At 33.5% G+C, this 461,373-nt stretch carries 414 protein-coding genes, 9 tRNA genes and 1 pseudogene (1 of these 424 only partly in view); 195 read left to right on the plus strand and 229 right to left on the minus strand.

Translation table 11 applies throughout. The features are described 5' to 3' along the window. The 5 genes from NU08_RS02780 to NU08_RS02800 all read right to left on the minus strand — a co-directional run. The coding region (locus NU08_RS02780) for a type IX secretion system membrane protein PorP/SprF (protein WP_129745769.1) at window positions 1-3,010 on the minus strand (3,010 nt) is incomplete at its 3' end. A 1-nt stretch (window position 3,011) separates the two neighbouring features. After that, entirely contained in the window at window positions 3,012-4,475 is a 1,464-nt protein-coding gene (gene sprC / locus NU08_RS02785; protein WP_129745770.1) for a gliding motility protein SprC, read from the minus strand. After that, entirely contained in the window at window positions 4,472-4,882 is a 411-nt protein-coding gene (locus NU08_RS02790) for a hypothetical protein (protein ID WP_242502474.1), read from the minus strand. The genes sprC and NU08_RS02790 overlap by 4 nt, the downstream gene beginning before the upstream one ends. A 100-nt stretch (window positions 4,883-4,982) precedes the next feature. Then, window positions 4,983-6,275: a hypothetical protein gene (locus NU08_RS02795; RefSeq protein ID WP_129745772.1), complete on the minus strand. Its 1,293-nt coding sequence runs from the start codon at window positions 6,273-6,275 to the stop codon at window positions 4,983-4,985. Window positions 6,276-6,455: 180 nt separating this feature from the next. Beyond that, complete coding sequence (locus NU08_RS02800) at window positions 6,456-6,908, minus strand: hypothetical protein (RefSeq protein ID WP_008465732.1); 453 nt, start codon at window positions 6,906-6,908, stop codon at window positions 6,456-6,458. Between the two features lie 436 nt (window positions 6,909-7,344). Between NU08_RS02800 and NU08_RS02805 the strand changes: the two genes are divergently transcribed. From NU08_RS02805 to recA, 4 genes are all read left to right on the plus strand, one after another. Next, window positions 7,345-8,493, plus strand: coding sequence for an ATP-binding protein (locus NU08_RS02805; RefSeq protein ID WP_129745773.1), 1,149 nt, complete (start codon window positions 7,345-7,347; stop codon window positions 8,491-8,493). A 6-nt stretch (window positions 8,494-8,499) separates the two neighbouring features. Further along, a complete protein-coding gene (locus NU08_RS02810; RefSeq protein WP_129745774.1) occupies window positions 8,500-8,883 on the plus strand; it encodes a DoxX family protein in 384 nt (127 codons plus the stop codon). A gap of 114 nt (window positions 8,884-8,997) precedes the next feature. After that, window positions 8,998-9,507, plus strand: coding sequence for an acyl-CoA thioesterase (locus tag NU08_RS02815; RefSeq protein WP_008465736.1), 510 nt, complete (start codon window positions 8,998-9,000; stop codon window positions 9,505-9,507). Window positions 9,508-9,650: 143 nt separating this feature from the next. Next, window positions 9,651-10,658 (plus strand): recombinase RecA, encoded by a 1,008-nt coding sequence (gene recA, locus NU08_RS02820; protein WP_111368298.1) that lies wholly within the window; start codon window positions 9,651-9,653, stop codon window positions 10,656-10,658. Between the two features lie 546 nt (window positions 10,659-11,204). Here the strand turns inward: recA and NU08_RS02825 are convergent. Beyond that, on the minus strand, window positions 11,205-11,948 hold the full coding sequence (locus NU08_RS02825; RefSeq protein ID WP_129745775.1) for a lysophospholipid acyltransferase family protein: 744 nt from the start codon (window positions 11,946-11,948) through the stop codon (window positions 11,205-11,207). Window positions 11,949-12,322: 374 nt separating this feature from the next. Between NU08_RS02825 and NU08_RS02830 the strand changes: the two are divergent. Further along, a pseudogene (locus tag NU08_RS02830) lies at window positions 12,323-12,586 on the plus strand (GxxExxY protein); the annotation flags it as partial. A gap of 199 nt (window positions 12,587-12,785) precedes the next feature. Next, on the plus strand, window positions 12,786-13,760 hold the full coding sequence (trpS, locus tag NU08_RS02835; protein ID WP_129745776.1) for a tryptophan--tRNA ligase: 975 nt from the start codon (window positions 12,786-12,788) through the stop codon (window positions 13,758-13,760). A 262-nt stretch (window positions 13,761-14,022) separates the two neighbouring features. Here trpS and dprA read toward each other — a convergent pair whose 3' ends face one another. Further along, window positions 14,023-15,123 carry a DNA-processing protein DprA gene (gene dprA / locus NU08_RS02840; RefSeq protein WP_129745777.1) on the minus strand — a complete coding sequence of 367 codons (1,101 nt, stop codon included), beginning with the start codon at window positions 15,121-15,123 and terminating at the stop codon, window positions 14,023-14,025. A 237-nt stretch (window positions 15,124-15,360) separates the two neighbouring features. On the opposite strand from dprA, the gene NU08_RS02845 reads away from it, so the two are divergent. Together NU08_RS02845 and NU08_RS02850 are read left to right on the plus strand one after the other, a co-directional pair. Continuing rightward, window positions 15,361-16,332, plus strand: a complete 972-nt coding sequence (locus tag NU08_RS02845; RefSeq protein WP_129745778.1) for an SPOR domain-containing protein — start codon at window positions 15,361-15,363, stop codon at window positions 16,330-16,332. 117 nt (window positions 16,333-16,449) lie between these two features. Beyond that, a complete protein-coding gene (locus NU08_RS02850; RefSeq protein ID WP_129745779.1) occupies window positions 16,450-16,887 on the plus strand; it encodes a hypothetical protein in 438 nt (145 codons plus the stop codon). Between the two features lie 44 nt (window positions 16,888-16,931). On the opposite strand, the gene NU08_RS02855 is transcribed toward NU08_RS02850, so the two are convergent. The 7 genes from NU08_RS02855 to NU08_RS02885 all read right to left on the minus strand — a co-directional run bounded on the left by NU08_RS02855 (window position 16,932) and on the right by NU08_RS02885 (window position 28,448). After that, a complete protein-coding gene (locus tag NU08_RS02855; protein ID WP_129745780.1) occupies window positions 16,932-17,693 on the minus strand; it encodes a hypothetical protein in 762 nt (253 codons plus the stop codon). A 79-nt stretch (window positions 17,694-17,772) separates the two neighbouring features. Next, entirely contained in the window at window positions 17,773-20,052 is a 2,280-nt protein-coding gene (locus NU08_RS02860) for a helix-turn-helix domain-containing protein (protein WP_129745781.1), read from the minus strand. 103 nt (window positions 20,053-20,155) lie between these two features. After that, the gene (locus NU08_RS02865; RefSeq protein ID WP_066033199.1) at window positions 20,156-20,740 is read right to left on the minus strand and encodes an OmpH family outer membrane protein; all 585 of its coding nucleotides are present in this window, start codon (window positions 20,738-20,740) and stop codon (window positions 20,156-20,158) included. Between the two features lie 235 nt (window positions 20,741-20,975). After that, the gene (locus NU08_RS02870; RefSeq protein ID WP_129745782.1) at window positions 20,976-21,824 is read right to left on the minus strand and encodes a class I SAM-dependent methyltransferase; all 849 of its coding nucleotides are present in this window, start codon (window positions 21,822-21,824) and stop codon (window positions 20,976-20,978) included. A 378-nt stretch (window positions 21,825-22,202) separates the two neighbouring features. Continuing rightward, window positions 22,203-24,074 (minus strand): tRNA uridine-5-carboxymethylaminomethyl(34) synthesis enzyme MnmG, encoded by a 1,872-nt coding sequence (gene mnmG / locus NU08_RS02875; RefSeq protein WP_129745783.1) that lies wholly within the window; start codon window positions 24,072-24,074, stop codon window positions 22,203-22,205. A 556-nt stretch (window positions 24,075-24,630) separates the two neighbouring features. After that, window positions 24,631-25,050 carry an rRNA maturation RNase YbeY gene (gene ybeY / locus NU08_RS02880; protein ID WP_091490075.1) on the minus strand — a complete coding sequence of 140 codons (420 nt, stop codon included), beginning with the start codon at window positions 25,048-25,050 and terminating at the stop codon, window positions 24,631-24,633. After that, the gene (locus tag NU08_RS02885; protein WP_129745784.1) at window positions 25,047-28,448 is read right to left on the minus strand and encodes a DUF4175 family protein; all 3,402 of its coding nucleotides are present in this window, start codon (window positions 28,446-28,448) and stop codon (window positions 25,047-25,049) included. Before NU08_RS02885 ends, ybeY begins: the two co-directional genes overlap by 4 nt. A gap of 164 nt (window positions 28,449-28,612) precedes the next feature. On the opposite strand from NU08_RS02885, the gene gltX reads away from it, so the two are divergent. Further along, on the plus strand, window positions 28,613-30,118 hold the full coding sequence (gltX, locus tag NU08_RS02890) for a glutamate--tRNA ligase (RefSeq protein ID WP_129745785.1): 1,506 nt from the start codon (window positions 28,613-28,615) through the stop codon (window positions 30,116-30,118). 252 nt (window positions 30,119-30,370) lie between these two features. After that, entirely contained in the window at window positions 30,371-31,354 is a 984-nt protein-coding gene (locus NU08_RS02895; protein ID WP_129745786.1) for an SPFH domain-containing protein, read from the plus strand. 31 nt (window positions 31,355-31,385) lie between these two features. Here NU08_RS02895 and NU08_RS02900 read toward each other — a convergent pair whose 3' ends face one another. From NU08_RS02900 to NU08_RS02920, 5 genes are all read right to left on the minus strand, one after another. Further along, complete coding sequence (locus tag NU08_RS02900; protein WP_129745787.1) at window positions 31,386-31,640, minus strand: DUF6327 family protein; 255 nt, start codon at window positions 31,638-31,640, stop codon at window positions 31,386-31,388. A 2-nt stretch (window positions 31,641-31,642) separates the two neighbouring features. After that, on the minus strand, window positions 31,643-31,993 hold the full coding sequence (locus NU08_RS02905; protein WP_091129197.1) for a competence protein: 351 nt from the start codon (window positions 31,991-31,993) through the stop codon (window positions 31,643-31,645). 77 nt (window positions 31,994-32,070) lie between these two features. After that, window positions 32,071-32,397 (minus strand): YtxH domain-containing protein, encoded by a 327-nt coding sequence (locus NU08_RS02910; RefSeq protein ID WP_008465774.1) that lies wholly within the window; start codon window positions 32,395-32,397, stop codon window positions 32,071-32,073. A 93-nt stretch (window positions 32,398-32,490) separates the two neighbouring features. Then, window positions 32,491-32,970, minus strand: a complete 480-nt coding sequence (locus NU08_RS02915) for a hypothetical protein (protein ID WP_091129193.1) — start codon at window positions 32,968-32,970, stop codon at window positions 32,491-32,493. A gap of 1,216 nt (window positions 32,971-34,186) precedes the next feature. Next, window positions 34,187-36,304 (minus strand): glutamine--tRNA ligase/YqeY domain fusion protein, encoded by a 2,118-nt coding sequence (locus NU08_RS02920; protein ID WP_129745788.1) that lies wholly within the window; start codon window positions 36,302-36,304, stop codon window positions 34,187-34,189. A 151-nt stretch (window positions 36,305-36,455) separates the two neighbouring features. On the opposite strand from NU08_RS02920, the gene NU08_RS02925 reads away from it, so the two are divergent. From NU08_RS02925 to NU08_RS22215, 4 genes are all read left to right on the plus strand, one after another. Continuing rightward, complete coding sequence (locus NU08_RS02925) at window positions 36,456-36,677, plus strand: hypothetical protein (RefSeq protein WP_129745789.1); 222 nt, start codon at window positions 36,456-36,458, stop codon at window positions 36,675-36,677. Beyond that, window positions 36,677-36,973: a hypothetical protein gene (locus NU08_RS02930; protein WP_129745790.1), complete on the plus strand. Its 297-nt coding sequence runs from the start codon at window positions 36,677-36,679 to the stop codon at window positions 36,971-36,973. The genes NU08_RS02925 and NU08_RS02930 overlap by 1 nt, the downstream gene beginning before the upstream one ends. A gap of 3 nt (window positions 36,974-36,976) precedes the next feature. Then, window positions 36,977-37,336, plus strand: a complete 360-nt coding sequence (folB, locus tag NU08_RS02935) for a dihydroneopterin aldolase (protein ID WP_129745791.1) — start codon at window positions 36,977-36,979, stop codon at window positions 37,334-37,336. Between the two features lie 94 nt (window positions 37,337-37,430). After that, window positions 37,431-37,501, plus strand: a tRNA-Cys gene (locus NU08_RS22215). Window positions 37,502-37,943: 442 nt separating this feature from the next. Here the strand turns inward: NU08_RS22215 and NU08_RS02940 are convergent. The 3 genes from NU08_RS02940 to rnr are packed head-to-tail and all read right to left on the minus strand — an operon-like array spanning window position 37,944 to window position 41,512. After that, the gene (locus NU08_RS02940) at window positions 37,944-38,624 is read right to left on the minus strand and encodes a LysE family translocator (RefSeq protein WP_111378732.1); all 681 of its coding nucleotides are present in this window, start codon (window positions 38,622-38,624) and stop codon (window positions 37,944-37,946) included. A gap of 13 nt (window positions 38,625-38,637) precedes the next feature. Then, entirely contained in the window at window positions 38,638-39,306 is a 669-nt protein-coding gene (locus tag NU08_RS02945; RefSeq protein ID WP_129745792.1) for a head GIN domain-containing protein, read from the minus strand. Between the two features lie 22 nt (window positions 39,307-39,328). Then, window positions 39,329-41,512, minus strand: a complete 2,184-nt coding sequence (rnr, locus tag NU08_RS02950; RefSeq protein WP_129745793.1) for a ribonuclease R — start codon at window positions 41,510-41,512, stop codon at window positions 39,329-39,331. A 110-nt stretch (window positions 41,513-41,622) separates the two neighbouring features. Here rnr and NU08_RS02955 point away from each other — a divergent pair, with 110 nt between their 5' ends. Both NU08_RS02955 and rpiB read left to right on the plus strand, forming a co-directional pair. Continuing rightward, window positions 41,623-41,856: a putative signal transducing protein gene (locus NU08_RS02955; protein WP_111368335.1), complete on the plus strand. Its 234-nt coding sequence runs from the start codon at window positions 41,623-41,625 to the stop codon at window positions 41,854-41,856. Between the two features lie 806 nt (window positions 41,857-42,662). Then, window positions 42,663-43,094: a ribose 5-phosphate isomerase B gene (gene rpiB, locus NU08_RS02960; RefSeq protein WP_008465784.1), complete on the plus strand. Its 432-nt coding sequence runs from the start codon at window positions 42,663-42,665 to the stop codon at window positions 43,092-43,094. A 139-nt stretch (window positions 43,095-43,233) separates the two neighbouring features. On the opposite strand, the gene NU08_RS02965 is transcribed toward rpiB, so the two are convergent. Then, window positions 43,234-43,503 carry a DUF1294 domain-containing protein gene (locus tag NU08_RS02965; RefSeq protein WP_129745794.1) on the minus strand — a complete coding sequence of 90 codons (270 nt, stop codon included), beginning with the start codon at window positions 43,501-43,503 and terminating at the stop codon, window positions 43,234-43,236. 116 nt (window positions 43,504-43,619) lie between these two features. Here NU08_RS02965 and NU08_RS02970 point away from each other — a divergent pair, with 116 nt between their 5' ends. Continuing rightward, the gene (locus tag NU08_RS02970) at window positions 43,620-45,743 is read left to right on the plus strand and encodes a Tex family protein (protein WP_129745795.1); all 2,124 of its coding nucleotides are present in this window, start codon (window positions 43,620-43,622) and stop codon (window positions 45,741-45,743) included. Between the two features lie 99 nt (window positions 45,744-45,842). Here the strand turns inward: NU08_RS02970 and NU08_RS02975 are convergent, their stop codons facing one another. Further along, window positions 45,843-46,022: a twin-arginine translocase TatA/TatE family subunit gene (locus NU08_RS02975; protein WP_008465789.1), complete on the minus strand. Its 180-nt coding sequence runs from the start codon at window positions 46,020-46,022 to the stop codon at window positions 45,843-45,845. Between the two features lie 213 nt (window positions 46,023-46,235). On the opposite strand from NU08_RS02975, the gene NU08_RS02980 reads away from it, so the two are divergent. The 9 genes from NU08_RS02980 to NU08_RS03020 all read left to right on the plus strand — a co-directional run bounded on the left by NU08_RS02980 (window position 46,236) and on the right by NU08_RS03020 (window position 56,040). Beyond that, complete coding sequence (locus NU08_RS02980) at window positions 46,236-46,742, plus strand: peptidase (RefSeq protein WP_129745796.1); 507 nt, start codon at window positions 46,236-46,238, stop codon at window positions 46,740-46,742. Between the two features lie 11 nt (window positions 46,743-46,753). Continuing rightward, window positions 46,754-48,241, plus strand: coding sequence for a GH3 auxin-responsive promoter family protein (locus tag NU08_RS02985; RefSeq protein WP_129745797.1), 1,488 nt, complete (start codon window positions 46,754-46,756; stop codon window positions 48,239-48,241). 213 nt (window positions 48,242-48,454) lie between these two features. After that, complete coding sequence (locus tag NU08_RS02990; RefSeq protein ID WP_242502476.1) at window positions 48,455-48,880, plus strand: transposase; 426 nt, start codon at window positions 48,455-48,457, stop codon at window positions 48,878-48,880. A gap of 133 nt (window positions 48,881-49,013) precedes the next feature. Beyond that, complete coding sequence (locus NU08_RS02995) at window positions 49,014-50,693, plus strand: DUF6909 family protein (RefSeq protein ID WP_129745798.1); 1,680 nt, start codon at window positions 49,014-49,016, stop codon at window positions 50,691-50,693. Window positions 50,694-50,699: 6 nt separating this feature from the next. Further along, window positions 50,700-51,680 carry a hypothetical protein gene (locus tag NU08_RS03000; protein WP_129745799.1) on the plus strand — a complete coding sequence of 327 codons (981 nt, stop codon included), beginning with the start codon at window positions 50,700-50,702 and terminating at the stop codon, window positions 51,678-51,680. A gap of 89 nt (window positions 51,681-51,769) precedes the next feature. Beyond that, window positions 51,770-52,321 carry a hypothetical protein gene (locus NU08_RS03005; RefSeq protein ID WP_129745800.1) on the plus strand — a complete coding sequence of 184 codons (552 nt, stop codon included), beginning with the start codon at window positions 51,770-51,772 and terminating at the stop codon, window positions 52,319-52,321. Window positions 52,322-52,401: 80 nt separating this feature from the next. After that, window positions 52,402-53,670 (plus strand): lipopolysaccharide biosynthesis protein, encoded by a 1,269-nt coding sequence (locus NU08_RS03010; RefSeq protein WP_165352396.1) that lies wholly within the window; start codon window positions 52,402-52,404, stop codon window positions 53,668-53,670. Between the two features lie 8 nt (window positions 53,671-53,678). Continuing rightward, window positions 53,679-54,935: a hypothetical protein gene (locus NU08_RS03015; protein ID WP_129745802.1), complete on the plus strand. Its 1,257-nt coding sequence runs from the start codon at window positions 53,679-53,681 to the stop codon at window positions 54,933-54,935. Further along, window positions 54,925-56,040: a glycosyltransferase family 4 protein gene (locus NU08_RS03020; RefSeq protein WP_129745803.1), complete on the plus strand. Its 1,116-nt coding sequence runs from the start codon at window positions 54,925-54,927 to the stop codon at window positions 56,038-56,040. The genes NU08_RS03015 and NU08_RS03020 overlap by 11 nt, the downstream gene beginning before the upstream one ends. An 11-nt stretch (window positions 56,041-56,051) precedes the next feature. On the opposite strand, the gene NU08_RS03025 is transcribed toward NU08_RS03020, so the two are convergent. Further along, complete coding sequence (locus NU08_RS03025) at window positions 56,052-56,828, minus strand: 2OG-Fe(II) oxygenase (protein ID WP_129745804.1); 777 nt, start codon at window positions 56,826-56,828, stop codon at window positions 56,052-56,054. A gap of 136 nt (window positions 56,829-56,964) precedes the next feature. On the opposite strand from NU08_RS03025, the gene NU08_RS03030 reads away from it, so the two are divergent. Then, a complete protein-coding gene (locus NU08_RS03030) occupies window positions 56,965-58,053 on the plus strand; it encodes a DUF1972 domain-containing protein (RefSeq protein WP_129745805.1) in 1,089 nt (362 codons plus the stop codon). Window positions 58,054-58,176: 123 nt separating this feature from the next. Here NU08_RS03030 and NU08_RS22220 read toward each other — a convergent pair whose 3' ends face one another. Then, window positions 58,177-58,419, minus strand: a complete 243-nt coding sequence (locus NU08_RS22220; protein ID WP_165352397.1) for a hypothetical protein — start codon at window positions 58,417-58,419, stop codon at window positions 58,177-58,179. 100 nt (window positions 58,420-58,519) lie between these two features. On the opposite strand from NU08_RS22220, the gene NU08_RS22225 reads away from it, so the two are divergent. From NU08_RS22225 to NU08_RS03045, 3 genes are read left to right on the plus strand one after another with little or no spacing between them, the layout of a single operon-like run. Further along, entirely contained in the window at window positions 58,520-59,335 is an 816-nt protein-coding gene (locus NU08_RS22225) for an O-antigen ligase family protein (RefSeq protein WP_165352398.1), read from the plus strand. After that, window positions 59,332-60,315, plus strand: a complete 984-nt coding sequence (locus NU08_RS03040; protein WP_129745807.1) for a UDP-glucuronic acid decarboxylase family protein — start codon at window positions 59,332-59,334, stop codon at window positions 60,313-60,315. The genes NU08_RS22225 and NU08_RS03040 overlap by 4 nt, the downstream gene beginning before the upstream one ends. 28 nt (window positions 60,316-60,343) lie before the next feature. After that, window positions 60,344-61,111 carry a glycosyltransferase family 2 protein gene (locus NU08_RS03045; protein ID WP_129745808.1) on the plus strand — a complete coding sequence of 256 codons (768 nt, stop codon included), beginning with the start codon at window positions 60,344-60,346 and terminating at the stop codon, window positions 61,109-61,111. Window positions 61,112-61,367: 256 nt separating this feature from the next. Here the strand turns inward: NU08_RS03045 and NU08_RS03050 are convergent, their stop codons facing one another. After that, a complete protein-coding gene (locus NU08_RS03050) occupies window positions 61,368-61,895 on the minus strand; it encodes an ORF6N domain-containing protein (protein WP_129745809.1) in 528 nt (175 codons plus the stop codon). Between the two features lie 45 nt (window positions 61,896-61,940). Next, window positions 61,941-63,251, minus strand: a complete 1,311-nt coding sequence (locus tag NU08_RS03055; protein ID WP_129745810.1) for a phenylacetate--CoA ligase family protein — start codon at window positions 63,249-63,251, stop codon at window positions 61,941-61,943. 135 nt (window positions 63,252-63,386) lie between these two features. On the opposite strand from NU08_RS03055, the gene purD reads away from it, so the two are divergent. Beyond that, complete coding sequence (gene purD / locus NU08_RS03060) at window positions 63,387-64,661, plus strand: phosphoribosylamine--glycine ligase (protein ID WP_129745811.1); 1,275 nt, start codon at window positions 63,387-63,389, stop codon at window positions 64,659-64,661. A gap of 43 nt (window positions 64,662-64,704) precedes the next feature. Here the strand turns inward: purD and NU08_RS03065 are convergent, their stop codons facing one another. Then, entirely contained in the window at window positions 64,705-64,935 is a 231-nt protein-coding gene (locus tag NU08_RS03065) for a DUF6341 family protein (protein WP_008465813.1), read from the minus strand. A gap of 142 nt (window positions 64,936-65,077) precedes the next feature. Between NU08_RS03065 and NU08_RS03070 the strand changes: the two genes are divergently transcribed. Next, on the plus strand, window positions 65,078-66,007 hold the full coding sequence (locus NU08_RS03070) for a DUF6427 family protein (RefSeq protein WP_129745812.1): 930 nt from the start codon (window positions 65,078-65,080) through the stop codon (window positions 66,005-66,007). Here the strand turns inward: NU08_RS03070 and upp are convergent. Beyond that, window positions 66,002-66,655 carry a uracil phosphoribosyltransferase gene (gene upp / locus NU08_RS03075; RefSeq protein WP_129745813.1) on the minus strand — a complete coding sequence of 218 codons (654 nt, stop codon included), beginning with the start codon at window positions 66,653-66,655 and terminating at the stop codon, window positions 66,002-66,004. The two genes, NU08_RS03070 and upp, sit on opposite strands and share 6 nt — an antisense overlap. Before the next feature lie 110 nt (window positions 66,656-66,765). Here upp and NU08_RS03080 point away from each other — a divergent pair, with 110 nt between their 5' ends. Next, entirely contained in the window at window positions 66,766-67,371 is a 606-nt protein-coding gene (locus NU08_RS03080) for a DUF4254 domain-containing protein (RefSeq protein WP_129745814.1), read from the plus strand. A 46-nt stretch (window positions 67,372-67,417) separates the two neighbouring features. Next, window positions 67,418-68,428: a glycosyltransferase family 9 protein gene (locus tag NU08_RS03085; RefSeq protein WP_129745815.1), complete on the plus strand. Its 1,011-nt coding sequence runs from the start codon at window positions 67,418-67,420 to the stop codon at window positions 68,426-68,428. A gap of 43 nt (window positions 68,429-68,471) precedes the next feature. Here the strand turns inward: NU08_RS03085 and NU08_RS03090 are convergent, their stop codons facing one another. The 3 genes from NU08_RS03090 to NU08_RS03100 form a co-directional block, all read right to left on the minus strand. After that, window positions 68,472-68,906, minus strand: a complete 435-nt coding sequence (locus NU08_RS03090) for a hypothetical protein (protein ID WP_129745816.1) — start codon at window positions 68,904-68,906, stop codon at window positions 68,472-68,474. 140 nt (window positions 68,907-69,046) lie between these two features. Further along, entirely contained in the window at window positions 69,047-69,355 is a 309-nt protein-coding gene (locus NU08_RS03095) for a hypothetical protein (protein WP_129745817.1), read from the minus strand. 161 nt (window positions 69,356-69,516) lie between these two features. Then, window positions 69,517-70,569: a ferredoxin--NADP reductase gene (locus NU08_RS03100; protein ID WP_129745818.1), complete on the minus strand. Its 1,053-nt coding sequence runs from the start codon at window positions 70,567-70,569 to the stop codon at window positions 69,517-69,519. Window positions 70,570-70,696: 127 nt separating this feature from the next. Between NU08_RS03100 and NU08_RS03105 the strand changes: the two genes are divergently transcribed. The 18 genes from NU08_RS03105 (at window position 70,697) to NU08_RS03195 (ending at window position 89,614) form a co-directional block, all read left to right on the plus strand. Next, complete coding sequence (locus NU08_RS03105) at window positions 70,697-72,157, plus strand: DUF5687 family protein (protein ID WP_129745819.1); 1,461 nt, start codon at window positions 70,697-70,699, stop codon at window positions 72,155-72,157. Window positions 72,158-72,250: 93 nt separating this feature from the next. Then, on the plus strand, window positions 72,251-72,946 hold the full coding sequence (locus NU08_RS03110; protein ID WP_129745820.1) for an ABC transporter ATP-binding protein: 696 nt from the start codon (window positions 72,251-72,253) through the stop codon (window positions 72,944-72,946). A gap of 90 nt (window positions 72,947-73,036) precedes the next feature. Then, on the plus strand, window positions 73,037-75,649 hold the full coding sequence (locus NU08_RS03115) for a tetratricopeptide repeat protein (RefSeq protein ID WP_129745821.1): 2,613 nt from the start codon (window positions 73,037-73,039) through the stop codon (window positions 75,647-75,649). Window positions 75,650-75,661: 12 nt separating this feature from the next. Further along, window positions 75,662-76,060, plus strand: coding sequence for a polymer-forming cytoskeletal protein (locus NU08_RS03120; protein ID WP_111368379.1), 399 nt, complete (start codon window positions 75,662-75,664; stop codon window positions 76,058-76,060). Then, window positions 76,041-76,268: an AtpZ/AtpI family protein gene (locus tag NU08_RS03125; protein ID WP_008465831.1), complete on the plus strand. Its 228-nt coding sequence runs from the start codon at window positions 76,041-76,043 to the stop codon at window positions 76,266-76,268. The genes NU08_RS03120 and NU08_RS03125 overlap by 20 nt, the downstream gene beginning before the upstream one ends. Before the next feature lie 568 nt (window positions 76,269-76,836). Beyond that, the gene (gene atpB / locus NU08_RS03135; protein ID WP_119788773.1) at window positions 76,837-78,012 is read left to right on the plus strand and encodes a F0F1 ATP synthase subunit A; all 1,176 of its coding nucleotides are present in this window, start codon (window positions 76,837-76,839) and stop codon (window positions 78,010-78,012) included. A 34-nt stretch (window positions 78,013-78,046) separates the two neighbouring features. Next, window positions 78,047-78,244 carry an ATP synthase F0 subunit C gene (atpE, locus tag NU08_RS03140; protein ID WP_008465835.1) on the plus strand — a complete coding sequence of 66 codons (198 nt, stop codon included), beginning with the start codon at window positions 78,047-78,049 and terminating at the stop codon, window positions 78,242-78,244. Between the two features lie 90 nt (window positions 78,245-78,334). Then, window positions 78,335-78,835, plus strand: coding sequence for a F0F1 ATP synthase subunit B (locus tag NU08_RS03145; RefSeq protein ID WP_008465836.1), 501 nt, complete (start codon window positions 78,335-78,337; stop codon window positions 78,833-78,835). Window positions 78,836-78,839: 4 nt separating this feature from the next. After that, window positions 78,840-79,373, plus strand: a complete 534-nt coding sequence (atpH, locus tag NU08_RS03150; protein WP_129745823.1) for an ATP synthase F1 subunit delta — start codon at window positions 78,840-78,842, stop codon at window positions 79,371-79,373. 37 nt (window positions 79,374-79,410) lie between these two features. Then, window positions 79,411-80,988, plus strand: coding sequence for a F0F1 ATP synthase subunit alpha (gene atpA, locus NU08_RS03155; RefSeq protein ID WP_129745824.1), 1,578 nt, complete (start codon window positions 79,411-79,413; stop codon window positions 80,986-80,988). Window positions 80,989-81,077: 89 nt separating this feature from the next. Then, on the plus strand, window positions 81,078-81,938 hold the full coding sequence (gene atpG / locus NU08_RS03160) for an ATP synthase F1 subunit gamma (protein WP_129745825.1): 861 nt from the start codon (window positions 81,078-81,080) through the stop codon (window positions 81,936-81,938). 664 nt (window positions 81,939-82,602) lie between these two features. Beyond that, on the plus strand, window positions 82,603-83,049 hold the full coding sequence (locus NU08_RS03165; protein ID WP_129745826.1) for a GNAT family N-acetyltransferase: 447 nt from the start codon (window positions 82,603-82,605) through the stop codon (window positions 83,047-83,049). Between the two features lie 94 nt (window positions 83,050-83,143). Then, window positions 83,144-84,604 carry a lipopolysaccharide biosynthesis protein gene (locus NU08_RS03170; protein ID WP_129745827.1) on the plus strand — a complete coding sequence of 487 codons (1,461 nt, stop codon included), beginning with the start codon at window positions 83,144-83,146 and terminating at the stop codon, window positions 84,602-84,604. Window positions 84,605-84,631: 27 nt separating this feature from the next. Then, the gene (dut, locus tag NU08_RS03175; protein ID WP_008465845.1) at window positions 84,632-85,066 is read left to right on the plus strand and encodes a dUTP diphosphatase; all 435 of its coding nucleotides are present in this window, start codon (window positions 84,632-84,634) and stop codon (window positions 85,064-85,066) included. Window positions 85,067-85,131: 65 nt separating this feature from the next. Then, the gene (locus NU08_RS03180; RefSeq protein ID WP_129745828.1) at window positions 85,132-86,148 is read left to right on the plus strand and encodes a sugar phosphate nucleotidyltransferase; all 1,017 of its coding nucleotides are present in this window, start codon (window positions 85,132-85,134) and stop codon (window positions 86,146-86,148) included. Between the two features lie 48 nt (window positions 86,149-86,196). Beyond that, window positions 86,197-87,549 (plus strand): tetratricopeptide repeat protein, encoded by a 1,353-nt coding sequence (locus tag NU08_RS03185; protein ID WP_129745829.1) that lies wholly within the window; start codon window positions 86,197-86,199, stop codon window positions 87,547-87,549. A gap of 7 nt (window positions 87,550-87,556) precedes the next feature. After that, the gene (locus NU08_RS03190) at window positions 87,557-88,336 is read left to right on the plus strand and encodes a DUF4292 domain-containing protein (RefSeq protein WP_129745830.1); all 780 of its coding nucleotides are present in this window, start codon (window positions 87,557-87,559) and stop codon (window positions 88,334-88,336) included. 24 nt (window positions 88,337-88,360) lie between these two features. After that, window positions 88,361-89,614, plus strand: coding sequence for a murein hydrolase activator EnvC family protein (locus NU08_RS03195; protein WP_129745831.1), 1,254 nt, complete (start codon window positions 88,361-88,363; stop codon window positions 89,612-89,614). A 44-nt stretch (window positions 89,615-89,658) separates the two neighbouring features. On the opposite strand, the gene NU08_RS03200 is transcribed toward NU08_RS03195, so the two are convergent. Then, window positions 89,659-90,078 carry a CBS domain-containing protein gene (locus tag NU08_RS03200; protein ID WP_129745832.1) on the minus strand — a complete coding sequence of 140 codons (420 nt, stop codon included), beginning with the start codon at window positions 90,076-90,078 and terminating at the stop codon, window positions 89,659-89,661. A gap of 124 nt (window positions 90,079-90,202) precedes the next feature. Here NU08_RS03200 and rbfA point away from each other — a divergent pair, with 124 nt between their 5' ends. The 3 genes from rbfA to NU08_RS03215 all read left to right on the plus strand — a co-directional run bounded on the left by rbfA (window position 90,203) and on the right by NU08_RS03215 (window position 93,396). Then, entirely contained in the window at window positions 90,203-90,595 is a 393-nt protein-coding gene (gene rbfA / locus NU08_RS03205) for a 30S ribosome-binding factor RbfA (protein WP_008465852.1), read from the plus strand. 1 nt (window position 90,596) lies between these two features. Then, a complete protein-coding gene (locus NU08_RS03210) occupies window positions 90,597-91,796 on the plus strand; it encodes an ABC transporter permease (protein WP_129745833.1) in 1,200 nt (399 codons plus the stop codon). Between the two features lie 172 nt (window positions 91,797-91,968). Continuing rightward, entirely contained in the window at window positions 91,969-93,396 is a 1,428-nt protein-coding gene (locus NU08_RS03215) for an MATE family efflux transporter (protein WP_129745834.1), read from the plus strand. Between the two features lie 43 nt (window positions 93,397-93,439). On the opposite strand, the gene dusB is transcribed toward NU08_RS03215, so the two are convergent. The 34 genes from dusB to hutH all read right to left on the minus strand — a co-directional run bounded on the left by dusB (window position 93,440) and on the right by hutH (window position 126,723). Beyond that, entirely contained in the window at window positions 93,440-94,432 is a 993-nt protein-coding gene (gene dusB, locus NU08_RS03220) for a tRNA dihydrouridine synthase DusB (protein WP_129745835.1), read from the minus strand. Between the two features lie 145 nt (window positions 94,433-94,577). Beyond that, window positions 94,578-95,873 carry a phenylacetate--CoA ligase family protein gene (locus NU08_RS03225; RefSeq protein WP_129745836.1) on the minus strand — a complete coding sequence of 432 codons (1,296 nt, stop codon included), beginning with the start codon at window positions 95,871-95,873 and terminating at the stop codon, window positions 94,578-94,580. Then, window positions 95,870-97,534, minus strand: coding sequence for a C45 family autoproteolytic acyltransferase/hydolase (locus tag NU08_RS03230; RefSeq protein WP_129745837.1), 1,665 nt, complete (start codon window positions 97,532-97,534; stop codon window positions 95,870-95,872). The genes NU08_RS03225 and NU08_RS03230 overlap by 4 nt, the downstream gene beginning before the upstream one ends. Window positions 97,535-97,541: 7 nt before the next feature. Next, a complete protein-coding gene (locus NU08_RS03235) occupies window positions 97,542-99,059 on the minus strand; it encodes a phytoene desaturase family protein (RefSeq protein WP_129745838.1) in 1,518 nt (505 codons plus the stop codon). Then, window positions 99,059-102,733, minus strand: a complete 3,675-nt coding sequence (locus NU08_RS03240; RefSeq protein ID WP_129745839.1) for a 1-acyl-sn-glycerol-3-phosphate acyltransferase — start codon at window positions 102,731-102,733, stop codon at window positions 99,059-99,061. The genes NU08_RS03235 and NU08_RS03240 overlap by 1 nt, the downstream gene beginning before the upstream one ends. 89 nt (window positions 102,734-102,822) lie before the next feature. After that, window positions 102,823-103,998 carry a DUF2062 domain-containing protein gene (locus tag NU08_RS03245; protein ID WP_129745840.1) on the minus strand — a complete coding sequence of 392 codons (1,176 nt, stop codon included), beginning with the start codon at window positions 103,996-103,998 and terminating at the stop codon, window positions 102,823-102,825. A gap of 16 nt (window positions 103,999-104,014) precedes the next feature. Then, entirely contained in the window at window positions 104,015-104,500 is a 486-nt protein-coding gene (locus NU08_RS03250; RefSeq protein WP_129745841.1) for a hypothetical protein, read from the minus strand. A 2-nt stretch (window positions 104,501-104,502) separates the two neighbouring features. Next, window positions 104,503-104,874 (minus strand): 3-hydroxyacyl-ACP dehydratase, encoded by a 372-nt coding sequence (locus NU08_RS03255; RefSeq protein WP_129745842.1) that lies wholly within the window; start codon window positions 104,872-104,874, stop codon window positions 104,503-104,505. Between the two features lie 5 nt (window positions 104,875-104,879). After that, a complete protein-coding gene (locus tag NU08_RS03260) occupies window positions 104,880-105,491 on the minus strand; it encodes an outer membrane beta-barrel protein (RefSeq protein WP_129745843.1) in 612 nt (203 codons plus the stop codon). Window positions 105,492-105,493: 2 nt separating this feature from the next. Then, the gene (locus NU08_RS03265; RefSeq protein WP_066033150.1) at window positions 105,494-106,081 is read right to left on the minus strand and encodes a porin family protein; all 588 of its coding nucleotides are present in this window, start codon (window positions 106,079-106,081) and stop codon (window positions 105,494-105,496) included. A gap of 37 nt (window positions 106,082-106,118) precedes the next feature. Next, a complete protein-coding gene (locus tag NU08_RS03270) occupies window positions 106,119-106,754 on the minus strand; it encodes a hypothetical protein (RefSeq protein WP_129745844.1) in 636 nt (211 codons plus the stop codon). Then, a complete protein-coding gene (locus NU08_RS03275; protein ID WP_129745845.1) occupies window positions 106,720-107,346 on the minus strand; it encodes an outer membrane lipoprotein carrier protein LolA in 627 nt (208 codons plus the stop codon). The genes NU08_RS03270 and NU08_RS03275 overlap by 35 nt, the downstream gene beginning before the upstream one ends. Before the next feature lie 60 nt (window positions 107,347-107,406). Then, window positions 107,407-108,183, minus strand: a complete 777-nt coding sequence (locus NU08_RS03280) for a polysaccharide deacetylase family protein (RefSeq protein ID WP_129745846.1) — start codon at window positions 108,181-108,183, stop codon at window positions 107,407-107,409. After that, window positions 108,180-109,244 (minus strand): beta-ketoacyl synthase N-terminal-like domain-containing protein, encoded by a 1,065-nt coding sequence (locus tag NU08_RS03285; RefSeq protein ID WP_129745847.1) that lies wholly within the window; start codon window positions 109,242-109,244, stop codon window positions 108,180-108,182. The genes NU08_RS03280 and NU08_RS03285 overlap by 4 nt, the downstream gene beginning before the upstream one ends. After that, window positions 109,244-110,440 carry a beta-ketoacyl-[acyl-carrier-protein] synthase family protein gene (locus tag NU08_RS03290; protein ID WP_129745848.1) on the minus strand — a complete coding sequence of 399 codons (1,197 nt, stop codon included), beginning with the start codon at window positions 110,438-110,440 and terminating at the stop codon, window positions 109,244-109,246. Before NU08_RS03290 ends, NU08_RS03285 begins: the two co-directional genes overlap by 1 nt. 142 nt (window positions 110,441-110,582) lie before the next feature. Beyond that, a complete protein-coding gene (locus NU08_RS03295; protein WP_008465883.1) occupies window positions 110,583-110,840 on the minus strand; it encodes a phosphopantetheine-binding protein in 258 nt (85 codons plus the stop codon). A gap of 2 nt (window positions 110,841-110,842) precedes the next feature. Beyond that, entirely contained in the window at window positions 110,843-111,460 is a 618-nt protein-coding gene (locus tag NU08_RS03300) for a 3-oxoacyl-ACP synthase (RefSeq protein ID WP_129745849.1), read from the minus strand. Window positions 111,461-111,498: 38 nt separating this feature from the next. Further along, the gene (locus tag NU08_RS03305; protein WP_129745850.1) at window positions 111,499-111,984 is read right to left on the minus strand and encodes a hypothetical protein; all 486 of its coding nucleotides are present in this window, start codon (window positions 111,982-111,984) and stop codon (window positions 111,499-111,501) included. A gap of 316 nt (window positions 111,985-112,300) precedes the next feature. Continuing rightward, window positions 112,301-113,440 (minus strand): beta-ketoacyl synthase N-terminal-like domain-containing protein, encoded by a 1,140-nt coding sequence (locus NU08_RS03310; RefSeq protein ID WP_129745851.1) that lies wholly within the window; start codon window positions 113,438-113,440, stop codon window positions 112,301-112,303. Between the two features lie 163 nt (window positions 113,441-113,603). Next, on the minus strand, window positions 113,604-114,053 hold the full coding sequence (locus tag NU08_RS03315; protein WP_129745852.1) for an acyl-CoA thioesterase: 450 nt from the start codon (window positions 114,051-114,053) through the stop codon (window positions 113,604-113,606). Further along, complete coding sequence (locus tag NU08_RS03320) at window positions 114,028-115,311, minus strand: ABC transporter permease (protein ID WP_165352400.1); 1,284 nt, start codon at window positions 115,309-115,311, stop codon at window positions 114,028-114,030. Before NU08_RS03320 ends, NU08_RS03315 begins: the two co-directional genes overlap by 26 nt. Then, entirely contained in the window at window positions 115,301-115,999 is a 699-nt protein-coding gene (locus NU08_RS03325) for an ABC transporter ATP-binding protein (protein ID WP_165352401.1), read from the minus strand. Before NU08_RS03325 ends, NU08_RS03320 begins: the two co-directional genes overlap by 11 nt. A gap of 63 nt (window positions 116,000-116,062) precedes the next feature. Then, window positions 116,063-117,061 carry a BtrH N-terminal domain-containing protein gene (locus NU08_RS03330; RefSeq protein WP_129745854.1) on the minus strand — a complete coding sequence of 333 codons (999 nt, stop codon included), beginning with the start codon at window positions 117,059-117,061 and terminating at the stop codon, window positions 116,063-116,065. Further along, complete coding sequence (locus tag NU08_RS03335) at window positions 117,062-117,466, minus strand: hypothetical protein (protein ID WP_111368937.1); 405 nt, start codon at window positions 117,464-117,466, stop codon at window positions 117,062-117,064. A 29-nt stretch (window positions 117,467-117,495) separates the two neighbouring features. After that, a complete protein-coding gene (locus NU08_RS03340; protein ID WP_129745855.1) occupies window positions 117,496-117,960 on the minus strand; it encodes an ABC transporter permease in 465 nt (154 codons plus the stop codon). Between the two features lie 7 nt (window positions 117,961-117,967). Then, window positions 117,968-118,399 carry a hypothetical protein gene (locus NU08_RS03345; RefSeq protein WP_129745856.1) on the minus strand — a complete coding sequence of 144 codons (432 nt, stop codon included), beginning with the start codon at window positions 118,397-118,399 and terminating at the stop codon, window positions 117,968-117,970. Continuing rightward, complete coding sequence (locus tag NU08_RS03350) at window positions 118,399-119,532, minus strand: beta-ketoacyl-ACP synthase III (protein WP_129745857.1); 1,134 nt, start codon at window positions 119,530-119,532, stop codon at window positions 118,399-118,401. Before NU08_RS03350 ends, NU08_RS03345 begins: the two co-directional genes overlap by 1 nt. Before the next feature lie 17 nt (window positions 119,533-119,549). Next, on the minus strand, window positions 119,550-120,452 hold the full coding sequence (locus NU08_RS03355) for a dialkylrecorsinol condensing enzyme DarA (RefSeq protein WP_129745858.1): 903 nt from the start codon (window positions 120,450-120,452) through the stop codon (window positions 119,550-119,552). Between the two features lie 136 nt (window positions 120,453-120,588). Beyond that, complete coding sequence (locus NU08_RS03360) at window positions 120,589-121,488, minus strand: lipid A biosynthesis acyltransferase (protein WP_129745859.1); 900 nt, start codon at window positions 121,486-121,488, stop codon at window positions 120,589-120,591. Further along, a complete protein-coding gene (locus tag NU08_RS03365) occupies window positions 121,489-121,743 on the minus strand; it encodes an acyl carrier protein (protein WP_008465907.1) in 255 nt (84 codons plus the stop codon). It abuts the gene before it with no gap. Beyond that, a complete protein-coding gene (locus NU08_RS03370; RefSeq protein WP_129745860.1) occupies window positions 121,736-122,971 on the minus strand; it encodes a beta-ketoacyl-[acyl-carrier-protein] synthase family protein in 1,236 nt (411 codons plus the stop codon). The genes NU08_RS03365 and NU08_RS03370 overlap by 8 nt, the downstream gene beginning before the upstream one ends. Before the next feature lie 145 nt (window positions 122,972-123,116). Further along, the gene (gene fabG / locus NU08_RS03375; RefSeq protein ID WP_111368456.1) at window positions 123,117-123,848 is read right to left on the minus strand and encodes a 3-oxoacyl-ACP reductase FabG; all 732 of its coding nucleotides are present in this window, start codon (window positions 123,846-123,848) and stop codon (window positions 123,117-123,119) included. Between the two features lie 102 nt (window positions 123,849-123,950). Next, a complete protein-coding gene (locus tag NU08_RS03380; RefSeq protein WP_129745861.1) occupies window positions 123,951-125,162 on the minus strand; it encodes a WG repeat-containing protein in 1,212 nt (403 codons plus the stop codon). A 40-nt stretch (window positions 125,163-125,202) separates the two neighbouring features. Then, complete coding sequence (gene hutH / locus NU08_RS03385; RefSeq protein WP_129745862.1) at window positions 125,203-126,723, minus strand: histidine ammonia-lyase; 1,521 nt, start codon at window positions 126,721-126,723, stop codon at window positions 125,203-125,205. A gap of 101 nt (window positions 126,724-126,824) precedes the next feature. Here hutH and NU08_RS03390 point away from each other — a divergent pair, with 101 nt between their 5' ends. Further along, window positions 126,825-128,075, plus strand: a complete 1,251-nt coding sequence (locus NU08_RS03390) for an NAD(P)/FAD-dependent oxidoreductase (protein ID WP_129745863.1) — start codon at window positions 126,825-126,827, stop codon at window positions 128,073-128,075. Between the two features lie 224 nt (window positions 128,076-128,299). Here the strand turns inward: NU08_RS03390 and NU08_RS03395 are convergent, their stop codons facing one another. From NU08_RS03395 to NU08_RS03410, 4 genes are all read right to left on the minus strand, one after another. Then, window positions 128,300-128,635, minus strand: a complete 336-nt coding sequence (locus NU08_RS03395) for an L-rhamnose mutarotase (RefSeq protein WP_129745864.1) — start codon at window positions 128,633-128,635, stop codon at window positions 128,300-128,302. 9 nt (window positions 128,636-128,644) lie between these two features. After that, window positions 128,645-129,499, minus strand: coding sequence for a fumarylacetoacetate hydrolase family protein (locus NU08_RS03400; protein ID WP_111423052.1), 855 nt, complete (start codon window positions 129,497-129,499; stop codon window positions 128,645-128,647). A gap of 87 nt (window positions 129,500-129,586) precedes the next feature. After that, window positions 129,587-130,351 (minus strand): SDR family NAD(P)-dependent oxidoreductase, encoded by a 765-nt coding sequence (locus NU08_RS03405; protein WP_129745865.1) that lies wholly within the window; start codon window positions 130,349-130,351, stop codon window positions 129,587-129,589. 36 nt (window positions 130,352-130,387) lie between these two features. Continuing rightward, the gene (locus NU08_RS03410; RefSeq protein WP_129745866.1) at window positions 130,388-132,043 is read right to left on the minus strand and encodes a UxaA family hydrolase; all 1,656 of its coding nucleotides are present in this window, start codon (window positions 132,041-132,043) and stop codon (window positions 130,388-130,390) included. Between the two features lie 173 nt (window positions 132,044-132,216). On the opposite strand from NU08_RS03410, the gene NU08_RS03415 reads away from it, so the two are divergent. Then, window positions 132,217-133,113, plus strand: coding sequence for an AraC family transcriptional regulator (locus NU08_RS03415; RefSeq protein WP_129745867.1), 897 nt, complete (start codon window positions 132,217-132,219; stop codon window positions 133,111-133,113). Window positions 133,114-133,257: 144 nt separating this feature from the next. On the opposite strand, the gene NU08_RS03420 is transcribed toward NU08_RS03415, so the two are convergent. The 5 genes from NU08_RS03420 to NU08_RS03440 form a co-directional block, all read right to left on the minus strand. Further along, window positions 133,258-134,037, minus strand: a complete 780-nt coding sequence (locus NU08_RS03420; RefSeq protein WP_008465924.1) for an SDR family oxidoreductase — start codon at window positions 134,035-134,037, stop codon at window positions 133,258-133,260. Between the two features lie 217 nt (window positions 134,038-134,254). After that, window positions 134,255-135,943, minus strand: coding sequence for a sodium/sugar symporter (locus NU08_RS03425; RefSeq protein ID WP_129745868.1), 1,689 nt, complete (start codon window positions 135,941-135,943; stop codon window positions 134,255-134,257). A 250-nt stretch (window positions 135,944-136,193) separates the two neighbouring features. Further along, the gene (locus NU08_RS03430) at window positions 136,194-137,252 is read right to left on the minus strand and encodes a UDP-glucose--hexose-1-phosphate uridylyltransferase (protein WP_129745869.1); all 1,059 of its coding nucleotides are present in this window, start codon (window positions 137,250-137,252) and stop codon (window positions 136,194-136,196) included. A 16-nt stretch (window positions 137,253-137,268) separates the two neighbouring features. Continuing rightward, complete coding sequence (gene galK, locus NU08_RS03435) at window positions 137,269-138,429, minus strand: galactokinase (protein WP_129745870.1); 1,161 nt, start codon at window positions 138,427-138,429, stop codon at window positions 137,269-137,271. Between the two features lie 33 nt (window positions 138,430-138,462). Next, complete coding sequence (locus tag NU08_RS03440; RefSeq protein ID WP_129745871.1) at window positions 138,463-139,515, minus strand: aldose epimerase family protein; 1,053 nt, start codon at window positions 139,513-139,515, stop codon at window positions 138,463-138,465. A 107-nt stretch (window positions 139,516-139,622) separates the two neighbouring features. On the opposite strand from NU08_RS03440, the gene NU08_RS03445 reads away from it, so the two are divergent. Beyond that, on the plus strand, window positions 139,623-140,615 hold the full coding sequence (locus NU08_RS03445; RefSeq protein ID WP_129745872.1) for a GntR family transcriptional regulator: 993 nt from the start codon (window positions 139,623-139,625) through the stop codon (window positions 140,613-140,615). Between the two features lie 11 nt (window positions 140,616-140,626). Here NU08_RS03445 and NU08_RS03450 read toward each other — a convergent pair whose 3' ends face one another. Then, window positions 140,627-141,316 (minus strand): NUDIX hydrolase, encoded by a 690-nt coding sequence (locus tag NU08_RS03450; protein WP_129745873.1) that lies wholly within the window; start codon window positions 141,314-141,316, stop codon window positions 140,627-140,629. Between the two features lie 530 nt (window positions 141,317-141,846). Here NU08_RS03450 and NU08_RS03455 point away from each other — a divergent pair. The 6 genes from NU08_RS03455 to NU08_RS03480 all read left to right on the plus strand — a co-directional run bounded on the left by NU08_RS03455 (window position 141,847) and on the right by NU08_RS03480 (window position 149,648). Further along, complete coding sequence (locus NU08_RS03455) at window positions 141,847-143,391, plus strand: alpha-N-arabinofuranosidase (protein WP_129745874.1); 1,545 nt, start codon at window positions 141,847-141,849, stop codon at window positions 143,389-143,391. A 275-nt stretch (window positions 143,392-143,666) separates the two neighbouring features. Beyond that, the gene (locus NU08_RS03460) at window positions 143,667-145,358 is read left to right on the plus strand and encodes a ribulokinase (RefSeq protein WP_129745875.1); all 1,692 of its coding nucleotides are present in this window, start codon (window positions 143,667-143,669) and stop codon (window positions 145,356-145,358) included. Beyond that, complete coding sequence (locus NU08_RS03465; protein ID WP_008465939.1) at window positions 145,342-146,043, plus strand: L-ribulose-5-phosphate 4-epimerase; 702 nt, start codon at window positions 145,342-145,344, stop codon at window positions 146,041-146,043. The genes NU08_RS03460 and NU08_RS03465 overlap by 17 nt, the downstream gene beginning before the upstream one ends. Before the next feature lie 84 nt (window positions 146,044-146,127). Next, window positions 146,128-147,636 (plus strand): L-arabinose isomerase, encoded by a 1,509-nt coding sequence (araA, locus tag NU08_RS03470; RefSeq protein WP_129745876.1) that lies wholly within the window; start codon window positions 146,128-146,130, stop codon window positions 147,634-147,636. 108 nt (window positions 147,637-147,744) lie between these two features. After that, window positions 147,745-148,929, plus strand: a complete 1,185-nt coding sequence (locus NU08_RS03475) for an aldose epimerase family protein (protein WP_129745877.1) — start codon at window positions 147,745-147,747, stop codon at window positions 148,927-148,929. Between the two features lie 263 nt (window positions 148,930-149,192). After that, a complete protein-coding gene (locus NU08_RS03480) occupies window positions 149,193-149,648 on the plus strand; it encodes an OsmC family protein (RefSeq protein ID WP_129745878.1) in 456 nt (151 codons plus the stop codon). A gap of 129 nt (window positions 149,649-149,777) precedes the next feature. Here NU08_RS03480 and NU08_RS03485 read toward each other — a convergent pair. Further along, window positions 149,778-149,857, minus strand: a tRNA-Leu gene (locus NU08_RS03485). Window positions 149,858-150,145: 288 nt separating this feature from the next. Here NU08_RS03485 and NU08_RS03490 point away from each other — a divergent pair. The 4 genes from NU08_RS03490 (at window position 150,146) to NU08_RS03505 (ending at window position 153,688) form a co-directional block, all read left to right on the plus strand. Further along, window positions 150,146-151,087 carry a ribose-phosphate pyrophosphokinase gene (locus NU08_RS03490; RefSeq protein ID WP_008465976.1) on the plus strand — a complete coding sequence of 314 codons (942 nt, stop codon included), beginning with the start codon at window positions 150,146-150,148 and terminating at the stop codon, window positions 151,085-151,087. 75 nt (window positions 151,088-151,162) lie between these two features. Then, window positions 151,163-151,774, plus strand: coding sequence for a 50S ribosomal protein L25/general stress protein Ctc (locus NU08_RS03495; protein WP_111368498.1), 612 nt, complete (start codon window positions 151,163-151,165; stop codon window positions 151,772-151,774). 533 nt (window positions 151,775-152,307) lie between these two features. Beyond that, window positions 152,308-152,937, plus strand: coding sequence for an aminoacyl-tRNA hydrolase (pth, locus tag NU08_RS03500; protein WP_129745879.1), 630 nt, complete (start codon window positions 152,308-152,310; stop codon window positions 152,935-152,937). 139 nt (window positions 152,938-153,076) lie between these two features. Continuing rightward, on the plus strand, window positions 153,077-153,688 hold the full coding sequence (locus NU08_RS03505; RefSeq protein ID WP_129745880.1) for a superoxide dismutase: 612 nt from the start codon (window positions 153,077-153,079) through the stop codon (window positions 153,686-153,688). A gap of 661 nt (window positions 153,689-154,349) precedes the next feature. Here the strand turns inward: NU08_RS03505 and NU08_RS03510 are convergent. The 7 genes from NU08_RS03510 to NU08_RS03540 all read right to left on the minus strand — a co-directional run bounded on the left by NU08_RS03510 (window position 154,350) and on the right by NU08_RS03540 (window position 160,013). Further along, window positions 154,350-156,248 carry an amidophosphoribosyltransferase gene (locus tag NU08_RS03510; RefSeq protein ID WP_129745881.1) on the minus strand — a complete coding sequence of 633 codons (1,899 nt, stop codon included), beginning with the start codon at window positions 156,246-156,248 and terminating at the stop codon, window positions 154,350-154,352. An 80-nt stretch (window positions 156,249-156,328) separates the two neighbouring features. After that, window positions 156,329-157,252 carry a PfkB family carbohydrate kinase gene (locus tag NU08_RS03515; protein WP_129745882.1) on the minus strand — a complete coding sequence of 308 codons (924 nt, stop codon included), beginning with the start codon at window positions 157,250-157,252 and terminating at the stop codon, window positions 156,329-156,331. A gap of 221 nt (window positions 157,253-157,473) precedes the next feature. Continuing rightward, a complete protein-coding gene (locus NU08_RS03520) occupies window positions 157,474-157,815 on the minus strand; it encodes a type II toxin-antitoxin system RelE/ParE family toxin (RefSeq protein WP_129745883.1) in 342 nt (113 codons plus the stop codon). Then, window positions 157,773-158,027 (minus strand): hypothetical protein, encoded by a 255-nt coding sequence (locus NU08_RS03525; protein WP_129745884.1) that lies wholly within the window; start codon window positions 158,025-158,027, stop codon window positions 157,773-157,775. Before NU08_RS03525 ends, NU08_RS03520 begins: the two co-directional genes overlap by 43 nt. A gap of 138 nt (window positions 158,028-158,165) precedes the next feature. Further along, a complete protein-coding gene (locus NU08_RS03530; RefSeq protein ID WP_129745885.1) occupies window positions 158,166-159,029 on the minus strand; it encodes an alpha/beta hydrolase family protein in 864 nt (287 codons plus the stop codon). An 8-nt stretch (window positions 159,030-159,037) separates the two neighbouring features. Beyond that, window positions 159,038-159,442 (minus strand): hypothetical protein, encoded by a 405-nt coding sequence (locus tag NU08_RS03535; protein WP_129745886.1) that lies wholly within the window; start codon window positions 159,440-159,442, stop codon window positions 159,038-159,040. Further along, entirely contained in the window at window positions 159,426-160,013 is a 588-nt protein-coding gene (locus NU08_RS03540) for an RNA polymerase sigma factor (protein ID WP_129745887.1), read from the minus strand. The genes NU08_RS03535 and NU08_RS03540 overlap by 17 nt, the downstream gene beginning before the upstream one ends. Before the next feature lie 309 nt (window positions 160,014-160,322). Between NU08_RS03540 and NU08_RS03545 the strand changes: the two genes are divergently transcribed. Next, complete coding sequence (locus NU08_RS03545) at window positions 160,323-160,670, plus strand: DUF6249 domain-containing protein (RefSeq protein WP_129745888.1); 348 nt, start codon at window positions 160,323-160,325, stop codon at window positions 160,668-160,670. Between the two features lie 65 nt (window positions 160,671-160,735). On the opposite strand, the gene rnhA is transcribed toward NU08_RS03545, so the two are convergent. Both rnhA and purN read right to left on the minus strand, forming a co-directional pair. Further along, window positions 160,736-161,215, minus strand: coding sequence for a ribonuclease HI (gene rnhA, locus NU08_RS03550; RefSeq protein WP_129745889.1), 480 nt, complete (start codon window positions 161,213-161,215; stop codon window positions 160,736-160,738). A gap of 155 nt (window positions 161,216-161,370) precedes the next feature. Beyond that, complete coding sequence (purN, locus tag NU08_RS03555) at window positions 161,371-161,934, minus strand: phosphoribosylglycinamide formyltransferase (protein ID WP_129745890.1); 564 nt, start codon at window positions 161,932-161,934, stop codon at window positions 161,371-161,373. Window positions 161,935-162,109: 175 nt separating this feature from the next. Between purN and NU08_RS03560 the strand changes: the two genes are divergently transcribed. The 14 genes from NU08_RS03560 to NU08_RS03625 all read left to right on the plus strand — a co-directional run bounded on the left by NU08_RS03560 (window position 162,110) and on the right by NU08_RS03625 (window position 178,056). Further along, complete coding sequence (locus NU08_RS03560; RefSeq protein WP_007137004.1) at window positions 162,110-162,346, plus strand: acyl carrier protein; 237 nt, start codon at window positions 162,110-162,112, stop codon at window positions 162,344-162,346. 237 nt (window positions 162,347-162,583) lie between these two features. Next, window positions 162,584-163,837: a beta-ketoacyl-ACP synthase II gene (gene fabF, locus NU08_RS03565; protein ID WP_129745891.1), complete on the plus strand. Its 1,254-nt coding sequence runs from the start codon at window positions 162,584-162,586 to the stop codon at window positions 163,835-163,837. A gap of 10 nt (window positions 163,838-163,847) precedes the next feature. Continuing rightward, window positions 163,848-164,588 carry a ribonuclease III gene (gene rnc / locus NU08_RS03570; protein WP_129745892.1) on the plus strand — a complete coding sequence of 247 codons (741 nt, stop codon included), beginning with the start codon at window positions 163,848-163,850 and terminating at the stop codon, window positions 164,586-164,588. 125 nt (window positions 164,589-164,713) lie between these two features. Next, window positions 164,714-165,202: an IPExxxVDY family protein gene (locus NU08_RS03575; protein WP_095930692.1), complete on the plus strand. Its 489-nt coding sequence runs from the start codon at window positions 164,714-164,716 to the stop codon at window positions 165,200-165,202. Between the two features lie 5 nt (window positions 165,203-165,207). Beyond that, window positions 165,208-166,641 carry a pyruvate kinase gene (pyk, locus tag NU08_RS03580; protein WP_129745893.1) on the plus strand — a complete coding sequence of 478 codons (1,434 nt, stop codon included), beginning with the start codon at window positions 165,208-165,210 and terminating at the stop codon, window positions 166,639-166,641. A gap of 561 nt (window positions 166,642-167,202) precedes the next feature. After that, window positions 167,203-168,882: an arylsulfatase gene (locus tag NU08_RS03585; RefSeq protein WP_129745894.1), complete on the plus strand. Its 1,680-nt coding sequence runs from the start codon at window positions 167,203-167,205 to the stop codon at window positions 168,880-168,882. 66 nt (window positions 168,883-168,948) lie between these two features. Then, the gene (locus NU08_RS03590; protein ID WP_129745895.1) at window positions 168,949-169,962 is read left to right on the plus strand and encodes an HAD family hydrolase; all 1,014 of its coding nucleotides are present in this window, start codon (window positions 168,949-168,951) and stop codon (window positions 169,960-169,962) included. A gap of 63 nt (window positions 169,963-170,025) precedes the next feature. Next, window positions 170,026-170,829 (plus strand): hypothetical protein, encoded by an 804-nt coding sequence (locus tag NU08_RS03595; RefSeq protein ID WP_129745896.1) that lies wholly within the window; start codon window positions 170,026-170,028, stop codon window positions 170,827-170,829. Window positions 170,830-170,873: 44 nt separating this feature from the next. After that, window positions 170,874-172,253: a DUF2252 domain-containing protein gene (locus NU08_RS03600; RefSeq protein WP_129745897.1), complete on the plus strand. Its 1,380-nt coding sequence runs from the start codon at window positions 170,874-170,876 to the stop codon at window positions 172,251-172,253. A gap of 271 nt (window positions 172,254-172,524) precedes the next feature. Continuing rightward, entirely contained in the window at window positions 172,525-173,106 is a 582-nt protein-coding gene (locus NU08_RS03605; RefSeq protein ID WP_129745898.1) for a DUF4136 domain-containing protein, read from the plus strand. A 125-nt stretch (window positions 173,107-173,231) separates the two neighbouring features. After that, complete coding sequence (locus NU08_RS03610) at window positions 173,232-174,407, plus strand: helix-turn-helix domain-containing protein (RefSeq protein ID WP_129745899.1); 1,176 nt, start codon at window positions 173,232-173,234, stop codon at window positions 174,405-174,407. A gap of 65 nt (window positions 174,408-174,472) precedes the next feature. Next, a complete protein-coding gene (locus NU08_RS03615; protein ID WP_129745900.1) occupies window positions 174,473-175,438 on the plus strand; it encodes a transporter in 966 nt (321 codons plus the stop codon). A 47-nt stretch (window positions 175,439-175,485) separates the two neighbouring features. Then, on the plus strand, window positions 175,486-176,646 hold the full coding sequence (locus tag NU08_RS03620; RefSeq protein WP_129745901.1) for a BamA/TamA family outer membrane protein: 1,161 nt from the start codon (window positions 175,486-175,488) through the stop codon (window positions 176,644-176,646). 213 nt (window positions 176,647-176,859) lie between these two features. Then, window positions 176,860-178,056: an aminopeptidase C gene (locus tag NU08_RS03625; protein WP_129745902.1), complete on the plus strand. Its 1,197-nt coding sequence runs from the start codon at window positions 176,860-176,862 to the stop codon at window positions 178,054-178,056. A gap of 92 nt (window positions 178,057-178,148) precedes the next feature. Here NU08_RS03625 and NU08_RS03630 read toward each other — a convergent pair whose 3' ends face one another. From NU08_RS03630 to NU08_RS03635, 3 genes are all read right to left on the minus strand, one after another. Continuing rightward, complete coding sequence (locus NU08_RS03630; protein WP_129745903.1) at window positions 178,149-178,742, minus strand: zeta toxin family protein; 594 nt, start codon at window positions 178,740-178,742, stop codon at window positions 178,149-178,151. After that, entirely contained in the window at window positions 178,735-178,899 is a 165-nt protein-coding gene (locus NU08_RS22235; RefSeq protein WP_165352402.1) for a hypothetical protein, read from the minus strand. The genes NU08_RS03630 and NU08_RS22235 overlap by 8 nt, the downstream gene beginning before the upstream one ends. Window positions 178,900-178,967: 68 nt before the next feature. Beyond that, complete coding sequence (locus NU08_RS03635; RefSeq protein ID WP_129745904.1) at window positions 178,968-179,366, minus strand: helix-turn-helix domain-containing protein; 399 nt, start codon at window positions 179,364-179,366, stop codon at window positions 178,968-178,970. Between the two features lie 176 nt (window positions 179,367-179,542). On the opposite strand from NU08_RS03635, the gene NU08_RS03640 reads away from it, so the two are divergent. Together NU08_RS03640 and NU08_RS03645 are read left to right on the plus strand one after the other, a co-directional pair. Beyond that, window positions 179,543-179,821, plus strand: coding sequence for a hypothetical protein (locus NU08_RS03640; protein WP_129745905.1), 279 nt, complete (start codon window positions 179,543-179,545; stop codon window positions 179,819-179,821). A gap of 118 nt (window positions 179,822-179,939) precedes the next feature. Then, window positions 179,940-180,620, plus strand: coding sequence for a hypothetical protein (locus NU08_RS03645; protein ID WP_129745906.1), 681 nt, complete (start codon window positions 179,940-179,942; stop codon window positions 180,618-180,620). Between the two features lie 429 nt (window positions 180,621-181,049). Here NU08_RS03645 and NU08_RS03650 read toward each other — a convergent pair. The 3 genes from NU08_RS03650 to rseP form a co-directional block, all read right to left on the minus strand. Next, window positions 181,050-181,123: transfer RNA gene (locus NU08_RS03650), tRNA-Asn, on the minus strand. Window positions 181,124-181,162: 39 nt separating this feature from the next. Then, window positions 181,163-181,236, minus strand: a tRNA-Asn gene (locus NU08_RS03655). An 83-nt stretch (window positions 181,237-181,319) separates the two neighbouring features. Next, window positions 181,320-182,663 carry an RIP metalloprotease RseP gene (gene rseP, locus NU08_RS03660; RefSeq protein WP_129745907.1) on the minus strand — a complete coding sequence of 448 codons (1,344 nt, stop codon included), beginning with the start codon at window positions 182,661-182,663 and terminating at the stop codon, window positions 181,320-181,322. 201 nt (window positions 182,664-182,864) lie between these two features. Between rseP and NU08_RS03665 the strand changes: the two genes are divergently transcribed. From NU08_RS03665 to hflX, 7 genes are all read left to right on the plus strand, one after another. Beyond that, window positions 182,865-183,935, plus strand: a complete 1,071-nt coding sequence (locus NU08_RS03665; protein WP_129745908.1) for an NADH:flavin oxidoreductase/NADH oxidase — start codon at window positions 182,865-182,867, stop codon at window positions 183,933-183,935. Window positions 183,936-184,044: 109 nt separating this feature from the next. Beyond that, window positions 184,045-185,088, plus strand: a complete 1,044-nt coding sequence (locus NU08_RS03670) for a Gfo/Idh/MocA family oxidoreductase (RefSeq protein ID WP_129745909.1) — start codon at window positions 184,045-184,047, stop codon at window positions 185,086-185,088. A 486-nt stretch (window positions 185,089-185,574) separates the two neighbouring features. Beyond that, window positions 185,575-186,795: an MFS transporter gene (locus NU08_RS03675; RefSeq protein ID WP_129745910.1), complete on the plus strand. Its 1,221-nt coding sequence runs from the start codon at window positions 185,575-185,577 to the stop codon at window positions 186,793-186,795. A 216-nt stretch (window positions 186,796-187,011) separates the two neighbouring features. Beyond that, the gene (locus tag NU08_RS03680) at window positions 187,012-189,831 is read left to right on the plus strand and encodes a TonB-dependent receptor domain-containing protein (RefSeq protein ID WP_129745911.1); all 2,820 of its coding nucleotides are present in this window, start codon (window positions 187,012-187,014) and stop codon (window positions 189,829-189,831) included. 18 nt (window positions 189,832-189,849) lie between these two features. Next, on the plus strand, window positions 189,850-191,184 hold the full coding sequence (locus tag NU08_RS03685; protein WP_129745912.1) for a DUF5689 domain-containing protein: 1,335 nt from the start codon (window positions 189,850-189,852) through the stop codon (window positions 191,182-191,184). 137 nt (window positions 191,185-191,321) lie between these two features. After that, window positions 191,322-192,179 (plus strand): hypothetical protein, encoded by an 858-nt coding sequence (locus NU08_RS03690; protein WP_129745913.1) that lies wholly within the window; start codon window positions 191,322-191,324, stop codon window positions 192,177-192,179. Window positions 192,180-192,344: 165 nt separating this feature from the next. Then, the gene (hflX, locus tag NU08_RS03695) at window positions 192,345-193,577 is read left to right on the plus strand and encodes a GTPase HflX (RefSeq protein ID WP_129745914.1); all 1,233 of its coding nucleotides are present in this window, start codon (window positions 192,345-192,347) and stop codon (window positions 193,575-193,577) included. Window positions 193,578-193,675: 98 nt separating this feature from the next. Here the strand turns inward: hflX and NU08_RS03700 are convergent, their stop codons facing one another. The 6 genes from NU08_RS03700 to NU08_RS03725 all read right to left on the minus strand — a co-directional run bounded on the left by NU08_RS03700 (window position 193,676) and on the right by NU08_RS03725 (window position 197,835). Continuing rightward, window positions 193,676-194,626 (minus strand): DUF3078 domain-containing protein, encoded by a 951-nt coding sequence (locus NU08_RS03700; protein WP_129745915.1) that lies wholly within the window; start codon window positions 194,624-194,626, stop codon window positions 193,676-193,678. A 79-nt stretch (window positions 194,627-194,705) separates the two neighbouring features. Continuing rightward, complete coding sequence (locus NU08_RS03705) at window positions 194,706-195,215, minus strand: DUF2480 family protein (protein ID WP_129745916.1); 510 nt, start codon at window positions 195,213-195,215, stop codon at window positions 194,706-194,708. 82 nt (window positions 195,216-195,297) lie between these two features. Then, window positions 195,298-195,621, minus strand: a complete 324-nt coding sequence (locus tag NU08_RS03710) for an SUF system Fe-S cluster assembly protein (RefSeq protein ID WP_008466058.1) — start codon at window positions 195,619-195,621, stop codon at window positions 195,298-195,300. A gap of 131 nt (window positions 195,622-195,752) precedes the next feature. After that, a complete protein-coding gene (locus NU08_RS03715) occupies window positions 195,753-196,178 on the minus strand; it encodes a SufE family protein (RefSeq protein ID WP_012023259.1) in 426 nt (141 codons plus the stop codon). Between the two features lie 2 nt (window positions 196,179-196,180). After that, window positions 196,181-196,534: a hypothetical protein gene (locus NU08_RS03720; protein ID WP_242502477.1), complete on the minus strand. Its 354-nt coding sequence runs from the start codon at window positions 196,532-196,534 to the stop codon at window positions 196,181-196,183. A gap of 86 nt (window positions 196,535-196,620) precedes the next feature. After that, window positions 196,621-197,835, minus strand: a complete 1,215-nt coding sequence (locus NU08_RS03725; RefSeq protein ID WP_129745918.1) for an aminotransferase class V-fold PLP-dependent enzyme — start codon at window positions 197,833-197,835, stop codon at window positions 196,621-196,623. Between the two features lie 219 nt (window positions 197,836-198,054). On the opposite strand from NU08_RS03725, the gene NU08_RS03730 reads away from it, so the two are divergent. Genes NU08_RS03730 through NU08_RS03745 form a run of 4 tightly spaced genes read left to right on the plus strand, consistent with a single transcriptional unit; the run spans window position 198,055 to window position 201,881 of the window. Further along, window positions 198,055-199,404 (plus strand): serine hydrolase domain-containing protein, encoded by a 1,350-nt coding sequence (locus NU08_RS03730; RefSeq protein ID WP_129745919.1) that lies wholly within the window; start codon window positions 198,055-198,057, stop codon window positions 199,402-199,404. 51 nt (window positions 199,405-199,455) lie between these two features. After that, window positions 199,456-199,977, plus strand: coding sequence for an ATP-binding protein (locus tag NU08_RS03735; protein WP_129745920.1), 522 nt, complete (start codon window positions 199,456-199,458; stop codon window positions 199,975-199,977). Next, a complete protein-coding gene (locus tag NU08_RS03740) occupies window positions 199,977-201,494 on the plus strand; it encodes a PIN domain-containing protein (protein WP_129745921.1) in 1,518 nt (505 codons plus the stop codon). Before NU08_RS03735 ends, NU08_RS03740 begins: the two co-directional genes overlap by 1 nt. A gap of 3 nt (window positions 201,495-201,497) precedes the next feature. Further along, the gene (locus NU08_RS03745; RefSeq protein WP_129745922.1) at window positions 201,498-201,881 is read left to right on the plus strand and encodes an ASCH domain-containing protein; all 384 of its coding nucleotides are present in this window, start codon (window positions 201,498-201,500) and stop codon (window positions 201,879-201,881) included. A gap of 61 nt (window positions 201,882-201,942) precedes the next feature. Here NU08_RS03745 and sufD read toward each other — a convergent pair whose 3' ends face one another. From sufD to NU08_RS03765, 4 genes are all read right to left on the minus strand, one after another. Continuing rightward, window positions 201,943-203,259 carry a Fe-S cluster assembly protein SufD gene (gene sufD / locus NU08_RS03750; RefSeq protein ID WP_129745923.1) on the minus strand — a complete coding sequence of 439 codons (1,317 nt, stop codon included), beginning with the start codon at window positions 203,257-203,259 and terminating at the stop codon, window positions 201,943-201,945. 66 nt (window positions 203,260-203,325) lie between these two features. Continuing rightward, window positions 203,326-204,072, minus strand: coding sequence for a Fe-S cluster assembly ATPase SufC (gene sufC / locus NU08_RS03755; protein WP_008466070.1), 747 nt, complete (start codon window positions 204,070-204,072; stop codon window positions 203,326-203,328). A 120-nt stretch (window positions 204,073-204,192) separates the two neighbouring features. Then, window positions 204,193-205,641 (minus strand): Fe-S cluster assembly protein SufB, encoded by a 1,449-nt coding sequence (gene sufB / locus NU08_RS03760; protein ID WP_008466071.1) that lies wholly within the window; start codon window positions 205,639-205,641, stop codon window positions 204,193-204,195. A gap of 86 nt (window positions 205,642-205,727) precedes the next feature. After that, the gene (locus NU08_RS03765) at window positions 205,728-206,057 is read right to left on the minus strand and encodes a HesB/IscA family protein (RefSeq protein WP_008466073.1); all 330 of its coding nucleotides are present in this window, start codon (window positions 206,055-206,057) and stop codon (window positions 205,728-205,730) included. A 333-nt stretch (window positions 206,058-206,390) separates the two neighbouring features. Here NU08_RS03765 and NU08_RS03770 point away from each other — a divergent pair, with 333 nt between their 5' ends. Then, the gene (locus NU08_RS03770; protein ID WP_129745924.1) at window positions 206,391-207,311 is read left to right on the plus strand and encodes a hypothetical protein; all 921 of its coding nucleotides are present in this window, start codon (window positions 206,391-206,393) and stop codon (window positions 207,309-207,311) included. A gap of 74 nt (window positions 207,312-207,385) precedes the next feature. Then, window positions 207,386-208,243, plus strand: a complete 858-nt coding sequence (locus NU08_RS03775) for an MBL fold metallo-hydrolase (protein ID WP_129745925.1) — start codon at window positions 207,386-207,388, stop codon at window positions 208,241-208,243. Between the two features lie 76 nt (window positions 208,244-208,319). Here NU08_RS03775 and NU08_RS03780 read toward each other — a convergent pair whose 3' ends face one another. From NU08_RS03780 to NU08_RS03790, 3 genes are all read right to left on the minus strand, one after another. Next, window positions 208,320-211,127, minus strand: a complete 2,808-nt coding sequence (locus NU08_RS03780; protein ID WP_129745926.1) for a T9SS type A sorting domain-containing protein — start codon at window positions 211,125-211,127, stop codon at window positions 208,320-208,322. A gap of 178 nt (window positions 211,128-211,305) precedes the next feature. Further along, window positions 211,306-212,010: a hypothetical protein gene (locus tag NU08_RS03785; protein ID WP_129745927.1), complete on the minus strand. Its 705-nt coding sequence runs from the start codon at window positions 212,008-212,010 to the stop codon at window positions 211,306-211,308. Window positions 212,011-212,013: 3 nt separating this feature from the next. Further along, window positions 212,014-216,420, minus strand: coding sequence for a T9SS type A sorting domain-containing protein (locus tag NU08_RS03790; protein ID WP_129745928.1), 4,407 nt, complete (start codon window positions 216,418-216,420; stop codon window positions 212,014-212,016). A gap of 300 nt (window positions 216,421-216,720) precedes the next feature. Here NU08_RS03790 and NU08_RS03795 point away from each other — a divergent pair, with 300 nt between their 5' ends. Both NU08_RS03795 and NU08_RS03800 read left to right on the plus strand, forming a co-directional pair. After that, complete coding sequence (locus NU08_RS03795) at window positions 216,721-218,355, plus strand: S8 family peptidase (RefSeq protein WP_129745929.1); 1,635 nt, start codon at window positions 216,721-216,723, stop codon at window positions 218,353-218,355. Between the two features lie 64 nt (window positions 218,356-218,419). Then, entirely contained in the window at window positions 218,420-220,300 is a 1,881-nt protein-coding gene (locus tag NU08_RS03800; protein ID WP_129745930.1) for a M1 family metallopeptidase, read from the plus strand. 74 nt (window positions 220,301-220,374) lie between these two features. On the opposite strand, the gene NU08_RS03805 is transcribed toward NU08_RS03800, so the two are convergent. Continuing rightward, window positions 220,375-221,313, minus strand: coding sequence for an L-threonine 3-dehydrogenase (locus tag NU08_RS03805; RefSeq protein ID WP_129745931.1), 939 nt, complete (start codon window positions 221,311-221,313; stop codon window positions 220,375-220,377). Window positions 221,314-221,636: 323 nt separating this feature from the next. Here NU08_RS03805 and NU08_RS03810 point away from each other — a divergent pair, with 323 nt between their 5' ends. The 3 genes from NU08_RS03810 (at window position 221,637) to NU08_RS03820 (ending at window position 226,393) form a co-directional block, all read left to right on the plus strand. Next, entirely contained in the window at window positions 221,637-222,245 is a 609-nt protein-coding gene (locus tag NU08_RS03810) for a hypothetical protein (protein WP_129745932.1), read from the plus strand. Beyond that, window positions 222,238-225,603 carry a transcription-repair coupling factor gene (mfd, locus tag NU08_RS03815; RefSeq protein WP_129745933.1) on the plus strand — a complete coding sequence of 1,122 codons (3,366 nt, stop codon included), beginning with the start codon at window positions 222,238-222,240 and terminating at the stop codon, window positions 225,601-225,603. The genes NU08_RS03810 and mfd overlap by 8 nt, the downstream gene beginning before the upstream one ends. Window positions 225,604-225,838: 235 nt before the next feature. After that, window positions 225,839-226,393 (plus strand): DUF5683 domain-containing protein, encoded by a 555-nt coding sequence (locus NU08_RS03820; RefSeq protein ID WP_129745934.1) that lies wholly within the window; start codon window positions 225,839-225,841, stop codon window positions 226,391-226,393. A gap of 504 nt (window positions 226,394-226,897) precedes the next feature. Here the strand turns inward: NU08_RS03820 and NU08_RS03825 are convergent. The 4 genes from NU08_RS03825 to NU08_RS03840 form a co-directional block, all read right to left on the minus strand. Continuing rightward, a complete protein-coding gene (locus NU08_RS03825) occupies window positions 226,898-227,554 on the minus strand; it encodes a hypothetical protein (protein ID WP_008466087.1) in 657 nt (218 codons plus the stop codon). A 122-nt stretch (window positions 227,555-227,676) separates the two neighbouring features. Next, window positions 227,677-228,048 carry a YraN family protein gene (locus NU08_RS03830; protein ID WP_129745935.1) on the minus strand — a complete coding sequence of 124 codons (372 nt, stop codon included), beginning with the start codon at window positions 228,046-228,048 and terminating at the stop codon, window positions 227,677-227,679. A 148-nt stretch (window positions 228,049-228,196) separates the two neighbouring features. Continuing rightward, window positions 228,197-229,096 carry an LD-carboxypeptidase gene (locus NU08_RS03835; protein WP_129745936.1) on the minus strand — a complete coding sequence of 300 codons (900 nt, stop codon included), beginning with the start codon at window positions 229,094-229,096 and terminating at the stop codon, window positions 228,197-228,199. 154 nt (window positions 229,097-229,250) lie between these two features. After that, on the minus strand, window positions 229,251-230,255 hold the full coding sequence (locus NU08_RS03840) for a serine hydrolase domain-containing protein (protein ID WP_165352403.1): 1,005 nt from the start codon (window positions 230,253-230,255) through the stop codon (window positions 229,251-229,253). Between the two features lie 199 nt (window positions 230,256-230,454). Here NU08_RS03840 and NU08_RS03845 point away from each other — a divergent pair, with 199 nt between their 5' ends. From NU08_RS03845 to NU08_RS03855, 3 genes are all read left to right on the plus strand, one after another. Next, window positions 230,455-231,549 carry an endonuclease/exonuclease/phosphatase family protein gene (locus tag NU08_RS03845; RefSeq protein ID WP_129745938.1) on the plus strand — a complete coding sequence of 365 codons (1,095 nt, stop codon included), beginning with the start codon at window positions 230,455-230,457 and terminating at the stop codon, window positions 231,547-231,549. Between the two features lie 112 nt (window positions 231,550-231,661). Continuing rightward, on the plus strand, window positions 231,662-232,201 hold the full coding sequence (locus tag NU08_RS03850; protein ID WP_129745939.1) for a 3-hydroxyanthranilate 3,4-dioxygenase: 540 nt from the start codon (window positions 231,662-231,664) through the stop codon (window positions 232,199-232,201). Between the two features lie 132 nt (window positions 232,202-232,333). Further along, the gene (locus NU08_RS03855; RefSeq protein ID WP_129745940.1) at window positions 232,334-232,645 is read left to right on the plus strand and encodes a hypothetical protein; all 312 of its coding nucleotides are present in this window, start codon (window positions 232,334-232,336) and stop codon (window positions 232,643-232,645) included. A gap of 344 nt (window positions 232,646-232,989) precedes the next feature. On the opposite strand, the gene NU08_RS03865 is transcribed toward NU08_RS03855, so the two are convergent. Continuing rightward, window positions 232,990-233,946: an MBL fold metallo-hydrolase gene (locus NU08_RS03865; RefSeq protein ID WP_129746217.1), complete on the minus strand. Its 957-nt coding sequence runs from the start codon at window positions 233,944-233,946 to the stop codon at window positions 232,990-232,992. Window positions 233,947-234,125: 179 nt separating this feature from the next. Here NU08_RS03865 and NU08_RS03870 point away from each other — a divergent pair, with 179 nt between their 5' ends. After that, complete coding sequence (locus NU08_RS03870) at window positions 234,126-235,679, plus strand: aldehyde dehydrogenase family protein (RefSeq protein ID WP_129745942.1); 1,554 nt, start codon at window positions 234,126-234,128, stop codon at window positions 235,677-235,679. Window positions 235,680-235,739: 60 nt separating this feature from the next. Here the strand turns inward: NU08_RS03870 and NU08_RS03875 are convergent, their stop codons facing one another. The 18 genes from NU08_RS03875 to aspS form a co-directional block, all read right to left on the minus strand. Further along, entirely contained in the window at window positions 235,740-238,598 is a 2,859-nt protein-coding gene (locus NU08_RS03875) for a T9SS type A sorting domain-containing protein (protein WP_129745943.1), read from the minus strand. A gap of 469 nt (window positions 238,599-239,067) precedes the next feature. Further along, a complete protein-coding gene (locus NU08_RS03880; RefSeq protein WP_129745944.1) occupies window positions 239,068-239,838 on the minus strand; it encodes a Bax inhibitor-1/YccA family protein in 771 nt (256 codons plus the stop codon). 163 nt (window positions 239,839-240,001) lie between these two features. Then, window positions 240,002-241,393, minus strand: a complete 1,392-nt coding sequence (locus NU08_RS03885; protein WP_129745945.1) for an NADH-quinone oxidoreductase subunit N — start codon at window positions 241,391-241,393, stop codon at window positions 240,002-240,004. Window positions 241,394-241,459: 66 nt separating this feature from the next. Next, window positions 241,460-242,899 carry a NuoM family protein gene (locus tag NU08_RS03890; protein WP_129745946.1) on the minus strand — a complete coding sequence of 480 codons (1,440 nt, stop codon included), beginning with the start codon at window positions 242,897-242,899 and terminating at the stop codon, window positions 241,460-241,462. 10 nt (window positions 242,900-242,909) lie between these two features. After that, complete coding sequence (gene nuoL / locus NU08_RS03895; RefSeq protein ID WP_129745947.1) at window positions 242,910-244,793, minus strand: NADH-quinone oxidoreductase subunit L; 1,884 nt, start codon at window positions 244,791-244,793, stop codon at window positions 242,910-242,912. A 6-nt stretch (window positions 244,794-244,799) separates the two neighbouring features. Continuing rightward, window positions 244,800-245,120, minus strand: coding sequence for an NADH-quinone oxidoreductase subunit NuoK (gene nuoK / locus NU08_RS03900; RefSeq protein ID WP_008466103.1), 321 nt, complete (start codon window positions 245,118-245,120; stop codon window positions 244,800-244,802). Further along, window positions 245,120-245,659 (minus strand): NADH-quinone oxidoreductase subunit J, encoded by a 540-nt coding sequence (locus tag NU08_RS03905; protein WP_066033069.1) that lies wholly within the window; start codon window positions 245,657-245,659, stop codon window positions 245,120-245,122. The genes nuoK and NU08_RS03905 overlap by 1 nt, the downstream gene beginning before the upstream one ends. Then, the gene (locus NU08_RS03910; RefSeq protein ID WP_129745948.1) at window positions 245,660-246,205 is read right to left on the minus strand and encodes a NuoI/complex I 23 kDa subunit family protein; all 546 of its coding nucleotides are present in this window, start codon (window positions 246,203-246,205) and stop codon (window positions 245,660-245,662) included. A gap of 87 nt (window positions 246,206-246,292) precedes the next feature. Further along, the gene (nuoH, locus tag NU08_RS03915; protein WP_129745949.1) at window positions 246,293-247,345 is read right to left on the minus strand and encodes an NADH-quinone oxidoreductase subunit NuoH; all 1,053 of its coding nucleotides are present in this window, start codon (window positions 247,343-247,345) and stop codon (window positions 246,293-246,295) included. Window positions 247,346-247,348: 3 nt separating this feature from the next. Continuing rightward, entirely contained in the window at window positions 247,349-248,380 is a 1,032-nt protein-coding gene (locus NU08_RS03920) for a 2Fe-2S iron-sulfur cluster-binding protein (protein WP_129745950.1), read from the minus strand. A gap of 92 nt (window positions 248,381-248,472) precedes the next feature. Further along, entirely contained in the window at window positions 248,473-249,843 is a 1,371-nt protein-coding gene (gene nuoF / locus NU08_RS03925; protein ID WP_129745951.1) for an NADH-quinone oxidoreductase subunit NuoF, read from the minus strand. A gap of 1 nt (window position 249,844) precedes the next feature. Further along, window positions 249,845-250,375 (minus strand): complex I 24 kDa subunit family protein, encoded by a 531-nt coding sequence (locus NU08_RS03930; protein ID WP_057115709.1) that lies wholly within the window; start codon window positions 250,373-250,375, stop codon window positions 249,845-249,847. A gap of 198 nt (window positions 250,376-250,573) precedes the next feature. Further along, window positions 250,574-251,812 (minus strand): NADH-quinone oxidoreductase subunit D, encoded by a 1,239-nt coding sequence (locus tag NU08_RS03935; protein WP_129745952.1) that lies wholly within the window; start codon window positions 251,810-251,812, stop codon window positions 250,574-250,576. Between the two features lie 21 nt (window positions 251,813-251,833). Beyond that, the gene (locus tag NU08_RS03940; RefSeq protein ID WP_129745953.1) at window positions 251,834-252,355 is read right to left on the minus strand and encodes an NADH-quinone oxidoreductase subunit C; all 522 of its coding nucleotides are present in this window, start codon (window positions 252,353-252,355) and stop codon (window positions 251,834-251,836) included. Window position 252,356: 1 nt separating this feature from the next. Next, the gene (locus NU08_RS03945) at window positions 252,357-252,905 is read right to left on the minus strand and encodes an NADH-quinone oxidoreductase subunit B (RefSeq protein WP_129745954.1); all 549 of its coding nucleotides are present in this window, start codon (window positions 252,903-252,905) and stop codon (window positions 252,357-252,359) included. A 149-nt stretch (window positions 252,906-253,054) separates the two neighbouring features. Beyond that, window positions 253,055-253,420 (minus strand): NADH-quinone oxidoreductase subunit A, encoded by a 366-nt coding sequence (locus NU08_RS03950; RefSeq protein WP_095929654.1) that lies wholly within the window; start codon window positions 253,418-253,420, stop codon window positions 253,055-253,057. A gap of 245 nt (window positions 253,421-253,665) precedes the next feature. Further along, window positions 253,666-253,860 carry a cold-shock protein gene (locus NU08_RS03955; protein WP_007137066.1) on the minus strand — a complete coding sequence of 65 codons (195 nt, stop codon included), beginning with the start codon at window positions 253,858-253,860 and terminating at the stop codon, window positions 253,666-253,668. A 304-nt stretch (window positions 253,861-254,164) separates the two neighbouring features. Next, a complete protein-coding gene (gene aspS, locus NU08_RS03960) occupies window positions 254,165-255,916 on the minus strand; it encodes an aspartate--tRNA ligase (RefSeq protein WP_129745955.1) in 1,752 nt (583 codons plus the stop codon). 158 nt (window positions 255,917-256,074) lie between these two features. On the opposite strand from aspS, the gene NU08_RS03965 reads away from it, so the two are divergent. Beyond that, entirely contained in the window at window positions 256,075-257,070 is a 996-nt protein-coding gene (locus NU08_RS03965) for a TlpA family protein disulfide reductase (RefSeq protein WP_129745956.1), read from the plus strand. A 211-nt stretch (window positions 257,071-257,281) separates the two neighbouring features. After that, window positions 257,282-257,629 (plus strand): toxin-antitoxin system YwqK family antitoxin, encoded by a 348-nt coding sequence (locus tag NU08_RS03970; RefSeq protein WP_129745957.1) that lies wholly within the window; start codon window positions 257,282-257,284, stop codon window positions 257,627-257,629. Window positions 257,630-257,688: 59 nt separating this feature from the next. Here NU08_RS03970 and NU08_RS03975 read toward each other — a convergent pair whose 3' ends face one another. The 7 genes from NU08_RS03975 to NU08_RS04005 all read right to left on the minus strand — a co-directional run bounded on the left by NU08_RS03975 (window position 257,689) and on the right by NU08_RS04005 (window position 268,172). Continuing rightward, window positions 257,689-258,801: a PepSY-associated TM helix domain-containing protein gene (locus NU08_RS03975; RefSeq protein ID WP_129745958.1), complete on the minus strand. Its 1,113-nt coding sequence runs from the start codon at window positions 258,799-258,801 to the stop codon at window positions 257,689-257,691. A 273-nt stretch (window positions 258,802-259,074) separates the two neighbouring features. Beyond that, window positions 259,075-260,625, minus strand: coding sequence for a PepSY-associated TM helix domain-containing protein (locus tag NU08_RS03980; protein WP_129745959.1), 1,551 nt, complete (start codon window positions 260,623-260,625; stop codon window positions 259,075-259,077). A 5-nt stretch (window positions 260,626-260,630) separates the two neighbouring features. After that, window positions 260,631-260,930: a hypothetical protein gene (locus NU08_RS03985; protein WP_111368866.1), complete on the minus strand. Its 300-nt coding sequence runs from the start codon at window positions 260,928-260,930 to the stop codon at window positions 260,631-260,633. Between the two features lie 20 nt (window positions 260,931-260,950). Next, the gene (locus tag NU08_RS03990; protein WP_129745960.1) at window positions 260,951-261,283 is read right to left on the minus strand and encodes a hypothetical protein; all 333 of its coding nucleotides are present in this window, start codon (window positions 261,281-261,283) and stop codon (window positions 260,951-260,953) included. 55 nt (window positions 261,284-261,338) lie between these two features. Then, a complete protein-coding gene (locus tag NU08_RS03995) occupies window positions 261,339-263,828 on the minus strand; it encodes a TonB-dependent receptor (protein ID WP_129745961.1) in 2,490 nt (829 codons plus the stop codon). A 218-nt stretch (window positions 263,829-264,046) separates the two neighbouring features. After that, on the minus strand, window positions 264,047-265,297 hold the full coding sequence (gene odhB / locus NU08_RS04000) for a 2-oxoglutarate dehydrogenase complex dihydrolipoyllysine-residue succinyltransferase (RefSeq protein WP_008466142.1): 1,251 nt from the start codon (window positions 265,295-265,297) through the stop codon (window positions 264,047-264,049). A gap of 97 nt (window positions 265,298-265,394) precedes the next feature. Further along, window positions 265,395-268,172 (minus strand): 2-oxoglutarate dehydrogenase E1 component, encoded by a 2,778-nt coding sequence (locus NU08_RS04005; RefSeq protein WP_129745962.1) that lies wholly within the window; start codon window positions 268,170-268,172, stop codon window positions 265,395-265,397. 117 nt (window positions 268,173-268,289) lie between these two features. Between NU08_RS04005 and NU08_RS04010 the strand changes: the two genes are divergently transcribed. Together NU08_RS04010 and NU08_RS04015 are read left to right on the plus strand one after the other, a co-directional pair. Continuing rightward, window positions 268,290-268,841 carry a hypothetical protein gene (locus NU08_RS04010; protein WP_129745963.1) on the plus strand — a complete coding sequence of 184 codons (552 nt, stop codon included), beginning with the start codon at window positions 268,290-268,292 and terminating at the stop codon, window positions 268,839-268,841. Between the two features lie 63 nt (window positions 268,842-268,904). After that, entirely contained in the window at window positions 268,905-269,471 is a 567-nt protein-coding gene (locus NU08_RS04015; RefSeq protein WP_129745964.1) for a hypothetical protein, read from the plus strand. Between the two features lie 28 nt (window positions 269,472-269,499). Here the strand turns inward: NU08_RS04015 and NU08_RS04020 are convergent, their stop codons facing one another. Beyond that, entirely contained in the window at window positions 269,500-269,853 is a 354-nt protein-coding gene (locus NU08_RS04020; protein ID WP_008466146.1) for a hypothetical protein, read from the minus strand. 75 nt (window positions 269,854-269,928) lie between these two features. Continuing rightward, window positions 269,929-270,903 carry a polyprenyl synthetase family protein gene (locus NU08_RS04025; protein ID WP_129745965.1) on the minus strand — a complete coding sequence of 325 codons (975 nt, stop codon included), beginning with the start codon at window positions 270,901-270,903 and terminating at the stop codon, window positions 269,929-269,931. Window positions 270,904-271,167: 264 nt separating this feature from the next. Here NU08_RS04025 and NU08_RS04030 point away from each other — a divergent pair, with 264 nt between their 5' ends. From NU08_RS04030 to NU08_RS04055, 6 genes are all read left to right on the plus strand, one after another. Continuing rightward, entirely contained in the window at window positions 271,168-271,689 is a 522-nt protein-coding gene (locus NU08_RS04030; protein ID WP_129745966.1) for a YceI family protein, read from the plus strand. Window positions 271,690-271,797: 108 nt separating this feature from the next. After that, complete coding sequence (locus NU08_RS04035) at window positions 271,798-272,397, plus strand: TetR/AcrR family transcriptional regulator (protein WP_129745967.1); 600 nt, start codon at window positions 271,798-271,800, stop codon at window positions 272,395-272,397. Window positions 272,398-272,490: 93 nt separating this feature from the next. Further along, on the plus strand, window positions 272,491-273,822 hold the full coding sequence (locus tag NU08_RS04040; RefSeq protein WP_129745968.1) for a TolC family protein: 1,332 nt from the start codon (window positions 272,491-272,493) through the stop codon (window positions 273,820-273,822). 12 nt (window positions 273,823-273,834) lie between these two features. Then, on the plus strand, window positions 273,835-274,902 hold the full coding sequence (locus tag NU08_RS04045; RefSeq protein ID WP_008466154.1) for an efflux RND transporter periplasmic adaptor subunit: 1,068 nt from the start codon (window positions 273,835-273,837) through the stop codon (window positions 274,900-274,902). A gap of 91 nt (window positions 274,903-274,993) precedes the next feature. After that, on the plus strand, window positions 274,994-278,170 hold the full coding sequence (locus NU08_RS04050) for an efflux RND transporter permease subunit (protein WP_129745969.1): 3,177 nt from the start codon (window positions 274,994-274,996) through the stop codon (window positions 278,168-278,170). A 297-nt stretch (window positions 278,171-278,467) separates the two neighbouring features. After that, window positions 278,468-279,742, plus strand: coding sequence for a TCR/Tet family MFS transporter (locus NU08_RS04055; RefSeq protein ID WP_317126345.1), 1,275 nt, complete (start codon window positions 278,468-278,470; stop codon window positions 279,740-279,742). A 70-nt stretch (window positions 279,743-279,812) separates the two neighbouring features. Here the strand turns inward: NU08_RS04055 and NU08_RS04060 are convergent, their stop codons facing one another. The 5 genes from NU08_RS04060 to NU08_RS04080 all read right to left on the minus strand — a co-directional run bounded on the left by NU08_RS04060 (window position 279,813) and on the right by NU08_RS04080 (window position 286,504). After that, entirely contained in the window at window positions 279,813-280,250 is a 438-nt protein-coding gene (locus NU08_RS04060) for a retropepsin-like aspartic protease (protein WP_129745971.1), read from the minus strand. Then, window positions 280,186-282,822: a CHAT domain-containing protein gene (locus NU08_RS04065; protein ID WP_129745972.1), complete on the minus strand. Its 2,637-nt coding sequence runs from the start codon at window positions 282,820-282,822 to the stop codon at window positions 280,186-280,188. Before NU08_RS04065 ends, NU08_RS04060 begins: the two co-directional genes overlap by 65 nt. A 151-nt stretch (window positions 282,823-282,973) precedes the next feature. Further along, the gene (locus NU08_RS04070) at window positions 282,974-284,926 is read right to left on the minus strand and encodes a PKD domain-containing protein (RefSeq protein ID WP_129745973.1); all 1,953 of its coding nucleotides are present in this window, start codon (window positions 284,924-284,926) and stop codon (window positions 282,974-282,976) included. Between the two features lie 111 nt (window positions 284,927-285,037). Continuing rightward, on the minus strand, window positions 285,038-286,021 hold the full coding sequence (locus NU08_RS04075) for a hypothetical protein (RefSeq protein WP_129745974.1): 984 nt from the start codon (window positions 286,019-286,021) through the stop codon (window positions 285,038-285,040). A gap of 183 nt (window positions 286,022-286,204) precedes the next feature. Beyond that, the gene (locus NU08_RS04080) at window positions 286,205-286,504 is read right to left on the minus strand and encodes a hypothetical protein (RefSeq protein ID WP_129745975.1); all 300 of its coding nucleotides are present in this window, start codon (window positions 286,502-286,504) and stop codon (window positions 286,205-286,207) included. Between the two features lie 131 nt (window positions 286,505-286,635). On the opposite strand from NU08_RS04080, the gene NU08_RS04085 reads away from it, so the two are divergent. From NU08_RS04085 to NU08_RS04110, 6 genes are all read left to right on the plus strand, one after another. Continuing rightward, on the plus strand, window positions 286,636-287,220 hold the full coding sequence (locus NU08_RS04085) for an RNA polymerase sigma factor (protein WP_129745976.1): 585 nt from the start codon (window positions 286,636-286,638) through the stop codon (window positions 287,218-287,220). Between the two features lie 2 nt (window positions 287,221-287,222). Continuing rightward, entirely contained in the window at window positions 287,223-287,948 is a 726-nt protein-coding gene (locus NU08_RS04090) for a tetratricopeptide repeat protein (protein ID WP_129745977.1), read from the plus strand. Window positions 287,949-288,077: 129 nt separating this feature from the next. Further along, window positions 288,078-289,727, plus strand: coding sequence for a S41 family peptidase (locus NU08_RS04095; protein WP_129745978.1), 1,650 nt, complete (start codon window positions 288,078-288,080; stop codon window positions 289,725-289,727). Between the two features lie 377 nt (window positions 289,728-290,104). Beyond that, the gene (locus NU08_RS04100; RefSeq protein WP_129745979.1) at window positions 290,105-290,884 is read left to right on the plus strand and encodes a TatD family hydrolase; all 780 of its coding nucleotides are present in this window, start codon (window positions 290,105-290,107) and stop codon (window positions 290,882-290,884) included. 63 nt (window positions 290,885-290,947) lie between these two features. Then, complete coding sequence (locus NU08_RS04105; RefSeq protein WP_129745980.1) at window positions 290,948-292,084, plus strand: 1-acyl-sn-glycerol-3-phosphate acyltransferase; 1,137 nt, start codon at window positions 290,948-290,950, stop codon at window positions 292,082-292,084. Next, entirely contained in the window at window positions 292,074-293,102 is a 1,029-nt protein-coding gene (locus NU08_RS04110) for an asparaginase (RefSeq protein WP_129745981.1), read from the plus strand. Before NU08_RS04105 ends, NU08_RS04110 begins: the two co-directional genes overlap by 11 nt. Before the next feature lie 202 nt (window positions 293,103-293,304). Here the strand turns inward: NU08_RS04110 and NU08_RS04115 are convergent, their stop codons facing one another. Continuing rightward, a complete protein-coding gene (locus NU08_RS04115; RefSeq protein ID WP_129745982.1) occupies window positions 293,305-294,546 on the minus strand; it encodes an MFS transporter in 1,242 nt (413 codons plus the stop codon). A 90-nt stretch (window positions 294,547-294,636) separates the two neighbouring features. Here NU08_RS04115 and NU08_RS04120 point away from each other — a divergent pair, with 90 nt between their 5' ends. The 11 genes from NU08_RS04120 to NU08_RS04165 all read left to right on the plus strand — a co-directional run bounded on the left by NU08_RS04120 (window position 294,637) and on the right by NU08_RS04165 (window position 302,921). Beyond that, on the plus strand, window positions 294,637-295,506 hold the full coding sequence (locus NU08_RS04120) for a LysR substrate-binding domain-containing protein (protein ID WP_129745983.1): 870 nt from the start codon (window positions 294,637-294,639) through the stop codon (window positions 295,504-295,506). A gap of 60 nt (window positions 295,507-295,566) precedes the next feature. Beyond that, a tRNA-Ser gene (locus NU08_RS04125) sits at window positions 295,567-295,653 on the plus strand. A 226-nt stretch (window positions 295,654-295,879) separates the two neighbouring features. Further along, a complete protein-coding gene (locus NU08_RS22420; RefSeq protein ID WP_207214054.1) occupies window positions 295,880-296,212 on the plus strand; it encodes a transposase in 333 nt (110 codons plus the stop codon). A gap of 31 nt (window positions 296,213-296,243) precedes the next feature. After that, window positions 296,244-296,468 (plus strand): transposase, encoded by a 225-nt coding sequence (locus tag NU08_RS22425; RefSeq protein ID WP_207214055.1) that lies wholly within the window; start codon window positions 296,244-296,246, stop codon window positions 296,466-296,468. 323 nt (window positions 296,469-296,791) lie between these two features. Then, window positions 296,792-297,154 (plus strand): S-adenosylmethionine decarboxylase family protein, encoded by a 363-nt coding sequence (locus NU08_RS04135; RefSeq protein WP_129745984.1) that lies wholly within the window; start codon window positions 296,792-296,794, stop codon window positions 297,152-297,154. A gap of 3 nt (window positions 297,155-297,157) precedes the next feature. Next, window positions 297,158-298,393: a DUF4178 domain-containing protein gene (locus NU08_RS04140; protein ID WP_129745985.1), complete on the plus strand. Its 1,236-nt coding sequence runs from the start codon at window positions 297,158-297,160 to the stop codon at window positions 298,391-298,393. A gap of 1 nt (window position 298,394) precedes the next feature. Beyond that, window positions 298,395-298,580: a hypothetical protein gene (locus NU08_RS04145; protein ID WP_129745986.1), complete on the plus strand. Its 186-nt coding sequence runs from the start codon at window positions 298,395-298,397 to the stop codon at window positions 298,578-298,580. Window positions 298,581-298,592: 12 nt separating this feature from the next. Then, window positions 298,593-298,808, plus strand: coding sequence for a DUF350 domain-containing protein (locus NU08_RS04150; protein ID WP_008466189.1), 216 nt, complete (start codon window positions 298,593-298,595; stop codon window positions 298,806-298,808). Beyond that, window positions 298,801-300,321, plus strand: a complete 1,521-nt coding sequence (locus NU08_RS04155) for a polyamine aminopropyltransferase (protein WP_129745987.1) — start codon at window positions 298,801-298,803, stop codon at window positions 300,319-300,321. Before NU08_RS04150 ends, NU08_RS04155 begins: the two co-directional genes overlap by 8 nt. After that, a complete protein-coding gene (locus tag NU08_RS04160) occupies window positions 300,296-301,924 on the plus strand; it encodes an NAD(P)/FAD-dependent oxidoreductase (RefSeq protein WP_129745988.1) in 1,629 nt (542 codons plus the stop codon). The genes NU08_RS04155 and NU08_RS04160 overlap by 26 nt, the downstream gene beginning before the upstream one ends. Next, entirely contained in the window at window positions 301,902-302,921 is a 1,020-nt protein-coding gene (locus tag NU08_RS04165; RefSeq protein WP_129745989.1) for a hypothetical protein, read from the plus strand. The genes NU08_RS04160 and NU08_RS04165 overlap by 23 nt, the downstream gene beginning before the upstream one ends. A 154-nt stretch (window positions 302,922-303,075) precedes the next feature. Here NU08_RS04165 and NU08_RS04170 read toward each other — a convergent pair whose 3' ends face one another. The 5 genes from NU08_RS04170 to NU08_RS04190 form a co-directional block, all read right to left on the minus strand. Then, window positions 303,076-303,831 (minus strand): SGNH/GDSL hydrolase family protein, encoded by a 756-nt coding sequence (locus NU08_RS04170; protein WP_129745990.1) that lies wholly within the window; start codon window positions 303,829-303,831, stop codon window positions 303,076-303,078. Between the two features lie 56 nt (window positions 303,832-303,887). Continuing rightward, window positions 303,888-304,316: a hypothetical protein gene (locus tag NU08_RS04175; RefSeq protein WP_129745991.1), complete on the minus strand. Its 429-nt coding sequence runs from the start codon at window positions 304,314-304,316 to the stop codon at window positions 303,888-303,890. Window positions 304,317-304,383: 67 nt separating this feature from the next. Further along, on the minus strand, window positions 304,384-305,157 hold the full coding sequence (locus tag NU08_RS04180) for a helix-turn-helix transcriptional regulator (protein ID WP_129745992.1): 774 nt from the start codon (window positions 305,155-305,157) through the stop codon (window positions 304,384-304,386). A 133-nt stretch (window positions 305,158-305,290) separates the two neighbouring features. Continuing rightward, window positions 305,291-306,073, minus strand: coding sequence for a DUF3050 domain-containing protein (locus NU08_RS04185; protein WP_129745993.1), 783 nt, complete (start codon window positions 306,071-306,073; stop codon window positions 305,291-305,293). Between the two features lie 91 nt (window positions 306,074-306,164). Then, window positions 306,165-307,343, minus strand: coding sequence for an acyl-CoA dehydrogenase family protein (locus NU08_RS04190; protein ID WP_129745994.1), 1,179 nt, complete (start codon window positions 307,341-307,343; stop codon window positions 306,165-306,167). Between the two features lie 165 nt (window positions 307,344-307,508). Here NU08_RS04190 and NU08_RS04195 point away from each other — a divergent pair, with 165 nt between their 5' ends. After that, window positions 307,509-309,290, plus strand: a complete 1,782-nt coding sequence (locus NU08_RS04195) for a helix-turn-helix domain-containing protein (RefSeq protein ID WP_129745995.1) — start codon at window positions 307,509-307,511, stop codon at window positions 309,288-309,290. 10 nt (window positions 309,291-309,300) lie between these two features. On the opposite strand, the gene NU08_RS22240 is transcribed toward NU08_RS04195, so the two are convergent. From NU08_RS22240 to NU08_RS22250, 3 genes are read right to left on the minus strand one after another with little or no spacing between them, the layout of a single operon-like run. Then, window positions 309,301-309,450, minus strand: a complete 150-nt coding sequence (locus NU08_RS22240) for a hypothetical protein (RefSeq protein WP_165352404.1) — start codon at window positions 309,448-309,450, stop codon at window positions 309,301-309,303. Window positions 309,451-309,492: 42 nt separating this feature from the next. After that, entirely contained in the window at window positions 309,493-309,642 is a 150-nt protein-coding gene (locus tag NU08_RS22245) for a hypothetical protein (RefSeq protein ID WP_165352405.1), read from the minus strand. Window positions 309,643-309,684: 42 nt separating this feature from the next. Beyond that, window positions 309,685-309,831, minus strand: coding sequence for a hypothetical protein (locus tag NU08_RS22250; protein ID WP_165352406.1), 147 nt, complete (start codon window positions 309,829-309,831; stop codon window positions 309,685-309,687). 555 nt (window positions 309,832-310,386) lie between these two features. On the opposite strand from NU08_RS22250, the gene NU08_RS04200 reads away from it, so the two are divergent. From NU08_RS04200 to NU08_RS04230, 7 genes are all read left to right on the plus strand, one after another. Continuing rightward, window positions 310,387-311,943, plus strand: coding sequence for a vitamin K epoxide reductase family protein (locus NU08_RS04200; RefSeq protein WP_129745996.1), 1,557 nt, complete (start codon window positions 310,387-310,389; stop codon window positions 311,941-311,943). 57 nt (window positions 311,944-312,000) lie between these two features. After that, window positions 312,001-312,183, plus strand: coding sequence for a hypothetical protein (locus NU08_RS04205; protein WP_129745997.1), 183 nt, complete (start codon window positions 312,001-312,003; stop codon window positions 312,181-312,183). Window positions 312,184-312,423: 240 nt separating this feature from the next. After that, entirely contained in the window at window positions 312,424-312,615 is a 192-nt protein-coding gene (locus NU08_RS04210) for a hypothetical protein (RefSeq protein ID WP_129745998.1), read from the plus strand. Window positions 312,616-312,931: 316 nt separating this feature from the next. After that, window positions 312,932-315,124, plus strand: a complete 2,193-nt coding sequence (locus NU08_RS04215) for a peptidase domain-containing ABC transporter (RefSeq protein WP_129745999.1) — start codon at window positions 312,932-312,934, stop codon at window positions 315,122-315,124. A 2-nt stretch (window positions 315,125-315,126) separates the two neighbouring features. Next, window positions 315,127-316,422 (plus strand): HlyD family secretion protein, encoded by a 1,296-nt coding sequence (locus tag NU08_RS04220; RefSeq protein ID WP_129746000.1) that lies wholly within the window; start codon window positions 315,127-315,129, stop codon window positions 316,420-316,422. Window positions 316,423-316,461: 39 nt separating this feature from the next. After that, entirely contained in the window at window positions 316,462-318,105 is a 1,644-nt protein-coding gene (locus NU08_RS04225) for a S41 family peptidase (RefSeq protein WP_129746001.1), read from the plus strand. A 23-nt stretch (window positions 318,106-318,128) separates the two neighbouring features. Next, window positions 318,129-318,512 (plus strand): hypothetical protein, encoded by a 384-nt coding sequence (locus NU08_RS04230; protein WP_129746002.1) that lies wholly within the window; start codon window positions 318,129-318,131, stop codon window positions 318,510-318,512. 18 nt (window positions 318,513-318,530) lie between these two features. Here NU08_RS04230 and NU08_RS04235 read toward each other — a convergent pair whose 3' ends face one another. From NU08_RS04235 to NU08_RS04245, 3 genes are all read right to left on the minus strand, one after another. Next, on the minus strand, window positions 318,531-319,193 hold the full coding sequence (locus NU08_RS04235; protein WP_242502478.1) for a tRNA1(Val) (adenine(37)-N6)-methyltransferase: 663 nt from the start codon (window positions 319,191-319,193) through the stop codon (window positions 318,531-318,533). A 107-nt stretch (window positions 319,194-319,300) separates the two neighbouring features. Further along, window positions 319,301-319,825, minus strand: a complete 525-nt coding sequence (gene rimM / locus NU08_RS04240) for a ribosome maturation factor RimM (RefSeq protein ID WP_129746004.1) — start codon at window positions 319,823-319,825, stop codon at window positions 319,301-319,303. 16 nt (window positions 319,826-319,841) lie between these two features. Beyond that, entirely contained in the window at window positions 319,842-320,402 is a 561-nt protein-coding gene (locus tag NU08_RS04245) for a 30S ribosomal protein S16 (RefSeq protein ID WP_008466226.1), read from the minus strand. A 189-nt stretch (window positions 320,403-320,591) separates the two neighbouring features. Between NU08_RS04245 and NU08_RS04250 the strand changes: the two genes are divergently transcribed. Together NU08_RS04250 and NU08_RS04255 are read left to right on the plus strand one after the other, a co-directional pair. Further along, on the plus strand, window positions 320,592-321,086 hold the full coding sequence (locus tag NU08_RS04250) for a DUF6252 family protein (RefSeq protein ID WP_129746005.1): 495 nt from the start codon (window positions 320,592-320,594) through the stop codon (window positions 321,084-321,086). 110 nt (window positions 321,087-321,196) lie between these two features. Then, the gene (locus NU08_RS04255; RefSeq protein WP_012023384.1) at window positions 321,197-321,541 is read left to right on the plus strand and encodes an RNA recognition motif domain-containing protein; all 345 of its coding nucleotides are present in this window, start codon (window positions 321,197-321,199) and stop codon (window positions 321,539-321,541) included. 121 nt (window positions 321,542-321,662) lie between these two features. Here NU08_RS04255 and leuB read toward each other — a convergent pair whose 3' ends face one another. The 6 genes from leuB to NU08_RS04285 form a co-directional block, all read right to left on the minus strand. After that, window positions 321,663-322,718, minus strand: coding sequence for a 3-isopropylmalate dehydrogenase (gene leuB, locus NU08_RS04260; RefSeq protein WP_129746006.1), 1,056 nt, complete (start codon window positions 322,716-322,718; stop codon window positions 321,663-321,665). Between the two features lie 153 nt (window positions 322,719-322,871). Next, complete coding sequence (locus NU08_RS04265) at window positions 322,872-324,392, minus strand: alpha-isopropylmalate synthase regulatory domain-containing protein (protein ID WP_129746007.1); 1,521 nt, start codon at window positions 324,390-324,392, stop codon at window positions 322,872-322,874. A 115-nt stretch (window positions 324,393-324,507) separates the two neighbouring features. After that, complete coding sequence (gene leuD, locus NU08_RS04270) at window positions 324,508-325,104, minus strand: 3-isopropylmalate dehydratase small subunit (protein ID WP_129746008.1); 597 nt, start codon at window positions 325,102-325,104, stop codon at window positions 324,508-324,510. A 120-nt stretch (window positions 325,105-325,224) separates the two neighbouring features. Beyond that, on the minus strand, window positions 325,225-326,619 hold the full coding sequence (gene leuC, locus NU08_RS04275) for a 3-isopropylmalate dehydratase large subunit (RefSeq protein WP_129746009.1): 1,395 nt from the start codon (window positions 326,617-326,619) through the stop codon (window positions 325,225-325,227). A 519-nt stretch (window positions 326,620-327,138) separates the two neighbouring features. Then, on the minus strand, window positions 327,139-328,059 hold the full coding sequence (locus NU08_RS04280; RefSeq protein WP_129746010.1) for a helix-turn-helix domain-containing protein: 921 nt from the start codon (window positions 328,057-328,059) through the stop codon (window positions 327,139-327,141). Window positions 328,060-328,136: 77 nt separating this feature from the next. Further along, entirely contained in the window at window positions 328,137-328,940 is an 804-nt protein-coding gene (locus tag NU08_RS04285) for an SDR family oxidoreductase (RefSeq protein ID WP_129746011.1), read from the minus strand. A 518-nt stretch (window positions 328,941-329,458) separates the two neighbouring features. Here NU08_RS04285 and dnaE point away from each other — a divergent pair. Together dnaE and NU08_RS04295 are read left to right on the plus strand one after the other, a co-directional pair. After that, window positions 329,459-333,994: a DNA polymerase III subunit alpha gene (gene dnaE, locus NU08_RS04290; RefSeq protein WP_129746012.1), complete on the plus strand. Its 4,536-nt coding sequence runs from the start codon at window positions 329,459-329,461 to the stop codon at window positions 333,992-333,994. 177 nt (window positions 333,995-334,171) lie between these two features. Further along, window positions 334,172-335,092, plus strand: a complete 921-nt coding sequence (locus NU08_RS04295) for an outer membrane beta-barrel protein (protein ID WP_129746013.1) — start codon at window positions 334,172-334,174, stop codon at window positions 335,090-335,092. A 112-nt stretch (window positions 335,093-335,204) separates the two neighbouring features. Here NU08_RS04295 and NU08_RS04300 read toward each other — a convergent pair whose 3' ends face one another. The 4 genes from NU08_RS04300 to NU08_RS04315 all read right to left on the minus strand — a co-directional run bounded on the left by NU08_RS04300 (window position 335,205) and on the right by NU08_RS04315 (window position 341,433). After that, a complete protein-coding gene (locus NU08_RS04300; protein WP_129746014.1) occupies window positions 335,205-336,200 on the minus strand; it encodes a Gfo/Idh/MocA family protein in 996 nt (331 codons plus the stop codon). A gap of 282 nt (window positions 336,201-336,482) precedes the next feature. Then, window positions 336,483-338,591, minus strand: coding sequence for a prolyl oligopeptidase family serine peptidase (locus tag NU08_RS04305; RefSeq protein ID WP_129746015.1), 2,109 nt, complete (start codon window positions 338,589-338,591; stop codon window positions 336,483-336,485). A 119-nt stretch (window positions 338,592-338,710) separates the two neighbouring features. Further along, on the minus strand, window positions 338,711-340,918 hold the full coding sequence (locus tag NU08_RS04310; protein ID WP_129746016.1) for a TonB-dependent receptor: 2,208 nt from the start codon (window positions 340,916-340,918) through the stop codon (window positions 338,711-338,713). A gap of 161 nt (window positions 340,919-341,079) precedes the next feature. After that, entirely contained in the window at window positions 341,080-341,433 is a 354-nt protein-coding gene (locus NU08_RS04315) for a hypothetical protein (RefSeq protein WP_165352407.1), read from the minus strand. Between the two features lie 226 nt (window positions 341,434-341,659). On the opposite strand from NU08_RS04315, the gene NU08_RS04320 reads away from it, so the two are divergent. Next, on the plus strand, window positions 341,660-342,364 hold the full coding sequence (locus tag NU08_RS04320; RefSeq protein ID WP_129746017.1) for a porin family protein: 705 nt from the start codon (window positions 341,660-341,662) through the stop codon (window positions 342,362-342,364). On the opposite strand, the gene NU08_RS04325 is transcribed toward NU08_RS04320, so the two are convergent. Next, a complete protein-coding gene (locus tag NU08_RS04325) occupies window positions 342,359-342,964 on the minus strand; it encodes a hypothetical protein (RefSeq protein ID WP_242502479.1) in 606 nt (201 codons plus the stop codon). The two genes, NU08_RS04320 and NU08_RS04325, sit on opposite strands and share 6 nt — an antisense overlap. A gap of 296 nt (window positions 342,965-343,260) precedes the next feature. Between NU08_RS04325 and NU08_RS04330 the strand changes: the two genes are divergently transcribed. From NU08_RS04330 to NU08_RS04340, 3 genes are all read left to right on the plus strand, one after another. Then, window positions 343,261-345,732 (plus strand): bifunctional UDP-N-acetylmuramoyl-tripeptide:D-alanyl-D-alanine ligase/alanine racemase, encoded by a 2,472-nt coding sequence (locus tag NU08_RS04330; protein WP_129746018.1) that lies wholly within the window; start codon window positions 343,261-343,263, stop codon window positions 345,730-345,732. A gap of 68 nt (window positions 345,733-345,800) precedes the next feature. Further along, a complete protein-coding gene (gene mscL / locus NU08_RS04335; RefSeq protein WP_111286112.1) occupies window positions 345,801-346,178 on the plus strand; it encodes a large conductance mechanosensitive channel protein MscL in 378 nt (125 codons plus the stop codon). 175 nt (window positions 346,179-346,353) lie between these two features. Further along, window positions 346,354-347,343 carry an aspartate-semialdehyde dehydrogenase gene (locus NU08_RS04340; protein ID WP_129746019.1) on the plus strand — a complete coding sequence of 330 codons (990 nt, stop codon included), beginning with the start codon at window positions 346,354-346,356 and terminating at the stop codon, window positions 347,341-347,343. Between the two features lie 86 nt (window positions 347,344-347,429). Here NU08_RS04340 and NU08_RS04345 read toward each other — a convergent pair whose 3' ends face one another. Beyond that, entirely contained in the window at window positions 347,430-347,984 is a 555-nt protein-coding gene (locus tag NU08_RS04345) for a hypothetical protein (protein WP_129746020.1), read from the minus strand. Window positions 347,985-348,131: 147 nt separating this feature from the next. After that, the gene (locus NU08_RS04350; protein ID WP_129746021.1) at window positions 348,132-348,524 is read right to left on the minus strand and encodes a hypothetical protein; all 393 of its coding nucleotides are present in this window, start codon (window positions 348,522-348,524) and stop codon (window positions 348,132-348,134) included. A gap of 184 nt (window positions 348,525-348,708) precedes the next feature. On the opposite strand from NU08_RS04350, the gene NU08_RS04355 reads away from it, so the two are divergent. The 7 genes from NU08_RS04355 to NU08_RS04380 all read left to right on the plus strand — a co-directional run bounded on the left by NU08_RS04355 (window position 348,709) and on the right by NU08_RS04380 (window position 353,135). Beyond that, window positions 348,709-349,425 carry a hypothetical protein gene (locus NU08_RS04355; protein ID WP_129746022.1) on the plus strand — a complete coding sequence of 239 codons (717 nt, stop codon included), beginning with the start codon at window positions 348,709-348,711 and terminating at the stop codon, window positions 349,423-349,425. A gap of 105 nt (window positions 349,426-349,530) precedes the next feature. After that, entirely contained in the window at window positions 349,531-349,701 is a 171-nt protein-coding gene (locus tag NU08_RS22255; RefSeq protein ID WP_165352408.1) for a hypothetical protein, read from the plus strand. Between the two features lie 111 nt (window positions 349,702-349,812). After that, window positions 349,813-350,718 (plus strand): hypothetical protein, encoded by a 906-nt coding sequence (locus NU08_RS04360; RefSeq protein WP_129746023.1) that lies wholly within the window; start codon window positions 349,813-349,815, stop codon window positions 350,716-350,718. A gap of 87 nt (window positions 350,719-350,805) precedes the next feature. After that, window positions 350,806-351,840 (plus strand): hypothetical protein, encoded by a 1,035-nt coding sequence (locus NU08_RS04365; protein ID WP_129746024.1) that lies wholly within the window; start codon window positions 350,806-350,808, stop codon window positions 351,838-351,840. 31 nt (window positions 351,841-351,871) lie between these two features. Next, the gene (locus NU08_RS04370; protein ID WP_129746025.1) at window positions 351,872-352,120 is read left to right on the plus strand and encodes a hypothetical protein; all 249 of its coding nucleotides are present in this window, start codon (window positions 351,872-351,874) and stop codon (window positions 352,118-352,120) included. Between the two features lie 72 nt (window positions 352,121-352,192). Further along, on the plus strand, window positions 352,193-352,420 hold the full coding sequence (locus NU08_RS04375) for a YcxB family protein (protein WP_129746026.1): 228 nt from the start codon (window positions 352,193-352,195) through the stop codon (window positions 352,418-352,420). Between the two features lie 70 nt (window positions 352,421-352,490). Further along, a complete protein-coding gene (locus NU08_RS04380; protein WP_129746027.1) occupies window positions 352,491-353,135 on the plus strand; it encodes a DUF6058 family natural product biosynthesis protein in 645 nt (214 codons plus the stop codon). Between the two features lie 42 nt (window positions 353,136-353,177). Here NU08_RS04380 and NU08_RS04385 read toward each other — a convergent pair whose 3' ends face one another. The 4 genes from NU08_RS04385 to NU08_RS04400 form a co-directional block, all read right to left on the minus strand. Beyond that, on the minus strand, window positions 353,178-353,495 hold the full coding sequence (locus NU08_RS04385; RefSeq protein ID WP_008466258.1) for a 2Fe-2S iron-sulfur cluster-binding protein: 318 nt from the start codon (window positions 353,493-353,495) through the stop codon (window positions 353,178-353,180). A 58-nt stretch (window positions 353,496-353,553) separates the two neighbouring features. Then, window positions 353,554-354,033 (minus strand): hypothetical protein, encoded by a 480-nt coding sequence (locus NU08_RS04390; protein WP_129746028.1) that lies wholly within the window; start codon window positions 354,031-354,033, stop codon window positions 353,554-353,556. 213 nt (window positions 354,034-354,246) lie between these two features. After that, complete coding sequence (locus tag NU08_RS04395) at window positions 354,247-354,486, minus strand: NifU family protein (RefSeq protein WP_008466263.1); 240 nt, start codon at window positions 354,484-354,486, stop codon at window positions 354,247-354,249. A gap of 79 nt (window positions 354,487-354,565) precedes the next feature. Beyond that, window positions 354,566-355,696 (minus strand): Mrp/NBP35 family ATP-binding protein, encoded by a 1,131-nt coding sequence (locus NU08_RS04400; protein WP_129746029.1) that lies wholly within the window; start codon window positions 355,694-355,696, stop codon window positions 354,566-354,568. Window positions 355,697-356,116: 420 nt separating this feature from the next. Between NU08_RS04400 and NU08_RS04405 the strand changes: the two genes are divergently transcribed. Further along, on the plus strand, window positions 356,117-357,718 hold the full coding sequence (locus NU08_RS04405) for a murein L,D-transpeptidase (RefSeq protein ID WP_129746030.1): 1,602 nt from the start codon (window positions 356,117-356,119) through the stop codon (window positions 357,716-357,718). A 66-nt stretch (window positions 357,719-357,784) separates the two neighbouring features. Here NU08_RS04405 and NU08_RS04410 read toward each other — a convergent pair whose 3' ends face one another. The 3 genes from NU08_RS04410 to NU08_RS04420 all read right to left on the minus strand — a co-directional run bounded on the left by NU08_RS04410 (window position 357,785) and on the right by NU08_RS04420 (window position 362,391). Continuing rightward, a complete protein-coding gene (locus tag NU08_RS04410) occupies window positions 357,785-360,214 on the minus strand; it encodes an ABC transporter permease (protein ID WP_129746031.1) in 2,430 nt (809 codons plus the stop codon). A gap of 131 nt (window positions 360,215-360,345) precedes the next feature. Beyond that, window positions 360,346-361,053 carry an ABC transporter ATP-binding protein gene (locus NU08_RS04415; RefSeq protein WP_008466269.1) on the minus strand — a complete coding sequence of 236 codons (708 nt, stop codon included), beginning with the start codon at window positions 361,051-361,053 and terminating at the stop codon, window positions 360,346-360,348. Window positions 361,054-361,140: 87 nt separating this feature from the next. Beyond that, window positions 361,141-362,391 (minus strand): efflux RND transporter periplasmic adaptor subunit, encoded by a 1,251-nt coding sequence (locus NU08_RS04420; RefSeq protein ID WP_129746032.1) that lies wholly within the window; start codon window positions 362,389-362,391, stop codon window positions 361,141-361,143. A 160-nt stretch (window positions 362,392-362,551) separates the two neighbouring features. Between NU08_RS04420 and NU08_RS04425 the strand changes: the two genes are divergently transcribed. Next, window positions 362,552-363,904, plus strand: a complete 1,353-nt coding sequence (locus NU08_RS04425) for a sigma-54-dependent transcriptional regulator (protein ID WP_129746033.1) — start codon at window positions 362,552-362,554, stop codon at window positions 363,902-363,904. A 144-nt stretch (window positions 363,905-364,048) separates the two neighbouring features. Continuing rightward, complete coding sequence (locus NU08_RS04430; protein ID WP_129746034.1) at window positions 364,049-365,374, plus strand: sensor histidine kinase; 1,326 nt, start codon at window positions 364,049-364,051, stop codon at window positions 365,372-365,374. Window positions 365,375-365,481: 107 nt separating this feature from the next. Here the strand turns inward: NU08_RS04430 and NU08_RS04435 are convergent, their stop codons facing one another. From NU08_RS04435 to NU08_RS04455, 5 genes are all read right to left on the minus strand, one after another. Continuing rightward, entirely contained in the window at window positions 365,482-365,808 is a 327-nt protein-coding gene (locus NU08_RS04435) for an MGMT family protein (RefSeq protein ID WP_129746035.1), read from the minus strand. Window positions 365,809-365,891: 83 nt separating this feature from the next. Continuing rightward, window positions 365,892-366,530, minus strand: a complete 639-nt coding sequence (locus NU08_RS04440; RefSeq protein WP_008466275.1) for a lysine transporter LysE — start codon at window positions 366,528-366,530, stop codon at window positions 365,892-365,894. A gap of 41 nt (window positions 366,531-366,571) precedes the next feature. Beyond that, entirely contained in the window at window positions 366,572-367,249 is a 678-nt protein-coding gene (gene trmB / locus NU08_RS04445; RefSeq protein WP_073408106.1) for a tRNA (guanosine(46)-N7)-methyltransferase TrmB, read from the minus strand. A gap of 139 nt (window positions 367,250-367,388) precedes the next feature. Next, a complete protein-coding gene (locus tag NU08_RS04450) occupies window positions 367,389-368,771 on the minus strand; it encodes an ammonium transporter (protein ID WP_129746036.1) in 1,383 nt (460 codons plus the stop codon). Window positions 368,772-369,034: 263 nt separating this feature from the next. Continuing rightward, complete coding sequence (locus NU08_RS04455) at window positions 369,035-369,523, minus strand: nuclear transport factor 2 family protein (protein ID WP_091128599.1); 489 nt, start codon at window positions 369,521-369,523, stop codon at window positions 369,035-369,037. Window positions 369,524-369,772: 249 nt separating this feature from the next. On the opposite strand from NU08_RS04455, the gene NU08_RS04460 reads away from it, so the two are divergent. Beyond that, a complete protein-coding gene (locus tag NU08_RS04460; protein WP_129746037.1) occupies window positions 369,773-370,432 on the plus strand; it encodes a hypothetical protein in 660 nt (219 codons plus the stop codon). 99 nt (window positions 370,433-370,531) lie between these two features. Here NU08_RS04460 and NU08_RS04465 read toward each other — a convergent pair whose 3' ends face one another. After that, window positions 370,532-370,846 (minus strand): HPF/RaiA family ribosome-associated protein, encoded by a 315-nt coding sequence (locus tag NU08_RS04465; RefSeq protein WP_129746038.1) that lies wholly within the window; start codon window positions 370,844-370,846, stop codon window positions 370,532-370,534. A gap of 343 nt (window positions 370,847-371,189) precedes the next feature. Here NU08_RS04465 and NU08_RS04470 point away from each other — a divergent pair, with 343 nt between their 5' ends. Next, window positions 371,190-371,423: a hypothetical protein gene (locus tag NU08_RS04470; RefSeq protein WP_129746039.1), complete on the plus strand. Its 234-nt coding sequence runs from the start codon at window positions 371,190-371,192 to the stop codon at window positions 371,421-371,423. Window positions 371,424-371,468: 45 nt separating this feature from the next. Here NU08_RS04470 and NU08_RS04475 read toward each other — a convergent pair whose 3' ends face one another. From NU08_RS04475 to NU08_RS04490, 4 genes are all read right to left on the minus strand, one after another. Further along, window positions 371,469-372,884: a hypothetical protein gene (locus tag NU08_RS04475; RefSeq protein ID WP_129746040.1), complete on the minus strand. Its 1,416-nt coding sequence runs from the start codon at window positions 372,882-372,884 to the stop codon at window positions 371,469-371,471. Window positions 372,885-372,893: 9 nt separating this feature from the next. After that, the gene (locus NU08_RS04480) at window positions 372,894-375,608 is read right to left on the minus strand and encodes an ATP-binding protein (protein ID WP_129746041.1); all 2,715 of its coding nucleotides are present in this window, start codon (window positions 375,606-375,608) and stop codon (window positions 372,894-372,896) included. 1 nt (window position 375,609) lies between these two features. Beyond that, window positions 375,610-376,677 (minus strand): DNA (cytosine-5-)-methyltransferase, encoded by a 1,068-nt coding sequence (gene dcm / locus NU08_RS04485; protein ID WP_129746042.1) that lies wholly within the window; start codon window positions 376,675-376,677, stop codon window positions 375,610-375,612. A 302-nt stretch (window positions 376,678-376,979) separates the two neighbouring features. After that, window positions 376,980-379,451 (minus strand): AsmA-like C-terminal region-containing protein, encoded by a 2,472-nt coding sequence (locus NU08_RS04490; RefSeq protein WP_129746043.1) that lies wholly within the window; start codon window positions 379,449-379,451, stop codon window positions 376,980-376,982. A 232-nt stretch (window positions 379,452-379,683) separates the two neighbouring features. On the opposite strand from NU08_RS04490, the gene trxA reads away from it, so the two are divergent. Continuing rightward, window positions 379,684-380,001, plus strand: a complete 318-nt coding sequence (gene trxA, locus NU08_RS04495; RefSeq protein WP_008466289.1) for a thioredoxin — start codon at window positions 379,684-379,686, stop codon at window positions 379,999-380,001. A gap of 150 nt (window positions 380,002-380,151) precedes the next feature. Here trxA and NU08_RS04500 read toward each other — a convergent pair whose 3' ends face one another. The 5 genes from NU08_RS04500 to NU08_RS04520 form a co-directional block, all read right to left on the minus strand. Further along, window positions 380,152-381,375: a hypothetical protein gene (locus tag NU08_RS04500; protein WP_129746044.1), complete on the minus strand. Its 1,224-nt coding sequence runs from the start codon at window positions 381,373-381,375 to the stop codon at window positions 380,152-380,154. A gap of 49 nt (window positions 381,376-381,424) precedes the next feature. Beyond that, entirely contained in the window at window positions 381,425-383,632 is a 2,208-nt protein-coding gene (locus tag NU08_RS04505; RefSeq protein WP_129746045.1) for a TonB-dependent receptor, read from the minus strand. Between the two features lie 10 nt (window positions 383,633-383,642). Beyond that, window positions 383,643-384,110 carry a DUF4625 domain-containing protein gene (locus NU08_RS04510; RefSeq protein ID WP_129746046.1) on the minus strand — a complete coding sequence of 156 codons (468 nt, stop codon included), beginning with the start codon at window positions 384,108-384,110 and terminating at the stop codon, window positions 383,643-383,645. Between the two features lie 15 nt (window positions 384,111-384,125). After that, on the minus strand, window positions 384,126-385,046 hold the full coding sequence (locus NU08_RS04515; RefSeq protein WP_165352410.1) for a DUF4625 domain-containing protein: 921 nt from the start codon (window positions 385,044-385,046) through the stop codon (window positions 384,126-384,128). A gap of 348 nt (window positions 385,047-385,394) precedes the next feature. After that, on the minus strand, window positions 385,395-385,745 hold the full coding sequence (locus NU08_RS04520) for a hypothetical protein (RefSeq protein WP_129746048.1): 351 nt from the start codon (window positions 385,743-385,745) through the stop codon (window positions 385,395-385,397). 152 nt (window positions 385,746-385,897) lie between these two features. On the opposite strand from NU08_RS04520, the gene NU08_RS04525 reads away from it, so the two are divergent. The 9 genes from NU08_RS04525 to NU08_RS04565 all read left to right on the plus strand — a co-directional run bounded on the left by NU08_RS04525 (window position 385,898) and on the right by NU08_RS04565 (window position 396,787). Further along, complete coding sequence (locus tag NU08_RS04525) at window positions 385,898-388,465, plus strand: M1 family aminopeptidase (protein WP_129746049.1); 2,568 nt, start codon at window positions 385,898-385,900, stop codon at window positions 388,463-388,465. Then, window positions 388,462-389,388 carry a DUF58 domain-containing protein gene (locus NU08_RS04530; RefSeq protein ID WP_129746050.1) on the plus strand — a complete coding sequence of 309 codons (927 nt, stop codon included), beginning with the start codon at window positions 388,462-388,464 and terminating at the stop codon, window positions 389,386-389,388. Before NU08_RS04525 ends, NU08_RS04530 begins: the two co-directional genes overlap by 4 nt. Window positions 389,389-389,474: 86 nt before the next feature. Then, window positions 389,475-389,548, plus strand: a tRNA-Asp gene (locus NU08_RS04535). Window positions 389,549-390,271: 723 nt separating this feature from the next. Then, window positions 390,272-390,345 (plus strand) — tRNA-Asp (locus tag NU08_RS04540). Between the two features lie 251 nt (window positions 390,346-390,596). Next, window positions 390,597-391,418, plus strand: coding sequence for an AraC family transcriptional regulator (locus NU08_RS04545; protein ID WP_129746051.1), 822 nt, complete (start codon window positions 390,597-390,599; stop codon window positions 391,416-391,418). 435 nt (window positions 391,419-391,853) lie between these two features. Continuing rightward, a complete protein-coding gene (locus NU08_RS04550; protein ID WP_242502480.1) occupies window positions 391,854-393,146 on the plus strand; it encodes a TolC family protein in 1,293 nt (430 codons plus the stop codon). Between the two features lie 120 nt (window positions 393,147-393,266). Further along, a complete protein-coding gene (locus NU08_RS04555; protein ID WP_129746053.1) occupies window positions 393,267-394,316 on the plus strand; it encodes an HlyD family secretion protein in 1,050 nt (349 codons plus the stop codon). Window position 394,317: 1 nt separating this feature from the next. Further along, entirely contained in the window at window positions 394,318-395,901 is a 1,584-nt protein-coding gene (locus tag NU08_RS04560) for an MFS transporter (protein WP_129746054.1), read from the plus strand. A gap of 226 nt (window positions 395,902-396,127) precedes the next feature. Then, on the plus strand, window positions 396,128-396,787 hold the full coding sequence (locus NU08_RS04565; RefSeq protein WP_129746055.1) for an HAD family hydrolase: 660 nt from the start codon (window positions 396,128-396,130) through the stop codon (window positions 396,785-396,787). 222 nt (window positions 396,788-397,009) lie between these two features. Here the strand turns inward: NU08_RS04565 and NU08_RS04570 are convergent, their stop codons facing one another. Next, window positions 397,010-397,801, minus strand: coding sequence for a hypothetical protein (locus NU08_RS04570; protein WP_129746056.1), 792 nt, complete (start codon window positions 397,799-397,801; stop codon window positions 397,010-397,012). A gap of 300 nt (window positions 397,802-398,101) precedes the next feature. On the opposite strand from NU08_RS04570, the gene NU08_RS04575 reads away from it, so the two are divergent. The 3 genes from NU08_RS04575 to NU08_RS04585 all read left to right on the plus strand — a co-directional run bounded on the left by NU08_RS04575 (window position 398,102) and on the right by NU08_RS04585 (window position 399,475). Next, the gene (locus NU08_RS04575) at window positions 398,102-398,692 is read left to right on the plus strand and encodes a TetR/AcrR family transcriptional regulator (RefSeq protein WP_129746057.1); all 591 of its coding nucleotides are present in this window, start codon (window positions 398,102-398,104) and stop codon (window positions 398,690-398,692) included. A gap of 4 nt (window positions 398,693-398,696) precedes the next feature. Beyond that, window positions 398,697-399,053 carry a GIY-YIG nuclease family protein gene (locus tag NU08_RS04580; RefSeq protein ID WP_129746058.1) on the plus strand — a complete coding sequence of 119 codons (357 nt, stop codon included), beginning with the start codon at window positions 398,697-398,699 and terminating at the stop codon, window positions 399,051-399,053. Window positions 399,054-399,241: 188 nt separating this feature from the next. Next, window positions 399,242-399,475 carry a hypothetical protein gene (locus tag NU08_RS04585; RefSeq protein ID WP_119789077.1) on the plus strand — a complete coding sequence of 78 codons (234 nt, stop codon included), beginning with the start codon at window positions 399,242-399,244 and terminating at the stop codon, window positions 399,473-399,475. Window positions 399,476-399,709: 234 nt separating this feature from the next. Here the strand turns inward: NU08_RS04585 and NU08_RS04590 are convergent, their stop codons facing one another. The 3 genes from NU08_RS04590 to NU08_RS04600 form a co-directional block, all read right to left on the minus strand. Further along, on the minus strand, window positions 399,710-400,570 hold the full coding sequence (locus NU08_RS04590) for a hypothetical protein (protein WP_129746059.1): 861 nt from the start codon (window positions 400,568-400,570) through the stop codon (window positions 399,710-399,712). Window positions 400,571-400,582: 12 nt separating this feature from the next. Then, window positions 400,583-401,410, minus strand: coding sequence for an AbiJ-NTD4 domain-containing protein (locus tag NU08_RS04595; protein WP_129746060.1), 828 nt, complete (start codon window positions 401,408-401,410; stop codon window positions 400,583-400,585). Between the two features lie 154 nt (window positions 401,411-401,564). Further along, window positions 401,565-401,646: transfer RNA gene (locus NU08_RS04600), tRNA-Leu, on the minus strand. 110 nt (window positions 401,647-401,756) lie between these two features. Here NU08_RS04600 and NU08_RS04605 point away from each other — a divergent pair. The 6 genes from NU08_RS04605 to NU08_RS04630 all read left to right on the plus strand — a co-directional run bounded on the left by NU08_RS04605 (window position 401,757) and on the right by NU08_RS04630 (window position 407,419). Then, window positions 401,757-403,145 carry a dipeptidase gene (locus NU08_RS04605; protein WP_008466344.1) on the plus strand — a complete coding sequence of 463 codons (1,389 nt, stop codon included), beginning with the start codon at window positions 401,757-401,759 and terminating at the stop codon, window positions 403,143-403,145. Window positions 403,146-403,381: 236 nt separating this feature from the next. After that, a complete protein-coding gene (locus NU08_RS04610) occupies window positions 403,382-403,804 on the plus strand; it encodes a hypothetical protein (RefSeq protein WP_129746061.1) in 423 nt (140 codons plus the stop codon). A 19-nt stretch (window positions 403,805-403,823) separates the two neighbouring features. After that, window positions 403,824-404,789, plus strand: coding sequence for a DUF6624 domain-containing protein (locus NU08_RS04615; protein WP_129746062.1), 966 nt, complete (start codon window positions 403,824-403,826; stop codon window positions 404,787-404,789). Between the two features lie 85 nt (window positions 404,790-404,874). Further along, window positions 404,875-405,837 (plus strand): DUF6624 domain-containing protein, encoded by a 963-nt coding sequence (locus NU08_RS04620; protein WP_129746063.1) that lies wholly within the window; start codon window positions 404,875-404,877, stop codon window positions 405,835-405,837. Further along, a complete protein-coding gene (locus tag NU08_RS04625) occupies window positions 405,834-406,208 on the plus strand; it encodes a BlaI/MecI/CopY family transcriptional regulator (RefSeq protein ID WP_129746064.1) in 375 nt (124 codons plus the stop codon). Before NU08_RS04620 ends, NU08_RS04625 begins: the two co-directional genes overlap by 4 nt. Then, complete coding sequence (locus NU08_RS04630) at window positions 406,205-407,419, plus strand: M56 family metallopeptidase (protein ID WP_242502481.1); 1,215 nt, start codon at window positions 406,205-406,207, stop codon at window positions 407,417-407,419. Before NU08_RS04625 ends, NU08_RS04630 begins: the two co-directional genes overlap by 4 nt. Window positions 407,420-407,638: 219 nt before the next feature. On the opposite strand, the gene NU08_RS04635 is transcribed toward NU08_RS04630, so the two are convergent. Next, window positions 407,639-409,003 (minus strand): saccharopine dehydrogenase family protein, encoded by a 1,365-nt coding sequence (locus tag NU08_RS04635; protein ID WP_129746065.1) that lies wholly within the window; start codon window positions 409,001-409,003, stop codon window positions 407,639-407,641. Window positions 409,004-409,190: 187 nt separating this feature from the next. On the opposite strand from NU08_RS04635, the gene NU08_RS04640 reads away from it, so the two are divergent. Further along, window positions 409,191-409,577 carry a DUF423 domain-containing protein gene (locus NU08_RS04640; protein ID WP_129746066.1) on the plus strand — a complete coding sequence of 129 codons (387 nt, stop codon included), beginning with the start codon at window positions 409,191-409,193 and terminating at the stop codon, window positions 409,575-409,577. Window positions 409,578-409,878: 301 nt separating this feature from the next. Further along, window positions 409,879-411,483 (plus strand): phosphoenolpyruvate carboxykinase (ATP), encoded by a 1,605-nt coding sequence (pckA, locus tag NU08_RS04645; protein WP_129746067.1) that lies wholly within the window; start codon window positions 409,879-409,881, stop codon window positions 411,481-411,483. Window positions 411,484-411,727: 244 nt separating this feature from the next. Here pckA and NU08_RS04650 read toward each other — a convergent pair whose 3' ends face one another. After that, window positions 411,728-412,786 (minus strand): phytase, encoded by a 1,059-nt coding sequence (locus NU08_RS04650; protein ID WP_129746068.1) that lies wholly within the window; start codon window positions 412,784-412,786, stop codon window positions 411,728-411,730. Between the two features lie 75 nt (window positions 412,787-412,861). Further along, window positions 412,862-415,672, minus strand: a complete 2,811-nt coding sequence (locus NU08_RS04655) for a TonB-dependent receptor (RefSeq protein WP_129746069.1) — start codon at window positions 415,670-415,672, stop codon at window positions 412,862-412,864. A 236-nt stretch (window positions 415,673-415,908) separates the two neighbouring features. Here NU08_RS04655 and NU08_RS04660 point away from each other — a divergent pair, with 236 nt between their 5' ends. Then, a complete protein-coding gene (locus NU08_RS04660) occupies window positions 415,909-417,009 on the plus strand; it encodes a DUF4407 domain-containing protein (RefSeq protein WP_129746070.1) in 1,101 nt (366 codons plus the stop codon). A 137-nt stretch (window positions 417,010-417,146) separates the two neighbouring features. On the opposite strand, the gene NU08_RS04665 is transcribed toward NU08_RS04660, so the two are convergent. From NU08_RS04665 to ruvC, 7 genes are all read right to left on the minus strand, one after another. Then, window positions 417,147-417,851, minus strand: a complete 705-nt coding sequence (locus NU08_RS04665; protein ID WP_129746071.1) for a PH domain-containing protein — start codon at window positions 417,849-417,851, stop codon at window positions 417,147-417,149. A 72-nt stretch (window positions 417,852-417,923) separates the two neighbouring features. Continuing rightward, window positions 417,924-418,295: an MmcQ/YjbR family DNA-binding protein gene (locus tag NU08_RS04670; protein WP_129746072.1), complete on the minus strand. Its 372-nt coding sequence runs from the start codon at window positions 418,293-418,295 to the stop codon at window positions 417,924-417,926. A gap of 6 nt (window positions 418,296-418,301) precedes the next feature. After that, window positions 418,302-418,652, minus strand: coding sequence for a DUF4260 domain-containing protein (locus tag NU08_RS04675; RefSeq protein WP_129746073.1), 351 nt, complete (start codon window positions 418,650-418,652; stop codon window positions 418,302-418,304). Continuing rightward, complete coding sequence (locus NU08_RS04680; protein WP_129746074.1) at window positions 418,649-419,050, minus strand: GNAT family N-acetyltransferase; 402 nt, start codon at window positions 419,048-419,050, stop codon at window positions 418,649-418,651. Before NU08_RS04680 ends, NU08_RS04675 begins: the two co-directional genes overlap by 4 nt. Before the next feature lie 167 nt (window positions 419,051-419,217). Further along, window positions 419,218-419,985, minus strand: coding sequence for a cyclase family protein (locus tag NU08_RS04685; RefSeq protein ID WP_129746075.1), 768 nt, complete (start codon window positions 419,983-419,985; stop codon window positions 419,218-419,220). A 78-nt stretch (window positions 419,986-420,063) separates the two neighbouring features. Further along, window positions 420,064-421,209: a radical SAM family heme chaperone HemW gene (gene hemW, locus NU08_RS04690; protein WP_129746076.1), complete on the minus strand. Its 1,146-nt coding sequence runs from the start codon at window positions 421,207-421,209 to the stop codon at window positions 420,064-420,066. A gap of 80 nt (window positions 421,210-421,289) precedes the next feature. After that, the gene (ruvC, locus tag NU08_RS04695) at window positions 421,290-421,844 is read right to left on the minus strand and encodes a crossover junction endodeoxyribonuclease RuvC (RefSeq protein WP_129746077.1); all 555 of its coding nucleotides are present in this window, start codon (window positions 421,842-421,844) and stop codon (window positions 421,290-421,292) included. A gap of 91 nt (window positions 421,845-421,935) precedes the next feature. On the opposite strand from ruvC, the gene NU08_RS04700 reads away from it, so the two are divergent. Together NU08_RS04700 and NU08_RS04705 are read left to right on the plus strand one after the other, a co-directional pair. Further along, complete coding sequence (locus tag NU08_RS04700; protein ID WP_129746078.1) at window positions 421,936-422,880, plus strand: lysylphosphatidylglycerol synthase domain-containing protein; 945 nt, start codon at window positions 421,936-421,938, stop codon at window positions 422,878-422,880. Beyond that, the gene (locus NU08_RS04705) at window positions 422,877-423,980 is read left to right on the plus strand and encodes a glycosyltransferase family 2 protein (protein ID WP_129746079.1); all 1,104 of its coding nucleotides are present in this window, start codon (window positions 422,877-422,879) and stop codon (window positions 423,978-423,980) included. The genes NU08_RS04700 and NU08_RS04705 overlap by 4 nt, the downstream gene beginning before the upstream one ends. A gap of 109 nt (window positions 423,981-424,089) precedes the next feature. Here the strand turns inward: NU08_RS04705 and NU08_RS04710 are convergent, their stop codons facing one another. Beyond that, window positions 424,090-424,575, minus strand: coding sequence for a hypothetical protein (locus NU08_RS04710; protein WP_129746080.1), 486 nt, complete (start codon window positions 424,573-424,575; stop codon window positions 424,090-424,092). A gap of 152 nt (window positions 424,576-424,727) precedes the next feature. On the opposite strand from NU08_RS04710, the gene NU08_RS04715 reads away from it, so the two are divergent. Both NU08_RS04715 and NU08_RS04720 read left to right on the plus strand, forming a co-directional pair. Further along, on the plus strand, window positions 424,728-425,228 hold the full coding sequence (locus tag NU08_RS04715; protein ID WP_129746081.1) for a DUF456 domain-containing protein: 501 nt from the start codon (window positions 424,728-424,730) through the stop codon (window positions 425,226-425,228). Between the two features lie 284 nt (window positions 425,229-425,512). Continuing rightward, window positions 425,513-426,115 (plus strand): DUF937 domain-containing protein, encoded by a 603-nt coding sequence (locus NU08_RS04720; protein WP_129746082.1) that lies wholly within the window; start codon window positions 425,513-425,515, stop codon window positions 426,113-426,115. A gap of 62 nt (window positions 426,116-426,177) precedes the next feature. Here the strand turns inward: NU08_RS04720 and NU08_RS04725 are convergent, their stop codons facing one another. From NU08_RS04725 to NU08_RS04755, 6 genes are all read right to left on the minus strand, one after another. After that, window positions 426,178-427,086 carry a pseudouridine synthase gene (locus NU08_RS04725; RefSeq protein WP_129746083.1) on the minus strand — a complete coding sequence of 303 codons (909 nt, stop codon included), beginning with the start codon at window positions 427,084-427,086 and terminating at the stop codon, window positions 426,178-426,180. 365 nt (window positions 427,087-427,451) lie between these two features. Then, window positions 427,452-428,408 carry a geranylgeranylglycerol-phosphate geranylgeranyltransferase gene (locus NU08_RS04730; RefSeq protein WP_129746084.1) on the minus strand — a complete coding sequence of 319 codons (957 nt, stop codon included), beginning with the start codon at window positions 428,406-428,408 and terminating at the stop codon, window positions 427,452-427,454. A 59-nt stretch (window positions 428,409-428,467) separates the two neighbouring features. Further along, a complete protein-coding gene (locus tag NU08_RS04735) occupies window positions 428,468-429,058 on the minus strand; it encodes a DUF502 domain-containing protein (RefSeq protein WP_129746085.1) in 591 nt (196 codons plus the stop codon). 65 nt (window positions 429,059-429,123) lie between these two features. Next, a complete protein-coding gene (locus tag NU08_RS04740; RefSeq protein WP_129746086.1) occupies window positions 429,124-430,062 on the minus strand; it encodes a mevalonate kinase in 939 nt (312 codons plus the stop codon). Window positions 430,063-430,370: 308 nt separating this feature from the next. After that, window positions 430,371-430,589 (minus strand): hypothetical protein, encoded by a 219-nt coding sequence (locus tag NU08_RS04750; RefSeq protein ID WP_111367628.1) that lies wholly within the window; start codon window positions 430,587-430,589, stop codon window positions 430,371-430,373. A gap of 30 nt (window positions 430,590-430,619) precedes the next feature. Beyond that, entirely contained in the window at window positions 430,620-431,720 is a 1,101-nt protein-coding gene (locus tag NU08_RS04755) for a diphosphomevalonate/mevalonate 3,5-bisphosphate decarboxylase family protein (RefSeq protein WP_129746088.1), read from the minus strand. Window positions 431,721-431,870: 150 nt separating this feature from the next. On the opposite strand from NU08_RS04755, the gene NU08_RS04760 reads away from it, so the two are divergent. Together NU08_RS04760 and NU08_RS04765 are read left to right on the plus strand one after the other, a co-directional pair. Further along, the gene (locus tag NU08_RS04760) at window positions 431,871-432,347 is read left to right on the plus strand and encodes a TspO/MBR family protein (protein WP_129746089.1); all 477 of its coding nucleotides are present in this window, start codon (window positions 431,871-431,873) and stop codon (window positions 432,345-432,347) included. A gap of 64 nt (window positions 432,348-432,411) precedes the next feature. After that, complete coding sequence (locus NU08_RS04765) at window positions 432,412-433,392, plus strand: tetratricopeptide repeat protein (RefSeq protein WP_129746090.1); 981 nt, start codon at window positions 432,412-432,414, stop codon at window positions 433,390-433,392. Here the strand turns inward: NU08_RS04765 and NU08_RS04770 are convergent. The 13 genes from NU08_RS04770 to NU08_RS04830 form a co-directional block, all read right to left on the minus strand. Beyond that, the gene (locus tag NU08_RS04770) at window positions 433,376-434,116 is read right to left on the minus strand and encodes a hypothetical protein (protein WP_129746091.1); all 741 of its coding nucleotides are present in this window, start codon (window positions 434,114-434,116) and stop codon (window positions 433,376-433,378) included. The two genes, NU08_RS04765 and NU08_RS04770, sit on opposite strands and share 17 nt — an antisense overlap. A 74-nt stretch (window positions 434,117-434,190) precedes the next feature. Further along, a complete protein-coding gene (locus NU08_RS04775; protein WP_129746092.1) occupies window positions 434,191-434,868 on the minus strand; it encodes an MBL fold metallo-hydrolase in 678 nt (225 codons plus the stop codon). 61 nt (window positions 434,869-434,929) lie between these two features. Beyond that, entirely contained in the window at window positions 434,930-435,502 is a 573-nt protein-coding gene (locus tag NU08_RS04780; RefSeq protein ID WP_129746093.1) for a Crp/Fnr family transcriptional regulator, read from the minus strand. 3 nt (window positions 435,503-435,505) lie between these two features. After that, entirely contained in the window at window positions 435,506-436,153 is a 648-nt protein-coding gene (locus NU08_RS04785) for an HAD family hydrolase (protein WP_129746094.1), read from the minus strand. Window positions 436,154-436,159: 6 nt separating this feature from the next. Then, window positions 436,160-437,368, minus strand: coding sequence for an NAD(P)/FAD-dependent oxidoreductase (locus tag NU08_RS04790; RefSeq protein WP_129746095.1), 1,209 nt, complete (start codon window positions 437,366-437,368; stop codon window positions 436,160-436,162). 172 nt (window positions 437,369-437,540) lie between these two features. Further along, complete coding sequence (locus tag NU08_RS04795; protein ID WP_129746096.1) at window positions 437,541-438,215, minus strand: glycerophosphodiester phosphodiesterase; 675 nt, start codon at window positions 438,213-438,215, stop codon at window positions 437,541-437,543. A gap of 269 nt (window positions 438,216-438,484) precedes the next feature. Next, window positions 438,485-440,146 carry an alpha-amylase family glycosyl hydrolase gene (locus tag NU08_RS04800; RefSeq protein ID WP_129746097.1) on the minus strand — a complete coding sequence of 554 codons (1,662 nt, stop codon included), beginning with the start codon at window positions 440,144-440,146 and terminating at the stop codon, window positions 438,485-438,487. Between the two features lie 214 nt (window positions 440,147-440,360). Then, window positions 440,361-442,223 carry a glycoside hydrolase family 13 protein gene (locus NU08_RS04805; RefSeq protein ID WP_129746098.1) on the minus strand — a complete coding sequence of 621 codons (1,863 nt, stop codon included), beginning with the start codon at window positions 442,221-442,223 and terminating at the stop codon, window positions 440,361-440,363. A gap of 141 nt (window positions 442,224-442,364) precedes the next feature. Further along, a complete protein-coding gene (locus tag NU08_RS04810) occupies window positions 442,365-444,479 on the minus strand; it encodes a glycoside hydrolase family 97 protein (protein ID WP_129746099.1) in 2,115 nt (704 codons plus the stop codon). A 28-nt stretch (window positions 444,480-444,507) separates the two neighbouring features. Beyond that, complete coding sequence (locus NU08_RS04815) at window positions 444,508-446,811, minus strand: glycoside hydrolase family 65 protein (RefSeq protein WP_129746100.1); 2,304 nt, start codon at window positions 446,809-446,811, stop codon at window positions 444,508-444,510. A 139-nt stretch (window positions 446,812-446,950) separates the two neighbouring features. After that, window positions 446,951-447,604 (minus strand): beta-phosphoglucomutase, encoded by a 654-nt coding sequence (gene pgmB / locus NU08_RS04820; RefSeq protein ID WP_129746101.1) that lies wholly within the window; start codon window positions 447,602-447,604, stop codon window positions 446,951-446,953. A gap of 25 nt (window positions 447,605-447,629) precedes the next feature. Next, entirely contained in the window at window positions 447,630-448,985 is a 1,356-nt protein-coding gene (locus NU08_RS04825) for an MFS transporter (protein WP_129746102.1), read from the minus strand. Between the two features lie 177 nt (window positions 448,986-449,162). Continuing rightward, on the minus strand, window positions 449,163-450,194 hold the full coding sequence (locus tag NU08_RS04830; RefSeq protein WP_129746103.1) for a LacI family DNA-binding transcriptional regulator: 1,032 nt from the start codon (window positions 450,192-450,194) through the stop codon (window positions 449,163-449,165). A gap of 236 nt (window positions 450,195-450,430) precedes the next feature. Between NU08_RS04830 and NU08_RS04835 the strand changes: the two genes are divergently transcribed. From NU08_RS04835 to NU08_RS04850, 4 genes are all read left to right on the plus strand, one after another. Beyond that, entirely contained in the window at window positions 450,431-453,409 is a 2,979-nt protein-coding gene (locus tag NU08_RS04835) for a SusC/RagA family TonB-linked outer membrane protein (RefSeq protein ID WP_129746104.1), read from the plus strand. Window positions 453,410-453,444: 35 nt separating this feature from the next. After that, window positions 453,445-455,052, plus strand: coding sequence for a RagB/SusD family nutrient uptake outer membrane protein (locus NU08_RS04840; RefSeq protein WP_129746105.1), 1,608 nt, complete (start codon window positions 453,445-453,447; stop codon window positions 455,050-455,052). A gap of 23 nt (window positions 455,053-455,075) precedes the next feature. Then, on the plus strand, window positions 455,076-455,891 hold the full coding sequence (locus tag NU08_RS04845; protein ID WP_066032944.1) for a SusE domain-containing protein: 816 nt from the start codon (window positions 455,076-455,078) through the stop codon (window positions 455,889-455,891). Between the two features lie 79 nt (window positions 455,892-455,970). Then, window positions 455,971-458,847 carry an alpha-amylase family glycosyl hydrolase gene (locus tag NU08_RS04850; RefSeq protein ID WP_129746106.1) on the plus strand — a complete coding sequence of 959 codons (2,877 nt, stop codon included), beginning with the start codon at window positions 455,971-455,973 and terminating at the stop codon, window positions 458,845-458,847. Window positions 458,848-458,989: 142 nt separating this feature from the next. Here NU08_RS04850 and NU08_RS04855 read toward each other — a convergent pair whose 3' ends face one another. The 3 genes from NU08_RS04855 to NU08_RS04865 all read right to left on the minus strand — a co-directional run bounded on the left by NU08_RS04855 (window position 458,990) and on the right by NU08_RS04865 (window position 461,087). Then, the gene (locus NU08_RS04855; RefSeq protein ID WP_008466457.1) at window positions 458,990-459,223 is read right to left on the minus strand and encodes a DUF6814 family protein; all 234 of its coding nucleotides are present in this window, start codon (window positions 459,221-459,223) and stop codon (window positions 458,990-458,992) included. A gap of 17 nt (window positions 459,224-459,240) precedes the next feature. Next, window positions 459,241-460,734 carry an MFS transporter gene (locus tag NU08_RS04860; RefSeq protein ID WP_129746107.1) on the minus strand — a complete coding sequence of 498 codons (1,494 nt, stop codon included), beginning with the start codon at window positions 460,732-460,734 and terminating at the stop codon, window positions 459,241-459,243. A gap of 280 nt (window positions 460,735-461,014) precedes the next feature. Then, window positions 461,015-461,087 (minus strand) — tRNA-Phe (locus NU08_RS04865). Window positions 461,088-461,186: 99 nt separating this feature from the next. Between NU08_RS04865 and NU08_RS04870 the strand changes: the two genes are divergently transcribed. After that, window positions 461,187-461,373, plus strand: partial view of a type III pantothenate kinase gene (locus NU08_RS04870; protein ID WP_129746108.1) — the start only. 548 nt of this gene lie beyond the right edge of the window; 187 of the gene's 735 nt are visible here — the first part of the coding sequence; the start codon lies at window positions 461,187-461,189; the stop codon falls past the right edge of the window.

The raw sequence follows: 461,373 nt of genomic DNA on the forward strand, positions 1-461,373 counted from the left end.
CTTTTGCATCAGCGGCTAACTTCGCTTGACGAGCTTCTTCTTCTTGCAATTTTTTCGCTTCAGCTTCTGCTTTCGCTTTTGCGGTAGCTTCGGCATCTGCTTTTACTTTTGCATCAGCTAATAATTTTGCCTGTAAAGCTTCCATATCAGCTTTTGCTTTGGCATCAGCTGCAAGTTTCGCTTGAAGAGCTTCGGCATCGGCTTTGGCCTTAGCTTCGGCTGCTAATTTAGCTTGACGTGCTTCTTCTTCTACTCTTGCTTTTTCTTCTGCAGCTTGTTTAGCCTGCAATGCTTCTGCATCAGCTTTAGCTTTTGCTTCTGCAGCTAATCTTGCTTTTTCTGCTTCAGCGTCAGCTTTGGCTTTTGCTTCGGCCGCTTGTTTCGCTTTCAATGTCTCAGCATCAGCTTTAGCTTTTGCATCAGCTGCTAACTTAGCCTGACGTGCATTTTCCTCTTCTTGCAATTTTTTCGCTTCGGCTTCAGCTTTTGCTTTTGCCGTAGCTTCTGCATCAGCTTTTACTCTAGCATCTGCAATTAGTTTAGCTTGTAAAGCTTCCATATCAGCTTTGGCCTTAGCATCGGCTGCCAATCTCGCTTTCTCAGCCTCGGCGTCTGCTTTTGCTTTTGCTTCAGCTGCCAATCTCGCTTTCTCAGCCTCGGCATCTGCCTTAGCTTTTGCTTCAGCTTCTAATTTTGCTTTTTCCGCTGCTTCTGCATCAGCTTTAGCTTTTGCATCTGCTACAAGTTTAGCTTGAAGTGCCTCGGCATCAGCTTTCGCTTTAGCTTCAGCCGCTAATTGGGCTTGTCTGGCTTCTTCTGCTTGTTTTATTTTCAGTGCTTCAGCATCTGCTTTTGCTTTTAATTCTGCAGCTATAATTGCTTGTCTTGCTTCAGCATCTGCTTTTGCTTTTGCTTCTGCGGCTAATTTTTCTTTAAGCGCTGCTTCTTCTGCGGCTTTGGCTTTTGCATCTGCAGTTAATTTTGCTTTGTTAGCGGCATCAATTGATGCTTTTGTTTTAGCTTCTGCCGCAGTCTTAGCTTTTGCTTCTGCTGCTAGTCTTGCCTGCAATGCATCTGAATCTGCTTTTGCTTTTGCATCTGCAGCTAATATTGACTGCATATCTGCTGCTTCTGCTTTGGCTTTTGCATCGGCTTTACGTTTTGCTTCAGCAGCGTCAGCTTTGGCTTTATTATCTGCAATTAATTTTAATCTTGCTGCTTCTGCGTCAGCTTTCGCTTTTTCAGCCGCTGCTAATCTTGCTTGTCTTGCTGCTTCAGCATCTGCTTTTACTTTTTCAGCAGCTGCTAATCTCATTTTTGCCGCAGCTTCTGAGTTTGCTCTTGCTCTTTCTATAGCAAGCTGTGCAGCTGTTTTTTGCTGTGTAGGCGCAGCTGCATTTGCTGCCGCTGCTTTAGCTTTTGCCTCTTCTGCGTCGGCTTTCGCTTTATCAGCTGCTGCAACTTTTGCTTGTAAAGCTTCTGCATCGGCTTTTGCTTTAGCGTCAGCTGCTAATTTTATTTTTAGTGCTTCCGCATCAGCCTGCGCTTTATCTGCAGCTAACTGTTCTGGTGTTTTTTGTACAACCGCTCCAGATTTATTTGCTGCTGCTTGTGCTCTTGCAGCTGCCGCCGCATCTACTCTTGCTTTATTATCAGCAGCTAGTTTTATTCTGCGTTCTTCTGCATCTGCCCTAGCTTTATCTGCAGCAAGTTGGGCTTGTGTTTTTTGTGTTTCAGCCAAAGCTTTATTTGCCGCTGCAGTTTGTGCTCTGGCTGCCGCTGCTGCATCAGCTTTCGCTTTTGCCTCTGCAGCTAATTTTATTTTAACAGCCTCTGCATCGGCCTTCGCTTTATTGTCTGCTTCTAATTTTGCTTTTGCTGCAGCTTCTGCATCTGCTCTAACTTTTTCGGCTGCCGCAAGTCTTGCTTGTTTTGCTTCAGCATCTGCTTTTGCTTTTGCTTCTGCTGCTAATCTGTTCTTTTCGGCGATTTCTGCTCTGTTGACTTGAGTCGCTTCTGATTGCGGTTTAGCTGGCACTGGTTTTGATTTTGACGGATCAACTAGAGATCCTTCATCATCATCTCCGTAATAGTAATTTCTATTTTTGAATTTATAAGCAATGGCAAATTCATGAGAACCTCCCAAATTTGAGAAATTACCCATTCCTCTTTCATAATTATATTCAATAGCAATACTTGGCGTTATATTAACTCCAAGTCCTGCAGAAACTCCATATAATGTGTTATATCCAGCCTGTGCCCAAACTCCCTGCTGAAGTGCCAGCATAGCAAGTCCAGAAATGACTGTTTTATCTTTTTTGATTTCTGTTCTAACAATTCCAGAAAATTTACTTCTGTCAAAAAAACCATAACTGTCAATATATCCAGTATACATAGCATGCAATTGAATAGCTCTTTCTGGATCTTCTTTTACCATTCCAGATCCGAAATTATAAAGCACTAAATTGTTAATTGCTAATCCGAAATCTAAAAATTCTGTACCATAGTTAATTCCAGGATTTACAGTCAGCAATGTGCTTTTTGGAAAATCTCCAGTTAAAATAGTGGAATCATCTGATATGATTTTTCCTGTATTGATACCACTTTGATAGATTCCAACATTTAATCCAAAAGTCAAATTACTATCCTCTTGTAAAACGATGTTGTGAGCAAAATTTCCAACTCCACCAAAAACAGTCATCAATCCATAATTCTGCTGAAATAGGCCAACAGCAAATGCTTCATTCTCTCTAAATCGTCCAGAATAATTAGCTAAATACGTCTGCGGAGCATTTTCAAACTGCACCCATTGCCTTTTATTATAAAAACTTGCATATGGGTTTGATTCTCTAACGAAACTAAATGTTGGGTTAATTAAATATCTATTAAACTTTAAAGAATTTCTAATGGGTAATGAAAACGAAACAACTCCATCCTCAGAAGCGTCTTGAGAATAGAGTACATTTGATAAACCGTAAAATAACGTGATGAATAGTAAAAGTTTCTTCATATTATTTTATAACAGTTATTGATCCTTTTTTTTCACCTGCATCGCCTTGAATGACATAGTAATAAACGGGATTAACATTTTTAAAATCTATATTGTTTTCGGGCCAATCGCCTTGGTAATTCACTACATCCAAAACGATTTCTCCATTTGAACTAATGATCATTACCTTCGTATTTGCATTTTTATATTCGTCTGGAATGTTCCAATACGGATTCATTCCGCTTAACTTTATAATGTTAGGAATAACACTTGATGGCGCTGAATCTCCATTTATTCTAAATGAAAATTCTTTACTTGCAATACAACCAGATGCTTGAGAAATTTTTACTTTATAATTACCTTTAACAGCTATAACATAAGAACTCGATGTTTGACCAGAAATTAAATTATCGTTCAAATACCATTCGAAAGTAGGAGCAGAAGCATCTGTTGTAACGTTAACCGTTATAGTTTCACCCTCACTTAATTTGTATCCGTCTTGAGCGTCAGTACTTGCTTCAAAACTGTTACTTTGCAAATTAATACTTCCGGTCGCTTTACATCCACCAAAATCGACTTCCACTGAATAAACTCCAGATTCGTTTGTAGAATACGTACGATTTGTTGCTCCTGTGATTATATCACCATCTTTTTTCCATTGATAGCTATTCCCTGAAGTTGCTGTTAAAACCGTCCCTGAACCGCTAGCACAAAAAGGATTTCCTAAAGATGAATTTATCGTAACCCCAGAACCAGAAGATGATGAAGAAACTGTAACTCTATTTGAACTAAAATTCACATTTGAGCATTCGCCATAATCAAGTTCTGCAAAATATACACCAGCAGAATTTACTACTAAAGAAGACGAATTTTGTCCTGAAATTAAAACATCATCCTTGTACCATTTGTATTTAACATTCGGATAGTTTGCAGGTGACGATTCTGCTATCTCAGGAGTAAGATTATCTACTGTTAAAGTAAAACTACCGCCAGAACAGAAAGCGGCAGTATTTCTATTTTGATTTATCAAAAACGAAGATACATAGTCTTTATAATAGGCTGAAAAAGAGTATGACCCTGAAAAATTTTGTGCTCTAGGACTATTAACCCCGCTACTACTTACTATTCTTAAACTGTAAGCATTAGAACCTTTTAATGTCGTAGGAATTGCGAATTTAATTGTTTGTTCAGTACTTGATAATTGAATAACTTCAAGGGTAGTAGTAGATGTTGGATTGGTAAAACTACCAAACTCATCAGACAATTGAACAGAAAACGTAATATTTGACGCAAAATTTAAATACGAAAAAGTAACTAAGTATTCATTGTATTTAGCACCATCAACAATATCTCCAGCGCAAATATCCTTAAAAGGTAATTGCTGCGGAGATATTGATGATTGCGCATAAGTATTTGATCCAGCAAAGAAGATTATGCTGAATAATAGTAAAACTTTAAAAAAAGATAAAGTAATTTTTTGAATCATATAGTGCGTGTTCTTGCTAGATCTATACGCTCAAAAAACAAGATATCTATAACTGTTTCAGAGAAATCATACTTGTAATTTTCAATTACCTCTTTTGCAATAATTGAAGTCGCTGCAAGTGTTGAGTTCTCCTCACAATCATTAGATACAATATTTGGCTCAGCCGCTATAGTAAGGCCATCCTTGGGGGTGGACATCCCTACTATAGACTGATTTAAATTACTTGAATTGCTGTTTTCAATAACAGCATTAGTATTGTTATTTTGGTTATTATTAGCCAAAGTCAACCCACACTCAGAAACAGCAACCTTAGTAGGATTTTCTGCTGTATTCTGTGCATATAGAGTTAACGATATAGGCGAAACCAAAAATATTATATATAAAAAATATTTTTTCGTAGATACCATTATGTCTTGATCTTTATTTGAGCCCTTAAGACGATACATAAATTGTGTCTGGGGACTTAATTAATAAAATTTACGCGTGGGAAATAAAAATCGAAACTATTTATCTATTACCGCTAGAAGCCGTGATTTTTCCTAATTGTAATCTGAAATCTGGTTTTTTAGGATTGAAGATATCAATGAATGTTTCTTTATTATCGCTTTGTGAGTAAACGTTAAAGAATACACTGTTTCCATACCAGCTCTCTAAATCTTCGTTATTAGAATTGTATTCAGTAAAGATATTTCCTTTACATAAGTTGAAATACATTTCCTCAAATTTGATTTTTTTAAGGTTGGCATCATTGATTTCAGTTTTGCTGTCTAATAATACTGCAGGGTTGAATCCAGAGATTACACTTCTTTTCATTTCAAGAGAAGCATTTTCAGCTACATAAACAGCTTCTTTTACTAAACCTGCTTGAATATCAGCGTTAATGTTTTCGCTGTCATTAACCATTGTAATATTACTTGCAACAACTAAAGTTTGTTTTTTAGTGAAATCTGTTTCACTTTTCTTCTCAAAAGATCTTACCTCCATACAACGAGATCCGTCTTTAGTGCTTGAGAAGTAAGAAGATCTAACTGCTAAAGAGTTGAAGAAACGACATTGAACTCCTTGAGAGAATTTAAAGTCATCATTAACTGATTTATAAGAAACAAATTTTGTAACATTTAAATCACCACCTAAGATTCCGAAAGAATCTCCTCCAGCGTAACTAACCATTACATTTTCAAGTACTGTCTTGTTTCCAACACCAGCAAGAGTTAAGGCGTTGAAAGTATCAGCTCCTTTTACTTTTTTACCAGCGAACTCGATTCTAACGAACCTTAAAATTCCTGAGTTAGAAGCTACATTGTCTCCACCATAAGTAGTCATTGTAGGATCAAGATCTAAGTTATAAGAACCTACATTTCCAAATTTATTGATTGGCGCATCTCCAAGGATTACAATTCCACCCCAATCTCCAGCTTTTTTCATGCTGCGGTTTGAAGTAAATACAATTGGATCTGTTTCTAAACCATCAGCAACTAATTGTGCTCCTTTTGTGATTACTAATGTTCCTTTAGTTTCGAAATCACCAATAATTACAGTTCCTGGTTCGATTGTTAAAACAGCATTGTTTGTAACATAAACGTTTCCTTGAAGAACGTAGATATTTCTTTTCAGCAATTTAGTATTAACAGAAATGTTTCCTGCCAAAATTTGGTTTGCTTCTCCATAATCAACTTTGTTAGGCTTAAACTCAGTCCAGTTGTTTAACCAATTGGTGTAGCCCATAATTCCTTTCTCTTGTTGAGCATTCATACTCGCAACTGTCAAAAGAACGCAGATTAATTGAGTAATTTTTTTCATGATAAGGGGGTATTACGGTTAATAATAAATTTGGGTATGCGTAAATGTAAAAACTCCTCTCAAGTTTTCTGAAATTCTTCAGAACCCTTGAGAGTGAGTTTTTTTTATTTTGTTTTTTGAGAATGTCAAAGCTGGTATTCACTTAAACTTTCCCAAAAAAGATTTTAAAAAATTACTTTATTACATTTCGTTCAAATCGTTGAACTCATGTAATGATTTCAATGTACTTTCGTAGAACAAAATTGCCGCAATTAGATTTCCTTTATCAGAGTAAGGCATCATCTTTCTTTGGAATTCTACAGTTGTATCCAAAAATGTCGACGTACCTACTGCCTGAGCATCTAATACTTTTTTGTGTTCGTTATCGTCTGGGATACCAAGGTCAGCCATAGTAACTCCAGGTTTTGTAACCAAAGCAATGTAAGGGAGAGTTTTAACTAATACTTTAATACGCTCGATGTATAATTCCAAAAGCTCACCCTTTTGCATACCGCTTAATTCTTTTTGATCATGGTATTTTCGGATAAGAGCAGTTGTACTGATAATACTTCTTGGTGCGTTTTTAGCTTGTGCTGAAACAGCCGCAGTAGTTAAGATAAAAAAAGCACTAAATAGAATAATTTTCCCTTTCATAGATTCTTATTTTATAATTGGTTGTTGATAAAAACAAAAATATATAAATTAACTTAAATTACAACTGTAATGGTTTTTTTTTTCAAAAAATTTCCTTAAAAAAACCTTAAAAACCAGCGTTATGTCGAGAAAATGTGCGTTTTAACGTGCATTTTGTTAAAAATGTTAATTAAAAAATCGTAAGATATTAACTATAAAAAATATAAAATTGACTCTATAAATACCCGAAAAAAAACACCCTTATCGGGTTTTTGAAAAAAAATATTAACAAAAACATCTTGATATTTACTCACTTGAGGATATTTATTAACAAAATTCTATCAAAAGTTAGCCAAAAAATATTCCAAAACTTAGCATCTAAATTTGAAAATTGAAACGAATAAATAATCTTACTTCTTAAAATTTTTGACTACACATTTTCTTCTATCTTTGCGCCATGCAATTTTCTCAAATTTTAGGTCAAGATTACATCAAAAGCCACTTGATAAAAAGTGCTGCTTCTGGTAGAATTCCTCATGCTCAATTATTCGTTGGTCCTGAAGGAAGCGGCACATTAATAACTGCCATTGCTTATTCCCAATACATTTTATGCAATAATACCGGCGATGAAAATTCAAACGGAAATGATTCTTGCAATCTAAAGTTTGATAACATCTCTCATCCCGATCTGCATTTTATTTATCCAACCGTTACAACCGAAGACGTAAAAACAAAACCCAAAAGTTTAGATTTTATTCAGGACTGGCGAAACTTTATTCAAGAAATGCCTTATGGAGGTTTATTCGATTGGTACAAAATTCTGGGCGTTCAAAACAAACAGGGGGAAATTCGTGTTGAAGATGCACAAGAAGTTTTAAAATCGCTTTCACTAAAATCTTACGAAGGCGGATACAAAATAATGATTATATGGATGGCCGATAAAATGAATATCGCCGCATCCAACAAACTTTTGAAACTTCTAGAAGAACCATCAGACAAAACCATGTTTATTCTGATTTCTGAAAACGAAGAAGATATTATACAAACCATCCGTTCAAGATGCCAAGTAATTCACTTTAGTGGACTTCCAGAAAAGGTCATCGCAGAAGCTTTGGTTGCTAAAGAAAATATAGATCAAAATCTAGCAAAAAAAATTGCACATCAGGCGCAGGGAAATTTTAATAAAGCATTGCATTTGTTAAAAGAAGACGATGACGATCTTCCCTTTGAACAATGGTTTGTCAATTGGGTTCGTGCTGCTTTTAGAGCAAAAGGAAATGCGGCCGCCATTCAGGACTTAATTTCTTGGAGCGAGCAGATTGCTGCATTGGGGCGTGAAAGTCAGAAAAAATTTATTCAATACTGCATAGAAATGTTCCGACAGGCCCTCATGCTAAATTATCAAGCGCCAGACTTAGTTTATATAGAACCAAAAGTGGATAAATTTAAACTGGAGAATTTTGCACCGTTCGTTAACGGAAATAATATCCACGAAATATTCAAAGAACTTTCAGATGCTATGTATCATATTGAAAGAAATGGAAATGCGAAAATAATTCTAACCGATTTATCGATTAAATTGACTCGTTTAATTCATAAAAAATAATTCATAATGAACAATGTTGCCTCAATTTTGCTTTTGGCTTTTCTAGCTTTAACTTTTCTACAATCCGGTTACGAAAAAATTTTTTACTGGAAAGATAATGTTACCTGGCTAAAGGAACACTTTGCCAAAACGCCTTTAAAAAATCAGGTTCCGCTTGCCCTTTTACATTTATTGATTTTAGAATTGATTTCAGGAATTTTATGTGTTGTGGGCGGAATTCAATTGTTTACAAATAACGGCAGAGAATTTGGCTTTTACGGAGCTATCTTTTCTTGTATCTGTTTGCTAATGATGCTTTTCGGACAAAGACTTGCAAAAGATTACGATGGTGCGAGAACCATTGTCATATATTTTATACCAGCTGTAATGGCTGTTTATTGGTTGAATTAGATCAACTAGAAGTTAAAAAAAAACCATAGATTTAACAGATTAAAAGGATTAGAAAATCTTTGTTAATCTTTGTTAATCTTTGAAATCTGTGGCAATAAAAAAATTATTTAAAAAATGAATCCAAAACATCCTTCAGAATCTCTAACTATTTTAACTGATTTAGTTTTACCGAGCGAAACAAATCCTTTAAACAATCTTTTCGGCGGTGAGTTATTAGCCAGAATGGATCGCGCGGCTAGTATTGCGGCCCGCAGACATTCGCGCCGAATTGTAGTAACGGCTTCTGTAAATCACGTTGCTTTTAACAGAGCCATTTCGCTTGGAAGCGTTGTAACAGTAGAAGCAAAAGTTTCTAGATCTTTTAAAAGTTCTATGGAAGTTTTTATTGACGTATGGGTAGAGGACCGCGAATCTGGAAACAGAACCAAAGCCAACGAAGCAATTTATACTTTCGTAGCCGTAGACGATACCGGAAGACCTGTTGAAGTTCCTGCAATTGTACCAGAAACCGAATTGGAAATCCAGCGATTTGATGCTGCGTTGCGTCGTAAACAATTGAGTTTACTACTGGCAGGAAAAATAAAACCAACCGACGCTACAGAATTAAAGGCTTTATTTGTATAGAACGATTTTGTGACAATTTGGAACAATCAAACTTCAAAAAAAGAAGTAATTTTACAAATTATAAAACTGACTAATAAAAATATAGCAGAATTTTCTTATTTTTATCCAGAAAGACAAAATAATAATTTAGATATTAGAAAAAAATGAGTTCAGAGAAAGAAGCCAAATTAAAAGCACTACAATTAACGCTTGATAAACTTGATAAAACCTACGGAAAAGGAACCGTAATGAAAATGGGCGACAGAGCCATTGTAGAAGTAGAAACGATTTCTTCTGGCTCACTAGGTGTAGACTTAGCTCTTGGAGTAAACGGATATCCAAAAGGAAGAATTATAGAAATATATGGTCCAGAATCTTCTGGAAAAACTACCTTAACACTTCACGCTATTGCTGAAGCGCAAAAAGCCGGTGGTATCGCCGCTTTTATAGATGCGGAGCATGCATTTGATAGAAACTATGCTGAGAAATTAAATGTTGATATCGAAAACTTAATCATATCTCAACCGGACAACGGAGAACAAGCTTTAGAAATTGCCGAAAACTTAATTCGTTCTGGAGCTATAGACATCGTTGTAATTGACTCTGTTGCGGCTTTAACTCCAAAAAGTGAGATTGAAGGTGAAATGGGAGATTCAAAAATGGGTCTTCACGCACGTTTGATGTCTCAAGCTTTAAGAAAACTTACTGGAACTATCAGCAAGACAAATTGTACGGTTTTCTTTATCAACCAGCTTCGTGAAAAAATTGGTGTTATGTTCGGAAATCCGGAAACTACAACTGGAGGTAATGCACTTAAATTTTACGCTTCTGTTCGTTTAGATATTCGTCGTTCTGCTCAAATTAAAGATGGTGAAAACGTCATCGGTAACAGAACTAAAGTTAAAATTGTTAAAAACAAAGTAGCGCCACCATTTAAAACTGCCGAATTCGATATTATGTACGGAGAAGGAGTTTCTAAAACTGGCGAAATCTTAGACCTAGCTGTTGAATTTGACATTGTTAAAAAAGCAGGATCTTGGTTCAGCTACGGCGACACAAAATTAGGTCAGGGGCGTGATGCTGTTAAAGCTTTAATTAAAGATAATCCAGAACTTGCTGAAGAACTGGAAATTAAAATTAAAGAGCATATGAAAGAATTGGCTAATGCCTAAAAAATAAGTCTAAAAAAGGACACTTTAAAAGCCGAGAGATTATACTAAAAATCTCTCGGCTTTTTTTATTTTGAAAAAAAAATCAAATTTCCACGCAACCATTTTACCAAACCTTCATCTATCTACAAAAAGCAGTTTGTAATTGGTACTGCCATATATCAATTGGAGTTTTTTTTAGAATTTACGTTGATTGGTTATTTGAGTAAAAACCCGTTAGTTTATTCAAACTGACGGGTTTAAATCAGTTTTTTTCAATTCTGACGCAACCTTTTAAACTTTTCTTTATCTACATTAATGTGAAATTAACCAAACTCTTTATTATCAACCATTAATATTTTTAATCATGAAAGAAAAAATAGAATTGTTGTACAATAAAAACCGAAGAAAAACCAAATTGAAGTTTAAGAAAGTATTGCGTTTTATTTCAGAAAAGATAATTCACAGATAATAACTTTTGAATAAAAATAGGGGGTTTTTAATTCAAAGAAAAGCCGGAAGATTTAATTAATCTTCCGGCTTTTGTATTTTACATAATGTTAGTCCGCCTTATGACTTTTGAAAATCAATTAAACCATTGTATATTAACATTCTAACTTGATCTCTCAACTCTTTTCTATGATCGCTTGTCAAACCTTTTGTTTCTACAAACGGTAAAATTCGAGCTCGCATTTTACCAGGACTTCCGCTCATAAAAGTATATGAAAAACGCTCTTTATTGTCCGGAAAAACAATTGGCACAATCGGAATCTGATGATCTATTGCCAATCTGAATGCGCCATCTTTAAACTCATCCAGCAAAATGCTTTCGTCATCTGGAACTCCACCTTCTGGAAAAATACAAATACTCAAACCTTGGTTAAGACGATTTTGCGCTCTTTTAAAAACTTCATTTTTGCTTTTAGAAGAACTTCTGTCAACCAAAATACAAGTTCGCTTATAAAAGAAACCAAAAAGTGGAATCTTCACGAGTTCCTTCTTTCCAACAAAAACAAACGGATTTTTTACAAGTGCCAGCATCAGCATAATATCAGTCATTGAGGTATGATTAGCCACAATCATATAACTTTTCCCTTTAATGAGCTTCTGTTCGCATTTTACTGTATAATAGAAACCCATTCCGAAAAGGATAAATTTAGCCCAAATGCGAGCCATTTTAAAGAAATATGGATATCCTTTCTCAGAAAGAATAGAAATGACCAGAAAAGGCAACATAATCAGTATTGGGATCGCCATCAAGACATAAAACCAAACTCTCCAAAGAATCCAAAAAGCAATTTTAAATATTTTCATAGCTTCAAATGTAAGAAAGAGAAATGAATTTTGTGAATATTTTAATATTGATAAAAATCAACTCTACATTTTTCTTGTAGCGCAGAGATCGCTGAGTTTTTTCGCAGAGTCCGCGAAGTTTTTTTTCAGAAAATGCTTTGCAAAGAGTTCACAAAGCTGTAATTGTAGGCACTTTGAAAAAGTTAAAGAAAAAACATTGAAATCTACGACTCAAAATTGCTATTTTTATACGAAATTCTGCGTTAAATTGTAGGATAAAAAATGACTGAAAATGAAATTTCAACTATTGTTATTGGTTTAGCAATTGATATACATCGAAACTTGGATCTGGCCTACTAGAAAATGTTTATCAGGAATGCCTATTCTACAAACTCAAGCAAAAAGGTCTAATTGTAGAAAAGGAAAAACCAATGCCATTAATCTTCGAAGAAATAAAACTAGATTGTGGATATCGAATCGATTTGCTAGTTGAAAATAAGTTTATTATTGAAATTAAAGCTGTTGAAAGTTTAACAGTAAATCATTTAGCTCAAACATTAACCTATCTCAGATTAGCAAAGTGTAAACTGGGTTTACTAATCAATTTCAATGAAGCACTTTTAAAAAATGGCATCAGAAAAGTAGCAAACAATCTGTAACTAAGCAATTCCTCAGCGATCTTCCGAAAAAACTCAAAAAAACTTTCTCACTCTGCGAAAAAACTCAGCGCTCTCTGCGTAACTTGTATCAAAATAACAGACAACGCAAGGTTAAATCTTTGCATGTTTTGCGTAAAATCCCTGCGTACTTTGCGGTTATAAAAAACTTCACGACCTTTGCAATTCAGAAAAAACTAGAATGGCAAAAATACTTACTGGTGTTCAAAGTACAGGAACACCGCATTTAGGAAATTTATTAGGAGCAATTATTCCGGCAATCGAATTATCAAATGATCCAGCAAATGAATCTTATTTGTTTATTGCCGATTTGCATTCAATCACTCAGATTAAAGATGGAAAGACTTTAAGAGAAAACACTTATAGCACTGCCGCAGCTTGGCTCGCTTGTGGTTTAAATCCTGAAAAAGTTACATTTTACAGACAATCTGATGTGGTTCAAACTACTGAATTGACTTGGTACTTAAGCTGTTTTTTTCCGTTTCAAAGGTTGACTTTGGCACATTCTTTCAAAGATAAAGCAGATCGTTTGGATGATGTTAATGCTGGACTTTTCACATATCCGATGTTAATGGCTGCCGATATTTTATTATATGACGCTGAATTTGTTCCCGTTGGAAAAGATCAGTTGCAGCATTTAGAAATCACTCGCGATGTTGCGGCTCGTTTTAACCACCAAATGGGTGAAACATTTGTTCTTCCTGAAGCAAAAATTCAGGAAAACATTATGCTGATTCCTGGAACAAATGGTGGAAAAATGAGTAAATCTGCTAATAATATTATCAATATATTCTTGGACGACAAAACTTTACGCAAACAAGTAATGAGTATTGAAACTGACAGTACTCCACTTGAAGCACCTAAAAATCCAGATACTTGTAATGCATTTGCTATTTATTCTTTATTAGCAAACGAAGAACAAATTGCCCAAATGAGAGCAAATTATTTAGGCGGAAATTATGGTTACGGCCACGCGAAACAAGCTTTGTTTGAATTGATTACTGAGAAATTTAAAACAGAGAGAGAAAAATACAATTACTATATCAACAATCTTGAAGAAGTTGACTCTTTGTTAAAAAAAGGTGCTTCAAAAGCTTCTGTAATTGCTGATGGCGTTTTAGCAAAAGTTAGAGAAGTTTTAGGATTTGAGAAATAATTCAAAACTATCACAATAAAGAAACGCTGATCAATTTAAATTGATCAGCGTTTTTCTTTTAACATTGATTGTAATTGTTTTTTTGTAACTTCAAGTATATTAATCATTTAAAAACAAAAAAATGGATAAGTATATTGAAGATTATAATGTTCCTCCTTATGTGTTTCAAATCCTAAATATAGTTTTCGGCTTATTGGCAATTTATATTTTGTATCGATTGTATAAACATTTCACAAGAAAATGAAATATAGGATTTTCTGCGTTAAATTGATTCAAAAAGTTTTCCAGGAAGTGGTCTAATAACGCCTTTTAACTCCATTCCCAACAAAATTCCAGAAAGCTTGAAAATTGGAATTTCGCATTCAATTGCAATGATGTCTAATAATTCTTTCCCATTCTTTTGAAGAAAATCGTAGATCTTTTGTTCTTCGGGTTCTAATTCTATAAAAAGCTGTTTCTGAATATTCTTAGGTTTTTCTTTTATATCCCAATTCAGCATATAAATTAAATCTGCGGCACTTGTTAATAGATTTGCTTTCTGCGTTTTAATCAAATTATTACAACCTTGACTATACTTATCGGTCACTCTTCCCGGCACGGCAAAAACATCTCGATTGTATTCGTTGGCCATATTTGCCGTAATTAATGATCCGCCTTTATCGGCAGATTCTATGACGATTGTTGCTTCTGTCATTCCAGCAACAATGCGGTTTCGACGCACAAATTTCTCTTTATCAGGATTAGAATCGCTCCAAAACTCCGTAATAAATCCACCGTTCTCTTCCATTTTTGCCATGTACTTTTTATGCGTGCGCGGATAAATCTGATTCAGTCCATGAGCCAAAACCCCAACAGTTTGCAAGTTATAATCCATCGCAGCCTGATGTGCCACAATATCAACTCCATAAGCAAAACCACTAACGATAACAGGATCTAATGGAGCTAAATCTTCTATGAGTTTTTTACAAAAATCAATTCCGTAAGAAGTAATCTGTCTGGTTCCAACAATACTTATTAATCTTTTTTTCTTGAAATCAAGATTACCAGCAGTAAAAATTAGAATTGGAGCATCAAAACAATGTTTAAGCCTTTCTGGATAATTTTCATCCTGAAAAAAAGAAACCTGAATATTATTGTTTTTTATAAATGACAGTTCTTTGTCGGCTTTTTCGAAAATGCTTTTATCCTTAAGATTCTTTATCAAAACAGATCCTATTCCGTCAACAGCCGCCAACTCAGAATTTTTAGCTTTAAAAATGGCAGAAGCATCACCAAACGAATTAAGCAATTTCTTGCCCATTATATCTCCCACTCCATCAACCTTTAATAAGGCAAGTAAACTAAATAATTCCTGATCGCTCATTGTTTTTAACATTATGTAAAATAGAAAGAATAAATCTACTTTTTTTGAACGGCAAATATCTATAAAACAAAGTAATTTCTTAATAAAATTTAAAAATAAATTATGGAGACATTTCTTAAAGTGCGGAATTGTTAATCTAATTAATTGAAAACGAATTGTCTAAAAATAATTCTGAATTGTTAATAAAAATTGTGAATAAAATTTTGATAACTATACTCGTTGGCTAACTTTGTTAATATGAAAATCGAAGTATATATCTCACAGTTATTGTATCGTTATCAGTGTGTAACGGTTCCAGGATTTGGTGCATTTTTAACCGAAACACATTCGGCGCAGCTAAATGAAAGCACTAATTCGTTTTTTCCTCCAAAAAAAACCATTTCTTTCAACAGCCGCATCAAAAACAATGACGGATTGTTGGCAAATCATATTGCACAAACAGAAAAAACCTCATACGGTTTTGCAGTAAGCGCAATTGCTTTTGAGGTTTTGAATTGGAAAAAAACTTTGGAAGAAGAAGGAGTAATTCTTTTAAAGAACATTGGAGAACTGCGTTTAAATTCTGAAAGCAATATTATTTTCAAGCCAAACGATCAAACCAATTATCTGGCAACTTCTTTTGGATTAAGCCCTTTCGTTTCTCCGATGGTGAAAAAAGAGGCTTTTGAGAAAAAAATCGAAAAAATTGCAGCAAAAGAAAAAGATGCTGTTTTAATATACGAAAACGAAGAAGAAACGAAATCTTCAAATCCGTTCTTGCGTTATGCGGCAATTCTAGTTCTGGGACTTGGAATTACAGGAAGCATTGGTTACCCATTATATCAAAATCAAATTGACAACCAAACACTTGTTGTAGAACAAGCAGTTCAGAAAAAAGTGCAAAACAAAATTCAAGAAGCCACTTTCTTTATCAAAAGTCCGCTTCCAGCTGTAACTCTTTCTGTTGATTCTGCCAAAGTTGAAACTGCAGAACCAACAATGCCTTACCACATTATGGCTGGCGCATTCAGAAGTGAAGCCAATGCTAAGAAAGCTTACAACCAACTAATTAAAGATGGTTTCAAAGCAAGAATGCTTAAAGAAAACAAACACGGATTATTTCCTGTTTTGTACGGAAGTTACGCTACTATGAAAGAAGCAGAACAAGCTCAAAAAGAAATACAAAAAGGCGAAAATCCACAAGCCTGGATTCTAGTCGAAAATCTCTAGATCACATAAATCCCGTTTCAAAAGAACGGGATTTTTTTGTCCTATTCTGTTACTTTAAAAAATTTGACTGGCAATCTATAATCAATTCTTCAGATATATTAGCCTCAAAAAAAAATCATGGACAAATTTCTTAAAACATTAATTTTCTTATTCTTACTGAGTTCACAATCTTTCTTTGCTCAACAAATTTCTAACACTGCACAAGAAATAGAACGTCAAAAAGCTGATCTTGAAACGCAAAAAAGTTTAAAAGAAAATTATAAAAAACTCGACGACAAACTTGATCAGCTGCAAAAAGAAAAGAAGGAACTGGAAGCCAAAAAGAAAAATCTCACCAAGGTCGAAAACAATCTAAAATCGACTAAAGATAAAATTGAAAAACTAGAAATAGTAAATCAGAAAATTGAAAACAAAATAACTACCTCTTCTATTTCTGAAGAAGAAATTCAAAAACAGAGAATTAAAACCAAAGAAAATGAAGTCAATATTCAGAAACTGAAACTTACTCAGATTACACAGGAAAAAGAGCTAGAAAAAGCAATGTCAGCCATATAACTAAAAAGGCCTATTTCAAAATGAATTAGGCCTTTTTTAAATGTTTATCGTGAAACAATTTTCGCATCTTGTTGAAGAATTTTTTTGTCAGATCGAAATACGATTAACATCGCTGGCGGTGCACCTTTTTCGCCCAAAACGATAAAATGACATTGATATCTGAAATTACCTTTTTTAAATTCGTAATGATGATTTCCACCAGTTCCATCAGCATGAAAAGTTCCTTTTTCAATTACTAAATCTGGTTTCTCAGTCATCTTCTGGTTCAGAGACCATGATGCATATCGATAGCTATCATTTCCTAAATCATCTATTCGAATTCTGAATTTTGAGGTTTCGAGAATAGCAACGGGTTCTTTAAAATTTGAAAGCGAACTGTTTACATTTTTTTTCTGTGATGCAATCAGCGAATTTTTCAATTTCAATTCTTCCTCAGACTGATAATTTATACTGATGATTCTTCCATCAGTATCGATCCATAAATCACCTTGATTGAGCATAATTCCTCGCCAGCCCATTTCAGACCAATCTTTTGCTGGATTCGATTTTACAATTTTTTCAATCAAAACTTTATCAAAAATCTGATTATATCTTTTTATAAAATCTGCCTTGTCTTTCACCGACGGAATTGGATATTCACGATTGAACGGAAATTTTATCCGTTTTACAATTGCTTCTTTATCGCCATTTTTTACTTCGAGAATTAATTTCGCAATGAACTTTTGATATTCTGGCTTCAAATCTTGGGCAATCAAAAACGAAGAATTAAACACCAAAATTGTTAGCAATAATTTAAATATTTTCATGTAAGAAATAATTTAATGCATTAGTAATTAGAATTTTGAAAAACAGAAAACACTGTTTCACGTAGGACGTTCCAAAAAATCAATTTATGCTCGCTTTAAACATTTTCAATTCGTCCCATGTAAATTCATCTCCATATTTTTCTTTCAAAGGACTCAAAGATTCTTCCTGATAAAACTGAAAAGCTTCTCTCAAAGCTAGAATTTTATCATAAGGCAAAACATCAGTTATTTCAATTTTCTTCGCTTGAATAAGTCTTATCAAATGCCCTTCGATAGTTTGAACATTCAATTTACGCATTCTTGCAATATCTTCAACCGAATTTTTATCCATCCACAAATCATACGTTTCTTCGACTGTCGTTTTTTTAGCCGTTTTAAGCTCACTTTTTTCTGCTTTAGCTGATTTGTATCGAACAACGGGTTCTTCTGTCCTGAAAATGTCTGTATTTGTCGTTTTAAGCTCTTCCCTAATCCTTTCCGCTTTGTTCGTTTTGTAATTTTTAATGTTTGGCGACGAAAGCTTTTCTTTACTGATTTCTTCACCGGCCACAACAACTTCAATCAATAACTTGGCTTTCATCAGTCGCAAAACCGCTTTGGTCTGAAGATCTTCTAAAAAATTAAGCTCTTCATAGAACTCTTTAACTTTTTTAAATTTTTGAATTTCAGCCATTTTATAAATCAGATCATCGACCAACTTATCCATTTGTTTGAAAAAATAATCATAGGCCGCATCTACCCTTTCTTTTACAAAAAACAGATCAACTGTTTCTTTGATGAAGATTTTATTGAGTTGCGCAATGAATTTCTGCGAAGGATCTAAAAGCTGTTCCATAATTTCCATTCGTTTGTGCGCCCAAACTGCATGTTTCGTTTTTTCGGAACCTGCCGCATTTTCGTTATAACTGAAACGATGATTTCGCCATTCTTGTGCCAATTCTCCCCAATTAAAACTGTTAACCAAATAGTTATGAATAAAATTTTTAGTTTCGAAGTGAAGTGCCTTCTCCAAAGTTTCTTCCGTTGCTCTGTTTAAAGCGTAATCCATCACATCTTGATCGTTGGAAATGCCATTCATCTGCATCGGAGAAAGCAAAATAAGCCCATTTAAGGAACGTAAACGCGAAAGTGCTACATAGGCTTGCCCGGGCAGAAAAACTTGCGATACATCGAGCGCTGCTTTGTCAAAAGTCAAACCTTGGCTTTTGTGCACCGTAATCGCCCATGCCAACTTGATCGGATAATGCGCAAAAGTCCCTAAAACTTCTTCTTCGATATCTTTGGTTTGTTCATTGACTTTGTAGCGGATATTTTTCCATTCGTACTTTTCAACTTCTAGCGTCATGTTCTCTTCTGGAAAGTGAACAAAGATTTCTTCATCAGAAAGCGATTTGATTACGCCCATCTTTCCATTGAAATATCTTTTTTCAAAAGACAAGTCGTTTTTGACGAACATGATTTGCGCGCCGACTTTCAATTTCAATTCTTCTTCAACAGGAAATATCTTTTCAGGAAAATCACCCACCACAAATGGCGTATAGATGTACTCTTTCCCATCTAAATCATTGATTGACTGATAGTTGATAGAATCTGCTTTGGCATTATGCGTCGTCAGCGTGATATAACCTTTGTTCTCTTTGAAGTCAAAATCTGGTTTAACATACTGATTTAGAATAGCAATGTCCTCTGGAGTGATCTGGTTATTTCGCAGATTATTCAAAACCGAAATAAAAGCATCATCGGTCTGACGATAAATTTTTGACAATTCGATGTAAATTGGCGGATACGTTTGAAGAACATGAGAATGGAAAAAGAATTTCCCTCGGTAATAGTTTTTCAGCGTTCGCCACTCTTCATCACGAATTACCGGCGGCAATTGCAACAAGTCTCCAATAAACAAAACTTGGACTCCTCCAAAAGGCTGCGTGTTTCTTCGAACGGTTTGCATCATGAAATCGACAGCGTCCAACAAATCAGCACGCATCATACTCACTTCGTCAATCACCAGAAGCTCCATGTTTTTGATTACATTTCGCTTGACGTTATTCATTTTGAAATGGCGTCGAAGCGATTCTTTGTTTTCAAACTTTACTGTTTCTGTAAATTGTGCGCTCGCTTCGTACGACGGAATAAATGCAGAAAACGGAAGCTGAAACATGGAATGAATAGTTACACCTCCAGCGTTCAAAGCCGCGATTCCGGTTGGAGCAACGACCACAGTATTTTTATGAGTTGTCGCGATAATTTCGCGTAAAAGCGTAGTTTTTCCAGTACCTGCTTTTCCCGTAAGGAAAATAGATTTTTGAGTCTGATTGATGAATTGTAAAGTGTAAGCTGCCGCTTCTGAAACGTTCTGCATTGGGCTTGTATTAAAGAAATAAAATTACCGCATTTTTATAAAAAGAAAAAACCTAAATCTTAGTGGATTTAGGTTTTCAGTAATTTAGTTAGTTTGGTAGTTTTTATTTTTTTGCTTCGCCTTCTTTTGTTTCAGCTGCTGGTTTTGCATCTGCTTTTGGCTCTGCTTTGTATTTATCATTTAAAGCTTTGATAATCTCTTTTGTGATATCGTATTTCTCTTCAGCATACAAAATTGTTGCAGCATCTCCTGTTCCGTAGATGTAAGAGTAACCGTTTTTCTTTCCGTAATCTTTAATGAATTTTTTAACTCCACTAACAAGAGAATCCATTTCAACACCACTTTCTTGTTGTAACTGTTGAGCTAATGCTTGTTGTGCATAACCTAATTGCTGCTCTCTTTTTTGCAATTCAGCACCTCTTTGCTGTGCCCAAGCTTGACCGTTTGCTTGTGCTTGACTTTGAAAATTAGCAGCGTCTTGTTTAAAACGTGAAATCTCAGCTTGTAATTGTCTCCCTTTTTCTTCCGCTTGAGCTTTGTACTTTGCCTCTAAATCTTTTGCCTCAGTGTATTCTTTCATCAAAACCGAAGTATCCACGTAAGCTGTTTTTACTTCCTTTACCTCTGCTGTTTTGTTACAAGAAACTGCGAAAACTGAAAGTGCGATAATAACTAATGCTTTTTTCATTTTTAATAATTCTATTTTTTTAAGTATTGAAGACAAAAATATAAAAAAATCAATAGCATCAACATAAAGTTTAAAAAATGCGTAAATTTTATGATATTGTTTTTATTTATAGTAAAAAATATAGCCATAAACCAATGTTATCGCTATATTTTGGATGTTTTTTGTCTTGTTTTGGATTAGCTAAAAAAGCCATCTTGTCTTTTGGAGGTAAAACGGCTTTAAATGATTTTTATTTTTATTTATTTTTCAAAACGTAAATATGCGAAGAATATTCCTTTGAGCTTTTTGCCTTCCAGTTTGATTTTAAACCAATGAAAAATGCTTTGATGTAATTCATCTTTCCTGTTTTGTATTTTTCTGATAAAAGGCTCACATAAAACGAATCGAACTTCATTGGAAGTATCTTTTCTAATTTCATATCTACTCTTTCAAAAAGCAATTGGATTGATTTTTTTGAAAAATGCCAAAAATGAATTGGCACATCATAAGCAGCCCAAAAAGTTTCATAATGACCCGCATCGAATGATTTGTAGTTTGGAACCGCAACAATTAATGTTCCAGTTGGTTTTAATAAACGCTTTAATTCTTGGATCTGATGTTCCAGATTTGGAACGTGTTCCAAAACATGCCACATGGTAATTACATCCAAAGAATTACTTTCTAAAGCGCTAATTTCTTCTACAAATGAAATTCCTTTTTCTTTCGCAATATTTTTAGCACGATCGCTCGGTTCTACTCCAATTGTTTCCCAACCGTCATTTTTTGCTGTTAAAAGGAAATCTCCAGTTCCAGCTCCAATATCCAAAAGTTTTCCTTTTTTCGGTTGCTGGCTATTAATTAAATTCAATTTATTCTTAAGCGCAATATTTTTTACGAAATGATAGGCTTTTTCAAATAACGAACGTTTGTTATCTGTATGCGAAATGTAATCTTCGCTTTCGTAATATTTACCCAAATTTTGAAGTTCAGGTTGTGGAGAAGTAACTAGCATGTCTAATTCTTCATCATAATACAAATCAAAAATTTCTTTTGAAACAGAATGGTCTTTAACCGTAAGAAAGTGTTTTTTGTTTAAAACGTTCATTTTTAAAATTTATAGATATTTGGGTTTAATTTATAGCAAATCCTAAAAACGAAATTTTATCGCTTTTAGGATTTTATTTTTTTTATTCTTCTTTTATTTCTATTTGATCTTTAAAAAATTTGATAATTCACATGATTGCAAATCTTTTCGATTACCAAGTTTTGCCATTTGAAAAAAGTAAAAACCATCTCAATTCTAGCAAAAGGTTTCACGTGGAACAGCATCAATTTTAGATTTCTGAATTTAGATTTTAATTTATAATGCATTTCGAAAATAAAAACCAAAAAAAATAGTTTCACGTGGAACATTTATAGTATTCAGTCGCAGTTTACAGTCGCAGTAAAACTGGACACTGAAAACTGCGACTGTAAACTATTTTTATCTTCCCATATAAATCAAAAGCACGGAAATATCACTTGGTGATACCCCGCTTATTCTTGAAGCTTGCGAAATGGTTACAGGACGAATCTTGCTTAATTTCTGTTTGGCTTCAATAGACATTGATTTGATTTTGTTATAATCAAAATTGTCTGGAATTTTTACTTCTTCCAAACGATTCAACTTATCTGCATTATTTCTTTCCTTTTCGATATAACCAGAATATTTTACCTGAATTACCGCTTGCTCTACAATCTCTTCATCAAGTTTATTCTCTTCGATGTAAGCTGAAACTTTTTCAAACTTCAACATATCTTCCAATTCAATCTGCGGACGAGAGAAAATCTTAAACATTTTATCTCCTTGTGAAATCGGTGCTGATTCTTTCGCTTCCAAAATCGGGTTTGTTTCTGCAATCGTAACACTTGTTTCTTTAAAAAATTGAACCATCTTTTCAGACTCGTTCAATTTCTTTTCCATTCTTCGTAAACGGGCTTCAGAAGCTAAACCAATTTCATATGACATTGGAGTCAATCTGAAATCGGCATTATCTTGACGCAACAAAGTTCTATATTCTGCTCTTGATGTAAACATACGATATGGTTCTTCTGTTCCTTTCGTAATCAAGTCATCAATTAAAACTCCGATATACGCTTCATCACGTTTTAAAATCAATGGATCTTTTTCGTGTACTTTCAAGTGCGCATTTATTCCAGCCATCAAACCTTGAGATGCTGCTTCTTCATATCCAGTTGTTCCGTTGATCTGTCCTGCAAAATATAAACCTTCAACAAGTTTAGTCTCCAAAGTATGTTTCAATTGTGTTGGCGGAAAGAAATCATACTCGATAGCATAACCAGGTCTAAAGAATTTTACATTTTCAAAACCCGCTACAGAACGAAGCGCTTTGAATTGAATATCTTCTGGAAGCGAAGTTGAAAATCCGTTTACATAAACTTCACAAGTATTCCATCCTTCTGGCTCAACAAATAATTGATGACGTTCTTTATCTGCAAAACGATTAATCTTATCTTCAATCGATGGACAATATCTTGGTCCTAAACTTTTAATTCTTCCATTGAACATTGGAGAACGATCAAAACCTTCTCTCAAAATATCATGAACATTCAAAGAAGTGTACGTCATGTAACAAGAACGCTGATGCGTTAACGGAGAAGTCACATCTGAATAAGAAAACTTATCTGGCTTTGCATCTCCTTTCTCTTCGTTCATTTTAGAATAATCTAAAGAACGTCCATCTACTCGAGGTGGCGTTCCTGTTTTCATTCTTCCAGCTTCAAAACCTGCTTTGATCAAATCTTCTGTAATTCCGGTTGCAGCACTTTCTCCTGCTCTACCTCCACCAAATTGTTTTTCTCCTATATGAATCAAACCATTCAAAAAAGTACCATTTGTCAAAACAACAGATTTGGAACGAATCTCCACACCAAGTGAAGTTCTAATTCCTTTTATCTTTCCGTCTTCAATAATCAACCCTTTTACCATCTCTTGATAAAAATCAAGATTTAGAGTTGCTTCCAACATCATTCTCCATTCTTCTGCAAAACGCATTCTGTCACTTTGAACTCTCGGCGACCACATAGCAGGTCCTTTGGATTTGTTCAGCATCTTGAATTGAATTGCCGTACGATCTGAAACAATTCCTGAATATCCTCCAAGCGCATCAATTTCGCGAACGATCTGTCCTTTTGCAATTCCTCCCATCGCAGGATTGCAAGACATCTGTGCTATGTTTTGTAAACTCATTGTAACCAATAAAGTTTTCGATCCCAAATTTGCAGCCGCAGCTGCAGCTTCAGAACCAGCATGGCCAGCACCAACCACAATAACATCGTATTCTTCTAAAAACATTTTGTTTTATTATTCTCCAAAAACCGCTAACGCGGTTTCTAGAATTACTTTTATATTTTTCTTGTTCCACGTGGAACGAAATCATTTAATCTTCAATTTTTAAAATTCCAAATTCCAAAACTGGAATCTTCAAACTGGAATCTTCAAACTGGAATCTTCAAACTAGAATCTTCAAACTAGAATCTTCAAAAGTGTTTCACGTGAAACATCTCAAAAACTTCCATTCTAAACTTCCATTCTAAACTTCCATTCTAAACTTCCATTCTAAACTTCCATTCTAAACTTCTATTCTAAATTTCCATTCTAAACTTCCAAAGAACATTTTAAAATCATGTTCCACGTGAAACATCCTGTTCTTTTATTTCAAACTCAAACTTTAAAAAATCGTTCCACGTGGAACGATTTAATCTCTTGTTCGAATTTTCAATACAACGTTCCACGTGGAACGTTGTATAATTCTTTTATTTTATTTGAATATGTTTCACGTGGAACGTTATAAAAATTCAAAATCTAAAAACGTTTCACGTGGAACATAAATTCTTTTTCAAGATGTTTACTACTGTTCCACGTGAAACATCTTCATCTTCTCCTCTTCCTTAGCCCTCATTAATTGAGCATCTTCATCTGTCTTATCTTTGTATCCACAGTAATGTAGTATACCATGAGACAGCACTCTTTTAAGTTCTTCGGCAAATGAAACATTGAAGTCTTTTGCATTGTCTGCAACACGTTCTACAGAAACAAAAATATCGCCATTTAACTCGTTACCAACTGTATAATCAAAACTGATAATATCAGTAAGAGTATCATGATCTAGATATTCAACATTGATTTTATGCAGATATTCATCGTCACAAAATATATAATTGATCTCTCCTTCATTCTTGTTTTCAGAAACAATTACAGCACTTAACCAGTCACTAAAAGCCTGCTCGTCTCCTAAAGTAAAATCTGTTTCGTAATTAAAATTTATCATTTTGTATTAAAGTATTCTTGAACTTTTTGATTAAAATTCGAGCGCAAAGGTAGTGATTGTCTGTTTAATATCTCCACACTGTTTAAATATTCCAATAGTGAACTTGGTAAAGCATTCGAACGATTCGTAAACTCAGCCTTATTTGTTTCAGATTGTCTTTGTGTATCCTGGCCTTGTTGCTGAACTGCATTGTTCAATTTCCATAATTCTTGTTGAATATTTAATATACGTTGCAGGTTCTCGTTCTTAAATCCTTTATTTAAAATCTGTTTCTCTGATTGTTTCATCTGATCAATTACAGATCTTCCTTGAGCATCTAAACCTTTCTTCGCTAATTCTTTTTGAAGTGCTTCACGAAGCTTAACTTGCTCTTTGTATATTTCCATTATTGCTTCTGCGTCGCCTTCTCCATCTTCTCCTTCATTACCATTCTTCTCTCCTTTTCCACTTTTTCCATCTTTACCAGAAGTACCTTTATCGTTACTTTTATTTCCTTGCCCTTCCTTGCCCTGACCATCTTTACCCTGTCCGTTTTGTCCTTGTCCAGACTTTCCATCTTTACCTTCGCCAGGTTTATCTCCCTGTTGTTGTCCAGACTTCATTCCATCTTTCATTTTATCAGCAAGACCTTTTTGTTTCTGAATAATATCTGGTAATTGCATTCCTTGTCCGTCCCCAGGTTTAGGTTTTCCTGCTCCCGGTTTAGGCATAGACATCTGCATGTTATTTAATAAATCACTTAAAAAATCAGCTAACTTATTTGCTGATGAAACTGCATATTGCTGGTGCGAAACTCCTCTTGGAATTTGAACATCGGTTAAGGTTTCTATAGCCTTGTCCATGTTGTATTGTACGTTTCCAATTTCCTTGGTAACGTCTTCAGCTACCTTTGGATTACGTAATGAAAGTGCAAACAAACTATCATCAACATGTCTGAATTGCTGTTTCAAATTCTGCTGAATCTTAATGTTTTTTGTGAATGTAGAAGAACCTAATTTCATTGCTTTAAACTGTTTCATCACATCTTCTTGTGATAAAGAATAAGCCAAAAGGTTATCCAGAATCTGACGAAGCATTGCTACATCTTCTTCTAATTGTTCCTGTTCTCCGCCTTCCATTTCGCTCTGCATTTCCTGAGCCATAGACTTCATTTTCTTAGCCGCACTTTTCTGTTTTGGCTTAGCTCCAGATGTATTCTTTTTACTCAATTCTTCAGAAGCTTTATTAAGATCATTATCTACATCTTTCTCTTTTGAAGCATCAGACGGAATATCCAAAGGTTTCTTTAAAGTCTTATTCTCCTCTTTCAAATCTTTTAAATCTTCTTGAATCTTATCAAAAGATTTATTGATTTCATCCTGCTTCTCTTTAGTATTTTCTTTCTCTTTATTAGATAACTGTTCCTGTTGTTCTGACAGTTTGTTTAGTTTCTCAGCAACCTGCTCTGCTTTCTTTGAAACATAGAAACGTTTGGTTAATTCCACCAATTGTTCTAAATTACGAGATTGGTTTTTACTGATTTGTTTGAACTTTTCCATCTTATCAAACAGTTCTTCACTGTTTAATTTATCATTTAAGTTCTTTAATTCGTCTAATAATTTCTGATTCTTTTCTAAATCTTTCTGAGCATTATCTAAACGCTTTTGTAAATCTTCAGCAGTTTTATCTTTCTTATCATCTTTAAACTTGTCAAGATTCTGATTCATTTTCTCAGAAAACTGTTTCATCATTTCGTCTTGTTGCTTCTGACGTTTGATAAAATCATTGATCTTCTGCTGATCTTTAAACTCTAAATTATCTTTTTCTTTTCCCGTATTTTGAAGCTTATCCATTTCAGAAATTTGCTTCGTTTGGTTCTTCAAAGATTTAGATAAACTATTGATGTTTTGATTTTGCTGCTGTAATTCCTGATCTTGAATTTCATCTGTAGTAGCTACACGATCTGAAAATGTAGAAGACTTTGTACTCTTAAATCCGTGTGGTGCATCGTTATCAAAAACTTCAAAATAGTATTCGTATGAAACTCCTTCTTCTACTGGAAGATTGCTTGGAAAATTAAAAACAAACTGATCAAATACTCCAGCCTTCACAGGAATGTTTCCACGTTTAGCAGACTGAGGTTTGTTACGTTCGTAGTATACAATTTGCAATTTCGAAAGTCCGTAATCGTCACCCAATCTTCCTAGAATATAGTTTTTATCAAGCTTCAAACTGTCTGGCGCAGGACCTACATTGATGGTTGGAAACTGATCTTTGATCACAGACAGCTGATAATCTAGTTTTTCATAGTTTTTAACTTTATCATTAGACGTAAGTATTTGATATTCGGTATTTTGACTTATATTTTTAGCTAATTTAAACTCATTTTCGGCCTTATTGAAATTAAATACCTCATTATCTCTTTTCCATACAACTTCTTGTGTAGATTTGGTGTTCATTTTCCAAGTTACAGTTGTTCCTTCAGGTACAATTGCGTTTCCTGTTCCTTGAATTGTCTCTGATTTTTTCTTTAGATAAGAAGGAAAATTTAAAACCATTTCGAAGTTTGCAATCGATGGAACTGTGATCACTTTCAATTCATATTCTTCTGAAACAACCGAATTTCCTTCAAAAGAAAATTGAATATTTTCAGAAGGTTTTTCAATTTTAAATTCAAACTTTCCAGGTTGAGACGATTCCATAAAATAACTTTCATCACCAATATGAATCATCACATTTTCAGGAACAACCTTTCCAACAGATTCCATTTTAATCACGAAATCTTTGTTTTGTTCTGCTTGCAAATTAGAATTCAAAACCACAAATTTAAATGGAGCTGGTGGCAAAAATGCAGAATTGAAATGCACTACTCTATTCAAGCTCTGTGAAATGATATTGCTATTTCCAGAAATATAAAACACAGCAAAAAGCAAAATTGGAACTAAAGCTAATGGCAAATATTTTTTGTTAGCTTTAAAATTGATAGCATTTCCAAAAGGAATTGGTTGCAAAGAATTTGCTTTTTGTTCAATTGAAGCTAAAACTAACTCCGAACTTTCAGCATTATTTTCAGATGACAATTGCAAAAAGTTAGTCAGCTTATCGCTTACTTCTGTGAAATGATTTCCAATAATTTTTGAAGCTTGAGTATAATCAATTCCCTTTTGAAGTTTAAATAATTTAAACAATGGAAACAGAATTAAACGTACCAAAAGGAAAACTTCAACTGCAATAAATATCCAAAATAGAAACGTTCTTCCTATAGGTTTTAGCCAAAGAAAATACTCTACAAAAAGCGTAAATAGAAAATACAATAAACCAAAACCGGTAAAAAGTAATATCCCTTTTATCAATTCGTTGGTATAATATTTCTTAATGAAAGCTTCTAACTTTTGATATATAGCAGATGATGTTTTCAAAATAAATCTGTTTTAATTATAACCTATAAAAGTAGTAATTATAATAATACCTTTTTTAGATTCTAAGTTACTAAGACACTAAGGTTCTAAGATTTTAAAATCTAAAATCAACATTCTGAAATCTAAAATCATAAAACGTATCTTTGCAACAAAATTTAAAACAAATGTCAAAGCAAGTTCGTGTGCGTTTTGCACCAAGTCCGACTGGACCGTTACATATTGGCGGAGTTCGTACTGCCCTATTTAATTATTTATTTGCAAAGAAACATAACGGTGTTTTTTATCTGAGAATTGAAGATACAGATCAAACTCGTTTTGTTCCTGGTGCAGAGGCTTACATTATGGAAGCTCTTGAATGGTTAGGAATTGCTCCTGAAGAAACGGTTGGAAAAAATGAAAAATTTGGTCCATACAGACAAAGCGAACGTAAAGATTTATATCAGCAATATGCAGATCAGTTGATCAATTCTGGCTGGGCTTATTATGCATTTGATACTCCGGAAGCTTTGGATGCACATAGAAAACAACACGAAGCTGAAGGAAAAACATTTATTTACAATCACCACAATCGTGAAAAGTTAGATACATCTTTAATAATTTCTGCAGAAGAAACAGCTAAAAGAATTGCAAATGGAGAACATTATGTTATCCGTTTTAAAACTCCAGTTGATGAAACTTTACATTTGAAAGATATTATTCGTGGTGATGTTAAGTTTGAAACGAATCTCTTGGATGATAAAGTTTTATTCAAAAGTGACGGAATGCCAACGTATCATTTAGCGAATATTGTCGATGATCATTTGATGGAAACTTCACACGTAATTCGTGGTGAAGAATGGTTGCCATCGATGCCTCTTCACGTTTTATTATACAAAGCATTTGGTTGGGAAGCTCCAGAATTTGCTCATTTACCTTTGATTTTAAAACCAATTGGAAATGGTAAATTATCAAAAAGAGATGGAGACAAAATGGGATTCCCTGTATTTCCTTTAGAATGGAAAACAGAAGAAGGTGTTTCATCTGGTTACAGAGAAAAAGGATTTTTCCCAGAAGCAGTTGTAAACTTCCTTGCTTTATTAGGATGGAATGACGGAACTGATAAAGAATTATTTTCTTTAGAAGAATTAGCTCAATCTTTTGACTTGAACAGAGTTCACAAAGCTGGAGCAAAATTTGATCCAGAAAAAAACAAATGGTTCAATCACCAATATTTAGTAAAACAAAATGATGCAGATTTGGCGAAAAGCTTCTCTCCTATTTTAGAAGAAAAAGGCTTCTCTACTCCTATCGAAGTGACAACTCGTATTGTCTCTTTGATTAAAGAAAGAGCAAATTTTGTTTCTGAATTTTGGGATCTGACCGATTTCTTTTTCCAGGCTCCAACATCTTATGATGAAAAAGCAAGCAAAAACTGGAAAGAAGAAACTCCAACTTTAATGCAGGAATTAATTTCTGTTTTAGAAAATATCGAAGATTTTACTTCTGCAAATATTGAAGCAATTGTAAAAGATTGGTTAACTAAAAACGAAATCGGAATGGGGAAAGTAATGCAACCTTTCCGTCTAAGTTTGGTTGGAGCTTTGAAAGGTCCTCACCTATTTGACATTGTTGAAATCATTGGAAAAGAAGAAACTATTTCTAGAATCCAGAAAGCGATTTCTACTTTATAAAAAAATTTACCATTAAGATATTAAGAAAATTAAGCTCAACTTAATGGTAAAAAAGGAAAGTTTTTTAAGTTCATAAAGCTTAATTGTCTTGACAAAGTTTTGACTTAATTATCTTAATGCCTTTAATGATTTAAAAAAGTAAACGCTAAGTAACATCTTCAAAATGTTCTTAGCGTTTTTTTAATGCTTAAAAAATTTAATTTAGAAGAATTTTCGTAATTTACCAGAATCATAAATATAAATTACATAACCATGAGTACAGCATTTATTATCTTTTTAGTATTGGCATTCTTCATTTTCATGTCGTCTTTCTTTACTGTAAAACAGCAATCATCAGTAATTATCGAGAGATTTGGAAAATTTCAGAGTGTTAGAAATTCAGGATTACAACTTAAAATTCCTTTGGTTGATAGATTGGCCGGACGTGTAAATCTTAAAATCCAACAGCTAGATGTTATCATCGAAACCAAAACTAGAGACAACGTTTTTATCAAAATGAAAGTTTCTGTTCAATTTAAAGTTATTCAAGAAAAAGTATATGAAGCTTTTTATAAACTAGAGTATCCACACGATCAAATTACTTCTTATGTTTTTGATGTTGTTCGTGCCGAAGTTCCTAAACTAAAACTGGATGATGTTTTTGAAAGAAAAGATGATATTGCAGTTGCAGTAAAACGTGAATTGAACGAAGCAATGTCTACTTACGGATATGATATCATCAATACTTTGGTTACTGATATTGATCCAGATATTCAAGTAAAAAATGCAATGAACAGAATTAATGCTGCCGATAGAGAAAAAACTGCTGCAGAATTTGAAGCAGAAAGTTCAAGAATTAGAATCGTTGCAAAAGCAAAAGCCGAAGCAGAAAGTAAACGTTTACAAGGACAAGGTATTGCAGACCAGCGTCGTGAAATTGCAAGAGGTCTTGTAGAAAGTGTTGAAGTTTTGAACCAAGTTGGAATTAATTCTCAAGAAGCTTCTGCCCTGATTGTAGTTACTCAGCATTATGACACTTTACAATCTATTGGATCTGACACAAACTCAAACTTAATTCTTCTTCCAAATTCTCCACAAGCCGGAAGTGACATGTTAAACAATATGGTTGCTTCGTTCTCAGCTTCTAACCAAGTTGGAGAAATGATGAAAAAGAACACTAAAAAAATTGAAAAACCAAAACAAACACCAAAACAATCTGGTTATGAAGATGACATTCAACCAGATGTTCAACAATAATTGACAAACTAATTAAAAATAAAAAAGAGGCTTAATCGCCTCTTTTTCTATTTATAAACCAACTGATGATAAATGGTAAAACGGATTGCAAAATTTCTGGAAATGATTTTTTGATATAACCTGTGTAAGATGAAATAAAACCATTTACAATATTTTGCGGAGTAATGCTTTCTTTTGTTCTCTGAAAACTTAAAACCAATTTCTGATAATTGATTTCTTTTTCCAATTTCAAAATTTCCAGATCTCTTTCAATCTCAGCATACGAAGAGTATTTTTTTCTTTCCATAATTAATCATTAAAAAAGATTTCTGAAAATTTCTCCAAGATTGGCCCTTCTACTACTTTATCTTTTACAAAGAAAAGTAAAATAGTCAGCACCAAATAGATCCCTCCTACGGTCAAAAATCCGAGAGCATTACTTTCAAACAAAGAACCAAAAGCATACGCTGCGGCAAAAGATCCAAAAATCATAACCATACTGAAACACAATAATATCAAAGTAAACTTAAAGATTAAAGTTGTTGATTTCATTGCAACCTTAAAACCCCAAAGTTTATAATAAGCTAAATGACTTTCAATATATTCTTTAGCCTGATCTTGAACTTTTTCAGTGTTTTCTTTTAATTCTTCAAAAGCCATAAATTCTATTTTTTTTAAAATAAAAAAGCACAAAACTGTCTTATAAAAATAAGCAAGTAATGTGCTTTATAAAAATATTATTTCTGAAGTTTAGCGTTGTGTGCTTTTAGTTCAGCAAGTTTACTTTCTAAAAAAGTGATCACTTCTTCTGTTTTGTAACTCATATTTGAAAGTAAATCTTCATACGTTCCATCCAGGTTTTTCTTTGCATGAGCAAACTTTTCACGCAAAACTTCTGAACTTGCATCAAATGAATCTTTCAAATTATGTCTTGCATCATCTAAACCTTCTTTAATCTTTGCTCTAGTTTTAGATCCTTTATCAGGTGCAAATAAAATTCCGATTGCAGCTCCTGCTGCTGCTGCTGCCAAAATTGCTGCAGCTGTATTTAAATTCTTAGACATGATAGTTACAATTTAAAATTATTCATAAAGATACTCTTTTTTAAAATGATAAAACTTTGATATATTGTAATTTACAAAAAATTAACAGTCTTATTAATACACATAAGCCACAGCTTCGTACTTACCATCTGCTTTTTCGACAATGCTAACAAAAGGATAACCATTTGAAGCCGATTTAGATTTGATTCTCATAGCAGTCTGTTTCTGATTTGCAATTGGCGGTTCACCTTTTGTCCTTGTTGAGACTCCTGTAAAACTAGCTGCCTGTTTCAGTCCTATTGTTTTTTCTTGTGGAAGAACAGTTACCATTTTGTAATCGTCTTTAGAATCAACTACTATTTTATCAGAAATTTTCTGAGTTTGTTTTGTTTGCTTGTTTGTAATTGATGAAACAGCATGTTTGCTAATTTTGATTTCTTCAGAACTTCCATTTAAAGAATAATAAACAAAACCATTTTCGTTTTTAATAAAATTTACATCAAGCTGTTCTCCATTGTGTTTTGTAATTTGATGTGTTTGTGAAATTGCTACGTTTGCAAATAATAGTGCTACTGCGAAATATAAAATTTTCATGATAAATTAGATTTAAATTAAAAATTGTCAGAATTGAAATTTAAAAACTAAACTTTCACTCAAATTCAACATTATGGAATTTTGTTATTACAATACAATTTGAAAAATATCTTTTTACGGGAAATATTATCAAAATTGCATCATAATAAAAATGAGAACATAAAATTGTCTTTTTGGGAAATCAGTTTTGAAAATCCATTGTCATAAAAATTACGAGTTTCTAAAAACAATACATTTTCAACTTAGATTCTTTACGGCAAATTTTAATTTTTTACAAAAATCATCTCTGACTTTTGGTATTGAGTTAAAAATAGCAACTTTATAAACAATTGTGTGTTAACAAGCCGTTAAACTGACTAAAATAACAGTAAAAATTAAAATAAAGGCTTTAAATAAACAATAATTCAAAAAATGAGTTATCTATCAATTCACTTTAAAAAACGTCTTAAAATCAATTTATGAAGGTTAAAATTAATATATAAAAACTATTATTTTTATACTTATAATCATTTTTATAAATAATAATTAAAAACTAAAATTTTAATAAATTAATAATAAAAAGTTATAGGTACAAAATTAAAGTCAAGGACTTAAAAAATAATAAAAAACTATTGTTTTAAATTCTATGGTCAGTTTTATAAATAATAGTCAAAATCTAAATTTTAATTTATAATAATCATCAAAACTTATAATTACAAAAATTGAAGTCAAAAATTTAAAAAATAAGAAAAAACTTTAATTTTATTTTTTTGAGAAGAAAACTTGAACTAAAAAAGAGAAAAATTGAAATAAAGAATTTTAAGGAATAGAAAACAAAAAAAGGTCTTCTATATTCAACCATTTTTTATATTAGCTTAAAGACAATTTATGAAAGTCATTTTTAATTCAAAAAATAAATTAAAATTATAAATATTATAGATTTTATAAATAATAAATACATATAATTAAATACATAAATAATATCAATTAAAACTATATTATAAAGTTTGATGCTAAAAATTAGGAGCTAAAAAAGACCAAAATTAAAATAAAGCTTTTAGGTAGACAAAAATTAAAAAAATGAATTCCTTATCCAACATTTTTTTATTTTCTTTTAAAATCAATTTATGAAAGTCTATTTTAATTTATAAAAGTTATAATATTCTAAATTTCAATAGTAAATCTATATAATAAAAAAAAGCGCTTATAAAAGCGCTTTTCATAAATTTAGTTGATATTACTTCTTCACCATTTCAGAAAGAATTTTAATTTCTCTTTCAGAAGCATTTTTTGGTGGATTTGAATATAATTTTAAAATTTCGTCTGAAAATTGATTTTTCAAATCTTCACTTTCAATATCTCTTAAATTCAAAAGTGCTTTTGATCTTACATAAGTCGATTCACTTTTTAAAGACATTGAATATAATTTCTTAATATCTTCTTCTTCAAAATCTGTTGATTTCCAGTTTGAATATTTTAAAATAAACTGAGAAAACAACAGCGAAGCCTTATTATTGTTGATATTTTTCTTCAAAGAATTTTGTAAAAGTGAAAAACTAGAGATGTTTTTGATGTTCTCTCCTATCGCACTTTCAATTGCAATTCTTTCAGCTTTAGTTTCAACTTTAAAATATTTGTTGATATCTTTCAAAGAATTATTGATGCTGTTTTCTTCTTTTTTACCTTTTTCTTCCCAAGCATCTTTCAATCCAACTGTTTTGTTAAATACTAATTTTGAAGGAGTTGAGTCTTTATCAACAGTAAAATAACCTAAACGTTGAAACTGGAATTTATCTTCATTTTGAGCTGTTGATAAACTTGGTTCAACATATCCAGTTACAATTTCTAACGAATTTGGATTCACAAAATCTAAGAAATTCTTCTCTTTATAACTGTCTGGAGCTTCATCTGTAAACAAACGATCGTACAAACGAACTTCTGCTTCCAAAGCATGTTTGATAGAAACCCAATGCAATGTTCCAGATACTTTTCTTTGGCTTGCTTCAGTTCCGCTTCCGCTTAAAGAATCAGTATCATAGGTTACATGAATTTCTGTTATATTTCCATTTTCATCTTTTATAACAGATTCACCTTTAATGATATAAGCATTTTTAAGACGAACTTCTTTTCCTAAAGTCAAACGGAAAAACTTAGCTGGAGCTTCTTCTAAAAAGTCTTCTCTTTCTATGTATAATTCACTAGAAAAAGGCACTTTTCTGAATCCAGCACTTTCATCTTCCTGATTATTTTCAGCTTCCAACCACTCTTCTTTTCCTTCTGGATAATTGGTAATTACCAATTTTACAGGATCTAAAACAGCCATTACACGCGGTGCAATTTTGTTCAAATCTTCACGAATACAGAATTCTAAAACCGATACATTGATCAAGTTATCACGTTTTGCAATACCAATTGTGTTAGCAAAATTACGTAAAGAAGCAGCTGTATATCCGCGTCTTCTTAATCCAGAAATGGTTGACATTCTAGGATCATCCCAACCGTTAACATGCTTTTCTTTAACTAGTTGCTGTAATTTTCTTTTACTAACAACAGTATGTGATAAGTTACGTCTTGCAAATTCTCTTTGTTTTGGACGCAGTTTATTTTCATCAAAAATTTGATCTAAAAACCAATCGTATAATTCACGGTGAGGCAAAAATTCAAGTGTACAAAATGAGTGAGAAATTTGCTCTAAATAATCACTTTGTCCGTGTGCCCAATCGTACATTGGATAGATTTTCCAAGCATCTCCTGTTCTATGGTGATGTTTGTGTAAAATTCTATACATGATAGGATCACGCATCAACATATTGGTCGATTTCATATCAATTTTTGCACGAAGAATGTGTGTACCAGCCTCAAATTCACCATTTTTCATTCTTTCGAATAAATCTAAATTTTCTTCAACAGAACGATTTCTGTACGGACTATCAGTTCCTGGAGTTGTTGGAGTTCCTTTCTGGATCGCCATTTCTTCAGAACTTTGACTGTCAACGTAAGCTTTATCTTTTTTAATTAATAAAACTGCCCAATCGTACAATTGTTGGAAATAATCTGATGCATAACATTCTTCAGCCCATTTATAACCTAGCCATTCTACATCTTTTTTAATAGCATCAACAAATTCCTGCTCTTCTTTCTCAGGATTTGTATCATCAAAACGTAAATTCACAGGAGATTGATAATCAATTCCTAAACCAAAATTTAACGCAATAGAACTCGCGTGTCCAATGTGTAAATATCCATTAGGTTCTGGTGGAAAACGAAAGCGAAGTTTAGTATTTGAAAGACCTGATTTTACGTCTTCCTCTATGATTTGTTCAATAAAATTGAGTGATTTCTCTTCTGATGCCATTATTTTATAGTAATTTTAGCAAAGATAAAAAAGTTTACAGTTTATAGTTTATGGTTTATGGTTTTCTTTGGAAACTTACTGAAAACATGAAACGTTAAAGCTAAAACCTAAGATTAATTTATTTAGTACTTTTGTATAAATATTAAGAATTATGAGACAATTAACCGTTACGATTCCAGACGATTTCTACGAAACTTTTATTAGTTTTTTCAAACATGTTCCTGATGTTTCCATTGATGAAAATGTTGAGAATGAAATTCCGCTATGGCAACAAGAAATGGTTTTGGATCGTGTAAAAAATGCTAAACCAGAGGATTTTATTAGTTGGGAAGAATCTAAAAAAAGACTCAATGCTAAATGGAATAAGAAGTAATGTTCGAAATAAATATTCTTTTAAGAGCTGAATTAGAAGTAGATGAAATTGCTGAATATTATGAATCTCTTTCTGATGGTTTAGGAACAAAATTTTTTAATGAATATCAAAAGTATGTAGATACTTTAAATACTTTTCCATTTTTTGAAGAAAAGTATAATATAATTAGAATCTTACCTTTGAAAAAATTCCCATACACTATTCATTTTACAGTTGATGAAATTAACAAAATAGTTACAGTATATGCTGTAACATCCAATTATCAAAATCCAAACACCACAAGAATAAAATTATAAAAAATGGGAATCATTAAACTTAAAAATATCCGTACTTTTTCTTATCACGGATGTTTAATTGAAGAAGGAAAAATTGGATCTGATTACACAGTAGATCTAAAAATTAAAACCAATTTACAGAAATCAGCAGAAACAGATCATCTTTTAGACACTGTTGACTATGTTCATTTGAACAAAATTGTGACGGAAGAAATGGCAATTCGTTCGCATTTATTAGAACATGTAGCCAAAAGAATCAATATTCGTGTGCTGGCAGAGATAGAAACTGTAGAAAAAACAACAGTTTGGGTTTCTAAAATTAATCCGCCTATTGGTGGTGATGTTGAGTCAGTTACTATAAAAATGACGGAAATTAGAAAGTAATATTCAAAATTAAAATCCTAAAATTTTAAAATAGTTACTATGAAACTTTTGAAATTTAAAGATTTTAGTTACTTTTGCCAACCGTTCAAGTAATGGCGTCGTGGCCGAGCGGCTAGGCTGGGCTCTGCAAAAGCTCCTACTCCGGTTCGAATCCGGACGATGCCTCTAAAACCTTCAAAGCAATTTGAAGGTTTTTTTTATGGTTAATTTTTAGAAAATTAATTAGAATATACGTTCGAATCCTGACGAAACTCAAAACCCTCAAAGCAATTTGAAGTTTTTTTTATGTCCAATTTTTAGGAAAAATTAATTATTAAAGCTTGTAAATAAACCCGACAGGTTTTAAAAATCTGTCGGGTTTTCTATTTCACGTAATTATACACAATTATGTCATTTCGACGAAGGAGAAATCTCCACTAGAAGCTCTACAAAGATTGGATAATTGTTGCGGAGTTACTTGCGGAGATTTCTCCTTCGTCGAAATGACAAACAAAGTCAACTTTTTCAAAGTTCTAATGAAATTACTTCGTTCCTCTCAATGACTTATAAACACAAAAAAACCTCTGAAATTCAGAGGTTTTTAATTTATAAGTTGGGTTATTAACAACTACTTCTTCTCTATTCTTTCGAAAGCATTTTTAACCATTTCTTTCTCTTTCGGAAACCAGCCTTGGATTACTAAAGCAAATCCAAAAACCATTAAAACCACGCTAATTCCCTTTTTAATTTTAAGGATATTAGTTGGAGTCATTTTTGATTTTAACTGTTTGGCTAATAAAATTTTAGCACAATCAATTAACAAATAAGTGATAATTACAGCAGTAAAAAATGTCATCATTCTAGGAGTCTGCATATCTAATTTTGGACCTACAGAAATAATAACGGCAAGCCAGAAACCAAGAACACCAATGTTAATAACATTCAGTAAAAATCCTTTTACAAACAAACTACCATAGTTTCTTTTCAGAATATCACGATCAATTTCTTCATCGTTTATTTTTTCTTCTTTCTTTAGTTTCACAAACGAAATGATACCATAAGAAAGCATAATTATTCCGCCAAAAATAAAAAGTGCTGGATCATCTTTTAAACTAGAAATCAGCCTATAACTTCCAAGATAAGCAATAGCAATAAAGAAAATATCACCTAATACTACTCCTAAATCAAAAACAATTGCAGCTCTAAATCCTTTTGTAATACTGGTTTCTAATAAAACAAAAAATACAGGACCTACCATAAAACTAAGAACAAGTCCCCAAGGAAGTCCCGCTAGAATATCATTAATCATCAATTACTACTTGTTATTTTACTTCTTCGATTTTACCGCCAAAAACTGTTTTTTGGTTTATTTGCTTTGGTTTTCCATAAATGTAAATAGAGCCTCCTGCGCTTACTTTTGCATCGACAAGGGTAGAAGCATTAACATCTGCTTTTCCGCCCGCAGAAACGCTTACAGTAGTCTGAGACGTTTCCAATTTACTCGCTAGTAAATACCCTCCAGCTCCTAAACTTGCATCTTGGTTGGCAGCTTTTCCAGTTAATGTAATTTTACCTCCTGAAACAGAGCTTACTTTTAGTTTATCAACATCCAAATCAACGTTAATAAGACCGCCTTCCTGAGCGCTAACTTTAAAAGAAGTAGCTTTGATAGCTTCATTGCTTTTTACCTCTGCTCCTTCATTAACATCAATTAATTCTAAATGTTTGTAATACAAAGTTACTTCAAGATCATTTCCTGACAGCAATTTTGGAAAAGGCATTCTTAGCTTTAAAATACCGTTTTTGTTCACAGCTTCTAATTCTGCTTCTCTAGTACCTTTTATAACAATTTTATTTTCAGATCCTTGAACTAATTTTACACTTAATTTATCAAATACTTTTACGGTATCAAAATCACCTAACTCTTTGGTAACTTGACCAAAAGACATTTGTACAAATAAAATTGCTGCTCCTATAATTAGCTTTTTCATACTTTTATTCTTAAATTAATATTTATTCTGCTCGTCTTAAAAAATGAAAATCAAGTTGTTTTTTCACTAAGTCGGCATTTTTAACTTTCACATAAATTTCGTCTCCTAATTGCAGTAAACGGTTTGAAGTTGCTCCAACCAATGCATATTGTCTTTCGTCAAAAGTATAGTAATCCTCTTTTATTTCTCTGATTCTTACCATTCCTTCACATTTGTTAGAAACGATTTCAACATAAATTCCCCATTCAGTCACACCAGAAATAACGCCAAGGAATTCTTCGTCCTGATGATCCTGCATGTATTTAACCTGCATGTATTTGATACTGTCACGCTCAGCATTTGTGGCTAAGTTTTCCATGTTTGAACAGTGCAGACATTTGGTTTCGTAGGTTTCTTCATCTACAGAAGCTCCTCCATCCAGATAATATTGCAACAAACGGTGTACCATTACGTCTGGATAACGACGAATTGGCGATGTAAAGTGGCTGTAATAATCAAAAGCTAAACCATAATGTCCAATATTATCTGTTGAATATTTGGCTTTACTCATACTTCTAATGGCAAGAGTATCAATAAGATTTTGTTCTTTCTTACCGCTAACTTCTTCCATTAAAGCATTTATAGATTTGGCTATATCGCCTTTTGTTCTAAAATCAATTTTATAACCAAACTTAGCAATTACAGTTTGCATTGCAATCAGTTTATCTTCATTTGGCTCGTCGTGAATACGGTAAACAAAGGTTTTCTTTTGTTTTCCAATATATTCAGCCACTTTTCTATTGGCCAAAAGCATAAATTCTTCAATCAAATGATTAGCATCTTTTGAGATTTTGAAGTACACTCCTTCTGGTTCTCCTTCTTCATTAAGATTAAATTTCACTTCAACTTTATCAAAAGAAATAGCGCCTTGCTGCATTCTTTTCTTTCTTAAAATTTTAGCCAATTCATCTAGTTTTAAAGTCGCTTCAACAATTTCATCTGAAACTACGTATGATTCTCCAGTAATAGAAATATCAACTGGAATTGTATTATTTCCTTTTGTTTCAATAATATGCTGAGCCTCTTCATAAGCAAAACGCTGATCTGAATAAATTACAGTTCTTCCAAACCATTGGTTGATAACCTGAGCTGTTGGAGAAACTTCAAATATTGCAGAGAAAGTATATTTCTCTTCATTCGGACGAAGCGAACAAGCAAAGTTAGACAATACTTCTGGAAGCATTGGCACTACTCTATCCACTAAATATACAGAAGTTGCTCTTTGATACGCTTCATCATCAAGGATTGTTCCTTCTTCCAAATAATACGAAACATCGGCAATATGAATTCCAATTTCGAAGTTTCCATTTTCTAACTTTTTGAAAGACAAGGCATCATCAAAATCTTTTGCATCTTTTGGATCTATCGTAAATGTAAGCGTATCACGCATATCACGACGTTTTGCAATCTCAGATTCCTGAATGGAGGTATCTAACTTTTGTGCAAAAACTTCTACTTCTACAGGGAAATCTGCAGGCAAACCATATTCTGCTAAAATAGCATGAATTTCAGTATTATGTTCTCCAGGTTTTCCTAAAACTCTAATTACAGATCCAAACGGACTATCGGCTCTTTTTGGCCAATCTTCAATCTTAACTAAAACAACGTCACCGTTTTCTGCTTCACCAATTTTATCTTTAGGGATAAAAATATCGGTATACATTTTAGGATTTGCAGTAGAAACAAAAGCAAAATTTGGCTGCATATCAATTACACCTACAAACTCTGTTTTATCTCTTTCTATAACTTCAATAACCTCACCTTCAGGTCTTTTTCCTTTTCTTCTGTTATAAACGTAAACTTTTACTTTGTCTTTATCTAAAGCACGATTCAAATTATTGGTCGGAATAAAAACATCTTCTTCAAACTCGTCACAAATAAAATATGCCGTTTTTCTGCTCGTCATATCTATCGTTCCTTCATAGTAATCCTGACTTACAGCTTTTACTAAGTATTTTCCAGGTTCTGTTTCTACTATTTTCTTCTGAGCTGCCAGAATCTTTAGATCTTTTATAATCTGATTTCTGCTTTTTGTATCATCAAGTTCTAGCTTTGCTCCTATCTGTTTGTAATTGAATGGCTTATTAGCATTTTGCGATAAAATCTTCAGGATTTTCCCAGAGAAATCTTTCTCTTTTTTTATCGGCTTTCTAATTTTCTTACTCATATATCTTTTCTAATAAGGTTTAAAATTACGAATAAGAAATCAGATTACAGATTTTAACAAATAGAATTATTAAAATTATAACTTTTCGTACATTTACAAAAAGACCTAATATGGAAAGCTTTAAAACGATCGCCGTATTCAATTATCTGCACGAAACCGTAGTTCTCAAACACTTACTGGAACAAGAAGGAATCCCTTATTTTTTTGAAAACGAAATGACGCTCTCTGTAATGCCATTTTACTCCAATGCACTGGGCGGAATCAAACTCAAAGTCCATCCAAACGATTTCGAAGAAGTCCAGCAAATTCTAGACAATCTCAACAATCCGCTTAAAATCGTCTGAAACAAAAATTCAAAACTCAATTCAAAATCAGAGTAAAATTCAAACTCAAATCAAAATTTTTCAATTTCAACTTTTTTAGTTTTCAACATATATTAAATACAACAAAAAAGAATTTTTAAAATTTAAAAAAATTTGGTTGTTATTATAGCTTGTTAATATGTCGAATAATTTTTTTTTTGAAGCCATTGAAATCTCGTTTTACTTATTTATTCTGAGTTATCAACATAGTTATTTTTAGTTAAATTACTTATTTATAAGACTTTTTGTATTTTAATTAACAACGGTTGACAACCAAAATTGAATTGATTTTGTAGATAAGTTGATATGTTGATTTCTGTTGAAAATGGTATTTTTGATATTGATAACTTTTCCAAAAATTCACGAAACTTTTCTTGCATATTTAAATCCAGTTTTGGATTAGGTATTTTTCCGAAATAACCAAAAAAAACTTCTAATTTTCTTTTCGAACTTATTAACATTTTCTGTTAACTTAAAGTTAATTGAATATCAAGCAATTACAAACTCCTATTAACACCTCAAAATTTTAACAAATATTCTGTTTATTCTTCATTGATTGTGAGATAGTTATAGAGTTATCAAAAATGTTAATAACCTATAAGGTTTTGACAGTAAGATAGTTGTGATTCTTATTTTTTCTACCATTAATTTGACGAATGAACGCGAATTTATATTGGAATGTTTATATAGTATTTGAAAAGAAAAAAATTTGTGAAAATTGGTGTAATTCGTGGCAACCATTTATTAATTGAGTAAATTTGCATAACACAACTTAATAGTATAGAAAAATGAAAATTTCGATAGGAAACGACCACGCAGGACCAGAATATAAAAAAGCAATTGTTGAAATGCTGAAAGCTAGAGGATATGAAGTAACTAACTACGGTACAGATACTGATGCTTCTGTAGATTATCCAGATTTTGGACATCCAGTTGCCAATGATGTATCTGAAGGAAAAGCTGATTTTGGAATCGTAATCTGCGGAAGCGGAAACGGAATCGCGATGACTGTTAATAAACACCCGAAAGTAAGAGCTGGTTTATGCTGGACTAAAGAAATCGCGTATTTGACACGTTTACATAATGATGCCAATATTGTGAGTATTCCAGCGAGATTTACCTCTATTCATCAAGCTGTTGAAATCGTTGAAACTTTTCTTGATACAGCGTTTGAAGGCGGCAGACACCAAAATAGAGTGAATAAAATTGCTTGCGCATAAAAAGTCAAAAAAAATTCGGTGCTTCGCACCTATTCATAAACACACCGGGCCGATTTTTAATTTGCTCGGTTTTTTATTTTAAGTATTTATTATTCAGTATTTTAAAATGTAATTTTTGAGTTATCAACAATGTTAATATCTACTTTTTATAATTTATATAAGCAAGTATAAGAGCCACTTGAATTAGTAAAATCACGGCAAACTTCACAATAAAAGAAGTTTTACTCGTTTTATGTCTAAATAATAACATCGCTGTTAATAACCCTGGCGATCCACCAGTTAAAGCCATGAGAAACAAGGTTTTTTCTGGAACACGTCGGTTATTTTTTCGGGCTTGAGATTTGTCATATCCCGCGAAAATAAAAACGAGAATGTTTATAAATAAAAAATATAGTAATAAAACTTCCATTAGCTTAAAATTAAAAACAAAGATATTATTTTAGCCGAATGATTTACTATTTTGCAGAAACGCTTTAACAAGTAAATTATATCATTTTTAAGTAAGAAAATCATTTCATTAAAAGTATGACTAATATTCAATTTATTGCCAAGTCTGTTCAGGCACCCGCAGTCAGTATTCAAAACACAGTTAAATTATTAGAAGAAGACTGTACGATTCCGTTTATTTCGCGTTACCGAAAAGACGCAACCGGAAATCTTGATGAAACTGTAATTGAGCAGATTGCAAAACTTCAAAAAGATTATGATACACTTATAAAACGTAAAGAAGCCGTTTTAAAATCTATTGAAGAGCAAAAAGCACTTACGCCAGATTTGAAGAAAAAAATTGAAGACAGTTTTGATTTACAAGAAATAGAGGATTTTTACCTTCCATATAAAAAGAAGAAAAAAACAAAAGCTGATGTGGCGCGCGAATTTGGTCTTGAACCTTTGGCAAAATTAATAATGTCTGAAAGTGACGTTGATTTTGATTTTATTTCGACGCAATATTTGAATGAAAATGTTATTAATGAAGAAGCTGCTATTCAAGGTGCAAGAGATATTGTTGCTGAATGGATTAATGAAAATATTTATGTTCGTAAACAGCTTCGTAGATTGTTTCAGCGAAAAGCAACCATTGCCACAAAAGTGGTTAAAAAGAAAGCTGAAGAAGAAGGCGCACAAAAATTCAACCAGTATTTTGATTGGGAAGAACCTTTGACAAAAGCGCCAGCACATCGTTTATTGGCAATGTTACGTGCAGAAAACGAAGGCTTTATCAAAATGAAAATTGATGTTGATATTGATGATGCATATGATGTTATTGACGAAATCATTATTAAAAAACAAAATAATTCAACTTCGCATTTACAGCTGGCAATTGAAGATAGTTATAAACGTTTACTGAATCCGGCAATTGGAAATGAAACCTTGCAAGAAGCAAAAGCCAAGGCAGATGCGAATTCAATTCAGGTTTTTGCTAACAATTTAGGTCAGTTATTATTGGCTCCGCCGTTGGGAGAAAAACGTATTTTGGCAATCGATCCTGGATTTAGAAGCGGTTGTAAAGTCGTTTGTCTAGACGAAAAAGGGGATTTATTATACAATGAAACGATTTATCCGCACGCGCCTCAAAACGAGGAATCAATGGCGATAAAAAAAATCCGTTCGATGGTAAACGCATATCAGATTGATGCAATTTCTATTGGAAACGGAACAGCTTCTCGCGAAACTGAATTTTTCATCAAAAAAATCGCGTTTGACAAACCAGTTCAGGTTTTTGTGGTTTCTGAGGCAGGAGCTTCGGTATATTCTGCTTCAAAAATTGCGAGAGAAGAATTTCCTAATTATGATGTAACGGTTCGTGGTTCGGTTTCTATCGGGCGACGCCTTTCAGATCCGTTGGCCGAATTGGTAAAAATCGATCCGAAAGCTATTGGAGTAGGGCAGTATCAGCATGATGTTGATCAGACGAAACTTAAAGAAGAATTAGATAGCACGGTTATTCGTTGCGTAAACTCGGTTGGAATCAATATCAACACAGCAAGTAAACATTTGCTAAGTTATGTGAGTGGAATCGGGGAGAAGCTAGCCGAAAATATTGTACAATATCGTTCTGAAAACGGACCTTTTGAAGATAGAAAACAGCTGAAAAAAGTGCCTCGTTTAGGAGACAAAGCATATCAGCAAGGAGCAGCGTTTATTAGAATTACAAATGCTAAAAATCCGTTGGACAATTCGGCGGTGCATCCAGAGGCTTATCCGGTTGTTGAAAAGATGGCAAAGGATTTGAATATTTCATTGAATGAATTAATTGCAAATAAAGAGAAAACAGCGCTTATTAAGCCCGAAAAGTATGTTACACCTGAAATTGGCTTATTGACGCTGAAAGACATCATAAAAGAGCTTGAAAAGCCAGGATTGGATCCAAGAAAGTCGGCTAAGGTTTTTGAGTTTGATGCCAACGTAAAATCAATCAAAGATTTGAAAACTGGGATGATATTACCAGGGATTGTTAATAACATCACTAACTTCGGTTGTTTTGTTGACATCGGAATCAAAGAAAGCGGTTTAGTTCACATTTCTCAGTTAAAAGCTGGTTTTGTAAGCGATGTAAACGAAGTGGTAAAATTGCATCAGCATGTTGATGTTAAAGTTACTGAAGTTGATGAAGATAGAAAGAGAATTCAGCTAACGATGGTTTTATAAAATTCCAATTTTTAAATTCTAAATTCCAAAATAGGAATAATTAAATAAAAAAAATCCCAGACTACAATTGTAATCTGGGATTTTAATTTTTCGAATTTCTTATTTTGTTTCTTCTTCTTGTTTTTTAGAAGCAGCAGGTTGATCGTCTTTAGCAGCGTTTTTAAATTCCTTAATTCCACTTCCTAAACCTTTCATTAATTCTGGAATTTTTTTACCTCCAAAAAGTAATATCACAATACCTACGATAACAAGGATTTCTGTAAGACCTAATCTTCCCATGACTAATATATTTAATGCCGAAGCAAATTATTTTTCTTAATTATTACGCAAAGGTATATAGAAATATACGAAATAGAAGTATTTTTAGTTTAAAATATTTGCATTAGACCGCGTTAAATATTTTATAAAATCGTAAATTATAGCTCTTCAAGTAATTTTTCGAACAAATATCATGATGATTAATTACTATATTTGCTAGCATAAAGAAGGATAATGACTAAAAAAAAGAAAAGAAATTTTAGAAAAAAACTGTTCATTAAAAACCGATTAGTAATTTTAAATGAAGACACTTTTGAAGAGATATTTTCTTTTAGGCTTACTTTAATGAATGTTTTTGTAACGTTTACTTTAGGCGGAATATTTCTAATTTTAGTTACTACTTTTATCATTGCTTTTACACCGCTTCGCGAATTTATTCCTGGATATTCTTCTACAGAATTGAAACGAAATGCCACTAGACTGGCCATTAAATCAGATTCTTTAGAAACAGCTCTACAACAAAATGAAGCCTATATAAAAGGGATTCAGAAAGTTTTAAAGGGCGAACTAGAATATTCAAAATTTAATAAAGATTCTATCTTAGCAGAATCGGTTGAAGATGCTTCTGATTTAAACATGAAAGCATCTGAGGCTGAAATAAAACTGAGAGAAGAGGTAGCCGAAACAGAAAAAGAACTGAAGACCAAATCTCAAGACAAAAAGAAAAGTGATAAAAAATAATACCACTGAAAATGTCAATTAAGTCAATTGCGGCGAAAATATTTGCCCGAAAAATATATAAACAAACGCTTAAATGGGCGAACAAACCAGTCCAAACACAGCAAGAGATTTTTAAAAGTCTGATTGAAAATGCACAAAACACCGAATTTGGAAAAGATCATCATTTTAACCAGATAAAAACTTTTGAAGATTTTCAGAAACGAGTTCCAGTAAGGGATTACGAAGATTTAAAACCATATGTTGAAAAGGTAGTAAAAGGCGAGGCAGATATTTTATGGAAAGGAAAACCATTATATTTTGCCAAAACTTCGGGAACAACTTCTGGAGCAAAATTTATTCCGCTTACCAAAGAATCAATGCCTTATCATATAGAAGCGGCCAGAAATGCCATTCTACATTATATTAACGAAACGGGAAAAGCCGATTTTGTTGACGGGAAAATGATCTTTTTGCAAGGAAGTCCAATTCTAACGGAGAAATACGGAATTAAATTTGGGAGACTTTCTGGAATTGTAGCGCATTTTGTTCCTAAATACCTCCAGAAAAACAGAATGCCATCTTGGGAAACCAATTGTATAGAAGATTGGGAAACCAAAGTAGATGCTATTGTAGACGAGACTATAAAAGAAGATATGTCGGTTATTTCTGGAATTCCGTCTTGGGTACAGATGTATTTTGAGCGTTTACAGCAAAAAAGCGGTGGAAAAAAGATTAGCGAAATATTCAAAAACTTTAATCTATTCATCTACGGAGGCGTAAATTATGAGCCTTATCGCGCCAAGTTTGAGCAGATGATTGGCAAAAAGGTAGATAGCATCGAATTGTTTCCTGCTTCTGAAGGATTTTTTGCCTACCAAGATTCGCAGAAAGAAAAAGGAATGTTGCTACTTTTGAATTCGGGAATTTTCTATGAGTTTATAAAGGCTGATGAATTTTTTAGTGAAAACCCGAAAGGATATACAATTGGTGAAGTTGAAATAGGAGTAAACTACGTTTTGATTATTTCTACTAATGCTGGACTTTGGCGCTATAATATTGGTGATACAGTTCAATTCACCTCTTTGGCTCCATATCGTGTTATAGTTTCTGGACGTATCAAACATTATATTTCGGCTTTCGGCGAACATGTAATTGCTAATGAAGTCGAAAATGCAATGAAAGAGGCTGTAAATGCAACAAATATTGTAATAAACGAGTTTACAGTAGCACCGCAAATTACGCCTGCAAGCGGTTTACCGTATCATGAGTGGCTAATTGAGTTTGAAAAAGAACCTGAAAATATGGAAGCTTTTGCCGAAACGATCGATAATTCAATGCGTAAACAGAATATTTATTACGATGATTTAATTACTGGAAATGTTTTAAGAAAAGTAGTCATTACAAAGATTTCTAAAAACGGATTTCAAGATTACATGAAATCGCAAGGAAAACTGGGCGGACAGAATAAAATTCCGAGATTATCAAATAATAGGGATATTGCGGATAATCTTATAAAATAAAATAATATTTCCAAGATTAAGCAGTTATTTATTCAGATGAATTAGAATGGATAAGTAAATGAAAATTAAATGAGTCAAGGAAAGTTTCAAAATAAATATCGTATTTCTTCAATTAGAGCTTAATGGTGGGATTATGGTTGGAATGGAGCCTATTTTATAACAATTTGTACACAAAACAGAGAACATTATTTTGGAGAAATTCAAAATGATAAAATGGTTTTATCAGAGGTTGGTATTATTGCCGATATATTGTGGCATCAAATACCCATACACCATAAAAATGTCGAATTGGGTGATTTTGTGGTCATGCCAAATCATATTCATGGAATTTTGATTATCGATAAAAAATTGAATAATGCGAATATTGTAGAGACAGGGCATGCCCTGTCTCTATCGGAAAAACCTGGATCGCAACGTTTTCAAAACATTGGAAAAAACACCATTTCCTCAATTGTTGGATCATATAAATCTGCTGTAACAAAACACGCAAATAGATTAGGATACACGTATCAATGGCAAAAATTATTTTATGACAATATCATTAGAGACAATAATCAATATCAAAGAATTTCTGATTACATTGTTTCAAATCCAGAAAATTGGGCAAAGGATAAATTTAAAACAGATGGTAAATCCTAATTTGAAATAAACGTTATAATTAAATCACATTTTTAGTTTTCGATTGAAATAATATTAATATTTCCTACTTTCGTTTATCGAAATATTCACATCTTCTTTAAAAACGAAGATGATTTTTAAAATAGAAAAAAACATGAAAGAAACTAAACATATATCAAGATCTAGAGCACAGGAATCTTCTGCGGCTATAGAAAAAATGTACATTACAATGCGCCATTTATTCAACCGTGGTTTTTACAAACCAATGGGAGTTTCTGGCGACAGCTTACGCGAATCATTATTGGCTTTGCGTCCAGAAATTTATGGAAATATCGCCGAAGAAAAAGTAGAATTAAACGGACTTTTATACGTTATAGAACGTCTTCCAATCGGAATTGAACAGTGCCGTTTTATTAATTTAACTTCAGACGAAGGATATTCTAAATCGCATTTTCAGCCAATTGTTCCTCCTAAAAGAAGAAGAAACTGCTACAGAATCGACGAAGAGCAAATGAACGTTGAGATTACTCGCGGACGTTCTGACATTTATGATATCCTGACACATTTGACTTTCATTTTCATCGAATCTCATAAAATTAAAAATAGGGTTTTAATAGACGATGGAGGAGAAGTTTCGCGTGATTGGCAGAAATTAGAGCAAGCCGTTATGCAGACTAAAAAGCTTTCTCAAGTTGAAAAAGAAAAAGCAATTTCGCATGTTGCCAATATTTTAGCGAGAACTTTTGAGGAAGTTTTGGATATTTACGATGCTTTTGGTTCAGAAAATGCACCAGACCGTTTCTTGCACGTAATTTATTGGTTAGGAAAACTTGCGATTGAAGAAATTGTTGAAAACAACAAACGTACAATTACTTTTAGCCCTGTTTTGCGTGAAAGACTTGGACACCATATTCACGGAGAAATCTGGGCAACAAACATTAAAGAAGTTTTAAAAGCAAACGACTTGTTGAAAAGACCAATTCACGTAATTAGTGCAAATATGCACAGTGTGATGAATTCGATTTTTGCAACGCCATTGCTAAAAACAAAATATAAAGGAAAAACAGATTTCTTTATTTATGAAGAATTAAGCGGTTCGGGTTCAAAAGAAATTAGATCTCAGGTTGAAGATCTAGCTTTAAAAAATGGAATGATTTCGCTGCCAGATTGTTCAGGGACTAATATTGATGTTCAGATTTTTGATACAGCTAAAATTGACTGGTCAAAAACAGCTTTCTCGCATGCTAATGTAGGCGAAGAAAAACCAGTTATAATAGTAATGGATTATGCTTTTGGAGAGCAGGCTTACGAAACTATTGATGAGCTTTTGAAACCATTCAAAAAAGAAACTCTACTAAATGTAAAATCGGTTTCTATAATGGGTAAAGCTGGAATTCTGGAAGGCGGAAAAGGAGATATCATGATTCCGACCGCACATATCAACGAAGGAACGGCTGATAATTATTTCTTTGAAAACGAATTAACAGGTGCAATGTTTGAAGGAAACGATATAGACATTTATGAAGGTGCGATGGTTACTGTTCTTGGAACTTCATTGCAAAATAGAGATTTATTAAAATTCTTCCACGAATCGACTTGGGGAGTAATTGGTCTTGAAATGGAAGGATCTTATTACCAAAAAGCGATTCAGTCGGCATCAAAAATTAGAAAAAGCGTACCGCATGATATCAAAGTTCGTTATGCTTATTATGCTTCAGATAATCCTCTGGAAACAGGAAGCACACTAGCTTCTGGTGGATTGGGAACCACTGGCGTAAAACCGACCTATTTGATTACCATTAAGATTTTAGAGCAGATTTTCAACATAAAATAATCATAAATGAGTACAAAAGTACCGCAGGATAATTCAGATCAAGAGATTGATATTTTTCAGGTTTCAAAAAGTATTGGCAACTTTTTCGATAGGATCAATGCCAAGATTTTTCGATTAATTCAATTTTTTATTAGCAATTGGGTTATCGTTTTGGTTATCGTTTTGGTTGGATTTAGTTTGGGACTACTTTTAGACATAACTCAAAAAAGGTACAAACAAGAAATTATTGTTGCACCAAATTTTGACAGTACAGATTATTTGTATGCAAAAATTGATTTAATTTACTCTAAGATTAAAGAAGATGATACGCTTTTTTTAAAAAATACAGTTGGTATTCAAGATCCTAAAAGCCTTAAATCTATTACTATTAAGCCTATATCAGATGTTTATAGACTGATTGAAAATAGGCCTGAGAATTTTGAATTGATTAAATTGATGGCTGATAATGGAGATATAAAAAAAATTATTGAGGATAATCTAACAAGTAAAAATTATAGATATCATAGAATTTCGATTGTTACAAATGAATTGGCAGATACTAAAAAAATAACTGATCCGCTTTTGGATTTTTTGAATAAAACAGAATTCTACAAAAAAATCCAAGAAGTAAAAATAGCAAATGCTAAAGAAAAAATAATTAAGAATGAAGCTACTATATCTCAGATTGATGGTGTCTTAAAAGGATTTTCTGCTAATGCAAATAATTCCCAAAAAAGCAGCAGTTTAGTCTATTATAATGAAAATACCCAACTTAATGATGTTATAAAAACAAAAGGTGATTTAGTTAATGAACAAGGGGGCCATAGACTTGAATTAATAGGGTATGATAAAATTATTAAAGATATTAGTACAACATTAAATATTGAGAAAAAAGGGGTCTTTTATGGACACAAAAAACTGATATTCCCATTCCTATTTGTTTTTCTTTACATTATGCTGCAGTTTTTTAAAGCTTTTTACAGAAAACAAAAACTATTAAGCACATAAAAAAAAGATGTTTAAAAAATATAACAACAGTATTGTTGATATGAAGATTTTTTTAAAGTTAAAAAACTAAATTAGCCCAAAAATTTAAAATGAGAACAAAACTATTTTTTGCAAGTTTGATTTTAATTGTATCGTTTACTTCATGTAAGAAAGAAGTGGACCAAAATCAAGAAGTTAAACCAGCTGAAGTTGAAAAACAAAACAATAATTTTCAGGTAACCCTAACAGCAACAGTAAAAACAGACGATAATTTCCAATTATATTACAGTCAGGATGCCTATGAAGTTCCGTATAAGGAAGAAAATTCGGTTTGGATGGCTGTAAAGGCAAATGAAAATCCACAGGATATTGTTTTTAATCTTCCTGAAGATGTAATTCCGAATTATATCAGAATTGATTTTGGAACAAATGAAGAGCAAAAGGAAATCATTATCAAGAATTTTAAAATGAAGTATTACAGTAAAAGTTTTGAAGCTAAAGATTCGTTATTTTTTAATTACTTTATTCCGAATGATTGTGTAAAAATTGTAGACAAGAAAAACTCAATTGTTCAGACTTTCAAAACTAAAGAAGGAAAATACGATCCATTGTTTTATTCTGAAAAAGCACTTTATGATCAGATTCAATTAATTGTAAAATAATTATATAAGACTTAAGAGCCACAAAAATGTGGCTTTTTTTATCTGCAGCTGTTACTATTTTCTAAACAAATCCTATTCTCTTGTTTAAATCAAAACACCAAAATGTATTACAGAATAACCGAATTAAAAATTTTGTTATTTATGGAATTGGTCAGATTGTTAATCTGGTCAGTCCACTTTTGGTAATGCCTTATTTAATAGCTGTTTGCGAAAAAGAAGGATTGGGAAAAATTGGCGTAGGATTTTCGTTTGCATTAGTATTGATCGTTTTAGTTGATTACGGTTCTTATATTAATGGAACCAAAGAAATATCAATAAATAGAGAAAATTCTGATATTATAAGAACAAAAATAATTTCTATATATGTAATGAAATTCATTTTGATTTTAATATCATCATTTATTGCTTTTCTGATTATTTATTTCATTCCTTTTTTTAGGAAAGAACAAGCCATTTTCTTTTTTAGTTTTTTGTACGTAATTGGTCAGTTCTTAAACCCAACATGGATTTTTCAGGGATTGGAAAACTATAAATGGATTTCTTTTATTAATATTATTTCTAAAGCAATATATGTTGCTTGTATTTTTATTTTTATCAGTAAAAAGGAGGATTATATTTATGCCAATGCTTATTTAGGAATTGGGCTGATTATTTCCAGCTTAATAGGACTTATTTATCTGATAAAAAAATACAATTTACAATTCTATCACAATGTTGCTAAGGATGCACTCCTGTTATTAAAACAGGAGTTCTCACTCACTTTTTCCCAATTGTTTCTTTCATTTTATCAATATCTGCCTATAATGATAATTAGTTATGTGGGAGGAAATGGAATGGCAGGACAATATAGAATTATTGAACAGATTGTAATGATTTTTAGAACTTATCTGCAAATGTTTTTCAATTTTATCTATGCCTATGTTTGTTTACAAATACATACAAATTTAAAAAAAGGAATTTTTAATTGGTTGAATTATAATGCTTTAAATTATTTATTTATTCTATTACTAGTAATTATTGCATTTGTATTTGCAGAACAGATCTTGTTATACTTCAATATTGAATCAAATGACCTAAAATCAATGGTTTACTTTTTAAGGTTAGGCTTGATTATACCTATCTTTATGGCAATTTCTTTTGCTTTAAAACAGTTACTTTTTGCATTAGATAAGAATAAGATGTATATAAATATTACAATTGGTTCCTCGATTTTTAGTTTGCTCGCATTTTTTATATTAGTAAAAACTATTGAATTGAAAGGTGCTTTTATTGCTACAATTTTTATCGAAATAATGGTAATAGGTTTATATTGTGCAGTTTTAAAATCAATAATTAGATTGAGTAAGTAATAATAAATATGACAATTTACAAAAGTTTCCCTTACCAGATTTTATTTTTGCTTTGCGTTGGAGTTTCTTTGTTTGCTAACTATGAGCTTACTTTTGCTGTTTGGTCTTTAACTTTGTTGTTAACAGTTAAAAGAAAATATTCTTTTACTCTAGTTCAATATAATGTCATTTTTCTCATAATACTTTCAATTGCAATTGTTTCTACATTCTTCAGCACAACAACCCTTTTTCTAGTCATAAGAGATTTTACCTATTTAGTTAAACCAATTTTAGGATTATTGGTTGGATATCAACTGTGTAGATTTAGCAGTAAATTAGCTTTAAAAGTGTTAGTGTACACCGGATTAGCAATTTCTGTAATGCATCTGGTTATGTTATCTTTTACAGTTATTGAATTCAAAACTATAAGTGTTAATTTACTAAGAGAACATGGCGGTTATTTTAGCGATTACGAAATCTATGTATTAATTATTCTGATTTTTTATGAAGATCTTAAACTAGAAATATCAAAAAATCAGAGAATATTATTTTTAGCAATAATTGGTTTATCTAGTTTTTTGTACTTGGCCAGAACAAACCTTATTCAATTTATAATTCTCTATGTTGGTCTAAAAGGATATTTGAGTTTTAATAAGAAATCTTTAAAAGTAATTTTGTCTGTATTTTTGGCAACAATTATTGGCTATACAGCGATTGTTTATATTAATCCAAAAAGAGAAGGAAAAGGTATTCAGGCTTTTTTGTATAAAATAAAAATTGCACCTCAGGAAGCTTTTAAGACAAAAATCGATAAAGATGATTGGAAAGATTTCAATGACAATTATAGATCCTTTGAAAATATAATTGCTGTAAATCAAGTTTCTGCAAAAGGAGTTAGAGCTGTTTTTTTTGGTGAAGGCTTAGGCTCAACACTGAATTTGGGCAGGAAAATTTGGACCAATGATCACGAAAATGTTCAGTATATCCCAATTGCACATAATGCATACATGACTGTATTTTTAAAATCGGGACTATTAGGGGTTTTATTTCTTTTATTTTTTTTGGTTATTCTATACAGGCAAAGAAAATCTGAGATTGAAAGTGTACAGGCTATTAATTATTTGCTAGTTGGGACAAGCGTTTTTCTAATAATATCAAACTGGGTATTTTTGGGGCTGTATCTAAAATTAGATAATAAATCGATAATAATAGGATTTTTGATTGCTGTTAGAGAAGTAATTATAAAAGAGCATATTAGTCAAAAAAGAATAGAAAATGAGCATTAAAAACACAACCAGTATTTTTGTTGACTGCCATGTTTTTGATAGCGGTTTTCAAGGAACAAGAACATATATAAAAGGTTTATACTCTGAATTAATCAAAAAAAAGGATCTTCATTTTTTTTTAGTTTCTTCTAATCCAGATCATTTAGAATCTATTTTTGGCAACCATTCAAATGTCACCTATTTAAAATATAAATATCATAATAAAATTTTAAGGCTAAGTATCGATATACCACAGATTATTAAAAAGAACAAAATTGATTTTGCTCATTTTCAATATATTGTTTCACCAATAAAAAGGTGTAAATACATTGTTACAACACATGATTTATTGTTTATTGATTTTCCAGAGTATTTTACATTTTTGAGTAGAATTGTCAATACGTTTTTATATAAATTAAGTGCAAAAGGATCAGAAATTAAATTGACAGTCTCAGAATATTCTAAACAGAAAATACAACAGCATTTCGCATTGTCAAATTATGAAATAACTCCAAACGCAATTCAGGATGTATTTTTTGAAGAATATGATAAGGAGCTGATGAAGACAGAAGTTGCAGAAAAGTTTTCATTAAAAAATTATATTATTTATGTAAGCCGATGGGAGCCAAGAAAAAATCATCAAATGGTTTTAAAAGCTTTTTTAGATTTGAAATTGTACAAAAAATACAAGCTTCTGTTTTTAGGAAATGATACTTTACCAAATCAACATTATGATAAGGTCTTTAATAAATTAAATTCTGAAATAAAAAATCAGATTGTTTCTTTAAAAAACACTGATTTAAAAACAATGTTATTGTTGTTAAGAGGAGCAGATGCATCCGTTTATCCTTCTTTAGCTGAAGGTTTTGGAATTCCTCCATTAGAATCTGTCGCGGCAAAAGTTCCAACACTTTGCTCTAATAAAACGGCAATGTCAGATTTTACTTTTTTTAAGGACTATTATTTTGATCCATATAATCAAGATGAGTTTAATCAAAAACTTCAAAAAATTTTAACTCAAAAAGTAGCTTTAGATTTTGAGATTATGGCACAAAATATTAAAGAAAAATACAGATGGCAAAAATCGGCTGACATATTATATAATCTGATAAAACAAAATCAATAAAAATAACCTGATTATTGGTTTTTTGCTGTATTGCTTCCAAATAACTTGTTTTTAGTTTGAACTAAAAAATTGTAATTTTTAGCAAGCTGCTTTTTTAAAAATGAAGCATCTTCTTTTGGAAACCAATCTGTTGTTCTTGGCTTCTCGATTTGTACTTTATGAATTTGGTAAGCATAAGTTGCAATAGATGTTCTAAAATTTCCGTCTGGAAAATTTGTCATATCATATCCATGAAGTGTGTAAGGAGCACATTGCTGAATAATTAAGCGATTAAAAGGAACATCAAGTTCGGTATTTTCCCCTGTTCTTAAATCAAATATTTTTAAATTGCCTTTATATTCTTGTTTCCAGTCTTTATTTAGATACAAAAGCAGATTTAATTCCCGGTACCAACCTTTGTTAATAGGATGATAATTAAAATCTAAGTGCATATCCAGAAAGCTATTTTTCTTGCCTTGATGTAAGCCACCACCATGATTTTTTGGGTCAACAAAAATAGATTTTGAGGTTATATAAGATATAATTTTATTGAATCTTTCAGACGAGAGTTCATCATACAATTCATGCATTTCAGGTCCTAATTCTTTATAATTTGATTTTTCAAATTTATTATTTGCAAAAGAATAGTCACGGCTTTTATTCTTGAGTTCAGGAATGCTTTCATGAGCTTTTAATAACCTTTCCTCTTCACAAAAGTTATCAATTATTAAATGCGGAAACGGACTGGCAGTTAAATACTTTAAGCGCAAATCATCTAAATGGTTTTCCAGGTATTCAAAATTAATCATAAGTGTTATTTTAAACCGCTTGCGAACAAAAGTAGAAATTAAATAAAAGAATATTGATTATAAATGAATTTGTTTGCAATAAAATTTTACGGAATTTTAAAATCATTATTTTTGAGTCCTATTTTATAAGACTTAAATGAAAATAGCCATTCTTGGTACCAGAGGAATTCCTAATAATTATGGCGGATTTGAGCAGTTTGCTGAAATTTTTGCTGTTTATTTAACCGAAAAAAAACACGATGTGTATGTCTATAATTCACATAAACACATTTATAAAGAGAAAAATTATAAAGGAGTAAACATTATTCATCAGTATGATCCAGAATATAAAATAGGGACTGTAGGACAATTTATTTACGATTTGAATTGTATTTTGGATTCTAGAAATAGAAATTTTGATATCATTTTGCAATTGGGCTACACAAGCAATTCTATATGGTCTTTTCTTTTACCAAAAAAATCAATCATTATTACTAATATGGATGGATTGGAATGGAAAAGAACCAAATATTCTAAACTAATCCAAAGGTTCTTAAAGTTTGCCGAAAAAAAAGCCGTAAAAAGTAGTGATTATCTCGTAGCAGATTCGCTAGGAATCAAGAAGTATCTGAAAGAAAAATATAATACTGAAGCTGCTTATATTGCATATGGAGCAGATTTGTTTTCTGATCCAAAAGAAGAGGTGCTTTCACAATATAATGTTGAAAAAAATAATTATAACTTATTGATAGCTCGTTTTGAACCTGAAAATAATATAGAAGTAATTTTGGATGGTATTGCCGAAAGTCAAGATAATAAAGTGATGTTGGTTATAGGGAGTAATGATAATAGTTATGGAGACTATCTCAAAAAAAAGTTTTATAATTATCGAAACATACGTTTTATAGGAGGAGTTTATAATAAAGTGCATTTAGATAATCTAAGATATTTTTCTAATCTTTATTTTCATGGACATTCAGTAGGAGGGACAAATCCTTCATTGCTTGAGGCAATGGCGACAAAAGCATTAATTGTAGCACACAACAACGAATTTAATCGTGCTATTTTACAGCAAAATGCATTTTATTTTTCGAATGCAGAATGCATTAAGCATCTAATAAAAACCATTAAAAGAAAAGATTACGAAAACATTGTTGAAGATAACTTTAAAACGATAATTCAAGAATTTAATTGGAACAAAATAAATGAATCATATTTTAGATTGTTTGAAAAAAGTCTCAAATAAAATGGATGAATTATGGAAGAATAAAAACTTGCCAGTTTATCTATTGGTAGCAATGTTAGTAACACTTCCATTAAAACACAATATTGGGAGTTTAGCCTGTATTGTTTTTTTATTGTTTACTTTTTATAAAGCCAAAAAAACAGATTTTTCGTTTCCTAAAGTCTTATTACTTCCAATACTATTGTATGTTTTGATGTTTATTTCGCTCATTTGGACAATAGACAATAAATTAACCATCAAAGGATTGCAAAAGGAAGTATTGCTACTCTTAATTCCTTTTGCTTTTTGCACATTGCCAAAAATAACTCGAAATGATGTAAATAAGATCATCAAGTGGTATAGTTTTACTATGGTAGGTTTTGCCATTTTCTATTTTTTAAAGGCAATTGTAAGATTCATAAATTCTGGAGACAAAGCTGTTTTCTTTTACCACGAATTAGTTACTTTAGAATTGAATGCAATTTATATGTCTGTTTTTGCTTCTTTAGCACTATTTTATTTTCTAGTGCAGAAAAAAAAGTCAATTATTGATAAAACAACATTTTCGATTCTTATTGTTTTCATATTATTACTATCATCCAAAAATATCATTGTAGTTGATTTGATTTTGATTATAATATACTATTTGTTTTTTTCTACTATTCCAATAAAAACAAAGCTCATAATACTTTCAACGGTTATTATTCTATCGATAAGTTCCATACTTTTTATTAAGCCAATTAGAGAAAGATTTATGATTGAGTTTGAAACAATATTTGTTGATAGTTCTTTAAATAAAAATATTGAAGAAAATCAAGGACCAATTTATAATGTAAGTTTAAAACAAGCTTGGAGCCAAGATCAATTTCGACAAAATGATTTTTTTCCAGGAACAGCATTTCGATTGTTCCAGATTAGGATTTTTATAGAAATGCTTAAGGAACGAAATATTCTTTTTACAGGATTTGGATTAGATGCTTCACAGAATAAAATCAAAGAAAAAGTAAAAGAACATAATTTATATCCAAATTATGGAGAATTTAATTTTCATAATCAATACATTCAAATATTTGCAGAGTTGGGCATATTTGGTTTTTTGATAGTTATAAGCATGTTGTTTGTCACATTCAGAATTGGGATTGTAAATAAAGATTTTATTCATATTGCTTTTGCAGTAACAATGATAGTCTTATTTTTGACTGAATCTTTTTTGAGTAGACAAAGAGGAATAATTTTCTTTATAGTTTTTTACAGCATGTTTAATTCGGTAAAATATTGTAATGAACAGAAAATATTAAAATGAAAAGAATACTTATAACCGGAGCAGCAGGATTTTTAGGATCACATTTATGTGACAGATTTATCAAAGAAGGATATTTCGTTATCGGAATGGATAATCTGATTACAGGAGATCTTAAAAATATTGAACATTTATTCAAACTTGAAAACTTCGAGTTTTATCATCATGATATAACTAAGTTTGTTCATGTTCCAGGCGATTTAGATTATATATTGCATTTTGCTTCGCCAGCAAGTCCGATTGATTACTTAAAAATTCCAATCCAGACTTTGAAAGTTGGGTCTTTAGGAACGCACAATTTATTAGGATTAGCAAGAGTAAAAAAGGCTAGAATTTTAATTGCATCAACATCTGAAGTTTATGGAGATCCTTTAGTGCATCCACAAACTGAAGAATATTATGGAAACGTAAACACAATTGGTCCGCGTGGTGTTTATGATGAGGCAAAACGTTTTCAGGAATCTATAACAATGGCTTATCATACTTTTCATGGAGTAGAAACCAGAATAGTGCGTATTTTTAATACTTACGGACCTAGAATGCGACTAAACGACGGACGTGTAATTCCAGCTTTTATTGGTCAGGCACTTCGCGGAGAAGATTTAACCATTTTTGGAGACGGAATGCAGACACGTTCTTTCTGTTATGTAGACGATCAGGTAGAAGGTATTTACAGATTATTACATTCAGATTATGTTTATCCAGTAAATATTGGAAATCCAGACGAAATCACAATTAAAGATTTTGCGGAAGAAATTATAAAACTGACAGGAACTAATCAAAAAGTGGTTTATCATCCGCTACCTATAAATGATCCTTTACAGCGTCAGCCAGATACTACAAAGGCCAAAGAATTATTAGGCTGGGAAGCAAAAGTAAGCCGTGCAGAGGGAATGAAAATTACTTATGAATATTTCAAGTCATTATCTCCTGATGAACTTGCAAAAGAAGAGCATAAAGACTTTTCAAGCTATATAAAATAAATTAAGATTCTGAAAGTATATAAATCTAATGAACGATTTAGTATCTATTTTAACGCCAACATATAATACTGAAAAGTTCATTAGAGCAACAATAGAATCAGTTCAAAATCAAACCTATAAAAACTGGGAAATGATTTTGGTTGATGATGCTTCTACAGATCAAACCGTTTCTGTTATAGAAGAATTTGTTCAAAATGATTCCAGAATAAAGCTATTCAAACTGGACAAAAATTCAGGAAATGGTTTTGCCCGAAATGCAGCTTTAGACAAAGCATCCGGAAAATATATAGCTTATCTGGATTCTGATGATTTATGGCGTTCAGATAAATTAGAAAAACAGATTCAGTTTTTAAAAATTAATAATCTGCATTTTACTTTTAGTTATTACGATTCTATTGATGAAGAGGGAAATAGTTTAAAAAGAAGGGTTGAATCACCAAATCCATTAACTTATAAACAATTGTTTTTCTGTAATTATGTAGGCAATCTTACGGCTATTTACGATGCTGAATATTTTGGGAGAATAAAACTTGAATCCACTCAAAAGAGACAAGATTGGAGAATTTGGCTTACGATTTTAAAACAAATAAAAACTGCAGAAGCCATTCCAGAACCTTTAGCTTTTTACAGAATTAGGAAAAACTCAATTTCATCATCAAAATTCAAATTGATAAAACACAACTTTGGTGTTTATAGAGAATTTCATGGATATAATCTGGTTTTTTCTATTTTATTGATGATGAGGTTTTTGTTTACTCAGTTGATAATTAAACCAATATATATAAAGAAGATTTAAAATATAACTTGAAGTCGCAATTTGCGACCTTGGAGAATTTCGTTTAGAATTGGAGATCACAATTTGTGATCTCCAATTTTTTTCATCTCTTTAAAACATAGCCCACGGTTTCAACCGTGGGAAACGTATTGTGGAAATTTATGGTGTCCAGCGATTGAAGCTACTGGCTATGTTTTTGACAATTTTAATCTAATTTTAAAGCCTTATTCTAAAAGTTAATCACAAACTTGATGTCACAATTTGTGATCTTAAAGAATTATTGTTTATAACCAATCTTTACTCTTTCAGACTCATTTTCTTTTTTCTCAGTTAATTCATCTAAATAAGAAAAAACCAATTCAATATTTTTATCATGATTTTCTAACTTCTTCTGAATCTGTAAAATATCGACCTTAATTTCAGTTGTGTCCAAAAGCATTTGTCTCACTTTCGTGAAAATCCTCATAATTTGAATATTAGTTTGAATTGCTTTGTCGCTTTTTAAAATGCTTGAAAGCATCATAACGCCATGTTCAGTAAAAGCCATTGGTGCATATCGTAAACTCATTTTTTCTGAATTGGAGGTCGCAAATTGCGACCTCCAATTTTCAAATTCTGTTTTGGAAAGTTCAAACATAAAGTCTTTAGGGAAACGATTTAAATTTCTTTTTACTTGTTCTTTTAATCGTTTTGTTTCAACACCATAAAGTAAGGCCAAATCACGATCAAGCATCACTTTTTGCCCGCGAATAAAATATATTTTGTTAGAAATTGTTTCCTCAGAAAGTAGAGAATGATCATCCATAAGTTTTTCAATAAAAAAAAAACAAATGTAAGATTTTATTTATGTTTATAAGTAAGATTTAAATTGTTTTAGTTTCCCGCGATTGGTTCTTTCTAAAACAGTTTTTTTTGTAAAAATGAAGTTTAAATGGGGTTCTAAATACAAATCTATGGCTTGTATTATTTTCTCAATTTGTTCTGAAATTAATTCTTTTTCAGCGACATATTCAATTTCAAAAGTATCTAATTTGGTTTGTTTGATGATAAATTCTTTTACGTTTCCATCGTCTTCAATAATGCTTTTGGTTACATAATAAAACGTCAAACCTGGAGATTTTTTACCGCTTGGAAGAATTGCAACATCGTTGGTTCTTCCAATCAGTTTTTTTAGAATTGGTTTCTGAGGAGTGCTTTTTTCGTCTAAAATTCCAATGTCGCCAATTTCATATCTTATAAATGGATTTGCTTTATTGAATAAAGAGGTAATCACAATTTTTCCTTCCGTTCCATGTGGAACAGGATTATTATTTTCATCTAAAATCTCGACAAAAAGTGTTTCTGTGTTTACCTGCCATTCACCTTGAGGATTTTCAAAAGCAATTAAATCTAACTCAGAAGCGCCATATTCACTGATTATGGGAATTCCGAATTGTTTTTCCAAAAGTCTTTTATCCGTTTCAAAAAGCATTTCTGAGGTAACAAAACAAGCTTTTAAGGTTGGACAGATTTCTTTTAAAATGATATTTTTTTGTTCTAAAAATTTAGCAAAAAGAACAATCGAACTCGTATAGCCGTTGATATAATCGAATTTTTTCGATTTGAATTTCTGCAGAAATTTTTCCAGAATTTCATCCGATAAATCAAAAACCGGAAAACGAAAACGGTGCGTAAGGAAATCCTTCAAACGTTCTTTTTGATATCCAATAAAATCCATCGGAATTCCGTAAAAGCGTGCTTGATACGAATGATTAAAATCAATACCAAACCAGCCGAAACGCATAATATTAGAAGCCCAAGTCAAGGCATGCGAATATTTGTCTTTAGCAAAAACAAAAGGAGTTCCGCTTGATCCGGATGTTTTGTTGAGGTAAATGTTTTTTTTTGAATATCCTTTTGAAAGTCTTTTTTCAAGAGGTTTTTGGAGATTCTGTTTGTTCAAAATCGGAAGATCATTCCAGTTTTCAATCTTTTTGTTTCCAACCAAATCACGATAAAAAGAATTGTTATTTAAATGAAAATCAACAATTTCTTTCTTTTTCTTTTCAATAAATGAAGCATACTCTTCTTTAGAGAAATGAACAATTTTATCCAATTCGGCTTTAGCTTTCTTTATTGGAAAACCATTTAGCTTGAGGGAAAGATCAAAAAGGCGAATCATTTTTCGGGATAATTTTCGTCAAAAATAATATTTACCAATTACTAACAATGAAGAATCACGAAGTTTTTAAGATTTAATTATTTTTTACGTCCAAAAGCAATTATTTTTGCACCACAACTAATAATACAACAACACATGACAATTTTACTATTGGGATCAGGCGGAAGAGAACATGCATTTGCATGGAAAATGACACAGAGTCCGCTTTGCGAAAAACTTTTTGTAGTACCTGGAAATGCAGGAACTGCTGCAATCGCTGAAAACGTTGCCATATCTGCGACAGATTTTGAAGCAGTAAAAGCATTAGTACTTAAAGAAAATATAAGTCTAGTAGTCGTAGGACCTGAAGATCCGTTGGTAAAAGGTATTTATGATTATTTTAAAAACGATGAAAGTTTAAAAAATATTCCAGTTATTGGTCCATCAAAATTGGGTGCACAATTGGAAGGAAGTAAAGAATTTGCCAAAGAATTCTTGATGAAACATAATATCCCTACTGCAGCATATGATAGTTTTACTGCTGAGACGGTTGAAGAAGGATGTAAATTTTTAGAAACATTACAACCTCCTTATGTTTTAAAAGCAGACGGATTAGCAGCTGGAAAAGGTGTTTTGATTATTCAGGATCTTGAAGAAGCAAAAACAGAATTACGTAACATGCTAGTTCACGCTAAATTTGGAACAGCGAGTTCAAAAGTAGTAATTGAAGAGTTCTTGGATGGAATCGAATTGAGCTGTTTTGTTTTAACTGACGGAAAAAGCTATAAAATTCTTCCAACAGCGAAAGATTACAAAAGAATTGGTGAAGGAGATACAGGTTTAAATACAGGCGGAATGGGAGCGGTTTCTCCAGTTCCTTATGTAGATGCAGTTTTGATGGAAAAAATTGAAACACGCATCGTAAAGCCAACGATAGAAGGTTTTCAAAAAGACGGAATCGAGTACAAAGGTTTTGTATTTATAGGTCTGATCAATGTAAAAGGAGAACCAATTGTTATTGAATACAATGTAAGAATGGGTGATCCTGAAACTGAAGTTGTCGTTCCGAGATTGAAATCAGATTTAGTTGAATTGTTTTTGTCTGTTGCAGATCAGAAATTAGGAGATTTCAATCTAGAGGTAGATCCAAGAAGTGCAACAACTGTAATGGTTGTTTCTGGCGGATATCCTGAAGATTTCGAAAAAGGAAAAGTAATTTCTGGTTTAGAAAATATTACAGATTCGATAGTTTTTCACGCAGGTACAAAATTAGATAACGGAAATGTCGTTACTAATGGAGGACGTGTAATTGCTATAACATCTTATGGAGACGATTTCCAACAGGCCATAAAAAAATCTTACCAAAACATAGATAAACTAAGTTTTGATAAGATGTATTTTAGAAAAGATATTGGCTTCGATCTAATTTAGAAAATAAATTCACCAGCCCTTTTTAATTAAAGGGTTTGGTTTTTTATTTTAAAAATGAGTGAGCTGTTGTATCTTGGTTTTCTGTTCCGGCATCATCAAAAATACGTAATTGTTTAATCCAATAACCAATTGCGCACGCACAGATGATCATGAAAATCCAGTTAATAGTGTTTGCACCAAACCATGTAATTAATTCCAAACGACGTAAAAAGTCAAGAGGAGCAAACAAAATGTTAACGAATAGGTATTGAATTCCTTCGAAAAAAGCTGTCATAATTTTAAAAATTATATGTTATTTATTTGTTGTGTAATGCCTTGAAGATAAAATTCGGTAAACCAAATCTTTTTTCAACTCGTTAGGTTTTTCCTTTTAAACAAGTAGTATCTTTACAATCACAAAAGTATAAAATATCCTTATGATAACAAGTGTTTTTAAAAAATCTACGCCATTAAATTATTCATTGGTTGTAATTTTAATACTGGTTTTCTTTTTTATGTTCCAAATTAAAGACCCATCTTGGGTTACTTCTTATTTTTTGGCTTTTCAAAAAGTGAGTTTGTTATGCTTTATTTTGGCTTCTTTTTTTATGATTAATTTCATTGTAAAAAAGAACGGGCTCAGTAAAGACAATGGTTATGCGATACTTTTTTACTTGTTGTTTATTTTGTTTTTCCCAACCATATTTAATAACTCAAATGTTATCTATGCCAATTTTTTCGTTTTATTGGCACTTCGTAGATTAATCTCGCTACAATCCCTAAAAGCATCAAAAGAGAAGATATTTGACGCGGCATTTTGGATTTTTATAGCTTCTTTATTTCAATTTTGGAGTATTCTCTTCTTAATATTGGTTTATATTTCTATTATTTTTCATGTTTCAAGAGATTATAGAAACTGGGTTTTGCCATTTATTGCGCTTTTGGCAGTAACAATTTTATTCTACATGACATCTTTAATTTTAAATTTTGATGCCGTAGCTTTCATTCAGGAAAGAGCAGTAATCGATTTTAGAATTGATTATTTTAAGAATAATTATGAAAATGCAGCACTTTCAATATACACTGCAGTCGCTTTATTTTTTGTTACTTCGATGCTAATGACATTGTCAAATAGACCACAAATTGTCCATTCTTCGTATAAGAAAATAGTAGCTTGCTTTTTTATAGCAGCCATTGTTTACATCATTTCGCCTAATAAAAGCAACGATTTGCTATTGTTTAGTATTGCACCATTAAGCATTATGGCAACGAGCCACGTAGAATACATGCAGCAGAAACTGAATAACGAAATTGTTTATTACACTCTGATTGTATGTAGTTTATTTACGTTTTTCTCTCAGCTATAATTTACTTCCGTAAGCAAGATCACCAGCGTCGCCAAGACCTGGAACAATGTAGTTTTTCGCGTTTAGTTTCTCATCTAAAGAAGCAACCCAGAGATGGCAATTTTCGGGAAGATTTTTTTCTAGATAAGCAATTCCTTCTGGAGCAGCAATAACAACAACAATATGTATTTCTGCTGGAATAGCGTTTTCGACCAATTTTTGGTGAACCGCTACAATTGATTGTCCCGTAGCCAGCATCGGATCTAGAAGCAAAACGGTTTTATTATTTAAGTCTGAAATGGCTTGATATTCAACTCGAATTTCAAATTGATCATCATTATTTGGGTGGAATCTGCAAGCAGAAACAAAGCTGTTTTCGGCATGATCAAAATAATTTAAAAAGCCATTATGGAGAGGAAGTCCAGCTCTTAAAATAGGACATAAAACTAAATCCGTATCAATTTCTGTAGTGTTCTTAATTCCAAGAGGAGTTTGGATTTCAACATTTTTATAAGGTAAAATTTTGCTCAGCTCATAAGCCATGATTTCTCCAATGCGTTCAATATTTCTACGAAAACGCATGCTGTCATTTTGAACATTTACATTTCTAATTTGTCCTAAGAAATGATTTAAAACGCTGTTATTTTCAGAGATATAATGAATTTTCATGATGAAATTGTAATTTATTTAGAGATATAATGATGAAACGAAAAATAATTCCTTTTCTTCGCAGCATAAAAGTATAAAAAGTATCTTTGTATCTATAAAAAAATAAAGACATGTTTTCAAAATTAGCATATTCTGTTTTCGAGCAAAGCATCAAAGATTATCACCAGTTTGATAATGTAGATCAGCCGATCAATAACCCTTATCCAAAAGATAAGTTCGAGCATTTGTTATATCTAAAAAATTGGATTGACACCGTTCAATGGCATTTTGAAGATATTATTCGTGATCCGAATATTGATCCTGTAGCGGCTTTAACTTTAAAAAGAAGAATTGATGCATCAAATCAGGAACGTACTGATATGGTGGAATATATTGATAGCTATTTTTTACAAAAATACAGCAATGTAAAAGTAAAAGACGGGGCAAAAATCAATTCTGAAAGTCCTGCTTGGGCTTTTGACAGATTGTCGATTTTGGCTTTAAAAATTTATCATATGCATGAAGAAGCAAATCGTGCAGAAGCCTCTCAGGAACATAGAGATAAATGCCAAGAAAAATTAAATGTACTTTTAGAACAAAGAACAGATTTATCTACAGCAATTGAAGAATTATTGACAGATATCGAAAACGGTGATAAATTCATGAAAGTGTACAAACAAATGAAAATGTACAACGACGATGATTTGAACCCAGTTTTATATCAAAATAAAAAATAATAATTTGGCAGCGTTGTCCAACAACAAAATCAAACATATAGCCGTCATGAGACTATCCGCAATGGGAGATGTCGCCATGACGGTTCCTGTTTTACGTGCTTTTGTAAAACAATATCCGACGGTAAAATTGACCGTTATTTCTCGTCCGTTTTTCAAACCTTTTTTTGATGGAATTCCGAATCTTGAATTTTTTGCTTTTGATGAAAAAGCAAGACATAAAGGATTTCCAGGACTTTTGAGATTATTTAGAGATGTAAAACAATTGAAAATTGATGCCTTTGTGGATCTTCATAATGTTTTACGATCAAAAGTGGTGAGTTTGCTTTTCGCTTTAAGCGGAAATAAAAGAGCAACAGTTGATAAAGGCCGTGAAGGAAAAAAAGAATTAACCCGAGCCGAAAACAAGATTTTCAAACAATTGCCAAACATGTTCGAAAGACATGCAAAAGTGTTTTCAACACTTGGTTTTCCGTTAGATTTATCGAAACCAACATTTCCAGAAAAAGCAGTTTTAAGTTCTGATATTTTAGACATTATCGGAAATGAAAATCAAAAACTAATAGGGATTGCGCCTTTTGCACAATATGATTCTAAAGTTTATCCTTTGGATTTAATGCAAGAAGTAATAGCAAAATTAGCTAAAAATTCATCCTATAAAATTTTGCTTTTTGGCGGAGGAAAGAAAGAAATCGAAATTTTAGATTCACTTTCTGAACCTTTCGAAAATGTAATAAATATGGCTGGAAAAATCAAATTTCAGCAGGAATTACAGTTGATAAGCAATCTCGATATTATGCTTTCTATGGATTCTGGAAATGCCCATATTGCAGCAATGCTAGGCGTAAAAGTTATTACACTTTGGGGTGCAACACATCCATACGCTGGATTTTTACCATTCAATCAAAGTTTAGAAAATGCCTTAACAGCTGATAGAAATATATATCCAAAATTGCCAACATCAGTTTATGGCAATAAAATTGTTGAAGGTTATGAGGATGCTATGAGGACAATTTTACCACAGCAAGTTGTTGACAAAGTTATAGAACAGCTTTCATAAAATAAAAAAACTTCTCTTTTTATGAGAAGTTTTTTTTTAATCGTTATGCAATATTTTTGTTTAAAGTGTACTTTTCATTAGAATCGAGGAAAGAATATCCGATTGTTTTTTTTCTTTTTTTGTTTACTATAATGGAAACAAAGTTATTTTTGTCTTCGGTTGACAATAGAATATGCTCGAATTTTTGTGATGAATCTCTGTAAACTTTATAAATTAAGTCTTGATCTTTAATTTTTTTAGATAAAATTTTAGCGGATTTAAGCCTGCTTACATAAGGCCAGATGTTAAAAACATTCGAATCGGTCTTTTTTACTTCTACCATTTTTTCGGTCAAAGTTGAATTGTATTTCTCTCTTTCAAGCAACTTAGGGCCTTTTCTGTTTTTCATTTTTATAATAACTGCCAAAACGCACAGCGAAGCAGTTACAACGAGCATAATAAAAAGATAGAGATGAAAGTGTTGTATGTGAGCTGTCATGATATTTAATGTTTAAATGTTTGACAAATTTGATTTAGCTCTGTAAAATCTCAAAACAATGAGATTGAGATTGCCATAATTTTACCTCTAATTTAATGAAAAATCGGCAATATTTCGATAAAATTTTGCTTTTATTTCAATTACAGCCAAATCTTCTCATCGCGACAACGACGGTAGATATAACTTTTAAGATTTGCAATGGTTTCTTGATAATTTGGTGCATCATAACCGTAGCGCTCATGCTCCATTTGTTCTCTTTCAATAGCCTCGCATCCTTTAATAACTTCTTTGATCATGTCAAGCAAAGCGAGCTCTTTATTGTCGGTTTTTTGAAATTTAAGTTCAACAATATCATCCTGAAGTTCTTCACAGTAATCAACCAGCTTCATAACTTCTGGTTCATCCAGAAGATATTCTTTGTTTCTAAAAATTTCTCGTACCGATTTCATAAACAATTAATTTTCAAATTTTTAAATTCCAAATTCCAAGTTACATCTTTGCCAAATTTTTAAGCTTTGGCAAAGAGTAGAAACGCAATTAAACAAAAAAAATTCCAAATCCCAATTGAAAGGTTGGAATTTGGAATTTTTGATATTAGAATTTAATAAGACTAGACGTCGTCGTAATCAACATAAATAGTTTCTGATGTTGGATGCGCTTGACAAGTTAAAATTAAACCTTCAGCAATTTCGCTGTCTGTTAAAATAGAATTTTTTGTCATTTCGGCACTTCCTGCAGTAACACGACCTAAACAGCTGCTACAAATTCCGCCTTGACAAGAATAAGGAGCATCAACACCTTGTTTTAGAGCAGCATCAAGAATAGTCTGTTTTTTAGACATTTCGAAAGTAGTTTCTTCATCGTCTACCAAAACAGTAATTTTTGTATGTCCTTCTTGAGAACCTTGGATTGCATGTTCTTCAGAAGAAGAAGTAAACAACTCAAATTTGATAGCAGATTCTTTTACATTTTTCTCTTTCAAAACATTAGAAACAGTATTAATCATTTCTTCTGGTCCGCAAAGGAAAAACTTATCAAATTGAAGTTCTTTGTGTTTGTTGTTTAAAACAAAATTCACAGCCGATTTTTCAATTCTTCCAAATAAAGCGTTTTCGGCTTTAGCCTGGCTGTATACATAATGCACAAAAAATCTGCCTACATATTGCAATTGCAAATCGTGAAGTTCTTGATGAAAAATTGTGCTTTCAGGAGTTTTGTTTCCGTAAACCAATACAAATGAACTTTTTGGCTCATTTTTAAGAACAGATTTTATAATAGAAAGCACTGGAGTAATTCCGCTTCCTGCAGCAAACGCCGCGTAGTTTCTTTGTCTTTCAGCATCTGGCTCAAAAGTAAATTTACCTTCTGGCTGGCCAACTTCAAGAACATCTCCTGCTTTTAGTTTTGTATTGGCAAACTGAGAAAAAAGACCATTTTTTACTGCTTTTACAGCAATTCTTAATTCGCCGCTGTCTGGTGCAGAGCAAATAGAATAAGCACGTCTAATTTCTTGATTGTCAAGAGTCAGTTTTAAATTTATATATTGTCCAGCTATAAATTTATAGTCTGATTTTAGTTCTTCAGGAACATTAAAAAGAATAGAAACAGCATCTGCAGTTTCGCGTTTAACCTCTTTAATTATAAGTTTTAAGAATGAAGGCATGATAGAATTTTTATGCAAAAGTAGCAAACCACTATTAAAAGTTTAGCACGAAATTATTTTTTTTAACTTTTTTTGTAACGTTTTCCTACATTTGGTCTCTTACTACAAAAATACTAAACCATAAACCATGATTAAGAAATTTATTTATCTAGAATGGAAGGCTTTTATTAGGTCGGCATCTTTTGGTAAAAATCTGGCAATGAAAATTATAATAGGTTTTCTGATGATCTATTTTTCATTAGTTTTTGTCGCAATGGGCGTTGGCGCATTTTATGTTCTTAAAGACATGAATTTGGAACCATTGGCTACAATAAACAAATTTTTAATTTATTATTTCCTGTTTGATTTGGTAATTAGATTGTTACTTCAATCAATACCAGTTTTAAACATCAAACCATTATTGGTACTGCCTTTTAAGAAACCAGTAATTGTTCATTTTTCATTAGGAAAAACAGCTTTGTCGTTTTTCAATTGGGTTCACGCTTTGTTTTTTGTGCCTTTTTCAGTTGTCTTAATTTTGGAAGGATATGATGTTGTTGGAATCTTTTTTTGGTATGTGGGAGCGATGGCTTTTATTTATATCAACAATTTTTTGAATATTATTTTAAGCAACATCGACAAATTGTTTGTTGTATTTGTGGCATTAATTTTGGCTTTGGCAGGAGCACAATACTATCAATTATTTGATATAACGACATTTACAACTCCGTTCTTTCAGAGCTTTTATGATATTGAAGGAGTATTTTTAATTCCTGTTCTAATCTTAGGCGGTTTATATGCTTTCACTTTCAAATATTTTAAAAACAATTTATATCTCGATGCAGGACTTTCTGTAAAACAAGATGTTGCATCAACAGAAAATCTGGCTTGGCTGAATCAATTTGGGACTTTAGGAACTTTTCTTAAAAACGACATTAAATTGATAAAAAGGAACAAAAGATCTAAAACAACGATTTTCATGAGTGTTTTGTTTTTGTTTTACGGATTTCTCTTTTTCGGAAATTCTCATCAGCCTCCCGTAATGCACATTTTTGCCGGAATTTTTGTTTCGGGCGGATTTTTGTTTGTCTTTGGACAGTTTGTACCAAGCTGGGACAGTTCATATTATCAATTAATGATGACACAAAATATTCCGTATCGAGGTTACATTACTTCAAAATGGTGGCTCATTGTTATTGTAACTTTTCTCTCTACGATATTGGCTTCTTTTTATTTGTTTTTAGGATGGGAAATTTATCTCACAATTGTAGTTGGAGCAATTTATAACATTGGGGTCAATTCTCATTTAGTACTTCTTGGCGGTGCATTTACTAAAACACCAATAGATTTAAGTAACGCTGGAGGTGCTTTTGGAGATAAAAAAGCTTTTAATGTAAATGCAATGTTATTGACGCTTCCAAAAATTTTACTGCCTTTGGGGCTTTATGCAATTGGACTTTATTTGAATAATAAAAATCTTGGTTTAGCATTGGTTGCCGGAGCTGGAGTTTTAGGATTTGTGTTAAAAGAAAAAGTATTTTCATTAATAGAAAGAAGATACAAAATTGAAAAGTACAGTACAATAAGTGCTTATAAACAAAAGAGTTAATTTGATAATTAGAGAATTTGGCAATTCGAAAATCCAAATAAAAAAGACAATTTTTTAATCTAAAATCAACAATCTAAAATCTACAATTACATCATGATACAAGTAAATCAACTTTCAAAAAAATATAACGGAACTACAGTTTTAAACATTAGCAATTTAGAAATCCCAAAAGGACAGAGCTTTGGCTTGGTGGGGAATAACGGAGCAGGAAAAACAACATTTTTCAGTTTGCTTCTAGATCTTATCCAGCCTTCAACAGGATATATAAAAAGTAATAATATTCAGGTAAATACAAGTGAAAACTGGAAATCTTTTACAGGATCTTTTTTAGATGAAAATTTCCTTATCGGATATTTGACTCCAGAAGAATATTTTTATTTCATCGGAGATTTACGAAACCAGAACAAAGCAGATATAGATGCATTATTAGCGAAACATGAAGAATTTTTTAACGGTGAAATTTTAAAGAACAAAAAATACCTTCGTGATTTATCTAAAGGGAATCAGAAAAAAGTGGGAATTATTGCGACGCTTATTGGAAATCCAGAAGTTGTAATTTTAGACGAACCATTTGCTAATCTGGACCCGACCACAGTTAGCCGATTAAAAAAAATTATTAGAGAATTGGCCGATAATCCAAATGTAACGGTTTTGGTTTCAAGCCACGATTTACAGCATACAGTAGAGGTTTGTGATCGAATAGTTGCCCTTAATAAAGGAGAAATTGTAAAAGATATTCAGACGTCAAAAGAGACCTTACAAGAATTAGAATTATTTTTTGCTGTGTAAGAATTTCTATATTTCAAAAAGAAGCGTATTTTTACAAGTGATTATACTAAAATTGGTTTTTAGTAGTTATGTGTTTTAAACTCTTTTCTATTGAAAAAGAATACTCTTAAATATAGTTTTATTCCCATTTTTTTATTCTTTTTGATAGCTTGTTCTACCAAAAAAAATACCTTTTTGGCTCGAAGTTCTCACTCGATTGGGACAAAATACAATATTCTTTATAACGGAGGAATTGGCCTTGATAAAGGTTTAAAGTCTATTCAGGCCAATAACGAAGATAATTTTTGGAAACAGCTGCCTATTGAAAAAATGCAGTTTGATGAAAATTTTTCTGAAGGCGAAAAAGCTAAAAATCCTGATTTTGAAAAGGCAGAAACCAAAGCTACCAAAGCCATTCAGAAACACTCCATGAATATTGGAGGAAGAGAAAGAAACTGGCAGATTGATGAAGCCTATCTTATGCTTGGAAAAGCGAGATATTATGATCAGCGTTTTATTCCGGCAATAGAGGCATTCAATTATATTTTATACAAATACCCAGAAAGTAATAATATTTATACCGCAAAAATCTGGCGCGAAAAAACCAATATGCGTTTAGGCAACGATGCAATTGCGCTTAAAAACATTAAAATTTTACTTAAAAAAACAGATTTAGATAAACAGACTTATGCCGATGCAAATGCTCTTCTGGCAGAAGCTTTTATTAATTTGGAACAAAAAGACAGTGCGGTTTCTAAACTTAGAATTGCAGAACAGTTTACAAAAAGTAATGAAGAGCGAGCAAGATATCGTTTCATTCTTGGTCAGATGTATCAGGCAGAAGGGAAACGTGACAGCGCTATTTATTTTTATGATGCCGTTATCGATTTGAACCGTAAAGCTGATCGTAAATACATGATGCACGCTTACGCGAAAAAAGCGCAGATGTTTGATTACGGGAAAGATAATGATACGATTTTCTTAAAGACATATAATAAGTTGGTGGCTGATCGTGAAAATCGTCCTTATTATGATGTTCTTTTTTATGAAATGGGAGTTTATTACGATAAAAAGAAAGATCAGGAAAATGCCTTGAAGTTTTACAATAAATCTTTAGGAAGAAAATCTAAAGACCCATATTTGATGGCTTCTGCCTATAGAAATATTGGAAATATGTATTTTAAAAATACAGATTACTCAATGGCAGCCAAATACTATGACAGTACTTTGGTAAAACTGGATCCTAAAACTAGAGAATTCGCTTTTATAGAAAAAAATAGAAAAAATCTTGATGACGTAATTAAATACGAAGCTATTGCAAAACGCAACGACAGTATTATTAAGGTATACAATTTGCCGCCAAACGAAAAGAAAGATTATTTCGAAAATTATATTGCCGAGCTTAAAAAGAAAGACGAAGCAAAACGCCTTTTAGAAGAAAAAGAAAAAGAGCGATTGGCCAATATTGATCGAAATTCCCAAGCAGATTTTTCAGGAAACGGAGCTGTTAATCCCAATTCTCTAGGTAAACCAGCAGAACCAGAAGGAATTGGCATGCCTCCTGGCGGTAATGATAATGCAAGCACTTTTTATTTTTACAATCCGACAACTGTTGCTTATGGAAAACTACAGTTTAAAAAAATGTGGGGAAGCAGAACATTGGGCGGTAATTGGAGATTGGCAGGAGTAAAATCTGCAAACGATGCGGCAATGAACGACACTATTAATACGAAAGAAGTTGCCAATGCACTAAAAGACACTATTGTTCCTGAAAAATATACTGTAGCTTATTATGTAGGACAGCTTCCAACTTCGCAAGCTGCTATGGACAGTATCGGTAAAGAGCGTAATTTTTCATACTATCAATTAGGACTTATATATAAGGAGAAGTTTAAAGAATATAATCTGGCTAGCGACAAACTAGAGCAGTTGCTTAAAAATAATCCTGAAGAAAAATACGTATTGCCATCGATGTATAATCTGTACAAAATTTATCAGATTACAAATCCGGCAAAAGCAGAAGCCATAAAAGCTGAAATTTCTACAAAATATCCAGATTCGAGATATGCTCACATTTTAAACAATAAAGAAGACGATCCAAATTCTAGTCCTGATAAAGAATACCAGAAATGGTATAAACTTTTTGAAGAAGAGAAATTCGACGAAGTCTTAGCCAATATTGATAACCTGATTAATCAATATTCGGGAGATGACATTGTATCGAAATACGAATTGTTAAAAGCCAATACTTTAGGAAAAGTAAACGGTTTAGAAGCCTATAAAAAAGGACTTGAGAATGTGGCAGACAATTACCCAAATAGTGAAGAAGGCAAAAATGCCAGAGAAACTCTTGAGAAACAAGTACCTGTTTTAGAAAAACTTAGTTTTACAACAACTGACACTAAAAACTGGAAAATATTATATCGTGTTTCTAATAACGACACGAAAGCTGTTAAAAGAATTGAAGAAGCAATCCGAGTATTTTTATTAGTTGAAAATTACGAAAGATTGACAACATCTTTGGATAAATACAATAAAACAGAAAGCTTTGTAGTTATTCATGGTTTAAAATCTGAGGCTTACGCAAATGACGTTGCTGGAGTTTTCAGAGATGATAAAAAATACAAAATCCCAGATCAGGCAATAATAATATCAAATGATAATTATAAAATCGTTCAGATCAAAAAGAATTTAGACGCATACTTGACCCCGAAAACCCCTTAAATCTTAACCGCCATGTTTGAAAAAGTAAAGAAAAATGGAACTGAACAATTAGGAAGAACAAATAGAATTGTTGAAGGAACATCAATAGTAGGAGATATAGTCTCAAAAGCCGATTTTAGATTAGACGGCGAATTGATTGGAAACTTTACTTCGCAAGGCAAAATAGTGATTGGGGCCAAAGGAGCTGTTAAAGGAGAAATAATTTGTAATAATGCTGATATTGAAGGAGAGTTTCACGGAAAGATAAAAGTTCTAGAAACCCTTAATATTAAATCGACTGCTCAAATACACGGAGAAGTGGCAGTAGGAAAACTTTCGATAGAACCAGGAGCCGATTTCACAGCAACCTGCACGATGCTTGCCCATTCGAACCCTGTAATCATGCTAGAAGATGGAAAAGGAACCGAATAATAATAGAAGAAATAAATGGCTCGCATTTATTAACATTCCTTTTCAAATGGGAGTCATTATTTTTGTATTCTCCTATTTCGGGACTTGGCTTGACGAAGAACATCCGAGCCCGAAAGTTTATTATAATACCATTTTTGTACTAGTCGGAGTTGGAGTTGCATTATATAATGTAATCCGACAAGTAAATGATATCAATAAAACAAAGTAGTTTGTATGTAAAACGTCTTGAGATAAAAGTTGCATCTTTGCACAAAAATTATTTCAAATGCTTTCAAAAAATTACAAACCGATTTTTTATTTGTTATGTCTTGCTTTAGGAACCTATATTCTACATAAAGCCGTTTTTTTCTTTAGTGAAATTAATACAGAGAAATTTCATTACAGTTTAGAATTACTGTACATATCTTTTTTCGCAATTTCATCTTTATTATACCTTATATTATTAGTAGTAAAAAAGAAGAATTTTGAAATCGTCGGAATGACGTTTTTATTCGGGACTTTTACACAAATGTTATTAGCCTATTTAGTTCTGCAGCCAATTTTAAAAAATCAAACTGGGGAAACCAATATTGAAAAAGTCAGTTTTTTTATAACATTTGTGCTGTTTTTGTTATTTCAGACGCTTTTAACTGTCCGATTATTAAATGAAAAGCCTTAAAATAACAATTCTTTAAAACAAGGTTTAAAAATAATTTTTCATATCCTTTTGAATATTAATAAAAAATGTACCTTTGCACCAAATTTTAGAAACGTAAAAAAATAAGATTTTCCACGATATGGTGATTTCAAACAAACCACTCAGCTTTATTCTTGCTGCTTTTGTAGCTTCTCTACCGATTATGGGTTTTGCAAATCCAGAGAATGACTCGACGCATGTTCAAACTGAAACTGCTCATGAAGAGAAAGTAGTTTCACATAATGCTCACGAAGAAGGAGAGCATGTTGCTCTTGACCCAAAGGCAAAAGTGGATGCTTTTATTGATCACCACTTACAAGATTCTCATGACTTTGTTTTCTTTTCAGACGAAAAAGAAAATAAACACTACGGTTTTTCATTACCAGTTATTCTTATTGATGGAGGTTTAAAAGTTTTCTCTTCTTCAAAATTACACCACGGAGAAGAAGTTGCAGAAGTTGATGGTAGCTACTACAAATTAGTTCACGGTAAAATTTACAAAACGGATGCTGCTGGAACAATCAACTTTGATGAGCACGGTCATCCATCAAACGAAAAACCATTAGATTTTTCGATTACTAAAAATGTTGTTTCAATGCTTTTCGTATCAGTATTATTGTTCTTCATGTTTACTGGTTTAGCAAAATCATACAAAAAAGGACCAATCCCAACAGGATTTGGTAGAGTTTTAGAACCACTTGTAATTTTCATCAGAGATGAAATTGCAGTTCCAAATATTGGAGAAAAAAAATACCGTAAATATATGGGTTACCTATTGACAGTGTTTTTCTTTGTTTGGGTTTTAAACCTATTAGGAATGACTCCGCTAGGAATCAACGTAACAGGAAACATTGCTATTACAGTTTGTTTAGCAGCCTTTACATTTATCATTACTCAATTTAGTGCAAACAAAGATTATTGGGGACACATCTTCTGGATGCCAGGAGTGCCAGTTCCAATGAAAATTATCTTAGCTCCAATTGAGGTTTTAGGAACATTAACAAAACCATTTGCATTATTAATTCGTTTGTACGCAAACATTACTGCAGGTCACGTAGTAATCATGAGTTTAATTGCAATGATCTTTGTTGGAAAAAATTTAGCAGCAGATTTACCAATCTCATTAGGATTAACTTTGTTTATCTCTGTTATTGAAGTTTTAGTTGCATTTTTACAAGCGTTTATCTTCACAATGTTATCATCATTGTTTATTGGTATGGCTGTTCAAGATCATGATCACGCTCACCACCACGAAGACGAAACTGCGATTATTTAATTTTAGAAGTTTAATTTTATATATATAAATAGTTATGGGAACAATTCCAACTTTAGTAGGTGCTGGTTTAGTAGTAATCGGTGCAGGTTTAGGTTTAGGTAAAATCGGTGGATCTGCTATGGACGCTATTGCTCGTCAGCCAGAAGCTGCTGGTAAAATTCAAACTGCGATGATTATTATCGCGGCTTTATTAGAAGGTTTAGCATTCGCTGCTTTAATCTTAGGAAAATAATAAAGAGAGAAATAACAGCATCTTTAACGGTTGGTTAAAGATGTTGTTACTTTTAAAAAAGAAATTAAATATTTAATATAGTTATATAAAATGGATAAGTTAATTAACGATTTTTCATTCGGATTATTCTTCTGGCAAGCTTTAATCTTGGTAATATTGATTTTACTTTTAGTAAAATTTGCTTGGAAACCAATTATGGAATCTATTACTGCAAGAGAAGAAGGTATTAAAAATGCATTACTTTCTGCTGAAAATGCAAAGAGAGAAATGGAAAACTTACAAGCTGACAATCAAAGAATTTTGAATGAAGCTCGTGCTGAACGTGACGCGATGTTGAAAGAAGCTCGCGAAATGAAAGAGAAAATGATTGCTGATTCTAAAAACGAAGCTCAAGAAGCTGGTCAAAAAATGATTGATCAAGCTAAAGCGGCTATCGAAAGCGAAAAAAATGCTGCAATGGCAGAATTGAAATCTCAAGTTTCTTCTCTATCATTAAGTATTGCTGAGAAATTATTGAAAGAAGAATTATCTAACAAAGAATCTCAAACTAAATTGGTTGAGAAAATGTTAGGTGACGTAAAGTTAAACTAAGATTATGGCAGGTACAAGAGCAGCAATTCGTTATGCAAAAGCAATTCTGGACTTAGCAAACTCTAAAGGTGTTGCCGAAGCTGTAAATAACGATATGAAATCAATTGCAAGTGCAATTGAGACAAATACAGAATTGAGTACATTTATTCAAAACCCAACAACAACAGTTGAAGTTAAAGAAAGTGCTCTTTTGGAAGTTTTTGCAAATGTAAATGGAGTAACAAAAGGATTGTTCCGTTTATTATTTGAAAACAAAAGATTTGAAATTCTAGATGCAATTGCAGTAGAATACAATAAATTATTTGATGTAAACAATGGAGTTGAAGTAGCAAAAGTTACAACAGCAATTCCAATGGATGCTGCTTTAGAAGCTAAAGTTTTAGCAAAAGTTGCAACATTATCAGATAAAAAAATTACAATTGAAAATATTGTAGATCCTTCAATCATTGGTGGATTTATTTTGAGAATAGGAGATAATCAATACAATGCTTCTGTTGCAAACAGATTACAAGTATTAAAAAGAGAGTTAAGTAATTAGTTTTATAACACAAAAAGTGTCTAAATTATAAATTAAGATGGCGGAAATCAAACCTGCTGAAATTTCAGCAATATTAAGAAAGCAAGTAGAAGGTTTTGAATCTGGTGCTACGCTAGAGGAAGTAGGAACAGTACTTCAAGTTGGAGACGGTATTGCTCGTGTTTACGGGCTATCTAATGTACAATATGGAGAGTTAGTAGAATTTGATAACGGTATGGAAGGTATCGTATTGAATCTTGAAGAGGATAATGTTGGGGTTGTATTATTAGGGCCATCAACTGGACTTAAAGAAGGATCTACTGCAAAAAGAACTCAACGTATTGCTTCTCTTAAAGTAGGTGAGCAAATGGTAGGACGTGTTGTTAACACTCTTGGTTTTCCAATTGATGGAAAAGGACCAATCGGTGGTGACTTATACGAAATGCCTTTAGAAAGAAAAGCACCTGGAGTTATCTTCCGTCAGCCAGTAACTGAGCCATTACAAACAGGAGTAAAAGCAGTTGATGCTATGATCCCAGTTGGACGTGGACAGCGTGAGCTTGTAATCGGTGACCGTCAAACAGGTAAATCAACTGTTTGTATCGATACAATCTTAAATCAAAAAGAATTTTACGATGCAGGAAAACCTGTATTCTGTATATATGTTGCAATTGGACAAAAAGCTTCAACTGTAGCAGGAATCGCAAAAATGTTAGAAGAAAAAGGAGCAATGGCTTATACAGTTATCGTTGCTGCTAATGCTTCTGATCCGGCTCCAATGCAAGTTTATGCTCCATTCGCTGGTGCTGCTATTGGAGAGTACTTCAGAGATTCTGGTCGTCCAGCTCTTATCGTTTATGATGATTTATCTAAACAAGCTGTTGCTTACCGTGAGGTTTCTCTTTTATTAAGAAGACCACCGGGACGTGAGGCTTACCCTGGAGACGTTTTCTACTTACACTCTCGTTTATTAGAGCGTGCTTGTAAAGTAATCGCTGATGATGGTATCGCTAAAAACATGAACGATTTACCAGATTCTATCAAATCTATCGTAAAAGGTGGTGGTTCATTAACTGCATTGCCAATTATCGAAACTCAAGCTGGTGACGTTTCTGCATATATCCCAACAAACGTAATCTCTATTACAGATGGTCAGATTTTCCTTGATGGAGATTTGTTCAACTCTGGGGTTCGTCCTGCAATTAACGTAGGTATCTCTGTATCTCGTGTTGGAGGTAATGCACAGATTAAATCAATGAAAAAAGTTTCTGGAACATTAAAATTAGACCAAGCTCAATTCCGTGAATTAGAGGCTTTCGCTAAATTTGGTTCTGACTTAGATTCTGTTACTTTAAACGTAATCGAAAAAGGAAAAAGAAACGTTGAGATCTTGAAACAAGGTTTAAATGATCCTTATCCTGTTGAAAACCAAGTTGCAATTATTTACGCTGGATCTAAAAACTTATTAAGAAACGTTCCTGTAAATAAAGTAAAAGAATTTGAAGCTGATTTTATCGCTTACTTAAACAGTAAACATAAAGATACGCTTAACGCTTTGAAAGCTGGTAAATTAGATGACGCAATTACAGACGTAATCGAAAAAGCAGCAAAAGAAGTTTCAGCAAAATATAACTAATTAGATAATTCGTTAATTAGATAATTAGATAGTGTTAAGCATTATTCTAATTATCTAATTTTCAGATTGTCACATTTTCTAATTAATAGATGGCAAATTTAAAGGAAATCCGTAATAGAATTACTTCCGTTTCATCGACGATGCAGATTACATCGGCTATGAAAATGGTTTCTGCTGCAAAGCTGAAGAAAGCACAAGATGCAATCACTGCAATGCGTCCTTATGCCGAGAAATTAACGGAGTTATTGCAAGACCTTTCTGCAACACTAGAGGGTGAAGTAGGAGGAGATTACACTACACAACGTGAAGTAAAAAAAGTATTGTTGGTAGCTATAACTTCTAATAGAGGTTTATGCGGTGCTTTCAATTCAAATATTATTAAAGAGATTAAAAACCGTACAGAGTTTTATGCTGGAAAGCAAGTTGACGTTTTTGCCATTGGTAAAAAAGGTGGAGACGCTTTAGTTAAAACGCATAAAATCCACGGTCATCATAATGCAATTTATGATCATTTGACTTTTGAAAATGTTGCTGGAATTGCAGATAATTTAACTCAAAAGTTTTTAACTGGAGAATACGACAGAATTGAATTAGTATACAATCAGTTTAAAAATGCTGCGACTCAGATTGTTCAGGTAGAGCAATTTTTACCGTTAGCGCCTATTAATACTGATGCTTCTGCAGTTTCTGGAGATTACATTTTTGAGCCAGGAAAAGAAGAAATTGTATTGGCTTTAATTCCAAAGTCTTTAAAAACACAATTGTACAAAGGTATTCGTGATTCATTTGCTTCTGAGCATGGAGCGCGTATGACTGCAATGCACAAAGCAACAGATAATGCAACAGCATTAAGAAACCAATTGAAATTAACTTATAACAAAGCTCGTCAGGCAGCGATTACAAGTGAGATTTTGGAGATTGTTGGTGGAGCAGAAGCTTTAAACGGATAATCGATTCCATAATATACAAAAAGAAAGCCAGCGTTAGCTGGCTTTTCTTTTTTATTGGAAGTTTTATTCTTTTTTAAAAATACTTTTATAAAATGGTGATTCTCAAATTATCATTAAGTTGAGAATCACTACCATTTTATAAAAATAGACAGATTGACTCTGTGTGCTTTGTCTTTCATGGGAACAAACTAGCTTTATTAATCCCAATGCTCTGTTTTTTTAAGGGTTACAATACAGCAGAATCAATCCCTTGTGCTTTGTCTTTTGTGGGAACAAACAAGCTTTATCAGTCCCAGTGCTCTGTTTTTATTAGGGTTACAATACAGCTGAATCAATCCCTTATGCTTTGTCTTTTATGGGAACAAACAAGCTTTATCAGTCCCAGTGCTTTCTTTTTTTGAAGGGTTGTATCTAGCTTTCCCAATCCCTTTGTAACAAATTTAAAAAAAGACTGTTAAAAAAATGTTACATAATTTTCATCTCTATTTTATATATTTCACATGTTGTGTTAAAAAATCATACATAATTATCTTAATATAAGTGTTTTAAGAATAGTTTCTGTCAAGGATTTCCTTTTTTTGTTAAGTTTAATTTATTTTCAAAGAGCAAAACCTGTTCTCCTAGTCTATATTTTAAGTATTTTTGAATCCTATTTCTATAAACAATGGCCTTACAAATAAAAGAGCTTAAAACCATTGAAGATATGGTAGCTCAAATCCATACGATTCGATTTTTATATCCAAATATATCTATTGAGAAATATGAAACATTTCTGGCTGAAATGCTCCCGCATAATTATATTCAAATTGCAGTATTTGAAGATGACATTTGTCTGGGTCTGACTGGCTGTTGGTCGGCTACAAAACTTTGGACAGGAAAATATCTTGAGATTGACAATTTTGTCGTTAATCCAGAATATCGATCTAAAGGTATTGGAAAAATGCTGACCGATTATATAGAGAAAAAAGCCATTGAGTTAAATTGCAGCAGTATCGTTTTAGATGCATTTACAGGGAATTTTGGAGCACATCGATTTTATTATAATCAGGGTTATGCTCCGAAAGGATTTCATTTTGTGAAAATTTTGGACGAAAAGAAATTAACGGTTTAAAAACAATAGAAGTTTTCTTTATTGCATCAACAAAAACACCATTAAACAAAAGAAATGGTTATTTTTGTCTTACAAACATTATTAGAATTATATTTTGGGATTATATAAAAATCTATTCAAGCAAACGGCAATTTACGGACTGGCTACAGTTTTACCGAGAATGCTGAGTTTTTTATTAGTGAGATTATATACAGGAATTTTGCCTACTGCTGAGTATGGTGAAGTTTCGATTGTATTGTCTTGGATGGTTTTCTTTAACGTGGTTCTTTCTTACGGAATGGAAACTGCATTTTTTAGATTCTATAGTGCCGAAGAGGACAAGAAAAATGTAATCGCAACTTCTACCATTTCTATATTTTGGACCTCAATAATCTTTCTTTTTGCTGGATTGATTTTTAGAAATACACTAGCAAATTTAGCCGAAGTTGATGTTCAATACATTACTTATACGGTATGGATTTTAGTTTTAGACGCACTAGTTTTAATTCCATTTTCAAAACTTAGAGCCAATCAGAGACCAATGGTTTATGCGGCTATCAAGATTGGAAATGTTGTTATAAACTTATTGCTGAATATATTTTTCTTGATGTATCTTCCAAAATTGGCAGAGGCAAACCCAAATTCTATTTGGGATAATTTATATGTTCAAAATTTCCAGATTGCTTATATTTTCATTGCCAATCTTCTGGCAAGTTTAGCAACTTTTGTGGTACTTTCTCCAAATTATCTTTCGCTTGGACGAAAATTCGATCCTGTACTTTGGAAAAAAATGATGAAATACGGACTTCCGATTTTGGTTGCCGGATTGGCTTTTGCAGTAAATGAACATTTCGACAAAATCTTATTGGGTTATTTACTTCCTGAAAACTTGGCAAAGTCTGAAGTTGGAGCCTATTCTGCCTGCTACAAATTAGGATTGTTTATGGTTCTTTTTGCTACAGCTTTTAGATTAGGAATTGAGCCTTTCTTTTTTAGCCACGCCAAAAATGAAAATGCTCCGCAGACTTACGCGGTAATTACGAAATACTTTGTGATTTTAGGATCATTAATTTTATTGGGTGTAATTGTTTTTGCGGACGTTTTAAAATATTTATTATTAGACAACAAATCCTATTGGGAAGCGATGAAAGTTGTGCCATTAATTATTTTGGCAAATTTCTTTTTGGGTATCTACAACAATTTATCGGTTTGGTACAAATTAACAGACAAAACAAAAATCGGAGCTTACATTTCTATTGTTGGAGCTATTGTTACCTTGATTTTAAATTATCTTTTAATTCCGAAATACAGCTATTACGGATCTGCAATTGCTACTATTTCAGCTTACGGAAGTATGATGCTTATTTCTTATGTTTTAGGAAATAGATACTATCCAATTCCTTATGATATGAACAAGATTGGTGCTTATTTAGGTGTTTCAATAGTATTTTCAATAATCTCATTTTACGGATTTAGAGAAAAATATTATGTTGGAATTCCGCTTCTTTTAATCTTTATGTACATGGTTTACCATTTTGAAAAAGATACTATTAAAGGAATAATGAAAAGAAAATAAGACGCTTTAAAAAATTATATTCAAAAAATGAAAATTCAAATTATCAATAAATCACAGCACGATTTACCAAACTACGAAACGATTGCTTCTGCAGGAATGGATCTTCGTGCCAATATTATAGAACCTATCACGTTAAAACCTTTAGAAAGAACTATTGTAAAAACAGGACTTTTTATCGAGTTGCCGATTGGTTATGAAGCACAAGTAAGACCAAGAAGTGGTCTGGCTGCTAAAAAAGGCGTAACGGTTTTGAATTCGCCAGGAACTGTTGATGCAGATTACAGAGGAGAAATCGGAGTAATTTTAGTAAATTTATCTAATGACGATTTTGTAATCGAAAATGGAGAGCGAATTGCACAGCTGATTATTGCAAAACACGAAAGAGCTGAATGGATTGAAGTTGAAACACTTTCTGAAACATCAAGAGGTGAAGGAGGCTTTGGAAGCACTGGAGTAAAATAATAGAAAAACAAAGACCAAACCCAATGAAGATTTTTAGAGATCTTCCCATAAAAATCAAATAAAGAATGAAAATAATTGTGCCAATGGCAGGCCGCGGATCAAGATTGAGGCCTCATACATTAACGGTTCCAAAACCTTTAATTCCAGTTGCAGGGAAATCTATCGTACACCGTTTAGTTGAAGATATTGCCAAAATATTAAAAGAACCAATTGAAGAAGTTGCTTTTATTTTAGGAGACGAAGCTTTCTTTGGAGATGATGTTGTAGCAAGTTTAGAAGATCTAGCAAAAGGATTAGGAGCAAAAGCTTCCATCTATCGTCAAGATCAGCCATTAGGAACTGGACACGCTATTATGTGTGCAAAAGAATCTCTTTCTGGTCCAGCTGTAATTGCTTATGCAGATACTTTAATTAGAGCAGATTTTGAATTAGATCCAGAAGCAGATGCGGTAATCTGGGTAAAACAAGTAGATCAGCCAGAGGCTTTTGGTGTTGTAAAACTGAACCAAAATAATGAAATTATAGAATTGGTTGAAAAACCAAAAGAGTTTGTTAGTGACTTAGCTGTTATCGGAATTTATTATTTTAAAGAAGTTGGAATTTTGAGAAATGAACTTCAAAATGTTTTAGATAATAATATTCAGAATGGTGGAGAATACCAGATTAATGATGGTATCAAAGCGATGATGGCAAACGGAAAAGTTTTCAAAACAGGAAGCGTAGATGAGTGGATGGATTGTGGTAACAAAGACGTTACAGTTGAAACAAACACAAGAATGCTTGGTTTTCTTCACAATGATGGAGAGCATTTAGTAGATTATGGTGTGACTTTAGAAAATTCAACAATTATTCCTCCTTGTTATATTGGAGAAAATGTTGTTCTGAAAAACACTATAATCGGTCCAAATGTTTCTCTTGGAAAAGGATGCCACGTGTCAGACAGTACAATCAAAAATAGTTTGATCCAGACTTATTCTCAAATTAAAAATGCTGCTTTAGATAATGCAATGATCGGAAATCATGTAAGTTACGATGGAAAATTTACAAGCATCAGCATTGGAGATTACGCTGTTTTAGAATAAAATAAAAATTGAGAAAGTTTCGTTTTGTTTAAAATGTAATTTTTAGAAATGATTAAAAAAGGAGTTTTTACAATATTGGTTTTTGCTTTATTCAGCACATCATTTTCGGTTTTTGCTCAGACAGAACCCGAGGATATTGCTATGGCAACAGACGAATATCAAGACTCATTTTATGAATCATTAAAACAAAAAGGAATTGAAAATTATGATAAAGCCATTGTATCATTGGAGAAATGTATTAAACTTAAACCCAATGATGCAGTTGCTTATTTTGAATTAGGAAAAAACTATTTTGCGCTTAAAGAATATCAAAATGCACAAACCGCTTTTGAAAAAGCTACACAGCTTGATCCTAAGAATAAATGGTTTTGGCTCGGAATTTATGATGTAAGCTATGAGACAAAAAACTATCCTTTGGCAATTGAAATTATTCAAAAAATAATTGTTTTTGACGAAGAATATAAAGACGATTTGATTTCGCTGTACATGATCACCAATCAGTACGATAAGGCATTGATCGCGATTAACGAAATGAACGATAAGTTTGGAAAATCTTCAGACCGCGAAATTTACAAGGCTCAGATTTTATCGCAAGGGAAATATCAGAATGCTGAAATTGACAATCTAATTCAGCAGATTAAAAAAGATCCGAAAGAAGAATCCAATTATTTGAATCTTATTTTATTGTATTCAAAAAACAATGAAAATGAGAAATCGCTTGAAGTAGCAAAACAGTTGGCTAAAGAAATTCCAAATTCAGAATGGGGACAGGTAAGTTTGTTTAAAACTTATTTGGATGCCAATCAGGCAGATAAAGCTTTAAAATCGATGAACGTGATTTTAGCAAGTTCAAAAATCGATTCAAAAATCAAACATAGAACTTTGAATGAATTTTTGATTTATGTAAATAAAAATCCACAGTATTCTGCCGATTTAGAAAAAGCTATTTCTTATTTTGATAATGATAAAGAGGTTGACGTTGCCAAAGAAATTGGAAAATTTTACCATAGCAAAGGACAGTTTGAAAATGCGATTAAATATTATGAAAAAGATTTAAAAGCGAATTCAGATACAGATCTTGAAACCAATATGCTATTGTTGGATGCCTATGCGCAGGCAAAACAATACGAGCCAATGACCAAAAGAGCCATGATGCTGATTGAAGTTTATCCGAGTCAGGCTCAGTTTTACTATTATGCAGGTTTAGGGAGCAATCAGCAGAAACAATTTAAAAATGCAAAAACCGTCTTAGAAATGGGTCTTGATTATGTAGTGGATGACGTAAAATTAGAATCAAATTTTAATATTCAGTTAGGAGAGGCATACAATGGATTGGGAGATGCGAAGAAAAAAGAGGAATACTTTTTGAAGGCAAATGAATTATTAAAAAAGAAAAAATAAAATTTAGATGAAAAAATATATATCAATACTAGTATTGTCTATTGCCGTAGTTTCATGCAAATCCAAAGCAGTAGCAGTGCAAGGAAATACAAGCCAGACAATTGTAGAGAAAGAAGACAAAAAAGTAATTGAAAAACATTACGACAACAAGTTAGATTTTTCGACTTTGTACATAAAAGCAAGTGCAAAATATGTTGATGAAAAGCAAAGCCAGAATGTTACAGCTGAAATTAGAATTGAAAAAGACAAGCAGATTCTAATAAGTGTTCGTTTTTTAGGAATCACAATGGCTAAAGCTTTAATAACTCCTGATGCAGTAAGTTATTATGAGAAAATAAACAGTACTTATTACGAAGGAGATTTTACTAGTTTAAGTAAATGGTTAGGAACAGATTTAGATTATAGTAAAGTTCAAAATCTATTGGTTGGAGAAGCTTTTGACGATTTAAGAAAAGGAAAATATACTCAAACAATCGTAGATAATTTATTCAGACTTGACGAAGAAAAAGATGCTAATTTAAAAAAGACTTTTTTCTTGGATGGAGAGAAATATTTAATTCAGAAAGAAGAGATTTCGCAACCATCTGAAAATAGAACATTACAGATTGCTTACTCAGACAGCAAAACTTTTGACCAGGGAATACTTCCAACGAGTATTGAAATCAATGCAGTACAGCCCAAAGGGAAAACAAGTATTAATTTGAATTACAACAATATTTCATTTAATGAACAACTTACTTTTCCTTATAGCGTTCCGAGCGGTTATAAAAAGATGACAATTAAGTAAATTTGCAAAAATAAAAACAGAAACATGCCAAAATTTCTCCTAAGTCTAGTTTTAATTTGTGCCACTACATTTGTATGGGCGCAGGATTCTCAGCAAGAAAAACTGGAGCAGCGTAAAGCTCAAATTCAGCAGGAAATCAGAGATAACGAAAAGATGTTGCAATCTGTTCGAAAAAAAGAGAAATCTGCCGTAAACGAATATTTAATTCAGGCAAATAAAATCAAACTTAAAGAGAAATTAATCAATACAACAGCAAAACAAGAAAGGCTGATTAGTAATGATATGTACATTAATCAGGTTCAGGTAAATAAACTTAAAAAAGAACTAAAAGTTTTAAAAGAAGACTATGCTGAGATGATTTTAAAATCATACAAAAGCCGTTCTGAGCAAAGCCGAGCAATGTTCATTTTATCTTCTGAAAGTTTTTTGCAAGCTTATAAAAGAGCACAATATTTAAAGCAATATACTGCATTCAGAAAAAATCAAGGTCTTGAAATTCAATCAAAAACAGCTCAGTTAGTTGATTTTAATGCTAAATTGGATGGGCAGAGACAAGTAAAAAAGAAGATTATTGCTGAAAATCAAAAGGAGAAAGTTACTCTAGAAGCAGAGAAAAAAGAGCAGCAGAAATTGGTTAATGCCCTTAAAAAAGATAAAAATAAAATTGCTGCTGATATTCGATCAAAACAAAATGAAGCGAAGAGAATTGACAAACAGATTGACCGATTAATCCGTGAAGCGATTGCAGAAGCAAATAGAAAAGCGGCAGCCGAAAGAGCAAAAGCAAATCCAGGTTCTAGTGAAGCAAAAGCACCAGTTTCTTCTTCAAAAATCGCACTAACTCCAGAAGATAAAATTCTAGCAGCAGACTTTAAAGCAAACAGAGGAAGATTGCCTTGGCCAGTAGAAAAAGGATTTATTTCGCTTGGTTATGGAGATCAACCACACCCGCTACATCCTTCAATCACTGTTCATAATTCTGGAGTTGAGATTACTACAGAGGATGGAGCAAGCGCTAGAGCAGTATTTGCTGGAGAAGTTTCTAAAGTTATCGTATTGTCGCCAGTAAATAAAGCAGTTGTGATTCAGCATGGAGATTACTTTACGGTATATCAAAACTTAAGTTCGGTTTCGGTAAGTCAAGGAGATAAAGTGACAACTAAACAGACTATAGGAAGAGTTAGAACAAGTGGAGATACAGGAAAAACAATTATAAAATTCCTGATTCTACAAAATACATCAAACAATAATCCGGAAGGATGGCTGCAAAGCAGATAAAAAATTAAGGGAGCACTTAGCTCCCTTTTTTATTCAATTATAATTTAATCATATTGTTCTAGAAAATATTTTACAACATCAGTAGTTGTCACAATTCCTTTTAGTTCGCCTTTATCAACAACAGGGAGTGCATGGAAATCTTCTTTCACAAAAATTTCTGCTAAATCTCGAATGATAGTATCAGACGATACTGTTTTTGGTTTTGAAGTCATTACTTGAGGAACAGTCAACATTTCTAATATGGCTTCATCAGCATTGTCTTGACCTTCAAACAAAGCACCAAAAGTCAATCGGTTAATATCTGTTCGGCTGATAATTCCAATTACTTCTTTGCCTCTTACAATTGGAATGTGACGAATTGTATTTGCTTTTAGTTTTTCGACCACTGTTTTCAGATCATCTTTTTCGTTTGCAGTCACAACAGTTTTTGTCATAATGTGGCTAATTGGTTCTCTTTTTTTCATGATAGATTAGTTTTATATTTATATCAAATATGTAGAATAATTCCCTCAAGTGCTATGACCTTTATCAGCTTTTAAAACAATTAAAAGAACATGTAATACGACTAAATTTTAGTATTTTTGCAGTATGGAAACAAATAGACAGAAAAAAATAGGCGGTGTTCTTCAGAAAGATCTGGTTGACATTTTGCAAGGTGAAGTGAGAAAAAACGGAATTACAAACTTGGTAATTTCAGTATCCAAAGTAAGTGTAACTACAGATTTATCTATAGCGACAGTATATTTAAGCATTTTTCCTCAAGAAAAAGCCAAAGAAACTTTAGAAGCCATAAAAACAAATTCAAATTTAATCAAACATGATTTGGCACAGCGTGTACGTTTACAATTGCGTCGTGTTCCGAATTTGGTATTCTTTATAGACGATTCTCTAGATTATATAGAGAAAATTGACAATGCACTTGCAGGAAAAGAAAACCCAATAGAAAACCGTGATCTTTTAGAAAAAAGAAGAAAGTCATAATTTGAATTTCCCTTTATACATAGCCAAACGTTATATTTTTAGCAGCAGTAAAAATAATGCTATCAATATTATCAACCGTATTGCCAGCATGGGAATCATTGTTGGTACAATGGCTTTGTTTGTAGTTTTATCTGTTTTCAGTGGGTTAAAGGTTTTTAGTCTTTCGTTTACAAACGAAATCGATCCTGATTTAAAATTGACAAGCACTTATGGAAAATCATTTTTAATTACGCCCGATCAGGAGAATCAAATCAAAAAAATAGAAGGTGTTGCTTCTTACACCAAAATCATAGAAGAGCGTGTTTTATTTTTATTCAAAGACAAGCAGCAAGTTACGTATTTAAAAGGGGTTGACAGTTTATATCCAGTTGTTAACGATATCAAGAAAAAACTTTTTAATGGTCAATGGCTAAAACCAGATAGTTTTCAAGTTGTAATTGGTTATGGTTTAGCTCAAAATTTCTCCATGGGAATTTTGGATTTTGAAAATCCGCTACAGATTTTTGCTCCAAAACCAGGAAAGGGAGGGATCGAAAATCCAGAAGAGGCTTTCAATAAAACAGATGTTTTGCCTGTTGGGATTTATTCCATCAGCGAAGATTTAGATTCAAAATACGTATTTGCAGATTTAGGTTTAGTGCAAGAATTGTTAATGTACAAGCACAATCAAATCTCGGGATTAGAATTTAAATTAAAAGAAAACGCAGATGAAAGCGCTGTAAAATCAAAACTTAATTCTATTTTTAAAAATAAGATCACTTTAAAAAATAGAGCTCAGTTAAACGAGTCTTTATACAAAATGCTCAATACTGAAAATATCGCGGTTTATCTCATATTTACCTTAGTAATCATTGTAGCACTTTTTAATTTGATTGGCGCCTTGATTATGATGATTTTAGAAAAGAAAGGAAATCTAAAAACACTTTTCAATTTAGGATCAGATATTGGTGATCTTCGAAAAATATTTTTGTTGCAAGGAACTTTATTAAGCGTATTTGGTGGCTTGATCGGACTTATTTTAGGTATTATTCTCGTGATATTACAGCAGAAATTTGAACTTATCATGATTACGCCAACTCTGGCTTACCCAGTTGTTTTTACAGTAGAAAATGTTCTTATTGTTATGACAACAATTATCTCTTTAGGGTTTGTTGCTTCGTTAATTGCAAGCAGTCGCGTAAGTAAAAAATTACTAGATTAATTTCTCCTTTAAAAATATTACTTATATTTACCGCCTTGAAAATCTACAGCATATGATTGTTTCTGCCTAATCCTATTTTATTTTTTAGAATAATTAGGATACTTACGTTTTACTTTTTTAGTTCAGATTAAAGATACATCTGGACCAATTTTATCATTTATCCTAAAATATCATGACAGAAACATCTATAAAAGAAAGTTTTATTTCCAAAATTTTTACCACAATTAAACAGGCTTTAAAAGGCGACGAATCTTTTGACTATACTTCTGGAAGTATAAAAAAAGCAGTAATTCTATTGGCCATTCCGATGGTTTTAGAAATGATGATGGAATCGGTTTTTGCTTTGGTCGATTTATATTTCGTCGGACATTTGGAACACAGCAGTTTTGCTATTCAGACGGTTGGTTTAACCGAATCGGTGTTGACAGTAATTTATTCTCTCGCCATAGGAATGAGTATGGCAGCAACAGCAGTTGTAGCGAGGCGTATTGGAGAAAAAGATCCTGTTGCAGCAGCAAAAGCTGGAATGCAAGCCATTATTATAGCATTTGCAATTAATGGTGTATTAAGTATTTTCGGAATTATATACGCAAAAGAGATTTTGATTCTGATGGGTTCTTCTGTAGAATCTGCCGAACATGGTTTCCGATTTACTCAAATTATGATTGGTTCTAGTTTATGCATTATGCTTTTGTTCTTAATAAACGGAATCTTTCGTGGAGCTGGAAATGCTGCAATTGCAATGAAAAGTCTTTGGATTGCCAATATTTGCAATATCATTTTATGTCCGATTTTAATTAACGGTTTTGGACCAGTTCCTGCTTTCGGACTAGTTGGAGCGGCTTTAGCAACTACTATTGGAAGAAGTATTGGGGTTTTATATCAGGTTTATCATTTATTTTTTGGCAACGGAATTTTAAGAATCAAGATTCCATATTTTGCTCCAGATTTTACACAGATAAAAGCTTTAGTAAAAATTGCGGCACCTGGAATTTTACAATTTATAATTGCTTCTTGCAGCTGGATTTTCTTAGCACAATTAGTCGCAACAACAGGAGGCGATCATGGTTCTGCGGGATATCAGACTGCTTTGAGAATTATGATGTTTTTCATACTTCCCGCTTGGGGATTAAGTAATGCAGCAGCCACTTTGGTTGGACAAAACTTAGGAGCCAAACAAATTGAACGTGCCGAAAAATCGGTTTATACAACAGCCAGATATAATGTAATTTTCATGGCTTCAATTATGATTATTACTTTGGTTTTCGGACAATATATTATTTCGTTTTTCACGAATGATCAGCAGGTAAAAACCATTGCGATTGAAGCATTGCAAATCATGAGCATCGGATTTATTTTCTACGGAATTGGGATGGTTTTGATCAACACTTTCAATGGAGCAGGAGATACTTGGACACCAACAGGAATTAACTTTTTTGGTTTTTGGCTGTTTCAAATTCCGTTGGCTTTTGTTTTAGCGAAGCATTTCAATATGGGACCAACTGGAGTTTTTATAGCTATTCCAGTTGCAGAAACTGCAATTACTTTGACGGGAATCGTTTTCTATAAAAGAGGAAAGTGGAAGAGAGTTCAAGTATAATAAAAAGAAAAAGACCTTCAAATTTGAAGGTCTTTTTTATGTTTTAAACAAACTCGTATCCTGCATACACTTCTTCGATTTCTTTCATAATCGCGAATAAATCTTCAGGAGCATCTGTGGTAACTAGTTTTTGTTTGAATTCTTTAAACGAATGAATTCCTTTGAAATAGTTCGTATAATGACGTCTCATTTCAACAATTCCTAAGCGCTCGCCTTTCCATTCCATTGACCATTGTAAATGATTTCTAGCCGCTTCAACACGATCAATAACCGTTGGAGCTGGTAAGTGTTCGCCTGTCTTGAAATAGTGTTTGATTTCGTTAAAAATCCACGGATAACCAATTGCGGCACGACCAATCATGATGCCATCAATTCCGTATTCATTTTTATATTTCAATGCTTTTTCTGGACTGTCGATATCACCATTTCCGAAAATAGGCATTGTAATTCTTGGATTGTTTTTTACACGCGCAATATGCGACCAGTCAGAATGGCCTTTGTACATTTGAGCACGAGTTCTAGCGTGAATTGTTAAAGCTTGAACACCAATATCTTGAAGTCTTTCAGCAACTTCATCAATGTTAATAGAGTTTTCATCCCAGCCTAAACGGGTTTTTACTGTAACAGGCAAATCAGTTCCTTTGATAACCGCTTTGGTCAAACGAACCATCAAATCGACATCTTTTAAAACTCCAGCACCTGCGCCACGGCAAACGACTTTTTTTACTGGGCATCCAAAATTGATATCCACTAAATCTGGTTTTACAGTCGAAACAATTTTAGATGACATTTCCATTGCTTCTTCATCACCACCAAAAATCTGAATTCCAACAGGACGTTCGTAATCAAAAATATCCAGCTTCATGCGGCTTTTTATAGCGTCACGAATTAATCCTTCCGACGAAATAAATTCAGAATACATTAAGTCAGCTCCGTGCGTTTTGCATAACCTGCGAAACGGCGGATCGCTAACATCTTCCATCGGTGCTAGTAGTAAAGGAAATTCGGGTAGTTCTATGTTGCCAATCTTGACCATCTTCGTAATTTTTTGCAAAATTACAACATTTAGTTCAATTAAAAAGATTCTAAGTTTCTAAGATGCTAAGGTTCTGAGTTTTTTATCCTTATTTAATATTAAAAAAGAAAAACTTAGAACCTTAGAATCTCAGTATCTTAGCAACTTAGAACGAAGTTCTGTAGTCAAAAAATCGAATTGGTTTTCGGCTCATTGGATTAAAAACCAATGGATTTAAAACTTCTTTTGAAGCAAATTCTATTTTTGGCGTAACTCTTAATTTGGCTCTAAAATGATCTTTTATTTCCTGTAAAAATTCTGGAGTTTGATTTTTAACTGCAATTTTGATCAAGATTTCATCAGTACCTAAATCATTGGTTGAAATTTCGATAAGGTGATTTTCGATATTGTCAAAACTGCTCAAAACATCATTCATCGCTGGCGGATAAAGTGTTGTTCCTTTATATTTAATCATTTGTTTTTTGCGCCCGACAACTGGGCCAACACGTAAAGTATTTCTTCCGCAAGCGCAAGGCTCGTCATGAAACTGAACCATATCGCCTGTTTTGAAACGGAGTAAAGGCATCGCCTCAATTCCTAAAGTAGTAAAAGTAAGTTCTCCAGTTTCTCCATTTTTTACAGGCTGATTATTTTCGTCTAAAACTTCTACAATGATCAATTCTGGGTGATGATGTCCGCCTTTTCCGTGTTCGCATTCTGTAAAAGCAGTGCTCATTTCGGTAGAAGCATAAGTCGAAAACAACTTAATATTCCATTTATCTGTAATTTTTTTGGATAAAATATTCATCGAGAAATCCTGTTCTCTCAAAGATTCTCCAATACATATCGCACCTTTTATGCTAGAATTATTATAATCGATTCCATGCATTTCGGCGTATTCAATTAATTTCAAAAGGAAAGAAGGAACCGTAATCAAATAACTCGGATTGTATTTTAAAATCGAATCCCATTGCATTTCTGGAATTCCGGCTCCAACACGAATTACTCCCACTTTCAGTTTTCGAAGTCCGAGAAAATAGGCAAGACCAGCCATAAATTTTCTATCGATTGTCGTCATCAATTGAACAACATCACCTTCTTCAATTCCAGCACAGGCAAAAGAAATGGCTTCGTTGTAGGCTAAACGATCCAAGTCAGAATCGGTTAGACCAAAAGTTACAGGATCTCCTAAAGTTCCTGATGTCGAAGCGTAATCGATAATTTTATGCTGTGGGACACACAAAAAATCATCATTGTATTGCTGTAAATCTTCTTTGGTTGTAACAGGCAAATGCTGTAAATCTTCCAGCGTTTTTACTTTCGAAATATCAATATTCTGTCCTGCAAAAAGTCTTTTATAAAAAGGAGAATTCTCGCTGATATAAGCTAAAAGTTCGGCTAATTTTTTTTCTTGAAAAATTTTAATCTCTTCTAAAGAATCTTTTTCTATTGCTGGAATCATTGTAATTTTCTTTTGACTTTTTTTAAATATTTTTCAATCTCTTCTTTTTGAGGAGCCGTGGTGATTTCGTGACTTAAAGCTTTTTCAAAATTAAGCTTTGCCTGAAGAAATTCCTTTTTTTGGTAAAAGTACAATCCTACCTTATAATATACAACCCAATAATCGGGGTTTAATGCTTGATAATTTTGGAGAAATTCTGCAGAAACAGTTTCTTTCTTTTTCAAAATAGAGTCTATTTTGTGATCTTCCATTTTGAATTTTTTAAAATTCTGAAAGGCAACTGTTTCTAAAAAAGGATCTTTGGCAATGTTTAGATTTTCCTTTTGAAAAGATTTTGTTGCATTTCTGTTTTCACCAAAAATTTCATTTAAATCATAACATATAAACTCGCCCAATTGATACGGATTTGCCGAAACCCAAACCAATCTTTCTTTTGGTTTAAATATAATTCCGTGATGCGCCAGCAGTTGGTTCAAGGCTTTTTCGTTTCCATATCCTAAAAAAATATCTTTTAAACCTTCTTTGTTTCGAAGAATTTCCGAAGCAATTTCAGGATTTACTTTTGAATTTTCAGATAGCAATTCCTGCATTCTTTCGTAACGGTATTCAGAATGGCTGTTGGCAATTTGTTCCAGATTTCTTTTATCTTCTTTGAAAGCTTCACCTTGAAAATGATTGGAACAAATTAATTGATCACTGTTTGGAACATCATAAACGTCCATTTTATTTGGCGAAACTTCAATCAAAATCGCTTTGTTGTCATTGGTACTTCCGACCATAATTGATTCAGAGACAAATACTTTTCTTTTTTTTGCGATTGCAACAGCCTCATCTAAATTTTTAGCATGCTGTAAAATTTCACGAGTCAAGATTGAAATCGGAGTTTTCGCGCTAAGCGGAATTTTAGATTTAGAAGCATTTATCGTTACAGTCAATCCTTCATAATTCATTCCAGAAACGGCACCAATCATTCCAGGCCAAGTTACCATCATAAAAGGATAACCTTCTTCTGGTTTTATAAAGGCAGCTATTTTATTTTCCGCGAAAGCGTCATTGACATAAAAATCAAAATTTCGAGCCAAAATTAAATTCCCATCTTCCGATTTTTCGTTCCAAGCCGCAAAAGAAGAACAGCCAACCAAAGCAAGATCTTGTAAAGCGTGCCCAATATCGTGCGCGGCATGCAGATATAAACTGCGCTGATATTGCGGTGCGATATTATCAAAGTCATTTGAAGTGTATTGCGAAACGCCATAAATTTCCGTTTGATATTCGTCAGGAACATTCAAATACAATTTTCGATTGTACCATTTCAAGAACTGACGAAGCAGTTTTTGCTGAAATTTTGACGGAATTAAATCGGTAATTTTAGAGAAAAAAATACGCTGCTGTTTGTGCAAAAGCGAATCGGTCAGAGCGCCAGTCGAAAGTCCAATTTCTAGCGGATCGCCTTCTACATATAATTCCCAAAGGCCTTGTTTATTTTTTACAAGCGAATTTTTTCCAGTAATAAAAATACTGTCAGATAATTTGTTTACAACAGGTTTTGTATTGTTTAAACCCGTAAGATCGGGAGTGTGTTTTTTTGATTTTGAAGTACCGCAGGAAGTCAGCAAACTTAAAAAACCGACGAAGAAAATATATAAGATTCGGTTTTTCATAAATAATTTATTCAGATGCTTTTTTAATTTTTTCCAGCAGATATTCTTTTCCTACAATTTCAGAGCAAGTTATGACCGCTCCAACCGTAACACCCAAGACACCGTGCATATTAATACTTTGGCCTGTAAGATAAAGATTTTCTATCTTAGTTTTGTTAGGAATCAAAGTTTTCATTGGATTATTGGAATCTTTAACATATCCGTACATATTTCCGCCGTCTCCGCCAATATAATCGCGATAGGAAAGCGGGGTAGAAGTATAAACGGATTGGATGCAATCTCTAATTCCGGGAAATTTTTTTTCGATTTCTTTTAAAAGCTTTTCGGCTTTTTCAGCTTTGAAATCTTCGTAACTTTTGCCGCGATCATTTTCTTCAAAAGTGGTATTAAAAGTATCTTCCCAAGTTTTGACATCTTCATATTTCATATAAGTCAAAACCGTTATTCCATCTGCCCATTCCTCATCTTTTTTTGACGGATTCATTGAAGCCATAAAAGTTTTTGGCCATGAGTTTTCGTCATATTCGTGCGCGGTCCAAACATCATTTGCACTTTTAAAATGGTAATAATTATGATTGATGTATTTAAAAGTTTTGGGTTTAAAAACAATGTATAAACTGAAAGCAGAAAGTACGTTTTCGAGATTTTGAATTCTATTGAAAAATGGTTTTCTGAAGTTTTCCTGACCAGCCATTTTCAAAGTCGTTTTCGGCTCGATATTCGAAATAAAAAACGTTCCCGAAACCTCAGTTCCGTCTTTTATTTTTACGGAATTCACCTTTTGGTTTTCAACTTCAATTTTTATGACTTCTTTATGTTTGAAGAATTCGCCTCCATATTTTTTTAATTGTTTAAGAAGCTGTTTTGTAATTTGGCTTCCGCCATTTATGCATCGCCAAGAACTTTCAATGTATGAATTGGCAATAAGTGCATGTACATAAAAAGGTGATTTTTCAGCTATTCCAGCATACAGAAAATTAGATCCAGATAAAACCGCTTTCAGTTTTTCATTTTTAGTAAAAGAATCGATAGTTTCTTTCGCGTTAAGCGCTAAAATCTCATCATCGTATTTTCCCTGAGATTCCAGATTGTAAAGCGGAAATGTTTTGCAAACTGCTTTTATTTTCTGGCAATACTTTTCTAAATTCTCTTTTTCTTCAGGAAAAAATTGAGTGAGTTTTTCAATGAAATTCTCGAAACCCTGAGCGTGTGGATATTCGGTTTTATCGTCATCAAAAGAAATTATATCAAAACCATTTTCATCCATTTTTTTCAGATTCAAATGATCCATTATTCCGATATATTTGAAATATTGATGAAGATTCTGGCCTTCGCCTAAACCTCCGATATAATGAATTCCGGTATCAAATATGGTTTTATCTCTTACGAAAGTCTGCAGATTTCCGCCGTATTGATTGTTTTTTTCGAGTACACAAACGCTGTAGCCTTCTTTTGCCAGAATAACAGCAGAAACCAGTCCGCCTAAACCGCTGCCAATTATAACTACATCGTACTGTTTTTTCATTATTTTTTCTTTAAAACAACTAAGGCATTTTCTTCAGAAACCAAGTCAAAATCTTCAAATTGATTTCTTAAACGAGAACAATTCACTAAAATTACAGAAGTAACGTTCGAAATTACTTTCTCGATTTCATCTTCTTGACTTTCATCCGAAACCAAAAGAACATCATAATGATTTTCAAGTGCCGATTCTAGGTTCTCGAGATATAATATTTTTCTTTTTGTAACGATATAATTCGTTTTGGCAACTAGCAATTTTTCTTCATCATTTATAAAAGAAAATATTTTTCGTTGTGGTTCCTGCAAAGCTAGCAAAACATCCAATTGCCCGTAATCATTTCCTAAATGCAGGATTTTTGATTTTGGCGCAATGTGTTTATTTAAATTATAATAGACTTCCAGATTCTGTTTCAAATCTTTTTTTACGCTATTTCCAATTTCGATTTCTTTATAATCGTAACTGTTAATGAGCATTGTTTTAAAATAATCTGGGCCTTCAAGTTCTTGTCTTATTTTGCGGTATTCAGATTTAAAGAAAGTACTGATTTGCTTAGTTCTTTCGGTATAATTGGTTCCAAAAGAAAGATTTTCTGGTGTAATTCTTTCTAAGATGGTAACCGTCAATTTTCCGTGATGAATGACAAAATCACCTTTTGGAATTAATTCTGACGCGCCATGAATTACAATAGGAATAATATCCAAATTAAATTCTTCAGCAAGGAAAAATGCACCTTTGTGGAATCTTTTTACAACATTGTTTTCTGATCTTGTTCCTTCCGGAAAAACCATCAAAGAATATCCTTCGTTGACTTTTTTACGCAAATGTTCCACTCCGCCTTCAAGACCTTCAGAAACAGGATAAAAACCTGCTTTTCTCACAACGCCGCCAAAAATAGGAGAGTTGTAAACCCAGTCGCTCACCAAGAAAATGATTTTCGGACTTAGCATTCCGATTGCAAGAATATCCAGAAACGAAGAATGGTTGGCAATAATTACCGCTGGTTTTTCGAAAGTTTCATTGAAATTATTAACGACTTTTTTGCGAATAAACGGATTTGAATACAAAACCGATTTCATGAATTTTGAAATCACATATCGGAAAGTTTTCATTTTTGATTTTTTGCTGAAAGGCAAAATCGGCATAATCGTAAAACTGAAAATCGACATTACGATTCCGCCCAAACCATAATACGCAAATGAAATTACGCCATGAATGAAAGTTCGCAATTGAAATGGCGGATTTCCTTTTTTCGGACGATTGGATAAAAACAGTTTGAATAAAATCGGATAGAAAATAAAAGTAATGATCAGCGCAGCAAAAACTCCGATTAATGAAACCAGTGAAATGGAAGTAAGTGCAGGATGTTTGGCAAAAATCATCGCGCCGATTCCTAAAATGGTTGTGATTACCGCCAGAATAATTGAGGTTCTATAAATGGCAATTTCGTTAACGCCATTAGTATATTCTTTTTGCAATGCACTGGTCATGAAAATACTAAAATCGACTCCATGACCAAAAATTAAGGTGCAGACAATCATACTGAAAATGTTCATCTGAATGCCAAAAATGCCCATAATTCCAGCCGTTACAATTCCCGTTAAAGCAATTGGAATACAGCTGATAATTACTAATTCGATTCTTCGGAAAAAGAAAAACAGAATTAAAATGACAGCAACAAAAGAATAATTTACCAGTGAATTAAAATCGGTTTTTAGATTGCTGAAAAATGTTTCGTTCATCTGCTGACGGTCAATTGCAATTACGTTTTCTTTTGCGGAGGCCAATTTTACAAAAGCATCTCGCTGTTCTGGCGATACTTTTACTAAAGTTGAAATGGTATAAAAGCCATTTTTTTGGGTTACAAATTCTTGTAATTGAAGTGCTTTAATTTTTAAAAATTCATCTGCCGAAACAGGCTTGAAGTCAAAATCTAAATGATCAAAAAATAAATTGTAAGTTGTGGGTTTAAAGCCAAGTTTTGAACCTTCAGCAATTAATTCTGATTGTATGAATTGTTTTTTTTGCGGAGTCCAAAACGAATTCCACTTTTCAATTTTTTCGATTTGTTCTTTTTGAGCAAGCACAATTCCGCCAACAGAACTGAAATTTAAAATTCTCTCCTGATTTTTTTCTTTGGATAAATCGTCAAAAAGTTTGCTATTATGCTGCAAAGCTTCTTCAATAGTTTTTCCGTAAGAAGCAACATAAATCGTTTTGGAAGTTAAACTCGTACTTTCTTCCAATTGTTTTTCGGCCGCTTTAATTTCTTTCGGAATAAAATTTAGCTGTGATAAATCGTTATTAAAACCAACATCATTATAAGTGAAACAGCAAATTATGGTAATGATAACACAAAGTGCGATTAAGATTTTATTATTGTGAAAAGAAAAATGAGCCATTTTATCGATCACATTCTTTTTATGATCTGCAGGATTTTCTTTTGGTTTGTATAAATGCGGAACAATTAAAAGCGAGAAAACAGCAGAAGCCATAACGATAACGGCGGCAAAAATTCCGAGATCATTTAGCGCATCCGATTTTACAAAAAGCAGACACAAAAACGCAACAGCAGTAGTAGAACTACTCATAATGACAGGCATTGTAATGTCTTTGTACAAAGTTTTTACATCGCTGTTATGTTTGTAATGTGTGAGAATATGAATGGAATAATCAATCGTAATTCCGAGTAAAATAGAACCGATTCCTAATGAAATTGCTGAGATTTGTTCTCTAACGAAGTATAGGAACGCAACCGCAAACAAACCTCCAAAAACTGTCGGCAAAAATATAATCAGCGGAATTAACAGTTTTCGATAAAATAAAATTAGGATTAGCATTAAGGTAAACATCGCAATTGAAGTCGTGAGAATAATATCTCCCTTAATTTGTTTAGCATTGGCAACGGCAATTAAAGCGGAACCAAAATAACTGACAGAAGTTTTTCCTTTAAACTGTGTATTTAAATTTTCCTGAATTGATTTTAGTTTTTCAGCAAAAATGGTATTCTTTTCTGTCTCGCTAGATGGAATATTGGAAGTGATAAAAAGCAATAATTTCTTTTTATCCTTTGTCATTACAAAACCATTTTCAAGCGTAAAATCGTCTCCAATATTTAATTGCTGTAATTTTTTTAAAGCGATAAAAGAAATCCCAAACGGATCTTGCAGAATAAAATCTTTGGTAATAAATCCAGACGGAGAAATAATCGATTTGTAATTTCCTTGAACGGTTTCTGCAATACTGTCTTTTTGGAGTTTCTTTTCGATAGCATCATAATCTTTGTCATCTAGAAAAAACGGCAAATTATTGTAAACAAAATCAATAGTTTCCTGAATGTTTTCTTCGTCAATTTTTCCTTGAATTCCCGTTATGTATGGTTTGCAGGATTTGGAAACGCTGTCAGAAAACGCAGTTGCCATTTCTTTTAGATCTTCTGTAGAACCATTTTTATCCAAACTGAAAATTACGGTGGTTTTATCGGCAAAGTTTAATTGTTTTAAAACTTTGGCGGTAACATCGGTTTTATCATTTGTTGGAATAAGTTTGGTAATGTCTTCTTCAAACTTTAATCTTGAAGCGAAAAATCCAAAAAACAAAAGCATCAAAATAGCCAATAGCACCGAAAGAGATTTTCTTCGATTAACAAACAAATGAATGGCGTAGAAATATTGATGCATGATTATCGCTTAAGTTTTTTAAGCCACGAATTTCACGAATTTTCACGAATTAATTTGTGCTAATTTGTGAAATTCGAAGGAAACATAGCTTAAATATTTGTTTTGTTTTTAGAACTAAAAGCCGTTAAAAGCAAATAACTTATAAAGCCAACTGATAGTGCTGAAACGGTTGCTAAAATAAGACTTCCTACGATATATTGTGTAGCATTTTTTTGAATATCGTCAAGAGTTATTGAACTGTCTAAAACCAGTGGCGTTTCGCTGCTGACAAAAACACTCCCAACTTGAAGCGAAGCATAAATAATAAACGGTATAAAAGGCGGAAAACTTACGTTTGAAGTAAGATAGGCAATGACTTTGTTGAGTCTGAATAAGGCAGCAAACGTAAAAAGCAATACGGTTTGGAAGCCCCAGAAAGGCGAAAGTCCGATAAAAATACCAAGCGCAATTGCGGCCGATTTTTTAAAATTAGAATCATTGCTTTCTAAAATATCTTCTAGAAAGAATTTCTTAAAACCTTTTTTTTTTGCTCTTCTAAAAAAATCTCTCGGCTTTATGTACAGCAAAGCATTGGTTACCAAAACGGTATTTAAAATACTAATTCGGGTAAAATCTTGAAACGGACGGAAATGTGAAACTCTTTCAGCAGGATCATACAAAACTTGAATAGGAATATTTTTAACCACAATTCCTTTCCAAGCAGCGCGCACAATAACTTCAATTTCAAATTCAAATTTATTGGTATAAAAACGTTTTGGCAACAGTCGAAGCGGATATAATCTAAATCCAGACTGTGTATCGTCTAGCTTGATTCCAGTTTCAAACTTGAACCAAAAGTTAGAAAACTTGTTTCCAAAACTGCTTTTCTTTGGCACATTTTCCTGCGTCATATTGCGGCTTCCAATCAAAAGCGCGTTGGGTTCTTTCTGAATTTCTTCAATGAAAATAGGAATATCAGTTGCAAAATGCTGTCCGTCAGAATCGATTGTGATGGCGTATTCAAATTCCAGTTCCAATGCTTTTCTAAATCCGTTTCTCAGCGCTCGTCCTTTTCCTAGATTTTTAGGATGATGAATTTGAGTCAGCTGTGAATATGATTTTAAAATTTCGCTTGTAGAATCGGTAGAACCGTCATTGACAATAATAATATTTGTGGTGAAATCTAAAATAGAATCCAGTACTTTTTTCAGCGTTTTTTGATTATTGTACGTAGGCACAATAACGCAAAAGTGAATCGAACTAAGTAATTCCTGCTGTGATTTCATGTGGTATTTTTTGAGCTTACTTTACAAATTGCTTCTCTTTTTCAGAGAAACTTTCAGATTGTAAAACAAAGTCTTTAAGATAATCTTTCAAAGCGGCACCTTGTGATGCATAATACGTTGTGATGAATTTTTTATCTTCTTTGATATTTTTCTTATAACCCGTAATAGCAGGAACATCTTGCTGAACGCTTAATCGGATCATTCGCATTTCAATATTGCTTGGATCACTTTTTATCGTTGCTTCAAGCAATTTTGCACCTTCTTTAAAACGGTCCATTTTTTGCCTTAATTTCTTTTCAAATTTAGAATCTACTAAAATTGAAGCTGCTTTGTAAGCCACTAAAATTTTATCATCGTTATTTGAAACTCCAGAAAGTTTTGCGACAAAATCTTTGGCATTGCTTTCTGATTTTGCTACATCAGCATACATTTTGCGGATAGAAGCCAAATCTGGCGTTCCAGCAAAACTAACCCATAAAAGTAATGTCAATAATAGTTTCATAATTATATTTTTTTGTACACATTACTCAATTTAAGAGCAGTTGTGTCGTTAAAGTAAGTCGTGTTTTTCACTTTTACCAAACCGTCTTCAGTTGCTGTAACATCAAGTTCCAATCGCAGTTCCGGAGTAACCTCTGGATTTATCAGCGCCATGAATTTTACATTTGCCAAAGACTGAATCATCAATGAACTTTTTGTAATAGATTCTGTAAGTTCCTTGATAATCTGAATCATACAAACACCAGGCATAATAGGATTTCCAGGGAAATGCCCTTTAAAAACCTCATGTTTTTCATTGACTAAAATGGTAACAATATATTTTGAATCAGATACTTTTTCTTCTGATAGTATTTTATAAAAATCTTGTAAAATCATATTTTTTATTTTCCAAATGTATAGGAAACTCCCAACTGAAAATTAATATTTGTGTTATAATCTCCAAATAAATAATAATTATTGGAGTCATTTTGATAATAATCGCTGCTTAAAACATCAAGCAGCCCTTTTTTTAATCGAGCTTCAAATGTTAATCCAGAAGGTAGAGCATAAGCAACACCTAAAACCAAACCAAGATCATTTTGTGCTTTTCTAACCGCAAGATTATCATTTAATAAAATATCTAAAGTTGGTCCCGCTTGAAACTGAATTCCTTGTGGCAGAGTAAATTTATTGATTACAGAAAGTGACAAATAATTGATATCCAAATCCAAATATTCTACCTTATTGGTTTGACTAGCTTCGTCATAATAATTTCGCGCAACATTATTAGAACCTTGTCTGCTATAATTAATTTCTGGTTGCAGCGAGTAAATTTTTGTAATCTTAATATCAGTAAAACCGCCAGCATAAAAATCAGTTTTATAATCGGCGTGCATTTCAGAAATGGTCGAAAAACTAAATCCTGCTCTTAAACCAGGTTTCGCCGTTACCTGAGCCTGAATATTTAAAACCGTAAAAAAAACAGCAAAAAAGAAGAATATTCTTTTGTTCATTTTTATTTTGTTTTAAACGTATAACTAATACCAAGCTGGAAAACCTGATTTAAAATTACTTGATCATAATAATAACCATCGTCGATTCCATCGTAACCATAAATATCAATTAACCCTTGTTTGAATCGAGCTTCAAAAGTTAAGCCATTTGGCAAAGTATAACCAACACCTCCAACAAATGAAAGATCGTAATCTTCAGGTTTAGTGTTTATATAGTTATCACTAACTTTTAAATCTAAAGATGGCCCTGCTAACAGATGAAAACCGCCACCGTTAAAGTTAAATTTTGCAACCGCTCCAAGTGTTATATAATTCAACTCATACTTTTCAGAATAATAACGACCATTTTCAAAGTATCTTCCTTCATCACCTTGTCTTGAATAATTTAATTCTGGCTGAACCGAAAAAAATCTATTGAATTTAATATTTACCAATCCACCAACGTAAAAATCAGTTTTAGAACTGTTATCATCAATATTGCTTAGTGTTGATATATTCAAACCGCCTCTAAGTCCAGGGCTAACTTTTACCTGCGCTTCTGCCTGGATTCCGATTAATAAAACAAATGCAAGTACAACAAAATTTCTCATTTTTAATTGATTTAAAGTTTATGGTTTGTTTAATTTTCTATTCTGATTTGAAATAATTCAGCTCAATTTTCAGTTTAATATTCTGATGAATTATCTGAATCTTCTCAGCAAAAATATTGTTTTCTGAATTGAAAAGCAGTGTAAATTTTTCTTTTGTTTTAGAAGCATGAACGATCTTTTCTAATTTCTGATCTTTTTTGGAGATAAAAATATAATTGTCCCGTTTTCCATCTGCCGATTTGTAAATGTCATTTGAAGAGTTTTCAAATTGTTCCTGAATCGGATATTCTTTCTTTAAAAGCAGTCTAAAATCTTCTTTTAAAGTATTGATTAATATTTTTCTATCTAATTCAGAAACAATAGAATTGACTTTAAAATCGGTTTCTGAAATTTCAAAATCCATCAATTTGTTTCCGAATTCGGTTGTAAAAACAATTCGGTGTGTCGTGTCGTTTATTTTCTTGGCAATAAAAATTCCAGACAATTCATTTCCGTAAACAGTTATGTTTGTTTTATAAACATAATCGGTTTTTGAATCTGTGAAATACGGAACCGTATAAGAGGTTTTATCTAATTTTTTAGGCGTATAATTTTTTGTGACCGAGCCGCAAGAAATTAAAACAATTGCCAGAAAGCAATTAATTAGTAAAAACTGAATCGTCGATTTTTGCATTGATCACTTTATTTTTAAGTACAATTCGGGTATAATCTTCAGATGATTCTAACAGTTTTACCTGAACAACAGTTGCTTCTTCTTTGTCAAAAGTCAATTCGATTTGTTTGATGTATTTTTTTAGCGTCGCATCTTTCGGAATGAATTTCGCCAGATTCTGACCTTTCAATTTAAAATACGAAATCGTAAATTCTTTGTCATCAAACATATTTCCGCTTACGCTTCCCACAATTAATTTATTGATTCGAGCGAAGATTTTACTGTTTCCAATATCAACTGCGCTTTTCTTTCCTTCGTCGTTAATCAGGATTTTTCCGTTTTTGAAAGTAATGCTGTAATTGTACGGTTTCTTATATTGCCATTGAAGTAAAGCAGGCTCTTTAAAAACCATTTTTCCTGAAGTTTCAATGTCTTTTGATAAAAAATCTAAATGCTTGTACTGAACAAAATCGGTAGTTAAAGTTTTGATTTTTTTAGCCACAACATTTACATCTTGCTTAAAAGACGCAATTTCAGCATCGGTCATTTTTTGTTCCTGAGCGAACAAATTGCCTGAAATAAATAAAATTAGTATAGCTATCTGAGTTTTCATATTTTAATAAAATCCGTTTTTATCCGCATCTTCGCGCAAGCGAATCTGTTTTATCCGCGTTCAATTTTCATAAGCTTTAAGATTCAAAAGTTCTTCAATAGAAACGACTTGATAATTATTTTTTTGTAAAAATTGCAAAAACTGTTCCAAGACTAAAACAGAATGTTTTCCCGTATCATGCAAAAGTACAATTCCGCCGGGACAAATATGTTTAATTAACCGATTGAAAATTAATTCCTGATCTTTTGTTCCTCCGTCAAGAGAACGGATATTCCAGCCAATTGTTTTATGTCCGGTTACTTTTAAAGCTCTTCTGATGGAAGGAGTTGTAACTCCATAAGGCGGACGAAAAAAGTTTATTTTTCTAGAAGTGAATTTTTCTAGAAGCGTGTCTGTTTTCTGAATTTCTTCGGTTATTTTTTTAGCATTATAAAAATCAAAAAATTTAGAATGAGAATAGGAATGATTTCCAATTAAGTGCCCTTCATCAATCACTTTTTGGAGAATTTCAGGATGCGTTTCGATGTTTTTCCCAATACAGAAAAAGGTTGCTTTGGCGTTGTATTTTTTCAGAAGTTCTAAAACTTCCAAAGTATAAATGCTCGGACCGTCATCAAAAGTTAAGGCGATTTTTTTTTCTGTTTCTAAAGGATTACTGCAAAATGCTTTTACATGATAATTAGAAGAAATTCTAGCAGAACCAAAAGCATTTATTCCAATCCAAAGTAGAATTACAACAACAAACCACAGAAAATGAATTGCGTTATACAGATTCAGAAGAAACAATAAAAGCAATAAAAAGATAAAAAACAGCGATATGTTTTTATGCGTTATCATTTTGATAGTAGCGTAAAACTGTGGTTTTTTCCGTTTAATTGATTGTATAATAAAATCTTTTTGTAGTCTGATTTTTCGACAGCATTTACTTTTGTAATTTCAGGGATTTCCTGATTTTTCAATATTTTAGCAGCCATCCAAAAAGCAAAAGCAGAAGCTGTATCATATTCGCCACTCAAATGTTTGTAATATAAAACAGGAGTTTGGGCAAACGAATTTTCGGCAAGATTTCTGTAATAATTCTCAAAATCGACATTTCCGTCAAAACCTAAAATAAGAGCATCAACGTCTGAAATTTCCAAATTATTTGATTTTAAGAAAGAAACAGCAGCTGCTTCAACCTCATTTTCTTCCAAAGTATTTACAATAGAAACGTCTAGAAGTTCGGCATAAGTGTTTTCTTTTCTTTCGTTTTCTAAAACAAAAAAACTGGCGCCTTCACCATAAACAGCACCGCTGGTTTTAGAATTCAAAACATCGTAAGGAGCAGAATTGTCTGCTTTAATACGGCCATTTAATTTAAAAAGGGAAGTGGTATAATCTCCATTTTCATCTACGCCTCCCACTAAAATCGAATTGGCTTCATCTTCTTCAATCTGCATTTTTGCATCCAAAAGTGCCGATTCAAAAGAAACAGCACCGTTTACATACGTAAAATTATAACCTTTACATTGCTGTAAAAGTGCAATCTGCGCTCCAACTGTATTGTGGGTAGATTGAATAAAAGAAGTTGGAGTCAAAAACTCTTCATTATTATCTAAAATGCTTTTTAGGAATTTTTCAGAATCTTCAATACATCCTAAACCAGTTCCTGTAATAATCGCATCAACGCTTTCAACATTCGCATCTTTCATGGCCAAAGCCGAAGCTACGATTCCGTTTTTTACGCCTTTTGCCATGCGTCGGCTTGCAGCTGGCGAAATATAATCTTTGTACGCTGGCGGAACAATTGCCAGTACATTTTCGTCGTGATTAACATTGGCCTCTTCCAAAAAAACAGTATCAAATGTTTTTTGAGTCGAAATACAGCCTACTCCATTTATATATGTTTTTTTTGTCATTAGCTTTTTGAAAATATAAGAGTTGAACAGTTTCCTCCAAAACCAAAAGAGTTGGATAAAACGTGATCAATGTTTTTATTTTTTAATGAGGTTTGCGGTTTCAAATCAAATTCTTCCATCGGAGTTTCAAAATTTAAGTTTGGATAAACCACATTATTTTGAATAGCCAAAACGCTGTAAACGGCTTCAATCGCAGCAGCAGCCGCTAAAGTATGTCCTGTAAAAGGTTTTGTAGAACTAAAATCTGGAACTTTTTCGTTTTCATAAATTCGAAGCAAAGCTCTTCCCTCAGACAAATCGTTGTTCGGAGTTGCGGTTCCGTGCACATTGATGTAATCAATTTCAGAAGGTTTTAGGCCAGAAACTTCAAATGCTTTTTTCATAGCCAAATAAGCGCCGTCTCCATTTTCTGAAGAAGCAGTCTGGTGAAAAGCGTCGTTTGCATTTCCGTAACCCGAAACTCTTGCCAGCACTTTTTTGTTTTGCTTTTCAACAATTTCATCCGATTCTAAAACCAAAAAAGCGGCAGCTTCTCCAAGATTTAATCCTTTTCTGGTGTTGTCAAAAGGTTTGTTGTAATCGTCAGACAAAATCATTAAAGTTTTGAATCCGTTGATGGTGAATTTTGCCAAAGCATCAGCTCCACCCACAATTACGCGATCCAGTTTTCCCGTTTTGATTAGTCTTGCACCCAACATAATCGAATTGGCTGCGGATGAACAAGCCGTAGAAATAGTTGTAACCATTCCTTTTAAACCTAATTCTTCAGCAATTTTTTCAGCAACATCTCCGCCATCGTGACAAGTAATGTATTTGGTCAATTCTGGTTTTTCGAAATAATCGTAATAATGTCTTTCCGTCATGTCCATTCCGCCCACGCTTGTAGCCGAAATAAGTCCTGTTCTAAATTCATTTATATCGGTAATGCCGGCATTTTCAACAGCTTGTTTTGCTGCCAAAGTGCCAATCATAGCGGTTCTGGAGAAATTATTATTCTCATTTAATTTCAGTTCATTAACAAGATCTTCGTTGGTTTTTTTGATTTCGCCAACTTTGATAACATCTGCATGAACAGTCGAAATATTTTGAATACGAGAAATGCCGATTTTGTTTTCGGTCAGTGAAATGTAATTTTCCTCAACCGAATTACCAATCGCAGAGATAATTCCCATTCCCGTTATTGCAACACCTTTCATCTAATTTTAGATTTATGATTTTAGATTTTAGATTGTTTAGAACTTTGTCAAAGTTTCAAACTTTGACAAAGTTGACAGATTTTTAAAAATTCAGATTTTAAGTTTCAGTAGAAATCTAAAATCTGCAATCTAAAATCTACAATTATTTCGTTCTATTTGCGCTGATATAAGCCGCCATAGTTTCGATTGACTGGAAGATAGCTTTTCCTTCTTTCGGATCTACTAATTTAATTCCGTAATCTTTATCTAAAATCACGATCAATTCAAGTGCATCAATCGAGTCTAAACCTAAACCATCTCCAAACAAAGGATCGTTATCAGCAATATCTTCTACTGCGATATCTTCAAGGTTTAAAGTTGTTATGATTTTATTTTTTAATTCTTCTTTTAATGCTTCCATGATTATTTATTGTATAATGTATTGATAGTCTCGTTTGTATATTTTGCATTTTCTTCTGTACTAATTGTACATAAAAAAGCTTTATAATTGTCGTTAAAATATTCTACCCAACCGCACAAAACCACATCTGCTTTATTTGTATTCAGAAGAATATTCGAATAATTCGACATAAATTCGGTGTTAAAGGTGTCAAATATAAAGAAAGAATTTTCACTTTTCAGCTGATGACGGATACTTATTTCGCCCAAACAAATATTTGGCAGCGTATAAACAAAGACCGCCGGACTCGGATAATAGTTTTCTTTGTCTGAAATCGATTCCTGATATTTTACATCGGTGTCTAAACTCGACGATTTGTTAGCCAAAACCAAAGCGATATTATTTTCTTGCTCCGTTGAGGTTATCGGACTCAAAAGCAATTCTGATCCTAAAAAAGCCAGTTTGCTCAAAGCATCCATTTTGAAAAACTTTGGATATTGCATTTCAAAATTGCGATAAGCTTGTTTGGAGAAATCAGCAAAATCGGTTGGTTCAATTTTGAATACAGAAGTTCCGTTCAAAACAATTTCGTTGTTTTGGATGGTGATGTAGGATTGTATGTCGGTTTTGTTTTGAGTCATTGAAAATAAATAAAAGGGAGTAAGTATAATTTATCCACTTAAAAATGGATTTCTTTAAATTTTTCATATTCTTCTTCACTTTGCATGTAGAATAACATAAAATCATCAAGCTTTAATTGAGTGCCTTTATTTCCCATATCTTCCCTAATCATTTTCATTAGTTCAAAATATGTTTTAAAATGCTTAATTCCAGAGCCTCCTCCGTTTATTTTTAAAGTCCATTCTGTGAATTTTTTAAAGACTTTATCGGGAGCATAAATAAACATATCTCGTTTTATTTCTGCCATTCGTTTTACAATTTCTTTGTCACTTATTGCTTTACCTGTTTTGGTAGCGTTAGTTACATCGAATAAAATATAAATAAATTCAGAGTACATTTTATATTTTTTTTCAGATAATTGGCTTTCAATATTTTTAACTCTATCTTTTTGATATTGAATACGCCATAATAAAAAAGCACTTAGAAAAGTTAATAGAGAAAGTAAAATTTCTTTATAAGGAATTTGAGTTGCTATTTCATTCATAAAATGTATGTTTATTAATATTGAACTTACAAGTTGCTTTTTATGAACTGTTCGGAATTCCGAACAGTTGATTTAAAAAAAATTATCAATACTTATTTTTTATAGCTTTGTGATTATATGAAATTTTACGAAAAATATCCGCAATTAAAACAAAAAAGCTTTTTATCAAAAGTTCTAGTTAAAACCGTCTATTCTACAATGGCTCTAGAAAATCAATCTGTTTCAAAAATAAAAATTATAAAAATTGTTAATGCTATTTTAAAAGAAAGAGAATTGAACGGTTCATCATTCTTTAATAAATAGTTTTTATTATCTTTTATTTCATTTTCTCAAAAATCACAGCCGTATTACAACCTCCAAAACCAGAAGCCGTTTTCAGGAAATATTCAATATTCTTTTCTCCGTTTTTTTCAATCACATTAATATTTTCACTAACCCCAATTTCATCAAAACCTTTAGATTCGAAAAGGGTATTTTGATTGGCAGATTCTATCGCTATAACTGTTTCCAATAATCCCGAAGCGCCTAGTGTATGACCGTAAAATCCTTTTAAACTATTTACGGGGACATTTTGTAAGTCTAAACGAGTTAGAGCAATCGCTTCCATTTCGTCATTATAAGGCGTTGCGGTTCCGTGTGCTGAAATATAATCTAATTTGTTTGCTTCAATTTGAGCTTCTTTCAAAGCATTCTGAATACTTCTAAACAAACCTTCGCCTGTTCTTGAAGGTCCAGAAATATGATTGGCATCGTTTATTGAACTGTCGCCAATTACTTTTATTTTAGCGTTTTTCGCTTCTGCCGAAACTAAAACAGCTGCAGTTGCTTCGCCTAAACTTACTCCAGTTCTGTTTTTAGAATACGGTTTGCAAGGCAGTTCGCTCATGGCTTGAAAAGCATTAAAGCCAGACAAAACAAATTCTGAAACTTCGTCGCCCGCCACCACAAAAATAGTATCGTAAAGTTCAGATTGAATCATTCTTTTGGCAACAGAAATGGCTAAAATTCCAGAAACGCAGGCATTCGAAACTACAATTGGCTGAGTTTGGAATCCGAAGAAATCGGCAACGTTTTTAGCCAAAACATCTAAATGCGCGTTGTTGAAACTTTCCTTAGAATCATTTGCCAAAGCAGTTACATTTCCTTTTGTGGTAGAAAGTATAAAAGCGGTTTTTGAATTTAATTCTACGTTTGAATTTTTGATAATCGGCTCTAAAGCCAAAATCATCATTTTCTCTAAACGGGAATATTTTGTTTCAGTACTAATTTTTGAAAAAGCAGTGTTTATTTTTTCATCAGAAATAATCGAAGCATAAAACGGATTCGGCATCAAAGAAACATCGTTATGAAGCTGAATTCCAGAATCACCACGAAGAATGGCTTCAACATTTGATTCAACATCAAAACCTAAAGGCGTGATACAGTTCGTTTCTGTAATGTATATTTCTCTTAACATTTTAAATTTCGATTTCTCCTGCAAGGTTTCCAAAACCTTGTAGGTATTTATTTTAAAGCTTTATCTGAAAAAGGTTTCACGCAGATTTTGCAGATTTAAGCAGATTTGCACAGATTCTTTTATTTTTAATTCGTGTTAATTCGTGAAATTCGTGGCTAAAACTTTATTTTATTAATCCCACTTTTCGTTTCCATTCCTCATAAAAAGGCGGATTTGTCAGCATTAAATTTCCTGCTGAATCTAAAAAAACCTGAGTTGTTTCGCCTGTGCAAGCAACTTCTCCTTTGTCATCAATAATTTTAAAACGATAAATCATTTTGGCAGCTGGCGTATCAACAACCGTTGTTTCAATTGTTACCACATCACCATAACGCAGAGATAATTTATGTTCGCAAGTCGATTTTACAATTGGCGTAGTATAACCCGTTTTGGCAATATCCAGATAAGTAAGTCCATGCTGACGTCCAAAAGCTTCTCGTCCATCTTCAAAATACGTGATGTAATTGCCGTGCCAAACAATTCCAAGCGGATCTGTTTCGTTAAAACGAATCCTGATTTCGTGTGAAACGGTTAGATCTGTAGCTTCTTTAAACTGCTCTTTTCTTTTTATCATAAAATAATGCGATGGAAGTGGTAATAATGAAAAACAAAAATAATAAACTTATTCTTGGTATGATTTCGACGAAAGAAACGTTACGCAATAAAACATCGTAAAAAGCCTCTAGTCCCCAGTTCATTGGAGATGATTTTGCGATATATTGCATGATTTTTGGCATTGCAAAAACAGGAACCCAAACACCACCAATCGCCGCTAAAATGATCACACTTGTAGCGCCAAAAGGAGCAGATTGTTCTTGCGTGCTTGCGACAGTTCCCAATAAAATTCCGAAGCCGATTGCTGCAAAACCTGAAAATAAGGCCACAACACTGGTCAAAAAGAAATGCCCTTCGATATTTAAAGAAGGCAATCCGATTGATGGAAATAAGAAAACGGCAACGGCAACCATCATATAAAACTGAATCATACAAATGATCGAGTAGGTGATGGTTTTTCCAATAATAACAACTAGATTAGAAACCGGATTGGTTCTTAATCGAACAAAAGTTCCCTGCGATTTTTCTTTTACAATATTGATAGATAACGGAATGACAATAAAAAAGATCGCAAAAAGTGTCCACGCCGGAACATTATGCTGCACCGAATTTGGTCGAACTTCTTTGTTGTTGATTCTCGGAATTATTTCTTTGAAAGTAATGAAGTTTTTCTGTTCAAAATCGATTGTTTCTTCTCCTAATTGTTTTTGAAAAGTGCTGTAAATCGATTTGGTTTCAATCTGAGAAATCATTTTGTCAATCGAACTCATAACGGCATTTTTGAAACTCATCTGAACCGCTGGATCAAAATACAGTTTTACTTCTTTTTCTTTAATGACGCGCTGGGGTTCGGCAGCTGTTGTACTATCGGTCAAACCTAAATTGCTGACGATTTTCTCTACATTCTGATTCACTTTTTCCTGTAAATCTGAACTTAAGTTTTCTGGAATTACAATTGCCAATTGAAATTTTCCTTTGTACACATTTTCTTTGGCCATTTCTTCGGTAATCGGTTTATGGTCAATTTGTGTTACAATGATAAAGTTTTTGCTTTTTTCTAAGTTCTCAAAAACGGTTTTCGACACAGATCCTTTGTCTTTATCGACCAAAAGAATCTGAATTTTAGAATCGGTTACGGCTTTAAAAGTGCTGTCTTGAATTAAGGTTACGGCAATTACCAAAACCAAAGGCATGATAAATAAAATAATCAATCCGCCTAAATCTCTTTTTAGCAAAAGGAATTCTTTTACTACCGACATCCAAATTTTATATATCATCTCTCAACGCTTTACCGGTTAATGAAATAAAAACATCTTCGAGATTTCGAGCATCTTTTGTAGATTCAATTAATGCCGACGGAGTGTCTTGCGCATAAATTTGTCCTTGGTCTAAAATTGCAATTTGCGAACAGAAATCTTCGGCTTCAGCCAAATGATGCGAAGTATAAATAATAGTCGTTCCGTTTTGGTTCAACACTTTCAAATAATCGATAATGGCAGTTTTAGAATGAACATCGACACCAACTGTTGGCTCATCCAAAAACAAAACTTTCGGATTATGTAGAATTCCTGCGATCAGATTTACACGGCGTTTCATTCCGCCTGAGAAAGTTTGAACTTGTTTGTCGGCAAATTTCAATAAACCCAAAAGATCCAAAGTTTCTATTACTTTATCTTTTAAATCAAAACCTTTTAGACCGTACATGCTTCCAAAATAGTGCAGATTTTCTCTGGCAGTCAAAGTTGGATACAAAGCATATTCTTGAGGAACAACGCCTATGATTTTTTTAATTTTTGAAGCATGATGCTGATAGTCTAAACCATCAATTGTGAAATGTCCTGAAGTTGGTTTTACCAATCCGCAAAGCATGGAGATTAAGGTTGTTTTTCCCGCACCATTTGGACCGAGCAAACCAAAAATCTGACTTTCATTTATATTTAGCGAAACATTGTTCAAAGAATACATTTCTGCATTTTTGTACTTTTTCGAAAGGGATTCTATTTGAATGATAGACTGCAAAATAGTGTTTTAGCTGATCGCTTTTTTTAGTTTTTTGAAAAAGATTTCTTCTCTATTGGCAATGTCCAAAAGTTCATCGGCAATAGTGTTGTAGGCATCTTCTTTGGCACTTCTGTTTTTATAAATTCGTGAAGCTTCAACAGCAAAATCACGCCATGAATCTCCAATTTGAGTCATTTCTTTAGAAAGTTCTTTCAGTTCTTCGTTACCCAAAATAACCGAAGCTTCCTGTAAAAATGCCGCATAAATAAAACGGAAACCACCGCCTCCAGTACCAATTTCTTCTTGCATACGAACCATTTGCGCCAGATAATGATTGGCTTTTCTAACGCCATGTTTTGCAGGCCATTTTCGAATCTGGCGAGAAACCATTTTGATGCCGCGAACGCCAACAATTGGCATTGGCGCAAGCATATCTCGACACGTATTTTTGATTCCTTTTATGATGGCGCTTTTTAAATCAACTTCTTTTGGAATCTGAATTGGATAGTACATTTGACCGCGAGGTGCAAAAGCTCCTTTGGCAAAACGTACTTTATTCATGTCTTCGTAAGTTAAAGTCGTAACGGTTTCCATTACAGGATCGCTCACTAAATATCCGGTTTCGGTTTTTCCGTAAACGACTAAATTGTGTGCATTGAAATGAAAACGATATTCGTCAGGAAAATAACTTAAATTGTAAACGCCAACCTGTAATCCGGTCGGGATATTATTTTTTAAATTTTCGTCTAAAGCTTTATTCGCATTTGTTATAGAAGAAAATTTTTGTCTTTTTATTTTTAAATTTAAACGGGTCGCCACTTTATTGAAAATCTGTCCAGGCAAAGTTCTATAGCTGATTGCTGGTGCATGATTTACTTTTATAAAAGGCAGATATACAAAAAACAATCCAGAGCCAATACCAAAAACCATCGGTTCGCTAATGTTTAGTCCGCTGTTTTTTAGCAGATTTGACGCTACTCCATTCTCGCAATGAGCAGACTGATGATGTGTGAAAGTTAATTCCATTTATTTGGTAATGCTGTTTTTTAATTCTTCGATTGATACTCCAAAAGTATCAGCATATTTTTTCAGGATTTTATCGTTTAATTTGGCAAAAACACTAGGTTTAAAATGTCTTTTTACACGCCATTTCCAAAACCCAACATAACTTGATAATATGTTAAGATCCATTTTATTGGCTTCCATAAAATACACAATCGGACTTACTTCGCCGTTTAAAACCTGCTGTTTCGCATCGGCAATTCTTTCGTTTATTTCGTCAATAGAATTTGAAAGTGCTATCGTTTTGGGTTCCCAGCCCGTACTTAATGTTGTGGTATAATTACCATTTTCATCTGTTGCGTACAAAAGTTCTTTAACGTTGTTTTTCGTTAAGTTGCTTTGATCCTGAGGTACTTTATCTTTTTCCATTACCTAGTTATTATTTTCAAGTGGAATTGTTACGAAACCGAAATTGTTTTCTGAATAAACAAGTTAATTTCGCATTCTAAGAGTATCTGGTTTTCGACTGAACTTTTACAGCTCATGGTGCATAAAGTATAATCGTCGCCAGTGAATTTAGAAACCAAATCGGCTTTGGTTATAATGCTATCACCGACTTTAGGGAGTGCGTGAATTTTTACATTTTTCAAAGCACTAATGAATCCAATTACATTTACGTTTTCATTTTCAAGTCCGTTGTCGTCAAAAAAATATTTTTTTCCAACAATTGCCGAACAAGTCTGAGCGGTGTTTTCGATTAAACCTGCTTCAATAAAAACATTGTTTTGAACGAAAATATTGTCTTCTTCAACAAGAAAAACAGTTTCTACTGAACTTGAATCAATATTCAAAATCAAATCCACCATAAGCATTGGCGCTCGGTGCGGTAAATAATTTTGTATGTCAACAGCAGTAGCTTTCATTATAATTTTATTTTGCCAAAACAGTTTTCATTTGTCCTCTGGCAATTTCTTCATTATTTAAAGTCGTTACAATATCCACTAAAGTAATTCCTGCAAATTCTTGCAGAATGGTTATTTCAGATTGAATGTTGTCGTTAACGTTTGGAAGCTTTTTAATTTCAATTTCTTTAATAGAACCAATGTAGCCCGTCGGAGCAATTTCGTTTCTCAAAAAATATTGATATCCTGTATGCAATGCCACAGATTGTGCCATGTGTTCTATTAATCCCGCTTCCAGAAAAGTATTTTCAGCAACAAAAATATTATTACTTTGAATTTCTAAACTAGCAACCAAAGAAGTTTCAGAATAAGAATGCATAGCATCTACCATCACAAAAGGGAACTTTTGCGGTAATAAATTTTCTACCATTTCTTTTTCTAGAAGTGCCATTGTTTCCATTAGCAAACCGTTAAATATGCGTAAGCAAAAGAGAATCTTCCACTTTCTGGAACAGATAATAAAATTTTATCTCCTTTTTTCAAATTTCCTGAATTCATTAATTCTTCAAGAGCCAGATAAATAGAAGCAGAGCCAACATTTCCAACTCTAGAAAGATTCATGAACCATTTGTCATCGCTCATTCCGATACCTTTTTCGTTTAATCCTTTCTTCAGTCCTTCCACAAAAAAGTTTGAAGAAACGTGAGGAATAAAGTAATTGATATCTTCCGATTTAATATTGTTTTTATCCATAGCGTCTTTCATGCTTTCTGCACCTTTAGACAGGATAAATTCGTCTAATAATTTAACGTCTTGTTTTATAGAGAAAACAGACTCATTTAGCCATTGTTCTGGCGAATAATCGCTCCAGCCTTTAATTTCTCCATTTTCTAATTTATCGCCTCCTGCATACATGCAAGTTTCCAATTCGTACGCATACGAAAAAGCTTCCATCCATTCGATTTTTAGCGAAATTGGTCCTCTTGGCCTATTTTCTAATAAAAAAGCTCCAGCACCATCAGACAACATCCAACGAAGGAAATCTTTTTTGAAAGCAATGATTGGCTGTTCTTCAAGGCTTTTTAAATTATCAGCCTCGTGATTGTATTTTTGAGCATTCAGCCAGGTTGAAACTTTTTCAGATCCTGTGCAGATTGCATTTTTTGAATTTCCAGATCTAATAGAAAGAAAACCAAATTTAAGAGAGTTCATTCCGGCACAGCAAACTCCTGTTGAAGAGTTTAATTCTACCGATTTATTTTTTAGCAGACCATGCACCATCGCGGCATGCGAAGGCAGAAAAATGTCGGGAGTCGAGGTTCCACATGAAAGTACTTCTAAATCCTGAGGCGTAAAATTTTCGTCGAATAACGGTAAAATAGCATTTCTTGTTAATTCGGCATTGCTGTGCGTGCTTTTTCCTTCTTTGTCAACAGCGTAATATCGGCTTGTAATTTTATTATTGCGCAAAATAATACGTCTTGCTTTTGAAGCAGTATCATTGATAAGGCCTAAATAGGCTTCCATTTCATCATTTGAAACGGCTTCGTTTGGCAAATATTTTGCAGCTTTTGTAATATATACTTCAAACATAATCTAAATTTCGTCTTCTAAACTCCCTGATAATATTGAGTTTCCTTTTTTATAGTTTTTAACTTAAGCGGATAGGTAATAAGGTGCAATATATACACTATTGGTGAAATTAACCATATCGCAAGGAATAAATAAACATTAAATACTTTAAGCAGCTGTTTTCGTTTTTTTTGATTTTTATAAATGATATTTGACCATTTATTAAAAATTTTGTTGGCCGTTTTGTCAACAGTCACTAAATATGAACTTATTTTTACAGCCCCGGCCTCGACCAATTTTGGCTGTAATTGTGCTAAATTATTTTGTTGTAAAGAATCAAGCATAATTTCTCCAAACTGACTGGATTCTTGTATGTCTTTTTCTGAAACTCCTGGAAGCGGAAATATACCTAAATATTTTTTCTTAACTCCAGAAAACATCCATTCTACGATGGTAATAACGCTGATTAAATTTCCAACGCGATCAACCAAAGCTACATTTCCAACCAAATTGGCATTGGCTTTTCTGAGTAAAACTTTGATTTTTTCCTGAGCCATAATCCACATATTTCTTGAACCGCTGATGGTGATAACAGGCGTATTGTTCAAAATTTTCTTGGCATCGTCACTTTTCAAAAATGAATTGATCGGAATTGAAGGAGATAAATACCAAACCTGATAATGAAATAATACCAAATCAAACTTTGTGTTTAGAATTTCTTCTGGAACAGGTTTTAATGCAGTCGGAATCTGTAAAAACGATTCTGGAAATGCATCAAAAAATGATTCTTTGTTCCAAGGAAACGGAAATGGTTTTTCTAATTGTATTTCGTGAAAAGTAAGATTTATTTCTTCTGAATTTAGAAACGGTTTTGCAATATTTCTTGCAATAGATTCCAATTGTCCAGATTGAGAATAATAAATTACGAGAACATTTTTCATTAGGTTTTTTGGCTTTGGTGGTTCGCAAAAGTAAGTAAATTTATTTAAACGAATTTTCTTATTTCGACCAATGACATAGAATTCCCAATTTTTTGATTTATTGAAAAAAACTAAACCGAAAAGTGTTTGTTTGATGCTATTTTGGCAATGAATTTTTGTTTTCTAACTGGTTCCAAAAATCAAAATAATTGAACCATTGTAAAGGATATCGATGAAGAATGCTTTCAACGCTTTTTACATATTCTTTCAAAAGCGCTTTTTCGTCACGATGTTTTACTTCGGCTTCTCGTGCGTACAAATGATAATGAAGATTTGGCTCTTTCATTACATAAACAAAAACTACAGGAACTTTTAATCTTGAAGCAATTAAAAACGGACCTGCAGGAAAATTGGCTTCTTTGCCCAGAAGGTTTTCAGAAAGTGATTTTGTTCCCTCAAAATAACGGTCGCCTGTAAAGCAGATTAATTCGTTTTTGGCTAAAGCGGCATTAATCTCAAAAATATGCGAGAGGTCTTCTTTTATAATAATGAATTTTACAGTAGGTTTTTTAGAAACACTTTCCAGATAATTTTTAATGGCAGAATGTTCTAAATCTGTTGTAACAAGATTGATTTGGAAATTAAGATCAATATCACCTAAAAAGTGTTCAGCAATTTCAAAATTACCAACATGGGCACTGATTAAAACGCCACCTTTTTTCTCGGCAAGTAGTTTTTTAAGCGTTTCTATTCCGTCAAATTCGTAGGTAAATTTGTTTCTCATTCCAGCAGAAATGGAAACTTTATCAATAATGGTTTGCCCAAAAGTGTAATAGCTTTTGAAAACCATTTTTTTAGATTTGAAATAGGAATACTGAAGTCTTTCTTTAAAGTAATAGAAAATGGCTTTATTGCTTTTTCTTAGAAATAAAAAATAATAGGAAGCAACAAAATAAAGTAAGACATAAGCAGCTTTTACACCCGCTTTTTGAATTAAAAAAACGAATATTTTATAACCTAAAACAGTTCCTTTGGATTTACCATCCCATTGACTCATTTAAGCTGATTTGGCTTTGATTTTAGTTTCGATTAAGTCATAAAAACTTTGAAAATCAGAAATTCCAACAAAATCTGCTTCAACTAGTTTTACACCAAAGTTTGCCTCTATTGAAACGACTAAGTCAACATAATCCAGACTGTCTAACCCAAGTGTATCTTTTAAATTAGCATTTGGTTCAATGTCGTCATTATCAACTTCAAATTCATCAACTAAAAAACCATTAATTTTTGCTATAATCTCTTCTTTATTCATTGTTCAATTTAAACTTTTTAACCACCAACGCAGAGTTGGTTCCTCCGAAACCGAAAGAATTGGACAAAAATATGTCAAATTTTTTGTTTAACGTAGTTTTAACTAAATTTAATTTTGACGCATCTTCGTCTGGAGTTTCCAAATTGATGTTTGGCGCGATAAAATCATGCTGCATCATTAAGATAGAATAAATGATTTCGCTGGCTCCTGCCATCCAGCATTCGTGGCCAGTCATTGATTTTGTAGAGCTTACCGGAGGATTTTTTTCTCCAAAAACCTCAAAAATGGCTTTTGCTTCGTTTGCATCTCCAACAGGAGTTGAGGTTGCATGAGCATTTATATATTCAATATCTGAAGCTTCTAATTTTGCATCGTCAAGCGCACGTTTCATTGCTGTTGCAGGTCCTTCAACGTTTGGCGTTGAGATATGTCCTCCGTTTGAAGAAAATCCGTAACCACCAATTTCTGCGATAATATTGGCGCCGCGCGCAATTGCAGATTCGTAACTTTCAAGAATTAAAGTGGCTCCTCCGCCACTAGGGATAAGTCCATCACGACCAGCATCAAAAGGTCTTGAAGCTTTTGTTGGATCTCCTTCTCTGTTAGAAAAAACACCTAATCCGTCAAAACTGCTCATTGCATATTTATTGATTTCTTGAGCTCCGCCAGTAATTACAATGTCTTGAAAACCGCTTTTAATTAAAAAATAAGCCAAACCAATAGAGTGAGAACCGCTTGCACAGGCCGCACTAACGGTAAGATTGATGCCGCGAAGTTTAAAAATCGTGGAAAGATTCATCGTAACCGTAGAATTCATCGATTTGAAAATGGCTCCAGAACCAATTAGAGCAGTGTCTTTTTTCTCTCGTATAATATCTGTTGCATCAATAATAGCTTTAGAAACACTATCGTTTCCGTACATAATACCTACTTCGTGAGTATCAAAAAAAGCGTCATCAATATTCGCATTTTTCAATGCTTCTATAGTGGCCATATAAGCATATTCGGTTTCTTCGCCGATGCTCATACGTTGTCTTCTTGTCAATAAATTTTTAAGATCGGTTTTCGGAACCATTCCTGTCAAGGCCGATTGAAAACCAAATTCTTTTCGTTCAGAATCAAACTGAATACCAGATTTTCCTTCGTACAACGAATCTTTTACTTCGTCTAAAGAAGTTCCGATACAAGAATAAATTCCCATTCCAGTAATTACAACTCTTCTATTCATCGTCTTTCAAAAGTAATTTTTTATCCTTAAAGTGTAATTTTTACTACTATATTCTTTAATTGGTCTTTAATTTTTTTAACCACAAATTACACAAATTTCCGCAAAATTAATTTGTGAGAATTTGCGTAATTTGTGGCAAAATCAGTTAAGAATATATTCCGCCATTTATATTGATAATTTCTCCTGTAATATAGCTTGCTTTTTTAGAAATCAAAAAGCTTACCAAATCTGCTACTTCTTCTGCTTCACCAAAACGATTTACCGGAATTAATTTTAATAATTCTTTTTCGTCCAGTTGGCTCGTCATATCGGTTCTGATAAAACCTGGAGCAACAGCATTTACAGTAATATTTCTTTTGGCAACTTCTTGCGCTAGGGCCTTAGTTGCTGCTACGATCGCACCTTTTGCCGCAGAATAATTGGCTTGTCCTGCAGTTCCTTTTACTCCAGAAACCGAAACCATATTTACGATTCGGCCATATTTATTGCGTAACATTTTTTGAATAAAAAATTGCGTAACATTAAAGAAACCGTTAACACTTGTGTTCATAACGCCGTTCCAGTCTTCTGGTGTCATCCACATAAAAAGACCATCTTTGGTAATTCCGGCATTGTTTACAATGGCTTCAACCAATTTTTCAGGATTAGCTTCTTGCCAAGCAGTTAAAACATTTTGTACGTTTTCAAAATTAGAAACATCAAAACCTAAGATTTCGCCTGTTGCGCCTAATTTTTGCACTTCTTGCAATGTTTCTTCGGCAGCTGTTTTATTTGAATGATAATTAATCAGAATATGATAATCGGATTCTACGGCTAGTTTTTTACAAATCGCACTTCCAATTCCTCTCGAACCGCCTGTTACTAATACACACTTCATTTATAATGTAGATTTTATTTTTATTCGTCATAAATGAAATCGTATTCTAAAAAAGACGATTTCATCTATGCAAATGTTATAATTTATTTCGGAGAATAAATACTATTTCTTTTTCTTTGGGGCTGGTTTTTTCGTTGCAGGTTTAATTTCCTCTTTTGGTTTTTCGGCTGGAGCTGCAGCTGGCTGAGGTTTTTCTACACTTTTAGAAAACAGTTCTGCATTTTCAAACCATTGGTTGGCCAAAACTGTTCCGTCAGGTTTAAGAAATCCCCATTTTCCTTCGTTTTTTACTCGGGCAACACCACCAATAAATCCTTTATCTTGTTGCGTAAACATGGCGATAATAGCATTTGTTGTTATGCCATATTGAGTTGGAATTACCAATTTTCCAGATTCATTGATAAATCCCCAGTTGCTTTCTTTTACAGGTGCTAAACCGTTTGTGCTGAAAACTTCGGCATCGTTGTAAGTTGGTTCGATTACAAATTTTCCTTCTGGATTAATGAATCCCCATTTTTTTCCAACCAAAACAGGAGCAAGGTTTTTTGAGAAAGCTTTTCCTTTATCATAAATAGGAAGAATGGCCCAATTTCCTTTTAAATCGATGTATCCTATTTTTCCATTCTTTTTAGCAAAAGTCAAATCTTGAGTTTCAAAATCCCAGATTTTTTCAGCTCCGTCAACTGGAATAAATTTTCCGCCACTTACCAATCCGAAAGTTTTGTCTTTTCTTGCCCAAGTTGTTCCTTTAAAATAATTTCCAACTTCGGCATACACTGGTTCAACCAATTCTTTTCCGTTAGTATCAATAATTCCCCAGTTTTTGTTCAGTTCCACTCTCGCAAAACCATTTTCAAAAGGTTTGATCTGATCGTATTTTGGTTCTAAAACTACAGTCATTTTGTTGTTGATTAGTCCAACTTTATTGTTTTGCCTGATGAACGCAACACCGTTATTAAAATCAAATAATTTTTCTGAAGCAGGTGCTTTTTGAATTTCTCCTTTTGTATTAATGTAAACCCATTCTTTGTCTTTTTGTACAACTGCAATTCCGCTGTTAAAATCTTTAGCATCTTTAAAATCTGCTGGAATTACCCAAGTTCCTTTTGCATCGATAAATCCCCATTTTCCACCATTTTCTACAGCAGCCAATCCTTCAGAAAAACTTCTGGCAGATTTGTACTGAGGTTCGATTTTAAAAGATCCATCTTTAGACAGATATCCAATTTTAGAATTTTTTTTAACTAATGCTAATTCTTGGCTATTAACAAATTGAATGCAACCTAGCAATAAAAAAACAAGTGACTTTTTCATGATTTTAAGATTCAATATTAATACTATGAAGTAAAGATTTTTAACTGTTGATCAAATAATCTTTTACTTTTTGAACAAAAGGATACATTACTTGATCTTCCTTAAATTCTGGAATTATATTTCTGATATCGTCGTACCATTTTTTAGTGGTAGACGAAATTTGATCTTTTTGTTTTAAATAATCAATTGCCTGAACAATCGTAATTAATTCGATAGCCAAAACTTCAAAAGAATTTTCAATCACTTTTGATGTAATAACTGCAGCATTTGTTCCCATGCTTACAATGTCTTGATTGTCATTGTTGTTCGGGATACTGTGAACGTACATTGGGTTAGACAACATTTGGTTTTCAGCAGTTGTTGAAGTCGCTACAAACTGAACGCCCTGCATTCCGAAATTAAATCCTAATGTTCCTAAGTTTACGAATGGAGGCAAAATTTCGTTGATTTTTGAATTCAATAAATAATTCAATTGGCGTTCTGCCAGCATCGTTAATTTTGTAATAACGATTTTCAGTTTATCCATTTCTAGCGAAATATAATCTCCATGGAAATTTCCGCCGTGGTAAACGTGTTTGTTTTTAACGTCAATAATTGGATTGTCGTTTGCCGAGTTAAATTCATCTTCCAGAATAGAAGCAACATTATTGATAGTCTCTAAAACCGGTCCTAAAATTTGAGGAACGCAACGTAATGAATAATATTCTTGAACTTTTTCTTTGAAGATTTCTTCTGTGTTTTCGCCAGAATATAAATGATCTTCTCTTTTACGGATCAACGTACTGTCCGAAAGATTTTGTCTCATTCTTTCCGCAACTTCCTGCTGACCTTTATGACGTTTTGTTTGATTTAATTCTTCTGAGAAATGATCGTCGTAAGCTTGAACTAATTCGTTAATTGCGCAAGAAGCTTTTAATGACCAGTCTAATAATTTTTTAGCATAATGAACATTTACAACTCCAATTCCTGTCATTACAGAAGTTCCGTTGATTAATGCCAAACCTTCTCTAATTTCTACTTGAATTGGTTTCAAACCTTCAATTTCGAAAACTTCTGCAGTTGAACGTCTTTCACCTTTATAAAAAACTTCGCCTTCGCCAATTAAAACTAAAGCTAAGTGTGATAATTGTACTAAATCTCCGCTGGCACCAACACCGCCGTGTTCAAAAATTAAAGGTGTAATATCTCGATTGATTAATTCTGCCATTAAATGAATTACAGAAGAATGAACTCCTGAATTTCCTAAAGAAAGTGTATTTAATCTTGCCAGAATCGCTGCTTTTGCGCACTCAGCGTTCAAAGGTTTTCCTGTTCCAGAAGAGTGGCTTCTAATTAAATTATATTGCAATTGAATTTGATCTGACTCCTTAATTCTGTATTGAGCCATTGGTCCAAATCCTGTATTTACTCCGTAGATTACTTTATTTCCTGAGAATTCTTTTAAGAAATTAAAACTTTCGTTTACTCGATTTAAAACCACATCGCTTATGGCAACTTTGTTTTTTCCAAAGATTATGGCTTCAAATTCTGCTAAACTTAGATATTCATTTATTGTATTCATCAAATCGATTTTGGTTGCGCTAATTTAATTTTATTTATCAAAATAAATGTAGTTATTTTGATGATGGCAAATGTAGGTTAATTAATGATAATAATTCTAATATGACAAAGGAGTTTGTTGATGTTTTAGTGATTGGTGCAGGACCGTCCGGATGTGTTTCGGCATCGTATCTTTTTAAGAACAATGTAAAGGTTAAAGTTGTAGAAAAAACGAAGTTTCCGAGACTTGTTGTTGGCGAAAGCCTTATTCCGCGCGTAATGGATCATTTTGCTGAAGCAGAATTGTTTGACGCTCTTGATGCAATGAACTTTGAGAAAAAGTTAGGTGCTCGTTTTATTAGAGGAGAAGAAATCTGCAATTTTGATTTTAGTGTAAAATTTGGCGAAGGATGGGATTGGACTTGGCAGGTTCCAAGAGCTGATTTTGACAATACAATGGCACAGGAAATTATTCGAAAAGGAATTGATTTGGAATTTGAAACAGAAGTTTTGGAGGTTTCTTTTGAAGGAAAAAATTCAAAAACTATTGTAAAAGATAAAGACGGAAACCTAAAAGAAATCCACGCTAAATTCATCATTGACTCCAGCGGATACGGACGCGTTTTGCCAAGACTTTTAGATCTGGATACGCCATCAAAATTAGATCCGCATTCTTCGATTTTTACTCATGTTAAAGATATTAATAGAGAAGAAGGGGTAGAAGGAACTCAAATTTCGTTTGATATTCTGGAAACCGAAGTTTGGCTTTGGGTAATTCCTTTCTCGAACGGAAATACAAGTTTGGGTGTTGTTGGCCCAACAGATTTTATCAATTCGCTTTCTGAAAATAAAGATAATGCCGAGGCTCTGCGAAATGCCATTCAGAAATCGGATTATTATATTAAAAGATTTGCTGGAACAGAATTCCTATTCGAGCCAGTTAAATTAGAAAACTACTCAAGAGCCGTAAAAAGAATGTACGGCGATGGTTTTGCTTTAACAGGAAACAGTTCAGAATTTTTAGATCCAGTTTTCTCATCAGGAGTTGCTTTTGCAACCGAATCTGGAATGTTGGCAGCCAAATTATATTTGAAAGAATCACAAGGAATTCCTGTAGATTGGGAAGTTGAATTTACACAATACATGAAACGCGGAATTGCCGTTTTCACCACTTACGTGCAAGAATGGTATACAGGAAATCTGCAGACATTATTCTTCCATCAGCCGGAAAATCCAGAAGTAAAAGAAAAAATATGTGCCGTTTTAGCAGGTTATGTGTGGAACGAAGAAAATTCGTTTGTCAAGAAACATGATCACGTAATAGCTAATATGGCATATTTACTGAATATGCAAAAAGAACAAAGCCCTGAATAATCAGGGCTTTTTTTATTCATTCCGTAGGAATGTCTCGTCGGTAGTAGAACGCGAAATTTGAATTGGGATAATACGTTCCGTAGGAACGTTTGATTAATTGATTTGGAATATCATTTCCGTAAATCAGATGTCCCTACAGGACATAATGCAAAACGACATTTTTTTTCTACCGACCAGATATTCCTACGGAATATTGAATGTTGCTATTAATATGGAATCGGATATTATAATCCGAAAATCTTATCCATTACAATCCATTTTTGTCCCGGTTTTGCCCATGGTAAAGCTTGCTGGAATTTCCACATTAAAGTTTCCCATTCCTGAACTTTTTCGTTTGCTGCATCGGCTTGATCTTTCTTTTCGAAAGTAAAATCAGCATCTGCTTCGATAATCATGAACAATCGATTTCCTGTGCAGTAAATATCCAAAACTTCAATTCCAGCATCTTGAATGCTTTTTTTAATTTCTGGCCAGACATTTTCATGCAGTTCTTTGTATTCTGCAATTAAATCTGCATCATCTTTTAGGTCTAACGCCAGATAGAATTTTTGAGTTGCCATAATCTAAATTTATCCTTGGTACGCTACAGCAGTTTGTTTGCTTGTACCTAAACCTTCAATTCCTAATTCGATTACGTCGCCCGCTTTAATGTAGATTGGATCTGGTTTGATTCCTAATCCAACTCCTGGAGGCGTTCCTGTACTAATTACATCGCCAGGAAGCAATGTCATAAATTGACTTAAATAATGTACTAAAAATGGAATTTTAAAAATCAAATTTGAAGTGTTACTGTTTTGGAACGTTTTTCCGTTTACAGTCAACCACATCTTTAGATTATTTACATCACCCACTTCGTCTGGAGTTGCCATAATTGGCCCAAGAGGAGCGAAGGTGTCAGAACCTTTTCCTTTTGCCCATTGTCCGCCTCTTTCGATTTGGAATGCTCTTTCGCTGTAATCATTCAAAAGACAATATCCTGCAATGTAATTTGGCGCATCTTCTTCAGAAACGTAGCTTGCTTTTTTGCCCACGACAAATGCTAGTTCAACTTCCCAGTCTGTTTTTTCGCTGTTTTTTGGGATAATCAAATTATCATTAGGTCCACATAAAGAAGTCGTTGATTTAAAGAAAATGATTGGTTCTTCTGGAATTGCAGCACCAGTTTCTTCACAGTGATCTACATAATTTAATCCGATGCAGATAATTTTTGACGGACGCGCAACTGGCGAACCTAAACGAACTGAATCGCTTACTTCTGGAAGAGAGGGATTATTTTTTAAAGCTTCTTCTAATTTTGCTAAACCGTCATTTTCAAAAAAAGCTTCGTTGTAATCTGTAACGATAGACGAAACATCGTATCTTTTTTCATTTAGTAAAACTCCTGGTTTTTCTTTTCCTTCTTCTCCGAATCTAATAAGTTTCATATTTTAATTTTTAGTTTTTTTGCCACGAATTACACGAATTTTCTCGAATTAAAATTTGTGTAATTCGTGGCTATATGTTTAAATATTTTAGTTGTTCAATTTGATAAAACCGCCATCAATTGGGTAGTCAGAACCTGTGATGAAAGACGATTCGTCACTGCATAAGAATAAGGCTAAAGTGGCGATTTCTTCTGGTTTTCCCATACGGCCGATTGGCTGTGATTGAGATAATTTTTCGAAAATTTCTTCTTCTTTTCCAGGATAGTTTTTAGCAATAAATCCATCTACGAAAGGTGTGTGAACTCTCGCAGGAGAAATAGAATTACATCTGATTTTATCGTTTAAATAATCTTTAGCAACTGATAAAGTCATCGCCATAACAGCACCTTTTGCAGTAGAATAAGCAAAACGATCTGGAATACCAACCCAGCTTGCAATAGAGGCTAAATTCAAAATTACACCTCCGCCAGAATTTCTTAGCGCCGGAATCGAAGCGTGAAGACAGTTGTAAACACCTTTTACGTTTACATTCATGATACGGTCAAAATCAGATTCAGAAGTTGTGTCTACTTTTCCAACGTGTGCGATTCCAGCATTGTTTACCAGAATATGAATATTTCCGATTTTCTCAAAAGTTGATTTAACTTGTTCGTGATTTGAAACGTCGCAAGCGTGCGCAAAAACAGTTCCTCCAGCAGATTTGATTTCTTCTACAGTTTCTTTTGCGCTTTCTTCCGTCAATTCTAAAACGTGAACTTCAGCTCCTTGTTTAGCAAATAAAACAGAAATCGCTCTTCCAATTCCGCTTCCTCCGCCTGTGATAATTGCTTTTTTATTTTGTAATGAAAACATTTATATAATTTTTTTAAGTTGTTTTAATTGAGTCTTTTACAAAGATACGCCGCGTTTCCACGGAATAAAATCGTCTTGGTTTAATTGAACCGCTTTCGGAATAATTTCGCCACTTGCCGCTTTGATGCAGTATTCCAAAATTTCCTCGCCCATTTCTTCAATAGACTTTTCACCGCTAATGATTGGTCCGCAGTCAATATCGATAATATCTTTCATTCTGGTTGCCAGAACAGAGTTTGTCGCTACTTTAATTACGGGACAAACTGGGTTTCCTGTCGGTGTTCCTAATCCCGTTGTAAACAAAATTAAAGTTGCCCCAGAAGCCGCTTTTCCAGTTGTCGCTTCTACGTCATTTCCTGGAGTGCAAACCAAACTTAATCCAGGTTTTGTAACTAATTCGGTATAATCTAAAACATCAACAACAGGTGAAGTTCCTCCTTTTTTTGCCGCTCCAGCACTTTTGATAGCATCTGTAATTAAACCGTCTTTGATATTTCCCGGAGAAGGATTCATGTGGAAACCAGAACCCACTTTGTGTGCCAATTCATCATAAGATTCCATTAAATCGATGAATTTTTTAGCGTTATCTTCGGTAATACATCTGTCAATTAAATTTTGCTCTGCTCCGCATAATTCTGGGAATTCAGCCAAAAGAATTTTTCCGCCTAAAGCTACAACTAAATCAGAAGTATAACCAACCGCAGGATTTGCAGAAACACCACTGAAACCATCGCTTCCGCCACATTTTACACCAATGCATAAATCGCTTAACGGCGCATCAGTTCTTTCATATTTATTGATTTCGATTAAACCTTCAAAAGTTTTTTTGATGGCATTGGTAATCAAAACTTCTTCGCTTTCTGTTTGTTGCTGTTCAAAAATAAACAACGGTTTGTCGAACTCTGGATTTTGTCTTTTTACATCGTTTACAAAATCTTGAACTTGTAAATGCTGACATCCTAAACTCAAAAGCGTGATTCCGCCCACGTTTGGATGATTCGCGTAAGAAGCCAATAAAGCGCTTAAAGTAGAAGCATCTTGACGAGTTCCGCCGCAACCGCCTTGGTGATTTAAGAATTTAATTCCGTCTACATTTTCAAAAACACGTTTGTTTTTTGGCGTTGGATTTAATTCAATATTAATATCGTTTATATCATTTCCGTTCAAATAACCCTGAAGCAATTCGTGCGTAAATTGGTTGTATTTGTCCGTTACAGCATAACCCAATTGTTTGTGCAATGCTTCTTTGATGACATCTAAATTTCTATTTTCACAAAAAACGGTTGGAATAAAAAGCCAGTAATTTGCTGTTCCAACGCGTCCGTCTTTTCTTTTATATCCTTTAAAAGTTCTGTTTTCAAATTTAGAAACGTCAGGTGCATTCCATTCATAAGAAGCATTTCTGTAAGCGTAAGGATCTGCAGCATGTTTAAGGTTTTCGGTCGTCATTAAACTTCCTTTTGCCAAGTCATTTTGCACTTTTCCAACCAAAACACCGTACATGTTTACTTCTTCTCCCTGCTTCATATCTTGCATGTAGAATTTATGTTTGGCTTTGATGAGGTCTTGTAAAACGTAAGTTTCGTTGTCAAAATGAATGGTTTCGCCTTTTTGAAGATCGGTTAAGGCAACCAATACATTATCATCTGGATGCAGTTTTACAACCAGTTTTTTTGTGTTATTCTCAGACATTGTGTTGTTGTTTTTTTTTCTTTTTTTGATGTCACTGCTTTCATTTAATAACATTTTAATCTTCTGATTTTGTATAGAATTCGGGCAGTTAACGAAAAATAAAATTAGCCTTTTTTAGATATTCATCAATAGTCTAATATTATCCGTATCTAATCTTTAATTATCTTTGCAGAATGAAATTGGAACAAACCAAAATAGCGTCTTATCTCAACACGAAAGTTTCGGTGCTCAATCGTATTGAACCATTTTTTCAAGCGCCGTTCCATTCGCATCCTGAACTGGAATTGGTTTATGTAAAAGAGAGTTACGGAAAACGTATTATCGGAAATTCGGTAATGCCGTTTGAACCTGGCGATATGGTCTTTTTAGGATCGGATATTCCGCACGTTTGGTTAAATGACGAAAAATATTATCAGGGAATTGAAGATTTAAGAGCCAATTCGATTGTCGTATATTTTCATAAAGATATTTTCGGACCGACTTTTTACGAATTAAAAGAAACTCAAAAAATCAACGAGCTTTTTGTTCAGGCTGGAAAAGGCATTTCGATTATCGGAAAAACCAATAAGCAGATTGCTAAAAAACTGGAGAAATTAGTTTCCAAAAAAGACTTTGAAGTAATTGTTGGGCTTTTTGAAATTTTATCTATCCTTTCAGAAAGTCAGGATAAAATTTACATTAATGATGAAATTTATTCGTTGATGCAGAAAGATTCGAAAGTAGATCGTCTTTCGGAGGTTTTTCAATATGTAAATAAAAATTATAAAAAGAATATTTCATTAGAAGAAATTGCCGCTGTTGCGAATATGACACGGACTTCTTTCTGCAGAATGTTTAGAATTAAAACAAAGAAAAACTTTGTGGATTATTTGCATGAAATCAGGATTTCGAATGCTTGTAAATTGTTGTTGGAAACAGATAAAAGTATGTCTGAGATTGCGTATGGATGCGGTTATAAAACGGCTTCAAATTTTAATAAACTCTTTAAAAAAGTTAAGGGAATTACGCCTTCCGATTTTAAAAATAATGCGAAGGTTAGTTTTGCCACTCCCGATAGCTATCGGGATTAAAGGATTAAAGAGATTTTTAAGTCCAGTTTTGTCTGGCTGAGCGAAGTCGAAGCCCACGTCAAATTGGAACGCCCTTCGACTTCGCTCAGGGGTGACAAACTAAAGCAAATCATTTTAATCCTTTTAATCTGTGGCTAAAAAAAATTAAATAGAACGATCTAAATGTGTGTAACCGCCATCAACATAAATGATCTGTCCAGTGGTGTGGCTTGATTTTTCCGACAATAAGAAAACCACCATATTCGCGATTTCTTCAGCAGTTGTCATTCGGTTTTCTAAAGGAATATTTTTAGTGATTGCAGCCAGTTTTTCTTCTTTATTTTCAAAAGTGTTGATCCAGGTTTCGTAAAGCGGTGTGTAACATTCTGCTACAATTACGGCATTTACGCGGATGCGGTATTTTAATAATTCAACCGCCCATTCTCTAGTTAAAGCATTTCTTCCACCGTTTGAAGCGGCATAAGCTGAGGTTCCGCCTTGACCCGTTTCGGCAGTTTTAGAACCAATGTTTACAATGGCTCCTTTCGATTCTTTCAAATACGGAAGAGCATGCTGTGCCATTAAATAATAATGCACCAAATTTTTGTGAAGTGAAGCAGCAAAATCTTCATAATTTCCGTTTTCTAATCCAACGCCATCGTTAACGCCAGCATTATTTACAAGTCCGTCAATTCTGCCAAATTTTGCGATTACGGCTTCAACAGCTTTTTTGCAGTCTTCAGGTTTTGTCAAATCTGCAGCAACTTGGTGCGCTTCTTTTCCAATGGCTTTTAATTCTTCTACGGCTTTGATGTTATCATTTTCGTTACGTCCAACGATAAACGGAATTGCATTTTCTTCGGCTAAAACCTTAACGATTCCTAAACCGATTCCTTTTGCGCCGCCCGTAACGATAATGATTTTTTGGGTTAATGATAACTGCATGGTATTTATGTATTATAATTTGAAATTCTTGATTTATGAATGAGATGTCACCCTGAGCGAAGTCGAAGGGCGCTCCAATTGGACGTGGGCTTCGACTCCGCTCAGCCTGACAAAAAGTTAATCCTTTTTATCCAATGAATATACTTTAAAAAATTTACAGCTGTTGTTCATGACAAACAACAGCTGTAAAAATAGAGAGAATAGAACTGATAATTTATTACCAGAACTTAACATAAAGCGCAGCAATAATCAATAGCGTAATAACGATTAAGACTGTTGTCTGCGGTTTTACTTTAAACATTTCAGAATCAATTTCGAATGCTTTAGGGTTTACTTTTGGACCAGCAAAACTTATTAAGATCATTGCAATCATTGTGAATAAGAATGATAATCCCATACAGATGTGGAACGGAATTTCAAAAGCTCCTTTTCCATTATTGTAAGCTGTGTATAAAAGTGTGTCGTTTCCAAATAAAGCTGGAGCGTATTCGTTGAATAAAACAGATAATAAGAATCCTAAGATTACACCCACGATTGCCGCTGTTCCAGTAGTTCTTTTCCAGAACATACCCAAGAAGAACATGGCAAAAACTCCAGGGCTGATGAATCCAGTGTATTTTTGGATGTAGGTAAATCCTCCAACGCCACCAATTCCTAAAACGTCATTCCATGTAAATAAAACGGCCAAAAGCATAGCAACAAAAACGGCAAGACGACCGATGTTTACCTGCTGTTTTTCGCCAGCATTTTTTTGAATGTATTTTTTATGAACGTCTAATGTGTAGATTGTAGAAATACTGTTTACTTTTCCTGCCAAAGAAGCTACAATTGCAGCAGTAAGAGCAGCAACTGAAAGTCCTTTTAATCCGGTTGGAAGGAATGTTAAGATAGCAGAATATGCCTCATCTTTTACTCCACCCTCTAATTGAGGTAAGTGTCCGCTTGTGTATAAAACGTAAGCAGCAATACCAGGAAGCATTACAATAAGCGGCATTAATAATTTAAGCATACCAGCAAACAAAATTCCTGTACGTGCTGTTTGTAAATCTGCTCCAAGTGCTCTTTGTGTAATGTATTGATTACATCCCCAGTAGTTTAAGTTAATAATCCAGATACCAGCAGCATAAGATAATAATCCAGGGAAAGTTAAATATTTGTCAATCTCAAGCTGAGAAGACGTCGCAGTTGGTTTCGGAATAATCATTTTGAAATGTTCGGGAGCCTGCTGCATTAAAACTTTAAAACCGGCAATTGCATTTTGACCAACACCAAAAGCTTCCGCAACTGTTGTTAAAGCAATGTAAGAAGTCACCAAACCTCCGATAATTAATACAGCTACCTGTATAACGTCTGTATAGGCTACAACCTTCATTCCTCCAAGAGAAATAAACAAAGCAAAAATAGCCAATCCAAGCATAATTACGTGAAGGTATTCTCCACCAGCAAGTTTGTTAATCGCAACTGCTCCTAAATATAAAATAGAAGTAAGGTTTACAAAAACATATAAAAACAGCCAAAATACTGCCATGATAAGTGCAGTAGATTCGTTGTAACGTGTTTTTAAGAACTGTGGCATAGTGTAAATCTTGTTTTTAAGATAAACGGGAATAAACCATACAGCCACGATAATTAGGGCAACGGCAGCAAGCCATTCGTAAGCAGCAACAGCGATTCCTAAGAAGAAACCTTCACCGCTCATTCCGATGAATTGCTCTGCAGAGATGTTAGAAGCAATAAGAGAAGCCCCAATTGCCCACCAAGTTAAATTTCCTTCAGCCAAAAAGTAAGCTTTAGCATCATGTTCGTCCTGTTTACGTTTGCGATAAACAGTGTAGCCATAGACAGAGACTACGATAAAATAAATAATAAAAACCGCATAGTCTGCGAAAGCGAGGTTTTGGTTCATTGTTAGTAGTATTTTAAATAATTATTATAGGTTGTTTGTTTATGTGGTTTAAATTTGTTTTTATGTTGTTAAATCTTGTTAAAAATGCAAGATGTGTTTTATTTCTGTTATTTTTTTGCGAAAATAAAAGCAGAAGCCAAATGTAAAATAAAAATTTAGAAATCAATCACTAGTAAATGTGTTTTTTACATTTATTTCATGGTTATTATGTTAAATTTTTATTTTTGGCTTTATTACAATGTGAAAGCTATTACACTTTTACAGTGCTTTTGTAATGTACATCTGAAAGCTGTCTCAAAATTTCAGCACTTTTTTCAGGTGTAATATCACGTTGCGATTCGCCCAACATTTCGTATCCAACCATAAATTTCTTTACAGTTGCTGATCTTAACAATGGTGGATAAAAATGCATATGGAAATGCCATTCTGGATGCAGTAAACCGTCTGTTGGCGATTGGTGAATTCCTGATGAATATGGAAAAGAAGTATTAAATAAATTGTCGTACTTCGTGGTTAACTGCTTTAAGATTTTCGCGAAAGCGGTACTTTCTTCAGCAGTAAAATTGGTAATTTTGTTTACGGCTCTTTTGCTTACAATCATTGTTTCATAAGGCCAGATTGCCCAAAAAGGAACCAGCGCAACAAAATGATCATTTTCGATTACGATACGTTCGCCAGCTTTCAATTCAGCTTTCACATAATCCTCCAATAAAGTTCTCTCGTTTTTATCGTAGTATGATTTTAAGCTATTTTGTGTTTTTTCAACTTGAGTAGGAAGAGAAGATTGAGCCCAAATTTGTCCGTGCGGATGCGGATTACTGCAGCCCATTACACTTCCTTTGTTTTCAAAAATCTGAACGTGGTTAATATATTTAATGCTTCCTAAATCGGTATATTCTTTCTGCCAAGTTTTGATGATGTTTTCAATATCGGCAATTTCCATTTCTGGAAGAGTCAGGTCATGTCTTGGAGAAAAGCAAACTACTCTAGAAATACCCTGTTCTGGTTTTGCCTTAAAAAAAGTATGTTTAATATCATCTTCAAAAATAATTTCGTCCTGTTTCATGGCCGCAAAATCATTTTCAAAAACAAAACTGTTTTCGTATTGCGGATTATTCATTCCGTTAGCACGAACATTTCCTGGACACAAATAGCAAGTTGGGTCATATTTAGGAAGTTCTTCTGTCGAAATGGTTTCATTTTGTCCTTGCCAAGGGCGTTTTGCACGATGTGGTGATACTAATACCCATTCGTTGATTAATGGATTGAAGCGTCTGTGCGGATCTTCGTTAATGTCAAAATTTTTCATTGTAGTGTGTGTGGTTTTAAAGTAGCGTTGTTCCGTTTGATATTTTTACATCATAGAATTTTAATTCAATTCCAAATGTATCTAAATAAAGCTTTGAAAACTTACGCTTAACCTCATTTTCATGTCCTTTTTTAACTAAATTAATAGTGCAGCCGCCAAAACCGCCTCCCATAAGTCGGGAACCGATAATGGCATCGTCTTCTTTTGCTGTATCAACAAGCATGTCTAATTCTTCGCAGCTTACTTCATATTCTTGCGACAATCCGTAATGTGTTTCAAAAAGCAATTCTCCTAAAAGTTCAATATTTCCTTGGTCTAAAGCTTTGCAAGCTTTGATAACGCGATTGATTTCTTTAACCACAAAATGAACTCTGGCAAAAACTTTTTCAGTCATTTTATCTTTAAGGCTCAAAACCTGTTCTTCTGTAGCATTTCTAAAAGTTTTTACTTCTGGAAAATGACTTTTTATAATCGATAAACCTTCTTCACATTCAATTCTTCTGGTATTGTATTCTGATGTAAAGAGCGAATGCTTTACATTAGAATCAAATAAAATCAAAGAATAGTCTTTAAAGTCGGCATTATGATATTCAAATTCTAAAGTGTTGCAATCTAATTGAATTACTTTATTTTCAAGACCGTGAACACTTGAGAATTGATCCATAATTCCGCAGTTGATTCCAACCCAATGCTCTGCTTTTTGTCCTAATAGTGAAATGTCTTTTTTCTCAATTTTTAAATCGAAAAGAGATTTAATTCCGAAAATCATTCCACACTCTAAAGCTGCCGAAGAAGATAATCCAGAACCAACCGGAATATTACTGCTGAAAACACAATTGAAACCTTCAAAAGAAAATCCGTTATCTTGCAGTTGTTTAATTACGCCTCGAATGTAATTGGTCCAAACCACATCGCTTAGCTTTACTTCTTGAGTCAAATCGATTTCAAACTCTTCGTTTAAATCAATAGCAATTACTTTAGAAGTTTTTGTGTTGTTTTTTTTAAAAGCAAAGCAAATCACTTTGTCAATTGCAGCAGGCAAAACATAACCGTCATTGTAATCAATATGCTCTCCAATGATGTTGATTCTGCCAGGAGAAAGTACCGTTTTCTCTGGAGAAGACCCGAAAGATTTCTCAAAAAAAGCAACAGTATTTTGTATTAAAATATCATTCATTATAGTTGTGTAATTGGTATATTATATAAATAGTTAGTTTAGAGTTTCAAATTTGTAAAGTGTTTTTTGAGAATATTGTTCTCCTTTTTTGAGAACAGCATTCGGGAAATGAGCATGATTTGGTGCATCCGGAAAATTCTGCGTTTCAAAACAAATTCCGCTTTGAGCATTGTAATCGACATTTTCTTTTCCTTTTAATTTTCCGAAACAATTTCCGCCTACATATATATGTACACTTGGCTGATCGGTGTAAACATTCATTCTCAATTTATTTTTTAAACTGATTAATTGTGCCACAATTTCAGTTTTAGAATTTACCACAAAAGAATTGTCAATTGGAAACGGACAGTTTTTTGCAGTTCTAAAATCAAAATCATGGTTCGTCAAATCGGTATAATTTCCTGTTGGAATATTATCTGAATTTGTTTCCAGCATTTTAGCCGATTTAATAAACATCTGCTGTTCTAAAACATTTCCGTCATGTCCATCAAGATTAAAATAACTGTGATGTGTCAAATTGATAATGGTATCTTCAGTTGAGGTTGCTCTATATTCTAATTTTAATTCGTTTTCTTCAGTCAAAGTATACGTTAAATAAACAGTCATTTCGCCAGGAAAATTTTCGTCTAAATGCTCGCTCAATAGCCCAAAAGTAATGGAAGGATTTTCACCAGTTTTTGCATCAGTTACATTCCAGACTTTTCTCCCAAACCCCATTTCTCCGCCATGCAGTGAATTGCCGTTATTGTTACTGCCAAGCTGAAATTTTTTATCGTCGAGACTGAAAGTAGCATTATGAATTCGTCCAGCATAACGCCCAACCGTTGTTCCAAAATAGGGAGCGCTTGGCAAATTATAAGATTCTAAATATGCATTTAAATTATCAAAGCCTAGTACAATATCTGTTGGTTTTCCATCTATTGGAATTTGGATTGAAGTTACAGTTGCTCCATAATTGATAATCTGAACTTTCATTCCATTTTTATTGATCAGATCAAAAGAATAAATTTCTTCCTTATTGGGCATTAAACCAAACAATTTGCAATTATGAATCTCTTTTAAATGCGATATGTGTTTTATTTCCATGTAATTTTTAACAAAAATGAAATCCAAAAGTAGAAACATTTTCTATATTTGCATACCAGTGCCTACCAGTTTTTAATTATAATAGTCATAATGACTTTATCTAAAACATGATTTCAATTCAAAATAACATCGGTCTGCCAAAATATAGGCAGATAATTCTTTCAATCGAAAAAGCAATTGAAGAAGGGAATTTAATTAAAGGAGATAGGCTTCCATCCGTCAATAAAGTCTGTTTGGCTTTTTCCTTGTCTCGAGACACGGTCTTATTGGCGTATGACGAATTAAAGAAAAGAGGAATAATTTATGCCATTCCAGGCAAAGGATATTATGTTAAAAGTGTTGAAATCACTATAACTCAGAAGATTTTCTTGCTTTTTGATGAATTGAATATTTTTAAAGAAGATATTTATAATTCGTTTTTAAAAAACATTGGAAAAAATGTGCAGGTTGATATTTTCTTTCATCATTTTAATGTTCAGGTTTTCAAAAAACTGATAAATGACAGCAATGGAAATTATACAAAATATATTATCATGCCGACCAACTTAACCGATATTGTCGACTCGATAAAAACCCTACCAGTAAGCGACGTAATTATCTTGGACCAGACCAATCCAGAGTTAAAAATGTTTCCTGCAATTTACCAGAACCATCAAAAAGATATTTTCGAAGGTTTGATGAAGGGCAAATCTCGATTGTCAAAATACAAAAAACTGATTTTAATATTTCCAGGTTTTAGGGAGCCTCCCGGAATGAAATTAGGATTTGAGTCGTTTTGCCAGACTTATGGTTTTGATTATGAGGTGATTTCAGATTTTAGTAACCGATCTATTGCACTAGGAGATTTGTATATCATTCCTCATGATCGTGATCTACTTTTGGTTATAGAAAATGCAATGAGCAGAAATTTAAAGTTAGGAGAGGATTTTGGCATTATATCTTATAATGAAACGCCTTTAAAGAAAATCGCAGCAAACGGAATAACCACAATTTCAACCAATTTTGAAGTTATGGGAAAAATTTTGGCCGATATGGTTTTAAAAGGAATCAAAGAGCAGATCGAAAATAAATCTGCTCTTATACTAAGGAATTCTTTATAGGTGAATGCCAATTATAAATTGAGCACAAAGTTGTTAAGCAGTTTTTCTTCGTATTTCTCTTTATTAAAAGTGTATAAATAAGATCCTTTTCTAGAAGACTGCATGTCTTTTTCATCCAGTTTGTTTAAGATTTCTAAGGAATTTATTTTACTGATGAAATTTCTTTTGTCCAATTCTTTGCTCAAAATGGCTTCATACAATTCTAAAAGCTGACGCATGGTGAATTTCTCAGGAAGCAATTCAAAACCAATTGGTTTGATGGAAGTTTTGTAGCGAAGTCTCTTAATGGCATTTTGGACCATTTCGTTGTGGTCAAAAATTAAGTTTGGCGCGTCATTAATAGGAAACCATTCTGCGTGATAATTTTTAATCAATTCAGTATTGTGGTTTTCAATATTAATTAAAGCAAAATAAGAAACCGAAATGGTTCTTTCTACCGGGTCACGATCTATTTCGCTGTAAGCATATAACTGCTCCATATAGATATCGTTAAGACCAGTATATGTATTTAAAATTCTGGTTGCAGCAGCATCTAAAACTTCATCACGCTTTAGAAATCCTCCAATCAAGGACCATTTTCCTTTTTCAGGCTCAAAATCTCTTTGAATTAAAAGGATTTTTAGCCCTTCATTGTCGAATCCAAAAATGATGCAGTCAACCGCCAATAAAACCTTATCGGCAGAACTATAACTATCTAACATATATAATTAATTTGGATGGTAAATATATAAACTTCCTAAAACGTATCATAATTTATTAATGTTGATTTTACACTTATGCTAAAGTTCAATAAATGAATTATAATAATCAATTTTAAATGAATAATGATGAAACGATTTTTCTGTATTCTTTTTCAGTTCTATATCAAAAATTATTAAAGTCAAAGGTAGAAACATTTTTAAAAGAGAGTTAATCTCAGTATTATTATTTCGTGTTTTAAAATTAAATTTCTTCAAATTTTGTTACAAATGCCACCGTTCAAAAGTTTTTTGTCGATTTTTTTTGTTTTTTTAATTTATATATACTAATAAAACCCTTTTTTACACTGATTTTTAAGATCTAATTGCGAAATCCATTTTTTGCAACCCGTTGTTTTGATATTTTTATTTTTTTATGTGGCTTTTTTTTATTTAAATTTACAAATGTTAAACAAACACTTATTATTAAAAACCAAAAACATTAGAAACAAGAGACATTCTCTATTCTAAACATCAAAAAAACCACAAAAGACATGAAAAAACTATTACTGATATTGTTTGCTGTATTCTGCATTCAAACCGTATCTGCACAAAAAGAGCCCACAATTGTTTCAATAAAAAATGATGCTTCGGCGCCAACCATTAATAGAAATATATACGGCCATTTTGCCGAACATTTAGGACGCTGTATTTACGGCGGTTTTTTTGTTGGAGATACTTCAAAAATTCCAAATACCAATGGAGTTCGAAATGATATTGTAAAAGCATTAAAAGATTTAAAAATTCCAAATCTACGATGGCCGGGCGGATGTTTTGCCGATACATACCACTGGAAAGATGGAATAGGTCCGAAGGAACAGCGCCCAACAATAGTAAACCAATGGTGGGGAGGTGTAACGGAAGATAATAGTTTCGGGACTCATGACTTTTTAAATATGTGTGAACTGCTTGGAGCAGAACCGTATTTATCTGGAAATGTCGGAAGCGGAACAGTTCAGGAATTAGCAGACTGGGTGCAATACACCAATTTCGGAGGAAAAAGCCCAATGAGTGATCTTCGCAAGAAAAACGGAAGAACCGAGCCATGGAAAGTAAAATACTGGGGAATTGGTAATGAAGCTTGGGGCTGCGGAGGAAATATGACCGCAGATTATTATGCAAACGAATATAAAAAGTTTGCCACTTTTATGTCTGATTGGGGCAATACAGGAGGAATTACAAGAATCGCATCAGGGGCAAACAGTTCCGATTATAATTGGACAGAAGTTTTAATGAAGAACATTCCTTTAAATATGCTTGGCGGTGTTGGTGTTCACCATTATGCTGTAATTGATTGGGCCAAAAAAGGTGCTGATGTTGATTTTACCGAAAAAGAGTATTTCTTAACCATGCAGTCGGCTTTAAAAATGGAAGAATTAGTGACAAAACATGCTGCTGTTATGGATAAATACGATCCAGAGAAAAAAGTAGCCATGATTGTTGACGAATGGGGCGGCTGGTACGATGTTCAAAAAGGAACAAACCCAGGATTTTTATATCAGCAAAATACCATGAGAGACGCTGTCTTGGCTGGAGCAACATTAAATATTTTCAATAATCACGCAGATCGTGTTCGTATGGCAAACTTAGCCCAATGTGTTAATGTGCTCCAAGCGGTAATCTTAACAGACAAAGCAAAAATGATCACGACGCCGACCTATCATGTGATGAAAATGTACAGCGTGCATCAGGATGCCAAATTATTGTCAATAGATTTTAAATCGCCTTCTTATGTTTTTGATGGACAAAGTATTCCAGCGGTTTCAGCTTCAGCTTCAAAAGACCAGAGCGGTTCTGTTCATATTTCGCTGGTAAATATTGACCCAGTAAATAAAAACAAAATAGAAATTGATGTAAAAGATCTAGGTGTAAAAGTTTTTTCAGGAAGTGTAATCACTGCTTCAAAACTTCAGGATTATAATTCTTTCGAAAATCCAAATAAAATTGTTCCAGTTGCTTTTAAAGGTTTTGAAAATAAAAAAGGGAAACTTGAAATAACATTGCCTCCTTACTCTGTATTGGTTTTAGAAGGAAAGTAATTGATGAAAAATCTTAAAATCCGTTCTGCAAAAAGAGCGGATTTTACAGGTTAAGCAAACAAAATGCAATTTTTAAAATAATTGACTTTTGTTTAAGGATGAAATAATCGCAATATTATAAATGTGTCATTGATATTTATTTTCTGATTTAGTGCTAAAGTGCTGTTTTAATGCATTTATAGCAAAAATTAATTATGCACTTTCGATTAAGTGTTTTTTGTACACTTATAAAATATTTATGTCTATATTTGTCAATATTTTAAAATAAAATACGAATGAAAAATTATGTAATAGGATTGGACTACGGAACAGATTCTGTTCGCGCGGTGCTAATTGATACTGAGGATGGGCAGGAGCTGGCATCGAATGTTTCTCATTACAAAAGATGGAAAAACAAGCAATATTGTGACGCCTCTATAAACCAATTTCGCCAGCATCCTTTAGATCATATTGAAGGATTGGAAATTACAATTCAGAATGTTGTAAAAGAAAGCAAAGTCGATCCGTCATTGATTCGCGGAATCTGTATTGATACAACAGGATCTTCTCCTGTTCCAGTTACAAAAGACGGAACGCCATTAGCCCTGACAAAAGGTTTTGAAGAAAACCCAAACGCGATGATGGTGTTATGGAAAGATCATACTTCTATAAATGAAGCAAACGAAATTAACGAACTGGCAGTAAGCTGGGGCGGAGAAGATGTTACGAAATATGTGGGAGGAATTTATTCATCAGAATGGTTTTGGGCAAAAATCCTTCATATTGCAAGACAAGACGAAGCGGTTAGAAATGCAGCACACACTTGGATGGAGCACTGCGATTTAATGACCTATTTATTAATTGAAGACAAAGATTTAAAAACCTTAAAAAGAAGCCGTTGCGCAGCAGGACACAAAGCAATGTGGCACACTGACTGGAACGGATTGCCGCCAGTTGAATTTTTGGAAAAATTACATCCATATTTAGCACAGCTTCGAGGTAATTTATATGATGAAACTTATACATCAGATTTAGTTGCTGGAACACTAAGCAAAGAATGGGCAGACCGTTTAGGGCTTTCAACAGAAACAGTTGTTGCTGTTGGAACTTTCGATGCGCATTCTGGAGCTGTTGGAGCTAAAATCGAAGAAAATACTTTAGTTCGCGTTATGGGAACTTCAACTTGCGATATCCTAGTTGGTTCTTATGATGAAGTAGGAACAAAAACCGTTCGCGGAATTTGCGGACAAGTTGACGGTTCTGTTATTCCGGGCTTTATTGGTTTAGAAGCAGGACAATCTGCTTTTGGTGATTTATTGGCTTGGTACAAAGAATTATTAATGTGGCCGACAGAACATTTATTAAGTTCTTCATCTGTTTTAAATGAGGCTCAAAAAGAACAATTAAGAGAAGAATTCAGCGATAAATTAATTGTGGAATTAACAAAAGAAGCAGAGAAAATTCCTGTTTCTGAAAGTCTTCCAATTGCTTTAGACTGGATCAACGGAAGAAGGACTCCAGATGCAAATCAAGAATTAAAAAGCGCCATTTCAAATCTTTCTTTAGGAACAAAAGCGCCACATATTTTCAAAGCTTTAGTAAACGCAATCTGTTTTGGAGCGAAGAAAATCGTAGACCGTTTTGAAGAAGAAGGTGTAAAAATTGACAGCGTTATCGGAATTGGAGGCGTTGCTCGTAAATCTCCTTTCATTATGCAGACTTTGGCTAACGTTTTAAACAAGCCAATTAAAATTGCAGCTTCAGATCAAACTCCAGCTTTAGGAGCGGCAATTTACGCAGCCGTTGCAGCCGGAATTTATCCAAACGTAATCGAAGCAAGCCAAAAAATCGGAAGTGATTTTGATGGAGAATATTTTCCTCAGACTGATAAAGTGGAAGCGTATCATAAACTGCTTTTAGGGTACGAAAAACTAAGTGCTTTTGCAGATCCAACTATTAAAATTTCTCAAAATGAGTTCTCTTTATAAAGATTTAAAACAAGAATGCTACGAAGCCAATATGCAGTTAAATGCATTGAATTTGGTGGTATACACTTTTGGAAACGTAAGCGCTGTCGACAGAAAAAATGGTGTTTTTGCCATTAAGCCAAGCGGGGTTCCTTACGAAGATTTAAAACCTGAAGATATTGTAATTGTCGATTTTGATAATAATGTTATCGAAGGAAATTTGCGTCCGTCGTCTGACACAAAAACGCATGCTTATTTATACAAACATTGGCCAAATATTGGCGGAGTTGCGCATACTCACGCAACCTATTCTGTGGCTTGGGCGCAATCTCAATTGGATATTCCGATTTTCGGAACAACTCATGCCGATCATTTAACGGCTGATATTCCATGTGCACCGCCAATGGCAGATTCTCTAATTGAAGGAAACTACGAGCATAATACCGGAATTCAGATTCTGGATTGTTTCAAAGAAAAAAATCTTTCATACGAAGAAGTTGAAATGATTCTAATTGGAAATCATGGTCCGTTTGCTTGGGGAAAAAACGCGGCAAAAGCGGTTTACAACAGTAAAGTTTTGGAAGTTGTAGCAGAAATGGCCTACCTGACTTTACAAATCAACCCAAACGCACCAAGATTAAAAGATTCATTAATAAAGAAACATTACAATCGTAAACACGGAAAAGATTCGTATTACGGACAATAAATAATTTTAGATTTTAGAATGCAGATTTTAGATTTTAGAACCTGCAAACGATTAAACAATTCAACAAATAAAAGATTAAACAGCATGATAGATATATCTCAAAAAGAAGTATGGTTTGTAGTAGGAAGCCAAGAATTATATGGTGAAGAAACGCTTAGAAAAGTAGCGGAACATTCGCAGATTATTGCAAAAGGATTAGATGCTTCGTCTTCAATTCCGGTAAAAGTGGTTTATAAAGATGTGGTGAAATCGCCTTCACAAATTTTAGATGTGTGTTTGGCTGCAAACTCAGCTAAAAACTGTATCGGAATTATTGCTTGGATGCACACTTTCTCTCCAGCAAAAATGTGGATTGGCGGTTTGAACATTTTGAAAAAGCCATTATGCCACTTGCATACACAATATAATGCTGAAATTCCGTGGGGATCTATCGACATGGATTTCATGAACTTGAACCAATCGGCCCACGGAGATCGTGAATTCGGTTTTATTATGTCAAGATTACGTAAAAAACGTAAAGTAGTAGTTGGACATTGGGAAGATCAAAGAGTTCAAAAACAGTTAGGAATCTGGTCAAGAGTTGTCCTTGGATGGGATGAACTTCAAAACTTAAAAGTAGCTCGTATTGGAGATAATATGCGCGAAGTTGCCGTTACAGAAGGTGATAAAGTTGAAGCTCAAATTCGTTTCGGAATGTCTGTAAACGGATATGATTCTTCAGATGTTACTAAACATATCGAAAAAGTAACAGATAAAGAATTAAACGATTTATTAGCTGTTTACGAGCAATCATATAACTTAACTGATTCATTAAAAGAAGGCGGAGCACAAAGAAGTTCTTTGGTTGAAGCGGCAAAAATTGAATTAGGATTAAGAGCTTTCCTTGAAGAAGGAGGTTTTGGAGCTTTCACAGATACATTCGAAAATCTTGGTGCTTGGAAACAATTGCCAGGAATTGCAACACAGAGATTAATGGCCGATGGTTATGGTTTTGGTGGAGAAGGAGATTGGAAAACGGCAGCAATGGTTAGGGCTTTAAAAGTGATGTGTGTTGGTCTTGATGGCGGAACTTCTTTCATGGAAGATTACACTTACCACTTCACACCACAAAAATCGTATGTTTTAGGATCTCACATGTTAGAAATCTGTCCATCTATTGCTGATGGAAAACCTTCTTGCGAAGTGCATCCTTTAGGAATTGGCGGAAAAGAAGATCCAGCTCGCTTGGTGTTCAATTCTCCTGCTGGTGATGCCATCAACGTTTCTTTGGTTGATATGGGAACTCGTTTCCGCTTAATTGTAAACGAAGTTGAAGCAGTTAAGCCAATGGCTGAATTACCAAAATTACCTGTTGCACGTGTTCTTTGGGATTGTAAACCAAATCTTGAAGTTGCAGCAACAGCTTGGATTTTAGCTGGTGGAGCGCATCATACCGTTTATAGCCAGTCAATCACAACTGAATACATGGAAGATTTCGCGGATATTGCGGGAATAGAATTATTGGTTATTGATGAAAAAACTACTGTAAGAGAGTTTAAAGATAAAATTAATGCCAACGAAGCATATTACCATTTGTTTCAACACGGCCTTTAAATTAGTCAAAAGTCTAATGTCATAAAGTCTTAAAGATTTAGTTACTTTGAGGAATTGACTTTAAGACTTTCGGCTTTAAGACTTTACTAACTTAAAAAACTATCATTTATGAATGTATTAAAACGTTCCCTTTTTATACTAAGCATGCTAGGTATTGCTATAGTTACAGTTCAATGCAAAAGCGATAAAAAAATGGATAACACTACAGTTTCTTCAGATAAAAAAGGAGAAGTTACAATTGAAAAATCAGAATACGGAACAACAGCTAAAGGCGAAAAAGTTGAGAGCTATAAACTGAAAAACCAAAATGGGATGGAGGTTGATATCATCACTTTTGGAGGAAGAATTACCGATTTGAAAGTGCCAAATAAAGCTGGCGTTTCAGAAAATGTTGTAATCGGATTTAGTTCTTTGGCACAATATGAAAAAGAAAATCCGTTTTTTGGAGCTTTGATCGGAAGATTCGGAAACAGAATTGCAAAAGGTAAATTTTCATTAGATGGAAAAGAATATCAGTTAGCAATTAACAATGCGCCAAATGCTTTGCACGGTGGTCCGCAAGGATTCTTCAATGTAGTTTGGAAAGCAGATGAGGTTAAATCTGGCGAAACAGCTTCTTTAAAATTGTCTTATGTAAGCAAAGATATGGAAGAAGGTTATCCAGGAAATCTGAAAGTTTTTGTGACTTATACCTTGACAAATGATAATCAATTAGAAGTTTTATACGAAGCAACAACTGATAAGAAAACAGTTGTAAACTTAACACAGCATTCGTATTTCAACCTATCAGGAGATTTCACCAAAACCATTTTAGATCACGAATTGACTTTAAATGCAGATAAATTAGTCCCAGTTGATGCAGATTTAATTCCGACAGGAAAATTAGAAGATGTTGCGGGCACTCCTTTCGATTTTAGAACTCCAAAATTAATTGGAAAAGACATTAATGCTAAAAATGACCAGTTAGAAAAAGGAAAAGGTTATGATCACTGCTGGGTATTGAACAATCCTGAAAAAGGAAAAACAATCATTGCAAAAGTGTATCACGCCGCAAGCGGACGAGTTATGGAAATGACAACAGACGAACCTGGAATTCAGTTCTATTCTGGAAACTTCCTTGACGGAACGTTGCCAATGCCAAACGGAGGAACTTTTGCACACAGAACAGGATTATGTCTAGAAACAGAACATTATCCAGATTCTCCAAACCAGAAAAACTTCCCAACAACGGTTTTAAACCCGGGAGAAAATTATAAAACGAAAACTACTTTTAAGTTTTCAGTTAAAAAATAGTTTTAGAATCTGTTTATTAATTTAGTAATTTTCTAAAAACCTCGAAAGTAATTGCTTTCGAGGTTTTTTTGTTGACACAAAGAATTCATTCATTTTTGTCATTTCGACGAAGGAGAAATCTTCGCAAGTAGCTCTACAAAGATTGGAATTGCAGTGTGGAATTTCTCACGAAGATTTCTCCTTCGTCGAAATGACAATATAGTGTTTAAACTTAAAGCCTTAACTGTATTTAATAGTAACTTTGCTATGTTAAAGAAGACAAAATGAAACATCTATTCAAAGCGCAGTTAAACTGGACTTCAAAAAAAGAAGAGGCATCCTCAAAAAACTATAGTAAAACCCATAAAATTCAAATTGAAGGAAAACCAGTTTTAGATGTTTCAGCAGCAAAAGCATTTAAAGGCGATCCAGAATTATACAATCCCGAAGATTTATTGTTGAGCAGTTTAGTTTCCTGCCATATGATGTCATATTTATATGTCTGCTCGCAAAACGGAATAGAAGTTCTTGAATATTCAGACAATGCCGAAGCAACTTTAGAAGTAAATCCAGACGGAAGCGGACGTTTTATTGAAGTAAGATTATTTCCAAAAGTAAAAATCTCAAATCCAGACCAAATTGAATTGGCTTTGGAGTTGCATAAGAAAGCGAATCAATTGTGTTTTATTGCTAATTCATGCAATTTTCCTGTTTTGCATGAGGCGAGTTGTGAGGTTTGAAACATATAAGTGATATAAGTTCATTCAGTAAAAACTGAATTATACGCAAAGTTATATTTACTTATATATCTTAATATGGTTAAAAAAAGAGATAAAAAAAACCTCTTCCGTTAAGAAGAGGTTTTTATGTACCCGGAGCCGGAGTCGAACCGGCACGGTTTCCCACAGGTGTTTGAGACCAGCGCGTCTACCAATTCCGCCATCCGGGCGTAGCAGACGAAAAAATAAATGATAAATCAGTTATTTTAACGCAATAGAATGAAGTCATAAATGGCGTCATTCCTTTAACACGGTGCAAATGTAAAAAATAATTTTAAACGAACTACTAAAAATACTTAATTTTTTGCTTTCAGTGTCCAATAAATTTTATAAATTTGCACCTCGTTAAAACGAAGCACACACAACTAACTACATTCGAGACATTTATGCGCATTCCTCTTTGTTTAAAAAATAAAGTCGAATAGTGTGAAAGTAGCGGAATAAAACAACAAATTACAATGTCGCACCTAGAACCAGAAGCTAAAATTTTTGCTTGTTCACAAAGTGTTTATCTTGCAGAAAAAATTGCAAAAGATTACGGGATTCCGTTAGGAAAAGTAACGATGTCAACGTATAGTGACGGAGAATTTCAGCCGTCTTACGAAGAATCAATTAGAGGTTTACGAGTATTTATCGTGTGTTCAACTTTCCCAAGTGCAGATAATCTGATGGAATTGTTGTTAATGATTGATGCGGCAAAACGCGCATCAGCAAGACATATTACAGCTGTTATGCCTTATTTTGGTTGGGCAAGACAAGACAGAAAAGACAAACCAAGAGTTCCAATTGGAGCTAAATTAGTAGCGAACCTACTGACAGCTGCAGGAGCAACAAGAATCATGACAATGGATTTGCACGCAGACCAGATTCAAGGATTCTTCGAAAAACCGGTAGATCATTTATTTGCATCTACAATCTTTTTACCATACGTAGAAAGTTTAAATTTAGAAAATCTAACAATTGCATCTCCAGATATGGGAGGTTCAAAAAGAGCATATGCTTACTCTAAGTTTTTAGAATCAGATGTAGTGATCTGTTACAAACAAAGAAAAGCAGCCAACGTTATCGATACTATGGAGCTAATTGGTGAAGTAAAAGGACGTAACGTAATCTTAGTAGACGACATGATCGATACAGGAGGAACTTTAGCGAAAGCGGCAGACCTAATGATCGAAAAAGGAGCGCTAAGCGTAAGAGCAATTTGTACACATGCTATTTTATCAGGCGGTGCGTACGAGAAAATTGAAAACTCAAAACTAACAGAATTAATCGTAACCGATTCTATTCCGTTAAAGAGAGAATCAAAGAAAATAAAAGTGGTAAGTTGCGCGCCTCTATTTGCTGAGGTAATGCAAATGGTTCACCACAACAATTCCATCAGTGGAAAATTTATAATGTAGTCATTGCGAGGAACGAAGCAATCTCACTACATCAAAAATTAGAATATTTATATTAATAACTATATTTTTTTTACAATGAAATCGATTACAATTAAAGGATCAGAAAGAGAAAGCGTGGGCAAAGTGTCAACTAAAGCCTTACGTAATGCTGGACAGGTACCTTGCGTTTTATACGGAGGAAACCAAGCAGTACATTTCTCAGCAGACGTTACTGCATTCAAAAACTTGGTTTACACTCCAAACGCTCACACAGTTGTGATCGAACTTGGAAAAGGAAAATCATTCAATGCAATTTTGCAAGATATCCAAGTTCACCCAGTATCTGACAAAATTTTACACATTGACTTCTTCCAATTATTTGATGATAAAGAAATCACAATGGAAGTTCCTGTGAAAATCGTTGGTACATCTAAAGGTGTTCTTGCGGGAGGTGTTTTACGTTTAAACCAACGTAAATTAAAAGTTAAAGCTTTACCAGCAAATCTTCCTGATTTCGTTGAAGCTGACATCACTCCACTTGAAATGGGTAACAAATTATACGTTACTAAAGTTGGAAAACCAGAGTACAAAATTATGCACCCAGACAACACTGTAGTTTGTCAAGTGAGAATCTCTCGTGCTGCTATGAAAGCTGCTCAAGAGGCTGCAAAAGCTGCAAAAGCTCCTGCAAAAGGAAAGAAAAAATAATTTTTTTCAAAACTCAATACAAAAAGCCTCAATCTTTCGATTGGGGCTTTTTTTTGAGGTTCTGAGATGCTAAGGTTCTAAGTTTTTTACTGCGGAAGGGCTTCGACTCCGCTCAGCCTGACACGCTTAATATTTGTCAGGCTGAGCGGAGTCGAAGCCTTTTAAAAGCAATTATCTAATTACCACATTCTCTAATTTTCTAATTGTTTTTTTAGAAGCAGAAATCCCTCGTTTTCAGAAGACGTGACATTCCTGCCATCCGCTATATCTTTTCCCTGCTAAAGGAGCAGGAAAAAGGATGCCGCTTCTGTCAGGGCTAGCGAGAAAATATCTTTTTCATAAGATTTTAACAAGTCTTCTTTCAATGGTGCCTTTTCGAACTCTTTTAAAACTTCAGTTAATAGGGGATGCTTCAATTTTCTTAGCGACCTTTGCGCAAAACCTTCGCGAACTTTGCGGTTAAATCTCGACCAATAAGTAATTATCTAATTATCCAATTGCCGCATTCTCTAATTAATCTTACTTTTGCAACCATGATAAAATGGATAACAAAAATGTTTTCATCAACATCAAAAGAAGAGAACAAACAAGACAATATGAAGAAATATTTAATCGTAGGATTAGGAAATATCGGAGCTGAATACGTAAACACCAGACACAATATCGGATTTAAAGTGCTTGATTTTTTCGCTAAAAAAGAAGCGCTTTCATTCGAAACCGTAAAATTGGGCGCATTGGCTGAATATAAATTTAAAGGAAGAACTTTTTTTCTTTTAAAGCCAAACACTTACATGAATCTTAGTGGTAAAGCAGTAAAATACTGGATGGATAAGGAAAATATTCCGTTAGAGAACATTCTGGTTATTACAGACGATTTAAACCTTTCATTTGGCACAATCCGCATCAAACCAAAAGGAAGCGATGGCGGCCACAACGGACTTAAAAATATCAATTTAGTTCTTAATACGCAAAACTATACCCGCTATAGATTTGGTATCAGTGACCAATTTAAAAAAGGACAGCAGGTAGATTATGTTTTAGGAGAATGGAATGCCGAAGAAGAAGCAAAATTGCCAGAGCGTTTAGAAACTTCTGCTGAAATTATAAAAACTTTCGGAACTGCTGGTTTAGAAAATACAATGACTACATTTAATGGAAAATAAAGATTTTCAGGTGTTTATATTCTAAAAATGTAAATTATCAGTGAATTTAATTCAATTATAACGAAATAGTATTTTCAATTCCAAAGTTAAATGTCTAAATTTGGAATAAATTATTATAAACCATAAAAATCCTAATACCATGGCTTTTGAATTACCACAATTACCTTATGCATACGATGCATTAGAACCACATATTGATGCACGTACAATGGAAATCCATCATACAAAGCACCACAACGCATATACTACAAATCTTAACGCAGCTATTGCTGGAACAGATTTAGAGGGAAAAACTATCGAAAATATTCTAATCAACTTAGACAAATCTAACGCTGCAGTTCGTAACAATGGTGGAGGTTTCTACAACCACAATTTATTCTGGACTGTAATGTCTCCAAACGGAGGAGGTTTGCCAACAGGCGATTTATTAGCTGCAATTGAGTCTTCTTTTGGATCATTTGAAGAATTTAAAGCAAAATTTGCTAAAGCTGGAGCAACACAATTCGGTTCTGGATGGGCTTGGCTAACAGTTCAAAAAGGTGGAAAATTAGAAGTTGTAGGTACTCCAAATCAAGATAATCCATTAATGCCAGAAGTTGCTGGTAACGGTGGAACTCCAATCTTAGGAATGGATGTTTGGGAGCACGCTTACTACTTAAACTACCAAAATAGAAGACCAGATTATATTGAAGCTTTCTTCAATGTAATCAACTGGACAGAAGTTGCTAGAAGATTTGCTTTAGAGAAATAAGAAAATAGAGCATAGAATACAGAAAAAAGACGAGCACCAAATGTTCGTCTTTTTTTTTGTGCTCAATTTTTGGTCTTTATTCTGTATTCTATGCTCTATATTCTATGTTCTAAAAAAAAGAAAATAAAAAAGGCGGAATTTCTTCCACCTTTTTTGCCCCAAATCTACCATAAACTAACCTACTAATGTTATGGTCCAGTAAATTTATGGCAGGAATTTTTATAAAGGAAAAATTTCAGATGAAAAGCAATTATATTCGATAAAATACAGTTAACTAATTGTTTTACAGTAAATTACAATATTACATAAAAAAGGCGGAAGTTACTCCGCCTTTTTTGCCCCAAATCTACCATAAACTAACCTACTAATGTTATGGTTCAGTAAATGTATGGCAGTTATTTTTGTAACGGAAAAATTTTAGATGAAAGGTAAGTATATCCGATGAAGAGATATAATTGGCTGTTTATAAATAGTTTGAGTTTATTTCAATAAAAAAGGTGGAATTTCTTCCACCCTTTTTGCCCCAAATCTACCATAAACTTAACCTACTAATGTTATGGTATCTCAAAAGTATTGTAGCTTTTCAATTTTACCAAAGAAACAGGATGAACGGCAAAAAAAACCGATGAAATGCACAATTTAACCTTTTGTTAGTATTTTATTAATAAGCTCGAGCGTCTTTTCCTTCATAAAAATTCATGAAAGCACGATTTACAACTCTATTTCCACCAGGAGTTGGGTAATCTCCGGTAAAGTACCAATCACCTAAATTTTTAGGACATGCTTTGTGTAAATCTTCTACTGTTTGGAAGATGATTTTTACTTCAGCATTGATTTCTGGTGAGCTTAACATTTCTGCAATTTTATCTGAGATTTCTTCGTCACTGAATTGATCGTAGATTGCTGTAACATAATTAACAACGTCTTTGTCTGCGAAATTTTCTTGAGCTTTACATTTAGCATAAACTTCGTCTACAATATGGTATAAGTTTCTTTCTTTTAATAAAGCAAGCGCTGCTCTAAAAGCAACTAAACCTTCTAGCTTTGCCATATCGATTCCGTAACAATCAGGGTAACGGATTTGTGGAGCAGATGAAACGATTACAATACGTTTTGGTTTTAAACGATCCATCATTTTAATGATGCTCATTTTCAATGTAGTACCACGAACGATACTATCGTCTATAATTACCAAGTTATCCTCTGGTTTGATTACACCGTAAGTAACATCGTAGACGTGAGCCACTAAATCGTCACGGCTGCTGTCTTCAGTAATAAAAGTTCTAAGTTTAGCATCTTTAATAGCTACTTTCTCTGTACGTATTTTTACAGATAAAAGCTCCTGAAGTGTTTCTGCAGTTAATGTATTTCTATTTTCTAGAATATAATTGTTTTTTCTCTGATTTAAGAAATCCTGAGCAGCTTCAACTAAACCATAGAATGATGTTTCGGCTGTATTCGGAATATAAGAGAAAACAGTGTTGTCTGTGTCGCTATCAATTGCTTTAAGAACAGCAGGTAAAATAAATTTTCCTAAATTTTTACGTTCTTGATAAATTTCAGCATCACTTCCTCTTGAAAAATAGATTCTTTCGAAAGAACAAGCTTTTAAAGTAGTTGGTTCCAAGATTTGGTTCATGGTAACATTACCATTTTTCTTGATAATTAATGCATTTCCTGGATTGATTTCCTGAACACTTTCAAAAGGAACATTGAATACAGTTTGAATAACTGGTCTTTCAGAAGCTACCACAACAACTTCGTCATCTTGGTAATAATAAGCTGGACGAATTCCGGCTGGATCTCTAAAAACAAATGCATCACCGTGGCCTAATAAACCAGCCATAGCATAACCTCCGTCTAAATTTTTAGCTGAACGAGCTAATATTTTAGCAATATCCAAGCGTTCCGCAATTACTGGAGAAGCTTCTCTTTTTGAATAGCCTTCAGCTTTACAATCTTGGTATAGTTGCATTACTTCTTTGTCTAAGAAGTGACCGATTTTTTCCATTACTGTAACAGTATCAGCCATTTCTTTTGGGTGTTGCCCTAATTCAACCAAGTTTTCGAAAAGTTCTTTAACATTTGTCATGTTAAAGTTTCCTGCCAAAATCAGGTTACGGTGCATCCAGTTGCTTTGACGCAGGAATGGGTGAACGCTTTCGATGCTGTTTTTTCCAAAAGTTCCGTAACGAACGTGACCTAAAAACAATTCTCCAACATAAGGAATATTTGCTTTTAGCTCTTTCATGTTGTCTCCCAATTCTGGATGTGCTTTTAACTCCTCGCTGATTCTTTCATTGATTTGTTTAAAAACATCTTGTATGGGTTGTGCGTGATTAGAGCGAACTCTACTGATGTAGCGCTGCCCTGGATCAACATCAAATTTAATGCTCGCAAAACCAGCACCGTCTTGTCCGCGGTTGTGCTGTTTTTCCATCATTAAATACATCTTCTGGATTCCGTAGAAAGCAGTTCCGTATTTTTCTTTATAATATTCAAGCGGTTTAAGTAGTCTAACTAAAGCTATCCCACATTCGTGTTTTAAAGCGTCGCTCATTGTTTTTTGTTATTTGTGTGTTGTTGTAAGTTGTGTGTGTTCGTAATAAAAAAGCCCCGTTTTATCGAGGCTCTTAGGCATTATATTTCTATGTCAAACTGAGTTAACGACTTAAATTGCTGTAATCGAATCGCTACCTCGGCTTTGCTTAATGATTCCATTCTTTCAGTTCCAAATTTCTCTACGCAGAACGAAGCTAAATTTGAACCGTAAATAATTGCATTCTTCATGTTGTTAAACGAAATGTTTTCGCTTTGCGCAATAAATCCAGAGAAACCACCTGCGAAAGTGTCTCCAGCTCCTGTTGGATCAAAAACATCTTCTAATGGTAAAGCTGGTGCAAAGAATACTTCTCTATTGTGGAATAAAAGTGCTCCGTGTTCTCCTTTTTTGATCACCACATATTTTGGTCCCATATCTTGGATTTTAGCAGCTGCTTTTACTAATGAATATTCACCAGAAAGTTGTCTCGCTTCTTCGTCATTGATTGTAATAACATCTACACGTTTGATAACGTCTAATAATTCTGGAAGAGCGCAGTCCATCCAAAAGTTCATAGTGTCTAAAACTACTAATTTTGGTTTTTTCTCCATTTGGTCTAAAACACTGCTTTGTACTAATGGGTGTAAGTTTCCTAACATCACAACATCAGCATCTTTGTAGTTTTGAGGAACTTTTGGCTGAAAATCAGCTAAAACGTTCAACTCTGTTACAAGAGTGTCTCTAGAATTTAAATCGTTGTGGTATAAACCGCTCCAGAAAAAAGTCTTTCCTTCTTTTACAATTTCGATACCAGAGATATCAATATTTTTTGAAGTTAAAAGATCTAAATGTTCTTGAGGGAAATCGTCGCCAACTACAGAAACAATGGCCGATTGCAAGTTAAAAAATGACGCTGATAATCCGATGTAGGTTGCAGCACCACCTAATATTTTATCTGTTTTTCCAAAAGGAGTTTCAATCGCGTCGAAAGCAACTGTTCCAACAATCAATAGTTTATTCATTTTATGAATTTCGAATTAGGGTGCAAAGATACTTCATAAGTTACAATCTTGCAACGGTTTAGGTTCTCAAAATTTTCTTAAAAAAATGACAACGATTTCGGAGTAAAACTATTGTAAATGAATGGGTTAAAATTGATTTTTAGTAGTGATTATAATAGGTTTTTTGAATTTAAGATGCAAGTTTTTTGAAAATAATTGCGAATAATTTACAAGTTATATTTCTATCTTATTTTTTTAAATGAGGAAGATTTTCGTTTTCCACTTAAAACGCCAAGAATTGTAATGTGATAATTTTTAACTTTAAATACAATTAACCAAGTTTTATAAGTTGCTTCTCTGTAAATTTTGGATTTTGTTGGAAGATTTTCACATTCAGAATAAATTAAGGGATTCTCAATAATTTTATTCATTGTTTTGTTTATTCCATTACCAATTTTAATAGCATTTAAAGGTTGGTGCTTTTCGAAAGCGATATAATCGACAATCTCTTCTAAGTTTTGGAAATAATTCTCGGAAATATCTAACGTATATTGTTTTGTATCTTCTGTTTTTTTTCTTCCCATTTCTCATTAAACTTTTCTAAAGACATTGTTTTGGATTTTTCAGCATTTTCAATCCACTTAACAAAGTCTTCTTTGGACAAATTACTTTCAATTTGATCAACTTCATTTTCGAAATCAATCGATACTTTCAATGATTTTCCAACATAGTTTTTTGGAATTTCAAATGAAAGATTGACAATTTTGTCCTTAGGAGTAATGGTTTTTTGTATCATTTTTCAATCATTTAATGAACCTTACAAAAATACGATAAATAAATTCATCATCAGTGATATAAGTTTTTTTAACAATTTTACAAGAAGCACTTCTTGCAAATAATTTTCTAGAAATCTCAATATATGTTGTAGTTAATGCTATTGCCTTTTAATCCAAGTGACCGCGTCTTTCATAGGTTCTTCAGATTTTGAAAATGCTGTATTGTGTCCTAAATCTGGAAACAATTTATATTCATAAGGTTTTCCTGTGGATTTTAATTTATCTAGATATTCGATGGATAGTTTCACAGGAACTTGAATATCTTTACCTCCAAAAATCCAGAATCCAGGAATTGACAATTTAGAAAGAACATCGTTAGGATTCGTATCGATAAACTCATATTTGTCAGGATCATTGAATACATGTTTTCTTGCCTCTTCTTCTGAATGCGTATCCCAGAATTTTTGGTCTTCATTGGTATAAAATTGGAATCTCAATTGTTCTTTAACTGTTATAAGAGCTCCGCTAAATATGGTCATAAATTTAACTTTCTTATTTTTCTCAGCAGTCAATGGTATTATCCATCCAGCTTGACTTCCGCCTATTAAACCGATTGATATTTTAGTATTTGATAAGGATTTAGATAATGTATTTACGGCAGCACTTGCGTCTAAAGACAAAAGAGTTAGATTGGCGAAATCCACATTGTTCGTTCCTACTTCAGGCCCTGCATACACGCCACCTGATTCTCCAACTCCGCGTTTGTCATACGTCAAAACTGCTATTCCATTGTTGGCTAGAGTTGTAGCAAAGTCTATCATTCTTTTTTCTTGTCCAGATCCATGAACAATCACAACGGCAGCTTGTATATTGTTTGGTGTAAAAATAGTCCCAGCGAGTGAAATCCCTTCGCTAACAAATTTTATTTCTTTAGTAGTAAAATTTGATGGAATTGCTGATGCATAATTAGTGACAAACAGCAATAACATTAAGAGCGAATATAAGGCCGTTTTATTTTTCATTTTTAAATTTATAGTTGATACTTCTTGTCGAAATAATTCTTTAAAATTCCAACCTGAACCAAAATCATAATTGGAACAATCAAAATGGCATACAAGATGTTTTTAGAAAAATGAATTCCTGAAAATGCCGTTAATACTCTATCAGAATACAATTTCCCGATTTCATCAATTTTTAAATCATTATTTGAAACGGAGAATAAAGAAACATAAATCACTAATGCCGCTACAGCCAAGCCAATCGATATCCAAATTGGTTTAGAAATTAATGGTTTGTATGCTTTGAGTTTTTTCTCTTCTAATACATGAACTTCAGCCATAATTTTAGAAGTAAAATCTATCGATGGCGACTGCAGTTTATCTTCAGCCATCATTTTCTCAATAAGTTGTTCTATATTTTTATCGCTCTCTTTCATAACATTCTATTATTTCTGGTTCTAACTGCTGTCTCAAAATTACGGCTAATTTCTGTCGACTCCTAAATAATTTCACTTTGGCATTATTGGCCGATATATTCATAATCTTTCCAATTTCTTCTAAATTCTGATCATCAAAATAAAATAAAGTTAAAAGGAAGTTTTCATCACTTGGTAATAAATTTAAACATTTCTGAATGGTCTGCTTTCGTTCTTTCTCTTCTAATGCGCTCAATGCATTGTCCATTGTTTTGATTAAATGAGAAGAAAAATCATCTATAGAAATATTCAAATCGTCTTTCTTGTTTTTCTTTAATCGATCCAAACATGTATTGTAAGCAATTTTATAAATCCAAGTCGAAAATTTAGATTCTCCTTTAAATTTTGTCAACGAACTATAAATTTTTATAAAAGTGTCTTGAGCAACTTCTTCGGCTTCTTCACGGTTTTTCACCATTTTAAGTGCTAAAGTAAAAATCATATCCTTATAACGATCCACAAGAACGGAAAACGCATTCGTCTCGCCCTGCAGAATTTTATCGATATAATGTTGATCAGTTAATGTGCTCATATTATATAGGACGACAAGTTGTTTGTTTAGGTTACAAGGAATTTGAAAAATAAATTCCAAAAAGCAAATCCCAAATTCCAATCCAATAACTATCAGAGTTAAAATTCAAATTATACTTATTATATAATAGTATAAGCTTTGTCAAAGTTTAAAACTTTGACAAAGTTTTTCAGAATCAAAATTAATTGATAATCAGTTAGTTTTGGAATTTGGAATTTAAAATTTTAAATTTTTTACCAAAAGTTGTAACCTCATTTTAAAAACCCTCGTCATATGAGGTATATCAATCAATTAAAAACATAAAATATCATGGACGAAAAAATTTTAATTCCAATCAGTCTTTTCTTAATGATCTTCGGGATCGTTTATTTAATTTATTCAACAAGAAACAGAGAGCGTCTGGCTCTAATAGAAAAAGGGGTAGATGCCAGTATCTTTTTGCAAGGAAAGGGAAGTGGAGTTCCAGCTTGGAAAATCTTTGTAGTAAATCTAGCATTCTTATTAATAGGAAGCGGTGTTGGAATTTTTCTTGCGCTATTAATCACCACTTATACATCTCTTAATGATGGTGCGGTTTATCCTTCAATTATTTTCATAATGGCTGGAATCGGGCTTTTGACAGGATTTAAAACTGCAAAAGACTTAGATAAAGAATAATAGTTAATAATTAGTAATTTTAGTATAACGTATCGAGAATTTAGGTTTTCGATACGTTATCTTTTTTATAGCAACTTAGAATCGATGTTTTCGTAATAAGAATCAATCGAAAGTTTAGGCTGCATAGATGCCATAACAGCCAATTGATCGCAACGCTCATTTTGCGGATGATTATTATGCCCTTTAATCCATTTGAAATCGACTTGGTGTTTGCGGTAAACGACTAAAAAACGTTTCCAAAGATCTGCATTTTTTCTTCCTGCAAAGCCTTTTTTCTCCCAGCCAAGCACCCATTTCTTTTCTACAGAATCCACCACATATTTAGAATCTGATACAACGAGGACTTTCATATTTGGCTTTTTTAGTTTTTCTAAACCCACAATTACAGCCAAAAGCTCCATTCTATTATTAGTAGTAAGGCGGAAACCTTCGTAGAATTCTTTTTTATGCGGTGTGCCCACCAATTCCATCACGACTCCATAACCGCCATTTCCTGGATTTCCTTTTGCAGCGCCGTCTGTATATATATGTACTTCGTGATTCATTTATTTTTTTTGTTAACCATATAAGTAATAAAAGTTCATTTAAAGTAGAGACTTATATTTCTAAGGCTTTTAAATTTTAGCGTATTTGATTATCTAAATTTTCGAAAGCAATCTTAAATTGCCTTACATTACTTATATGGTTTCAATTTTAAAATCTATTCTTCTAATATTCTATGAATAATCTCTGGAAAATGTTTTTGTTCCAGTTCATGAATTTTCTCTGCAACCGTTTCTGGAGTGTCTTCGTCTGTTAAAGCTACATTTGCCTGAAAGATAATAGCGCCTTCGTCGTAGTTTTCGTTAACGTAATGAATAGATATTCCAGTTTCCTTTTCCTTATTGTTTACAATTGCTCTGTGTATGTGCATTCCATACATTCCTTTGCCTCCATAATTAGGTAAAAGTGCAGGATGAATATTGATTATTTTATTTGGATATTGTTCGATTATGTTTTCTGGGAATTTGAGTAAAAATCCAGCCAAAACTATCAAATCTGGGTCGATTTTTTGTATTTTTTGTAGCACTTTTCTTTCCAAAAGTTCGTTTTTTTCGAAGATTTCGACTGGAATTTGGTGATTTTTTGCTCTTTCAATCACTTTTGCCGAAGCATTATTTGTAAAGACCGAAACGACCTTTGCAATTTCAGTGTTCGAAAAATATTTTATAATGTTCTCTGCGTTAGTTCCTGATCCTGAGGCAAAAACAATAATTTTTTTCATAAAGTTGTGTGTTTTGAGAGTGCAAAAAACGGAATAAAAAACGAAAATAAATAGCTTTAAAAGACCTTTCTTGAAATTAATTTTATAAATTAGTGTCACATTTATAAACTAAATAGTTGTTTTAAAATAAAGTTTTTTATTTTTGCCAACAAATTAAATTCTAAAATTAAAGATTATGTCAGACATTGCATCAAGAGTAAAAGCGATTATCGTAGACAAATTAGGTGTTGACGAAAACGAAGTTGTAACAGAAGCAAGCTTCACTAATGATTTAGGAGCTGACTCACTAGACACTGTTGAGCTTATTATGGAATTCGAAAAAGAATTTGATATTCAAATTCCAGACGATCAAGCAGAAAACATTGCTACTGTTGGTCAAGCTATTTCTTATATCGAAGAAGCAAAAAAATAATAATACCACACCCGATTTCTAAAAGTACCAATTTTTGAAATTCCAAATTCCAATTGGAATTTGATTTTTGATTTTTGAAATTTTTAAGAGTCGGGTGTTATTATTTTTTTTAAATTTTAAATTTCGATTGATTTTCAATCAAAAAGATATATTTATATTGTAATTCCCATGGCTCTTAAGTAACAATAAGTTAAGAAAGCGTGGGTTTTATTTGTTTAAAGTACAAAATACATATTTATGGCATTAAGGCGAGTTGTTGTAACAGGATTAGGTGCACTTACTCCTATTGGGAATAATATCCAGGAATATTGGAATGCACTTGTGAATGGAGTTAGCGGAGCCGCTCCAATCACATATTATGATACCGAGAAACACAAAACGAAATTTGCCTGCGAAGTAAAAAACTTCAATATTGAAGATTACATGGATCGCAAGGAATCTCGTAGATTAGATAAATTTGCACAATACGCAATTGCTGCCAGTGATGAAGCTATTAAAGATGCTGGAATCACAAATGATAACGTAAACAAACAAAGAGTTGGTGTTATCTGGGGAGCAGGAATTGGAGGTTTAGAGACTTTCCAAGAAGAAGTATTGTATTACGCAAAAGGTGATGGAACTCCGAAGTTCAACCCTTTCTTTATTCCTAAAATGATTGCCGATATTGCTCCTGCACATATTTCTATGCGTAACGGGTATATGGGGCCAAATTATACTACGGTTTCTGCTTGTGCATCTTCTGCAAATGCATTAATTGATGCTTTCAACTACATTCGTTTAGGAATGTGCGATGTTATTGTTTCTGGTGGTTCTGAAGCTGCTGTTACAATTGCTGGTATGGGAGGATTTAGTTCAATGCACGCTTTATCTACAAGAAATGAAAGCCCAGAAACAGCTTCAAGACCTTTTGACGCAACTAGAGATGGTTTCGTATTAGGAGAAGGAGCAGGAGCTTTGGTTCTTGAGGATTATGAACATGCTAAAGCAAGAGGAGCAAAAATCTACTGTGAAATTGGCGGTGGAGGTATGTCTTCTGACGCTTATCACTTAACTGCACCACATCCGGAAGGAATTGGAGTTATCGCAGTAATGGAAAACACATTGAGAGATGCCGGAATGACTCCTGATCAGGTAGATCATATCAACACTCACGGAACTTCTACTCCATTAGGAGACGTTGCTGAGTTAAAGGCAATTAGTGCTGTTTTTGGTGATCATGCTAAAAACATCAACATTAACTCTACAAAATCAATGACAGGACACTTGCTTGGTGCTGCTGGAGCGATTGAAGCTATCGCTTCTATCTTGGCAATGCAACACGGAATTGTTCCTCCAACGATTAACCATACAGTTGTTGATGAAAACATTGACCCATCTTTAAACCTTACTCTAAACAAACCTCAAAAAAGAGAAGTAAATGTTGCTATGAGTAATACATTTGGTTTTGGTGGACACAATGCTTGCGTATTGTTTAAAAAACTAGCTGATTAATTTTCTGTATATGAATATTATCAAAAAAATATTTTCGAAATCCCGTTCTCAAGAAGACGGGATTTTTTTTGACACTATTCAGAAAATTCTTGGTTTTCAGCCTTCTAACATAGATTTTTACAGACGAGCTTTTACACATCGTTCGTCTAATAAATTAGATCAGAATGGTCATCCTATTAATTATGAACGTTTAGAATTTTTAGGAGATGCCATGTTAAGTGCTGTAATTGCTGCACATTTATTTAATAAAGCCCCAAATGGAGACGAGGGTTATTTGACCAAAATGCGTTCAAAAATTGTGAGTCGTGAACATTTGAACGAATTGGGCAAAGACTTAAATTTAGTGCAGTTTGTAGAAAGTAAAGTGCCGATTCAGCATTTTGGAGAAAATATTCATGGTAATATTTTTGAATCCCTTATAGGAGCTATTTATTTAGACAAAGGCTATACCTTTTGCGAGAAATTCATCCAAAAAAGGGTAGTAACGCCTTATGTTGACATTGCGCGACTAGAAGGAAAAGTTATAAGTTATAAAAGTCTTGTTATCGAATGGTGCCAGAAAGAAAAAAGAGTTTTCCATTATGACATTTTTGAAGATAACGGTATAGATGGCCAGCGTTTATTTGGAGTTAAATTGAGTATCGATGATAAAGTTGTCGCAAGAGCGCGAGCAACTTCAAAAAAGAAAGCAGAAGAAAAAGCATCGCAGAGAGCTTATTTTGCGTTTCAAGAAAAAATTGACAAGAAATAGCTGCAAAAATGTTGTAACTCTCACAAGGCTACATCGTTTTCGTTTATAATTTAACAAAACAAGCATGTCATAACTGTTGATGCTCCGTTTAGAAATAGTATATTTACAACTTGATTTTTCAAGACATGGCTATTCATAAATTGGATTTAGACGAATTTGACGAAATTGATTATTATTTAATGGCAATTCATACTTCATTAGAAGATTATAGATTAGCCTATTTTATCAATAAAATCCTTCCGATCAACTTAAGTAAGAGCAAAAACGAGATCCATGCTCAGACTAAGGAAGGTGAAGCAAATTTTTCGAGATTCTATTATTATGATGAAGAAAAAGCTGTTTCCTGGAATTTAATTCAGAATAAAAATGAAATCATTTCTGTGAGTACAAATGATTTTCAGAATTTGTTTTCTAATGAAACAAGTGAGGTTTCGACAACAATTCATTTACTTCCTGAATTTAAAAAAGTCGATTTTTTCCTGAAAATTGATAATAGCGAAGAGGCGCTTAATTTTTCAGAAATTCAACAAAAATTAAACACAATAGAAAGTATTGCGGCTATTTATGCCGTTGATACAGACAAAATAAAATCAAAAAACAATCTAATTTTTTAAAAAAAATGCTAACAAACAAGAAAACCAAAATTGTTGCTACACTTGGCCCCGCTTGTAGTACAAGAGAGATCATTAAAGATATGATCGATGCAGGTGTTAATGTGTTTAGAATCAATTTTTCGCATGCAGATTACGAAGGAGTAAAAGAAAAAATCGATATCATTAGAGGACTAAACGAAGAGTTTGGTTACACGACAGCAATTTTAGGAGATTTGCAAGGACCAAAACTTAGAGTTGGTGTAATGGAAGAAGGTACAGTTGTACACGATGGAGACGAAATCACTTTTACAACTGCCGAAGATATTATCGGAACATCAAAAAGAGTGTTCATGAAATATCAGAATTTCCCAAATGATGTTAACCCAGGAGAGCGAATCTTGCTTGATGATGGTAAACTTATTTTCGAAATCGTATCTACAGATAAAAAAACTGAGGTTGTTGCTAAAGTTATTCAAGGTGGAGAATTAAAATCTAAAAAAGGGGTTAATCTTCCAAACACAAAAATCTCTTTACCAGCTTTAACTGAAAAAGATATCGCTGACGCTATTTTTGCAATCGAGCAAAAAGTTGACTGGATTGCCCTTTCATTCGTGAAAACTCCTCGCGATTTACAAGACTTACAAGAATTAATTGCTAAGCATTCAGAATATAAAATTCCAATCGTTGCTAAAATTGAAATGCCAGAAGCTCTTGAGAATATGGATAAAATTGTAGCATATTGCGATGGTTTAATGGTTGCTCGTGGAGATCTTGGTGTTGAGCTTCCTGCTCACGAAGTTCCATTGGTACAAAAAGATTTGATCAGAAGAGCTAAAACGGCTAGAATTCCTGTTATCGTTGCTACACAAATGATGGAAACAATGATTACAAGTTTAACTCCAACTAGAGCAGAGGTAAACGACGTTGCGAACTCAGTAATGGACGGTGCAGATGCTGTAATGTTGTCTGGAGAAACTGCTACAGGAAACTACCCAGTACAAGTTATCCAAAGAATGGCACAAATTTGTGAAGCTGTTGAGAACTCACCGCTTATTCAGGTTCCTCAAAATACACCACAAATTAAAACGAAACGTTTTGTTACTAAAACAGTTTGCCACCAAGCAGCTTTATTGGCTAACGAAATCGAAGCTAAAGCAATCTGTACTTTAACAAACAGTGGTTATACGGCTTTCCAAATTTCGGCTTGGAGACCATCAACAGCTCATATTTTAGTATTTACTTCAAACAGAAGAATCTTAACACAATTGAATTTATTATGGGGCGTTAAATCTTTCTACTATGATAATGAAGAAAGTACAGACGATACTGTAACAGATGTAAATCAAATTGCTATCGATAAAGGTTATGCACAAAAAGGAGATTATTTAATCAACCTTGCTGCAATGCCAATTAAAGATAAAGGAATGGTTAACACGATGAGAGTTTCTGAAATCGAATAACAATTCTTTAAAAATGAATTTCAAAAAAGCCACTTTTTTAAGTGGCTTTTTTGTTTTTAAAAAATTTCTTCAAATAGCAATTCAAATTCCTAATTCGATATTTATCTTTTTGTTGTTTTTTTCAAATTGATTTTTTGACCTTTTTATTTCCTTTTGACTAAGTTCTTAAAATTATTTAATCAAAAACTTTCTTTCCTTATCGAACATTTCTTTTGTGCATTTAATAAAAAAATATAATAGGTATATTTTCTTACTTTTCAAAATGTTTCATTTTATAAAATGAAACATTTTATTGCAAATTCTCAAAATATCTTGTTTCATTTTATAAAATGAAACAAGCTCATGTCAAATAAATTCGATTGTTCGCTTATTTATTAGTTAATTTTGAGATACTTAAGAAAAAGTTAAAAATGTTTTGTTCCAAATTTTTAAGTAAAAAGAATTTGAAACACATCAAAAAAATGCAACCTCGATTTTTTTTTAAGCCTTCAATTTTCCCATTAATTTTTTTGGATTTTCAAACTCATATAAATAACAAGGTCATTAACGAATTTTTTTATCATGAAACAAGTCAAATTAAAATGCGGATTTTCAAATGCCTTACAGGTATTTGTGTTACTATTTTTTTCTGGGGTTTCTATTATAGCGCAAAGCAAAAAGCCAAATATTTTGGTGCTTTGGGGTGATGATATTGGAACAACTAATATAAGTGCCTATAGCGATGGACTTATGGGATATACAACTCCTAATATAGACCGTTTGGCCAATGAAGGATTAAGATTTTTACATTATTATGGAGAACAAAGTTGTACTGCAGGACGTGCCGCTTTTTTGACAGGACAGCACGGTCTTCGTACGGGTCTTACAAAAGTGGGGTATCCTGGGGCACCAATGGGAATGAGTCAGTTAGATCCTTCAATTGGAGGAATTATGAAAAGCCTTGGCTATGCTACAGGACAATTTGGTAAAAATCACGTTGGAGATCGTAATGAAAACTTGCCAACGGTGAATGGATTTGATGAGTTTTTCGGAAATCTGTATCACTTAAATGCAGAAGAAGAACCAGAATTGCCAGATTATCCTAAAGATCCTGCATATTTGAAAAAATTTGGACCAAGAGGGGTATTAAAATGTACTGCTACAAATGTCGATGATGGGACAACTGATCCTCGTTTTGGAAGAGTAGGAAAACAAAAAATCGAAGATACTGGAGCACTTACTAAAAAAAGAATGGAAACTATCGACGATGAAACTTCTGCAGCTGCTATTGATTATATCAAGAGACAAAATGCTGCAGGCAAACCATTTTTCTGCTGGTTCAATGCTACTCGTATGCACCTTCGCACGCACGTTAGAAAAGAACATAGAGGAAGATATACTCACGGAGATAGCGAATATATTGACGGTATGATTGAACACGACGAAACTATTGGAAGCATCTTAAAAGCATTAGACGATTTAGGAATTGCTGATAATACAATTGTAATCTATTCTACAGATAATGGGCCTCATATGAATACATGGCCAGATGGAGCAATGACTCCATTCCGTTCAGAAAAAAATACTAACTGGGAGGGAGCTTTCCGTGTACCTTGTATTGTTCGTTGGCCAGGGCATATTAAACCAGGAGCTGTTACTAATGAATTAATGAGCCACAATGACTGGATTCCAACTTTGGCTTCTATTGCAGGAGAACCAGATATCGTTAATAAACTTTTAAAAGGCTATAATGCTAACGGAAAAACATATAAAGTTCATTTAGACGGTTATGACCAAAGTAGCTTTTTACTAGGAAAAACAGAAAAAAGTGCTAGAGATAAATTCTTCTATACAGATGATGATGGTCTTTTGGTTGGTTTAAGAGAAGGTGATTATAAATATGTTTTTGCAGAACAGCGTCTGGCTGGTACACTTGGAGTTTGGGCAGAGCCATTTACGAAACTTCGTTTGCAAAAAATATTTAATCTATACCAAGATCCTTTTGAAAGAGCCGATTTTACTTCAAATACCTATTGGGATTGGGTTATGAACCACGTTCAGATGGTATATGGTGCAATATATGATGTGGGCGTATTTGCCGAAACTTTCAAAGAATATCCTCCAAGATCAATACCGCCGAGTTTCTCTGCTTACACTATTATGGAAGAAGCGATGAAAGATATTAAAGCACAACAATATATTGAGAAAAATGTTCTTCCTAAGGTAAAAGAAGAAGAGGCACCTTCAAAAAAGAAAAAATAAATCATAGATAATTACAAGAAACAGGACTTTTTACGTCCTGTTTCTTTTCACTTAATAGTATTTGTTATGCATAAAAAAATAGTATTAATTCCGATGCTTCTTGTTTTATTTATTTCGTGTAAAAAATCAGAAGAAAATACAGATGTTAAATCAAAAGACAGTACAGCAACTACTGCAACAAATGGTGATCCATTGCCAAGTTGGAACGACGGAGCTTTAAAAAGCGATATAATTGCTTATGTAGAAAAAGTAACAAAAGAAGGAAGTCCAGATTTTATTCCAGAAGAATATAGAATTGCGACTTTTGATAATGACGGAACTTTATGGGCTGAAAAACCTTATGTACAGGAACTTTTCGCTTTTTATAGAGTACAGAAAATGGTAGAAGCTAAGCCAGAATTAGCCCAAAAACAGCCTTTTAAAGCAGTAATAGAAAAAGACAAAACTTTCTTTGAAAAAGGAGGAGATAAAGCGCTTATAGAATTGGTGGCAGCAACTCATACCGGAATGACAGAAGATGAATTTGAAGCTTCAGTTAATGATTTCTTTAAAGGCGCAAAATATCCTGGTAAAAATGTTCCTGTGAAGCAAATACGCTATCAGCCGCAATTGGAATTGTTAAACTATTTACGCGCGAACGGATTTAAAACGTACATCGTTACTGGCGGAACAATAGAAGTGGTAAGAGCAATTTCTCAAGATTTTTACGGAATTCCAAAAGATCAAGTTGTAGGAACTTCTTTTAAATATAAATATGATGCCACTAAAAATGCGGTTCAACGAGAAGCGGCTTTAGATCATTTTAATGATAAAGAAGGAAAACCTGTCGGCATTCAATTGCACATTGGGCAAAGACCTGTTTTTGCCTGCGGTAACGAAGGCGGAGCAGGAGATATTGCAATGCTAACTTATTCGCAGGGAAATAAATATCCATCTTTTCAATTGCTTGTAAATCACAATGATTCAATAAGAGAGTATAAATATCAGGAAAAGGATAATGCTTCATTAAATGCAGCTGCAAAAAATAAATGGCATGTTGTTGATATGCAGAAAGACTGGAAAAAAGTTTTTGCAGAGTAGAGAAAAAGAATTGTTTGCAGATCAAATAGTTGAAGTTTTTCTAATTAATAAAATTTGAGCCGTATGAAAAATTCTTTTCTAGCAATATTACTGCTATTTGTCACTTTTACAATTTCAGCTCAAGAAGAACCTGCAAAACCGGGAAACAGCGCACAGGAACTAGCCGATAAAATGGCAAATCCTGTGGCAAGTTTAATTAGCGTTCCGTTGCAAAACAATCTTACTTATGGAATTGGCGCTTATAATGGATCAAAATATCAGATCAATATACAGCCTGTTGTTCCGTTCAAGTTAAGTGAAAATCTAAACTTGATTACACGTTATATTCTTCCAGTTGTAGATCAGCAGGATGTTACGGGAGAAAATACTCATGAGTTTGGTTTAAGCGATGCAACCGTGACAGCGTTTTTCGCTCCTAAAACAAAAGGATTAATCTTAGGTGTCGGTCCTGCTTTTTTAGTGCCAACGGCAACAGAAAAACTTTTAGGAACAGAAAAATTCGGAATTGGACCCAGTGTTTTGGTAATGCATCAAGGAAAAGGACTTTCTATTGGTTTTTTAGCCAATCAAATCTGGTCTGTTGCAGGAAATGCAGATAGAGCAGATTTCAATCAGTTCTACACTCAGATATTCCTAACACATAGTTACAAAAGCGGAGCGAGTTTAGGAATTACTTCAGAAATTACTCAAAACTGGCAGGGCAATACAACCCTTATTACAGTTAGCCCGAACGTTGGCGCAATTACAAAATTAGGAGGTCAGACCATGCAATTTGCTGTTATGCCTTTAATTCCGGTTGTAGGCCATTCAAACATAAGACCAGATTGGGGATTACGAGCGGTGGTAGCATTTATATTTCCGCAGTAATTCTGCATAAGAGTTTTAGAAAAAATCATTTTAAATTCTAACAAATGGCTGAAAAACCTTTTGATCCAATTGCATCAAAAACTGAACGCTATGAAAAAGGAGCTTCAATTAGAAAAAAAGTCCCTTTAGAAAAGCATCAGGAATGGAATTCTTTTAAGAATAGAAAAAATCCTGTAGACATTTTAATTCAGACCAGTGTGGGAAGAGTTGAAAGTCTGGTACCAATTCGGTATAGCAGAATGATGGAATCGCCTTTTGCATTTTACAGAGGAGCAGCTGCGATTATGGCTACTGATTTGGCTCATACTTCTGTATCGGGAATAAATTTACAGCTTTGCGGTGATTGCCATTTAATGAATTTTGGCGGATTTGCAACTCCCGAACGTAAATTGGTTTTTGATATCAATGATTTTGACGAAACGTTTCCAGGACCTTGGGAATGGGACGTAAAGCGACTGGCAGCCAGTTTTGTTATTGCAGGAAGATGGCGAAAATTTTCCAATAAAAATTGTAAAGAATTTGCTTGGCATGTTGCCGATAGTTACAAACGGCATATGTTGGATTACAGTAAATTATCTGCGCTTCAAATTTGGTATGCCGATATTGATTTAGCAGAACTGATTGAATTAGGCCATGATAAAGAACTCAAAGAGTTTGACCAAAAAAGAATTAAAAAAGCATCTGAATATACCGCTCACGAAAAGGAGTTTGCAAAGATGACTTATTTTGATGGAGCCAGAGCACGTATAAAAGACGAACCGCCTTTGATTTTTCATCCAAGCGGAGATCTTGAAAAACTGGTTGCCAAAGAAGGTGAAATCATTCATAAAAGATATATAGAATCTCTCTCAGAAGAAAAGCAGATTTTGTTGAGCAGATATAAACTTCATGATATTGTTATAAAAGTGGTGGGCGTAGGAAGTGTTGGAACTCTTTGCGGAATTAGTTTGCTAATGTCTGCTACGGGCGAGCCTATTTTTTTACAGTTTAAAGAAGCCAGAAAAAGCGTTCTCGAAGAACATGTAAAAATTAAAGGTAAATATAGCCATCAAGGCGAACGTATTGTAATGGGGCAAAAACTAATGCAGTCTGCATCTGATATGTTTCTGGGCTGGACAAACGATAGTAAAGATAGATTCTTCTATATCAGACAGCTTAGAGATGCCAAAATAAAACCGGTTTTAGAAGTTATGAAACCCAAAAATATGGCAGATTATGCCAAAGCCTGCGGATGGGCGCTTGCAAGAGCTCATGCACGCTCAGGAGATCCGTCTATGATTTCGGGCTATATTGGAGATACAGACGAATTTGCCGATGCCATTTCTGAGTTTTCGGTTTTGTACGCAGATCAAAATGAATCGGATTACAATAAAATGCTGGAAGCAATAAAACACGGTAAACTGCCAATAGCTGCCGAAATTTAAGATGTAGCTGTACAAGGTAAATAGATTAAAAAAACTAAAAATCTTAAGCAGAAATAAGCCAAATGAACACAAAGTAAGATTTTATTTATTTAATACTGTTAATTAAATAAAATGATTTATCTTTGAGAGTGATCTAAGTAATTGTTTAGTAATGACTTGTGTTGTATAGGTAAATTATTTAGATGTTTCTGCCCCTTCGTTCAAGATTTTTATGATTTTAATACATTCGAGTTAAACTGATTTAATTATTAATTTAAATAAATACCACAACATGAATATTAAAAGAACAAGTCTTCGTATAATCCCAATCTTATTTTTGGGTTTGTTTTACAGCTGCTCTCCAACTGTAAAAGTTACAACTGATTATGATCATGCTGCGAACTTCAGCGAATACAAAACTTTTGCTGTTTATGACTTAAAAGCACAGCAAGGCCAAGTAAATCAGTTAAATGTTGATCGTGTTGCAAAAGCAATCCGAAACGAAATGCTCGCAAAAGGTTTTACAGAATCTAGTAATCCAGATTTAAAAGTAAATGCGGTTTCGATATTAAAAAACAAAACTCAAGTGACAGCCGATACTAATTTTTATGGCTATGGCGGAATGTACCGTCCATACGGATATTGGGGCGGCGGTGCCATGATGGGTGGCGGTAGCACAACATTCAATACTTACGATTATGTTGACGGCTCACTGGTAATAGATATCGTATCTACAAAAACCGACAAACTAGTTTGGCAAGGAATCGGAAATGCTGAAATTGACAGCAAACCAGACAATCCTGAACAATTCATCAATGATGCAATCAAAAAAATATTAGCTGGATTCCCTCCGGGAGCAGCAGTTAAAAAATAATTGCAATAAATAATTGTACTTGCCCAAATGGCGAGTACAATTATTTACCCTTCTGCATACGCCCCCATCGTATTCTATTTTTAAGATATTAAGAAAAACATCTCCCACCATTAAGCTTAAAAAAAATGATCGATATATTACTCTCCCTTTTCTTCTTTATAGCCATAATTGCTGGTCTTGCTACTGCTATTATGGTCTTATTTTCCAAAAAAAATTATTCCAAAAGTTTCTTTTTGGGAATGTTTCTACTGAGTTTGGCGGTAGTAAGTATCTACAATTTTTATCTGTCGGCCAATATCTTTAAAGAATTTCCAGATTTATTTATTATTACGAAATCATTTATTTTTCTGGCAGCGCCATGCTCATTCTTATATGTTCGAAACATTTTATCATCAAATAAAAGTTTCAGAAAATACGATTGGATGCATTTTATCCCTTTCGCTATATACTTTGCTTTAACGCTTTTTGTATATGTTGGAAGTTTTACTAACCTAAAAATTGTCGATTTTATAGCGGCTAAAATCAAAAACCCATTTTCTATTTTGACTTTGACGATTTGGCTTTTCTATGTCTTTTTTCAAACCATGTTGATTTTAAACTATGATCTGAAAAAATTTAAAGGAAACCAATTTCATAGAACCAAAGTAATAAATTGGATCAGGGTTTATAACCTTATGATTTTGTTTCTTTTCTCGGCACTTTTTGTTCATCATTTTTTATCAAGAAAAGTGGGTGCTATAGATTTGTCTTGCTATTTCTTAATTTCTTCTGTCTTGTTTTTTACAGTCGGTTGGCTGTATTTCAGACCGCAAATTTTTCATGACGAAGAAGAAACATTCGATTTTGTTGTAGACAATACAATGGCGGTAAAAACAAAAGAAACCAAAAATACACTTCCAATAACAAACGAATTGACGATAGAAAAAAGAGAAGAATACCTTTTAAAACTAGAACATGTTTTAGTTACTAAAAATCTATTCTTAAAAAAAGATTTTGTAATCAGAGATTTGGCAGACGAAACAGGAATATCTGTGCATCACTTGTCCAATTTAATTAATTCTGAATTTGGTCTTCATTTTCAGGATTATGTTAATCTTAAAAGAATAGAATATTTTAAAGACAAAATAAACGATCCAGAATGGAAAGATTTGTCTTTAGAAGGCATGGCTTGGGGTTCTGGCTTTAAATCTCGAACGACATGTTTTAGAGCCTTTATAAAACACACTGGAAAATCTCCTTCAGAATATTTTAAAACCATCCGAATAAATCCTGATCGCACCGGATCGTATTATTTTAAATAAAGATTCTTTTGTATCAAGTGATTATGAGAGGCTATTGTCGCAGTATTAATTCAAAATAATTTGCCATGAAATTAAAGATTAATCATTCGGATAAAATAATGAAATTGGCTTATGCAGTGTTTCTGTTTTTAATTTCACTTTATGGTAATGCGCAATTAAAAGGTGGGCATATTCTTGGGTCTTCGGGACTGCAGTCGGGTACACAGGCACCAGAAAAAACGTTGAGTTTGTATGTGCCTGGTTATATCTACACGGCAAATTGTCTGCGAGATGGTGATGGCGATAAAACTGGAAATCCTGATTTAAATATGTTTTTAACTGGAATTGGAGCCAATTATGTAAGCGATTTTAAAATTCTGGGAGCCAATTATGGCGCTACAGTTTTAGTGGCATTTGCATCCAATACAATTCAAGGAAGTTTTATCGATTCTAAGAGCAATTTTGCGTTTACAGATATGCTGGTGCAACCCGTTCAGTTAGGCTGGCATAACAAGAGAGCCGATTTTGTTTTTAGCTATCAAATGTATCTGCCAACAGGAACATATGAATATGGCGGAAGCAACAACAGCGGACTGGGAATGTTTATGAATGAGTTTTCGGCAGGAACAACCTTATTCTTTAATGACAAAAAAACATTCCATTTCTCAGCATTGGCTGCTTACGAAATCAACGGTAAAAAGAAAGACACAGACATAAAAACGGGAGATATTTTAAGCTTGGAAGGCGGACTCGGAAAAACATTCTATTGTATGAATGCAGAAAAAACAGCGCCAAAAGGAATACTAAACGCTGGATTAATTTATTATTTCCAATTTAAAGTATCCGATGATAAAATTCCAGTTGGAACCTTTCTGCTAGAACCAGACAAAGATCATGTTAGTGCGCTTGGCGCCGAGGTTAATTACCTTCATTTAGGCTGTATGACGCAGGCGGGTTTTAGATGGGTTTCAGAATTGGGTGCCGTAAACAGATTTCAAGGAAATACTTTTTTCATTACGCTAGCGCACGTTTTCAGTTTCAAGAAAAAATAGACTTAGAATAAGATAAATTTTTAACCGCACTAAAAATTCCGATTCTTATGAAAAACCGAAAATCTTCAAGAAGAAACGTCTTATTCTCGCTTTTGATTTTTTTGTTTTGTAATGCTTTAAATGCACAGAAACATCATACCGTTATGAAAGATTCTTTAGACGGAGCTTTCGATTTAAGTGATTTTCTTATTTACGCCAACGGATTTATAGTTGTGCCCACCATTATTACAGAACCCGCCGTTGGAGGATTTGGAGGAGCCGTCGCACCGATTTTCTTAAAAAAGCGCCCTCCGGTTGTGGATGAAAACGGTAAAAAACGATTTATAAACCCGGACATTACGGGAGGAATCGGAATGTATACAGCCAATAAAAGCTGGCTTGCAGGAGCTTTCCGTTCGGCAACATTGGTAAAACCAAAAATATTATATCGTGCTTTTGCGGCTTATGGCGACATGAATTTATCATTTTATGCCAATAATTTGCCGAATCATAATGACGAAGAATTTAAGCTCAATTTTAAATCGACCATTTTTTATACGCAATGGCTCAAACAATTTAATAATGCAAAATGGAGCGCAGGACCGCAGTACTTATTTTTAAATTCCAAAATAAACCTGCCCGATTTAGATCTTCCGCCGCCATTTGTAGATCCAAAAGATATTAAAAGCACGATAAGTCAGCTTGGAGCCGCGCTTCAGTTTGACGGACGTGACAACATATTTACGCCAGATAAAGGAATAAGAATCCAAACCGATTTTTTCTGGTCTGATAAAGCATTGGGGAGCGATTATCAGGCATGGCGTATCAATTTATCGGCAATTGGATATTATCCTTTGGCGAAAACTCTAATTGGCGGACTAAGGATTGAAGGGGAGCAGGCGTTGGGAAGTCCGCCTTTTTATTTAAAACCAGGAATTAATATGCGAGGAATTCCCGCAGCCAGATATATGGGAAACACCAGTATTGTGAGCGAGTTAGAATTTCGATGGGATTTGTATCGAAGATGGAGTCTTATGGGCTACGGAGGTCTTGCAAGCGCTTTTAACGATTGGGATCAGGCTTTTGCCAAACCTGTAGTTTATAGCTACGGAACAGGCTTTAGATATCTCATAGCCAGAAAATTTAAACTCCGTATGGGAGTAGACGTTGCCAAAGGCCCAGAAGAATGGGCTTACTATATCGTTTTTGGAAGCAACTGGATGCGATAAGTACAAAAACAGAAAAAACTTGTAAGAAGTTGTTTGTAAAATAAAAAACCTCGATGCGTCTGTATCGAGGTTTTTTGTGTTAAATATCTTAATAATCAGACCCATTAAGAAAATATTAACAACTAAACATTACACAAATTGTATAATATTTAATTGTTTTGTAACAAATTGGAAACATTTGAGACTAATTTTAGTAAATCTTAAACATAACTTATGAATACATTTTCATTCAAATCAGTGTTTGCCGCTTCAATATTTTTGGCTGGAACTGCAGGCTGTTTTGCGCAAGACATTTTAGTAAATTCACTTAAACTAAATGCAAGCGACAAAAGTAAAGAGAACTTCAAATTTACAGAAGTAATTAACCTAGGAACAACATCGGTAAAATCTCAAGGATCATCTGGAACTTGCTGGAGCTACTCAACAAACTCATTCTTAGAGTCAGAAATGATTCGTTTAGGAAAACAGCCTGTTGAGCTTTCTCAAATTTATTCTGCAAGAAATGTGTATGTAGAAAAAGGAATTAACTATGTTCGTATGCACGGAGCAATTACGCTTGGAGATGGAGGAGCTCTTCACGATGTAATTAATATGTACAAAAAATACGGAACTGTGCCTAGAGAAGTTTACACAGGATTAAACTACGGAACAGACAAAAACAAATTTGCCGAAATGAGCGCTCTTATCGAAGGTGTTTTGGCAGCAGTGGTGAAAAACCCGAACGGAGAATTGACTCCAAACTGGCAAAAAGCATATTCTGCTGTTATTGATTCTTACTTAGGAAAAGTGCCAGAAAACTTTACATACAAAGGAAAAAACTATACGCCACAATCTTTTGCTAAAGAAGTAGTAGGAATTAACCCAGATGATTACGTAGAAATGTCTTCTTTTACAAATGCGCCTTACTACCAAAAAACAACTATGATGGTGCCAGACAACTGGTCATTGGATCAAGTTTACAACGTAAAATTGAACGATATGACAGACGTTATCGACAATGCGCTTAAAAAAGGATATACTGTAGCTTGGGCAACAGATGTTAGCGAAAAAAGCTTTAGCTGGAAAAACGGTGTAGCTTACGTAGCATCTAAAAAATTCGACGATATGACGGCTGAGGAAAAAGCAGACATGTTTAACGGACCAAAAGCTGAACCAGAAATTACTCCAGAAATGCGTCAGGCAGCGTTTGATAACTACACAACAACAGACGACCACGGAATGCACATTATTGGTCTTGCAAAAGATCAAACTGGAAAAGAATACTATATCGTAAAAAATTCTTGGGGAGAAACAAACGACTACAAAGGTTTCTTGTTTGTAACTAAGAACTTCGTAAAATATAAAACTACTGCTTTACTAGTAAACAAAGGAGGAATTCCTGCTGAAATTGCTAAGAAATTAGGGGTTTAATTATCCTGAGAGTTTTAAGAAAATAGAAAAGCGCCGTAATCTTTGGATTGTGGCGCTTCTTTAGTTAGATTATATTTTAATTCCATCGAATTCTATGGAATTACATTAGGTATCAAATCTTTTAAATAATCTGGCACATAATTTATTGATTGAATTTTACCTGATTCAATGGATAATACATAAGAAGGTTGTTCCTTATATGCAGAAGAATCATATAGGTCAACATAATCAAAATGATCGAAGAATTTATTGAGATTAGCATATCCATCTTGATAACGCCTTTCAATTTCATTTTCAGGAACAAAATGTCCCCCATTCTCTACACGAATAGCAACTCTTTTCTTTGCCTCTTGAATTGAATTTAGGCATAGAAAAATAAGTTGTAAGTCATATCCATTATTTTTAAAAATATCAGGCCAGTGAAGAGGAGTTGAATTGAAATTAGTTTCATAACAAAAACTAGATTTATTGGCAATAGCGGTTTTAATTTGATTTTCCAATTCATTAAATGCTAAGCTGTGAGCCATTTCTTCTCTTACATCTGAATCAAATAAAGAGTTATAAAATTTTAAAAAATAGAAATCGTAATCAAAAGGAGTAAACTTTTCAGGAGAAAGCACTTTAGAAAAAGTAGATTTTCCAGAGCCATTGCATCCAGCAATAACTGTTAAAATAGGTTTAGACATTCTTGAATTGAGGAGCTACTGGAGGATTTTTTTGATTTTTTCCTAAAGCTATATTTCTTTCATAAACAGCCACTTGCTTCTTTACAGAAGGCATAACTTTACTCATTTGCTTTAAAGCAAATTGCACTCTTTCGGATGTGTTAGAAATATCTTTCATAATAATGCAAATTTACAAAAAACAAATGAAAGATTTATATAATGTAAATTTCGAACTGTTTTTTTAGATTATTTCCCTTTCATCAACCTCTCCAAATACTCTACTTTATCCTTTTCAGCCTGAACCAAACGCTCATAAAGTTCCACAATTTTATCAATTGGGTTGAAAGTGCATTCTATTGCATTTGCATTAAAAATGCTATCAGTGATATCGTTGTCATATACATTATTGAAATAATTAACGACGCCTTCATCTGAGAAGCTTTTTATTGAATCAACAGAAACTCCTAAAGCTGTTGCAATGACGTTTAGTTTTTCATCGTCAACGGTTTCGCTTCCTTCAATATTAGAAATCGTCTGTTGGCTCATGCCAATAGCAATGGCAAGTGCTTCTTGTTTCATTCCTCTAAGCTCACGAATGCGGCTTATGTTTCTTCCGATATGTTTTGGTTTTGTGGCTGTGCTCATACTTCAAAGATATTAAAAATCCTTAAAAATTAAGATATTGGTAAAAGACTATCTTTTGTGGTGAATTACCAAATCTAATGTTTTGTTTGGATGTTTTAGATTATTTATTTCGCTGATGTAAAAATACAATTTTTCGTACAATAATTATTCGTAACCAAAATCATAAAATAAATGCCATGAAAACAGAAAACGAAAGCAATGCCAATGAGAACCAAATAATAGAATCGATAGCGAGATTGGTATCAGATATTGGTTTCGACGGAGAATATAAAAATCATCCAGAATACTTAACCGAGATTTTTGAGCATCTTCTAGAAACAGAATCAGGAGACAGCCGCTCCTTACGAATTAAAATGCTAAGCTGCATTAGAACCAGTAAAATGTTGGCAAAAGCATTAGAACCATTTTCAGACGAAGAAGTGCAAAAAGCCTGCGTTAAAATGATAAAGGCGTAAAAAGAAGTACTTTATCGGCTTTCTAAGTAATTCATGGTCAGAATAAAAGCTAACTAAAAGAAAATCAGTATCTTTAATGTGAGTTTTTTAATAGGAGCATTAATTTTATTCAAAAATCATGAAAAAGTATGAAGCAGTTTTATGTACACTTGCGTTCGTATTTTCTCTCGGCTGTTTTGCTCAGAGCACAAACAGTGCCTCTGCTTCTTCGGCACCAGGAAAAACGACATTATTGACGGACAGTCTCCCTACAGATGATATGGTTATACAATCGTATTATGTTGAGGAAAGAATAAATAAACTTTTTGGAGGTAGAATTATTACTTACCAAGTTTCAAAATTGGACATGGTCGATACTTACGATCTTGGTCCTAACAATACTAGAACCGTAATTCCGAATTACGTAAAAAGAAAACCTAAAGTTGCTCCAAATACAATAGAGACAAAAACGCTTGTTGCAAGTGCGAATGCTTCGGTAACGCCTGTTAAGGTAGAAGTTACACCTCCAGCCGCTACAAATACAAAATATGTAACCGTAAATATGGTGGATACTTACGAAAGAGTTATTGATAAAGGTTACAAATCTATCGATATGCTAAAAAAAGTAGCCGACCGTTTTTATTTTGAAGGCAATCTAACCGCAGCAGCGGGCTATTACACCCAATTATTTGACCAAGCCAAAGATTTGGATGTTATATATTATTACAGATACGCCCAGTCCTTAAAAGCAATAAATGAAGATGAAAAAGCAAATACTTTGATGAAAAGGTTTAAGAGCGAAACTTTGAGTATGAAATAGGGTTTTCTTTGTGTTTTTTTAACCGCAAAGTTCGCAAAGTTTTTTAACCGCAGAAAACGCTAAGATTTTACGCAAAGTTCGCTAAGGTTATTTTGAGATAAATCTAAAGATTAAGTTCGCAAAGCTTTATGAAGATAAAGCTCTGCGAGCTTTTTTTATTTTACCTGCAGTTTGTCATCCTGAGGAACGAAGGATCACACTCGCATATCGACAAAGATTGGCACCCTTTGCGATCTCTTTTATAGATTCCTATTAAGTCTCGAAAAAAAAACTCTTAGCGACCTCTGCGTAAATCTTAGCGCACTTTGCGTAAAGACCTTGCGCACTTTGCGGTTAAATAAGCAACTCTAAATATTGGAATTTGGAATTTTAAAACTTTGGAATTTGAACAAAAAAAAAGACGATCAAATTTGATCGTCTTTTTTTAAGCTCCCCCTCTTGGGCTCGAACCAAGGACCCTCTGATTAACAGTCAGATGCTCTAACCAACTGAGCTAAGGAGGAATCACCTTAAAAGGTTAATATGCTTGCTAAAAAAAGTTGCTCCCCCTCTTGGGCTCGAACCAAGGACCCTCTGATTAACAGTCAGATGCTCTAACCAACTGAGCTAAGGAGGAAAGTGTTGCTCTTTTTAGCGAGTGCAAATATAAAACTATTTTTAGTTTCTCAAAAACATTTTTACTCTTTTTTTGACTTTTTTTTACTTGCCTACAATGGCTTTGTAAATGTCGTTACCATTAGCAAATAGTAGCAGTGAAATAAGTAAAACAAAACCAACCATTTGCGCATTCTCTAGGAATTTATCGCTCGGTTTTTTGCCGCTTACAATTTCATATAATAAAAACATCACATGTCCACCATCAAGAGCCGGAATTGGCAATAAATTCATAACTCCAAGCATAATTGACAATAAAGCCGTGATTGACCAGAAAACTTCCCAGCTCCAAGAACTAGGGAAAATGTTGTAAATAGCCGCAAAACCACCCACTTGTTTGTAAGCTTTAGTTTCTGGATTAAAAATCATTTTCAATTGTTTTCCGTAACCTACTAATTGATCTTTTCCTTTTTGAAGACCAACTGGAATAGATTCGAAGAAACCATATTCTTTAGTGCTTATTTTATAGTATCCTAATTTCTCCAATGATTTCATATCCAAACCACCAGCAAAAACACCTAAAGTTCCTTCTGGAGAAACTTTCACAGTAAGAGGTATTTCTTTTAAATCACGTAAAACAACTGCAGAAATTGATTTTCCTTTATTAGCTAATAAAACAGCCTTTGCTTCATCAAAATATTTAACTTTTTGTCCGTTAAGAGAAAGAATCAAGTCTTTTGCTTTTAAATTTTGGTTTGGCGATTCTTCTCCAACTTTTCCAATTGCAAAAGGTCTACGGATGTCGATAAGCATTCCTTTTTCAGTTTTAGAAAGCTGATCCACAAAATCTGTTGGCATTGTAATAGTTTGCTGTTTTCCGTCTCTTTCGATCAAGATATGTTTAGCCATAATCACATTCATATTCATGTCGCTGTCAAAATTCTCAACAGCTTTTCCATCAATAGAAATAATTTTATCGCCCGTTTTAAAACCAGCTTTAAGCATAGCAGGATTTTCAATTGTAACACCATCTTTTAAGTCAGCATTTGCAATATAAGTATCTCCGTAAGCAAACGCCATTCCGATATAGATAATAAAAGCCAAGATAAAGTTTACAGTAACACCGCCAAGCATGATAATTAAACGCTGCCAAGCTGGTTTAGTACGAAATTCCCAAGGCTGAGGAGGCAGAGCCATTTGCTCTTTGTCCATACTTTCGTCAATCATTCCAGAAATTTTCACATAACCACCCAGTGGCAGCCATCCGATACCGTATTCTGTTTCTCCGATTTTCTTTTTGAAAAGTGAATATTTAACATCAAAAAACAAATAAAATTTTTCGACTCTAGTTTTAAACAATTTAGCAGGGATAAAATGCCCTAATTCATGAAGAATAATAAGTAAAGATAAACTCAATAGAAATTGAGACAGTTTGATAACTATATCCATTTGTTGTTTTTAATTCGTATTTAACGCACAAAAGTAGCGTTTTCTATTTTAATATAAGTATGCAAGATAGTGTTTAAGATTTTAAATGTTTGTTAATTAATAAACATTTCGATTTCTCGTTTTAACAAGATGCCGTAACTTTACTTTTCGAACACTGCCTTACTCAATTGGTAGTATAAAATCATTAAAAGTTACAAGTATATGGCAACGAAATTATTTTCTCCCTTTACCATAAAAAATATCACCTTAAAAAATAGAATTGCGATTTCGCCAATGTGCCAGTACTCTGCAATTGACGGCTTTGCAAACGATTGGCATTTGGTTCATTTAGGAAGCCGTGCCAGCGGAGGTGCCGGACTTATTATTCAAGAAGCCACAGCGGTTTCTCCTGAAGCCAGAATTTCTCCTGCCGATCTAGGAATTTGGAAGGATGAACATATCGAAAAACTAAAACAAATCAACTCCTTTATAGTTTCGCAGAATTCGATTCCCGGAATCCAGTTAGCGCACGCAGGAAGAAAAGCAAGTGTTTCGGCTCCGTGGTTGGGAAACAAAAAATTAGATTTCGCTCAAGGCGGATGGCAGACTGTTGCGCCAAGCGCGATTCCGTATCATGAAAACGAACCGTTTCTTCCAGAAGCTTTAGATAAAAACGGAATTCAGAAAGTAATCTCCGATTTTAAAACCGCGACAAAAAGAGTGGTTGAAGCAGGATATGAGGTTGTAGAAATTCATGCGGCTCATGGTTATTTACTGCATCAATTTTTATCTCCTCTTACAAACGTGAGAACAGACGAATATGGAGGAAGTTTCGAAAATAGAATCCGTTTTGCATTAGAAATTGTAGAAGCAGTCCAATCAGAATGGCCTTCAGATTTGCCATTGTTTGTTAGAATTTCGGCAACAGATTGGGCAGAAAACGGTTGGAATCCAGAAGAATCTGTACAGCTTTCTAAGATATTAAAAGAAAAAGGAGTAGATTTAATCGATGTTTCATCAGGCGGATTGGTTTCGCATCAGAAAATAACATTAGGGCCAGGCTATCAAGTCCCTTTTGCAGAAAAAATGAAAGCAGAAGCAGGAATTGCAACAGGAGCAGTCGGATTAATTACAGAAGCCAAACAAGCCGAAGAAATCTTAAATAAAAACCAAGCCGATTTGATTTTATTCGCCAGAGAATCTTTAAGAAATCCGAACTTGCCTTTAGATTTTGCCGCAACATTAAACGACGATATTCAATGGCCAAAACAATACGAAAGAGCTAAACTTTAAATATTTTTATTAGCCACGAATTGCACGAATTTCCACGAATTAAAAATTTTATGCGTACCGCGATTTGTGTTAATTCGTGCAATTCGTGGCAAACAAAAAAACTATACCAATGCAGAAGATAAAAACAGCACTATTATCATACGGAATGTCGGGGAAAGTTTTCCATGCTCCGTTTTTAGATATTCACGAAGGATTTGAATTATTAGGTTCTTGGGAAAGAAGTAAAAAATTAATTCAGGGAGATTATCCATACGTAAAAAGCTACGCTTCGCTAGACGAATTATTAAGCGATGATGTCGATTTGGTAATTGTAAATACGCCAGTTGGAACGCATTACGAATATGCCAAAAAAGTGCTTTTGGCAGGAAAACATGCTGTTGTAGAAAAAGCTTTTACAACAACGGCTGCAGAAGCAAAAGAATTGGCAAAAATTGCAAAAGAAAAAGGTTTAAAATTGGCTGTTTTCCAGAATAGAAGATGGGACAGCGATTTTAAGACCGTAAAAAAAGTAATCGACGGCGGCGTTTTAGGAGATTTAGTTGAAGCCGAATTTCATTTTGACCGTTATAATCCATTGTTAAGCCCAAAAGCACATAAAGAAACTGCCAATGACGGAGCTGGTGTTTTAAAAGATTTAGGTCCGCATATTATTGATCAGGCTATAAGTTTGTTCGGTTGTCCGAAAGCTGTTTTTGGAGACATTCGCGTAACGAGAGAAAATTCTGTTGTAGACGATTGGATCGATTTGACTTTGTTTTATTCTAATTTTAGAGTCCGTTTAAAAGCAGGTTTTTTTGTGAGAGAAGCCAATCCAGCCTACACACTTCACGGAAAAAAAGGTTCATTTTTAAAACCTCGTGGAGATATGCAGGAAGACGATTTGAAAGTTGGAAAAAAGCCAAACTTAGAATCTTGGGGAACTGAAGACGAAAGTTTGCAGGGACTTTTGCACACCGAAATTGACGGTAAAATTGTGCGAGAAAAAATCCCGACGCTTCAAGGCAATTATTTCAGTTTCTTTGATGGGGTTTATGATTCGATTGCAAACGATAAAAAAGAACCCGTTACCGCAGATGAAGGCGTTAAAGTAATGCAGGTTATAGAAGCTGCAATTGCGAGTAATGCACAACAAAAGGTAATAGGCATATCATAATCATTCCGTAGGAATGCCTGATCGGTAGCGATGCCCAGCAAAAGGGAATAGGTATACAATAATACATTCCGTAGGAATGTCTCGTTGGTAGAAAAAAATAATATTCGGAGGCATTTACGTTCCGTAGGAACGTTTGATTTTGATGCCATTTTTTAATAACCGAATGTATCAAACGTTCCTGTGGAACGTAAAAACATCGACAACGATATTTTTTTTTCTACCGATGAAATGTTCCTACGGAACAACGAAATGTAAATAGAACGGGGATATCTCAAAAATTGAGAATCCCCTTTTTTGTATATATAAAAAAATGAAACAAATTATGATTCTACTAAACCCGAAAAATTGTAATTTTAATAGGCTAAATTCAAATCAAAACCTTTGAATTTATAAACAATAACGTTGTATATTGTGTATAACCTTAGGCTTTATGCACTTTGACGAGCGTTTTTAGTATTTTTGACAACATTCCAATAAAAATTCAATATGCTGATAAACATTAATCCATTATCGCTTTTTCAGACCAAAGCAAAAATCAAGAAAGTATTTAGAGAAGCCAAAGCTTCCTATTTAAATCGCATTCGTTTTGCTGTCGGAATGTTTTATTTCGGAATGGGTTTAAGTTTTGCGACATGGGCCAGTAGAATTCCAGATATCAAAACGGCTTTGCATTTAACAGAAGGCGATTTGGGTTCTATACTTTTTGCGCTTCCGGTAGGACAATTGATTATTATGCCTTTTTCGGGTAAAATGGTTACCAAATTTGGAAGTCATCGCATTCTGATTTTCTCCTTGATAATGTATGTTTTGTGTCTTATTAATTTAGGTTTGGCGACAACATCGTTACAATTGTCATTAGGGTTATTTTTGTTTGGTGTGTTCGGAAATCTTGCCAATATTGCTGTAAATACGCAAGGCGTTTATACCGAAGTTTTATTTAAAAAAACAATTATGTCTTCGTTTCACGGAATGTGGAGTTTTGCAGGATTTACAGGTGCTTTGGTAGGTTTAGGAATGCTGGCTTTAAAATTGAGTCCGCTGCATCATTTTATAATTGTAGCTGGAATCGTTTTATTGATGGTAGCTTTTAACTTTAAATTTTTGGTTAGAGCCAAAGAAAAAAAGAAACCCAAAGAAGAAGGCAAAAAACTATTTGTAAAACCAGATACGGCTTTGCTTTGGCTAGGCGTTATCGGATTCTGCAGTATGGCGAGTGAAGGTGTTATGTTTGACTGGAGCGGAGTTTACTTTAAAGATATTGTAAAAGCGCCTGGACCATTGGTGGTTTTAGGTTATACATCTTTTATGATTATGATGGCGAGCGGAAGATTCTTAGGCGACGGATTAATCAATAAATTTGGTCGCGAGCGTGTCATGCAGATTAGCGGTGTTATGATTTCGGCTGGACTTTTTACGGCTGTTTTTCTTCCTTATATCATTCCGTGTACCATTGCTTTTATGTTTGTAGGTTTAGGTGTTGCTACAATTGTTCCTACAGTTTATAGTATTGCAGGTAAAAACCCGACTGTTCCAGCGGGCGAAGCTTTAACGATTGTTTCTAGCGTAAGTTTCCTTGGTTTCTTAATGGGGCCGCCTGTAATTGGGCACATTGCACAAAGTTTCGGATTGCAGTTTTCTTTTGCTTTTATCGGAATTTTTGGAGTGCTGATCGCTTTTATGGTTTCTAAAATTAGAACAGAGGCATAATAAATCACCTTTGTAAAATTGCCATTATTTAAATATTCTTTCAATAAATCAAAATAAACTTGAAAGAATTTACTTATAATTAAATAATTTGTTTACTTTTGAATTTCTAACTTAGACGTTAAAGGTTTAAGATTCTCTTTTTCCAAAAACCAATTTTATCTTTTGAATTAAGGATTATCAATCCTAAGAATATTTAAAAGTTAATAATAGGTTTTAATGGTAAAAAATTACGCATTCTTCTTTATTTTTTTGTTCTTCAATTTTGCTTTTGCACAGCAGGAAATAACGGTTACAGGAATTGTTATCGATGCCCGAACGCAGAATCCGCTAGAAAATGTAGTGGTGACAATACAAAATACGGCTGTGATGCAGCTTACTTCAAAATCGGGAAAATTTGAACTTCATATATTTCCCAAAAAAGAGCAACTGCTTTTGCTTAGAAGTCAGGGATACAAAGATTTTCTTTTGAAAGTGAAGTCCAACGCTGGACAGAATATCAATCTTGGAACATTGCAATTAGAGGACGCTTATTCAGATGAGGTTCCTGCTGCATTAATCACTTTATCAGATAGCGATTTCTCAGAAGATAATAGTTCGTCTGAAATGACATCTGGACTTTTGCAATCGTCAAGAGATGCTTTTATGCAGGCAGCAGCATTCAATTGGGGACAAGCTAGATTTCGTATGCGTGGTTTAGACAGCGAAAATGCAATCACGATGCTCAACGGAATGGCAATGAACAAAATCTACGATGGAAGACCGCAATGGAGCAATTGGGGAGGTTTAAACAATGTACTTAGAAATCAGGAATTTTCAGTTGGAACAGCAGCTTCCAATTACACTTTTGGAGGAGTTTTAGGCACACAGCAGATTTTTACACGCGCTTCTTTGTATAGAAAAGGAGCGTCGCTCACGTTTTCAGGAAGCAATACTACTTATTTATGGCGAGCAAACGGAACTTATGCGTCAGGAATGAATGCTTCTGGATGGGCTTTTGTGGTTTCAGCTGGAAAACGCTGGGCTGACGAAGGTTATTTTGAAGGCACAAATTTCGATGCGGATTCTTTTTTTCTTAGTGTTGAAAAGAAATTAAATAAGAGAAATTCAATCAATTTTACAGGGTTTTATACGCCAAATTCACGAGGAAAAAACTCAGCGAACACTAGTGAAGTCACCGATTTAATGGGCGAAAAATACAATTCGTATTGGGGATTTCAGAACGGAGAAAAGAGAAATGCAAAAACAAAAAATGTAGAAGAGCCACTCTTTATGCTGAATCATTATTTTAAAATTGATGATAAAACCAATCTGAATTCTGCTATTATGTATCAATTCGGAAAGGTTGGAAACAGCAATATCGATTACCAAAATGCTGATAGTCCCGACCCTGTTTATTATAGGAAAATGCCAAGTTATTTTAGTTCGCTTTATGCTAAAGATCAAGGAGAGTTTTCGGGTGAATTTACTCCAGACTATGAAAATGCAGAAAAAAACAAAATAGCATTTTTAGCCAATTCGCAGATCAATTGGGACGAAATGTATTTTGCCAATCAAAAAATAGGACAAAATGGCTATGTGCCTGCGCAGAGCCATTATGTGCTGTATGAAGACAGAACAGATGATCGAACTTTTGCGGTAAATTCAAATCTGAATACACAGATAACCCCTAATATTTCTTTTGATGGCGGATTTACTTTTAAGAAATTAAAATCACATAATTTTCAGTATTTATTAGACCTTCTTGGCGGAGCGTATTTTGAAGATATCGACACTTTTTACAAAGGAAATCTTTCGCAATCAGATTTGTTGCATCCAAATCGTCAAGTTGGAGTTGGAGATATTTACGGATACAATTACAATTTATTGGCTAATACTTTAGATGTTTTTGCGCAGTTTAAATTTAGTTATAATAAAACAGAATTCTTCTTGGCTCAATCCTATTCCATGTCAGATTATCAAAGAGAAGGATTGTATCAAAATGGGTTGTATCCGACAAATTCATTGGGAAAAAGTGAGAAAGTGAATTTTGAGAATTTCGGTTTTAAAGGCGGTTTCACTTATAAAATTTCAGGAAAACAATTGTTGTTTTTTAATGCCGCACATTTTACAAGAGCGCCTTCACTGCGAAATACTTTTTCGAATTCACGATTGAATAATAATGTTGTGGATGGAATTGAAAGCGAAAATATCAGTAGTGCTGAGGCTAATTATGTATATCGTTCAGCAAAATTCAAATTGCGGTTAACAGCATATTATACCACAATTAAAAATACTTCGAAAACTTCTTATTTCTATGCCGAAGGAATTTTCGATAATGGCGCGGGTTATGATCCTACAAATGCATTTGTCAGTCAGACTTTAACCAATTTGGATAAGAAAAATACGGGAGCAGAATTAAGCTTTGAATATCAAATTTGGCCAACATTAAAAACAACTTTATCGGCAGCATTTGGAAATTACGTCTATAGCAGCAATCCAAATGTTATGATTGTAAACGATGCCAATAGAGCAAAAGAAGGAACGAAAACTACTTTTGATTTTGGACCCGCTTATTTAAAAAATTATAAACAGCCGGGAACTCCACAGCAGGCGTATTCATTTGGACTAGAATATCGCGATCCGAAGTTTTGGTGGATTGGTAGCAATATCAATTATTTGGCAGAGAGTTATATAGATGTTTCGCCAATTTCTAGAACATCTCAATTTTACATCAATCCGGCAAATGGTTTTCCTTTTCCTGAGGCAACTTCCGAAAGAGGGAATGAATTGCTAAAACAAGAAAAATTTCAACCTGTCATGTTGCTGAATTTTAACGGAGGAAAATCTTGGCGTATTCATAAAAAATATGTGGGACTTTTTGCCAGCGTAAATAATGTCTTGGATTTAATGTATAAAACCGGTGGTTTTGAACAGGCAAGAAATGCCAATTTTAGAGCATTGAATCAAGATGTTTCAAGCGGAACGCCATCTTTTGGCCCAAGATATTATTATGGTTATGGACGAACTTATTTTCTAAATCTTACAATCGGTTTATAAACTGAAAATTTATTTCTCATGAAAAAACTAATTTTACTTTTTGCACTATCTCTAATTAGTTGCAGTAAAGAAGTCGAAACCCCAGAATTAGCTTGCACGCAGCCAAATTTTACTGTAAATAAAAGCGTAGAAAAAGTCTATGAGCTTTCGGGTACTACAGCGAAACAATATTTGTATGACGACATTATAGAAGCTTACGTAGTTTCGAGTGACGAAGGTGGCAATTTTTTTAAGACTATTTCATTGCAGACAAAACAAACTGAAAAAGCGCCAGCAATTGGTTTTAGTGTTCCTATTGATGCAACAAATACCTATATTGATTATCGCGTAGGGAATAAAGTGTTTGTAAAACTGAAAAATCAATTTACAGATTTGTATTATGGCGGTTTAAGAATTGGAAGTTTGTATGTGAGTAATGCCGGTGACCCCACAATTGGAAGAATTTCTCAAAACGAATATAAAAATGTATTAAACGCTTCGTGCACAAATATAGACGAGAACCAGTTGGTTAAATCACTTTCTGTAGAAGAAGCTCTTTCAGATTCTAAACTAAATACATTAATCGAATTAAAAGATGTGGAATTTACCGAAGCAGCATTAGGACGTCATTACTTTGAAGAATCTAATAATGTTGGAGGTTCAACAAACTGGTATTTGAGAGATAAAACAGGAAATCAAGTTATTTTTAGAACCAGCAGTTATGCAAAATTTGCAGATCACGATGTTCCAGAAGGAAGTGGAAAAGTAAAGGGAATTCTAACCAAGTTCGGCACTGACTATCAATTTATGGTTCGATATGAAAGCGATATTGTGATGAACGGAAAAAGAAATACTCCATTTTTTTCAGAGGATTTTCAGTCGGTTAAAAACAATGTCAATTTTGCGCTTCCAGGCTGGAGTAATATTGTAGAAAAAGCCACAAAACTCTGGAAGAGTATGGTATATTCTGGAAATGGCTACGCAGAGTTTAACACTACAAGCACAACTGCAGCTGAGAATATAGCTTGGCTTGTTTCGCCTAAAATAAATCTAACAGGATATAAAAATGCTGTGCTTTCTTTTAGAAGCGCGCAACACGATTTAAAAGTCGATTCTCCGTTAAATACACTAGAAGTTTATGTCTCTACTAATTTTGATGGCGCAAGCGTGACCAAAGCAAAATGGACAAAACTGGAAGCAAAAGTTCCAACACTTTCAACTCCTGCGCGTGAGTTTATCAGTTCTGGAGGAATCGATCTTTCGGCTTATTCTGGAAACATAAATATTGCCTTTAAGTACATCGGATCCGGAAAAGACAAAACATTAAATGGTGCTTTTATGGTTGATGATATTAAGATATTTGGTGAAAAATAAGCGGTAATTTTTAAAAAGAAAATTAATAGGCTGAATTTTAGAGTATTATTGAAAAGTTTGTAGTTTTTGTATTTCAAATTGTTAAAATCTAATTGAATTTTGTATTTTGGTCGTCCCAAATCAATACAAAAACAAATATGAGAACCTACTTTATTGCCATCTTATGGATGGTGTTTCCTTTCTTGATGCACAGTCAAGACAACGTTAAGCTAAAGCAGATCAACATTGTAAAAACAAATTACCAAAACTCTAAAGACGGCGAAATTGTTAACAAAACAATGGTTTTTAAGGATGGTAAACTTCAAACCATAACCACTTCAGATGTTGTACAGCATTTTTATTACAACAAAAATGGTTTGTTAGACATGACGGTAAAAGATAAAGTAGGAAGCGACTGGAAAGAAGTGATCAATTATACTTACGATGCCGATAACAACATTACCAAATTTGTAAAAAAATATCAGGAAGGACCTAATTATATTACTAAAGTGGTTTCATTTGTTTATGAAGGAGCAAGAATAAAAGTAACCACAAAAAAGAGCACCAATCACCAAAATCTGGTAGACGATATTGAATATCTCGTAGAAAACGGAATTATTGTAAGACGTACTTCACGTGATAGAAACAAAGCAATTATTGGAAAGCTGGAATATGTTTATGTGAATGATAATGTGTCGAGACATAAAGGATTGGTTGGAGATAAAATCTCTAAATCTTATACTTACGATGATAAAAAATCGGTTGATCAGTTAATCGTTCAAAGTCTTTTTGGAGACAATTACAAAGTAATCGTTCCGATGATTTCGTATCATGAAGAAGAATTTGAGTTTGAATCTATTTCTTATAATAATGAGATGAATTTCAGCCCGTCATCAACAGCTTTAGTTGCGGTGAGTAGAAAATACAAATACAATAAATTAAACTATCCGATTTCTTGCTCTCAGATAGAAGAAAACGGAATTGTGAAAACGGAAAAAACTTTTATTTACGAATAAACGTTTTAAACTTAGACCATTTATTGAGTAAGTGGAACCTTGTTGAGTTTATCTTGACGGGTTCCATTTTTTTTTGCAGTTTATTCTGCTAATATAAATGTAAAAACAAAATTGTATAATTGATTGTAGCTGACAAATGATTAAATTTGCACCTTATTCAAGACTATGTTAGAAAAAGAAGTTATAAATTTTGAGCGAACAGTAATTGTTGGTATTGTAACTCAAAATCAAAGTGAAGAAAAACTAAATGAATATTTAGACGAATTGGAGTTTTTGACTTTTACCGCTGGAGGTGAAGTTATTAAACGCTTTTCGCAAAAAATGGAACGCCCTAATCCGAAAACTTTTGTGGGTACGGGGAAAATTGATGACATCAATCTTTTTGTAAAAGAAAACAAAATATCGACTGTAATTTTTGATGATGAGTTAACGCCGTCACAGCAGAAAAACATCTCAAGAATTATTGACTGTAAAATTCTAGACAGAACAAACTTAATTCTAGACATTTTTGCGCAGAGAGCCGAAACTTCCTATGCTAGAACGCAGGTAGAATTGGCACAATGTCAGTATTTGCTTCCGAGACTTTCTGGTTTATGGACACACCTTGAACGTCAAAAAGGGGGAATTGGTATGCGTGGACCTGGAGAAACAGAGATTGAAACCGATAGACGTATTGTTCGTGACAGAATTTCGTTATTGAAAGAGAAAATCAAAACGATCGACAAACAAATGAGCATTCAGCGAAGCAATCGCGGTGCAATGGTTCGTGTAGCTTTGGTTGGATATACCAATGTTGGAAAATCGACTTTGATGAATGCAATTGGTAAAAGCGATGTTTTTGTTGAGAATAAATTGTTTGCAACTTTAGATACAACCGTTAGAAAGGTGGTTATTAAAAATCTTCCTTTCTTACTTTCTGATACAGTTGGATTTATTCGAAAACTGCCAACACAATTGGTTGACTCTTTTAAAAGTACCTTAGATGAAGTTCGTGAAGCCGATTTATTGTTGCATGTCGTAGATATCTCGCATCCTGATTTTGAAGATCATATCGAATCTGTAAATAAGACTTTACAAGAGATCAAAAGCAACGACAAACCAACTATTATGGTTTTTAATAAAATCGATGCTTACAAACATCTTACGATCGATGAAGATGATTTGATTACAGAAAGAACCAGAAAACACTGGACACTTGACGAGTGGAAACAAACTTGGATGAGTAATGTAGGGCAGGATAAAGCGTTGTTTATTTCTGCCAGAAACAAAGAGAATTTCGAAGAATTTAGAGAAACGGTTTATGAAGCGGTTCGTCAGATTCATATTACGCGTTTTCCCTACAACAATTTCTTATATCCAGATTATAAGGATGCAGTTGAAAAAGATGAAGAAGAATAAAATAGAAACGGCTTTTGAGAAATCAAAAGCCGTTTTTTTATAATAAAATTGATTTTAGAAGTGTCGAATTTGACACCTTATGATTTAGTTTTGAATAATTAAAAACCAAAATTAATTCCTAAACCAAATACTTCTCTTGTCTGAAAGCCTTGAAAGGCATTGTCGTCATAGATTGCTTGGAAAGAAAAGTTTGCCGATAGAAATTTATTGACTTTCATGATAATGTTTAAAGAATAATTAATATCGACATTTTGCGGATCTTCTAAATAATTTGAATATAGATTTAGAGAGTTTTCTGCGGTCACGTTAGTCATAACGGCCAATTTGTAGTAGACAGAAGCATAGAATCCAAGTTCGTAACGCATACTTTTATTGGCATCGACACCAAAATAATATCCATCAGGATAAGGCAAGCCTGTTGCTGGATCGATAGCTGTAGTATACGCTTTGTCTACAAATGTGAATTTTGAAGTTAGTGGCGCAAAATTTATTTTAAGATTTTCATCTTTAGACCAATAAATACCAGGACCAGTAGTTAGATAACCTGGAGACATGAATTTGGTGTTTTCGGTTCTAATTTCTTTTCCGTTTGCGTCTTGTCCATAAATATAACCCGTTGTAAATTGTGTTCTGAAGTTTAAGAAATAAGAGTAATACCATTCTCCAAATGCTCTTTTTCCGACTATAGAATTGAATTCGAATCGATCGTCTGTTTTCTTCTCAAAATCAGCATTTTTGGTTTGAAGTAAACCATACGATGCAAGAACTTTATTATCCCAAGTTAAATCGTCCTTTTTGTAATTGAAGTCGTAATTGATTCCTAGCGTTCCAGAAAAACTATCTTCTCCTCCAGCAATCCAATTGTTGAAACTGGATTGGTTTAATAAAAGAGATACCGTTCCTTTTGCTTTCCAGCCGTCTTTTTCAATTGTGTCATTGATTTTTTTAACGGCTTTTTCGGTGTTTTGTGCTAGTTCTTTTTCGGTATTTTGAGCTTGTACAAATGTGAAATTTACTAAAATGAAAAGTAATGCGGTTAGCTTTCTCATAGTCTTTAGTTTAGAAGTGTATAATCAAATATACTAAAAACCAATGGAAAGTTAAGGGATGTTGTAGTTTTAATGCAGGTTATTTCTTAGATTCTTTGTATAAAGGCACTGCAGAACAAGCTTCGCCGTACATAATACTGCGGGCAAATGGCTGTAAATAATTTGTGGCCAAAATATAAGCTCGCATTGGAACCGGCTTTTTAGAACAGCCTTTTACAATGACCGGTTTGCCTTTGTAGGCAGAATAATCTATTTTGCTTAAAAGTTCTTCATAAAGGCTTGCGTCAAGATCTTCTATAGTTCCGTTTACTACTTTTTTAGCAAAAGGAGCCAGATGAACACCAACTAAAATTAATGCCCAAGCCGGAATAATCGCATCTGTACTGCAATGTACAGCAACATATTGATCTTGATATTGGGACCAATCGTGATTTTTAAGATGTTCTCTAAAGTCTTTTTCCTTTAATAAAAATCCTTCCAAAAGCCATTGCGAAATGTCAATTTGCACACGCATTCCTTTTGGGTAATAATCCTCAAGATCAAAAACTTCTAAAGCACTATTGGCAACTTTATTGATGATTTCTTCCATTTTTTAGTCTGAAAGTCGAAGGTCGAAAGTCATAAAGTCTCTAATCTTTGGACTTTATGACTTTCAACTTTATGACTATTTTTTAAAGCATTCCTAATTCTAATTTAGCTTCTTCGCTCATTAAATCTTTGCTCCAAGGTGGATCAAAAGTAATTTCAACATCAACATCTTTAATGTTTTCAATTGCTTTTACTTTTTCTTCTACTTCTCTTGGCAAGCTTTCTGCAACAGGGCAGTTTGGTGAAGTCAGCGTCATAAGGATTTTTACTTCGTAATCTGTATTTACCATTACGTCGTAAATTAATCCTAATTCGTAAATATCTACAGGAATCTCAGGATCGTAAATGCCTTTTAACACTCTTACGATTGATTCTCCTAATTCGTTTGTATCAATTTCTTGTTCCATTTTGTGTATTTGTTTTACCATTAAGAGATTAAGAAAATTAAGTTTTATAGTTTATTTAATTCCCTTCTAATTACTTAGAAAATTAAGCATAAAGCTTTATGAACCTTAATGCCTTAATGGTTTAAAATTTTTTAATTTTTGTTTTTTGCATCAAAAGCCAAAGCGTACATTTTGATGTTTTTTATCATCGAAACCAAACCGTTTGCTCGTGTTGCAGATAAATGTTCTTTTAAACCAATTTCGTCTATAAAATCAGTATCAGCTTCTAAGATATCTTTTGCTTTTTGATTAGAGAAAGCACGAATTAAAATTGCAATAATTCCTTTGGTCAAAATGGCATCGCTATCTGCTGTAAAAACAATTTTATCATCGTTTTGTTCGCCTTGCAACCAAACTTTAGATTGGCAGCCTTTGATTAAATTATCGTCGGTTTTGTATTCTTCTTTAATTAACGGAAGACTTTTTCCTAGCTCGATGATGTATTCATAACGCTGCATCCAGTCGTCGAACATTGAAAACTCGTCTATTATTTCGTCTTGTATTTCTTTTATTGTCATAATTATTCTTTAGAAAAATCAACTAATAAATTTACTAGTTTTTCGATTTCTTTTGGCGGAAAACCATTGTCGAAACCTGCAGTTTCGTATGTTTTTCCATCTTTAGTTATTTTTAAATTTCCTATCGCTGCGCCATCATAAGTTCGTTTGTCTGTTGGTGCTTTTAAGGTGGAAAGACTTTCTAAATTTACTTTTGAATATGCTGAAACAATCTCGTTCCATTTTGCATCATTAATTTTGCTTTTAACAGCTTCGGCGTTACGTTCTTTAACAATAGAAACCGATTTGTTTTGAACTACAATACTCTTGTAATAGCCTCTCGACATTGCAGAATATTCAATTTGAGTAGATTTCATGTCTGCTTTTTTTTGACTGCAGCATCCCGTAGCAATAAAAAGCGTCAGGAGCAATAATGATACTATTCGCATATAATTTGTTTTTTTTAGCTTAACATAGTTTGTGCTTTCTTAACTGCATCAACCATTGCGTCAATTTCTTCTTTTGTATTATAAAATGAAAATGAAGCACGAATTGTTCCCGGAATACAGAAAAAATTCATAATTGGTTGTGCGCAATGGTGTCCGGTTCTAACGGCAATACCTAATTTATCTATAATAGAACCAACATCATAAGGATGAATTCCATCAATATTAAACGAAACTACAGAAGCTTTATTTTTTGTGTTTCCGTAAATCCTAATGCCTTCAATTTCGTTAAGACGTTTTGTTGCGTGCTCCAACAATTCATTTTCATATTCATGAATTTTATCAAAACCGATTTCATTTAAATAATCAATTGCAGTCCCTAAAACAATTCCGCCAGCGATATTTGGAGTTCCTGCCTCAAATTTATGAGGAAGATCTGCGTAAGTTGTTTTTTCAAACGTAACTTCTTTAATCATTTCGCCACCACCTTGGTAAGGAGGAAGTTTGTTTAGCCAAGCTTCTTTTCCGTAAAGAATTCCTGTTCCTGTTGGACCGCACATTTTATGTCCTGAAAAAGCATAAAAATCACAATCTAATTCCTGAACATCTGGTTTTAAATGAGGAACAGCCTGCGCACCGTCAATTAAAACTGCAGAACCTACAGCATGAGCTTTGTCAATGATATATTTAATTGGATTGATAACACCCAATGCATTTGAAATATGATTTACAGTGACGATTTTCGTTTTATCCGATAGTAATTTATCAAATTCCTCAATGATTAATTCTCCATTGTCATCAATTGGAATTACTTTCAAAACAGCACCAGTTTTTTCGCATAACATTTGCCAAGGCACAATGTTACTGTGGTGTTCCAAAGAAGAAACGACAACTTCGTCACCAGGTTTTAAAATTGAAGCAAATCCGTTTGCAACTAAGTTAATTCCGTGAGTTGTTCCAGAAGTAAAAAGCACTTCGTGAGCATGTTTTGCGTTTATATGGTCTTTTACTTTTCCGCGAGCAACCTCGTAAGCATCAGTTGCTAACTGGCTTAAAGTGTGAACGCCACGGTGAATGTTGGCATTGATTTCATTATAATATTTTACTTCAGCATCAATTACAACTTGTGGTTTTTGCGAAGTAGCTCCGTTGTCGAAATATACTAATGGCTTTCCGTTTACAGTTTGCGAAAGTATCGGGAAATCAGCTCTTATTTTTTGAATATCTAGCATGTCTTATTTAGAAAAAATCTATTTACAAAAGTACTAAAACTAAATTTGTTTATACAGGAATTCTATAATTTCCTTTTATGATACGATTGTCAGATGTTGCAAATACTGATTCCGTAAAAAATGATAGGATTTTCTGAATTATCCGAAACAGATTTCTAAATTGAGTTCTAAAATCGTGAACATAAATTATTTATATTGCAATAAAAATACTAACTCACCATGAAAAAATTTCTCAAAGTTCTTTTGCTTGTATTGGTTCTTGCTTTTTTGTATTTCGGATTTACGACCTATCCGAAGCTTGATTTGATTTCTGGTTTCTCGGCCAAAAGTGTTGCGTCAGGGCATTTTATTGACAATCGTCCGTTGGATTTAATTCAGAAAACCGACAATGATATCAATTTGGTTGATTTGGCTAAAAACTCAATCGATGACGCTGGAAAATTTGCTATTTCTTCTGTTTACGGATTGAAAGAAAGAAAAGCCATTTATCGAGAAGGTCTTGGGGCAACTTTGATTAACGATGATTTTGATATTACAAAACCATATCTGCTTCCAAAAAGAACAAAATTAGAAAATAATCTTCCTTTTCCATACGGAAATAATGAACCAAAAGATTCTGTTTTTGCGAATATTGATTATTCCAAATTGAAAAAAGCGGTTGATAATGCGTTTGATAAAACGGGAGGAAGAATTAAAAGAACTCGTGCAGTTGTGGTTTTATACAAAGATCATTTAATCGCCGAAAAATACGATACAGGTTTCAATAAAGACAGTAAAATTTTGGGTTGGTCGATGACCAAAAGTATAACAAGTTCGGCTTTTGGAGTTTTGGCTAAACAAGGAAAAATTGATATTTATAAACCTGCACCAGTTGCAGAATGGCAAAATGATGAACGAAAAAACATTACGCTCAACGATTTGCTTCACATGAATTCTGGTTTAGAATGGGAAGAAAATTACAGTACGATTTGCGATGCAACAAAAATGCTTTTTCAAGCCGAAGATATGGGAAAAGTGCAATTGGAAAAACCGGCTCAGTTCAAACCAAATACTCATTGGAATTATTCTTCAGGAACAACCAATTTATTGTCACTGATTTTAAGAAGACATTTTAAAACACAGCAAGAATATCTAGATTTTTGGTACAGTGCCGTAATCGACAAAATCGGAATGAACTCCATGATTGTTGAACAAGATATGTCTGGAACTTTCGTAGGTTCATCTTACGGATGGGCAACGCCAAGAGATTGGTCAAAATTCGGATTATTATACCTCAGAAAAGGAAATTGGAACGGAGAGCAAATCCTTGATGAAAGTTGGGTAAAATATACTGCAACTCCAACGAATACTTCGGAAGGTAAATATGGCGCACAATTCTGGCTAAATGCTGGAGGTAAATTCTCTGATGTTCCAAGAGATATGTTTTATTGCAGTGGATATCAAGGTCAAATGGTGGCGATTATTCCATCAAAAGATATGGTAATAGTGAGAATGGGAGTGAGAGAAGAAGAACCAGGATTTGATTTTAATGGGTTTTTGAAGGGGATTATTGAGAGTGTGAAGAAATAAATTTGTAATACATTTCGTTCTTTTTTGTAACTTGCTAAAAAAATATTAGTAATGAAGTCGTTTGATAACATATTTTTTATTGGTGGTATTCATGGAGTTGGAAAAGGAACTATTTGTAAAGAAATTGCTTATAAAAGTGAATTGATACATATAACGGCAAGTGAAGTTTTAAAATGGAGTGAAATAAGTTCTTCTGATAATAAGTTGGTAGAAAATATTTCTTCAACACAAGAAAAGTTAATTTTTGGATTAAATAATTTAGTCGATAGGGATAAAAAGTATTTACTTGATGGACATTTTTGTTTGCTGAATTCATTAAATGTTCCTTGCAAAATTGATGAAGAAACTTTTGATATTCTTAATCCAAGAGTGATTTCCATTGTTATAGATGATGTAGAAAAAATAGCAAAAAGACTAGAAAATCGAGATGATAAAAAATACGACATCAAAGTTTTGAGTGAATTACAGAATATGGAAATTGAATATGCAAAATATCTTTCGAGAAAGTATTCTGTTCCATTTATCGAGATTATGGATAATAATTATGAACAGTTATTAAATATCACTAGGTAATGAAAGTTTTGCTAGACACAAATATTATTATTCATAGAGAAGCAAATAAAATATATAAACCAGAAATTGGTCAACTTTTCAAATGGATAGATAATCTTAAATATTCAAAATACATTCATCCTCTGACTGTTGAAGAATTAAAAAGATATCAAGATCCAAATGCTCTCGACACTATAAGTATTAAAATCGAAAGCTATAATTTACTTAAACATCAAGCACCCTTAGGCGAAGAGATTCTAAAAATAAGTAAGAGAGTAGATAATCAAGAAAATGACATTAATGATACACAAATTCTAAACGAAGTTTATGAAGGCAGGGTTGATATATTAATTTCAGAAGACAAAAAGATACACACAAAAGCAAATTTATTAGGGATTTCGAATAAGATATTTAAAATTCAAACTTTTTTAGAGAAAGTAATAGCTGAACATCCTGAATTGGTTAATTATAAAGTTTTAGCTGTTAAGAAAGTTGATTTTGCGGAGGTTAATATTAATGACGAGTTTTTTGATAGTTTCAGACTTGATTATAAAGAATTCAATTCTTGGTTTAATAGTAAATCAGAAAACCCATGTTATGTTTGTTATAGTGATGGACATTTAACAGCATTTCTTTTTGTAAAGATTGAAAATGAAGAAGAAAATTATTCTAATATAAATCCTGTTTTTGAGCCAAAAAGACGATTGAAGATTGGAACTTTGAAAGTTACAGGGAATGGATATAAAATAGGAGAAAGATTTTTAAAAACTATTTTTGATAATGCAATTCAGTTTAAAGTTAAAGAGATTTATGTTACCCTTTTTACTAAAAGACCAGAGCAAGAACAATTAATCGACATGTTAGAGGAATGGGGTTTCGTCTATCATGGATTAAAAACAACAAAAAATGGAGACGAAAAAGTTTACATAAGGTCTTTTGAAAGAGAAACTCCAGTAAATCTGGAAAATCCAAAATTAACATTTCCATTTTTATCTAGAAAAACGGATAAATATATAATCAAAATTGAACCACAATATCATACTGAGCTTTTTCCAGATAGTATAAATACTAGGGAAGACATTAAGAAATATACAGAGAATGAGCCTCATAGAAATAGAATTAGTAAAGTATATATTTCGCATTCTTTTGATCGGAATTTGAAAACAGGTGATTTACTCATTATCTATCGTATGGGTGAAACTACTCCAAAAAAATATTCTAGTACCATTACTACTATTTGTATCGTTGAAAATGTGCAAAATAACTTTAATTCTTTTAAGGATTTTTTTGAAGCTTGCAATAGGCGGACAATGATTTCAAAAGAAGATTTGGAAACAAAATGGTGGAATAAATTTCCTAAAAACAGGCCATTTGTTATTAACTTTTTATATGCTCATTCTTTGCCGACTCCAAAACCAACTTTAGACGACTTGAATAAATTAGGTATTATTCCAGATATATTGAATATGCCTAGAGGATTTATTAAAATATCAAATGAGCAATTTAATGATTTGATTAAATTTGCATATAAACTATAACATATGAAAGTAGTACTATCAATTAAGCCCCAGTTTGCAAACAAGATATTTGATGGGACAAAAAAATTTGAATTCAGAAAAGCTATTTTTAAAAACCAAAATGTAACTTCAGTTTTGGTTTATGCTTCATCACCTGTTCAAAAAGTGATTGGAGAATTCGAAATAGAAAAAATATTTAATCTTGATCTTAAAGAACTTTGGGATAAAACCAAAGAATATTCAGGTATAACCGAAGATTATTTTTATGAATATTTCGAAAATAGACAGCAAGGGTTTGCTATTCAGATAAAAAATAAAAATAAATTTGAAGAACCTAAATGTTTAAAGACTGATTATAATTTAACGCCACCTCAATCATTTGCGTACTGGTCAAATGAAAAAAGATAAAAACAAAAACCGATAAACTTTTAAAGCTTATCGGTTTTCTAGTTTTCTAAAATAGAATTTATTACAAATCAAACCCTAAATTCACGCCTAATTTCATGGCAATGATTTTAGTAATTCTTTGTTTTAATTCCGGTATTTTGATGCTTTCGATAACGGCATTTGAAAATGCGTACATCAATAAAGCTTTAGCTTCTTTTTTCGGGATTCCGCGTGACTGCATGTAGAACATTGCTGTTTCGTCAAGCTGTCCAACTGTACAACCGTGAGAACATTTTACGTCATCAGCAAAAATTTCCAATTGCGGTTTTGCATTGATAGTCGCTTTATCACTCAATAAAATATTGTTGCTTTTTTGGAAAGCATTTGTTTTTTGAGCTTCTTTTTCTACCAAAACTTTTCCGTTGAAAACTCCTGTTGAACGATCAGAGAAAATACCTTTATAATCTTGGAAACTCTCGCAGTTTGGCTGTGCGTGGTTTACCAAAGTATAATGGTCAACGTGTTGCTTATCATTTAAGATCGAAATTCCGTTAAGCGTACTTGTTAATCTCTCTCCAAAATGATAAAAGTTTAAGTTGTTACGAGTTAAATTTCCACCAAAAGAGAAAGTGTGCACATAAGCATGACTTTCTTGTTGTTGCGAAACGTAAGTATTGTCAATTAAATTCGCTTCGTTATTATCGTTTTGAATTTTGTAATAATCAACAATTGCACGTTTTTGAGCAAAAATCTCAGTAACAGAGTTTGTTAAAACCGGATTTTCATTCAAACTTTGGTGACGCTCAATAATCTGAACATGTGAATTTTCACCCACAATAACCAAATTTCTTGGCTGCACCATTAAAGCTGATTCTGCACCAGTTGAGAAATACATAATCTCAATTGGTTTATCTGCTACTTTTTTCTTTGGGATATTGATAAATGCACCTTCAATTGCAAAAGCCGTATTCAATGAAGTTAAACTATCATCTTTACTAGCAATTTGATTAAAGTACGTATCAATAACCATTTTGTATTTTGGTTTGGTCAATGCAGATGACATCAAACAAACGTCGATTCCGTCATGTGTTGTAGAAGACAAATGCGAACTAAAAACCCCATCGATAAATACTAATTTGTAAGTATCAATTTCGTGTAAAAAGTATTTTTTTACCTGATTGAATTCGATTGCATTTTCTTGCTTTGGAAAAACCGTAAAGTCATTTTTTAAGATGGCGTTTAACGATGTATATTTCCAAGCTTCTTCTTTTTTGGTTGGGAAACCTTTATTTTCGAAGTTTTTTAAAGCATTTGTTCGTATGTCATGTAAATCTGAATGTACATCGACACGCTCTTCAAAAGCCATAAAAGACGATACTAATTTTTCTTTTAAATCCATTTCTTTAGTTGTAAGTTATGAGTTATGAGTTATGAGTTTTTGCAAACTGCAAACTGTAACTCTAAACTAGTTTTCTGCTTTGATCCAATCGTAACCCTTTTCCTCTAGCTCGTAAGCTAGCTCTTTTCCGCCAGATTTTACGATTCTTCCGTTGTAAAGAACGTGAACGAAATCAGGAACGATATAATCTAATAGACGTTGGTAGTGCGTGATTACGATAATAGCGTTTTTGTCGCTCTTTAATTTGTTTACACCATTTGCAACGATTCTTAAAGCATCGATATCAAGACCAGAATCGGTTTCGTCAAGGATAGCTAATTTTGGCTCTAACATTGCCATTTGGAAAATTTCGTTTCTTTTTTTCTCTCCTCCAGAAAATCCTTCGTTTAGAGAACGAGAAAGAAATTTACGGTCGATTTCTAATAATTCAGATTTCTCACGAATTACTTTCAACATTTCGTTAGCAGGCATTTCTTCTTGTCCGTTTGCTTTACGAGTTTCGTTGATAGCCGTTTTCATGAAGTTAGTGACGCTAACTCCAGGAATTTCTACCGGATATTGAAAAGAAAGGAAAACTCCTTTGTGCGCTCTTTCTTCAGGAGCTAAATCAGCAAGATCTTCTCCGTCAAGAATAACTTCTCCGTCTGTAACCTCATAATTTTCGTTTCCTGCAATTACAGCAGAAAGTGTACTTTTTCCAGAACCGTTTGGTCCCATAATAGCGTGAACTTCTCCAGCTTTTACTTCTATATTAATTCCTTTAAGGATTTCTTTATCACCAATTGCGGCGTGAAGGTTTTTTATTGATAACATCTTTTTTTTGTTTAAAGTTTCAAGTTTCAAGTTCTCAGTTGTGCTAAAAAACGAAACTTTGAAAAATCTTTTATTTTAATATGATATAAAATTCTTTTTTAATGGTTAAAAACTCGGTTCTTAACCTACAGATCCTTCTAAAGAAATCTCTAATAATTTTTGAGCTTCAACAGCAAATTCCATTGGAAGTTTGTTCAAGACATCCTTACTGAAACCGTTTACAATTAAGGCAATCGCTTTTTCAGTCGGAATACCTCTTTGGTTGCAATAGAAAACCTGATCTTCTCCAATTTTACTTGTAGTTGCTTCGTGCTCGATTTTTGCAGTTGGATTTTTACTTTCGATGTATGGGAAAGTATGTGCACCACAATTGTTACCCATTAATAATGAGTCACATTGAGAAAAGTTTCTTGCATTCTCTGCTCTTGGCGAGATTTGCACTAAACCACGGTAGCTATTTTGTGATTTTCCAGCCGAAATACCTTTAGAAATAATAGTCGATTTAGTGTTTTTACCTAAATGGATCATTTTTGTTCCAGTATCCGCTTGTTGGAAATTATTAGTTACAGCAATAGAATAAAATTCTCCTACTGAATTATCTCCTTTTAATACACAAGAAGGATATTTCCAAGTAACGGCAGAACCTGTTTCAACTTGTGTCCAAGAAATTTTAGCGTTTGTTTCGCATAAACCTCTTTTGGTTACAAAGTTGTAAACTCCGCCTTTTCCTTCTTTGTTTCCAGGGAACCAGTTTTGAACGGTAGAATATTTAATTTCAGCATCGTCCAAAGCGATTAATTCAACCACAGCAGCGTGCAATTGATTTTCGTCACGGCTTGGAGCTGTACATCCTTCAAGGTAAGAAACGTAGCTTCCTTCATCAGCTATAACTAGAGTTCTTTCGAATTGTCCAGTTCCTGCTTGATTAATTCTGAAATAAGTTGAAAGTTCCATTGGGCATTTAACGCCTTTTGGAATATAACAGAAACTTCCGTCAGAGAAAACTGCTGAGTTTAACGCTGCGTAGAAGTTATCTTTTTGAGGTACAACAGTTCCTAAATATTTTTTAACTAATTCAGGATGTTCTTTAATAGCTTCAGAAATCGGACAAAAAATAATTCCTTTTTCTGCTAAAGTTTTTTTGAAAGTTGTTGCTACCGAAACAGAATCGACTACAATATCCATTGCGATATTGTTCATTTTTTTCTGTTCGTCGATAGAAATTCCTAACTTTTTGTACATCTCTAATAATTCTGGATCAACATCGTCTAGAGTTTTATTAGGATCTACTTGTTTTGGAGCTGAATAATATGAAATTGCCTGAAAATCTGGTTTTTCATAACTTACGTTTGCCCATTCTGGTTCGATCATTTCTTTCCAAGCGCGGAAAGCCTCGATGCGCCATTCGGTCATCCATTCAGGTTCTTCTTTTTTAAGAGAAATAGCTCTTACAATTTCTTCGTTTAAGCCAATAGGGAAAGTTTCAGATTCTATATTGGTATAAAATCCGTACTCATATTCTTTAGTTTCCAGTTCGATCTTTAAATCGTCTTCGGTGTATTTGCTCATTATTTTTGTTGTTGTCTAATGTTTTGAAGTCTAAAATTCGAAAAGTCAATCAAAGTCTTTATGACTTGAGAACTTTCAGCTTTTGACTAAAGAGAAAATGATTCTCCGCATCCGCAAGTTCTACTCGCGTTAGGATTATTGAAAACAAAACCTTTTCCGTTCAATCCGCCAGAAAATTCTAAGATTGTTCCAGCTAAATAAAGGAATGATTTTTTTTCAACAGCAATAGATATATCGTTGTCTACAAATATTTTGTCGTCGTCGTTTTTGGTTTTATCAAATTTTAACTCATATGATAAACCAGAGCATCCGCCGCTTTTAACACCAACTCTTACGTAGTCGTGCGCAGCATCAAAACCGTCGTCTTTCATTAAGTCGATGATTTTCTTTTTGGCAGTATCAGAAACTTTTATCATGGTTCTTAGATGTTTGTTTTTAATGAACATTTTACTTCTGTATAAAAATTATTACAGATTTAAAACGCTAATTTTCAATGTTAAATAGAAATTGTCTGCAAAGATACGACTTAAAAACCTTTTTCCATAACGGTTCACATTATTATAACAAATGAGAAAATAGATAATACTTATTTTGACAAAATCGTTCTTAAAAATAGTTTCAAATTTACAGGAAAACTAATCTTTTGAAATTAAGCTGCAAATATCGCTCCTAAATGTTAAAAAACAAGTATTTCTACTGATTAAAGCCATTTTTTATTCAATTATTTTTGCAAAAAAATTGGAGTAATTATGAAAAAACAAAATGAAATAAAGTGGTTTAAACCCTTGTTTGCTATAATTTTTGTTTTAGGAGTAGGTGCTGTAGTCTGGGTTTTTAGCAGTGAACCTGAAAAGAATGATAGTGAAGCTAAAGAAGAAAGTATTGCCAATACCATCTCATTTGAAAGTAAAGAAACAAGTGAGCAGAAGAATATTTTGGATTCTCTAAATACATTAAAAAATGCATACGATCAGGCTATTTTAGAAAAAACAGCTTTATCTAAAGAATTAGAGTTAGAGCGTAAAAATGTTGAGAACTTAGTCGCAATTATTAAAGCTTCTAATAATCCATCGGCGGAGCAGATTAAAGTTTATCGAAATCAGCTTTCAGATTTGAATGCATCATTAGAAAGCAGAGTTCAGGAAATTAAAAAACTGAAATCTCAAAATAAAAATTTATTGACCGAAATTGAAAGCCAGAATGTTGTCATGTATAAACAAAAGGTGGAAAACGACACATTGATTTCGAAACAAAAGAAATTAGAATCGACTTTAAAAGATGCTTCAAAATTGTATCTAAGCAATTTTAAAGCAGTTGCGCTTCGTGAAAAAAGTTCTGGAGCCGAATTGGAAACAACGAAAGCAAAGAATACCAAAAAGCTTAAAATTAGTTTTACTGTTAACGGAAATGCTGTTGCAAAAACGGGAAGAAAAGTTTTTTATGTTCAGGTTTTAGATCAGAAAAACACTGTTTTAGGTGATAATAAACTAATTGAATTTGGTAATGATAAAGCGCTTGTTTACAGTTTTATAGTAAGTACAGATTTTCAGGGCAAGTCGGTAAATGCGTACGGAATTTTAAACGCAGATCAGTTTAAGAAAGGAACTTATTTTGTGAATTACTTTGATAAGCAGGAAATAATGGGAAGCACTTCGGTAACTTTAGAATAAAAGTTTTTTTGACTTTAAAATTTAGCAAAAGGAGTTTGAATTTTCTAGCTTTGTTCTTTTAGAAAATTATTCTCATGAAACTTTACCCAATAGAATCCGGAAATTTTAAACTAGACGGAGGCGCGATGTTTGGCGTTGTTCCTAAAACTATTTGGAATAAAACCAATCCTGCCGATGCCAATAATTTAATTGACATTGCTGCTCGATGTTTATTGATCGAAGACGGAAATCGTCTTATTTTGATTGATACAGGAATGGGCGATAAACAATCAGAAAAGTTTTTTGGGTATTATTCGCTTTGGGGTTCGCATTCTTTAGATAAATCTTTAGCAAAATACGGATTCAATCGAGATGATATTACGGATGTTTTTATGACGCATCTTCATTTTGATCACTGCGGAGGAAGTGTTCAATGGAATGCCAATAAAACGGGTTATGAGCCAGCTTTTAAAAATGCTAAATTTTGGACAAACGAAAATCATTGGGAATGGGCAACAAAACCTAATGCCCGTGAAAAAGCATCTTTCTTATCTGAAAATATCCTTCCAATGCAAGAAAGCGGACAGTTGAATTTTATTGAAAGACCTGAATCTGATTTTGGTTTTTCGGCAGCACTTGGTTTTGATATTTATTATGTTGATGGCCACACCGAAAAACAAATGATTCCGTACATAAAATACCAAGATAAAACGATTGTTTTTTGTGCCGATTTATTAGCAACAGCGGGACATATTCCCCTTCCGTATGTAATGGGTTACGATACACGACCTTTGCTGACAATGCCGGAGAAATCAAAATTCTTGAATTTGGCAGCAGATAATAATCATTATTTGTTTTTAGAACACGATGCACACAATCAAATTATTACTGTTGAACATACCGAAAAAGGGGTTCGATTGAAAGATGTTTTTACTTGCGAAGAGATTCTTTAAACGAATAAATTAAACATAAAAAATCCCATTTTCAATATTGCTGAAAATGGGATTTTTTTATTTAAAGCATTGAAATCTATTCTACTATCACTTTTTTCGCTGAAGCAGAATCTCCGCCAATTAAGTAGATATAGTAAACTCCTTTTGGTAGTCCAGATAAACTAATTGAATGATCTGTGTTTCCTGAATTTAAAGTAAATGATTTTACGAGCTGACCCAAAGCGTTATATACCGTTGCTTTTTCTAAAGATGCGTTCTGAATGTTAACTTCTCCTCTTGTTGGGTTTGGATACATTACAATTTTTGAAAACAATAAATCTTCAGTTCCAAGTAATTTACACGATGAAGAATAACTTGTAGTAGCTTCTTTGATATGTGACCAATTTGCATTAGAAAAATCAACATCGTCGACTTGAATACAGCTCAATTTAAGATTTTGCAAGAAACTTGTTGCGTCGCCATATGCTGCTTTTTTTCCAGTCTGAGAAGGCAATATAAAGTTTCTGTTGTTACCATTTTGAACATTTAATGATGTTAAAGGATTGAATTCAACAAAAATAAGTTCTAAAAGAGGATTATGGCTTAAATCTAAAGTGGTTAATTGATTATGGCTTAAGTTTAAATATCTTAAAAGAAGATTTTGACTAAGATCAATCTCTGTTAATTGGTTATCATTAAGATATAACCATACTAATTTTGGATTTGAAGTAACATCGATTTCAGAAATGTTCGTATTGATACAATTTAATTGATTCAAATTAGGAAGATTAGATACATTTAAAGTTGTCAAATTATTTCTTCCGCAATAAATAGTTTCTAATTCTGGATTTTCTGAAAAATCTATACTTGTCAATAAATTTTGATCGGCAACTAAAATATGAAGTTTTTTATTTTGCGATAAATCAATCGCTGGAACTAGATTGTTACTGAATGATAAATTGTATAATTCTGTATTTGCTGTAACATCTAAACTTGATAAATTATTGAAGTCTAAACCTAATCTTGTTAGATGTTTATTATTGCTAACATTAATACTGCTGATTGAATTGTCAATACATTCTAGAGCAATTAAAGCTGTAAAATCTTCGATTCCAGTTAAATCAGAAATGTTTGAGCTAGATAAATTTAATGAAGTTACTTTAAGTACACTCTCCGTTTTAACTTTTCCATTTTTACCATCTGTATCAATTTCTAAAGCAATTAATGCATCTTCAAAATTAGAATCTGGTATTAAAGTGTATTGTGTACAATCTTCGTTGTAATTTGCTGTAGCATCTTTAAGAGCAGTCCAATTTGTATTAGAATAGGCAACATCATCAACTTCAATACAGCTTAAGTTTGTATTTGAAGTAAAATTAGAACTAAGATCTAAATTTAAATTATTGCCATTCTTTATGCTTAATTTTTCTAAAGTATTGTTAGTACAATCTAAAAGAGTTAAAGAAGCATTTTTAGAAAGATTTAATGTTACTAGTAAATTTCCTGAACAATTTAAACTGTTTAAAGCAGTAAAACCGCTAATACCCGTTAAGTCTTTAATAGAACTTGAAGAAACATCCAAAGAAGTTACACTCGAAATACTGCTGTTTAAAACAGTTCCGTTTTGACCGTCGGTATCGATTCCTAAATCAATTAATTTCTCTTCAAAAGCAAGATCTGGTATAGGTGTAACTAGAGAACAGTCAAAAGTTAAATATGAAGCAGTAGTTTCTTTAAATGTAGACCAATTTTGATTCGTATAAAGCGCATTATCAACGACAATACAAGTTAATAGTGGATTTTGTGTAAAATCAATCTCGCTTATATTTAAAGGAATAGAACCATTGTTTCCATTTTTTAGATTTACTGTTGTCAGCAATTTATTGTTGGCGCAAAGCAATGAAGTTAAAGCAGTATTATTTGATAAATCTAAACTTGTAAATTGGTTAGATTGGCACCAAAGCGCACTTAACTTAGTGTTGTGCGAAAAATCAATATTACCTAACTGGTTGGATGTACAAAAAAAGTACATTAATTCAGTATTTTTGGAAAGATCTATAGTTGTAAAGCTATTATAATTAAGATTTAAGGTTTGAAGATTAATATTAGCAGAAAGATTTAAAGCACTCAAATTATTAAAAGAAAGATCTAGGTAAGTTAGAGCGGTATTTTTGGAAAGGTCTACAGAAGAAATTGTATTTGACATGCAATTTAAAGATGTCAACGATTTAAAATCTTCTATTCCTGTTAAGTCACTAATATTACTGTAATAAAGATCTAAAGTTTCTACAGAAGCAATGTCTGAAGTCAAAACTTGCCCATCAGCAGTTCCAGAATCGATTCCTAAAGCAATTAATTTGTTCTCAAAATTAATGTCTGGAATTTGCGTGTATTGAGGTACATCTACAACAGAAACATTATCAACTAAAATTTCTGAAGTTGTTGTTCCTTTTGCCCAAATAATAACTCCTATATTTTTAGTTGCTGTAGCTACATAATCAAATTCAATTTTTCTCCATTCTGAATTCGAAGTATTATTGTCAATAGAACTTGTAATTGGCGTCTGCCAAACATCAGAATCTATTAAACCTAATTCAACAGAAGTAATAGAGCCTGAAACCAATTTATGGTAACCAGTAACTCTATAAGTTTTACCAGTTTCTACAGGGAAATAAGCGGTAGTAAACATATAATTAAGAGTACCACTTGTTATTTCTATTTTGGTACTCGAATTTCCATTCTGATGATCGGAATCTTGATAAAGAAGTCCGCTGAAAAATCGACCCCAACTATCTGGTTGAGATGAAGATGCCCAATTTTCAAAATCTCCGTTTGAAACTAAATTGGTTTGTGCATAAATAGAAAAATTTGCTAATAAAAGCAGTAAAAGTAATTTTGTTTTCATAGGCTAAATGCAGTTTTTGGATTTGCAATGATACAATATCCATTTTATTATTTTTTACGGAAAGACGTAACGCAAAAGAAATTTTACAAAAGATAAAAGAATGACAATTAGAAATATTCAAATAAAAAAATCCCATTTTCAACTGAATGAAAATGGGATTTTTAACTATTTCTAATTTTTAATTGGTTTGAAACTTCCAGATTTGACCAACAGTTTCACCGCCTTGATTGTCTTTTACAACAACTCTCCAGTAGTATTGTTTAGTCGATTCTAAAGTTACATTTAATGTATTTGGCTTAATATTGTCACCAACTTTTTTGACTGGTGGATTTACAATATCAAGGAAAACATCATACGTTAACTGATCTGCAGTATCAACATCAGATCCTATCCAGCCTAAAGTTGCAGAAGTAGTCGTTAATCTACTATTTATTGCAGGCTCAGTTAAAGTCGGAGCAAATGGCAAATGATTTACGACCGCAGTTCCAGCAGTGTAAAATTTGAAAGTTGAAGAATAAGCGCTTGATAAACCTTTACTATCCGTAGCTTTTACTCTCCAATAATATGCTGTGTTTTTATCTAAAGCTAAACTGCTTGTTGAAAGCGATGAATTTTCAAGTGTGCTTACAATTTGCGCAAATCCGTTGTCTTTTGCAATTTGAATCTGATAGACAATAACATCTTTCTGCGCATCTGTAGAGGCATTCCATTGAAAAGAAACATTGTTGTCTAAACATAGTTTATTGTCAGCTGGTGCAGCTAATACAGGAACTGTAGGTGCAGTATTAGCTGCAGGCGGAGTAACTTCTGGATCGTCTCCGCCACCTCCGCCACAGGCAGCAAATAGTAAACAAACAATTGATAAGTATATAGAATTCTTCATTTTTTATTTTTTTATGATTTTAATGTATTCAGGAGTTTCCAAGTAAATCTTTGCAGCATAAATACCTGCAGGTAAATTTTCAAGATTTAAAAGAGCCCTTCCGCTTTCAGTGTTGTACGTTCTTTTAGAAACCAGCTGACCTCCGAAGTTGTATAATTCTATCGCAGTTTCAGTTTTAGCACCCGGAATTTCAATTTCTATAATTCCATAAGTTGGATTTGGATAAGCTAAAAGCATTGTTCCTAATTCGGCAGAAGTAACTTTTTTAGCAAATACGCCTTCGCAAGCTTTTGCAGTTGTGACTTCAATTAATCCTGCTTTGTTCACATCAACACTAAAGTTTGTGTCAGTAGTTTGAAATTGCTCTGTACCATCAATAAAGACAGTAAAAGGAGCAGTTCCTTCTGTGATTTCAACATCTACTTTTTTAGAAGTTACATTAGATTTTCCAGTAATAGTTGCTCCTTTTGCAATAGTTACATTAAAGTTTTGCTCAAAGATCATATCAGGAATAGTGATTTTGATGCTGTAAATGCCTGGAGTTAAACTCGTAACTTGTAAAGCGTTGTTTGTAAAAGTATACGACTTGTCATTTATTGTTGCAGAGTATCCAAATGAAGCTTTTCCGGCAATGTTGATCTCTCCATTGTTTTCTCCAAGACAAGATTCTCCTTTAGTTTCAACAGTAAAGTTATCTACTGGTAAAACCAATTCTCCAGTACATTCCGTATTATAAGTTGCAATAGCATCTTTTTTATTTGACCAGTTTGTGTTGGCGTAATCAACGTCATCGACAAGAATACAAGTTAGGTTTGAATTTCCTAAACAAGAAAAATTACTATTTGTTAATAACTCATTTTTACCATTCTTTAAGTTTAGATTTACTAACTGATTGTTGTTGACTCTTAGATAAGTTAGTCCTTTAAGCTTTGAAACGTCTAAACTGTTAAGTTGATTGTAGCTTAAATCTAAAGAAGTTAAAGCCGTATTGTTAGAAATATCTAAAGTCGAAATTTTATTGTAATAAACAGATAAATTCGTTAGATATTGATTACTGCTCACGTTTAAAGTTGTTAAAGTATTGAAATCTACATTTAGTGTAGTAAGAGCAGTGTTTTTGCTCAAGTCTAATGTGGTTAACTGGTTTGATTTAGCATTTAATTTGTTTAAAGAAATAAAATCTTGGATACCATCTAAGTTTGTAATTGAACTTGAAGATAAATCTAATTCTGTTACGTACATGATGCTCGAAGTGGCTACTTTTCCATTTTCACCATCTTTATCAATTCCTAAAGCAATTAGCTTGGCTTCGAATTTTGAGTCAGGAATAGCGGTAAAATAATCACAGTTTGAATTGTAATTTGCTGTAGCATCTTTAAAATTTTTCCAGTTTGTGTTGGAATAATCTGCATCGTCAACTTGAATACAGGTTAAATCAGGATTATTAGTAAAATTTTTGATGTTTGGCTCAACAGCAGAAGCATTGTTTCCATTTTTTAGATTCAGAGAAACCAGCTTGTTATCAGGACAGTAAATTTCAGTTAAATTTGAGTTTTTAGATAAATCAAGTGTTTTAAGTACATTGTTATTGCAATAAATCCCTTGGAGTAAAACGTTATTAATCAAATTTAGATTTGTTAATTGATTTTGAGCAATATTTAAACGTACTAAATTTTGGTTTTTTGAAAGATCAACACGAGTTAAATTATTTTTATCAGCATTAAGAGATTCCAAGCTAATGAAATCCTGTATTCCTGTCAAATCATTAATTTGGCTATCAGAAACATCTAATGACTGTAAGCTAGAAATGTTTGCTGTAAGTACTTTGCCGTTTTTTCCGTCAGTATCTAAACCAAGATCAATTAATTTCTGCTCAAAGGCAGTGTCAGGAATTGAAGTATAGAAAGCACAATCAGAGTTGAAACTAGCCGAAGCATCTTTTTCAGAGCTCCAATTTGCAGTTGCATATTCAACATCATCAACCTGAATACAACTTAAGTTTGGATTGTTGTAAAGATTTAAATAGGTAATTTTAACATTATTCCCATTTTTTAAATTAACCGTTTTAAATTTATTGGCTCCAACGCTTATATAAGTTAAATCAGGATTTTGAGAAATATCTAAACTTGTAATTTGATTAGTATTTCCGTTTAATGATTGTAGCAGTTTGTTGTTAGAAATATCAAGAGCAGTTAATGCATTGTAAGCACAATCTAAAGATGTTAAAGCAGTATTTTTAGAAAGGTTCAGGTTTGATATTTGATTTAAATAAATGCCGATCTTAGTTAAATTGGTATTTTTAGTAACATTCAGGTTTGTTAATTTATTTGCACTTGCTGCAAATTCTTTTAAAGCAATATTTTTACTTAAATCAATTTCAGTTAACGCATTGCTGCTAACATATAGAGTTGCTAATTTTTGATTATTAGAAACATCTAGAGTGCTTAAACGATTAGAAGTGCAATCTAAATACGTTAACTCAGCGTTATTAGAAACATTTAAATCCTTAAGTTTATTTTCTTTTATAGTAAGACTTGAAAGTGAAGGATTATTAGAAATATCAATAGTTGTTAAATTATTGTTCGCTACTGATAAAGTTTGAAGTTTTGACAGTTTAGAAACATCGATTGCATCTAAATTATTGTTGTCTAAAAATAAGCCGGTTAATTGAGTATTGTGCGAAAAATCAAAATTTTGAACATTCACTTTTGAACAATAAAATGTTTTTAAGGCTGTAAAATCTTCTAATCCTGTAAGATCTGTTACCTGTTCGTAACTAAGGTTAAGAGATTCAACAGTTGCAATTTTTTGAGTTAATACTTTACCATCTAATTCATAATCTATTGCATTTTTAATTAGATTTTTTTCGAACTCAACATCCGGAATTAAAGTATACTTTGGAGTTGTACAAGTTGAAGTATAATCTACTGAAGCATCTTTGTTTTTCCAGTTTGTATTTGCATAATCAACATCATCAACAAGAATGCAGTATAAATTTATATTTGATCTAAAATTTAAATAAGAACTTGAGAGCAAATCGTTTTTTCCGTTTTGCAGATTTAAAGTCTTTAAAGCTTTGTTCGCGCTGCAGTCAAAATAAACTAATGCGGTATTTTTAGATAAATCCAAAGCTTCGATATAATTATAACGGCAATTTAATTTTGTAAGAAGTGCATTATTCGAAACGTCAAGACTTGTTATTTCATTTTCGAAAACTTCCAGATCAGTCAATTTTATGTTTTTAGAAACATTCAATTGCGTTAATTTATTATATGATGCGCTTACTTTCGATAATTCTAAGTTTTGATCAACATCCAATGATGCTATTTTATTGGTTTCAATACTTAATTTAGTTAAGGCAGTATTTTTAGAAATATTTAATGCTGTTAAGCTGTTATTGTTACAAGATAAATTTTGCAAATTAATATTATTGGAAAGATCTAGGCTTTCAATTTTATTAGAACCACAGCTAAATTGTTCCACAGCTATATTTTTTGAAATATCAATCGCTGTTAATTTATTGGAATAAACATTTATGTCTTTTAAATTAACATTGGCCGAAACATCAATAGTTGGCAAAGCATTGTAATTACAGTTTAAGAATACAAGATTCGTATTTTTTGAGATGTCTAGACTTGAAATTTGATTAAATGAGATGTCTAAATTTTTCAGCGTAAGATTATTAGAAACATTAATTGAAGTTAATTTATTATTACCAGCAAATAAAGATTCTAAAGCTTTGAAATCTTCAATTCCTGTTAAATCAGAAATAGAACTATTATTAATATTCAGATAGGTAACTTTTGCAATTTTTGCAGTTTGTACCCTTCCGTCAGGTGTATCAGAATCAAATCCTAGTTCGATTAATTTTTTTTCAAAATTTTCATCGGGAATCGAGGTATATTGTTCTGTTCCCTGAACATATACCTGAACATCATCAATTAAAACATTAAAGGATGCAGCATCAAAACTAAAAGTCGATATTGATAAATCATAAGAAAGATCTACATCTGGAGTAAAAGAAGCTTCTTTTTCAGTCCAAGAATTATTTGTAGCAAACGTACTGCTTGATAAGGAAGCAGAACTGCCATTTTTTGAAATATTCAATGAAATAGGATGAGTTCCATCAAAATTGTTTGTAAGATACCTATACTTAAATTTAATGGTATAAGTGACACCTCCTTTTAGTGCAATTTCAGTTGTAATTTTAGGAGACTGAGTTGTGTAAGACAACATAGCGCTAATTGCGCCTTCAGCAGAGTTATAGCTGGAATTGACAGTATTTGCAATTGTCCAATTTTCGGGTACGCCTGTGACCCAAGTTTCAAATCCAGGATTAGGAACTAAATTGGTTTGCGCGTAAATAGAAAAATTTGCCAGAAACAGCAACAAGAGTAGTTTTGTTTTCATAGAAAAAATTTAGAATTCGGTTGCACAATTCTACCCAATTAAATCCGAGAAACCTTACGTGAAGCCGTAAAGACTGTATTATTTGTTGTTTTTTTTACATTTATAAAATAAATAGTAAATCCAAAGTATATTTTTTGAAAACAAATTATATTTAATTGTTTGATTTTTAATCATTTGATAATGCTCTGATTTTGCATAATTTCATTTAAAATTTCATAACACATTGTTAACGGTTAGTTTTTTGTAACAAAAAAGCATAATTTAGACCCATCTTTTAACTTTACTTATATTTATAGATACATGAATCATATAAAACCTCTTAAATTATCTGCTTTTGCAATGCTTGTTTTAGCAGGATGCAGCGCTACAGTTCAAGCGCAGGTTTCTACTTCAAAAGAGTTTATTACAGCGCCTGCGGCAGTTGTAAAAAAAGCGCCTGTTAGCGAAAATGAATTAAAAAGATGGAGCCATCTTGATTTAATAAAAGACTCAATTCCGGGAATGAGTGTTGACAGAGCTTATGCTGAATTACTGCAAGGTAAAAAAGGGCAGAAAGTAATTGTTGGAATTGTAGATTCTGGTGTCGATATCGAGCATGAAGATTTGCAGGGAATGATCTGGACAAACAAAAAAGAAATTCCAGGAAACGGAATCGATGATGATAAAAACGGATTTATCGATGACGTTCACGGATGGAACTTCCTTGGAGATGCTGTTCATGAAAATCTAGAAATGACACGTATCGTAAAAAAAGCTGATGTTGGTTCTCCAGAATATAAAGCAGCTTTGGCGCAATACACAGAGAAATATGAAAAAGCTTTAAAAGATAAACAGCAAGTAGACTTTTTGCTTGAGGTTCATAATACTATTAAAAAAGAGCTTAATAAGTCAACATATAAAATAGAAGACTTAAGTGCAATTACTTCTACAGATCCGAAAGTGGCAAGAAGTAAAGCAATTATGACTCAGATTTTTACAAATGCAGGGCCAACTTTTGATCCAGAAGCAGATTTCACAGAATACAAAGAACAAGTTGACGATCAGTTAAACTACAACTTGAACAAAGATTTTGACGGAAGAAAAATCGTTGGTGATAATCCAGAAGACATTAAAAACAATCATTACGGTAATAATGTAGTTTTTGGTCCAGATAAAGAAAAAGCACTTCACGGAACGCACGTTGCGGGAATTATTGCTCAAATTAGAGGAAATAATTTAGGTGGAGACGGAGTAGCAACAAACGTTGAAATTTTGACTGTTAGAGCAGTTCCAGATGGAGACGAGTACGATAAAGATATTGCTTTAGCAATTCGTTATGCAGTAGACAATGGAGCAAAAGTAATCAACGGAAGTTTTGGAAAAAGCTTTTCTCCACATAAACAATGGGTTTATGATGCTATTGCCTATGCAGCTAAAAAAGACGTTTTAATTGTTCATGCAGCAGGTAACGATGGTTACAATATTGATGAAACTAAAAACATCAATTATCCGAACGATTCTAAAGACAACGTAAAAGAGTTTGCGGACAATTTAATTACTATCGGAGCTATTAATAAATCTTATGGAGAAAACGTTGTGGCACCATTCTCAAACTTCGGAAAAATAAACGTAGACGTTTTTGCTCCAGGTGAAGAAATCTATGCGACAGTGCCAAACAACAAATACAAATATTTGCAAGGAACATCAATGGCATCTCCAAATGCAGCAGGTGTAGCCGCTTTGATTCGTTCTTACTATCCAAAATTAAAAGCCGCTCAGGTTAAAAAGATTTTGATGGACTCTGGAGTAGCACTTCCTTCAATGGTTGTTTTGGGTGAAAACGAAAATCCAGATGAAAGTCCAAAACCAGTTTCTTCTGTAGAATCATCAAAAACGGCTAAGATGGTGAATGCTTACAACGCTTTATTAATGGCTGAAAAGATGTCTAAAAAATAAACAATAATACACTATTAATCCAATGGAAGGGCGAGAGCTCTTCCATTTTCTATTACATATTAACATGCGAAAAATTATTTTACTTTCTTTCCTAAGCTTAGGTTTTAATTCGGCTTTTGCACAAAGCGCCCCATATTGGCAGCAGCACGCTGACTATAAAATGGAGGTTTCGATGGATGTAAAAAACTATCAGTACAAAGGGAAACAAGAATTGGTTTATACCAACAACTCTTCTGATACTCTAAAAAAAGTATTCTATCATTTATATCCAAATGCTTTTCAACCAGGAAGCGAAATGGATGCGCGTCTTCATTTTATTAAAGATCCAGACGGAAGAATGGTAAACAAAGTAAAACAAGCTGACGGAAAAGAAGTAAAACAAAGCCGTATTGAAACTTTAAAACCTAACGAAATTGGGTATTTAAAAATCACAAACTTCAAACAAGATGGTGTTACTGCTCAAACGAGAGTTTCAGGAACAATCTTAGAAGTGACTTTGGCAAAACCAATCCTTCCAAATTCTAAAACGACTTTTACATTAGATTTTGACGGACAAGTTCCAGTTCAGATTCGTCGTTCAGGAAGAAACAATTCTGAAGGAGTTGAACTTTCTATGTCACAATGGTATCCAAAATTAGCTGAATTTGATTTTGAAGGATGGCACGCAGATCCTTACATCGCAAGAGAATTTCATGGCGTTTGGGGTAATTTTGATGTAAAAATTACAATCGATAAAGATTATACAATTGGTGGTTCAGGATATTTGCAAGACAAAAATTCAATTGGGCATGGTTACCAAGATGCAGGTGTAACGGTTACATATCCTAAAAAAGCTAAAACAATTACATGGCATTTTATTGCGCCAAATGTTCACGATTTTACATGGGCTGCTGACAAGGAATATACACATGATATTATAAAAGGACCAAATGATGTTGATTTGCATTTCTTCTACAAGAACAACGAAAAAACAACGGCAAACTGGAAGCAATTAGAGCCGTTAATGGTTAGGGTAATGGAATATTACAACCAGAGAGTTGGAGCTTATCCATACAAACAATATTCATTTATTCAAGGTGGAGACGGTGGAATGGAGTACGCAATGTGTACTTTAATGTTAGGAAACGGAACTCTAGAAGGAATTCTAGGAACTGCAACGCACGAATTAGGACACTCTTGGTTCCAACACATTCTGGCTTCAAACGAATCAAAACACCCTTGGATGGATGAAGGTTTTACAACTTACATCGAAGACAGTGCTTTGAATGAATTAAAAGGAGACAAAAAAGAAGTAAACCCTTTTGCTGGAAATTATAAAGCATATTACAGTTTAGTAAATTCTGGAAAAGAACAGCCACAGACAACTCACGGAGATCGTTATGATGAAAATCGTCCTTACAGCATTTCTTCTTATGTAAAAGGAAGTCTTTTCCTTTCTCAGTTAGAATATGTAATTGGAAAAGAGAATGTTGATGCGACTTTAAAAAGATATTTCAACGATTTCAAATTTAAACATCCAACTCCAAACGACATTAAAAGAACAGCTGAAAGAGTTTCTGGAGCTGAGTTAGATTGGTATTTGATTGATTGGACACAAACTACAAATACGATCGATTACGGAATTAAAGACGTTGCTGATAACGAAGGAAAAACTACAGTTTCTTTAGAAAGAATTGGAAGAATGCCAATGCCAATCGATTTAAAAGTAGATTATACAGACGGAACATCTGAGGCATTCTATATTCCGTTAAGAATGATGAACTTCATTAAACCAAATCCAAATCCGAACGAAAAAAGAACAGTTCTAGAAGATTGGGCTTGGGCACAGCAAAACTATAGTTTTACAATTGACAAAAACAAAACGTCAATCAAAAAAATCACTATCGATCCAAGTGGATTAATGGCTGACGTAAAACAAACAAACAATGTTTTTGAAGTAAAATAATATTCAAATTAGAATATAAAAAATCCCGTTTAGAATTTCTAAGCGGGATTTTTGTTTTTTATGATAATTGAAATTTAACTCAAATGCTCAATCATATCTTTTGTCATCGTTTCCAAATCAAATTTATGATTCCATCCCCAATCTTCTCTTGCTGAAGAATCGTCAATACTTGCAGGCCAGCTGTCTGCAATTTTCTGACGGAAATCAGGATTATAAGTAATCTCAAAATCAGGAATATGTTTTTTGATTTCGGCAGCAATTTCAGTTGGAGTAAAACTCATTGCAGCCAGATTGTATGAAGAATGTATTTTGATTTCTTCAGCCGGTGCTTTCATGATATTAATCGTTGCATCAATGGCATCATCCATATACATCATTGGCATTTTGGTTTCAGAAGATAAAAAGCACTCATATTTTTTATCGGCAATTGCCTTGTAGAAAATATCAACAGCATAATCTGTAGTTCCTCCGCCTGGAGGAGTAGACCAGCTAATTAAGCCTGGATAACGAATACTGCGAACATCAACGCCATAAATATTATGATAATATTCGCACCATCTTTCGCCCGCTTGTTTGCTGATTCCGTAAACTGTTGAAGGTTCCATTACAGTATATTGCGGAGTATTTTCTTTTGGAGTTGTTGGTCCAAAAACAGCAATGCTTGAAGGCCAGAAAATCTTCTGAATTTTTTTTGCTTTGGCTAAATTCAAAACATGAAAAAGCGAATTCATATTTAAATCCCAAGCAAAAGCTGGGTTTTTTTCGGCAGTTGCAGATAAAAGTGCCGCCATCAGATATACATCTGTAATTTTATGCACTTCAACCAAATGCTCAATCTGATTAAAATCTAAAGCATTAACCACTTCAAAAGGGCCTGAATTAACAACATCAGTATTTAATTTTCTAATATCAGAAGCAATAACATTATCAGTTCCGTATAATTTACGCAGTTTTTGCGTCAGTTCTGTTCCAATCTGACCGCAGGCGCCAATGATCAATATTTTAGGATTCATTTTTTGATGATTTTTTAGAGACACAAATATAACGTTTTCGCAATTACTTGCGCTTTTTTAAAGGATAAATTATAAATTCAATAATTAAAAAGTTTGTTTGTTATATTATTCTCTTTTAAAAGTGTGTCTTTGTGCCTTTTTTGAAAATCCGTGAAAAAGCGCTATTTTATTGGAAAAACCACCAAATGAAATATTTAAAATTGTAATTCAAATTATCATGAAAAGACAAAAAAATAACCTTGATTTATAGAATCTTTAGCAAAAAACAGAATTCATAATTGTAAATTTACTTCGTAACTTTGCAGCCTAACTATATTTTATCAATGAAATACCAAATATCTCTTTTTCTGCTTTTGACAACTGTGTTATTTTCTTGCCAAAATGAAAATGAAAAACGCCTTGCAGAAAATGCAAAAGAAGCGAAAAAGAAAGAAGCTATTTTTAATAATATAAATAAAGGCTGGACTTTTCTAGATGAACCTATCAATGAAATCTCAGAATCGCAATTGAATTCTTGGAACGAGTGGCGTGAATTTATAAAAGAAATTGGAGAAAAGCCTAGAAAGACTATTGGTGCATTTCAGAAAAAGTCGGCAGCTATTTCTAGAAAAGCAATGGCTCTAAATAACAACATTCCAGCTCAATTTAACCAGCCTCAGATTAAAAGCCGTATTTCTATTTTGATTACCAAAATCAGAATGCTGGATTTGTTTATTCATTTAAATAATATTCCAGATGATAAAGTGGTTTTTTTAATACAGGAAATCAACAAAGAACTGATTTCGCTAGAAAGACAAATGGATAAAATTGTCGAAAAAGCCAAAATACCGAAAGAAGAAGGAGAAGAAGATTTCCTTAGAATGTTAGATACAACACGCGCGATTCCGAATTCGGCACCGCCAATAGATCCAAATATACCAAAAGTTGAGTAAAAACGCCTTATATACTACATATGATAATCTGCCAAAAGCAGAGCAGATTGCCAAAAGTCTACTGGAAGGAAATCAGGTAAAAATGAACATCAGCGGATTGTTAGGATCTGCTGTTTCATTTATTATCCGTTCCGTTTTCAGAAAAACCGAACTGCCTTTTCTGATTGTTTTAGACAATAAAGAAGAAGCTGCGTATTATCTAAACGATTTGGAGCAAATGATCGGAGAACAAGATGTTTTGTTTTATCCCGCATCATTTCGCCGTCCTTACCAGATTGATGAAACCGATAATGCCAATGTTTTGCTTCGTGCTGAGGTTTTAAATAGAATCAATTCTAGAAAAAAGCCAGCCGTAATTGTTACTTATCCAGAAGCACTTTTTGAGAAAGTAGTTACGAGAAGAGAACTAGATAAAAACACTTTAAAAGTAGCTTTAAACGATAAAATTTCGATTGATTTTATCAACGAAGTTTTGTTCGAATACGAATTCAAGAGAGTGGATTTTATTACAGAACCTGGAGAATTTTCAGTTCGTGGGGGAATTGTCGATGTCTTTTCTTTCTCAAATGATCATCCGTATCGAATTGAGTTTTTCGGAAACGAAGTAGACAGCATTAGAACTTTTGATGTTGAAACACAATTATCTGTCGAAACGCATAAAAAAATCACAATTATCCCGAATGTTGAGAACAAACTTTTTCAGGAAAATCGTGAAAGCTTCTTAGATTATATTGCCGAAAAAACAGTTCTTTTTATTCAAAATACTGAAGGACTTTTTAGTCAATTGGATAAACAGTTTGCAAGGGCAGAAGAAGCTTTTGAGAAACTTTCGAAAGAAATAAAACATGCCACGCCAGAACAATTATTTTTAAATCAGGCGTCATTTATCAAAAGATCTTTAGATTTTTCGGTTGTAGAATTGGCTTCAAGACCAGTTTATAAAACCACTAAGAAATTCGAATTCCATATTCAGCCACAGCCGTCTTTCAATAAACAATTTGATTTATTGCTGAATAATTTGAGCGATAATCATTTTAACGGATATGTCAACTATCTGTTCTGTTCGAATGATACGCAGGCAAAACGTTTTCATGATATTTTTGAATCTTTGGATGAAGCCAATTCAGAAAATATCAGAAAGCATTATCATACAATTGTACTGCCTTTATACCAAGGTTTTATTGATGAAGAAAATCAGATTACCGCTTATACCGATCATCAGATTTTTGAGCGTTACCATAAATTCAACATTAAAAACGGATATTCTAAAAAGCAGAATATCACTTTAAAAGAATTGACAGCGCTTTCTGTTGGCGATTATGTAACGCATATCGATCACGGAATTGGTAAGTTTGGCGGATTGCAGAAAATTCAGGTTGAAGGAAAAACACAAGAAGCCATAAAACTGGTTTATGCCGATAATGATATTGTGTATGTGAGCATTCACTCGCTTCATAAAATCTCAAAATACAACGGAAAAGACGGAACGCCTCCAAAAATCTATAAATTAGGATCGAACGCTTGGAAGGTTTTAAAACAAAAAACCAAAGCGCGTGTTAAACATATTGCGTTCAACTTGATTCAGCTATATGCAAAACGTCGTTTAGAAAAAGGTTTTCAGTTTGCGCCAGACAGTTATCTTCAAAACGAATTGGAAAGTTCGTTTATTTACGAAGATACGCCTGACCAAATGAAATCGACAGCGGAAGTAAAGGCTGATATGGAAAGCGATCGCCCAATGGATCGTTTGGTTTGTGGTGACGTTGGTTTCGGAAAAACAGAGGTTGCCATTCGTGCGGCATTTAAAGCTGTAGATAACAGTAAACAAGTGGCAGTTTTGGTTCCAACAACTATTTTAGCTTATCAGCATTATAGAACTTTCTCAGAACGTTTGAAAGATATGCCGGTTTCAATAGGCTATTTAAATAGATTTAGAACGGCAAAACAAAAAACGCAAACCTTAAAAGATTTAGCTGAAGGAAAACTAGATATTGTAATTGGAACTCATCAATTAGTAAATAAAAATGTCGTTTTTAAAGACTTAGGTTTATTGATTGTTGACGAGGAACAAAAGTTTGGTGTTAACGTAAAAGATAAATTAAAGACAATTGCTGCGAATGTTGATACGTTGACATTAACTGCAACTCCGATTCCGAGAACTTTACAGTTTTCGTTAATGGCTGCACGAGATTTATCGGTAATTACAACGCCTCCGCCAAACCGTTATCCGATTGAAACGAATGTGGTTGGTTTTAATGAAGAAATTATCCGTGATGCAATTTCGTATGAGATTCAAAGAAACGGACAGGTTTTCTTTATCAATAACCGAATTGAAAATATAAAAGAAGTGGCAGGAATGATTCAACGTTTGGTTCCAAATGCAAGAGTCGGAATTGGCCACGGACAAATGGACGGCGCTAAACTCGAGGAATTGATGTTAGGTTTTATGAATGGAGATTTTGATGTTTTGGTAGCAACAACAATCATCGAAAGCGGATTGGACGTTCCAAATGCCAATACAATTTTCATCAACAACGCCAATAATTTTGGTTTATCAGACTTGCATCAAATGCGTGGGCGAGTAGGGCGAAGCAACAAAAAAGCGTTCTGTTATTTCATTTGTCCGCCGTATTCATCAATGACCGAAGATGCTAGAAAACGTATTCAGGCGTTGGAACAATTCAGCGAATTGGGAAGTGGTTTCAACATTGCAATGAAAGATTTGGAGATTCGTGGAGCAGGAGATTTATTAGGTGGTGAACAAAGTGGTTTCATAAACGAAATTGGTTTCGATACGTACCAAAAAATCATGAACGAAGCGATTGAGGAATTGAAGGAAAATGAATTCAAAGATTTGTATCCTGAAGAAAATGACATCGATACAAAAGAATACGTAAAAGACATTCAGATTGATGCGGATTTTGAGCTTTTATTCCCAGATGAATATATCAATAACGTTTCGGAACGTTTGGTTTTATACAACGAATTAGGGGCTATAAAAGACGAAGCCGGTTTACAGGAATTCGAGAAAAAACTAATTGACCGTTTCGGACCTTTGCCAAAACCTGCAGTTGCTTTATTAAACAGCATTAGAATTAAATGGATTGCAACGAAAGTCGGAATTGAGAAATTAGTCTTGAAACAAGGTAAAATGATTGGATATTTCGTTTCAGACCAACAATCTGATTATTACCAGTCTGCAAAATTCAGAAAAGTTTTAAACTTTGTCCAAAAGCAAAGCACGCTCTGCAAAATGAAAGAAAAACAAACCGTAAACGGATTACGTTTATTGTTGACTTTTGAAAATGTGAAGTCTATAAAACGTGCGCTGGAATTGATGGAGTTGTTTGAGGAGTAAAAATAAAGTTTGCCACGAATTGCAAGAATTTGCACGAATTTTTTTGCCACAGATTAAAAAGATTATGAAGATTAAAAAAATCATTTAAATCCTTTTAATCTGTGGCAATAATTTTTTAAAATAATTCGTGTGAATTCGTGGCGAATCAAAAATTAAGCTTTCTTTATCTTTTATTTAAGAAAAATCTTAGAACTAAAAAGTTTTCTTTGAGTCAAATTTTCAAAGACAACTTTATATGCAGAACCAACTTATTCTTCTATTTTTATTTTTAGGATTAACTACAATCTTCGCTCAAGAAAAAAATAAAATCGTTTTAAAAGATTCTTTAAAATCGGAAACAATTGATCCGCTACGTCCTGCAAAAGCTGCATTTTATTCGGCAGTTTTGCCTGGTTTAGGGCAGATTTATAATAAAAAATACTGGAAACTTCCTTTAGTTTATGGCGCAATTGGCACGAGCACTTATTTTTATATTGATAATCAGAAAAAATATAATTTATACAGAGACGAATACAAAAACAGACTTGAAGGGAAAAAAAGTGATTCCGAATTTTTAGCACGATTATCAGAAAGCCAATTGACAACTGCTCAAAAAGAATATCAACGATATAGAGATTTATCAGCTCTATTTATAGTCGGATTTTATGTTTTAAATATTATTGATGCTAATATAGATGCCGCTCTATCTCAATTTAATGTAGATGAAAGACTGGCATTTAAACCTGCTGTTATAAAAAATGATATCACATTCAATAATAATTTTGGGTTTGCTCTGAATTATTCTTTCTAATATTTGAAAAAAAATCACTCCGAAGAGTGATTTAATGGCATTATTGTGGTTTTGGTTAGATAATTGTATCGTGAATTTGAAAAAAGTAGTGTTGATTTAAATTCTACAAATCGAATTTATTTCAAAACAATTTAATTCAATATTAGTTTGGCTATACAGTCAAAAATCGCTCTTGTTTTTTGATGCGTTAGCAAATATATAAAAATATTATTCGTAATAAATTATATTTAAAAAAACTTAATTCGGATTTTTTGTTAGTTTTTTATATAAAAGACGTAAAATGCAGTGTGAAGTGGCTTTTTACAAGTAAGTGTCATATTGACGCTTTAACAGAATAAAATCTATTTTTAGAATTGTCTTTTGAGAATATTCTTATTTGCTAAAAATAGAATTATGCTTAGGTGCTATTTTATTCAAAAAAAAATCCTTTCATCTTTCATTAAAAAGACAAAAGGATTTTGTGGGTATAAAGAAGAATCAAAACGATTCTTAATATTATTTAATTTAGTTTTTCAAGTCTTTAATTACTTTAAAAGCTACATCAACTTGATCTTCTCCAACTAAAATTGTAAATTCGTTTGAAGTCGAAATTACTTCATTAATGATAATTCCTTCCCAAGCCAAACGCTGGAAAATGAAGTAATAAATACCAGGAACAACAATATTTTCTTTTGGTAATTTTACCGTAATAGAAGCTAAATTATCTAATTTCTGGATTAATTTTTCTCTCATAAAGTGTTTCTCAACTAAATGATTCACACTGCTGCTTACCACGATATTAGTTTCGTTTACTCCACGAGATGAGGTATAAAAAATATCAGATAAAGCGTTAATATCAGAGATTAAATCTGCCTGTTTGTTAAGTACAGTTTCAGATGCTGCGAAAGTGTAATCTGTAAGTTCAGAGCGAACTGTAATTTCACCGATATTCTTAATTACTTTATTGATTTTGTGGTTCAATTTAAAATCTAGTTCTTCCGTCAGTCGTTTTAAAGACATTACTACAGCGCCTTGTTTTACCTCTTTTCCGAACTCACTTTCTAATTCGGTCATGATATTTCGCGAAAGTGATGTTAGGTTAATAATTCCGAGTGACAGGGCATTTAATAAAAATGGTTTTGTTTTAATGTAGTTTTCTACAATAGAAGAAACAGTTTTCATAATTTTTTTTTTTTTTTGGTAACAGTTGAGTTGGTTTGTTAATTTAACATTGTGATGTTATAATTCTTTGCAAATATAAATAAAAAAACAAATTGTTACAATTATAACAATAAAAAATTATGTTAAAAGTGATAAAAAGCGTCAGTAAGATGTTCAATTGCAAATGATTCCCCATTTTTATGGACCGCAATGATGTCAAAACGGATTTCTAAATCTTCCTGAAAATCCTTTTCCCTATCGTTTATGTAGGCATTTACTGCTTTAATGAGTAATTGAATTTTTTTTTGCTTAACAAAATCTTGCGGAGAACCAAAATCTAAGCTCGAACGGGTCTTTACTTCAATAATGGCTAAAATGGAATCTTTTTGAGCAATAATATCTATTTCTGCTTTCTGTATAACAAAGTTTCGTTCTATAATAGAATATCCGTTTTCTTCAAGATATGCAGCGGCGAGATCTTCGCCTAATTTTCCTAAATCATTATGTTCTGCCATTGTTTTTTTGTTTCAGGTTTCAAGTTTTAAGTTTTTTGCACGCAAAGATGCGAAGTTGCAAAGGATATTTAAAAACTTTGCGACTTCGCGTCTTTGCGAGATTTTATGTGGTATTGTTAGACTTGCTTAAAGTATAAGCAACGTATTATTACTTTTTAAAAGTGACGGTACTTCCAGAAGCAGTAACTTCCATCGTAACGATATTTCCCATAACAAGAGCTCTATTGTCTCTAATGTGTCCAGCAGGGAAATTAAAAATAACGGGAATATTGTATTTTTTGGTTACATCGTCAATAATTTCCAATGCATTTTTTCCCCAAGGCACTTCATTGTCTTTCATGCTTGTCATACCTCCAATGATAATTCCTTTTAGGTTTTCAATGCATCCGTTACGTCTTAGATTCATCATCATACGATCGATGTGATACAGATATTCATCTAAATCTTCTATAAATAAAATTTTATCCTTGCAGTCAATTGCAGACGGAGATCCTAATAAACTATATAAAATAGACAAGTTACCTCCAACTAATTCTCCTGTTGCACTTCCCAAACGGTTCATCGGAGTTGGACTCACAGTATAGGAAATAGGTTCGTTAAACAAAGCCGCTTTTAATGAACTTACAGCATCTGGAGTTGCTCTCGGAACGGTTACAGGCATAATGCCATGAATAGATTTATAACCCATTGTATTCAAATGATTATGTAGAACCGTTACATCACTAAAACCGATAACCCATTTTGGGTGCTGTTTGAATTTGGTAAAATCCAATAAATCTAACATTCTCACTGTTCCATATCCGCCACGAACACACCAAATTGCTTTAATATTAGGATTGTCCATTTGCTTCTGGAAATCGGCTGCTCTCTGTTCATCTGTTCCTGCCAATTGATTGTAATCCAAACCGATTGTTGATCCAATTACTGCTTCTAAACCCCAGCTGTGCAACAAATCTATTGTAGGTTTTAAATTGTCATCGATATTTTTTCTTGCTGTTGCTAAAAGCGCTACAGTATCTCCTTTTTGTAAATAAGGTGGTGTTATCATGTTTTGTTGAGATTGACAGTTGAATGATTGTAAAGCAAAAATAAGAAATGCGAGTTTACAAAAGACAAAGTGTTTCTTTATATAGTGAAAGCAGTTTTTATTCATTTTTTTCTTTTGCTTAAATTTATAAAATTAATTTTTAAGGTTTGGTAATTTATCCTCCGTATTGTTTTTGAAGTTCAGCCAAGAGTAGCATTAAACCTCTATCGGCTTCTTCAGATTGAACATTTGCAAAAAGTATGAAAGCTTTATTGATGTCTTTGCAAATATACACTTTGGTTAAAAATGTTCCTGGATTTCCGTAATGAAAAGAATATTTTAAACCTGAATTTTCATTTATTTCAGAATACCAACCAAAAGAAAATTCTGGAAAGCCAAAATGTATTTTATTAAATTCTTCTTCAGACAATACTTTTGATTTTCCTAATAAACCTTGTAATTGCATCTGAGTAAATTTGCAAAAATCAGGAAGATTTACATTGATATTTCCTGCTGATGAAAGCCAATTTAATTTATAATTTACGAACGGTTTTTCAGGCATCAAATTTTCATCATGTCCCCACGGCTGATTTATATCAGTAATATTTGGTTGTCCAAAACCGAAGTTAATATTTAGCTTTTTACCCAATTCTTGTACTAAAGTTTCATAACTTTTTCCAGTTGCTTTTTCGAGCATTAAACCTGCGGCAACAAAACTTGGATTGGAACCGTACCAATCTTGTTTCTCAGTAATAATTTGTTTTTGTTTAAAAAACCAGCTTATAAATTCATAACGCTGTTCTTGGTTGTTTCCTTTTATTTCTTTTTGTGTTGGAGTTTCATTTCCGTAAGACCAAGTTGGAATTGGTGCTCGAAAAGTTAAGAAGTCTTGCAAGTTTATATTATAAACTTCTGGATTACTTTCTGATTTTAATTCGGGGTACAAATCAAAGAATTTGGTGTCCCATTTTATCTTTCCTTCATTTACTAAAGTCGCAGCAATATAACCTGTGATCGTTTTTGTGATTGATCCTAAACGAAACTTGTCGTTAATTTTTGCTTTAAAAGAAGTTTGATAACGTTGAAATCCTAGGACGTCAATTTCAAAAATGGAATCTGATGAAACTACTGCGTATGCTAATTCGGGAATTTTGTATTCTTTTCGGATTTTCTCTGCCAAATCCCTGTTTTTTTGTCCATAGAAGTTGTTTATAAAACTAAAAAAGAAGGCTAAAAACAGTATTTTTTTCATTGTAAAATTGGTCAGATTTTTTAAGCAAGGTACAAGAGATTATTAGAGAAACAAATATAATAATCGGAAATTTAATTTAATAATTTTCCTACATTTGTTTTTGTTGCTATCATTAAATTTTCTTTATATGCCGCTCAAATTCAAATCTTGTTTGTTCTTTATTTTTTCATTTTTAGCTCTTTCTGGACAATCCAAAAAGTATAAAATACATACAGTTGCCTTCTACAATTTCGAGAACCTTTATGATACTGTGGATGATGCATTTACAAATGATAATGAATGGACGCCAAATGGAGCGCAACATTGGACAACAGAAAAATATCAGCAAAAATTAAAAAACTTAGCCAAAGCAATATCAGAAATTGGGACACCAGAAAATTCAAATGCGCCCACTTTAATTGGAGCAGCAGAGATCGAAAATAGAAATGTTTTAGAAGATTTAATAAAAGAGCCAAAATTACAGTCGCTAGATTTGGGAATTATTCACTTTGATTCACCAGATAAACGCGGTATTGATGTGGCGCTACTTTATCAGAAAAAATATTTTAGACCGACTTCTTATTCGAATATTCCTTTAATTATTTATAAAAAAGAAATTTCTAAAAAAGAAGAAGAAACAGAAGTTTTAGACGATGAAATTGAAGTTAAAAAAGAAAATAAAAATCGTGTTTTTACAAGAGACCAGCTTTTGGTTTCTGGATTTTTAGAAAATGAAGAAATTCATATTATTGTTAATCATTGGCCATCAAGATCGGGTGGAGAAAAGGCAACGAGTTTATTTCGCGAAGCAGCAGGTAAATTGAATAGAAAAATTATCGATTCATTACAGCAAATTAATCCACAAGCTAAAGTATTGACAATGGGAGATTTTAATGACGGACCATTTAATAAAAGTATAAAAGCTTGGTTAGGAGCAAAGGGCATAAAGACTGAAGTTTCAGAATTTGATGTTTTTAATCCGTTTGAAGAACTTGCCAATAAAGGTTTGGGAACTATTGCGTATCGTGATTCGTGGAATATTTTTGATCAGATTATCATGACAGCTTCTTTCGTTAAAACAGATTTTTCGACTTTTAATTTTTGGAAAGCAGGCATTTTCAACAGACCTTATCTTATTCAAAATTCAGGTGCCTATAAAGGGTATCCATTGCGAAATACACTCAGTGAAGCAGGTTTTAGTGATCACCTTCCAGTTTATGTGTATTTGATAAAAGAATTTTAATGGGATTCAGTCTCAGTTTTCAGCCACAGTAATCAGTTTAAGTAAAACTGAAAACTGCGACTGCGACTGAATACTTTTCACTACCTTAGCTTTTCATAAATTTTGAATAAAAATGGCTATAGCAAAACCTTTCAACTTAATTAAATGGATTGACGAAAACCGTCATTTATTAAAACCGCCAGTTGGAAATAAAAATCTTTACGTAGATTCTGGAGATTATATTGTAATGATTGTGGCGGGACCAAATGCAAGAAAAGATTATCATTATAACGAAACAGAAGAACTTTTTTATCAGCTAGAAGGAAGTATAAAAGTGGTAATTCAGGAAGATGGACAGCGTAAAGAAATGGAATTAAATGCAGGCGATATGTATCTGCATCCTGCAAAAGTGCCACATTCTCCTGTTCGTTCAGAAGGTTCGATCGGACTTGTAATTGAACGTAAACGTGCTGGACAAGGCTTTACAGATGGTTTGCTTTGGCATTGTGACAATTGCAATCATAAATTGTATGAAGTGTATTTTGAACTTCATAATATCGAAAAAGATTTCCTTCCTCATTTTGAACATTTCTACAATTCAGAAGAATTAAGAACGTGCGATAATTGTGGAATTGTTATGGAAACTGATCCTAGATTCACGGCTAAGAAATAATATTTTATTTGATAGAAATACGAAACGCGACAGGTTTTTAAAAACTGGCCGGGTTTATTTTGGTGTATTTTCATTCAAATAAGAAATTATTTTCTACATTTGTATCAAATATGAAACAAAAAACAATCAATTATGATACAAGAAATAATTGCATATAAAAATATAGTTGATAATATTGAAGGATTAATGGAAAAATCACCTTACAAGAAAAACTATATAATTGAAAAAGTAGGAATCCCTAGTCCAACATTCTATCGTAAACTGAAAACACAGTCATTTACTCCTGATGAAGTACTATCTATTGCTAAAATACTTTCTCCTGAAGAAAACTTTAGATTAGAATTAAAGGCAGATATTGAACAGGCTAAACGTGAGCTAGAAGAGGGGAATTTTATAACTCATGAGGATATGTTGCTTGAGTTAAAGAGAAAAGGAATAATCTAAAAAAGATCTAAGATTGTTAACGGTTTTTGTCGATTGTCATGAAACCTAATTAAATGAATTAAGTCTTTATTTATAATATAATAAAGTGATATATGCCTTGAAATTAATATTTCATTGCATTCTAAATCATTTCTAAATTTGCCTAGTAAAGGATTTTTAGAAATCAAATTAAGGATTAATAAAACTTCATTTACGAATTTTTGAGCAATTTCATTATTCCTGTAATGAATTAAATAATCTCGCGTTTTATAAAAAGTATAATTAGCTTTTGTTGACCAAACAATTTTCATCTTTCAAAAAATATTTGGCTAAAATATAAAAATAAACCTACAAGTAATTTGTTTTTACAAACTAAATTTCTTCCCCTGTTCAGGATAAATAATCTTTAATCCTAAATCATTTTGAGCTTTTAATTGCTCTTTAATTTTTGTAATATTCTTTGCAGGCGGTTTCAAATGTGTGATAATGATTTTAAAGTTTTCTAGAGAACCTTTTCCTGCTAAATCCTCTAGAATATGAAGTTCTTTCATTAAATAATTCGGAGTCAAATGACCAAACAAAAATTTATCTGGTTGTTCATTTGGAAACGAAACTTCAATAAAAATTCCTTTCAATTGTTTGGTTTTAACCAATGGAGCAACTGCAGTCCATAAATCGCGAAGATTATTGCTTTTTTCTACTTCATCTGGTCCTGTATCTCCTAAATATAGTGCATAATCATTCTCATTTTTAATTAAGAAAGCAGTACTCTCAAACGGATTAACATGGCTAAGAGAAAAAGCTTTAACCGTCATTTTGGTATTAGTTAAAGGAGTTTCTTCTCCTAGATTCAAGGTTTGAAAATGATATTTTTTTAAAGGAAAGCCAGGACCTGTATCTCCAAAATTAGCCCAAGTCTGATCGTTGAAATAATGGTTTTCCATCATTTCCATACATTTATTCGTTGCATAGACCGTTTTAGAAGAATCGGCAGGAGAGTTTATAATCAAACCCGAAACATGATCCAAATGTGCATGAGAAATTAAATATCCTTTGATGTATTTGCGTAAAACTTGGCTTGTAGAAACTTTAAAAGTTTTCTTTTCTATGGCTTTTTCGATTCCCGCATTTACAGTTCCAGCGTCAAGACAGATATAATCAGTTGTATTTGATGGAGATATTAAATAAGCAGAAAGATTTTTTTCATCAATACCGCCCATTACGCCTAATGGAACTATAGAAAAAGAGGGTTTTTCTTTTTGGGAAAATATATTGGTAGTAACTAAAAGAAAACAAAGCAAAAGCCTATTAAAAAGAGTCATGTTTTTAATTTTAAGTGCACAAATTTCATTAAATAAATTCAATAATGAGGTTTCGTTTCTGTTAATACTATAAAATAAGCTTAAATTTACTTTCATTTATGAATTAACTTCAATTGAAAATTAATTCTAAAACAATATCTTTACATAAAAATATAACAATTTTAACCAAAAAAGTTACAATGACAACAATAGCATCGCAATTTGGAATGAAGGAAGCTCTTGAAAAATTGGGCATCAAGACCATAAATGAAGGAACATCAACAGGAATTAATAATTTTTCTTCGGGAGAAATTCTAGATAGTTATTCGCCAGTTGACGGAAAATTAATTGCTTCGGTAAAGATGTCAACTGCTGAGGATTACCAAAAAGCAATTCAAACAGCTGCAGAGGCTTTTAAAACGTTTAGATTGATTCCTGCTCCACAGCGTGGTGAAATTGTACGTCAGTTTGGAGAAAAATTAAGACAAAATAAAGAAGCTCTTGGAAAACTAGTTTCTTACGAAATGGGAAAATCATTGCAAGAAGGTTTTGGAGAAGTTCAGGAAATGATAGATATCTGCGATTTTGCAGTTGGTTTATCACGCCAACTTCACGGGTTAACAATGCATTCTGAAAGACCAGGACATAGAATGTACGAGCAATATCATCCGTTGGGAATTGTTGGAATCATTTCAGCATTTAATTTTCCAGTCGCGGTTTGGTCTTGGAACACAGCTTTAGCATGGATTTCTGGTGATGTTTGCGTTTGGAAACCTTCTGAAAAAACACCTCTTTGCGGTATTGCTTGCCAAAATATCATCGCTCAAGTTATAAAAGAAAATAATCTTCCAGAGGGAATTTCGTGTTTAATAAACGGAGATTATAAAATAGGAGAGTTGTTGACTGCAGACACTCGTATTCCGCTTATTTCTGCAACAGGTTCAACTAGAATGGGGAAAATTGTTGCGCAGACTGTAGCAGGAAGATTAGGTAAATCTTTATTAGAACTTGGAGGAAATAATGCTATTATTGTGACTCCAGATGCCGATATTAAGATGACGGTTATCGGAGCTGTTTTTGGAGCTGTTGGAACGGCTGGACAGCGTTGTACTTCAACTCGTCGATTGATTATTCACGAAAGTATTTATGATAAAGTAAAAGATGCATTGGTGGCAGCTTACAAACAGTTAAGAATCGGAAATCCGCTTGACGAAAATAATCACGTTGGACCGCTAATTGACACTCATGCTGTAGAAATGTATGCGGCAGCTTTAAATAAAGTTGTAGCTGAAGGCGGAAAGATTCTTGTAGAAGGTGGAGTACTTTCTGGTCAAGGTTATGAAAGCGGCTGTTATGTAAAACCTGCGATTGCCGAAGCTGAAAATTCGTTTGAAATTGTGCAGCACGAAACATTTGCTCCAGTTTTATATTTAATTAAATATTCAGGCGAAGTAGAAAGTGCAATCGAAATTCAAAATGGTGTTGCACAAGGATTATCTTCTGCAATTATGACGAATAATTTACGTGAAGCAGAAAGATTTTTATCTGCAACAGGTTCTGACTGTGGAATCGCAAACGTGAATATTGGAACTTCTGGCGCAGAGATCGGTGGTGCTTTTGGTGGTGAAAAAGAAACTGGAGGCGGACGTGAATCAGGTTCAGATGCTTGGAAAATATATATGAGACGTCAAACCAATACAATCAATTATACTACGAATCTTCCTCTAGCACAGGGAATTAAATTTGATTTGTAAAAGTATAAAACTGAAAAAAGGCTTCCAATTTTGGAAGCCTTTTTAAGTTAAGTTTGGTTTTTATTTTTTAATTAGTGTTTGGTTTATTGATCCATCAACAGTAATAATTTTGGCTAAATAAGTACCAGGAATTAAACTGCTTGTATCAATACTCTCAGAGTTTCCAGAATTAATTACCAAGTTTCCAGAAATGTTGTATATAAGCACACTCTGAACTTTTTGTTCTGGATCTGATAAGAATAAAGTGCTTGAAACTGGATTTGGATATAAAACTATTTTTGATGATTCTGTACTTTCTTTTGCAGTAGTTTCAGCTCCAACAGCCATTCTTAAAGTACTTCCGCTATAAACAGTGCTAATGTAAAATAAGTTGGCAACAGAACCTTTTGTTATAGTGTGAGAACCTGCAGCAATTGAAGCAGTTACGATACCTGCTGATGCCGTGTAAGAAACATTATCTACTTTAATAGTTCCCGTAAAATTTGAATCGAAAACCAAAGTTAAAGTAGACGCACTTGTTGTTGTATACGTTATAGATGTGCTTGATTCTATTTTTAAACGCTCTGTTAATGTTAATCCGTTGTAAGTTACAGATCCAGGAGTTGAATTCATGTTTCCTGTAATAGAGTAGAATGTACTTGTTTTGCCAGATGTTGTAAAATTATGTAATTCAGATCCGCCACTTGAGCCTGTTGTCACCGTTATTGTTCCTGATGCCGTTACAGGAGTTCCTGCACTTCCTGAAGTTGTTACAGAATAAGACACGTTTGCAGTTGGAGTTCCCGTAATCGTGATAGTTTTTGCTGTTGTATTTTTTACAAAAGACAACCCAGAAGCAGGTAATCCTGTTACAGATGCGTCCGTTGCGTTTCCGCCCCAAGTAAAGACGATTGAAGCGATAGCAGTTCCAGAAGAAACAGTTTGGCTATTATTTCCTGTTGAAGTTAAAGTTTGGTTTCCAGCAGCAGTAACTGTTACAGTTCCTGAACCAGTGGCTGGGGAACCACTAGTTCCAGAAGTTGCAATTGAGTACGAAACTGTTGCAGTTGGCGTACCAGAAATAGTTATCGTTTTAGCTGTAGTATTTTTTACAAAAGTCAATCCAGAAGCTGGCAATCCAGTTACGGTTGCATCAGTCGCATCTCCACCCCATGTAAATACGATTGAAGAAATTGCTGTACCACTTGCAACAGTTTGATTATTGTTTGCGGAAGAAGTTAAAGTTAAAGTCTGCGTTCCAGCAGGCGGATTTCCTTCTCCTTGTACAGCAACTAAAGTTCCAGTGTAGTTGGTAAGAGCTGTTTTTAATGCCGTAATAACCAAAGAAGAAGTATCATCTGTAGCATTGTTAAATGTCCATTTTAGATCTCCACCAGATACACGTCCTGCATATTGAGTTGTTTTTGTTTTCGCAGCAGCAGGAGTATCGATAGTTAGATTTTTTACATACAAATTAGCATCTGTATCAAAGTTGTTGTAGGTATTAGCGCCCGATTTAGATTTTACAGCACTGCTTACCACTTCTCCTCTTGTTGTAGCTACATAAGCATCAAAATCTGTTGTAGAGCTTATTTTTCCTGATATATTGTATAACGGATTAGGATCGTTATAAGCTACAAAACGCATATTATTTGTTCCATTAGAAGCATCAAAAGTATTGTTGAAAGCTTTAATGCTTCCTCCAGCTTCACCAGAGAATGTTCCCATTGTTCCGGCATTATTTACTTGATTGGCTTCGTCCCAAATGTCAGAACCTTGAAGAGAAGTTAACATTGGATGTTTGCTGTTTCTGTAATAATTTCCTTCAACGAAAAGAGAAGAGCCCATAGTTGAACCTGCTCCATATTTAGAAACTCCGTCATAATAGTTGTTGTAAATATGTGCTGAATAATAGCGCACACGAGGGTGACGAGAATCGGAGTGATCAAACCAGTTATGGTGGTACGTGATGTACAATCCTGAAGTTGTTCCTTCGCTTAAGCCTAAAAGACTTGCTTTTCCATTATCCCAAAAGTGGTTGTAAGATAATGTAATATAAGTTGAAGTTTTATTGTCTAATGCTCCGTCACCTTTTATCTGGTCGGCATCGCTTCCTGCGTTTCCGTAAAATAAATCACAATTGTGAACCCATACGTGATCATTGTCTTGCTGCATTCCTACATTATCTCCTGCAGTACTATTACAGTTCATAAATCCAAGGTTGCTTACTTCTATATTTGAAGCCGATTTTAATCTAACTCCCCATCCGTTCGCTACAGCGTCGTCACCAATACCTTCAATTGTTACATAGCTAGAAGCATTGTTTGCATTTTCAATAACTACGTCGCCACCTTCCATAACCGTCATATCAGTGATATTTCCAATTAAACGAATGATAAACGGACGCGTATCTTTTCCTTTTTTAATGGCGTAAAGAATATTTTGAAGACCAATGCAAGGATTTGCGCTAGCTCCAGTAATATTCATCGAAATTGTGTTTTTGGTATTTTGTGTAATGTAAAGAATTACAGCATTGTCTTTAGGAGTTCCGTCAGCTTTGTATCCTCCAGGAACACGTCCGCCTTCAAAAGCAAATCCATTTCTGTCGTGTGCGGCTACTGTTAAATTGCCTGTTGTTGCTCCAGTTCCTTCAGTACCGTTTACAACAGGTTTTACTTTTACAGTATAAGTTCCTGCTTTAAGACCTGGAATATCGGCGCGAAAGTATGAACCATAACTTCTAATAAGTTGGTCATCTATTTTTTGGTCTGTAAATCCGTTTCCAGTATAATACACATTGTAGGTTTGGGCACCACTGACTGGCTGCCATTTTACAAAAGCAGATTCTAGCCAGCCAGAAGCTTCATTAATTTGAATGGTTTGGGCCCATAATTGAACTGTCATAAGAAAGACAGCCACGAAAAGTAGGTTTTTTTTCATAAGGTTTGTTTAAGATAGTTAATAAAATAAGCATGTGGTTTTTACTTACGATTCCAAGTGGTTTAATTGTAATCGATTACACAAAATTATATATTAATTTTTAATAGTATAATTTTTTTACTAAAAAAAAGAGGATACTTAAATTATTTAGCTTTTAAAATGTTGAAAATGTAATAAATTGCATTGATTGTAATTTATTACATATAATCAATTGATTGTGGAAAGCCGTATTTTTCTCGCTTTTAACAATTCGAAAAGTTTAAACAAAATGGAGATTGAGAGTCTGTAATTTTTTTTATTGCAATAAATTACATTTTAAATTTTGTAGGAAATGGATTCTTTTCGTGTTTTGAATAACAGATTATTCTTAGAAGTTTTGATATTTATAATCAAAAAAATTAATTGGTTGAAATAAAAAAGCCTTTCTGATTTTACTCAAAAAGGCTTTTGGATTATTTAAAACAGACTGTTAGTCTTTACTCGAAAGTTTTGATAAAAGTCTTAAGAATTCGATATACAACCAAACCAATGTAATCATTAATCCCATTGCTCCGTACCATTCCATAAACTTTGGCATTTTTTCTCTTGCACCTTTTTCAATTAAATCAAAATCCAAGAAAAGGTTAAGAGCAGCAATGATGATAACAAAAACACTAATACCAATGCTCATCATAGAATTTCCGTAGTGAACAGGAGTCCAGTTTGTAAACATAGAGACAGCCCAAGAAATTAAATAATAAGTTGCAATTGCCAACGTTGCAGCAACAACAACAGATTTGAATTGTTCTGTAACTTTTACAATTCTAAATTTATACAAACCAAGGCAAACTAAGAAAGTAACCAGAGTTGCACCAACTGCATTGATTACAATTCCAGGAAATTTTAATTCAAATATGGCAGAAATACCTCCTATAAATAATCCTTCAAATAATGCATATCCTGGAGCTAGGTAAGGAGATAGCTGTGGTTTGAACGAAGAAACTAATACTAAAATGAAACCAACAATTGCTCCTCCAATTGTAGGTAGCATCGGGTTCATTCCGTTAAAAGTCATCCACCATGTTACCATAGCGGCACCGCATAAAATAAGGAATAAGATTGCTGTTTTGTTGATTGTTCCAGACACCGTCATTTCTTGATTGTAATCAATAATCTGAGCTTGGTGTACTTCTGTTCTAGGTTCAGCATTTGATGAAAAACGCTTACTGTTTAAAAATGGATTTTTTGAATTAAAGTTCATATTTTAATACATTTAATTGAACTCAAATATATGGAGATTTTTTGAAGTGCAATCTTAGGAAAGATTTTTTTAACATGAATTTCTGTTCTTTATTTAGGGTATAAAAAAAATCCATTAAATAAATTTTAATGGATTTTCGAATATTTTAATTATTGAAATGATCTTATTTCAATAAGTCTAAAACTAATGATGGAAATAAACCTAATGCAATGTTTAAAACAATTGATACTACAGCTGTAGCATAAATAAGGAATGGTTTTCCTGTTCTTTCTTGATTAGGTTCTTTAGAATACATTGCGATGATCAGTTTGAAATAATATCCAACACTAATGATTGAGTTGATCACAGCAACAATTACTAAACCAATATATCCTGCTTGAATAGTTTGGTTGAATAAGAATAGTTTAGCAAAGAATCCAGAGAAAATAGGAATTCCGGCCATTGATAATAGCGAAGCTGTAAGAACAGCAGCCAATAGCGGATTTGTTTTTCCTAAACCGTGGAAGTTTGTAATATCTTCATTGTCATGATCTCTGCAAACATATAAGATTACACTGAAAGCAGCGATTCCTGCCAATGCATAAGCAGCAGTATAATATAGTAGAACTCCAGCAGAAGCAGAAACAGTCAATAATGTCATTAACATGAAACCTGCATGAGAAATTCCTGAGAAAGCAAGCATACGTTTTACGTTTACTTGTCTTAATGCCATAATATTACCCACAGACATTGAAGCAATAGAGATGATAACTACAATAACTTCAAACGTATGTAAAAGATCTTGGTTTTCTAAAGAAGAAATCACGTTCATTCCAGAAATCAACTTAAATAAAGTTGCAATAGCTACTACTTTTGCTAAAGTACTCATTAAAGCTGTTGTTAGAGCTGGAGAACCTTCGTACACGTCTGGAGCCCAGAAGTGGAAAGGAACAGCTGCAACTTTAAATAACATTCCGATAATCATTAAAATTAAACCAATAGGAAACCAGATTGGTAATTCTGCAGATAAAGCGCTTTCGTGAATTTCACTGATATCAAAAGTTCCCATTGCTCCGTAAATCAAACAGATTCCGAATAAGATAATTCCAGAAGCAAAAGACCCCATTAAGAAATATTTCATACCTGCTTCGTTACTCTTTATATTCAAACGATCGCTAGCAGCTAAAACATATAATGCAATAGACAAGATTTCGATTCCTAAGAAGAACATGGCTAAGTTTCCAAAAGAAACCATCGCTACAGCTCCAGCTAGTAAGAAAACTTTAATAGCAACATAATCAGAAATCTTCGTTGGATGATTTTGGTAAAAATTATGACTTAATGCTACAAGGAAAATAGTCAAAACGATAAACAATGATGAAAAAGCTGTAGAAAACTTACTCACTGCTATCATGTTGTTGTAATAACTTTGTTCTGCTCCAAATTCACAGTAATTAAGTGCCAATACGCCTAATAAACCCAAAATGGTAATAGGAACGATCGCCTTTCTTAAATTAAGAATTTCAAACAATAGGCAGAAAATACCCAATCCTGTTATAGCTATTAATGTATTCATTTTTATCTTTTTGATTTAGGATTTCAATTTTAAGCTTAAATCCTAATTTATTTTTTGTTTAAAATATTAGTTCTTATTGATAACTCGTAAAATGTTTTCCAAGCTTGGTGTAATCAAATCTGTGATTGGTTTTGGATAGAAACCAAAGAATAATAAAACTGCAATGATTACAGCAAATGAAATTCCTTCGTTTAGTGTAACATCTGCAAAAGCTTTAGAATTAGTTTCTCCTAACATTACATGCTGGAACATTCTTAACATATAGTAAGCACCTAGAATAATAGTAGTACCGCCAAGAATAGCAAACCAGATATTGATTTGAGATAAACTGTATAATACTGTAAACTCTCCAACGAAGTTAAATGTACTTGGTAATGCAACAGAAGCTAATACTAAGATTAAAAACATCGATGTGAATTTTGGAGATTGAGCACGGATTCCGCCCATTTCGCCAATTTCTCTAGTTTCGTATCTTCTGAAAATTACTTCAGCAGCAAAGAACAATCCCACTACAACAAAACCGTGAGCGATCATTTGCATAACTGACCCTCTAAAACCATCAAGCGTTAAAGTATAAGATCCAGCAGCAATTAATCCAACGTGAGCAAGAGAAGAATAAGCTAATAATTTCTTTAAATCTTTTTGTCTCAATGCAACGATTGATCCGTAGATTACACCTGCAATTCCTAAAGCAATAAAAATATGCATGTATTCTTTAGCTGCGATTGGTGCAAGTGGCAATTGCCAGCGAAGTACACTGTACAATCCCATTTTTAGCATGATACCAGATAAAAGCATTGTTCCAACTGTTGGTGCTTTTTGGTATACATTTGCTTGCCAAGTGTGGAAAGGAATAATTGGAATTTTAATAGCATAAGCTAAGAAGAAAGCCAAGAAGATCCAGAATTGCTCACAAGCAGATAATTCTAATTTGTATAAATCTTCGATTAAGAAAGAACCCGCTTTTGTGTATAAGTAAATAAAAGCAGTCAACATGAATAACGAACCTGCAAGTGTGTAAATAAAGAATTTAACCACTGCTTTTCTGCGCTCTTCAGCGTCACCATTACCCCAAATCAAAGCAATAAAGTAGATTGGAATAAGTGCTAACTCCCAGAAAATGTAGTATAAAAGACCGTCAGCTGCTAAGAAAGTTCCCGCCATGGCAAAAGCCATAAACAAGATTAATCCATAAAAGCCTTTTGCATTTTTATATTCATTTCCAAAAGAAGAAAATATAATAATCGGAGTTAAAGCTACGGTTAATAAAACCATTGCAAGTCCAAGTCCGTCACCATTTAAAGCGAATGAAATTTTAGGCTGATTGATCCAGCTGTTGATTACGCTGATATTTTCGCCAGCATTATAATTATTCAATAATACAATTGAACATCCTAAAGCTGCTAAACTAAATAATAAAGCAACTTTTGAAGCTAGTTTGTCACCAGAAAAATAAGTGGCAAATGCACCAATTAAAAGTATAATTAATATAGTAGAAACGTTCATAGTAATAATATTATTGAGCTAAAAATATATAGGAAACAATTGCACAAAGTCCTAAAACAAAAACAAATAGATATAATCCTATACTTCCGGTTTGTAATTTTTTTCCTTGGAAAGCAATTTCGTTTGCTATTTTACCTAATCCAAAAACAAGAGCAGATAATCCTGTCTCGATATAGTCTCTAAAGAATTTAGATAAACTATTAATTGGCTGAACAAATACTGCATCGTAAACTTCGTCTACATAATATTTGTTATATAAAACTTTGCTTAAACCAGTAATGTTTTCATCAGATTCTGGAACATTATCTTGTTTAAAGTATTTTACGTAAGCGATTAAAATTCCTAGTAATCCACCTAAAACTGCAACACCCATCAAAGTGTATTCAGTTGTGCCTAAGTGGTGTTCTTCTCCAGCTACTTTTGTGAAAAGAGGAGCAAGGTATCCATTTAACCAGCTGTTTCCAGGTAAACTGATCAATCCTCCAAAAGTCGCCAAAATAGCTAAGATGATAAGTGGAATAGTAATTAATGAACCACTTTCGTGTAAATGATGTTTTTGTTCTTCTGTTCCTCTAAATTCTTTGAAGAAAGTCAAGAACATTAAACGGAACATATAAAAAGCTGTCATGATTGAAGCAACTGATCCAACAACGTATAATGGAATACTGTGGTGGAAAGCTGTCAATAAAATTTCGTCTTTAGAAAAGAATCCTGAGAAAAATGGAACTCCTGAAATTGCTAATGAAGAAATTAACATTGTCCAGAAAGTGATTGGCATTGCTTTACGCAAACCTCCCATGTTACGCATATCTTGCTCTCCGTGTAATCCGTGAATTACAGATCCAGATCCTAAGAATAAACAAGCTTTAAAGAAAGCGTGAGTGATTACGTGAAAAACAGCTACTTCATAAGCTCCAAATCCTAATGCTAAAAACATTAAACCCAATTGTGAAACTGTAGAGTAAGCCAATACTTTTTTGATATCGTTTTGAACTAATCCAATTGTAGCAGCAACTAGTGAAGTGATTGCTCCAATAATTGCAATTACAGATTGAACATCTGTTGCAAGATCAAAAACAAAGTTTAATCTTGTTACCATAAAGATACCTGCAGTAACCATCGTAGCTGCGTGGATTAAAGCAGAAACTGGAGTTGGTCCAGCCATCGCATCAGGTAACCAAGTGTATAACGGAATTTGAGCAGATTTACCGCAAGCTCCAATAAACAAACATAAAGCTGCTAAAGAAAGTAATGGTAAATTTAAGTTAGTAGCTCCAGCAATTGCAGTTTGTAAAGTCGCATAATCTAATGTTGAGAACATTGAACCAATAATGAACATTCCGATTAATAAACCTAAATCTCCAATTCTGTTCATGATGAAAGCTTTTTTCGCCGCATCATTGTAATCTTGGTTTTTATGCCAGAATCCAATTAATAAGTAAGAACAAAGTCCAACACCTTCCCATCCGATGAAAAGAACTAATAAGTTGCTTCCAATTACAAGCGTAATCATGAAGAATACGAATAGATTTAAATAGGCAAAAAACTTATGCATATTTTCATCATCGTGCATGTAACTGATAGAGTATAAGTGAATCAAAGAACCAATTCCCGTTACGAAAAGTAACCAAAGAACAGATAATTGATCTAATAAAAATCCAAGATTGATTTTTAAGTTGCTAATTTGAATCCAATCAAATAAAGTAACCTGAATTCCTTTTCCAGTTGAAGTTATTTGATTAAAAAGTAAAAGAGAAACTACAAAAGAAATTGCTACGGCAATAGTTCCGATTGCACCAGAAACTGTTTTTCCTAAGCTTTTTCCAAAAAAGACATTTACTAGAAAACCTAGTAAAGGAGTTAAAACTAAAATTAAAGCTAAATTGGTATCCATTTCTGATTATCCTTTTAAATTTTTTAAATTATCGATACTGATTGATCCGATATTTCTAAAGATAGAAACTAAAATGGCCAATCCTACCGCAACTTCGGCTGCAGCAACCGCCATCGAGAAGAACACAAAAACTTGTCCTTGCGCATCTTGATGATAAGTTGAAAAAGCAACAAATAAAAGGTTTACCGCATTCAACATAATTTCGATAGACATGAAAACGATAATAGCATTTCGTCTGTACAATACACCAAAAATACCAATACAGAAAAGTACAACACTCAAAAAGATGTAGTTTTCAATACCTATTTGATTTAATATATTACCCATTATTTATTTAATTTTTCTTTTTTAGACAATAGAACTGTTCCAATCATAGCAACCAAAAGTAAGATCGAAGCAAATTCAAAAGGAACCATATACTCGTCCAATAGGATTTTACCTAAAACTTTAATTGATTGGAAATCTTCTCCAGTAGAATCGTATTCACCAACAATTGGTTTCGAATTAATAAAGATTGCAATTAAAACAATCAATATTAAACAGAAAGACACAATAGCGCCTAAACGTGTAATTCTAGGACGGTGAACTTCTCGCTGTTCGTTCAGGTTCATCAACATGATCGTAAACAGGAACAGAATCATAATAGCTCCGGAGTAGACTATTATATGTACAACAGCTAAGAACTGAGAATTTAATAGTAAATAATGACCAGCAATAGAAAAGAAACAGATCACTAAGTAAATAGCCGAGTGAATCGGGTTTCTACTGAAAATAGTCAAGAAAGCAGTAATAACGGTAATAAACGCTAAAAAGCAAAAGATAACTTGAATAGTTGTTGCGTGTGCAAAATCAGGAATATGTATCATTTAGTTCGCGTTTTTAAGTTGAGCATTTTTCAAAGCCATTTCTAAAGGCATTACTAATTTATCTTTCCCGAAAATGAAATCTTCTCTATTGTAGTTAGCAGGAACCAATACTTTAGATTCTGTTAAGTAAATAGCGTCTTTTGGACAAGCTTCTTCACATAAACCACAGAAAATACAACGAAGCATATTGATTTCGTAGATTTCTGCATATTTCTCTTCTCTATATAAGTGTTTTTCATCAGGCTTACGTTCTGCAGCTTTCATAGTGATCGCTTCAGCAGGGCATGATAATGCACACAATCCGCAAGCAGTACAGTTTTCACGGCCTTGCTCATCGCGTTTCAACATGTGCTGACCACGGTAAACTGGACTCATTTCACGAACCTGTTCTGGGTAATGAATGGTAACTTTTTTTCTGAAAAGGTGTTTTACCGTAATAAATAAACCTTTTACAATCGCCACAAGATACAATCGTTCAACAAAAGACATCTCCTTATTTGAGACCACCTTTTTTCTACCCGATAATGATATAGTTTCTATTGACATTTTTACTATTATAGTTTATGATTTACAATTTGATATCAATCAAATTCAAAATCTATTTTGTTTTTTATTTGAAGCTTGTTACGGTTCTTAGAATCCTAAAATTGCTGCAATATCGTGTCTTAAAATAACAACGCCCGTAATCATGATATTAATAATCGAAAGCGGAATTAAAATTCTCCAGCCTAAGTTCATTAATTGGTCATATCTAAATCTTGGAATAGTCCAACGTACCCACATGTAGAAGAATATGAAGAAACATATTTTTATAAATAATGCTCCAATTCCTAATAGGTTAGCTGCATTTACACCTACATTTTCTACCATCCACTGCATTCCTGGGTAGTTGTATCCACCGAAGAACAAAACAGAAATAATAGTAGAAGAGATAAACATACTTGCATATTCAGCAAATAAATAGAATCCCATTTTCATTGATGAATATTCTGTATGGTAACCTCCAATTAACTCGTTTTCACATTCTGCTAAGTCAAATGGAGTTCTGTTTGTTTCTGCAAACGAACAGATTAAGAAAATTAAGAATGATAACGGCTGATAAAAAACATTCCAGTTCATTCCTTGCTGCTGTAATGAGATTTCTTTTAAACTCATTGTTCCAGTCATCATCAATAAAGCAATAATTGATAATCCCATTGCAATTTCGTAAGAAACCATTTGAGAAGCTGCACGTATAGCTCCCATCAAAGAGAATTTGTTGTTAGAAGCCCATCCACCAATCATGATGCCGTAAACTCCAACAGAAAGAACTCCGAAAATGTATAATAAAGCAATATTTACGTCGGTAGCTTGAAGAATAATGTCTCTTCCAAAAAGATGCAAACGATCTCCCCACGGAATTACAGCACTTGTCATCAAGGCTGTACTCATCGCAATTGCAGGTCCAACTACGAATAAAAATCTATTTGGCGTATTTGGGAAAAACTCTTCTTTAGAGAATAATTTCATACCATCTGCAAGCGGCTGTAATAAACCTCCCCATCCAGCACGGTTTGGTCCAACGCGGTCTTGCAAGAAAGCAGCAACTTTACGTTCTGCCCAAGTAGAATACATTGCCATAATCATTGTTACCGCAAAAACGACAACAATAACAACACTCTTTTCTATAATAAATGCACTTTCCATTTCTTATTGTTTTTGGTCTTTATCAGTTAATGGAATTGCTGCCATACTAATTTTTTTACGGTCAATGTCTCTACCTAAAAGAATGTTCTTTTCTGTATCGATGGTAACTTTCTCTAATTTTTGAGTGTAGTTGTTTTGGTTGATTACAGAGTCTTTTTCAAATTCTCTTGGTCCTTCAATTACCCAGTCATTTACATCTTTGTGGTCAAAACGGCAGCTGTTGCAAATGAATTCTTCAACTTCATGGTACTCGTCTTTACGACCAGTTACACGCTGAATTTCTCCACCAAACATCCAAACTGTAGTTTTACCGCAACATCCTGGAGTTGTACACTCTCTGTGCGCATTATAAGGTTTGTTAAACCAAACTCTTGATTTAAAACGGAAAGTTTTGTCTGTTAAAGCTCCAACTGGGCAAACGTCAATCATGTTTCCAGAAAACTCATTGTCGATTGCTTTAGAAATACCAGTTGAAATATTAGCGTGATCACCACGGTCTAATACTCCGTGAACTCTGTTGTCTGTCAATTGATCTGCAACTTGTACACATCTCTGGCATAAAATACAACGGTTCATGTGAAGTTGAATATTTGGACCAATATCTTCCGGTTCAAATGTTCTTTTTTCTTCAATGTAGCGTGATTTCGGATTTCCGTGCTCAAAACTTAAATTCTGTAAATCACATTCTCCAGCCTGGTCACAAATAGGACAGTCTAATGGGTGATTGATTAATAAAAATTCTGTTACAGATTTACGAGCCTCAGTTACTCTTGCAGACGACTTGCTGTTTACTTCCATACCATCCATACATCCTGTTACACAAGATGCCATTAATTTTGGCATTGGTCGTGGGTCAGCTTCACTACCTTTAGAAACTTCAACTAAACAACAACGACATTTACCGCCGCTGCCTTTTAATTTTGAGTAATAGCACATGGCTGGCGGCACCAAATCTCCACCAATCATACGTGCAGCCTGCAGGATCGTTGTTCCTGGTTCTACGTCTATACTTTGACCGTCTATGGTTACTTTCATCTCTTTATGATTTGAATGTTGAAAGTCGGAATATTGAAAAGAATTGCTGTCCTTTTTAACATTATGAACTTTATAACTTTCTGCTTTTTATATTATACGACTACTTTACCGCCAACTAAATGTTTTACTTGTGAAAAAGGTTCAGCGACAAAGTGATCTCTATTTTTGATTTTTTCAGGGAAACGAACGTGATATTCGAACTCATCTCTAAAGTGACGAATTGCCGCAGCTACTGGCCAGGAAGCAGCATCACCAAGTGGACAGATTGTGTTTCCTTCAATTTTGCTTTGAATGCTCCACAATAATTCGATATCTTCTTCACGGCCTTGACCGTTTTCGATTCTCCATAAGATTTTTTCTAACCATCCTGTTCCTTCACGGCAAGGCGTACATTGCCCGCAAGATTCGTGGTGGTAGAAACGGGCAAAGTTCCAAGTGTTTCTAACGATACAAGCTGTATCGTTGTAAACAATAAATCCTCCAGAACCTAACATAGATCCAGTAGCAAAACCACCATCGCTAAGAGATTCGTAAGTCATTAAACGATCTTCGCCGTTTGCTGTTTTGAAAATCAAATCAGCAGGTAAGATTGGCACAGATGAACCTCCAGGTACAAATGCTTTTAGTGGACGATCAGAAGACATTCCTCCTAGATATTCATCAGAATTCATGAATTCGTCAACACTTAATCCTAATTCAATTTCGTAAACTCCAGGATTTTTGATATGTCCAGAAGCAGAAATTAATTTAGTTCCAGTAGAACGTCCGATACCAATTTTTGCATAATCATCACCAGAATTGTTTACAATCCATGGCACGGTCGCAATAGTTTCAACGTTGTTTACTACAGTTGGATTTGCCCAAAGACCAGAAACCGCTGGGAAAGGTGGTTTAATACGAGGATTTCCTCTTTTACCTTCCAATGATTCGATTAATGCTGTTTCTTCTCCACAGATATAAGCTCCAGCTCCACAGTGAACGTGAAGTTCAAGATCATAACCTGTTCCTAATATATTTTTTCCTAACCATCCGGCAGCTTTTGCTTCGGCGATTGCTCTTTCTAAGATTTTAAAAACCCACATATATTCTCCACGGATGTAGATATAAGATAGGTTGGCACCCAAAGCGTAGCTCGAAGTAATCATTCCTTCGATCAATAAGTGAGGAATAAATTCCATCAAATAACGATCTTTGAATGTTCCAGGCTCAGACTCGTCGGCATTACAAACTAAGTGTCTTGGTCTTCCTGATTTTTTATCAATAAAGCTCCATTTCATTCCGGCAGGGAAACCCGCACCACCACGACCACGTAATCCTGATTTTTTTACTTCTTCAGTAACTTCATCTGGAGTAAGTGTTTTTAAAGCTTTTTCTACAGAAGCGTAACCACCATTTTGGCGATACACTTCGTAGGTTTTAATTCCAGGAATATTGATTTTATCTAATAATATTTTTTGTGACATCTTATTTATCGTGTAATATTATTTTATCATCTCTACAATCAGCAATGATCTGATCGATTTTCTCTTCTGTCAGTTTCTCTTTGTAGAAATCTCCCAACTGCATCATTGGAGCGTATCCGCAAGCACCTAAACATTCTACACCAGCAATAGTGAACATTCCGTCTGGAGTTGTTTCACCCATTTTAATGCCCAATTTTTCAGAAGTATAATCCATTAAATCTTCGGCACCACGTAAGCAGCAACAAGAAGTCTGGCAGAATTCAAACATGTACTTGCCAATTGGCTTCTGGTTGAACATCGTATAGAAAGTAACCACTTCATAAACCTCGATTGGTTTTATCTGAAGAATCTCGGCAACTTTATCTTGCAATTCAATACTAAGCCAGTTGTTGTGTGCATCCTGAACTTCGTGCAAAACAGGCAATAAAGCCGATTTTTGTTTGCCCTCAGGATAATGACTGATTAATTCATTGATGCGGTTCATCAATGCCTCAGTCATGTTTATTTCTTGTTTGTAATGTTTACGTTCCATTTTTAATTTTAGATTTCAGATTTTAGATTTTAGATTTTTTCAATCTTTGTCTACAATCTATGATTCTTCAATCATTGTTTAAGTTTTAGATTCTTCAATCTGAATTTTTCAATTCCTAATTATAATTTTAAATCTAAATTCTAAAATCTGCATCCTCATTCAGCAATCTAAAATCTATAATCTAAAATCTATAATCTGTTAGGCGTCTAATTCTCCTGCAATTACGTTCAAACTTGAAAGGATGATAATTGCATCAGAAAGCATGGCACCTTTAATCATTTCTGGGAATGCTTGATAATAAATAAAGCATGGTCTTCTGAAATGTAATCTATATGGAGTTCTACTTCCGTCTGTTACCAAATAGAAACCGATTTCTCCATTTCCTCCTTCTACAGGGTGATAGATTTCTGCAACTGGTACAGGAACTTCTCCCATTACGATCTTAAAGTGATAAATTAAAGATTCCATAGATGTGTAAACATCTTCTTTTGGAGGAAGGTAGTAATCTGGAACTTCAGCATGGTATTCGTTTCCAGGAGGCATTTTTTCTAAAGCCTGACGAATAATGCTTAAACTTTCCCAAACTTCAGCATTACGAACACAGAAACGATCATAAGTGTCTCCTGATTTTCCAACAGGAACAATAAAATCAAAATCTTCGTAAGATGAGTAAGGTTGTGCAACACGTACATCATAATCAACGCCTGCAGCACGTAAGTTTGGACCTGTAAATCCGTAAGCCATTGCTTTTTCAGCAGTGATTCCACCAACATTTACAGTTCTATCAAGGAAAATTCTATTTCTCTCAAATAAGTTTTGGAATTCTTCCCAAACTGGTGGGAATTCTTCTAAGAATTTGTCTAGCTTTTTGAAAACTTCTGGAGACCAGTCTCTTTCAAAACCACCAATTCTTCCCATATTTGTAGTCAGACGAGCTCCACAAATTTCTTCGTAGATCTCGTAGATTTTCTCTCTAAATTGGAAAACGTATAAGAAACCAGTATACGCACCAGTATCAACACCCAAAATCCCGTTACAGATGATATGGTCTGTAATACGAGCCAACTCCATAACGATAACTCTTAAATATTGAGCTCTTTTAGGAACTTCAATGCCCAATAGTTTTTCTACTGTCATCCACCATCCCATATTATTAATAGGAGATGAACAATAGTTCATACGGTCTGTAAGAGGTGTAATTTGATAAAAAGGACGATTTTCGGCAATTTTTTCGAATGCTCTATGGATGTAGCCAATAGTTGGCTCAGCTTCAAGAATTTTTTCACCATCCATCAGTAGGATATTTTGGAAAATACCGTGTGTCGCAGGGTGTGTAGGACCTAAATTTAGTACAGAAAGTTCGCTTCCGTCTTCATTTAGTCTCTCCTTAATTATTTTAGCATAACGATGCTCTGGTGGTAATAATAGTTCTGACATTTTATAATGTTGAATTATTTTTTAGCAATTTGATGTTGTTCTTCCGAAGAATCTATCATCCTTATCTGTTCTTCCGCTGTCTTCCAATGGGAATTCTTTTCTCATTGGGTGAGACTGCATTTCGTCCATATTTAAAATACGTTTCAATTGAGGATGTCCTATAAAGTTAATCCCAAAGAAATCGTAAGTTTCTCTTTCCATCCAGTTTGAACTCAAGAAAATATTTGAAACCGATTTAATTTCTGGTTTTTCACCATTTAAGAAAACTTTGATTTTTAATCTTTTGTTTTCGTACCAGTTGTGTAAATGATAAACAACTGCAAACTGACGTTCTGTTTCGTTATCTGGATAGTGAATTCCGCATAAATCTGTTAAGAAGTGAAAACGTAATTCCGGATCATTTTTAAGGAATAGAATCAAGGGCGTGATTTTATCAGCCGAAGCTTCTAAAGAAAAAATATCTCTTTCTTGCTGAAAGTTAAAAACATCGTTATTAAATGTTTCTACAAGTTTGTCTTGAATCAGGGTATTTTCTAAGGCCATCTTATGAGATATTATATGAAGCTAATAATTCTTGGTATTCTGGTGAGCTTCTTCTTCTTACAGATTCGCTTTTTACCAATTCCTGAAGTCTCATAACTCCATCAACAATTTGTTCTGGTCTTGGCGGGCATCCAGGCACATAAACATCAACAGGAATTACTTTGTCAATTCCTTGAAGAACAGAATACGTATCAAAAACACCTCCTGAAGAAGCACATGCACCAACGGCAATTACCCATCTAGGCTCAGCCATTTGCTCATACACTTGTCTTAAAATTGGAGCCATTTTTTTAGAAATAGTTCCCATTACAAGTAACATATCTGCCTGACGAGGAGAGAAACTCACACGCTCAGAACCAAAACGCGCTAAATCGTAATGAGATGCCATTGTCGCCATGAACTCAATACCACAGCATGAAGTCGCGAAAGGAAGCGGCCATAATGAGTTAGCTCTTGCTAAACCAACAACATCACTAAGTTTTGTGGCGAAGAAACCTTCACCAGTAACTCCTTCTGGCGGCGCAACCATATTTACTTTTGAATCGCTCATTTTATTTTAGATTTCTGATTTTAGATTTTAGATTTTTTGTAATCTTAAAAGGTAAAATCAATTTTTTAAATCAGTACTTTAAATTTGAGTTCAAATTTTAAATCTCAATATTAGATAAATCTAAATATCAGATCTAAAATCTAAAATCGTTATTCCCACTCTAATGCTTTCTTTTTGATGATGTAAAAGAAACCAACTAAAAGCAAAGACATGAAAACTAACATTTTTAACATTCCTTCAATTCCTAAGTCTTTGAAGTTTACTGCCCAAGGGTAAAGGAAGATTACCTCTACGTCGAATAATACGAACAATATGGCTACTAAGAAGTATTTTACAGAGAATGGGATACGAGCGTTACCAACAGATTCGATACCACATTCGAAGTTTTTATCTTTAACTTCAGAGGTTCTTCTAGGTCCTAGTTTTCCAGAAATAATGATTGTTCCTACCACAAAACCAACAGCTAGAATAAACTGCATTAAAATAGGAATGTAACTGTATTGATCAGATTGCATAAACTTCGGTTTTATACTTAAAAAAAATGAGCCACAAAGATAACTTGGAACTCTGTAAAACACAAGCTAAAAAAGGATTTAAGTAGGGGGGTAAACCGTGTTTATGTCTAATTTTTATTCATTATAAATAACAATGAGTTATTTTAATATTTTTTTAAGATTTGGGCAAAAAAAAACGTCCCGATATTTTCGGGACGTCTTCTGAGACCATTCAGAGGCAAAAAAAAATAATTGCTATATTTTTCTTAGATCACTGCTACTTTAGCAGCAACTTTCCCTTTTCTTCCTTCTTCTTCTTCGTAGCTTACACGGTCACCTTCGCGTAATTCTTCCGCGTTAATTCCTGAAGCGTGAACGAAGATGTCCTTTCCTGTTTCTTCGTCTGTAATGAACCCATAACCTTTAGATTCATTGAAAAATTTTACTGTACCTGTACGCATTGTAATTGTAATAATAATTTATAATAAAACAAATGTAACATATAAAATAATACAAAAGACAAATACGTGTTAATTTTTTGTAAAAATTATTGATTTACAGTGTTTTTACGCGGTTTATTGCATCAATTTGTTTATAAAATAGCATAATTTGCGAATCATTAATTGTAAGAATATAAAAATATTAAAATTGTAAGAATTTGATAATTCAAAAAAATCTTCCTCTAAGATTTTTCTTAACATTTTGTTAAATTTAAAAAGCCGCTGAAATTTCAGCGGCTTTTTAAATTTTTATGAATATTACTGCCTAAGCAATGTCAACTTTAATGTGAAGTTCTTTCAATTGTGCATCGTCAATTGCAGCAGGAGCATCAATCATGACATCACGTCCAGAATTATTTTTAGGGAATGCAATGAAATCTCTAATGGTTTCTTGTCCTCCTAAGATAGCAACAAGTCTGTCTAAACCAAAAGCAAGTCCTCCATGTGGTGGTGCTCCAAATTGGAAAGCATCCATTAAGAATCCGAATTGTGCTTTTGCTTCTTCTTCGGTAAATCCTAAATATTTGAACATTAATTGCTGTGTTGCTTTATCATGAATACGAATAGATCCACCTCCAATTTCGTTACCATTCAAAACCATATCGTATGCATTTGCACGAACTTTTCCAGGTTCAGTTTCCAGTAAAGCCATATCTTCTGGTTTTGGAGAAGTAAATGGGTGGTGCATCGCGTGGTAACGACCGCTTTCTTCGTCAAGTTCCAATAATGGGAAATCAACAACCCATAATGGAGCAAATTCTTCAGGATTACGTAACCCTAAACGAGTAGCCAATTCCATACGAAGCGCAGAAAGCTGTGCTCTTGTTTTATTTGCTGGTCCAGAAAGAACAAAAATCATATCTCCAGGATTTGCTTCTGTTGCTTTTGCCCAATTTGCTAAATCATCCTGATCGTAGAATTTATCTACAGATGATTTGTAAGTTCCGTCTTCGTTACATTTTACGTAAACCATTCCAGACGCTCCAACTTGAGGACGTTTAACCCAGTCAATTAATCCATCTATTTCTTTACGAGTGTAATTTCCTGCTCCTGGAACAGCAATTCCGACAACTAATTCTGCTGAATTAAAAACAGGGAATTCTTTGTGTTGTGCAAATTCGTTCAGTTCTCCAAACTTCATTCCGAAACGAATGTCCGGTTTGTCGTTTCCGTATGTTTTCATGGCATAGTCGTAAGTAATTCTTGGAAATTTATCTACTTCAATACCTTTAATTTCTTTTAGTAAATGTCTTGTCAATCCTTCAAAAATATTCAAGATATCTTCTTGCTCAACAAATGCCATTTCGCAGTCAATTTGAGTAAACTCAGGCTGGCGGTCTGCACGTAAATCTTCGTCACGGAAACATTTCACAATCTGGAAATATTTATCCATTCCGCCCACCATCAATAATTGTTTGAAAGTCTGTGGGGATTGTGGCAATGCATAAAATTGTCCTTCGTTCATGCGGCTTGGCACAACGAAATCTCTTGCTCCTTCTGGAGTAGATTTAATTAAATAAGGAGTTTCAACTTCGCAGAAATCTAAATCAGAAAGATATTTGCGAACTTCCATCGCTACTTTATGACGGAATAATAAACTGTTTTTTACAGGATTTCTTCTAATATCCAAATAACGGTATTTCATTCTGATGTCTTCTCCGCCGTCAGTTTCATCTTCAATTGTAAATGGAGGAGTAATTGCTGAGTTTAAAATCGTTAATTCAGAAACTAAAATTTCGATTTCACCCGTTGGAATATTTTTGTTTTTAGCTTCACGCTCAATAACAGTTCCTTTTACCTGAATTACAAATTCACGACCCAAAGTTTTGGCCAATTCAAAAACAGTTTTATCGGTACGACTTTCGTCGAAAATAAGTTGTGTAATTCCATAACGGTCGCGTAAATCGACCCAATTCATAAATCCTTTATCACGTGATTTTTGAACCCAGCCCGCAAGTGTAACTTCGGTATTAATATTTGAAGCGTTTAATTCGCCACAATTATGACTTCTATACATAATCAAAATTTTAGACTGCAAAAGTAAATACAAAATTCAAGATAATATAGTAAAGTGATAAGTTGATTCAGAATAATTTCAAATAAATTGTTAATTGTGAAAATCCGAAGCTTTTATTTCTTTAGTTTTGATTCATCTAAAAACAAATCTTAATACCTATGAAAAAACTTTTTGTTGCAGGTTTAGTGCTTTTTAATGCTTTAAATATTATTGCTCAAAGCAAAAGTTCAATTAAGTTCACAGCTAAAATAGCCAATAGAAATAGCGATACTTTGGTTATTAAAGGAAGAGATAATTTCAAACAAGTAATTCCAATTGATAAAAAAGAGGTTTTTGCAGCAACTTTTGATGCTCCTCAGGGGTTCTATGTTTTTTCTGATGGAACAGAATCGTCTAATTTATATTTAAAGCCAAATTCTGAAGTCAATTTAACCATGAATGCCAAAGAATTTGATGAAACGATTGTATATAAAGGTAAAGGTGTGGATGAAAGTAATTTTTTGGCGCAGCAGGCTTTAAAAGATGAAAATTTTCAGAAAGATGCTTTTACTAAAGAATCAACCGAATTTACTGCTTTGCTTGATGGTAAACTAAAGACCGATACAGAGAGTTTGGAAAAAGGAAATTTTGCTCCAGAATTTAAAACAGCTCTAAAGCGCAGTTTTGAAAGTTTTCACCAATATGCTGCCGAAGAATATGAAAGAGTTTCTAAGGCAAATAAAATGGTTGGAAAAGCATCGCCAAGTTTTGACTACGAAAATTTTAAAGGAGGAAAAACAAAACTTTCTGATCTAAAAGGAAAATATGTTTATATTGATCTTTGGGCTACTTGGTGCGCGCCTTGTAGAGCTGAGATTCCTTATTTGCAAAAGATTGAAGAGAAATACCATGGAAAAAATATTGAATTCGTAAGTATTTCTATTGATAAAGCAAAAGACAATGAAAAATGGAAAAAGTTCGTAACTGATAAAAAATTGGGTGGCGTTCAATTATTTGCAGATAAAGATTGGGAATCTGAATTTGTTGTGAATTATGGTGTAACGGGAATTCCACGATTTATTTTAATAGATCCGCAAGGTAATATTGTAAAATCTGATGCATCAAGACCGTCTGATCCTGAACTTGATAAAGAGCTTAGCGCATTATTGAACTAATTTATTTACGAAATTTACAACGTTATCGTAAAATTCAAATATTTCTAAAATACCAGTAAAACCAGTGCTTGAGCGCTGGTTTTTTTGTTTTATAGGTTTTTCCAATGTTAAGTTTTTACTCTATGTTACCAAATTGTTAAGTAAAAGTTTTTTTAATGTAAACAATTAACTATATTTGATAAAGATTTCTTAACATTAAATACCTAAAGATATGAAAAAGAGTGTAATTTTAGCTGCAATATTGTTCTCTGGAATTGTAGTTGCACAAGAAGGAAAGCCTGAATTAGAAGCTGCTGGGAATAAGGTAAAAGCAACGTATTACTATGACAATGGTAAAGTGCAGCAAGAAGGCTTTTTTAAAGACGGTAAATTAGACGGTGTTTGGGTATCTTATGACGAAAAAGGAAATAAAAAAGCCGTTGGAGAATACACAGACGGAGTTAAAACAGGAAAATGGATTTACTTTAATGAAGACAGTTTGAGCGAAGTTGCTTATGTAGACAACAAAGTAAACTCAGTTAAAAGTTTACAGAAAAATGCTTTAGCAAACAGAAATTAATTATAATTTCAAAAATCAATTATAAAAAGACCGTTTCGTTTTTTAATGAGACGGTTTTTTTATGCCTTTACTTTTTTAGATTTTCTGTTTCTTCCAAACCAAATGATGAATCCGCTGACAGGAAGAGCTGCGGCAATTAAGCTCACGGTAAAAGCTAATATTTTTCCGGGAAGATCTAGAACTTGTCCTGTATGTATTCCGTAATTCATTTCGACAACTTGCAGTCCGAGGCTTTTTTCATCAAAAGTTTGGCTTTGGATTAATTTTCCGCTTGACGGATGAAAATAATAATTACTCTGCTGATCATAGCGTAACGTATGTGGATAAGCGCCTGTGCTGACAATATCGCCTTTTTTCTGTGGAATCATTATAAAAAACATTTCTGCTTTTGGTCGCAATTTCTGAGTTTGAACAAATGCTTTGTCAATTGCTGTAACCGAATTTGCTTTGAAAGAGGTAGTGTCGATTATAGGCGTTTTTGTTTCAGAAGCTTTTTCTCCTCCAAAATTGAAAGATTTATAAATTCCGTCGCCAACCCATTCGTAGGTAAAAGTAAGTCCGGTTATGGCTAAAATTAGAGCTATTAATGAAATGTAAAAACCAGTAGTATTATGCCAGTCGTAATTAACGCGTCGCCATTTTGCAGACCATTTTATAGTGAAGCTTCTTTTGATATCGCTTTTTCGTTTTGGCCACCATTGTATAATTCCAGAAATCAGCAGCAGAATAAAAATTATGGTTGCTCCGCCAATAATATGCTTTCCGATATAATCGGGTAGAAGGAGATACAAATGAATGTATTCTACAATAATGAAAAAGTCAGTTTCTGGATTTTCAGATTTCAGATATTTCCCATTATACGGATTGAAATATAAGTAAAGATTTCCCCTGTCAGAATAAGTATAAACAATCGCCGATCTGTTTTTTCCATAATAAGCGATCATGGTGGCTTTGTTATTAGGAACGACTTCTTTTGCTTTTTCCTGCAGTTGAGATGGTGGCAGAAAAGGTTTGTTTTGAGGTTCAACCAAACGCCATTCTTTTCTGGTAATGTCTTTTATTTCATCATGAAAACAGAAAATGCAACCTGTAATACAGACTATAAAAACAATAAGCCCAGAAATTAATCCCAGCCATTTATGTATAAATCGTATTTTGGTTTTGAATCCCATTTTTTTGATTAAAAGCGTAAAAGTATGCTCAAAATCTATATAGGGCAAATATTTCTAAAGCATTTTTTGTAAAGGTAAGTGTTGGTCAAAGAAAAATCTCGGAAAGTCGCAAAGTCGCAAAGATTTTGTTTCCCGCAGATTTTGCAGATTGAGCAGTTTTTTTAATATTTTTATCTGCTTAATCTGCAAAATCTGCGAGAGAAAATCATTCCATTTTTCTAATCTGTAGCTTTAAATAAAAACTTGGCGCCTTCGTGCCTTAGTGGCTAAAAATTAAGAAACTGCTTTTTTAGGTTTTAAATGATACGCTGTGTATAAAGAAATTCCAGCAAGGAAAATCCAAAAAACATCTATGAAGAAAATCTGGAATTTGTTTTCTATGAAAGAATTCCAAAACCAATTTCCAGAAACAATCCCATTTGTGATAGGAATCAGGAATCCTAAAATACTTCCTGAAATCAGAGAGAATTTGTTGGTGAAAGCGTCATTCTTTTTAATGATAAAGAAGATCGTCAGCAAGAGCCAACCTCCAAAATAAAGTGCATATAAATTAGACTGGCTTAAAGGATAGAAAATTTTGCTTCCTATAAATGCCAAAGCTGTAATTGGATACATGCTTAAACAAATCGCCAAGTAAATACGAACAACAGCAGCGTTGAAACGTCTTTTCTTTTCTGGCATATTGTTTTTCTGTCGGGCCACAAGCCAAATCATAACTCCAGAGATAATGACAAAACAAGTTATAATTCCTAAAAGGAAACTAACAATTTTTAAGGCATATCCGCCATAATCTCCAAAATGTATTCGGTATAAAACATTTTTTACAACATCTAAATAGCTTGTTTGTGCAATAGGGTCTTTTTTGGCAATTTCTTTTCCGTCAGAAACTCTGTATACTACTTTTCCAATTCCTGTAAATTTTTTATGGCTTAAAAGTTCGCCCTCAACCAAAACGTGCATATTGGCATCTCCATAATTTTGGATGAAAACACGAGTAATTTCAAAATCGGACCAGTTTTTTTTAGTTCTGGCAACCAGTTCGTTAATGTTAAATGGATTTGCCAGTTTTTTATTTTCAAAGGTATAATCTGGATCAGTATATTCCAGTTCCTTATATAATTTATCTTGATCTCCTTTATACAAAGCCATTACAGCTGGCGCTACGATTAAGAGTTTAATCATAAAAAATGCTCCGGTAACCGCATATACAAATTGAAATGGCAGACCAATCATTCCTAAAGCAGTGTGTGCATCTGTCCAAAGCGTTTTTAATTTTTCTTTCGGACGGAACATGTAAAAGTTAGAGACGATTTTATTCCAATGTAACAAAACACCTGTTATGATGGCGAACAAAAAAAACAAAGCTGTAAATCCAGCTAAATAATATCCTGCAGGATATGTAATTTGTGCTAAAAAATGAAGACGGTATAAAAGTTCACCTAATGAATAAGACTCTTCGTAAGTGTAGGTTTTGTAATTTTTGTTGTCTAGATAAAAGAACTCTCCCGCTTGCTGTTTTTTTGGAGCCAAGGTATCTTTAGTTCCTTCCATATATACAGCAACCCTATTTTCTACAGACGGTTTAGAAATGGTAAGATTTCTTCCGTGCAAAACATATTTTTTGTCAAGATGCTGAAGTGCATCATTATAATCTAACTGGATTTCTCTTGTGATTGCTGTAGATTCACTTCTTTCCCAATTGATGATTTCATCTCTAAAAAAAGAAAAAGATCCAGCGAAGAAAATTATAAAAAGAACTACACTGATAACGATTCCGCTGACAGTATGCGTGTGAAAATAGATATTGTAATGACGGTTATTCATAAATATTATTGTGCCGTATTATAGGTTTGACCTAGATAAATGAAAAGACAAAAAAGTAGAGACAGCAGAATGTAAACTCCCCAGATTTTCCAGCCGCTTTTGGCTAAGAAAGCAATAATCATTAAGGCTACCCAAAGAATAAAACCGCTGAAAGCCATTGTGATTAATACATCTTTTCGGCTAAACCAAGCGGCTAAAGCCAAATGAAAAGTAACAGAAACAAAGTATCCGCCTAAGATTGCAGCAGTAATTTTGGAAAAACGAGGCCAAAAAGAAGGATTTAGATATTTTGGATTTGCTGGCATATTATATTTTAAAGTGGATTTTAATTGTAATAAAGTTCAGTTACGGCAACAAAAATGAGTAAAGCCAAAAGTAACTTGCTGTTTATTTTTTTTAAAGGAGTAAGGATAATGATTAAGCTTCCCACCGTCATTAGCTGAATGAAAAACATCAAAGTGCCACAACCCAATGATTGTGTAAAAAGCCACATTGCGTAAGCAGAAAGCAAAAGCATTAATCCGATGATTTTAGTTGGCTTTGGATTTTTCTGCATCCATTTTTCAAAACCTAGATCATAGGACAACACTGCTCTTTTCGAAGTGTAATACAGTGTGTAAAAAGCTAAGAAAACAATAAGGCTGGCGATTGTAATCATAATCATTAAAATTTAAAAAACACCTTCCGATAAAGGAAGGTGTTTGTTGTTTTTATTAGAATCTATAAGAGAAACTAGCAGCAACACTTCTCATGTTTCTTGGATGAATAGTTGACCATCCATCATAAGTGTCAACATTTGCTATGTTGTCTAGTTTAAGTGTCAATGTATATTTTTCTGTTCCGTAAAAAATAGATGAATTTAAAACCGTGTAAGATGGTATAGTAAACTGACCTGTAATTGTTCTGTTCATGATTAGGTTTTTGTCAGCATAGTTTCCTCCAAAACCTAAACCAAATCCTTGTAAATCTCCTTCTAAGAATTTATAGCTTGCCCAGAAGTTTGCTGAATTTCTTGGTCCAGAACTTTCCGGTCTGTGTCCTACGAAATCAGGATCTCCCGCATTTAAGATTGCATCTACATAGCTATAACCCGCTACAATGTTTAAACCAGGAACTGGACTTGCCACGATTTCTGCTTCAAAACCTTTGTTTCTTTGAGCACCGTTTTGGTAAGATGTTTGAGTGTTGACAGAACCACTAGTTCCATATACAGTATATACCTGATTTTTTACTTGGATATCATAATAGCTAAATGTTGCATACAATTTGTCTTTAAGAACATTTAATTTGGTTCCGATTTCAAATTGATTGGCGTGCTCTGGTTTGAATGTTCTTGGACTAGAACTTCCGTCAGGTAAAATATCGCTTGTTGGAGCAGAGTTTGCAAATCCGTCCATGTAGTTTGCAAAAATTGAAACCTTATCAATAATTGGCTGGTAAACTAAACCAAATTTTGGAGAAAAAGCAGTTTGGTTATAATCATCTGCTTTTGTTGTAACATCTCCAGCTGTCATAAAACGGTCTACACGTAAACTTCCCATTGCTGATAATGCAGGAGTAATGTTGATAACATCAGAAACATAAGCGCTAAAAACTTCTTGTTTAGTTTTGTTGTTATTTGCAGCTGCTTCAGCTAAAAGTTTGTCTGAGCCAGCTTTCGTTAAATTACCACTATCACCATCTGTGATATATTTTTTTGGATCTGTAATCTTAAATACGTATTGATTTACGGTTGCTAAATCCATGTTTCCAATATATACATTTCCATTTCTTACATATCCAGATCCGTTATCTATTTGTCCTCTATTGAAGTAGTCTAAACCAGCAACAATACGATTTCTTAAACTTCCGATTCTGAAATCTCCAATGAAGTTTTGCTGAATATCTGTTGTTAAAGTTGTAGAGTTTTGGTAATTCATGGAACGTCCTAAAACAATTCCTTCAGTGATTTGAGGAATTGATTTTGTTCCTTCATATAGATAAGTATAGTAGCCTTCTGATTTCGAAGAACCTCTAGAAACAACTGTTTGAGAAGTCCATTGGTCAGAGATTTTATAGTTCATTTGTCCTTGAAGACTATAAGAAGGCGTTTCAATTGCAAGTTCGTTGCTTGTGTAAGAACGTTTGTTATCATAACCCAATTCGTCAATATTGTGAACTCTTAATGGAGCAGCTCTGTCTAAGAAAAGCATAGTTGGGTTCGTAGCTTCGTTTTTCATGAATTCAGTATTGATGAAAAATGAAAGTCTGTCGTTTACTTCATAAGATAATGAAGGGGCAAAGAAGAAAGATTTTCTATATCCAGCATCTTGAAAACTGTTTTCGGTGTGATAAGCTGTGTTAAGACGGAAGTTAATCTTATGTTCTTCATCTAATGGAGTATTTACATCAGCAGTAACACGGTTTAAACCGTAGCTTCCAGCTGTATAAGTTACTTCTCCGCCAAAACGGTCGTAAGGTTTTTTAGTAGTCATGTTGATTAAACCGCCATAAGAAATAAGGCTGCTTCCGAACAAAGTTCCAGATGGCCCTTTAATTACTTCAATTTTATCGATGTTTGCAGGATCTAAACTTCCATTTGTTAAACCTGGCAAACCGTTAATCATTGTTGGCTGTACAGCGAATCCTCGTAAAGAGAAATATCCTGCTCCATCACCTCCACGACCTGTAGAAGCCCATAACGGATTTAATCCTGGAGCATTTTTAAGAGCATCATCAAGGTTTGTAACTACTTGCTCTTTTAAAAGTTCGCTTGTAATTGTAGTATATACTTGTGGATTTTCAAGATTTTTAAGGGGTAATCTTGATACTTGCTGTGTTTCTTTACGAGCAAGAGGGTTTTTTCTGCCGTTTCCGTTAATTACAATTTCACTTAACTGCTCAGAGTTTGAGGTAATACTGAAATTTTCAATTAATTCGTCTCCGCTATTAAGCGTAATGCTTTTTTCTTTAGATGTAAATCCAACTGCTGAGACTCTAATAATGTAAGTTCCTGGTTTTAGGTTCTTTATTTCATAGTTACCTTTGGTGTCTGTGTTTGTTCCGATTTTTGTTCCTTTTAAAGCAACAGATATGTTATCTGCTGTTCCACTATCCGAACTAATCTGACCTTTTATTGTCGCTTTTTCCTGTGCTAAAACAGATGTTCCTGCAAATAGAACAAAGCATAAAGTTAAGAGCGAAATCGTAAATTTTAATTTCATTTTTATTTAGAATTAATTTTGATAGTGCAAATTTAATTGCTGGAGGGCAATCAAACAAGTTGTTTTTATTTATTCTAAATAAATTATTTTTTAAAGGTTAAAATTTTCATTAATGCAAAAAATTAACATCTTAAGCCAATCTTAAGCTAATTTTAAGCAAAAAAAAGGCCTGTTCTAATGAAAGAACAGGCCTTTATATTGTCAAAATTACTTAAAAATTACAACTCTAAAGCACGTTTAGCGTCGCCATTCATTAACAATTCTAATGGGTTTTCTAAAGCTTCTTTTACAGCCACTAAGAAACCAACCGACTCACGTCCGTCGATGATTCTGTGGTCGTAAGAAAGAGCTACATACATCATTGGGTGAATTTCAACTTTTCCGTTTACAGCAATCGGACGCTCGATGATGTTGTGCATTCCTAAGATTCCTGATTGAGGAGGGTTGATGATTGGAGTAGACAACATACTTCCAAAAACACCACCGTTAGTGATTGTGAAAGTTCCTCCAGTCATATCGTCAACTGTAATTTGACCATCACGAGCTCTTAAAGCTAATCTTTTGATTTCAGCTTCAATTCCACGGAAAGTTAAATTCTCAGCGTTACGAACAACAGGAACCATTAATCCTTTTGGTCCAGAAACAGCGATAGAGATATCACAGAAATCGTATCCTACTTTGTAATCTCCATCGATCATAGAGTTTACATCTGGATATAATTGAAGTGCTCTTGTAACTGCTTTTGTAAAGAATGACATGAAACCTAAACCTAAACCACCATGTTTAGCTTTGAAAGCATCTTTGTATTCATTACGAATATTGTTGATTGGAGTCATGTTTACTTCGTTGAAAGTAGTAAGCATAGCTGTTTCATTTTTAGCTGAAACTAGTCTTTCTGCTACTTTACGACGTAACATAGATAATTTTGTACGCTCAGTTCCACGGTTTCCTCCAGTTGGAGTTCCCATTGAAGCTACAGCTGTAGCATTTACCGCATCATCTTTAGTAATTCTACCACCTTTACCGGTTCCTGTTACAGAAGCTGGAGCAATATTTTTCTCGTCTAATATTTTTCTTGCTGCTGGAGATGGAGTTCCTGCTGCATAGCTTGTAGCAGCTGGAGCTTGAACTGGCTCAGCTTTTGGAGCTTCTGCTTTTACTTCAGCCTTAGGAGCCTCAGCTTTTGGAGCTTCTGCTGCTGGAGCTGCAGATCCGCTTCCTGCTGGTTTAGCAGCATCTGTATCAATTAAACAAACTACAGCACCTACTGCAACTGTATCACCTTCTTCAGCTTTTAGTGTAATTACACCGCTCATTTCAGCAGGCAATTCAAGAGTAGCTTTATCTGAATCAACTTCAGCAATAGCCTGATCTTTCTCTACATAATCTCCGTCTTTTACTAACCAAGTTGCAATTTCAACTTCTTTTATTGATTCCCCTGGTGATGGGACTTTCATTTCTAAAATCATCTTGTTTTTGTTTAAGGTTTTTATCGTTTCATGTTTCATGTTTCAGGTTGTTAGACTTGAAACTTGGAACATGAAACTTGAAACAATTATTTTTTAATTATCTAAATAAATTTTTATCGAATACCATTCTAATTGCATCTGCATGACGACGTTTAGCACGTGTATAACTTCCAGATGCAGGAGCAGAATATGCTTTTAATGAAGCTAATCTCCATTTTACAAGATCAAAGTTCATTAACATATAGCTGTAAGCTCCCATGTTTTTAGGTTCTTCTTGAGCCCAAACATAATCATCAGCATTTGGATATTTTGCAATGATTTCTTTAATCTGCTCAACTGGGAAAGGGAATAATTGCTCAATACGAACAACAGCAACGTCTTTTCTTCCGTTGTTTTCTCTTTCTGCAGTAATATCATAGTAGAATTTACCAGTTACAAAAACTAAAGTTTTAACATCTTTTTTGTTAACTGTAGTATCGTCAATTGTTTCTTGGAAACTTCCGTTTACTAAATCTTCTACTGGAGATACACATCTTGGGTCACGAAGTAAACTTTTTGGAGTAAATACTACAAGCGGTTTACGGAAATTTGTTTTCAATTGTCTTCTTAATAAGTGGAAGAAGTTAGCAGGCGTTGTACAATCTGCAACATACATATTATGTCTTGCGCAAAGCTGTAAGTAACGCTCCATTCTAGCAGAAGAGTGCTCAGCACCTTGTCCTTCGTATCCGTGAGGTAATAAAAGAACAATACCATTTTGGTTGTTCCATTTATCTTCACCACAAGAAATGTATTGGTCAATCATAATTTGAGCTCCGTTAGAGAAATCTCCAAATTGTGCTTCCCAGATTGTCAAAGCTTTTGGACTTGCCAATGCATATCCGTAATCAAAACCTAAAACTCCGTACTCAGATAAGTGAGAGTTGTAAACATTAAAGTTTCCTTTTTTGTCCTCTAAGCTGTTGATTAAGATTACTTCTTCTTCAGAATCTTCAACTTTAACTACAGCGTGACGGTGAGAGAAAGTACCTCTTTCTACGTCTTGTCCAGAAATACGAACATCAAAACCTTCTTGCAATAAAGATCCGTATGCTAAATGCTCAGCCATACCCCAATCTAAAAGATTAGTTTCGAAGAACATTGTTTTTCTGTCGTTGATTAATTTTTGAATTTTACTGATGAATTTTTTGTCTTCAGGCAAATTAGAAAGTGCATTTGCAATTTGAGTTAATTTTTCTTTTGGATAAGAAGTATCAACTTTTTGAAGCATTTGCGTGTCTGTAACCTGAACAAAACCTTCCCATTCGTTTTTCATGAATGGAGTAATGATGGTTAAATCTTTTTTACGAGAAGCTTCTAAATTTTCCTCTAAAGCAGATTTGTATTGTTTTTCTAAAGCATTTACATAAGAAGCATCGATTACACCGTCAGAAAGTAATTTTTCTGCGTAGATGTCTCTTGGATTTTTATGTTTAGCAATGATTTTGTATAAAACAGGCTGAGTAAAACGTGGCTCATCACCTTCGTTGTGTCCGTATTTTCTATATCCTAATAAATCGATAAATACGTCACGTCCAAACTGCATTCTGTAATCTAATGCAAAAGATACCGCGTGAACAACAGCTTCTGCATCGTCAGCATTTACGTGTAATACTGGAGAAAGCGTTACTTTCGCAACGTCTGTACAGTAAGTAGATGAGCGAGCATCTAAATAGTTTGTTGTAAAACCAACTTGGTTGTTGATTACGATGTGAATTGTACCACCAGTTTTGTATCCGTCCAATAAAGACATTTGAATGATTTCATACAAAATACCTTGACCAGCGATAGCCGCATCACCGTGAACAGCGATTGGCAATACTTTTGAAATATTTTCTGGGAAATGTCTTTCTTGTTTTGCTCTTGTGATACCTTCAATTACCGCTCCAACAGTTTCTAAGTGAGAAGGGTTTGGCGCTAAATTGATATTGATGCTTTTTCCAGATCTTGTTTTTCTGTCTGCAGTAAGACCTAAGTGGTATTTTACGTCACCGTCAAAATACTCTTGATCGTAGTCTTTTCCATCAAACTCACCAAAAATATCTTGAGTAGATTTTCCGAAGATATTTGCCAAAACGTTCAAACGACCACGGTGAGCCATTCCCATTACGAATTGTTCAACACCTTTTTCTGCAGCTTGCTCAATTAAAGCGTCAAGAGCTGGGATGATAGATTCTCCACCTTCTAATGAGAAACGTTTTTGTCCAACATATTTAGTATGAAGGAAATTCTCAAAAGAAACGGCTTCGTTTAATTTATTTAAGATTATTTTCTTTTCCTCTGTAGAGAAATTAGGCTGATTTGTATTTACAGCTAATTTGTCCTGAATCCATTTTACAACATTAGGATTTCTAATGTACATATACTCAATACCGATATGCTGGCAGTAAATAGTTTTTAGACGATTTACGATATCTTGCAATGAAGAAGGCGCCATTCCGATTGTTTGAGCAGCGTCAAAAACAGTTGAAAGATCTGCTGTAGATAATCCGAAGTTTTCAATATCCAAAGTTGGAGATGAAGTTCTACGATCACGAACAGGATTTGTTTTCGTGAATAAATGCCCGCGCGTACGGTATCCGTCAATTAATTTAAGAACGTTAAATTCTTTCTTTAGTTTTTCAGAAATCTGACTGTAATCTGTGTTATCGCTAGTCACGTACTCAACGATCGTTTGCACCGGATTTTCGTCATTATAAGTCGTTTGCCCAAAGTCAAAACCTTGAAAGAAACTTCTCCAGCTAGGCTCAACGCTGTCTGGGTTAACTAAATATTGATCGTATAATTGTGCAAAAAACTCAGTATGCGCTGCGTTTAAAAATGAAAACCTATCCATAATATGAGTGAATATACTTTTTTGTTATATAGAAAGGCAAAAGTACAACAATCGCATTTATTTAAATCTTTTTTTTACGTACTTTTACGTAAAAATTTGTTAAAATAAACGTTAACTATGAATAAAATTCAATTTTCAATCGATTGCAGATATTTTTTTGTGATTTTGGCTGTCTTATTTTCAAGTTATAGTATTGCACAACAAAAATATGTCATTGACAATAGTAACCATTTTTGGGATAAAGTTCAATTTGGAGGTGGTTTAGGTCTCGGATTTGGTTCAGGATATACCAATATCTCGGTAATGCCAAGCGCCATTTACAATGTTAACGAAATTCTAGCAGTTGGAGCGGGTCTTCAATTTGGCTATTTATATCAAAAAAATTATTACGAATCTTTCGTTTGGGGAGGAAGCCTTATCGGTTTGGTAAATCCAATTCCCGAAATCCAATTATCAGCTGAATTGGAACAGGTTAGGGTTGATACCGATTATGAAGAAAATTATTATCAACCAGGTTTTTCCGATTCTTATTGGAACACAGCTTTATATCTAGGAGCAGGTTATAGAACAAAAAATGTAACAATTGGAGCACGTTACGATGTCCTTTATGATCCTAATAAAAGTCTTTACGGCTCTGGATTTATGCCTTTTGTGAGAGTGTATTTCTAAGTTGCTATCCCGATAGCTATCGGGACTGAGATGCTAAGATTCTAAGGTTTTAAAAACGAAAATTTGAAGAAATTTATTTTTATAATTACGGCAATTGTACTTTTAAGCTGTAACAATTCTAAAAGAGCGGATATTAATAAAGAGAAGGTTGTAAAGAAAGAATTACGACCTTTTTTTGATGCAGATAAAATTGATCATTATTATTTGGACATTTCTGATGACAATTTTTTTAAGCTCATTAGAAAAGAGAACAAAACTGAAAAAGAAAAGGAATTAATTAATATCTACATACATACTTTTCCTGATAATATTCCAAAAGTAGATTTTGAAAAAACACTTCTAAATCACAATTACAAAAAATCTAACTTATCGAGTAAAGATGAAAAAAATATTGAAAATATATTTAGTGAAAAGGATTCATTAAAAAATGATGCCTGTGCCTGTATTGCTGAGTATAAGGATGTTTTTATTTTTAAGAAAAATGAAAAAACAGTTGGTATAGCAAAGATTTGCTTTAAAAATGCTCGTTTTCAGATTATAGGAAGTAAAATAAATACGGAAGGTTTTGGACTAATTAATGAATTGGAGAGATTGGAAAGTATCGTTAGTCCCAATGAGAAAAAACCTTAGAGCCTCAGTGCCTCAGCACCTTAGAACCTTATTTGTAATAATTTCGAAACCAAACCTTCTGCCATTCTCTTTTTAAGATCAAAAAAGCAACTTGCTCTGCTAAAATGACTAAATCTGAACCATCAAGTTGTTTGATTTCATTTTCTGGAACGTCAATGATATAAAGGAGATTTAAATATTCAGCAAATTTATACTGAATCATTCTATAGACTTTTTCGTGAAGCTGAATTTTTAATTCATCTGGAGAAATGCTCATTGGAAAATCAATTCCTTCATTCGCTAAATTAAAATCTTTATTAAGCTGTTCAATAAGACTCAGATATAAAGTCTCTGCTTGCGCCTGTGCTAATAATGATTCGGTATTTGTTGGTGCTACAAACATATGATTTTAGATTTTAGATTGCTGATTTATGATTGTAGAATTTGTTATTGAAATTGATTTTTGAATTGCTAGTTTTTAAACTTTACGTCCCATTAAATTTTCTCCGAAAGTTCTCAAAACGTTTTTCTTCTCATTGCTTATTTCCATTTTTTCTAACGTTTCAAAAGCTTTAAAAGTGTACATTTCGATTGCTTCCTGAGTGGCTTTTGATGCTCCGGATTCGTTGAAAATGGCTTTAGCGGTTGCTATTTTTTCTGTATTATCTTCCAGTTGAAGCGTGAATAATTTTTCTAATTCAGAAGCTTTTTCATCAGAAGAAAACTCTAAGGCTTTTAGATATAAATATGTTTTTTTATTTTCTATAATATCTCCTCCAACTTGTTTTCCAAAAGTTTCTGGATCTCCAAAAGCATCTAGATAATCGTCTTGAAGTTGGAATGCTAATCCTAAATTTAATCCGAAATCGTAAATTAAATCAGCTTCTTTTTCAGAAGTTTTAGCCACAATGGCACCCATTTTCATGGCAGCAGCAACCAACACAGCCGTTTTGTATTCAATCATTTTAAGATATTGCGGAATCGTAACATCTTTACGAGTTTCAAAATCTACATCCCATTGTTGTCCTTCACAAACTTCAAGAGCTGTTTTGCTGAATAATTTGGCAAGATTTCTAAAAACACTTGGTTCGTATTGCTCAAAATACTGGTAAGCTAAAATCAGCATGGCATCTCCAGAAAGAATTCCAGTGTTTAGATTCCATTTTTCATGCACAGTAACTTGTCCTCTTCTCAAAGGCGCATCGTCCATAATATCGTCATGAACGAGCGAAAAGTTATGAAAAACTTCAACCGCCATTGCTGCCGGAAGCGCAACCGAATAATCAGTGTCAAAAACCTCTGCAGCCATTAAAGTTAAAACAGGACGGATACGTTTTCCGCCTAGTCCTAAAATGTATTCTATTGGTTCGTAAAGATTTTTAGGGTCTTTATGTATGTTCTGGCTTTGTAGATAATTAATAAAAAAATCTTGGTACTGACTTATATCGTGCATAATAAATTCTGATTTCGCGGCTCAAAGATACAATTCAAATATGAATTTCTAAGAATGAAATGTTAAAAGCTTGTCGGGCTTTAAAATGGCTTTTAACCGTTCTCATTTTTAATATGTTAAAAAAAAATCTAAAAAACTCGGAAACTTTTTTGGTATTTAGAGTTTCCTGTCTATATTTGCAACATTAAAATGGAAACTGAGAACACTGTAAAAGTTTCCGTGTAAAGTTTTAATGATTTGTAAAATCAATTAAATCAGGTATTTATGAAAACAAAATGGACTTTAGATTCTAGCCAGTCAGATGTTTTATTGAAAATGAGACGATCAAGAACTGCTTATTTAGGAGGAGATGCCAATAAATTTGATGGGTATGTAAATATTGAAGATAACGAGATTGAAGATGCTTCTGTAGAATTCTCATTAGATATCAATAACAAAAATGAAAGTTTCCAATCTATAGATGCTTATTTACAGCTTCAAGACTTTTTTGAAGAAGATGAGCATCCAATTATTAGCTTCAAATCGACTTCATTTCAAAAAGTAAATAGAAACATCAATTTCTTCAAAGGAGATTTAACTATAAAAGATATTACCAGAGTAGTGGAGTTAGATGCTGAATTTCTTGGAGAAAATATTTATAACGGAGAAAAGAAAGTAGCTTTTGAAATTAAAGGAAACATCAAACGTGAAGACTTTGGTTTAGATTACAGCTCTTTCAATCACGCTTCAGGCGCCGCTTTAGGTAAAGACATTAAACTTATCGCAAATTTAGAATTTAGCATATAAATCTTACCAAATCAATAAATTGATGTAAAATTATTACAAATAAACAGGAAACTATTTTTTTAATTTTAGTTTCCAAAGTATATTTGTGATGCAATTCGAGAATTTAAAATGAAAGAGAAGATTATAGCAAAAGCAAGCGAATTGTTTTTAAAGCTTGGTTTTAAGAGTGTTACAATGGATGATATTGCGGGTGAGATGTGTATTTCGAAAAAAACGATTTACAAGTATTTCTGCAATAAGGAAGTTCTGATTGAAGAAAGCACTTCATTAGTTCACGGTCAGGTACACGAAATTATGGATACCATTATTGCAAAGAATTATAATGCTATTCATGAAAATTTTGAGATTAGAGAAATGTTTCGTGATATGTTTAAAAATAATACAGATACGTCACCAATCTATCAGTTGAAAAAGCATTATCCTGAGATTTATCAGAATATTTTGTCTTTCGAAATTGATCAGTGTACCCAGCTTTTTAGAGAAAATATTGAAAAAGGAATTCGCGAGGGACTTTATAGAAGTGATCTAAATGTAGAGGTTTACGTTAAATTTTATTACACTCTAGTTTTTCATATAAACGAAAATACGGTTTCTGAAAGTGAAGCGCAAAGAATAGAGCTGGAAGCCTTAGAGTATCATACTCGTGCAATGGCGACTGAAAAGGGGGTAGAGGAATTAGAAAAACAATTAAAAAAGATTAGCAATTAATTATTATCCAAATTGTCGTCATTTTTCTGAGAGAGTTGTAAAAGATGAAATGACGATGCCATCTCAAATTTTAAAAATAAATAATAACTACTTATGAAAAGAATCCTTCTTATATTTTTGTGCACCATTGGCTTGTCTGTCAACGCACAAACCACTTTAACCTTGAAAGATGCTGTTAATTATGCGCTTCAAAATAAAGCTGACGCTAAAAAAGCAAAACTTCAGGTAGAAAATAGTGAGTATCAGATTCAGGAAATACGTTCGAGAGCTTTACCGCAAATTAGTGCAAACGGGAATTTAACATATAATCCGGTAATTCAGACAACAGTTATTGATGGAGCTGCATTTGGCGCACCAGGAACTACGATTCAGGCAGCATTTGGCCAAAAATGGACATCAACTGCAGGGATTTCTTTGACTCAAGCATTATTTGATCAGTCCGTTTTTACAGGTTTAAGAGCAGCAAAAACGACTCGTGAGTTTTATCAAATAAACGACCAGTTAACTGAAGAACAAGTTATTGAGAGAGTTGCAAATAACTACTATTCAGTTTATGTGCAAAGAGAAAGACTTATTCTTTTAGATAGCAACTATGTAAATACACAAAAAGTTCGTGATATTGTTCAAGGGCAGTTTAATAATGGTTTGGCTAAAAAAATTGATTTGGATCGTATTATCGTAAAACTGTCTAACATTGATACAGATCGTCAGCAGGTTAAAAATCAAATCGAGTTGCAGGAAAATGCATTGAAGTTTTACATGGGTATGCCTATAGAAACTCAAATTGTGATGCCAAAAGAAGAATTTGAAGTTGTGCCAGCTGCTTTAACACAAGAGCCAAATATTGAAAACAGAACAGAATATTTGCTTTTGAAAAAACAAGAAGAACTTTTAGTATTCAATAAAAAAGCTGTTGAAGCGGGTTATTATCCTACACTTTCATTATCTGCGGGTTACAATTATATCGGACAAGGACCTGAAATGCCTTGGTTTGCAAAACCAGAAAAAGGAGTGTATTGGTCAGATTTCTCAGCTATTGCTTTAAACTTACACGTGCCAATCTTTACAGGTTTCGGAACTCGTGCAAAAGTTAGACAAGCCGATGTTCAAATTAGAGAACTGCAAGAAGATATCAAAGACACTAAACTTTCTCTTGATTTAGATTATAGAAATGCAATGACACAGATTAATAATAATCTTGTAACTATTGAAAATCAGAGAGAAAATATGCGTTTAGCGTTAGAAATTCTAAGCAATACCAAAAATAATTACCTTCAAGGTTTAGCATCTTTAACCGATTTGCTAGACGCAGAAAACGCATCACTTGAAGCTCAAAATAACTTTACAAGAGCGGTTTTAAATTATAAAATTGCCGAAATATCTCTAATCAAATCAAAAGGCGAACTTAAATCTCTTACTAAATAACAAATTATTACAATGAAGAAAATAATTATAACAGTCGTAATCATAATTGTAGCTTTTTTTGGAGTTAGCTACATTTTAAATAAGAACAAAGCAGAAAACGAAGCGAAAACTGCCATTGTAGCAGAAAAAAACGCAGCAGTTTCTGTAAAAGTGGCTACAGTAAAAACTGAAGATGTAAACTTGGCTTTTACTGCTAACGGAAACTTTGTGCCAATTCAGGAATTGACTTTCTCTGCTGAAAAATCTGGAAAAGTAATTAGTGTTTTAGTAAAAGAAGGTGACTATGTAAAAGTAGGACAAACTCTTTTAACAGTAAGAGGAGATGTTATCAACGTAAACGCTCAAGCAGCTGAGGCAGCATACCAAAATGCAAAATCTGATTATGCTAGATATGAAAATGCTTTTAAAACAGGTGGTGTTACAAAACAACAATTAGATCAGGCAAAATTGGCTTTAACAAACGCTCAATCTAATTATACTCAAGCAAAAATCAATGTTGGAGATACAAGAGTAAAAGCGCCAATTAACGGTTACATCAACAAAAAATATATCGAACCAGGTTCTATTTTGGCTGGAATGCCTGCAACAGCATTATTTGATATTGTAAATGTTTCTAAATTAAAATTGAATGTTACTGTAAACGAAACTCAAGTAGCAAGCTTAAAATTAGGCAGCACAGTAAACATTACAGCAAGCGTTTATCCTGACAAAACTTTCTCAGGAAAAATTACTTTCATCGCTGCAAAAGCAGATGCTTCTTTAAATTTCCCTGTAGAAATTGAAATTACAAACAATGCAAGCAATGACTTAAAAGCAGGTATGTACGGAACTGCAACTTTCGGTTCAACAAACCAAAAACAAAACTTAAAAGTAGTTCCGAGAAATGCATTTGTTGGTAGTGTGAGCAGTAACGAAATCTTTGTTGTAGAAAACGGAGTTGCTAAATTGAGAAAAGTAGTTGCTGGAAGAATTTTAGGAGATAAGGTTGAAATTATCAGCGGTTTAAATGACGGAGAAACTGTAATTGTTACAGGTCAAATCAACCTACAAGACGGAAATACAGTAGAAATTATTAAATAATTATTTGGCTATAAGCATTAAGCGATAGGCTATAAGCAATTTAAAAGCTTAAAGCCTACTGCCTACAGCTTAAAGCATAAAGAAAAAATATATGAAATTAGCCGAAATATCCATAAAACGTCCGTCGTTGGTAATTGTATTGTTTACAATTCTGACACTAGGTGGATTGTTCAGCTACAGCCAATTAGGCTACGAGCTGATCCCAAAATTCGAAACCAACGTAATTACGGTTTCAACTGTATATCCTGGAGCTTCTCCAAGTGAGGTTGAAAATACAGTAACAAAGAAAATTGAAGATGCGATTGCGTCTTTGGAAAATATCAAGAAAATCGACTCGAAATCTTACGAGAGCCTTTCGATTGTATCGATCACATTGACTTCAAATGCGAATGTTGATATTTCGATGAACGATGCACAGCGTAAAATCAATGCGATTTTGAGTGACTTGCCAGACGATGCAGATCCACCATCATTGACTAAATTCTCTTTGAGTGATTTACCAATTATGACGCTTGGTGCAAATGGAAAAATGGACGAAGCAGCGTTTTACGATTTGATCGATAAAAAGATTGCTCCAGTTTTATCTCGTGTACAAGGGGTTGCTCAGGTAAATATTATTGGTGGTCAAGAGCGTGAGATTCAGGTAAACCTTGACGCAGTAAAAATGCAAGGTTACGGACTTTCAGTTCCGCAAGTGCAGCAGACTATTTTAAGTTCAAACTTAGATTTCCCAACGGGTAACATCCAGACTCGTAATCAAAAAATCTTAATCCGTTTAGCGGGTAAATATAAAAATGTTGACGAATTAAGAAACTTAGTGGTTTCTTCTCAAAATGGAATTCAAATTCGTTTAGGAGAAATTGCAGATGTTCAGGATACGCAAAAAATCGCAGAGAAAATTGCGCGTGTCGATCAAAAAAGTGCGATTGTACTTCAAATTGTAAAACAATCAGATGCTAATGCCGTTGCGGTAAGTGAGCAGTTGATTAAAACAATTAAAACTTTAGAGAACGATTATAAATCGGCTCAATTAAAATTAGAAGTTGCAAAAGACAGTACAGTTTTTACTCTTGAAGCAGCAGATTCTGTTGTACATGACTTGTTAATTGCGGTTATTCTGGTAGCATTCGTAATGTTGTTCTTCTTGCACAGTATTAGAAACTCATTGATCGTAATGGTGTCTATTCCAGCATCTTTGATTGCAACATTTATTGGAATCTATTTATTAGGTTATACACTTAACTTAATGTCTTTACTTGGTTTATCTCTTGTAGTTGGTATTCTTGTGGATGACGCGATCGTTGTACTTGAAAATATTTACCGACACATGGAGATGGGTAAAAGCCGAATTCGTGCCGCTTATGATGGAACTGCCGAAATTGGTGCAACCGTAACTTCGATTACATTAGTAATTGTTGTAGTGTTCCTACCGATTGCGATGAGTACAGGATTGGTATCGAACATTATTACACAGTTCTGTGTCACGGTAATTATTTCTACAATGTTCTCGTTATTGGCTTCATTTACGATTATTCCGTGGTTATCATCACGTTTCGGAAAATTAGAGCATATTGAAGGTAAAAATCTTTTCGGAAGAATTATCCTTGGATTTGAAAGCTACTTAACTCGTTTTACTGACTGGGTATCTCACTTATTAAACTGGTGTTTAGATCACTACATTAAAACAATGGTTGTCATTGTGGTAATGTTCTTTGGTACGATCTTCTGGTTAATGGGAGGCGGATACATTGGAGGAGAGTTCTTCGCATCATCTGATAGTGGTGAGTTCTTGGTTCAAATCGAGATGCCAAAAGACGCTTCGTTAGAACAGACAAACTTTATGACGCAAAAAGCAGAAGCTTTCTTAAAAGGAGAGAAATATGTTTTCAGCCAAATTACAACAGTTGGTCAAACCAGTGAAGGTTTAGGAGCAGCTCAAGCAACTGCATACAAAGCAGAGATTGACGTTAAAATGATCGATCAAAAAGATCGTACAGATGACGCCAACGTATACGCTGCGAAAGTGAAACGTAAATTGGAAAAAGTTTTAGTTGGAGCAAAAGTAAAAACAGTTCCTGTAGGTATTTTAGGTACCGCTGAAGATGCAACTTTAGGTTTGATCGTAACAGGTCCAAACGTAGAAAGTGCTATGAAATTTGCTAAACTTGCCGAAGCTGAATTACGCACCATTCCTGGAACAACTGAGATTAAATTAACAGTTGAGGATGGAAACCCTGAGATCAACGTTCAGGTTGACAGAGATAAAATGGCTGCGTTAGGATTAACACTTCAAACAGTTGGTTTAACCATGCAGACTGCTTACAGTGGTAACACAGACGGTAAATTTAGAGCTGGTGAATATGAATATGACATCAACATTAAATACAACGAATTTGATAGAAAAAATATAACAGACGTTAGTAATTTGATTTTCATCAACAATGCTGGTCAGCAGATTAAATTAAACCAATTCGCCACAATTACAGAAGGTTCTGGACCAAGTAAATTGGAGCGTAGAGATAAAACAGCTTCTGTAACTGTACAAGGTCAGAATGTTGGGGTGCCAGCGGGAACGATTGTTCAGCAATGGCAGGCAAAATTAGATAAATTGCAAAAACCAACCGGAGTTAACTATATCTGGGGTGGTGACCAAGAAAACCAATCAGAAGGATTTGGTACTTTAGGAATCGCATTATTAGCTGCTATTATTTTGGTTTACCTTGTAATGGTTGGATTGTATGACAGTTTCGTTCACCCGTTTGTCGTATTATTTGCTATTCCGCTTTCGTTCATTGGGGTTTTATTTGCACTGGCATTAACAAACAATACATTAAATATCTTTACTATCTTAGGGGTAATCATGTTGATTGGTCTGGTGTGTAAGAATGCGATCATGCTTGTCGATTATACCAATCAGCGAAGAGCGGCTGGAGAATCAATCAGAAATGCCTTGATTCAGGCAAACCACGCTCGTTTACGTCCGATCTTGATGACAACAATTGCGATGGTATTTGGTATGTTCCCAATTGCATTGGCATCTGGAGCAGGAGCTGAATGGAAAAACGGATTGGCTTGGGTAATTATTGGAGGTTTGATTTCTTCATTATTCCTTACGTTAATCGTGGTTCCTGTAATCTATGATATTATGGAGAAAATCATTAGAAAATTCTCTAAAGGCGAAAAAATCGACTACGAAGCTGAAATGCACGCGGATTATACGCCAGCAGAATTAAGCGAAGACGGTTTCAATCCTAAACACACTCATTAATAGTTTTAATTTTTGATAGTGAAATTCCGAGCCCGAATTCGGAATTTCACAATGAAAAATCCCAGATTCCTTCAAATTGGAATTTGGGATTTTTTTATTAATACCTTAAAAAAGTTTCACGCAGATTTTACAGATTTTTGGCAGATTTAATTAGAAAAATCTGTATTTATCCGCTTAAATCTTTATTAAATCTGCGTGAAAAAAATAGCACTTTCAATTGGAATTTGGAATTTGAACTTTGGAATTTAAATCTTGAGATTTAGGATTTTTTTATTGTTAATTGAAAAATCTGTTTATTTGCATCACCTTACAAAAAATATTATGCTACAAAAAGACAAGTCAGCAGCAATTGGTTTTATTTTCATAACCATGTTAATAGACATTACAGGATGGGGGATTATTATTCCTGTAATACCAAAATTAATCGAAGAATTGATTCATGGAGACATCAGCGAAGCTGCAAAAATTGGTGGCTGGTTAACTTTCGCGTATGCGATAACCCAGTTTGTATTTGCTCCCGTTATTGGAAATTTAAGTGATAAATTCGGAAGAAGACCGATTATCCTGATTTCACTTTTCGGATTTTCATTAGATTATATTTTATTGGCATTTTCTCCAACGATTATCTGGCTTTTTGTTGGAAGGATTATCGCAGGTATAACTGGCGCTAGTATTACAACCGCGTCTGCTTATATTGCCGATGTCAGCACTGCAGAAAACAGAGCAAAAAACTTTGGATTAATTGGAGCTGCTTTCGGATTAGGATTTATCATCGGACCAGTTATTGGCGGACTTTTAGGTCAATATGGCTCTAGAGTTCCTTTTTACGCAGCCGCAGTTCTGTGCATGCTTAATTTCCTTTACGGATTTTTCATTTTACCAGAATCATTAAAAAAAGAAAACAGAAGAGAATTCGACTGGAAACGTGCCAATCCAATCGGAGCTATTTTAGGATTAAGAAAACACCCAACATTAATTGGATTAATTGTTGCTATTTTTTTACTATACGTTGGTTCTCATGCAGTACAAAGCAATTGGAGTTTCTTCACTATCTATCAATTTAATTGGAACGAAAGAATGATCGGAATTTCATTGGGAATAATCGGTTTATTAGTTGGAGTGGTTCAAGGAGGATTGGTTCGTTACATCAATCCGAAAATAGGAAATGAGAAAAGCATTTACACTGGTTTAGCTTTATATACAATCGGAATGCTATTATTTGCTTTTGCAACAGAAAGCTGGATGATGTTTGTGTTTTTAATTCCATATTGCCTTGGCGGAATTGCAGGACCAGCGTTACAATCTGTTGTAGCAAGTAAAGTAGCGCCAAGCGAACAAGGAGAAATTCAAGGAACCTTAACCAGTTTAATGAGCGCTTCTTCTATTATTGGTCCGCCAATGATGGCCAATACATTTTATTTCTTCACTCATGACGACGCACCTTTTAAATTTGCAGGAGCACCTTTTATTTTAGGAGGAGTTTTAATGTTGCTGAGTACAGTTGTAGCTTATTTTTCATTGAAAAAACATGCGGTTCCGAAAATAGAAATTAATAATCAAGAAACTGTATAAAAACTAAAGAGTCTTCATTTTACTGAAGACTTTTTTATTTGGAATTTGGATTTTTTTTTGATTGGAATTTCTATTTCAAATACAAATAATGGTTAAAATAATCAATAATTGCTTTTCCTTCCAATAGAACATCAGCGCCAATAATGCCGTGAACAGGTTTGGCTTTAAAAGATTCTAAAGCCTCATTTACATGCGAAAGATCAAAAATTACGATACTAAAGCCTTTACTTTTCCAGCTACCTAACTGCAGTTTATTTTGAGACGAAATTTGTGTTGTCATTCCGGTTCCTCCAGCTCCAGATGCTTTTGTTTTAGAGTTTTTAGCAGAAAGTTCAAAGCGTTCAATAGACTCAAAACCCACACAAGTATTGGATGCACCCGTATCTAAAATGAAATTGCCAGAAATGCCATTAATTTTGGCTTTTATCTGCAAATGCTGTGTTTTAGTTATTTTGAACTTTATTTTTTTGTATTTCTCTATTTTGAGAATTTCGTGAAGATTTTCCATTCCTGTAATGATTGAAACCCAAAAATAAGCCAATTAAACCCAAAAAACTAATGATATATAAGATATAATTGGTTTGCTTTTCAGGTTTTTCGAGCGTGCCGTAATACACAAAAGCGCTCCAGTAATAAGGAGACTTTTTTGCATTTGGAACGTTTTCATCTTTTAAAAACTCCCTTTTTGCATTTGACGTTGCATGTACAAAAGACGAATTGTGTTTTACTTCTTTATAAAAATAATCCATAAACACAGAAGTTGTATAATCGTTTACATTCCACAACGAAAATAATAGATTTTGCGCTCCTGCAAACTGAAAACCTCTTGCGACACTCATGGCGCCTTCGCCTTTATAGAGTTTTCCAATTCCTGTTTCGCAGGCACTCAGAACTACCAAATCAGGATTGAATTGTAAATTATACAATTCAGAAAATAAAACTTCTTGATCGTAGAATTTGATGCTCGCAGGAGTTTCCAGATCGCCCGAAGAAGCGTGTGTGCTGAGATGTATAATCGACTTTCCTATTGCATTGTTTTTGAAATTTGAGAAATCAGCATTTTTATTCTCAAAAAACTGCCCATCAAAATTGTGTTTTATAGACTGCAGTTCATTTTTTGAAAACGGAAGTTCATAATTGGTCTTTTCGAAAATAGGGAAAAGGCCTAAAATATTGTTTTTGCCATTTGAAAGCGTATTCGCATTCAAATATAATTCTGCAGAATTGTTGTAGGCAACATCAAACTTATCCAGCAGATAATGCATTTTGGTAAAATTTGACGTGTTTGAAATTTCGCTTATTAAAGCTTCAAAAGGCAGAAAAGACAGAATTCCATCTGGAACGATAATCAAATTTTTATGCTTTTCAAGTTTTGGAATTTGAAGTTTCTGATAGACTTTATTTCCAAGTAAATTATACTTTTTAGGATTGTTGGCAATTGCCGAAGGATCTTTAAAAAGCCCAATGAATGAAAGCAATTCTTTATCAAATGTTTCAATTTTGTGCAGTATGATTTTTTTATTTTCCAGAGTGAAATTGTAGATGCAATGACTTCCAAAAAAGTATTCCACTAATGCAGCATTGTCTTTTTTCAGTTTGTCGTATAACTTAGTTAAATCCAATTCAGAATTCTTTTTCTGATCGGTTTTGTTTTGTTTCGTTTTCAAAAGCAGCATCAATTCATTTTGCTTTTTAACGGCTTCATTTATTTTAGAAATGTTCGCGGCTTCTAATTTCTGCTGTTCTTTCAGAATTATGGTATTCCAGTTTTGGAGCTGTTGCAAAATCAGTTTTTCTTCTCTCGAGATTGTTTCAATATTTTTGAGATGTCTTTTTAATACAACAGATTTTGTATGTTCAGACAATAAAAAAGCACTTTCTATATAATTCATTTTTCGTTCTCTTTCAAACAATGAAAGATAAATTTCAATGCATTTTTCTGTTCTGTTTCTGTTTCTTACTTGCGTTATAATTTTAGAATTCTCATAAACCAAAAGCGACTGAATCATTTCTTCGATTTTAAAAGAAAGCTCATAACTTTTTAAGGCATTTTTTGGCTGATTTTCGGCTAAATAAATTAAGGCTTGCAAATCTAAAGCATCCAATAAAACCGTTTCCGCATAAAGCGAATTTCCATTCGGGAGCCTATTTTTTGAAGCTGAATAATTAGGAAGAAGTGTTTTAAAAACGATTTCTAAATTTTGCTGAGCGTCAATTAAATTGCCTTCAGAAAAAGAAATAAAAGCGGCTTCATAATAAAACTGTCCTATTTTTCGAGGTTCTCGTTTCGGATTTTTATTGAATTCAGTTTTTGCTTTTTCAAAAAATTCAGAAGCTTTTTTAAAATCGTTTTGATCTACTTTTAGCTGTGCCAAATTTCGATATGCATTTGCCAAAGTTTCGGTTTGTGTTTTATAATTTTTTAAAAGAGAAACAGCTTTTAAAAATGAAGTTTCAGCTTCAGCCTTTTTAGAAGATAAAACATAGTTTGTTCCCAAATTATTCAATAATAGACCTTTTTCAACAGCAGAAAGTTTTTCGGTCTGGATTGTTTTTTCAATCAATTCTATTGCTTTATAAACGTTACCGGTATTTTGATAAACATTTGAAAGATTAAGAATTGCGGCCGTTTTTTGGCTCTTGTTTTTCTGCTGGCTGGCAATAAAATAATATTGTTTGATAGTGTTTTCGGCATTTTCATAATCGCCCAAAACGGTATATAAATTGCCCAAAGGTTTCAGGCAGAATTCAATTATATCATAATTTTTCAGTTTGTTTTTCTGGTAAATCATCCAAGCTTTTTCGTAGCTTTTTATCGCATCTAAATTCTGTCCAAACTGATTTTCATAATACGCTTTATTGCAATTTAAAATGACAATTGCCAATAATTCATCTTTGGTTTTGGTCTTGGCACTTTTCCAGAAATCACTTTCTATGTTTCTTAAATTCTGCAACGCTTCCGCGGAAGGATTTGCGGTAAAACTATCAACTGCATTATATATTTTGTCCTCCTGATTTTGCCCAAAAACATTGAGACACAGGAAAAGAAACATGAAACCATATAAGTGATGTAAGTTCATATTATATTGTTTTTGCCACGAATTTCACGAATTTTCACAAATCGAAACTCAAAATAGCATTACTTAAAATTAGTGGAAATTAGTGAAATTCGTGGCAAAATATTCTTTGCGTGTCTCTGCGTAACCTTTGCGAATCTTTGCGGTATAACCTCTAAAACTTCCAAATTCCATAAACCTGAAAATAATTAAAATTCTGTTCAAAATTAATCACATAACGCGCACCCAAGCTAGGTCCGATTCTAGCAAAACCAGCTGTTAAATCAAATAAAAGTCCCGTTTTAAAGCCTGAGAAATTGTTTTTTATCGTATTAGAACTTGTTGTTGAACTAATCAAAAAGTTCTCCTTATCGCCTTCATAAGTATCCACCGTGGTGGTTCGATTCTGTTCTGAATACACATTTACATTCGTTTGAATTCCCGCTCCAACCCCAATGTAGTTGTTGATATTATATCGAATTAAAACAGGGATTTCCCAATTGACATTTTTATTTTCAGTGGCAGTTGTGGTGCGTACCAATTGTCTGGTTCCGTTGGCATTTGTATTAAATTCTTCCGATACGTTTACTTTACTATCGTATTTGTTTAAAGCATTTTCCCATTCCACTTGCCAATAAAAACGATACGATTTAAAAGGCGAAAGCGTAGCGCCGACAAAATAGCTTGTCGATTTATCTAAATCAGGATAGAAATTATAACCTGCTTTTGCACCAATCGAAATTCCAGGAAGGAATCGAGTAGTGGCATAATTGGTAATAATAGGTTCGTTTTTATCAAAAATAATGGCGGTTCGGCTTTTGGTTTTCACCTTATGAAAATCTTCGCCAAACTTCATCGAGTATTTCACATAACCTTTTGTGGAATCTTTTTCGTGTACATTTTTCTGTTCGCTTCCAGGAAGATAAATGTTTTTAAAAGTAAAAATGATTTGTTTCTGTTTGATAATAGTATCGAGACAGCTTACAGTTGGTTCTTCACCTTTTGGACAAATCGGACATTCGGGATACATGCTTTCAATCTGAAAAGTTTTTTTGTCAAACATGTCAGGAACATCGGTTTCCAAACGGATTTTTCTCGCAGGACCTTCACCATTATTCTGAAAACGGGTTTTAAAATTTACTCGTTTGAAACGCACTAATCTGTAATTCATAAAACTTCCGTTAGAACCCATTTTGTTTGGATCGTGAGAAGTTACAATTTCCATTTCCAGATTTTTCACTTTATGGTTTTTATAGCTTCTGTTTGGAACAAAAATTCCGCGCATGGTAACCGTTGCACTGGTATCTTTTATCATTTCGGGAGTAGTTTTGAAAGTATAAAAAATATTTCGGGTTTCTCCCGGATTCGCATCATCAAATTCTAAAATAGAAACATTATGATAGATTTTATTGGCATCTGAAAGCGAAGCATCCAAATCTTCTTCAGTTGTGGTATTTCTATATTTTTTGGTTTTGAAATTCCCTTCGGCGGAAGCCAAAAAAGTATTCGAATCATTTAAATCATCAGTCGCAGCAACTAGATTTTCTTTCACTTCGCGTTCGCCTGCATACGTTCTAAAATCGCTTAATTCGAAATTATTGTGTTTGAATTGCTTTTCATTATAAAATAAATAAAGCTTTCCGCTAGAAACATAATTTTCAAGATTCTGATAACTTACCACAACTACCATTTCTTGTTCTGGAATAGGATCACAGTTTTTAATAATCGCAAAACCATTCTGATCGGCGATAGAAGCAATGTCTTTATAATTGGTGTCTGTAACATCGTTTATGGCGACTTTCTTCGGGCGAGTTGCGGGAGGTTTTCCGTTATCGTAATTATTCGTTACAGCAAGTCTTGTTGTGTAAGTTCCTTTGTTTTTATAAACATGTTTAGGTTCGGCTTCTTTGCTGTAATGGCCGTCTCCCAATTCCCATAAATAAGAATAACTTGGCTTTGGCGCACCTGCAATCGGAATCAAAGGCGGCGTTTCTGGTTTAAAAGAAACCTGATTTCCGTTTTGAATAAAACCTATATTGGCTCTTCGTGTTATGGTGTCTTTCACTTTGGTTTGTCCTATTGAAAAAATAGAAAATAGAATAAAGAAAATAGACAGTTGTGGTTTCATAACTAGATAGTTTTGAGGTTTAAAATTTCTGAATGAAATCTCAAACAAGATTAAATGTAAAAAAAAGTGATGAGCAAATCACCACTTTTTCTCAAAAAAAGCATTTAGAAGTTACTGTATGGCATTAATAGCAGCAACTAGTTGAGCTTCTGTACCGACTGTTGTTTCGGCTAAAGTAAAGTTGTAAACTGCGTTTGCAGAAATTGTCACTCCTTTTATAGCGTAGCGCCAGTTGCCATTATCTTCAGTTGCAAAAATGATATGGCAAGCTAATCCAATCGGAATTTGTCCGTAGTGTTCGCTAAACAAACCTTCAGAAGTAAACGTATCCAGTTTAGCGAGAGCATTTGTACCTTCTCCGTCATAAGAAAGATAAACTGCACTGTTTGTATTATTATATCCGTCTGGGACATCAACCAAAAGAGTTGTTTTTGGTCTTGGATCGCTATAAAAACGGTCTACGTTTGTCCATCCGAAATTGCCGAAAGTGACATAATAATTATTTCCTTCGCCTTGTACGCCGCCTTTTCCGCCAGTTCCGTCAGCATTTGCTTTTGCTTCTCTCCAAGCCAATTCGCCATCTTCATCTATAACTCCAGTCCATAAAGTCATTAAGTTATCAAAACCATTTGTCAATGCTGTTGGAACAATCATGTTCATAGTGCATGAAGTTTTTAATTCGACTCCCCCCTGAGTTGCTTTGATGAAGAATTCTCCTCCAGAAATTAAAAGATTTTTCTTTCCGTCTGCTGTAATTCCCATAGTTGGTTTGTTAGTAACCAACATATTTCCTTTGTCAAAAAGTTCGATGTACTCAATATCGACTTGCCCTGTTACTGGATTTCCGTTTTTGGTTAAACAATCTCCGTTAATGTAAAGCTTTACACCCTTTGCTGAAGTTAAGGTAACAACACCATTTCCAGCGGTCATAGTAAAATTTTGAGTATTTCTTTTTACTCCTTTTTCACTAATGCTTTTAAAGGCAGCCGAAGTAGGAGGCGAAAGTTTAATATCTTCTCCGTCACTATTGTCACAACTTGCAAATGCTGCCATTGCTAATATTAAAAGTCCGATTTTTTTAAAATTTGTTTTCATAATTTTCTAGTTTTTATAAAATCTGTCTTGATTGTTTTCAAGTAGTTTTCAGATTTGGTTAATTAATTTTAATGTTAAATCAATTCGGGTTTGATTTTGTTACCCTCTTTTTCAAAAAATATTTTTAAGGCATTTATATCGTTATATCAATTGAGTTGGAAATTTGTTACCCCATTTTAGTTTTTAAATAGAAATGCATTTGTCTTCAAACAGATTTCCATCTTCGTCAACAGCAACCAAAATGTCTTTTTTGCGTGAAAATTTAATAGTCAAATAGATCCAGACAATTAGCCATAGGCCAAAAGTTAGTACGCTTAGAAAAAGATGGAAAGCATGATTTATGGTTTTCTTCTCTTTAGACAAAACCACATAAGGCAGTTTTTCATTCTGTTCTGTAATTACAAAACCGTTACGTGTTTTGGCTGCAATTATTTCATAAAAACGATCCAGGTTTTTTTCATCTATAAATTGATAACTTTCCATTTCTTTTAATTTTTTAAAGGTTTTTAAAAGATTCTTGTTTCGTTATATACAATTGACTGTAATATTGTTACCTCTTATTTTTGAAATTTTTTAAGATTCTTTTTTTTAAATTAGCTGTAAAATGTTTTTTTATGGATCAAAATAAAATTCATCCTGATCAAAAATATATCGACGGTCTTGCTGCAAACGATTCGGTAATTATCGAAATGATATATAAAAAGTTTGCGCCAAAAGTCGTTCAGTTTATCACCAATAATTCTGGGGATAAAGACCAGGCGCAGGATGTGATTCAGGAAATCATGATTTTGCTTTTTAATCAGGCGAAAGCCGGAAAACTTCAGCTTACTTGTCCGTTTGATGCCTATTTTTTCTTGTTGTGCAAAAGACGCTGGCTGAACGAATTGAAAAATTCTGCGAATAAAGGGGTAACAATTTATGAGAATGTAGTATCTATCAATGAATCTGCTCACGAATTGATCGCTCAGGCAGAAGAATTTGATGAAAAACAAAAACTTTTTGAAACCATGTTCCAAAAACTGGGAGAGAAATGTCAGGAAGTTTTGAAACTCAGTTTTTCTCTAAAATCAATGGAAGAAGTGGCCGAAAAACTAAACGTAACTTATGGTTATGTGCGAAAAAAGAAATCGTTATGCGTAGGCCAACTGACGCAATGGATTCAAGAAGCAAAAAATTTTAACTCTTTAAAAAACAATTAATCATGAACGAAGAACGCTATATATTATTTGACCAATATCTTCAAGGCGAACTGACCGTTGATGAAAAAAACAATTTGGAGAAACAATTATCTGAGGATGCAGAAATGGCTTCGGAGTTTGAGAGTTTCAAAGAAATGCATTTTCAGCTGGAAAATAAATTCGGAAGAGAGCAAGAAAGAGCGGATTTTGAAGAAAATCTAACTCGAATTTCAGATAAATATTTCAATAAGAATAAACAGAATGTGGTTTCTCTTAAACCATGGTACTTTGCGGCCGCAGCTTCGGTAATTATTATGTTCGGATTGTTTTTCTTTGATTATAAGCATTATCCAAACTTTGAAGACTATAATCATCCAGAAAGCGCTTATTTTACAGAAAGAGGTGTGTCTGAAGCTATTTTAAAGCAGGCAGAGAATAATTTTAATGGGAGAAGATACGATACGGCAATTCCGATTTTTGAAATGATTTTGAAAGAAAACAATTCAGAGGAGATTAAATATTTCTATGCCGTTTCATTATTGCAGGTTGGCAAATATGTAAAAGCAGAAAGTATCTTCAAAGAATTAGAAGCGGGAAATTCTGTTTATAAAGAAAAGGCCAAATGGAATCTGGCGTTGTCTAAGCTAAAACAAGGGAAATACGATGATTGTAAAGCCATTTTACAGACTATTTCGCAAGACTATGAAGATTATGATGAAGTAGAACAGCTTTTGGAAGAATTGGATTAAATTCTAATTATTAAGAAAAATTTTATCCGTTTACGGGAAACCTCAATCGAATTTGGAATTTTAGTTCTAAATTCGATTTTCTTTTTAAAAGAATTGCCAAAAAACATTTAACCAAAACCAGCCCCTTTAATGAAAAAGTTTGCATTGTTGCTTTTTGTTGTTTTTTCTCAAAGTATTTTTAGCGCTGCTAAAATTACAGAGACAGAAAAACTTTATGCTACCTGTAAAGTCTGGGGATTTTTAAAATATTATCATCCTAAGGTTGCTAGTGGAGAATTGAATTGGGATAATGAGCTTTTGGAGAAATTGCCTAAAATAGATAAAGCACAAACCAAAGAAGAGTTTTCTTTAATTATAGAAAATTGGATTGACGATTTGGGGCCTGTAAAAGAAATAGCGCCAATTGTAATACCAAAAGACGTAAAGTTCTTTGATAAAAATTTTGATTTAAGCTGGTTTAATAATAAGCTGTTTTCTAAAAAACTTTCGAAGAAATTAAAGTTTATTGAAGAAAATAGGTTTCAAAGCAATGAAGAATTTGGACCTACTTTTGACGGTTTTAAAAACTTGAAAAATTATTTTAATCTAGATTACACAGACAAAAATGCAAAGCTTTTAATGCTGTATGCATACTGGAACGTAGTGGAGTATTATTTTCCATACAAATACATAATGGATCAGAAATGGGATGAAGCTTTAAATGAAGTGATTCCTTCTGTTGTTCAGTCTAACTCTCCAGAAGATTTTTTTAAAGTATTAAGAAAAGTAGCAGCAAAACTCAATGATACTCATGTCCAGTTTCATATTTACCCGTCTTCTGCAACAGCAAAAAAGAGTTTTAATTATTTTCCTGCAACAGGTAAAGTAATAGATGAAAAACTAGTGATTACTGAGATTTTAGGAGATAGTTTGGCAGAGGCAGACAATATTAAAATTGGAACTGTAATTACTAAAATAAACGATAAGAGCATTAAAGAAATTATTGAAGAGAAAAGAGATATTGTTTCAGCTTCAAACGAGGTTGCTTTTCTGGATAAAGTTCTGCGCACAATTTTAGTGAGCGAATCTGAAAAAGTAAACGTAGAATTCCTAAAAGATGGAAAGTACGAAACAAAGTCAATGACTTGGTTTAACTATCACGATTCGCATAGAAATGAATTTAAAAAAGGTGCTCAGAAAAAGAAAGATAAATTTAAACTTCTCGACAATAATATTGGCTATGTTAATATGGGAGTTATAAAACCTAAAAATGTTCCAGAGATGGTTGAAGCTTTAAAAAACACCAAAGCTATAGTTTTTGATCTAAGAAATTATCCGCAAGGGACTTATAAAGTAATTTCAGACTTTCTAAATGCTAAAGAAGAGAAATTTGTAATTTATACATATCCCTATTTAAATTATCCAGGTAAGTTTTATTGGACGGATGGAAGAAATGCAGGTTTTGACAATAAAGACCATTATAAAGGAAAAGTGATTGTATTATTGGATGAGAATTCGATAAGCCAGTCAGAATGGACAGCGATGTGTTTCCAAACAGCGGGAAATACCACAATAATTGGAAGTCAGACTGCGGGAGCAGATGGCAATGTGTTTGAATTTGATTTTAGTGGATTTCATACAGGGTTTTCGGGAATTGGGGTTTATTACCCAGACGGAAGAGAAACACAACGTGTAGGAATTGTACCCGATATTGAAGTGAAACCAACAATTTTAGGCATTCAACAAGGCAAAGATGAAGTTTTGGAACGCGCTTTGCTATATATAGAAACAGGAAAATAAAAACAGTTGTTGTACTGAGGAACGAGGGATCGCACTAGCTGATCGAGAGAAAAAATGGGGGTTTTCTCCTCGAAGCTTCTTGTGAGGTCCTTCGTTCGTCAGAATAAGAAAATTAGGGGATTATTGTTCTGGCCTTTGTCAAAGTTCTAATCTTTGATAAAGGTTTTTTTTTGTTTTCCTGAGCGGAGTCGAAGGATCGCATTGAGAATCCACAAAGATTAGCGATTAGGGCTTCGACTCCGCTCAGTCTGACAAAAATAAAATCCGTCACAATCCGTGTTTTCAGAAAGTGAATCCGTTTCATCCTCGTACCCCACTCGCACAGAATTGCTATTCTTTTAATATTGTCGTAATTTTGGCGCTTTAAAATTACAGACTTGAATTCAACACCCATTATTACCGATACCCATACGCATTTGTATTCTGAAGAATTTGATCAGGATCGTGACGAAATGATTCAACGTGCTATTGATGCCGGAATTACACGTTTTTTTATTCCTGCAATTGATGCTGCTGCTACACAATCGATGTACGATTTAGAAAAAAATTATCCTGAAAATATATTCCTAATGATGGGTTTGCATCCCACTTACGTGAAAGATAATTATCTGGAAGAATTGGCGCATGTGGAAACAGAATTGTCTAAAAGAAAATTCTACGCTGTCGGTGAAATCGGGATCGATTTGTATTGGGATAAAACACATTTAAAAGAACAGCAAATTGCTTTTAAAAGACAAATTCAGCTGGCAAAACAGTACAAATTGCCAATTGTAATTCATTGCAGGGAAGCTTTTGATGAGATTTTTGAAGTATTAGAAGAAGAAAAATCTGAAGAATTGTTTGGGATTTTTCATTGTTTTTCCGGAACTTTAGAACAAGCAGAGCGTGCCATTTCTTACAATATGAAATTAGGAATTGGCGGTGTTGTTACATTTAAGAACGGAAAAATCGATCAGTTTTTAAATCAAATCGATTTAAAACACATCGTTCTTGAGACAGATTCACCGTATTTAGCACCCATTCCGTATAGAGGAAAAAGAAATGAAAGCAGTTATTTAGTCAATGTTATAGCTAAACTAAGCGAAATTTATAGTGTTTCTGCCGAAGAAATTGCAGCAATTACAACGCAAAATTCAAAAGACGTTTTTGGTATTTAACTTAAGCCTTACAAAACTTTAATTTTTTTTTTGTTCTTTTGCCCACTTAAACCCAAATAAATAATGCAGAGATTTGATGCCATTCGACCGTTTTATGATTCCGAAATAAATGAAGCACTTCGTGGTGTGGTAAATCATCCGATGATGAAAACCATGATGAACTTTACTTTTCCGGATGTAGAAGATGAGGTTTGGAAGGAACAACTAAAGAAAACGCATTCTATTCGTGATTTTCAGTGCAATTTTATTTACAACACTATTCAGAAAGTTCTTGAAAAAAGTTCTGAAGGCCTTACAACTTCAGGTTTTGAAAAATTAGAACCGAACACTTCTTATCTATTTATCTCAAATCACAGAGATATTCTTTTGGATACGACATTATTGAATGTTTGTTTATTCGAACATGGTTTAGTGATGACAGCATCTGCAATTGGTGATAATTTGGTTAAAAAAGCTTTTTTGGCAACTTTAGCAAAATTGAATAGAAACTTCTTGGTTTTGAGAGGTTTGTCTCCTAGAGAAATGCTTCAAAGTTCAAAATTATTGTCTGAATATATGGGGCAATTACTGCTTCGCGAAAATCGTTCGGTTTGGATTGCTCAAAGAGAAGGAAGAACAAAAGATGGAAACGACGAAACCAATCCAGGCGTTTTAAAAATGATCGGAATGGGTTCTGACGAAGAAAACTTAATGGATTATTTTAAGAAACTGAAAATCGTTCCAGTTTCTATTTCTTACGAATATGATCCGACAGATGTTTTGAAAATGCCACAATTAATGGCAGAAGCAAACAACGAAGTTTACGTAAAAGATAAAAACGAAGATTTCATGACCATTTTAAGTGGAATTATGGGAACTAAAAAAAGAATCCATATTTCTGTTGGAGATGTTTTAGATACAGAAATCGATCAGATTGTGGCAGAAAATGATAATGTAAACAAACAAGTTCAGGCTTTGGCTCAAACAATTGATGATGTTATTTTGAAAAACTACCAATTGTGGCCAACTAATTTTATTGCTTACGATATTTTAAACGAAACAAATCGATTTGCTGATAAGTATAAAGAAAGCGAAAAATCACTTTTTGAACGTCGTTTAGAAATGAGAATAGGAAGCGATAATCCTATTACAAGACAAGGATTTTTAGCTATGTACGCAAATCCTGTTGTCAACAAATTAAAATACCAAGATGTCATCTAAAGCAAAAATATTATTGGTTTATACCGGAGGAACTATCGGTATGAGCAAAGACTTTGAAACGGGCGCGCTTAAAGCGTTCAATTTTGGTAAATTAATTCAGAAAATTCCAGAAATTAAGCAATTGGACTGCGAAATTGAATCCATTTCGTTCGAACATCCAATAGATTCTTCAAATATGAATCCCGAAATGTGGACGAAGATTGCCACAATTATCGAGGAAAATTACAGCGCGTATGATGGATTTGTGGTGCTTCACGGTTCTGATACCATGTCGTATTCGGCTTCGGCATTGAGTTTTATGCTCGAGAATTTGGCAAAACCTGTTGTTTTTACCGGTTCGCAATTGCCAATTGGAGATTTGCGCACCGATGCAAAAGAAAACCTAATTACAGCAATTCAGATTGCCTCTCTTCAAGAAAACGGAAAACCGGTTATCACAGAAGTTTGTCTGTATTTTGAATATAAATTATATCGCGGAAACCGAACTTCAAAAGTAAATGCAGAGCATTTCAGAGCTTTTACAGCACCAAATTATCCTGAATTGGTAGAATCTGGTGTTCATTTAAAATTAAACAGACATTTATTTCTTCCTGTAAATAAAGATGCAAAACTGATCGTTCATAAAAAATTAGACAATCACGTTGCAATTATAAAAATGTTCCCAGGAATGAGCGAAATTGTTTTGGCTTCAATCCTTGCAACTAAAGGTTTAAGAGGAATTATTCTAGAAACTTACGGTTCTGGAAATGCTCCAACAGAAGATTGGTTTTTAAACCTAATAGAAAAAGCCATCAAATCTGGAATGCATATCGTAAATGTAACCCAATGCTCAGGCGGAAGCGTAAACATGGGACAATATGAAACCAGTACAGCTTTGAAATCGTTAGGAGTTATTTCAGGAAAAGACATTACAACCGAAGCGGCAATTACCAAATTAATGTATTTGTTAGGGCATAATATTCCGCAAAACGAGTTTAAAGATATTTTTGAGACTGCGCTTCGCGGGGAAATATCTTAAAGTTTAAATTTCAATATTAAAAAATCCCAAATTCCAACAAAATCTAAAGTTCGAATTTGGGATTTTTTTATTGAAAATTTTTGCTTAATCACGCAGTTTGTTATTTCGACGAAGGAGAAATCTTCACAAGTAACACCGTTCCAATAAGCCAACTTTTACAGAAATGACACGATTACGGATAATTGGAATTTGGGATTTCCTTTTAAAACTTGGAATTTTTATAAGTAACTGGACAAGTTTCCAAATTTTCCGTTGATTTATGTTTTTTGTAATAGATATAAACCAGAACAGAAAGAATACAGATAACTCCCTGAATCGCAACCGTAGCTCTTACACCTAAAAAGTGAGAAACATACCCAATAATTAAACTTCCTACTGGAATCATTCCTTGGTATGCCATCATATAATAGCTAATACTTCTGGAACGCATATTAACAGAGCTATGTGTTTGTATGTAGATATTAATAGATGAAGTTTGTCCCATCATTCCGATTCCGCTTAGAGTCATACAAAGCAAAGCAATTGTGATGCTGTTTGAAACGGCCAAAATAATTACACTAAAACCGAGAAGTAAACTTGCAGAAATCATCAATTTGCTCATATTTTCGGCAGATTTTAGATTGGCTAAATAAATTGCAGATAAAATAGAACCAATTCCGGCAGCGCTTTCAAACCAGCTGAAAGTTTGGGCGTTTCCGCTAAAAATATCTTTCGCAAAAACGGGCATCAAAGTATTAAAAGAAATTACGAATAAACTGCTGCAAGTTAGCATCAAGAGCATTCTTGCCATTTCAGCTTCTTTCTTTACGTAATCCAGTCCTTCAATAAGATCATCCAGCATTTTAAGCTTGTTTTCGGCTTTAACATGCGGTGTAATTTTCATTAGCATTAGCGAAATTAAAACAGGCACATAACTCATAAAATTTCCGATAAAACAGATATCTTCTCCATATTGATGCAAGATGATTCCCGCAAGCGCAGGACCTGCAATTCTAGCAAAGTTGTTCATGGTGGAGTTAAGAGCGACTGCGTTTGGCAGATCTTCTTTATTGTCAACAATATCAATCATCATAGTCTGACGGCAGGTCATATCAAAAGCATTGATAATCCCTTGAATAAGACTCAAAGCAAGAATAAAATTGATATTATAAATTTTGAGATAAATCAGTAAAGCTAAAGTTCCTGCCTGCAGCATTGCTAAAGACTGCAGTACCATCATAGCGCGGTGTCTGTCGTAACGTCCAATAATACTTCCTGCCAGAGGAGCGAGAAACAGAGACGGAATCATACTTAAAAAAGTGGCTAAACCTAATAAAAATACAGATCCCGTAATACTGTAAACCATCCAGCTTACTGCTGTTTTCTGCATCCAGGTCCCAATAACTGATACAGATTGACCGTAGAAAAATAATTTGAAATTTTTTGATTTTAAGGCTTTAAACATGACTCTAAATATTTAATACAAAGGTCGGGATTATGATAGCATTAGAAAAATTAATAATTTTACTGATAATAAGTAGTAAAACTTATCAATATGGAAATATATCAACTGCAATATTTTATCAAAACTGCTGAAGTATTGCACTTTACAAAAGCAGCAGAACTCTGTTTTGTAACACAATCGGGACTTTCACAGCAAATAAAAAAACTGGAAGAAGAACTTGGAATGCCATTGTTTAAGCGAGTTGGAAAGAAAGTTCAACTGACAGAAGCTGGTGCTGTTTTTCTAATTCATGCCAAAAAAGTGGTCGAAAATGTAGAAAACGGAAAACAGGCCATTGAGGATTTAAACGAAATGATTGGCGGAGAACTCCGAATTGGCGTAACGTACATTTTCGGGCTACTGATTTTGCCTGTTGTAAATGCATTTGCCAAAAGATACCAGAATTTGAGGATAATTGTAGAATACGGTACTTCAGAAGCTTTAGAGCAAAAACTGATTAATAATGAATTGGATTTAGTTTTAGTTATTTCGTCACACGAAATTGGCGCTCCAATTCAAAAAGTACCTTTGTTTACTTCAAATATGGTCATGGCAGTTTCTAAAAATCATGCTTTAGCCCATTTAGACAAAATGCCTTTCAAGAAAATAGAAGAGATTCCGCTGATATTGCCTGGAAAAGGATCAAATTCTCGTGAATATGTTGAAGAACTGTTTCAGAAGTTTAACATGAAACCTAAAATTTCGATAGAACTGCAATCCATTCACGCTTTACTGCAAATGGTTGAAAATAGCGATTGGGCAACCATTGTGGCCGAAAAAGCACTAAAAAACTGGGATAGTTTAAAAGCCATTCAGATTACGGGAGTTTCTACAAAAAGAGAATCTTATATGCTCACGATGGGTGGTTACCAGAAAAAGGCTGTAAAATTGTTTATGGAAGAATTTAAGAAAAGCATTTAAAGTTACTTTGATTTTACTTTTGTAAAGTCAGTTTTTTTTGTGTTATTTGCAGACCAAAATAGAGAGGTGTCCGAGTGGTTTAAGGAGCTAGCCTGGAAAGCTAGTATATGGGTAACTGTATCGAGGGTTCGAATCCCTTCTTCTCTGCAAATTTTCAATTAAAATAATACCAAACCTCGAAATGTATATTTCGAGGTTTTTTTATTAATTGTCTCTATTGCCAAATTATAAATTACAATACCACACGTCCAAAAAACTTATTGAACAAAAACTTTGGGCAATTTCGATTTTATAATATTTGAATGGGAAAATCAGCGGCAATTAATTTCAGGATTATATTATTACGAACACCTTTCGAAAAATCTGTCAAACAATGTCTCAAAAATTTAAAAATAAATATCGAATTCCATCTTCGCGATTGCAAAATTGGGATTATGGTGCAAAAGGTGCTTATTTTATAACTATTTGTACCCAAAATAGGGAATGTTATTTTGGAGATATTATTGATTCTAAATTGGAGGCATCGGAATTAGGAATATTGGCAGAAAAATATTGGTTAGATATTCCAAAACATTTTCCGTATGTCGAATTGGGTAATTTTGTAATTATGCCAAATCACGTTCATGGGATTTTAATTATTGATAAAAACGCATCGGTTTCGGGTAGAGACGCGATTATTCGCGTCTCTACCCGAAACAATATATAAAATAGGTGGTTTTGTCGGAAATAAAAACCCCATGTTGCACGATAATATTTCGAGAATTATAAGATGGTATAAAGGAAGATGTTCTTTTGAGATGAAAAAAATACATGCTGATTTCGGTTGGCAACCGCGTTTTCATGATCATATCATTAGAAATGAAAAATCTTTTGAAACCATACAAAATTATATAGAAAACAATCCGTTGAATTGGAATAAAGACAAATTTTATGGAAAATTAAACCAAAACAATCCGAAATAACGGTAGAGACGCGATTCATCGCGTCTCTATTTTTAAAGAGATTCATCGCGTCTCGATTTTTTTAGAGAGATTAATTGCGGCTCTATTTTTAAAGAGATTATTCAATTAAAAATAGAATCAGTTTTGAAGATATTGATTTAGAACAAAAAGAATTTGATAATTATAATCAAAACATCTTGATTTATCAGATTTTGCTAAAAATCTAAAAAAAGAAAAAATCACAAACACATAGTCCTAAAAAGTTATTTTCAAAATACGGTTTCCCACATTATTTTATTCTAGAAATATTATATATTTGGCTCCTGTGTAATATAAATAACTTAATGGATTTACCTCCTTATTCGCCAGGATTGCATAAACTGGTTACGCTACATGTCGACGAAATTTCTAAGCTTACCAACAGCAAAGGCTTTGTTGCAGTTACCAATTCCATTTTAGAAAAATATGATCTTGAGAAAGTTGGCGTTGTGGTGCATGACTTCGAGAATAATAGTTTCACGATTTCCTACTGCCTAAAAGAATCGCATATTTGTATACACACTTGGCCAGAATACAATCAGTTGACTTTGGACGTTTATTTGTGCAATTATCTTCAGGATAACTCGCATAAAGTGCGTGCCGTTATGGCCGATTATATTGCCTATTTTGAAGCAGAAATTATTAAAGATTTTGAAATTAACCGATAAGATATGAAGATTCCTTGTTATATCTGTGATATCGAAACCGAATTAGATGTTGATTTTGAAGTAGTCAATTTTGTCTGTCCGCATTGTCAGACTTTATATGCTACTGATAAAGATGGGCAATTTCGCCAAAGATCTCAATATAAAAATATTTATTTTGCATGTCCGCTTGTAATTGGCGAAGTTGGAAATTTTAGAGGAAGCGAATATAAAGTTACCGGAATTCTAAGAAAGAATATTCATCCCGATTTTGATTGGATTGAATTTATACTTCAAAACGACGCTAAAGAGTTTATCTATCTTTCGGTTTCTAATGGACACTGGATGATGTTAAGAGAAATGGAGGAAACTTTTGTCGTTCATGATCATCCCAAAGTATTAGACCACGAAGGAGTGTATTTTGATATATTTGAATATTCTGATGCTGAAATTATAAATGCAAAAGGATTTTTTGATTTTGAACTTCCTCAAAACAAATTAATTCATTTAGTTGAATATATCAATCCTCCAAACATCATTTCTGTAGAAAGAATGAATGGCGTCGAAATAGCCTATTATGGAGAGTATGTTAATAAAAGCGAGATCAAAAAAGCATTTCCACAGGCTGTGCTTCCGTATCAGACAGGGACAAATATGATTCAGCCTTTTCCATTTCATATAAAAAATACAGCTATTATTTTCTGTCTCATTGCTCTGTTGATTCTTATTACGAATTGGTTTATTTACAGAGATCAGGTAGAACAGCAGGTTTTCTCGAAAACTATGAAATTTACCGAGTTTGACAATAAAGAAATTACAAGCGAAAGTTTTGTGCTTAATGGAGGCTCGTCGCCTATGACAATAAAAGTTTCTACAGGTGTTGATAATTCCTGGGCAAATGTAAATGTGGCTTTGATCAACGAAGAAACAAATGACGAAATTTATGCCAATAAAGACATCGAATATTACCACGGCTATTCTGATGGCGAATCTTGGACAGAAGGAAGTTCTGTTGAAAAATTTAATATTTGCGGTGTAAAATCTGGTAAATATCATCTTTTGATTACACCTCTTAAAGCACCAGAAGATTTGACCAATACTGAAATGCAGGTTACAGCAGTCTGGAATCAGCCCTCTAGCCGTAATGCTTGGTTTGTAATTCTTTTTATGGCGGGTATATTTGCGGTGATCTATTTCTTTAAGTATCAATCTGAAAAAAACCGATGGGCAGACAGCTCTTATTCTCCTTATCCTGAAAATTAACATGAAGAAAATATCTGATTTTATACTGCAAAATTTAGCTCCTTTCATAATTGGAGTTTTTTGCTTTGGCGTTTATATGTATTTTACTCTTGCAGGAAACAGAATCTGCGATTGTGAAACTACAGAAAGCTACCGATCAACAACGAGCGGAAGCCGTTCATCGTACAATCATTTTTACCACAAATAAAAACTATCAAATATGGAATTATTTCACGCACAGCCAATAGTAAACTCAATTCTTTATTCTTTTTTAGGAATTGTAATCTTATTAATCGGCTATTATATTATTGAAAAACTGACTCCGGAAAATACTTGGAAAGAAGTTGTAGAAAAAAATAATGTTGCTGTTGCCATTGTTTTGGCAGCATTTATCATCGGGATTTCCATGATTATTAGTGCCGCAATTCATGGGTAAAAAGTTTCTTAGGTTTGAATTTCTTTTACTCTTTGCCGTATTTATAATTGCCACTTGCGGACTTATTTATGAGTTGGTTGCAGGAACTTTGGCGAGTTATTTATTAGGCGATTCGGTAAAACAGTTTTCATTTATTATCGGCGTGTACCTGTTTTCTATGGGTATAGGCTCTTTTTTTTCGAAGTTTTTCAATAAGAATCTGCTTAACACATTTGTAGAAATTGAAATTCTGGTCGGACTTATCGGAGGTTTGAGTTCAGTAATTTTGTTTCTGCTGTTTGAAAATGTGGGTTCTTTTCAATTCATTTTATATTTATTTGTTTTCGTAACCGGATTTTTGGTCGGATTGGAGATTCCGCTTTTAATGAATATTTTAAAAGATAGAGTCGAGTTTAAAGATTTGGTTTCGAATGTTTTTACCTTTGATTATATCGGAGCACTTTTGGCTTCGATACTATTCCCGTTGGTTTTAGTGCCAAAATTAGGAATTATGGGAACTTCTCTTTTCTTCGGAATGATTAATGTGAGCATTGCTATTGCTTTATGCTTTTTATTAAAAAGAGAATTAAGGAAACCTTCTTTATTAAGAGCAAAAGCCGTTTTCTCTTTTGTATTATTATTGGTTGTTTTTATTTTTTCGAATGATATTCTCGCTTATTCGGAAGGGAAATTGTATGGAGAGAATATCATTTATACCAATTCAACACCGTATCAGCGCATCGTTTTAACGCATAATAAGAGCGATTACAGGCTTTATTTGAATAACAACCTACAATTTAGTTCTGCAGATGAATATCGTTATCACGAGGCTCTTGTGCATCCCGCGATGTCGATGGCTAAAAGCGTCAAAAACGTTTTGGTTTTGGGTGGTGGAGATGGTCTTGCGGTTCGCGAAATTCTGAAGTACAAAGATGTTGAGAAAGTGACTTTGGTAGATTTAGATGAAGGAATGACAAAACTTTTCAAAACCAATTCAGTATTGACGAATTTCAATCAGAATTCTTTGAATAATCCTAAAGTTACTGTAATCAATACCGATGCTTATATTTGGGCGAAAAACAATAAAGAGAAATACGATGTGGCGATAATCGATTTTCCAGATCCGTCCAATTATAGTTTAGGGAAATTGTATTCGCTAAATTTTTATCAAACCATAAAAACCATTTTACAACCAGATGCTGCGGTGGTTATACAAACGACTTCACCATATTTTGCGCCTAAATCTTTTTGGTGTATTAATAAAACGGTCATGCAGGTTTTCCCACAGGTCGATGCATATCATGCGTATGTGCCGTCTTTTGGAGAATGGGGTTATACGATTGCCATAAACGGTTTTGGAACGACTTTTAATACCGTAAACCGAAAAGCAGACGGATTGAAATTTTACAATTATCAATTCGATCGATTCAATTATTTTACAAACGATATGATTTCCAATGAAATTGAAATCAATCGTTTAGATAACCAGATTTTAGTACGCTATTTTGATGAAGAGTGGGGAAAACTGCAATAAATCCAGAAGGAGTTTTATAAAAGTAGTTGGAGCGGCTTTAATTGCGGTTCCGTTTCTGCAGTTTTGTTCAGATAAAATTGCGGTACTGATGATTCGTTTATCGGGCACTAAGCACTTGCTTGGACATCGTTTATGGATTAAGGATTTTCCTAAACCGACGAAACAGATCCAGATTCCGTATTTAATTGTTGGCGGAGGAATTTCTGGTTTAAGTGCGGCACGCCAGTTTCATAAAAAAGGAATTTCAGATTTTTTGATAGTGGAATTAGAAAATCATTTGGGAGGGAATTCTTCAAACGGAGAAAATAAATACTCCAAATATCCTTTGGGCGCGCATTATTTGCCATTGCCAAATTTTCAGGATAAAGAACTGCTTCATTTTTTAGAAGAAGAAAAAATAATTTTAGGTTACAACGAAAAAGGATTTCCTGTTTTTGATGAATTACAATTGACTTTTGCGCCAGACGAACGTTTGTTCTATAAAAATAACTGGCAGGAAGGTGTAGTTCCAAAAGAAGGAAATTTGATTTCAGATGATTTAGAGTTTGACAAATTCTTCAAAAAAATGGATGCGTTTAGAATCGCCAAAGGCGAAGATCAAAAGTATCTGTTTGATATTCCGCTTTATCTTTCTTCGTCTGATATTGAAACAAGAGCTTTAGATAAAATCACGATGAAAAAGTGGTTCAAAAACAATCAATTTTCTTCTGAACCTTTGTTTAATTATATCGATTATTGTTGTAAAGACGATTTCGGTTTAGGAATTGACTACGTTTCGGCTTGGGCTGGAATTCATTATTTTGCTGGAAGAAAACAAGATTCGACACCCGAAAAACACGACAGCGTTTTAACGTGGCCAGAAGGAAATTCGCGTTTAGCCAATCATTTAAAAAAATATACTACAGATAAGACGCTGAAAAATCATTTGGTTTACGAAGTTAAAGTCGAAAAGAATAAAGTAATCGCAAAAGCCTTTGATGATGTCAATAAAACGTCGGTTGAAATTATTGCCGATAAAGTGATTATGAGTTCTCCGCAGTTTGTAAATCAATATTTGATTGAAGACCGAAAAGCGTTTACCAAAGATTTCCATTACACACCTTGGCTTTTGGCAACTTTAGTCGTTAATGATTTAACGGATAATTTTAGTTTTCCGCTTTCTTGGGATAATGTAATTTATGATGCGAAAGGTTTAGGATATGTTTACGATCAGCATCAGACTGTGAATCAGGTTCAGGACAAAAAAGTGATTACGTATTATTATAGTTTTTCGTCTGCCGATTTAAAGAAAACCAGAAAAGAGCTTTATAAAAAAGATAAAGAATATTGGAAGCACTTTGTTTTGAATGACTTAAAAGTAGCGCATCCAGATATTGAAGAATATACAGAAGACATTGAAGTTTTTCTTTTAGGTCACGGAATGATTTCGCCTGCGCCGGGATTTATTTTCGGAGAATCAAAAAGACAGGCTAAACAAAATATTGAAAAGAAGATCTATTTTGCACACAGCGATTTATCTGGAATTTCGATTTTTGAAGAAGCTTTTCATCAAGGAATTAATGTTGTAAATGAAATTGTAGATGGAGCAACCTTGGATTCATAAAGCCAAAACTGATTTAGCTTTTATAATTGGTCCGTCATTTTTTGTCTTGGCGATCATCTTTATTTTTCAGGATTATATTGTCCAGATTGAAGAAAATTATTCTTTTTACACTTGGCTTTTCCTTATTGTTTTTATTGATGTGGCGCATGTTTATGCGACATTATTCAAAACTTATTTTGTTGCTGATGAGTTTCAAAAGCAAAAAAGAAGATTGATTCTATTGCCTCTTTTTTGTTTCGTAACCGGAATTGTGCTTTTCTCTTTCGGCAGTTTAGTTTTTTGGTCGTTTCTGGCTTATGTGGCTGTTTTTCATTTCATCAGACAGCAATATGGCTTTATGAGATTGTATGCGAGAAAAGAAACGAAGACCAAAATTTCGGTTTGGATTGATAATCTTACGATTTATGCTTCAACGGGATATCCAATGCTGTATTGGTTTTTTTCGTCAAAGCGAAAGTTCAATTGGTTTGTAGAAAATGAATTTTTTAGGTTTGAAAACCAAAGAATTCTCGAAATCCTGTTTTGGGTTTATATTGGAATTTTGATTTTTTATATCGTTTACACAGCTGTAAAATCTATCCAGAATCGATTTTTTAATATTCCAAAAAATAGTATTATTCTGGGAACAGCTTTGTCGTGGTATTTCGGAATTGTCTATTTTAATGACGATTTGATTTTTACTTTATTGAATGTCGTTTCACATGGAATCCCATATATGGCTTTGGTTTATTTTAAAGAAATTGACGGAAAATCGGAAACAGAATTAGGGCGTTTGTCTTTCTTAAAACAATACAAAGGACTTTTAATTTACATTGGAATTTTGCTTTTAATTGCCTTTTCAGAAGAATTTCTCTGGGAGCTTTTTGTTTGGAATGAGAATATTAACATCACAAATTTTGATTTTTCGAGCTGGCAGATTTTGCTAGTTCCTTTATTGACGGTGCCACAGTTTACGCATTATTTATTGGATGGTTTTATTTGGAAGTCTAAAAAGTAAATATCTTTCGTCCTTTTGAAAAATGAAAGTTCTAATCTAGCCCCGATAGGAACGATATCCTTTTGTTCTGGGGTTCAGAACAAAAGATATAGTGAATAGCGGGACTAAACGTGTTTTTGAAAATGACTTTTTCTGCTTCTAAAAATTGAAAAAACTAATTCTGCAAAGCTGTTTTTATCTTCGGCATCATTCTGTCCACAAACATTTTATAAGCAGCTTCAGAAGGATGTAAGCCATCTGAAGCGACAAGATTTGGATTGCTTAATCCCATACGTGTAATATCTGTAATGGATACAAAAGCGACTTGATTATTTGTACAATAATTTTCTGCAAATGTATTGTATTGATCTATTTCTAATGAAATCGTACTGCTTTGATTTCCTGCAAGAGCTTGCCCGTATGGAGTATATGCATAGTCGGGAATAGAAATAACTACAACATTTTTTCGGTCGCCTTTGGCTAGCATAATAGCTTTATTGACTAGTTCTGGAAATTCTTTTTCGTAAACTGAAAAGTTTCTATGCTGATATTGATTGTTTACGCCAATTAAAAGTGTTACCAAATCATAATTGGATTCTGGATTTTGAGAATTAATTGCCGAAATTAAATTGGATGTCGTCCAGCCTGTTGTAGCAATTATTTTAAGCGAAATGCTACTAGAGTACATTGCAGTTAAACTTGTCTTTAATTGCTCTGGAAAACGGCATGTAGCGCATACACTTTGGCCAATGGTATAACTATCGCCTAAGGCTAAATAATTTACGGAACTTGGAATTGGCGGTTGAGGCGTTGTTGGAGGGTTTACAACGGGTGGAGTAGTGGTAATAGGAGTTGAGGTTTCATCTGAACTGCAGCTAAGAAGAAATACTGAAAGAATAACGATAACTATTTGTTTAAAATGCGGTTTCATAATTTGTTTAAATTAGATTGGGTCGTTTTAAACAAATAGTTACGTTAAATAGCTGGTTACGGTTTTGTAGCTTCGCTGTAAATATTTCTTTCCATGACGATGTTTAATCTTGTGAGCATTTCGGCGATATTAAAACCTTCTTTTTTGTAGTAAGCTTGTACAGCTTCTTTGGCGCTTTTCAAGACCGTTTCATTTTCCCAAACAGCAATTGTTATATAAATTAAATTCCCGTTTTCGTCAATACGTTCGTATGCGTTGTCATTTACAAAGCCGTTTAAGTGTTTTATGAGGTTTCGGTTGATGTTTACTCGTTCTAAAAATTCTTGTTTTGATTTTTCGGGAACGATAAATTTATCGATAAAAATTTGTTGCATGGTTTCTGATTTTTTAGGTTCAATTTCTGAATTGATTGTTGTTGATTGAGCATTTGTTCTATAGCTGAATAATGTCAAAAAGACAATTCCGATTAAAAGATTTGTTTTCATAGTTCCTGTTTTTATTGATGTAAAATTCAGAATTGCGAAAAGGGAATCATTGTAAAAAATCATTGATTTACCAAAAAGAAGGAAAGTTGAAAAATTCTGTTGGAGTTTGTCCTGTAAATAATTTGAAATCTTTATTAAAATGAGGCTGGTCAAAATATCCGGCATCAATAGCCAGATCGATAAGGTTTTGATTTTTTTGTTTGTAATCGATAATTGATTTTATGCGAACAACATAGCAAAATTGTTTTGGAGAAGATCCAATTGTTTTTCGGAACTTTTTCTCAAATGCGTCTTGACTGATAAGAAGTGCATCGGCAAGTTCTTTTATTTTAATGACGCCTTTTTTAGATTGTATGATAGTAATAGCTGCAGAGATTAAATTGTCGGGTTTGTAATTGTGCAACCTTGATAAAAGAAACTGCTCTATAACCGCAATTTTTTGATTGTTGGTTTTTGCTTCTGCTAAAAGTTCTTCGATAACGGCGATTTTTTGCTGTGGAATAAAGTTATCGAGCGAAACACTTTCTTCGAATAATTCATGAAGCGGTTCTTTAAAAAAAGCTTTAGCTCCAGCTTCTTTAAACTGAACGACAAGAGTTGCCGTATCTTTTGCATAATTAATTAATCGTACTGATTTGCGAATACCCGAAATTGTTGAAATGGGTAGTTTATTTTTCTGATTTTCTTTAATATAATTAACATCGCCTTTGCAGCGAAAAGCAATTGCTAGAGAAGTGCTGGGCAAAACCCTGTTTATCAATTCGTCTTCGCTTTCGATAATTCTGTAAGTCTTAATAAAAGGCCTTAACTGTTCTGTTGGAATGAAATCGATAATATTCATTTGAAAGTGTTTTCAACAGTTTGAATCTCAAAGGTATGAAAAAACAAAATTCCAATAACTTATCTGTCATTAAACAGTTTCGGTTATTGGAATTTTTTAAGAAATAAGTTATGTTACATAACTTATAGTAATTTTAAACCATTTCGGCTTTCATCAAAATTTCTTCCTCGATAGCATTCCAAAGTCCGATGCGTTTTTCTAGAGCAAGAATCGAAACTTCTTCAACTTCTTTCCATTTTTGAGAATCGTTTTCACATAATTCTGTAATCATAGTCATTGCCATTGGACCATGTTCATCAGCATCCAATTCGATATGTCTTTCAAAATAGTATAGTAATTTTGCTAAATCGGTTTCCGGAAGGTTTTTCTGGAAGTTTTTCAAAATTTCAGTAAACATACTCGGAATCAAATCTTCTCTTCCAAAAGTAAATGCTGCTGCAATTTCGTGTGGTTTTCCTTCTTCGATAACTCTAAAAGTAAAATCTAAAAAGGCTTTTACATTGGGATGCAGTGAGCTTTGTTTGATTGCTACGAATATATTATGAAGAGAGGTCACCTCTGATAAGAATTTTAAAACTCCTGTTGTATCTGCGCCACAGTCTTCCATAGCTTCAAGATACATTTCGTAGTGGCTTTGTCTTCTTCCATCAATACTTAAATCGCTCTCTTCTGCAAGAACAATTTCATTAATCAAATAACGTGTTTCTGGATTTTTGGTAGCAAACCAAGGTGTTGTTGTACAAGTAAGTTTGGCCTGTAAGGCTTTTAAAAGTGACATAAAATCCCAAACAGCAAAAACGTGAGTTTCTAGAAAGCTATGAAGATCATTTATATTTTGAATCTTATTGTATAAAGAGTGGTTTAATAGTTGGTCTTTTTGAGGTTGAATGCTTTTGTTTATCGTTTCGATATTCATTTTTGAAAAAATTTTGATGCAAAGATAAAAAGCTTCTCCGTCAAGAAGAAGCTTTTCGTATTGATTTTATGTATATTTTAATAATTGTAGATTATTTAAATGCTGGAATTCCAGTCACATCCATTCCTGTTATAAGCAAATGTATGTCGTGAGTACCTTCGTAAGTAATAACACTTTCAAGGTTCATCATGTGACGCATAATTGAGTATTCGCCAGTAATTCCCATACCTCCGAGCATTTGTCTTGCTTCTCTGGCGATGTTGATTGCCATGTTTACATTGTTGCGTTTTGCCATCGAAATTTGAGCAGAAGTTGCTCTGCCTTCGTTTCTTAAAACTCCTAAACGCCAAGTTAATAATTGTGCTTTTGTGATTTCTGTAATCATTTCTGCCAGTTTTTTCTGTTGCAATTGAGTTCCTCCAATTGGTTTTCCGAACTGAATTCTTTCTTTTGAATATCTTAAAGCTGTATCATAACAATCCATTGCAGCTCCAATTGCTCCCCATGCGATTCCGTAACGCGCAGAATCTAAACAGCCAAGAGGGGCGCCAAGACCAGATTTATTTGGTAGCAGATTTTCTTTTGGAACTTTTACATTATCAAAAATTAATTCTCCAGTCGCAGAAGCACGTAATGACCATTTATTATGCGTTTCTGGCGTTGTAAAACCTTCCATTCCACGTTCTACAATTAAACCATGAATTCGTCCTTCTTCATTTTTAGCCCAAACAACCGCAATATCAGCAAAAGGGGCGTTAGAAATCCACATTTTAGCACCATTTAAAAGATAATGATCTCCCATATCTTTAAAATTAGTGATCATGCTTCCAGGATCAGAGCCATGGTCTGGTTCTGTCAAACCGAAACATCCAATGTATTCTCCTGTAGCTAGTTTTGGCAGGTATTTCATTCTTTGTTCTTCGTTTCCATATTTCCAAATAGGATACATTACTAGAGAAGATTGAACAGATGAGGTAGATCTTACACCAGAATCGCCTCTTTCTATTTCCTGCATAATTAAACCATAAGAAATTTGGTCTAATCCTGCTCCGCCATATTCTACAGGAATATATGGTCCGAAACCGCCAATTTCTCCAAGACCTTTAATAATTTGTTTAGGAAATTCCGCTTTTTGAGCATATTCTTCTATAATAGGAGAAACTTCTTTTTTTACCCATGCACGAGCAGATTCACGAACCAATTTATGTTCGTCTGATAATAAATCATCTAGGTTAAAATAATCTGGAGATTGAAATAGGTCTGGTTTCATTTTTTTAATTTTTAGCAAAACAAATTTACACAATAAAAATATAACAAATACAAATGAAATTGTTATATTTTTTTATGGTAAAAATAAAATTAATAGGAATTTGGCAAATAAATTGTAGTTTTTTGATAATTTATAGACTATTTTTGAATTCCAAAAACAAACTTAATGAGGCTGATCATCTCTTTTTTCTTTTTACTACTACTATTTTCCAGTGGGACTGCTCAAACTACAGGAGAGCTCACGGAACAAAAGTACTTAGAATTACAGGATAAAATTCGTTTTAGCATGAATGGTAATTTTGATCAAGGACTTGAATATGCAACTGAATTAAAAAAATCTAATAATGATGAGCACAAAGCTTTTGCTTATGGAGCAGGATCTTATCTATATCAATTGAAAGACAATAGAGCTAAATGTGATGAATGGTTTGCCAAGGCATTAGCTCATTATAGTAAACTCCCAGAATCTGTTCAAAAAATAAATCTTAGAGCTTATTTATATAATTATAGAGGATTGATAGAATGGAAAAGACGAAATTTTAGTAATGCTCTTAGCAATTATCAAGAAGGAATTAAGCTCTCCATTAAAACTAAGGATGTTATTCAGATTGTAAAATTTAAAAGCAATATTGCCTTAGTTAATGAAGCTGTAGGGAATTATGAACTTGCTATTAAAAACCTTAGACAGAACAGTGATTTTTTGGATAAAAATGAAAGTCTTTATGAGAAAGACCAATTTCAAAATAGTAAAAGTAATATTTATACCAATTTAGGAAATGTGTATGAAGGCTACTATATGAAGAACCGAAGTAAATTAGTTTTACTCGATTCGGCCGAATACTATTACAAAAGAGCGATAACTTATTCGCAAAACTATATAGATAATAAAATGACAGCTACTTTAAGTCTAGGAAATATCTATTTGTTGAAAAAGGATTTTAAAAATGCAGAGAGAGCATATTTTGATATTTCGATGTATGCGAAACAAAATAACGACGAAAGTTATTATAAAACAGCAAATTATAATCTAGGAGATCTCTACTATTCTCAAAAAAAATACGATAAAGCTTTAATTTTCTTAAAAAAAGTTGATTCTCTTTATCAAAAGGAAAAGAAAATAGATATGAGTTATTTTCAATCTAATTATATCCAAGCTAAAATTTATAATATTCAAAATGAACCTGAATTAGCTTTTAAGCATTCTAAGATTTATTTAGATTCTTATGAAAAATATCAAGGACAATTAAGAGAAGAAGCTTTGGAAGTTAATTACAAATTAGGTACTGCGAATCTGAGTGATGAAATGTTGAGTATTCGGGAGAAGTATAAATATGAGGTTTTATGGAATAAAGCGCTAAAAATTTTATACGTTATTTTGGTTGTTGGTATTGTATTTTTCCTGATTAAAAATATTCGAGATAAGAATAAGGCGCAGAAAAAAATGAACGCTTTGATTGAAGAATTTAAAGCTAATCTTGAGAAAAAACAAATCGAGAAAGATGATATTGGAAAAGCAGCAGTAGATAAAACTAAAGTTTCGGGAGAATTTCTAGAGCTAGAAGATGGTCAGCTTAAAAAAGAAAATGCAAACCTTAGTATTGATGAGGCTAAAGAAAATAAAATTGTAGAAAAATTGCTGGCATTAGAAGAAAAATTAGAATACTTAAATGCAGATTTTACACTATCGTATGTTGCTAAAAAAATTAAAACCAATACTACCTATTTGTCCTATGTAGTCAATAAAAGATTCGGGAAATCTTTTGGAGAATATTCGAATGAATTAAAGATTAATTATGTTATTAACCAAATGATTACAAATCATTTATATCGAAAATATTCAACTCAGGCAATTGCAGAAAGTGTCGGTTTTAAAAATGCAGTTTCATTTGCAAAATCGTTTCGCAAAAGAACTGGAGTATCTCCAGCTCAATTTGCGAACAATATTTAAAACTGAATTATTAGCCATTTCCTCCTCCGTTGGTTTTAATAGGATAGCTTACAATAGGAGGATCAACAGATTCGTTCTCGCCTCCTCGAATAATTCTTTGAGTTTTTAAGTCTATTTTATCTACTTCGAAATCTTTGAATGTCATTATTTTCGTTTTCATGATTTAAATTTTTAGGTTTGTTTATATTATTATAAATGAGAATCAGCCATTTCCTCCTCCGTTAGTTTTAATAGGATAGTTTACAATAGGAGGGTCAACAGATTCGTTCTCGCCTCCTCGAATAATTCTTTGAGTTTTTGAGTCTATTTTATTTACTTCAAAATCTTTAAATGTCATCTTTTTCGTTTTCATGATTTAAGTTTTTAGTTTCGTTTATATTGTTATAAATGAGAATCAGCCATTTCCCCCACCATTAGTTTTTAGAGGATCACTTGTGGAAGGATTGGTAGAGTCAGTACCACCGCCTCTGATAATTTTTTGAGTTTTTAAGTCTATTTTTTCTACTTCGAAATCTGCTAATGTTGATGTATTATTTTTCATCTTTTTGAATTTTAGTTATATATTTTTATAATGTTATCTCGTAACTATATTTTAAGGTTTCGCTAAAGGAGGCAAAAGGGAATGCTAAAAAGCGGAATTACACTAAAAAGTTTTTTGAATTATTAATCAAGAGCGATAAAAATGGAATTTATTTATAAGGCAAAACCTGTTAAATAAGAATCTTTTTTTTTGATTTTTATCAGCAACTTTTGCTTCCGATTTGGGCTTTTATAGATTTTTTTTCATTTGTCTTTTTCTTCCAAAATCATCTGTTTTTATGAGCCTATTTTTCATGTTTTTTCATGTTTAGATTATTGCCTATCCAAAACTAGATAAAAAGCAAAACCGTTAATCGAAAATGCCCTTTCTGAGCTTTTTATCAAAAAAAAACTAATCTAATTAATTGATTTTTAGTATGTTGTGTGGATTACTATACTTGGTATAATTTATAAATTGTATGTGGTATAATTAATAAAATGTATGTGTTCATGCAATTTTTATCAATAAAATCTCCAATCTTTGCATTGTAAAATGATTTAAAAACGATCAAAAGCGATGTTAAAACTTGTCCAAAAATTTCTACAAATCAACCGCTACTCAGACATCAAAAATGAGTTCAAGGATCTGTTTTTGTCTCATCCAAATTATCCGAGTTTGTTTGCCATTACAGACTCGTTTGATTTGCTTTCTGTAGAGAATGCCGCTGTAAGAGTTTCGAAAGAACAGATTGAAGATTTGCCATCTAACTTTTTGGCATATTTCAAAGATGAATTGACACTCGTTGAAAAAATAAAAAGCGGTGTTAGAATCACAACTTCAAAAAAAGGAAGTCAAAAATTGTCTTATGATAAATTCCTTTTAGATTGGAATGGAGTAATTGTGGCCATCGAGCCAAACAATGTTGTAGCAAGAGATAATTTAAAAATAGAATACAATTGGCTAAAATATTTTCTGCCTCTTGCGCTTGTAGCAGGATTGTCTTTATTCTATAATCGTTTTGATTGGTTTAGCGCTTCATTTTTGGTGACATCAGTTCTCGGTTTAGTTGTAAGTATCTTTATTGTTCAAGAGAAATGGGGAGTTAAAAATACTGTAATTTCAAAATTCTGTAATTTAAGTACTAATTCTTCTTGCCACTCAGTAATAAGTTTTAATGATGATATTGCAAATAGATGGGTGAGTTTTTCAGATTTGCCTTTGCTTTTCTTTAGTTCAAGCATTATTGCAATACTAGTTCAGCCTTTAAGTTCATCAATTTTCGTTGGATTCTTAAGTCTATTGGCTATTCCTATAATAGTTTGTTCAATATGGATTCAAAAATTTGAGATTCAGAAATGGTGCATAATGTGTCTGGCAATATCATTTTTAATATTGGCACAAAGCATTTTTTGGTTTTCGTCAGATCTTTTTACATTGAGTTTCAGTTTTAATGAAATTTTCCCTTATGTATTTTCTTTATTGCTTTTAATCCCAATATGGGCGGCGGTTAAAGTGATGATTAGAAAAATGCTTGACAATGAAAACTCTTTAAAAGAGCTTAAGAAATTTAAAAGAAATTACTCTTTGTTGAATTTCTTATCTAAAAAAGTAAAATATAACAAAGGATTTGAAGATTTAAGAGGCTTGACATTTGGAAATAGAAATGCAGGGGTTAGACTTTCTGTAATTCTTAGTCCAAGCTGCGGTCACTGTTATAAAACTTTTCAAGAAGCTTTTGATTTAGTATTGAAGTTTCCAGATAAAATATTTTTGAACGTTCTTTTTAATATCAATCCAGAAAATAATGACAATCCTTATAAAGCAGTTGTTGAAAGGCTTTTAACTATTAACAGAACAACACCAGGTAAGACAGTTGAAGCGATTTCAGATTGGTACATTAAAAGAATGACTCACAAAAAGTGGTTAAAAAAATGGAATGTTGATTCTGTTAGCATGATGATAAATCAAGAAATTCAGAAACAATATGATTGGTGCTCTATGAACAATTTTAATTACACACCGATTAAAATTGTAAACGAAAGGCTATTTCCCAATGAATATGAGCTAAACGAATTGAAATATTTCTTAAATGATTATGTAGAGGAAGTTCAAGTCTTGGAAAAAATAGCTTAAAAAAACAGAAGTTTCGACTGTCAAATAGAAACAAGTAACCCCAATAAACCTGCAGTTATGTTGAAGAACGTTTTGAAATTGAAAGGTGCAGTGGAATTGACTGCTAATGAACTGAAAACAATGAACGGAGATCATGCTCCTATTTGTGAAGATGGATTTAAAGCTAAAAGATGTACAGAATTTGGAACTGTGCCAGCGTACTGGAACTGCATTCCAAATAATTATGTCGGAAGCTGCTAAAGAGGATTTTTTTAAGCATCAAGTTATTGCAGATTTGAGGCTTAAACCAAAAAATGTAAATAGCCAGTTATGTTAGAAAAGATTTTAAAAAGTAAGGAAACAAGAAAGCTGACAAAAAAAGAGCAGAAAAACATCTTGGGGAATGAATATTCAGAAGATATCAATTGCCATGATACTGTTGTTGAAAAATATTAAATAGTGAGACAGAACAAACTGTCGTACTAGATAAAAGGTATTATTATGTTAAAGAAAATTTTAAGTCTTGAAGGTGCTCAGTCCATTAACAAAAATGAACAGAAAACCATGAAAGGAGGAATTCCAGAATGTTGGGTTCATGCCTTAGAAGCAGGATGTTTTTTAATACCGACAGGCGAAACTTGTCCGCTAAATACATCATCAGGTATTTGTGATACAAGTCGTCTTTGTTGTTGATTTTTAACTTTTTTAAAAGTAATACGATATAGCCTTATTTAGAATTTAGTCATGTTTTTTTTGAATGTATAGGCGCTCGATCGTGGAACATTGAGCATATTCTCAGTATTGATGATTGGTACTGAGATTCTTAGGAGTTGGCCGCAAGGTTGTTTTTATTTGGTTAGGGTAACCAGCGGCCATGTCCTAAAGAAATTGTGTTGCTAAAAATTTGTTTTTAAATACTGAAACAGAGAAGATTTAGGTCTTCTCTGTTTTTTTTATGGATTAACAAGAAATTTTTTTCTTAATTTGGTCTAGAATAAATCATAATAAATTGAAAAAATTCACTCATTATAAACAAGCAGATAATAAAGATTGCGGACCGACATGTTTAAAAATCATTGCTAAATATTACGGTAAAACAATCAATATTCAGGAGCTGAGAAATATTAGCGAAACAACTCGCGAAGGAAGTAATTTGCTTTTTCTGAGTGATGCCGCCGAAAAAATCGGTTTTAGAACTTTAGGGGTAAAGTTAAGTTTGGAAAGGCTGGAAGAAGCTCCGTTACCATGCATTTTGCATTGGAATAATAATCATTATGTTGTACTTTATAAAATTAAGAAGGGAATTTATTATGTTTCAGACCCTGCATTTGGGTTGATTAAGTATAATAAAGAGGATTTTTTAAAATTTTGGATAGGAAATAATGCTAACGACGAAACAAGAGAAGGGGTTGCATTATTGATAGAACCGACGCCAAAATTTTTTCAGTCTGATTTCGATAAAGAGGAAAATTCAGGATTGGGATTCAGATTCCTTTCACAATATCTATTTCAATATAAATCATTTCTTATTCAGCTTGCTATAGGGCTTGTTGCAGGCAGTTTACTGCAATTGATATTTCCATTTTTAACCCAAAGCATTGTCGATGTCGGGATCCAGAATCAGAATATTCATTTTATTTATCTGATCCTTTTTGCCCAGCTGTTCCTTTTTGCCGGGAGAACAGGTTTAGAACTCATAAGAAGTTGGATACTGCTTCATCTCTCCACTCGCATTAATATATCATTAATTTCTGATTTCTTTATCAAATTAATGAATCTCCCGATTTCTTTTTTTGATGTAAGGATGACAGGTGATATCATGCAACGGATAAATGATCATCATAGAATTGAAAAAATACTTACTACATCATCTTTAAATGTGTTGTTTTCTGTTATCAACATGTTTGTATTGGGGGCAGTTCTGGCTTATTTTAATCTCAAGATATTTCTGGTCTTTTTTGTCGGAAGCCTTCTTTATTTTGGTTGGATAAGCATGTTTTTGAAACAAAGAGAAGCTTTAGATTACAAGCGATTTTCAGAAGTTTCTAATGAGCAGAGCAAAGTGATGGAGTTGATAAACGGAATGCAGGAAATTAAGCTTCATAATGCCGAAAAACAGAAGCGCTGGGGCTGGGAATATGTTCAGGCCAGATTGTTTAGGGTTTCAATAAAAGGCTTGGTATTAGAACAGTCGCAAACTATTGGTTCATCAGTAATAAATGAATTAAAAAATATTTTCATCACTTTTTTATCAGCAAAATTGGTTATCGACGGTTCAATCACGCTGGGGATGATGCTGGCCATTAATTCAATTGTAGGCAGTTTAAATGGGCCAATTACACAGCTTATCCAATTTGTAAGAGAGCTTCAGGATGCTAAAATTTCATTGGCAAGATTATCTGAAATTCACGAAAAAGAAGATGAAACACAAGAAGAGGAGAATCTGTCCAATGATGTGCCGTATGATTCAGATATAGAATTAAAGAATATTTCGTATAGATATTTAGGTTCGGATATTATTGTTTTGGATAGTTTGAGTTTGAAAATTCCAGCTAATAAAGTAACCGCAATAGTGGGGGTAAGCGGGAGCGGAAAAACAACTTTGATGAAAGTGTTATTGAAATTTTATGATCCTGATAAAGGTGAAATCTATATTGGAAATTCCCAGCTGAAAAATATTTCCCAGAAGGCGTGGAGATCTAATATCGGAGCAGTAATGCAGGAAGGCTTTATTTTCAGCGACACAATTGCAAATAATATTGCGGTTGGGGTCGACAAAATTGACAAAGAACGATTGGTTTATGCATCGGATGTGGCTAATATCAAGCAATATATAAGCGAACTTCCATTGGGCTACAATACCAAGATAGGTGCAGAAGGATTAGGAATGAGCACTGGGCAGAAACAGCGACTGCTGATTGCCAGAGCAGTCTATAAAAATCCTGAAATCTTGTTTTTTGATGAAGCGACTTCAGCTTTAGATGCGAATAATGAAAAAGCAATTATGCAGAAACTTGATGTTTTTTTTAAGAACAAAACAGTAATCGTAATTGCTCATAGATTGAGTACAGTTATGAATGCCGATCAGATTGTGGTGTTGGATAAAGGAAAAATTATCGAAATTGGAAACCATACCACACTTGTTGAGCAGAGAGGGAATTATTTTGAATTGGTTAAAAATCAATTGCAGTTAGGGAATTAATTATGGCAGAAAACAACGATACATTTGAATTAAGAAGCGAAGAGGTTCAGGATATCTTGACCAAAGTTCCGCATTGGATGATACGATGGGGAACCGTTCTGATATTTGCCATTATCATTATGCTGTTTTTTGTTTCCTGGTTTGTCAAATATCCGGATGTCGTAAAAACAGAAATTGTAATTACAACTAATATCCCTCCAGAGAAAATAGTATCAAAGTCTTCTGGGCGCATCGAAGCTATTTTGGTTAAGAATAAAATGCTGGTTGCAAAAAACAGTACCCTGGCAATTATAGAAAATACAGCCAATTACAAAGATGTCTTTTTATTGAAAAAGATTGTTGAAGATTATGATATTAACAGTTCAAAAAAAGAGTTTCCTTTTGGATTATTACAAAATAAACAGTTAGGCGAAATAGAGAGTGCTTTTGCGGTATTTCAGAAGGATTATCAGGCGCAGGAATTAAATAAAGATCTGCATCCTTTTCAAGTAGAAAGCAGGGCGCAGAAGTCCGAAAAAATCCAGATAACCGAAAGAATAGAAATCCTGCAACAGCAGAAAACAATTAATGAGCGTGAACTCGAACTTCAGAAGAATGAAGTGGCGCGCTTTGAAACTTTATTCAATAAAGGGATTATTTCGGCTCAGGAAATGGAAGCTAAAAAACTTAGTTTCCTGCAGGCACAAAAGAATTACAGGAGTTTATTGTCGTCAATTTCTCAATTAAGGTCTTCTTTGATTGACAATGCAAAATCAAGTCAGAATTCGCAGATAAACAGTACTAAAGAAGAAGTTAACCTTGGGCGCAATGTTTCTCAATCTTTCTATCAGCTAAAAAAAGTGATAAGAGATTGGGAGTTGGCTTATGCATTAAAATCTTCTATCAGCGGTAAAGTAACTTTTCTGCAAGTGTGGAATGAAAATCAGACCATAAATGTTGGAGATAATGTATTTTCTATAATTCCAGATGCTAAAAATAGTTTTATAGGAAAAGTAAAAGCGCCAGCTTTAAATTCAGGAAAAATCAAAGTGGGGCAGCGTGTCAATATCCGTTTAGCGAATTATCCCGACAGAGAATTTGGTGTTTTGAAAGGCGAAATCAAAAATATTTCATTGGTGCCTGATAAGGATGGCAATCTTCTTATAGATGTTGCGCTTCCAAATGGACTGAAAACATCGTATAATAAACAGATTACATTTCAGCAGGAAATGAAAGGAAGTGCAGAGATTGTGACCGAAGATCTGCGTTTAATCGAAAGAATTCTGTATCAGTTTAAAAATATTTTTGAACAAGTTTAATAATATTAGCTCTAACTAACCAAAAGCCCAAATCTTTAAATGAAAAAAACTGTACTTATTGCATTTTTACTATTATTTCAATTTTCATTTTCAAAACCAATTACCGAAACTCAAAAGCTAGCTGCGACCTGCAAAGTTTGGGGGTTCTTAAAATATTATCATCCAAATGTTACCGATGGAAGCAAAAATTGGGATGAACAGCTATTTCAAATTTTACCAAAAATCGAGGAAGCTCAAACTTCTGAAGCTTTTTCTCTGGTTATAGAAAATTGGATTGATTCTTTGGGAGAAATCAAAAAACAAGAAACTTTAAAACCGAATGTAAAAAAAGAATATTTTGATAAAAACTTCGATTTGTCATGGTTTAATAAGAATGAATTGTTTTCGAAATCTCTTTCTAAAAAATTAAAGTTTATTGAAGAAAACAGGAATAAAAAACAGCAATTCTATTATACTTCTAAACCTTATATAGAAGTAATTAACGAAGTCAAGTACAAGGATTTTAAATGGACGGATAAGAATCTGCGTCTTTTGGCACTTTTTCGTTATTGGAATCAAATGGAATACTTTTTTCCGTATAAATATAAAATGGATCAAAGTTGGGATTCTGTTTTAATAGAAATGATGTCCCGATTCAGTAATCCAGAATCTGAAAAAGATTTTGCATTGGCCATGCGAGAAATTTCAATAAAATTGAATGATACACACGCGTCAACACAAATGAAACAGATGTCTGATTATTTTGGAGATAAATTTATTACTGCTGATGTAGTTTTTATAGATAATAAAGCGGTTGTTGTTGCTTTAAAAAATGATTCACTAGCTAAAATTGATGATTTTAGAGTAGGAGATGTGGTTACGAAAGTTGATGGAAAAACAGTAGGAGATTTAATCAATGAAAATTTGAAATATGCAGAAGGCTCTAATATGCCTGCAACTTTAAAAAATATTTATTGGGCTGTTTTCAACGGAAAAACAGAATCAATCGAAATCGAATTCATTCGTGACAACACCACTTCTGTTAAGAAAGTTAAACGTTACACTTATTCAAAGCTAAAAATTACAAATGCTAAAAATGCAGCGAAATGGAAATTATTGGATGATGCTATAGGGTATGTTGATGTTGAGAGAATAAAAGCAGACGAGCTTCCTAGTGTAATGAGTCAATTTAAAGATACTAAAGCAATTATTTTTGATGCAAGAAAATATCCAAAAGAAGCGAATATAGAAGAAGATATAGCGCAATATTTATATCCAGAAGAGAAAGCTTTTGCAAAATTTATAGATGCAGACTTGACATATCCGGGGAGATATGTTTGGAGAGAAGATCAAAAAACAGGAAAAACAAATGTGGATTATTATAAAGGTAAAGTGATTATTTTACAAAATGAAAAAACACAAAGCCATGGTGAACATCTAGTGATGTGTCTTCAAGCAGCTCCAAATGCCACAGTTATTGGCAGTCAGACTTCGGGTGCAGATGGTGGAACATGCAGATTTGAAATTATAAAAGGTTATTCAACCATATTTACAGGTTTTGGAATTTTTTATCCAAACAGAAAAGAAACTCAAAGAGTTGGTATTGTTCCAGATATTGAAGTTAAACCAACAATTTTAGGTATTCAGCAAGGCAAGGATGAAGTTCTTGAAAGAGCAATTCTTTTTGCGAAAAATGGCAAATAATTAAAAATAATAGTAAAAGTATCATGAAAAAAATCATCATTTTTTGTCTAATCTTACTGGGGACTATTAGTTATTCTCAAAAATTAGATTGCACTAAATTTAAGAATGGAAAGTTTGCGGCTCCAGCTTTTCCAGATGAATATGCTATTCGAAGAGATTCTATTGAAGAGTGTTATTTTGATAGTAAATTGCAAACCGTTTGGAGTGTCAAATGGCTTAGTGATTGTAAACTTGAAAGGGTTTGTATAAAAAACGTAGGAGCCGAGAATGTTAAAATTGGAGATAAAAGTGTAGCAGAAATAATTTATACGGACGATGAATGTGTTACTTATTCAATAGAATATTTTAATGAAGAAAACCCGAATGGAATAGATTTTCAAAGAGGAGTGTGTCTGCAAAAAGAGTGATTTATTCAAAGATGTTTTCTACATCTTCAAATAAAAATCTTTAGTCAATTCAATATACTCAGGAGTATAAACGTGTCTGTCTATTTCGATAACAAGTTCATCTATTTCAATTTCAGAAACTTCATTTCGGCTAAAAGCCAATAAACTGCGTTTTATTTCAGATTTTGGAGTTCCTTTTACTCGAGTAATTTTTAGAGGATATAATTCAGATTCTTTTGCCAGAGCAATAAATTTTTCTTCTTCTTTGAAAGGAATAATTAAAGCAAATATTCCGTTTTCTGAAAGCAGTAAATCGGCAGCTTCAACTAATTCTTCAAAAGGCATTGCATCTTGAAAACGGGCTAAATCGCGTTGTTCGTTTTCTGTTTTATAGTCTTCAGCATAAAAAGGAGGATTTGAAACGATCAAATCATATTCATCTTCTGGCTCGTCAATAAATTCATCTAAACCGGCATGAAAACAAAATAAGCGATCGCCCCATGGGGAAGCTTCAAAATTTTCTACAGCCTGTTCATAAGCATCTTCATCAATTTCAAGAGCATCAATTTGTTCTGCGTTTGAACGCTGCGCAATCATTAAAGCAATAATTCCTGTTCCCGCACCAATATCCAAAACACTAAATGGATTATTAGAAATAGGAGTCCAAGCACCCAATAAAACGCCATCGGTGCCAACTTTCATAGCAGTTTTGTCTTGCTTAATAGAAAATTGCTTGAAGCTAAATAAAGACATTTCTGAATAAATAAAATTTACGATAGGTAATGACTGAAAACTGTGACTGAATGCTTTTACAAGTACATTTCCACAAGGCCTTCAGGAAGATCCATGATTACTTTTTTGTTCTCACGATCGATTTTTACTAGAAATTGATCAATCATAGGAACTAAGATTTCGACTTCACCATTTAAAACTTCAAAAAGAGGCTGTGCAGTTGAATCATTTATAGAAGTTATTTTTCCGAAAACGCCTAAACGTTTGTCTTCAATTTCGAAACCAATAACTTCATGGAAGTAAAATTTGTTACCGGTAAGTTTTGGCAACATAGTTAAAGGAAGATAGATAGGACTGCCAACAAGAGCATCTGCATCTTCTTCAGTATTTACATCTTCAAAACGAACTCTAAGAAAGTCGTTCTTGTGCAATGAGCTAGTTTCAATAAAAAAAGGAACCAAGTGTTTGTTGTTTTCAACAAACACTGATTCCAGATTTTCGTATAACTCAGGTTCATCTGTGTCTAAATAGACTAAGACTTCCCCCTTGAAACTAAATTTTTTAGCGATTTTACCTAAATAAAAACAATCTTCTTTACGCATTATCGCTAAGTAAAAATTATGCTTCAGTTGTTTCGTTATTCTCTTCAGCGGCAGGAGCTTCTTCAGTAGCTTCAGCAACTTCTTCAGTAGCTTCAGCAGCTTGTGCAGCGGCAGCAGCTTCAGCTTGTGCAGCAGCAGCATCAGCAACACGTTTAGCGTTAACTTCTTGCTCAGCTTTTAAAGCTTTTGCTTTAGCATCAGCTTTTGCTTTAGATAAACCATCTTTTTTAGCATCAACTTTACCAGCTTTTGCTTCTAACCAAGCAGTTAATTTAGCATCTGCTTGCTCTTGTGTTAAAGCACCTTTACGAACTCCTCCATCAAGGTGGTGTTTCAATAAAGCACCTTTGTAAGAAAGGATAGCTCTAGCAGTATCAGTTGGTTGAGCACCATTGTGTAACCATTTAACTGCGCTGTCAAGGTTTAACTCAACAGTTGCTGGGTTAGTGTTTGGATTGTAAGTACCGATTTTCTCTAAGTATCTACCATCTCTTTTTGAGCGTGCATCTGCAGCTACTACCCAGTAAAAAGGTTTTCCTTTTTTACCGTGTCTTTGTAATCTAATTTTTACTGACATAATCTAGTGATTAAATTTTGAGGTACTCGACCTCTGTTAATTAAGGGCGCAAAGATATAATTTTTTTATGAAAAATGCGTTTTAAAAGAGATTAAATCTATTTGAGTTGTTTTTTTAGCATTTTTTTGACTTTTTAATTTAAGTATTTAGTTCTTAATGCGATACTTTTGCATCAAATTCATTTTAAATATGAAAAAATACTTTTACTTTTTATCACTTTTACTGTTGCTTATGTCTTGTACAGAGGATATAAGATTTAATAATCCGGCTTTTCAGACCTTAAAGGATAATAGTTTTTGGAGAGCACAAACCTATCAAGCTGGAACCGAATCGAATGATTTTTTTACTATTGAAGGTTCTTTAGGTTACGAACAGATAAAATTTCAACTTCCTGAACCAGATGAGAAAACGTATGTTTTAGGTATAAATGATGATATAAAAGCCATTTATAAAAATACATATAAAGGACAGGAAGCAGAATTTAGCACTGGAACTGGCAAAGGAACGGGAGAAATTGTCGTTACAGAATACAATACTGTTGATAATACTATTTCAGGAACGTTTAAATTTACAGCAGTTAATACTGATCAAAATGCTGAAAAACAAACTATGCATTTTTCGGAAGGCGTTTTTTATAAAATTCCAGTGACACAGGGGCCTAACTTTGTTCCAGTCAACAATTAATTTCCTAATTTGAGCCTCATCAAATCAGAATAAAAACTTAAATAAATCCATAACATAGTAGATTAGATATAAATAAGACTACATTTGCTTCTTATTATAAATAAATATCTATGAATATTTTCGTTGGGAGCCTTCCATTCAGTATTGAGGAAGCAGATTTAAGAGAGTCTTTTGAGGCTTATGGAACAGTTGACTCTGTTAAAATTATTACTGATAAATTTACTGGAAGAAGTAAAGGCTTTGGTTTTGTTGAGATGCCAAATGATAGTGAAGCACAGAAAGCTATCGATGAATTGAACGGTGCTGTTGTTTCAGGTCGTACAATCGTTGTAAATAAATCTGAGCCAAAACCAGAGGGCGAAAGAAGAAGTTTTAATAACAACCGCGGAGGAAACGATCGTGGTGGTTACGGGAACAACCGTGGCGGAGATCGCGGAAACAGAAGAGAATATTAATGTTTTTTTTCTAAAATATAAAAGGGATAAACTTATGTTTATCCCTTTTTTTGTTGCTTTTGTTTCAAGTTTCAGGTTTTTCCAACTTGAAACTTGAAACAATTAAAACGTGAAACAAAATTTATACATTCGCAGCTAACCAGTCACCAACTTCTTTAGTACCGTATGCTTTGCCTCCGTTTGCTAAATCTTCGGTAACTACTCCAGCTTCTAAAGCTTTGTTTACGGCATCTCTCATCGCTTTTCCTTCTTCCATTAATCCGAAGTTTTCGAACATCATAGCAGCAGATAAAATAGTAGCCATTGGGTTTGCAATGTTTAATCCTGTAGCTTGTGGATAAGAACCGTGAATAGGTTCAAACAACGATACTTCAGCTCCCATAGATGCAGAAGGCATTAATCCCATTGAACCAGAAATTACAGAAGCTTCGTCTGTTAAGATGTCTCCAAATAAGTTTTCAGTAATTAATACATCATAAGAGTTTGGCCATTGTACCAAACGCATTGCAACAGCGTCAACAAATTCGTAGCTCACTTCAACCTCTGGATAATCTTTTTCCATTGCTTGAACTGTTTCTCTCCACAAACGAGAAGTTTCCAAAACGTTTGCTTTATCAACGCAGCATAATTTTTTAGAACGAGTCATCGCCAATTCGAAACCTTTTTTAGCTAAACGCTGTACTTCAGCTCTAGTGTAAACACAGTTGTCGTAAGCTGTGTCTCCGTTATCTTTTCTTCCTTTTTCACCAAAGTAAATTCCGCCTGTTAATTCTCTTAAGAAAACTAAATCAGTTCCTTCAATTCTTTCTCTTTTTAATGGAGATTTATCTAATAATGATGGGAATGTAAAAGTTGGTCTTACGTTTGCGAATAAACCTAATGCTTTACGCATTTTCAATAAGCCTTGCTCTGGACGAACTGGTGCAGAAGGATCATTATCATATTTAGGATGACCGATTGCTCCAAAAAGAACAGCGTCAGCATTTTTACAAATTTCGTGTGTTGAATCCGGATAAGGTTCTCCTACTGCATCAATTGCAGCGGCACCAGTTAAAGCTGGTTTCCAAGTGATTTCATGTCCGAATTTTTTTGCAATAGCATCAGATACTTTTACAGCTTCATTTATTACTTCTGGTCCGATTCCGTCTCCGGCTAAAAGGGCTATGTTTAATTTCATTCTATATTTTTTAAAAGGTTCTAAGGTTCTGAGTTGCTAAGATTCTAAGTTTTTATTCTTATTACTTAGTTTTGTTTTTAAGATTCTGAGTTGCTGAGATTCTGAGTTCAAAGGAGAAAAACTTAGTAGCTTAGAATCTTAGCAACTTAGAACCTATGTAATTATATTTAACATTTTTTGCGTTGCAATAATCGCTGCAACAGTTTGATCCGAATCTAATCCGCGGGTTTTGAATTCTTTTCCGTTATTGACCCAGGTAATAATAGTTTCGCATAACGCATCAGAACTACTTCCTGGCGGGATTCTCACGGCATAATCAATCAATTTCGGAAGCGTTAGTTTTTTGCTTTTGTAAATCTTAGATAAAGCATTCATAAAAGCATCAAACTGACCGTCTCCTTGTGCGTTTTCTTCGATTATTTCTCCGTTTAAATTTAAAGATAAAGTCGTAGATGGGCGCATTCCTTTAGAATGAACCAGCATATAAGAATTTATCGTAATTTTTTCTTCGTAAGTGTGGCTATCCAAAACATCTGAAATAATGTATGGAAGATCTTCTTTCGTTACGGTTTCTTTTTTGTCGCCCAATTCGATAATTCTTTGGGTAACCAATTTCAAATCTTCATTGTTTAGTTTTAAACCTAATTCCTGAAGATTCTTTTCGATATTGGCTTTTCCAGAAGTTTTTCCTAAAGCGTATTTTCTTTTTCTTCCAAAACGTTCGGGAAGTAAATCGTTAAAATAAAGATTGTTTTTGTTGTCTCCGTCGGCGTGAATTCCAGCAGTTTGGGTAAAAACATTATCACCGACAATTGGTTTGTTTGCAGGAATTCTATAACCTGTAAAAGTTTCAACCAGTTTGCTTACAGAATACAAAGACGTTTCTTTAATATTGATTTTTACTTCTGGCAGATAATCATTAATTACGGCAACAGTACTTTCAAGCGGTGCGTTTCCGGCGCGTTCTCCCATTCCGTTTACCGTTACGTGAAGTCCGTTGATTCCTGCTTTTATCGCTTCCATAACATTGGCAACGCTTAAATCGTAATCGTTATGTGCATGGAAATCAAAATGAATGCTTGGATATTTTGTTCTAATTTTTGAAATAAATTCAAAAGTTAAAGACGGAATTAAAACGCCTAAAGTATCAGGAAGTAAAACTCTTTTGATTGGTTGAGTTGCTAAGAAATCCAAAAATTGAAAAACATAATCTGGAGAATTTCGCATTCCGTTGCTCCAGTCTTCCAGGTAAACATTGGTTTCAATATTGTTTTCTTTGGCTAAAGAAATAATTTCAGCGATTTCAGAAAAATGCTGTTCTGGAGTTTTCTTTAATTGATGTGTTAAGTGATTCATTGAGCCTTTGGTCAATAAATTCTGCACTTTGGCACCCGCTTTTTTCATCCAATCAATTGAAACTCCGCCATCAACAAACGTCAAGACTTCAATTCTGTTGATGTATCCTTTTTCTTCAGCCCAAGAAGTGATGCCTTTTACAGCCTGAAATTCTCCTTCGCTTACGCGGGCAGAAGCAATTTCAATTCTATCAATATTTAATTCCTCCAGCAACAATTGCGCAATGGTCAGTTTTTCTGCAGCAGAAAATGAAACTCCTGAGGTTTGTTCACCATCACGGAGTGTCGTATCCATTATTTCAATTTTTCTTTTTTCCATATTGATATTCTATATTTCTTTTAATTCGAAATTATAGCGGGTTCGTATTATTAATTTAGAAAGACCCGAGAGGTTTTGAAGCCTTTCGGGTCTAATAGACTGAATGATATTTCTATTAGTACGGAAGTTTATCAGCAAAAGCTTTAATATCTTCCTTCATGTTTTGTAAATAATCAATATCGTCGAAACCATTAATCAGGTTGTTCTTTTTGTAACCGTTAATAGCAAAAGATTCTTGCTCGCCAGTTGATAACAAAGTAATGGTTTGGTTTGGAAGATTGATTTCCAATTCTGTTTTAGGATCAGCTTCGATAGCTTTGAAAATATTAGCTAAAAATTCTGGGCTGATTTGTACTGGCAAAACACCAATATTCAAACAGTTTCCTTTGAAGATATCTGCAAAGAAAGAAGAAACGACAGCACGGAATCCGTAATCGTAAACTGCCCATGCAGCGTGCTCTCTAGAAGATCCAGAACCGAAGTTTTTTCCTCCAACAAGAATTTTTCCGCTGTAAGTTGGGTTGTTTAAAACGAAATCTGCTTTTGGAGTATCATCTCCGTTATATCTCCAATCTCTAAAAAAGTTGTCTCCAAAACCTTCACGTTTTGTAGCCTTTAAGAAACGAGCTGGAATGATTTGATCTGTATCTACGTTCTCAATTGGCAACGGTACGCCGCTGCTTGTAAGTATATTAAATTTATCGTATGCCATTTTAATTTTAGATTTTAGATTTTGGATTTTAGATTTTAGATTTTCTGAATGTGAGAATCTATATTAAATCTAAAAGCAATTTTATTGAATTTTTGAAATTGTTATTGCAATTGTCATTGACTAGAACAGTTCTCTCGGATCTGTTAGTTTTCCTGTAACAGCAGCTGCGGCAGCCATAATTGGACTTGCAAGAAGCGTTCTTGAACCAGGACCTTGACGGCCTTCAAAGTTTCTGTTTGAAGTACTTACTGCATATTTTCCAGCAGGAACTTTATCGTCGTTCATAGCTAAACAAGCAGAACATCCTGGCTGACGTAATACGAAACCAGCTTCGGTCAAAATATCTAAAATTCCTTCTTCTTTAATCTGAGCTTCAACAACGTGAGAACCCGGAACTAACCAAGCCGTAACATTATCTGCTTTTTTTCTTCCTTTTACAATTTCAGCAAAAGCTCTAAAATCTTCAATACGTCCGTTTGTACAACTTCCTAAGAAAACGTAGTCGATTTGTTTTCCAATCATTACGTCATCTTCGTTGAAGCCCATGTAAGCTAAAGATTTTTTGTAAGTTTCCTCACCGCCTTCAACTTCTTTTGCGCTTGGGATATGTTTTGTGATACCGATTCCCATTCCAGGGTTTGTACCGTAAGTAATCATTGGTTCGATGTCTTCTGCTTTGATGTTTAATTCAGCATCAAATACAGCATCAGCATCTGTTTTTAGCGTTTTCCAGTATTCAACAGCTTTTGTCCAAGCTTCTCCTTTTGGAGCGTAAAGTCTTCCTTCAAGGAAGTCGAAAGTAGTTTGGTCAGGAGCAATCATACCTCCACGAGCACCCATTTCGATACTTAAATTACAAACTGTCATACGGCCTTCCATAGTCATGTTTTCAAAAACATCACCAGCGTACTCCACAAAATAACCTGTTCCTCCAGAAGTAGTTAATTTAGAGATGATATAAAGCGCAACGTCTTTTGGACCAACACCTTTACTAAGTTGCCCGTTTACGTTGATGCGCATTTTCTTTGGTTTAGGCTGCATAATACATTGAGTAGAAAGCACCATTTCAACCTCAGATGTTCCGATACCAAAAGCAATAGCTCCAAAAGCACCGTGAGTAGACGTATGCGAATCTCCACATACAATAGTAGCGCCTGGCAAAGTAATTCCGTTTTCAGGACCAACTACGTGTACAATTCCATTTTTTTGGTGACCTAATCCCCAGTGCGAAATTCCGTATTCAGCGGCATTGTCTTCAAGAGCTTTAAGCTGGTTTGCAGAAAGCGGATCCTGAACTGGTAAATGTTGGTTTATGGTTGGTGTATTGTGGTCGGCAGTTGCAAAAGTACGTTCTGGATATAATACATTAACGCCTCTTGATTTTAATCCTAAAAAAGCAACAGGACTCGTAACTTCATGAATGAAATGGCGGTCAATAAAAAACACATCTGGCCCATCTTCAATTTTACGCACAACATGTGAATCCCATACTTTGTCAAATAATGTCTTACTCATTTTTTATTTTTTTTAATTGTAATTTCTATAACCACAGCAATTTCCTGTTCATTATAATAGCAAAACAAAAGTAAAAAAAGATAAAAAAGCGTCAATTTCGATATTTCATTATATACGATACCCAAACTAATTTACAAATTACCAAATGGCTTTTGCATGCTAAAATTTGAAAGAAGAATGATGAAGAAACTGATTTGCTTTTTCTTTTTCGGCTTCAATTTTACCTGATTGTTTTTTGTTTTAATAGTTTGCAAATTTATCTTAAAATCAATACAAAATATAAGAATTTGATCGAAAAAATCTAACAAATTACATAAAAATAGTAATAATTGTTAGTTTTGAAATTTTTGCTAAAAGAGTGCTTTTTGAGTTTTTTAAAGCTTTTAAAGGAGTTTTTTGGACGTTATTTAGATTCAATAAAACATCAAAATACTACGACATCCAAGAAGTGTATTTTTATGAAATTTTATGTTTTTTTGAAGCAAAAAACTGATTTTTTGAAAGAAGTGTTTTTGAAAACTAATTCAATGAATTTTTAAATTCTAATGGAGTAAGATTGGTTTTCTTTTTGAATAATTTGCTGAACGATTGCGGATACTCAAAACCTAATTGATAAGCAATTTCTGCTACCGAAAGATTGGTAGTAATCAAGAAATCTTTTGATTTTTCTATTAATTTTGAATGAATGTGCTGCTGCGCATTTAATCCAGTCAAATTGCGAAGCATGTCGCTAAGATAATGGCTCGAAACATTAATCTGTGAAGCCAGAAATTCTACTGTTGGCAATCCTCTTTTTAAGGTTTCTGAGTTGCTGATATAATTGTCTAAAGTTTCTTCAACTTTCAATAATAAATCGTGACTGATGGTTTTTCTGGTAATAAATTGGCGTTTGTAAAAACGATTGCTGTAGTTCAGCAAAACATCAATATAAGAAACAATCACATCTTGGCTCATTTCATCAATTGCGGTATTGAGTTCGTTGTCGATACTTTGTAATAATCCAATAATAATTGTTTTTTCACTGTCGGAAAGATGCAGTGCTTCATTGGTATCATAAGAAAAGAAGCCATATTTTTTGATGCTTTTTCCCAAAGGATAATTTCGAATAAAATCAGGATGAAATAAAAGTGTATAACCTCCATATTCAACGCCTTCTTCATTTTCAGTAAAAATTAACTGGGTTGGAGAAGCAAACATGAGTCCGCCTTCGTTGAAATCATAATAACCTTGACCGTAGCCCATTTTTCCTTTGGTAGAAAACTTATAAGAGATCTTATAAAAATCAAGCAAAAAGGCATGATTCGCTAAATCTTCATTGATGACCAACTTTGTATTGTCTACCAAACTCACCATCGGATGAAGTGGCTTTGGGAGTTGAAATAGATCATGAAACTGCGATATAGAAGAGATTTTTGCTGGATTATTGTTTTTCTTTTCCATGATATAAAAGTATGAAAATTTGAGAGACTAATACCGTTCGGCTTCTTGAAACCTGAACGGTATTAGTTTGAAATGAATTATTCTCCAAAAAATTGTTTGCCAAATTCAGAACGAAAAACTTCATCGCCTACTTCTAGTCTGTGTTTGTAAAATGCTTTTGCATCTTCACCGGCAACATATCTTAATTGATTTTTTCCGTCAGTTGCAGCTTCGTAAACAACATCGGCAATTTGTTCTGGAGTTGATGCCATTTCAAACATGGTGTCAACACTAGCAAACATTTTATCTACCATTGTCTGATATTCAGGTTTGGCACCAGTATCTAATGAGCCATGAAGAAATTCAGTTTTGATACCGCCAGGAGAAACCGTTTTAATATGTATTCCAAACGGATTCAATTCATAAGCCATACTTTCGCTCCAGCCTTCTAATCCCCATTTTGTTGCGTGATAGATTGATCCTAAAGGAAAAGCGATTAATCCGCCAATAGAAGTTGTAGAGATAAACAAACCGCTTTTTCTTTCTCTGAAATACGGTATAAAAGCATTTGTAACGCGAATTACTCCCAATAAATTTGTGTCCAATTGTTTGGTGATTTGAGAATCAGAAAGACTTTCCAAAGGGCCAATTAATCCATAGCCAGCATTATTAAAAACGATATCAATGTCACTGATTTCAAGCGCTTTTTTAACTGTGTTTTGAATTTGATCATAATTCGTAACGTCCAAAGGTAAAAGCGTTACATTTTTTAATTGAGAAAGTTCGGTTTCTTTTTCAGGAGTTCTCATCGTTGCGATTACGTTCCATCCTTTTTCGTGGAATAATTTTGCTGTTGCTTTTCCTAAACCTGATGATGCTCCTGTGATAAAAATTGTTTTCATGATTATTATTTTTAATTGTTATAATTTGATGAAGCAAAGTTCAGGATACACTGTAGTTTAAAAGTGTTCATTTTGGTGCAATGAGTATCCAAAATGAATAATTGAAGCTTTTTGGATTAAAAAACTTTGAGTGTAATTGTTTTTAAACACATAGAAACATAGTTTTCTTTGTCTACAAAGGCGTTTCACTCATTTTAAATAAACCCCGATAGCTATCGGGACTATGTGTGAAAATCTAGATTTTCTAAAATCTCTTTTTTACAGAACTAAAATCTATGTTTCTATGTGTTTAATTTTTTTGCGAATGGCAATCAACGAGTTCTAATTAACGTTTTTGTTAACAACTTTAGCTTCTTTATTTCCCTAAAAAAAGTGTAAATTTGAATTCCTCCGATTTTTCATTGCGTATTTTGCTATGTTTCATGTTGTCAATAATTTACAATGTGAAAGATATGAAATTTTGGACACGAGCGAAGCGAACTGGCGAAGCAATTTAAAATTTGACTTTTTACAACTCTATGTATTTAATATTCGATACCGAAACAACCGGATTACCAAAACGCTGGGACGCCCCAATTACCGATTCTGATAACTGGCCTCGCTGTATACAAATCGCTTGGCAATTGCATGACGAAATGGGACAGCTTGTCGAACATCAAGATTATTTGGTAAAACCAGAAGGATTTAACATTCCGTATGATGCCGAGCGTATTCACGGAATCTCGACTGAATTGGCGGAAGCCGATGGAATCACTTTGGCCGAAGTTTTAGAGAAATTCAATATTGCTTTAAGCAAAACCAAATTCATTGTTGGACAGAATTTAGGTTTCGACGTTAATATTATGGGAGCCGAATTCCATAGAATGGGAGTGGAATCTACTATGGCTTCAATTCCTGTTTTGGATACTTGTACAGAAGTTACCGCTTCATTATTACAGCTTCCAGGAGGGCGTGGAGGAAAATTCAAGCTTCCAACTTTGACCGAATTGCATGAATATTTATTCAGTGTACCTTTCGCGGAAGCGCACAACGCAACTGCAGACGTTGAGGCAACTACGCGTTGTTTCTTGGAATTGGTTAGAAGGGAAGTCTTCACGAAAGAAGAGCTTGACGTTCCTAAAGAATATTTCAAAGATTTTCAGGAAAGAAATCCAGAGCCGTTTAAGTTAATTGGCTTAAAACATATCAACTTAAAAGCGGCTTCTGATAAAATCAGAGAACAGCTTAAAGCTTTAGCTGGAGAAGGTCAGCAAACAATTGTTTCAGAAGAAGATAAAGCGGATTTCAAAGCTGCAAAATTTGCACATTTACACAATCATACACAGTTTTCGGTACTTCAATCGACTATCGGAATTGGAAATATTGTTGCGGCTGCAGCTAAAAACGGAATGCCGGCCGTTGCCATGACAGATACAGGAAACATGATGGGAGCTTTTCACTTTGTGAGCGCCGTTATGAACCACAATAAAGCGGCTTCCGGAAAAAATAAAGCTTTAGTAGAAGCGGGAGAAGAACCAACAGAAACTGAGGTAAAACCAATTGTTGGTTGCGAATTTAATATCTGCGAAAATCACTTAGATAAAAGCAAAAAAGACAACGGGTATCAGGTTGTTTTGATGGCTAAAAATAAAGCTGGATATCACAATTTGGCTAAAATGGCTTCGATTGCCTATACAGACGGATTTTATTATGTTCCAAGGATTGACCGTAACATTGTAGAGCAATACAAAGGCGACATCATGGTTTTGTCTGGGAATTTATACGGAGAGATTCCGAGTAAAATCTTGAATATTGGTGAAAATCAAGCTGAAGAAGCTTTAATTTGGTGGAAAGAACAATTCGGCGAAGATTTCTATCTTGAAGTGATGCGCCACAATCAGGAAGATGAAAATCGTGTCAACAAAACCCTGATTGAGTTTTCAAAAAAACACGATGTAAAGTTAATTGCGACCAACAATACTTATTATTTAAATAAAGAAGATGCCAATGCACACGACATTTTATTGTGTGTAAAAGACGGAGAAAAACAAGCGACGCCAATTGGACGTGGACGCGGATACCGTTACGGACTTCCAAATCAGGAATACTACTTCAAGTCGCAAGACGAGATGAAAAAGCTTTTTGCTGATTTGCCTGAAGCCATTATCAATATTCAGGAAATTATTGATAAGGTCGAAGGATATTCGCTTTATCGTGATGTATTGCTTCCGAAATTCGAAATTCCGGACGAATTTGTTGATCCTGAAGATGAAAAAGACAATGGCGTTCGTGGGGAAAATGCTTATTTGCGACATCTTACCATGGAAGGTGCCAAAAGACGTTATGGCGAAATCACCGAATCAATTCAGGAACGTCTAGATTTTGAGTTGATGACAATTTCAAACTCAGGATATCCGGGATATTTCTTGATTGTACAGGATTTCATCGCCGAGGCAAGAAAAATGGACGTTTCGGTAGGGCCTGGACGTGGTTCTGCAGCGGGTTCTGCCGTTGCATATTGTCTCGGAATTACCAATATCGACCCGATTAAATACGATTTGCTTTTTGAGCGTTTCCTAAATCCTGACCGTGTATCGATGCCCGATATTGATATTGACTTTGATGACGAGGGTCGTGGACGTGTAATGGAATACGTAATCAACAAATACGGTCAAAAACAGGTGGCACAGATTATCACGTATGGTAAAATGGCGACCAAATCGGCAATTCGTGATACAGCTCGTGTACTGGATTTGCCATTGTTTGAAGCCGATAGAATCGCAAAATTGATTCCGGGAATGATGCCGTCAAAATGGAATTTAGCGCGTTTTATTTCGGAGAGTGAAGAGGAGGTTAAAAAAGCCCTTCGTTCGGACGAATTTGACAATGTAAAAGAATTAATTGCCATTGCAAATGAAGATGATTTGGCAGGAGAAACCATTCAGCAGGCAAAAATCTTGGAAGGATCTATGCGTAACACGGGAATTCACGCCTGCGGGGTAATCATTACGCCGTCGGATATTACGAATTATGTTCCCGTAACAACCGCAAAAGATTCCGATTTATATGTAACGCAGTTTGACAACTCGGTTGCAGAAAGTGCTGGATTGCTGAAAATGGACTTCTTGGGTCTGAAGACCCTTACGCTGATAAAAGATACCGTAAAACTGGTAAAATATAGAACGGGAATTGAATTGAATCCAGATACTTTTCCAATCGATGATGAAGAAACGTATGCGCTTTTCCAAAGAGGTGAAACTGTTGGAATCTTCCAATACGAGTCGCCTGGGATGCAGAAATACATGAAAGACCTAAAGCCAACGGTTTTTGGAGATTTAATTGCCATGAACGCCTTATATCGTCCAGGACCTTTGGAGTATATCCCGTCTTTCGTTCGAAGAAAAAATGGCGATGAAGAAATCAAATACGACTTAGATGCCTGTGCGGAATATTTGTCTGAAACGTACGGAATTACCGTTTACCAAGAGCAGGTAATGCTTTTGTCTCAGTCTTTGGCAGGATTTACAAAGGGTGAGGCCGACGTCTTGCGTAAAGCGATGGGTAAGAAACAAAAAGACGTACTAGACAAAATGAAGCCGAAATTCGTTGAACAAGCTGCAGCAAAAGGACACGATGCCAAAATTTTGGAGAAAATCTGGAAAGACTGGGAAGCCTTTGCGAGTTACGCCTTCAATAAATCGCACTCGACTTGTTATGCTTGGATTGCATATCAAACGGCTTATTTAAAAGCGCATTATCCTGCCGAATATATGGCAGCGGTACTTTCCAATAACATGAACGATATCAAACAGGTTTCGTTCTTTATGGAGGAATGTAAACGTATGGGATTGCAGGTTTTAGGACCGTGCGTAAATGAGTCGTACTATAAATTTACAGTAAACGATGATTATGCGGTTCGTTTCGGAATGGGGGCTATTAAAGGCGTGGGAGCAGGAGCTGTAGAAACGATCGTAGAAAACAGAAAAGATGGGAGATATAAATCGATTTTTGATTTAGCGAAGCGAATTGACCTTCGCGCAGCTAACAAAAAAGCGATTGAGAACTTAGCATTGGCTGGAGGTTTTGATTCATTTGAAGGAACTACCAGAGCGCAGTATTTCCATGATGATGGTGACGGAATAACTTTCTACGAAAAAGCAATGCGCTACGGATCTAAGTTTCAGGAAAATGAAAACTCTTCACAAGTAAGTTTGTTTGGAGAAACCAGCGAAGTGCAAATCGCAGAGCCTGTTGTGCCACCTTGCGAAGACTGGAGTACAATGGAAAAATTGGCTAAAGAAAAAGAAGTTGTCGGAATCTATATTTCTGGACATCCGCTTGATGATTTTAGATTCGAAATGAAATATTTCTGTAATGCCCGTTTAGAAGCATTAAAAAGCATGAACGAGTATGTGGGGAAAAATCTAATGTTTGCTGGAATTATTAATAACGTCCAACATCGTGTAGCTAAAAACGGAAAAGGTTGGGCGGCTTTCAACTTAGAAGGTTATGATGAGAGTTATGAGTTTAAGATTTTTGGAGAAGAATATTTGAAATTCCGCCATTTCTTAATTCAGAACAATTTTGCTTTTATAAAAATATTGATTAAAGATGGATGGGTAAATCACGATACTGGTAAAAAATCGGATCCTAGAATGCAGTTTGTGGAGATTCGCCAATTGCAGGATATTTTGGAAGCTTTCGCTAAAAAACTAATTGTACTATTGAATATCAAAGATCTGCATCCGGAGTTTATTCATAAATTAAGTCATTTGTTTGCTGAAAATAAAGGAGAGAATTCAGTGACTTTTGAAATTATGGAATTAGAAAAAATAAAGCGTCTAGTTGAGGTAGAAACGCCAACCGATTTTGAAGCCGATGATGCCGTTTTTGAAGATGAGAATGAAAATGAAGATGCGGCACTCGAAAGTACAAAAGTGCAAGAGGTAAATGAAGTTGAAGAAATAAAAGTAGTAACCAAATTAACGATGCCTAGCCGCCGTGTGAAGGTTAGAATCTCAACTGAATTATTGCAAGAATTGGAGAAAATGCAGATTAATTTTAAATTGAACTAAAAAATTAACAGTTAAAATTTAAAAAGATGTTAGTTTTTTGTGTTAAAAATATGCATGCATAATACTTTTTTAGTAATATTGCGCCAAATTACAACGTTTTCGTTCCAAGTCTAACTTTACAAACTGTACGAATGTGTTAAAATATTCTATGTTTGTACTAATCAATAAATCAAAATTATGAAAAAGAACCTATTTTTATTAGGATTATTAGTTTGCTCAATGGCGACAGTGGCGCAGACAGAAAAAGCAGATAAGCCAGAAAGCTGGTATTTTAAATTAGGAGGGTCATATTTCAACCAAACTGCTTCAACTGAGTTTCCAACGGTTGGAGGAAATCCAGCTTTAGATAGAACATACGTTGGTGGAAAATTAGTTTCTGAGAAAAGTGTTACAGGTTCATTTGGGCAAGGTTTTAGAACTGGTTTAACTGCGGGATATCGTTTCTCTACACGTTTAGGAGTTGAGCTAGGAATAAACTACTATAATAGCAATGATAAGAAAATGGCACAAACTACTACAGATGCGATTTTTGTTTCTGGAGGAAAACCTGTTTACAATTTTAAATCGGTTGGTCAAATTACAGCGTTTGATCTTGCTCCGGCACTTGTAATGTTTTTAGGAGAAACTAATGGTTTTGAGCCATATACTAAAGTCGGTGTTCTAGTTCCAATTCATGGAGATTTAGAAATTACTACTGATGCAATTGTACCTACAGGTGTTGCGAATCCTGCAACTGCTGCTGTTCATAGTGTTGATAAAGTTAAGCCAAATCCAACTATTGGTTTTTCAGCTGCTTTAGGTACTTCTTATAAATTAGGAAAACATATTTCTGCATTTGCTGAATTGGAATATCGCAACTTTACCGTTCACGGGAAAACAAAAGAAACTACTGAGTTTAAAATGAATGGTCAAGATGCTTTAGGAAGTAGAACTACTGCTCAAATCCATACAAATTACAGAGACGGATTAGATGTGAATTCGAATAACGCAGCAACAAATCCAAATGGTGTTGATTCAACAAAACCAATGGACGAGTTAAGCTCATATGTTGGTATTTCTGGTTTAGGATTAACATTAGGTATCAAATACAGCCTATAATTTTTCCAATTTTTTTATAGTTTATAGTTTACAAAAAGAGGATATTCGAAAGAATATCCTCTTTTTTATGCTCATTTTTTGTCATTTCGATTTCTATGACAAACAGTGCGAACTATTTAGAATTCTCTCTAAACTCCTTCAAAACCTTATCAATAACCCAAGTGGTTCTTGCGCCAGAAGTTCCTTTAGACGGAGAAACCCCTTCATTTCCTAATAATTCAGAGACAACTGTTTCAATAAAAGGCTGTTGAATATGAAGCGGATTTTCAATTGTAATGGTTTCTTTTTCTCCATTAGCATATTGCATATGTAGAGGATCATTTCCAAAAGTAGAAAAAGAGATTTTACCTTTATCGCCTACAATTTCAGTATTGTCATAACGTTCGAAACTTGCAAAATTCCAAATGCCAGATCCATGAATTCCGTTTTCGAATAAAAAAGACATCGAAACAGCGTCTTCGGCTGGATAAGCCATTAATTGAGAAGTCGCATGTCCGCGAACTGATTTTATCGGACCTAAAACAAAATCTAAGAAATCTAAAGTGTGGCAAGCTAAATCAACAAAGATTCCGCCTCCTGAAATATGCGGTAAAACGGTCCAAGGAAGATTGATTTCGTCATCATAACGTGCTTCAAAAGGATGATACAAAACACAATTGACATGTCTTATAGTTCCAAGTTTTCCTTGATCGATAATTTCTTTTATTTTTAAAAAACGTGGTAAAGCTCTTCTATAATAAGCTACAAATAAAGGAACATTGTGTTCTTTACAAGCGCTGATCATTTCGTTGCATTCCTCAAAAGTCAAAGCCATTGGTTTTTCAACGTAAACAGGTTTTCCTGCTTTGGCACATAAAATTGTATATTCTTTATGAGAAGATGGCGGAGTAGCAATATAAATAGCATCAACTTCTGGATCATTTATTAAATCTTCAGCATTTGAATACCATTTCGGAACGTTATGACGTTTTGCGTAATCTTCAGCGAGAGCGGCATCTCTTCGCATTACTGCGACTAAAGCTGAGTTTGGAGCTTTCTGAAAAGCAGGTCCGCTTTTTACTTCGGTCACATTCCCGCAGCCAATAATTCCCCATTTTATAATTTCCATTGTGTAAGTTTTAGGTTTCTCAAATTTAAAAAAGGTTTGCCACGAATTGCACGAATTTCCACGAATTCTTTTTTTGCCACAGATTAAAAGGATTTGCACAGATTACTAAAGTAAGCGCATAGATATTAAAATCATTTTAATCTGTGGCAAAAAAACATATAGAATGTAATTTTTCACAATTTAAATTAGTGAAAATTCGAGTAATTAGTGGCAAAATAAAAAGCCACGATATTCAGAAAATAATTCGTGAATTCGTGGCTTAAAAAATTTCAGCTTAAAGTCTTACTTTTTCGGTAAGGCTTTAAAACCCATATTGTAAAGTGTGAAAGCTTGAATATCTACATTCTCTTGAATAGTAGCCGCAACAGATTTTCCTGCGCCATGTCCAGCTTTTACATCAATTCTAATTAAAACTGGGTTTTCTCCTGTTTGTTTTTCCTGCAATTCAGATGCGAATTTAAAACTGTGTGCAGGAACTACACGATCATCATGATCTCCAGTAGTAACCATTGTTGCTGGATAATGGGTTCCTTTTTTAACGTTATGAACAGGAGAATATCCTTTTAAATATTCGAACATTTCTTTGCTGTCTTGAGCAGTTCCATAATCGAAAGCCCATCCTGCACCTGCCGTAAACGCATTGTAACGAAGCATATCCATAACTCCAACTGCTGGTAAAGCCACTTTCATTAAGTCTGGACGCTGAGTCATAGTGGCACCAACCAATAATCCTCCGTTAGATCCTCCGCGAATAGCCAAATAATCAGATGAGGTATATTTTTGTGCAATTAAATACTCTGCAGCAGCGATAAAATCATCAAATACATTTTGTTTTTGGAGTTTTGTTCCTGCATCGTGCCATTTTTTTCCATACTCACCACCGCCTCTTAAGTTGGCCACTGCGTAAACTCCGCCGTTTTCCATCCAAACCGCATTGGCAATGCTGAAACTTGGCGTCAAACTAATATTGAATCCGCCGTAACCGTAAAGAATTGTCGGGTTTTTACCATCCAGTTTTGTTCCTTTTTTATACGTAATAATCATCGGAACTTTTGTACCATCCTTTGAAGTGTAGAAAACTTGTTTAGACTCGTAATCTTCGCTTTTAAAGTCTACTTTTGGTTTTTGGTACACTTCAGATTTACCAGATTTTGGCTCCAAAGAATAGATGCTTCCTGGAGTTGTATAATTGGTAAAGCTGTAGTATAAAATTTTATCTTCTTTTTTACCGCTAAATCCGCCAGCAGTTCCAACTGCAGGAAGTTTGATTTCGCGAACTAATTTTCCCTTGTAATCATATTGCTGTACAAATGAGACAGCATCTTTGGTATAATTGGCAAAGAAATAGCCGGCACCAGTTGAAGGCGATAAAATATCTTTGGTTTCTTTAATAAAATCTTTCCAATTTTCCGGTTTCGGATTTGCCGCATCAACCGTTACAATGCGTTTGTTTGGAGCATTAAAATCTGTTTCAATAAACAATTTGCTTCCTTGGTTGTCAATGATGCTATTGTCACTATCAAAGTTGTCAACGATTGTAACAATTGGGCTATTTGCTTTAGTTAGATCTTTAATGTATAATTCATTTCCATAAGTAGAATTTGCAGCTGTAATCACCAAATAACGATTGTCTTCGGTAACATATCCACCAACATATCTTCTTTTCTGGTCAGCTCCAAAAATTACTTTATCGTCTTTTTGAGAAGTTCCTAGTTTGTGGAAATATAATTTGTGCTGATCTGTTTTAGCAGATAATTCACTTCCTTTTGGCTTATCATAACTAGAGTAATAGAAACCTTCATTTCCGTGCCAAGAGATACCGCTAAATTTTATGTCAACCAAAGTATCTTCCAAAACTTTCTTAGAAAGCGCATCGATGATGATTACTTTTCTCCAGTCGCTTCCTCCTTCAGAAATGGCATAAGCAGCTTTGCTTCCATCTTCAGAAAAATCAAGTCCGCCAAGAGAAGTTGTTCCGTCTTTAGAAAAAGTATTTGGATCTAAGAAAATTTCTTCTTTTCCGCTTTCATCTTTTCTATAAACAACAGATTGATTTTGAAGACCGTTATTTTTAGAGTAATAAGTAAATTTTCCTTCTTTGAATGGAGCTCCAATTTTTTCGTAGTTCCAAAGTTTTTCCATTCTCTTTTTAAGTTCTTCACGAAACGGAATTTTATCTAAATAAGCGTAAGTAACTTCATTTTCAGCTTTTACCCAAGCGCCAGTTTCAGCAGATTTATCATCTTCTAACCAACGGTACGGATCGCTTACTTTGGTGTCAAAGTAAACATCAACAGTTTCTCCTTTTTTAGTTTGCGGATATTGCATTTTGCCTTGTCCAAACGAAATTCCTGCGGTTGTAATTGCCATTAATAAAAATGTTTTTTTCATAGTTAGTTTTTATCTGTTGTAACAAAAATAGCACTTTCTGTGAGATTGTTGTGTTATTAACCGCAAAGAACGCAATCCCGATAGCTATCGGGATTGCGTTCTTTGCGGTTAAGTAAAAATTATAAATTAAAGTTAACTCCCAAAACGATATTTCTTCCAATGTTTGGAATACCATCTGTTTTTAATCTAGAAAGGTGCGCAATATATTTTTTATCAAATAAATTGTTTCCGTTTAAGTTAATATCAAAAGCTGTTTTTCCTAGTTTAACGGTTCCGCCAAAACCTAAATTTACCAAAGTATAACCTTTAGAAGCTGTTTCGAAACCACTTACATTATCTTGATTGAAAGTTGAAGAAACATTAAGAGAAGCAAAACCTTCGCTCAACCAATTTTTGATATTAAATTCAGTTCTCAAAGTATTGTTCCAATTGTTTGCAGGAATTAGAGGCAAATAATCTTTGTTATCTTTTTTACCAGTAACCGTTTCAAAACTAGTTTCAAAATGTAACCAATCTAACGGATGCGGGTGAAAGTGCAAACCAACTTCACCTCCGTACAATTGAGCGTTATCTTGAACATAGGCAAAAACATCATTATCATCTCGAACTTCTCCAGTTGGCGAAGTATAGATATAATTGTTTACGTGATTGTAGAATCCGTTTACGAAAAATTCGAAGTGTGAATTTTTGTATTCTAAATTTAAATCGGTCTGAACGTTTTGTTCTGTTTTCAGATTTGCATTTCCAATTTCGTAACGATTTGTTCCTTCGTGAACACCGTTTGAAGTCAATTCAGCTAAGTTTGGCGCTCTAAATCCTGTAGCAACATTCAAACGGAAAGTTAAAGGTTCTGCAAACTTGGTTTTATACCCCAAAGAAGCATTAAAGCTGTCAAAAGATCGGTCTAAAGCTTGAAAATAGCCTTCTTCACCTTCAATTCCGTGAGCAATCGAAGTAATATTTCGGTTGTCAAAACGCAATCCTGCTTGAATAACGCTGTTGTCCCATTCGTAATTTGCAGTTCCAAAAACGCCGAAATCGTTCGTTGTGGCATCTGGAATTAAATATTCTTCACCAGAATTTTTGTTTGTTTGATGCATTCCCTGAACTCCCAAAATAGTTTCAATTTTTCCGAATTTTGGAAAATGATATTTAGCGTTATAATTGAAAGTATTCAATTTCATGTGAAGAGACGCTTCGTTGCTGTCTTCAAATTCGCTTCTGTCATTGGCGATGTAACCTAAATCAACATCCAGTTTTGAATTTTCAAAAAAGATAACATTGTTCAAACTCAATAAATGATTGAAAATTCCCTGTCTCGGAAACTGAGTGTCTTTACTTGAAGATTGTTCTGCAATTCCGTCTTCTGGAATTCCAATATCTAGTTTGTTGTAGTTGTATCTTAAAACGCTTGAGAAAGTTGAATTGCTGTAGCCGATTCCAGTCTTAAAATCTGTTTCGTTATAACGTGAATTGGTTACACGATCTCCACCAGAAATTTTGTAGTCAGAATGCGTGTTGTAGCTTCCTCTAGCCAAGAATTTCCAATTATCTGTAGAAGTTTTTAACCCAATAGAAGAATTGCTTCCTTGAGTATTAGTGAAATATTTTTGGCTGAAATTAGCTTTAAAATCGCCCGCATCGGCAAACTTTTCTGGATTAAAATATAAAACACCTCCCAAAGCATCAGAACCGTATAATAAAGAAGCAGGTCCTTTGATAACTTCAACACTTTCAATTCCTGCATCATTTAAACCTAAACCATGCTCGTCTCCAAACTGCTGATTTTCGATGCGAACACCTTGAGAATAAACCAAAACTCGATTGCCGCTTAATCCGCGAATCACAGGTTTTCCGATAGAAGTTCCCGTTGAAATCTGAGAAACTCCTGGAATTGTAGCTAAACCTTCAATCAAAGTTGAGGTTCCTTTTTGCTGTAATGTTTTAATGCTTTCGTGCTCAATTTTCATTACGTTCTGCGATTGCAATTTGTTGAAAGGAGTCGAAACCACAACTTCATCCATTTCTAAAATAGATTCTTCAAGAGTAATGTCTAAGGTATTTTGCTTAAGTAATTTTGCAATAGTTTTATTTTGATTGGCATATCCAACATAAGTAAAAGCAATGCGAAGACTTCCGTTTGGAAGATTATTCAATTCATATTTTCCATTTGCGTCTGTAGTGGTTCCTTTGTGTAATTCTGGAGCATAAACAGAAACTCCAGGCAATGGCTGATTTTGATTATCGGTTACAGTTCCCGAAACCGAATTTTGAGCAGTAAGTACGCCCGAAAACCCTAAAATTAGGGCAATTATAAATTTTTTCATTTGAAAATGATGCTATAGTTAAATGGAATTTTTTCTTCGAATGAAAACCAAAAACGTACAATAAAGCATTCTGATCCTAATTGATAAAAATAGGATTAGGAAACTCAATGTTTTTTGAATTTGAATTAAAAGAAATGTGATTTTTTTCGAATAATCGAAACTTAAGAAACTATAGCGGCAGGCGGCCCTCGTAAGAAATACGAAGTGTTTGAGATTGAAAAAATCTTCTCTGAAAATGGGAAGAAATAAGGCGTTTCTTTATCAAATGAATGAAACTCAAAAGAGAAATTTTGCGGAAGAATAAAAGATTCAAAAGCAAAATGGCAAACAAAACAAACGTCATAATCATGATGCTGATGCGTTATTTCGCCACTCGGATCATTGTAATTATGATGGCACTGTTTTTCTGAAAGCTGTTTTACAATATGCTCATAACTGTGTATCGACTGAAACAATATCGAGAACAATATTGTTACAGCAAAAGATAAACTTAATATGAGCTGCTTTCTTTTCATGCTCTGCAAAGGTATAAAAGATAAAAACAAAATTGATTAATTTTTTGTTTCAACGAATGGAATTATTGAAAATAATGCAGCAATTAATTTTATTCGCAGTCAAAACGAGAATATTTTTACTTCTTATCTTTACTACAGAAAGCATTATATTATATTTGTAAGTGAAATAAATAAGCGTAGAAGTGCGTTTATTTGTAATCATCTCTTTTAAAACTAAAATTACGATATGCGAATTATTTTTGGCTGCTTATTTTTGCTCACTTTTTTTAACTCTTTTGCGCAAGAAGACGTTAAGCCTGAGATAAAACCAGTTGTAAAAATAGATTCTCTATATCGAGAAGATCAGTTTTATTTTTCGGTTACCTATAATATGTTTACCGATATTCCAATCGATTTTAAACAAAACAAGTTTTCTCTTGGACTTTCGGGAGGTTTTTTGCGCGATATGCCCGTTAATAAATCCAGAACTGTTGCAATTGCGGCAGGTTTAGGTTTGAGTTATCAAAATTATTACCAGAATCTTACTATTTCTGAAGACGGCTCGGGATCTATAATATATGGGGTTAACAGTTACGGAGAATTTGTTTCCAATCGTTATAGGCAATATTCTGTAGATCTTCCAATCGAATTTAGATGGCGTAATTCGACTTACGAAAGCACTAAATTCTGGCGTATTTATGGTGGAGTAAAACTGAGTTATGTTTTTTCGAATGCTTCTACTCTTAATGATGGTGAGAAAACATATAAAATCAAGAATAACGCAGACATTAATAAATTTCAGTATGGCCCTTACATTTCGGCAGGGTACAATACATGGAACCTTTATGTGTATTATAGCTTAAGCCCTTTGTTTAAGTCAGCGACCACTTTGAATGGCGAAAAAATTAATATGAAAACCTTAAATGCAGGACTGATTTTTTATATTTTATAACCACAGATATAAAAATAAAAGTTGCGGCATTATTCCAATAAATAATCCAATTAATATTTCCCTAGAAGTATGAGCATTCATTTCTAAACGGGAAGAAGCTACAATTCCCGACAATAAAATAAGCAAAGCTGGCCAATACGGATTATGCAACTGAAGATGAATGTTTAGTCCGATAACAAAAATCGTTAAACCTGAAATAGCAACCATGTGCAAACTCGCTTTTGTTTTAAATAACACGCATACTAATGCCAAAATAGTGCTAAATAAAGCAGCAAGGAAGAAGAAATGAAGCTCTGGGTAACGAGTGATTATGATGCTTCTTTTTACCAATAGAATATATAAAAAACATTGCAAGATGAGCGGAATGGTTCGTTCTGATGTCTGGCTCAGCATTATCGATTTTACATGTCCAGTCGATTTTAGAAGTAAATAAAATAAAACAGGGACGACTATATTAATTACTAAAATCTGAATTAAAACAAAATACTTTTCGTTCGTACTGAAAACATCATCTTTGTAAAATAAGTAAAACAAAGTGGCATATAGCGATATAAAAATCGGATGTAAAATATAGGAGAAGAGTGGAAGTAATTTTTTCAAAACATGCAAATTTGTGGTCTAAAAACAAATATACTCAATAAATGTTTTCTGCCGCGAATTACACTAATTCATACGAATTATTTTTTTGCTGCAGATTTCAGAATTAAAATCAGCGATAATCTTTTAATCTGTGACTAATTTTTTTAGTGTTTCATGCAGATTCTGCAGATTTAAGCCAATTTAATTAATAAAAAAAAACTGCATGCATCTTTTTAAATCTGCACGACATTAATTTGTGAAAATTTGGGAAATTAGTGGCAAACCTTTTTTTAAATTTGAAAAAAAGAAATTTCTAAATGAGCATAAATATAAAAAGCCTGCTTTCAGTATTAAACGCCAAATGGACTGGCTCAAATGCTGATGTTTTAATCGATCATATTTCAATTGATAGCCGTTCACTTCAAAACGGATCTAAAACATTATTCTTTGCTCTGGCCGGTGTTAACAACGATGCTCATTCCTTTATTCCCGATTTAATAGAAAATGACGTTCAGAATTTTGTTGTTCAATATATTCCAGAGGGTTATGCTGATAAAGCTAATTTTTTGGTGGTAGAAAATACGCTTCTTGCACTTCAGGAACTTGCCGCGTATTACAGAAGTCTTTTCCATTTCCCAGTTATTGGGTTAACAGGTAGCAACGGTAAAACAATTGTAAAAGAATGGCTTAATTTCTTGTTGAGCCCTGACTATAATATTATTAGAAGTCCAAAAAGCTATAATTCTCAAGTTGGAGTTCCGCTTTCTGTAATTGGGATTAATGAAAAACATAATTTAGGCATTTTCGAAGCTGGAATTTCGACAGTTAACGAAATGGTTCACCTTGAAAAAATAATCAAACCAACAATAGGCGTGCTTACCAATATCGGAAGTGCACATGATGAAGGGTTTTTGAATTTAGTGCAGAAGATCGACGAAAAATTGCTTTTGTTTAAAGACTGTCCGATAATCATCTATCAAAAAACAGATGTTGTAGAATCGTGCCTGACTCAGTTTGCTGCAGAATATATGGTGCATCCTCGAAAACTTTTTTCATGGAGTTTTACAGATAAAAATGCAGATGTTTTTATTGAAAAAAGAGAGCATAAAAACGATCACACTTTCATACAATATCAATTCAAAAATGAAACTTTCAATTTAGAAATTCCGTTTAACGATTCGGCTTCTATAGAAAATACGATTTCATGTCTATTGGTTTTACTGCATTTTGATTATGATCAGGAAACGATTCAGAATCGAATTCAGATGCTGTATCCAGTTCGAATGCGTTTGGAAGTAAAAAACGGAATAAACAATTGCAGTATTATTGATGACAGTTACAGTTCGGATTTTCAGTCTCTTAAAATTGCTTTGGATTTCTTAGAAAGCCAAAAGAAAAAAGGCGCTTCAAAAACCGTTATTTTATCAGATATTTTTCAGAGCGGCTTTACAAATGAAGAATTATATTCTAAAGTTGCCCAGTTAATTTCAGACAATAAAATAAACCGTATAATTGGGATCGGACCAACGATTTCTTCATTTGCAGCTAAGTTCCCAAACAGTATCATGTTTGAAAATACAGCCAATTTTATTGCAGCAATCGATAATTTTAATTTTCATAATGAAACGATTTTGATAAAAGGAGCAAGATCTTTTCAATTTGAAGAAATTGTTTCGCTTCTGGAGGAGAAAACGCACGAAACAGTTTTAGAAATTAATCTAGATGCCATTAGCCATAATTTTAATTACTATAAATCAAAACTGGCGCCAGGTGTCAAAATGATGGTTATGGTAAAAGCATTTGGTTATGGGAATGGAGGTTTAGAAATTGCTAAACTTTTGGAACATCATAAAGTTGATTATTTGGGCGTGGCTTTCGCCGATGAAGGAATATCGTTAAAAAACGGTGGTATAAAAGTGCCAATTATGGTTTTGAATCCAGAATCGACGAGTTTTCCATCTATGATTCAGTATCAGCTAGAACCTGAAATTTATAGTTTGAAAGGACTGAATGCCTTTTTGAAAATTGCCCGAGAAAAAAACTTAAAAGATTATCCGATTCATATCAAGATGGATACGGGAATGCATCGTTTAGGTTTTGAAAACAATACAATCGATGAACTGATTGCGACTTTAAAAGGCAATTCGACAGTTCGTGTTCAGAGTATTTTATCGCATTTGGCGACAAGCGATGATCCGAAACATTTTGATTTTGTGAGACAGCAGATTGCTTTGTTCGAAAAACTGTCTTCAAAATTAATGTCAGAGTTAAACATTAATCCAATCCGACATACTTTGAATACTTCAGGAATTAGTAATTTTCCTGATTCGCAATATAATATGGTTCGTTTAGGAATTGGATTATACGGAGTTTCAAATGATCCTGCAGAACAAAAATATTTAGAGAATGTTGGAACTCTGAAATCTATAATTTCTCAAATCAGAACAATTCCTGCAGGCGATAGCGTAGGTTACGGACGTCGTTTTATGGCCGATGCAACAACCAAAATTGCTACAATTCCGATTGGTTATGCAGATGGAATTTCAAGATTATGGGGCAATGAAGTAGGTTATGTAACAATCAAAAATCAGAAAGCCAAAATCGTTGGAAGTGTCTGCATGGATATGCTGATGGTCAATGTAAGCCATATTGATTGCAAAGAAGGAGATTCGGTAATTATTTTTGGCGAAAGTCCAACAGTAATAGAGATGGCAGTGGCCTTAAAAACAATTCCGTATGAGATAATGACGAGTATTTCGCAACGTGTTAAGAGGGTATTTTTTAGATAACATTAAGAATTTTCAATAAAAATGCGTATTTTCGATATTGCTTAATTATAAATATAAACAGATACGATATGGGATTTTTTTCAGAATTTAAGGAATTTGCAATGAAAGGCAACGTGGTTGACCTGGCTGTCGGGGTGATCATTGGAGCTGCTTTTGGTAAAATTGTCAGCTCATTTATTGAAGATGTAATCACGCCATTGCTGTTGAAACCAGCTTTAGATGCTGCACATTTATCGACTATTGAACAATTAACTGCTTTTGGAGGTGTAAAGTACGGAGTATTTATATCCGCAGTAATTAATTTTATAATTGTGGCTTTTGTTTTGTTTCTGATAATTAAGGCTATGAATCACGCGAAAAAGAAAGATGTTGCACCGCCGCCTCCAGCTGGACCAACTCAAGAAGAATTATTGACACAGATTAGAGATTTATTGAAAAATAAATAAAAATATAATACCGCTACACTAAGTCTAATTTAACCGCCTTCTAAAGAGGCGGTTTTTTTACAAAATGTTTATTTTGTAACAATTTGTTATTTTTTGTGAATCGCCTTGTGGAGACTTTTATTATACTTACTTTTGCGTAACAAATTAGATTAATTGATTATTTAAAAATATAAAAATGAGAATTGCAGTTGTAGGCGCTACTGGAATGGTAGGCGAAGTAATGCTTAAAGTTTTAGCAGAAAGAAATTTTCCTGTTACAGAATTAATTCCTGTTGCATCAGAAAGATCAGTTGGAAAAGAAATTGAATACAAAGGAACCAAATATAAAGTAGTAGGATTGCAAACAGCTGTTGATATGAAAGCTGATATTGCTGTTTTCTCTGCTGGAGGAGATACTTCATTAGAATGGGCGCCAAAATTTGCTGCTGCTGGAACAACTGTTATCGACAACTCTTCTGCATGGAGAATGGATCCTACTAAAAAATTGGTAGTTCCAGAAATCAATGCTGATATTTTAACTAAAGAAGATAAAATTATTGCAAACCCAAACTGCTCTACTATTCAAATGGTAATGACTTTGGCTCCTTTGCATAAAAAATACAACATTAAAAGAATCATTGTTTCTACTTACCAATCTATCACAGGAACTGGTGTTAAAGCGGTAAAACAATTAGAAAACGAATACGCAGGAATTCAAGGTGATATGGCTTACAAATATCCAATTCATAGAAATGCAATTCCACATTGTGATAGTTTTGAAGAAAACGGGTACACTAAAGAAGAAATGAAATTAGTTCGCGAAACTCAAAAAATCTTAGGCGATAATACTATTAGAGTTACAGCTACTGCTGTTCGTGTACCAGTTGTTGGAGGTCATAGCGAAGCGGTAAACGTTGAGTTTACAAATGATTTTAATGTAAATGAAGTTCGTGAAATCTTACATAATACTGATGGAGTAGTGGTACAAGATAATTTAGATACATTTACTTACCCAATGCCATTGTATGCAGAAGGTAAAAATGATGTTTTTGTAGGAAGAATTCGTCGTGACGAAAGCCAGCCAAATACATTAAACATGTGGATTGTTGCTGATAACTTAAGAAAAGGAGCGGCAACAAACACAATCCAAATCGCTGAATACTTAATTAAAGCAGGTTTGGTATAATTGAGAGATTAATTAAAATTGTTATAAAGAGAAAACCGTAATTACAGGAATGTAATTACGGTTTTTTTGATTTTAGAAGAAGAAAATTATTTCTTTTTTGTCCATTCTTGTCCACAAATAGTTCCAATTTTTTGAACTAAATCTCCATTTTCAGGTTTTTCAAGATCGGCAGGACTAATATTTTTTTCCTTAAATTTTGTAATAGCACAATCTGCGATATAAGTAGCAGCATCGCTTTTTACTCCATTTTTTATAAAAAATTGTTTTAGGATTACTTTATACGTTTCTTCATTTTTTGGGTTCCAAGAAGTTTCTCTTTTTCGAGTTGCAGAACTTGAATTATTTTTTGACATCCATTCTATGCTACATTCTTTACCAAGTTGTTTTATCATTATGACAATTCCAGGCTTTTTAGAATCTAAAGGATTAATTCCTTTTGTTTTCATTTTTTCAACGGTGCATTCTGAAATATAATCTACCTGTTCGTCTGATAATATTCCTTTTCCTTGTCTCATCATCCCTTCTTTTAAACCCTCTTTGTACTCTTTTTCAAATTCTGGTGTCCATTCATTTTTCTTTTTACATGAAAATAATGAAACGGCAATTAATGCAATAGTGATGTAATTTAAAAATTTGTTCATTTTTTATAATTTTATTAATTTTCCTAGATTTGAAATTAGAAATCCGGGCTTTTAATTTTTTTGCAAATGTATTTTGAAGTCTTTTTTTAAATTTCCAGTAAAAGTCAAATTACTAATACGATAAGATTTTTATTAGAGGTTTTAAAACTATTTTTTCTCGATTTTTTGTGAACAGCTAACCGATATTGATAATAATTTTCCAGCATTTTTAGAATCTCGAACAGCTTTAGGTTTTAGATTTTGTTCTTTCATTTTTGAAATTGAACATTCTGCAAATTTTAAAGCATCTTCGTCTTTAATTCCTTTTTGCGTTAAACTGTTTTTCAAATTTTTCATGAAATAAGCTTCGATTTTTGGATTCCAGTTTTCCCATAAATCTTCTGTAGGAACACTTTCGTTGTCTGTAACTTGATTTTCAGATTTGGTAGGTTTCGCAATTTTTGATTGAGTTTCTTTATCATAGACTGTGTTGTCTTTATTTCCACAAGCGAATATTGTAAATAAAAATAGTAAACTAAAGCAGTATTTTGTCTTATTCATTTTAATTCAAAATTTATTAGACAAAATTAATTTTAGGACTTTTATTTAATGCTCTCTAAAAGATATTAGAATATCATGATAAGACATTTTTAAAATTGACTTAATGTGATAGTTTTAAGTCTTATAATGGCTATTTGAATTTTTATGTTGAATTAGTTTTGATGCATTATTCAAAATCTTTGATATGAAGTTTTATATTTCAATTTTTGTTATGTTTTTCAACTTAACCAATTCGCAAAATTTGAGTGGAGTTTGGAAAGGCGAATTATCTGATTCTAGAGGCAATGTATGGATTGATGATTTTGAAATGCAAATTTTGCAAACAAAATCATCTTTAAACGCTTTGGTTGTATATAAGTATAAAAGTGATGGAGTAATAAAGACAGCCAAAATAATAGCCGTTCAAAGCGATAATTTTGCACATAATTCTGATTGTGGATGTGTTATTATGCCTGGTGCAATTTTCGAAAATATAAAGTATTCTTCAAAAGATATACGATTTACAGAAAACAAACATATATGGTGTAATATGTCAGAGAACCATAAGTATTGCAACTACATAAATTATAATCTTAAATGGTCGAAAAAAGGAAATGACGAATTTCTAACAGGTAAGTTTTTTCCAATTACTAATTATCAAAGAATTGAAGGTATTGTTAAACTTAAAAAAATAGGTGCAATTAATTCCTCTCAAAGTTTTTTTATAAAGAGAAACACATTACAGAAGATTCCATCTATAGTAGCTAAGCCACAAATTGTAAAATATGAAAGATCAAATTTGGCATTGCGAAATGTATATCTCCAAGATAAAAAAGAAATTCCGGTTGTTATTAAAACCAGAAAAAATGAAAAATTAAAAACTATTAAAGTCAATAGCAAACAAGTTGAAATAAGTATTTAAGATTATGGTCAGATAGATCACGATATCATTTCTGTCTATGTTGATAAAAAGCCAGTTTTGGTAAAAGAGGAATTGACTAGAAAGCCTTTAATAGTAAACTTAGAAATGAACGATTATAATAACTTTCACGAAGTAATTCTTGTAGCAGAAAACCTTGGAGATATCCCTCCAAACACGGCATTAATGAAAATAAAAGCAGGAGACAAAAAGTACGAAATCAAAATAACCTCAGATGAACAGAAGAATGCTGTGATTAATTTTAAGTATAAAGAATAATAATTGAACGAGTATTAGATTTATGAAATAACTTAATATGTTGTTTTTAAAACTTATAAGGGCTACTTGAGTTTCTTTTTCAATTTAATTTTGAAAATTATTCAATTTATTATGAGGCTTTTATCTATTTCAGTCTGTATTTTTTTCTTCAATATTATATCGGCGCAAAACCTCACTGGTGTTTGGAGAGGAACTATAAAAGATTCACGTGGCAGATCTTTAACAAACTTTTTCGAAATGCAAATTATTCAAAATGATTCTGCTATTGGAGCGGCTTTGAATTTTGATTATCAAGGAGGTTTAAAAGAAAAAATAATAGCATTACAAGATTTTGATGATTTTATTGATGGTGTAAATTGTGATTGTGATTTAATACCAGAATCAAAAGATAATAGCGAACATTTAAGCCGAATACAATTTTCAGAAAACGGTTTTGGATGCAGTCTGAAATGGTATAAAAATAAAGGTAAACAGTATTTATTAGGCAGGACTTTTCGTAAAAATTTCAGTAATTATTATGATTATCAAAATAAATATACTGATGCATATATAAAATTAGAGAAAGTTGATAAAATTATTCCTTCTGAATCTTCTTTAATAAAGGCAAGAATTACTGCAACAGGTATAAAAAAAAGAAAAAAAGAAGTAGAAAAATTGATTATTAATACTTTACTAGATGAAGACTATGAAATGGTGAAAAAAGTAATTGTTAATACGAAGGAAGTAAAATTAAATTTTTCTGATTACAGTAGGGTAGATCGTGATAGAGTTTCAATTTATGTTGATAGAAAACCTGTCTTTCTTAATAAAGAACTTTTGGATGATCCATTTGAAATTGTATTAGAAATGGATAAAACGGTTAATTGTGAGGTAATTTTTGTAACGGAAAATCTTGGTACCGTTCTACCTAATACAGCAGAAATGGATATAAAAGCTGGGAAGTTAAATGAAAAGATCGACTTAACTTCTGAAAGAATAAAGAAAAAAGCAGTATTTATATTTAAGTATGTGGATTAAGAAAGTGTATTCTTGATTGTAAAGTAAATTATTTTTTGAAGAACTAGAAATGTTATAATTATGAATTTTTTTCACACACTTATTCTTATGGTATTATTGTGTATCAGTAGCAATGCACAGAATTTAACAGGTGTCTGGAAAGGTACTATTAATGAGCATGCAGTTGAGCGAAAACTTATAACAAATCAGTTTGAGATGCAGATTATTCAAACGGATTTATCGATAAAGGCTTTAGTAACTTACAGCTTGTTCGCTACAGGATGCGATTATGGATCAGAATTGACAAAAAAAAGTATAGCATCTTCTGAATGTAATAGTTTCGATATTTCGGATCAGGAATTTAATTCACTGGAAAAAAAGTTTAGAATAGGTTACAATGATATTAGCGGAGCTATAAAAATTGCAGATTGTAAACAAATTTCCTGTACGATACTAGATAGGGAAAAAGTATGCCTACCAGTTCATTATGTGCTTTATTATAATACGCCATATCACAATAAAAAAGAAAGTATTTCAGGAATTATATTTAAAGGAAAAATGGATGACTTCGATACAACGAGCAACGGTTGCAATGATGGTTATGAAAATATTATGTCTATAAGATTAACAAGAGAAAGTGAGACTCTTACTCCTTCACAATCTTTTTTTATAAACAAAAATTCACTTTCACAAGTTTCAAGTGCATCTGCTCCGTTTTTTTTGAATTTTGAAAAATCTGGAATTGCTTCATTAAGACCCATTTTTATATCAGATAGTAAAGCAGTTCCAATTGACATAAAAACAAGAAAAAACGAGACACTTAAAACTATCAAAGTAAATAGCAAACAAGTTGAAATAAGCATTTACGATTATGGACAGATTGATCACGATATTGTTTCAGTTTATGTAGATAAAGAGCCAGTCCTTGTGAAGGAAGAGCTTACAAAGAAGCCTTTACTTATAAATCTAGAAATGGATGATTATAACAATTTTCATGAAGTAATCCTAGTCGCAGAAAATTTAGGAGATATTCCGCCAAATACATCACTTATGAAAATAAAAGCTGGAGATAAAAAGTATGAAATTAAAATAACCTCAGATGAACAGAAGAATGCTGTTGTATATTTTAAGTATAAAGGATAATAGAAATTTTAGCACAATTTAAATTAAATTCATGGAATTAATATACAGCCTAACAGAAAACGATTATTTACAGCAACAATTATATCTTGCTTCAAAAAGTGAATTCGTCAAGAAACAAAGGAAGAAAACTAAACTACTTATAATTTTATCATTGTTTATGATAGGATTAGGGCTTTATATTAATAAAAATAAATTTGAAGGGTATTGCTTTGGAAGTGCTAGTGTTGTATTTTTTTTCTTTTTCCCATTATATTTTAAAAAAAGGCATCAATTTTTTTGAAAGAAATATGTAAACGAAAATTTTAAAAATAGAATAGGTATTAATATAAAAGTATTATTTAATGAAGAAGTTTTGGATATATTAACAGGGGGAGTAGGAATTTCAAGCGTTAACTTTTCTAATTTCAAAAATATAAGCGAAATCAAAGATTATTTTTTCATTGCTTTCAAAACGGGTGAAAGTTTAATGATTCCAAAAGATAAAATAGAAGATGCTGAAAAATTGCGAAATAAACTAAAATCAATTGCTGAAAACTTGAAAATTGATTTTATATCAGAGTTAGATTGGAAATGGAAATAAAACCCTAATTTCATCAAACAAAAAATTAAAAATGGATCAAAATCTAAAATACATCGTAGAAAATTAAATAGTGTTTGAAGAAGTAACTAAAATGGCAAATATCTCTTCAGACAAGCTGAATGAATTAATTGAAAATAAACTTGTTTCCGAGCCTTCTTATGTTATAAATTCAGATATTACAATCACTTCTTCCTTAAGTGATACTCATAAAGTTAGTATTGAAAGGAGGTATTTTCACCCAAGTGTTTTACAGCTTATTGAAAATAATGCCAAGAATATAAATCCTGAAAAATTCAAATCTGAATTTATAGAAAATTTACTGTCAAATCTGAAAAATCATGCTTACAAAGCCTTTGCATACGGAAATGTTTTTGATGGAAATGATAACATCGACAATGGAAAAATACAAAATGCATTAGAAGAAGAATGGAATTATTTTTTGAAAGGCGTCTACGGAATATGTACTTTAAATAATAATGAAGAAGCAATTATCGATAAAGAAATAGCAATAAAAAGAATTTTAAATTTCATAGAAAAGAAATCTAATTTTTTAACAAACGATGAAAAAATAGAATTACAAGAGCTTAATGAAGAATTCAACAAATCAACAAGTTTGTTTGCGCCCTATCAACGTGAAACAAGCAGTAGAGGTAAATATTTAGATAAATTATTAAAAGAGTTTTCTTTGGATAATTTGATTAAAGAATATTCATAAACAAAAAAAGCGAGAACCAAAAAATTCTCGCTTTTCTATTATTTAGTATTCTGGTGCCAATTCTAATTCCAAGCCTTCTAAGTCTTCAGTAATTGGAATCTGGCAGCCTAAACGACTATTAGATTTTACATAAAATGCTTCCGAAAGCATGGCTTCTTCATCGTCACCCATTTCTGGTAATGCAACATCATTTAGAACATAACACTGGCAAGAAGCGCACATTGCCATTCCTCCACAGGTTCCTTCAACAGGAAGTTCGTATGCTTTGCATAACTCCATTATATTCATTGCCATATCGGTTGGAGCTTGTAGCTCATGTACAACTCCTTCACGATCTTTAATCTTTATTAATACATCCATTTTAATTATTGGAATTTTGTGTAGAATTTGAAAAACGTGTTCAAATTCTCTATTAATTTTAACTTTTCTCTTTTAAGCTAAAAGCATATTCTTTTCTACTATTGTCTTTAATGCGCATTTTTACGCCAATAATGTTGCCTCCTTTTTCTAGTATTGTTACTAGAGAGATGACAGAATAGTAATCTTTGTCAGATTGGAATATTAAGGTCCCTTCATAAGTAGAGTTTAAAATTCCTTGTTTATCAGTTTGCGCACTAAGTTTTCTCGGATGCGAAAAATCGGCTGAGCTATATGTTGCTTTATTTGAGAATTTTGCCTTTCCATCACAAAGGTCATATAGGAAATCATAATTTCCAATTCTTAAAGCACCTTCTTCAGTTTTTCCATTTGTAGAAAAAATGATTTGGCCTGAATACTGGAAATCTGACCATTCTTCTGATTCATTTACCCAAGCTTTATCAGCAAAAAGTGTTTGGCCCTGTTGTGCATTTACAGCGCTTACAAAAAATAATAAAAAAAGAGCGTAAAAGTTTCTCATAGTTTAAGATTTAAGGGTTATGCTGACAAATTTAAGTTAAAAATGTAACAATTCCTTAACAGAAACTCTTAAAACTTTGTATTGTTTTTTGTGAATGTGGCAAAAAGTATCCTTTTTTCGGTGTTATTTTATTATTTCTTTAATTAAATAACAAAACACTTACTATTCTTGTTAAACTATGATGCTTTAATTTTGAGGAAAAACTACGATTTGTTACATTACATTTACCACAGTTTCTATTTGTGGCGCATATTTTTTTATAGTGGTTTCAACACCTGCTTTCAGTGTCATTTGATTAACACTGCAGCTAATGCAAGCTCCTTCCAAACGAACTTTAACATGTTTGTCGTCTTCAATAGAGATTAATGAAATATCTCCACCGTCCGATTTTAAGAATGGTCTTATCTCGTCTAAGGCCAATAAAACATTGCTTGTTATTTCTTCTGTTGTCATAATATTAATGTGTCAATTAGAAAATGTGCCAATTAGAAAATTCTTTAAAATTAGCTAATTATCTCATTATCTCAATTATCTAATTCTTTTTAACTGCAGAACAGCCTGCCATTGTTGTAATCTTGATAGCTTCTGTTGCAGGCAAGCTTTCGTTTCTGTTTACTGTTTCTTGTACAACATTTCTAGTAATTCCTTCGAACACTTTTTCTATTGGAGAGGCGGTCTGCAATGCTGCAGGACGACCGTAATCTCCTGCTTCGCGAATAGATTGTACAATAGGAACTTCTCCTAAAAATGGAACGCCTAAATCTTCAGCAAGGTTTTTAGCACCTTCTTGTCCAAAGATGTAATATTTGTTTTCTGGCAATTCTTCTGGTGTAAAATATGCCATATTTTCAATAATTCCTAAAACTGGAACGTTGATGTTGTCTTGCATAAACATAGCTACTCCTTTTTTAGCATCTGCAAGTGCAACTGCTTGTGGAGTACTTACTACAACAGCTCCTGTAATTGGAAGCGATTGCATTATAGAAAGGTGGATATCACCAGTTCCAGGAGGCAAATCAAGAAGCATAAAATCTAATTCTCCCCAATCTGCATCAAAAATCATTTGGTTTAATGCTTTTGCGGCCATTGGCCCTCTCCAGATTACAGCTTGGCTTGGCGCCGTAAAAAATCCGATTGAAAGCATTTTGATTTCATAGCTTTCAATAGGTTTCATTTTTGATTTTCCGTCAACTGTTACAGAAATTGGTTTTTCGTTCTCAACATCAAACATAATTGGCATTGAAGGACCATAAATATCAGCATCTAAAACACCAACCTTAAAGCCCATTTTTGCAAGTGTAACAGCTAAGTTTGCAGTTACAGTAGATTTTCCTACTCCTCCTTTGCCAGAAGCAACTGCAATAATATTTTTGATTCCAGGAATAGCACGGCCTTTAATTTCCGGTTTTTCTGGAGCTTCAACTTTAATGTTTACTTTTACTTTCGCGTCAGGTGATATTAAATCGTGGATTGTTTTTCTAATATCATCTTCTGCTCTTTTTTTGATGTGCATAGCAGGTGTATGCAATACAAGGTCTACAACAGCTTCGTCTCCAAACGTGATCACATTGGTTACGGCACCGCTTTCAACCATATTTTTTCCTTCTCCAGCAATAGTGATAGTCTCTAAAGCTTTTAGAATTTCTTTTCTATCTAGTTTCATTGTAATGGGCTATTTTTTTATTCTCCAAAATCAATCTTATAAGATTATATTTATTTAAACTGATTTCAGGGTGCAAAGATAACAGATTAAGTTCGGAAATTAAGCGTTTTTGAATTGTAATTATTGATATTGAGATTATTCAAAATTATTTAAAAGTATTTTGTATTGAAAATCATAATCAAGAATGATTCATCGATTTAATGTTGGGAGAAAAGTATTTCCAATTTAAACGAATATTTTTTGCGTAAGTTTTTCTTCCAATTAAATAAAATTCTCACAAAACTTCGCTATATTTGATAGCCCAAATCGATGATTGCCAGACATGAAAAAAATATGTGAAGACTAAGGTTTTTGAGTAATTTATTGGGTTTTCGGTATTTTTTTTAAAAGTTGTTTCTACCAATTTAAAACTTTAAAAATATGCGAAATTTTACTTTTTCTTTAATTATTATTACAGTCAGTTTTTTTGCATTTTCATTTAATTCATTATCTAACAATGCCAAAAGCAGAGCTGACTTAACAAATCGAAAAACTGTTTCGATTATTACTATCGATGCAGCATCAATTAATGCCTTTTTTAAAAAATATCCTAAGCTTAAAAAGTATCAGAAAGATGTTGAGGATATTTATAAAACCAAACAGTATAAATCTATTTGGTATGATGATAAAAGCATTACCGAATTTGGATCATTATTGTATCAGAAAGTAAATGTTCTGAAAGATCAAGGAATTGAAGATAAAATGCCTTACAAAGAACAGATAGATGAGGCTTTTAATGAAAGCACTTCCAATAAACCATCGCAGCTGGACACCGAATTACTGTTAACCAGTATGTACGTATTTTATGCAAGCAATGTGTATTCTGGAGTTGATCCTGCGACATTAAAAAAAATAGGATGGTACTTGCCTGCAAAATCTATTTCGTATGCTCACATTCTGGATTCATTGATGGTTGATACAGATCGATTAGATAAAGATGATAATCTTTTATTCAGCCAATATTACAAACTGAAAGATGCATTGAAAAAATATCGTAAAATCGAAACCGATAATCTTTGGCAGAAAATTACAATTGACAGTGCTAATTTTAAGGATTTAAGACCAGATGACACAGCTATTGCCATAAAACAAATTAGAAATCGCTTATATGTAGTAGGAGATCTAAAACGAGATTCTGGAAGTGATATTTATGATGAAGAATTAATGGCGGGAGTTTTGAATTATAAAAAAAGATATAATTTAAAAATTAATTATGCCCTAACGAGAGATATTATCAACCAAATGAATGAGCCAATCGGTAAAAGAATCAGAACCATTATGTTGAATATGGAAAGATGCAGATGGATTCCTACCAAATTGGCCAAAGCTGAAGAGTATGTTATGGTTAATATTCCATCATTCAGACTGTTTTATGTTAAGGACGGAAAGTATGATCTCGTTTCGGATATTTTTGTTGGCAACAGGCTTAGTGAAACAGTAATTTTTAGCGGAAATATGGATCGGATTGTGTTTAGTCCATATTGGTACGTGCCAACAAGTATTATTCAAAATGAATTAAAACTCCAGATCGCAAATGATAAAAATTATTTGGCAGATCATAATATGGAATGGAATGGTGGGAAAGTACGACAAAAACCAGGACCAAAAAATTCTCTGGGATTAGTAAAATTTATGTTCCCGAATCCGAATGATATTTATATGCATGATACGCCTGCAAAAAGCTTATTTGAATTTGAAAAACGTACTTTTAGCCATGGTTGCATAAATGTAAAAGAAGCCAAACAGCTTGCATTGCATATTTTGAAAGACGATCCTGATTGGCCAGTAGATAAAATTGAAAGCGCTATGAGCGGCGAAAAAGAAACAACCTGTATGCTCAAACGTAAAATTCCGGTTTATATAGGTTATTTTACCTGTTGGGTTCAGGACAATGGAGAAGTAAATTTTTTTCCAGACGTATATGATCGCGACCAAAGTTTGGACAAGCTGATTTATAATGACGCTGTAACAATGAGAGATTAAACATAAAAGCCCGACGGATTTTACTGAAATCTGTCGGGCTTCTTTAAAAAAAAATGGTCTACAAGCTTATTCGTATTTTAAATATTTTAATACATCGATTTTGGTGACCTGAAACGCTTTTGTTAAAACAATTATTAAAGTTAAGAGCAAAAGAGAAATCAAGGCGATTAGGAACGGAATTGATGATATTCCAATTCTAAAAGCGAAATCCTCAAGCCATTTCTGTAATAAGACATAAGCAGGAATAATTCCGATTCCAAATCCTATTAAACAGAAAACAATATATTGTTTCGATAATTCTTTTAGGAGTATATCTGTTTCGGCTCCTAATGTTTTTCGAATGGCGATTTCTTTCAGTCTTCTCTCCATCGAAAATGATGCCAAAGCAAACAATCCAAATATAGCAATTATAATCACAACTAAATTTAGAATAAAAAATAGATTTTTTTGTTTTATTTGTTCTTGATATGTTTTTGCAAATCCTTTATTAACAAATTCATATTCAAATGGATAGTCTGGGTTTACATTTTTCTCCCAATACAATTTCAAATTTTCTAACGTTTCTGTTAAATTATTTGGAGATACCTTTATAAGTACATTATTAAAATTATTCCACTTTAAAGTTTTAAGATTAATAAAAACCATTGGCGGAATTTTATTTTGCAATCCAGTTAGATTGAAATCTTTCACAACTCCAACAATCTTAAATTTTAAATTATCGCTGCCGTTTATGCTCCATCCAGAAGTTATAACTGTATTAATCGGGTCTTTCAGGTTAAGAGCTTTAACCAGCGTTTCGTTCATAAGCATACTACTTATAGTATCTGAAGCAAATTGAGGAGATAAATCTCGTCCTTTGACTATTTTTATTTTCATCAAGTCAAGGAAACCAAAATCCATTTCGATGTTTTTTGGCTGTACAAAAATGCCATTATGTTTAAATCCTGAACTTGAACCGCTTGTTGTTCCGAAAACCCCTGCAAACGTAGAAATGTCTACAACGCCAGGAATTTTTTTAATTTCTTGTTTGGCGACTAAATATTCATCAGTTCTTTTGTTTCTGTCTAAAGTGTAGTAAGGAACCGAAAGTACCTGATCACCGCTAAAGCCCAAATCTTTCTCCATCATATACTTCACTTGAGAATTTACAATTAGTGCTCCAATGATAAAGAAGGCAGCGATTCCGAATTGAAAAATAAGCATCGAATTACGAATCCAAATACCACTTTTGCTTCTTGAGAAATTCCCTTTCAAAACTTTTAAAGTTTCGAAATTTGCAATATAAATGGCAGGGAAAATACCCGCAAAAATGATTACTAATCCAAATATTAAAATAAGCTGCAGGTAAAACTCACTGCCATTCATGGTCAGTGTTTTGTTCAAGAAATTATTGTAGTAAGGCAAGGAAAGCTCCACAATTGCTAAAGCAAATAAAATAGCCAGCGTAACAATTATAGCAGTTTCAAAAATAAACTGAGTAATAATCTGGTTTTTTGTAGCGCCCACAATTTTGCGTACACCGACTTCTTTTGCACGCTTTATTGCCGATGCTGTTGCCAAATTGATGTAGTTTACCAATGATAAAACTAGAATCAAAATAGATAAACCGCTCATGATATAAAGCAGTTTTAGATTGCCAACTCCTTCAGGATAATTTTGTCCGGCAGAACTTTTGGTTCCGTACAGACGAGATGTTTTTAATTGATCTAAAATGACTTTTACTTCGCCATTTTCTTTTACATACTGCTCAACTGTCATCCCACTTTCTTTGGCATCTTTTACTGTTCTGTTTACAAAATAAACATTCTGCATTTTCTTTAAAACAGAGGCGACAGCAACATCTTTTTTGATTTTAATTAATAAACCATAATTAAAATTTCCCCATTGATTTAAGTCGTTTTCTCTTTTTACGCCACTAAAAACATAAGAAGGTTCTATAGATGAAGGCTTAATAATGCGGTAAACCGATTTTATAGTATAATTTTTATTGCCGTAAGAGATAGATTTGCCAATAGGATCTTCGTTTTTAAAAAGTAGTTTGGCTTGTTCGTCAGAGATAGCAACGCTATTTTTTTCTTTTAAAATATTGGTTTTTGCACCTTTTACAATTTCAAAAGGAAAAAAATCGAAGAAATTTTCATCACTCATAGTGATGTCTTTAGTCATCAGTTTTTGATCTTGATATTTAATGATATCTTGATCGTACCAAGTGTGAAAAAAACAGATGTTTTCAATTTCGGGAATTGTGGCTTTACAAGTTTCTCCAAACGGAATAGAGTTAGAGCCCCAAGTGTCTCCAGAACTTATTCTGTTGAGAACCATATACGTATTCTCTTTTCCAGGATTCCATTGGTCGTAAGAATGTTCGTTATTCCAATATAAAATCGCAAAAATAACAGAAGCGATCCCGATGCTTAATCCGAGCACATTTAAAAGCGAAAACAGTTTGCTTTGCTTTAAATGATATATAAATATTTTAAACCAGTTAAAAATCATTTTGATGTATATTTTTTATAGTTGATATGGCTGTTTTGGTAAACCTTTCGGTTTATATCATAGTAAATATTTTGCACACTAGTTCTACCAGAACCACAAGTGCAGTAACAATAATTTTAATCATCACTTTATTATTTAGCGTCCATAAAAACATCAACATTTCGTTGATTTAACTTTTCAGAAAATATAACTCCGTCTTTCATATGAATGGTTCTCTGCGAAAAAGAAGCGTCATAATCAGAGTGGGTAACCATCAAAATGGTAGCGCCTTTAGCGTGTAGATCGGTTAAAAGTTCCATTACCTCATTACCGTTTTTACTGTCTAAGTTTCCTGTTGGCTCATCGGCCAAAATAATTTTCGGATCGTTTACCAAAGCTCTTGCAACCGCAACTCTCTGCTGCTGACCTCCAGAAAGCTGTTGCGGGAAATGTTTTAAACGATGAGAGATATTTAATTTTTCAGCAATAGCTTCAATTTTTTGTTTTCTTTCAGAAGCTTTTACATTATTGTAAAGCAAAGGCAATTCGATATTATCATAAACAGAAAGCTCATCGATTAGGTTGAAATTCTGAAAAATGAAACCAATGTTTTCTTTTCTCACCTGCGCTCTTCCTTTTTCTTTAAGCCCGATCATTTCTTGATCTAGTAATTTGTAGCTTCCGCCGCTAGCGCCGTCAAGAAGACCGATTATATTTAATAAAGTCGATTTTCCACATCCCGAAGGCCCCATGATAGTTAAAAAATCTCCTTTTTTTATTTCTAAATTGATACCGCTCAAAGCAGCAGTTTCTATTTCTTCTGTTCTAAAAACTTTGGTTAAATTCTGAATTGTGATCATAATTTTTAAGGTTTTGAAATGTTATTAAAATCGTTTTTTGATTGATGATTGATCTTTTATAATTGTAAATTGTAAAACTGAGACTATCTACTGCGACTGCGACTCAAGAGAAAGCTCTTCGATGTCTTTGTAATCGGTATAAGAAGAAGTGACTACAGATTCGCCTTCTTTTAAGCCTTCTAAAACTTCGTAATAAGAAGGATTTTCGCGTCCTAATTTGATGTTTCTTCTCACGGCTTTGTTTCCGTTTACTACAAAAATCCATTTTCCGGCTGCTTCCTGATTAAAAGCACCTCTCGGGATCACTAAAGTTTTATTCTTTTCAGATAAAATCAATTTTACCCCAAAGCTAAGTCCATCCTGAAGCACGATATTTTCTTTAGAAACGAAAGCCAACTCTACAGTAAAACGTCCGCCTTTAACCTCAGGAATCACTTTAGTCACGATGACTTCAAGATTTTTGCCTTTAAATTCTACTTGTCCTTTTAATCCTTCTCTAAGTTTTTCCAGATAAAATTCATCTACTTCAGCAGTCAATTTGTATCCTTTATTAGAGTCTATTTTTCCGATGCTCGCACCTGCCTGAAAAGTTTTTCCTAAAACAGGTTCAAAAGAAGTCAATCGTCCTGTTTCTGGTGCTGTGATTAAAAAGTTCTTTTTGTTATTTCTAAGAATATCCAAACTTTTTTCCATAGTCTGGATCGAACGGTTTATTTGAGAAATTTGAACCTGATTGCTTTGTTTCTCTTTTTGAATGCTCTGCTGAATTGTTCTTTTACGTTCTTCCTGAAAACGAAGGCTTTCCTTAAAGGTGTTCCAGTCATTTTTAGAAATTACATCTTTCTCGTACAGCTTTGCATTCATATCGTACAATCTTTTGGCATCGTTGTAATCATGTTCAATTAAAACTAAATCTTTATTTAAGTTTAATTCCTGATTTCTGATGTTTAATTTCCCCGTATTCAAATTGTTGATTTGTTCAATAATAGCAGTTTCCTGAGTCAGATAATTCAATTCTGTGTTCGGATTGTACAAACGAGCTAGCGATTGCCCTTTGGTAACCATTGCGCCATTTTCTACAAAAATCTCTTTTACAGAACCGCCTTCGGTAACGTTTACCAGCATCACATTCAAAGGTTCTACTTTTGCTTGAAAAACTACGAAATCTTCAAAAAAGGCTTTTTCTGCTTTTTGAATTACCAATTCGTCTGCTTTTACATTTAAAGTTCTTTTAGTGTTAAAAGCAAAAACCGAGATGGTAAGCAAAACTAAAAAAACAGCAATTGCTATTGCGAAATATCTAAATTTTTTATTTTTACGAGGAATTATCGTGTCCATTTTATAATTTATTTTACTGATAATCAATAGGTAAATACTGTGCCATAAAATTTATTATTTGTAAAGTGTTGATTTTAAAGAAGCTTTAAAAAGCGCTTCAAAAAAGCAGTGTCCGATAATGAACAGTTGACCGTTCGGAAGCGGACAGAAAAAAGACCACATGAGAAAAAAACTAGCCCAAATATTAGTTGTCGACGATCAGGAAGAAATTCTTTTTTCTGCAAAAATGATTCTTAAAAAGCATTTCGAAACCATTTTTACAACCAATAGTCCCAAAAAAATCATTTCAATTTTAAGCGAAAATGAAATAAATGTGGTTTTGCTGGATATGAATTACCGAATTGGTTTTGAAGACGGGCGCGAAGGAATTCATTGGCTGAAAGAAATCAAAGAGCTTTCTCCACAAACTATTGTGATTTTAATGACCGCTTTTGGTAAAATAGAAACTGCTGTAGAAGGGATTAAAATTGGTGCTTTTGATTATGTTCTAAAGCCTTGGAACAACGAAAAACTATTAGAAGTTATTGATAAGGCTGTTGCCGAAAGCAGAAAAAACAGTAAAAAAACAACTTCAGAAAAATTAGAAAAGACCGAGAAAAAATATTTTGTCGGGACTTCGGCAAAAATAAAACAAGCGTATTCTATTGCTGAAAAAGTAGCCCGAACAGATGCCAATGTTTTGATTCTCGGCGAAAACGGAACAGGAAAATATGTTTTTGCAGAATTTATCCATCAGCATTCAGAAAGGAAAAATCAGCCTTTTGTGCAAGTAGATTTGGGTTCGTTAAGTGATAATCTATTCGAAAGCGAACTTTTCGGTTATGCCAAAGGAGCTTTTACAGATGCTAAAATCGATACTCCTGGCCGTTTTGAAAATGCCTCAAACGGAACTATTTTTTTAGATGAAATCGGGAATATTCCGCTGCATCTTCAAGCTAAATTATTACATGTTTTGCAAACCAAAACCGTAACGCGTTTGGGCGAAAGCAAGCCAAGACCATTAAATGTTCGTGTAATCGCAGCTACAAACAGTGATATAAAAAATGAGGTAAAGAATAAAACGTTCCGTGAAGATTTATTGTACAGAATAAATACAATGGAAATAAATCTTCCGTCTCTTCGTGAAAGAAAAGATGATATTGTGCCAATGGCAAACTTTATTTTGGAGCAGATTGCCGAAAAATATAATCAGGAAAACTGGCGTTTTGAGGATAATGCGGCATCATATCTGGAAAAATATCCGTGGAAAGGAAACGTCCGCGAAATGGAAAATAAAATCGAACGCGCTTTGATTTTAGCTGAAAACAATACGATTTCTGTAATGGATTTGGATATTTTGGACTTTGAAGAGATTCAGGAAAATGATGAAAATCCATTATCAGAAATGGAAAAAGGCGCAATCGAAAAAGCATTGTTCAAACACAACGGGAACATCAGTAAAACTGCAGAAGAATTAGGATTGTCGCGCGCTGCACTTTATAGAAGGATTGAAAAATACGATTTAAAAAATTAAAGAAAATGAGTAGCGTCCAGCTTTAGCTGGATGTTATTTTGAGATAAGATTGGGGCTTTAGCCAAACTTACGCGTTTTGGCTAAAGCCTATTTCTGTAAATAATATATCTCTCCAGCTAAAGCTGGAGGCAATTCAAAAAAATAATGAAGAATTGGAAGTTTTATAATGCCTTGTTTCTGAGAGTCGTGTTTGTCATGGTACTCTTCCTTGCCAGCGCATTATTGTTTTATAAAGGATTTCGATTCAATGGTATTTTGGCTGGAGTTTTCGTTTTGATTTTTCTTTTCGAAATGTATTTTTTCGTCAAAAATCAGTTGTTGTTTTATGATAAAACCATACACTCAATTTTGCATGATGACTTTTCTGCCCATTTTCCGGAAGAGCATAAAAGAGATAATTTCAATAGTTTGTATCTGTTGTACGATACACTAAAAACCCAGAGACAAGAACAGACTTCCAAAGAAATAATCTATCGTTCGATTTTGAACAGTATAGATACTGCAGCCTTAATTTTAGAGAAAGAAAACGATTCTTGGTCTGTTTTTATAATGAATGACTGTTTTTCAAATCTCTTCAAAGTGCCAAAAGTAAGCCATTGGCAATATCTTAAAAACTATCTTCCGAGTTTATGCAATGAAATTGAAAAGGTTGGTTTTACAGAACTTAAGACTGCCATTTCTATCAAAATTGAAGATCAAGACCTTCAGACTTTTATGCTTCAGACTTCGCATACTCAAACGTATAATAAAGAGTATTTTATCATTTTACTGGATAGCATTCAGCGTGTAATCGAGAAAAAAGAAAAAGAAGCATGGATTAATTTAATGAAGATTATTTCGCATGAATTAATGAATTCTTTAACGCCGATTCGTGCGCTTTCGCAGAATTTGCTTCATATTGTAGATCAGGAAGAATTAGAAGAAGATGATTTTGAAGACATCAAAAGCAGTATTTCGACTATTATCAATAGAAGTGATCATTTACAGTTTTTTGTAGAGAATTATCGTAAGCTGGCAATGCTGCCAACGCCAAACAAGCAAATGACGCCAATTAATGCTTTATTTGAAGATTGTTTACGAATTATGAGTCCGATCTTGAAAGACGAAGGAATCGAATTGATAAATGAAATACACAGTTCACGTTCTATTATGATTGATAAAAATCAAATGGAACAAGTAATTATCAATTTGATTACCAATAGTATTCATGCATTAAAAGAAAAAACAGAAAAGAAACTGCTAATTTCGAGTTATACTGAAAACAATCGCTTTTTTATTGTGATTGCCGATAATGGAAAAGGGGTTGATGCTGAGATTCGAGATAAAGTTTTTCTTCCGTTTTTCACGACTAGAAAAGATGGTGCAGGAATTGGATTAACGCTTTCTAAAAATATTATAGAAGCCCATGGAGGTTATCTAAGCTATCAAACCGACGAAGATAAAACGAGTTTTGTGATTTGCTTGATCTGAAAATAATGATGTGAAACTACCTTTGTCACCCTGAGCGAAGTCGAAGGGCTTATTACATGAGTGGGCTTCGACTCCGCTCAGCCTGACAGATGATTTATGACTGTTTTTTAAATCTCAACTTCTGGTTTCCAAAAGTGTTTTTCAAAATCTACAATCTGATTGTTGACTACTTTTATTCCTTCGTTTTCTAAAAGCTGCTGCATTAAATTGGTTCCGTCAAAATGATGCTTTCCTGTTAGTAGTCCTTTTTGGTTTACAACTCGGTGCGCAGGAACATCGTCCATATTATGGCAGGCATTCATTGCCCAGCCCACCATTCTTGCTGAGCGGGCAGCACCTAAAGCTTTTGCAATAGCGCCATAAGAAGTAACTTTTCCAAATGGGATTTGTCTGACGATTACATACACTCTTTCGAAAAAATTTTCTTCAGTCATTTTAAAATATTTTTACCATTCCGATATGAAGTTAATAAAAATAAAAACTTAATTTTTCTTAATCTCTTAATCGTTAGTTTTATTTATCCGAAGTAGTAATTCAAGATATTAAAAAGTGTTGCAAGTGCAACCAATCCTGTGATAGTTCCGATAATGGTATTCATGTTTCGCATGAAATAATCGGTTTTCTTTTCTATTTTTCCAAAGAAAGCAATATAACTATATAAAATTGCAAAAGCTCCAAGAACCGAGCCCAATACAAAGGTTAGAATAATAGTGTTTTCGAATACGAAAAGATGATATGAAGCAAGCGTTACACTTATTACAACATAATACGGGATAGGAAAGAAGTTTAATCCCGAAAGCAGCATTCCGAGAAAGAAACTGCTTTTTTTGCTGGTTTTCTTTAGTTTCGTTTTTTTCTTTGCTATTGGATCTTTTGCAAAAAAGAAAAAATAAATGGTTAAGATCGAAAAAATGATAAAACCAGCTTCACGCAATAATATTACAACATCTGGGCGATTGTCTATCACACGAGCAAACAGTACCGCAATGTAAGCCTGAAAAAAAATAATTAAAACCGCACCAATTACAAACGACAAAGCATTCTTTTTTCCTTCTTTCATTTTTATTTTGGCAGCCGTCATATTGAGCAATCCTGGCGGAATAGTTCCAATGGCAGCGGCAATAAAGCCCGAAAGTAAAGGAGTAAGGTAGGTCATTTAGCTACTAAATGGGTTAGATAAAGGTTTCAAAATTAAAGTTAGTCTTTAATTTTGAAACGAATATACGTAATTGCCTTATTAATTTCTAAATATTGTTTTTCGTAAAAAGTCTGGATAGAAGTCACAACTTCAGGACTTCCTTCGTTTTTATATACGTTATGGTTGGCATACAAAACCTCGTGACCTTCGCCATGAAGCAATCCAAGTGTATAACCGTGCATAAATTCGCTATCGGTTTTTAGGTTTACGACACCGTCTTTTTTCAAGATTTTTTTGTACAATTTCAAAAACTCAGAATTCGTCATTCTATGTTTGGTTCTTTTGTATTTGATTTGCGGATCTGGGAAAGTAATCCAGATTTCGTCAACTTCGCCTTCAGCAAAAATATGATTGATCAATTCGATTTGCGTGCGAACGAAAGCTACATTATGAAGACCGTTTTCTACAGCAGTTTTAGCACCACGCCAGAAACGCGCACCTTTAATGTCAATTCCGATAAAATTTTTGTTTGGGTATTTCTCTGCTAATCCAACAGAATATTCTCCCTTTCCGCATCCTAATTCTAAAACTAATGGATTATCATTTTTAAAGAAATCAGAATTCCATTTTCCTTTTAAAGGCATTAAATCGCCTACAACTTCTTCTCTGGTTGGTTGAAAAACGTTTTGAAATGTTTCGTTTTCTCTGAATCTTTTTAGTTTATTTTTACTTCCCACTTTTACAAAAATTTTCGGCAAAATTAAGGAATATAAACGAATGAAAATAGCGTAATTAGGTTTAAAAAGTTTTCCGCCACGAATTCACGAATTTTATTTTAAAAATAATTTGTGAATTCGTGGCGGAAAAAAATATTTTTTAACCGTAATGAGGTTCTGTAATTGGTTTTAATTTTGGATCAAGAGATTCATCATGTTGAGACAAATCCAATCCGATGTGTTCTGATTCTTCTGAAACTCTCAGCGGAATAATGAAATTGGTTACTTTGAACAAGAAATAAGCTCCGAAGAAAGTAAAGATCGAAACTAAAACCAACGCCATCATGTGATGTCCGAAAACATTCCATCCGCCGTGAAGTAAACTTGCGTCTTCGCCGTGAGCGAAAATGGCAGTTAGAATCATTCCCATAATTCCGCCAACACCGTGACAAGCAAAAACATCAAGCGTATCGTCGAATTTTTTAGAATATTTACAGTTTACAGCTGTATTAGAAACCAAAGCCGTAATAAAACCGAAGAACATACTTTCTGGTACAGAAACAAATCCTGCAGCAGGTGTAATGGCAACAAGCCCCACAACAGCTCCAATACATGCTCCCAGAGCAGAAACTTTTCTTCCGTTCATTCTATCAAAGAAAATCCAAGTTAACATCGCTGCAGCCGATGAAGTTGTCGTTGTAGCAAAAGCCATTGCAGCAGTTCCGTTGGCAGCAAGAGCAGATCCAGCGTTGAATCCGAACCAGCCGAACCAAAGCATTCCCGTTCCTAATAACACAAATGGAATATTGGTTGGAATATGCTGGCTGTTTTTTCTTTTTCCTAAAACCAGAACTCCTGCCAAAGCTGCAAAACCAGAACTCATGTGCACCACAGTTCCTCCTGCAAAATCTTTAACTCCAAAATAGCTTCCTAAAACACCCGTCGGATACCAAACCGCGTGGCATAAAGGAGCATAAATGAATATCGTGAATAAACTAATGAATACTAAATAAGAGATAAAACGAACGCGCTCTGCAAATGAACCTGTGATAATTGCAGGACAAATGATGGCAAATTTCATCTGAAACAAAGCAAAAAGCATAAACGGAATCGTATTGGCCAATTGTTTATGAGGCAGAACGCCAACATAATCCATAAAAGCAAAAGTCGTCGGATTTCCGAAAAAGCTATAAAAATGATCTCCAGAACCAAAACCAACCGGTTCTCCAAAAGCCAAACTAAATGCCACTACAACCCATAAAAGAGTAACGACGCCTAAGCAGATAAAACTTTGAAGCATGGTCGAAATAACGTTTTTCTTGCCAACCATTCCGCCATAAAAGAAAGACAATCCCGGAGTCATGATTAAAACCAGACAGCTTGAAGTAAGCATCCAAGCAACATCGGCAGGAACGATATGATCTGTAGTTCCGAATTCTGATAAAACATAATTATTTTCTGTAACTGTTGGCCAAAATGCACCTATCGTACACACGACACTGATCATAATAAAGGATATAATCCAGCGTTTTTCTATTTTCATTTTTAAAATACTTTGTTTAACCCTGTTTTTTTTGGGGTCAAAGTTAGAAAAAAATAAATATTCTTGTTTTTAAGGCTGTTAAAATAGAGGTGTGGCTTTTATTTTGATCGATTTTGTAAAATACAGCATGTTTTTTTGACAGTATCTTATTCTAAAGTTACAAAAAAGCACTGTTTTTGCCGAATTAATTAAAATTAATCTGCTAACAGTGCTCTTAATGTGCTCAAAAAGTTACGTTTATAATAAGAAAAGCGTAAAATGTTTTATTTCTTTTGAAGTTTTGCAATTAAAGCATCTTCAATTGGCGCTTTTATCTTGGTTACAGCATCAACTTCGTCATTCGGAATTGTCATTGATAAAACATAATGCTGAATTTTCCATTCGTTGCCTACTTTAACCAAAACTCCAGAACCACGACAGATTTTCATTTGTGTGTCTAGCAATTCGTCAAACCAAGCTATTTTACCCGATTTATCAAAAAAGATATGACGTTCTAAAGCTTTAAAATTCCAAGTTGTTCCTTTATCGAAAAAAGGTTTTGCCCAGATAGCAAATTCTTTTTTGGTCCAATTTTCGGTTGCATCGGTTCCGATGTAGATTGCATCGTCTGCCAATACATTAAAGTAAGCATCATATTTTACCTCGCCCGCAGCTTTATGCCACGCATCAAGAGTCTGATTGATTTTGTTTTTGTCGGTTTGTGCATTTGCAAAAGTTGCAGCGAATAAAAGAAGTAAAAGTATTTTTTTCATGAGATATGTTATTTGAGTTTAAAGGTATAATTTTTTTTGAACCATGTAAGTGATATAAGAAAACTAAAGAAAACCCAATTATTGCCACAAAGGCACCAAGGCGCAAAGTTTATTTTAAGATGCCTAATGACTATGTACCTTTGCAACTATATACCTTTGTACCTCATTAAATTATCATTAACAATGTTCATGTCATTTAATCTCTCAAAAAACCACTATATTTGATTCATCAATACAAATACCCCAGTCATGAAGGCAAAATTACTTATAAGTTCACTCGCTATAACTTCTCTATTGTTCGTTTCCTGTAAAAAGGAATTAGAACCGCAAGAAAGCACAGCAACCTCAGAATTAGTAAGATTAGGACTTGCAAAAGATACAACTAAACCCGCTGCGCCAGTGGTACAAACTTCAGCAGCAAATCCAAATACAGTTTTAAGCGATACTAAAGGAATCAATCCTGCTCACGGACAGCCGGGCCACCGTTGCGATATTGCGGTTGGAGCGCCTTTAAATTCTGCACCGACTCAGCAAGTGCAGGCAACTCAAGGACAAACCGTACAGGTGAATCCAACTCAGCAGAAAATGGTTACGACTACAACTGCCGCGCCAGTTAAAGTGGCAAAAGGAATGAATCCACCACACGGACAGCCAGGACATAGATGTGATATTCCTGTTGGAGCGCCTTTAAACTCGCCTAAAGCAACAACAACTGCAACAACGACAAATACTGCTCAAAGCGGAACAGTTACTCAAAACTTTAGCGTTACTCCTCCAGCATCAAACCCAGTTCCTGCATTGTTAAGCACAGAAGGAAATGAAGCGACAGTTGCAGACGGAATGAATCCGCCGCACGGAAAACCAGGCCACCGTTGCGATATTGCAGTTGGTGCACCGTTGCCTAAATAATAGAAAAGTGACAAAGGTGCAAAGTAACAAAGGTTCTAAGTTTTTTCCTTTGTCACTTTGCACCTTTGTGCCTTTGTCACTTTATAAATATTTTTAAATTTAATGCGCTTTAATTTTTTCGAAAGTGCTCGTCAATGTTTTTTTAGCTTTGGCCAATGCACCGCTGAAAGCTTTTTCAAGTGTTTCTGCATGTTCTGTAACCGTAATAGGCTGTAGTTTTACAGGACGAACTTCAATCACACATTTTTTGTCATGCAAGCTGAATTTTTCTCCATTTTCATCTCCAAAATGAATTTCTACGCGAGTAATTTTATCTTGAAAACGGTCTAAGCTTTTTTCTACTTCTCCAGAAAAATAGCTTTCTAATCTTGCACTTCCTTCAATGTTTTTGTCGGTGTTGATTTGTACTTTCATAACAAATAAAATTTAATGATTCATTCTCAAACTTATCGATTTTAAAGATAAAAGACAAGTAGGTTAAGGAAATATTATGAAATTTTAAATTGATTTATTTTTCAATTTTGTAATTTCGATTTGGAGAAAATATACTCAAAGTATTTTAATTTATAAATAAAGAAAAAACTTACAGTTAATTGTTTTGTTTCGTATGTTTGCAATTCCTAAATGCAAAATATTATGAATACAAAAAATTTTCTTGCCCGTGTAGTATGGTGGCGATATTGGAAACAATCGCAACGCTCTTTGCAGCGTAGGACACCTAAGCTATACGGGTTTTATAATTCCTAAATGCAAAATTATGAGTACCAACACCCTTTCCAAAGAAACCGAATTGAGGTTAACTGAATTCTTCAACAATTCAATTGATTCTAAAAGTATGGCGAAAACCATTAGGCAAGTAAATTTCCTAATTGCGTTAAATGCAATACGAGAAGATGGATTTATGAAAACCGAAACCGTAAATATTGAAGATGGTTTCTATTGGTTAAATGAATTAGCAGAAATTCTTGATCCTTATTTGGGGATTGAGTAAGACAATGAGAAAAAGCCACTTGAAGGAGTGGCTTTTTTTTTGATTTTATAAATTTAGAACTCCCAATCGGCTTACATGATTAGATAATTTTAGTTGTATATCATCGACAAAGTTTTTTCGTAAAGTAAATATTTTATCTAATTTATTAATTTCTTTTTTAAGTGAAGAATGAAAAAACCTGTAATCAAGTACTAATTTATAACTAGAATTGTAATTATCTAAATAAAATACAGGAGATTGAAAGTCTCGTTCGCTAGATCTTTTTAAACAGCTATGATAATCACTCCTTATTAACATACCTGGAATAAGTCGATAATATTTTTCTTTTTTTTGCACAATATCACATAATGGAGTTATGTTTAATTCTATTGGAATAAAAATATTTTCAGTTACATGTTTTCTAAATCTTCTTTTTATATAATTTTTTTTATCTACTTGTTCTTCAGGTTTGGTTTTGCCTTCATTGTATGCTTTAATAAAAGGATTTAGTTTGTCAGCTTCAATGCAGTCATTAAGAATATCCACATATGGATGTTTAGTTTTAGAAACTTTATAAATTGAGCCAGTAAGTTCATTATTATGGGTGTCCTTAGAAATTAAAAATTTTGAATTTAATTTTGATGTAAAATCAAGATTTATTTTTTTTAATTCTTCCTCTGTGCACCAATCAGAAAATTCGTATTGTTTGTTTAAGAATATTTCTTTCTCGATTTCATCATCAATTAACTCACTTAAGGCATAGAAAAATCCATCAGTTCTTCTTTGATTATCACCATTCAATTTTTCAAAAAAATTACCATATCCAAGATATGAAATTGATAAAGATGAAATAAGTTCTTTTAATTTCTTTTTTTGATCTACTTCATTTTGTGCCAATTCAAAAATATAATCAACAGTTTTGTTACTTGATTTTTTAATTATTGTTTCCCAACTAGTAAGCGTTTTAAAAGCATCATTTTCTTTTAATTTTTCATTTATTAAATCATGTAATTCTTGTTCTTTACCATCAATAAATTCATATTCTGTATCTCCGTTATCATTACTTATTTCATTAAAATAACTTTTTTTGTTTAATTCAATTATTTCAATTGGTTTTCTATGTGAAAGCTGATAAGCTTTATCTTCTAGCATATCTTTAAAATCAGCAAGTTTTGTATCTTCTTCTTTGCTCCAAATTAAGACAATATAGCTACTAGAGTTATTTGCTAACAGAGCATTTAGTATTGAAGAATGTTTACTCTTAAAGTCATTAACACTTGCAGGATTTGTGGCAGGATATAAATTTAAATCTAAAAAAATTAACCTTACATGTTGAGGTGTTTTGGGTAAATTACTTCTGCTTCCATCTGAAAAAATATGTGGAATTTGATGTTTGTAAAGAGAGTCGATTATTGGCTTTGCTTCCTCAAAGATATCATCAATAACATATACATTGCCAGACGAGAAATAGTTAGATATCATATAAAATAGTTATTTTTTAAAAACTAAAGAGACTAAAGCTCCTTTTCTAAATTCATTTGGTATTTCGTAGTCATCAAAATCAGGAAATGTCAAATTTCCTTTTTGTGTTAACATAATTTCATGGGCAATATTTAATCCTAATCCTAATCCCGCTTTTTTTCCTGTCTCCATAGGTTCTATAGCAATATCCGTAGGAATTAAAAAACCAGTTCCGTTATCAGCAATAATTATTTCAACTGTATTTTCGTTTTCAATTATATCTATAAATATTAGCTTGTCTTTAATTGTTTTATGTTCTTCCAAAGCTACATCTAGCCAATAAAGAGAATTGTCAATTAGATTTATAATAATCCCTTCAATTAGACCTTTTGCTAAATTTAATTTGATTTGATTTTTTCTTTCGTAAGCTTTAATGATTTTTGTCTCATGTTTTTTTAATCTAAATTCAACCGAAAATAATGAATCTTCAATGACGTCAGTTAATGATACAATTTTAGAGCCCGTCTTTCTAAACATTTCAGAATAGCCATTAACTAATTTGGATAATCTAGTTACTAAGCTGTTTACATTTTTAAGCATAGACGAATCATTACGGACTACTTCGTAAAGTTCTTGAATTACTTTTTCTATTTCATGTAAAACAATACCAAGGCCAAGACCTGCGCTAGAAGTTTTAAGAAGTCTATCTTGCATTAATTTGTAATTACTTTCAATTTCAAAAAGATGATTGTTGATTTCTTTAGCGATTTCAGTATCTTTTACTTTTTTTGTAACTAAAGTTTGTAGTTTAGCAATTGATGATAAAACCGGCTCACTTTTTTTTGTTGGGCCATATTTATCTCGTAGTAATTTTTTGTCGCTTTTTCTAAGTATTTCAAAAAGCTCTATTGTGTGGGTTACAGCGTTTTTAAAATCAAAAAAGTGCTGATTTTCAATAAAACCTTCCCGATTGGTTTTTTCTTCTAAACCAGTGCTGTTTTCTCTATCTAGAAAAACACCACACACAATGATGTTATTGCTTATTTTTTCTCCAGGACTATTTACTCGACTTAAGTTTAATTCTAACCAATCATTATCGGGCTCTCCATAGTTGTAAACTCTCATATCGTCTCTAAAAACTTTAACACCTGAATTAGATTTGAGATATTCTTTCAATCCTTTTTTGTCTAAAACTTCATTTAAAACGTAACTCTCAAGATCAAAAACATATCCTTGGATTCGTATTTTTCCTATATGTTTTTTGGAAACAGAGAAACTTTCTTTTTCATTTTTTTCGTTTCTTCTTTTTAAAGTATGATGACTTAGAATTAATTCGTCGTTTTCGCTAAAATCGTTATCATTTTCATTATTGGTATACTTTCGATTTCTTTTATCAACTTTTTCAAAAACTGCGAAAGGAGTAAAATTATAATTGAATTTCGTGATTTCGTGACCTTCAATTTCAGCTTCAAAGTGATAAAGTGCTAAATCTTTAATATTTTCCCAAGTAACAATATTATCGAGCCAAGCGGGTTTATCCATTACTTTGAAGTCAACCTTAAATTCTTCATTGTTATTATCAAAAGGCGAACTCAAGGATGTAATTGTTCGTTGAACATCTCTAATTTTTGTTCTAGTCCAATTTGATTTTAAATTGCTTATTGCAATGAAAGTGCCATGTGCATCTTTTTTTGTAAAATGTTTTGGAATAGCTCTTTCAATTACAATTATATTAATATCTTCTATGTATCTTTTTATTCTATTTCCTTTTTCATCAATATCGTTTATGTTTTCATCAAAATCTTCCCAATTGATTTTAACATATACTTCATTTTGGTCGATTTTTTTACTTATCAATTCTATTTCATTACCCAATTTGTGAACACCTAATCTTCCAATTCCTTTTTCCCCTATTGGCATTCGTTGCTTTTCGTCAGTAACTTTGAGTTTTAATTCTTTGGCTTTATTTACTTTGTAGTCGCTACCAAGTTCAAGCCAGACATCAGTTATCGTTTCTGAATCCATTCCATGACCATTGTCTTCAATAATAATTATGCTATTGTCTTTGGAATCTAGCTGATCCATTAATACCGTAACTTTTGTTGCATCGGCGTCGTAGGAATTTTTTAACAACTCTAAAAAAGCAACATCTTCACTTTTGATAAGCATATCGCCTAATTGAGGTAAAAGTCTTGCTCTTGATTTAAAATTTGCAGGAATTTCTATATCATCAAGACTTTCTGTTTTTTTGTTTAAGTTGATTTTTGGAGTGTCAATTTCAGATAAATTAAAAGTTGTTTGGTTCGTCTTTATTATTAATCTATTATCTTCATTTTTAGAGAGATTAAATTCTTTTAAAAATTCTTCGATTTCGTTTTCTTCGAATAAAAAATATCCTTCATAATTTTCATAATCTAACATGGAAAGAATAAATAATCCGCCTAAAGATTTGGGAGATAAATAGTCAAAGTTTTTCCCAAAATTGGTGATTCTAAATTCATTTTTTGAGTCGTAATATTTGAAATGGCAATCTGATATTCTGCCATTTGGCCAAGTAATGTTTACGGTTCTTTCTGTTTTAATTTTTGGAGATGGTCCATCAAACATAATTTGATGTGAAGCTTTAGAAATAAGAATACCTGATTGATGACTGCCTGTGGCGCCAACTTCATTAGCGCGAAGGAATTTGAAGAAATTTAATTCGTTTTTTTTAACAGCATCTATGGCCTTTTTTAAAATATCCATTTTAAACAGCTTTTTTGTTTATTCCAAGATCATTGTTTAATAAATCTCTTTCATGAATAAAATTTGAAATGTTTTTTGCAATGTCTTTTATTACAGGGTATGCAACTGAATTCCCGAATTGTCTGTATGCTTGTGTATCAGAAACAGGTTGTGTTTTCAAACCGTTAAAAAAAGCATAGCATTTTTCTGGAAAACCTTGTAATTTACAAGCTTCTAAAGGTGTTAATCTTCTTGGTCTTTTACCTTTTTGTTCAATTAATATTTCAGCACCATCTTTATGATACCTAGCAGAGATTGTTCGTGTAATTTTATCTCCATATGGTTTTGTTATTAAACCATATCCAAAACCATTTCCTTTTTCAATATGATTTTTTTTATGTCTTAATAAAGTATCCCATGTTCCTGGCCCAACTGTATATTTTTCTTCATATTTCTTATTAAGCTCTTTTTCTGGAATCAGAATGTCTTCAAGTTCATAAATCCTGTTTTTGGGGGAATCTGGAAAAAGTTCAAGAATTTCTTTTTTTGATATATTTAGATCAGCTCTAAATCCTACAAAATAAATTCTTTCCCTATGTTGAGGAACCCATTTTGACGCATCAATTATTCTAGTTTCAAATATGTAGCCTATTTTTTCAAGCGATTCCTTTATTATTTCAAACGTTTTTCCATTGTCGTGACTTTTTAGATTTTTTACATTTTCTAAAAAAAATGCTACAGGTTTTTTCAATCTTAAAATTTCTTTTATTTTAAAAAATTCTGTGCCTTGAGTTGGGTCATCAAAACCATGTAATCGTCCTAAACTATTTTTTTTTGAAACCCCCGCAAGTGAAAATGGCTGGCATGGAAATCCTGCCGCTAAAACGTTATGATCAGGGATTTGATTTTCAATATCATTTATTTGATGAATGTCTCCGAACGGAGTTTCACCATGAAATGCTTTATATGTTAATTGTGAGTATTTGTCCCATTCAGAAGAAAATTTGCAAATTCCACCTGCCGCTTCAAAAGCAAAACGAAACCCTCCTATTCCAGCATATAAATCAATAAATTTGAGATTATTCTCCATAATTTAAATTCTATCTTAAATGTTTGCGTAAAGCTTTTTCTATGCTTAAGAAGAATTGCCATTCTCCTTAATTTTTTTGCTTCAAAACATATTTTACTTTAATTTACATGCATTTTTTCGTGTTAAAATAAAATTTTTTCTAAACAAAAAAATGATAATAAATTTAAAAACAAATATAGCTTTAAACTAGTTATATTGATTATGGAAAATCATAATTTATTTTAGGACAATTATATCAATTGTTTTAAATAAAATATAGAGTATTTATACGGTTTTTTATAATGACAAAAAACGAGTTTTTTTTACCCCTTATCCTTCTTCCCCCACTTAACCTTCATTTTTCCTTCATTATCATAAGCGATCAAATGTAGGACAATGCCCTTTTCGCGAACGGCTTTTCGTTCTTCTTTGGTGGCGAGTTTGGCGTCGTTTTTAGAATTTCTTAGCGGAACGGTAAGCGCTAGATTGGTGCCTCGTCCAAAAGAATAAACGCCTTCTGCGTCTAGGTTGAGAACGCTGGAACTTATGGTAAGTTTATTGACATCGACTTGTTCGCCGCGAAGATTGAGCGAGCCCGATAAATCGCTGAAAGTAATATTTTCAACATCGCGAAACGGAAAAGCAAATTTGCCCACTTTCATAATTGGTTCAAAATTGATTAAGGCGCCTTGGTTAACATTAAAATCGAGTTTTCCTTTCATAGAATTCATGATCAAATCACCCGTGCTGCTCATTAAACCAACAACATTGGCATTGCTAGTTAATCGCCCGCGAATGTTTTTCGGACTAAAAGACTTGATTCCGAAATTGTTGAAAGATCTTAAAAAACTTGCAATATCTACACGGTTTACCTGCGCATTTGAGGTAAAAATATACCGATTTCCGCTTGGCTCAACAGAACCGCTAAAGGTTATGCTTCCGCCAGAAGTATTTAATGTTCCGTTTTTAAGCAGTATTTTAGAATTTAGCATTTGCAGCGTTGCCTGCGTATTGGTTGCCGTAAGCGCGCCATACGTGATTTTATCGGCTTTAAGATTAATTACAGCCGTACATTTTTCGATTACCGATCTTAATTGGTTCGTAAAATTGACATTTTGTTTAACGGGTTTTTTTACTGCCACTTTTTGTTTCGGCGAATTTTGCAAAACGCCCAAAAACTGTTTTACGTCAATATTTGGACAATAGATATTCCAATTTACCACCATTTTTTCGGGTGCGTCATAATAGAGATTCAAGAAATTATCGATTTTTCCGTCAATACGAATAATGTTCTTTTTGTGTTTGTACGCAATTTTTTTAATGTAAAGCGCCTCTTGCGTAAATGACAATTGTACTGCGGTTTTTTCGGCATGAATCCTTTTCGGAATATAATCGAATGTGGCATCAGCAATATCAACGTCGCCTGTAAATTTTGGTTTATTGATGTACAGATCGACAATATCAAACTGAAATTTTAAATTGGCTTTGGCATGACCGCTTTCAAAATGAAGCATTTTTTCATTCATCAGCCCGTTTAATTTCGAAATATCAAAATCGGCATTTACAACTCCTGTCGCAATGGGTTTTTCTAAATTATTAATTACGGCTTGCGCAATGGTCAGCGGAATACTTTGATATTCGGCTTTAAAATTGTTCAGAATAATAGCCGAGTTCGGATCGCTGGATTCCTTTTCGGGTTTAAAAGTGTTAGTAAAAATTCCTTTAAAACTGCAATTCGTAAACAAGCCGTCAGGAATCGTTAATTCGTTATCGCGAACATCTGCCTGAACCACAATTTTCGGATCGCCCTCAACATTCAAATCGCCTTTTATGTCGCAGTTTACCTTAATCGGTTTTTTGATGTCGAATTGATTGAGTTTCGAACTAATATTTGCCGATAATAAATTGGAAGCATTTCGCCATAAAATATCCGTCCCGATATTGATTCCGAATAGCGAATTGTTTTTTCCGATATTAAAGAAAGCGATGATGTCAAAAACATCAGAACCAATTTTAAGTCCTTTGGTTTTAATATCTATTTTCTGATTGGCTTCAGCATACGAAATATCAAAATTGCCTTCGAGAATTTTTTCTTTGGCAAAACTTCCGTGAACGGTATTAAAGGCAAGACTGTTAATTTTGGTTTTCAAAAACAAATTGGTTTGCCAGCTGTCATCTTCATAATTTACTTTCGATTCTAAACTCGCCACATCAAAATCAAACAATTTATGACCTAAATGATTGTCAATAACTACGTGAACCTTATTGAGGTTTACTTCATCAATGGTAGTTTCGGGCTTTTCTTTATCGGTTTGCGGTTTCTTCTTTTTGGGTTTAAAAATATTGGCATTAGAATAACCATTTTCAGCTTTGTAGATATAAATATCAGCGTCGTTGATCAAGATTTTATGAATATTGACTTCGTGCTTCAATAAACTCAAAATATTCAAACGCGCTTCAATTTCTTTTGCTCTTAACAAAGTATGTTTGTGGCTTTGCCATTGATTGTCTTTTATTTCGACATCATTCAACGCCAATGTAAAATTCGGGAAACCCGTTAGAAACTTATAATGAAAATCGCCAATATGAAATTTGCCATTTATATTTTCGTTGATTTTGGTATTGACTTTGGCAATAATTTCGGCTTTATTTCGGTTGAAATATATTGACAAACCTCCGCAGGCAAGTAGAAGAATCGCGATTAGGCCAAGAATAAAATATCCAAAGCGTTTGGCATATTTTTTAAAAGAATCAGATTGCAGAAAGGATTTTGTTTTGGATAAAGTTTCTTTCATATTAATCGCGTTTTTGGATATACTAAAGATACTAAAAAAATGCTAAAAAGTTTATTGGTTTGATTTTCAGGTAAATAAATTGTAAATTTAGCGTTATACAGTTTATAATTATTGACAATACATTTATAATGAAAACTAATTTAGTAATGGTGTTTGATTTATTTTAAATTTTTAAATTTGTACTGTAGTTTGAAAGTTGATATTTCAGACCTAATTTTAATCTTAATATATTATGGCATTAGCAATAACAGATGCTACTTTTGATGAAGTAGTTTTAAAATCAGATAAACCAGTAATGGTGGATTTTTGGGCAGCATGGTGTGGTCCTTGTAGAATGGTTGGTCCAATCATTGACCAATTAAGCGAAGAGTACGCTGGTAAAGTAGTTGTTGGTAAAGTAGATGTAGATGCTAACCAAGAATTTGCTGCAAAATATGGTGTGCGTAACATACCAACCGTTTTGGTGTTTCAAAATGGTGAAGTAGTAGGAAAACAAGTAGGAGTAGCTCCGAAACAAGCCTACGCAGATAGTTTAGACGCTTTATTGTAATCTTAGATTACGATTAATATAAAAAAGGTCCGACGAAAGTTGGACCTTTTTTATTGGGTTTGTTTTTTTTGCCACAAATTTCACGAATTAAATTTGTGAAAATTTGTGAAATTCGTGGCAGAAAACCTTTTTATTTTGTTTGAAAATCAATTAGTGGCTGTGAGTTTCGCTGTTTTCATAACCCAAAACCGTAATCATATAAGGTGTGCTAGAAACCTTAGTCTTTTTGATTGCCAATGTAGAAAGGTTTACCTGTAGTAATTCTCCAGTTGTTGGCGAAGTGATATAAGCAAAACGATCTGTAACTGCCATTTGAGGTTTTAGTGTAGCATCTGTAGCCGTTTCTGAAGTTGCTTTAGTTTCTTTTACCGCTTGTAAACTGCTGATATCATAAAGTTTAAATTCTCCTGAATGCAATAAAACAGCCAGTTTTTTACGATCGTAACTTGTTTTGCATTGCATAATGGTTGTGTTCTGAATAATTGGTTTTACAGTATTAGCCACAACATCAATTAAAAATGCGCCTTTTGCGGCTGTATAGCCAATGAATTTTCCAGCAGAAGCCGTTTCTAAAATGCTCCCGAACCAAGCCGTTCCAAAATCTGATGGATGATCAATTAGTTTTTGGTTTCCGTTACTTTCTACAACCAAAATTCCGCTTGACGAACCAAAAACAGCATAAACGCCGTCTGAAGCATTTCCGTGAATTCCTTTTGTCTGTAGTTTAGCATCAAAAAGCGTTTTTCCTGTATTGTCAATAATTTTTACTTTTTCAGGAAGCGTTCCCGTAACCGAATTATCTTTTACTGTAATCGCATAAGTTCCGTTTGTAAAAGTTGCCATTGCACCGTGATGCGCCAATAAACCTGCATTTATCGTTTTGAAAGTTGAGCCAGCTTTGTTTACATCAGCTTCTTTACCAACAGAAAGCGTTCCGTCTCCGTCGTTAAAAGTTAGGATTTCGCCAATTTTACTTTTAAAATGTGTTGGTTTTAATGCGCTTGTCGCTAAAATTCCAAATTTCGGAACATCATCAACATCAATATGATCGCCGTGTAATTCCAATCCGCTGTCGAAAGTTTCTACAAAATTATTGTCTCTGTGAACAATTCCTGCATAACGTCCAGATTCTGTTGTGTACAAAGAGGCTTTAGCAAATTTTGCCGTAAAAGAACTGATTTTATCTTCATGCGGATCAAAAAGCGTTAGCTCAGTAGTTTTTTCGTCAGAAAGTAAAACTCGAACAAAAGTGTGTTCTTCTGAAGTGTCGTGATCATGATCATGATCGTCATGGTTGTCATCGTCGTTGCTGCACGAAACCGCAAAAAGCGAAACTGCAAATAAAAATAGTAATTTGTAAAACTTGTTTTTCATTGTAATAAAGGATTAAAATTTGTAAATAATTGAGTTTTGAATGGTTTGCTTATCGCGAAATCAAAAACGGAATCTTCATAGAAACAATAATGTTTCGTCCCGCTTCTGGAAGTTCGATAAGTCGATAAAAGCTAGTGTGATTTAAATATCTTGTATTGAATAAATTTTGGATCTGAATATTGATGCTGATATCTTGTTTTCCTGTTTTTATTTTTGATCCTAAAGCCAAATTAAAGACATGACTTTCAGCCGTTTTTTTCTCAGGCGGAACAATATTATTTTGCTGTGCCGTAAAACGATAATCAACAGAAAAATAAGGTTCTTTTAGAAAGCTGATTTGCGGTTCATAATTCAATCCAAACAAAACAGAAGGCGGAGGCGAGAACGGGAGCGTATAGCCTTTTTTGCTTCCTGATTTTTGTTCTGAATAAAGATATTCGGCACCAATTTCTGCGCTTAAAGATTCTAGGAAATAATAACGCGTCTGCAATTCTGCGCCGTAGCGAAAGACTTTACTTTGTTCATATTCAAAAACCTGATTTCCTGCTCCATAATAAATATCATGTGCTGAGGTTGGGTTTAAATAAATGAAATTTGGAAAATAGTTCACAAACGGAGTCAGCTGAAAAGACCAGTTGTGCTGTTGCCATTCTATTCCCAAATCCAATTGATACGAACGTTCTGCATCCAAATTCGGATTTCCTTTTTCGAATCTGAAATAATGATAATTTACACCGTTTGAAGCCAGTTCTTTGGCAATCGGCATTCTAAAGCTTGATCCTAAATTGGCTTTCAGCGAAAGATTTCCAGGATTATAATTGATTCCTGCAGACCACGTAAAGCTGTCAAAAGTTTTGGTTAAATCTTGAGAACGCTGTAAATATTCCATTTGCGTCTGATTGTTTTCAGATACAGGACTTTGAAACCAATCGTAATACGATTTCATTTTAATAGTTCCGTAATCATAGCGAATCGCGCCATTCAGCCACCATTTTTCGTTCAGTTCGATTTTATCATAAACAAATGCACCGGCGTTGAATTGCGAAAAAGCGGGAATAAGGAAACTCCATCCGCTAATTTCATTTTGTTGGGAAACTACATTCGAACCAATTGTAATTTGATGATTATTAATTCTGAATTCATCTTTAGCCGAAAACGACCAAACATCTTTATCATATTGGCGTTCCAAATCCTGTGGAGCGTACATATCTTCTGGATAAATTGGAGGCATATAACCATGATTCACATAATGGCTATATTCTCTTCTAAAGTTATTCTGAAAACCAATTTGCGTCTCAAAAGCATGATTTCCCAATTGAAAAGAAGTCGTATTGCTAACCTTTAAATGATTGACTTGCTGATACGGCATCAAAATATCACGGCTTGATTTGTCGTGTAATTCAAGATCTACATTTCGAGGTTCAAGTCCATGCGCATTCGCGAAAAATCCGCTTTTGGTATGCACATTGCTGAAATAGAAAACCGATTTAAAATGCTCGCCAGAATAACCCGTGCTCAAATGAAAATCAAGTTCTTTTCCAGCCGTATTTCGCAAATGATTTTTGTACAACGGGACAGCGTAACTATACACATGCACCACATCTGTCGGAACGCGATAATCGCCGTAATCCATTGTGGTAACACGCGAATCAAAGAACCAGTTTTTGTTTCTTCCGAATAAATTAATTGAACTTCCAAATTGCGCATTGTTGCTTTTTCCTGTAAGATCAACGCTTCCGCCAAAAGTATTTTGCAACGGAAGTGGAAGCGGTTTAATATTTATCGCACCGCCGACAGCATCAGATCCGTAAATAAATGAAGAAGGGCCTTTTATAATTTCTACTCGATTGACAGCATATTGATCGATTTCCAGTCCGTGATCGGCACCCCATTGCTGACCTTCGTGTTTCAAACCATTCTCAACCACAATAACCTGATTAAAACTCAAACCACGAATAAGCGGTTTAGAACCTCCAGAACCAATCGAAATGGTTTTAACGCCAGGCAATTTCTGCAAAGACTGCATCAAACTTCCGCCAAGATTACGCTGAATAAAACTATTGTTTACCGTTTCAACATTCAGCGATTCTTCTTTTTTGCGTTTCTGAACAGTATTATTGCTGATTAAAACTTCCTCTAGCTCTTTAATTTCTGATTTTTTTTCTGAAGGCTGATTTTGAGAAAAAGCTTCGGCTGAAAACAATAAACTGATGAGTAAAAAACAATATTTCCAATACTTGGATAGGACATTCTTCATTAATCTGATCTTATAAAATTTTAATACTTAAACCTTTCAGCGTTTGCCAGCCTTCTTTGTCCGTCAAGCGAATCATAAAATGATAATCTCCAGGATCAACATCAGCAGGAATGGTGATTTGTGCTGTTGCTTCGTAACTTTTCATTCCGTTCGGAATAGTATAATTGTTAATGAAAAGCATTGGTTTTACAGGCTTTTTTACCGCTTCCATTTCACAAGTTGTCACTTCTGTACTATGCGTGTGATGATCGAAGTTGTGATGAATGTCCAGACTGTAAGAACCCAACTCAACGTTATCGCTAAAAGAAGCTTTAAAAGTGATCGTCTGACCGCGTTCAATCGTACTGCACTGAATCGGAAAAGCATTTTGTGTAATATCAATCACAGGATATTCGGTATCGATTTCAGCATTGTCGCTTGAACAAGATGTTATAAAGACAAGGGCAAAAACGCCTAGTAGAGACTTTAAATTTTTCATATTTTTTGATTGGAATTAAAGTGCAAATGGAACCTCAAGAGATTGCGAAAAATTGATGTTATAAGTCGTGTTTTTATACAAAACCAGAAAAGTATAATTGCCAGTTGCCCAAGATTTATTAGCAACCAAATCCTGCGGAACAGGTAAATTATTGTCTTTTGATGCGCCAATTGTAAGCTTTGGTGTCTCTCTCAAAAACTTTGTCCCGTCCCACGGAATGTTCGAAAACTGACCAGCTTCGGCCATATTTTTATGTTCGAAAACATCATACACAATCACTTTGCTAAAATCAATCTGATCCACACTTTCCGGATTGTGTTTGGTATTTTTATTAATCAAAAGCAGATACATAATTCCGTCTCCTTTTACACCTTCAAGCGTAACCTGCGAACTGAAAATATCGTTGTTTTTGTATTTAGCAGTTTCATCAGAAAATTTGCCTTTTCTGTACATAAAAGCATCATTTATAAAAAGTGTAAATACTGAGGCAACTGGGTTTACAGGAATATTTTCTAATTTGTAAATCGTTAGGTTTTTCTTGATTTCTAGTTTCGTTCCGTTTTGATCGTTTATGATGATGATGAAATCGTATTTACCTTCAACGGCATCTTCGGGAATGTCAAAATGCTTGTGAATTGTGGCATTTTTTGCGCCTGCATATTGTGTCCAGGTAATTTCATGCGACCAAACTTTTGAATACGTTTCGGTACTTTTCTGCACAATTTTTACCTGTACATTTTCAATTTTATCTGAGGCCGTGACTTCAGCATTAAAATGGAAATCTTGTCCGATAGTAGCCGTTTCGTTGTTGCCAAGACCCAGTTCGATTTTGTCAATAGCTGGAATGGCCTGTTCTTTTTCTGAATCGTCGTTACTACAGCTTGTAAAAGCAATTGTCGCGAAAAACGAAGCCAGAATGAGTTTTGTTGTTTTCATTTTTTCTGATTTGATTTTGATCATTTTATAAAGAGTATTTGGGTTACGAAAGCATTGTGATTTCAATATTCAAGTCCCAGAGGGACGAAATATTTATAGAAATAAATTCATCATTTAGAAGAAAGCACCAGCGGGGTGAAACATCTTTTAAATGAATGAAAAACGACAGAACAGAACTAAAAACCTGAATAGCGGTCTAGTTCAAATGCTGTAATCGATAAAGTTGAAAAGAGAATTTCTTGTGCGGAAAAAGCAGAAATCAATGACAATTACAATATCAATCTTGTTTAGTTGCTTAAAATCAATGAAATAGCCGAATTGCCAAAGCAAAACAGAGCACAAAAAATACTAAAATGTAAAAGGCGGGGCTCGAAGTGAGAAAAGCGCCCCTTTAAAAAATGCAAAATGCGGTTTGCTGTAAAAACTAGTGTGTTTTACAACAGGATTATTCATGAAAAACTGAAAAACATGGAACTCAAATGTGCCAACAGCGCTGAACTTAAAATCGCAAATCGAACATTTATGAAACGAATGCAGTTTGGCTTTGAATTGCGGTTTTTCGGAGACAGAAAATTCTAATTTCTCTTTTGCCGAATGAGTATCCAAAATATGCTCATACGAATGGACAGCCGGAAAAAGTATTGCGAACAATACAATCAAAGGCATGAAGAGATTTATAAATTTAAGCTTCTTTTTCATTCGTTAAGATTACTTCTGATATTTTCAACCAGAATTAATGCAATAGTGTTGCAAATATAGAAATCTTATTTTTAAATGCAATGTTGTTGCGATAATTGTTTGTAAAAAATCAATGCTTTTGCTAATTTTAGCAAATCTTATATTCCTTAAAAATGAAAATTTTCTACAGCTTTCTTTGTTTTTTTATATTGATTTTCAATAGTTTTTCTCAGGTAAAAGAAAATGAATTATTAGAAAATGGTGTTTTAGAACAGCTGGCGAAATTTCGTAAAAAGCAGATTTCAGATCTTCAATACATTTTGTCTTTCGAAATTCCGTATAAGAAATCAGAAAATATAAATTCTAATTTGATTGTAAATTTGAGTTTATCTGATTTAAGTCAGCCCTTAATTTTAGATTTTAAAGAGAAAACTTCCAACATAAAAACAGTTGAAGCAAACGGAAAAAAGCTTTCTATTATTCATGAAAACGGGCATATTGTAATTCCGGTTTCGGCTTTGGTTTCAGGAAAAAATACATTTTCAATTTCATTTATTGCAGGTAATTTATCTTTAAACAGAAATGACGATTTTTTGTATACTTTGTTAGTTCCAGATCGCGCGAGTACATTGTTTCCGTGTTTCGATCAGCCTGATTTAAAAGCGACTTATAAACTGAGTCTTTCTGTACCGAAAGATTGGTCTGTTTTGGCTGGAGCTGATGTTGTAGAGAAACTCGAAAAAGGCGATTTTACGGCTTATACTTTCGGAGAATCCGATAAAATGAGTACGTATTTATTCTCTTTTGTTGCAGGAAAATTTAAAAGTGCGACACAGAAACCAGGTTTAGAAATGACGATGTTATATCGTGAAAATAGCCCAGAGAAATTTCGCGTAAGCGCTGATACTATTTTCAATCTGCATCAACAATCTTTAGACTTTTTAGAAAAATATACCAATTATAAATTTCCTTTTCAAAAGCTGGATTTCGCTTCAATTCCAGTTTTTCAATATGGCGGAATGGAGCATGTTGGTGCGATTCAATACCGAGAATCAACTTTGTTTTTGGATAACAGCGCAACCGACAGCGAAAAACTAAATCGTGCAAAATTGATTGCTCACGAAACCTCGCACATGTGGTTTGGCGATTTGGTAACTATGAAATGGTTTGACGATGTTTGGATGAAAGAGGTTTTTGCCAACTTTATGGCCGATAAAATCATGAATCCGATTTTCCCGAAAGTCAATCATAATCTGCAGTTTTTTACAGCGCATTATCCTAGCGCTTACGCGGAAGATCGATCTTTAGGAACACATCCGATCAAACAGCATTTGGCGAATTTGAAGAATGCGGGATCACTATACGGCGCTATTATTTACAACAAAGCACCCATTATGATGCGTCAGTTAGAGGCTTCGATGGGTAAGGAAGCGTTTCAAAAAGGAATTCAAAAATACATTCAGAAATACGCCAACGACAATGCCGATTGGAATAATTTGGTAGAACTTCTAGATGCTGAAACGCCTTTGGATATGAAAAAATGGAGCGATGTCTGGGTTAATAAATCTGGAAGAGCCATCTTTACAGATAAAGTTGAATACGATTCTAAAAACCGAATTAAAAGTTTTGAAATTCAACAACAAGCCGAGGATAAATCAGAGGATATCTGGCCTCAGGTTTTTCAGATTGGTTTAGTTTATGCTAAAGAGGTAAAGATTTTATCGGTTAATGTTAATGACAAAAGTACCGTCGTAAAAGAAGCCGAAGGACTCGAAAAACCGCTAGCTGTTATTTACAATTATAACGGTTTTGGATACGGCGTTTTTCCGCTTGATGGGAATAATTTAAATTATATTGCTTCTTTGAAAGATGAAATGGCAAGAGCTTCAGCTTATAGTAATCTTTACGAAAATACTTTGATTGGGAATGTTTCCCCAGAAAGAGCTTTTGATTGTTTTCTAAAAGGAATTGAGACGGAGCAAAATGAATTAGTTCTGCGAATTGTTTCAGGAAGTTTGAATACAATTTATTGGAGATTATTGACGGAAAAACAGCAAAACAAATTCCAGAAACAGCTCGAAGGGGTTTTGAATGAACGTTTGCAGGCTAATTTATCGGCCAATATCAAAAAGACTTTATTCGGATTATTTAGTTCGATTGCGTATTCTAATTCGGCGAAAGCCAGTTTGTACAAGGTTTGGAATAGAGAAATTTCGATTCCGAATTTGAAATTAAATGAAGACGATTATACCAATATGGCAATGAATCTGGCGATTTTTAAACATCCACTGGCTGATGGAATCTTGGAGAAAACAAGAACTTCGTTTACAAATCCTGATAAACAAAAGCGTTTTGAGTTTTTATTACCTTCATTATCAAAAGATGAATCGGTTCGAAATGCTTTTATGGAATCTTTAAAAGACGATTCAAACCGCGAAAAAGAATCTTGGGTTTCGGTTGGATTGGCCAATATTCATCATCCGCTTCGTCAGGAAAGTGCGCAAAAGTATATTAGATTTTCATTAGATTTGGTTGATGAAATTCAGCGCACGGGAGATATTTTCTTTCCGAAAGATTGGCTGGATAATACTGTTGGGAAGTATTCTTCGAAATTTGCTTTTGATGAAGTACAGCGATTCTTAAAAGAAAACCCTAATTTTAGTCCGATCTTGAAGCGTAAATTGTTTCAGGCGACAGATTTGCTTTATAAAGCACAAAACATAAAAAAAGAAACCGAATGAAAATTGAATCGGAAATAGAGAAAGTCTCGAGTTTTCAGCATCTGGAAATGCTGGCAAATCAGGTTGTGGAAGGTTTTATATCGGGAATGCACAAGAGTCCGTTTCATGGATTTTCAGCTGAATTTGCCGAGCATAAAGTCTATAACGCAGGCGAAAGCACCAAACATATCGATTGGAAATTATTCGCCAAAACCGATCGCTTGTATACGAAACGTTTTGAAGAAGAAACCAATTTACGCTGTCATTTGATTGTAGATAATTCGTCGTCAATGCATTATCCGGAATTAAAATCGAATCAGCCATTTTACGAAAAAAAGATTGGATTTGCCGTTTTGGCTTCGGCAGTTTTAATGAATATTTTAAAGAAACAGCGCGATGCGGTTGGTTTGAGTGTTTTCTCGGATAAATACGAATATTACGCTCCAGAAAAAGGAAGCGATCGTCATCATAGAATGCTTTTAAACAAACTGGAAGAATTATTGGTTCAGCCAAAAGTCAAAAAAACAACCGATACTATTACATATTTGCATCAGATTGCTGAGAAAATGCATCGCCGTTCGATGATTATTTTGTTTACCGATATGTTTCAGACAGAAGATGATGAGAAATTATTTAACGCATTGCAGCATTTAAAACACAACAAGCACAAAGTGGTTTTGTTTCATGTGGTTGACAATGAGACCGAGTTGAATTTTGATTTTGATAATTCACCTAGAAAATTCATCGATTTAGAATCGGGAGATGAGGTTTCGATTTTTGCGGATAACGTAAAAGAGGAATATGAAAAAAGGGTAGAAGCTTATTTTAAAAACTTGGCTTTAACCTGCGCAAAGAACCAAATTAAGTACGTTCCGGTAAATGTTGGCGATAATTTTGAAAAAATATTGACTACATATTTGATTGAAAAACAAAACTTTGGATGATATTTTAAAAAATAATTTCATTTTTTTTATAAAAACGCTTGCAGAAATGAAATTCTGTTATATCTTTGCAACCGCAATAACGCAGAGGTTTGGTAGTTCAGTTGGTTAGAATACATGCCTGTCACGCATGGGGTCGCGGGTTCGAGTCCCGTCCAGACCGCAATATTGGGAGAAGCCTTTCTATTAAGAAAGGCTTTTTTGCCCAAAAACGGTATCTAAGATTAGTTGTGTTGTTTTGCTACGACTTTGTAACTCGTAGCTGGTTTAGTAGTTAGACCAATGAAAAGCTTTCCACTTTTGTGGATGGCTTTTTTGATTTAAGACACTTTTGTTTTTTTTTGTTTTTACCACAAAGGGCGCTAAGATTTACGCAAAGTTCGCAAAGATATTTTTTAAGAATGAAAAGTTCGCAAAGCTTACAATTGAGAAAGTTTTGCGATTTTTTTTGCATAATTCTGATTTCAACGAACAGTTTGTCATTTCGAGGGATGAGAAACCTTCGCAAGTAACTCCACAAAGATTTTCCATTTATTTGTTAAAACATAGCCCGTGGTTTCAACCACGGGGACACAATGTGTATAAATACGTTTCCCGTGGTTGAAACCACGGGCTATGTTTAAAAACGAGATAAATAATGCTGCATGAAGAAGCTTTGTCAAAGTTTCAAACTTTGACAAAGGTCGAAAGATTAAAAAACATTTCGCTCTTCGCGTAAATCTTAGCGTGCCTTGCGGTTAAAAAGAAAGAAACTTCTTCTTTTTTGATTTACTCGCCAATTTTTAAAATATTGGATTTTAACCAATTAAAAATTTCTCAAATTTTATTTGAAAAAACGCTTGCAGAAACGAAAATCTGTTGTATTTTTGCACTCGCAATAACGCAGGGTTTGGTAGTTCAGTTGGTTAGAATACATGCCTGTCACGCATGGGGTCGCGGGTTCGAGTCCCGTCCAGACCGCCTAAGTTGTTAAAAGCCTTTCTTAACGGAAAGGCTTTTTTGTTTTTGGTATTTAACCGCAAAGCACGCTAAGATTTACGCAAAGTTCGCAAAGTTTAATTTAGCCACAGATTATACAGATTAACACAGATTTTAAAAATCCTTCTAATCCTTTTAATCTGTGGCTAAAAATTTTAAGTATAAAAAGCTTTGCGAACTTTGCGCTTTTACCTTGCGTGCTTTGCGGTTAAATTTCTTCCTATCTTTATATTATGGAACACTCTGGTCAAAAACTCGATAAATATTACATCAAAAAAGTAGATGCTGATAAAAAAAGCATTTACTGTCACCACGATTTGATGGGTGAGTTGTTTATTCCGCCACACAGACACCAGAAAGCACAGCTTTTATATGCAGAAGGCGATGTTGTTTTTGTAACTACAGAAACCAAAACGTACTTTTTACCAGCAAGGCACTTTATCTGGATTCCGAGTGGAGTGGAGCATAGTATCGAGCCGAAATCGGAAAGTGTTACGATGCGAAATCTGTATTTTCCGGTTGAAAAAGAAGAAGATGACTTTTATAAGGTGGAAGGAATTTATCCAGTAAACAATTTGTTGTTGCAAATGATGCTTTTTACCAATCGATGGAATGGAGATCTTAAAAAAGGAACCCCAAATTTTACCATTGCCAAAGCGATAAAAGCGATTCTTCCGCAAATTTGCACTAATAATTTACCTTTAGAATTGCCACAACCCAAAGACAAACGTCTTGGAAAAATTCTGCGTCATATTGAAAACAATCTAGGAGAAACGATTCTGTTTGCTGATGTAGCTCACGAATTTGGTTTTAGCGAACGCTCTTTATATCGCTTGTTTCAAAAAGATCTTAAAATGTCTTTTATTCAATATTATACCATTAGAAGAATCTTAAAAGCTATCGAACTTTTATTGGAAAGAAAACTTTCAGTAAAAGAGGTGGCCGAAGAAGTTGGTTACAATAGTGTTCCAACTTTCAGCAACACTTTTTTCAAAATTCTGGGCCAAAGACCTTCAGATTACTTAAATGGTGAAGAGATTTTGGAAAGTAAATAGTTTTTATTTCACGCAGATTTTAATAGATTTTAGCTGATTTAGCAGATTCTTTTTTATTCCATGCGTAAAAAAAAGTCTCGCAGATTCCGCAGATTTCAGAGATTTTTAAATGCTTTATAATCTGCATAATCTGCGGAATCTGCGAGACTAAAAAGAAAAATCTGCGCGCATCTGCTAAAATCTATTAAAATCTGTGTGAAATATCACAATCAAAATCTATTTTGTAATAAATTGTTTTTCAGTGCTTTAATATAACGTTTTCGGAAAATAGAATTTTAACGTTTGTCCGAAATGAATATGTTCTTGGCTTTTTAGAATTATCAGTCACGAGAAAAATGAAGGAACTTTGCAGCATCAAATATTAATGTATTTATGTTCCTTAAAACAACAAATTCTACAGACGATTGTTTTTCCAGAATCCTGCTGTTAATCTTAATGATATTAGCATTCAATGGCTTACAAGCGCAGGAAGTTCATTCGGTTTCATTACAAGAAGCTTTGAAACTGGCTAAAGAAAACAACAAGAAAATCCTTAGATCTCAATTGGAGGTCACGCTCGCAGAGCAAAACATTAAAGAAAGAAAAGAGCTTCGATTACCAGACGTACAGCTAAACGGCATGTATTCTCGCATCACGAATATTACCGAATTCAAAGGAAGCGGATTTCTTAAAGACAAAGAAGTAACTCCGGCAATTCCTGAAATTTATGAGGTAAATTCAACCTTTAAAATGCCAATTTATGCTGGAAATAAGATTAATAACGCCATCAAAATTGCCAATCAGGAAAACGAAATCGCCAAAATAAAAACAGAAAAGGCCGAAAATGATATCGAGCTTGAAGTGGTGGCAAACTATCTGGCAATTTATAAAATGATGGAACTTCAGAAAATATTCGAAGAAAACATCAAAGAAGAAAAAAGCCGACTGAAAGAAGTGCAATCGCTTCAAAAACATGGAACGGTTACGAAAAACGAGGTTATTCGTGCCGAATTACAGCTTTCAGATCGCGAATTGAATGCGTTAACTAACTCCAAAAACATTAAAATCGCACTTCACGATCTGAAAACGCTGATCCAAATTCCAGAAAATGAAGAAATTGTAATCGATACAACTTCAAGTCTTGATGAAATGAACGGTCTAGATCCGTATGATTTTTATATGACAAAAGCTTTGCAGAACGAAGAAATGCGTATTGCAAGCCAAGAGTTAAACATCAGCAAAACGGAATTGAAATTGGTTAAAGGAAATTACTTGCCAAGTGTTCATTTCTTTGGAAACTACGGTTTTTATTATCCAAACTACAAATTCTTTCCGCCAAATCCGTATTTGTACACTTTAGGCCAGGTGGGGATCGAAGCTACTTTTGACCTTTCGTCTTTGTATAAAAACAAGACCAAAATGGAGCAGGCCAATACCAAAATCAAATGGCAGGAAATGCAGAATGAAATTGTAAAAGAGGAAATTCAGGACAAGCTATATAAAGAACACACACAATATCAGGAAATCCTTGAAAAGTTTGTGGTGGTTGATAAAGCTTTGGATTTAGCCGAAGAAAATTACCGAATTGTAAAGCTGAAATACTTAAACCAATTGGTTTTAATTACCGAAATGGTCGATGCCGATAATGCTTTGCTTCAGGCGAAATACAACAAAATTTCTACGCGATTGGATGCGGTTTTAAAACATTACGAACTGCTTCATACGGCGGGAATGCTTCCGCAAAGCTAGATGGTGAGAGATTAGGCTAAAGCCTTAAGAAAAAAGAGGCAAGAAGCAAGACTTGATAAAAGAAAGAGGCAAGAGAAAAGACATTTTAGAAAAGAACTAAGTTAAAGAGAAAAGAAAGATATGGTTAAGATTAAAAATGAAACTAGAAGAAATAAAACGTTTCATATACTAATAACGATTATTGCGTGCACGCTGGTAATAAGCGGTGTTATTTTGGGAATTTGGTTTTATGTATTTAATCGAAATCATGAAGAAACGAATGACGCTCAGGTGGAGCAATATGTAACGCCAATTATGTCGAGAATTACTGGTTATGTGCAAGAGGTTCGTTTCGATGAAAATCAGTTTGTGCACAAAGGCGATACTTTGGTCGTAATTGATAACAGAGAATATCAATCGAAATTGAATGTGGCTCTTGCCGATGTTCAGAATGCGAAACAAAATAGCGTTGTGGCTGAGAAAAATGCCATAAATACGGCAAGCGCAACAGCGATTAACGAAGCGCAATTAGAAGCTGCAAAGTCGAATCTTTGGAAAACCAAATTAGAATACGAAAGATATAAAGCTTTGGTAAGCGAAGAGGCAGCAACTTCTCAGCAATTAGAAAAAGTAAAAGCAGATTACGAATCGGCGCAGGCGCATTTTCAGGAAATGAAAAATAGAATTCATTCATCGGCTTTAAGCACTTCTGTTGCCGAAGCAAACGTTCCTACAACGCAAACGAATATTGCTGCAAAACAAGCTGTGGCTGATAACGCGGCTTTATTTCTTTCGTACACTATAATTACAGCGCCTTACGACGGTTGGGTTGGAAAACGAACTTTACAGCCAGGACAATTGGTAAAAGAAGGACAATCTTTGCTTTCTATTGTAAGTAAAGAAAAATGGATAACAGCCAATTTTAAAGAAACGCAATTGCAATATTTAAAAGTTGGACAAGATGTTGAAATAAAAGCCGATGCTTTGAGCGATAAGACTTTTACAGGAACAATTGCTTCTTTATCTCCTGCGAGCGGGGCAAGATTTTCATTGCTTCCTCCAGACAATGCAACGGGTAACTTCGTAAAAATTGAACAAAGAATTCCGGTTAGAATTCAGTTAAAAGACAGCGACAAACAAGCCAACTTTTTAAGAGCGGGAATGAATATTACTGTCATCGCAGCACACTAAAATGGAAGATAAAAGTATATTTAAATCATGGGTTCCAAAATGGGCAATCATTACTATTTTGTTTGTTTGTCTTTTGCATTCCATGATTTTATTGGGAGTTTATACGTCAAACGTAACGTATGCGGCAAGTTTTCTGGATATTGAGCCCGAAGATTTGCAGTTTGCGATGTGTGTTACGTACGGAACTCTGCTGGCTACAATTTTGATAGAAAGCCGATTTTCGAGTTTTTTCCCTGCCAAAAATTACCTCATAGGAGTTTATTCCTTAATTGGAGTTACGATTGTGGCATCGGGTTATGTCGATAATTTTGCGGTTTTTCTATTGCTGAGAGTTGCCGAAGGAATCTTAATGGCGCTTCCGGCCATTACCATCAGACAATTGCTTATTGAGCAGTTTGATTCTAAAAATGCCATTATAATTGGTTTTTCCTTTTATTATGGTTCTCTACTGTTGTCAACGCCTTTTATTATGAATATTGCGGTTTGGTTTCTGGATCATTACGACTGGAAATACATGCTGTATGTTTCGGGCGGATTGCAGGTTTTAAATGTCTTTTTAATCTTGGTTACTTTTCGTGGGCACCGAATCACAAAGAAAATCCCGTTGTATCAAATCGACTGGATGAGCTATTTTTTGGTTTTAACAGCTATTCTTTGCGGTGCCTACTTTTTTGTGTATGCCGAGAAAAAATATTGGTTCGAATCTTCTCAAATGGTTTTAATGCTTATTATGGCACTCATTACGGGAGGTTTGTTCATTTTCAAAGAGCTTTTGGTTAAAAGGCCCACTTTTGATTTTGAAGTTTTTAAATACGCCAATCTGAGAATTGGGTTTTTATTGTTTTTCCTGTTTTACATCAGCAGGGCAACGCTTAGTCTTTGCCATTCGGCTATGTATTCGATTTGGAATTGGGATCCGTCTCGTGTTGCGGGCGTGCAGTACATTAACGGACTCGGAAATGTAATCGGATTGATTTTGGCGGCTTATTTTTTGATGAAATCGGTTTCTACCAAAATTATTTTCCTGATTGGTTTTTCGCTAATTGCCTTGTATCATTTTTGGTTTACGTTTCTTTTTGTGCCCGATGTGGCTTTGTCAGATATTATTGTTCCGTACTTTTTGCAGGGTATCGGAGTGGGGTTTTTATTTGTTCCGTTAATTCTCTTTACCACATCTTCGGTTCCTGCAAATATGGCGGTTTCTTCGGGAATTGTCGGCGTTTCAGGACGTTTCTGGGGAAGTACGATTGGTTTTTGCGTCATGCAGAATGCAACAGTATTTTTAAACAAAAAACACTTTTTTAAACTAAGCCAGTTCGTAACGGGCGAAAATCCCGAAGCACAGCAAAACATTGCAAACACTACGCAGAGTTTTATTGCTAAAGGATATTCAGCAGATAATGCCAATGTTTTAGCCATGAAAAAGATTTTCGGAAGCATTACTAAACAATCGACTCTCTTAGCTGATATGGAAATTTATACCATTGTAGGTTACGGTCTTTTAGTTTTGATAATTCTTATTGCATGCAATCAGCATTTGAGACAGACTGTGACTTTGATGAAAAGTAAGATTTGGATTGGGTAAAGATTTTGTTTCAGGTTTAATGTTTCAAGTTCTAAGTTCTGCTCTCATTTTATGTCATTTAGACGAAGGAGAAATCTCCGTAAGTAACTCCGCAACGAAAGTCCAATCTTTGTCGAGCTTCTTGTGGAGATTTCTCCTTCGTCGAAATGACAAACAGTGCGTTTAATTGTTGTGGTAAACAACACTTATCAGTATCTTGCAACCGTTAAAAACAACAAATAAAATTATGAGCCAGCAATGTGTAATTTTTGATATGGACGGCGTGATTTCGCATACAAATCCGCATCATGTAATCGCTTTTGAAAAGTTTTTCGATAAATATAATATTCCGTACACGAAAGAAGAATTTGAAGAACATATGTACGGAAAACACAATAGTTATATCATGACGCATTTCTTCAAACGTCCGATTGCGGGAGAAGAATTGATAAAACTGGAAGACGAAAAAGAAGGAATGTTCCGTGAGATTTACAAAGACAAAGTCGAAACGATTCCGCATTATATGGATTTTTTAAACGAATTAAAATCTCGTGGTTTCAAAACCGCAGTTGCCACATCGGCGCCTCGTGCGAATCTGGATTTGATTGCCAATTTCCTGAAACTAGGCGAAAAAATGGATTCGATGATGTCATCAGAAGATGTTACGTTTCATAAGCCAAATCCTGAAGTATATTTAAAATCGGCAGAAAGAGTTGGAGTTTCTCCGTCTGATTGTGTGGTTTTTGAAGATTCTTATTCGGGCGTTACAGCAGGATTAAATGCCGGAATGAAAGTCGTAGGTGTTTTGAGCACGCATACAAAAGAAGAACTTCCGCCATGCGATTTTTATATTAATGATTATAGTGAAGTTAATGTGGATAAGATTTTAGAATTATTAGGGAAATAAATTCCAATTTTTTAAAATCCCAAATTCCAAGTGATACGAGACCTTTGTCAAAGTTTTAAACTTTGACAAAGGTTTTTTTGTGTAATTAACCACAATCTTGTCATTCCGAGGAACGAGGAATCTCCGTAAGTAACTCCGCAACGAAAAGCCAATCTTTGTAGAGCTTCTCGTGGAGATTCCTCGTTCCTCGGAATGACAAACTAGACGGATATTTAAAGTCGTTTAATACTTCTCCTCCAAAAAAGCCATCCAGCCTTTTTCGAATTCCTCTTGCGTTACATTCAATGTTTTTTGGATGTTGCCGAAAGACGCAATCAGTTTGGGCAGAATATCTTTTCCCCATTTTTGAGTCATATATTCGATTATGGTGTAGCCAATGTTGTAAATCTGATTGCCGTGATTAAGATCTTCTAGAGTCAGGTTTTTGCTTTTGGCATATTTTACGCTTAGCGAATTAACTTCTTTCGCTTCAAAAATACTAATCGATTCCCAGAGCCAGCGCGGATATTCGGCTTTAAACTTTTTATCAAATTCCCTTTCAAAAGTCAGTCGGTCTTGTGTGATGATGGTGTCTTTTGCTTTATAGATTAATATGTTGAGCTGAACGCAATGTGTAAACTCATGCAAAGCCGTTTTTAGCGGATCGTCTGGAAAAATAGAATTAAACCAATTCGTCCATACAAAATGAAATTCGTTTGGACCACGACTTGTGCCTTTTGTGTTTTCTGTTAAACCTGTCGCTTCATTAAACTTAAATTGCGAACCGTAAACAAAAACCTTTATTGGCTCGTGTTCTAAGTCTTTTAGATTTTCTCTTATTTTAGAATAGTTTTCCTCAAGATGTTTGCTGACTTTTTCAGCTTCGCTTTTATAAATTCCGGTATAGGAAACGATAAAATGCTCCGATTTAAGAGTTTTGGTTTCGTGCTGAACAGTAAAACTTCGAATTGTTCTTGCAAAATAAAAGACAGCAATAATTGCTAAAAAAAGGACTAGTAATCTGTATTTTCTCATGTGTTCTAAATGTTTTTTGAAATTTAAAAACAAGCGAAATTTTGAGAATTAGGTTTTTGGTTTTTTAAAAGTAAGAATATTTAAATACTAAAGTGTAAAATAATTAAAGAAATTTCTGAATCGCTTTTTGTTTTGTCTCTCCCGATAGTTGTCGGTATATTAAAATTAAAAGAGTGCTTATCGCATTGTTTCCTGTTTTGACGGAAGTTTTTTAGGACAAAAACATTGCAATTGCATCAAATATTTTTACTTTTGTTCAAAATATGAACAGTGTTCATATTTTGTAATAATGTTTACGATATGAGCAGAAAAGAAATACAAGAGCAGAGAATGAAAGATTATTTCATTCAGGCTACCAAAGAAATTTTAAAAGGAGAAGGCATTCAGGCTTTAAGTGTAAGAAGTATAGCCGAAAAAGCGGGATATTCGTTTGCTACACTTTACAATTATTTTAAAGATGTAAAAGAACTTATTTTTCTTTGTGTGAAAGATTTTCAGCAGGAATGCCAGGAGTATGTTGAAGATAAAACTAAAGATACAGAAAGAGGAGAAAAGAAAATTATTGCGACTGCGATTTCTTACGCCGAATATTTTGTACAGTATCCAAGTGTTTTTGAAATCTTTTTTATCGAAAAACTTCCTAATTCGGCTGAAAATGCCAGAATATCAGAATTAATTTTCTCTTTTCTCGAAAAACTCTGTCAAGAAGAATTTCAATATTGCATTGATCAAAAGAGTTTTACGGCCGAAGAAGTTAAGGAAATAGTAAAAGAACTTAATTGTTTAATTACGGGGGTTTTACTGCTGTATTTAAACCGAAATTATCCATCTGATTATGGTGATTTTGCTAAAAATTTAAAATTACAAGTAGAAAAAACAATGAAAAAATAAGCGCATGAAAACCAAAAAAGAACTTAGAGACGAATACAAGGAAATGAAGTTCAAGAAAGGTGTTTTTCAAATACGAAATACCATAAACAAAAAAGTATATATAGACAGCAGTGCTGATCTTGATGCTATTTTTAAACGCCAGAAATTTCAGCTTAACTGCGGGAATCATCCTGTGGCAGAACTTCAAAAAGACTGGAAAGAACTTGGAGAAGACAAATTCGAATTTGAAATCCTGAGCGAAATAAAAGAAAATGATACAGCGGTAAAATCGGACCCAAAAGATTTGAAACTTTTAGAGCAAATGTTTCTGGATGAAATAATGCCTTTTGATGAAAAAGGATATAACAAAAAGAAAAAATAGCCTATTAAGGCATCAAGTTTTATGAATTGCCTCCAGCTTTAGCTGGAGGTTTTTTTATGATTAAAAAGGAAAAGGTTTTAGCCGAAAATTGATTTCTATAAGAAAAAAATAATTAAAGTTGAACGCATATATGGGGTCAAATGAAATTAAGTTCTAAGGATTTTTGCAATAATTTAAATTTAAAAAATATGGGCAAAAATCATTTTTCAAAAGAAGTTGAAATTAGATTAAAGGATTTTTTTACAAATACAATTGATTCTGATGAAATGGCAAGAGCTATACGGCAAGTAAATTATATTCTTTCCTTAAGCATCATTAGGGGCTGCGAAACTGTAGAAACCGAATTCAACAATCTTGAAGATAATTTTTACTGGCTCAATAAATTAGCCGAAGTTCTCGATCCTTATTTGGATGTTGATTAAGTAAAAGAAATTATCTTCATTTCGACGAAAGGAGAAACCAAAAGCAAAACCGACAAAAAATTCCAGAGTGATTTCCGCAATTTTTTTCATAGTGTACAAACTGTTGGTGATGCTGAAAAGCTCCTTTCGTCAAGATGATTTGATAAAGATGAATTACCACGCAGTTTGTCATTTCGAGGAACGAGAAATCACACTAGAGACTCCACAAAGAAAATCGCCAATCTTTGTTTTGCTCTAAAAATCTTCATTAAATTCGTCACCGTTATCATACCAACTAGATGTGTCAACGTCGAAGTCGTCAACATCATAATCATTAGAAGGAAACTCATTTGATATTTCGTATCTGATCTGAGTTTTAAAGGGGAAACTAAGTTCAACATCTAAACCATCATTATCGGCTCTCTCTTTCCTTGAACCATATTCTAAGGTTACGTAAACTGAACCTTCAACATTAACAATGATTTCTTCGGCTGTAATTTCTTCAATGTGGTATTTTTGTACTTCACCATCTTCTAAGGAATAATGAGGTGCAAGACAATCAATATTTTCATATGAATTCAAAATTATTTTTTCAATCATATCATCTTCTATTTTTCCATCTAAGAAGCTATTTAAAATGTGCCTATAGTTATTGATTGTTTCTGCAAAATTTTCAAATGTTTTTAAGACTTCATCTTTTTTTGTCTCTATTTCATCATTTGTTAAATGAAAGTTTTCATGATTTATATGGGTGTATTTACTTAATGAATCGATAATGTTTTTTATTTCTCTTATTGAAGAGTTTAATTTATTTAGATCGAATCCTAATTTTTTCAAATTTTCATCTGTTAGACCTCCTTGGATTGCATATTTAATTCGTTGAGCTCTTGTCGGACTTCCATTTTCAGTTTCTACTTTAAACCACTCACATTTAATAATTGAAGATTCTGGCGATAGCGAATAAAGAAAATGTCTTGATAATTCACGTATGCTATAGCAAAAATTATGATATCTAAGTTTATTTTCTAAATCTTCAAGATTTTTTAAACAAGCTTCAAAAAGTTGATTTTCAAAATCAGATTTCAAAATTTTTTGTATTTGCTCAATTGTGCTCATGGAGATGTAAAATTAAATTTTACTTATCAAGTAATTTATAAATGCACTACATGTTACTAGTAAAAATTTTGCTTCGTGAAAATCAATTTCTCTACCATTTTCTGTCAATGCGTGCCTTATTCCGCCCTCATCGCTTGTATATCCATATAATGAAGAAAAGCTTTTTTTGAGAGCTGAGTGTAAATTATTTTCTTTTTCTAATTTATTTAAAGCTTCACCTAGAGTTGATTTATCATTAGAAGTAAATATCTTGCATATCGATTCGACAGCTGAAATTGATTCTTTAATAGAATTTCTATAATCAGGGGATTTTCTGTCTGATAATAATGAAAGAGCAGTGCTTAAATGGGTATTCACTGATTTAAATTTATCTGTTTTGTATAGTGCCTCTTCAATTTCTAAAACTTCTTCGTTTGATGTTATTTGTACAATTGTTTTGTCTATAAATCTATATGCTGATTTCTCACGTTCTAAAGCTATGTTTGTCGTTTCTAAAAATTCTTTAGAAGCAAAATCTGCTGTAAATTCTAATAAATCATATGTTTCGAACCATTCATGTTTGGGGTCAAAAAAGAAATCTCGGAGAGTTTTAATAATAAAAGCTGTTTGTACTAATCCACTTTCGTAACTAGGCAGTGAATCAATTGGTAATTTGAAAAAATTAATCCATAAATGGCGTATGAATTTACTTAAGTGAGGTTGTCTTTCCCAATTTTCGGTTTTTTTTATGAAAGATTCTAAATATACTGACCACAATAAATTTCTTAAGTCATTATCAATAGATTCTATTTGTATTTGATCTTTTACTGCTTTGTAACCTAATCTTTCAGAAAATTTCATAGTAAATTAATTTTTATAATATTCAAATATAGAAAGAATTGTTGATTGCTAATTTTTAGCAAAAAAAAATAGTTTAGTGAGATTTTAATATTCGGAAGCAAAATTGTACCAAAAACAAAAAAGCTTCTGAAATATCTTCAGAAGCTTTTTTTTGTGCGGATAATAGGACTCGAACCTACACGCCTTGCGGCACCAGATCCTAAGTCTGGCACGTCTACCAATTTCGCCATATCCGCGGTAATTGTGGGTGCAAAGATAGGCATACTTTTGAATTATCAAAGCATTTTTTCAAAATTTTTTTTAATTCTCTTTTTTGTACTTTTGGTTTTCTATAAAAATAATTTAAATGGAAAATATTAAGTCCTACGTTCAACAACATAAAGATCGGTTTATCAACGAATTGATCGAATTATTAAAGATTCCGTCGGTTTCTGCCGACACTGCATATTCTCAAGATGTTATTGACACAGCAGAGGCTGTAAAAGAAAGTTTATCAAAAGCAGGGTGCGATTATGTCGAAACTTGCGACACTCCAGGTTACCCAATTATCTACGGAGAGAAAATTATAGATCCAAATCTTCCAACGGTTTTAGTTTACGGCCACTACGACGTACAACCGCCAGATCCATTAGAATTATGGACTTCACCACCTTTTGAACCGGTTATTAAAACTACAGATATTCACCCAGAAGGCGCCATCTTCGCGCGTGGAGCGTGTGACGACAAAGGTCAGATGTACATGCACGTAAAAGCGCTTGAGTTAATGGTGCAAAGCAATACATTGCCTTGTAACGTAAAATTCATGATCGAAGGCGAGGAGGAAGTAGGTTCTGCAAGTTTGGCTTGGTTCGTAGAACGCAATCAGGAAAAACTGAAAAACGACGTTATCTTGATTTCAGATACAGGAATGATCTCCAACCAACAGCCGTCTATCACGACAGGTTTAAGAGGTTTGAGTTATGTTGAGGTAGAAGTTACAGGTCCAAACCGCGATTTGCATTCAGGTTTATACGGTGGGGCTGTGGCGAATCCAATTAATATTTTGGCAAAAATGATTGCTTCGCTTCACGACGAAAACAATCATATTACCATTCCAGGTTTCTACGATAAAGTAGAAGAATTATCTGCAGAAGAAAGAGCAGAAATGGCAAAAGCCCCTTTCAGCTTAGAAAAATATAAAAATGCTTTAAACATTGCTGATGTTTACGGTGAAAAAGGATATGTAACCAACGAAAGAAACTCAATCCGTCCTACTTTAGACGTAAACGGAATCTGGGGAGGTTATACTGGCGAAGGTGCTAAAACGGTCATTGCGAGTAAGGCTTTTGCTAAAATCTCGATGCGTTTGGTTCCAAATCAGGATTGGGAAGAGATTACAGAACTTTTCACAAAACATTTTACAAGCCTTGCTCCAGCTGGAGTTACGGTAAAAGTAACGCCTCATCACGGTGGTCAAGGTTATGTTACGCCAATTGACAGCATCGGTTATCAGGCAGCAAACAAAGCGTATACAGAAACGTTTGGAGTTCCTGCAATTCCGGTTCGTTCTGGAGGAAGTATTCCGATTGTGGCTTTGTTTGAGAAAGAATTAAAAAGTAAAACGATTTTGATGGGATTTGGTTTGGATAGCGATGCAATTCACTCGCCAAATGAGCATTTCGGAATCTTTAATTACTTGAAAGGTATTGAGACTATTCCGTTGTTTTACAAGTATTTTGTGGAATTAAGTAAGTAAAAAAGGGACAAAGGTTCAAAGGCACAGAGGTGCAAAGTTTTATATAAATCCGTTCAGAAATGAGCGGATTTTTTTTGTTTTCGTACTTTTTTGTTGAGGTTCAGAGTAGAAAAACCTTTGTCACTTTGTCTCTCTGAACCTTTGCCCCTTTTCAAAAAAAGACCTCTTTTTCTTGCATATTTAAAATTTAACTCTACATTTGTAGAAACAAATCTATAATTGTAGAGCAAATGAATATGAAAAACCTTTTTTTACTATTGTTTTGCGGAATATTTCTTTTAAGTTGCAAAAGCAAACCGATCAATCAGAAAATTGATAGGAAAAAAGAAGGCGTTTGGATTGATAGTTATTCGCAAGACGGAACAGATTATAAATCGTATGAGTATTATAAAAATGATCTTCCGGTTAAAAAGTGGAAATCTTACATTAACGGAAAAATCTATAAAACAGAGAAATATAAAAACGGAGTCTGTGTCGTGAAAAGTTATTACGAAAACGGAAAATTGGAATCGAAAGGGAAAACTAAATTTGAGACTGATTCGGTTCAGTCGCATTGGTTTTATTTTGGAGAATGGAAGTTTTATTCGGACAACGGAAAATTAAAAAATATCAAGAATTACGATAAAGGAGAATTGATTTCGGAACAAAATATTAAATAAACTAACTAACCTCTAAACCATGAAAAAAATAATCACGCTTTCTTTTCTTTTAATGAACTGCTTTTTCTTGCAAGCTCAAACGTATAAAGAATGGACTCAAAAAGCAGATTCTTGCTACCGAGCACAAAACTATAAATTGGCCGTTGATTTTTACGAAAAAGCCTTTAAAATAGAAAACAAAGATTCTGGTGATTTTTACGATGCGGGATGTTCTGCAGCTTTGGCGCAGGAAAACAAAAAAGCATTTAATTGGCTGAATTTGGCAATTGATAATGGCTTTGAAAATATTGCACATATGAAAAAAGACAGCGATTTAAAATCTTTGCATGCAGACAAAGGCTGGGAAAAAATGATCGATAAATTTCAAAAGAAAAGAGATATTATTGAAGTTAACTATGATAAAGCTTTGCAAAAAGAACTTTTAGATATTTATGCAGAAGATCAAGATATTCGCGGTGTAGCCATGAAAATTTATAGAACAGCTGGTCCAGGAAGCAAAGCTTTGGATAGTATTGGTGAAATCATGAATTATAAAGACAGTATAACTTTAATTAGGGTTATCAAAATATTAGATGAAAAGGGTTGGGTCGGAAAAGACGTTGTTGGATCTCAGGCTAATCAGGCCTTGTTTTTGGTGATTCAGCATGCCGATTTGAAATATCAGCAAAAGTATTTGCCTATGATGAGAGATGCCGTTAAAAAAGGAAATGCTAAAGCAAGTTCTTTGGCTTTATTAGAAGACAGAGTGGCTTTACGTGAAGGAGGAAAACAAATTTATGGAAGTCAGGTAATGAATCATCCTATAACGAAGAAACCTTTTGTTTCTCCGCTTGAAGATCCCGATAATGTAGATAAAAGAAGAGCGTCCGTAGGGCTGGGAACGTTATCGGATTATCTTAAATATTGGAATGCAACTTGGGATGTTGAAGCTTATAAAAAAGAACTGCCAGAACTGGAGAAAATTATCCGTCAAAAGAAAAGTTAAGTAATAATGATTATTAAAAATAAGTTCATGACAAAAGAAATCCAATCTGAGAACGTATAATTTAATAAAAGACTAAATTTAGCCTATGAAAAAATCGATTGTTTTTATTTTACTTGTAATCAACTTTGGCTTTTTAAACGCTCAAACTTATAAAGAGTGGGTTCGTAAAGCAGATTCTTGCTACACGGAAAAAAACTATGAATTGTCTGTTTCGTATTATGAAAAAGCTTTTAAAATAGAGCAAAAATCTTCGACAGATTTATACAACGCTGGTTGTTCTGCTTCTATGGCAAGGCAGCATAAAAAAGCATTTAAATGGCTGAATCTTTCTATAGATAACGGTTACGAGAATATGGCGCATATTAAAATTGATAATGATTTAAAACCTTTGCATTCAGAAAAAGAATGGAATAAAACAATTGATAAGCTGCAGAAGAAATTGGATATTCTTGGAGCAAATTATGATAAGGCGTTAGAAAAACAACTTGCGGAGATTTATACCGAAGATCAGGAAATTCGTGGAGAATTTATGAATGTTTACAGAGCCTCAAAACCTGATAAAAAGAAAATTGACAGCATTGGAAAGATTATGGAAAGAAAAGACAGTATTAATCTCGTTAAGGTGATGAAAATACTGGACGAAAGAGGCTGGTTAGGGAAAAATGTGGTAGGGACGCAGGGAAATCAGACTTTGTTTTTGGTAATTCAGCATTCCGATTTACAATATCAGCAAAAATATCTGCCAATGATGAGAGAAGCTGTTAAAAAAGGCAATGCAAATCCTGCAAATCTAGCGTATTTAGAAGATCGAGTAGCTTTGAGAGAAGGAAGGCCACAAATTTATGGAAGTCAGGCCGCAAAGAATAAAAAGACCAATAAAATGTATATATCGCCAATGATAGATCCAGATAATGTAGATAAAAGACGTGCCGAGGTGGGGCTTGGTACAATGGCGGACTATGCAGTAAAATTAAACATTGATTGGAATTTAGAAGAGTATAAAAAAGAATTGCCAGAAATAGAAAAACTTGAAAATATCAAACCATGATACAATTATCAAATGCAGAAGAACAGTTAATGGAGCATTTATGGAAGCTTGAAAAGGCTTTTATGAAAGATTTGCTGGAAGCGTATCCAGAACCAAAACCGGCAACAACAACCGTGGCGACGCTTTTAAAACGAATGATCGATAAGAAATTTGTGGCGTATAATGAATTTGGGAATTCGAGAGAATATTATCCGTTAGTAAAGAAAACGGACTATTTTGCAAAACATGTAAAAGGGCTGATTAGTAATTTCTTTAATAATTCGGCTTCGCAGTTTGCTTCGTTTTTTACGACCGAAACCAATTTGTCGGCTTCGGAATTGGAAGATCTTAGAAAAATAATCGATTCAGAAATTCAAAAAAAGAAAAAATGATAATCTATCTTTTAAAATCGGGTTTACTACTTGCTGTATTTTTTGCAGTGTATAAATTGTTATTAGAAAACGAAAGAATGTTTCGATTTAATCGTGCTTATCTTCTCGGAAGTTTGATTTTTAGCTTAGTTATTCCGTTGCAATTGTTTCCGATTGCATCATTTTTTCCGTCAAAAATTAAAGCAATTCAGTTGGATGAAATAATGATTGTGGCTAATAAATCAATCTTAAACGAAGTTTCATACAATGAAATCATATATTTCTTTTTAGGTGCAATTTACGTTTTCATTGCAGCAATTTTACTGATTCGATTTGTTGTAAATGTGTCTTCTTTTTTCTTGAAAATGAAAAAGAATTCGGTAGAATTTATAGACAATCAGAAACTTGTTTTAGTAAAGGAATCGATTTTGCCACACTCTTTCTGGAATGCTATTTTTATTAGTAAAGAAGATTTTACAGATGGAAAAATTCCATCAGAATTAATCGCTCATGAAAAAGCACATTTGCAGCAAAAACATACTTTGGATATTCTTTTTGTTGAGGTTTTGCAAATCGTATTTTGGTTTAATCCGATGTTTGTTTTGTTTGAAAAAGCCATAAAACTCAATCATGAATTTTTGGCTGATGAAGCGGTAAACAAACAATTTGATGAAGTTAAAAGTTATCAGAACTTATTGTTGCAATTTGCTTCAAAGAAACATACTGTCGCTTTGGCAAGTAATATCAATTATGAAATAACTAAAAAACGTTTAATAATGATGACTAAAAAAGAATCTGTTTCAAAAGCTGTGTTTAAAGTACTGGCGGTTGTTGCTGTTTGTATGGTATTATTATTCGCTTTCAGTTCTGAAGCTGTGGCTCAAGACGTTAATCTTATGAGCAATAAGGTATATAAAGCTGGCGATTCTGAAATCAAACAACCTGAATTTCCGGGAGGAATGCTCGAGTTCTACAAGTTTGTGGGGCAACGTTTTAAAATTCCAGCGGAAGCCTCTAAAAATAATATAGACACCAAAATTCACATGCAGTTTATGGTCGAAAAAGACGGAAGTTTGTCTGAAATTTCAATTGTAAAAAATGCGGGATACGGACTAGGAGAGGAAGCAATTCGTGTTTTAAAACTTTCGCCAAACTGGATTCCAGGTAGTGAAAACGGAAAACCAGTTAGAGTATTGTATTCTTTACCAATTACTATTCAAAGTGAGAAATAGAGGTTCAGAGTAACAAAGGTTCAAAGGTTCAAAGGTTCAAAGTTTTTTTTTGCAAGGCTTTTAGTCTTTGCAAAGATTAAGTTTGCTTAAAAGCCTTTGTCGCTTTGCACCTCTGCACCTTTATCCCTTAAAAGAAAAAAAATCCGCTTCTTGATGGGAGAAGCGGATAAAATTAAAAACTAATTAAAAAAAATTCTAAAATAAACATGCAGACCCAGACTAAAACAAGTCTGGATTGTATCCAAAATAAGGTACATTTTGTTCATTAAAAATGACCCCATATTCTTCTAATTCCTTCAAAATAGGTTCGTAAACTTCCTTTTTAATCGGAAGCTGAACGCCTGGAGTTGTGATTTTTCCGTTTAAGATTAACAAAGTAGCAATTGCAACCGGAAGCCCAACTGTTTTTGCCATTGCAGTATACGTTTGGTCTTCGCCAATACAAACCATTTTAGAATCGATTTGTTTCTTTTCGCCATTCAGTTCATAACCAAATTTATGATACATTACGATCATATCTTTGTCTTCTGGTTCAAGAGCCCAACTGTCGGTTAAGATTTTTTCTAAAATTTGAGCTGGAGTAGCGTTTGGCAGATTTACTTTTTTGTTAGGGTTAAATAAATCCAGTTCCAAAAGCTTGTCCCACATAATATCGTCCTGATCGATTTTTAAAATCAATCGAGTTTTAATTTCGACAGAATCCGTCGGATGATACGGGAGGAAAGAATTGATAAACTGACGATAACTCATATTTTCTGACCCCTCTAAAATATAGCTATCGTCAGTCATTCCAAGCTGTACAAACATATTCCAAGCGCGAGAATAACCCACTCTTCTAATTGTACCTCTATATAAAGTAAGAATATCATCTAAACCATAAACCGATCTGTATTTAAGCGAATCTCGATTAGAATACGCTTCAAACTTTCCGTAACCTTCTACTTCTAGAAATTCGGTTCTGCGAAACAAAGCGCTATACGGAATATATTTATAAGTGCCTTCCTGAATAAACTTTGCCGCACCGCCTTGACCTGCCAAAACTACATTTCTTGGCGCCCAAGTAAATTTGTAGTTCCATAAATTATTGTCAGATTCAGGAGCTACAAGTCCGCCGCAGAAAGATTCAAACAAAAGCATTTTACCGCCTTTCGATCTGATTTCGTCAATGACTTTCATGGCGCTCATGTGGTCGATTCCTGGATCAAGACCAATTTCGTTCATGAAAATCAGATTGTTTTGAATGGCTTCTTCGTTTAAAGCCTGCATAGCGTCACTTATATAAGATGCCGTAACAAGATGTTTTTTAAATTCAAGGCAATCTTTAGCAATTTCGATATGCAGATGCGCAGGAAGCATAGAAATGACTATTGATGCATTTGCAATAGCTTTTTTTCTTTCGTCGGCATTAAAAATATCTAAGGCCAGCGGAGTGGCATTTGGATGATTCTGTGTTTTTGCTTTCGCAAGATTCAATGAAAGATCAGCTACCGTTAAATGCAGTTTTTCTTCATTAGATTTTGATAATAAATAGCGAATCAAAGAAGATGCAGATCTTCCTGCTCCAAATATTAAAATGTTTCTCATGTCTTAAATATTTAACACAAATATATTTAATTGTTATAAATATAACAATTCAAATTAAAGAAAATAAAATTATTTTTTTCGCAAAACCCAAAAAATAATCTGATTTTGTTCTAAATAATCTAGAAACAAAGGCGGTTTTTCAGTTCGTTTGAAGTATTTTTGTTTGAAATTTCAAAAGAGATATATTATGAAAAGAAGAATTATTTTAACTGGAGCTTTTATAGGTATGCTGGCTATTATTTTGGGTGCTTTTGGTGCTCATTTATTGAAAAAATATCTTTCGGTTGACCAATTAAATACTTTTGAAGTTGGTGTTCGTTATCAAATGTACCACGCTCTTTTTCTTCTTTTTCTATCTACACAAAAGGATCTTGCAGAAAAGACCTTAAAAACGATCTATAATTTGGTCGTTGCAGGCGTTTTGCTTTTCAGCGGTTCAATCTATTTATTGGCAACAAAAGACTATACTTTGTTTGAGTCTAAAATTATCGTATTCGCAACACCTTTGGGTGGTTTCTTATTAATTATAGCTTGGATGCTATTATTCTTTACGATTTTGAAGAGAAAATCATAAAATCCCGAAAAAAAAATTCTGTCTAAGAATTAATCTTTAATTTTGTCACATAAATAACATATAACTTTATTTGTGTGACTTTTTTGTATTTTATATTGTTAAACAAAAATAATATAACAAAATCATTCAATAGGTTGTAATTAAACAAATTAGAAGCGGTTATTTTTTTCTTTTTGTAATTTTTAAAGTGAAATTTCTCTTTTTTCGTATAAATCAAAGTGAAATTTAAGTATTTTGAAAGAAATAAAAATTAATCTGTAATTTTGCTTTAAACAAAAAATCACACACAACTTAAAAATTTATGGACACTAATACAGTTTTCGCGCAATCGATTTCGTTAAAAGAGTTAGGAATTGAAAATGCAAAAGTTCGTTATCAACTATCTGCAGATGAATTACATGCGATTACTTTGCAGTCAGGTCAAGGTGTTGAGAATTCTACCGGAGCGTTAGCGATTAATACAGGCGAATTTACAGGTCGTTCTCCACAAGATCGTTTTATCGTAAAAGACGATATTACTAAGGATCAAGTTTGGTGGGGAAATGTAAATATCCCGTTTGAGCCTCAGGCTTTTGAAAAGCTTTATAATAAGGTAACAGCATTTTTATCAGACAAAGAAGTTTTTGTTCGTGATTCTTATGTGTGCTCTGATCCAAATTATAGATTGAATGTTCGTGTTGTAACAGAAACAGCTTGGTCAAATTTGTTTTGCTACAATATGTTCTTACGCCCAGAAGCTTCAGAACTGGCAAACTTTACTCCAGAATGGACAGTAGTTTGTGCTCCAAGTTTTATGGCAGATCCTGCTGTAGACGGAACACGCCAGTCTAATTTTGCTATTTTAGATTTTACTAAAAAAATTGCTTTAATTGGTGGAACAGGTTATACTGGAGAAATGAAAAAAGGAATTTTCTCTGCATTAAACTTTATTCTTCCAGTTTTCAAAAATACACTTCCAATGCACTGTAGCGCCAATGTTGGTGAAGCGGGAGATACAGCAATCTTCTTCGGATTGTCTGGTACAGGAAAAACAACTTTATCTGCAGATCCAGAGCGTAAATTAATCGGAGACGATGAGCACGGTTGGACAAATGAAAACACTGTTTTCAATTTTGAAGGCGGATGCTATGCAAAAGTTATTAATTTAACAGAAGAAAATGAACCAGACATTTTTAGAGCAATCAAAAAAGGGGCGCTTTTAGAAAATGTGGTTTTCAAAGCAGGAACAAACGTAGTTGATTTTGATGATGTTTCTATTACTCAAAATACTCGTGTAAGTTACCCAATTACGCATATCGATAATGTACAGCCAGGTTTGGTTGGACACAATCCTAAAAATATATTTTTCTTAACGGCTGATTCTTTCGGAATTTTGCCTCCAATCTCAAGATTGACTCCAGGTCAGGCGGCTTACCACTTTATTTCTGGATATACGGCAAAAGTTGCTGGAACTGAAGCTGGTGTAACAGAGCCTCAACCTAATTTCTCTGCTTGTTTTGGAGCTCCGTTTATGCCTTTGCATCCAACGCGTTATGCTGAAATGTTGAGCAAAAAAATGAAAGATGCAGGAGTAAAAGTTTGGTTAATCAATACAGGATGGACTGGCGGAGCTTACGGAACAGGAAGCCGTATGAAGCTTAAATATACTCGTGCTATGATTACTGCTGCATTAAAAGGAGAATTAAACGATGTAGCGTTTAAAAATCATGAAGTATTTGGAATTGAAATTCCTCAAGATTGTCCAAATGTTCCAGTGGAAATTTTAAATCCTAGAAATACTTGGGAAGACAAAGATTTATACGATAAAAAAGCGTTAGAATTAGCTCAGAAATTCAAAGCTAATTTTGCCAAATTTGAAGAGTTTGCAAATGCTGAAATCTTAGCAGGCGCACCGATTACAGAATAAAAGGAATTATTTAATTCAAAATAAAAAAGCTGTTCATTTCTGAACAGCTTTTTTTGTTTTTTGTGTTTGTCTGATACTGCTTGCTTGTCTTCCTGAGCGAAGTCGAAGGGCGCTCCAATTGGAAACTGGGCTTCGACTTAGCTCAGCCTGACAATGAGAACTTTTTAAGACATTGAAACGCAGTTTTCAGCACAGTTTAAAGGAAAGTACTGAAAAACTGCAATTTCAAATCAACACTGAATCTTTATTTCTTCTTTTCGTCTATACGTTTCTGGATTAAATCCCAAGCATAATAATGGAAAGTCATTCCGTTGCTCATTGCTACAAAAAGTCCGTTTTTATATTTTGGACCTAAGTTTACGCTAGTAACATCTGCACCATCACATTCAATTGTAGAAGTTGGCACTTCAGCCAATAACGGATGATTGTTTGCATTTCCGTTTGCACCTTCTCTCGGGTAAACCATAAATGAATTTGCTTGCTGGTTAGACACTAAAATATATCCGGTAGAATCTGTTTTTTTGTAAATAGCAATTCCTTCATGATCTGCTTTGAAATCTTTTTGACCAAAGAAAGCCAATTCTTTATTATCGCTTAAAGCGGGATCTGCTTTGTATTTTCTAATTCCAGCCTGCTCGTCACAATAGTAAACATAACCTAATTCGTTATCCACGGCAATAGCTTCAATTTCTTTTTTACCGCTGTACGTTCCGAATTTGCGAACCACTTTTGCTACAGCAAATTTTCCATTTCCAGAAAGTTCATATTGCCATAAATAGCTTCCTGAAGGACCCGTTTTTCTTCCTACAATAGCAAAAATCTTCCCATCGCTTGGGCGAGTGTATAAAGAAACTCCCATTGGATCACGTTGAGATTCTCCTTCAAAAACAGGAATTCCGCCGTTATCAATTGGCGCTAAATCAGGTAAACTGAAGATCCTGATTTTATTTTCTTCACGTTCCGTCGTTACAGCAACATCTACTTTTTTTCCGTTAATACTTAATCCGTAAGCGATATCAACATTGTTCGGACGTTTTAGCGGAATTGATTTTTTAAGGATTTTTCCATTCAAATCAAAAGCGTACAAACCGCCATCTGTGTCTTTGTCTGTTCCTACGATAATACTTTTTGAAGCATCAGTTGAATTAATCCAGATTGAAGGATCGTCTGTATCGTGAGGTAAAGCTTCTGTAACGGCTGTTGGTTTTACGGCATTTGGCTGAATTGGCGCTAGTTTATCGTCTTTACAAGCTGTAAATGATAAGCTTAAAAGTAAAAAAGCAACTAAAAATTTATTTTTCATTTGTGTTATATATTTTAATGCAATTAGACAGAGCGCTAAACTCTGTCTAATTTAAGAATTTTAAAAAAGTGCAGATTACAAGTCTAGTTTTAATCCGAAATTGTAACGTGGCTGGTAATATTCAGCTTGTTTTGTATGTGCAGCCACTCCTTGGTAGTAACGTAACGGCTGATTTGTTAGGTTATTTGCTTCTGCAAAAAAGCGAAGTTTTGGAGTGATCTTATAAGAAGCATTTGCATCTAAGAAGAACTGCTTGTCATAGTAACTGTCTTTGTAAGATTCAGAACCTAATTCATCTAAATAATCAGATGTAAAGTTAGTTGAGATTCTTGCAGAAAAACGTTTGTTTTCCCAAGATAAAGATCCGTTAAACATGTGAGGAGTTGTTCCCGGAAGACTGATGTCGTTTCTTTCATTTCCGTCTTCGTCAGCAATTCCGCTTGCTTTAGATTTTGTATAAGTATAGTTTAAGTATACAGCAAAACCTTTTAAGAATTTACTAGGAAGGAAATCCAACTGACGTTGGAAAGCAACCTCAAATCCGTAAACATCAACATTCTCTCCATTTCTTGATTGTAAAAATGACCAGTTTTCTCCCGCTGGAATTGGATTTATCTGATTTGGGAAATCTGCAGCAAATTTTTCAGCAGTATATTGATTGTCACTATAGTTGTAAATGAAATCGTTTAATCTTTTGTAGAAAACACCTCCAGAAATCAAACCAACAGATTTGAAATAGTTCTCTGCCATGAAATCATAATTGTATGAGTAAGTAGCATTAAGATCTGGATTTCCAGCTGTAATTTCTTTGTCGGCAGCAATGTTGTTTACATAAGGAGCCAATGCATAATAGTTTGGTCTTGCTAATGCTGTTGTTATGGCAGCTCTTAAAACTAAATCTTTTGTTGCATTGTATTGCAATGAAATACTTGGCAATAAATTAGTGTAAGAGTTGGTATTGTTGATTTTGCTCTCTAATTCTTCCTCGTCTAATACACGGTTTCCAGTATAATCGATGTGAGTATTCTCTACACGGAAACCTAAAACCATTGAAAGTTTATCGTTAAAATCCTGATCCCATCTTACATAAGCAGCAGTAATTCTTTCTTTAGCATTATAGTTTACCGCTAAATATTCTGCTGGATCAGCTTCTTTTTCAAATAAAGTTGCATTGTTTAAGTCTAAACTTCCTAAGAAAGCTGCAGAAGCAAAAGTTCCTGGTGCATATTTACTTCCTGGATTAAAATCTTTTCCGTCAAAATAAGAAGTTGGAACTTGCGATAATAATTCCATATCATCGTTCAGCGGAGTATAAGAATAGAAATTATTGTTTCTTTCTTTTTCTTTTAAACGAAGTCTAAGACCTGTTCTCAATCTTCCTTTTTCGCCAGCAATAACAGAGAATGGAAAACGGATATTTACTTTTGCACCAAATTCGCTTTCGCTTGTTTCGTCTGTGTTTTCGGTAACAGAATTAAATTTAAATTCGTCAACAGATTCGCCAACCGTAGTCATTAAAGGAAATCTGATGTCTGATAAATCTTCAAACATTTCTAGACCTTTTTGGCGGTATTCGATATAACGTTCACCCGGACGGTATTCTCTTGCTTTTGCATAGTTAGCAGACCAGTCTAAATCTAATGTTGAGTTGATTAAATGCTCTCCGCGAATAGAATAGTTTTGAACTCTTTGATCTTCTAATCTTCTGTTTTTATTTCTGTTATTGTCTAAACCTCCTTTTGTCTGACGTTTTACGCGACCTTCAAAACCAACAATTTCTTCACCATTATAAAGAGGTTCAATATCATCGTAAGTAGTTCTAAAACGGTTTTCTCTATCATCTCTCCAGTTGTAGATTGCATTAGCGAAAATCGTGTTATTGTCGTTGAATTTATAATCTAAAGCAACAGAAGCGCTACGGCGGATACGCTGTACATCATATTTTCTAATTTCAGATGCTTGTAAATACTCATTTCCAAAATCATCTTTTACCCATTCGTTCTCGATGTTATCAGAGCCATAATCTACATTGTTGTAAGATCCGCTGAAAACAGCTCCTAATTTATTGTCAAAAAAGCGATTACCATAAACTAAACCAGCTGTATAAGAAGCGTGGTCACGAATTGGCAAATATCCTCCAGCCATTGTTGCAGAAATTCTTTCTCCGTTTGGAGTTGCTCTTGTAATTAAGTTTACAGAACCTCCAATTGCATCTGCATCCATGTCTGAAGTCAATGTTTTATTTACTTCGATAGTTGAAATCATATCAGACGGAATCAAGTCCATTTGTACGTTTCTGTTATCTCCTTCAGCAGATGGAATACGGTCACCATTTAAAGTAACAGAGTTCAAAGACGGAGCCAAACCTCTAATAATAATGTTACGAGCTTCACCTTGGTCATTCTGCATCGTGATACCTGGAACACGTTTTAAAGCATCTCCCACGTTAGCATCTGGGAAACGTCCCATTTGATCTGAGGAGATTACGTTTCCGATGTTTTTGTTGTTTTTCTGCTGGTTTAACGCTTTTGCCTGACCTTTTAAGATGTCTCCAACAACAACTTCTTTCAGCTCATTTTCTGAAGCTTTAAGGGCAAAGTCAATAACATTGTTCTTTCCTTGCTCCACTTTTATTTCTTGAGTCAAAGTAGTATATCCAATATATTTTACTTCAACTTTATAAGTTCCTTCATTAATATTTAATAACTCGAAACGGCCGTTATAGTCAGAAACAGTATATTTTTTCTCGCCTACAATTTGAACCATAGCTCCAGGAAGAGGCAGTTTGTCATCGGCGTCTAATATCTTTCCAGATATAATCGCTTTCTGAGCAAAACCTGTAAAGGCGAATAAAAAGAATAGGGTTAATAGGTAAAATTTCTTCATTGTGTGTGTTTAGTTTGATTTCGGTTGCGAAACTAAGACCCGTGTATTACTAAAGCCTTGAAAAAAAATTAACATAGTGTTATGATTCGTCAGTTATTGCTTATAATTATTAATGTTTAACTAACATTAAACTTTCAAACGTTTGATTCACAACTAAAAAGAAATTGATATTTTGATCGTATTTAAAAATTTGGCGCTAAATTTGCCGTATCAATCACAATCAAAAATCATCAATCATGTTAAAACAATTTTTTATCCTATGTTCAGGAGTCGATAGAGACCTCTTGAAAGACTGTTCAGAAGGCGAACAAACCAAATATGTTGGTATTGGTGCCACAGTTTTCTTTACAGCAGTTATGGCTTTCTTGGCCAGTGCTTATGCACTTTTCACCGTTTTCGATTCTATTTATCCCGCTTTGATTTTTGGATTTGTATGGAGTTTATTGATTTTTAATTTAGATCGATTTATCGTTTCTACGATTAAAAAAAGAGATCGTTTTCTGGACGAATTCCTGCAAGCAACTCCGCGTATTGCTTTGGCTATTATTATTGCCATCGTAATTTCGAAACCTTTGGAAATTAAAATCTTCGAAAAAGAAATCAATACCGTTTTGTTGAAAGAGAAAAACGAAATGGAATTGGCGAATAAAAAGCAAATTGGGACTTATTTCAAAACAGATTTAGATAAAAATAAAGCAGAAATCGCAGCTTTAAAAGCTGATATTGTAAAGAAAGAGAAAGAAGTAAACGATTTGTATTCGATTTATATTACCGAAGCCGAAGGAACTGCCGGAACGAAGAAATTAGGAAAAGGCCCAGTTTATAAAGAGAAACGCGAAAAACACGATGCGGCTCTTAAAGAGTTTGAAACTTTAAAAAAGACCAACGAAGCTAAAATTGCCGAAAAAGAAAAAGCAGGCGTACAGCTTCAAGCCGATTTAGACAAAAAAGTTTCGCAAACCCAACCCATCATTGAAGGTTTCGACGGATTAATGGCTCGTATTAATGCCTTGAACAAATTGCCATGGCTACCATCGTTTTTCATTATGCTGTTGTTTCTTGCAATTGAAACATCTCCAATTATTGCTAAATTATTGGCGCCAAAAGGAGAATTCGATTTCAAACAAGAAGAAGCTGAAACTGCTATGAAAGCGACTTTGGCTCAAAATAAATATCAAAGAGATTTATTGGTGAAAACAAGTGCCGAAATGCATGATAGAGTATATGCAGATATTGCCGAAGATAAAGGTTTATTTGACCTGCAGCGAAAAAATGCTAAAGAGTTACTGGAGTTACAGTCACATAAATTTGTAGAAAAGCAGAAGGCGACTTTGTAAATGAGTACAAAGTGTAAAGTTTCTAAGTGCAAAGTTTAAATACAAAGCCCGAAATAGAATCTCTATTTCGGGCCTTTTTTATTTTAGACAAAGTCAATAATCTTTGTACTTTGTACTCAGAACTTTGTACTTTTAAACTACATATAACTTAAAATCTCTTTTTTATAAGCATCATATTCTCCTTGCATAATCAAACCATTATCAAGAAGTTTTTTGTAGTTCTGTAATTTATCAAAAAGCTCTTCTTTAGATAAATCGCTCAATTTGCGCTCTCCTGCTGGCTGAGTCGGAAGGGGTTCGTAAGTTTCTGTAACAGCTGGAGCTGCAGGTAAAATTTCAGCAAAGCTTGTTACTTCTTCTGTTTCTACTTCTTCGATTTCTTCCTCTGCTTCTTCTTCAAAAACAGGTTCAGCAATTTCTTGAACTGGAGTTGCAGTCTGAACAGGATTTTTTAATAAATCCAATTGTTCTTTAGCGTAAGTATAAATTTTTCTAGCCTGAATTTTCGGAATGTAATCAATAGAAACAGCTAAATCTGTTTTAGTGCCAAATGAAAATTCAGAACCTAAAATGTTTTCTTTTACAAAAGTACTAGCAATATCATCCCAAGTATAATCTGTAAAATCCATAGAAAGGCCTAAATTTTTTGGCTTGCAGATAATGATACGTTTGTTAGTTAATACAATGCTGTCTGGAAAAACAGTAATAGCAGGTTTTTTCTGTACTGCAATGTATCCAACTTCTTCGCCTTTCATCAATAAATCGTTAAGTTTCGAAGTGATTTTTTCAATCGCTTTTGGATCTTGTTCTTCGTTCAGAAATTTTTTAAATTGTTCTTTCATGATTCTATAAATTGCTAATTTGCAAACTGATTCGGGTTTTTAAGTTTTGATCTTACCCTGCAAATGTAATGCCTAATTTTCTAATTGAGTAATTTCATTTTGAATTTTCTTCGTCAAACTTTTGAAAACCAATTCGTATGAATGGTCGATCAATTCCTTGACAAATTTTACAGGTAAATTTCCGTTCAAGGCTATTGTATTCCAATGCACTTTGCTCATGTGATATCCTGGTTGAATTTCATCATATTCCGCTCTGAGTTCCTGCGCACGGTCTGGATCACATTTTAAATTGACAGACTGCTCGTTCTTTTCCCATTGAGAAAGAGAAGACAGAGCAAACATTTTTCCGCCTACTTTAAAAACCAATGTATCTTCGTCAAAAGGGAAATGTTCGCTGACACCTTTTTTCGAAAGACAATATTCGTAAAACGTTTCTAAATTCATAACTGTTTATTTACCAATTTCACCCAAATGTGTGTATTTAAAGCCTTTTTCATATTTCAGTCCGTAACCAAAAATACGATCCATTGCAGAATGCGAAAATAAAATAATTCCTATTAATTGAATAATTTCAATACTTAAATAACATCCGATTCCATAAATTAAAAGAGCAAGTCCTTTATGATGAAACAAATTATAAGCAAAAGCGCCGATTTTATTTCCGAAAACATATCCAATCATCGATAAATCGGGTGCTAAAATTAAAACCAGAAACCACCACCATTCATAACTTAAGCGGTTGAAAAGAAATATTCCGAGAATAAATAAAGCGACTTCTTCGAGTTTTAAGACTGTTTTCATTTGACTATTTTTTCCATCATCTTTTCAGGATGATTCAGTTTTGTAAATCCGAATTTCTCGTATAAAAAGTGCGCGTCAGTGGTTGCCAGGCGCCAGATTTTAACTTCTTGCAATTGAGGCTCATTCATCATTGCGTCAATTAATATGGAAGAATATCCTTTTCCGCGGTATTTTTCATCAATAAAAACATCCATTAAATAAGCAAAAACAACATAATCAGTAATGACGCGCGCGAAACCAATTTGCTTGTCATCTAAATAAATTCCGAAACAAACCGAAGCATCAATCGTGCGTTGAACTTCTTCTATAGTTCGCCCCGCTGCCCAATAAATGTCTTTTAAAAAGTTCTGTATAAATGGAACATCGAGTTTTGTTTTGTCAGTTGATACTGTTATCATTAAGGGATGTTTTTTAACCACAAATTACACAAATTTTCACAAATTATTTTTTAAGATTAAAGTTTACAAATGATTAAATCTGTATAAATCTTTTTATCCCGATAGCTATCGGGAGTGGCAAAATAAAAAAAGAAATTCGCGAAAATTTGTGTAATTTGTGGTTGATTTTAAATTTTGTATAGTATTGGTTTTGATGGGCTCGCATCATTTTCAAACGAGGCAATTTGAAGATTTAGTATGTAATCTCCATCTTCAATTTCGTCTGAAACATAAATCATTTCTGTAATTGTGGCATTAAATCTTGCGTCAGGATTTAGATTATGTGTGTCCTTAACATTCCAAAACGCTTTATGAGCCAATAATTTCCCTTCGTCATGTTCTTTGTCTACACTTGGAAGATCAATTAATAAATGCTGAATTTCGCTTTCGCGGATGAAAATCGCGGCATCTTCAGACAAATACGGCGGATTGGTATTCGAATATTTACGAGACTTTTTTTCTTTTTGATTTGGAAGCGTTCTAATGATTAAAGCTTCATTTGTCACATTGAGCGAAGTCGAAATGCTAAAGGCTTTTTGAATTTGTTCTTTTGTAATTACAAAATCATCTCCAATTTTTTCAGGTTCAACCGTAATCAATTTAGCAAAAAAGAAAAACTGCTTCAACGATTGGTTGATGCTGTAAAAATCATTCGTAATATGCCCTAGACATTCCGTATGCGTGCCATGTCCATGCGGATTGAAGAAAATATTATTGAAATTTGTAGATGATTTTCCTTCAGAAACTTTACCGATCCAATCGCCAAAAACTACAGGTTCAATTGAAGGTTTTTCGATATACCACGCAATCGGATTTTCGTCAGTATTGGTTAATGGAATGGAGATATCAATAGGTTTTGATAAGTCGATTTCGAAGTTGTTGATTTTTGCTAACACAAATTTGGTTTTTATGCCGCAAAGACGCTAAGTCACAAAGTTTAATAATTTGAGCCTTTGTGCCTTCGTGGCTAATTTTTATTCATCCAAATTTAGATAAAATAAATCTGAAGCAATTCCATCCGTTAAAAATTTTCCTTTTGGAGTTGGTTTTAGAATATTATTTTCGATCGAAAGCAAATCGTCGTTTAAGAATTTTTGAGATTGTGCTAATAAGTAGTTTAAATATTCTGATCCAAATTCCTTTTCAATTCGGTCTAAAGAAACGCCCCAAATAGTTCGCAATCCTGTCATAATATATTCATTATAACGATCTGAAATAGTTAAGACTTCTGTTTCAATAGGAAGTTCATCGTTTTGAATTGCTTTTAAATACAATGAATTATTTGCAATATTCCAGCCTCTTTTTTCGCCGTCATAACTATGAGCAGAAGGACCAATTCCGATATATTTTTTGCCGAGCCAATAAGCCGAATTGTTTTTGGAGAAATAATTTTCTTTTCCGAAATTGGATAATTCGTAATGGATAAAACCATTTTTCTGAAGCATCTCAACCAAAATCAGAAAATGATTGGATGCGACTTCGTCTTGAGGTTCAGCAACTTTTCCTGTTTGAATTAATTTGCTCAAAGCTGTTTTCGGTTCAACTGTCAAAGCATAACTCGAAATATGCGGAATGCCGAAATCTAAAGCAGTCTGAATATTCTGTCTCCACATTTCGTCACTCATTCCTGGAATTCCATAAATTAAATCAAGCGAAATATTATCGAAATATTTGGTTGCTTCTTCCAGACATTTTTTTGCTTCCTCCGAATTATGAGCACGATTCATCATTTTCAAATCTTCTTCATAAAAAGACTGAATTCCAATGCTTAAACGGTTTATAGGACTTTTGGATAATTCAAAAATTCGTTCCGCAGACAAATCATCTGGATTGGCTTCAAGCGTAATTTCGGGATTTTCGACAACTTTATAATTTTTGTAAACTTCAGAAATTAAAAAGTTGATTTCATCATTCGATAAAACAGAAGGAGTTCCACCACCAAAGTATATCGTTTCAATGATATTGTCACCCTGAGCGGAGTCGAAGGGTTTGCGCACAGCAATTTCTTTAGCCAAGGCCAAAACCATTTCATCCTTCTTCTTCATCGAAGTAGAAAAATGAAAGTCGCAATAATGGCAAGCCTGTTTGCAAAAAGGAATGTGAATATAAATGCCGCTCATTTTTTAATTAGATAATTAGATAATGTGTCAATTAGATAATTTATTCGTTCTCTAAAGAATTATCAAATTGTCACATTGACTCATTTCTTAACTCGATCTTCATTTTGTTTCACAAAAGCGTCCCAACCCGAATAACTCTTTCCAGAAACAACTTTTCCTGAATTGAAGTGATGACAAACCGCAGCCGCCAAACCGTCTGTAGAGTCAAGGTTTTTTGGTAATTCTTTTAAGCCTAAAAGCTGTTGGAGCATTTTGGCAACTTGTTCTTTGCTCGCATTTCCGTTTCCTGTAATGGCCATTTTTATCTTTTTAGGCTCATATTCTGTAATCGGAATGCCTCTTGAAAGTCCCGCAGCCATAGCAACGCCTTGCGCGCGTCCCAATTTTAACATCGATTGCACGTTTTTTCCAAAGAAAGGCGCTTCAATTGCAATTTCGTCGGGACAATGTGTTTCGATTAATTCGATAGTTCGCTCAAAAATGATTCTTAGTTTTTGGTAATGATTATCGTATTTGGACAATTGCAATTCGTTTAACTGCAAAAACTCCATTTTTTTATTGGTGACTTTAATCAATCCAAAACCCATAATTGTGGTTCCAGGGTCAATACCTAATATGATGCGTTCTTGTGTCAAGAGAGTTTTTGTTTCAAGTTTAAGGTTTCAAGTTTAGAAAATTGACTCATTTTCTCACTTCCTAATTGCCACATTTGATTACTTTTGCGGCATGATTTCAATTCCTCACAAAGCTAAGCAATTCCTAGTTCTTCTGGCCAAACTTTTAATTGTTGGCGGCGCATTTTATTTTATTTATAATCAGTTGGCTAACAACGACAAATTAGACTGGCAGAAGTTTATTGTTTTGTTCAAGAAAAATCAGTCGGTTTTAGGGATTTCGTTTATTCTTCTTTTGAGCGTTTTGAATCGTTATTTCGAGATTTTAAAGTGGCAGAATCTTGTACAAGTTATTCATAAAATCTCTGTTTACGAATCTACAAAACAGGTTTTAGCAGCATTGACAGCAGGAATTTTTACGCCAAATGGAGTAGGAGAGTATGCTGGAAAAGCATTGTATTACCCAAAATCTGAAGCCAAAAGAGTTGTTTTCTTAAACCTGATTTGCAACGGAATCCAAATGATTCTAACCATCATTTTTGGGATTTTCGGATTGTTGTATTTTAACGCTGAATTTAATGTAATTACAACTAAAACAGTTCTTATTCTTTTTGGTGGATTTGTACTGATTTTGATTCTATTATTCTCCATTAAAAAGATAAAAGTGAAAGGTTATTCGATTGAAAAACTGATTCATAAAATCGACGAAATTCCGAAATCCGTTCATCAAAAAAATATCTTTTTAGGAATCTGCCGCTATTTGGTTTTCTCGCATCAATATTACTTTTTGTTTTTAGGTTTTGATGTCGATCTTCCTTATTTGACTTTAATGGCTGCGATAACTTCGGTTTACTTTTTGGCTTCATCTTTGCCAACTTTTCAGTTTTTGGATTTCGCTGTAAAAGGAAGCGTTGCGATATATTTCTTTGGAATTTTGGGTGTAAACGAATGGATTGTAATTTTCATCAGCACTTTAATGTGGTTTTTGAATGTAGTATTGCCAGTAGTTTTAGGAAGTTATTTTGTGCTGAATTTTAAAACCAAAACAGCAGAATGATTTTTGGATTGTTCGCAATATTAACCATTTATATTTTAAGCATTTCTTTGCTGATTTATGGTTTTTTCAAAGTGAAGAAATATCAAATAACGGATTTACAACCGAAAACGAGTTTTACGATTATAGTTCCGTTTCGAAATGAAAAAGAAAACCTACCTATACTTTTAGAGAGTTTTTTAAACTTAAATTATCCAACAGATTTATTTGAAGTGATTTTAGTCGATGATAATTCTAAAGAAAAATTCCAAGTTTTAAATTCCAAATTCCAAGTTTCGATAATCAATAATATTCGGATTTCAAATTCTCCAAAAAAGGATGCGATTACAACGGCAATGCAGCAAGTAAAAACCGATTGGGTTATTACCACAGATGCTGATTGTATTGTTCCTAAAAATTGGCTTTTGGCCTTTGATAATTACATTCAGGAGAACAAAGTTTCGATGTTAGCTGGTGCTGTAAGGTATCAATGTGAAAATTCTTTTTTAGATCATTTTCAGCAATTAGATTTGACAAGTTTGCAAGGTGCAACCATTGGAAGTTTTGGTTTGAATAAAGGTTTTATGTGTAACGGAGCCAATTTGGCGTACATAAAATCATTGTTCGAGAAACTGAATGGCTTTGATGGAAACGATAAAATAGCGAGCGGAGATGATGTTTTTTTACTTCAGAAAGCAATCGAAAAGTTCCCTGATGAAGTTCATTATTTAAAAGCTGATGAAACAATTGTTACAACAAAGCCAACTGAAAATTGGAAAGTATTATTTCATCAAAGAGTTCGTTGGGCAGCTAAAACAAGTTCGTATAGAAGCACTTTTGGTAAATTCTTGGGTTTGATTGTTTTCTTCGGAAATTTGAGTTTTGTAATTGGATTTTTCTTTATGATTTTTGTAATCTGGTTTTATCCGATTTTTGTACTTTTCGCCTTTTCTAAGTTTGCAATTGATTGTGTTTTGCTTTCAATAACCAATCAATTTTTGACTAAAACCAGAATAAAAAGCCTTTTATTGAGTAGTTTGCTGTATCCGTTTTTTAGTTCGACTGTTGCCCTTTATAGTTTGTTTGGTTCTTATGAATGGAAAGACCGACGCTTTGCAAAATAAATTAACCATTTAAGTTATATAAGAAATTTAAGTTACGTAATCCTTTCAGTTGGCATGGTACGCATCCCAATTTTAAATGAACTTATATAACTTATATGGTTTAGAAAAACTATTTATCGTCTTTTGCTTTTAGAATAACAGGTAAAATAAATTGTGTTTTTACTGGAATTCCACGTTTTATAGCTGGATTTACTTTTGGGAAATCGACTAAACGAGCATGTAGAATGCTGTCGATTTTTATGGTGTCGTAAGCTACAGAATCTTTAGGAAACTGAGGTTCAAACTTCATGGTTGAGTTTGGAAAAACGGTTACTTTTACTTCGATTGTGTCCAATTCTGGGTATAATATAGATAGAGTATCTACGTTTAGTTTTTCTTGGATAAGGCTTGACATGACTTCAAAAAAACATTGCTGACGAAGTTTTTTATCGGCAATTTTTTCACAGTTAGGAACAGAAGGATATTCATCAACTTCTTTCCAGTTGATTGATTTTAACTCTTTTTGAAGTAATTCTTTTTCAGACGGAACCTGCTTCTCAAAATATTGACAAGAACTAAAAAGAATACAAATAAAAAAAGGGAAAAACTGCCTCAAAGTTTTAAAATTGAATGAATGAACAAAAATACGATTTTTTTGCGAAGCTTACCGATGTTTATGGAGCTTCCGTACTTTAAAGATACATATTTTAAGGTTTGTGCGGAAAAAAATAAAGTAGTAATTTGTAAAAATAAATTGATAAAAAAGATATGGATTCACTTTTAGTTCTCTTAGGGTTTATATGTGTAATTGTTGGCGTTTTTGGGAGTTTTCTTCCTGTTTTACCAGGATTGTCAAGTTGCTGGGTAGGACTATTATTGCTGTATCTAACCAAAGCGGTAGAAAACAATTATTGGGTTCTGGGAATCACTTTTGTTTTGATGGTAACGATTACAATTTTAGATTACGTGATTCCATCTAAGGGAACCAAAAAGTTTGGCGGGAGCTCTTATGGAGTCTGGGGAACCAATATTGGTTTGATTGTTGGGATTATAGCGCCAATTCCGTTTGGAGTTATCATTGGTCCGTTTGTAGGTGCGCTTATTGGCGAATTATTATACGATTCTCAAAATCATAAACGTGCTCTAAAAGCTGCTACAGGTTCTGTTTTAGGATTCTTAGCTTCGAGTTTTGTGAACTTCTTTTTTTCAGTAATTTATCTCGGGATTTTTCTGACTATCCTTTGGCAAAATAGAGCATTAATTTTCTAAATGGTAATTTTGACCTTAAGCTTTTTCTTATATTTTTGATTTTTTGAAAAAAACTCTTAAAATTTTAAAAATAATTTTTGTATCTTATAAGTTACGTCAAGCTTTATATTTGCTCATTTCCTTATTTTTTAGGGCTAAATGCTTGAAAATCGACCACCTAAATTTTTAACTTAATTTTTGGAAATGTTAAAATATTTTATATTTTTATCACGATAATCGATGAAAAGCCTCACTTTATCGGTTATTTTAAATAAGTATAAATAATCATTTTTTAAGTTATGAGTATGACCCCAAACCTACAAATTGAACTTAGACGCTTTATTTCTTCTAATGTTGTCTCCAAGTTAAACAAGTTTTATTTTGAAAATGATGCACTTTTAATCAAGGGAATAGACGTCTCGATCGGCACAATTCTAATGGGACTCTACAACAAAGCCGATGAATCTGATTTTTACTCCGAAATTGTTTCCTTAATCCAAGAAGATTCAACTTTTTACCAAGAAGTAGATTTTAATGCAGGAAGAATTTTATCAGTCGATGACTGTTACCGTTTAGAAGGAAATATACTGCTGAAAGAATTGTTCTCCAACAAAAAAGGTAGAATTTCAGAAATGGTTTCCAACGAAGTTGGCATAAAAAGCGAAACAGCCAGAGAAATACTCAACTTTTCAGCATTACTTGTAATGTCTTACTTAAGATACAATCTTCAATTAATAGAAAGTTTAAAACTCCTTTTAGAAGATCAAAAAAGAGAAATTTTAAACAGCATTCCTCCTGGAATCAAAATCATCCTAGGTTTTTCAAATTACGAAACAGTAGAAGATAAAAACCAATCTATCGGAAGATCTATTTTTACCCTTTTCGGACATAATTTCTTTAGTTTTTAAAAATAAAAAATCCCATTTTCAAGAAGAAAACAGGATTCAGTATGGTTTAATTTGAAAAGCAATTACACGTTTTTCAAATTGATAATTTCTTGATCGGTCAAAAAGCGCCAGTTTCCGCGAGGAAGATTCTTTTTGGTCAGTCCAGCAAATGAAACACGATCAATTCGTAATACATTATACTCGAAAGATTCAAAAATAGAACGCACCACTTTTACGTTAGCAGTACGCAGTTTAAGGCCAACTTCACTTTTTGGCTCATTATCAATATAGCTTACTTCTTCAACAAATACGCGGTGTCCGTCAAGAACAAGACCTTTGCTGATTTTCTCTAAATCTTCAAATTTCAAGTTTTTGTCCAAAGAAACTTGGTAAATCTTAGACGATTTTTGATTCGGTAATGTAAATTTACGAATCATATCAGTGTCGTTAGTAAACAATAGCAAACCAGTTGTATTCTTGTCCATTCTTCCGACAGCAGCAATTTTTGCATTTGTAGCACCACGAACTAGTTCTAGAACGTTACGGTATTCCTGACCTTCATCAAAGGCAGTTGTAAAGTTTTTAGGTTTATTTAATAAAATATATTCTTTCTTTTCTGGAGTTAGTGTAACGCCATCAAAGTTTACAACATCATTTAGTTTTACCAAATATCCCATTTCGGTAACTACCGTACCGTTAACTTTTACGTTTCCAGACTGAATATAAATGTCGGCATCACGGCGAGAGCAAACGCCAGAATTAGAGATGTATTTGTTCAGACGAATTTCATCTGAAGCTTTTTGTCTCTTTGCTGGCTGATTTTGTTTTCTGAATTTTTCAGCAGCAGCTTCCTGAGCAGCTTTAACTTCAGGTTTTACTTTTTTAGGCCCTTGCGCGCGCTTAGCCATAGGAGGTTTTGGCTTGTTAGAGTTTGATCGTGAGCTGTTTGGTCTCGATCCGCCTCTTTTATTGTTGCCTTCCTTGTTGTTCATAGAATCATTAATTTGTGCAAAGATAGTTTTTTCCTGCTAATAAATCTTAAGTTCAATGTTCTTAGATTAATAGCACTTTATTTTAAGATGTTCAGGAGCAATACAATTGGCTTTTTTTGAGACATGGTTTCCCGCTTTTCGTTTCAATTTTTTATTTTTTAAAGAAAAAAATAAAAAGATTTCCACTTCAAACATGTTCACTGAACTCCAATGAAAATAAATTTTAAGTGAAGTAATCGGGGCTAAAATCAAACAATTGGCTTCTTTTAAAGATTGTTACTACACATAGATTAGCAATCCCGATAGCTACACGAAAGAAAATAATCTGATAAATCTGCCAGATCTGAGAGAAAAATAGAAAGACTTTAGTAATTAGAAATCAATTCCTTTCCGTGCCATAAAACACTAGGATTAATCAATACGATGCAGAAAACACCAGAAACAATCAGGAATTTTAAAACGTTATGAAGCCTTAAAAACTGCTCTTTAGAATTTGATTGCCATAAATAAATCAGGAAAAAAAGTAAAACGCCAAAACAGACATAAAAATAAATGTCCATATAACCAACGTCATGTATATTGACCAAAACATAAACAGGAACAATGGTCAAAACAGTCAAAGCTGTAATAACTTGTTTTGAGATTTTTTCGCCATATAAAACAGGAATTGTTCTATAATCGTTTACTAAATCGCCTTTCAGATTTTCAAGATCTTTAATCATTTCGCGAATTAGTAAAAGTAAAAACAAGAAAACCGCATGAGCAGAAATCACTACAAAATGACTCATATGATTTTCGATTTCTTCAAACGAAATTTTATTGTAGAAATACAGTAAGATGGCAAAAAACGGAGTTACAGCAAGCAATGCCGACATTAAATTTCCGATAATTGGATACTTTTTAATTTTATGCGAATAAAACCAAATCATGAAAATATACACAGAAAAGAATAAAAAAGCACGCCATGACACTATAGAGGCCATTAAAACCGCTAGAAAATTTAAACTGAAATAAACATTCAGTTTTGTTTTCTGACTTACCAAACGATCCAGCATCGATTTGTTGGGTCTGTTTATTAAGTCTTTCTGGCTATCGTAAAAATTATTGATAATATAGCCCGAAGCAATTGTAATAGCAGAAGCAAAAACAATCAGAAACAAATAAAAATCGAGCAGAATATCCAGTGCTCGAATTTCTGGTGCCAATATAAAAATCGCCGATAAATATTGTGCTAAAACTATTATTGGAATGTTATAACCTCTAACTACAGAGAACAAACTAACAATTTTCATTATTAAAAGTTTATTTTGTCTGCTCAGCATTTCTTATAGGTTATAGTTTTTAGAGTGGTAATTTAAGGTTATTATTTTTTTTAGAAGAATTAAAGCTTGTTTTTTAATAAAACTTTAGAACCGAATCCTAATTTTCTAATGCAGGCCAAAGCTTGTTTTTGAGAAATATCAATATCTGTAATGTCTTTCTTTTCAACGAAAACTACAGATCCACTCCACGGATTTGGCGCATCTGGAATAAAAACGGCAAATTTGTTTTCGTTTATCTCTTCAATTAAAAAAGCAAATTGCAATCCAGCGTCTGTTGGAACAAGAATGACCTTTAAATCATCTTTAGATTCAAGCCCCATAATATTTTCATTCATGTTTTTCATGAATGAATATCCTGGAACAAAGCTCAAAATTCCATCTTCTAATTTTTGAACCAAATTTTTGGCTTTGGCAGTTTTGGCCAATAAACCCGCAAGAAAGCAAATAAGAATTATGATTATTATTCCAACAAGTTCTTGAAGAGCAATTCCTAAAACATGTATTCTAGGAAGGTGTTTTGCCAGCGGAAGAGTGATTTTTTGAATAATGCCATAACCTTTTTCCAGAATAACAAGCAATACAACTAGTGGTGCCAAAAAGAGAATTCCTCCTAAAAAAGTTGCTTTAATTATTTTAAAAATACTTTTCATAATAAATAACTTTTTAGGATGAAAACTTATGGGAATCTACTCAAATAATTTCTGGGTTTAAAGCATTAAAATTGGTAAACTACCTCTAGCTTATAATCTTTCAAAGCTGCTTTTGCGCGTTCTAAATCTTCAGTAAATCCAAGGATATAGCCACCGCCTCCAGAACCGCAAAGTTTTAGATAATAATCGTTAGAGTCAATTCCGTGTTGCCAGATTCCATGAAATTGCTCTGGAATCATTGGTTTAAAATGATTTAGAACAACTTTAGAAAGCTTTTTGGTATTGGTAAACAAAGATTTCATATCGCCATGCAAGAAGTTTTCTACGCAGGCATCTGTATATTTCACAAACTGATTTTTAAGCATCGCACGGAAACCTTTATCTTTTAGATTTTCCATAAAAATGCTAACCATTGGAGCTGTTTCTCCAACAATTCCTGAATCTAATAAAAAGACAGCACCTTTTCCGTCAAAACTTTGTGTCGGAATTCCAGTTGCTTCAATATTATCTTTTGAATTAATCAGGATAGGAATGCTCAAATAGCTGTTTAGAGGATCTAAACCAGAACTTTTTCCATGAAAAAAGCTTTCCATTTGAGAAAATATATTTTTTAAGTGTAATAATTTTTCGCGAGTTAGGTTCTCTAGAACAGTAATTTTGTTTGTAGCGTATTTGTCATAGATAGCCGCAACAAGCGCACCGCTGCTTCCAACACCATATCCTTGTGGAATACTAGAATCGAAATACATTCCAGTTTCAACATCATTCTGAAGCGTTTCTAAATCGAAAGTAACCAATTCTGGCTGCTGTGTATGCAGAACTTCAAGATAAGAAGCAAAACTTCTCAAACTTCTGTTAGATGCAATTGCTTCTTCAGTAGGTTCTTCGCTTTTTTTCAAAGCGCCATTATAAAAATTATAAGGAATAGAAAGTCCTTTAGAGTCGCGGATAATTCCGTATTCTCCAAAGAGTAATATTTTTGAGTAAAATAATGGTCCTTTCATGGTCTATTTAATGTCTTTCTTAATTTTATTTGGGTTTTGCCTAGTGTCGAAAATATTATGAATCCTGATTTCGTTTGCACTAAAACTATATAACAAACTAGATTGTTTGGTTATAACACATTTTCGATATTTCTTATTTACGGATGATTTTGGAAAAATTTCTGGATTCATCATCATTATTGAAATTGCTCTTTCAAATTTGATAATAAACAGCTTTTTTGATTTTTCTGACCATCTTGCTTCAATGAACTTTAAAACTGAATCTAAATTTTTCTCCGCTGTTTTTGAAAAACTTACTTTAAGATCCACTATCTGTATTTTTTCATAACATCCTCGTAGCTCGTAAATTCTCCTCTTTCGAATTCTAATTCACTTTGAGCTATATCTTCTTTTTGTTGATCAGTTAAATCATCCCACCAATCTTTTTTATTTTTTCTAAGCAATTTTGCAATCGCCATAATAAGTGTAGGATCATTAGTCTCTTTCAACATCTCCATCGCCTCACGTTTTTCTAATTGAATGTCCATAATCAAAATTTTAACTAAAGATACGCAAAATTATAATGCAATCGCGCCTTCTCCAATTTTGTCGCAAATGTATTGACTATTCTGACAAAATACAACTAATTCGTCCTGAATAAATTGAAGTACTTTTTCGCTAACGTTTTCAGGATATAATACATGCACATTCGCGCCAGCATCAAGCGTAAAACATACTGGAATTTCGGTTTCATTTCTAAATTTCCATATTGCATTTATGATTTGAAGCGTGTTGGGTTTCATCAAAATAAAATAAGGCATCGAGGTCATCATCATGGCGTGTAAAGTCAATGCTTCACTTTCTACAACTTTGATGAATTCTTCTAAATCTCCGCTTTCAAAAATGGCAATTAATTTATCTAGATTTTCATGTGCTTGAGCAAAACGTCTTTCTGCATACGGATGATTGTGCATCAAATCGTGTCCAACCGTGCTCGAAACTTGTTTTTCGCCTTTGTCAACCAATAAAATGGTGTCTTGATAATTCTTGAAATTTTCATGAATTGTATATGGAAATTCCACACCAAACAAATCTGTGCTTCCTTCGATATTTGACTGATTTCCCCAAACTACTACATTCCCTTTTACGCTTCGGCAAGCACTTCCAGAACCTAAACGAGCCAAAAATGAAGCTTTTTGATAGAAATAATCATAGGTCATTTCTGGGTTTAACAATTTTTCCAAACTCATAAAATTCATTGCCAATGCTGCCATTCCAGAAGCCGAAGAAGCAATTCCCGAACTGTGCGGAAAAGTATTCTGCGTATCAATCGTAAAATGATAATCCTTTAAAAACGGCAGATAAACCTCAACTCTTTCCAAAAACTTCTGAATCTTTGGCTTGAAATCTTCTTTTGGTTTTCCTTCAAAAAGTAAATCAAATGAAAAACCATTTGTCCCGCTGAGCGAAGTCGAAGCGTCTTTTTTAGAAAAAGCCAATTTCGTAATGGTTTTACAGTTGTTAAGCGTAAAACTAACAGAAGGATTTGCCGGAATCTGGTTTTCTTTTTTCCCCCAATATTTTACTAATGCAATATTGCTTGGAGCGCTCCACTCAAAGTTCCCGTTTTCGATTGTTGAAGTATATGGATTTGGTATAAAATCGGCTGCTGTTAACATGAATTATAAAATTTTGGCAAAGATAACTTTTTCATTTTTCACCATATAAGTTATTTAAGAAATTATAAGCGGAATTTGCTAAAATGAACTTATATCACTTATATGGTTTAAATTTTCTTTTGCCTATTTTTGAATTCAAAATTTGATGTCATGAATAAGTTCGTAAAAATCGCTATAGCTTTAGTAATTTGTTTAACAGTAGGATATTCTGCGGGAGTGGTTACAAAACCAAGTATTGAGACTTGGTATGTCATGCTGGAAAAACCAGTTTTTAATCCGCCGAATTGGATTTTTATGCCCGTTTGGACAGTACTTTACATTTTAATGGCCGTTGCAGCAGCGTTAGTTTGGGACAAAATTAAAGTAGAGACAGAAGAAGTTAAAAAAGCTTTGCTTTTCTTCATTATTCAATTGATTTTAAATTCAATTTGGTCTTATTTATTCTTCGGATTAAAAAATCCGATGTTGGCTTTAATCGAAATTGTGCTTTTATGGCTGATGATTTACGAAACGTATTTAAAATTTATCAAAATCAATAAAACTGCGGGTTATTTATTAATTCCTTACTTAGCTTGGGTTGGGTTTGCAACAGTTTTAAATGCCAGTATTTGGTGGTTGAATAAGTAAAATTTTTTAGTTTCAAGTTTTCTTTGTTTCAGGTTTCAAGTTTAATTCTTTACATATATGCTTTATGAATAAATTGAAGTTTTTCGTTATTGTTTTGGTTCTATTTTCCTTAAAGACCTTTGCTTGTTTGAATGGTGAAACGAAAATTCTAAAAAATGGAGCTTATGCTTATGAAGATTATGATGGTATTAACCCTCAAGGCCATAATTTTTTCGAAGGAGATTTTCCAAAATTGATAATTGAACTTGACAGTTTATATAAAAAAACAAAAGATTTAGATTATCTATCTGATAAAGGATATCTTTTAATTGTTCTGGGAAAATATGATGAAGCTCTAAAATTATATCTGAACATTGAAAAAATTAAACCTAATAGATATTCGACAGCATCTAATTTAGGGACACTTTATGAATTGATGGGGGAAAACCAAAAAGCCTATAATTGGATTAAGAAATCTATTGCTATTAATCCTAAATCTCATGAAGGATCAGAATGGCTTCATTTGAAAATATTAGAAGCTAAAATCAAGAATTTAAAGGATGTTTCAGGTCAGTTTTTAATTAATACAAATTTTGGAATTTCACGCGAACCTAAAACGAAATTGTCTAAAAACGAAATTGAAAAATTAGCACAGTCGATTTATTTCCAAGTAAATGAAAGAATGTCGTTTATAGAACCAAAAGATAAAATCATTTCAATTTTACTCTTTGAACTTGCAAATCTTGCAGAATTATTAGGAAAAAATAGCAGTGCGCTTGAGACTTACAGGACTGCTAGAAAATATGGTTACGAGGGAGATTTAATTGTGGAAAGAATGATAAATAGTTCCCAGAGCGAAATTAACTATTATCGTGAAAGAGCTCAAAGTTATGGCTCTCAACTTCGGGCTTTAAGAGAAAGCAAAGGGAACATATATTCAGGTTATATATCTCAAATGGAAATAATTATTGTTATCCTTTCGGGCGTAATACTAATTTTATTAATTGCTTTTGTTGTATTTTTTATAAAATGGAAGAAGCTGAGAAAGTCTACTTCAGCTTCTTAAATTCTTCATTTTTAGCATATAAAAAATCCATTGTATAAAGCAAATTTTTCTTTTTTAGAATAATTTCCGATTGCGGATCGGCTGTACAAAATTCTAGGAAAAGAGCTTTTTCATCAGGATTTAATTTTAAATCTTTCGTAAAGAAATCTAAAGGACAAGTTGATTCCACGAATGTTTTGAAATCCAATTCAGGAGTTTTCTTTTTAGGTTTTTTATTGGCATTATCATCTTTTTTAAACAAACTTAAAAGGCCTGCTCCCATAGCGCCAAAATTCATTCCATTTGAAATGGTGCCGTCATAAACTCCCGTATATTTTCGTAAATCACGAGATGCTCTCTGTAATGCAATTGAATCTGAAACTTCTGCAGCTGGACCTACGTGAGGGAATTTTATAGTTGTGATTAAGACCTCATCTAATTCTTCTGGTTTTAGAATCATATTCACAACGATGTTGTTTTGATCTATATTTTCCTGAGAAATTTTAAGTCTTTTAAAAAAGTAATCTTTAGAGAAAAACAACACACTATCTTGCGGTCGTACCAGAATCGAAAATTCGCCGAGTTCGTTTGTTCTTGTGCTGGTCTTGGCAGTTTTATTAATTACTTCTACTTTATTAAGTGGAATGTTTTGTGAAAGAACTTTTCCAGTTAATAGTTTTTCGGATTGAGAAAAAGTGAGTTGATAGGTGAAAACAGAAATTGTGGTAAGTAATTTTACTCTCATATAAGGATTAATTAGTTGAGAGTAAAATTATTAGAATAGTCTTAACGAAAACTTACAGAATCTGTAAATTCTTGTTAATAAGCAATTTTGCTTTTTTGAATGAATTTTTCTAATTCACCATTATTAAACAAAATAGGTCCGTGGCCAAAGCACAATATTTTGGGGTTTAAAGATGCAAGTTTTAAAATTGATTTTCGATTGGTTTCCTTATCAGCGGTAAATAGATGTGGAGGTTCGTGCAATCCGACTTTTGTAGTCAGCAAATTCATATTGGTCATCACATCGCCAACGATCAAAATGCCGTCTTTTTCCCTGAAAAAAGACAAATGACCACTCGAATGTCCTGGAGTTTCAATAACCGTAAATCCTCCAATTTGATCACCTTCTTTTAAGGTTTTAGCAACTGAATGTCCTTTTCCTGCCCAGAAGTTTTTCTGAAATTTTGAAAAAATATGATTCGGATTTGGGTATTCTGTAAATACATTACCGCTTTCAGCAAACTCTTTTTCAGCGTCACTACATAAAAGCGGAATATTTAGTGTTTCACAGATTATTTTACTGCTCCCCTGATGGTCGGCGTGGGCGTGCGTCAATGCGTGTTTTGTAACGGATTTTTCTTTTATTGATTTTAATATTTTATTAGAAGAAGTTCTAATTCCGGCATCAATTAAAACATCTTCAATCAAGTAACAATTAATTGCATTTCTTGGAAATAAGGAAATTTGGTAAACGTCTTTGGCAATATTCTTCATCTTTTTCAAATTTTATTTTGGCAAAGATTTGAATTCCGTTTCTCAACTCACTTGATAAATGTTAAGAAATATCCTGACGAATTCTGCTCAATGATTCGGGCGTAATTCCGAGAAAAGAAGCAATGTAAATTAAAGGTGTTCGCTGGATTATTTTGGCTGGAGCCGATGCTAAAAATGTCAGGTATTTTTCTTTTGCAGGAATCATTTGAAGTTTTAAAACGCGATCGGCCATACAGAGGTAATTCTGTTCAGCAAGAATTCTCCCAACACGTTCCCAATTCGGAATTCCAGAATATAAATATTGCATTTTTTCGAAAGTAATCGAAAGCACTTCACAGTCTTCAATGCACTGAATATTTTCAAAAGAAACAGACTGATTAATGAAACTGGAATACGAAGCAATAAAACCGTCATCGCAGCTTAAATAAGTGGTAATTTCTTTTCCGTCTTTTAGATAATAAATACGAGCCAGACCTTCAACAATAAAAAAGATTTTATTGCTGGTTTTTCCCATTTCAGAAAGGAATTCTTTAGCTTTAAAACTTTCATATTCAAAACAAGAATCAATCATTTCGATTTCATTTTCAGAAAACGAAGCGATTGATTGTATTTGTTTTTGTAATTCAGCATTCACGATTTATAAGATCTCAATTAATTCCGAAGCCTTATTAATAATCACTTTTGCTCCACTAGATTTCAATTCATCTTCGGTTCTGTAGCCCCACGTAACGCCAACAGGAAACATATTAGCGTTTACTGCCGTTTTCATATCAATATCAGAATCGCCTACAAACAGGATTTCTTCTGGTTTTAAATTCCATTTTTTACTAATTTCAATCGCCTCAAACGGATTTGGTTTTTTAAGTTCTTCTGTGCTTAAACCAACCGCAGGATCAAATTGTTTTGGGAATATTTCTGATGCTATTTTCTTCGTTAATTCATCAGCTTTGTTGGAGAAAACCGCCATTTTGATATTTTGTGAAGTCAGTTTTTCTAGTAGTTCAACAATTCCGTCATACGGTTTTGTTTTCAGTGTACAGATTTTAGTATATTCTTCAACCATACATTCAAAACAACTTTCAATTTCATCATCAGAACTGTTTGCAGCGGGCAGAGCTTTGCTTACGAGATTTCGTAAACCGCTTCCGATAAAATATTGGTACGTGTCGTAACTATGTGTAGGATAATTTAGAGCAGTAAGCACTTTATTCATCGCATCTGAAATGTCGTGTAATGAGTTGACCAAAGTTCCGTCTAAATCAAAAATAATTCCTTTAAATTTCATTTTCTATTAAATATTTTGTGCCAGAATAAACCCGCTTGTCCAGGCATTCTGAAAATTAAATCCGCCGGTAATAGCGTCTATGTTTACAATTTCCCCAGCAAAATAAAGGTTTTCGTGAATTTTGCTTTCCATGGTTTTAAAATTGATTTCTTTTAAATCGATTCCGCCAGCGGTTACAAATTCTTCTTTAAAAGTACTTTTTCCGTTGACTTTAAATTCGGCTTTTGTTAATTGTGAAGTCAGATTCTGCAACTGGTTTTTAGATAAATCTGCCCATTTTGTTTCAGAATCAATTCCCGAAGCCAAAACCAAACTTTCCCACAAACGATTTGGAAAGTCAAAAGGCGATTTTTTAGAAATGGCTTTTTTAGCGTGTTCCTGTTTTAAATCTTTTAGGATTTTTTCGGCATCTTCAAAATCAACATCATTTAACCAGTTTACAAAAATGGTAAACTGATAATTTTTGTCATGCAAAATGCGTGCGCCCCAAGCCGAAAGTTTCAGGATTGCCGGGCCGCTCATTCCCCAATGTGTGATTAATAAAGGTCCTGTAGATTCCAGTTTTGTATCTTTTACATTTACGGTAACTTGTGCTGCAACTCCTGGTAATTCTTTAATTCGGGAATCTTTGATGTTGAAAGTAAATAGGGAAGGTACAGGACTTACAATTGCATGTCCCTGTTCTTGTAGCATTTCCCAGATTTTAGGGTTGCTTCCTGTTGCCATTACTAATTTTTCGGTTGCAAAATTATCACTTTGTGTGTCAATTTTCCAGTGATTTTCTTTTTTGAAAATAGATTGTACACTTTGCCCCGTAAGTACTTTTATGCCTAATTTTTCTGTTGCTTTAAGGAAACAGTCAATAATAGTTTGAGACGAATTGGAAACTGGAAACATTCTTCCGTCTTCTTCAATTTTTAATTCAACGCCGTGTTTTTCAAACCATTCGATAGTATCACCAGAACAAAATTGATGAAACGGCCCTCGAAGTTCTTTTTCTCCACGCGGATAAAATTTTACTAATTCGTTAGGTTCAAAACAAGCATGCGTAACGTTGCATCGTCCGCCTCCAGAAACACGAACTTTAGAAAGCACTTCTTTTCCTCTTTCTAAAATGGCGATTTTCAGTTTCGGATTTTTCTCTGCAATATTAATTGCGGTAAAAAAACCGGCTGCGCCTCCGCCAACGATTATGATGTCGAAATTTTTGATCATATTTTTTTTGGGTTGCCACGAATTACACGAATTGGCACTAATTTTTTTAGCTAGATTTTTTCTTTAACCACAAATTGCACAAATTTTCGCAAATTAATTATTGCGTTTAAATTTGTGAAAATTTGTGCAATTTGTGGCAAAAAAACTTTTTATCTGTGGCTATTTTTAAACTTTATATTTTGTCTGGATTATCAGAGATAATTCCGTTGACTTTATAACTTTTTACTTTTTGAATGTCTTCTTCGGAGTTTACTGTCCAAGGTAAAACCAGAAATCCTTTTTCCTTAATTTGATGAACATTTTCTTCATTCAATAAATGAAAATCAGGATGAATGGCTTTAGCTTTTATTTTTTCGGCGAAAGCCAGAGCAGTATCTATATTTTCTTCTGTTAAAACACCAATCGGAATATTTGAATTTAGTTTTGCTGTTTCCTCTAACATATTCCAATCAAAACTTGAAATGATGAAATTCTCGTATTTCCAGCCTTTTTCAATGTATTCCTCAATTAGCGCAACAACTTTTGGAGCAGTTTCTAAACCTTTTAATTCGATATTGATTAAACATTTTTTGTCAACCAAATCGAAAACTTCATTTAGCGTTGGAATTTGATATTTTCCATCAATCAAAAATGATTTTAATTCTGCTAAAGTAAAATCATTTACAAGACCTTTTCCGTTGGCTGTTCTGTCGATGGTTTCGTCGTGAATTACGATTATATGTTCGTCGGCACTCAAATGAACATCGAGTTCAATTCCGTCTGAATTTAGGTCTAAGGCTTTTTGGAAAGCTTGTAAAGTATTTTCAGGTTCGTAGGCTTTGGCGCCACGATGTGCAATTTTGAGCATCTGTTGTTTGTTTAACCGCAAAGGTCGCAAAGTTTTATGCAAAGGGCACAAGGATTATAAAAAAAGTTAGCCACAGATTATTAAGATTAAAATGATTTTTTTCCTTCGCCACGAATTTCACCAATTTTCACCAATTTAGATATGATAAATTAATTCGTGAAAATTCGTGTAATTCGCGTCTAAAAAATCTGTGTTAATCTTAATAATCTGTGGCCAAAAAACTTTGCGAATCTTCGTGGAAATTTTCGTGTTTCTTTGTTGAAAAACCTTTAAATCTTTTCTAGTAAAACAATGTCAAAATCATTATCAATAATTACTTTTCCATCAATAACTTCAACTTCTTGATTTGAATAAGTGTCTTTAAGTTTTGTTCCGTTTGGGAAAATATCACCAACAGGAAGTTCTTTTCTGCCTTTTGGTAAATCTAATCCCATAACTACTTTATCTGTAAAAGAACCTTGAGTAAAAGTTCTTGAAAAAGTATAAGGATACGGATTAATCAGTTTATGAACGCCTGCTCCAACGGCAGGATGGTTTCTTCTGAATTGACCTAATTTCTGCCAATGCAAAAGTGTTTTCTGCGTTTCAGGATTGTTTTGAATATCATCCCAATTCATATTTGAACGCAAAGTGGCATCGCCCTGAGTTCCCTCAACAACTAAAGATCTAGCCGATTCATCTCCATAATAAACCTGAGACATTCCCGGAGAAAGAAATAGTTTATTGGCTGTTTCAATGCTTTTTGTTCGATTGGCATCGAAAGGCTGGCCGTCGTCATGTGAAGACATATAGTTGAGAACAGAATATCCTTTTAAGTCATTATTTAAATGATTGGAATATTTAGAAAATAAACCTTCGTAATCGTTTTGCGTAGCATTCCATTTAAATTCAAAATTGATCATGCTGTTGAAACCGTTTTGGAAATAATTTACTTTTCGATCTCCAAAATCATAATCTTGACCACCGCTGATTCCGTAACCGTAAACTTCGGCAATCGTGTAAAAAGGATTTTGATCTAAAACCTGTAAAGGATGATGTTTTTTCCAAGTTTCGAATGCATAGTCGCATTCTTTTTTGAAGTCGGCCCAAACATTTTCATCGGTGTGTTTTACCGTATCTCCTCTGTAACCGTCAATTCCGAATTCTAGAATATAATCGGTAAGCCATTTTATGATGTAATATTTAGGCGTTTTCGGATAATTTGTTCTTTTGAAAAATTCATCCAATGACGCTATTTCTTTTTCATAACGACCTTCTTTTTTCCATTTTTCGATTAAAAAAGGAGGGAGTTGGACTTCTTGTGTGCTTTCAGTTCTAACATCTGGAAGATTATCAACTAAAGTACACATCGTTGTATTTTCAAATGATTTGTAATCGCAGACAACGCCAGTTCTTACCCAGTCAGAAGGCCAAACAGGATCTTCTGGAGTTACAGGCCCTGTATGATTGATAACTCCGTCAAGAATTATTCTGATGCCTTTTTCATGCGCTTTTTTTACCAAATTGGCTAAATCTTCTTTAGTGCCGAAATTTGGATCTAAAGCCGTCCAGTCTTTTGCCCAATAACCGTGGAAACCATAACTCAATCCAGTTCCTTCGTCAACTCCATCGTGAATCTGTTCTACAATCGGCGTAAGCCAAATGGCATTGATTCCTAGTTTTTCAAAATATCCTGATTCGATTTTTTTAGTGATTCCGATAATGTCACCGCCTTCAAATCCGCGTAGTTTTCCGGGAGTTTTGGTTCGGTTAAAGTTGACATCGTTGGAAGTATCTCCGTTGTAAAAACGATCTGTAAGTAAAAAATAAACATTTGCTCCTTCCCAAACGAAAGGTGTTTTTGAAGTATTATTCATTGTAACTGATTTTGAGCCAGAACAACTCATTGTTAAGTATACTAAAGATAAAAAAAGGAAAGTGTATTTTTTCATTTATTTCAAATTTAACGAAGATTTATAATAAAAAAGTTCCGCCACGAATTCACGAATTTCACAAATTTAAATATGGATAATTAATTCGTGGAAATTTGTGAAATTCGTGGCGGATAAACTTTGCGGAGACGCACCGCTGTGCGCCTCTACGCTATATATTGTGGCAAAAGCATTGCGAACTTTGCGCTTGTCTTTGCGAACTTTGCGGTTAGGTCTATTCCAATTCTAAAACCAGTGCCGATTTTGGTTCCAATGTAATTTCAGAAGCTAAATCGAATGTTTTTCCTGTAATAACATCTTTTCCTGATTTAAAGTTTTTAATGTTTTCTTTGAAACGAGCTGTTTTTACAACCTGTTCTTTTGCATTGTTATTGAAAACTACCATTACGGTTTTGGCATCTGTATATCTGAAATAAACATAAGTGTTGTTCTCCGGAATATAATGCGTCATTTTCCCGAAATGAACTGCTTCGTTTGATTTTCTCCAGTTGAATAATTTCGAAGAGAAATCAAAGAAAGCTGCTTGTTCTGCGGTTCTTCCTGCTGCCGTGAAAGCATTGTTTTTATCGCCAGCCCATCCGCCTGGGAAATCCTGACGAATATCGGCATCTCCACCTTTTCCTTTATCACCGCCCATTCCGATTTCTGAACCGTAATAAATCTGCGGAATTCCGCGAACGGTTGCCAATAAAGTCATAGCCAGTTTGTATTTTGGCAAATCATATTTGAATTTTTCGTTCATACGATCTGTATCATGATTTTCAGCAAAAACTAAGATATTATTGGTATTTGTATATAAAAAATCCATTGCAAAATTGTTATAGAATTTAATCAATCCGCTGTCCCAGTTTGGCTCATCTTCACTGAAGGCAGAGGTGATTTGGCTTTGAAGCGTAAAATCCATAACACTTGGAAGGTTTGAATTGTAGTTTTCAATTGCTCCAATTTTACTGTCTTTCTGCCAAAAAGCTAAATTCGCTTGATTGTGCATCCAGATTTCACCCACAATATTAAAGTTTGGGTATTCATCTGTAATCGATTTTGCCCAATTTGCCATCGCAGTTTTATCTGAATAATTATAAGTGTCTACTCGGAATCCATCAAGATTTGCAAATTCAATCCACCAAATAGCATTTTGAGTCAAGTATTTTGCAACTAACGGATTTCTAAGATTTAAATCCGGCATTGAAGGAACGAACCATCCATCAATACAAACTTCCTGATCGATTTTTGAAGCATGAATATCGGTTATTACTTCACGTCTGTGGTGCGTTTGTGTATAATTCTCAAATTGATTAAGCCACGATTTTGTTGGCAAATCTTTCACCATCCAATGCGTAATTCCCCAGTGATTGGTTACATAATCCATAACCAGTTTCATGTTCTTTTTGTGCATTTCTGCCGATAAACGAGCGTAATCGTCATTGGTTCCGTAACGTGGATCTATTTTATAAACATCCGATTGCCCGTAAGTGTGATACGAATGCTGTTTGTCGTTGTCTTCGCATAAAGGCGTGCTCCAAATTGTTGTTGCACCAAGAGAAGAAATATAATCTAAGTTTTTGATGATTCCTTCGATATCACCACCGTGGCGTCCGCTTGGATCTTGACGGTTTGCCTTTTCAGTTAATGAAGCATCGCTATCATTTTTAGTATTTCCGTTAGCAAAACGATCTGGCATGATTAGGTAAATCAAATCCGATGCATCATAACTTTTTCTGTCGGCAGAATTGGCTCTTCTTTCTTTCAGAACATATTTTTGTTTAAAGGCAACTTTATTATTGTTTTTGAAAGAGAAAACCAGTTCAGAAGCTTTTACATCTTTTGTATCGATGGTTACGAAAAGATAATTTGGGTTTTCTGTTTTCTCAACGTTTTTAATCACAACATTATTAGAAACTGAAGCTTCGTATTGTGCAATGTTTTTTCCGTAGAACATAATCTGCAGTTCCGAATTTTTCATTCCTGCGTACCAGAATGGTGGTTCTACTTTTTGGATTTGCGCTTTCGCGGAAGTGGAAAACAATAAGACCAATAGAACTAATTTATAGATAAATGATGTTTTTGGGTTTTTCATAGTAATAAGAAATTATTCTTCATTGTCAGTTCGAGCGGAGTCGAGAACCTTTGCAGCATCTCGACTCCGCTCGATGTGACAAAAAGATGTTGATTAAAAAAAAGACAAGTAATCTTGGGGGTAATTACTTGTCTTTAAAAATTATTTGTTTTCGATAATGCTTATCGCATAACCTCCTCCTGGAGCAGAAAACTGAGATAATTTTGATTTATTAGTTACAGCAATTTTCTTGATAGCATAAGCTTGCGGATTAGTTTTGTAATGCGCATCTTTAGCATCAGCATAAATTGTAGCTGTATATTTTTTGCCTTTTTCAAGGAAACTGAAATCGATATTTGATGTACGCGGAGTTTCTCCGTTTACGTTTCCAACAAACCAGTTGTTTGTTCCTTTTGCTTTACGCGCAACAGTGATAAAATCTCCTGGCTCAGCCTCGATATATTTGCTTTCTGACCAATCTACAGCTACATCTTTAATGAATTGGAATGCATCTGGAAAACGGTTGTAATTCTCTGGAGTATCAGCAGCCATTTGTAATGGGCTATACATTGTAACATATAAAGCCAATTGGTTACAGATTGTACTGTTTACATGAGATTTGTTATCAGGACTCATTTTGCTGATATCCATTTCGAAGATTCCAGGTGTGTAATCCATTGGACCACCGATTAAACGAGTGAATGGTAGTACCGTAACGTGATTTGGTTTAGAGCCTCCAAAAGCTTGGTATTCTGTTCCTCTTGCTGCTTCGTTTCCAATTAAGTTTGGATACGTTCTTGCAATTCCCGTAGGGCGAACTGCTTCGTGAGCGTTTACCATAATTTTGTAATCAGCCGCTTTTTCAATTGCATATTGATAGTGGTTTACAATCCATTGGCTGTAGTGGTTTTCACCTCTTGGCAAAATATCGCCTACATAACCGCTTTTTACAGCATCGTAACCATTGTCTTTCATGAATTGGTATGCTTTGTCCATGTGGCGTTCGTAGTTGCGAACAGAACCAGAAGTTTCGTGGTGCATGATGATTTTTACACCTTTTGATTTTGCATATTCATGAAGACCCTTTACGTCGAAATCCGGGTAAGGAGTTAAGAAATCAAAAACATAATCTTTTGAGTGGCCAAACCAGTCTTCCCATCCTTGATTCCATCCTTCTACCAAAACAGCGTCAAAACCATTTGCAGCAGCAAAATCGATATATTTTTTCACATTCGCATTGTTTGCTCCGTGAGTTCCGTTTGGTTTTGCTTTTGAAAAGTCAGAAACTCCCAATTGAACTGTTGGGAAATCGTTAGTATATGACCAAGAGCTTTTTCCTGTAATCATTTCCCACCAAACACCAACGTATTTTACTGGTTTAATCCAAGAAGTATCGTCAATTTTTGATGGATCGTTTAAATTATAAGTCATTTTAGAAGCTAAGATTTCTCTAGCATCATCGCTTACCATAATCGTTCTCCAAGGAGAGTGATTTGGCGCCTGCATATGACCTTTGTCTCCTTTTGCATCTGGAGTTAACCAAGATTCGAAAACGAAATTTTTATCATCTAAATTCAAGTGCATACAAGAATAGTCAATCAAAGCAGCTTCGTGTAAGTTGATATAGATTCCGTCAGCTGTTTTTAACATCAAAGAAGTCTGAACTCCTGTTGGTGAAAATGATTTTTGAGAAACGTTTGCTGTATACGCTTTTTGAGATAAACCTCTAATTTCTGATAATTTTGATTTTGTGTAATCATATTCCTGAGTATCGTAATCTCCTGGAATCCAAAAAGCGGTATGATCTCCAGTCATGGCAAATTGTGATCTTTCTTCTTTGATTACAAAATAAGTAAGATTCTTTTGCGCTGGAAATTCATAACGGAATCCTAAACCGTCATCGAATAAACGGAAACGGATAACGATTTGTCTGTCAGTACTTTTTTGGATTAAAGTAACCGCCAGCTCATTATAATGATTTCTGATGTGATCTACTTCTCCCCAAACTGGTTTCCAAGTTTCATCAAAAGTTGAAGTTTTCGTGTCAGCAATTGTAAAGTCGTTCAATAAAGATTTTTTGTCATCTTTAAGTTCAAGACCTAGTTTACTGGTTTTAATAACTTCTTTGTTTTTGTATTTTAAATTGTAAACTGGAGTTCCGTCGTTTTGAAGAGAAAATTCCATTACGAACTTTCCTTCGGGTGATTTTAATTGCTGCGCTTTTGCAACAGTGCTGAACGCAAACAAAATTAAACTTGCGAAAAATAAGTTTTTCATGTTTTTTAGATTTTAGATGTATTGTAATTTAATTTATTTGTACAAATTTACTTGCAGTTACAGGTTTTCCGTTAACGATAATTGTTAAATCTTGATCGCCGTCTACAGTAAAAGTTGTTTCGTTGTGATTTACAGATACTTTAAGAATTTGGTTTCTGAAATTGATTTTAAACGTATAACCTTTCCATTCCTTTGGAATTTTTGGAGAGAAATGAAGCTGATCATTTTTCACACGCATTCCTCCAAAGCCTTCCACGATACTCATCCATGTACCGGCCATTGACGTGATATGACAACCTTCTTCTACTTCTTTGTTATAATCATCCAAATCCAAACGAGAAGTTCTTAAATAAAATGTATATGCCATGTCCATTTTATCTAAAGCTGCAGCCTGAATTGAGTGTACACAAGGCGAAAGCGAACTTTCGTGAACCGTAAATGATTCATAAAACTCGAAATTGCGTTTTAATTCTTCTTTTGAAAAATGATCTTCGAAGAAATAAAAACCTTGTAAAACGTCAGCCTGTTTGATGTATGGCGAACGCAATACACGATCCCAAGACCATTTTTGGTTGATAGGACGCTGTGATTTATCTAAATCTTTTACCGGAACTAATTCTTTATCTAAGAAACCGTCTTGCTGTAAGTAGATTCCAAGCTCTTCAGAAATAGGGAAATACATGTCATCTGCCACTTTTTTCCATTCTTTGATTTCTTCTGCAGAAAGATTTACTTTCTCCATTACTCTTTTATGATCTGCAGGATATTCTGAAGCTACTTTTTCGATTTGCTCCGCAGCAAAATCAATACACCATTTTGCAATATAATTGGTGTAGAAATTATTATTGATGTTGTTTTCGTATTCGTTTGGACCAGTAACTCCCAGAATTACGTACTGATTTTTATCTTTTGAAAAAGAAGCTCTTTGATGCCAGAAACGCGCAATTCCGATTAAAACCTCTAAACCTTTTTCCGGGATATAAGAGTAATCGCCAGTGTAACGGTTATAGTTGTAAATCGCAAAAGCAATCGCACCGTTTCTATGGATTTCTTCGTGTGTGATTTCCCATTCGTTGTGGCATTCTTCACCGTTCATGGTAACCATTGGGTATAAAGCTGCACCGTTTTTGAAACCTAAATTATCTTTAGCATTTTCAATTGCTTTGTCCAATTGATTGTAACGATACGTCAATAAGTTTCTTGCAACTTGCTGATCTTTTGTTGCCATGTAAAATGGAATACAATACGCCTCAGTGTCCCAATAAGTTGATCCGCCGTATTTTTCTCCTGTAAATCCTTTTGGCCCAATGTTTAAACGAGAATCTTTTCCAGAATACGTTTGGTTTAATTGGAAAATGTTGAAACGAATTCCCTGTTGCGCTTTTACATCGCCTTCAATAGTAATATCTGACATTTCCCAAACTTTAGCCCAAGCATCGATTTGGTTTTGAAGCAAGGTTTCATAACCTAAAGCAACAGCAGATTTGATTGCTTTTTCGGCTCCAGCTAAGGTATTTTCGTGGTTTAAAGAAACGGCATAACCTCCAATTTTCTGGATAGTTGAGGTTTGTCCTTTTGCGATAATAGTTCCGTAAGTGTACTGAACTTTATCTACAGTTGAATCGATTGTTGATGGTGAAATATTTGCATTTTCTCCGTTAGCAAAAATCGTATTGTGCATGAAAGTCGTAACCTTAAAATGCGTTTTGAAAGTTTGTGCGGTTACAAAAGCTTCGTTTGTCCCTTTTTTAACCTCTAAAGGTTCCCAGAATTTTTCTTCCCAGTTTGCATCTTCATTGGTTACACCAGCATCGATATAAGGTTTGTAGACGATTTTTGCATCTTTATTTAAAGGCGTAATATCGTATTTGATAACTCCAGCTTCGTCTAAATCTAACGAAAGAAAACGACGAACATTTACAGCGATTTCAGTTCCGTTTTTAAGAACAGCTTCAAAAGAACGATTGTACCAACCTTCTTTCATATTCAATTCTCTACGAAAGTTTCTAACTTCGGTACAAGTATTTAGATCCAGATTTTCTTCGTTGATTTCGATATCTATTCCTATCCAGTTTGGAGCGTTAAGTACTTTAGCAAAATATTTTGGATAACCGTTTTTCCACCAGCCCACTTTTGTTTTGTCTGGATAGTAAATTCCTGCAATATAACTTCCTTGGAAAGTTTCTGCGGAATACGTTTCCTCAAAATTGGCGCGCTGGCCCATAGCGCCATTCCCGATACTAAAAAGACTTTCAGAAGATTTTACTCTCTCTGCATCAAATCCTTCTTCAATAATAGACCAATTGTCTGGTTTTATATAATCTTGGTTCATCTTTTAAATTAGATAATTCGGCAATTTGGTAATTCGATAATTGCCTTGGTTTCTTATTAACTTTTTACATTCATTTGAGTAATTGTTTCATTAGAATATTTGTCGATGAGCAACATTATCTCATTGACACATTTTCTAATTATCCAATTAACTCTTCAATAAAGCTTGTTTCGATTTGGGTAAAATCTTTAAAAATATGATCAGCTTCATGTAAAATTGTTTCCTCACCAATTCCAACACTTACCATTTCTGCAATATTTGCTGCCTGGATTCCGGCAACAGAATCTTCAAATACAATTGAATTTTTTGGATCAATGTCTAATAATTGAGCCGCTTTCAAGAAAACTTCCGGATCTGGTTTTGCATTGCTGACATCGTTTCCGTCAACAATAACATCGAAGTAAGATAGAACTCCAGTTTTTTCTAGAATTGGTCTTGCATTTTTGCTGGCAGAACCCAATGCAATTCCTTGATTTAAATCTCTCAATAGTTGTAGCACTTTTAAAACTCCTGGAAGAATCTCACTTTCATCCATGTCAACTAGATAAGATAAATAATCTTCATTTTTTTGAATTAGCCATTTGTCTTTGTCTTCTTGAGAAGCTTGGACATTGCCTAATTCTAATATAATATCTAACGAACGTACACGGCTTACACCTTTTAATAGTTCGTTGTCTTCGTGTGTAAAATTTATATTTAATGACTGAGCGATTTTCTGCCAGGCCAAAAAGTGGTATTTAGCGGTGTCTACAATTACGCCGTCAAGGTCGAATATAAATGCCTTTTTGTTCATTGTGAGGGAAAAATTATTCTTTTAATTATGATTTTTGAGTAAAGTCGTCTACATCTTTTACTTTAGAAACTAAAGCAGCGGCGATTAAAAAACTAACTCCACTTGTGACTAAAGCATAAATGGCATCTCCGTTGTAAAGATATTTTACAATAGGACCTCCAATTAATGCATTAACGATTTGTGGGATAACAACAAAGAAGTTGAAAATTCCCATGTAAACACCCATTTTTTTAGGTGTAATAGATCCTGCTAAGATTGCATAAGGCATTGCTAAAATACTTGCCCAAGCAACTCCAATTAAAACCATTGGAAATATAACCCAGTCTTCATTTGGCATGTAATAAATCGATATTAAGCCAATTCCGCCAATAACCAATGAAAGTGAATGTGTTGCTTTTCGCCCAATTTTTTTTGCTATGTATGGCAAGAAAAACAAAGCAACAATAGCCGAAACTAAGTTATAAACACCAAAAAGAATTCCAACCCAGTCACCAGCATCTTGATATTGCTGGCTTGAAGTGTCATTTAATGGCAGTTTGTAAATATGATGTGCAATTGCTGGAGTAGTAAAAACCCACATTCCGAATAGACCGAACCAAGAAAAAAATTGCACCCAGCTTAACTGGCGCATTGTTGTTGGCATTTTTGCAAAATCGGTAAAGATGTCTGTAATTTTTGATTTTTCCTCAGAATCAGAAACCACCTCATTTTGAGGATCTTCAAATTTTGCCAATTCTTCTGGCGAATATTCTTTGGTTGTAAGTAACGTAACCAAGATGGAACCAATTAAAACTGCTGCGCCAATGATAAATGACAAGGTCAAGTTTAATGGAACACTCCCAGGAATTGTACTGTTTGGCACATGAAACCATTTTGTTAAAATGTAAGGCAAGGCCGAACCAATTACAGCTCCAAAACCTATTAAAGAAGTTTGGATACTAAATCCTGCAGTACGCTGATCTGTTCTTAAATTATCGCCAACAAGAGCTCTAAAAGGCTCCATGGCAATGTTGAAAGAAGCATCCATAATCATTAACATTCCAGCTCCAACCCATAAAGCTGGTAAAATAGAAATGAAGATATTGGCTTGCGGCATTAATATTAATCCAACCGAAGCTAAAATAGCGCCTACTAAAAAGAAAGGTTTTCGTCTGCCGAACCGTCCCCAGGTTCTATCGCTGTAATGACCAATAATAGGCTGAACGATTAATCCCATTAAAGGAGCAATAATCCAGAACCAAGAAAGTTCATGTACGTCGGCACCGAAAATTTGAAGAATTCTACTGGCATTTGCATTTTGAAGTGCAAACCCCATTTGTATTCCTAAGAAACCGAAACTCATATTCCAGATTTCCCAGAAACTTAATTTACGCTTTTCCATTATCGTAATTTGTAAAAAATTATACGATAAGCGCTTTGCTTATCAAAACTTACTGTTTTTTCGAAGTAAAAGTAAAAGCCTTGACGGGCGTAAAAGTATTAATTATTTTTTTATTTATGCTAATAAAAAAGCCATAAATATTTTTTATGGCTTTAGAAAGTATTGATTTTAAGATTTTTAGTCAGTAGATTCTCTTTTTATTAAATGGGTTTCTATGACTTCTGTTGTGTAATTTTCAGTATGCTCTTCGTCATCATCTTCTTCGGCTTCAAGCCTTTCGATAAGCATTTTGGCAGCTTTACTACCCATTTTTTCGCCACTCTGACTTACTGTTGTAATGGTTGGAGTTGAATATTTGGAAATAATTCCATCAGTAAATGCAATTACGGCTAAATCTTCAGGAACTTTTAGTCCCATTTTATTTGCTGTTTTGATAATAGTTACCGCAAAAAGTTCATTTACAGCAAAAACAGCATCAAAAGCTCTTGCATGGAGAAGCTCAGAAATAGTTATCTCACAAGTATCTACATCTTCAATTTTGATTATTAAATCTTCGCTAAAAGCAATTCCGTTGTCCAAAAGTGCTTTCTCATAGCCATCAGTTCTAAGTTTTCCAACGCTTACATAATCTACGGTAGTTACCAAAGCGATCTTTCTACGTCCGTTGTCAATTAAACTTTGAACAGCTTCGTATGCAGCAGCTTTATCATCAATAATAACTTTATCACATAAAATGTCGTTTGTAACGCGGTCAAACATTACTACAGGCATCCCTTGATTGATAACTTCAGTGATATGATGAAAGTCGCCTTTAAATTGTGTTTCTTTCGAAAGAGACATGATAAAACCATCGATACTTCCGTTGGCCAACATCTCCATATTTAGAACTTCTTTATCAAAAGAATCGTCTGATACACAGATAACTACACTGTATCCATATTCGTTTGCTACCTGTTCAACTCCGTTGATAACCGTAGAGAAAAAATAATGTACAATTTCTGGAATAATAATGCCGATACTTTTAGTTTTTCGGTTCTTTAAACTAAGGGCAATATTGTTTGGTTTGTAGTTGTAAAACTTCGCAAAAGCCTGCACTTTTAGTCGTGTTTCTTCGCCAATTTCAAGACTGTTTCTAAGTGATTTAGAGACAGTTGAGATAGACACGTCAAGCTCCTTTGCAATCTGTTTGAGGGTTATTTTACGTTTCATGTAGTTAATTGAAAAAAATCTAATTAATAATAAAGGTGTATAATATTTTTGGTATTTGCAATTTTAACGCTAAAAGATTACAAAAAATAGAAAGTTTTCAACACTACCACGTTTTCGTAAAGCAATAAAAATTGCCTCCTGTCGAGCATGTTAATAAATTCATAATTTTGAAATTCGAAGTAAAATTAAAAACTTAACTAACATTCAAAAACTCAAAACTAATTTAAACAAAAAGTATGAAAACAATTTACAAAAAGTTGTTATTTTTATTCCTATTGTTGCCTTTTAGTGTGTTGGCTCAGAACACTTTAAAAGGGATTGTTGTTGACAAAACAACAAATCAACCAATACCAGGAGTAAATGTAAATGTACAAGGTGCTCCAAACGGTGCATCAACTGGATTTGATGGAAATTACCAGCTGTCAAATGTTAAAAACGGTAACAAAATCGTTGTTTCTTTTATTGGCTACAAAACAGAAACAATTGAGTACACTGGTCAAAAAACACTTAACATTTCTTTAGAAGAAGATACTAATCAACTTAAAGAAGTTGTAGTACAAGTTGGTTATGGTACTGTTAAGAAAAAAGATGCAACAGGATCTGTTTCTCAAATTTCAGCAAAAGAATTTAACAAAGGAATTAATGTAACTCCAGAAACTTTGATCAGCGGACGTATTGCTGGTGTAAATGTAGTAGGAGGGGGTGCTCCAGGTGCTAAAGCTGATATTAGAATTCGTGGAGGATCTTCATTAACGGCATCAAATGAGCCTTTAATTGTAGTAGATGGACTTCCGTTAACAAATGATGTTCCTAGTGGAGCAACAAGTATTTTGTCTACAATTGATCCAAATGACATTGAGTCTTTTACAGTATTGAAAGATGCTTCTGCTGCTGCGATTTATGGATCTCGTGCTGCAAGTGGTGTAATCGTTATTACTACTAAAAAAGGATCAAAAGGAGGAGTGAAAGTTAATTTTAGTTCTCAAGTTGGTATAAATACTGTTGCAAATCAAGTAGATGTTTTAAATGCAGATCAATTTCGTGCGTTAGTTAACGAAAAAGGTTCTCCTGCTCAAAAAGCATTGTTAGGAACAGCAAATACAAATTGGCAGGATGAAATATTCCATACAGCTTTAACAACTAACAATAATATCTCTGTTAGTGGGGCTTTGTTTGATAAATTGCCTGTACGTTTATCTGTTGGAAATGTTGATAATCCTGGAATTCTTAGAAATACTTCTTTTGAAAGAACTACGACATCGATATCGTTAAATCCTGTTTTATTTGATAATCATTTGAAAATTGATATTAACGGAAACTTAGCTTTTGGAAAAAATCAATTTCAAGATGAAAATGCTGTTATTGGAAGTGCTATCGGGTTTGATCCAACACAATCAGTTTATGAAGAAGGATCTCGTTATGGAGGATATTTTGAATGGTTAGAAGCTAATGGGAATGTGCCATTATTACCGGCAAGAAACCCGGTTGCAAGATTAAATCAAGATAATAGAAGAGCTACTTCGACTAGAAAATGGGGGAATGTTAGATTGGATTACAAATTTCACTTCTTTGAAGATTTAAGAGCCGTTGTTGAAGCTGGTATTGATAGATTTGACAGTAATGGAAATACTACGGTAAGTACAGAAAGTATCTTAGGATATCAGCCAAAACCATTTAACGGTCCTGATTATGTAAACTATGGAAACTATTCTAAGTACACAGATATGCTTCAAAATAAGAACTTAAATGCTTACTTTAATTATGTTAAGGATTTAGGCAAGTTTAAAGTTGATGCAACAGCTGGTTACAATTACCAATTATTCCAGAGAGAAAGATATCAATCAGGAGAATTAAGACAGCCAAATCCTAACACAGATGTCATTACAAGTCCAGATATTAATTTACAATCGTATTTCGGCCGTGTTAACTTAGGATATGATAGTAGATATTTAGCAACTGTAAATTATAGAAGAGATGGGAGTTCTCGTTTTTCTGAAAAATACAGATGGGGTAATTTTGGTGGAGTTGCTTTAGCTTGGAATGTGGCCGAAGAAGCTTTTTTGAAAGATAATGAAACCTTGTCAAGTCTTAAGCTAAGATTTGGTTATGGAACAACTGGTCAACAAGATGTTGTTACTGCGGCATACGATTACCTAAAAAGAGTAACTCTGGGTACAATTAATACGCAGTATATTTTTGGCGGTAAGGTTTATTCAACTGCTAGACCTGAAGGATATAATGAAAATATTAAATGGGAGGAATTAGCAGAAATGAACGTTGGTATAGATTTCGGATTTTTAAATGATAAAATTACAGGATCTGTAAACTATTTTGATAAAAAATCAAGTGATTTGTTAGCTGATGTCGTGGTTCCTGATGGAGCAAATATTAGAAATTCAGGGATTTATAACATTGGTAGTGTAAGAACTAAAGGTATTGAGTTTAATATTCAATCAGATGTTGTTAAAAATGATAATTTAACTTGGAATGTTGCTTTTAACACAACATACATAGATCAGAAAATTGATAATTTAGGTACTACAGTACCTGGTTTTCAAGGATATTTAACAGGAGATGATATTGCGGGAGGAGCTGGAAATAAAATTCAAGTCAACTCTGTAGGTTATGCTCCAAGATCATTCCTGGTTTATGAGCAATTATATGATGCAAATAAAAAACCTATTGCAGGTGCTTATGTAGATAGAAATGGTGACGGAAAAATTGATGCTTCAGATCGTTACAGATTCCATAAGCCTACAGCAGATTACACATTTGGTTTATTCTCTACTTTAAATTATAAAAAGTTTGATTTTACAATGAACTGGAGAGCAAGTTTAGGAAATTATATTTTCGATAACGTAAGCTCAAACTTAGGATATTCTGATGCTGCTTTAAGAAGAGATACAGATTTATCAAATGTTAGCGCAGATTATTTGAATACTGGTTTTAAATATGAAGATAATGGTACACAACGTTATTTGTCTAATTATTATATTAAGGATGCTTCTTTTATCAAATTAGATAATATTACTTTAGGTTACACTTTCGATAAAAATTTATTAAAAGCTGCTTCTTTAAGATTTACAGCGGGAGTTCAAAATGTATTTGTGTTAACAAAATACAATGGTTTAGATCCAGAGAGATTCAATGGAATTGATAATAATGTATATCCAAGAGCTAGAACTTTCTTGTTTGGTGTGAATGCAAGTTTCTAGTAGATTATTGAAAAATAAATTTAAAAAAATATAAAATGAAAATATCATTTAAATATATATCTTATTTTTTCCTACTTGTTTTAGGATTGAATATGACGCTTACGTCATGTACGGACGATTTGAATGTTACTCCGACTGATGATGATGAGTTTTTGTCAGAGCAATTCTTTCAGGATCCAGCATCATATAAACAAGTTTTAGCGAAATTATATGCAGGTCTTTATGTAGGAGGAAATGATGGTGATGGTCAGCCAGATATCTCTGGAATTGGAGGAGATTTCAGCAGTTATTTGCGTTTGCTTTTTGTGACACAAGAGTTCACTACAGACGAGGCTATTATTGCATGGGCAGACGGAACATTGCCTACATTAAATTCTCAAACATGGTCTCCTGCAAATGAATTTTTGGCAGGAACATATTCGAGAGCATTTTATGAAATTAGTGTTGCCAATGAGTTTTTAAGACAAACAACAGAAGAAAAGCTAAATGCAAGAGGAGTTGATGCAAGCTTAAAAGCTGATATCGCTAAATTTAGAGCTGAAGCTCGTTTTTTAAGAGCTTTTTCTTATGTTAATTTAATGGATTTGTTTGGAAATGTGCCAATTACAACAGAACTCGATCCAGTAGGATTCTTTTATCCTGTGCAAAGAACAAGAGCTGAAGTTTTCGCTTTTGTTGAAGCTGAATTAAAAGATTTAGACAATAGTTTAGTGGCTTCAAGAACAAATGAATATGGAAGAGTTGATAAAACTGCAGCTAAATTTTTATTAGCTCAAATCTACCTAAACGCTAAAGTTTATACTGGTACAGACAGATTCAATGATGCTGGAACTTTATGTGCTGATATTATTAATAATTCAGGATATACATTTGCAAATGTTCCTTATAGCTACTTATTCTCTGCCGATAATGATGTAAACGGAGCTCAAAATGAATTTATTTTTCCAGTTATAAGTGATGGTAATGCCATTAGAGCGACAGGAGGAGGAATGAGTTTTATTCTTCATGCATCTATTGGAGGTAGTATGGATGCTGCCTCGAGAGGTATGGATGGTGGATGGCAGGGAATCAGAACTCGTAGAGAGTTTGTAAATATATTCCCTGATGAAACTGCAACTGGAGATAAAAGAGGAACTTTTTATACAAATGGCCAATCAAAAGATATTAATAATGTTGGAACATTTACTGATGGTTATGCGGTAACGAAATATATTAATAAAAAGTCTGACGGATCTGCAGCACAAAGAAACGATATTCCTGATACAGATTTTCCAATGTTCAGATTGTCTGATGTTTACTTGATGTATGCTGAAGCAGCTGTAAGAGGAGCCTCATCTGCTAATATAGGAACAGCAGTTGGTTATATTAATCAGCTTCGTACAAGAGCAAATGCGGCTAATGTTACTGCATCTCAATTAAATCTTGATTTTATTTTGGATGAAAGAGGAAGAGAATTGTTCTGGGAATGTCATAGAAGAACGGATTTAATTCGTTTTGGTAAATTCACAGGAGGATCAAAAATTTGGCAATGGAAAGGTGGTTCTATAAATGGAATTGCAACTGAATCTTACAGAGATTTAATGCCAATCCCTTCTAGAATTATACAGGCAAACCCAACTTTAAAACAAAATCCAGGATACTAACTAACCTTATAAAAATATTAAAAATGAAAAATATATATAAAATTTTAATTGCTTTCATCGGTGTATTAGCAGTTTCATGTAATGCTGATGATGTAGAAGACAGACCAGTAATCGAAGCAGCAACAGCTCCTGTTCTGTTGAATCCTAAATCTGATTTTACTATCGTTCTTTCAAAAGAGACTGAAAATGAAGTTGCAACAACTGTTGTGTGGGATAATGCTGCATATACAGGGATGCAAACTGTAGTAAATTATACTGTTGAGATAGCTAAAGCGGGAACAAAATTTGCAGCTCCTATCACTGTAACAAATACAACAGAAAAATTTGTGGCCTTAACAGTGTCTGAATTAAATTCAGCATTAGTAAATGGTGGTTTTGTTGAGAAAGAGGCAAACAAAGTTGATATTCGTATCAAAGCTGTTGTTGGTGCTTCAGGACTTCCTCAATATTCTAACTTTTATACAATTACAGCTACACCATATCACGTGCCATTAGCAAGTTCTCACTGGTTAGTTGGCGCGGCTACTCCAGGAGGTTGGACATGGGCTGGTGATGCTGAAACTGAATTCCCATTAGTAGTTGGCACAACAAATGTTTATAAAGTAACTATTGTTCTTAAAAGTGGAGAAGCTTTTAGAGAATTCTTAGGTAATAACTTTACAAGCGATGGTAACTGGGATCAAAGCCATAATTATACTTATTATTCAAACTTAGGTTATACAATAGATGACGAATTGGTAAATGCTGGTGATGGTGATAGTAACTTCAAATATACTGGACCAACTGGACCAAGAGTTTTAACTATTGACAATGGTGCGAAAAAAATAACATTAGACTAAAGTTTTAATGTAATTATAAAAAGGGCTATCTCCAGATAGCCCTTTTTTAATCTAACTAACCACACAAAACCACGAGATTATGAAAAAAACATTACTTTTTATTTTCTTTTTATTGTCTATTATTGCTGAAGCTCAACAGATAACAGTATCTCCAGCAGTGTTTCAGGTGAATGAGCCTGTCACAATTACGGCATCATTTGCATCAAGTACTTGTAATACTATGGGAACCAATCCATCAAAAGTATATATGCATTCAGGAATAGGTACAGATGCAAATCCCTGGCAGGTCGTAAAAGGAAATTGGGGCGCTGATGATGGTGTAGGATTAATGACTAAAAATGCAAATGGGACATGGAGTATCACAATTACTCCTAGTGTATATTTCGGATTAACATCGATTCAGCAAACCGCTGCAACAAAAATGGGAATTGTATTTAGAAATGCCAACGGTTCTCAAACTTTAAAACTAGCCCCTTCTTGCACCGATTTTTTTCTTAATGTCGGATCTTTTCAGGTAACATTGGCTACTCCTATTGAAAATAGCACGACAATTATTAATTCTGGTTCAAATTTTACTATCAGTGCAACAAACACAGGTGGGGCAGGTAGTTATACTTTGAAATCGAATGGGGTGACAATTAATACAAATGCCAGCACTTCAAGTTATTCTTATACACATATCAATATTACAGGAAACCAAAGTTATGAATTAGTTGCAACTCAAGGAACGACTACAGTTTCTAAAAAATTTTCTGTTATAGTAAATCCAAATACAATATCTCAGGCTATGCCAGCGGGTATGGTTGATGGAATTAATTATAATTCTTCCGATGCTACAAAAGCGACTTTGGTTTTGGACGCACCATTAAAGGACTTTGTTTATGTAGCGGGAAGCTTTAACAATTGGCAGCCAACATCTGTTTACGCTATGAAGAAAGACCCGTCTTCAGGAAAATTTTGGTTAGAAATAACTGGCTTAGTTTCAGGTGTAAATAATATGTATCAGTATTGGGTTGGTGATGCAACGCCGTTGGCAAATTCGCCATCTTTAGTAAAAGCGGCAGATCCATATTCTACTTTAGTATTATCTCCTTATGATGATCCTTCAATTCCAGCTGCTAAATATCCAAATATGCCTGCTTATCCTGCGGGGCAAAATTTTGAGGTTACGGTTTTGAAAACAGGGCAGACTCCTTATAATTGGCAAGTGAGCAATTTTGTAAAACCTGAAAAGGAAAAGTTGGTAGTCTATGAGGTTTTGGTTCGCGATTTTGATGCTTCAAGAAGCTATCAGGGTTTAATTGATAGAATAGATTATTTTAAAAACTTAAAAATCAATGCTATTGAATTAATGCCTGTAATGGAATTTGAAGGCAATGAAAGTTGGGGGTATAATACTTCTTTTCATATGGCATTAGATAAGTTTTACGGAACGTCAGATAAATTAAAAGAGTTTATTGATTTATGCCATCAAAACGGAATTGCTGTAATTCTTGACGTTGCGTTAAATCACGCTTTTGGAAGAAATCCGATGGTCAGAATGTGGATGAATGATCCTGATGGAGACGGTTTTGGTTCGCCAACTGCGGAAAATCCATATTTTAATACTGTAGCGAAACATAGTTATAGTGTTGGAGAAGACTTTAATCATCAATCTTTAAAAACACAATATTATGTAAATCGAGTTATCAAACATTGGATTGAAGAATATAAAATTGATGGTTTCCGTTGGGATTTAACCAAAGGATTTACGCAGGCTTGTACAGCTTCAGATCAAACGTGTACAAACGCATATCAACAAGATAGAGTGGATGTATTAAAAAAATATGCTGATTTTTCTTGGGCAATTGATCCTACACATTATACTATTTTTGAGCATTTAGGGACTGATGTAGAAGAAAAGGAATGGGCTAACTACAGAGTAGGAGAAACACCAAGTAAAGGGGTGATGATGTGGGGGAAAATGACAAACGAATACAATCAATTGTCTATGGGATATGCTTCTGAAAGCAATATTTTTAGAATGAATAGTGCAAACCGCGGATTTGCTGCCAATCGTTTAATGGGTTATGCAGAAAGCCACGATGAGGAACGTCTGATGTATAAAAATGTGCAATACGGAGCTTCAAACGGAAGTTATAATGTCAAAACATTAAATACAGCATTATCTAGAATGTCTGCTATTGGAGCAGTTTCTTTGCTGATTCCAGGACCAAAAATGATTTGGCATTTTGGAGAATTAGGAATGGATGATTCTATTTTTAGCTGTAATAACGGAACTGTAAATGATGAATCGTCAACTACTCCAGGAGATTGTAAATTAGATACAAAACCACAGCCTCAATGGACAGAAAATTGGTTGGGTGATTCTAATCGGAACAAAATTTACAACGATTGGGCTAAGATGATTACCCTTAAAAAAGCAGAGCCTGTATTTTTAGGGACAGCAACAATGGCCAATACGACTACTTTGACGGTTAATATCAAAATTACGAACAACAGTTTGACTTCGGCTCAGCTTAAAGATGTTGTAATTTTGGCCAATTTTGAAACAACTGCACAAAATACGATTCCAGGATTTCAATATACAGGAGCATGGTACAACTTAATGGATAATTCAACGATTAACGTGACCGATGTAAATGCTCCAATAAGTTTGGCTCCGGGAGAATATAGAATTTATGGTAATAAACAGGCAAATCTGGCAATAGAAGATTTTGAAAAAGGAAATCAAGTTAGTTTATACCCAAATCCTGTTGCCGATTATTTTACTTTAGGGTTTAAAGCCTCACAAGTAGATATCTATTCTATTACAGGGCAATTAGTAAAAACATTTAATACAAACGGAAATACAGAATATCAATTCTCAGTGAGTGGTTTAGCTTCTGGATTATATCTTGTAAAGACGTTTGATGAGAATAATAAAGTTCGCGTTGTGAAGTTTATTAAAAATTAGGTTTGGTTAGTAATGAAAAAGGGCTGTCTAGAAATGGACAGCCTTTTTTGCTTAAAGTAGTTTTTTGTAATATAAATGTGTTTTTTTCGAGGTGATTAAATAAGTCGATGGAGTTCTATGATTTAACCGTAATTGTTTTTACTTATTTTTTCTTTTTAGGATCATTATACTCCCCAATTAAAGAATAATATCCAAATGTTCCTAAGCCCATAACAATAAGCGGCGTCAGTATAAATAGAATAATTGCACCAAATACCAAATCGTCTTGCTGGTCTGAAAGAAGTTTAGGCAAACCAAATTCAAATACACAAAAATAGGCAGCCGCCGCAGCCAAAGCAATCCATAACGCCCCTAAAACTTGTTTAATCGCATTCATTTTTTTTTTTTTTAATTTTAAAGGTGAGTAATTTTGTTTTTGTTTTCAATATAAATCATTCCAATAACAAAGCAGATTCCAGCAATAATTATAGGATACCATAATCCGTCCAAATAAAAATCGGCTTTGCCTGCTGTTTTGGCGTGTGATACAAAATAAGTGGAAATGGCAGGAAGCAATCCGCCAAAAATTCCATTTCCTACGTGATAAGGAAGAGACATGGAAGTATATCTGATTTTAGTTGGAAACATTTCTACTAAAAATGCCGCAATCGGACCATAAACCATTGTTACAAATAGCACTTGAATAAAAACCAGAAGAATTAAAGTCCATTTATCGTTTGAATTAATATGAATTGAAACACTTGTCTGTGCATCTTTTTTGTCCATGTACGTTTTTTTCTCCGTTACGGTTGTACCATCAGTATATTTTTTTTGAGTTGTTGTAATAGTACTTCCATCAGCTTTTTTTTCGCTTTTTTCAATTGGATTTTGTACTATTTCCGTTTTCTGGTTGATGTCTGTTGTATTGTACATCATTTTATAAATAGGTCTGTAAGAAAAAATAGCTAATAACATTCCAAGCATCATAATGTATTTACGTCCAACTTTATCGCTTAGCCATCCAAAAACAATAAAAAATGGAGTTCCAATCAAAAGGGCAATTCCTAATAATTCATCAACTTGCGAAGAATCAACATTCATGACCGTTTTCATGAAACTCATTGCGTAGAATTGTCCCGTATACCAAACAACACCTTGTCCCATTGTAGCTCCAAATAATGCTAAAAGAACAAATTTTAAATTGTATCGGTTTCCAAAACTCTCTTTCAACGGATTTGTACTTGTTGTTCCCTCTTTTTTAGCTTTCGCGAAAACGGGAGATTCATCCATGTTTTTTCTAATCAAGTAAGAAACTCCAACCATGGCAATCGAAACCCAGAAAGGAACGCGCCATCCCCATAAATCAAAAGTTTCTGCAGAAAGCACACTTTTCGTGGCCAGAATAACCATTAGCGAAATAAATAAACCAACAGTCGCAGTAGTCTGAATCCAAGAAGTCCAATATCCTTTTTCTCCTGCTGGTGCATGTTCGGCCACATAAGTAGCAGCGCCGCCATATTCTCCTCCAAGAGCAAGGCCTTGAAGCAGGCGTAAAATCAAAACTAATAATGGAGCTAGAAAACCAATTGTTTCATAACTCGGAATACAGCCTATTAAAAAGGTTGAACCGCCCATTAATAATAAGGTAGCCATAAAAGTATATTTTCGTCCAATGATATCTCCAAGCCTTCCAAAGAACAAAGCTCCAAATGGGCGAACTACAAATCCGGCAGCAAACGTGGCTAAAGTAGATAGAAACGCTGCGGTTGGATTATCGCTAGGGAAAAATTTTGTTGAAATAACAACAGCTAAACTGCCAAAAATATAAAAATCGTACCATTCAATCATGGTACCCATAGAAGAGGCTGAAATTACTTTCCAAATGCCTTTAGTAGAAGTTTTGCTCATAAAACTGCTTTGATATCTTGTTAGTGAATGAAAAAGAAAAATACAGTTTTACGAATATATAAGATTATTTTTTATTCAGTCAATACTTTTTTAACAAAAACTATTTATTTATTGACAATTGATTTCGAAGTGAAAAAGGATTTAACCGCAAAGAGCGCAAAGATTTACGCAAAGGTTCACAAAGTTATTTTTAAACTTTGCGAACCTTGCGCTCTTTGCGGTTAGATAAAACAGAAAAGTATAAAAAACAAAAAACCCGAATATTTCTATTCGGGTTTTGTGGTACCTCCAGGGATCGAACCAGGGACACATGGATTTTCAGTCCATTGCTCTACCATCTGAGCTAAGGTACCGTGCTTGTTGCGGGTGCAAATATATAATCATTTTTGGTTTGTGCAAAACATTTTTTAGAAAAAATCAATTCGTATCTTCGCAAAAGCAAAAAAGAAAATATGATTTTAACGGTTGATGTCGGAAACACCAGAATTAAAGCGTCTGTCTTTGAGGATAATACTGCTCTAGAAAATTTTGTTTTTGAAAAAAATGAACTCGAAAAAAAAATTGAAAAAATTTTAGAAAAATATCCAAAATGCTCCGATTTGGTCGTTGCTTCAGTCGGAAATATCGAAAAACAATCAT

The organism is Flavobacterium anhuiense, from assembly GCF_004151235.1.
Taxonomy (GTDB): Bacteria; Bacteroidota; Bacteroidia; order Flavobacteriales; family Flavobacteriaceae; genus Flavobacterium; species Flavobacterium anhuiense_A.

What these genes read in the sequence shown, in the direction of transcription:
- sprC (WP_129745770.1), bottom strand. Translation starts at nt 4,475, where the DNA reads ATGATTCAAAAAATTACTTTATCTTTTTTTAAAGTTTTACTATTATTC.
- NU08_RS02790 (WP_242502474.1), bottom strand. Translation starts at nt 4,882, where the DNA reads ATGGTATCTACGAAAAAATATTTTTTATATATAATATTTTTGGTTTCG.
- NU08_RS02795 (WP_129745772.1), bottom strand. Translation starts at nt 6,275, where the DNA reads ATGAAAAAAATTACTCAATTAATCTGCGTTCTTTTGACAGTTGCGAGT.
- NU08_RS02800 (WP_008465732.1), bottom strand. Translation starts at nt 6,908, where the DNA reads ATGAAAGGGAAAATTATTCTATTTAGTGCTTTTTTTATCTTAACTACT.
- NU08_RS02805 (WP_129745773.1), top strand. Translation starts at nt 7,345, where the DNA reads ATGCAATTTTCTCAAATTTTAGGTCAAGATTACATCAAAAGCCACTTG.
- NU08_RS02810 (WP_129745774.1), top strand. Translation starts at nt 8,500, where the DNA reads ATGAACAATGTTGCCTCAATTTTGCTTTTGGCTTTTCTAGCTTTAACT.
- NU08_RS02815 (WP_008465736.1), top strand. Translation starts at nt 8,998, where the DNA reads ATGAATCCAAAACATCCTTCAGAATCTCTAACTATTTTAACTGATTTA.
- recA (WP_111368298.1), top strand. Translation starts at nt 9,651, where the DNA reads ATGAGTTCAGAGAAAGAAGCCAAATTAAAAGCACTACAATTAACGCTT.
- NU08_RS02825 (WP_129745775.1), bottom strand. Translation starts at nt 11,948, where the DNA reads ATGAAAATATTTAAAATTGCTTTTTGGATTCTTTGGAGAGTTTGGTTT.
- trpS (WP_129745776.1), top strand. Translation starts at nt 12,786, where the DNA reads ATGGCAAAAATACTTACTGGTGTTCAAAGTACAGGAACACCGCATTTA.
- dprA (WP_129745777.1), bottom strand. Translation starts at nt 15,123, where the DNA reads ATGAGCGATCAGGAATTATTTAGTTTACTTGCCTTATTAAAGGTTGAT.
- NU08_RS02845 (WP_129745778.1), top strand. Translation starts at nt 15,361, where the DNA reads ATGAAAATCGAAGTATATATCTCACAGTTATTGTATCGTTATCAGTGT.
- NU08_RS02850 (WP_129745779.1), top strand. Translation starts at nt 16,450, where the DNA reads ATGGACAAATTTCTTAAAACATTAATTTTCTTATTCTTACTGAGTTCA.
- NU08_RS02855 (WP_129745780.1), bottom strand. Translation starts at nt 17,693, where the DNA reads ATGAAAATATTTAAATTATTGCTAACAATTTTGGTGTTTAATTCTTCG.
- NU08_RS02860 (WP_129745781.1), bottom strand. Translation starts at nt 20,052, where the DNA reads ATGCAGAACGTTTCAGAAGCGGCAGCTTACACTTTACAATTCATCAAT.
- NU08_RS02865 (WP_066033199.1), bottom strand. Translation starts at nt 20,740, where the DNA reads ATGAAAAAAGCATTAGTTATTATCGCACTTTCAGTTTTCGCAGTTTCT.
- NU08_RS02870 (WP_129745782.1), bottom strand. Translation starts at nt 21,824, where the DNA reads ATGAACGTTTTAAACAAAAAACACTTTCTTACGGTTAAAGACCATTCT.
- mnmG (WP_129745783.1), bottom strand. Translation starts at nt 24,074, where the DNA reads ATGTTTTTAGAAGAATACGATGTTATTGTGGTTGGTGCTGGCCATGCT.
- ybeY (WP_091490075.1), bottom strand. Translation starts at nt 25,050, where the DNA reads ATGATAAATTTTAATTACGAAACAGATTTTACTTTAGGAGACGAGCAG.
- gltX (WP_129745785.1), top strand. Translation starts at nt 28,613, where the DNA reads ATGTCAAAGCAAGTTCGTGTGCGTTTTGCACCAAGTCCGACTGGACCG.
- NU08_RS02895 (WP_129745786.1), top strand. Translation starts at nt 30,371, where the DNA reads ATGAGTACAGCATTTATTATCTTTTTAGTATTGGCATTCTTCATTTTC.
- NU08_RS02900 (WP_129745787.1), bottom strand. Translation starts at nt 31,640, where the DNA reads ATGGAAAGAAAAAAATACTCTTCGTATGCTGAGATTGAAAGAGATCTG.
- NU08_RS02905 (WP_091129197.1), bottom strand. Translation starts at nt 31,993, where the DNA reads ATGGCTTTTGAAGAATTAAAAGAAAACACTGAAAAAGTTCAAGATCAG.
- NU08_RS02910 (WP_008465774.1), bottom strand. Translation starts at nt 32,397, where the DNA reads ATGTCTAAGAATTTAAATACAGCTGCAGCAATTTTGGCAGCAGCAGCA.
- NU08_RS02915 (WP_091129193.1), bottom strand. Translation starts at nt 32,970, where the DNA reads ATGAAAATTTTATATTTCGCAGTAGCACTATTATTTGCAAACGTAGCA.
- NU08_RS02920 (WP_129745788.1), bottom strand. Translation starts at nt 36,304, where the DNA reads ATGGCATCAGAAGAGAAATCACTCAATTTTATTGAACAAATCATAGAG.
- NU08_RS02925 (WP_129745789.1), top strand. Translation starts at nt 36,456, where the DNA reads ATGAGACAATTAACCGTTACGATTCCAGACGATTTCTACGAAACTTTT.
- NU08_RS02930 (WP_129745790.1), top strand. Translation starts at nt 36,677, where the DNA reads ATGTTCGAAATAAATATTCTTTTAAGAGCTGAATTAGAAGTAGATGAA.
- folB (WP_129745791.1), top strand. Translation starts at nt 36,977, where the DNA reads ATGGGAATCATTAAACTTAAAAATATCCGTACTTTTTCTTATCACGGA.
- NU08_RS02940 (WP_111378732.1), bottom strand. Translation starts at nt 38,624, where the DNA reads ATGATTAATGATATTCTAGCGGGACTTCCTTGGGGACTTGTTCTTAGT.
- NU08_RS02945 (WP_129745792.1), bottom strand. Translation starts at nt 39,306, where the DNA reads ATGAAAAAGCTAATTATAGGAGCAGCAATTTTATTTGTACAAATGTCT.
- rnr (WP_129745793.1), bottom strand. Translation starts at nt 41,512, where the DNA reads ATGAGTAAGAAAATTAGAAAGCCGATAAAAAAAGAGAAAGATTTCTCT.
- NU08_RS02955 (WP_111368335.1), top strand. Translation starts at nt 41,623, where the DNA reads ATGGAAAGCTTTAAAACGATCGCCGTATTCAATTATCTGCACGAAACC.
- rpiB (WP_008465784.1), top strand. Translation starts at nt 42,663, where the DNA reads ATGAAAATTTCGATAGGAAACGACCACGCAGGACCAGAATATAAAAAA.
- NU08_RS02965 (WP_129745794.1), bottom strand. Translation starts at nt 43,503, where the DNA reads ATGGAAGTTTTATTACTATATTTTTTATTTATAAACATTCTCGTTTTT.
- NU08_RS02970 (WP_129745795.1), top strand. Translation starts at nt 43,620, where the DNA reads ATGACTAATATTCAATTTATTGCCAAGTCTGTTCAGGCACCCGCAGTC.
- NU08_RS02975 (WP_008465789.1), bottom strand. Translation starts at nt 46,022, where the DNA reads ATGGGAAGATTAGGTCTTACAGAAATCCTTGTTATCGTAGGTATTGTG.
- NU08_RS02980 (WP_129745796.1), top strand. Translation starts at nt 46,236, where the DNA reads ATGACTAAAAAAAAGAAAAGAAATTTTAGAAAAAAACTGTTCATTAAA.
- NU08_RS02985 (WP_129745797.1), top strand. Translation starts at nt 46,754, where the DNA reads ATGTCAATTAAGTCAATTGCGGCGAAAATATTTGCCCGAAAAATATAT.
- NU08_RS02990 (WP_242502476.1), top strand. Translation starts at nt 48,455, where the DNA reads ATGGTTTTATCAGAGGTTGGTATTATTGCCGATATATTGTGGCATCAA.
- NU08_RS02995 (WP_129745798.1), top strand. Translation starts at nt 49,014, where the DNA reads ATGAAAGAAACTAAACATATATCAAGATCTAGAGCACAGGAATCTTCT.
- NU08_RS03000 (WP_129745799.1), top strand. Translation starts at nt 50,700, where the DNA reads ATGAGTACAAAAGTACCGCAGGATAATTCAGATCAAGAGATTGATATT.
- NU08_RS03005 (WP_129745800.1), top strand. Translation starts at nt 51,770, where the DNA reads ATGAGAACAAAACTATTTTTTGCAAGTTTGATTTTAATTGTATCGTTT.
- NU08_RS03015 (WP_129745802.1), top strand. Translation starts at nt 53,679, where the DNA reads ATGACAATTTACAAAAGTTTCCCTTACCAGATTTTATTTTTGCTTTGC.
- NU08_RS03020 (WP_129745803.1), top strand. Translation starts at nt 54,925, where the DNA reads ATGAGCATTAAAAACACAACCAGTATTTTTGTTGACTGCCATGTTTTT.
- NU08_RS03025 (WP_129745804.1), bottom strand. Translation starts at nt 56,828, where the DNA reads ATGATTAATTTTGAATACCTGGAAAACCATTTAGATGATTTGCGCTTA.
- NU08_RS03030 (WP_129745805.1), top strand. Translation starts at nt 56,965, where the DNA reads ATGAAAATAGCCATTCTTGGTACCAGAGGAATTCCTAATAATTATGGC.
- NU08_RS22220 (WP_165352397.1), bottom strand. Translation starts at nt 58,419, where the DNA reads ATGGCAAAACCTACCATAGTAAAACTATACCACTTGATGATCTTATTT.
- NU08_RS22225 (WP_165352398.1), top strand. Translation starts at nt 58,520, where the DNA reads ATGTCTGTTTTTGCTTCTTTAGCACTATTTTATTTTCTAGTGCAGAAA.
- NU08_RS03040 (WP_129745807.1), top strand. Translation starts at nt 59,332, where the DNA reads ATGAAAAGAATACTTATAACCGGAGCAGCAGGATTTTTAGGATCACAT.
- NU08_RS03045 (WP_129745808.1), top strand. Translation starts at nt 60,344, where the DNA reads ATGAACGATTTAGTATCTATTTTAACGCCAACATATAATACTGAAAAG.
- NU08_RS03050 (WP_129745809.1), bottom strand. Translation starts at nt 61,895, where the DNA reads ATGGATGATCATTCTCTACTTTCTGAGGAAACAATTTCTAACAAAATA.
- NU08_RS03055 (WP_129745810.1), bottom strand. Translation starts at nt 63,251, where the DNA reads ATGATTCGCCTTTTTGATCTTTCCCTCAAGCTAAATGGTTTTCCAATA.
- purD (WP_129745811.1), top strand. Translation starts at nt 63,387, where the DNA reads ATGACAATTTTACTATTGGGATCAGGCGGAAGAGAACATGCATTTGCA.
- NU08_RS03065 (WP_008465813.1), bottom strand. Translation starts at nt 64,935, where the DNA reads ATGACAGCTTTTTTCGAAGGAATTCAATACCTATTCGTTAACATTTTG.
- NU08_RS03070 (WP_129745812.1), top strand. Translation starts at nt 65,078, where the DNA reads ATGATAACAAGTGTTTTTAAAAAATCTACGCCATTAAATTATTCATTG.
- upp (WP_129745813.1), bottom strand. Translation starts at nt 66,655, where the DNA reads ATGAAAATTCATTATATCTCTGAAAATAACAGCGTTTTAAATCATTTC.
- NU08_RS03080 (WP_129745814.1), top strand. Translation starts at nt 66,766, where the DNA reads ATGTTTTCAAAATTAGCATATTCTGTTTTCGAGCAAAGCATCAAAGAT.
- NU08_RS03085 (WP_129745815.1), top strand. Translation starts at nt 67,418, where the DNA reads ATGAGACTATCCGCAATGGGAGATGTCGCCATGACGGTTCCTGTTTTA.
- NU08_RS03090 (WP_129745816.1), bottom strand. Translation starts at nt 68,906, where the DNA reads ATGACAGCTCACATACAACACTTTCATCTCTATCTTTTTATTATGCTC.
- NU08_RS03095 (WP_129745817.1), bottom strand. Translation starts at nt 69,355, where the DNA reads ATGAAATCGGTACGAGAAATTTTTAGAAACAAAGAATATCTTCTGGAT.
- NU08_RS03100 (WP_129745818.1), bottom strand. Translation starts at nt 70,569, where the DNA reads ATGCCTTCATTCTTAAAACTTATAATTAAAGAGGTTAAACGCGAAACT.
- NU08_RS03105 (WP_129745819.1), top strand. Translation starts at nt 70,697, where the DNA reads ATGATTAAGAAATTTATTTATCTAGAATGGAAGGCTTTTATTAGGTCG.
- NU08_RS03110 (WP_129745820.1), top strand. Translation starts at nt 72,251, where the DNA reads ATGATACAAGTAAATCAACTTTCAAAAAAATATAACGGAACTACAGTT.
- NU08_RS03120 (WP_111368379.1), top strand. Translation starts at nt 75,662, where the DNA reads ATGTTTGAAAAAGTAAAGAAAAATGGAACTGAACAATTAGGAAGAACA.
- NU08_RS03125 (WP_008465831.1), top strand. Translation starts at nt 76,041, where the DNA reads ATGGAAAAGGAACCGAATAATAATAGAAGAAATAAATGGCTCGCATTT.
- atpB (WP_119788773.1), top strand. Translation starts at nt 76,837, where the DNA reads ATGGTGATTTCAAACAAACCACTCAGCTTTATTCTTGCTGCTTTTGTA.
- atpE (WP_008465835.1), top strand. Translation starts at nt 78,047, where the DNA reads ATGGGAACAATTCCAACTTTAGTAGGTGCTGGTTTAGTAGTAATCGGT.
- NU08_RS03145 (WP_008465836.1), top strand. Translation starts at nt 78,335, where the DNA reads ATGGATAAGTTAATTAACGATTTTTCATTCGGATTATTCTTCTGGCAA.
- atpH (WP_129745823.1), top strand. Translation starts at nt 78,840, where the DNA reads ATGGCAGGTACAAGAGCAGCAATTCGTTATGCAAAAGCAATTCTGGAC.
- atpA (WP_129745824.1), top strand. Translation starts at nt 79,411, where the DNA reads ATGGCGGAAATCAAACCTGCTGAAATTTCAGCAATATTAAGAAAGCAA.
- atpG (WP_129745825.1), top strand. Translation starts at nt 81,078, where the DNA reads ATGGCAAATTTAAAGGAAATCCGTAATAGAATTACTTCCGTTTCATCG.
- NU08_RS03165 (WP_129745826.1), top strand. Translation starts at nt 82,603, where the DNA reads ATGGCCTTACAAATAAAAGAGCTTAAAACCATTGAAGATATGGTAGCT.
- dut (WP_008465845.1), top strand. Translation starts at nt 84,632, where the DNA reads ATGAAAATTCAAATTATCAATAAATCACAGCACGATTTACCAAACTAC.
- NU08_RS03180 (WP_129745828.1), top strand. Translation starts at nt 85,132, where the DNA reads ATGAAAATAATTGTGCCAATGGCAGGCCGCGGATCAAGATTGAGGCCT.
- NU08_RS03185 (WP_129745829.1), top strand. Translation starts at nt 86,197, where the DNA reads ATGATTAAAAAAGGAGTTTTTACAATATTGGTTTTTGCTTTATTCAGC.
- NU08_RS03190 (WP_129745830.1), top strand. Translation starts at nt 87,557, where the DNA reads ATGAAAAAATATATATCAATACTAGTATTGTCTATTGCCGTAGTTTCA.
- NU08_RS03195 (WP_129745831.1), top strand. Translation starts at nt 88,361, where the DNA reads ATGCCAAAATTTCTCCTAAGTCTAGTTTTAATTTGTGCCACTACATTT.
- NU08_RS03200 (WP_129745832.1), bottom strand. Translation starts at nt 90,078, where the DNA reads ATGAAAAAAAGAGAACCAATTAGCCACATTATGACAAAAACTGTTGTG.
- rbfA (WP_008465852.1), top strand. Translation starts at nt 90,203, where the DNA reads ATGGAAACAAATAGACAGAAAAAAATAGGCGGTGTTCTTCAGAAAGAT.
- NU08_RS03215 (WP_129745834.1), top strand. Translation starts at nt 91,969, where the DNA reads ATGACAGAAACATCTATAAAAGAAAGTTTTATTTCCAAAATTTTTACC.
- dusB (WP_129745835.1), bottom strand. Translation starts at nt 94,432, where the DNA reads ATGGTCAAGATTGGCAACATAGAACTACCCGAATTTCCTTTACTACTA.
- NU08_RS03225 (WP_129745836.1), bottom strand. Translation starts at nt 95,873, where the DNA reads ATGATTCCAGCAATAGAAAAAGATTCTTTAGAAGAGATTAAAATTTTT.
- NU08_RS03230 (WP_129745837.1), bottom strand. Translation starts at nt 97,534, where the DNA reads ATGAAAAACCGAATCTTATATATTTTCTTCGTCGGTTTTTTAAGTTTG.
- NU08_RS03235 (WP_129745838.1), bottom strand. Translation starts at nt 99,059, where the DNA reads ATGAAAAAACAGTACGATGTAGTTATAATTGGCAGCGGTTTAGGCGGA.
- NU08_RS03240 (WP_129745839.1), bottom strand. Translation starts at nt 102,733, where the DNA reads ATGCATCAATATTTCTACGCCATTCATTTGTTTGTTAATCGAAGAAAA.
- NU08_RS03245 (WP_129745840.1), bottom strand. Translation starts at nt 103,998, where the DNA reads ATGAAATCACAGCAGGAATTACTTAGTTCGATTCACTTTTGCGTTATT.
- NU08_RS03250 (WP_129745841.1), bottom strand. Translation starts at nt 104,500, where the DNA reads ATGAAACTATTATTGACATTACTTTTATGGGTTAGTTTTGCTGGAACG.
- NU08_RS03255 (WP_129745842.1), bottom strand. Translation starts at nt 104,874, where the DNA reads ATGATTTTACAAGATTTTTATAAAATACTATCAGAAGAAAAAGTATCT.
- NU08_RS03260 (WP_129745843.1), bottom strand. Translation starts at nt 105,491, where the DNA reads ATGAACAAAAGAATATTCTTCTTTTTTGCTGTTTTTTTTACGGTTTTA.
- NU08_RS03265 (WP_066033150.1), bottom strand. Translation starts at nt 106,081, where the DNA reads ATGAGAAATTTTGTTGTACTTGCATTTGTTTTATTAATCGGAATCCAG.
- NU08_RS03270 (WP_129745844.1), bottom strand. Translation starts at nt 106,754, where the DNA reads ATGCAAAAATCGACGATTCAGTTTTTACTAATTAATTGCTTTCTGGCA.
- NU08_RS03275 (WP_129745845.1), bottom strand. Translation starts at nt 107,346, where the DNA reads ATGAAAACTCAGATAGCTATACTAATTTTATTTATTTCAGGCAATTTG.
- NU08_RS03280 (WP_129745846.1), bottom strand. Translation starts at nt 108,183, where the DNA reads ATGATAACGCATAAAAACATATCGCTGTTTTTTATCTTTTTATTGCTT.
- NU08_RS03285 (WP_129745847.1), bottom strand. Translation starts at nt 109,244, where the DNA reads ATGACAAAAAAAACATATATAAATGGAGTAGGCTGTATTTCGACTCAA.
- NU08_RS03290 (WP_129745848.1), bottom strand. Translation starts at nt 110,440, where the DNA reads ATGAAAGGTGTTGCAATAACGGGAATGGGAATTATCTCTGCGATTGGT.
- NU08_RS03295 (WP_008465883.1), bottom strand. Translation starts at nt 110,840, where the DNA reads ATGGAAGCATTAAAAGAAGAATTAAAAAATAAAATCATAACAACTTTA.
- NU08_RS03300 (WP_129745849.1), bottom strand. Translation starts at nt 111,460, where the DNA reads ATGACTCAAAACAAAACCGACATACAATCCTACATCACCATCCAAAAC.
- NU08_RS03305 (WP_129745850.1), bottom strand. Translation starts at nt 111,984, where the DNA reads ATGAATGAAATAGCAACTCAAATTCCTTATAAAGAAATTTTACTTTCT.
- NU08_RS03310 (WP_129745851.1), bottom strand. Translation starts at nt 113,440, where the DNA reads ATGTTAAGAGAAATATACATTACAGAAACGAACTGTATCACGCCTTTA.
- NU08_RS03315 (WP_129745852.1), bottom strand. Translation starts at nt 114,053, where the DNA reads ATGATAAAAAGAAAAGAGCAGTTTAAAGAAGCTACAGATCTAACCGTT.
- NU08_RS03320 (WP_165352400.1), bottom strand. Translation starts at nt 115,311, where the DNA reads ATGATATATAAAATTTGGATGTCGGTAGTAAAAGAATTCCTTTTGCTA.
- NU08_RS03325 (WP_165352401.1), bottom strand. Translation starts at nt 115,999, where the DNA reads ATGTATTCTTTGAACAATGTTTCGCTAAATATAAATGAAAGTCAGATT.
- NU08_RS03330 (WP_129745854.1), bottom strand. Translation starts at nt 117,061, where the DNA reads ATGGAATTAACTTTCACACATCATCAGTCTGCTCATTGCGAGAATGGA.
- NU08_RS03335 (WP_111368937.1), bottom strand. Translation starts at nt 117,466, where the DNA reads ATGGAAAAAGATAAAGTACCTCAGGATCAAAGCAACTTAACGAAAAAC.
- NU08_RS03340 (WP_129745855.1), bottom strand. Translation starts at nt 117,960, where the DNA reads ATGAAAGCTACTGCTGTTGACATACAAAATTATTTACCGCACCGAGCG.
- NU08_RS03345 (WP_129745856.1), bottom strand. Translation starts at nt 118,399, where the DNA reads ATGGAAACAATGGCACTTCTAGAAAAAGAAATGGTAGAAAATTTATTA.
- NU08_RS03350 (WP_129745857.1), bottom strand. Translation starts at nt 119,532, where the DNA reads ATGTTTGAAGTATATATTACAAAAGCTGCAAAATATTTGCCAAACGAA.
- NU08_RS03355 (WP_129745858.1), bottom strand. Translation starts at nt 120,452, where the DNA reads ATGAAAAATGTTCTCGTAATTTATTATTCTCAATCTGGACAATTGGAA.
- NU08_RS03360 (WP_129745859.1), bottom strand. Translation starts at nt 121,488, where the DNA reads ATGAGTCAATGGGATGGTAAATCCAAAGGAACTGTTTTAGGTTATAAA.
- NU08_RS03365 (WP_008465907.1), bottom strand. Translation starts at nt 121,743, where the DNA reads ATGAATAAAGAAGAGATTATAGCAAAAATTAATGGTTTTTTAGTTGAT.
- NU08_RS03370 (WP_129745860.1), bottom strand. Translation starts at nt 122,971, where the DNA reads ATGAATAGAAGAGTTGTAATTACTGGAATGGGAATTTATTCTTGTATC.
- fabG (WP_111368456.1), bottom strand. Translation starts at nt 123,848, where the DNA reads ATGAAGTGTGTATTAGTAACAGGCGGTTCGAGAGGAATTGGAAGTGCG.
- NU08_RS03380 (WP_129745861.1), bottom strand. Translation starts at nt 125,162, where the DNA reads ATGAAAAAGTCACTTGTTTTTTTATTGCTAGGTTGCATTCAATTTGTT.
- hutH (WP_129745862.1), bottom strand. Translation starts at nt 126,723, where the DNA reads ATGAATACAATAAATGAATATCTAAGTTTAGCAGAATTTGAAGCCATA.
- NU08_RS03390 (WP_129745863.1), top strand. Translation starts at nt 126,825, where the DNA reads ATGACAAAGGAGTTTGTTGATGTTTTAGTGATTGGTGCAGGACCGTCC.
- NU08_RS03395 (WP_129745864.1), bottom strand. Translation starts at nt 128,635, where the DNA reads ATGGCAACTCAAAAATTCTATCTGGCGTTAGACCTAAAAGATGATGCA.
- NU08_RS03400 (WP_111423052.1), bottom strand. Translation starts at nt 129,499, where the DNA reads ATGAAACTTATTAGATTCGGAGAAGAAGGAAAAGAAAAACCAGGAGTT.
- NU08_RS03405 (WP_129745865.1), bottom strand. Translation starts at nt 130,351, where the DNA reads ATGTTTTCATTACAAAATAAAAAAGCAATTATCACAGGCGGAGGAAGC.
- NU08_RS03410 (WP_129745866.1), bottom strand. Translation starts at nt 132,043, where the DNA reads ATGTCTGAGAATAACACAAAAAAACTGGTTGTAAAACTGCATCCAGAT.
- NU08_RS03415 (WP_129745867.1), top strand. Translation starts at nt 132,217, where the DNA reads ATGAAATTGGAACAAACCAAAATAGCGTCTTATCTCAACACGAAAGTT.
- NU08_RS03420 (WP_008465924.1), bottom strand. Translation starts at nt 134,037, where the DNA reads ATGCAGTTATCATTAACCCAAAAAATCATTATCGTTACGGGCGGCGCA.
- NU08_RS03425 (WP_129745868.1), bottom strand. Translation starts at nt 135,943, where the DNA reads ATGAACCAAAACCTCGCTTTCGCAGACTATGCGGTTTTTATTATTTAT.
- NU08_RS03430 (WP_129745869.1), bottom strand. Translation starts at nt 137,252, where the DNA reads ATGAAAAATTTTGACATTAACGAAGATCCGCACAGACGCTTCAATCCA.
- galK (WP_129745870.1), bottom strand. Translation starts at nt 138,429, where the DNA reads ATGAATGATATTTTAATACAAAATACTGTTGCTTTTTTTGAGAAATCT.
- NU08_RS03440 (WP_129745871.1), bottom strand. Translation starts at nt 139,515, where the DNA reads ATGGAAATAAAACACATATCGCATTTAAAAGAGATTCATAATTGCAAA.
- NU08_RS03445 (WP_129745872.1), top strand. Translation starts at nt 139,623, where the DNA reads ATGATTTCAATTCAAAATAACATCGGTCTGCCAAAATATAGGCAGATA.
- NU08_RS03450 (WP_129745873.1), bottom strand. Translation starts at nt 141,316, where the DNA reads ATGTTAGATAGTTATAGTTCTGCCGATAAGGTTTTATTGGCGGTTGAC.
- NU08_RS03455 (WP_129745874.1), top strand. Translation starts at nt 141,847, where the DNA reads ATGAAAAAACTATTACTGATATTGTTTGCTGTATTCTGCATTCAAACC.
- NU08_RS03460 (WP_129745875.1), top strand. Translation starts at nt 143,667, where the DNA reads ATGAAAAATTATGTAATAGGATTGGACTACGGAACAGATTCTGTTCGC.
- NU08_RS03465 (WP_008465939.1), top strand. Translation starts at nt 145,342, where the DNA reads ATGAGTTCTCTTTATAAAGATTTAAAACAAGAATGCTACGAAGCCAAT.
- araA (WP_129745876.1), top strand. Translation starts at nt 146,128, where the DNA reads ATGATAGATATATCTCAAAAAGAAGTATGGTTTGTAGTAGGAAGCCAA.
- NU08_RS03475 (WP_129745877.1), top strand. Translation starts at nt 147,745, where the DNA reads ATGAATGTATTAAAACGTTCCCTTTTTATACTAAGCATGCTAGGTATT.
- NU08_RS03480 (WP_129745878.1), top strand. Translation starts at nt 149,193, where the DNA reads ATGAAACATCTATTCAAAGCGCAGTTAAACTGGACTTCAAAAAAAGAA.
- NU08_RS03490 (WP_008465976.1), top strand. Translation starts at nt 150,146, where the DNA reads ATGTCGCACCTAGAACCAGAAGCTAAAATTTTTGCTTGTTCACAAAGT.
- NU08_RS03495 (WP_111368498.1), top strand. Translation starts at nt 151,163, where the DNA reads ATGAAATCGATTACAATTAAAGGATCAGAAAGAGAAAGCGTGGGCAAA.
- pth (WP_129745879.1), top strand. Translation starts at nt 152,308, where the DNA reads ATGATAAAATGGATAACAAAAATGTTTTCATCAACATCAAAAGAAGAG.
- NU08_RS03505 (WP_129745880.1), top strand. Translation starts at nt 153,077, where the DNA reads ATGGCTTTTGAATTACCACAATTACCTTATGCATACGATGCATTAGAA.
- NU08_RS03510 (WP_129745881.1), bottom strand. Translation starts at nt 156,248, where the DNA reads ATGAGCGACGCTTTAAAACACGAATGTGGGATAGCTTTAGTTAGACTA.
- NU08_RS03515 (WP_129745882.1), bottom strand. Translation starts at nt 157,252, where the DNA reads ATGAATAAACTATTGATTGTTGGAACAGTTGCTTTCGACGCGATTGAA.
- NU08_RS03520 (WP_129745883.1), bottom strand. Translation starts at nt 157,815, where the DNA reads ATGGGAAGAAAAAAAACAGAAGATACAAAACAATATACGTTAGATATT.
- NU08_RS03525 (WP_129745884.1), bottom strand. Translation starts at nt 158,027, where the DNA reads ATGATACAAAAAACCATTACTCCTAAGGACAAAATTGTCAATCTTTCA.
- NU08_RS03530 (WP_129745885.1), bottom strand. Translation starts at nt 159,029, where the DNA reads ATGAAAAATAAAACGGCCTTATATTCGCTCTTAATGTTATTGCTGTTT.
- NU08_RS03535 (WP_129745886.1), bottom strand. Translation starts at nt 159,442, where the DNA reads ATGAAAGAGAGCGATAAAAATATAGAACAACTTATTGAGAAAATGATG.
- NU08_RS03540 (WP_129745887.1), bottom strand. Translation starts at nt 160,013, where the DNA reads ATGAGCACATTAACTGATCAACATTATATCGATAAAATTCTGCAGGGC.
- NU08_RS03545 (WP_129745888.1), top strand. Translation starts at nt 160,323, where the DNA reads ATGGACGAAAAAATTTTAATTCCAATCAGTCTTTTCTTAATGATCTTC.
- rnhA (WP_129745889.1), bottom strand. Translation starts at nt 161,215, where the DNA reads ATGAATCACGAAGTACATATATATACAGACGGCGCTGCAAAAGGAAAT.
- purN (WP_129745890.1), bottom strand. Translation starts at nt 161,934, where the DNA reads ATGAAAAAAATTATTGTTTTTGCCTCAGGATCAGGAACTAACGCAGAG.
- NU08_RS03560 (WP_007137004.1), top strand. Translation starts at nt 162,110, where the DNA reads ATGTCAGACATTGCATCAAGAGTAAAAGCGATTATCGTAGACAAATTA.
- fabF (WP_129745891.1), top strand. Translation starts at nt 162,584, where the DNA reads ATGGCATTAAGGCGAGTTGTTGTAACAGGATTAGGTGCACTTACTCCT.
- rnc (WP_129745892.1), top strand. Translation starts at nt 163,848, where the DNA reads ATGAATATTATCAAAAAAATATTTTCGAAATCCCGTTCTCAAGAAGAC.
- NU08_RS03575 (WP_095930692.1), top strand. Translation starts at nt 164,714, where the DNA reads ATGGCTATTCATAAATTGGATTTAGACGAATTTGACGAAATTGATTAT.
- pyk (WP_129745893.1), top strand. Translation starts at nt 165,208, where the DNA reads ATGCTAACAAACAAGAAAACCAAAATTGTTGCTACACTTGGCCCCGCT.
- NU08_RS03585 (WP_129745894.1), top strand. Translation starts at nt 167,203, where the DNA reads ATGAAACAAGTCAAATTAAAATGCGGATTTTCAAATGCCTTACAGGTA.
- NU08_RS03590 (WP_129745895.1), top strand. Translation starts at nt 168,949, where the DNA reads ATGCATAAAAAAATAGTATTAATTCCGATGCTTCTTGTTTTATTTATT.
- NU08_RS03595 (WP_129745896.1), top strand. Translation starts at nt 170,026, where the DNA reads ATGAAAAATTCTTTTCTAGCAATATTACTGCTATTTGTCACTTTTACA.
- NU08_RS03600 (WP_129745897.1), top strand. Translation starts at nt 170,874, where the DNA reads ATGGCTGAAAAACCTTTTGATCCAATTGCATCAAAAACTGAACGCTAT.
- NU08_RS03605 (WP_129745898.1), top strand. Translation starts at nt 172,525, where the DNA reads ATGAATATTAAAAGAACAAGTCTTCGTATAATCCCAATCTTATTTTTG.
- NU08_RS03610 (WP_129745899.1), top strand. Translation starts at nt 173,232, where the DNA reads ATGATCGATATATTACTCTCCCTTTTCTTCTTTATAGCCATAATTGCT.
- NU08_RS03615 (WP_129745900.1), top strand. Translation starts at nt 174,473, where the DNA reads ATGAAATTAAAGATTAATCATTCGGATAAAATAATGAAATTGGCTTAT.
- NU08_RS03620 (WP_129745901.1), top strand. Translation starts at nt 175,486, where the DNA reads ATGAAAAACCGAAAATCTTCAAGAAGAAACGTCTTATTCTCGCTTTTG.
- NU08_RS03625 (WP_129745902.1), top strand. Translation starts at nt 176,860, where the DNA reads ATGAATACATTTTCATTCAAATCAGTGTTTGCCGCTTCAATATTTTTG.
- NU08_RS03630 (WP_129745903.1), bottom strand. Translation starts at nt 178,742, where the DNA reads ATGTCTAAACCTATTTTAACAGTTATTGCTGGATGCAATGGCTCTGGA.
- NU08_RS22235 (WP_165352402.1), bottom strand. Translation starts at nt 178,899, where the DNA reads ATGAAAGATATTTCTAACACATCCGAAAGAGTGCAATTTGCTTTAAAG.
- NU08_RS03635 (WP_129745904.1), bottom strand. Translation starts at nt 179,366, where the DNA reads ATGAGCACAGCCACAAAACCAAAACATATCGGAAGAAACATAAGCCGC.
- NU08_RS03640 (WP_129745905.1), top strand. Translation starts at nt 179,543, where the DNA reads ATGAAAACAGAAAACGAAAGCAATGCCAATGAGAACCAAATAATAGAA.
- NU08_RS03645 (WP_129745906.1), top strand. Translation starts at nt 179,940, where the DNA reads ATGAAAAAGTATGAAGCAGTTTTATGTACACTTGCGTTCGTATTTTCT.
- rseP (WP_129745907.1), bottom strand. Translation starts at nt 182,663, where the DNA reads ATGGATATAGTTATCAAACTGTCTCAATTTCTATTGAGTTTATCTTTA.
- NU08_RS03665 (WP_129745908.1), top strand. Translation starts at nt 182,865, where the DNA reads ATGGCAACGAAATTATTTTCTCCCTTTACCATAAAAAATATCACCTTA.
- NU08_RS03670 (WP_129745909.1), top strand. Translation starts at nt 184,045, where the DNA reads ATGCAGAAGATAAAAACAGCACTATTATCATACGGAATGTCGGGGAAA.
- NU08_RS03675 (WP_129745910.1), top strand. Translation starts at nt 185,575, where the DNA reads ATGCTGATAAACATTAATCCATTATCGCTTTTTCAGACCAAAGCAAAA.
- NU08_RS03680 (WP_129745911.1), top strand. Translation starts at nt 187,012, where the DNA reads ATGGTAAAAAATTACGCATTCTTCTTTATTTTTTTGTTCTTCAATTTT.
- NU08_RS03685 (WP_129745912.1), top strand. Translation starts at nt 189,850, where the DNA reads ATGAAAAAACTAATTTTACTTTTTGCACTATCTCTAATTAGTTGCAGT.
- NU08_RS03690 (WP_129745913.1), top strand. Translation starts at nt 191,322, where the DNA reads ATGAGAACCTACTTTATTGCCATCTTATGGATGGTGTTTCCTTTCTTG.
- hflX (WP_129745914.1), top strand. Translation starts at nt 192,345, where the DNA reads ATGTTAGAAAAAGAAGTTATAAATTTTGAGCGAACAGTAATTGTTGGT.
- NU08_RS03700 (WP_129745915.1), bottom strand. Translation starts at nt 194,626, where the DNA reads ATGAGAAAGCTAACCGCATTACTTTTCATTTTAGTAAATTTCACATTT.
- NU08_RS03705 (WP_129745916.1), bottom strand. Translation starts at nt 195,215, where the DNA reads ATGGAAGAAATCATCAATAAAGTTGCCAATAGTGCTTTAGAAGTTTTT.
- NU08_RS03710 (WP_008466058.1), bottom strand. Translation starts at nt 195,621, where the DNA reads ATGGAACAAGAAATTGATACAAACGAATTAGGAGAATCAATCGTAAGA.
- NU08_RS03715 (WP_012023259.1), bottom strand. Translation starts at nt 196,178, where the DNA reads ATGACAATAAAAGAAATACAAGACGAAATAATAGACGAGTTTTCAATG.
- NU08_RS03720 (WP_242502477.1), bottom strand. Translation starts at nt 196,534, where the DNA reads ATGAAATCTACTCAAATTGAATATTCTGCAATGTCGAGAGGCTATTAC.
- NU08_RS03725 (WP_129745918.1), bottom strand. Translation starts at nt 197,835, where the DNA reads ATGCTAGATATTCAAAAAATAAGAGCTGATTTCCCGATACTTTCGCAA.
- NU08_RS03730 (WP_129745919.1), top strand. Translation starts at nt 198,055, where the DNA reads ATGAAAAAATTTCTCAAAGTTCTTTTGCTTGTATTGGTTCTTGCTTTT.
- NU08_RS03735 (WP_129745920.1), top strand. Translation starts at nt 199,456, where the DNA reads ATGAAGTCGTTTGATAACATATTTTTTATTGGTGGTATTCATGGAGTT.
- NU08_RS03740 (WP_129745921.1), top strand. Translation starts at nt 199,977, where the DNA reads ATGAAAGTTTTGCTAGACACAAATATTATTATTCATAGAGAAGCAAAT.
- NU08_RS03745 (WP_129745922.1), top strand. Translation starts at nt 201,498, where the DNA reads ATGAAAGTAGTACTATCAATTAAGCCCCAGTTTGCAAACAAGATATTT.
- sufD (WP_129745923.1), bottom strand. Translation starts at nt 203,259, where the DNA reads ATGGATTTAAAAGAAAAATTAGTATCGTCTTTTATGGCTTTTGAAGAG.
- sufC (WP_008466070.1), bottom strand. Translation starts at nt 204,072, where the DNA reads ATGTTATCAATAAAAAACCTTCACGCCGCAATTGGTGATAAAGAAATC.
- sufB (WP_008466071.1), bottom strand. Translation starts at nt 205,641, where the DNA reads ATGAGCAAATACACCGAAGACGATTTAAAGATCGAACTGGAAACTAAA.
- NU08_RS03765 (WP_008466073.1), bottom strand. Translation starts at nt 206,057, where the DNA reads ATGATAAAAGTTTCTGATACTGCCAAAAAGAAAATCATCGACTTAATG.
- NU08_RS03770 (WP_129745924.1), top strand. Translation starts at nt 206,391, where the DNA reads ATGAAAAAACAAAATGAAATAAAGTGGTTTAAACCCTTGTTTGCTATA.
- NU08_RS03775 (WP_129745925.1), top strand. Translation starts at nt 207,386, where the DNA reads ATGAAACTTTACCCAATAGAATCCGGAAATTTTAAACTAGACGGAGGC.
- NU08_RS03780 (WP_129745926.1), bottom strand. Translation starts at nt 211,127, where the DNA reads ATGAAAACAAAATTACTTTTACTGCTTTTATTAGCAAATTTTTCTATT.
- NU08_RS03785 (WP_129745927.1), bottom strand. Translation starts at nt 212,010, where the DNA reads ATGAAGAATTCTATATACTTATCAATTGTTTGTTTACTATTTGCTGCC.
- NU08_RS03790 (WP_129745928.1), bottom strand. Translation starts at nt 216,420, where the DNA reads ATGAAAACAAAACTACTCTTGTTGCTGTTTCTGGCAAATTTTTCTATT.
- NU08_RS03795 (WP_129745929.1), top strand. Translation starts at nt 216,721, where the DNA reads ATGAATCATATAAAACCTCTTAAATTATCTGCTTTTGCAATGCTTGTT.
- NU08_RS03800 (WP_129745930.1), top strand. Translation starts at nt 218,420, where the DNA reads ATGCGAAAAATTATTTTACTTTCTTTCCTAAGCTTAGGTTTTAATTCG.
- NU08_RS03805 (WP_129745931.1), bottom strand. Translation starts at nt 221,313, where the DNA reads ATGAATCCTAAAATATTGATCATTGGCGCCTGCGGTCAGATTGGAACA.
- NU08_RS03810 (WP_129745932.1), top strand. Translation starts at nt 221,637, where the DNA reads ATGAAATACCAAATATCTCTTTTTCTGCTTTTGACAACTGTGTTATTT.
- NU08_RS03820 (WP_129745934.1), top strand. Translation starts at nt 225,839, where the DNA reads ATGCAGAACCAACTTATTCTTCTATTTTTATTTTTAGGATTAACTACA.
- NU08_RS03825 (WP_008466087.1), bottom strand. Translation starts at nt 227,554, where the DNA reads ATGAAAACTGTTTCTTCTATTGTAGAAAACTACATTAAAACAAAACCA.
- NU08_RS03830 (WP_129745935.1), bottom strand. Translation starts at nt 228,048, where the DNA reads ATGGCAGAACATAATGATTTAGGAAAATTAGGCGAAGATCTCGCCGCT.
- NU08_RS03835 (WP_129745936.1), bottom strand. Translation starts at nt 229,096, where the DNA reads ATGATAACACCACCTTATTTACAAAAAGGAGATACTGTAGCGCTTTTA.
- NU08_RS03845 (WP_129745938.1), top strand. Translation starts at nt 230,455, where the DNA reads ATGCCGCTCAAATTCAAATCTTGTTTGTTCTTTATTTTTTCATTTTTA.
- NU08_RS03850 (WP_129745939.1), top strand. Translation starts at nt 231,662, where the DNA reads ATGGCTATAGCAAAACCTTTCAACTTAATTAAATGGATTGACGAAAAC.
- NU08_RS03855 (WP_129745940.1), top strand. Translation starts at nt 232,334, where the DNA reads ATGATACAAGAAATAATTGCATATAAAAATATAGTTGATAATATTGAA.
- NU08_RS03865 (WP_129746217.1), bottom strand. Translation starts at nt 233,946, where the DNA reads ATGACTCTTTTTAATAGGCTTTTGCTTTGTTTTCTTTTAGTTACTACC.
- NU08_RS03870 (WP_129745942.1), top strand. Translation starts at nt 234,126, where the DNA reads ATGACAACAATAGCATCGCAATTTGGAATGAAGGAAGCTCTTGAAAAA.
- NU08_RS03875 (WP_129745943.1), bottom strand. Translation starts at nt 238,598, where the DNA reads ATGAAAAAAAACCTACTTTTCGTGGCTGTCTTTCTTATGACAGTTCAA.
- NU08_RS03880 (WP_129745944.1), bottom strand. Translation starts at nt 239,838, where the DNA reads ATGAACTTTAATTCAAAAAATCCATTTTTAAACAGTAAGCGTTTTTCA.
- NU08_RS03885 (WP_129745945.1), bottom strand. Translation starts at nt 241,393, where the DNA reads ATGAATACATTAATAGCTATAACAGGATTGGGTATTTTCTGCCTATTG.
- NU08_RS03890 (WP_129745946.1), bottom strand. Translation starts at nt 242,899, where the DNA reads ATGAACGTTTCTACTATATTAATTATACTTTTAATTGGTGCATTTGCC.
- nuoL (WP_129745947.1), bottom strand. Translation starts at nt 244,793, where the DNA reads ATGGATACCAATTTAGCTTTAATTTTAGTTTTAACTCCTTTACTAGGT.
- nuoK (WP_008466103.1), bottom strand. Translation starts at nt 245,120, where the DNA reads ATGGGTAATATATTAAATCAAATAGGTATTGAAAACTACATCTTTTTG.
- NU08_RS03905 (WP_066033069.1), bottom strand. Translation starts at nt 245,659, where the DNA reads ATGATACATATTCCTGATTTTGCACACGCAACAACTATTCAAGTTATC.
- NU08_RS03910 (WP_129745948.1), bottom strand. Translation starts at nt 246,205, where the DNA reads ATGTCAATAGAAACTATATCATTATCGGGTAGAAAAAAGGTGGTCTCA.
- nuoH (WP_129745949.1), bottom strand. Translation starts at nt 247,345, where the DNA reads ATGGAAAGTGCATTTATTATAGAAAAGAGTGTTGTTATTGTTGTCGTT.
- NU08_RS03920 (WP_129745950.1), bottom strand. Translation starts at nt 248,380, where the DNA reads ATGAAAGTAACCATAGACGGTCAAAGTATAGACGTAGAACCAGGAACA.
- nuoF (WP_129745951.1), bottom strand. Translation starts at nt 249,843, where the DNA reads ATGTCACAAAAAATATTATTAGATAAAATCAATATTCCTGGAATTAAA.
- NU08_RS03930 (WP_057115709.1), bottom strand. Translation starts at nt 250,375, where the DNA reads ATGGAACGTAAACATTACAAACAAGAAATAAACATGACTGAGGCATTG.
- NU08_RS03935 (WP_129745952.1), bottom strand. Translation starts at nt 251,812, where the DNA reads ATGTCAGAACTATTATTACCACCAGAGCATCGTTATGCTAAAATAATT.
- NU08_RS03940 (WP_129745953.1), bottom strand. Translation starts at nt 252,355, where the DNA reads ATGGCCTTAGAAAATACCCTGATTCAAGACAAACTTGTAGAAACATTT.
- NU08_RS03945 (WP_129745954.1), bottom strand. Translation starts at nt 252,905, where the DNA reads ATGAGCGATTCAAAAGTAAATATGGTTGCGCCGCCAGAAGGAGTTACT.
- NU08_RS03950 (WP_095929654.1), bottom strand. Translation starts at nt 253,420, where the DNA reads ATGCAATCTGATCAATACAGTTACATTCCTATTTTAATGCAGTTTATT.
- NU08_RS03955 (WP_007137066.1), bottom strand. Translation starts at nt 253,860, where the DNA reads ATGCGTACAGGTACAGTAAAATTTTTCAATGAATCTAAAGGTTATGGG.
- aspS (WP_129745955.1), bottom strand. Translation starts at nt 255,916, where the DNA reads ATGTATAGAAGTCATAATTGTGGCGAATTAAACGCTTCAAATATTAAT.
- NU08_RS03965 (WP_129745956.1), top strand. Translation starts at nt 256,075, where the DNA reads ATGAAAAAACTTTTTGTTGCAGGTTTAGTGCTTTTTAATGCTTTAAAT.
- NU08_RS03970 (WP_129745957.1), top strand. Translation starts at nt 257,282, where the DNA reads ATGAAAAAGAGTGTAATTTTAGCTGCAATATTGTTCTCTGGAATTGTA.
- NU08_RS03975 (WP_129745958.1), bottom strand. Translation starts at nt 258,801, where the DNA reads ATGGGATTCAAAACCAAAATACGATTTATACATAAATGGCTGGGATTA.
- NU08_RS03980 (WP_129745959.1), bottom strand. Translation starts at nt 260,625, where the DNA reads ATGAATAACCGTCATTACAATATCTATTTTCACACGCATACTGTCAGC.
- NU08_RS03985 (WP_111368866.1), bottom strand. Translation starts at nt 260,930, where the DNA reads ATGCCAGCAAATCCAAAATATCTAAATCCTTCTTTTTGGCCTCGTTTT.
- NU08_RS03990 (WP_129745960.1), bottom strand. Translation starts at nt 261,283, where the DNA reads ATGATTACAATCGCCAGCCTTATTGTTTTCTTAGCTTTTTACACACTG.
- NU08_RS03995 (WP_129745961.1), bottom strand. Translation starts at nt 263,828, where the DNA reads ATGAAATTAAAATTTACGATTTCGCTCTTAACTTTATGCTTTGTTCTA.
- odhB (WP_008466142.1), bottom strand. Translation starts at nt 265,297, where the DNA reads ATGATTTTAGAAATGAAAGTCCCATCACCAGGGGAATCAATAAAAGAA.
- NU08_RS04005 (WP_129745962.1), bottom strand. Translation starts at nt 268,172, where the DNA reads ATGGATAGGTTTTCATTTTTAAACGCAGCGCATACTGAGTTTTTTGCA.
- NU08_RS04010 (WP_129745963.1), top strand. Translation starts at nt 268,290, where the DNA reads ATGAATAAAATTCAATTTTCAATCGATTGCAGATATTTTTTTGTGATT.
- NU08_RS04020 (WP_008466146.1), bottom strand. Translation starts at nt 269,853, where the DNA reads ATGTTTGTAGCACCAACAAATACCGAATCATTATTAGCACAGGCGCAA.
- NU08_RS04025 (WP_129745965.1), bottom strand. Translation starts at nt 270,903, where the DNA reads ATGCACGATATAAGTCAGTACCAAGATTTTTTTATTAATTATCTACAA.
- NU08_RS04030 (WP_129745966.1), top strand. Translation starts at nt 271,168, where the DNA reads ATGAAAACAAAATGGACTTTAGATTCTAGCCAGTCAGATGTTTTATTG.
- NU08_RS04035 (WP_129745967.1), top strand. Translation starts at nt 271,798, where the DNA reads ATGAAAGAGAAGATTATAGCAAAAGCAAGCGAATTGTTTTTAAAGCTT.
- NU08_RS04040 (WP_129745968.1), top strand. Translation starts at nt 272,491, where the DNA reads ATGAAAAGAATCCTTCTTATATTTTTGTGCACCATTGGCTTGTCTGTC.
- NU08_RS04045 (WP_008466154.1), top strand. Translation starts at nt 273,835, where the DNA reads ATGAAGAAAATAATTATAACAGTCGTAATCATAATTGTAGCTTTTTTT.
- NU08_RS04050 (WP_129745969.1), top strand. Translation starts at nt 274,994, where the DNA reads ATGAAATTAGCCGAAATATCCATAAAACGTCCGTCGTTGGTAATTGTA.
- NU08_RS04060 (WP_129745971.1), bottom strand. Translation starts at nt 280,250, where the DNA reads ATGGAAAATCTTCACGAAATTCTCAAAATAGAGAAATACAAAAAAATA.
- NU08_RS04065 (WP_129745972.1), bottom strand. Translation starts at nt 282,822, where the DNA reads ATGAACTTACATCACTTATATGGTTTCATGTTTCTTTTCCTGTGTCTC.
- NU08_RS04070 (WP_129745973.1), bottom strand. Translation starts at nt 284,926, where the DNA reads ATGAAACCACAACTGTCTATTTTCTTTATTCTATTTTCTATTTTTTCA.
- NU08_RS04075 (WP_129745974.1), bottom strand. Translation starts at nt 286,021, where the DNA reads ATGAAAACAAATTTTAAAAAAATCGGACTTTTAATATTAGCAATGGCA.
- NU08_RS04080 (WP_129745975.1), bottom strand. Translation starts at nt 286,504, where the DNA reads ATGGAAAGTTATCAATTTATAGATGAAAAAAACCTGGATCGTTTTTAT.
- NU08_RS04085 (WP_129745976.1), top strand. Translation starts at nt 286,636, where the DNA reads ATGGATCAAAATAAAATTCATCCTGATCAAAAATATATCGACGGTCTT.
- NU08_RS04090 (WP_129745977.1), top strand. Translation starts at nt 287,223, where the DNA reads ATGAACGAAGAACGCTATATATTATTTGACCAATATCTTCAAGGCGAA.
- NU08_RS04095 (WP_129745978.1), top strand. Translation starts at nt 288,078, where the DNA reads ATGAAAAAGTTTGCATTGTTGCTTTTTGTTGTTTTTTCTCAAAGTATT.
- NU08_RS04105 (WP_129745980.1), top strand. Translation starts at nt 290,948, where the DNA reads ATGCAGAGATTTGATGCCATTCGACCGTTTTATGATTCCGAAATAAAT.
- NU08_RS04110 (WP_129745981.1), top strand. Translation starts at nt 292,074, where the DNA reads ATGTCATCTAAAGCAAAAATATTATTGGTTTATACCGGAGGAACTATC.
- NU08_RS04115 (WP_129745982.1), bottom strand. Translation starts at nt 294,546, where the DNA reads ATGTTTAAAGCCTTAAAATCAAAAAATTTCAAATTATTTTTCTACGGT.
- NU08_RS04120 (WP_129745983.1), top strand. Translation starts at nt 294,637, where the DNA reads ATGGAAATATATCAACTGCAATATTTTATCAAAACTGCTGAAGTATTG.
- NU08_RS22420 (WP_207214054.1), top strand. Translation starts at nt 295,880, where the DNA reads ATGTCTCAAAAATTTAAAAATAAATATCGAATTCCATCTTCGCGATTG.
- NU08_RS22425 (WP_207214055.1), top strand. Translation starts at nt 296,244, where the DNA reads ATGTTGCACGATAATATTTCGAGAATTATAAGATGGTATAAAGGAAGA.
- NU08_RS04135 (WP_129745984.1), top strand. Translation starts at nt 296,792, where the DNA reads ATGGATTTACCTCCTTATTCGCCAGGATTGCATAAACTGGTTACGCTA.
- NU08_RS04140 (WP_129745985.1), top strand. Translation starts at nt 297,158, where the DNA reads ATGAAGATTCCTTGTTATATCTGTGATATCGAAACCGAATTAGATGTT.
- NU08_RS04145 (WP_129745986.1), top strand. Translation starts at nt 298,395, where the DNA reads ATGAAGAAAATATCTGATTTTATACTGCAAAATTTAGCTCCTTTCATA.
- NU08_RS04150 (WP_008466189.1), top strand. Translation starts at nt 298,593, where the DNA reads ATGGAATTATTTCACGCACAGCCAATAGTAAACTCAATTCTTTATTCT.
- NU08_RS04155 (WP_129745987.1), top strand. Translation starts at nt 298,801, where the DNA reads ATGGGTAAAAAGTTTCTTAGGTTTGAATTTCTTTTACTCTTTGCCGTA.
- NU08_RS04160 (WP_129745988.1), top strand. Translation starts at nt 300,296, where the DNA reads ATGAAGAGTGGGGAAAACTGCAATAAATCCAGAAGGAGTTTTATAAAA.
- NU08_RS04165 (WP_129745989.1), top strand. Translation starts at nt 301,902, where the DNA reads ATGGAGCAACCTTGGATTCATAAAGCCAAAACTGATTTAGCTTTTATA.
- NU08_RS04170 (WP_129745990.1), bottom strand. Translation starts at nt 303,831, where the DNA reads ATGAAACCGCATTTTAAACAAATAGTTATCGTTATTCTTTCAGTATTT.
- NU08_RS04175 (WP_129745991.1), bottom strand. Translation starts at nt 304,316, where the DNA reads ATGAAAACAAATCTTTTAATCGGAATTGTCTTTTTGACATTATTCAGC.
- NU08_RS04180 (WP_129745992.1), bottom strand. Translation starts at nt 305,157, where the DNA reads ATGAATATTATCGATTTCATTCCAACAGAACAGTTAAGGCCTTTTATT.
- NU08_RS04185 (WP_129745993.1), bottom strand. Translation starts at nt 306,073, where the DNA reads ATGAATATCGAAACGATAAACAAAAGCATTCAACCTCAAAAAGACCAA.
- NU08_RS04190 (WP_129745994.1), bottom strand. Translation starts at nt 307,343, where the DNA reads ATGAAACCAGACCTATTTCAATCTCCAGATTATTTTAACCTAGATGAT.
- NU08_RS04195 (WP_129745995.1), top strand. Translation starts at nt 307,509, where the DNA reads ATGAGGCTGATCATCTCTTTTTTCTTTTTACTACTACTATTTTCCAGT.
- NU08_RS22240 (WP_165352404.1), bottom strand. Translation starts at nt 309,450, where the DNA reads ATGAAAACGAAAATAATGACATTCAAAGATTTCGAAGTAGATAAAATA.
- NU08_RS22245 (WP_165352405.1), bottom strand. Translation starts at nt 309,642, where the DNA reads ATGAAAACGAAAAAGATGACATTTAAAGATTTTGAAGTAAATAAAATA.
- NU08_RS22250 (WP_165352406.1), bottom strand. Translation starts at nt 309,831, where the DNA reads ATGAAAAATAATACATCAACATTAGCAGATTTCGAAGTAGAAAAAATA.
- NU08_RS04200 (WP_129745996.1), top strand. Translation starts at nt 310,387, where the DNA reads ATGTTAAAACTTGTCCAAAAATTTCTACAAATCAACCGCTACTCAGAC.
- NU08_RS04205 (WP_129745997.1), top strand. Translation starts at nt 312,001, where the DNA reads ATGTTGAAGAACGTTTTGAAATTGAAAGGTGCAGTGGAATTGACTGCT.
- NU08_RS04210 (WP_129745998.1), top strand. Translation starts at nt 312,424, where the DNA reads ATGTTAAAGAAAATTTTAAGTCTTGAAGGTGCTCAGTCCATTAACAAA.
- NU08_RS04220 (WP_129746000.1), top strand. Translation starts at nt 315,127, where the DNA reads ATGGCAGAAAACAACGATACATTTGAATTAAGAAGCGAAGAGGTTCAG.
- NU08_RS04225 (WP_129746001.1), top strand. Translation starts at nt 316,462, where the DNA reads ATGAAAAAAACTGTACTTATTGCATTTTTACTATTATTTCAATTTTCA.
- NU08_RS04230 (WP_129746002.1), top strand. Translation starts at nt 318,129, where the DNA reads ATGAAAAAAATCATCATTTTTTGTCTAATCTTACTGGGGACTATTAGT.
- NU08_RS04235 (WP_242502478.1), bottom strand. Translation starts at nt 319,193, where the DNA reads ATGAAAGTTGGCACCGATGGCGTTTTATTGGGTGCTTGGACTCCTATT.
- rimM (WP_129746004.1), bottom strand. Translation starts at nt 319,825, where the DNA reads ATGCGTAAAGAAGATTGTTTTTATTTAGGTAAAATCGCTAAAAAATTT.
- NU08_RS04245 (WP_008466226.1), bottom strand. Translation starts at nt 320,402, where the DNA reads ATGTCAGTAAAAATTAGATTACAAAGACACGGTAAAAAAGGAAAACCT.
- NU08_RS04250 (WP_129746005.1), top strand. Translation starts at nt 320,592, where the DNA reads ATGAAAAAATACTTTTACTTTTTATCACTTTTACTGTTGCTTATGTCT.
- NU08_RS04255 (WP_012023384.1), top strand. Translation starts at nt 321,197, where the DNA reads ATGAATATTTTCGTTGGGAGCCTTCCATTCAGTATTGAGGAAGCAGAT.
- leuB (WP_129746006.1), bottom strand. Translation starts at nt 322,718, where the DNA reads ATGAAATTAAACATAGCCCTTTTAGCCGGAGACGGAATCGGACCAGAA.
- NU08_RS04265 (WP_129746007.1), bottom strand. Translation starts at nt 324,392, where the DNA reads ATGGAAAAAAGAAAAATTGAAATAATGGATACGACACTCCGTGATGGT.
- leuD (WP_129746008.1), bottom strand. Translation starts at nt 325,104, where the DNA reads ATGGCATACGATAAATTTAATATACTTACAAGCAGCGGCGTACCGTTG.
- leuC (WP_129746009.1), bottom strand. Translation starts at nt 326,619, where the DNA reads ATGAGTAAGACATTATTTGACAAAGTATGGGATTCACATGTTGTGCGT.
- NU08_RS04280 (WP_129746010.1), bottom strand. Translation starts at nt 328,059, where the DNA reads ATGGAAAAGAAAAACAATAATCCAGCAAAAATCTCTTCTATATCGCAG.
- NU08_RS04285 (WP_129746011.1), bottom strand. Translation starts at nt 328,940, where the DNA reads ATGAAAACAATTTTTATCACAGGAGCATCATCAGGTTTAGGAAAAGCA.
- dnaE (WP_129746012.1), top strand. Translation starts at nt 329,459, where the DNA reads ATGTATTTAATATTCGATACCGAAACAACCGGATTACCAAAACGCTGG.
- NU08_RS04295 (WP_129746013.1), top strand. Translation starts at nt 334,172, where the DNA reads ATGAAAAAGAACCTATTTTTATTAGGATTATTAGTTTGCTCAATGGCG.
- NU08_RS04300 (WP_129746014.1), bottom strand. Translation starts at nt 336,200, where the DNA reads ATGGAAATTATAAAATGGGGAATTATTGGCTGCGGGAATGTGACCGAA.
- NU08_RS04305 (WP_129746015.1), bottom strand. Translation starts at nt 338,591, where the DNA reads ATGAAAAAAACATTTTTATTAATGGCAATTACAACCGCAGGAATTTCG.
- NU08_RS04310 (WP_129746016.1), bottom strand. Translation starts at nt 340,918, where the DNA reads ATGAAAAAATTTATAATTGCCCTAATTTTAGGGTTTTCGGGCGTACTT.
- NU08_RS04315 (WP_165352407.1), bottom strand. Translation starts at nt 341,433, where the DNA reads ATGAAAAGAAAGCAGCTCATATTAAGTTTATCTTTTGCTGTAACAATA.
- NU08_RS04320 (WP_129746017.1), top strand. Translation starts at nt 341,660, where the DNA reads ATGCGAATTATTTTTGGCTGCTTATTTTTGCTCACTTTTTTTAACTCT.
- NU08_RS04330 (WP_129746018.1), top strand. Translation starts at nt 343,261, where the DNA reads ATGAGCATAAATATAAAAAGCCTGCTTTCAGTATTAAACGCCAAATGG.
- mscL (WP_111286112.1), top strand. Translation starts at nt 345,801, where the DNA reads ATGGGATTTTTTTCAGAATTTAAGGAATTTGCAATGAAAGGCAACGTG.
- NU08_RS04340 (WP_129746019.1), top strand. Translation starts at nt 346,354, where the DNA reads ATGAGAATTGCAGTTGTAGGCGCTACTGGAATGGTAGGCGAAGTAATG.
- NU08_RS04345 (WP_129746020.1), bottom strand. Translation starts at nt 347,984, where the DNA reads ATGAACAAATTTTTAAATTACATCACTATTGCATTAATTGCCGTTTCA.
- NU08_RS04350 (WP_129746021.1), bottom strand. Translation starts at nt 348,524, where the DNA reads ATGAATAAGACAAAATACTGCTTTAGTTTACTATTTTTATTTACAATA.
- NU08_RS04355 (WP_129746022.1), top strand. Translation starts at nt 348,709, where the DNA reads ATGAAGTTTTATATTTCAATTTTTGTTATGTTTTTCAACTTAACCAAT.
- NU08_RS22255 (WP_165352408.1), top strand. Translation starts at nt 349,531, where the DNA reads ATGAACGATTATAATAACTTTCACGAAGTAATTCTTGTAGCAGAAAAC.
- NU08_RS04360 (WP_129746023.1), top strand. Translation starts at nt 349,813, where the DNA reads ATGAGGCTTTTATCTATTTCAGTCTGTATTTTTTTCTTCAATATTATA.
- NU08_RS04365 (WP_129746024.1), top strand. Translation starts at nt 350,806, where the DNA reads ATGGTATTATTGTGTATCAGTAGCAATGCACAGAATTTAACAGGTGTC.
- NU08_RS04370 (WP_129746025.1), top strand. Translation starts at nt 351,872, where the DNA reads ATGGAATTAATATACAGCCTAACAGAAAACGATTATTTACAGCAACAA.
- NU08_RS04385 (WP_008466258.1), bottom strand. Translation starts at nt 353,495, where the DNA reads ATGGATGTATTAATAAAGATTAAAGATCGTGAAGGAGTTGTACATGAG.
- NU08_RS04390 (WP_129746028.1), bottom strand. Translation starts at nt 354,033, where the DNA reads ATGAGAAACTTTTACGCTCTTTTTTTATTATTTTTTGTAAGCGCTGTA.
- NU08_RS04395 (WP_008466263.1), bottom strand. Translation starts at nt 354,486, where the DNA reads ATGACAACAGAAGAAATAACAAGCAATGTTTTATTGGCCTTAGACGAG.
- NU08_RS04400 (WP_129746029.1), bottom strand. Translation starts at nt 355,696, where the DNA reads ATGAAACTAGATAGAAAAGAAATTCTAAAAGCTTTAGAGACTATCACT.
- NU08_RS04405 (WP_129746030.1), top strand. Translation starts at nt 356,117, where the DNA reads ATGCGAAATTTTACTTTTTCTTTAATTATTATTACAGTCAGTTTTTTT.
- NU08_RS04410 (WP_129746031.1), bottom strand. Translation starts at nt 360,214, where the DNA reads ATGATTTTTAACTGGTTTAAAATATTTATATATCATTTAAAGCAAAGC.
- NU08_RS04415 (WP_008466269.1), bottom strand. Translation starts at nt 361,053, where the DNA reads ATGATCACAATTCAGAATTTAACCAAAGTTTTTAGAACAGAAGAAATA.
- NU08_RS04420 (WP_129746032.1), bottom strand. Translation starts at nt 362,391, where the DNA reads ATGGACACGATAATTCCTCGTAAAAATAAAAAATTTAGATATTTCGCA.
- NU08_RS04425 (WP_129746033.1), top strand. Translation starts at nt 362,552, where the DNA reads ATGAGAAAAAAACTAGCCCAAATATTAGTTGTCGACGATCAGGAAGAA.
- NU08_RS04430 (WP_129746034.1), top strand. Translation starts at nt 364,049, where the DNA reads ATGAAGAATTGGAAGTTTTATAATGCCTTGTTTCTGAGAGTCGTGTTT.
- NU08_RS04435 (WP_129746035.1), bottom strand. Translation starts at nt 365,808, where the DNA reads ATGACTGAAGAAAATTTTTTCGAAAGAGTGTATGTAATCGTCAGACAA.
- NU08_RS04440 (WP_008466275.1), bottom strand. Translation starts at nt 366,530, where the DNA reads ATGACCTACCTTACTCCTTTACTTTCGGGCTTTATTGCCGCTGCCATT.
- NU08_RS04450 (WP_129746036.1), bottom strand. Translation starts at nt 368,771, where the DNA reads ATGAAAATAGAAAAACGCTGGATTATATCCTTTATTATGATCAGTGTC.
- NU08_RS04455 (WP_091128599.1), bottom strand. Translation starts at nt 369,523, where the DNA reads ATGAAAAAAATACTTTTACTTCTTTTATTCGCTGCAACTTTTGCAAAT.
- NU08_RS04460 (WP_129746037.1), top strand. Translation starts at nt 369,773, where the DNA reads ATGAAGGCAAAATTACTTATAAGTTCACTCGCTATAACTTCTCTATTG.
- NU08_RS04465 (WP_129746038.1), bottom strand. Translation starts at nt 370,846, where the DNA reads ATGAAAGTACAAATCAACACCGACAAAAACATTGAAGGAAGTGCAAGA.
- NU08_RS04470 (WP_129746039.1), top strand. Translation starts at nt 371,190, where the DNA reads ATGAGTACCAACACCCTTTCCAAAGAAACCGAATTGAGGTTAACTGAA.
- NU08_RS04475 (WP_129746040.1), bottom strand. Translation starts at nt 372,884, where the DNA reads ATGATATCTAACTATTTCTCGTCTGGCAATGTATATGTTATTGATGAT.
- NU08_RS04480 (WP_129746041.1), bottom strand. Translation starts at nt 375,608, where the DNA reads ATGGATATTTTAAAAAAGGCCATAGATGCTGTTAAAAAAAACGAATTA.
- dcm (WP_129746042.1), bottom strand. Translation starts at nt 376,677, where the DNA reads ATGGAGAATAATCTCAAATTTATTGATTTATATGCTGGAATAGGAGGG.
- NU08_RS04490 (WP_129746043.1), bottom strand. Translation starts at nt 379,451, where the DNA reads ATGAAAGAAACTTTATCCAAAACAAAATCCTTTCTGCAATCTGATTCT.
- trxA (WP_008466289.1), top strand. Translation starts at nt 379,684, where the DNA reads ATGGCATTAGCAATAACAGATGCTACTTTTGATGAAGTAGTTTTAAAA.
- NU08_RS04500 (WP_129746044.1), bottom strand. Translation starts at nt 381,375, where the DNA reads ATGAAAAACAAGTTTTACAAATTACTATTTTTATTTGCAGTTTCGCTT.
- NU08_RS04505 (WP_129746045.1), bottom strand. Translation starts at nt 383,632, where the DNA reads ATGAAGAATGTCCTATCCAAGTATTGGAAATATTGTTTTTTACTCATC.
- NU08_RS04510 (WP_129746046.1), bottom strand. Translation starts at nt 384,110, where the DNA reads ATGAAAAATTTAAAGTCTCTACTAGGCGTTTTTGCCCTTGTCTTTATA.
- NU08_RS04515 (WP_165352410.1), bottom strand. Translation starts at nt 385,046, where the DNA reads ATGAAAACAACAAAACTCATTCTGGCTTCGTTTTTCGCGACAATTGCT.
- NU08_RS04520 (WP_129746048.1), bottom strand. Translation starts at nt 385,745, where the DNA reads ATGAAAAAGAAGCTTAAATTTATAAATCTCTTCATGCCTTTGATTGTA.
- NU08_RS04525 (WP_129746049.1), top strand. Translation starts at nt 385,898, where the DNA reads ATGAAAATTTTCTACAGCTTTCTTTGTTTTTTTATATTGATTTTCAAT.
- NU08_RS04530 (WP_129746050.1), top strand. Translation starts at nt 388,462, where the DNA reads ATGAAAATTGAATCGGAAATAGAGAAAGTCTCGAGTTTTCAGCATCTG.
- NU08_RS04545 (WP_129746051.1), top strand. Translation starts at nt 390,597, where the DNA reads ATGGAACACTCTGGTCAAAAACTCGATAAATATTACATCAAAAAAGTA.
- NU08_RS04550 (WP_242502480.1), top strand. Translation starts at nt 391,854, where the DNA reads ATGATATTAGCATTCAATGGCTTACAAGCGCAGGAAGTTCATTCGGTT.
- NU08_RS04555 (WP_129746053.1), top strand. Translation starts at nt 393,267, where the DNA reads ATGGTTAAGATTAAAAATGAAACTAGAAGAAATAAAACGTTTCATATA.
- NU08_RS04560 (WP_129746054.1), top strand. Translation starts at nt 394,318, where the DNA reads ATGGAAGATAAAAGTATATTTAAATCATGGGTTCCAAAATGGGCAATC.
- NU08_RS04565 (WP_129746055.1), top strand. Translation starts at nt 396,128, where the DNA reads ATGAGCCAGCAATGTGTAATTTTTGATATGGACGGCGTGATTTCGCAT.
- NU08_RS04570 (WP_129746056.1), bottom strand. Translation starts at nt 397,801, where the DNA reads ATGAGAAAATACAGATTACTAGTCCTTTTTTTAGCAATTATTGCTGTC.
- NU08_RS04575 (WP_129746057.1), top strand. Translation starts at nt 398,102, where the DNA reads ATGAGCAGAAAAGAAATACAAGAGCAGAGAATGAAAGATTATTTCATT.
- NU08_RS04580 (WP_129746058.1), top strand. Translation starts at nt 398,697, where the DNA reads ATGAAAACCAAAAAAGAACTTAGAGACGAATACAAGGAAATGAAGTTC.
- NU08_RS04585 (WP_119789077.1), top strand. Translation starts at nt 399,242, where the DNA reads ATGGGCAAAAATCATTTTTCAAAAGAAGTTGAAATTAGATTAAAGGAT.
- NU08_RS04590 (WP_129746059.1), bottom strand. Translation starts at nt 400,570, where the DNA reads ATGAGCACAATTGAGCAAATACAAAAAATTTTGAAATCTGATTTTGAA.
- NU08_RS04595 (WP_129746060.1), bottom strand. Translation starts at nt 401,410, where the DNA reads ATGAAATTTTCTGAAAGATTAGGTTACAAAGCAGTAAAAGATCAAATA.
- NU08_RS04605 (WP_008466344.1), top strand. Translation starts at nt 401,757, where the DNA reads ATGGAAAATATTAAGTCCTACGTTCAACAACATAAAGATCGGTTTATC.
- NU08_RS04610 (WP_129746061.1), top strand. Translation starts at nt 403,382, where the DNA reads ATGAAAAACCTTTTTTTACTATTGTTTTGCGGAATATTTCTTTTAAGT.
- NU08_RS04615 (WP_129746062.1), top strand. Translation starts at nt 403,824, where the DNA reads ATGAAAAAAATAATCACGCTTTCTTTTCTTTTAATGAACTGCTTTTTC.
- NU08_RS04620 (WP_129746063.1), top strand. Translation starts at nt 404,875, where the DNA reads ATGAAAAAATCGATTGTTTTTATTTTACTTGTAATCAACTTTGGCTTT.
- NU08_RS04625 (WP_129746064.1), top strand. Translation starts at nt 405,834, where the DNA reads ATGATACAATTATCAAATGCAGAAGAACAGTTAATGGAGCATTTATGG.
- NU08_RS04630 (WP_242502481.1), top strand. Translation starts at nt 406,205, where the DNA reads ATGATAATCTATCTTTTAAAATCGGGTTTACTACTTGCTGTATTTTTT.
- NU08_RS04635 (WP_129746065.1), bottom strand. Translation starts at nt 409,003, where the DNA reads ATGAGAAACATTTTAATATTTGGAGCAGGAAGATCTGCATCTTCTTTG.
- NU08_RS04640 (WP_129746066.1), top strand. Translation starts at nt 409,191, where the DNA reads ATGAAAAGAAGAATTATTTTAACTGGAGCTTTTATAGGTATGCTGGCT.
- pckA (WP_129746067.1), top strand. Translation starts at nt 409,879, where the DNA reads ATGGACACTAATACAGTTTTCGCGCAATCGATTTCGTTAAAAGAGTTA.
- NU08_RS04650 (WP_129746068.1), bottom strand. Translation starts at nt 412,786, where the DNA reads ATGAAAAATAAATTTTTAGTTGCTTTTTTACTTTTAAGCTTATCATTT.
- NU08_RS04655 (WP_129746069.1), bottom strand. Translation starts at nt 415,672, where the DNA reads ATGAAGAAATTTTACCTATTAACCCTATTCTTTTTATTCGCCTTTACA.
- NU08_RS04660 (WP_129746070.1), top strand. Translation starts at nt 415,909, where the DNA reads ATGTTAAAACAATTTTTTATCCTATGTTCAGGAGTCGATAGAGACCTC.
- NU08_RS04665 (WP_129746071.1), bottom strand. Translation starts at nt 417,851, where the DNA reads ATGAAAGAACAATTTAAAAAATTTCTGAACGAAGAACAAGATCCAAAA.
- NU08_RS04670 (WP_129746072.1), bottom strand. Translation starts at nt 418,295, where the DNA reads ATGAATTTAGAAACGTTTTACGAATATTGTCTTTCGAAAAAAGGTGTC.
- NU08_RS04675 (WP_129746073.1), bottom strand. Translation starts at nt 418,652, where the DNA reads ATGAAAACAGTCTTAAAACTCGAAGAAGTCGCTTTATTTATTCTCGGA.
- NU08_RS04680 (WP_129746074.1), bottom strand. Translation starts at nt 419,050, where the DNA reads ATGATAACAGTATCAACTGACAAAACAAAACTCGATGTTCCATTTATA.
- hemW (WP_129746076.1), bottom strand. Translation starts at nt 421,209, where the DNA reads ATGAGCGGCATTTATATTCACATTCCTTTTTGCAAACAGGCTTGCCAT.
- NU08_RS04700 (WP_129746078.1), top strand. Translation starts at nt 421,936, where the DNA reads ATGATTTCAATTCCTCACAAAGCTAAGCAATTCCTAGTTCTTCTGGCC.
- NU08_RS04705 (WP_129746079.1), top strand. Translation starts at nt 422,877, where the DNA reads ATGATTTTTGGATTGTTCGCAATATTAACCATTTATATTTTAAGCATT.
- NU08_RS04715 (WP_129746081.1), top strand. Translation starts at nt 424,728, where the DNA reads ATGGATTCACTTTTAGTTCTCTTAGGGTTTATATGTGTAATTGTTGGC.
- NU08_RS04720 (WP_129746082.1), top strand. Translation starts at nt 425,513, where the DNA reads ATGACCCCAAACCTACAAATTGAACTTAGACGCTTTATTTCTTCTAAT.
- NU08_RS04725 (WP_129746083.1), bottom strand. Translation starts at nt 427,086, where the DNA reads ATGAACAACAAGGAAGGCAACAATAAAAGAGGCGGATCGAGACCAAAC.
- NU08_RS04730 (WP_129746084.1), bottom strand. Translation starts at nt 428,408, where the DNA reads ATGCTGAGCAGACAAAATAAACTTTTAATAATGAAAATTGTTAGTTTG.
- NU08_RS04735 (WP_129746085.1), bottom strand. Translation starts at nt 429,058, where the DNA reads ATGAAAAGTATTTTTAAAATAATTAAAGCAACTTTTTTAGGAGGAATT.
- NU08_RS04740 (WP_129746086.1), bottom strand. Translation starts at nt 430,062, where the DNA reads ATGAAAGGACCATTATTTTACTCAAAAATATTACTCTTTGGAGAATAC.
- NU08_RS04750 (WP_111367628.1), bottom strand. Translation starts at nt 430,589, where the DNA reads ATGGACATTCAATTAGAAAAACGTGAGGCGATGGAGATGTTGAAAGAG.
- NU08_RS04755 (WP_129746088.1), bottom strand. Translation starts at nt 431,720, where the DNA reads ATGTTAACAGCAGCCGATTTTATACCAAATCCATATACTTCAACAATC.
- NU08_RS04760 (WP_129746089.1), top strand. Translation starts at nt 431,871, where the DNA reads ATGAATAAGTTCGTAAAAATCGCTATAGCTTTAGTAATTTGTTTAACA.
- NU08_RS04765 (WP_129746090.1), top strand. Translation starts at nt 432,412, where the DNA reads ATGAATAAATTGAAGTTTTTCGTTATTGTTTTGGTTCTATTTTCCTTA.
- NU08_RS04770 (WP_129746091.1), bottom strand. Translation starts at nt 434,116, where the DNA reads ATGAGAGTAAAATTACTTACCACAATTTCTGTTTTCACCTATCAACTC.
- NU08_RS04775 (WP_129746092.1), bottom strand. Translation starts at nt 434,868, where the DNA reads ATGAAGAATATTGCCAAAGACGTTTACCAAATTTCCTTATTTCCAAGA.
- NU08_RS04785 (WP_129746094.1), bottom strand. Translation starts at nt 436,153, where the DNA reads ATGAAATTTAAAGGAATTATTTTTGATTTAGACGGAACTTTGGTCAAC.
- NU08_RS04790 (WP_129746095.1), bottom strand. Translation starts at nt 437,368, where the DNA reads ATGATCAAAAATTTCGACATCATAATCGTTGGCGGAGGCGCAGCCGGT.
- NU08_RS04795 (WP_129746096.1), bottom strand. Translation starts at nt 438,215, where the DNA reads ATGCTCAAAATTGCACATCGTGGCGCCAAAGCCTACGAACCTGAAAAT.
- NU08_RS04800 (WP_129746097.1), bottom strand. Translation starts at nt 440,146, where the DNA reads ATGAAAAAATACACTTTCCTTTTTTTATCTTTAGTATACTTAACAATG.
- NU08_RS04805 (WP_129746098.1), bottom strand. Translation starts at nt 442,223, where the DNA reads ATGAAAAACCCAAAAACATCATTTATCTATAAATTAGTTCTATTGGTC.
- NU08_RS04810 (WP_129746099.1), bottom strand. Translation starts at nt 444,479, where the DNA reads ATGAAAAACTTATTTTTCGCAAGTTTAATTTTGTTTGCGTTCAGCACT.
- NU08_RS04815 (WP_129746100.1), bottom strand. Translation starts at nt 446,811, where the DNA reads ATGAACCAAGATTATATAAAACCAGACAATTGGTCTATTATTGAAGAA.
- pgmB (WP_129746101.1), bottom strand. Translation starts at nt 447,604, where the DNA reads ATGAACAAAAAGGCATTTATATTCGACCTTGACGGCGTAATTGTAGAC.
- NU08_RS04825 (WP_129746102.1), bottom strand. Translation starts at nt 448,985, where the DNA reads ATGGAAAAGCGTAAATTAAGTTTCTGGGAAATCTGGAATATGAGTTTC.
- NU08_RS04830 (WP_129746103.1), bottom strand. Translation starts at nt 450,194, where the DNA reads ATGAAACGTAAAATAACCCTCAAACAGATTGCAAAGGAGCTTGACGTG.
- NU08_RS04835 (WP_129746104.1), top strand. Translation starts at nt 450,431, where the DNA reads ATGAAAACAATTTACAAAAAGTTGTTATTTTTATTCCTATTGTTGCCT.
- NU08_RS04840 (WP_129746105.1), top strand. Translation starts at nt 453,445, where the DNA reads ATGAAAATATCATTTAAATATATATCTTATTTTTTCCTACTTGTTTTA.
- NU08_RS04845 (WP_066032944.1), top strand. Translation starts at nt 455,076, where the DNA reads ATGAAAAATATATATAAAATTTTAATTGCTTTCATCGGTGTATTAGCA.
- NU08_RS04850 (WP_129746106.1), top strand. Translation starts at nt 455,971, where the DNA reads ATGAAAAAAACATTACTTTTTATTTTCTTTTTATTGTCTATTATTGCT.
- NU08_RS04855 (WP_008466457.1), bottom strand. Translation starts at nt 459,223, where the DNA reads ATGAATGCGATTAAACAAGTTTTAGGGGCGTTATGGATTGCTTTGGCT.
- NU08_RS04860 (WP_129746107.1), bottom strand. Translation starts at nt 460,734, where the DNA reads ATGAGCAAAACTTCTACTAAAGGCATTTGGAAAGTAATTTCAGCCTCT.